Raw genomic sequence first — 461,373 nt, forward strand, 5'->3', positions numbered from 1 at the left:
ATGACCGCGCTGTCCATGATCCCCCGGTCGAAGGGCAGTTCGACCGACCCGCCACCCGTAGCCGCCGATACATAGTAGAGGATGTCCTGATCGAAGGCAGGAATCTCCATCAACACCCGGCCCTTCGCCGCGTCCCAGCGTAGCGGAATGAAGCCGCTCATACGGGTGATCGATGCGGATGTGCTGGCGCCCGCCGCCGATTTCGCGGGTGCAGCAACGGCCGTCCCGTTCACCGCCATCAGGGCCAGCGCCATGGCCCAGCTCATCCGAAGGCGCACAGAAGAAGCTGAAAATAAAGATGGATTTGGACCTCGTTCGGTCATCTGCTGCTCCCCAAGGCATCGGCGATCGGCGTGATCTATCCTGCCTTGAAACGCATGACAGCGCGCGATCCGCTATCGCCCATTCCCGAACGGTTGCTCAAACACGATCGGTACATTGGCGCGCCGCGCAACCTCGCGCAGGATGATGCTGCTCCTGATCTTTGTGACATGGGGCAGAATCGACAGTTCCTTGCGATAGATGGAATCATATTCGTCGAGTGAACTGACATGGATCATCAGCATGAAATCGGTATCCCCCGACACGAAGCCGCAGAAGGAGACGGAGGGGCATTTGACGACCTCGCGCTCAAACTCGTTCAGGACATTTTCGGCCTGGGACACCAGTTCGATCATCACCATCACTACGCCGCTAAAACCCAACGCGCGCAGGTTGAGGCGCGCTGTATACCCCTCGATCACACCGGCTTCTTCCATCAAGCGTCGGCGACGGGCGACTGCGGTGCTCGACAGGTTGATCTGCTCCCCCAGCGACACATCCGACGCCCGACCATCCTCAGACAAAGCTTTCAAGATTCGATAATCAACAGCATCAAGGCCCAGATTATTTGAATGCATCAACAATTCCCCAATTTTTGACGATTCCAAAAATTACCTTGCCGAAAATTGCGCTAATTTAGCGGAAATCGCAACGCAATTTCTGTTAGCCTTAATTACACGCAAGAGTTGGGCGAAGCGGCAATAGCGGATTGGCGAAACCCCCTTCGTTCCTGACTGTGAGAGACATCGAAAAGAGCCTCGGGATCGCACTGAGACCTAAGAAAAAAGCAATAAATGCACAAGAAAACAATAAGATATTGAGGGGTGCATGAATGGCCCAGGGGCAGCAGCAACAGGGGGTCAACCATGAACGCGATACAGTCCAACCTTTACGGTCACGTTTCTGATCGGCGCACGCGCTGGCTGCTGGGGACGGCCTGTGCTGCCGCCCTGTGCGCCATGCCGACACTGGCCACAGCCCAGGCGATAGCTTCTCTGCCCGATGAGCAGGCCACCGAGCCAGATGGCTTCACTGGCGACATCACCGTCACGGGTTCTCGTATCGTCCGCGACGGCTACGACGCTCCTACACCTGTCAGCGTCATCAGCACCAAGGAACTGAAAGCCGAAGCGCCCGCCAATATCTCCGATTTCGTCAACACTCTGCCCGCCGTTCGCGGCAGCGGCACCTCCGCCACGTCCAACGGTTCGCTCAGCAATGGCGCGGCTGGCATCAACAGCGTCAATTTGCGGAACCTGGGCGCCAACCGCACGCTGGTATTGTTCGACGGTCAGCGCTCCGTTACCTCGACCACGACCGGACAGGTGGATGTCAACACCTTCCCGCAGGCCCTGATCGAGCGCGTCGAAGTGGTGACCGGCGGTGCATCCTCGGCCTATGGTTCGGACGCTGTGTCAGGCGTGGTGAACTTCATCCTCGATCGCGATTTCACCGGCTTCAAGACTGAATATGAATATGGCGTCACCACCCGCGATGACGGAAAGAACTACAAGTTCAGCGCGACCGGCGGCAAATCCTTTGCCGATGGCAAGGGCCATATCCTGCTGTCGGGCGAATATTTCTCGCAAGCGGGCATCCAGTCGATCGACCGGGACTGGAACGACAGCGGCTATTTCCTCGCCAACAACCCGGCCTACAGCGCTGCCCGCTGCACAGACGCCACTTCGCTCAACACGCCCTGCGTCCCTGAATATCTCGTCCAGGCCGGTATCGGCACCGGCCAGTTCACCCCCGGTGGCCTCATCAGCACCGGCCCGCTGCGTGGCACGTATTTCGGCTCGGTCAACCCAGCTACCGGCAAGGCATCCGTCAACCAACTCACGTTCGGCCAGACCAGTGGTCAGTGGATGATCGGCGGCGATCTCGACATCACCACTGAAGGACATCGCAGCAGCGCCACGCTGCTCCCATCGGAAAAGCGCCACAGCGCCTTTGGCCGCCTCAGCTACGAATTTTCGCCGCTGATCGAGGTTTTCGGCCAATTCTCCTACAGCCGCTATAACGGCCAAAGCTATTATCAGCAGACCCCGACCGTGGGCGTTACCATCCAGCGCGATAACGCCTTCCTGCCCGACAGCGTGCGCGCGGCGATGGTCACGAACAACCTCACTTCGGTCCAGATTGGCACCAGCAACATCTTCCTGCCTCCGCAGGGCAGCGACAATACGCGACAGGTCTTTCGCTATGTCGCAGGCGGCCGGGGTGAATTTGCGGTCGGGTCGAGCGACTGGAACTGGGACGCCTATTATCAACTGGGCAAGACCAAGAGCAGCGAATTGCTGACCAACGCCTGGAACATCGCCCGCATGGCGAACGCAACCGACGCCGTCGTCGCAGCGGCGGGCAATGCCGGCGGCTATGCGCCCGGCACCATCGTCTGCCGCATCAATGTCGATACCAACGCGACCAATGATGACCGCGGCTGTGTCCCCCTGAACCGTATCGGCACCAACGGCGCATCAGCGGCAGCGATCGACTATGTTCTCTACAACGGTCTCCAGCCGCTGCGAAAGCAGGAGTTGAAGCAGGAAGTGGCGGCGATCAACTTCTCAACCAACAATCTGCTCGACCTGTGGGCTGGTCCCATTTCGATCGCGTTCGGCGGCGAATATCGCAAAGAATCGGTCAATGGGTCGGTCGACGACCTGTTCCGCCCGAGCGTTACCAATGGCGTCACCACCGGCACATGGATCTACGGCAACTACCTGCCCACGGTTGGCAAATATAATGTGAAGGAAGCCTTCCTCGAAACCATCATCCCGATCTTCAAGGGTATGGATTTCAACGGCGCCTTCCGCATCACCGACTATTCGACCTCCGGCAGCGTCAATACCTGGAAGGCGGGCCTGACCTGGCAGGCGATGGACGACATCAAGTTCCGCGGCACCGTGTCCCGCGACATTCGCGCGCCCAATCTGGCCGAACTGTTCGCGCCCGGCACCGGCCGCACCAACACTGTCAACGTCCCCACCGGCACGACAGTCCGCACCGACCAGTTCAACGAATCCACCGTCGGCAATCCAGACCTTCAGCCGGAAATCGCCAAGACCTATGGGGCGGGCGTCGTTCTGACCCCCACCTTCCTGCCAGGCTTCGCCCTGTCGGTGGACTATTATAATATCAAGATCGACGGGTCGATCTCCTCGCTCCTCGCGCAGACCCTGGTCGACCAATGCTATCAGCAGAATATCGCCGAAGCCTGCACTTTCATCTCAACCAGTGGTGGGCGCGGTGTCGTCACGCCGGGCCTCGCCATCACCAGCATCGAGATCAAACCGACCAACTTCGTGACAGAAAAGACCAGCGGCCTCGACATCGAAGCCAGCTATCGCAAGCAGGTCGGCCCCGGCAACATGACCCTGCGCGCGCTGGTCAGCAAGGCGTTCGAGCTTAAGCTGAACAACGGTGTCACCGCCACCACCGACGCGGCGGGCCAGAATACGGGCGGCCTACCCGACTGGACCTACCGCTTCACTGCTGGCTACGACATGGATGCAGGCTTCAGCATTCAGGGCGTGGCGCGCGGCGTGTCCAGCGGCGTCTACAACAATAATTATATCGTGTGCGATACGGACTGCCCGCTCTCAAGCGCCGATTACCGCACGATCAACACGAACAAGATCAACGGCGCCTTCTACTTCGACCTCAACGCCAGCTATAATTTCAACCTTGGCGGCTCAAAGACCCAATTGTTCCTCGCGGTTCGCAATATCTTCGACAAGGACCCCGTGCTGGTCGGCAACGGCCCCACGGGCAACAACACGCCCGCCTATCCGCAGACCAACCGCGCGCTGTACGATGTACTGGGTCGCGTTTTCCGCATGGGTGTTCGCCTCTCGATCTAATCGCCCTTCCGATAATCCGTTCGTCCAGGAGAAATCCGTGATGCTGAAATCCGCTGCCCAGTTGCTGTCCGGCAAGTCGTTGTCCGCCCTCTTTCTGCTTTCGACCACGCTCACCGCCGTCACGCCTGCCACGGCCAAGGCGCCCGCCGCGCTCAAGAAGGAAGTCACAACCGCGATCGACGGAGAAGCCAAGCTGGTCCAGCAGATGGTCGATAGCGTCTTCAGCTTCGCCGAACCGGGCTTTCAGGAATTCAAGACCGCCGATTACCTGACTGCCATCCTCGAAAAGAATGGCTTCACCATTACCAAGGGGGTGGCGGGCATCCCGTCTGCCTGGACGGCGACATGGGGCACGGGCGGCCCGCTGGTCGCGCTCGGCTCTGACGTGGACGGGCTGCTCGGCCTTTCTCAATATCCCGGATCGCCGACCCTGAAGCCTATGGTCGCTGGCGCACCGGGTCATGGCGAGGGGCATAATTCGGGCATGCCGCTGATCGTCGCCGCCGCCATCGCCACCAAGAATGTCATGGAAAAGCACGGGATCAAGGGACGCCTGATGCTCTGGCCCGGCGTTGCCGAGGAATTGCTGGCGACCAAGGCCTTCTATGTCCGCGCTGGGATGTTCAAGGATGTTGACGCCTCGATCTTCACCCATGTCGCCTCGGCCTTTGGCACCGGCTATGGCGAGATGGGCAATAATGGCATGGTCTCGGTCGAATATAATTTCCACGGCAAGACATCGCACGCCGCCGGTGCCCCGTGGGCCGGGCGAAGCGCGCTTGATGGCGTCGAACTGATGGATATCGCCTGGAACATGCGCCGCGAACATCTGCCCATCACCCAGCGGTCGCACTATGTGATCACCAATGGCGGCGGCCAGCCCAACATCGTACCGGGCGAAGCGACCGTCTGGTATTATTTCCGCGAGCAGACTTTCGATTCCATCCGCAAACTCTACGAAACCGGCAATGAGATTTCGGAGGCGGCAGCCAAGGCGACCGGCACGACCGTCGACCGTCGCATCCTCGGCTATGCCGCGCCCAATTACGGAAACAAACCGCTGGCCGAAGCGGCCTATGCTAATATCCAGATGGTCGGCATGCCCAAATGGACCGCCGACGATCAGGCCTTCGCCAAGGCGGCGCAGCAAGCCAACAAGCTGGAAATCAAGCCGCTGGAGGACAAGGTAGGCATACTCTCCACCCCCGAAACGCGCGGCAAATCCAATGGCGGCGGCTCTGACGATATCGGTGACATCATGTGGACCGTGCCCACCATTACCATCCGCTTCCCCTCTAACATCCCCAGCATGATCGGCCATAATGTCACCTCCGCCATCGCAATGGCGACGCCGATCGCGCACAAAGGCGCTGTCGCGGGCGCCAAGGCGGTGGCGATGACCGTCCTCGACATCATGACCACCCCCGCGCTGGTCAGCGAGGCCAAGGCCTATTTCAACATGGTCCAGACCAAGGATCAGAAATATGATCCGGTCCTGACGGCGCAGGACAAGCCCGCCATCCACCTGAACAAGGAAATCATGGACCGAATGCGGCCGGATCTTGAGAAATTCTACTACGACCCATCCAAATATAGCAGCTACCTTGAGCAGTTGGGTATCGCTTATCCCAACACGGACATCGGCGCGGCGAAATAAAAGCGCACATCTCCCCTCTCCCATCTTCATCATCGGAGCGCCCATGCCCGCCCCCTTTCGTCCTATCGCCGTCCGCACGCTCGGCCTGCTTCTCGCCGCCTCCAGCCTGTCCTTCAGCGTCGCAGCGCCAGCAAAGGCCCCGGCTGCACTCAAGAAGGAAGTCACAACCGCGATCGACGGAGAGGCGAAGCTGGTCCAGCAGATGGTCGACAGCGTCTTCAGCTTCGCCGAACCGGGGTTTCAGGAGGTGAAGACCTCGGCCTATCTGACCGGCATTCTCGAACAAAATGGCTTCACCATCACGCGCGGCGCGGCGGGCATCCCGACCGCCTGGACCGCGACATGGGGAAACGGCGGCCCGCTGGTGGCGCTGGGGTCTGACATTGACGGCCTGCTCGGCCTCTCCCAGACCCCAGGCTCTGCCGTCATCAAGCCGATGGTCGCGGGCGCACCGGGCCATGGCGAGGGGCATAATTCGGGCATGCCACTGATCGTCGCGGCCGCCATCGCTACCAAGAATGTCATGGAAAAACATGGGATCAAGGGCCGCCTGATGCTCTGGCCCGGCGTTGCGGAGGAATTGCTGGCGACCAAGGCCTTCTATGTCCGCGAAGGGCTGTTCAAGGATGTCGACGTCTCCATCTTCACCCATGTCAATTCGGGTTTCGGCACCGGCTGGGGCGATCTGGGCCTGACTGGCATGGTGTCGGTCCAATATGATTTCCACGGCAAGACCGCGCATGGCGCCGCGCCGTGGAATGGCCGCAGCGCGCTCGATGGCGTCGAATGGATGAATGCCGCGTGGAATTTCCGGCGCGAACATCTGCCCCTCACCCAGCGCTCGCATTATGTCATCACCAACGGCGGAGGCCAGCCCAACATCGTTCCTGGTGAAGCCAGCGTCTGGTATTATTTCCGCGACAAGGATTTCGCCTCCGTCCGCAATCTCTACCAGACGGGCAACGAGATTTCGGAGGCTGCGGCCAAGGCGACCGGCACCACCGTCACGCGCCGACTGCTGGGCTATGCCGCGCCCAATTATGGTAACAAGCCACTCGCCGAAGCTGCTTTTGCCAATATTCAGGCGATCGGGATGCCCCAGTGGAGCGATGCAGATCAGGCCTTTGCCAAGGCGGTGCAGCAGGCCAACGGCTTCACCCTGAAACCATTAGAGGGCAAGGTCAGCCCGCTATCAACCCCGGAAATGCGTGGCGGTGCGAGCTTCGGCGGGTCCGACGACATTGGCGACATCATGTGGACCGTGCCGACCATCACCATCGGTTATCCATCGAACATTCCCAACACCATCGGCCATCATGTGACCTCCGCCATGGCGATGGCCACGCCCATCGCGCACAAGGGCGCGGTCGCAGGCGCGAAGGCGGTGGCGATGACCGTCCTCGATATCATGACCACGCCTGCGCTGGTCAACGAGGCCAAGGCCTTTTTCACCAACGTCCAGACCAAGGACGTGAAATATGATCCGGTCGTCACCGCACAGGACAAGCCCGCCATCCACCTTAACAAGGAAGTGATGGAGCGGCTGCGGCCCGAGATGGAGAAATATTATTACGACCCTGCCAAATATGGCAGCTATCTGGAACAGCTCGGCATCACCTACCCAGACACCAACACCGGCGGCGCGAAATAGGGCTGGCGTTCGGATGGGCGGTCCGGGGCCTATTGCCCCGGACCGCCCATCATTCATTCGGCTGCCTTGGCCTTCTTGGCAGGCGCCTTCTTCTTCGCTGCGGCTGGCTTCTTGGCCCCATCCTTCTTGGCCGCCGCCTTTTTGGGCGCCGCCTTCTTCTTGCCCTTCTTCGCCGGAGCCGCAGCGGCCCGCGCGTCGATCAACTGAGCAGCCTCCTCCAGCGTCAGCGCATCCTTGTCGATCGTCTTGGGCAAGGTCGCATTAGTGGTGCCGTCGGTGACATAAGCCCCATAGCGCCCCTCCATCAGCTTGATCTCCAGTTCCGTGCGCGGATGCGCGCCCAGCACCTTCAACGGCTCACGCCCACCAGCCGAACGACCGCCGCGTGTGGCCGCCTCGGCCAGTTTCACGACCGCGCTGTTCATGCCCACCTCAAAAATCTCGGCGGTGTTGGCCAGCCGCCCATATTTGCCGTCATGCAGCAGATAGGGACCAAAACGGCCGATATTGGCGACGATCGGCAGCCCCGTTTCAGGGTGCAGACCAACCTCGCGCGGCAGGCTCAACAGCTTGATTGCCCAGTCGAGCGTCAGTTCGCCATCAGGCAGATCCTTGGGGATCGACCCGCGCTTGGCCTCCTTGCCCTCGCCCATCTCAATATAGGGGCCAAAGCGACCTGACTTGCGGGTGATATCCTGATCGGTCTCGGGATGCTTGCCCAGCACCTCCGGCCCGGTATCCTCGCCATCCTTGCCGCCCGGCTGCCCGAATTTGCGGGTATATTTGCACTCGGGATAGTTGGAGCAGGCGATGAAAGCGCCAAAGCGTCCCCCACGCAACGACAACTGCCCATCGGCACAGAGCGGACAGGCGCGTGGATTGCTGCCGTCCGCCTTGGGCGGGAACAGCATCGGCTCCAGAAACTTGTCCAGCGCAGCGGTGATGTCGCTCGGCTTCTGTTCCATGACCTCGGCGGTCTTGGGCTTGAAGTCGCGCCAGAAGGCTTCCAGCACCGCCTGCCACTGGGCACGGCCGCCGGAAATCTCGTCCAGCTCGTCCTCAAGGCCCGCCGTAAAATCATAGGAGACATAGCGTTCGAAGAAGCGCTCCAGGAATGCCGTCACCAGCCGCCCGCTCTCCTCGGCAAAGAAGCGGTTCTTCTCGATCCGCACATAGTCGCGGTCCTTCAACACCTGTAGGGTCGAGGCGTATGTGGATGGACGGCCAATGCCCAACTCCTCCAGCCGCTTGACCAAGGTCGCTTCGCTGAAACGCGGCGGCGGCTGGGTGAAATGCTGTTCGGCCGTGACGCTCTTCTTCGCGGGCGTATCGCCCTCGGCCATGCGAGGCAGCAGCTTGCCATCCTCATCGTCGCTGTCGTCGCGACCTTCTTCGTAAAGCGCAAGGAAACCGGGGAAGATCACGACCTGCCCGGTCGCGCGCAGCGTGTGGCTGCCGCTGCCATCGACCAGATCTATGGTCGTGCGTTCCATCCGCGCCGACGCCATCTGGCTTGCGAGTGCCCGCTTGAACACCAGGTCATATAGCCGCGCATGATCGCCCGACCCTGCCTTGTCCCGGCTGAACTCGGTCGGACGGATGGCTTCATGCGCTTCCTGCGCATTCTTCGCCTTGGTCTGATATTGCCGCGGCTTTTCGGGCAGATAGCCGCCGTCATAGCGCTCTGCGATCGCCTTGCGCGCGGCGGAAATGGCGCTGCCGTCCATCTGCACGCCATCGGTACGCATATAGGTGATCGCGCCGTCTTCGTAAAGCTGCTGCGCGATCCGCATCGTATGGCTGGCCGAGAAGCCCAGCTTGCGCGCAGCCTCCTGCTGGAGCGTCGATGTGGTGAAAGGCGGCGGAGGATTGCGGCTGACCGGCTTTGTCTCGACCCGCTCCACGGTGAAGCGCCCGGCCTCAACATCGGCCTTGGCGGCCATCGCGTCGCCTTCCTTGCCAATCGTCAGCCGATCGATCTTCTCGCCCTTCCAGCGGATCAGGCGCGCGGTAAAGCCCTGCCCGCCCTGCTCCATCTCGGCCGCGACCGACCAATATTCCTGGGCCGTAAAGCTCTCAATCTCGCGCTCACGCTCGACCACCAGCCGCAACGCGACCGACTGCACGCGCCCTGCCGACTTGGCGCCGGGCAGCTTGCGCCACAGCACCGGCGACAGGGTGAAGCCCACCAGATAGTCGAGCGCGCGGCGCGCCCGATAGGCGTCGATCAAATCCTCATCCAACGCGCGCGGCTTCGCCATCGCCTCCAGCACTGCCGCCTTGGTAATGGCGTTGAACGTCACCCGGTCGACCTTCTCGGGTAGCGCCTTCTTGGCGCGCAGCACTTCCTGCACATGCCAGCTAATCGCTTCGCCCTCGCGATCAGGGTCAGTCGCGAGGATCAGTCGATCGGCCTTCTTCGCCGCATCGCTGATGGCCTTGAGCTGCTTGCCCTTATCGCCATAATTTTCCCACGCCATGGCAAAGCCATCGTCGGGATCGACCGACCCATCCTTGGCCGGCAGGTCGCGAATATGCCCGTAGCTGGCCAGCACATGGAAATCGCCGCCCAGATATTTTTCGATAGTCTTCGCTTTGGCGGGAGACTCGACAATGACAAGCTGCATTCAGTGGCCCCGAAATCTGTTCCTCACACGTATGCGCGAGTCTGGAAGGAGCGAAGGCCTAGCGTCAAGCGGCAATCAGGTCACTGCCTGATCGCCGAAAAATGCAAATCCTCGCGCACCCATCAGCGAAGACTGACCCGACCTCCCGCCAATCGGTCCAGCCGCTCCGCCAGTTCCAGTTCCAGCAGGACCGTCTGCACCACAGCCGGACTAAAGCCCGACAGGCGGATGACCTCATCGACGGGCACCGGTGCATGGCCCAACAAGGCCACCACAGAATCGCGTTCGCGCGCAGCAACGTCAGCGGACACCGGCTCACTCGCGAAATCGAAGCTGTTCTGCCGCACCATGCGCGGATCGATGCTGCCGATCGCCTCCAGCACATCCGCCGCATTCTGGATCAGGATTGCGCCGTCGCGAATCAACTGGTTGCATCCTTGCGCGCGCGGGTCGAGCGGAGAACCGGGCACCGCCATCACCTCGCGCCCCGCTTCGCCCGCCAGCCGTGCGGTAATCAGTGACCCGGACCGGGGGGCAGCCTCCACCACCACCGTGCCCGCCGCCAACCCGGCAATGATGCGGTTACGCGCCGGAAAGTGCCGCGCCAGTGGCTGCGTGCCGGGCGGCTGTTCGGCCACCAGCAGGCCCTGACTGGCAATCTGCTCCTGAAGGGCCGTATTTTCCGGCGGAAAAGCGATATCGATACCGCTTGCGATCACCGCGATCGTGCCGCTCGCCAGCGATCCCTGATGCGCAGCGGTATCAATACCCCGCGCAAGGCCGGACACCACGACCGCGCCGTTCTGCCCCAGATCCTGCGCCAGCACTCGCGCGAACCGGCACGCCGCCGCCGAAGCATTGCGCGCACCCACCATCGCCACACATCGCCGGGTCGCCAGCGTCACGTCGCCCCGCACGATCAGGGCAGGCGGCGCTGTTTCCATCTGGTCCAGAAGGAAGGGATAGTCCGCGTCACCCATCAGCAGATCTTGCGATTACCCATAAGTTTCGAGCCCCACGCCGATCTGAATGTCGGCAAGTCGACGTAGGCCGCGCCAGACGACAGTGTTACCTGGGGGCGGGTCTGAAGATCTTGCGAGATAACCGCCGAGACGGGCCAGTTTGGTGAGATAGAGCTGGATCGTGCCCCTCTTTGCTCGGCGATTTCCGCTATCGCCAACAAGACGATCAAGGATGTTGATCTCCGATGTGGTGAACGCGATTGCCGGACTGGCGTCTGGTGCGGCGCGAGCCATCATGGTCATCCATAATACACGCCAGCTGACGATGCAGAAGAGCGCCACTAGGTTGGCAAGCCGATCGGCCGTGCGCAGCCTGGCGTCTTCGGCACGGCATCCAGACTTCAGGACCTTGTGGAAGACTTCGATCTTCCAGCGCATGGCGTACCAGCGGATTTTCTCGATCGCCTCTTCCAGACTGCTAACCTCCAGATCGGTAACCAGCTTCCACAGGACTGGCTTTCGACCCGGCGGAGCGCCGACTTCCGAAGCATGGATCACTGTCAGATCGAGTGCCGGGTACCGCTTCTGCTTTCCGATCGGCGGGCGGACGAGGATCCGTTTATACTGGATGTCGAGGGTTACCTGCTCGACGGTATCGTTGTCGCCCCGGACTTCGATGCTGTGCGTACCGGCGCTCGGTTCTTCGCGCATTTCGCTCTTTACGGTGTGATCGCCGTTGCCTGCCAATCGGTCAACGACGGTGCGGACGACGAAGTGCGTTCCTAGGTCCTTGGCGAGGCAGTAGAGTTCGTAGATGTCGCTTTCCCGATCACCCACGTGGACACAGCGGTCGGGCTGTCCCAGCAAAGTCATCGATTGACGCAGATTGTCCAGCCAGCGCACGCTCTCTTTTGCTTCTATCGGAACCCGGGTCGGATTGATCTTACGCTTGAGTTGAGCAGTGCCCTTGAACTTGTCGCGGTTCCAAAACTTTACCGCAGCAAGCCCCAAAGGTAGACCGTCCTCAGTCACGACCAGGCTCGAATGCATCAGTATTCCACAAACCGTGTGGTGACGGAGTCGGCCAGCCTTATCGCGACCGCTGTTGACGCTCTTGGTAAAACCGACAGCATGTGAATTGCGGCGCTGATATGTGAACTCCGTCGTATCCTGGAGCACCAAGATGGGACCATCCGTCACCGCGAAACGCTGTCTGGTCGCATCAAAGTGGCCGGCCAGGATATCCCCTTCTTCAACCTTGGGGTTGGAAAAGAACCGATATGCTGCCTTGGTGCTTGCCCAGTCCTGACATGCCAGGGGAATCGTTCCTCCCATTCGGTCACTCAGTCGACAAAGCAGATCTCCGCATCGGCGCCCAAGACGCGCGTCACTGAACGCACTCTCATCGATCTCGCAGTGGGACCAATGCTCTTCCAGAGAGGGCAGTTTTTCGCCTTTGGTCTGCACAGGGCACCTCACGAACACACCATGGTGCTCGTGAATGAATCATAAGCGACTCATCCGATTCAACAATTTTCAACAACGACTTGATAAGTGATTCAAATACTTATGGGTAATCGTAAGTCAGCAGATAGCGCGCGCCCAGCGCCCGGCTGCGGGCAATTTCCTTTTCGACCACCCCCGCATCGGCCACCGACGCCTTGCCGCCGCCCCGCGCCGCAAGGTCAGGCACAGCGCGCAATGCCGCGCCCGCCGTACCGAACCGCGCCATCAACTGGCGGAAAGTGACAGGCCCGATACGGGGCGATCGGATGAGGCGCAGGCGATCGAACCGCTCCTGCTCACTCATTCGTTGGAAATCCCGGCCTTGGAAGCTCCGCCCCTGGAAGACCCGACCTTTGGTTCAGTCCCCTGCGCCAGTCGCGCGATATTGGCGCGATGCCGCCACAGTACGATCAGCGCCAAAGCCAGTGCCACAGGCACCAGGTCGATCCGGTCGAACAGCCACATCGCAATCGGCGCGCTCACCGCTGCCGCCATGCCACCAACCGAGGACCAGCGTGTCCCAAAAAGCGCGCCCAGCCACACGAGCGCAAAAACAATGCCCGCGGGCCAATAAAGCGCCGTCACCACGCCCATCATCGTCGCGACACCCTTGCCCCCGGCAAAACGCAACCAGACCGGATAACAATGACCGATAAAGGCCATCGCCCCCGCCATGGGTCCGCCCCCCTCCAGCAGCGCCGCACCGATCAGCACGGCCCCCGCGCCCTTCAGCAGATCAAGGAGCAGCGTCGCCGCCGCCAGCCCCTTGCGCCCGGTACGCAATACATTGGTCGCGCCGATATTGCCCGACCCAATCTGCCGCAGGTCGCCGGCCCCGGTCATGCGCGTCAGCAACAGGCCGAAGGGGATGGAACCGAGCAGATAGCCGATGATCAGCACGAATGCGGGAAGAAGCCAGGGTAGGGTCATTTGTCTCGCCTGTTGATTGGATCGCGACCATAGCGCTCACGGCGTAGCGGGCAATGGCGAAGGCATGTTGACAGCCACGCCCGGCACCGCAACATGGCGTCCATAATGACGGTCGCTCCCAATGCTCCCTTGCTCTTCTTCGATTCTGGCGTCGGTGGCCTGTCCATCCTTGCCCCCGCCCGCGCAATGTTACCCAATGCGCCCATCATCTACGCCGCCGACAGCGCGGGCTTCCCCTATGGAACAAAGAGCGAGGCAGAGATTGCCGCGCGCGTTCCGGCCCTGCTCGGGCGCCTGGTTGAACGCTATCGCCCGCGCCTTGCCGTCATTGCGTGCAATACCGCCTCCACGATTGCGCTGCCCGTCGTTCGCGCGGCGCTCGATATTCCGGTCGTCGGCACCGTCCCGGCGATAAAGCCCGCCGCGCTAGCGTCGCGGACCCGCGTTTTCGGCGTATTGGGCACGGACGCCACCGTGCGCCAGCCCTATGTCGATCGCCTCGCGGCCGAACATGGCGCGGACTGCATCATGCTGCGCCACGGATCGGCTGCATTGGTGCAACTGGCTGAGGCAAAGTTGCGGGGGGAACCGCTCAATCCCCAGATTGCGCGGGACGCACTTGCCGGTCTGCTCGATCAACCGGGCGGCGACCGGATGGATACGGTAGCCCTCGCCTGCACCCATTTCCCACTGGTGGAGGCCGAACTTGCCGCCGCATCGCCCCGCCCACTCACTTTCGTCCATGGTGGTGACGGCATCGCCCGGCGTATCGCTTATCTCACTCAAGGGCAGGCTTGGCCCGCTGCACCGGCCCCCGGAATCGCTATATTCACGCGCGTTGATGCGGGCGTCGAACGCCTGTCGGGGGCACTGCGAAGCTATGGACTGGACCGGATAGAGGCACTCTGAAACGGCATGGACAAAAGGTCCAATGTCTCTGATCGCTACTTCCGCGCATTAGTGCGAGCGGTTCTCGCTGGTAAAGATGGCTCTCTGCGGTTAAACGCCATCGCCAGAGAGAGGTTGCGGTACAAGGGATTTGGCTTCCGTGAACTATAAGCATGTGTTTGCACAGGCGATCGACCGCCTCCACAGTGAAGGGCGCTATCGCGTCTTCATCGATATCCTGCGTAACAAAGGTTCATATCCTAACGCGCGCTGCTTCCATGGCCATAACGGGCCAAAACCGATCACTGTCTGGTGCTCCAACGACTATCTGGCGATGGGCCAGCATCCCAAGGTCGTGGCTGCGATGGAAGAAGCGCTGCATGATGTCGGTGCCGGCTCAGGCGGCACTCGCAACATCGGCGGCAACACCCATTATCATGTCGATCTGGAGTATGAGCTGGCCGACTTGCACGGCAAGGAATCGGCGTTGCTCTTCACCTCGGGCTATGTCTCGAATGAAGCGACACTCTCCACGCTGGCCAAGTTGTTACCCGGCTGCATCATCTTTTCGGACGAACTGAACCACGCCTCGATGATTGCGGGCATCCGCAATTCGGGCTGCGAAAAGCGCGTGTTCCGTCATAACGACGTCGAGCATCTGCGCGAATTGCTCGCCGCTGAAGACCCCGAGGCGCCCAAGCTGATCGCATTCGAGAGCGTCTATTCGATGGATGGCGACGTCGCTCCCATCGCCGAGATTTGCGACCTGGCCGACGAGTTCAACGCCCTGACCTATCTGGACGAAGTTCATGCAGTCGGCATGTATGGCCCACGCGGCGGCGGCATTTCGGAGCGGGACGCGGTTGCCGATCGCCTGACCATCATCGAAGGTACGCTGGGCAAAGCGTTCGGCGTGATGGGCGGCTATATCGCCGCCGACAAGATGATCGTCGACGTCATCCGCAGCTATGCGCCCGGTTTCATCTTCACCACGTCGCTTTCCCCCGTGCTGGTCGCGGGCGTGCTGGCGAGCGTGCGCCACCTCAAATCATCGTGCGAAGAGCGTGAGGGTCAGCAGGCCGCCGCCACGACGCTCAAAGCGCTGATGGCCGACGCAGGCCTGCCGGTCATGCCATCGACCACCCATATCGTGCCCCTGATGGTCGGCGACCCGATCAAGGCAAAGCGGATCAGCGACATCCTGCTCGCCGAATATGGCGTCTATGTGCAGCCCATCAATTATCCGACCGTGCCGCGCGGAACGGAACGCCTGCGCTTCACTCCCGGCCCCGCCCATGATGAGAGCATGATGCGCGAACTGGTGTCGGCGCTGATCGAAATATGGGACCGGCTGGAACTGGAATTGCTGGAACGGCGGGCAGCCTGAAACCCCGCGATCAGGGCGAGTTGAGGTAGCTAAACGCGCACCAACCCACCCCGCACCGCATAGCCCCGATACAGCGACCGGAAATGCGCCAGCCCGCCCACTTCGCGGGCGGCCCTCTCCATCGCCTGCCCCAGCGTTGCGCGCGGTGTCACATGGAATCGCCCCAGCCAGCCTGACAGCAATCGCTTCCAAACAACGGGCAACTCCTCCTGCGCGCCAAAATCCACGACCTCCAGCCGCCCACCCGGCGCGACGCACTTTGCCGCTTGCGCGAGTGCCGCCTCCCAGTCCGGAATCATCGACAGCGCATAGCTGATGAATACGCGATCAAAGCTAGCCCGCCCGAACAACGCCTGCGGGTCAAAGGCGCATGCGTCCGCCTGCATCAACCGCATCCGGCTGCACATCCCCACACGCTCCACCGCCACCTGCGCGGTATCCAGCATCGCCTGCGATATATCGACACCATAAAGGCGCGCAGCGGGCCATTCCCGACCCACAGCGATCAGGTTACGTCCGGTGCCACAGCCAATCTCCAGCACAGAGCCACCGCGCGGAGGGGCGAGATCGCGAATCATCGGATCGCGTCCCAGCAGATAATATTTGCGGGTCAGGTCGTAAAAGTGCCTCTGCCGCCGATAGACCGCGTCCATCAGGGCGCCATGCCCACGCGTCTGTTCAGATCCGGGCACCGTCCAGCTATTCACGCGCTCTCTCCGCCCAGCACATAGAGATGGACGCCGCCATAAATGGCCGACCGGTCGCGCGCGGTGTAGTCAAGCGACGCTTCCGCCTCATAACGCCAGTGGCGCAAGATGTCGTCACTCACCCGGCCGGGCAATATGGTCGGCTCACCGGCAGTACGGAACAGCACCCGCGCGCCGGGCTTGGCCGTGCGTGTGATTTCCGCCCATAGCTGGTTCAATTGCTGATCGGACATCCAGTCCTGCGCGTCGAGCAGCACATAGCGGTCAAGCGACCCAGCATCGCAGGCCGCCAGATAGTCGGTCATGTTGACATGCTGCACATCCACCCGCTCCGCCCGCTCGACCACAGCGCGATGGTGCGCGGCCTGGAGATAGGGTGGCAGCGATGCCGTGCTGGCCGTGCCATAGCCGCGCCCGAACGCTTGCCAGGCGAAATAATTGTCCTTCAAGGGAAAGCCGCAGGCCAGCTTCTCCAGACGCGCCTTCAGCACGGCGTCCATCCGCTCATCCCCGGCCAGCGCCTCGAACTGGGCGGGCGGAATGCCAAGGCCGAACAGCGACGCAGGCTGGCTGGTCAGCCAACGCACGAAGCCCCGGTCGAACACCGGCGCCAGTTCGTTGTCGAAGATCGCGCGCTGCTCTTCCATGCTCTGCGCTTCCAGCAGCCGGCGAGGGTTAGCGCCATGCAGCCGCGCGACCAGATGGGCTGCGCCGATGAAGCTGCCGAGCAGCCCGCGCTTGAAGATGCCGTTGGCGAAACCGCCGATCCGCCGCCGCCCGATCAGGTCGCGGCCCTCCCAATAGCGGCGCGTCGCATCGTCCAGCACCGGCGCGACATGGGTATGATAGGCCGCGATATTGTCGCGACTGTCTGCGTCCCCGAAAAAGCGATGAAAGGTCGCATGATCCGGCAAGGTCCGCGCCGCCGCCAGCTTCAGGCGATTGAGCGCGATATGCGCGGTGTTGAGGTCCACCGCCGTGATCCGCGCCGGATCGGCCGTCAGGTAGCTCAAAACGTTGCAGCCGCCTGATGCGATAGTGACGACATGGCAATCGGGCGTGATCGCCAGCGCCTCCATATCCACCACAGGGTCTTCCCATATCTGAGCATAGACCAGCCCGCGAAAGGCAAAGGTGAAGGCTCGCTCCAGCAGCCCTTGCTTCGACAAATGCCTGTGCCGGTGGACGGCGCGCGTCACCCGCTGATGTGCCGGTCGTGCCATGTCTGCCTCCTCGCTATCGGGTCGATCCCGCGCCAATAGGATTATGGCAAGACGCCAGCGTGACGATCGCGTTACGATTTCATGATAGGCACGGCTCGTTCGGCGGGGGGTGACTTTTCCAAATGTTCCGCTTATGTTCGGCATTCGCGACAATGGGATGGATATGGATCATGAGCTATGAGGGAAGCTGCCACTGCGGCGAGGTGACATTCAGCGTGGCGGGCGATCCGCCGACCAGCGCGCTGAGCTGCAACTGCTCCCATTGTCGGCGCAAGGGGTTCATGCTGACCTTCGTGTCCGCTGACCAGTTCACGCTGACGACGGGAGAGGAAGCGCTCACAAGCTATTATTTCAACCGCCACGCCATCGAGCATCAATTTTGCAAGACCTGCGGATCGCAGGCCTTTGGCGCAGGCAAGGGGCCGGACGGGTCGGTCATGCGGGCAATCAACCTGCGCTGTGTCCCGTCCGTGGATATCGACGCCCTCACCATCGAAAAGGTGGACGGCGCCAGCCATTGAATTTGGCGCTCCGCCACATCTGCCTTTGCGCTGTAACGCAGCGCCCCTATATGGGCGCTTTCGCGTGCCCTCACGCGGCACAAGTTATGGAGCACAGGCATTGAGCAAGGTTCTTGTCATCGGCGCAGGCGGCGTCGGGTCGGTCGCGGTTCACAAGATGGCGATGAACAGCGACATCTTCAGCCACATCACCCTTGCCAGCCGCCGTGTCGCCAAATGTGACGACATCGCCGCCTCGGTAAAGGAACGCACGGGCATCGCCATCGACACGGCGCAGGTCGACGCCGATGATGTCGAAGCGACCATCGCGCTTATAAAGAAGGTCCAGCCCAAGCTGGTCGTCAATCTGGCCCTGCCCTATCAGGATCTGAACATCATGGACGCCTGCCTGGCGACCAAGACCGACTATCTCGACACCGCCAATTACGAACCGCGCGACACCCCAAAATTCGAATATGGCTGGCAGTGGGCCTATCAGGATCGCTTCAAGGAAGCAGGCATCATGGCCCTGCTCGGCTCGGGCTTCGACCCCGGCGTCACCAGCGTTTTCGCGTCCTATATCAAGAAGCATCTGCTCGACCGGATCGACACGCTCGACATATTGGATTGCAATGGCGGTGACCATGGCCAGCATTTCGCCACCAACTTCAACCCGGAAATCAACATCCGCGAAGTCACCGCGCCCTCACGCCACTGGGAAGGCGGCAAGTGGGTCGAAGGCCCCGCGCTCAAGCACAAACAGATCTTCGAGTTCGAAGCTGTCGGCGAAAAGAACATGTACCTCATGTATCATGAGGAACTGGAAAGCCTTGCCAAATTCTATCCGGAAATCAAGCGTATCCGTTTCTGGATGACCTTTGGCGACGCCTATCTCAAGCATCTTGAAGTGCTCCAGAATGTCGGCATGACCCGCATCGACCCGGTGATGTACGAGGGCAAGGAGATCATCCCGCTCCAGTTCCTGAAAGCCGTACTGCCCGAACCATCTTCGCTAGGCTCGACGACCAAGGGCAAGACCAACATCGGCGACATTGCAACCGGCGAGAAGGACGGTCGGAAAAAGACCGTCTATGTCTATAATATCTGCGACCATGAAGACGCCTATGCCGAAACCGGCAATCAGGCGGTCAGCTACACCACCGGCGTCCCCGCGATGATCGGCGCGGCCATGATGCTGACCGGCGCGTGGAAGGCCCCAGAAGGAGAAGGTGGCGGCGTGTTCAACATCGAACAGTTCGATCCCGATCCCTTCATGGACATGCTGAACCTGCACGGCCTGCCTTGGCGGGTGAAGGAACTGTCCGCGCCGCTGGACTTTTAAGATAACGTCATTCCCGCGACGGCGGGAACCCATCTCCCCATTTTGCGTCGGGAGATGGGACTGGGAGGTGAGTTCCTGCTTTTGCGGGAATGACGGAGTAAAATATGGAAACCAAAGCCGGCGATCCCGCCGCCTTCGCTCGATTCGACCTGTATCGCGTCCCCTCGCCCGCCTTCGTGGTGGATGAGGCCGCGATCCGCCGCAACCTCGCCATATTGGCCGATATTCGCGACCGGGCCGGGATCAAGGTACTCGGCGCGCTCAAGGCCTTCTCCATGTGGTCGCTGGGCAGCGTCGTCGGCGAATATCTCGACGGCGTCTGCGCCTCGGGCCTCTATGAAGCGCGCCTTGGTCGTGAGGAATATCGGGGTGAAGTCGCGACCTATTGCGCGGCCTACAAGCCCGATGACCTGGCGGAAATCCTCAAAATCTCCGACCATGTGATCTTCAACAGCCCCGGCCAGATCGCCCGGATGCGACCGCAGATAGACGTCGCCCGCGCCGCCGGGCATGGCTTCGACATCGGCCTGCGTATCAACCCTCTCCATGCCGAGGGGGAGGTCGCCAAATATGATCCTTGCCAGCCACACAGCCGCCTGGGCTTTCCCATCGACCAGCTTCGCGCAGAGCATCTGGAGGGCGTCTCCGGCCTCCATTTCCATTCCCTGTGCGAACAGGACTTCCTGCCGCTCGAACGCACCTGGGCGGTGATCGAATCGCATATCGCTCCCCATGTCGCGCGGCTCAAATGGCTCAATTTCGGCGGCGGGCATCATATCACCCGCGCCGACTATCAGCGTGAGGCCCTGATCGGCTTCCTGCGCGATATACAGGCCGAAACCGGCCTGACCCTTTATCTGGAGCCGGGGGAGGCGATGGCGCTGGACGCGGGCATCCTGATCGGCGAGATTCTCGACGTGATCGACAACGGCATGCCCGTCGCCATCACCGACATCTCAGCCACCTGCCACATGCCTGACGTGATCGAGGCGCCCTATCGCCCGGCGATGCTCCACGAACCACAACACGGTCCTGCGACTCGCCTCGGTGGCCCCTCCTGCCTCGCGGGCGACATTATCGGCGACTATCGAGTCCCCGGTGGGGCCGAACCGGGGGCGCGGATCGCCTTTCTCGACCAGGCGCATTATTCGATGGTGAAGACAAACACCTTCAACGGCGTACCCCTGCCGGCCATCTGGCTGTGGAACTCGGACACGGATGAACTCAAGGAAATCCGCCGTTTCTCCTACGAGGATTTCAAATCCCGTCTCTCCTGACGCACCATTCGTAGCACCCTGCGCAACAAAATTTACACATGCGCTTTACAGGGGGACCCCCTCGGCATATATCGCCCTTCCGCTGCCCCATGGGACTTCCACCGCAAGGCAGCTGATTTTGCCACGAACTACACTGGAGGTCCCTTGAATTGCACAAGCATCCTAGCGCGCTGGGGGTAGCAACCGCCCTCAAACCGGCAGCACCGGTAACGCTTATTCGCCCGCAGGCTGCGGCCCGCGCCGCCCGGTTCTTCTCTGAGAAGTTTCCGGGGCGCTCGCTGTACGCTGTGAAGGCAAATCCCTCGCCGGACCTGCTCCGGACGTTGTGGGATAGCGGAATCACGCATTACGACGTCGCGTCGATCGCCGAGGTTCGCCTTGTCGCCCGCACGCTGCCGGACGCGAAGCTCTGCTTCATGCATCCCGTGAAGGCCGAAGAAGCGATCTTCGAGGCCTATCACACCCATGGCGTGCGCACCTTCTCGCTCGATACTATCGACGAGCTGGAAAAGATCATGCGCTCCACCGGTAATGCGACCGATCTTGAACTGTGCGTCCGCCTGCGCGTCTCCTCGGAACATTCGGAACTCTCCCTCGCGTCCAAGTTCGGCGCCGAGTTGGGTGAGACGAAAGAACTGCTGATGGCTACCCGCCAGGCGGCCGATGCCCTGGGCATTTGCTGCCATGTCGGCAGCCAGGCAATGAGCCCCATCGCCTACAGCAACGCGATCGAGCGCGTCCGCGCCGCCATCGTCGAGGCTGCGGTCACGGTCGATATCGTCGATGTCGGCGGCGGCTTCCCGTCTGTCTATCCGGGCATGGAGCCGCCCGCGCTCGAACATTATTTCGACGCCATCCATCGCGGTTTCGAAAGCCTGCCGGTCAGCTACTCCTCGGAACTGTGGTGCGAACCTGGTCGGGCGCTGTCGGCCGAATATAGCTCGCTGATCGTTCGGGTAGAGCGTCGTCGCGGTGACGAACTCTACATCAATGACGGAGCCTATGGAGCGCTGTTCGACGCAGCCCACGTCGGCTGGCGCTTTCCCGTCGCGCTGCTGCGCGAGGAAGATAGCGAAGCGGAACTGAAGGGCTTCTCCTTCTATGGCCCGACCTGCGACGACATGGACCATATGGTCGGCCCTTTCATGCTCCCGGAGGATGTAAAGGTCGGCGATTATATCGAGATCGGCATGCTGGGCGCCTATGGCTGTGCCATGCGGACCGGCTTCAACGGTTTCTCGTCGGAAACGACCGTAGAGGTCGAGGACGATGCCATGGACAGCCTCTATCAGGAACAGCTTCCCGCACGCCGTCGCGCAAACGTCATCAAGCTCGGCTAGAAAGCCGAAGCTCCCCTTTGGAGAGGGTGCCTAATGTCCTCCGCCATGCTGAATGGCGGGGGACTTTTTTTTGCTCTCGATGATCGGGACGTCAGCCGCGACGGAAGATCGCAGCCAATTCGACATGGGTCGACCAACGGAACTGCCCTACTGGACGCACGCTCTCCAGCACATAGCCCCCCGCCACCAGATGCGCGGCGTCGCGGGCAAAGCTGCCGGGATTGCATGAGACATAAGCGACGGTCGGCACCCGGCTCTGCGCGATCTGCATGACCTGTTCGCGCGCGCCAGCACGGGGAGGATCGATCAGGACGGCGGCAAAGCGGTTCAATTCTTCTGGTGTCAGCGGCCGACGAAACAGATCGCGATGCTCCGCGACCATCCGCCGTTGCGCCCGGTTCCCCGCGCCCTTGAGCGCCAGCACCAGATCGCGGGCAGCTTCCCCCGCATAGACGGGCCGCGTTGCCCCCAGCGCCAGCGCAAAGGTACCAAGGCCACAAAACAGATCAGCCAGCGCTCCTTGCGCGGGCAGCGCGTCCGCCACAGCGCTCACCAGCGCCGCTTCGCCATCCGGCGTCGCCTGAAGGAAGGCATAGGGCGGAAAGGGCACCGCCACCCCGCCGAAACTGACAGTGACCGCCTCCGGCTCCCAGCGCGTCTGCGGCCCCTCACCCTCATCGATAGTCAACCGCGCCAATCCATTATTGGCAGCGAAGCGGCCCAATCCCTCATCTGCGGCCAGCCCCTCGACCTGCACACCCTCCAGCAGCAGATCGATACCCTGATCGGTCAGTGCCATTTTCACATGCGCCGCCCGCTTGTCGGGGATCAGGTCGGCCAATAAGCCGCGCAACGGCTCGATCAAGGCAAAGAGGCGCGGGTCCATGATCTCGCACATCGACAGGTCGATCAGGCTATGGCTGCCCCCTTCGGCAAAACCGATCGTCACCCGCCGACCCTGTTTCATCGCCCGCAGCGCCGCCCTGCGCCGTGTGCGCGGTGGCGAGATATGGGCAGGAAGAATCGTGCCCGCCGCGATCCCCTGTCCTGCCAGCGCGCCCATCACCCGCGCGGTCACGAAGGCGGCATAGCTGTCCTCATCGACATGCTGGAGCTGACAGCCCCCGCACGCTGGAAAATGGACGCAAGGTGGTTCGGCATGATGAACGCCCCAAACCAGCCCCCCGTCCGCTGCGAGGCGATCACCCGGCGCACTCAGCGGCACATGACGGCCATCGCCGGTCACGCCGTCGCCCTTGGCCGCCAGACGGTCGATGATGTCAGTGCCAGTCACATCAGGATCAGTCACAGGCGCGTTTCCAGGGCCGGGGCAATCTGCGCGATCAGGTCATCGGCGATGAAGGCCGCACCCGCTCGTCGCGCCGCCTCACCATGCAGCCACACCGCTGCGCAGGCCGCTACAAAAGGATCGCCTGTCACTGCCCAGCGTGCCGCAACCAGCCCCGCCAGCACATCGCCGGTCCCGGCTGTCGACAACCAGGGCGAACTGCTCCCCGCCACGGCAGTCCGTCCGTCAGGTGCGGCAATCACGGTATCAGCCCCTTTGTAGATAATAACGGAACGCGTGCGCCGTGCGGCTTCCTGCGCACGGTCGATCTTGCTGCCGGACAGAGCGCCGAACAGCCGGACAAACTCCCCCTCGTGGGGTGTCAGAATGCTGTCCTCGGGAATGGCCGAGGGACCATCCTGCGCCAGCAACGTGAGGGCATCCGCATCCAGCACCAGCCTGCGCCCCGCCGCGAGTACCGTCGCCAACCGCGCGCGCGCCTCCGCATCGCGCCCCAGACCCGGCCCTGCCAAAACCACAGCAATGCGCATATCCGTCAAGGCCTCAGCCAGCGCATCGGAAGCTTCCGCGCGGACTGTCACAAGTGCGTCCGGGCCATGCCGCCCCGCATCAACGGCAATGCGCCGCACCATCCCCGCCCCTGCATGGGCAGCCGCACGCGCCGCCAACAGGCTGGCGCCAGCCATCGCTCCTCCGACCACGGCCACAAGGCCCCGGCTATATTTATGCGCGCCATGCCCCGGCGCAGCCAGCCGTGGCAGCCCCAGCATCTGCACGTCACTTTCCGCCATAATGCCGATATCCGCACACACCAGCCGATCGAACCGCGCCCTCGCCGGATACAGGCAGTGGGCAGGCTTCAACGCACCCAGCGCGATGCAGACATCAAAGCGCGGAACATCGGACAACAGCGCGCCGCTATCGGTCTCAACCCCACTGGGCAGGTCGATGGCATGGCTGATCGCAGCCTCGTCCACCAACGCACCCAACCGCGCCGCCAGCGCCGCCTCCAGCCCGCGTGTCAGCCCTGTCCCGAACAATGCATCAACCAGTTGCGGCGCAGGCCGGGCAGTCACAATGTCATCGACCGGCCCATTCCAGCCCGCCCGCGCCCTCGCCGCTGTCTCCGTTCTGCTGTCCCCGGTTGCGGCCACGCGTACAGGCACGCCACGCGCATGCAGCAACCGCGCGATCACATAGCCATCTCCGCCATTATTGCCCGGCCCGCACAGGATCAAGGTTTCGCGCTTGTGCCCGACGCGCCAGATGATCTCAGCCGCCGCCGCGCCGGCGCGCTCCATCAACTCATATTCCGGTACGCCCGCGTCGATGACCACGCGTTCGGCCGCGCGCATCGCGGCCGCAGTCAGGATGATCTGCACAGACATCAGGGCTTCGACGCGCCGATTGTTGCAGGCAAGCGATAGCGGTCCTGCCCGGCGCGCACGGCGATCCGCCGATCACCGTCAATCGTCACTACCGCGCTCTCGGCCCCGTCGGCAGCCACAACCCCGCGCCCATCGGCAACGATTCGAAAGCGCCGAAAACCGCCATCAGCATGACGGATCGTCAGCATCTCGCCTGCCTGCTCGATCCGACAGTCGCGAGTCCATTTGCCTCCCTCGCCAATGGCGCAGTCGACAGCGCCATCGTCTTCTGCCTTAGCCTGCCCGTTCGCGCCATTCCCCGAAACGGCATCCGACATGCCGCCGCCATCACAGCCTGCCAACAGCAGGCCAATCAGCATGGCGGCGGCGCGGCGGTCAGATATCGGCATAAACGTGCGTTTCGGCCTTCGCGCCCGGATGGGTCACAGCGCCCTGCCAGGCCGGGCCTACATTCTGGGCATAGCGCCACAGCGCGCCCGCCTGATAATCGTTGGTCCGCGGCTGCCAGGCCGCCCGCCGTTCGGCCAGCACGGCTTCGTCAACCTCCAGATCGATGGTCCCCGCCTCGGCATCGATGGCGATGATGTCGCCATTCTCGACCAATGCGATCGGCCCGCCCTCAGCCGCTTCCGGCCCGACATGCCCAATACAGAAGCCGCGCGTACCGCCGGAAAAGCGCCCATCAGTGATCAACGCCACGGTTTCGCCCAGCCCCTGCCCATAAAGCGCGGCAGTGGTGGCCAGCATCTCGCGCATACCCGGACCGCCCTTTGGCCCTTCATAGCGGATGACCACGACCGACCCTTCCTTGACCTGTCCGGCCTCTACCGCAGCATAAGCATCTTCCTCACGCTCGAACACCTGCGCGGGGCCGGAGAATTGCAGCCGCTTCATGCCCGCGACCTTCACGATCGCGCCATTGGGCGCCAGCGACCCCTTCAGGCCAACAACGCCGCCAGTGGGCGTGATGGGAGTCTTGACGTCGTAGATCACCTTCTGGTCCGGGTTCCAGGTGATCTCGTCGATATTCTCGGCCAGCGTCTTGCCGGTCACGGTCATACAGTCGCCGTGCAGCAGGCCGTTGTCGTGCATTGTCTTCATCAGCATGTAGACGCCACCGGCCTCATACATATCTTTTGCCACATAGCGGCCACCCGGCTTCAGGTCGGCGATATAAGGCGTGGACTTGAAGATTTCCGCGACATCGAACAGGTCGAAATCGATACCGCACTCATTCGCCATCGCGGGCAGATGCAGCGCGCCATTGGTCGATCCGCCCGTCGCCGCCACGATCCGGGCCGCATTCTCGAACGCTTCGCGTGTACAGATGTCGCGCGGGCGGATGTTGCGGGCGATCAGTTCCATCACCTGGCGACCAGCCGAAACCGCAATTTCCTCCCGGCTCTTATAAGGAGCGGGCGCCATATTACTGTTTGGCAAGGACAAACCGATTGCCTCGCCCACACAGGCCATGGTGTTGGCTGTATATTGCCCACCGCACGCGCCATGACCGGGGCAGGCGGCTTTTTCGATCGCGGTGACTTCCGACAGCGGACATTTGCCCGCGCTGAAGCGGCCGACCGCCTCGAACACATCAATGACGGTCAGGTCACGATCCTGATAGCGGCCAGGCAGGATCGATCCGCCATAGACGAAGATCGACGGCACATTCAGGCGCAGCATCGCCATCATCATCCCCGGCAGCGACTTGTCGCAGCCCGCGAACGTCACCAGCGCATCATAACAATGGCCACGCACAGACAGCTCGACCGAATCCGCGATGACTTCACGGCTGACCAGCGAGCTTTTCATGCCCTGATGGCCCATGGCGATGCCGTCGGTGACGGTGATGGTATTGAACCTGCGCGGCATCCCGCCCGCCTCGTTCACGCCCTGACGGCAAAAGTCTGCCTGCATGTCGAGCGTAGTGTTGCACGGCGCGCTGTCATTGCCCGCCGACGCGATCCCTACGAAGGGCCGCGCAATCTCTTCCTCGGTCAGCCCCATGGCATAATAATAGCTGCGTTGCGGCGCACGCTCCGGTCCAACCGAAACAAAGCGGCTGGGGAGTTTGGACTTGTCAAATTGATGTGTCATGGGGCTTACCTTTCGTCGCGCGCCTCTCTTTCAAAAAGGGGCGAGTCACGCAAGGCTATTGCGGCATTCCAAGAGTATTGGACCCAATATGTCGGCAAATTGCCGCTGACCGTCCACATTCGCGACCCGATCCTGCCGCATCTCCACCCCCAGATAGGGAATGCCGTTGGCCTCCGCATGGCGATTCATCGTGGCGTTCAGCAGCCTGCCTGAATAGGGCAACTGGTCGCCGACCTTCAAACCCGCCGCTTCCAGCAGGGGAATGGCGACCTTCGCCGCGCGATCATCTTCATTATAGAGGATTCCGACATCCCATGGCCGTTCTTGCGTCGGATCGCTCGCCAGCGACGGCGTAAAGCTGTGCAGCGACAGGATGAAGGGTGACGTCATGGCGTCCAGCATCATCGCCACCTGATGATGATAGGGGTGATGGAATCGGATCATCCGCTCGGTCACATCTATGTCCCGGTTGCCCGGAATCGCATGCCCGTCGCTCATCACCGGCAACAGGCCCGGCGCGTCATCCTCACGATTTAGGTCGATCACCAGCCGCGACACACCGCCCAGCACCGCCCGGCACGACAGTTGCGCCGCCAGCAAGGCGGAAACCTCCGCTACGCCCAGATCAATCGCGATATGGTTCGACAGCAGCGCCGCGTCGATCCCCAGATCAATGTCGGATGGCACATGGGCAGAGGCATGATCGCCGATGATCAGCAGATCCAGCCCGCCGCCGTCAATTACCGTAAAAGCCTCGCTCATGCGTTCTTGCTTTCCAAATCCCTAATCCTCGTCGCCAGCACCCACCAGTCGGGATGCTCATGATTGATCTCCGCGGCCGCGGCCGCACAATTCTCTTGGCGCTCGAACAGCGCAAAGCAGGTCGCGCCAGACCCGGACATGCGTACCAACCCAACACCGGTTTGAGCAGCCAACAGGGCAAGCACGTCCGCGATCACTGGTGCCAGCGCGACGGCAGGCGCCTGCAAATCATTACGCGCCTCCACCAACGTATCAAGATCGTCCGCCTCCAGCGCTCCCCGGTCGGTCCGGTCCCACGCGCCAAAGATCGCACCGGTGGACACCGGCACGCCCGGATTTACCAGCAGCAGGGGCTTTCCCTCTATGCCCGGAATGGAAGCGGCGGCCAGCGCTTCCCCTCTCCCGCCGACCCTTTGCGTGATGCTGGCGAGACAGGCAGGCACATCAGAACCAAGCTCCAGCGCCAGCACCGCCAGCGCGTCCGATGAAGGCGCAATACCCCAAACGCGGCACAACAGCCGCAGCGCGGCGGCAGCATCCGCCGATCCCCCACCAATGCCCGACGCCACGGGCAGATGCTTGTCGAGATGAATGTCCGCGCCTTCGCGGCCTGTCCCGAACCGCACGCGCAGGCCGATGGCCGCACGCATCACCAGATTGTCCTCGCCCGTGCCCAATCCCGCACCAAAAGGCCCGCCAACCGACATCCTCAGCGCCCCATCCTGCCGGACCGACGCCGTGAGCCGGTCACCATCCGTCGCAAAGACAAACAGGCTCTCCAGTTCATGATAGCCGTCCTCCCTCCGTGCCCGGACATGCAGGGCAAGGTTGATCTTGGCATAAGCAATCTCGGTGGCGGCTTCGCCCGTCACATCGACCATCCTGTCAGGGCGCGGCATATTCGGGCTTCAACCCCTCACGCGTCTTCGCGGCCAGTCGTTCGGCCCGCTCTCCTTCGGCAAAGGTCGCCGCAGCGCTCCATGCATAGCGCGCCTCATAGCGTCGGCCCACCGACCAAAGCGCATCGCCCAGATGCTCGTTGACCGTGGCGTCATCGGGCGCACCGATAACGGCCTGCTCCAGTACCGGAACCGCCCCTCGCGCATCACCGGCGACAAACTGCGCCCAGCCCAACGAATCACTGATAGAGGCATCCAGAGGCTTGAGGGCGCTCGCCTTCCGAAGCAACGCCAGCGCTGCTTCGACATTCTGCCGCCGTTCGACCTGTGCATAGCCCAGATAGTTGAGCACGACCGGCTCATCAGGCGCGATCTTCGCCGCGCGTTCCAGCACGGCGCGGGCCTCTTCCCACCGCCCGCCCTGCTCCAGCGCGCTTCCCTCGAACAACAGCAATGGCCACGGAATCGCATCGGGTGCAAAGCCCGCCTGTGCCGCTTTGAACGCTGCCGCCGCCCCGGCAAAATCCTTCTCTTCGGACAAAAGTCGACCAAGCCTTATCTGGCGCTGCGCGTCCGCGCCCGGCGTTGCGGCGAGCGACCGCGCCAGCGCCAATGCCTGTGGCTGCTCGCCCGCTGCCGCCAATGCGTCGACCAATTCGTCCTGCGCCATCGCATGATGCCAATTGTCGGGCGGCACCGCCTGCGCTTCCGCCACGGCAAAGGCGGGATAGCTGGCCAACGTCAAAAGCCGGGCGACGATCACACGGATTTCGGCATTGCCGGGATCGGCAAAGCTTGCGATCCGCGCCAGCCTGACGCCGAGTGCCGCGCTGTCTTCCTGAGTGGAAATATCCGAAGCCAGCCGCGCGACCAGTCTGGCAAAGCCCTCCGCGGGCGTCAACACGCCCGCCTTACGTCCCTTGCCCCGCGCTATGTCGGCCCGCGCCTGCGCAAAGATCGCCTGCCCGTCGGGCAGCAACGCCAGTGCATTGGCTCGATCGCCCAAGGCGGCGAACTGGGCGGCGAGTGCCAGGCGAAGGCCCGCCCCATCGGCCGCCGCCGCCAGCGCGCGCGCAACGGCAGGCACCGCTTCCTGCGGGTTTCGCTGTGCCAACGTCTGGAAGGCCAGATGCTCGTCCACATAGCGCCGGGCCAGCGTGGCGAACCGATCCTTCGGGTCGATGACAGGCACCGCATAACGCCCCTCGCCCAGACTGATCCAACTGGTGAGGATGGGACCGAGGAAGGCAAAATTTCCCTCCCCCTCCATTCGTGTCACCAGCCTGTGTGCGACGGCCCAGTCCTTGCGGACAAGCGCATCGCCCAGTCGCAACAAAGTCCCGTCGCGCGGCAATATCGCTTCCGCATCCAGCAGTTCCGCCGATCGCAATGCAAGCGCCTTGTCCCCGCTTTCCAGTCCCTGAAAATAGGACCGCCGGGCGATTTCGCTGCTCGACGGGTCCAGTTCCAACGCCGTGCGATAGCTTTTGACCGCAACCCCAAGCGCCCCTTCGCTGTCCGCCAGCCGCGCCCGCGCATAGGCGTTGAGCGCGGGCAGCGTATCGACCGATGCCGTCGCGGGTGCGGCAAACACCGGCGGAAGCGTCAGCAGGATCAGCGACGTCAGGCGCTTACATATTGGGATAATTCGGTCCTCCACCGCCCTCGGGCACCACCCAGTTGATGTTCTGGGTAGGATCCTTGATGTCACACGTCTTGCAATGGACGCAATTCTGCGCGTTGATCTGGAAACGAGGCTCGCCCTCTTCCAGCCCCACCACTTCATAAACGCCAGCCGGACAATAGCGCTGCGCCGGCTCGTCATAAAGGGGCAGATTGTAGGAAATCGGGATCGCCGGGTCTTTCAACTGCAAATGAACCGGCTGGTCTTCCTCATGGTTGGTGTTGGACAGGAACACAGAGGACAGCCGATCGAAGCTGACCACGCCATCGGGCTTGGGATAAGCGATCTTCTTGCACGCATCAGCATGCCAGATTTTCTCATTGTCCGGCTTGTGCTTCATCGTGAAGGGCAGGCCGATTTTCAGCGTCCGCATCCACATGTCGATGCCCGCCAGCAGCGTGCCGATCGTGCCGCCGAACTTGGACAGCATCGGTTCGGCATTCTTGACCAGCTTCAACTCGTCAGCAATCCAGCTCGACCGCACCGCGGCATCATATTCATTCAGCGCATCGCTTGTCCGGCCGGCCTGGATCGCGGCAAAGGCCGCCTCCGCCGCCAGCATCCCCGACTTCATCGCCGTATGTGTGCCCTTGATACGTGGCACGTTGACGAAACCCGCCGAACAACCGATCAGCGCGCCGCCGGGGAAATCCAGCTTGGGCACCGACTGCCAGCCGCCCTCGTTGATCGCCCGAGCACCGTAGGAAACGCGGCGGCCACCCTCCAGATATTTACGGATCGCGGGATGCTGTTTCCAGCGCTGAAACTCTTCGAACGGATAGAGATGCGGGTTGCGATAGCCCAGCCCCACGACGAAACCCAACGCCACCTGCCCATTGGCCTGATGATAAAGGAACCCGCCGCCATAGGCATCGGTCAGCGGCCAACCCTGCGTATGGATGACCAGCCCCGGCTTATGCATCTTGGGGTCAATGTCCCACAATTCCTTCATGCCCAGGCCATAGACTTGCGGCTCACAGTCGGTGTCCAAAGCATATTGGCGCTTCAATATCTTGGTCAGGTGGCCGCGCGCACCCTCTGCAAAGAAGGTATATTTGGCGTGCAGCTCCAGCCCTGGCTGATAATCGCCTTTATGCTCGCCATCGCGCGCAACGCCCATGTCGCCGGTGGCGACGCCCTTCACCGATCCGTCGTCATTATAGAGGATTTCCGCCGCCGCGAAGCCGGGGAATATCTCTACGCCCAGTCCCTCGGCCTGTTCCGCGAGCCAGCGGCACAGATTGCCCAGCGACCCGGTATAGGTGCCCTTATTGCTCATCAATGGCGGCATTGGTAAATGCGGAATCGAAAAATGCTTGGTCTTGGTCAGCACCCAATGGCGATTGTCCGTGACGGGCACATCGGCCAGCGAGCAGCCCATGTCCTTCCATTGCGGGATCAGTTCGTCCAGCGCCTTCGGGTCGATGACTGCCCCCGAAAGGATATGCGCGCCGATTTCCGACCCTTTTTCCAGCACGCAGACCGCCAGTTCAGCCCCGGCATCGTTGGCCAGTTGCTTAAGACGGATGGCCGCAGACAGGCCCGCTGGCCCACCACCAACGATGACCACATCATAGGGCATCGATTCCCGTTCGCTCATAATCCCTCCATCATGGCGATCCATAAGGGCTTCCCTCTCCCCATCCGGTCGCCGCATACTGATAACGCTTTGACAGGATCGGCGATGAAGATTCTTGACCCCCTCGTCAACCTCTGGCCCTAAAGGATCACGATGCGGGGATTATTGCAGAATGAAGCGGCGCTTGCCGCCGACGCCTATTTGGCGTGGTGGTCGCTTGCCGGCGTGGATTGCGCCATTGGGGAGGAGCCAGTCGACTGGTTGCGCCCGGCGCGCCCAGCCGAACCATCCATCACAAGGCCGCTGGCTGCCCCGGCCCCGACACAGCATCCCGCGACGCTCGACGCCTTTCATCTCTGGCTGGCGAAGGACAACCGTCACCCTGAAAGCCACTGGGCGCCGGGCCGGGCAATCCTGCCGACCGGCATCGCTGGTGCGCGATTGATGATCATCACCGACATGCCCGATCCTGCCGACATGAATGCAGGCGCGTTGTTCGCCGATCGTGCAGGTACGCTGTTCGATGCAATGCTTCGCGCAATCGGCCTGACCCGTGATGATATCTACCTGACCGCCATGGCGCTGGCCCGGCCGCCGGGTGGATCGCTGGACGCCGACGACACCGCCCGGTTGGTGGAACGGATGCGTGCGCAGGTGGCGCTGGTCCGCCCCGCACGGCTGCTTTTGCTGGGGGACCGGACAATCCGTGCCTTATTACCGACGAGTGACAGCGATCCGCGCGATGGTTTACGTTTCTTTAACCATGAAGGCGGCACTGTGCCTGTTGCTGCCACATTTCACCCGCGCCTGCTGCTCACGCAGCCAGCGGCGAAGGCGGAATGCTGGCGCACCCTGCAAAGCCTGATCGAGGACAAAGCCCAGTGACCCGTGCCGCAGTGACCCGTACCGCGACCCGCGCCCTGATGATGACGCTGATGACGGCAGGAGCAAGCCTTTCAATTGCCTTTCCCGCACAAGCGGCACCTAACGATGCCTCGATCCCCACGCCCACACTCACGACCAACTCCGTCTCCTCCGCTCTGCCGTTCACCGTCAAGGAAGACGACAAGGCCCGCTACCGAGCCATCTTTGCCGGATTGCAGGGCCAGCAATGGGACAGCGCCAAGGCTCAGATCGCCGCGCTCGACGCCAATGACCCGATGCGCGCCATGGCCCTCGCTGAACTTTATCTGGCCAAGGGATCGCCGCGCGTCGAGCTGTTCGACCTGCTTGAACTGATCAACAAGGCTAGCTGGCTGCCCCGCGCCGATCAGCTTTCCCGCCTTGCGGAACGACGCGGCGCGACCATGTTGCCCACCCTGCCGCAGGTGCAGAAGATGGTGTGGCTCGGCTCGGCGCCCCGCCGCCAATATATCTCCGCGACAAAAACCGATGCGCTCGCCCAAATGCTCGTCACCCAGATCCTGCCCTTCATCAAGGCGGACAATCCCGCCGGTGCCGAAGCCCTGCTCGCTCCCCAGGAAGCGGGCCTGACGCCCGAGGGCCTGACCGAATTGCGCCAGCGCGTCGCCTGGTCCTATTATATCGAGAATGACGATCAGGGCGCTCGCCGCATGGCTGCCCGCGCCCTCGAAAGCCGTGTCGGTGGCGACTGGACGGTGCAGGCGCACTGGACCACCGGCCTTGCCGCCTGGCGTCAGAAGGATTGCCGCACCGCAGCTCCCTCCTTCGCTAATGTCGCCGCGCTCGCCAGCAATGAAGATATGCGCTCGGCCGGGGCTTATTGGGCCGCCCGCGCCTATATGGTCTGCGGCGAACCGGCCAAGGTCGCAAATCTGCTGCGGACCGCCGCCCGGTCCGAAGAAACATTCTACGGCCTGCTCGCCCGCGAAACGCTTGGTATGCCGATGCGCGCCGCGCCGGTCGCCGGTCGTTTCAGCACCAATGAGTGGCAAACCCTGAAAGACGCTCCCAATGCCCGCGCCGCCGTGGCCTTCTCCGCCATCGGCGATTCCGTCCATGCCGACGAAGCGTTGCGCTATCAGGCGAAGATCAGCGGCAACGCCCATTATGAAGCGCTGCTGCGCCTCGCGGGCGCGCTCAACCTGCCCGAAACCCAGCTCTGGCTCGCCCATAATGGTCCGGCAGGCAAACAACCCGACAGTTTCGCCCGCTTCCCGGCGCCCGACTGGCGCCCCGATGGCGGCTGGCGCGTCGACCCCTCGCTCATTTTTGCCCATACGCTCCAGGAATCGGGCTTTCGCACCAATGCGGTCAGCAGCGCGGGTGCGCGCGGTCTAATGCAGGTGCGCCCCGGCACGGCGGGCGATGTCGGCATGACCGCCGCCTCACAACTCTTTATCCCTTCGACCAACATGGAATATGGCCAGCGCTATCTGGAATCGCTGCGCGACATGGGCGCGACCGGCGGCCTTCTGCCCAAGGTGATGGCCGCCTATAATGCCGGACCAACCCCGGTGGAGCGCTGGAATTACGAAGTGAAAGATGGCGGCGATCCACTGCTTTTCATCGAATCCCTGCCTTATTATGAAACCCGCGCCTATGTGAACATCGTCATGCGGAATTACTGGATGTACCAGATACAGGCGAAGGGCGAGGCCGACGGTCTGACCGGGATGGCGCAGGGTATGTGGCCGATGTTCCCCGGCACCAAAGGCACAAAGCTGGTCCGCCTGACCGGTAAGACCCCGAACGGTGTGGCGACCTTTAGTGGTTATGTCGGCGGCACGGACTGACCACTGCCTCATGCCGATCGATGAAAGCCGCACGTTCCTGCCCGTCCGCATCGCGGTGATGACGGTATCGGACAGCCGCACCCTTGCCGACGACCGTTCGGGCGACACGCTGGTCGAACGGCTCGAAAACGCCGGGCATATCCTGGCCGATCGTCATATTTCCAGGGACGAACGCTCGCTGATCGTCGCCCGCCTCCACGCCTGGATAGACGACCCGCAGATCGACTGCATCATCACCACCGGCGGCACCGGCGTTACCGGTCGCGACGTGACTCCGGAAGCGCTCGCCCAGGTGCAGGACAAGGAAATTCCCGGTTTCGGCGAACTGTTCCGCTGGCTCAGCTACCAGACGATCGGCACCTCCACCATCCAGTCCCGCGCCACCGCCTGCGTCGCGCGCGGCACCTATATCTTCGCGCTGCCTGGCTCGACCGGCGCAGTGCGCGACGCCTGGGACGGCATCTTGGTCAGCCAACTCGACAGCCGCTTTCGCCCTTGCAACTTTGTGGAATTGATGCCCCGCCTCATGGAGCGCTGATTATTTCTTTTGCGGCGCCTGCGCCTTGAAGAATTGCGAGACCTCGCCCAGCATTAGCGCCCACCAGTCGACAACATCGGCAAAATTCTTCTGGTTCAATCCACCGATGGTCGAAATATCGTAGGAAAAGGCCAGCGACTTGTCGTCCGTCACCGCCATCTGACTGAACCGTTTTTCCTTGTTCCACAGATTGGCAAGTTCGGGCGTGTTCGTCCCGTCATCGGCAAAACTGATCATGAACTGCAACGACCCGCACTGCTTGGCCTCTTCGCATTCATAGAAGAACAGCGAATAGTCATAGCCGTTAGCCGCGCTCTCGATCATAGGGTTGCCGGTCGTCTTGCTCTTGCTCAACACCGCCTTGTAACCTGCCTCCTTGATCGCTTCGACCACCGATTGGGGACTGCTGGCGCACACCATTTTGGCGCCGCAGGGATCGCCATCATTCGCCAGTGCCGTCCCCGACACCATGCCAGAGAGGCCGACAGTCGCCATCGCGATCAACATTCTGCCCCACATGATTTCGTCCCCCATCAAAGGATGCCGAACTGACGGAGCGATCCCGCCTTGTCAAATTGTTCCTGATATGTTCTTATGTGCCATGGCCATCGAAAAGGGCCGAGGCGCCCCCATCAACCGCACAAGCGACCGCTTCAACCTCCCCGCGCGGGAGGCTGATGGCGATTGGCTAGACGCCCGCGATGATATTGACGGCACGACCCCACGCCTGCGGACCACTGTCACGGTCGAGCGTCCCCGCACCATCATATCGCGCAATAGCTCACCCGACATCGGCTTCTCTCAATCGATCAATGCCTATCGGGGCTGCGAACATGGCTGCATCTACTGCTTCGCCCGGCCAAGCCACGCCTATCACGACCTGTCACCCGGCCTGGACTTCGAAAGCCGCCTCTTCGCCAAGCCGGATGCCGCCACCCTGCTTCGTGCCGAACTGGCAAAGCCCTCCTACGCCGTCGCGCCGATCGCCATGGGCACCAACACCGATCCCTATCAACCGATCGAGCGCGACTGGCACATCACCCGCGACTGTATCGAAGTGTTGGCGGGAACGCGGCATCCTCTCTTCATCACCACCAAGTCCGATCGGGTATTGCGCGACATCGACCTTCTGGCAGACATGGCCCGCGACCGGCTGGTCGCCGTCTGCGTCTCCGTCACAAGCCTTGATCCTGCCATCGCCCGCACGCTGGAACCCCGCGCGCCTCATCCGCACCGCCGCCTCGCCGCGATCCGCGCACTGACAGAGGCAGGCATACCCGTCCATGCCAGTATTTCCCCCGTCATCCCCTCGATCACCGACCATGAGATGGAGGCGATCATCGCGCAAGTCGCGCAGGCGGGTGCATATGGGGCCTCTTACATCCCCATCCGTCTGCCGCATGAGGTCGCGCCGCTTTTCCGTGCCTGGCTCGACGCCCATTATCCCGACCGTGCCGCTCGTGTCATGTCCATCATCCGCGACCTGCGCGGCGGCCGTGACAATGATCCCAATTTCGGCAGCCGGATGCGCGGACAGGGTGTCTGGGCGGACCTGTTACGAACGCGCTTCAACATGGCCTGCCGCCGCGCAGGCTTTTCACGCGAGCGGCTGACCCTTCGCACCGACTTGTTTCGCCCGCCTTCCGGCCCACAACTCAGCCTCTTCTAAGGAAGGAGGCGAAGCCGCCCCTTGCCGCACTGCTCGCGCTCGCTTAAAGGATCGGCTCATGCCCGAAACGATCACCGCGCCCGCCTCGTCCGATCTTGTAGGACGGGCGTTGTTTCCGCACCGACATTTGCTCGGTATCGCCCCGTTAAAGCCCTGGGAAATCCGCTTCCTGCTGGATGAGGCTGAACAATGGGTCCGTACCAATCGCAGCATCGCCCGCAAGCATGACGGTCGCCTCGCGGGCATGACCCAGATCAACGCCTTTTTCGAGAACAGTACGCGCACCCTTCTCTCCTTCGAGATTGCAGGCAAGCGGCTGGGCGCGGACGTCGTCAACATGCACGCGGCCCAGTCCAGCGTGAAGAAGGGGGAAACGCTGATCGACACGGCGATGACCCTCAATGCCATGTATGCCGACGTCATCGTCATCCGCCACGGCTCGTCAGGCGCAGTGCGGTTGATCGCGGACAAGGTCGACTGCCCGGTGTTGAACGCGGGCGATGGCTGGCACGAACACCCCACGCAGGCGCTGCTCGACGCCCTCACCATCCGCCGCCGCAAGGGCAGGTTTGAAGGGCTGATTGTCGCGATTTGCGGTGATGTTCTGCACAGTCGGGTGGCGCGCTCGAACATGCTCTGCCTCGCCGCGCTGGGCGCACAGGTCCGCGCCATCGCGCCGCCCACACTGATGCCCGCAAAGGTAGAAGCGATGGGCGCGACCCCTTATACCGACTTCAACAAAGGGCTGGAGGGGGCCGACGTGGTGATGATGCTGCGCCTTCAGAATGAGCGAATGGACGGCGCTTTCATCCCCTCACCCCGCGAATATCACATGCTTTACGGCCTGACACCAGAGCGGCTGGCCCGCGCGAAACCCGACGCCCTCGTCATGCACCCCGGCCCTATGAACCGCGGCGTTGAGATAAGCAGCAGCGTCGCCGACCACCCGGAACGCTCCGCCATCACCGAACAGGTGGAAATGGGCGTCGCTGTCCGCATGGCCTGCCTGGATGTGCTCACACGAAGTGCGCGTGGCGTGGAGGGATGGGCTTGAACATCCCGACCAAAGACAAAGACGAGATGGGCACAACCATGACCAAAATAGCGATCATCAACGCCCACCTCGCTGATCCAACCGCCAAAGATCTTGCGCCCGGCACACTGCTGATCGAAGGCGACCATATCGTTGCCACCGGAGATGTCGCCATCCCCGCCGACGCGGAGCGTATCGACGCCAATGGCCTGGTCGTCGCCCCCGGCCTCGTCGACCTTGGCGTTTTCTCGACCGACAAGCCGGCCTTCCATTTCGGCGGCATCACTCGCGCGGCGCTGATGCCGGACCAATCCTCGCTACTGGACGACGCCGGCCTCATTCGGCAGGCCACCCGCGCGGGCAAGCCCGACTTCTGGGTTCACCCCATCGCCGCCGCCACGCGTGGCCTTGCAGGCACGGAACTCGCGGAAATCGGCATGATGCAGGCCGCTGGCGCAAAGGCCGTCGGCACCGGTCGTCAATGGATCGCGGACTCCGGCGTCATGCTGCGCGTCCTCTCTTATGCCTCCGCGCTCGGCCTCACCGTCATCGCCCATGCCGAAGATGGCGGGCTGGCAGGCAAGGCCGTCGCGACATCCGGCGAAACGGCGACCCGGCTCGGCCTTTCCAATGCGCCCGCCTGCGCCGAAGCAATGGCCATCGCCCGCGACATCATGCTGGTGCGCGAAACCGGCGCGGCGATCCACTTCCGCCTCGTCACCACGGCGGCAGGCTTCGCCCTCATCCGCGCCGCAAAGGCAGAGGGGCTGCGCGTGACGTGCGGCATCAGCCCCGCCTATCTGTTCCTGTCGGACAATGCCGCCACTGATTTCCGCACCTTCGCGCGCCTGTCTCCGCCGCTGCGATCGGAAGATGACCGCAAGGCTGCGATCGCCGCCGTGGCGGAGGGGACCATCGACGTCATCACCTCCAGCCATGATCCGCGCGGGCCGGAAGACAAGCGCCTGCCCTTCGCCGACGCCGCGCCGGGCATGGCGGGCGCGGAAACGCTGCTCGCGCTTTCCCTCAACCTTGTGCGCGAAGGCCATGTGTCGATCACCCGCCTGATGGCGCTGCTCAGCGCCAATCCCGCCCGCATATTAGGGGTAGAGGCAGGCAGCTTCGCCCCCGGCAGCGCCGCAGACATCATTTTCATCGACCGCGACACCCCATGGATCGTCGATTCGGGCAGGATGGCCGCAGCAGCAGGCAACACCCCTTTCAACCATGTACCCGTGCAGGGCCGTGTGCGTCGAATCATGAAGGGCGGGTCGTTCCTCTAAAGGAGGCGCCCGCCCTTTTCTCTCCTAACCGGAAATTCGGTGTTTTAGCGCGAGGCGAACTGACGTCCTCTGGTCGCCACCGCCCAGCGCTGCGGCATCGCATCGGGCGTCGTCTCACGAACGAAACATTGTCCCCGCTGCGACCGGATCGCCTTACACAGCGCCATCGCGTCGGCGCGGTTGCCAAGCCCGCTCAGCGCCAGTCGGTAATAGGCCCGGCCGTTCACGGTCGCGGTGCTGGTCAGCACCGGGAAAGCCGCAATCGTGCTGCTGATGGTTGCCATCTGCTGCCATTTTTCACGAGCGACAGCGGCATTGTCATAAGCGCCCACCTGCACGACCCAGTTGCTCCCCACCTTTTCGACCGGACGGATGTAGGCGGCCTTCTGCATCGTAGCGATGGGCGCTGCGATAATGGCACGAACCGGCGGATGCTCGACGCGGATCATGGGCGCCGGCGCAGGAACAGTCTCAACAGCGGCTACCGCCATCAAGGCAGGCTCGACAGCCGTCACCTCAACCGGAGCAGCCTCCGCCCATGCCGCCGACGGAGCCTCAACGGGTGAAGCCTCGGCCAGCGCCACCGGCGCAGCCTCCACAGCCTTGGGCGCCAGCGCCAGCGCAACCGGCAGTCCTGCGTCGCTGGCGTCAGGGGTCACGCCCATGAAGGCGGCAACGCGCTGCGGCGCCTTCGATGGCTCGGCGATCATCGCCCATTGGGTAATACGCTGCATGGCTTCCAGCGGAGCAAGATCCTCGCCTGCCATCACTCGTGCATCCTTCCAGCGACCGGCCAGTGCATAGGCATAGGCCAGGTTCTGGCGTGTCCGCGCCGTGGCGGAAGGGTCATGGATCGCCTGCGACAGAAGGCGAACGCCCTCCTGCGGATCGCCCGCCATCGCGATAGCCAGCCCATAGTCAGCGGCAGGCACGGTATCGGTATGGGCGACAAGCAGTGCGCGCGCAGCCTCCGGCTTACCCAGACCGACCTGCACCAGCGCCAGCGTCACGATCGTGCGCGCGTCGCCATTGCCCAGTGTCATGGCGTCGCTGAGGGCCGTTTCCGCCGAAGCGAAGCGGCCATTCGCGGCATAGGCACGGCCCAAAATCTGACGATAGCGCGCATTGTCGGGATTGGCTGCGACCGCCGCTTCCGCCGCCTTCAGCGCGGCGGCGAAATCGCGTGCCGTCAGCGCCTTCTCCGCACTTACCGCCGGCTTCGCGCCGTCCGTATCCCTGACAAGCGCAGCGGACGCACGCGGGTGAAATGCCTGCCCCGTGCAACCCACCATCGTGCTTGTCATCAGCAGCGTCGAAACTGCCGCCATGCTCAAATTCCTGCGCTTCATGATCCTGCTCACCTTGAAATTCAGCGTTCGCCGCAGTCGCGCGGCAGTTGATCGGCGAGTCGGTCAATTTCCGGCAGGCCGCTTAAAAATTGGTCCAGTGCATCAGTGACGATTTGCTGCGCTGATCGGTTCTGCACCGCGCAAACCAGCCGCAGCTTCAGGTGCCGTTCCGCATCCAGTCGCAGCGTGAACGCCGCCTTGCGCCCACTGACCGCCGCTTTCGGTGCAACGGCAACCGCCTTGCTCGCTGGAGGCGATACCGGTGGAGCCATCGCCGCGACCTTCTCCACCAAGGCCTTCTGCTCGGTCACGACCACAGGTTCGGGCGCCATGATCGACGCGGCCGCGTCCATCGGGACGGCAGCTACAGGCGAGGCCCCCATCGGCGTCAGGCCCGAAGGCCGCATTTCGACTGGCGCGCTTTCGCCGCCCATGTCGTTCCAGCCCAGATCGTCGTGGAAACTGATCGGCATCGCATTGCCAAAGCCGGTCAGCGACTGTCGCCGCATCGCGGGCTGCGCCGCACCCTTGCGAGCCAGCAAGCCAGAGGTCAGCGAAGCGAGAGGTTTGGGTTCGGCCATGATTTTTCTCCCCCGATTAACCGATCACCCGGCGGCCAAAGCCACCCAGCGGCCTAGGGGCGCCGTTCGATGCCGCGCCGTTCGACGACACGGAAAAGACGGTGCGGCGGAAATTCTTTTCAAGTCGGTCGGAGATATAGGACCATAGCTGCACGACTTCATTGGCTGATCTTCCCTTGGGATCGACTTCCATCACCGTGCGTCCATCGATCATCGACGCAGCGAAATCGGTGCGATGATGCAGCGTCACCGGAGCCACTGTGCCATGTTGGGACAGGGCGACGGCTGCTTCCGCTGTGATCCGCGCTTTGGGCGTCGCGCCGTTAACGACAAAGATCAACGGCTTGCCCGCACGCTCGCACAAGTCGACCGTCGCGCCCACGGCGCGCAGGTCATGCGGGCTGGGACGGGTCGGCACAACGATCAGTTCGGACACGGAAATAACGCTCTGGATCGCCATCGTAATGGCAGGCGGCGTGTCGATGACCGCCAACTTGAAGCCCTGCTGACGCAGTATCTCCAGGTCAGCGCCCAGCCGGGCGACGGTCGTCTGGGCAAAGGCGGGCAATTCGGCCTCACGCTCATTCCACCAATCGGCCAGCGAACCCTGCGGATCAATGTCGATCAGGACGACCGGCCCCGCGCCAGCCAACTGTGCCTGCACAGCCAGATGCCCCGACAATGTCGTCTTGCCCGATCCGCCCTTTTGCGATGCCAGTGCCAGTACGCGCACGCAAATCCCCCACGAAAATCCAGTTGCGACAGGGGATGCCATGCCTGCCGCTAAAAATTGGTTAATCTGCGAACAGCTTTCTTCGGGACACCATGAACAGGGTTAACCAGTTATAAAGCAGCCAGTCCTTATGCTACGCGCACGAACAGCCTGTGCGAAAGACAAGGACTTGCGCGGGCGAACATAGTCTATCCGGTTGGAGCATGTGCGTATGAAACAGATCTGGGGGACATTGGCGGCATTAACCGGCGCACTTATGATTGCCGCGCCTGTTCTTGCTGATGTGAAGGCGGGCGTCGATGCCTGGCAGCAGGGCGATTATGCCCGCGCCATCGCGCAATGGCGACCGCTGGCGCAGGCGGGCGACGCCGACGCACAGTTCAACATGGGACAGGCCTATAAGCTGGGCCGTGGCGTTCAGTCCGACATGTCTACCGCCATCGAATGGTATCGCAAGGCGGCGGCGCAGGGCCATACCCGCGCAGAGGATAATCTTGGCCTGTTGATGTTCCAGCAGGGCGACCGCGCGGGCGCGATGCCCTATCTTCAGAAAGCGGCCACACGCGGCGAGGCACGCGCCCAGTATATCGTCGGCACGGCCCTGTTCAACGGCGATCTGGTTAGCAAGGATTGGGTCCGCGCCTATGCGCTGATGACCCGCGCCTCCAGCGCCGGTCTTAGTCAGGCGACGACCAGCCTTGCTCAGATGGACAAATATATCCCCTCCGCCGATCGACAGAAGGGCCTTGCGCTGGCCAGCGAGATGGAAAGCCAGCAGCAGGCGGGCCAACTCGCCTTTGCTCCCTCTGTATCGACACCGCGCGCCGTTGAGCCAAGCCCGCGCCCGACATCCGGCCCTCTCCGCACGTCCGATCTGCCATCTTCAGCCACCGCCCGCCCGGCCCCCGCGCCCATCGCGCCAAAACCTGCCCTCGCCCAAGCAGCAGCACCGAAGCCTGCACCCAAACCCGCAGCCCCTCGCCCCGCCGCCTCGGTCCCCGCACCATCGGCTGGCGGCTGGCGGGTCCAACTCGGCGCCTTCAGCGAAGATGGCCGCGCCCGTTCGCTCTGGTCCTCGCTCAGCGGCAAGGTATCAGGGCTATCCGCCTATCAGCCCTATTATGTGAAAGGCGGCCCCGTTACGCGCCTTCAGGCCGGTCCGCTGGCCAGCAACGCGGACGCCCAGCGCCTGTGCGGCCGCCTCAAGGCCGCTGGCGCCGACTGCATTCCCAAGAAAATGTAAGGCTCGCTGATGCAGGCCTCATGCTTGCGTCATTCCTCTCCATCCCGCCCATATACATCGAGCAAGAATCGCACGCCGTCGCCATTCGGCACGGCAGTGAGGTAGGTGAGGTAGACCGGCACCGCCTGCGGCAGAGGCCGATGCTCTTCGACTTCACCAGACCCACTGCCCAGCGATTTGCCGAAAAACCAGCGTCCCAGCCGTGCGGCATCCTCCAGCCGCACACAGCCGTTGGACAACTGCCGCGCATCCTTGGCAAATAATCCGCGTGAAGGCGTATCATGAAGATATATCCCCAAGTCATTGGGAAACATAAACTTCACCCGCCCCATAGCATTATCACCGCCGGGCAACTGCCGCACCCGCAACTCCTGCCCCCCATCCGCGACTGCGCGCCAGTCAATCTCCGACTGCGCCAACGGGCGAGCGTTCGCGCTCCAGTCGGACAGCGCTTCAAAGCCCATCCCTTTCAGCGAAGACCCGCGCAGCACCTTGGGCGCAACGCTTTTTTCCACCAGGTCGGTCGGAATGTTCCAATAGGGATTGAGCGTCGCATAGCGGATCATGCCCGCCATCATTGGCGTCTGACTGGCCTTCGCGCCAACCACCACCTTCATCGTCCCGTCCAGCGCACCGCGATCATAATAATAAAGCCGCGCCGCTGCCGCATCGACCACAACATGCCGTACATAGGGGCCGGGCAACAACCGCGCCCGCTCCAGATTGAGCGCCAGCCGCCGATCGAACCAGCGCGGCCCACGGTTGAGCGCCGCCACTGTCTGCGTGCCCGCAACGCCATCGGCCGCCAGCCCGTGATCGGCCTGAAACGCCTTCACCCGCGCCGCCAACGCCCGATCATAGCCTGCGCCTTCATCCAGCCCCAGCCGTTGGCGCAAGGCATCGACCTCAAACCCGCGCATTCCGGGGCGTATCCTGACATCCGTCGGAATGTAGGTGTCCGGCAGCTTGCCCCATCCCTCATCATAGGTCGCTCGCGCCTTGCGCAAGCGCATATAGAGCGGGCTCATCCACCCCACCTGCGCGACATAGCGCTGGAAAGACGGCGACAGCGCAGCGGCCCGCAAAAGGTCAGCGCTATCCGCCCGGCTCGGTTCCAGTTCCGGGTCCAGATAACGCATCTCGACCGAGCGCGAAGGGCGGCGCATATCCCGTGCCAACGCCACAAAGGCCTTGGACAACGCCAGGTCAGCGCGCGCCAGCGCCTTGGGCATTCCATCGCTCGCGGCGTCCACTAATTTGCGGACACCCTTCGGATCATAATCGTCCGGGTCCAGCCCATCCAGATCCGCACTGTCGATCAGCGCCAACAGCGCGTCGGCCTGCTCGCCGACCGCGCCATCCTCGATCCACAGCGGCCAGTAGCCGCGCGGGCCATAGACATCGCGCAGCTTCCCACCGACCTCGGAACGGATTTCGGAGGCTATGGCATTACGCCCCGCCTCACTCTCTGACCGCTCCTGTGCATGGACCTGCGCCTGTCCAACCGGCACTACAGCCAGCAGGACGGCAATCGAAAGGAAGGGGGCGCGACGAACACGCCGCGCCCACAAAAGCATCTTGATCAGCCGCGTTCCCCACGACGGGAGGGCGGTGGGGGAGGAGGCGGCGGGCAGGGCGGACCTTGTACGGCATGATACATGCCATCAGCCGTGTAATAGCCATCGACGATGCCGTCGCCATCACGATCGGCGGCGACGGTTCCAACCAGCGCACCGGGACCGACGGGCGGTGCGGGTGCGACCGCCTCATATTCCTTGTTGGCACAGGCGCCCAGGGTCATGACCCCAGCCGCTATCAGAACCAGTTGCCTGATCTTCATCATCATCTCTCCCTTGTCGACGTGGGTCAAAATATCCACGTCCGTTCAAGCCCCAACGCTCGCGTGCGGCCGCTACCGGCCTGCCAGCAAAGACCGCCGCCGGGAAACACTAACGCGTAATCGCGACGTCGAACAGTGTGTTTACTGCGATGGAAAACAGGCGGCCCCGACGATCAGGCCCGCACATTGCATAAGCGTGCCAGCGCGGCATCATATTCGCGCCGCAACCGCGCTACCAATTCAGCGGCAGGCACCACCGCTTTGATCGCACCGATCCCCTGCCCGCATCCCCAAATGTCGCGCCACGCCTTCTTGTCCCCGTTCGCCGTAGCGGCAAAGTCCATCTTGCTGGGGTCGGAATCCGGCAAATTATCGGGGTCCATTCCGGCGGCAATGATACTGGGTTTCAGATAGTTGCCGTGCACACCTGTAAAAAGGTTTGAATAGACGATATCGCTCGCGGACCCATCGACGATCGCCTGCTTGTACGCCGCGTCGGCATTGGCCTCGCTCGTCGCGATGAAGGCCGAACCCATATAGCCAAGATCGGCGCCCATCGCCTGCGCCGCCGCTATTGACCGTCCGGTAGCGATTGCCCCTGACAGCGCGACCGGCCCGTCGAACCAACTGCGAATTTCCTCGACTAGGGCAAAAGGGGATTGTGTACCCGCATGGCCACCCGCCCCCGCAGCCACCGCGATCAAGCCATCGGCACCCTTCTCCACGGCCTTGCGCGCGAAACGGTTGTCGATCACGTCGTGCAGGACAATGCCGCCATAGCTGTGGATCGCCGCATTCACATCCTCGCGCGCGCCCAGCGAGGTGATAACGATCGGCACCTTATATTGCACGCACAGCGCCAGATCTTCCTCCAGCCGGGGATTGGAGCGATGGACGATCAGATTGACGGCAAAGGGCGCATCCTTGTCCGTCAGCGTCGCGGTCAGTTGCTGCAACCATTGTTCGAACACGCCCGATGGCCGGGCATTGAGCGAAGGAAAGGCGCCCACCACCCCTGCACGGCATTGGGCGATCACCAGTTCAGGCTGCGAGATGATAAACATCGGCGATCCGATCAGGGGCAACGACAGCCGACCTTCAAGCAACGGTGGCAGCGACATGGCTCGGACCTTTCCTTTTCATCTTCGCCGCCGCGCTATCATCGGCGAGGCGTGCGCGGAAGCGGAAAAACGCGCTCTTACCGGCGATAGCCATGCTGTATTGATACAGCAATACAGTCGTGATAGATAAAGGTGACAACCAGGCGAAAAAAGGCATGCCGATGTATAGCGAGAGCGATCTTCAGGATGCCGTAACGGCCGGCATCCTTACGCCGCAGACCGCACAGGCGCTACGCGATCATGTCGCGACACTGCGCGCCAGCCCGGTGGTGGATGAAGAACATTTCCGCCTGCTGACCGGTTTCAACGATATTTTCGTCGGCATCGCCAGCGTGATCCTTCTCGTCGCGGTCGGCTGGCTGGGCAACAGCCTGCATCTTGGCGCCGACATCCACGCCCCCTCACCCATTTCGGGCCTGCTGATTGCCGCTGTCAGTTGGGGTCTGGCCGAATATTTCACGCGTATAAGGCATATGGCCCTTCCCAGTATCCTGCTGCTGTTAGGCTTCGTGGGCGGCGTCGGGTTCGGGCTGATGGCCCTGATGATGCTCATCCTTCCCGACGCGGGTGAACGACTGGTTGCGCTGTCAGCCTCCGGCGCGGCATTGCTCACCACCTTCGCCGCATGGCTCCACTGGCGCCGGTTCATGGTGCCGATCACTGTGGCCGCGGGTGCAACCAGCGCGGCGGGCATCGCCCTTGGGCTGCTGCTGTGGGCTGTCCCGGCGGCGAAAGACTCGCTCTTCTGGCTGCTATTTGTCGCAGGCCTCGCCATCTTCGCCTTCGCCATGCGCTGGGACATGAGCGACCACGCGCGGCAAACCCGCCGCTCCGACGTCGCCTTCTGGCTGCATCTGGCCGCCGCCCCCATGATCGCCCATTCGATGTTCCAGATCATGGGTATCTTCGACAGCCAGATCGGCATTGCCAAGGCACTGACCGTCATCGCCCTCTACATCGCCTTTGGCCTTGTGGCGCTGGCGGTCGACCGTCGCGCGCTGCTCGTCTCCAGCCTCGCCTATGTCCTGTTCGCCCTCTATGCGCTATTCCAGCAGGCAGGCGCGGTCGAGCTATCGGCAGCCTTCACTGCGCTGGTGATCGGCTCCGCCCTGTTGCTGCTCTCGGCCCTGTGGCACAGCGCGCGAGCCTTGGCCGTCAACGGCCTGCCGGACCAGTGGGCAGGTCGCCTCCCCTATCTCGCCTGATCGTGGGGGATTGAACAGCGATCAGCCCTTCAACCCCTCAGCCATTTCCGCCAGTTCCAGCCAGCGCATCTCCGCCGCATCCTTCTCATCCCGCGCCTTCTCGACCGCCTTGGTCAGCGCCTCGAACCGCGCGAAGTTCTTCGAATAGAGGTCGGGATCGGCCAAAGCCGCCTCGTCCCGCGCGATCGCCGCCTCGATCTCCTCGACCCGCTTGGGCAGCAGATCGAAGTCGCGCTGGTCCTTATAGCTCAGTTTTACCGAAACCGGCTTGGACGCCGATGGTGTCACTTCGGCCTTTTTCTCCGCCCTCGCCGCTTTGCGCGGATCACGCTTGGCGATCCAGTCGGCATAACCGCCGACGATCACGTCCACCACGCCCGTCCCATCCAGACCCAGCGTCACGGTGACGGTCTTGTCCAGAAAGTCGCGATCATGGCTGACGATCAGGACCGTGCCGTCATAATCGGCGATCACCTCCTGCAACAGGTCCAGCGTCTCCAGATCCAGATCGTTGGTCGGCTCGTCCAGCACCAGCAGGTTGGATTCGCGCGCAAATTCCCGCGCGAACAACAGGCGCGATCGCTCCCCACCCGACAAGGTGCCTACCTTCGCCTCCGCCAGCGAGGGATCGAACAGAAATTCCTTCAGATAGCCATGGACATGCTTGCGCACGCCCCGCACGTCGATCCAGTCGCCACCCTCGGCCAGTACCTCGCGCACCCGCTTGTCAGGCTGCATCAGGCTGCGCTGCTGGTCGATGAAGATCATGTCCAGGCTCTGGGCCTGCTTGATCGTCCCCTCATCAGGCTGCGTCTCGCCGGTTAACAGCTTGAGCAACGTCGTCTTGCCCGCACCATTGCCGCCGACAATGCCGATCCGGTCGCCCCGCTGGATACGCAGCGTGAAATCGTCAATCACCGTCCGCTCGCCAAAACGCTTGGTCACATGGCTTGCGGAGATCACGCTCTTGGTCTTGCTGTCGTCCGCCGCGACCGCCAGCTTGGCTATGCCTTGCGGCCCGGTCATCGCCGCCCGCGTCGCGCGCATCTCCCACAGTTTGGCCAGCCGCCCTTGGTTGCGCTTGCGCCGGGCGGTAACGCCGCGCTCCAGCCAATGCGCCTCGATCTTCAGCTTCGCGTCCAGCTTGTCCGCCGCCCGCGCCTCTTCGGCATAGACCGCTTCCATCCACTGATCGAACCCGCCAAAGCCGATCTCGTTGCGCCGCATGATCCCCCGGTCCAGCCACAGCGTCTGCCGCGTCAACCGGGTCAGAAAGGCACGGTCATGGCTGATGACGACGAACGCCCCATTATAGCGCGCCAGCCAGTTTTCCAGCCAGTCGATCGCGGCAATGTCCAGATGGTTGGTCGGCTCGTCCAGCAACAATAGGTCCGGCTCGCTCGCCAATGCCCGCGCAATCGCCGCGCGCCGCCGCTCACCGCCACTTGCCGTCGCTGCATCACGGGACAGGTCGATGCCCAACTGGTCGGCAATCGCCTCCACCTCATGCCGGGGTGGCGCGAACTCGCCCGCCATCGCAAAATCGTGCAACGTCCTGAACGGCGTCACATCCGGGTCTTGTTCGAGCAGGATGACCCGCGTACCCGCCACCACCGACCGCCTGCCCTCGTCCGGCTCGATGATCCCGCCCATCAGCTTGAGCAACGTGGTCTTGCCCGCGCCGTTGCGCCCGATCAGCGCCAGCCGGTCCTTCGCGCCGACATGAATGTCGATGCCCCGGAACAGCCAGTGCGTGCCCTGGGAAAGACCAAGATTTTCGTAGGTAAGAATTGGTGCCGCCATGGCCGTGCAGCTAAGGCCTTCCTCCATCCACCGCAACCCCGCCCGGAACCACTTCCTGTCTGACGGCTTTCATCGCACGTCAGCGTCCGTTCATCGCGACTGCCGCAATTGACCGGCATCACTCAAAGGACAAATCCCTCAAGGCCAATTCCTCAAGGAGAGTTACGCTTATGAAATCCGCCCTTGCCCTGATGGCCCTTGCCGCTTCCGCGCTGCCGGTCGCCGCTGTCGCGCAAACCAGCGTGACGCTGGCCGAGACGGCGCCCGTCGTGACCCTCAACGTCACCGAGACGGTGGAAGCCGCCCCCGACATGGCGACCGTCGGTACCGGGGTTCAGACCCGCGCCATGACCGCTGCCCAGGCAATGGGCGACAATGCTACGCAGATGACCAGCCTGATCAACGCGCTTACAAAGGCCGGCATCGCCCGCAAGGACATCCAGACCAGCGGCATCAACCTCAGCCCGCAATATGATTATAGCGGCCGCAACCCCGACGGCAGCCAGTCCCCCCCCAAATTCACCGGCTATGAGGCATCGAACCAGTTGACGGTCAAGTTGCGCGACATCAAGTCGGTCGGGCCGATGCTCGACAAGATGGTCGCGGCGGGCGCCACCAACCTTTCCGGTCCCACCTTCACCATCTCCGACCCCACGCCCATGATCATGCAGGCCCGTGAAGCCGCGCTAAAAACCGCAAAGCAGCAGGGTGATTTCTACGCCAAGGCAACCGGCTACCGCTCCACCCGCCTGCTCTCGATCGCCGAAAACAGCAGCGGTGGCCGCCCGCCCATGCCGATGGTGGCAATGCGGATGAAGGCCGAAATGGCCGATACACCGGTCGAGCCGGGCCAGGTTTCCTCGGCCGTCACGCTGACGGTCCAGTACGCACTGGAAAAATAATCTGGATCAGGCTGGGTCAGGAAAGCGCGGCGATTGTCGGTCGCCGCGCTTTTTGCACCATTCACCACCTGTTCAATAGAGTGCCGCTATGCCATCTCTAATGACCATGTGGAGAAAATGCGCGCTGTCGGCTCTGGCCGCGATCACCATCGCCTCGGGCCTGCCCCTCGTCACTCATGCGGAGGCGCAAGGCCGCCGTGACGAGCAGGACGCCGCGCGCCGGGCCATGCTGGACGGACATGTCATGCCTTTCTCCATCATCAAGCGCCGTGTTGATTCGGCGATGGAGGGCGCCACCTATGTCGGATCGGAGTTCAACCCGAGCTCAAATCGCTATCGTCTGAAATATGTGAAGGACGGTAAGGTGGTATGGGTTGATGCCGACGGCCGGACGGGCGATATAACCGGCTGGGCACGCTGACCTCTTTTCAGCGCGCATAATGTAATGACACAAAGAAACGGGGCCATATGCGTCTGCTGATCGTCGAGGATGAACCGAGTCTGGGCCAGCAGCTCAAAAATACACTGGAGGGCGCAGGCTATGCCGTCGACCTCGCGGATGATGGCGAGGATGGGCATTTCCTTGGCTCGACCGAAAGCTATGACGCGGTCGTGCTCGACCTTGGCCTTCCCACCATCGACGGCCTGACCGTGCTCGATCGCTGGCGGAAGGAAGGGAGGACATTCCCGGTTCTCGTCCTTACTGCGCGCGATAGTTGGTCGGACAAGGTGGCCGGCCTCGACGCGGGTGCCGACGATTATCTGGCCAAGCCGTTCCAGAGCGAAGAACTGATCGCCCGCCTGCGCGCGCTCATCCGCCGCGCGTCGGGCAATGCGTCCAGCGAACTGACGGCGGGCGACGTCCGCCTAGACACCCGTTCCGGCAAGGTGACACTCAACGGCGAGCCGGTAAAACTGACCGCGCAGGAGTATAAACTTCTCTCCTACCTGCTCCATCACAAAGGCAAGGTGGTCAGCCGCACCGAGCTGATCGAGCATATTTACGATCAGGATTTCGACCGCGATTCGAACACGATAGAGGTGTTCGTGACCCGCATCCGTAAAAAGCTGGGGCCGGACGTCATCACCACCATTCGCGGCCTTGGCTACAGCCTGGACGAGCCGGGTCGTTAAGCCCCTCCGGCCAGATCAACCCAGGCCCCTGCCGAATATATTCGCCTGAGACGAACGGAACGATAGATAGGGGCTATGGAAGCGCCAACGCCCCCTCCCCCGGTCCGCTCTACCGGCTCCCTGAGCCGCCGGATGATCGGTATTGCGGCGCTGTGGATCAGCTTGCTGCTGCTAGGCGGCGGCGTTGCGCTCGACCGGGTGTTGACCGACGCCATCACCAACAATTTCGACGACGGCATGAATTATGTGCTGACGGCGATGATTGCCTCGGCCGAAATCGGCCCGGATGGGGAGGTGCTGTTCAACCGCCCGCTCGCCGACCAACGGTTCCTGGAACCCAATAGCGGCCTGTATTACCAGATCAGCGCCCCCAGGCATGAGGATTGGCGCTCGCGCTCGCTCTGGGATCGCGCGCTTGCCGTCCCGCCCGGCCATGCGGATCGCAACTTCCACGTTTACAACAGCAAACAGTTTCCGGGCGAAGACCTGCGGATCATGGAACGCACGGTCATCCTGCCGGGATCGAAAACGCGCTGGATGTTCATGGTCGCCGCCGCGCGCCAAGGGCTGGACGGCCAGATCAAGACGCTGCGCTCTACCCTGTTCAAAAGTTTCGCGCTGCTCGCGTTGGGCCTGATCGTCCTTGCCGCGCTTCAGACCATCTATGGCCTCCTTCCGCTGCGAAAAGTCCGCAAGGAAATCATCATGATGCGCGGTGGCGAAAAAAGCCGCGTCACCCAACCCATGCCCGTCGAGGTTCTCCCGATGGTCGAGGAACTGAACGCCCTGCTCGCCCATAATGAGCGGCAGGCGGAGGAAGCGCGCACCCATGCTGGCAATCTCGCCCATGCGCTCAAGACGCCATTGACCGTCATCATGAACGCCGCCACCGCCCAATCGGCGGACCTAGGCGACACAGTGATCCGCGAGGCGACGACGATGAGGCGGCAGGTCGACCACCATCTCGCCCGCGCCCGCGCCGTCGGGCGGCGCGGCGCGGCGCAAAGCCGCGCCGACGTATGGCCCAGCCTTGAGGCGGTCGAACGCGCCGTGCGCCGGCTATACCCCGACGTGCGGGTCGACATGGATGGCGACAAGACGGCCGTCGTGCGTGTGGAGCGTCAGGATCTAGACGAATTGCTCGGCAACCTGATCGAGAACGCAGCCAAATATGGCGGCGGCAGCGTCTTTGCGACGGTCCAGATGGCGGGACCGATGGTTGAGATACTGGTCGAGGATGACGGCAAGGGCATAGCGGAGGCGGACCGCATCCGCATCTTCGATCGCGGCGTCCGCCTTGATTCGGGCAAACCGGGCACGGGCCTTGGCCTCGCCATTGTTCGCGATGTCGCGGAAATCTATGGCGGCACAGTCGCGCTGGACGAAAGCGAGGATCTGGGCGGTCTGCTCGTGCATCTGCGCTTGCCGGCTGCCTGATGCGGCGAATCCTCTACCTCTGGGCCGGCTTCGCTTCGCTCGGCCTTGGCGCGATCGGCGCGTTTCTGCCGCTGCTCCCAACCGTGCCCTTCATGATTCTCGCCGCCTTCTGCTTCGCGCGCAGCAGCCCCGCCCTTGAAGCACGACTGCTTGACCACAAGCATTTCGGCCCGCACATCCGCCGCTGGCGCGAGCGTGGCGCGATCAGCCGCCGGGGCAAAAAGGCCGCACTCGCCGCTTTCGCATTCAGCGCTGTGCTGGCGCTCCTTTTCTCGCCATTCCCCTGGTTCCTGATCCCCGTGGCCGCCGCGCTGATCGGCGGCACATGGATATGGACCAGGCCAGAGGCGTGACGCTAAAGGCGGAACCCATGCACATCCGCCTAGCCACCGCCACCGACATCCCAGCCCTCCATCCGGTGATCGAGGGCGCCTATCGCGGCGATTCGGCTCGCACAGGCTGGACATTCGAATCCGACATATTGCATGGTCCACCGCGCACCGACCCGGCAAGGCTTGCTGCCATATTGAATAGCCCTGACGATCGCCTGTTGATCGCGCTGGAGGATGACAAGCCGATCGGCTGCGTCCAGATCACTGATTGCGGTGGGGGCACCGCCTATCTCGGCCTGTTATGCATCGCCCCGCTACGTCAGGCCGGTGGCCTTGGTCGCCAGTTGATCGACGCCGCCGAAGCACTGGCGCGCGACGATTTCGCGACGACCACCATGGAAATGACCGTAATCGACCGCCGCACCGAACTGATCTCCTACTATGAGCGCCGGGGCTATACGTTGACCGGGGAAGCCCGTCCCTTCCCCATCCCGTTCGACCCGCCACTTTCCATGGCGGTGCTGGCGAAAGCGCTGGCAGCGAACGCGCGCTTGGGCTAGTCGCGTTTTCGATGCTCACGCGCCTCTATCAATGGACCCTCGCAAAGGCGGCCCACGCCCATGCCGAGCGCTGGCTTTTCGCCGTTTCTTTCATGGAGTCGAGTTTCTTTCCGATCCCGCCGCATCCGCTGTTGGGCCTCATGTGCCTCGCTCGCCCGGAACGCGCGATTCGCTTCGGCTTCATCTGTACGGTCGCCTCGGTTCTGGGCGGTCTGTTTGGCTACGCAATCGGCCATTTCCTCTATGAAGCCGTCGGCCAGCAGATTCTGACCACGCTCGGCCTCGCGGCCAAATTTCCGGTCGCGGCCTGCTATCTGCGCGATTACGGGGCAGAGATCATTCTTATCAAGGGCGCAACACCCATCCCCTTCAAGCTCATCACCATCACGGCGGGCTTTGTCGGACTGGCGCTCTTCACCTTCCTGTGGGCCAGCATCGTCAGCCGCGCTTTCCAGTTCATGCTGGTGGGCTTCCTGTTCTGGAAATTCGGCCGTCCGATAAAGGCCTTTATCGAGAAATATCTGGCCCTTCTGTCCGGTCTTTTCCTTGTTCTTATAGCGGGCGGCTTCATCGCAGCCTCCATGCTGACGGGCGGCGGAGAAAAGAACGACAGGTGCAGCAACGCGACTATGGCAACGCTGCGCTAACCGGCGTGATTGACACACTGCTCTTCCGTCATCCCAAACTGGTAGCGTTGCTTGCGGGTCTTCTCTCAGCCACAGGCTTCGCGCCACTCAATTTGTGGCCGCTCACGCTACTGTGCCTCGCCGCTCTCATCCTTCTGGTCGAGCGCGCACCCGACCGTCGCGCAGCCTTCTTTCGCGGCTGGCTCTTTGGCGTCGGCCATTTCACGCTGAGCCTCAACTGGATCGCCCACGCCTTTACCTTTCAGGACGCGATGCCACATTGGTTCGGCTATGCCGCAGTGGTGCTTCTCTCCCTCTACCTCGCCGTCTACCCGGCGCTGGCGACGCTGGGCGCGTGGTGGCTCCGTCGCGCCTATTTTCGGGGCACGCCAACCTTCATTCTGCTCCTGGCGGCACTCTGGCTCGTCACTGAATATCTGCGCGCGACCCTTTTCACCGGTTTCGCCTGGAACCCGCTCGGCGTTATCTGGCTGCCCAGCGGTGTCGCCATCGCAGCGACTATCATCGGCACTTATGGCCTTGGCGCACTCGCAATACTCGGCGCGGGCGCGCTCACGCTGCTCCAGTACCGCCAGTTCCGTCCAGCCGCCGCCATCCTGACACCACTGGCCGCCATCGCCCTCTGGGGCCTGCTCACGCCACCGACACCCGGCCCCGCCGGCGCGCCCCGCATCCGGGTGGTCCAGCCCAATATCGACCAGGGCGACAAATATAGCGCTGCACTGGAACAGGCGAATTTCCGCAAGCTGACGGTTCTTACCGGCACCCCACGCCCCGCCCCACGCCTGGTCTTCTGGCCAGAAGCCGCGATCCCCGCCTGGCTCGACATGGAACCCGAATGGCGTGACCGCCTCGCAGGGCTACTGGGTCCGGGCGATCTGCTGATGACTGGCGGAGACAAGGTCTATTTCAAGGAGCAGGACAAGGGTCTTTATACCGATCGCGTACTTACGGGCGCGAACAACAGCCTGTGGGTGGTGACGCCCAGCGCCACGATCCTCGCCCGTTATAGCAAGGCGCATCTGGTGCCCTATGGCGAATATCTGCCCATGCGCCAGTTGCTGACCCCCCTCGGCCTATCGCGCCTCGTCCCCGGAGACGCGGATTTCTGGCCCGGCCCCGGCCCGCAAAGCCTGCCGCTTACCGCTGCCCCCGGTCGCTCCCCGCTCAAAATGGGCGTGCAAATCTGTTACGAAATCATCTTTTCGGGACAGGTGGTCGACGCCGCCAACCGCCCCGATTTCCTCTTTAATCCCTCGAACGACGCCTGGTTCGGCAGTTGGGGACCGGTCCAGCATCTCGCGCAGGCCCGCCTCCGTGCAATCGAGGAAGCGATGCCCACGATCCGCTCTACCCCTACCGGCATCTCGGCGGTGATCGACGCGCGCGGCCATATTCTCAACGCGCTGGGCGCCAAACGCGCGGGTTTCCTGGACACGGGCCTGCCTGCCGCCGCCCCGCCTACCCTGTTCGCACGCGTTGGCAATTGGTCGCCCTTCGTGCTGACTCTGCTCCTTCTAGCCGTTGCGGTTGCACTGCGTCGTTACCCACGCTAAAGCGCATATAACATTTTCTTTATATCGCTTTCGCCAGCCAGCAGCTATCTGGAGTCCCATGCGCAACCATTTCCTCTTCACATCCGAATCCGTTTCCGAAGGCCATCCCGACAAGGTTGCCGACCAGATTTCGGACGCCATCGTCGACCTGTTCCTGTCCAAGGACCCGGAAGCACGCATCGCGTGCGAGACACTGACGACCACGCAGTTGGTCGTCCTTGCGGGTGAAATCCGCTGCAAGGGCGTCTATGAAAATGGTGCGTGGGCACCCGGTGCTAAGGAAGAGATCGAGGCGACCGTCCGCGCGACGGTGAAGCGCATCGGTTACGAACAGGATGGCTTCCACTGGGAGAGCTTCCGCTTCGAAAACAACCTGCATGGCCAGTCCGCCCATATCGCACAAGGCGTCGATGAAAGCGGCAACAAGGACGAGGGCGCAGGCGATCAGGGCATCATGTTCGGCTATGCCAGCGATGAAACCCCCGACCTCATGCCCGCCACTCTCTATTACAGCCACAAGATCCTGGAGCGCATGGCTGCTGACCGCCATGCGAAGGTCGTCGACTTCCTGGAGCCTGACGCCAAGAGCCAGGTGACGCTTGAATATGTTAACGAAAAGCCGGTTCGCGCCACCGCGCTGGTCGTCTCGACCCAGCATGCCGCAGGCATGAACGATGATGAAAGCCGCGCCAAGCTGCGCGCTTATGTCAAGGGCGTGATGACCGACGTCCTGCCAGAAGGCTGGCTGCCGGAAGAAGAGCAGATCTACGTCAACCCGACCGGCTTGTTCGAAATCGGCGGCCCTGACGGCGACGCGGGCCTCACCGGCCGCAAGATCATCGTCGACACTTATGGCGGCGCCTCGCCCCATGGCGGCGGCGCGTTCAGCGGCAAGGATCCGACCAAGGTCGATCGCTCGGCCGCCTATATCACCCGCTATCTCGCAAAAAACATCGTTGCCGCCGGCCTCGCCCGCCGCTGCACGATCCAACTAAGCTATGCCATCGGCGTGGCAGAGCCGCTTTCGCTCTATGTGGACACTCACGGCACTGGCACGGTGTCGGAGGATGCGATCGAGGCGGTTCTGCCGACCCTCGTCCGCCTGACGCCCAAGGGCATCCGCACCCATCTCGGCCTCAACAAGCCGATCTATCAGTCCACCGCCGCCTATGGCCATTTCGGCCGCAAGCCCGACGGCGACTACTTCCCCTGGGAAAAGACCGATCTGGTGGAAAAGCTCAAGGCTGCGTTCTGACGCAGAGCTGAAGCAGGGCGCAACGAAAGAAGGGGCGGATCTCGATGATCCGCCCCTTCTTTCGTTGCGCCCTGCAAACATGAACAATAGTTCATTTGGATGGGGCCGCATGCCGTCCTAAGCGTGATCCGTCGGGTCCGCTCCCCTGTCGGACCCGGCAATCTTTGTAAGGAAGATGCCCATGCCCCGGATGATCACCACAGTCCTTCTTGGTCTCATTCTTATTGCGGGCGGCACGATGTCTGCCCAGGCAGCGCCACCCTGCATGGATGCCAAGGGCAAATTCATCAAGTGCAAATGATCTGACACACTTGGCAGGGCATGACCGGGACGCTATCGGCCCGGTCATGACTGCGCATAAATCCGGCGACCCCACGACCCTCAACCGCCTCTATGGCCGCCAATCGGGGCATAAGCTGCGCGCCGGGCAGCAGGAACTGGTCGACACGCTGCTCCCCGCCCTTGCCCTACCCGAAGAAGGGCCGATCACCGCCGCCGACACATTCGGATACGACCGACCGCTCCATTTCGAGATCGGCTTCGGCGGTGGCGAACATATGGCCTATCGCGCCGACATGCTCCCCGACCATGGCTTCATCGGCTGCGAGCCTTTCCTGAACGGCGTCGTCACCGCACTGGCCCATGTGCGCGACAAGGCGCTAGGCAATGTCCGCATTCATATGGGCGATGCGCTCGAAATTCTTGCCCGCATCCCCGACGGCTCCTTGAGCTTTGTTTATCTCCTCCATCCCGATCCCTGGCCCAAGGCACGCCATGCCAAGCGGCGGATGATGAACCCCGGCCCGGTCGCTATGATCGCGAAGAAACTCAAACCCGGCGGCGAGTTCCGCTTCGGCACCGATCATCCCGTCTATCTGCGTTGGGCGCTGATGGTCATGAACGGCCATCCCGATTTTGACTGGCTGGCCAGCGATCCGCAAGATTTCCTGAAGCGCCCCGGCGGCTGGCCCGAAACCCGGTACGAAGCGAAGGCCCGGCGCATAGGCCATGAAGTCTGGTACTTCCGCTATCGGCGGCGTGGGACTGAAACACCGGCATCCTGACTCAGAACTAAGGCAATCCGAAAAGCGCAGCGGGCGCACCATAATCATCGGGCCAACCGGCATATGTCACATCGGTGGGTCCGACAACAAAGTCACGCACTATCCACCGTCCGCCGCGATTTTCCATCAGCGCATAGATGTCAGGCCCATCCAGTATCCCCGCTTGCAGACGTTCGGCGTGGCGCGTCTTGCTGAAATCGATCGCACCACCGGTCGCGGTCTGGGGCACGACATGCGCGAAGGCCCATCCATCCTGCGTCCGCAGTACTGTCACCACGAACCGTACTGGCTGCCCCAGATCGCGCGCGATCACGGGACGCAGCACATCCAGAAGCGCCTTGCGCGTCGGTTCGCCGACAGCAAGGTCATGCGACAGCATCGAATGGTTGGGCAGTGCGCTCGCGGCCACCGGCAACGCCAGGCTTGCCATTGCCGCCCATAGCCAGACCATTCGCCTCCCCCTTCATACACGCCCCATAGCCCAAAACAGGACGGCGCAGCGAGCCAATCGCCCGCCGCGCCGTTCATGCAATCAGCACGCCCCCGGACTTACTATTCAGCGAAGATCAATTGATCAATTCGCCGCCTTGCTCGTATCCACCTTCTCCACCCATTCGGGGTAGAAGCTCGGCTCCCGGTTTGACCAACCCGCCGCCGTCGCCGCCGCCTCGCTGATCGACTGAAGCAACAGGCGCCGCTTGTCGGGATGCAGATGCGGCAGGCTCGCCGCCGCGCAGAAGGCGCCCGGCAACCAGGGTCGGGCACCCGCTCCGATCAGGCGCTCATACAGGAAGCGATAGGCGGAAAAAGTGCCAAGCCTGTCCTGGCCCAGGTCGAAGGCGGAGACCGTCACCAGCGGCGCCATGAATGGCTCCACCTGTTCCAGCCCACTATCGTCGGGTACGCGACATTTGATGTCGTCCAGCCGGTTGTATATCCGCGCCTGCGCCCGGATACTGGCCTCCTCCACCATATCTCGGGACCATAGCTTCATCGCGTCGCGGCGATGCAGCCCGATGTCCAGCGAGCGGCGAATATAGCGCTGCGTCGCAGCAGGGAAACTGGCGAACTCTCGTAACTCAGCCAGGGTGATGGCCCCATCTGCTGGTTTGGCACTCGTAACCATGTTTTTGCCCTCCGACTTGAAGTCGATCAGCAAAACATGCGCCCATCATGCTTACCGAATGCTTAAGCGCTTGTTCGGCTGACATTCAACAAGGGATCAGATTTCGTTTTGCGGCGCAACATATAAATCATCGGATGCGACAAAATGATGACGGATACAGCAGATGTGGACTTCCCCTGCCCTCATAAAAGGGTTGCAATTACCAGCAACGAAGTGGAACAGGTAGTGCAATATGTGGACAGGTTCTTTGACCGCCCATAACGTGGATGATGGCGGCATGACCGCACAGGGGAAGATGATGCAGGAAGACACGACAGCCAAGGCCGCGGAGGCCGGAGCAAAAGGCGCACAGACGCTGATGCGCGCGCTGGATATACTGGATCAGGTAATTGGTGGCCCCGTGCGCGCCGCCGACCTTGCCCGCACGCTGGGCATGAGCCGCACGACCACGCATCGGCTGGCCCATGCGCTGCGTTCGCGTGACTATCTCTCGGCCACGCAGGACGGCTTTGCGCTCGGCCCGAAACTACTCCAGCTCGGCGCCCTCGCGACCGAACAGGCCGACTATGTCCGCCTCGCTCGCCCCTATATGGAACTGCTCTCGGAGCGCACGGGCTTCTGCGTCTTCGTCGGCAAGCGTGAAGGCGACTGGTCACGCCATCTGGAGCGCGTGACAGGCCGGCAACGCTTGCGTGTTTCAACCGCGCCGGGCGACCGGCGCCCGATCGCCGAAACGGGCCTGGGAAAAGCACTCTTGCTCGACGACGATGACGCGTCGCTCGAACGTCTGTACCGTGAGTCCAAGGATGGCAAGCTGCCCGCCAAGCAGGTCGCCACCTGGATCACGGCCATGCATGCCCATCAGCAGCGCGGCATGGTCCTGCACGAAAGCGACCTGGGTGACGGCGTTCGTTCGATCGCCGTGCCCGTGCGCGATGCAAAGGGGCAGGTCGTTGTCGCGATCAGCATCGCCAGTGCCGCCCATTATCTGACCGACGACATCATCGATGGCCTTGCGGAACAAGTGCGCGAGACCGCCACTAACGTCAGCGCTGCGCTGGGCTACCAGCCGCGCTGATATTGGCGGGTTTCGCTCCCTGAAACCGTCATTCCTTGAAACCGGACGAGGGCGCCGGATCGCCATGATCGTCTGGATGGGTCGGACTGGGCGGGTCGGACGCGTCCATCGAATCCTCCAGACTCTCGTCCAGCTTTTCGTCGTCGGAACAGACATGATCCTGATCATCGCTTGGCCGTTTACCCTTGATCGCGTCTTCACGGTCGGCGGTTCGGCTATCGGGCGCGTCGTTTGCCATCAATCATCTCCTGACCATAGTTACCATCATGTTTAAGCGCTCGACACACTTGCCGGTTCCGACAGATGATCTGGACGCCCGAAGGATCGACCAACAGGCGGCGCGCTTCGACCAGCGCGCGTCCGCGGGGGCGACAGACGCCGCCCACTGCCGTAAAGTGCCATAATGACGATATTTCCCGAAGAGGGTGACCGCGGCGTGTCACCCGCGCTTGCGCTCTATTCCATTCTTGGCTTCTGGTTCTTCTACGCCATGCTTGTCAGCATGCGTGCCCTCGTACTGGGCTTCGGCGCACAGGGAGAGATGGCCGCTCGCCGTGCCGTCGTGACGGTGATCGGTATCGTCGTCACCTGGGTCTTCTACCTCGCACTGCGCTATTTCGACCGCAAGAAACTGCCGACCCGCATCGTCGTCGCCTTCTCGCTTGCCGCGGTCTTCGCCATCGCGACGGCCGTGGCCAATTTCTACATTTTCAACGTCTATGATCCCGTCGGGATCTTTCCGGACGCGGAATATGAAAAATACACGAAGGAAGCCGGTTTCGCGATCAAGCAGATCACCGAAGATGCGATCAGCCGTTATTTCTTCCTGTCCGCCTGGGCAAGCCTCTATCTTGCGCTTTCCTACGCCAGCGAGGCGCATCGGGTCGAACGCCGCGCCGCGCGCCTGGAACGGGCGGCTCAACAGGCCGAGCTGCGCTCGCTCCGCTATCAGGTGAATCCGCACTTCCTGTTCAACACCCTCAACTCCCTCTCCAGCCTGGTAATGAAGGATCATAGGGATGAGGCAGAACAGATGATCATGTCGCTCTCCAACTTCTACCGCACCAGCCTGACTGGCGACCCGCTGGAGGAAGTGCCCCTGTCGGAAGAAGTACATCTCCAGAAACTCTATCTGGATATTGAGGGGGTACGCTTTCCCGATCGCCTCTCCACCACCATCGACATTCCCCACGCGTTGATGAACTGCTGCGTGCCCGGCCTGATCCTTCAGCCCTTGGTCGAAAATGCCATCAAATATGGCGTCTCGCGCACGTCCAAACCCGTCGTCATCACCATTGCCGCCCGCGAGCAGGACGACATGCTGCATATCTGCGTCTCCGACGATGGCGACATGCCCCCCGGCGCGCATGATGGCGGCAATGGGATCGGCCTTGCCAATGTCCGCGACCGGTTGATGGCGCGCTATGGCGAAGACGGCCTCATCGCTTATGGTCCACGTGAAGAGGGTGGATTCGCCGTCCACCTGACCCTACCCATCGTCCGCCAGGGCTGCTGACAGAATGACCACACCGATCCGCACCATGATCGTCGATGATGAGCCGCTTGCAGTCGAGCGGCTCCAGATGCTCTGCGCCCGTGAACCGCGCATCGTCCTGGTTGGCACCGCCACAGATGGCGAAGCGGCGCTGCGCCTGGTTGAAGGGCTGCGACCCGACCTTGTCATGCTCGACATCGCCATGCCTCTGCTCGACGGCATCGGCGTGGCTCGCGCCGTCGGGCGCATGGGCCTGCGCCCCGCAATCATCTTCGTAACGGCGTTTGAGGGGTTCGCGGTGGAGGCGTTCGACCTTGCCGCCATCGACTATCTGCTAAAACCAGTCGCCCATGACCGCCTCACCCGCGCCGTCGACCGCGTCGAAACCGCGCTTGGCAACCGCAGCGCGGATATAACCGACCTGCCCGCCGAACCCGAAGCGCAGTGGGCGGAAGAATTTTGGGTGCCCCACCGCTCCGAACTGATCCGTGTCGGCACCGACCAGATCGACCGGATAGAGGCGGAACGCGACTATATGCGCCTTCATGTGGGGGGCCACAGCTATCTGCTGCATCAGACGATCAGTTCGCTGGAAACGCGCCTAGACCCCGGTAACTTCGTCCGCCTCCATCGCTCCCACATCGTCCGCCGCGATCATATCGCCCGCCTGCGCCACGATGGCAGCGGTGTCTGGTTCGCCTGCCTCGCGAACAATAGCGAAATCCGCATTGGTCGCACCTTCCTCGCCAATGCAAAGGCGATGACGGGACGATAAAGCGAGGGGCCAGCCCTGGAGCATTTTTCAGTCAGGTGAAATCACATCGCGACTCAAAAAATACGTTAAATCAAAAGTATAGAACGGTCGATCCGATGCAGTCGGATCGCAAAACGCTCTAGTCTACCGGTCGCGACACGCGCTTGCCCTTGGTTCGGCTGGTCAGATGAAAATACTGACAGCGGTCGCAACGATAATGTCTAAGCGCAATAGTGGCAGTCTGAGCGGCCAGAACTGCCTCATCTTCAGACCGGAAACGTGCCTTCTTCAAGCAAATGCTCAGCTTGGTCCGCACGCATGCCCTCCATTTCAAATGTCCGCGATCCGCTATGATGGCGGCCGCGCCCGACAGCAAGTGCCTCACAGCAACCTTGCCTCATCCCCGTTCCCGGCCTAAAGCCCCTGCATTCGCATGGACCCGGTGCAATTCCGGGTGGCTATTCCGGCCGCCGATCCGCCGGACAATCCCACATGACTTCAACCGCGCCAAAGTATCGCGCCCATGTGCCTTGTTGTGGATTCCTTACAATGACAACCACCCTTTCCGCCTGGCGCCGCCAATGGTTCGCCGATGCCACCGCCGCCCGATACGATATCATGGCCGGCATCGTCGTCGCGCTGGCTCTCATTCCCGAGGCCATCGGCTTTTCCATCATTGCCGGCGTCGATCCGCGCGTCGGCCTTTACGCCTCCGTCGCGATCGCGATGGTCGTCGCCTTTACCGGCGGCCGCCCCGGCATGATCTCGGCCGCCACCGCAGCGGTTGCAGTTCTGGTCGGCCCGCTGGTTCGCGACCATGGCGTCAACTATCTGTTCGCCGCGACGATCCTGATGGGCATCATCCAGATCATCGCCGGACTGCTGCGCCTGAACCTGCTGATGCAGTTCGTCTCCAGGTCGGTCATCACCGGCTTCGTCAATGCGCTCGCCATCCTCATCTTCATGGCGCAACTGCCGCAACTCATCCATGTCGGCTGGCAAAGCTATGCGATGGTCGCGGGTGGCCTTGCCATCATCTACCTCTTCCCGCGCCTGACGAAAGCCGTCCCCTCGCCGCTGGTCGCTATCCTGTCGCTCAGCGCCCTCTCCATCTGGCTGGGCCTGCCGGTCAACACCGTGGGCGACATGGGCAATCTGCCCGACGGGCTGCCCAGCTTCGCCTTGCCGGACGTGCCGCTGACATTCGATACGCTCCGCATCATCCTGCCCTATTCGCTCACCATGGCGGCGGTCGGCCTGCTGGAATCCTTGCTAACGGCCCAGATCGTCGACGACATGACCGATACCGACAGCGACAAGCGTCGCGAATGCGCCGGTCAGGGCAGCGCCAACATCATCGCCGCCCTGTTCGGCGGCATGGGCGGATGCGCGATGATCGGCCAGTCGGTCATCAACGTAACCTCGGGTGGAAGAGGCAGGCTTTCGACCTTCATTGCGGGCGCCTTCCTGCTGGTCCTGCTTACCCTGCTGGGGCCGCTGGTCGGGCAAATTCCGATGCCCGCACTGGTTGCCGTCATGGTCATGGTGTCGATCGGCACATTCAGTTGGGCCTCGATAGCCAATCTGCGCAGTCATCCGCCGACATCCTCCGTCGTGATGCTGACGACTGTCATTGTCGTGGTCGCCACCCGCGATCTGTCGCTGGGCGTGTTGGCCGGGGTACTCCTATCGGGCCTCTTTTTCGCAGGCAAAGTGCAGCGCATGTTCACGGTCGAACGGCAAAAATCGCCAGACGGCGTGCATGCCACCTACCGCGTAACCGGCCAGATCTTCTTCGCATCCGTCGATCGCTTCACCCGCGCGTTCCAGACAGAGGATAGCGCCACCCACATACTGATCGACGTCACCGCCGCGCATTTTTGGGACATTTCCGCCGTCAGCGCCCTCGACAAGATCATCGCCCGCCTGCGCCGGGAGGGCCGCACTGTCGAGGTGATCGGCTATAACCGCGCCAGTGCAGACATCATCGACCGCTTCGCCCTGCACGACAAAACAGGTGTGGAGACAGGGGCCGTGCCGCACTGACGCGAGCCATAAAGGAAAAGCCCCGGCGAGATCCACCGGGGCTTTTCCTTTGTAAAACGATAGGACGGGTCAGGCTTATTTCCCCACACGGGTCTGCGCGTCAGCATAGCGCTCGCCGGTCGCAGCGCGGGCGATGGCGCTTGCAACGGGCGCCTTGACATGGTCCAGCGCCAACTTGCGGCAAGCCGCCATCGTGCGGGTATCGGCGCTGACACATACCCGGTTGGAAGCAGAGCGAATGCGGCGCTGCAATTCCTTCTGGCCAGCCGCGTCGGACAGGTTGATGTCATGATAGCGCACGGCAGCCGTGCGGCCATTGGACTCGAACTCACCGGCGTTGGCGCTGCCAGCGGCGGCCAGCGAAGCAAGGGCGGTCAGGGCGATCAGGGTCTTGGTGGCGAACATGGTTTCAGTCTCCTCAATGCGTGTCCTTTGGACCGGCTGGCCTCTTTTTAGGGGGCGTTGGGCCTTCCGGTGCGGACGCTGCTGGTCTTTGAATGTGGGTCCAACCCGTCCTGCCCCTTCCTTTTAGTCCCGGCCTCCGGCACTCACTCGTGCGGTTCGACTGACGGCCTTCAAGCTCGGCCAACGACGCCTCCGTCGACAAAGCGCCCATGCCAGAAGACGAACGTCGCGACGAACGACAGGATGAACGACATGGAACCGAAACCATACAGCTTGCCGTAAGGGAAATAGCGAATCATGCGATCTGCGCCAGACGCAAAACGCCCCCGGTGCAAGGGATGACCGGGGGCGCATCCTGGGCGCTGTCGGGCACTTCAGGATCTCTTCAAGCTCGTAACCGGAAGACGGCAGCAAGGCCGTTTTCCCGTCCTGACCGATCATTTGGTGATCGACCATGGACATATCCAGACCATAGCGCATCGCACCATGGAGTCCGCCCCGGTTCGACCACCGACAGACGCATGCCGCCAGGTGGCATCGGCGCCCGACAAACCGCTCATGTCATCCGACCAACGACATGAACATATGGTTTTCGCGATGAAAGCAGCAATTATCCTGCGGCAAATTCCTTTCGCTAGCAATCACTCATCCGCCTTACACCTTTCGGAGACTTTATCTTGCGACGGCTCGCCCGCACGACCATATCTGCCCAGCGCCCCTTGCCCCCAAAGAACAAATATGGAACAAGTTGACCCCATGAGTCTCACACACATCAGCGTGCGCGGCGCGCGCGAGCACAACCTCAAGGGCGTCGATGTCGACCTCCCCCGCGACAGCCTGATCGTGATCACGGGCCTGTCCGGCTCGGGCAAGTCGTCCCTCGCCTTCGACACCATCTATGCGGAAGGGCAGCGCCGCTATGTGGAGTCCCTCTCCGCCTATGCGCGCCAGTTTCTTGAGATGATGCAGAAGCCCGATGTCGAGCATATCGAGGGCCTGTCCCCCGCCATCTCCATCGAGCAGAAGACCACCAGCCGCAATCCGCGCTCCACGGTCGCCACCGTAACCGAGATATACGACTATATGCGCCTGCTCTGGGCGCGCGTCGGCATCCCCTATTCGCCCGCTACGGGCCTTCCCATCAGCGCCATGACCGTCAGTCAGATGGTTGACCGCGTGCTCACCCTGGATGAAGGGACGCGCTTCTATCTGCTCGCCCCCGTCGTGCGCGGCCGTAAGGGTGAATATCGCAAGGAATTGGCCGAATGGCAGAAGGCGGGCTACACCCGCGTCCGTATAGACGGCGAAATGTATCTGATCGAGGACGCGCCCGCCCTCGACAAAAAATACAAGCACGACATCGAGGTGGTGGTCGATCGCCTGGCCGTCACCGCCGACATGACCACCCGCCTCGCCGATAGTTTCGAGCAGGCGCTGAAGCTTGCCGATGGCCTCGCCTTCATCGACCTTGCCGAAGGCCTCGTCCCCGGTCGTGAGAATGAAGCCCAGTCCTCGGGCAAGATGAAGAATAGCGGCATCCCTGCCAACCGCATCGTCTTCTCCGAAAAATTCGCCTGCCCCGTCAGCGGCTTCACCATCCCCGAGATCGAACCGCGCCTCTTCTCCTTCAACGCCCCGATGGGCGCCTGTCCGGCCTGCGACGGTCTGGGCGAGCGGCAGGAGTTCGACCCCGAACTGGTCGTCCCCAACGAAGCCCTCTCCCTGAAGAAAGGCGCTGTCGTCCCCTGGGCCAAGTCCAACCCGCCCAGCCCCTATTATATGCAGGTGCTTGGAAGTCTCGCGAAGGAGTTCGGCTTCTCGCTCGAAACCCCCTGGGCAGAGTTGCCCGGTGAAGCGAAGATCATCATCCTCCACGGCACCGGCGGCAAGCCCGTCACCCTGCGCTTTGTGGACGGCAAGAAGAGCTATGAGGTCAAGAAAGCCTTTGAAGGCGTCATCGGCAACCTCAACCGCCGCCTGCTCCAGACGGAATCCGCATGGATGCGTGAGGAACTGTCCAAATATCAGACCGCCATGCCGTGCGAAACATGCCATGGCGCCCGCCTCAAGCCGGAGGCGCTGGCGGTCAAGATCGCGGGCGAGGACATTTCCCTCTCCACCCGCCGCTCGGTGGTCGATGCGCTCAATTTCTTTACCGCGATGCCGGATCACCTCAATGACCAGCAAAACCAGATCGCGCGCGCCATCCTCAAGGAAATTGTCGAGCGCCTGGGCTTCCTCAACAATGTTGGCCTCGATTATCTGAACCTCGATCGCACCAGCGGTACGCTATCAGGCGGCGAGTCCCAGCGCATCCGCCTCGCCTCGCAGATCGGCAGCGGCCTTTCGGGCGTGCTCTACGTCCTCGACGAACCCTCGATCGGCCTGCACCAGCGCGACAATGACCGGCTGCTCGTCACCCTCAAGCGCCTGCGCGACCTGGGCAACAGTGTCATCGTCGTGGAGCATGACGAGGATGCGATCCGCCACGCCGACTATATCGTCGACATGGGACCGGGCGCGGGCGTCCATGGCGGTGAGATAGTCGCGCAAGGCTCCCTGTCTCAAATCCTTGCCGCCAAGGGATCGCTCACCGCTGATTATCTGAACGGCACGCGGCGGATCGAATTGCCCAAAAAGCGCCGCAAGGGATCAGGCAAGAAGCTCACCGTCCACAATGCCCGCGCCAACAACCTGACTGGCGTCACCGCATCGATCCCGCTCGGCACCTTCACCTGCATTACCGGCGTCTCGGGGTCGGGCAAGTCCAGCTTCACCATCGACACGCTCTATGCTGCGTCCGCCCGTGCGCTGAACGGCGCGCGCATAATCGCGGGCGCGCATGACAAGGTAACGGGCCTCGAACATTGCGACAAGGTGATCGACATCGACCAGTCACCCATCGGACGCACCCCGCGCTCCAACCCAGCCACCTATACCGGCGCCTTCACCAACATCCGCGATTGGTTCGCCGGCCTCCCCGAAAGCCAGGCACGCGGCTACAAGCCCGGCCGCTTCAGCTTCAACGTCAAGGGCGGCCGCTGCGAAGCCTGCACTGGCGACGGCCTCATCAAGATTGAAATGCACTTCCTCCCCGACGTCTACGTCACCTGCGACGTGTGCCACGGCGCGCGCTACAATCGCGAGACGCTGGAGGTGAAGTTCAAGGGCCACTCGATCGCCGACGTCCTCGACATGACGGTTGAGGATGCGGTCGAATTTTTCAAGGCCGTTCCCCCGATCCGCGACAAGATGGCCATGCTCGCCGAAGTGGGCCTTGGCTATGTCAAGGTCGGCCAGCAGGCCACCACCCTGTCCGGCGGCGAAGCCCAGCGCGTCAAACTCGCCAAGGAACTAGCCCGCAGAGCCACTGGCCAGACGCTGTACATCCTCGACGAACCCACCACCGGTCTTCATTTCGAGGATGTCCGCAAACTGTTGGAAGTCCTCCACGCCTTGGTCGAACAGGGCAACAGCGTCGTCGTGATCGAACATAATCTCGATGTCATCAAGACGGCAGACTGGATCATCGACATGGGGCCGGAAGGTGGCGTCAAGGGTGGCGAAGTCGTTGCAGAAGGCACGCCTGAGAGCGTCGCGAAAGAGCCACGGTCTTTCACCGGGCACTATCTTGCACCATTGCTGGGGCTGGAGAGTGTGGCGGCTGAGTGATATCAACAAATAGCGGCGCGCTTCCTGTTCGCGTTTGAGCCGTCACTTTCACCACCCGAGCATTTTCGAGACAGCAAGATCGAAGATGTGACGGATGAGGAGCGTCGCGCGCACTTCCCGGATTGACCACCCAGCCTTCCCAAATCATACAGACCATCACCCGACGCGGGGGGAACGGCGTCGGCTGATTATCTATGGGGGAAATCATTTGAAATATTTGTTTATGGCGGTCGCATTGCTCGCGGCCAGCACGGTCGCGCATGCCAAACAGCGCACGGTGATTGAGGATCTGCCAAAGGAAATCGTCGATAATAGCCATGTGATTATGGTCGAGGTCGCCATCGCCGACACCGCTAGGGAAAAGCTGGCCAAGATCGAAGCCAAGGCCATGGAGAAGCGCACGGATGCCGGCTTGCCTGCCTACCAACCGTTAGCGCATGATCCCGCCACTATGCCAGCGCGACCGGCTCGCGACATCTATTCCACGCTGCCATTTGAGGTAATGTTTCCCTTCGTCATGCAAGATGTCACCCGCGATTGGGGCCTAACGGAAGGCAAGGGCACGCCGATCCGGCTGCGGATCACCGTGGAGACGATCAAGACCGCCGACGCCGCGATGGCAATATTGATCAGCAGCGCCGACGAGTTGGCCGGCAAGGTCGACGTGCTGGACGCAACCGGCGAACAGAGCATCGGCTCTTTCTACGTCCACGTCGTCAACGCCCATGGAGGACTGGCTGGCCTGATGATGCGCGGCGGCGGCATCCGCGAAAAGCTCGCGCAGGAATTCGCGCTGGAAAGCGCCCGCATCCTCACCGGCAGCACCAAGAAGGATTGGAAGAAGCGCGTCAAGGCGCGCGAAAAGGCGCAGGAGCAGGCCACCACCATCGCGGTGGCGACGACGGCAAGCGGCCCGCAATGAAGCGATGGCCCATATTGGTGGTGGCGAGCGCGATGCTCGCCCCCTTTGCACCTGCGCATGCGCGCACGGTGGACTATAGCCTCGACAAGCCCGCAATAGAGGCCGCTGCGCTCGATCAGGGGATAGAAGGTCCATTTTCCGACGCGCCTGCTCTGGGCACGCTACCCCTGACGCTCGAAAATCCCACGGCCGCCGATCACAGCGTCAAGATCGTGAGCGTCTATTGCCAGGCCTATAAGATGGACAATCCCGTCGCGGCCCTGATGTCGCAACTCTTGCCGCCCGCACCGATGTCGGCGTCAGCCACCCCAACATTGCGCCTCATTCGCGGATCGACTCTGCTTCGCTGTCTCGGTAATGGCGAGTTCAAGAATATTTGCAAAAACGAAGTGAAATTAACCGCAGAACTGCGCTTCCAGACCGCCGATGGCGCCACGACCATGCGCCCAATCGTCGCCAGCGTAGAACGTGAAGGTCGCGTCGGCGGCTTCTGCGGCAACATGGCCCGCTATACCGCGATCGTCAGCCGCGAAGCAGGGATCGAACTCATTCGTAAGGCTAGCGCTATATACGCTCAAGCCAGCGCCGCGCAGTAACCCTATATGGGCAAGCCATTCACACGGGCATAATCAAGGTCTGCCTTCGTATCAAGATCACGGGAAAGGCTGACGCGGTTGACGATGGCTACGTCACGGCCAAGCACGCGACGATGGCGAGCAAAACTCTCTGGGCCAAAGGCGAAGGCGAACTGTGGCTGATACTTCGCCAAGGCAATGGCATTAGTGCCTCGACCATGGAGATCGGGAGCAAGCGCGCTACCGGCTTCCTCGGCTCGCGCAAGCAAATGCTCGATATCCGCAGACTCCAAAAAAGGCAGGTCGGCATGAATGACCAGCATTGGATATTCCAGCCGAGGCAGCAGGGCTTCCAGTTCCGCATTAAGTCCCCGCCCCTCATCCCGAACCCAATGTTCGCCCGACACCGCAACATTCTCCGGGGCAAGAATCAGGATTTTCTCTATCGTCTGGACGCGGTGTAATTGCGCCAGGACATGCGCGGCCATATGATTGCCCAAAGCGATCCGTTCGATGAGTGACATGTGCGGCGACAGACGCGACTTGCGGTCCGGGCCAAGCTTTAATGGTGCGACAGCCGTCCAGCGCATCAGTCGATCGCGGCAGCAAGCGCCAGCGCAGCGCGGGCGACGCGGGCCTTGTCCTCCAGCGTGACCATCAGCGTAGGCGTATGGGCGATTGCGATATCAGTCACACTACAATCATCGCCGCTATCGATCAGCAAACCGTCGATCAATCCGGCATAGTGACGAGCGATGCTGTCATTATCAACCGGCAGGCCCAATTCACCCATTAGCTTGACGGTAGGCCCCTTGACCGCCTGCCCCCCTACCAACGGCGAGACGGCGACGATTGGCGCCAGTGTATCGCTCAGCGCCTTGTGTATGGCCGGGATGGCAAGTAGCGGATCGACACTGAGAAACGGATTTGACGGCGCGATCAGGACGATATCCGCCGTCATGATCGCATCGACCACCCCCGGCGCTGGCGACGCCTGCTCGGCGCCTGCAAACCGGATGGCGTGGATCGCAGGTGCGCAGCGAAGCGCCACGAAATAGCGCTGAAATTCCAACTCGCCCACATCGCTGTCCAGCATTGTAGCGACCGGATCGTCCGTCATTGGCAGAATTTTTGCCTCCACACCCCAGCGACGCGCGACGGCAGCCGTAATGGTGGAGAGGGTGTCACCCCGCGCCAGTCCGGCGGTGCGCAGAACATGCAGCGCCATGTCACGGTCGCCCAACAGGAACCAGTCCTCTCCCCCCAACTCCCGCAATGCGGAGAGAAAGGCCCAGCTTTCATCTTCTCGTCCCCACCCCTGCGCGGTGTTCGCCTTGCCCGACAGGGTGTAGAGCAGGGTGTCGATATCAGGCGAGATGTGAAGGCCCAGATGACGAAAATCGTCACCTGTATTGACGATGGCTGTTACGGTGACGGGATCGACGACCTGAAGCAATCCCAGGACCAGTTTTGCGCCACCCACGCCGCCGGTCAGGACAACGGTTCCGCTCACCGGAACAGGTCTTCGTCAGCCGAACGCACCAGATCGGCAGCAGGGCGTGGATCACCCGTCACCTTGTAACCGCGTACTAGCGCGGCGGGGATTCCCTCAGCCCCCTCTCCCGTGGCCAGGCACGCAGCGGTAGCAATGATGTCGCCCAGCGCGATCTGCGTCACTTCAAGGGTACGGCCATCCCGATCCTGCTCGCCACGCCGATCGTGCAGCGCGGGCAGCCCCGCAGCACCGATCGCCACGGCAACCACGCCCATGCGCCATGGGCGGCCGAAACTGTCGGAAATGACCACAGCCATGCCCAACTCCGCATGAAGGGCAGCCGCTGTCGCATCCGGATCAATCGGCAACAACAGAACGCGCTCTCCGCCTTCCGGGCCGATGTTCGAACGATCGATCCCGGCATTGGCCATCACATGGCCTAACCGATGACGCGCGATAAGCACATGAGGAGCGGCGCGGACGATGCCGTCGGACTCGGTAAGTACAAGTTCGACTAGCCGTGCATCCTTGTGCGTGATGGCGGCCAGGCGACGCGCATCCTCGCCCGGAGTCAGGCTATCCAGTTCAATGAAGCGACCTTCTGCCTTCGACACGATTTTTTGGGTGACGACCAGCACGTCGTCGGCGCGCGGGGTAATATTCAGACTGCGCAGCCCCTCGCGCAGGATGGATACAAGGTCGTCACCTTGTTGGATTTCACCAATGCCTGTCAACGGGATAATTTCTATCATAGCACGCCTGGATCCAACTCTAATCTAAGGGGTTCCCGTGTGATACAAAGCCCCGCAGGTCAAGCCGCAAGCGATCATTGGCAGACCATGAGAAGTGGCCTGCAATTCAGGCCAGACTTTTCTTCAATTTTATGGTAGGTTTGGAATTATGCGACGCTGGAGAAACACGCGTCGATCAAGCCCCTTGTCGTGATATTATGCAAGGGCATGCCATGTGTGGCAGTCGCCGATCCGCAGGAAGAGAGATTGAGCGGAAGGCGCTATAGGGCCGTTATGCAGATGCGCGCTGAACGAACATCGGTAAACAGGCGTTGGGGCAAGCACTTGTGGCACGTCGTGGGCGCCATTCTTGCCGCTATCCTGCTTTTGTGGAGTCCGGCAATTGGCCAGGAGCGTGTGAAATCGCCAGCAATGGTCGTGCACCTTGATGGCGTGATCGGCCCGGCAAGCGCGGATTATCTGTCACGGGCGCTCGACAAGGCGGCCGACCACAAGGCGCCATTGGTGATCGTGCGGCTGGATACGCCGGGCGGACTGGACACCTCAATGCGGGCGATGATCCGCGACATTTTCGCCTCATCCGTGCCGGTCGCGACCTATGTTAGCCCAAGCGGTGCGCGGGCGGCGAGTGCGGGCGCCTTCTTGCTTTATGCAAGCCATATCGCGGCGATGGCGCCCGGCACCAATGTCGGCGCGGCGACGCCGGTACAGATTGGTGGCCTCCCCGGTCCGGGCAACGAACCGCCGAAACCGACGAGCCAGGAGAAGGAGAAGGCCGAGGCTCCGCACAGCGCGATGGATGCAAAGGCCGTCAACGATGCCACCGCCTATATCCGATCGCTTGCCGAACTGCGCGGGCGCAATGGCGATTGGGCCGAAAAGGCAGTGCGCGAGGCGGCGAGCTTGTCCGCCAGCGCCGCGCTCAAACAGCAGGTGATCGATATCGAGGCAAAAAATGTTCAAGATCTTCTCACGCAGCTTGACGGTCGCACGGTCATCGTCGCTGGGCAAAGGATCCGGCTCGCCACGCGCGGCCTTGCGGTCGAAGAGATACGCCCCGATTGGCGCACGGAACTGCTGAGCGCAATCACCAATCCCAATGTCGCGCTGATCCTGATGATGGTTGGCGTTTATGGCCTGATCTTCGAATTCATGAACCCAGGCTTCTTCGCGCCCGGCACGATTGGCGCGATCTGCCTGCTGACCGGACTCTATGCCCTGGCCGCGCTGCCGGTGAATTTCGCCGGGATCGCGTTGATTGCGTTGGGGATCGGGCTATTGATTGCCGAAGTCTATACCGCCTCGTTCGGCACGCTCGGGCTTGGGAGTGCGATCGCGTTCCTGCTAGGGGCGACGCTGCTTATCGACACCGACATTCCCGAGTTTCGTATTTCCCGGTCTGCCATGGCCAGCGTCTCCGCACTCAGCCTGCTCCTCGCTTTCCTCGGCGCGCGCCTTGCCTTGCTGTCGCGTCGCCACAGGATCGTCAGCGGTCGTGAAGAGATGATCGGCCTGCGCGGCGTCGTGGACGACTGGGGCAGCGGCGCCGGCCATGTCCTCGCCCATGGCGAGCGCTGGAAGGCCATCGGCCCGGAAACGCTCGGCAAAGGGCGGGATGTCCGCGTGACGGCGCTCCACGGGCTTACGCTCCATGTCGAACCCGACCCGCCCGCAACCGGAGGATAGCAGGATGATACCGCAATTCGCATTTTACCTTCCCCTACTCATCCTGCTGCTGCTGTTCCTTTTTGCGGCGATCAAGATCCTGCGTGAATATGAACGCGGCGTGGTCTTCACGCTGGGCCGCTTCACCGGGGTCAAAGGTCCAGGCCTCATTCTGCTCGTGCCGTTTGTACAGCAGATGGTGCGCACCGACCTGCGGGTGCTCGTCTTCGACGTGCCGCCGCAGGATGTGATCAGCCACGACAATGTTTCGGTGCGCGTCAACGCCGTTATCTATTTCCGCATCATCGATCCCGAAAAAGCGATCATCCAGGTGGAAGATTTCATGGCGGCGACCAGTCAACTGGCGCAGACCACGCTCCGTTCGGTGCTTGGCAAGCATGAACTGGACACCATGCTGGCCGAACGCGATCGGCTCAACAGCGACATTCAGGAAATACTGGATTCGCGCACCGACGCCTGGGGGATCAAGGTCGCCAATGTCGAGATCAAGCATGTGGATATCAACGAAGTGATGGTCCGCGCGATCGCAAGGCAGGCCGAAGCCGAACGCGAACGCCGGGCCAAGGTAATCAATGCGGAGGGCGAACAGCAGGCTGCGGCCAAGTTGCTGGAGGCGGCCGACATTCTTTCCCAGCGCCCGGAAGCCATGCAATTACGGTACCTGAGCAGCCTCAACGTCATCGCGGGCGAGAAGAGTTCCACGATCATCTTTCCCTTCCCGCTCGAATTCGGCAGGCTTCTCGGAGAAATCGCATCCCACCAAGGACAAAAGCCTGCCCCTTGAAGATCGGGGCGATGTCTGGGCGAGACAGCAGCGCGGATCAGGCCCCAGACAAAAAGGGGGCGCACATCGTGCACCCCCTCCCCCACTGCTATCCCTTCGGATAGCGATCAGAATTTGTAACCGACTTCGATGCCATACATGCGCGGTTCGCCATAGACGCTGTTCTGGAAACCAAGTCCCTCGGCGATCAGGCCCAGAACACCTATGCGATAGGTTTCGTTCAGCGCATTGTTGACGAATGCAGCAACCGAGGCCCCGGAACCGCCGACATTGTTCAACTCGGCACGCAGGTTGACCAACGAATAAGCTGGTTGTTTTCCTTCAAGCTCAAAGTCATCGAGGAAGATTGCGCTGCGCCAGGTATAGTTCGCGACGAAATTGAGTTCGCCCAACCGCTCGCTGACTGGCGGCGAAATGATCGCCGTCACACCCAACTGATGCTTCGGAACACCGCGCTGCTCGATCTCGGGCAGGCCGATCGTCGCGGTGGTCGCCCCCTCCAGGATCTTGACCTTGGTGTAGGAATAAAAGCCCGTGAGCGAGAAAGTATCGGTGTTGAACGTCGCCTCGAACTCGCCACCAGTGTTGCGCTGCTTTGCGGTATTGTCGACGACGGTGAAGACATTGCCACCCACAAACGTCGCGCGCTGCTTCTGCACGTCGCTGCCGTCCTGGCGGAAGATCGCGGTGCTGGTGGTCAGGCGGCCCGCGCCTAGCGGCGTGTTGGTCTTCAGGCCGATTTCATATTCGTTGACGAATTCCGGAAGGAACGGCGCCAGGGTCGTCGCGTTGGTCGCACGGGTGGAAAACCCGCCAGCGCGGAAGCCATGACGGTAGGAGGCGTAGGTCGTGATCTCCGGGCTTGGCTCATATTGGATGGTCGCGTCGTAGGTCCATTCCTTGAACGTCTTGCTGTTGGTGAAGAAGCAATCGCTCAGCGGCACCGTCTGCGTGCCGGGTGTGACCTCATCAATATCGAACGAACAGCGCCCGATCGAGCCATCGGGATTGGGCCGATTGGGCATCGATGGCGACACGGTGATCTTGCGCCGGTCGTAATTATACCGCAGGCCGCCCGAAAGGCTCAGCTTGTCCGTAACCTTGAACGTGCCAGCGACAAAGCCGGCCGCAGTGCGCGAATAGCCTTCGCCCGGATTGGACGTGGCGAACAGCGCCGCATTCGTTGTGCGAGGATTCAGGCCTGCGCCGACGATGTTGAGTTCCGGCAGGGTGTTCGCCAGCGATCCGTCCAGCCCCTTTTCCTCGAAATAATAGCCGCCCACGATCAGGTCCAGGCGATTGTCGAATGCCTTGGCCTGCAACTGCAGCTCTTCACTGATGTTGCGCGAACTGGAATATTGATGAGGCGCGATCAGGAAGGCTGGGATGCCGTCATAATCCTGCACAATATCGCGACGCTGCTTGCGATAGCCGAAGATGTTTTTCAGCGTCAGATTATCGTTGAGCTCCCAGGTCGTTTTGTTCGTGATGCCCCAGTTCTTGATACTTTCGGAAGGCAAACCGAAAACGTCCAGATTGCTGCCGTTGCCCGATCCGGAATTCAGCGTGAAGCGCCGCGAACGGAACAGCTGCTGCGCCTCGGCAAACTGAGCCGGGATATTGGTGTCGATCAGGCCTGCGGCACGCAGCCCCTCATAGTTGGACAAGGCCGAGGGGAAACGGACGCTGGTCAGGAAGGAGGCCGTGCCGCGCTCCTTCGATTTGTACCAGTCGTAGATGGTCAGCGATTCAAGGCCATCAATCGGCGCGATCAGTGCCGAGACGCGGAAAGCGTCAAAATTCTGGTTGTCGAGGTCAAGGCCGCTGCCGATGTCGTGCGACCAGCCGTCGCGCTCGCGGGTCTTGCCGGAAAAGCGCAACGCAACCTTATCGCCGATCGGGATATTCACCATGCCGTAAATGTCGTGCATGTCGTAATTGCCATATTGGCCACGCACTTCGCCCGCAAACTCTCCAAGCTTGGGATGGTTCGGTTCGATCAGCACGGCGCCGCCGGTCATATTGCGGCCAAACAGCGTGCCCTGCACGCCCTTCAGAACCTGGACCGATTGCAGATCGAACAGGCTGTTGCCGAAACCATAAGGGCGCGGCTGCACGACTTCGGCGAAATAGGTGCCGACCGGCGCGTCGGTGAACAGTTGGGTTTCCTGCGTGCGCTGGCCGCGCAGCGAGAATGCAACCGTATTGCGCTGGCTCTGCGCGCTGGTGATCGACAGCGAGGGGGTGCGATATTGCAGACCCTGTATGTCCGTGACGCCGGACTTGTTCAACTGGTCGCCGGAAATGGCGGAAACGGAAATCGGCACATCCTGTAGCGCTTCGTCACGACGACGGGCTGTCACGATAATGTCGCCGCTCGAAGCGCTCTCACCCTGCGGCTGCTGATCGGTCTGCGCGAACGCGGGAACGGACAGAAAAAGAGCAGCGCTGGTGGCGCACAGATATTGGCGGTAGGTCATGACATCCTCTCCAGAGTTAAGAGAGACTGGCCTGTTAGGTTCTGTTCGCACGGCCAGTCGCTACGTAACCAGCTAGCGTCATTTCCCGTCTTTTCTAGCCGTGCGCGGAGGATGGCTTGGCATCATCAGATACGCGATCTTGCTCGGCATGAAACAGGGCAATACGTTTCATTGATGACAGTTGATTTTGTGCAACGTGCAAAATCACAGCTGATGCGTTTACGCACATGCCGATTGAAGCCGCAGTTCTTCTATTTAGTCCTTAATGGAGGATCGACCGGATTTATTCGCTCAACGGAGCGGATAAATTTGATCAAAGGCTGATTCGACGATCCCAGGCCACCCGACGCGCCGAAATCTGCTTTTCCCTCTCCGCTATGGACATACGGACGACATCGCGCGGCAGACGCGCCTCCAGATCGCATAGGGAAACAATATGCATCTGATGGGCTGCCCCGCCGTCCACAGGCTCTGAGGGCAAACCCTGCCATCGAATCATGGGCAACAGATCGCGAAAACCACCTGTTTGCACCCAGTTGGCGATGCCAGGATCCTGGGCGGACACCACGGTCGTTATGAAACCATCTACATCCGGCTGTGCTTGCGCGGCGCTCAGGCCAGTCTGCAATTGATGGGCATCGATCGACCGGTACCACCACATGGCGAGTTGCAAGCTGTTATAAGCAGCTCCGGCGCGCGGGAAACGAATGATCGCCGCCTGATCATCCTCCAGATGCAGCCGTCCGATACTGCTGGCCTGCGTCACCAGCCCGCCTACACTGGCAGTCCGCATGGGTTGCGGCATGTTATTGACTGCGTTCCCAGCCGACAATCGGAAGAACCAATAGTAAAGCGGCACATCTTCCCGCGCCCGACGCAGCGCCTCGTCCAGCCGCGCTTCCAGTGAAGGCGGTGTTGCGGCCACCCGATCAAGACGCTCGATCGTCAGCGCGATCGGCGTTTCCCTCTGCCAGTCCATCATGCTGTCACGAACGAACAGGAATTTGACGCGCGGCGTCGTTGTCATATGATTGGGTCGACCGCTGGCAGGCTGGTCATCGATCGTGATGGTGAACCGACCATCATCGTCCAGGACGATTCCAGGCAACTCGACCATCTGCGCGGTCACCGATGTCCCCCAGTTCTCGACCAGAGTGAACGAAATATGGGCCGGACAGACTTCGAGAATTTGCCCGGTAATGCGATAGCGACCGCCATGGCCAATTCCTGCCAGACGATAACAATTGTCGGGATTGTCGCCACCCATGCGCGCATCGGGAACGGCATGACCATGCCAGTTGTAGCCGGGCATGAAATTGCGAACGAAGCGCGGACGGGTTGCATCCATCGCCGCTGCCTTGAACAGATAATTGCTAAGCCAGGCATCCATCGCCTCGTCAAAGCGATGCTCCACGTCCTGTGGCACATCCACGCCATGGCCGACACGCCAGAGCTGCGCCACATGCGCGCGTGCGGCCTTTGTCTGCGGCATCTCCCACATGGCCAAAACATCCTGTTCCGCCGACAACTGATCGGGGTTAGCGATCGGATTGCTCAACGTTCCTCTCCTCTATGCATCTTGGGCGCGGCTTGCGCCGTGTCGGCCTCAGGCGAAGCGGCCCAGCCGAAAACGGCGGGAATATCCCTCGAACGCTGACTCAACCATGTCATGCGACAGGCCGAAAGGCTCCATAGCGTAATCATATCGGCCATAGCGGTTCGATGCGTTGCCCGGATCAGCCAGCCATGCTTGCATCCTAATCTGGAATTGCGATGTGTAATCCAAGTTCCAATGGCCATAGGCGCGACGGATCACATCGACGGGGTCGCGGGTCAGATCATGGAAATCGACGTGAAAGATGCGAGGATCATCGATCAGCGGATTTTCCATGGCTTCCGCGACAGAGGCGGCAATGCTTTGCACGAACGCCGGTCCCAATGCCTTGAAATCCATTTGCCAGTTGGTAATGCCGCCATAAAGCACCGCCGTAATCGCCAGCGTGGACGGATGCACCTGTACCGGATCGCGATGCGGCCAGATGCACAGTGCATCGGGATAGGCATCGAACAGCGCATCCAGAGCGAATTGGTGATAGATGCCCTTCACCACCCAATGTCGCGGCGGCTGGTTCCATTGCAGATGCTGCAAGAATTCGCGGTGAAAGCGATAGGCGTCGGCGATATTGCTTGCGTCAAGGATCATCGCCAGCGCCGGCAGCTTATAAAGCAGGGTCGGATAGGCATTCTGGAAATCCAGCGTGAAGATTTCCTCGCATTCGATCGGACACAGCCCGCCCTTGTCCCAATAGGGATGAAGCGTCAGCAGGCCGGGCGCCAGGTCCAGCAACTCATCCAGTTCCCTGGCCGTCCGTTCGATACGCTCCGCCATCACCGGCACCTCGCCCGGCGGCGGGCTGGGCGCGTGCGTGTGCCACCATAACGGTGCCCGCGCGCCAGGGTCTTCGGCCAGCAGCGAGTGAATCAGGGTCGTGCCCGTCCGCGCGAAACCGATGACGAAGATCGGTCGTTCGATCTTCTCCTGCACGATAGCCGGGATGCGCTGACGGTCCGCGCTGAGGCCAAGGCGCATCGCCAACAGCTTGCGAAGTTGCGATTCCACGCCGGCTTTCTGATCTGCTCGCAATGGCGGCTGGGTGTTCAGCCAGCCGATGAAGCGCTCCACCCGATCCGCCAACCCCTGCTCAATGGGTGCGAAATTACCCGATACGATCTGCGCCGTTTGCAGCAGGCTTGCGGTATCAATCCGCGTCGATACATCGACGCCCGCATCAACCCCATCCGATCTGCTCCGCATGGACACTCTTCCTCTCTCGCTTATTTTGTAATCTAGGTTTTGTATATAGCGAGGAAAAATGACAGCATGTCAAGCATGATGCGCTAATATATAGAGGACTTCAGGCCATCCTAATCCTAAAGCTTGAAAAATTAAGAACGATCGTTCTTATCATTTTCCGCTGTGGACACGATCTTTTCCGCGATTGCCAGCGCATCGAGCATCACTCGATATTGCGTGTCCGTCAGGGCCATCGGCCAGGTGATATGCGGCGCCGCGCGATCCGCCTCCACCAACCGGGACAGCGCTGCGCTACCGGCGTCGGTCAGTTGGATGAACAGGCCGCGTCGGTCGTCTGGGTTCGGCACCCGCTCGATAAAGCCCTGGGCTTCCAGCCGATCGACACGCTTGCCCACGCCAGCGAGCGACATCAGGAAATAATGTTTGAGCGCCGTCGGCGCGATGCGATGCGGCGGCCCTACGCGATATAGGGCGTCCAGCAGCAACACATCCCCCGATGTCAGCCCTTCGGTCGCCGCCGAACGGGAAATGTGCATTTCCATGCTGCGTGCCAGCCGCAACAGGCGCGTCGTAACGGAATAGGATCGCGCCAACACAGGATCATAACCGCTTGCCCATGCAGTCAGCGCAGCTTGCAACGGATCGAAACCATGGTTCGGGCTGGTCGCTTCGGCATCCAGCCTTTGTCGCTGCGAACCGTCATGGCCTGCCGCCTTCCTGAAGGCAGTGCCGGGCGCCAGCCTACGGTCCGGCGACCACTGAAGTATGCCCGCCTCGATCAATGCATCGACCTGCCGTGAGGCGGATGATTTGCTGGCATAGCCCCATAGCCGGGCCAGACCGGCCATGGATGGTATCGTTGCGTGCGTTGCGAAATGCGCCTCGATCGCAGCGCGGCACGCGTCCAGCCCGCGCGCCTTGCTATCGCGCCTTGTCTCTTCAGTCATCCGATCAGAAAGGCACAGCCAGAGCGCGACGGCAAGCCTGCTTCTGCACCTTCGATCAGGCGAAGAGGCTGTCCCCAAAGCGTTCGGCATGAAGTGTTATGTCGCCGAACAGCTTTTCGATGCACATCAGGCGACGGAAATAATGGCCGATCGCATATTCGTCAGTCAGGCCATAACCGCCATGCACCTGAATGCCGTTGCGCGATATGAGCTGCCCCGCCTCGCCGATGACGATGCGGGCCGCCGACAGCGCAGCCGACCGCGCGACCGGATCGAGATCAACATTGGCAAGCGCATGATACAGCATCGACCGGGCCTGATGCGCGGCGACGAACATATCGGCCATGATATGCTGGATCGCCTGGAAGCTGCCGATAGCGACGCCGAACTGCTTGCGTTCCTGGACATAAGCGCCGCAAACCTTATTCGCAGCTTCCATCGCGCCGACGGCCTGCCCCATCAACGCGATCGACATGCGATCAATCGCCTCGCCGAGCACTGCTGCGCCATGATTGGTGCCAACCAGCAGCGCGTCGGCGGGCAGCACCACATCTGCGAACCGAATGTCGGATGCGCGAGTGCCATCGATCAGGCTGTAGCCCTCGCTTGTGACGCCCTCCTGATCCGCCGACACCAGGAACAGGGCGACGCCATCCTCCCCTTCAATCCGGGCCGAAACGATCAACTGGCTCGCGCTCGGCGCGTCCAGCACCATGATTTTATCGCCGCTCAACACATAGCTGTCGGCCGATGGGCGGGCGATAGTGCCCGCAACATCGACAGACAACGGATGCGCGCCATTTTCCTGATGCGCCAGTGCAACCCGCAAACTACCAGTCGCGATCTCGCCCAGAAATTCCAGAGCCAGCCCTTCGTTAGTGGCCTGCTTCAGCACATGGCTGCCCAGAACCACCGTGCTGATATACGGCTCTTTCGCCAGCGCCTTACCCAACGCGACGTTCAGCAGCGCCACATCCTCGATGCTGCCATCAAGGCCCCCCGCCGCTTCCGGCACGGGCAGCGCCAGCCAGCCCAGTTCGACGAATTGCGCCCAACGGGCTGCGGCGAACCCGTTCGGGCTTTCACGCTGTTCGCGCCAATATTCGACGCCGGATGTTTCTGACAGCAACCGCTCGGCGCTGTCCAGCAGCATGGTTTGAATGTCGGACTTCGCGAAATCCATTGATCGTCTGCCCCCTCAAAGCCCAAATGCGAGCTTGGCAACTATATTTTTCTGGATCTGCTTCGATCCACCATAGATGGTTGCAGCCCGATTGATGAGCGCAACGGTCGTGCGACCGGGCACATAATCGGGCCAATTGTCCGTGGCTGGCGGCGGCGGCGTCGGTGCCACCTCGAAAAAGCGCAGTGCCTTGGCGCCCAACAGGTCGCATTGCAGCATCGTCACTTCCTGTTGCAGTTCCGACCCCCGGATCTTCAGCACTGATGCAGCAGCAGCTTCTGGCACGTCGAACTCCTCATGGGCCAACACCCGCAGTACCGACCATTCCAGCGCCAGCAGATCCGCCTCGATCCGTGCGAAGCGTGCACGGATGGCTGGATCGTCGGCGACCGGGCGGCCATTCAACTGCTCACCCCGCGCAATATCCTTGGCCCGCGCCAGTTCCCGCTTGCTCCAATAGATGAAGCTCGACGTCGTGCGCTCATGTTCCAACAAAAATTTTGCGTAGGTCCAACCCATGCCTGGATCGCCTATCAACTGATCGGCCGGCACTTCCACATTATCCAGGAACACCTCGCACAAATGGGCGTCGCCATTGATTTGCGGAATTTCGCGGACGGTGATGCCCGGCGTATCCATCTTGATAATCAGGAAGGAAATGCCGCGTTGCGGCTTGACCGTCTTGTCGGTGCGGACAAGGAAAAAGCCCCAGTCTGCATATGCCGCGCCGCTGGTCCATATTTTCTGGCCATTTACGACATAACGGCCATCGACCAACTCCGCAGAGGTCCGCAGCGATGCCAGGTCAGACCCTGACCCCGGCTCCGAAAAACCTTGCGCCCACATGGTCGCGCCTGTCCGGATGATGGGCAGGAAGCGATCCTTCAGATAATCCGACCCATAGGTATAAAGCACCGGCCCCAGCATATGGGTGCCGCCCCAATCGAATTCCGGGGCGTCAGCCTTGTAAAGCTCCTCATTGAAGATGAAGAGTTGCATCGGCGACCAGCCGCACCCGCCAAATTCGACGGGCCAATGCGGTACGGAACGGCCATGCGAATCCAATATCCGCATCCAGTCCAGCATGTCGGACACGGCGGCATTGTTCGCCACCTTTCGGCGCTGACGCTCCTGCATCTCGGGGGGAAGAACGGCCTGAATGAAGGCGCGGACTTCCTGGCGAAACGTCTCCAGCTCTGGGTCTTGGCGCAGTTCCATCGGCTCGGCTCCTGCTCTTCTTTCAGGCACGTTTTTCTGATCCGCAGATGACTCGGGCGGCCCCGCCATGCAAGCGCCGTTGAAAGTAGCATCATCTATGCGATGGAATGACGGCCTGATTTGACACGGATAAGGTTTCCCTTAGCTTTCATGCATGCAACATGCCCGCGAAGCAGCATCGAGCCTCATCTGGATTTCCGGTGCTACCGAGGGCATCGGCCTGGGACTGGCGCGCAATGCACCTCATGCCAACGCGCGGATCATCAATCTTTCCCGCCGGCGCCATCCCGATTATGAAAGCCATTTCCTCGATCTCGCGGCCCCCGCAAGCTGGGCGAAGGTGGAGCAACATTTCACCGATACGCTGCGCGCGTTTCGAGGCGAGCGCGCAATCTTCATCCAGAATGCTCATCTCAAAGGAATGACCGGCTTTGCCGGTGAGGTAGCCGCCAACGACCATGCCCGCGACGTCATTGCCAATGTTGCGGCGCCCCTGAGCCTGGGAGACATGTTCCTGCGCGCCGTGCATGACAGCGGTTTTCCGGGCGAAGCCGGGTTGGTGATGCTGTCCTCCGCATCGGCCCGGTCCCCCTATGAAGGACAATCCGTCTATTGCGCGGGCAAGGCCGCGCTGGAAATGTGGGTTCACGTCGTCCGCAGGGAAATCATCCGGCGTGGCCATTCCAAACTGTGGGTCACGGCAGTGCGTCCCGGCTTCGTCGACACCGGCCTTACCCGCCATGTCGCCAACCTACCCGACAATGACTATCCCGTGGCATCCCTGTTGCGTGGCCAGATTGAAACGGGCCGGGGTGTCATGGACATCGACACCGCTGCCCGGCAGATCTGGGCCGCCCTGCCGACGGATCAGTCACTGTTGCTATTCGGCGAACAAGCTCAGATCAGCGGATCAACTTCCCTCACCTGATCAGCGCGCGTCCGCCAGGATCAGGTCCGCGCCCTTTTCCGCGATCATCATCGTTGCGGCATTGGTGTTGCCCGATACGACATTGGGCATGACCGAGGCATCGACCACGCGCAGGCCATCGACCCCATTCACCTTCAGCGTTGCCGACACGATCGCATTTGCGCCAGCCCCCATGGCGCAGGTCGATGTCTGGTGATAGCCGGTCGAGCCGGCCGCGCGCGCGAAAGCAAGCAAGGCTTCGTCGCTTTCCAGTGCCGCCCCCGGTGTCAATTCATGATCGAAATAAGGCGCCAGGCTGGGCGCATGCATGACCCGCCGTGCCCAGCGCAGGGATTCGATCTGGGCGCGCCGGTCAGCCTCTGCCGACAGGAAATTGGGCCGGATCGCGGGGGCTTCGCGAAAGTTCGCTGATTTGAGGTGGATGCTGCCTCGCGATTGCGGACGCATGACATAGCCGCCCACCGTCATGCCGGGTTCATGCTCCATCTGCATCGCCCCATTCTTTGCCAGTGCCTCGAAATCGACCGTGGCGGGGCTGGCGAAGAATTGAAGGTCGGGCAAATCCAGCGCCGGATCGGACTTCAGGAACGCCGTCAGATTCGATCCACCCAGTGCCAGCAGCCCCGTGCGCGAGACGGCATATTGCAACATCTGGGCAACCAGCCCCACGCCACGCGACAACGCATTGAGGCTGGCCGATCCGGGTTTCAGCCGCGCGCGGACCATGGTCGCATAATGGTCTTGCAGATTTTCTCCAACCTGCGGTGAGGCGACCACCGCCTCGATGCCCAGCGAGCGCAGCAGCGCCGGGTCGCCAATACCCGACAATTCCAGCAACTGGGGAGAGTTGATTGCACCGCCGGACAGGATCACTTCCCGCCGCGCCCGCACCTGCCGGCGCTTGTTGCCCTGCCAATATTCAACGCCGACGGCTTTCTTGCCTTCGAACAGGATGCGCGAAGCAAGAGCCTTCGTCACAACATCCAAGTTCCGCCGCTTCATCGCCGGATGCAGATAGGCGACCGCCGCCGAAACACGCACCCCCTTATGGGCGTTAAGGCGCACTCGCGATACGCCCTCCCGCGTCGTGCCGTTGAGATCACCGGCTATCGGCGCGCCCGCCTCTTCGAACGCAGACGTCATCAGGTCGAGCATCGGGTGCCGCATGGGCACATCGCCAATATCGAGCTGTCCCGCCTGTTGGTCGGCAGTGATACCTTCGCCATGCTGGCGCTCGATCCGATGAAAATAGCGCTCGGCATCAATCCAGCCCCATCCGTCCAGACCCAGTTGCCGCCAGCCATCATAATCCTCCGGCAGACCGCGCACCCATAATATGCCGTTGATCGACGATGAACCGCCCAGCACCTTGCCACGCGGGAAATGATGCTGCCGTCCGTCCGAACCAGGATCGGCTTCGGTCAGGTAATTCCAGTTGAGCCGCGGATCTTTCAGCATCCGGGTAAAGCCTGCGGGAACGTGGATGTTAAGCGTGCTCAAGGCTTGGCCGGGGGCGAGCAGATTTCGGGTCGGGCGATCGTCGCCGCCTGCTTCCAATACCATTACCTTGTGGCGACCGTCCGCGCTCAACCGATTCGCCAGAACACAGCCGGCGGAACCAGCGCCTATAACAATGTAGTCCGCCTCCGCATCCCAGCCGTTGCTTGCCGTCTCGACCATGCTCATCCTCTCTTGTGCTGCCCCTGCATTGATGCCTTTGGCGCCGGGATCACAATGGGTTTACATAGCGAACGTCGATGACATCGTGCTTGTGATGGCTTTTCCGCAGGCATCGAAATAGGCGTTGTCCGCGCGCTATGCTGTCCGCCAGGGAATTCCATGCAGAAGACAGGATTGGGAACGATGGCGCTTTTCTCGCTTGAAGGCCGCACGGCCATGGTCACCGGCGCCTCGCGCGGACTGGGCCGGGCGATCGCGATCGGCTTGGCGGAAGCAGGCGCGGACCTGATCGTGGCAGCACGTGACGCCGTCAAGCTGGAGGAGACTGCACAAGAGATCCGCGCCATAGGGCGCAAGGCGCGATCCATCGCCTTCGACCTCGCGGACCTCGACGCCGTTCAGGCCGCAACCGACCAACTGACGGGCGAAGGCATTCCCATCGACATATTGGTCAACAATGGCGCTATCGGGGGATGGGGGCCATTGCATGAATCCACGCTGGATCAGTGGGAGGGTATGTTCGACATCAACGTGTCGTCCATGTACCTGCTGTGCCGCGACCTGTCGAAGGGCATGGCCGCGCGCAAATGGGGCCGGATCATCAATTTCGCATCCTATGTCGCGGACACCGGGCGGCCCAACCTGTCGGCCTATACCGCCAGCAAGCACGCGGTGTTGGGCCTGACCCGGTCCATCGCCGCCGATCTGGCTCCGCATGGGGTGACGTGCAACGCCATCGCCCCCGGCTTCTTCGACACGGATATGGCAGCTCCAACGGTGGGTCATCCTGAACGCGCCAAAATCTTTCTCAACGCGATCGCCCTGCACAGGTTCGGCGACCCGAAGGAAATGATCGGGCCGGTGCAGTTTCTGGCGTCGAACGCATCGGGCTATATCACCGGCCATATGCTGCCAGTCGATGGCGGCGTCGCCAATATCCTGTCGCTGCCCGTGGTGGTGGAAACCTGAACGCACGGGGACCGCAAGCCCCGCCCTATCCACTTTCGCCTTTTTAGAGGACATCAAACCATGACCGACACACTTTTGAACCTCGTCAGCCCGGAAAAGCTGTTCATTGGCGGCGGCTGGTCCAACTCATCGGGTTCCGATGGCATTGATATCGTTTCCCCGGCCACCGAAGAGAAAATAGGCCGCGTTGCCAAGGCGACGACCCAGGATATGGATCGCGCCGTTGCCGCTGCGCGCCATGCCTTCGACCATGGTCCCTGGCCGCGCATGTCCGGTCCTGAGCGCGCGGTGTATCTGCGCCGCATCGCGGAGGAAATGGCCAAGCGTAGCGATGATTTCGCCCGTGCATGGTCGCTTCAGGTTGGCATGCCCTATACGCAGTCGGCGGGGACAGCCCCGTTCATGGGTGGCTATTACACCTATTTCGCCAGTCTCGCTGATCAGGGGTTTGAGGAAGTTCGCAAGAGCCTGACGGGTGATAATGTCGTCGTCATACGCGAACCTGTGGGCGTGGTTGCCGCCATCGTGCCGTGGAACGCGCCGCTCGCCACCTTGTCGCTGAAAGTGGCAGCGGCACTGGCGGCGGGTTGCACGATCATCGCCAAGCCTTCACCGGAAACGCCGTTGGAAGCGCTAATTCTGGCCGAATGCATTGCGGCGGCGGGCGTCCCGGAGGGCGTGTTCTCAGTCCTCACCGCCGATCGTGACGTGTCCGACTATCTCATTCGCAATCCAGGCGTCGACAAGGTGAGCTTCACTGGCTCCACCGCCGCCGGGCTGCACATCGCATCGGTGGTCAGCGGACGCAGCGGACGCATCACAACCGAACTGGGCGGCAAATCCGCCGCGATCATTCTGGACGATGCCGATGTCGGAAAAGTCGTGGAAGGGATCATGCCCAACCTTGTGGGCCTGTGCGGACAGCAATGCGCCGCCTTCAGCCGGATTCTGGTGCCGCAATCGCTCAAAGGGGCAGTGACGGATGCGCTTGCCGCCGCCATGCAATATGTCACCGTCGGCGATCCCTTTGCGCAAGCCACCCAAATGGGACCGCTTGTAACCCGGAACCAGCATGATCGCGTGCTCGGCTATATCGCAAAGGGCAAGGCCGAAGGCGCAAAGCTGGTGACGGGCGGCAATCGTCCCGCGCATCTGGACAAGGGCTGGTTCGTCGAACCCACGCTGTTCACCGACGCCGATAATGGCATGACGATCGCGCGCGAGGAAATTTTCGGTCCCGTCGGCACAATTATCACTTATCGCGATGAGGAAGATGCCATCGCCATCGCCAATGACAGCATTTACGGGCTGTCGGGCGGCGTCTTTACCGAGGATGCCGATCGCGCCTATGCCATCGGTCGCCGCATCCACACCGGCAACTATGGCCATAATGGGCGTGTCGTCGACTATACCATTCCCTATGGTGGCTTCAAACAGTCGGGCGTCGGACGCGAGGGCGGGCCGGAGGGCCTGAACAGCTTCACCGAAATCAAGACGATCTTCATGAATGAGCTGCCAACCCACCTGAAGGGATGAACGGCTTGGTCATCTCAGATCCCGATGACCAGTGGCCGGACAACTACCGGGCGGGAACCGCCTGGTGGTCGGTCGCCATACTCATGATCTTCCAGATCGTTTCGATGATCGATCGCCAGGTCATGTCGGTAATGATCCCGGAAATGCGGGCCGATCTGGACCTTAATGATTTCCAGATCAGCATGGTCCAGGGGTTGGCCTTCGCGCTTTTCTATGGCGCGATGGGGTTGGTGATAGGCGGCATGGTCGACCGTTATTCCCGGCGAAAGATCATGTTCGCCGGTATCTTCATCTGGTCCCTCGCCGCCGCCGGAACGGGGCTGGCGCGCAATTATGGTCAATTATTTGCCGGACGCCTGCTCGTGGGTTTCGGGGAAGCCGCCATCGCGCCCGCCGGCCAGTCATTGCTTTCCTCCATCTTCCCACGCCACCGACTGACCACGCCCATGGTCTGTTTCACCGTGGCGGGCGTCATCGGCATCGCCCTTTCCTATGCCCTTGGCGGCCACTTGCTCGAACAATTTTCCGCCCGGCCGCTGGGCGGCCCGCTGTCCGGCCTTGCGCCATGGCGGCAAGTTCTCATCGTGACGGGGTTGCCGGGTGTTTTCATCGCCTTTCTGGCCTTTGCCATTCGGGATCCCATCCGGCGCAGCGCGACCGCACATCGACCTCAGAAAGTGGGCTGGACAGCTTTTTTCGACCATATCCGCGCTCACCCGCGCCTGATGATCGGGATGATCCTTGGCTCCGCGATCATGGCGATGGCGATCCAGGGCACGATGGTATGGGCGCCAACCTATGCCCGCCGCGTCCTGCATGTCAGTCCAGGGGAAATCGGAACGATGATGTCCGTCGCCGTAGCATTGGGCGGGATCGTGGGCGGCTTGACATTGGGCCTGTTCATCGACCGCCAGTTTGCCCGCGGCATGCGTGACATTGCCCTGCGCGTCCTGCCCTTTTTCTGCCTCGCCATTCCCCCCTTTCTGGCCGCCGCCTTCGCCATCGGCAATTTCACGCTGCTGTTTGCCGCGATCACGGTGATGATGATGACGATGGGCGCCAGTTTCGGTCCGGCCATGGCAGCGGTCCAGATGATTTCGCCACCGGAAATGCGCGGCCGCTTTGCCGCCCTGATGGTGCTCGCATCCAATCTGTGCGGTTATGCGCTGGGTCCGATGTTCATCGGCCTGCTCACCGACTATGTTTTTGGCGATCCGATGAAGATCGGCCTTGCCATCATCACCTGCCTGTTGACCGCCGGCCCGATCAGCGCATGGCTGGTATGGTCCGCGCGCGCAGCCTTCCTGCATCGGCTGGATGCAGCATGATCCCCTCGTTTCATCACAACTGCGTTCATATCGCACCGGCTCCATCGCACAGATGCAGTGCCGCCACAGCCACGCTACGACGATGGCGGCCTCACGCCACAGCAGTTCCGGCCTTTCTGGAAGAAAACGATCATGACCATGACTATCCCTGCCCTGATGCGCGATGCAGCGGCACGATATGGGGATCGCGCGGCGCTGGTATCGCATGCCGATGGTGCAATGAGTTTTCGCGATCTCGACCGGCAGGCTGATCTTGTCGCCATGGCACTCTTGGCCGACGGCGCGCAACCGGGCGACCATGCAGCCATCTGGGCACCCAATATGTGGGAATGGGTGGCGGTCGCGATTGGTATCCAGCGGGCCGCAGGGGTGATGGTGCCACTCAACACACGGCTCAAGGGTGGCGAGGTCGCCGACATCATCCGGCGCGGCAAGATCAAACGCCTGTTTTCCATCGGTACGTTTCTTGGCCGATATTATCCGCATATGCTGCGCGATGAAGCCATGCCCGACCTGCACCGTCGCATCGTCCTGCGTGCGACCCCGGACGAACTGGGGCCGGACGATATGCGCTGGGAAGATTTCATAACAACGGCCCAGAACACCAGCAATGCACAATTGGCGGAGCGGGAGGCCATGGTCAAACCCGACACGCTGGCCGACATCATGTTCACGTCCGGCACCACCGGTGCGCCCAAGGGCGCTCTGTTCGACCATCGCCGATCGCTGGGCGGTGGGCGCGCTTGGGTGGACATCTCCCGCCAGACGGCCGACGACCGCTATTGCGTGTTCGGACCTTTCTCGCACAACGCATCCTACAAGGCTGGCTGGGTCGCGGGTCTGATGAGCGGCAGCACCATCTACTGGCCGGAAGCTTATGATGCAGTCTCCATCCTGGACCTGATCGCACATAATCGCATTTCAGTGATGCCCGCCCCGCCAACCGTTTTTCAGGAGGTTCTGGCCCACCCCAACTGGCGGGACTGGGATTTGTCCAGCTACCGCTTCCTGTCGACCGGTGCGACCGTGGTGCCGATCGATCTGATGAAGCGATTGCAGGCCGAAACCAGCATCGCGGAGATTACGACCGGCTATGGCATGACCGAATGCTGCGGTTCGGCCACGCATACCCGGCCCGGCGATCCCATGGAGCGCGTAGCCTATACCGTCGGGACGGCGCTGCCCGGCACTGAAATTCGTGTCGCCGGCCCTGACGGCGCGGTCTTGCAGGTCGGCGAACCAGGTGAAATATTGATCCGCGACGACAAGCTGCTGATCGAATATCTCGACAATCCGCAAGCCACCCGCGCCACGCTCGACACGGACGGATGGCTCCATACGGGCGATGTCGGCTATCTCGACGCGGACGGCTATCTGAAGCTCACAGATCGCCTGAAGGACATGTATATCGTCGGCGGCTTCAACGTCTATCCCGCTGAGATCGAGAAGCAGATGACCGGCCTGCCGGGTATCCACCAGTCTGCGATCGTCGGTGTAGCCGACCAGCGGTTGGGCGAAGTCGGTCATGCCTTCATCGTCCGCTCGAAAGGGTCGACCATCACTGCGGAGGAGGTCATTGCCTGGAGCAAGGCCAACCTTGCCAATTACAAGGTGCCCCGCGGCATCACCTTCCTGGACGAACTGCCGATGAATTCCACCGGCAAGGTGATTAAATATGTACTTAAGGACCTGCTCGCACAGGCCTGATCGAAAGGAGGGGGCGGAGCGCGAAACGCCTTCGCCCCACTCGTTCAATTCGCGGGTTCAGCGCTCTTTTCATACTGGCGCAGATATTCGAACAGCCCGACAGGTGTCGGCTTGCGGCCTGGATTGTACCAGGGCAGGAAATTCTTGAGCAACTGGGGGAAGAATACGCCCAGTTGGAATTTTTTCAGCGCCTTGACGTCTGCGTCCAACTGCACCTTCGCCGCCTCGCTCATATGCGCGCGGTCCTGATCGATCAGATACTGGAACATCCGCGCCATATAGCCCTGCAGATGCATCATGGCATAGACGCAGCCATAGATCCGGTAAAAATAGCCGTTCCAGATCTTGCCCCACAAGCCCCGGCTGTAGAGCGCGTGATAAATCCGAAAACAGACTTCGCGATGCTCGAATTCTTCGGCCATGTGCCATTTCCATAGCGCCACCGCATTTTCGTCCGCGCCTTCCAGCAGATGATCCATCTTTCCGAACCAAATCCCACCCTGCACCGCACCAAGCGATTCAAAACCATCCGCATAGGCGAGCATGAATTTGAGCGAACGATTTTTGAAGAAGCCGTCCAGATCGTCCGCCAACTGCTTTTCAAATTCGGCCAAACGTGGATAGCCCTGCGCAGCGATCACCTTGTTGAACATGCGATGCTGCCGGAAATGTTGGGATTCCTGGCCGATGAATGCCGTCATCTCGGTATCCAGTTCGACCTTCCCCGCTGGCAGCTTGTCCTTCGCGCGTTGCAGCACCTTGATCAGCCAGGGTTCAACCGGCGCGGGGATGATCGACGTCGCATTCTGGTGCTGGGCGAAGGCGATATTCGGCGCCCAATGCGCTCGAATTTTCGAATAGTCGATACGCGGATACCGCACGATCATCGCCCTGTCTCACTCAGCTTCTGCTTTACGATACGGCCTCGTACCATCCGCTGGCCAAACTGTCATCGCGCCCCGCAACGCCCATCATGGCTGTGATGGGTTGCGCAGCCGTTTCGCGGACCGCCCCCGGCGCGATAAGAACAGGCCTGATCACGACCTGATCACAAGGAGAGGCCATGACACCGGAACCCTTTCGCATAGACGTGCCCCAGGCTGTGCTCGACCGCATCCAGACGAAGCTGACCGATACGCGTATCGGCTATATGCCGGATGATCCGGACCAGTGGCAATATGGCATGGATGCCCGCTATCTGGCGGAACTGGTCGACTATTGGCGCACGGACTATGATTGGCGCGCGGAAGAGGAGAAGCTGAACCGCTGGCCGCAATATAGGGCCGACGTCGACGGCATTCCCATCCACTTCTACCATGTGCGCGGAGACGCCGACCGCCGCCCCATCCCGATCCTGCTTACCCATGGCTGGCCCGGCTCCGTGCTGGAGTTTCAGGAGGTTATGCCCCGCCTTGTGCAAGCCGGCTTCTCGCTCGTGATCCCCTCGCTCCCCGGTCATGGCTGGTCTGGGCGTCCGCCCCGGCCGATCGGTCCGGCGCGGGTCGCGGCACTATGGCGCAGCTTGATGGTCGATGTGCTGGGCTATCCACGCTTCTTCGCGCAGGGGGGCGACTGGGGATCGGCCGTAACGACACAATTGGGCATCAGCCATGTCGATGTCGTCGCCGCCATCCATCTCAATTTCTTCATGCCGCCCCCGCCCGGCCCGGATGCCGATGCGGAATTGCTCGCTTATTGGGGGGCCGTGGGCAAGCTGATGGAAGCCGAAAGCGGCTATCAGCACGAACATGCCACCAAGCCGCAGACCATTGGCCTCGCCCTGCATGACAATCCGGTCGGCTGGGCCGCGTGGGTGGTGGAGAAATTCTGGCGCTGGGGCGACACGGGCGGCGACATCGAAAGCCGGTTCAGCAAGGATCATCTGATCACCAATCTGATGACCTATCTGGTCACGGATTCGGTCATGTCCTCCATCTGGATGTATAACGGCCTTGGCAGCGACGCGATGGCGCCGGGGCCAGTGCCTGTCCCGACCGCCCTTGCCCATTTTCCGGGCGAATTTTATCCCATGCCCAGCCGTGCCTTGGCGGAGCGGCAATATGCCGTCGCACGCATGACGACGATGAAAGCTGGCGGCCATTTCGCAGCGATGGAGGAACCCCAGGCCTTTGCCGAAGACGTCATCGCTTTCTTCGAGTCAATGGCATGAACGAAACCCTGATCATCGAAGAGCCAAGCGCCAATGTCATGCTGCTGACGCTCGATCGTCCCGCACAGCGCAATGCCATTGATCTGGCGCTCCTCGACGCTCTGTCGGATGCATTCCAGCGGTTCGACAGCGAAAACCGATGGCGCGTCGCGATCCTGACGGGAACGGCGCCCGCCTTCTGCGCGGGTCTTGACCTCAAGACCTTTTCTGCGCCCGACGCTCCACGTCATCGAGTGACCGCGCTGATCCAGAGTGTCCCGCAGCTTGCCAAGCCGATCATCGCCGCAGTGGGAGGCGCGGCCTATACAGGTGGCCTGGAACTGGCGCTGGGATGCGATTTCATCCTGGCCAGCGAGGGCCGATACCCATGCCCGGATCGGCGCGCTGTCAGGGAGCGGCATGGGATCGCAACTCCCCCATGCAGTGGGCACCCGCTTTGCCAGACAGATGATGCTGAGCAGCCAGCCGATTGATGCGGCGTCGGCGCTACGCGTGGGGCTGATCAACGAACTGCTGCCAGCCGATCGCCTGCTTCCCCGCGCAATCGAGGTAGCGACGGCAATGGCGGCTCATGATCCCGGCCTGATCCGCATTGTAAAGGGCGTGCTCGATCGTGGATCGCGGACCACACTGGGCGAGGCCATGGATATCGAAGCCGAGGCACTGCTACGGCGCAAAGCCGAAGGGGCCATGGCATGGACCACTCTTCCGGTGCGCGAATGACAGGGGCCGCGATGGAAACGGTAGCGACTGGATTGCTGATCCCGGAAGGACCAGTGGCGCTATCGGATGGCTCCGTCCTCATCGTCGAGGTAGGATCGGGGCGGATCAGCCGCATTCAGCCTGACGGCGCATTACGGCTGATCGCGCAGATCGATGGTGGTCCCAATGGCACCGCAATCGGCCCGGATGGCGCGGCCTATATCTGTAACAACGGCGGTGGTTTTGCGTGCGATCTGGTCGATGGCCTGCTGCGCATCACATTCGCACCAGAACGTTATGTGGGCGGATCGATCCAGCGCCTGGATCTGCAAAGCGGCGCCGTCACAACCCTTTACACAGCCTGCGACAACATGCCGCTGCGCGCGCCAAATGATCTTGTCTTCGATCCCGATGGCGGCTTGTGGTTTACCGATCACGGGACCAGCGCGCCGGATAGCAAGAGCTATGGCGGCCTTTACCATGCCCGCGCCGATGGCAGCATGATCCGTCAGGTCCGCACAAATCTTCTGTCGCCCAACGGCATTGGCCTGTCGCCCGATGGCCGCTTGCTTTACTGGGCCGATACGCTGACGGCCCGACTATGGCGCGCAGAGATTATCGCGCCGGGTGAACTGGCCGATTATGGACATGCACCGGGCGAATTGGTCGCGAGCGTTCCCGGCCATGTCATGCTGGACAGCCTGGCGGTCGAAGCGGATGGCCGGATCTGCATCAGTTCGATCATCCATGGCGGCATCACCATAATCGATCCGCAGACTGGCACCTGCACGCATGTACCGGTCGAGGGTCATATGGTGACGAATATCTGCTTTGGCGGCGCCGATGGTCGTGATGTCTGGATCACGGCCGCAGGCACTGGCCGGCTGCTGCGGGGACGCTGGCCAAGGCCGGGACTGAAACTGGCTTTCGATGCCTGAATTGTCTTCAACATGACCACCCAAAAAAAGGGCCGGTGATCCGAAGATCCCGGCCCTTTCTCCACATCCTGCTACATGGGGATCAGTTAGATGCCCCAGAGGTCGGCCGCGTTCTGGCCCAGTACCTTGCGCGCAGACTCTTCGCCGATCTGGTCGAAGATGCCCTTCAGGATAACATCGGACTTACCCATCACGCCTTCGGGGTGCGGATAGTCAGTGGACCACATCACGCGATCCGCCCCGATCCGACCGATATTCTCGATCGCTACGTCATCCTCCATGAAGGTGGTGTAGCAGTTATTGTGCCAGTACCAGCTCGGCTTGTGCGCCAGCTTGGGCCGCAATTCGGTCGCATAATCGCGTGCGACCTTGTCGGCATTTTCCAGCGTACCCGGCACCCAGCTCGCGCCACCCTCGGTAAAGACGACCTTGAGATCGGGGAAGCGATCGAACACCCCTGAAAAGACGAGCTGTCCGAACAGCCCGGTAAAGGGCATCAGGTTGGCGTTGAGATTGGCGCCCAGCGAACCACGGCCGCTATAATGAAGATAGGCGCCGATGTGGAAAGATACCGGCAGGCCGCTTTCCTGGATGGCCTCCCACATCGGGTCCATGCTCAGGCTATTATAGCGCACACCCTTGGGATTTACCGGAATGTCGATCGCCTTGTAGCCCATGGCCTTCAGCTTCTGAAGATAATCCTTCGTCTGTTCCGGCCAGAGGAAGGTCGGCAGCAACGCGACCGGATAAAGACGCTCTGGCGCAGCGGCCTTCCATTCGGCGGCCCATTCATTGCATACGTCGACACAGCGGAACCATAATTCCTTGTCCGGCATGCGGATCAGGCTGTTGAGACGGCCATGATAAATGACGGCGGCGTCGATACCCTCGGCATCCATGTCTGCCAGACGCTTGTCCACATCCCAGAATCCTTCGCGACCCTCCGGAAATTCCGGCGGCAGGCCCGGCACATCATAGGATTGGCCGTCGACCGTCAGATGGAAACCAGCTTCATCTTTCCAGAATTTGGGCGCGCGATCCTTGTCGGCGCCTTTCAACCGATCTTCCCACAGACCGGGCACCTCGATCAAATGGTCATCGCTTGATATGACGCGCAGTCCATCCGGACGCTTCCATGCCGGCGCCGGAATCACTCGGTCCCGAGGCCACGGCGTGGCGGTGAAGCTATTCATTCTCATTTGCCTTTCCATGTCGAATTTCGTCGGGCGTCCGTCCCTGTCCCCCGTTACGGTGCCGGCCCTTCTCTCGATCTATAGCATGGCGATCCGCCAGCGCTCCGTTCCCGGCGCGGACGAGCCATCTCATCAGAAATCTGATGGATATGATTGACACCCCGGAAGCAGTTCGGGAAAAAGCAGGTCGATCTATTGTTCAGGATTATTGAATAGTTTTTTTGAACAAAGCCGCATTCTGCGATCATTCGTCAAAGTATAGTCTGCGACATCATCGAAAGAGTGATTCAAAGGAGAGGATTAATGATCGCCGATGAAAGCAGCATCAGTGGCATACGCGGCCTGAGGGTCCGCCCGCTTACCCATGGCTTTGGCGCAGAGATCGTGGGTGTCGATCTCAATCGACCGCTGGACGACGCCACCGCGACGGCCATCCGCGACATCTGGATCGAGGCCGGCCTGCTGCTGCTGCGCGGAAGCGGCCATGACGATGAGGCACAGATGCGCCTCAGCCGTCTATTCGGCGAGATGGAGCCTGCGGCAACGGCCGACATGAACGATCCGGACAATCAATATATGATGACGCTCGCCTATGATCCCAGCGACCCGGCGCCCCGTTTTCAGAAGAACTATAATGTGGGCGGCATCGACCGCGCTGGCTGGCTTGGCTGGCATTGGGATCAGAGTTTCATGCCCACCATCGTGCGCGGCGCGGTACTGCGGATGGCAGAACCGGCGCAGAAAATGGGCGAAACCGGCTTCATCGACGCCATCGAAGCCTATGACCGCCTGCCTGAAGCCCTAAAGCAGCGGATCGAGGGGCTGGAGGTCGTCTATGAATTCAATCCCGACTTCTGCTCGGACCAATTCGGTTTCCCCAAGGATATACGCGCCTTGCCGCTGGCGCATTCCACCAAAGCAGCAGGCTACGATTTTCCGCCGGTCGTCCACCCCATGGTGATCACGCAGATGGAAACGGGTCGCAAGGTTCTGAAACTGTCGCCGATGCACGCCCGCACCATATTGGGCATGGACAAGGCCAAAAGCGATGCGCTGCTGACCGAAATCGCCGATCATCTTGTTGATCCCGCCTTCGCCTACTTCCACAAATGGGAGAAGAACGACATGCTGGTGTGGGACAATTGGCGGCTTATCCACTCCGCCAATGGTGTGCCACTGGACTGCTCTCGTCTCGCACGCCGAACGACCATCATGGGCGACTATAAGGTCGGTCGGTATCTGGATCCCGCGCTCGATCGCAACCGGGCGGTCAAGCGTCTGGTCGATTGATCCGCCCAATCATTGGCCCTGATAACGCGGCGGTCGCTTTTCCATGAAGGCGGCCGTCGCTTCACTATAATCCTGCGTCATCGTACCCAATATCTGCGTCCGGTTTTCCGCCTCGATCGCCGCCTCATAGGAATTGGCGTCAAGATTGGCCCACATCAACTTCTTGGTATGCGCGACCGAATAAGGGCTGTTCGCCAGGACTGCGCGAGCATAGGCGATGGCGTCGGCCAACAGCGCATCGGGTTCCGACAGCGACCGCACCAAACCGATACGTTCGGCTTCCTCCGCATTAATGGGACGCCCGGTCAGCAATATGTCGAACGCGCGGGATGCGCCGATCATGCGTGGCAACAGATAGCTGATCCCGCTTTCTCCCCCGGTCAGGCCAATGCGGACAGCCGCCACCAAAAAGCGGGCATCGGGTGTCGCGATACGAACATCCGCCGTGAGGGCGATCGCCATACCCGCGCCCACGGCCGGGCCATTCACTGCCGCGACAACGATCTGGGGCATGGACCTGATGCGACCGCCCATGCCAGCGAACTGTTCCTGCCAATGCAGCTTTTCGACGACGCCACTGGCGCCCGCCCGATTGCGTTGGTCGGACGCCTGCAAATCCTGCCCGGAGCAAAAGCCACGCCCAGCGCCCGTGATGATCACCGCGCGACAGAGCGGATTCGAAGCGAGATCGTCCAGCACCGCGTTGAAGCGAGCTACGGTTTCCCGCATCAACGCGTTAAGCCGGGCGGGCCGGTTCAGGGTAACCAGCCAGATATCCTCATTGCCCGCGCATGGCCCGACCAGAATGTCCTGCTCGTCCATCACCCTCTCCCACTGCTGAAGCATGTCTATCCCTGCCGGCTTACGCAGGGATGATCGATCGCTTGTGAAACGGCGCCACTTCGGATGGCAAGACCTTCGCAGTCTCTACACATATGCGTAGAAACATCGCGGAAGCACGAAGCCGCTGTTCCAATGGCCAAGCTTCCCACACCATGCCTCTATGAAACAAGATACGCACGCAGCATCAGCTACATCCGCTGGCGTTTCGCACATTCAGTTGATGGGGGCGGAATGGAAACGCGCGTGGCGGCCCGGCATTGCCGCACTGATGGCCGGATCACTGGGCTATTCGCTCTATCCCGCCGTTTCCAGCCTTTTCGTGGAACCGCTACAACAACAGTTCGGCTGGTCACGCGGCGACATTGCCTTCGTCCATAGCTTTGGCCTCATCACCGCCTTCATCGCGCCGGTAATCGGCCGAATGACCGACCATTATGGCGTCCGGCCAATCCTTTCTGCCGGTCTGCTGCTAACGGTCATCGGCTACGTCTTGCTTGCGATGATGGGTGGCTCGACCAGCTATTATTACGCCGCCTATTTCTTCTTCAACATTGCGGGCATGGCGACCACCGGCATTACGGTAACCCGCATATTGAGCGGCGCGTTCGAACATACACGGGGGACCGCGCTCGCGCTGGGCCGATCGGGCCTCGCCATTGCCGGGGCGCTGATGCCAATGCTCCTGTTTCCGGTCCTGACGCGCTTTGGCACGGCGGGGGGCTATCTCGTCCTCGCTGGCTTCATCCTGTGCATTGCTTTCCCGCTCATCTGGTTTTGGGTACCGGCGCGCAGCGTAGAACTGAAGGCAGGCCGAATAAAAGCCACGGAAAAGGCAGAGGCCTGGCACGTCCTGCTGGCAAAACCCAAAGTACGTATCCTCATCGCGGCCTCTGTCCTCAACTATGTTCCGGTCGTGGCGCTGCTTTCACAAATGAAGCCGCTCGCGATAGACAAGGGGCTGGATGCGGTGACGGCGGTCGGCGCCGTATCGGTGATGGGTGCCGCCGCTGCGATGGGCGCTTTGCTCAGTGGCGTGCTGGTCGACCGTTTCTGGGCGCCAGCCATTGCCTTCGTCCTCAATCTGGCGCCTGCGTTGGGCTGCCTGCTATTGCTTCAAGCCAACGTGCCGCCCGCCATCTTCTACGGCGCGGTGCTGATGATAGGCCTGGGCCAAGGGGCAGAGATCGATATCGTCGCCTTCATGATAGCACGCTATTTCGGCCTGCGAAGCTATGCGACCATCTACAGCCTCTCGGTCCTTGGCATTGGCCTGGGTGTGGCTGTGGGGGCGAGCCTCATTGGCATGGCTTATGATCATTTCGGCAATTATGACGTAGCGGTGATGGTCGCATCGGCCAGCTTCTTTCTGGCTGCGTTCTTCTATCTTGCCATGGGACGTTACCCACCGGATGGCGCCGTCCACTAAACCGGCGAGGATAGTCGGCGCAGCAGGCATTCCTGTGCTGTCGAGGCGATCAATCGGCCTTCCCGGTCGAAAATCTGCCCTTGCGCAAGGCCTAGTCCATCGCTGGCCGAAGGACTGACGGTATGGTGTAGCAGCCACTGATCGCAACGGGCGGGCCGATGAAACCACAGGGCATGGTCGAGGCTGGAAATCAGCAATTCGCGCCCGTTGGTGGGAAAGACGTGCGGGATCGCCATCACACCACCCAGCCAGTAGTCGCTGGCGTAGGCGAGCAGGCACTGTTGCAGCCGCGGATCATCCACCATCACCGCGCTCGGCAGACGAAACCAGAAGTCCCGCGAGCCATTCGTGCGTTCCATGAAATAGCGCTCCGGCGCGATCGGGCGCATCTCCATTGGCATCGCGCCACTGAAATTGCGGATCGCGGAAAGATCGATCTGCGCTTCCATCTCACGCACATATTGCTGCAATGGCATGACGGCTTCAGGCGGTGGAACGTCCGGCATCATGGCATGCTGATGGACAAAGCCATCCTCCGGCGCATGGAATTGCGCCATCAGCGTGAAGATAGCTTGCCCCTCCTGCAAAGCCATGACCTGCCGGTTGGCAAAGCGGCGGCTGTCGCGCAGGCAGTCAACCCGATACTCCACCGGCAGATCCACCTGCCCGGCCGCAAGGAAATAAACATGCGCCGAAGTGATCGGCATGTCGGCGACGGTGGCGATGGCGGCAGCCAGCGACTGGGCGATCAACCGCCCCCCGAAAATGGTGCCGATGTGGTTCTTCGCGCCTCCATCGGCATGAAAGCGTCCCACCCCATCCACATGCAGGTGCAGGATATCCGCTGCCGCTTCACGAGTCGGCATCGCCACATCATCCGGGAAGTGCGGCAATGGCAGGGTGCTCGACGACATCGCCCTTCAAAGCCCCAGCGCGCGGCGCGCCTTGAGCACCGTATCCATTTCGTCAAGACCACTGAGTGGAACATCATAATGACTTCGATCGTCGATCCGGTCGATATTCGCCATGATGTCGTCGCAGCTCGGCGCGTCCGGCCCTGGACTATACCAGCCCTCCGTCAGACCCACGAAGAGGCGCGAATATTTGCCGCCGAGCACCGAATACATATGCTGCGATCGGTCGCATTGCCGGCTGGCCATGTAGCAAGCCAGCGCCGCCACGAATTCCGGCTTCATGCCGTCTATGAAATGCCGGGACCGCTCTCCCGCCGCTGTCAGGAAGGCGACATCCGGCCGCTCGGACAGTGGCGTCCCGCCCAGCCGCCCGCCCTGTGCATTGGGGAACAGCGTGTTGACGACCACGCCATCCGGTGCCTCCTGTGCGATGACGTTCATCAGCCCGATCAGCGCAGTCTTGGCTGATCCATAATTCGCCCGGAACGGATTGCCGAACACGCCCGACTGCGAACTGACCAGCAATATCCGTCCATAGCCCTGCCTTACCATCTCTCGATAGGCGGGCTGACAGACATTGAACGCGCCTTTCGCGTGAACCGCATAGACCGATTCAATATCCTCCTCGGTCAATGTACCAAAGGCGCCGTTCCGCTGGTTTCCAGCGTTACTGATGACGATATCGACACGGCCATAGGCGGAAAGCGCCGCATCAATGATCGCCTGTCCACCGGCGGCCGTAGCCACCGTATCATAATTGGCGATGGCCCTTGCACCACCTTCGCGCAATATATCGACCACCGCATCGGCATAGCCATGCGACGTCCCCTCCCCGGTCGGCTCCCCTCCCAGATCATTGGCGACGATCGCCGCGCCGCGCCTTGCCAGTTCGCGACAGAAGGCCGATCCCAGCGCTCCGCCCGCACCGGTCACAACCGCGACCTGCCCGCTGAAATCAATCTTGCTCATACATATCACCCTCATCTGCGGCCCGAACCATGGCTCTGGCACTACCGCGCGCCAAGCCTCTGCCCGACTGATTTCGACAATGTGATGCTTGAGCCGCCGGATTCAGTCGTGATCGGCCAATGGCAGGCCCACCACCCGTGGTTCGGTCGCCTTGAACACCATCCGCGCTAGCGAACCTTCCATCATCGCTTCGTCAGGCGCCGCATCGGGAAAGAACCAGTCACGGAACAGGACCGCCCCTGCCAACATGCCGAAAGTGTTACGCACGACCAGTTCCGGCGGCACATCGAACTTCCACCCCGCTTGCTCATACTGGGCGCGCATACGCTCTACCGCGCGCGTGAAATAATCGTCCAGACCGTGCAGCTCCGTCGAGTCCATGTCCCCCGACGATTTGACGAGCGCGAGGAGCATATCCGCATTGTCGCGCAGAAACGGATAGAGCGCCTGAACGAAATGGGCGCTGCGTTGTTCACGGTCGGGCGGCAGATTATCGCTCAACGCCAGAAATTCGCTGAAGCGCGTGTTGAACGGCTCGATAACCGCCTCTGCGAACAACGTGGCCTTGCTGCCAAAATTGTTGAAAATCAGCGGCTCTGCGACTTCGGCGCGTCCGGCGATATGCCGGGTGGTCGCCCCCGCAAAGCCGCGCTCGGCGAACACCGCGCGTGCCGCATCAAGGATCAGCGCACGGATTTCCGTCGTCGTTCGACGCACTCTGCGCCGCGTGCCCACAACCATTTCCCGGTCTACAAAGTCATTCATGCCGTCAATTTACCATTGTTTTTGTCTCGTTGGCGAGATAAATAGTATTTGCTATTCAGTAGGGCCGCAGCGAGTCCACGGACCCAGGGACAGTGAGAGGAATGAGATGAGCAATCAATATGACATCGTGATCCGCGGCGGTATGATTGTTGACGGCACGGGCGCCGAACCCTTTGTCGGGGACGTCGCCGTGCGCGACGGTGTCATCGTCGACATCGGCGCGGTGTCCGGCTCAGGCCGTGAGGAAATCAACGCCAGCGGACTGACGGTGACGCCGGGCTTCGTCGATGTGCATACCCATTATGATGGTCAAATCACCTGGGAAAGCCGAATGGCGCCCTCTTCTGATCATGGCGTTACCACCGTCGTCATGGGTAATTGCGGAGTCGGCTTTGCGCCTGTGCGCGATGGCGATCACCAGTTGATGATCAAGCTGATGGAGGGCGTGGAGGACATTCCGGAAGTCGTCATGGCCGAAGGCGTGCCGTTCAACTGGAGCAGCTTTCCCGACTATCTGGACGCGCTCGCCCAACGGGAATCCGATGTCGATTTCGCGACGCAAATCCCGCACAGTCCGTTGCGTGTGTTCGTCATGGGTGAACGCGGCGCGAATCTGGAGCCGCCGACGCTGGAGGATCTGGTCGAAATGCGCCGCTGCGTGAGCGAGGCGGTGAAGGCCGGTGCGCTGGGCGTGGCCAGTTCGCGCAATCTGTTCCACCGCTTCCGTTCCGGCGAATTCGCTCCGTCTGTCACCACCGAACTGGACGAAGTGCTCGCCTTGGCGGAGGGACTGAAGGATGCCGGTGCCGGCACCTTCCAGTGCAATCCCAATCTCGACAATGATGCTGAAACGGAAATGAAGATTTTCCGCACGATTGCGGAAACGACCGGCTGCCCGGTAACTTTCAGCCTGATCGCAACCCCATTCCGTTCCGAAAACTGGGGCCGCTATGTCGCAGGCGTGCAACAGGCGAAGGCTGACGGCCTGACCATTCGCGCACAGTTCATGCCACGCCCCATGGGCGTACTTTACGGTCTGGACCTGAGCTATCATCCTTTTTCGCTCAACCCGAGCTTTCGGGAGATCGCAAAGCTGCCGCTCGAAGAAAAGGTTGCCCGGATGCGCGACCCGGAACTCCGTGCGCGCCTGTTGTCGGAGGAACCGGAAGATCCCAATCCCTCCTTCGTCGGCCTGCTCAAGTCGATCACTGCGCTCTACCGCATCAACGACCCGGCCGATTATAATTTCGCACCGGAAGACAGTTTACAGGCCGAGGCCGAACGGCATGGCGTGCCCGCACATGAGCTAATTTACGACGCTCTGCTGGAAGATGACGGGCACGCGATCCTGTGTTCCTATTCACAAAATGTCCGCCATTATCTGGACATGTCCCGCGACCTGATCGGGCAGGATAATATGATCATCGCGCTGGGCGATGGCGGCGCGCATTATGGCATGATCTGCGACGCGGCCTATACCACCTATATGCTGACGGGCCGTTTGGGCCGCGATGGGTTGGATCTGCCGACGGTCATCAAGGCGCTAACCAGTCAGCCGGCAAAATCCGTTGGTCTGGGTGATCGTGGTGTCCTTGCGCCCGGCTATAAGGCCGACGTCAACATCATCGATATCGACAATATGGTTCTTTACCGTCCAAAGGTGAAGGCCGACCTGCCAGCCGGTGGCAAGCGCCTGACGCAAAAATCCAAGGGCTATATCGCCACCATCGTCAGCGGCGCCGTCACCTATCGCAACGGTGAGGCCACCGGCGCCCTGCCCGGTCGTCTGGTCCGGGGCGTCCGCGGCGCACCGGAAACAGCGATGGTCGCACAGCATGAAATAGCCTGATGACCTGATCCGGTTTCCGGCAAGGTCGCATGCTAAAATGGGGGTGTAAGGGCCGGGTGCATGCCCCGGCCCTTATGCATATGCGGTGACAGTATCCGTAAGAAGCGGAAGGATGAGCGCCAGCGCGCCCGCAACCCGCAACCCGGCATCGCGCCTGTCCTCCCGTTCGAGCAAACCGCCATGACCGCCGGTGATGAGGGCCACGAACTGATCCGCCAACGATGCGGGGTCGTGCCCAGACAAACGGCCCTGCCGCACCAGTTCGGTGAAATAGGCGGTAAGCGGCGCGGCGACGACCCGGCTTTCCAGGTAAATCTGTTCGGCGAGATCAGGGAAACGCGGGGCTTCGAATATGGCAAGACGCAAAAAGCGGTCGGACGCCTCATCGCGCATCGCTGTCAGGATGGCGTCGCCGAAATCCGCCAGCACCGCGGCGGGCTTACGCCCCTCCATCACCACCGAAGCGATATGATCGGCCGACACGCGGCACGCATAGCTACAGATGGCCCGGAACAGCAATGCCTTGGTCGGATAGCGCGTATAGAGCGTTGTCTTGCTGATCCGGGCCAGTCGAGCGACCTCCGTCATGGTCACACCGGCAAAGCCACGCTGTTCGAACAAAGTGGCGGCGGCGCTCAGCATTTCCGTGTCCCTGGCCCTGGCATCACCCGCCGTCGGTCGCCCTCGCGGTCGCCGCTTTCCATCCACCGTCAGCATATCATATCCTTGATCCCCTTCAGCCTTGCCTGCCCAGCATTTATTTGGACTAATGCGTCCAATTACAATGATGGCGGAGACGATAGCAATGGCGGACAAGCTCAAGGTCGGGATCATCAGCGCCAACTGGAGCCTGAAGGTGCATGGCGCGGCATGGCGGCGAATCGAAGGCGTGGAACTCGCCGCCATCTGCACATCCCGTCAGGAAACGGCGGAACGCGCCGCGCGCGATTATGACATTCCCAAGGCCTACTGGAATCATGAGGAGATGTCGGCGGACCCCGATCTCCATATCATTGATGTCGGCACCCGTCCGTCCTTCCGCTTGCCGATGGTGATGGCCGCGCTCAGGAATGGCAAACATGTCTATGATGCGCTGCCTTTCGCCGTAAATCTGGCTGATGCGGAGGCGATGCGGGACGCGCAGCAGGCGGCGGGCGTGGTCGGCGTGGTCGATGCCCAGTTCCGCTGGGCGCCCCATGCACAGCAGATGAAGGCCATGATCGACAGCGGCTTCATCGGTCGGCCGCTGGGCTTCAACGTCCAGTTGATGCTGCCGCTCGTGGAACATGAGGGCAAGCCCTATGCATACAGCGCTTTTTCCGAACATACCGACCCCTATTACTGGCTGGCGGAAAAGAGCAGCGGCGGCAGCGCTTGGCGCAATTTCGCAACCCATGCTCTGCTATTCCTCACCCACCTGATCGGACCGGTTGAGGAAGCAACTGGCATGCTGACGACCGGCGTTCCCGAATGGCACCTGCCCAATGGCGAAGTGCTGCGCCCCGAAACACATGATCTCGGCAGCGCGACGCTGCGCATGGCCAATGGCGCCATCGGCAGCCTGCAAGCCGGTTGGTGCGTACCCGATACGGAAGGCTGGCGGGTCGAAATCTGGGGTGATCGCGGACGGCTGCTGCTGGTGGACGACAGTTTCGGCAATTTTCCATCAGCCCGGCTCTATGCGGGCGACGCACGCCTGTTGACTTACGGCCAGCGCACTTGTGAAGAGGTGTCCGTCGATCCAACGCTTTATGCCGTACCGGGCATGGCGAACACGTCCGCCGAACCACGCCCGTTCGCGGCGATGGACTGGATGTTTTCAGACATGGTCAAGGCGATCCGCAACGGCACGGAAGGATCGCCCAGCTTTACCGAAGCGGCGGCGGTCCATCGCGTGGTCGAGGCGGTGGAGCAGGCCAGCATCGAACGCCGGTGGATTCGCATGGCGGATATGGACTGAATCGACGGCGGAGCCGCTTACAGGCGCAAGGGCAAGGCGGCGCGAGCAACCATGCGGGACCAGTCGTGCAAGCGCTGCCACAGCCGCTCACGCGTCGAAGCGAAATTGTGCATATGGGCCATGGTCGGAACGATATGGATGCTCACATCGCGCGAGGCCGGATAGGCGGCGGCTTCCGCATGTGGATGGGGGCAGGTATCGCGCTCGCCATTGGCCACCAGCACCGGCACCATCACTTTCGCAGCGTCCGCAGCGAATGCACCCGGCAACATCATCTGCACCGCGCAATAGGGAATGGTAAGACTGCCAAAGACGGGCGAGGTTTCGCGGATCGGATAGCCGCCCTTCATATCCTCGTGCAGAATATCGGCAGGCACGTCTTCCCAATGAAAGGCATAAAGATAATCGACGCCTTCATGCTCGGTTTCCAGATGGCTGTGAACCTTACCGTCCGCAACCGCGTCGAAACGCGCCTTGCCATTGTCGAAGGCGGCCTTGTCCCGTTGCGGCAAGGCCGTATGGATCGCACTGACGCCGCAGGGGGCGATGGCGTCAAAGGTCGCGAACCGCCCCTGGGTCAAGATCGACACGCCGCCGCCCATCGACTGGCCCATGCCGATGCCGAACAGCGATGGCAGCGCCGGAAAGCCCTCCGCCAGCGTTCCGGTGCGCAAGGCGTCCGCGATTTGCCGCACGCAGGCGTCATGGGTCGCCGCCAACGTCTGGAAACTGATTTTCGACAGATCGCCGATCGTGCTTTCGCCAACCCCCACATGGTCGATCGCGACATGGATGGTTCCGCGCGCGGCATGCCACGCGGCTTCATTATAGCCCTCATGCCCATCAAAGCGCAGATGGAAATAATGCCGCGAATAGCCCCCGCCCGGACAAGCGAAGATAACGATCGGCTTTTCCGGCAACAGGCTGGGGTCCGGCAGATAAAGCGTCACCGCCATTTCCACAATGTCACCCCAGGCGGCCACAGCCGTCACATCGACGCGTTGTTCGATAATCCGCATATAGACTCTCCATTATTTCTGGCCATTATTTCTGGCCATCATTTCTAGCTTTCTTGCTTGTCATAAGCGGAATATTGCCGGACAAAATCCGTCCAATGACGAATATATTATTCGGATTATCCATATAATGGCCGCATTCCATCAACTACAGTGCATGCGATCCTTCATGGCCGTGGCTGAACATGGAAGTTTCAGCCGGGCAGCCCACGCGCTTCAGGTTGGGGCGGCATCGGTGTCGGAGCATGTCGGGAATCTGGAAAAACATCTGGGCGTTTCCCTGCTCCATCGCACCACTCGTTCACTGCAATTGACGCATGAAGGCGTGCGCTATCTGGACATGTGCCGTGACACCCTGCCGCGCATCGACGATATGGACGGCGATCTTGCACGCGAAGATCGTGCGGCAATCCTTTCCGGCGTGCTCCGCATCGAAATGTCCGATGGTGTCGACGCCTTCCTGCTGGATGCCGTGCAAGGCTTTCAGGACAGGCATCCGGCGGTGTCGATCCACATCCTGCGCAGCCAGCGCCAGTTCGACCTGGGGGAAGCCAGCGCCGACATCGCCATTCGCTCGATCGCACCACAGGGCGCAACGCCAAATCGTGTCCTTTCGCGCATTCTGGGCCAGAGCCGAACCATCTTCCTCGCCGCCCCCGCCTATCTGGAACGACATGGCGTGCCGGACTGTCCCGAAGCCCTGCTACGCCATCGCTGCATCGGTTATGTCGATCCGGTGAGCGGTCGCCTGTGGGAATGGTATTTCGCCGGGCCCGACGGCCGCAGATTCACGCTGGACCTGACTTGTGCGCTGGCGCTGGCACAGGGCGACCTGCGGCGCCGCGCCGCTGTCGCCGGACAGGGCATCATCAACGACATCGCCCATTTCGCCGCGCCCTTCGTGCAACAGGGATTGCTGGTGCCGCTGCTCGAAAGCTGGACGATGCCGCAGCCTGTGTGCCACATCAGTCATCATCGCGAACGCTACTGGTCGACCCGGATCAGCGCGTTCCTCGATCATCTGGAACATTGGTTCTCCGTGCTTCCGGTTGCACCGTTCTGAATCAGGTCTTGCCATCAGGAACATGATGGATCGCCCGCCCCCATGCCTTTCGCAGCCGCACCATTTATAGGGCGTCCAGCATCTTTTTCCTGATCTTAGCGGGACTCTCATTCCATGCGCACAGCCTATATCGTTTCGCCGGTCCGTACTCCCGTTGGCAAATATCTGGGATCATTGGCGGAAGTGCCCGCTGAGCGGTTGGCCGAAGCGGTGATCCGCTCGACCGTGACGCGCAGCGGCATCGACCCGATAGCGATCGACGACGTGATCCTGGCCCAAAGCTATGCCAATGGCGAAGCGCCCAGCATCGGGCGGTGGGCGGCTCTGGCCGCCGACCTGCCGCTGGAGGTACCAGGTATGCAACTTGATCGGCGCTGTGCGGGTGGCCTTACCGCCGTGGCGACTGCCGCCGCGATGGTGCAGAGCGGCATGGCCGACGTCATTCTCGCGGGCGGCGCGGAAAGCATGAGCAACGTCGAATATTATACCAACGGCATGCGCAAGGGCATGCGCGCAGGAAATGCGACACTATACGACCGGCTTGAGCGACAACGCGAACGGTCGCAACCTGTCGAGCGCTTCGGCGTGATTTCCGGCATGATCGAAACGGCGGAAAATGTGGCGCGCGAGTATGGGATCGCGCGCGCCGACGCGGACGCCTACGCCGCACGCAGCCATCAGCGCGCCACCGCAGCATGGGATGCGGGCCTTTTCGCGGACGAACTGGTGCCGGTAACGGTCAAGACCCGCAAGGGCGAGGTCATTGTGGAGCGCGATGAAGGCATGCGGCCAGACGCCACGGCAGACAGCATGGCAGGGCTACGCCCGCTGATGAAGGACGGCATCACCACCGCCGGCAACGCCAGCCAACAGAATGACGCCGCCGCCGCCTGCCTGATCGTGTCGGAAGAGAAGCTGAAGGAACTGAACCTCACCCCCATGGCCCGCTTCGTCGGCTATGCGGTCGCCGGTTGCCATCCCGCGCTGATGGGCGTCGGTCCGGTTCCAGCGGTAGAAAAGCTGTTACGCCGGACCGGGCTTGGCTGGAACGACATCGACCTCGTCGAACTCAACGAAGCCTTTGCCGCGCAGGTTCTGGGCGTGCTCAAGGGCTGGGATTGGAACGACCCGGACAAGCTCAACGTCAATGGCGGCGGCATTTCGCTGGGGCACCCGATCGCAGCCACCGGCGCCCGCATTCTGGCCTCGATGCTGCACGAAATGCAGCGTCGCGGCGCACGCTATGGCCTGGAAACGATGTGCGTGGGCGGGGGTCAGGGAGCCGCGGCGATCTTCGAACGCGCCTGATCGGCCGCCCCGCTATGCAAAAGGCCCAGCGATGATCCGCCGGGCCTTTTTTTTCGCGCCGCACCACCTTCAACCCGGATGCGCGCCGCCCCCTGACACCTCGATACCGCGCCCGGTGATCATTGCCGCATCGTCGCTCGACAGGAACAGGACCGTCGCGGCAATCTCCCACGGTTGCACGGAACGATGGATGACCTGATGCTCTGCCGCCACTTCGGCCTGCTGCTCCGGCGTGAACATCCCCGCGATCTGCGGCGTGGCGGTCAGGCCCGGCAGCACGCTGTTCACCCGGATATTGTCAGGGGCATAGGCGCAGCTTGCATATTGGCTGAGGTGGATGACCCCCGCCTTGGCGGCCGAGTAGGATGGCGGCGCCGACTGGGTGTAGATGCGCCCGGACATCGACGCAGTGTTGACGATCGTGCCACCCCCATTGGCTTTCATCACGGGAATTTCATGCTTCATGGCCAGGAACGTCGTGGTCAGCGATATCTGGACGGTCCAGTTCCAGTCCTCCAGGCTCAGCGTCTCCAGGCTGCCGGGCTTGGCCGCGCCTACATTGTTGAACGCATGGCGCACAGGGCCATGGGCCGCGCAGGCCGCCTCTACCATTGCCTTGACCGACGCCTCATCAGTTACGTCGGTGCGAGCGAAGCGGGCGATGCCGCCCTTGTCCACGATCGCCTTGCACACAGCCTCACCCTTGGCGGCATCCAGTTCGGCGATAGTGACTCGCCCCCCTTCCGCCGCAAAAGCCAATGCCGCCGCTTCGCCAATGCCCGATCCCGCGCCGGTCACGATTACCGAACGCCCCTCGAAACGCTGCCTGTCGCTCATTTCGCTCTCCTCACTATCTGTTTCAGGCTGTCGGCTGCGTGGTCAAACGCGTCAGCCAGTCCTTGTCCTCATCGACCCAGAACGGGTTCCAGCTTTCAAAATCCTGCGGCAGATCAGGCGGAACTTCATGTGCCGCCCAGCCGGTAAAAGGAGCCGTCGGGCGCTCCTCCCAGTCGGCCGCGTACCAGTGTTTTTCGCGCCGCCGCACGAAGAACCATTCCCCGTTGCGCCGCGCATAGCTGTCGAAATAAGCAATCGCCATGACCACCCATTTGCCGTCATCCTCATGCTCGGCACGGCAATAGACGACGCCACGGGCATGGTCGGCATCGTCAAATTCGACCTTATGGCCGCAAATCTGGTGGATCGATCGGTAGAATGTCCTGACCGCCGGCTCGATGATCGACCTCAGCACATCACGCCCGGTGCCGCGCCGCCCACAATGGACGTCGGGCACGAACAATTTGACCCACGCGTCCAGGTCGCGCCCATCGACCGCCAGCGCATAGCATATGGGAAGCTGCTGGATCGCGGCGAGCGATTCCAGCCGGTCGATCCGCGCCTCCAGATCGCTCATGCCAGCCGCTCCAGATTGGCAGGATCGAAGGGCAGGAACGGCTGGCCGTCCTTCGCCTTGGTGAACCAGTCAGGATCATTGAGGATCGCCCGCCCCACGGCGACCAGATCAAATTCGCTGCGCTCGAAACGTTCGACCAGCAGCGGCAGGTTGTTCACAGATTGCTGGCTGTCGTCGATATGCTTGGCGCCTCCCTTTGCCTTGTCGAGCGCCACGCCGCCAACCGTCATCGACGCCTTGCCGGTCAACTTCTTCGCCCAGCCCGCAAGGTTGAGGTTCGATCCTTCGAAAATCGGCGTGTCGAAATAACGCTGGCTGGCGTCGAACAGGTCGACGCCAGCATCGGCCAACGGCCCCAGCAGGTCACCAAGCGCGTCGGGCGTATTAGCCAACACCGCGCGATAATCCTGCATCTTGAACTGGGAAAAACGCAGCACGATCGGCATATCTTGGCCAATTTCCGCACGGATCGCCCGGACTACAGCCGCGCCAAAGGCCGCCCGTCGCGCCGGATCGCCGCCCCACTGATCCGCGCGGCGATTGGTATAATCCCACAGGAAACTGTCGATCAGATAGCCATGCGCGCCATGGATCGCGATGCCATCCACGCCCAGCGCCACGGCGTTACGAGCAGCCAGCGCATAGGCGGCGATGATATCGGCGATATCGCTGTCGCCCATCTGCGGTACGGACGTCAGGCTTTCCTCGCGCCCTTCAGAACGGAAGGAAATGACGCCGTCAGCCGGTCCCCAAATGCCGGATGGGCGCATGGGATTACCCGTACCCGTCCCGACATTTTCCACATTCCACATTGGTCCCTGATGCCAGAGTTGCGGGATAATGACCCCGCCCGCATCATGTACGGCGTCGACCACCGCCTTCCAGCCGTTCAGCACGTCCACACCGTCCAGGCGCGGAATGTCGGGATGATCGGCGGCGGCATAATGGGGCAGCGCCACGCCTTCAGTCAGGATCGCCCCCAGCCCCGTGGCCGCACGGCGCGCATAATAGCTTGCCATTTCGGGCGTCGGTACGCCCAGCGGCGATCGATAGCGGGTCATCGGCGCCATCACCACCCGGTTGGGCAGGGTCAGGCCACGCAATGTCAGCGGCTGAAGCAGCGGATCAATGATGCTCATATTATTTCCCTGTGAAATCCGGCCGACGCTTTTCCATGAAGGCCTTGCGCTTTTCAGCGCTGTCTTCAGTCGACTGGCTCATGAAGATCGCCCGGTTCTCCATTTCGATCGCGGCCTCCATGCTGGGCGCATCGACATTGTGCCACAGCGAGCTTTTCGTCACTGAGATGCCAATCGGGCTGTTGACCATGATCGCATCGGCCAGCTTGAGCGCCTCCTCCATCAGCACTTCGTCTTCGACGCACCGCAGGATCAGGCCGATCTGCGCCGCCTCCTGCGCCATCACCGCGCGACCGGTCAACATCAGTTCCGCCGCACGCTGCATGCCGACCAACCGGGGCAGCAAATAGCTGAAGCCCATTTCATGGCCCGTGCCCGCATTGTGAAAGGCGTTGACGAACTTGGCCGATCGCGCCGCGATCGTCATGTCGGCGGCCAGCGCAAGGGGATAGCCCGCGCCAGCCGTCACGCCGTTAACCGCGCAGATCACCGGCTGCGGCAGGGCGCGCATCAGGATCGGAATCTGACCCAGCTTGTCCATCACCCGCCGCTGGAATTGCGCTTTGCCCAGATCGGCCGACACCCATTCGGGCACGCCGCTCGCGCGGATATCATGTCCGGCGCAAAAGCCCCGGCCCGCGCCGGTCAGCACCACGACGCGGACATCATGGTCGTACCGCACCGCTTCCAGATGGTCGATCAATTCGGCGTACATCGCGAAGGTCAGGGAATTAAGCGCCTCTGGACGATTGAGTGTCAGCCGACAAACGCCGTCCACCGGCATGTCCCGCAAGATGTCGCCCATGTGGCTCCCGTCCTTTCCCATTGTCTTCTGTCAGCGGATGTGAACCATTGTCGGCCAAAAGGCGAGCGCACGGAAAGCCTGGGGGGCTTGCCGTGCGCGGCATATCATGGTTGTGAACATACCCGTGCGCGGACTTGTCATCCCGGCATCCGGCAGCAAGGGATCAGGCTGTTGTCGACAAGGTGAACCATGGCCAGACTGCCCCTAGAAAAGATCCGCGTCCTCGATCTCACGCGCGTACTTGCGGGGCCGTTCGGCTCCCAGGTCCTGGCCGACATGGGCGCTGACGTCATCAAGATCGAGCGGCCCGTGGTGGGCGACGATGCACGCATCTTCGGCGAACCCTATCTGCGCGATGCAGAGGGTAAACCCACGCGCGAAAACGCCTTCTATATGTCGGTGAACCGCAACAAGCGGTCTGTGGCGCTCAACATCGCGCAGCCCGCCGGACAAGCACTGATCCGGGAACTGGTCAAATCCAGCGATGTCGTCATGGAAAATTACAAGGTCGGCGATCTCAAACGCTATGGCCTGGATTATGAAAACCTGAAGGCTATCAATCCCGGCATCATCTATTGCTCCGTCACTGGCTATGGCCAGACCGGACCGCTGGCGACCAAGCCGGGCTATGACGCCGTGTTCCAGGGCGAATGCGGCCTGATGAGCGTCACAGGCGTACCGGATGGAAAGCCGGGTGCCGGCCCGATGAAAGTCGGCCCCAGCATCATCGACCTGTTCACTGGCCTGAACGTCGCCAATGCCATATTGGCCGCGCTTTACCATCGCGACGCTGGCGGGGGTGAGGGGCAGTATATCGACATAGCGCTGCTGGACTGCGGCGTGTCGGCCCTGTCGCACTATGCGCAAATCTATCTGACGGCAGATCAGGTGCCGGTACGGCGCGGCACGCAGGGCAATGGCGGCATGCCCACCAGCATGTTCGCGTGCAGCGACGGCGCGATCATGATCACCTCGGGCAATGACAAGCAATATGTGGCGCTATGCGACGCGGTGAAGCACACTGAACTGGCGACGCATCCGCGCTTTCATACCAATGTGCTGCGCGTCGAGCATCGCGATGAGATCACCGAGGTTTTCAACGCGATCTTCGCGACAAACACGGTCGACTATTGGCTGGATAAATTGGGCGCGGCCGGGATTCCCAGCGGACCGATCAACGATCTGGAACAGGTGTTCGCCTATCCGCAAGCTGTGCATCGCGGCCTGCGTGTACGCGCGCCGCATCCTCTGAAACCCGATCTCGACGTCATTCGCAGCCCGCTGAACTTTTCCGAAACGCCCATTACCGACTATCGGGCGCCGCCTATGCTGGGCGAACATACGCGCGCGGTGCTGGCGCAGGAACTGGGGCTGGACGAGGCGGCGCTCGACGAACTGTCCCGGAACGGCATTATCTAGACAGACATCAGATATAACCGCGCCGGGCGCGATAGGCGGCGAAGCGCTCCTCAAGCTGCCGCCGCGTCAGACCGAAATCTTCCGGGCTGTGCTTTGGTCCTTTGGTCGTCCGTCGCGGATGGGCGGCCAGCCAGGCCCGCATGGCAGCCTCGGTTTCTGCACTCAGCGTCAGGTCGAACTGGTCGTAGATCGACTGGATGACGCCCATCTGATCGCGCGTAAAATCCGTAAATTCGACATCAACAAACTGGTTGCTGCTGGTCGCCCGCACGGCGTGCGCCCGTTCCAGCGCATGCGCCCAAACCTCCGCTTCGCGTCGGCCTACATCCGCCCTGTCCGCCTTGTCTCCGCAAAAGGCGCGGCGGGCAGAGAAGATGAGGTTACTGACGGAGGGCATGGACTCCACCGGATCGCGATGGGTCTGGATGACCTTTGCGTCGGGAAAAACGCCAAGCACTTCCTGCAAGGAGAACAGATCGGTGGGGTTCTTGAGCAGCCAGCGTCGCTCATCCCCCGCACCGATCAGGCGCAGGACATCGGCCAGCCAGAGATAACTGTCGCTGTCGTCCCGGCCCCGATACCAGCGGTCATAATTGGGCACATTCCACATGGACGGCCACATGTTGCTGGAGAAACTCGACCCCAGAATAAACAGGGATTCCTCGATCCCCTCCGCCGTCATCATATGATCGTCGGCGGCTTCCGGCGACACAGCGAGAAAGGCGTCCAGCGTTGCCTTCTGTGAAATATAAGCGGGAATGTCCGCCCATTTCTCACGCGGTGGGCGCGGCATGGGATAGACGGTCAGCCAATGTTCCGGCCCCTGAAACTGAGGGTCCAGCGACAGGAGAAGATGCAGAGCGGTCGTGCCCGACCGGACAAGACCGGCAATGATAATCGGCTGAACGATCGGCCTGTCGAGGACGTCGGGCCTTTCCTTCAGCCCCTTGACCGCCAGCGCACGTGTATCGAGCGATTGCCCGATCCTATATGCACTTGTCTGGATACAGACGGGCGCGAGGTCCAGCGCGCGAATATCGGACAATAGCAGGTCCAGCCCCTCGCGGAAGGCGGGATCGCCAAAGTCGGACAGGCCAGTCCGGGCCGTGGACGCCGCCAGCATCGCCTCCGGCGTCAGTATCTGATCGCTGCGAATGCTTTCCTGACTGGTCATTGGCCGCCCCATGGATCGACATGAATCTTGGTTTCGTTGGCGCCCGCGCGCAGTGCTTCAAACAGGTCGGGCAAAGCGTCCAGCCCGACCGTTCGTGAAATCATCAGGCGCGGTTCGACATGCCCCGCCGCCATCACGTCGGCACAATGCTGAAACTCACGCAGGTCGTAGGCGAAAGAGAATTTCATCGTCACCTGTTTCCAGGTGGCCAACGACGGCAGGATCGGGTCGGGCGCGGTGCAGAAGCCCAGCGACACCACCGTGCCACCCGGCGTGACCAGTTCGATCGACTTCTGCGTCATGCCGACGGCCCCGGTACATTCCAGCACAATGTCGGGCATACCGCCCAACAGGGCCACCATCCGCTCGACCTCCCCCTCGCCCAGCGTCTCGAAACCGGTCGCGCCCATCTGCATCGCAAGGTCCGCGCGTCGTGTGGAGCGTGAGAGGGCGACGACCTTGCCCGCTCCCAGCAGCCGCGCCCAATAGATGGCCGCAAGTCCGATGCCTCCGGCTCCCAGCACGGCAACGCGTGCACCCGGCTGCATCTGGGCCAGTCGTACTCCGCGCAAGCCCACCGCCAGCGGTTCGACGAGCGCGCCATCAGCGGGAGAAAGGGTTTCAGGCAAAATGACCGAGCTTTGCGCAGCGATCCGCATATATTCGCCAAAACCGCCGACCAGCCCCTGCATCTGGGCGCATGCCATGGGATAGCCCGCCAGACATGGCGCGCAATGCCCGCAACCACCGACAGGCATGGCTGTGACAAACTGGCCAACTTTGAGAGTATCGACACCTTTTCCGATCGCCACGACCTCGCCGCAATATTCATGGCCGATGACGCTGTTGTCCGGAAAATCATTGCCATGGCCCGACGTCATATGAAGGTCGGTCCCGCATATACCGCAACGCTGCACCTTGATGACGGCCTGCCCCTCGCCGGGTTCAGGATCGGGCAATATTTCCACTACCAGTGGTATGCCCGCCCCCTTGAAAACCGCAGCCTTCATCGCTCTCTCCTGTTATCTGTGCGGCCTTCGGGTCCGCTCGATCTTGCATTCATCACACGCTGTTCGCTGGCATGATAGATACTTATAAGTACCTAAATTAACAAGGACGCGACGATAGATCGTACAGGTCCGGCCAACGACGCTGACTGTTCATTTTGCCAGCTTGCGCGCGGGTCCGAAGTCGTTGCAAGGAGGGCATGCAGGGATCGCACATATGATTATGTGGGCCGTCCCACATAGCCACTTCACGCCAGTGGCATGGTTCCGCTTATCAAGCAGAGTGCGATTTTGGAGACTATATGCTGCGGGTCACTTTCATCAGTTCGGTCGGCACCGCGCGCACTGTCGAGGGCGACGTCGGCCAGTCGGTCATGGAAGTGGCCAGGCGTAACGGCGTCGAGGGCATTGTCGCGGAATGCGGCGGAAGCTGTGCCTGCGCGACCTGTCATGTCTATGTCGATGCCGACTGGGTGGACGTTGTCGGTGCACCGCCCGCCGACGAAACCGACATGCTCGACTTCGTTTTCGACCGGCGCCCCGAATCCCGCCTGTCTTGCCAGATTCGCCTGCTTCCCGCGCTGGATGGACTGATCGTGCATATGCCCGATCGACAAAACTGAATCAGCCAAGACGAACCAAAGCGGCCAAAGCATCCCCTTCGCCTTCAAGGCCGCTGTGCAGGGGATCGAATTCCGCTTCGATCAGACCACGCCAGCCAATGTCCGCCAGTGCAGCCATCATCGGTACAAAATCGATTTCACCCGCGCCTGGCTCGACCCGACCGGGCATGTCGGCAATCTGGACGGCAGCCAGGCAATCGGCATGGGCACGCACCAGCGCAGCCATGTCGTCACCGCTACAATGGCAATGACAACTGTCGAGGATGAGGCCGAGATGGGGCGAGCCACTTGCATGGACAAGTTCGGCGACGTCCTCGCCCCCGTCGATCAGAATATTCGGCATCCGCTTACGGCTGACGGATTCAAGCGCCAGGCGGAAACCTGCGGCAAAGGCGATCTCGGCAGCTCTTGCCAGATTGTGCGCAGCACGCGCTCGCTGTTCGAGCATGGACGTGCCTGCGTCCAGCAGGATAGCATTGATACATCCGCCACCCACATGGTCCGCTGCGGCCAGTGCGCCAGCCAAGGTGGCATTCATATCTGCGACGGGCATACCCCAGTAAAAGGGTGTTTCCGTGCCGACCGCCTGGAATGTGAATGTCCCCATGCCCAGTCCATGGTCGCGAAGCGCTGCGCCCATCCGCTGCTGCGTTACTGAGTCGCGCGCCCGCAAATTGTTGTCACTGATCCCGGCAAAGCCCCGAGCCGCCGCACGGGCGATCTGTTCCACCGGATCGCGCGATCCAGTCGACGCAGCCAGCATGGGCCTGTCCGCCGACGCGATGCCCAGATGCGCCGCAAAGCGCCATCGCCCGGCGACCAGCGGACCTAGGCCCGCTGCCACAGTGCCAGCATCTCCGCCAGATCACGACCCAGCACTGGATTCACGTCGCCCATACGCCCCGGTGTCGCGGAGAGACGTGGCGTGGGCGCAGCCAGCGCCAGGTCACCAAGGGCATCGCTTTCCACATGGATCAGACTGCCCCTCTCCCGCACATGGGGGTCTGCAAGCAATGCATCCATGCTGTTGACGGGTGTGACGGGAATGCGCCGTGTGACCAGCGTCGCGACGACATCCGCCTGTGATATCCCGGCGACCCAATCAGCAACCCGTGCATCCTCGTCGCCTTCCCCTTCCACCAGCGCCACAAGATCGGCCTGATGCCGGACGGTGCTGGCCGATATGGCCACGAAGCGCATGTCGGCGGTGCGATAGACATTGCGCAGCACACCGGGCAGCCGCGATCCGCACCGCTCGGGTGCATGACCGGGCGTCCAGCGCTGCGCGGCATGCGCGACGATCTGGAGGATCGGCTCAAACAGGCTGGCGTCGATTTTCTGGCCACAACCGCTTCGCTCGCGCCAATAGAGCGCGGTCAATGTGCCGATCACCGCGCTCATCGCCCCTACAGCGTCTCCCAGCGCGACCGATGGCAGCATCGGTGGGCCGTCCTCCTCGCCCATCAGCCAGGTCAGGCCTCCAAATCCCTCTCCGATCGTGCCCGATCCCGGCCGGTCGCTATAGGGACCAGTCGCCCCGAAGCAGGAGACGCTGAGCATCACGAGGCGCGAGTTGATCGCCGACAGCACATCCCAGCCGATGCCGCGCTTCACCAGCACCCCCGCCGGATAATTTTCAACCACCACGTCGGCCTGCGCGATCAGCGCCTTCAGCGCCTCGATCCCATCGGGTGAACGGAGGTCCAGCGCAAGGCAGCGTTTGCCGCGCGCAATCAGCGGCCACATCTTGCTGCCCCGGAACTGATCCCCCTCGGGCGGTTCGATCTTCAGCACATCCGCCCCGAAATCCGCCATGATCGTGGCGGCGAGCGGCGCGGCATAGAGCGAGGCCATGTCGATAACCTTCAGCCCCGCCAGCGCGCCCATGGCCGGTTCAACCATTTGCCCGTTCCCCTTCCAGAAAAGCCTCCTTCAACCTGCGCTTCATGATCTTGCCCGTCTCCTCGCGCGGCAGGGCCTGGGTCAGGATGATGTATCGGGGTATTTTATATCCTGCGATCCGTTCGCGCAGGAAATACTGCACCGCCTCGACCTGCAACGCTTCGTCCGACTGGATTTGCGCGACCAGCGCTTCCCCGAATTCGGAATCTGGAACTCCGAACACGGCGCAGTCGATAATGGCAGGATGTTCGAGCAAGGCCGCCTCGACCTCCGCCGGATAGATGTTGACGCCGCCCGAAATCACCATGTCCACACGCCGGTCGCACAGGAAGAGATAGCCCTCCTCGTCCAGCCAGCCGATGTCGCCGCAAGTAATAAGGCCATCATGCTCCACCGCTGCGCGCTTGGCCGGGTCGCCATGGAAGGTGAAATCCGGTGTGCCATGGATACGCAGGTAAACATCGCCGATCACACCGGGTCCGGCCCATTGCCGATCCTCGCCCAGAATACGGACCTCGCCCGTCAGAACCGGCTTGCCGACGCTGCCCGGACGCGCGAGCCATTCCTGCGGACCAATTTTGGTAACGACACCGGTTTCGGTTGATCCATAGGTTTCGTGCAGCACCGGTCCCCACCAGTCGAGCATCGCGCGCTTGATTTCCGGCGGACAGGGTGCGCCGGAATGGACGACATGGCGCAACGTCGACAGGTCATGCCGCGCCTTCACCGCATCGGGCAGGCGCAGCAGGCGCACGAACAATGTAGGGACAAGCGCGCTGTGGGTGACGCGATGTTTCTCGATCAGCGCCAGACAGTGTTCGGGATTGAAACGGTCCATCACGACGACCGTGCCGCCAGCGTGGAAGGTCGCCATCAGGATCGCCTGACTGAACAGATGATAGAGCGGTCCCGTCACAAGCGCGACATTGCCCGGCGCCGTATCATGGATGACGGAAAGCACCCGCGCGCGTTGCGCCGATTCCGCGCCAGTAGCGGGCAAGCGCTTGACCGCCTTGGGCCGCCCCGTCGTACCGGACGTATAGACCATGGACGAACCAAGACCATTGCCATTACCCGCAAAAGGGTCATGCGCGGCGATCCAGATGTTGTAATCGCGCCAGCCATCCGCCGCCCCATCGACGGCGATCACTGTCAGACCGTCGGGGATAACGTGTCGCACCTTTTCCAGCAGGTCGGCATGGCCGATCAGCAGCCGGGGCGCGCAGTCGCGCAGCACATAGCCGATCTCCTCCGCATGCCAGTGCCAGTTGATCGGCACACCATAGGCGTCGAGCCGACGCACCGCCAGATTCGCCTCCAGCACCGCAAAATCGTTGCGCAGGAGCAGTGCGACCGCATCCCCTGCCGCAACGCCCGCCTCCGCCATGGCGCTGGCAAGCCGCGCAGCCCTGTCGAGAGCCTCATCCCGACCAAGCACACGATCCCCGATGATGATCTGCGCAGTCATCCTCCAATTATCGGGCGCGTTACAGTGAGACAGGTACCCCAGCTATGCAGCATCGCGGCATGCAGGCTACCCTCCCCGCCCGCCACCATTACCAGCACATCATCGGGCGTGGGGACCAGATGAACACGACCATCGGGCTTGATCCGGCCCAGCGCCTCGATAGGCGCGCGATATTCGGGTCGCCACCAATCGATCGGCAACGCGCATTTGTCCCAGAGATAGGCCTGCACATCCGCCATGTCCGGATAGGCCCTGGCGATGACCTCCGCCCAGATCGGATTGATCGCGCACAGCGTTTCAGCAAAAGCCGACGAGGTCAGAAAGCCATTGGCCCCCGGATAGGCCATGGATTTGGCGATGATGTCCAGAAAGCCGTCAGCGCTGTCGGCCACCACATCGCAGATATTGGCCGTGCCCATCGCGCCATAGACACTGACCGCATCGCCCGTCACCCCGCGCCTCTGCGCCAACGGCGCCCAGGGCGAGCGTTCCTCCCACTCGGCAAAGACGATCCCCGCCACGCGACCCGGCGTACCATAGACGCTCTGTGAAGTGGAACCGATCAACTGCCCTGCGACATTGCGCATGATCAGGCGAATGGCCCGGCCGATCGCGACCGCCGGGCCAGCAACACCACCCAGGCAACCCGCCTGACAGGGAATGTCGAGCCGGTTGCGGATCGCTCCGTTGACGATCATCGCCGGAATCACGGAGCCGGTGGTCGCATTAAGACCCGCCAGATCGAATTTCGGGTCGGCCAGCGCCTCGATCGTTGCGCACAGAAGCGGCATGGCGGTGCCCGTGCATCCGGCCATGACCGCGTTGATCGCGATCTTTTCCACCGTGCATTCGGATCGAAGCGGCGGCAACACCGCAACCAGTTCATCGGGGAAGCGCCCCCCCGCGACCAGGAAATCCTGCACCCGTTCCTGTGTCGGCGGGATCAGCGGCAGGCCATCGCCCCAGCCCTGCGCCATCGCCCAATTGTTGAAAGCAACGATGTCGTCGTCGGCCTCATGCCGCCGACTGCTCAGCCAGTCGGCTTCGCACCCCGAAATTCCGCAGAAACGATCGATATTGGTCTCTTGCAATGTCATTGACCTGTTCTTTCGGCAGGATGTCCAGGGGATAGGGCAGGATATGGAGGCGCAGGCCCGAACGGCCGCCCCGCTTGGCCAGATTGTTGGCCAGCCCTTCGAAATGCGCGGTCGCGATCGCGATAGTGGGAATGCCGGTCGCTGCGGCTCGCAGTGCATCGGCGATGGTCCAACTGGTGCAGGAGCCGCAATTGCCAAGGCCGACAATGGCCATGTCGCTACGTGCGAGCAGTTCGCCATAATCGCGATCCGCTGCCACGCCCTCTTCACCCACACGACCGCAACTGCGCCAGAAGGTCACCTCGGCGCCCTCCGCACGCAACGCCTGCGCCCAGACCTCGCTCACCCAGTCCCAGCTACGCCACAGCATGTCGATGCGAATGACGATGCGCTTGCCCTGAAGGGCGCCGGCATCCGGGCCAGAGTCCGCAATATCGTGAGCCAATAAGGCAGTCGGGTCGAGAATCAGCACCATATTAACATCTCCTGATTCTTATTTACATGTTGCATGCAACTTTTCAAGCAGAGTTGGAACCGCCATGGCTTTTCAATAGCGATAGGATGGTTCGGCGATCCCCCGAAATCCGGTTGCGATTGCAAACAGGCCGCCCGCCTGCTCCCCCATCGGCTGGTCGCCCGGAATATGACGATGACCGGCAGTCGTGAGATACAGGGTCGAAAGATCCGGTCCGCCAAAGGCGATCTTTGTCGGCTGAAGCACCGGCACCGGGATTTCCCGGTCCAGCCTGCCATCGGGCGTATAGCGCGCCACCGCGCCCTTCATCAGCAGCGCAACCCAATAGCCGCCCTCTGCATCCGTCTCGCCGCCATCGAATATGCCGTCGTTGCGGTCACGTTCAGCGAAGATGCGCCGGTTGGTCGGCGTGCCCGTTTCGATATCATAGTCGAAGGCATAGACCGTGGCAGCGGGGGAATCGGCCAGATACATGGTCCGTCCATCCGGGCTGAACGCGATGCCGTTGCTGCACGTGATGTCGTCAACGATCGGCATCAGGCGCCGGTCGTCCAGTCGATAGAGCGCGGCGCGGCCTGCGATCTGCTGCTCATAATAGGACAGGTCCACCGATCCGATGATATAGCGCCCCTGCCGGTCGCAGCGCCCGTCATTGAAACGATGCGTTTCGAGCGGATAGGGCGGCGGCGCGGCAATCGGTGTCAGCGTACCGCTCGCCCGGTCGAAATCGAATAACCCGGTGTGCAAGGCCACGACGATCGGTTCACCCGCGCCCCGGATCGCAAAGCTGCTGACGTGGGCGGGCATCAGCCAGCTTTCATTAGCGCCCGTGGCCGGGTCGAAAGCGTTGAGCCGAAACGCGAGCTGATCGACCCAGAATAATGTCTGTTTCGGCCTCCGACCAGACCGGCGTTTCGCCTGACTCCGCCTTGATATCAAGCACGCATTCGATGCGCTCCTGCATCGCCGTCCGGCTCGCCTCCCTCTCATCGGTCATAGAAAGCGCGCCCCCCGTCCACATGAAAAGTGCGGCTGGTGATGTAACTGGCCGCCGGTCCCGCCAGAAACACGATGACCCCGCCAATATCCTGTTCTCCGTCCCCCATGCGCCGCATGGGAATCATCGACAGTTGATGCGCCTGCTCCGTCTCGGTCAGGCTTTGCCACCAGGTGTCAAACAACGGAGTCGCCACCATCGGACAGACGGTATTGACGGTAATGCCATATTGCCCCCAGCCGGTCGCCGCCGTCTTGGTCAGGCCGCGCACGCCTTCCTTGGCAATCGCATAGGCGCCCACTTCGGGCAGGCCCATGGTTGCGCCGCCCGACCCGAAATTGACGATGCGCCCGCCCTGCGCCCTCATCGTCGGGAACACCGCCTGCATCATATAGAGCGAACCATGGATGGACGATCGCAGGACAAGGTCCAGATTGGCGTCGTCCACGTCCTCGATCGGCCTGTTATCGGTCGACACCGCATTGTTGACCAGCAGCCACACCGGCCCCAATTCCGCCTGCGTCTTTGCTACCGCAGCATTCACCTGCCCCCGGTCGGTGATGTCGCAAACCGCGACGATAGCCCGTCCGCCTGCTTCCTCAATCAACGCACGGGTCTTTTCCAGCGTTTCGGCGGTACGGCCAACCAACGCCACAGCCGCTCCGGCCTTGGCGACGGCCAAAGCTATACCGATCCCCATGCCCGACCCGCTGCCGGTAATGATCGCCACCTTGCCTTCCAGCGACTGCTCCATACCTTGCTTCCTCACTATGATATTCGCCAGCGGCGCTCGTTTCAGAGCAATCCAGACTTGCCGCCAGACCATGGCAGATAAGGGAAATAACGCTCCGTCTGCGCCCACAGCGTCGGAATGATGGTGGGGGCGCTCAGGTCGCGGATCATTTCGATCTGCACAGCGACGCTTTCGGGCGTGATGGACGGATCGAACATGCCTTCATTGTCGAAGATCGCCAGCCGGGCCACGCGCCCGCCGCCGACGTTGAAGATCTCACCGCCGAAATCCAGCGCCTCGCTGCACAGATAGGCGACGAAGGCGGATACTTTTTCCGGCTGAAAATGGGTGCGATACCAGAGCGCGATATTGTCCTGCGACGTTTCCGTGAGTCGTGACGCACCAGTAGGAAAGACGCCGTTCACCAGGATATTATGCGGCCGTCCGTCAAAGGCAGCATCGTGCGTCAGCCCCAACAAGCCCGCCTTGCCCGCAGCATAGGGCCCCAGATGCCCAGCGCCCAACACAGCCGAAGACATCACATTGACGATACGGCCATAGGCCTGCGCGCGCATCAGCGGCCAGACGCGACGCAACAGCATATAGGGGCCGATGAAGTTGGTGCGCAGCACCCCCTCTATTTCCTCGTCCTCAAAGGCATCGGGTTCACCGATCAACGCACCGCCCGCATTATTGACGAGGATGTCGACCCGACCGAAGGCATCGAGCGCATGTTCCACTATCTCGCGCGCGGACTGGCCGGTGCCAACCATGCCAGCATCCGCCTCTGCCTCTCCCCCAGCGGCCCGGATCTCATCCACCACTGCCTGCGCCTGTGAGATCGTGCCGGGCGTCAGGGTGGACTGCGCGCCACCATAATCATTCACCAGCACCCTGGCGCCACGCTCCGCCAGCAAAAGCGCATGGGCGCGGCCCATGCCGCGCCCCGCGCCGGTAACGATCGCAACCCGGCCGTCCAGGCGAATCATGCCTATCTCCCTTGCGGACAATATACATGCAACATGCACGAACTGGTCCGCCGGGAAGAAGGCATCATATATGCAGATATATGCCTCTACGACGCCACAGGACGCGTGACGACCTTCCGCGGCGACCAGCGCCGCCGTGCCCGCGAGCTGTTAAAGGATAAGCGTCGATTGCAGATGAAAGGCGCGGGTGCGTTCGATATGCGCCCGCATCTGCTTTTCCGCCTCGTCCGGATCTCTGGCGGCAATGGCAGCGATGATCGCCTGATGATCGCGCAGCACCGCTCGACCGCTCCACCCCTTCGCTCGCGACAGGCGGCTGTTCAGGACACGCAATTGCTGGTCGATCTGGATCAGGTGCCGGGCCAGACGCGCATTGCCCGCTCCTTCGCTGATCATGCCGTGAAAGGCCGCGTCCAGTTCGACATGGCGTGCCAGATCGCCCTGTTGAACGACCGCTTCATGCTGGGTGAACAAGGTCTTGAGCGCCGCTACCGCCTCCTTGTCCATCCGCTCGGCAGCGCGACGGACCGTCATGATTTCCAGTCCTTCGCGAATATCGAGCAGATCCAGTATTTCCGGTGTACCCCCGGTGATGACCGCAACGCCAGTGCTGGAGCGCGATTCAACCAGCCCTTCCCGCTCCAACAGGATCAGCCCTTCCCGCGCCGGCGTGCGGCTGACCCCCAGTTGTCGCGCAATTTCAGGAACGCTCAGATGCGTCCCAGGGGCCAGGGCACCCGACAATATGGCGCTGCGCAGTCGCTCCGCCACCTGATCGGTCAGCGCTTCGGGGCGCGCAAGCCGTTCGAAAAACTCGGGAGACTTCTCCGCCTTGTCGATATTTTTCTTTTCACTGTGCATGCAACATCCATGCAGCCAATCCGGCGATGTTGCAATTCCCGCGCACAATCCTCCCGCCTGCCTCAATCTGGATGCGGGTAGCCTTAATCCAGGGTCATCAGATGCGCATTGCTATATGGGCGGATTTCATCGACCCGCCCATCGCGCAATTGATTAGGCCATTCAGGATTGCTGATGAGCATGCGCCCAACACCAATGAGGTCGAATTCGCCCGCTTCCATTCGGTCGATCAAGGGATCAAGGCTGGCCAGACCTGAATCGGTCAGCGAGAAGTCCTCCCCCTCCGCCCAGTTGGACCGCTCAAGCCCCACCGATCCAACCGTCATTGTCGGTTTTCCGGTGAGCTTCCTGGTCCAGCCTGCAAGATTCAGCGTGCTGTCGGCAAATTCCGGTTCCCAAAAACGTCGGGTCGAGCAATCGAACAGATCGACCCCGGCGTCCGTCAACGGGCGCAGGAATGCCTCCAGTTCCTGCGGCGTCTGCGCGATCTTGCTGTGATAATCCTGTTGCTTCCATTGCGACCAGCGAAACAGTATCGGAAAGTCGGGACCGGTCGCCTCGCGCACCGCCCGGATCAGTTCGGCGGCAAAGCGCGTGCGACTGACCAGATCGCCGCCATAATGATCGTCCCGCCGGTTGGTGCGATCCCAGAAGAACTGGTCAATGATATAGCCGTGCGCGCCGTGGATATTGACGCCGTCGCAACCCATCGCCTTCGCCGCCACCGCCGCACGCGCGAAGGCGGCGATGACGTCCGCAATCTCTTCTTCGGTCATGGGCTGCCCGATCTGCGCCGCCAAGATGATGGGCGTAATCCAGCCCGCAATATGAACCAGCGGCTCGGCCCAGCCTGATGGGCCAACCGGCGGCAGATGCGGGCTGGGAATCTGCGGGTGATCCGACGATGGCGGGCGCAACAGCCCAGCATGCCAGAGCTGTGGCATGAACAGGCCGCCCTCGGCATGGACAGCCTCCACGACATTCGCCCAGACGCCAAGCGCGCGTTCGCCGTGAAAGGCCGCGTGCATCACGTCGCTGGACGCGACGGGATGGTCCACGCACGACGCCTCGCCAATGCATAGGCCTACTCCGCCGTGTGCACGCCGTGCGAAATAGTTGACGAAACCCGGCGGCTGCACGCCGTCATCAGCGAAGTTGCGGCCCATGGGCGACATGACTATCCGGTTGGGCAGGGTCACGCCGTTGAAGGTAAAAGGTTCAAACAGGGCTGAAAGATCACGCATTATGGAATCCTACCACGATGTCGCCAGGCGTGAGGCTCAACGCTCGGCTCCTGGCTCGAACACGGCAGCGGTCAGGTGCTGGCCACCGTCCGCCAGAACCTTGTGACCGACGATGAAGCAGGCTTCGTCCGACACCAGGAACATCGCCGCGCCACCGATATCCTCGACCGGATCGGCGAGACGCGGCATGGCGCTGTTTTCCATCAGGATGCGCACGCTGTCCGTCCGCTTTGCGCGATAATCCCGGAACACTGGAATATCCGGCATCGCGCCCTGAAGGAAATTGACGAGAATGCCATCCTTCGCCCATTCCACGCCCGCCGAACGGGTCAGGCTGGCCAGCGCACCGTCCATGGTGACTGCATCTGTCACCCCTTCATTGGCCGTAGGACCGTAGATGGAACCTAGGTTGACGATCCGCCCTCCACCTGCCTTCCGCATGAACGGCTGGACCGCGCGCATCGCATGCACCGCACCCAGCACCACATCCTTAAAGGCGGCAGAGAAATCATCGGGATCCTTGTCGGCCAACCGATCCCATTTCAGCGCGGCATGCTGACCATTGAGCAATATGTCGATGCGACCATGCGTGGCCACCACCTCCTTCGCTAGCGCATCGACCGCAGCTGCGTCGGTCAGGTCCACCGTGCGTGCCTGTGCGCCGGGGATCGCCATTGCGGCGCCCTCGGCAGCGGTCGCATCGCCATCGACCAGAACCACTTTCGCGCCTTCACGCGCGAACCGCCGCGCAATACCCTGCGTCACGGCATTGGCCGCGCCAGTGACGATGACAACCTGTCCCTCAATCAAGCCCATTTTTCTTCTCCCCGCTCAGGCCCCAGCTACTTCGACGGCGGACTGGCTGTGCCCACGATGGATGTCCGTTCCCTCCTCGTGCATCTGCAAGGGCGCGGTCGCCCAGACCCCGCCATCTACGCAAAAAACCTGCCCCGTGATGAAGCGGTCATTGTCGCTGACCAGCCCCAGTACGGCGCCTGCAATGTCGATCTCGCAATTCCCCATGCGGCGCATAGGAAATTGCTGCACGCTGGCTTGCGCCATGGCTGCATTCTGATCCGCCCAGGTCCGGTAAGCCCAGCTATCACCCGCTGGCGTGATGCAGTTGACGGTGATGTTGTCCCTGCCGAATTCACGCGCTGCGCTGCGGGTCAGCGCCTCATTGGCCGACTTGGTGATGTTGTAGTCGCTGGAATAGGGCTGGCCCCAGATATTCCAGTGGCTTGAGAAATAGATCAGACGCCCGCCGCCAACCTTGCGCATATGCGGCACGGCCGCCCGGCTGGTCCAGAGCGATTGGTAGAAACCGGTCGCCAGCGTCATCGCATAGTCCGCATCCGGCTTGTTTTCGATCGATCGCACGGGCGCGATGCCCTGAGCATTGTTGACCACGATGTCGAGGCGACCGAACCGCGCCGCCGCATGGTTGACAAGATCTTCCATCTGCTGCCGGTTGCCGACATCCGCCACGACGAATACCGCTCGCTCCGCCGCGCCCGGAATTTGTGCGATCAGCGCCTCATTCTCCCGGTTGTTCTCCGCGCTGCGCGAACAATAGACGACCGACCCGCCTTCTTTCAGGAAACGCAGGACGATACCCTGCCCGATCCCCTTCGTTCCGCCAGTCACGACCGCGACTTTACCGTTCAGCCGACCATGCGCCCTCGCCATATTCCCTCTCCTTCTCTTATGCGATTTCGACCAGCGGCTGGCCCGCTGTCATGCGCCACATATCCGCCACCACGGGGAGATGGATCGTTTGCCCGCCATCGACGGCCAGCAATTGCCCCGTCACATAACGCGCCGCATCCGACAGCAGGAACAACGCAGCCTGTGCGATATCGTCGGGCTGTCCCAGATAAGGCAGCACATTATTGTCCAGCGTCATCTGAAAGAACTGATCGCCCATCTTTCGCGTGGTCGGCGTGTCGATGAAACCGGGGGCAACCGTGTTGCAGCGTATGCCCCGCTTGCCATAAGCGGTCGCGATCGACTGACTGAGACTGTGGACCGCTGCTTTCGACGCGGCATAAGCGGGCACCGTGCCGAGCGACAATATGCCAGCGGTAGAGGAGATGTTGACGATCGCGCCGCCGCCGCGGCTGAGCATTTCCGGAATGCAATATTTCGCCGCCAGCATCGGCCCGCGCAGGTTGATCTCCAGTGCGCGGTTCCAGATGGCGATGTCCATTTCATGGATCTCACCATCCGACCCGGTTTGTTCAGGGGCGTTGTAGGATACAGTGTTGTCCAGCAGGTCGATGCCGCCAAAGCGGGCCATGGTGTCGGCAACCATGGCCGCGACCTGCTCCTCGTCGCGCATGTCGACCCGCAGCGCCAGCGCCTGGCCGCCTGCGCCCTCTATGGTGGCGGCTGCCCTGCAGGCATTGCCCTCGTCTATGTCGGCAATGACGACAGCCGCACCATGCCGCGCCAGTAAAATTGCTGTGGCTTGGCCGATACCCGATCCCCCGCCCGTGACGATCGCGACCTTTCCGTCCAACATGGTCATGAGATGCTCATCCGGTGGCCATCCATGGCCCTCAGGCGCGCAAAGGCACATGCGTCCATCGCTCTCTCCTCCCATATTTTACTTTACCAAGTAATTTATATCAGGGAAATTATCTCGTCAATATGCGATATATTGAACAATAAAAAGAACGATCGTTTCTTATTTACTACACAACGCGGCAAGACTTGCGCTCAACGCGTGCTGGTACGCGGCACGGCGCCGAAGAAAGCGCGACCACCTTCATCCAGCCGAATGAATTCCGACCACACGCCCAGATCCCCACGCGTGTCGGCGTAGCTGTAATCCAGCGCCCCTGGCATCGAACCATGCATCGGCACATCATAACCCATCGCAGAAAGGCGCTTCAGCATCGCGTCGTGATCGTCGATCAGATAGCCGAAATGATGCAGATGAATCGGCCCCGTCGCCGCAGGAAGAACGTCGTCGTAAATCGTCTTCTGCTGCGGGTCGGGTTCAATGATCTCCGTCATCACATCGTCGATATAGGCAAGGGCAATACGGCGGGTCGGCGGCGGCACGCCGTCTATCGGACCCGGTGCATTGATCAGGAACTTGACCTCACCAAATTTCGCACAAAATTGCGCGCAAGCTGCGTCGACATCGCGGGTCACATAGCCCAATTGAAAAAAGCCGCCGAAAAAATTGCGCATCCTTCTCTCCATGCATCTTTTGTAATTGACGGACCGATATTGGACCGGCCGTAATCGTCCGTTTTCGCCGCGCAGTTTTATAGGTACTATTAAGAACCTATGGTAACAAGCGCGCCGTGTTTCACACTTCAGGACGACGGCAACGATGCCAGGATTGCCATGCCTTCCAACATCAGGCCCTGATCCAGTTCCGCAGCCAAGCGCTCTTTCAGATACCGGGTCAGCAGCAGCTTTGTATATCGGTTGGCAAGGTCTGGACGCGCGGCAATCACACGGGCATGTTCCCAAGCACGGGCATGCAGCTTTTCCGCTGGCAGCACCTCTCCCACAAGTCCCAGCGCCAATGCCTCCTGTGCGCCGATCTCCTGTCCGGTCATCAGGAAATATCGCCCGCGATTGGGGCCAAGCAGCATCGGCCAGATCGTCTGAACCCCATCACCCGGCACCACGCCTGCGATACCATGGGCCTTGTCTGCAAATACCGCATTGTCCGAAGCCAGCACGATATCGGCAAGCAGGGGCAGTTCGGCATGAATGAAGGCCGCACCGTTGACGGCGGCAATGACCGGAACGGGTATGGCCAGCAGGTTGTTGAACAGGTTGCGCCCTTCATTGTGGATGATGTTCCAGGTCGCGGCCGACATTGGTGGCATTTCGACATCCATGTCGAATTCAGCGCAATATTGATCGCCCGTCCCGGTCATGACGACGACGCGGGCGTCCGGGTCCGCTGCGATCTCCGCAAAGGCGATGCCCAGTTCCCGGTGCAGTCCGCCCCACAGCGCCCAGACCGCAGACTCGCCCCGATGGTGGATGCGCAATTCGACGATGCCGTCATCGCGCGTGATGGCGATATTCTCAAATGACGTTGCCAACGGTCTTCCCCTCGCGCCTGATTATGCTATGTAGCGTTCACTTGATAAGTAGTCGCGCCGCCATGGCAAGCAGAAAAGGCGAAAGAGGATGACGGGCAAGGTCAACGAGGCGGTTCAGCACGTGCTGGACACGCTGGTCGCGCAGGGTAAGGAAATCGGCGTGCAGGTGTGCGCTTGGGCAGGCGAGGAACAGATCGTCGATTGCTGGGCGGGCGTCGCCGATCCCGATACCGGCCGGCCGGTGGACGGCGACACCCTGTTCAACGTCTATTCCGTGTCGAAGGCCGTCACCGCAACCGCCATGCATATGCAGGTCGAGCGCGGACTGGTCGACTATGACGCACCGATCGCGACCTATTGGCCAGAATTCGCGCAGGCGGGAAAAGGCGACGTCACAATCCGTCATGTACTCAGCCACGTTTCCGGCGTGCTGCGCATGCCGCCCGACGTCACCCCGGAACTGATGACCAACTGGGACTGGATGTGCCGCCGCCTCGCCGAGATGGAGGGCGCCTATCCCACCGGCAGCCGATCATCCTACCAGTCGATGACCTTCGGCTGGCTGATCGGCGAAGTGGTGCGCCGCACCGATCCCAAGCGCCGCCCCTTCGGCCAGTTCGTCAAGGAAGAGATTGCCGACCCGCTGGGCTGTACCGACCTTTGGCTGGGCATTCCCGATGCGGTCGAACCGCGCATCGCCAAACTGAACGCCGCCGCCGTCTATGTCGCGCCCGACAATAATGTCATGCGCGAGGCGCAGCCCCTGGTCGTCGACCTGATGCCCGATCCGTTCGAGCGACCCTATGTCCGGCGCGCCTGCATTCCCGCCGTCGGCGGCATCTTCAACGCGCGCAGCCAGGCGCGTTTCTGGGCGATGCTGGCCAATGGTGGGGAGTTCCACGGTGTCCGCCTCTTGTCGGAAGAACGCGTCGCCAGCTTCGCCGCCCCCCGTCCACATTTTGACGATGCTGACCCGGTGTTCTTCGGCATGAAAGTGCCGATCGCCTGGTCCGGCTTCTGGCTGGGGGGGGCGGAAGCGCCGCCCGTGTCGGCTCCGCGCAATATGCGCGCACTGTGCCATCCGGGCATGGGCGGCAATATCGGCTGGGCCGATCCCGATCTGAAACTGGCGGTCGCCTTCTGCCACAACCGCATGTTCGACACGATCGAGATCGCGGAAGACAGTCGCACGATCATCGGCGACGCAATCCGGGAGGCCCTGTGAGCGAGGATGTGAGCAAGGACATAATCTGGGATTATATTATCGTCGGCGGCGGGTCGGCGGGCTGCGTACTGGCCGATCGGCTGTCGACCAGCCTGAACAATAGCGTGCTGCTGCTGGAGGCAGGGCCGGAAGATCGCAACCCATTCATCCACATGCCGCGCGGCGCGGCCAAACTCTATACCGATCCCCGACACGCCTGGTATTTCCAGACGGAGGGGCATGATGATGTTCCCTCTGAAACCTGGATTCGCGGCAAGATGCTGGGCGGATCGTCCTCCATCAACGGCATGATGTATTTTCGCGGCCAGGCGGAGGACTATGATCATTGGGAAGCGCTCGGCGCCAAAGGTTGGGGTTGGAACAAGATAGGCCCTGCCTTCCGGGCGATGGAAGGCCATGAACTGGGCGGCGACGAGGTGCGGGGTGGCGATGGCCCGCTCCATATTTCGGTGGAGCCGGACCGCGACCCGCTGACTGAAGCCTTCATCGCCGCAGGCGCGCAAATGGGTGTTCCGCGTATCGCCGACCTCAACCGTTCCGGCGGCGAAGGCGTTGGCTATACTACGCGCACCATCTGGAAGGGCAAACGGCAAAGCGCCGCCCAGACATTCCTGAAGCGCGCACGCGGACGATCCAATCTGCGCGTCATTACCGGCGCAGTCGTGGAGAAGATAGTCTTCGATGGACGCCGCGCCACCGGCGTGCGTGCGATCGTGAACGGCATGGCGCGGGATTTTTCCAGCGGACGCGACATCATCCTGTCCGCTGGCGCGCTGATGTCTCCGCAAATACTGCAACGATCGGGCGTCGGCCCGGCCACTCTGCTCAAGGCATTGGGCATTGATGTCGTGACCAACAGTCCGGGCGTGGGCAAACATATGCTCGAACATCGACTGCTGTCGATGGTATATGACCTTGCCCAGCCCCTTAGCCACAACAGGAAACTTCAGGGCCTGCCACTCGTCGGCAATGTGCTGCGCTATTATCTGACTCGCACCGGCACGATGGCGGCGGGATATGGCAATGTCGGCGCCTTTGCCAAAGTCCTGCCGGAATCGGAAACGCCGGACATCGAAATCCTGCTTTCACCAGCCGTCGCAGCGCCTGATGCCAGGGGCAATATGGTCGCTGACAAAGCCCACAGCATCACGCTTTTCGGCTATCCGCTGCGGTCGCGGAGCGAAGGATCGGTACACATCACCTCGTCCGATCCCGCCCAGCCCGCCAAAATCCGGGCGGGCTATCTGACCGATCCCTATGACTGCGCGGTCACGGTCGCGATGCATCGCTATCTGCGCGAATGGATGTCGCGCCCCGCCCTCGCCCAGATAGTCATAGGCGAGCGCGAACCCACGCGATCACTTCAGACCGATAACGAGATATTGGCGGCTTTTCGCCAGATCGGCCAGGCGGGATACCATGCCTGCGGCACCTGTCGCATGGGCGATTTTGACGATGCGGTGCTGGACGCAAAATTGCGCGTCAAGGGCGTTGACGGATTGCGCGTCATGGACGGATCGATCATGCCCACGATGGTATCAGCCAATACCAACGGACCCATCATGGCATCCGCCTGGAATGCGGCCGACATCATCCTGGAGGGCCGGAATCATTAGCAGCGTAGAACAGCTTCAGGACCAGCCCAGGACAAGGCGGCGGCGGCGCACGCGCGAGGATGTGGTTCAACGCATCTGCGACGCCGCGCGCGAACTCTTTGCAGAGCGCGGCTACGGTTCCACCACCACGCGAGAGATAGCGCGCCTAGCCGATGTCAGTGAAACATTGCTGTTCCGCTATTATGGCGACAAGGCGACCCTGTTCAATGACGTCGTCATCGCGCCGTTCCAGCAGTTGATGGACGCATTCGTCACGCTGCATCCTGACCCGACCGCCAATTTCGATCGCGAAGCAGAGACTCGACGTTTCACGCGACAGGTCTATGGACTGTTCGAGGATAATGAGGAAATATTCCGCGCCCTTCTGACAGGCCCGGTGCGATCCGACAGCGAGGAATCCGCCCCCGGTCTGCGCGGACTGGCGCCCTTTTTCGACCAGTCGGTCGATCAAGTCCAGCGGCGCTATGCCTTGGCCGGCATTGATCCGCCATTCGACTTGCATATCGGCGTCCGGCTGGGTTTTGGCATGATCGCGGCCAGCGTCGTGCTACGCGACGCGCTGTTCCCCGATGCCCGGCCAGACCGCGAGGCGGTGATCAACGTCCTTGAACAGTTGGTCGCGGGTTCGCTGTTGGGACCGCCGCTCGATTGACAGACTCACGCCCTTCCATTATGTAGTAAATACTTCATAGGAGAGGTCCGGTCATGGAAACCGCCATCAAGATACAGGAATTTGACGACCCCAGCTATGATCCGTTCAATTCGGACGAGATCAATTTCGGCGACACGCGCGACCCTTATCCCGCCATTGCCCAGTGGCGCGCGCAGGCGCCTGTGCTGGAGGGCGACTATCGCCCAAGAATGGGCCTCCATTCGGCCATGTATCCTGACCGCAAGATGTTCACGGTCGTGGGAACCGAAGAAATTCTTCAGGTACTGACCGACACTGACCGATTTTCCAATGCAGGCTACAAGTTCAACCTGGGCGAAACCTTCGGCCGGGGCAGCATCAGCACCATGGACAATCCCGAACATGGTCGCTGGCGCAAGATTTTCCAGAAAATCTTCCTGCCTCAATATGTGAAGACCTGGGGCGAATCGATCGTCGATCCCGTCGTCCACAATCTGATGGACCAGTTCCTTGCTCGCGGGCACGCGGACCTCATCGAAGAATTCACGCTCCGTTATCCCTTCGAGGTCATCTACAAGCAGCTTGATCTGCCCGCAGCCGACGTCCGCACATTTCAGCGACTGGCCCTCGGCCAGACCGATTACGTCAACGCCGACAAGGCGATCGAGGCGGGACGAAAGCTGGGCGACTATTATATCGCGCTGGTCGAGGAACGCCGTAAAAACCCCGGCGACGATCTGGTCAGCCTGCTCGCGAACACGGAAGTCGATGGCGACTATCTGCCGGAAGTCGTGCTGATCTCCTTCCTGCGCCAGTTGATGAACGCAGCGGGTGACACGACCTATCGCGGCACCAGTGTATTGCTGACCGCGTTGCTGGAAAACCCCGACCAGTTCGACGCAATCCGCGCAGACCGCGCCCTCATCCCCCTCGCCATCGAGGAAGCGCTGCGCTGGGACGGTCCGGTCGCGGTCCAGTTGCGCATGGCCAGTCAGGATGTCGTGCTGGGCGGCGTCGACATTCCCGCCGGCTCGCTGCTCGACGTGGTTGCGGCTGCGGCAAACCGCGATCCGGCCATCTACCCGAACCCTGACAGGTTCGACATCCACCGCGATCGAAAGGCGCATTTCGCCTTTTCACGCGGACCGCATATCTGCGTGGGCCAGCATCTGGCGCGCGTCGAAATGACCCGCGCGCTGCATGCCGTGATCGACCACATGCCCAACCTGCGCTTCGACCCGGACAAGCCGAAGCCGGAAATTCGCGGATCGATGATGCGCGTGCCGAAGCATCTCTACGTCCGTTTCGGCAACTGATCCCATATTCAGCGTAGGACACAGTTTATAATGCCCACTATCATCATCACCACCCGCGAGGGTGAGGAACGTCCACTGACTGCCGACGAGGGGCTATCGCTGATGGAGGTCATCCGCGACGCGGGGATCGATGAACTGCTCGCCCTATGCGGTGGCTGCTGTTCCTGCGCGACCTGCCATGTGAAAGTCGATCCGGCGTTCGTAGCGGTTCTGCCCCCGATCAGCGAGGATGAAAGCGACCTGCTCGACAGTTCGGACCACCGCGACGCCTATTCGCGGCTGTCGTGCCAGATCCCGGTAACGGTCGAACTGGAAGGGCTGCGCATCACGATCGCGGCAGAGGACTAATAGGTCCCGGCCATCGGCAAGACGGCAAAACGCCATCGGCGCAACAACATCCATAATATAAAGAGGATGAGAGAATGGCGAGCATCGCTGAGAGTCCCACCCGCCCCACGCATATCCCGGCCGAACTCGTCCGGGATTTCAATCTTTATGACATTCCCGGATCGGCAGAGGATGTGCAAGCTGCCTATGCCGCAATCCAACAAGCCAATCCCGACATCTTCTGGACGCCCCATAATGGCGGCCACTGGGTAGCGACGCGTGGCGAGGATATCATCGCCATGCAGCGCGATTATCAGCACTTCTCACACAAACATATCGTTCTGCCCCCCATGCCGGATGGTGCCCCCCGGCAGATCCCGCTGGAAATGGACCCACCCGAACATGCGCGTTACCGGCGGCCACTGATGCAGTCGCTGATGCCCGCCATCGTCGCCGAACTGGAATCCACGGTGCGTACCGTCGCCATCGAAGCGATCGAATGCGTTCTGCCCAACGGCGAATGCGAATTCATCGAGGATTTTGCCAAGGTTCTGCCGATCCATGTCTTTCTGGAACTGGTTGACCTGCCGATAGCAGACAAGGCCATACTCCTCCCCCTTGCCGAAGATTCGGTGCGCGGCAGCACGGCTGAGATACGGATGCGCGCGCATCAGGACATGGGCCGCTATCTGCTCGACAAAGTCCGCGAGCGGCGTGAAAATCCCGGCAGCGACCTGCTCAGCAAACTCGTGAATGTCGATCTGGGCGATGGCCGGATTTCCGAAAAGGAAGCGGTGGAATATTCCACGCTGGTGCTGTTTGGCGGGCTGGACACAGTCGCAGGCATGATCGGATTCATCGCCCGCTTTCTCGCGATGAACCCCGGCCACCGCCGACAACTGGTGGAAAGGCTGGATGACGACGCTTTCCTGAAGCACGCCATTGAGGAAATGATTCGCCGCCATGGACTGGCCAATACATCCCGCGTGATCGTTGAGGATTTTCAATATAAGGGCGTGAACTTCCACGCCGGCGACCGCATCCTGCCCGCGAACCTCTGGGTTGGCATGGACGATCGCCTGAATGAGAACCCGCTGGTGGTCGATTTCAATCGGGAAAAGCCGGTTCACGCAGCCTTCGGCAACGGTGCCCATGCCTGCCCCGGCGCAGTTCTGGCCCGGCGTGAAATCCGCATCTTCCTCCAGGAATGGCTGAGCCGCATTCCAGATTTCCACATCAAGCCGGGCACGAAGCCGATCCTGGCCACCGGCATGGTCAACGGCGTTTTGCGGCTGGACCTGATTTGGTCATGATCCATGAACCGGTGCTGCGAAGCCATTCGCATCGCGGCACCGGCGCCTCTTGCCGCAAGTGGTCCTTTAGCAGATAGACTGCGGCATTGAGGCGCTCACGGAGAAAAGAACCATGCCGCGAAAGCCAGTGGATCAACTTAATGTCGGCCGCTCCTTCTATGCCCGGCAGATGCCTGACCTGAATGTCGATCATTTCGGGCCGTTATGGCATTTCTTCACCGTCGGGCACCTCGTCTCCACCGACCTCGATGCGATCGCGCGCAAGCTGGGCTACAGCTTTTCCGACCTTGATTTTCTGGGAACCCTGGCGATCGACGAGCGCACGGCGCTGCGTGCAACCGATCTCGCATCGCAACTTTATGTGTCGAATGCCGTCATTTCCAGCCGGATTGCGCGACTGGAGAAAGATGATCTCGTGGAACGGCATCGCAACCCGGACGACCGCCGCGCCTTCGATCTCCTGTTGACCGAAAAGGGGCGTTTGCTGATTGAGCAGGCCATCGTGGAGATCGCGGAAAAATCCAAGCTCGTCCGTTTCTTTCGCGAGCTAAGCCCGGAGGATCAGCAGGCACTGGCTCGTATATTAGGCGATCTGCACCAGCGCTTCGACCGCGAGTTCATCGGTGGCCCCTACCAGCAGGATTAATCCACAGCGAAGCGACGGTCGTAGGCGGCCTGACGCCGGGCAATCTGAAGACTGCGTTCTTCAGGCGTGACCCGCACGACGCCGGGCGGCAGGACTACATCCAGTTCCGACAACTTTACCTTGCGGCTTTCAATCGACGGTGGGCCGGCTTGCGGATCGGGAAAGCCCTGCCAACGATGCAATACCAGCACGTCATGCAGGTCGCACATATCCAGCCAGTTATGCACGCCCGGATCGGCTATAGAGATCACATAAGTGAAGCGGCCATCGGCATCTGGCGCCATCTGGGCATTGGTCAGGCTGATCTGGTTGTTCCGGTTGGGCAGGCTGCGCAGCCACAGATCATGCAGAACGATATCCCGATAGGTCGCCCCCGCCGCATTGGCGGTGATGACCACTGCTTCATCCTCTTTCAGCGTGAAATGCCCCAGGCTCCCCTGCTGCGTCACCAGCCCGCCCACGGAACCTGCACCTTCCGGCGGCGTCATCATCTGCGGCCCATTGAAGAACAGCCGTTGCGCATAATAAGCGTAGAAAATGTCGGACAGGATGTTGCGAATGGCAGTCGCTGCCAATTCATCTTCCGTCAGCGGATCGCGCAAAGGCGGATCAAGACGGCGAACATGCAGCGCATCGGGTGACTGGTTCTCCCAATCCGTCATGGAATCGCGGATGAAAAGATAGAGCGTCCCTTCAGGGATCGTCATATGATTGCGACGACCGTCGGCAGGCGTCCCGTCCAGCGTCAGACGATAGCTTCCGTCCGCCGTGACATCCATGTCCAACTGTTCCAGCGAAGCAAGCGTAGCCGATGTCGTACTGTTTCCAACCAGTTGGAATGTGACATAGGTGGAGGGTGCAGCCTGCCGCTGGCCCGCCACTTCATAGCGGCCGCCAGCCGCGATCGGAACGATGCGATAAGCATTGTTGGGGTTATCACCGCCCCATTTCGCGCCGGGTGTCTTATGCCCGAGCCACTCCGCCCCCTCGCTATAGACGCGAAGCACGCGCGGATAGTTGGCATCGGTGTTTGAAGCAACGAGCGTGGATTTGAAGCAATAGTCGGAGACATGATCGTCAAACAGCGCCATCTGGTCGGGCGGCATGAGCCGGTCGGCGACCCGCCGCCACATGATCGCGGCCTTGTCACGCGCGGCCCGGACATCAGCCCGATCGAAAAGTCGCATGGCCAGCCTTTCCAGATCGCGCTGATCCACATTGGCGATCGGGTTCGAGGCCGACAGGAAATAGCCCGCGGGGGCGCTGATCATGACATCTCTCCCAAATTCGGTAATCTGCAATGGAGTAAAAAATAGAACGATTGTTCTATTATAAGAAAAAAAATCTCGTAAAATTTAGATATTTTTCTTCATGCGACGCCAATATGATGCACCAGGTAAATCAATATAGTCAAGACCAATGCTCTCGACGGACCAGGCCCGCCCGCTCTACTCCGTCAGGCTCGTGCAGGCGCGTCGCCCGCGACTTCATCCTCGCGGCTTTCCTGTGCCCCTGCAGGCAGGCGTATTAGCGGATAAAAGACCTCCTCGGCCCAATGGGGCTGCGGCCCGGGCAAACCATAACGCCAGGGGCGGCCGGTGGGGATATGAAGGGTTCCGAACATCCAGTCGAGAAACGCGAAGGTGACGGCATAATTGCGATAGGATGCTCCGTCCTTTCCAAAACCATGATGCGTATGATGCATGCCGGGACTGATCAGCACATGCTCGCCCGCTCGAAAGGCCCACCCGAAGCGCGGATGGCGGCGGATCGCATCATCCCAACGGAAATGACTGTGGGTGACGAGGTTCCATCCATAGATGGTCAGGATCACCAGTGCCGCCGCCGCGCCCTGCCCCAGATAGATGGCGAAGCCAGTCAACCAACTGGTGGGCACCACGAACGACCAGAACAAGTTGATCCGCAACGTCACCAGCACATTCATATATTTGCCGGCATGGTGGGTGCGGTGGATTTTCCATAGCCAGCGCAGCGCGGGTTTACGCTGCCCTTCATGCGCCCAGCGATGCACCCAGTAAAAGGCAAATTCCACCAGCAGAAGCAGAAGCAGATAGGATGGCAGCAGCGGAAAATGCGCCCATGCGCCCTGGCCCTGCGGTGCCACCGTTCGGGCAGCAGCTGCGATCACCATGCCAGCCAGAGAGCGGGTCACCAGCGGGTTGAGGATCGCCGCGAGGCCGATCACCAGCGCATCGCTTTTCCGATAGATCCCGCGATGGCGGCCCATAGCGATTTCCAGCAGCAAAATCAGGACCGTGACGGTCAATATCGGGCCATAATAGGACATGCCTCTCTCCTCTTGGGTCGTGATTTTACGGTGGCATCGATGACGCATCCAGTTCATTGATTGAATAGTTTTAATGAGTCTGACGAATGGATATCCGCAAACTTCGCCACATCACGACCCTTGCCCGGGAAGCGCATTTTGGCCGCGCCGCAGACCGACTGGGTGTCACCCAGTCGGCCCTCACGCGCAGCATCCAGGCGACCGAGAGCGAACTGGGCCTGCGCCTCTTCGATCGCGGCAGAGAGGGCGTTCACCTTACGCGAGCGGGCGCCGCTATGCTGGATGACGCCTCGCTGGTGCTACGACAGATGGACCTGCTGGAACGCAACATGGCCTTGCTGGCCCAGCGCACCATCGGCCAAGTGCATTGCGGCTTGGGGCCGCTCGCCGCGACTCTTTTGCTGCCAGACGTTCTGTCGCGGATCGCACGGGATCATGGACAGTTACGGATACGAACACGGCTGGGGGGTGTTACTGAGCTGCAGCAGCTTCTGCACGACGGTGATCTGGATTTCGCTGTCCTTGCTCATCCTCTGGTCACGCGACGGGCGAATGATCTCTCGCTGCGACGGATCGGACAGTTATCGCTAGGGGCGCTCGTCCGCCGAAACCACCCGCTGGCGAACCGCTTTGCATCACGGGAGGAGATGACGGGCTTCCCCATAATCGGCGGCGGAGCTGTTGCGGCCGATGGCATGGCCGATGTCGATTATGCGCCCACGATCACATGCGACAATTTCGAGATCGCCCGTGCAGTCACGCTTGCCAGCGACGCCATCTGGATTACCGCCGAAACACTGGCCGACGAAGAGTTGACGCCGGTTTACGGCCTGCCGATCGCACAAGACCTTCAGATCGTGGTCGCTTCACTCGCCCGGCGAACGCTCTCGCCCCCTGCCTTGCTGGTCATCGACATGATGACCACCGCGCTCCAGCACAGGCGAGCGGCCTGCCTGCCTCGTCAAGCCCGCGCTTCAGAAAGCTCCGAACCGAGCATATGACCGTGCGCCGGTTCATCCTCTTCAGGATAAGGGCCCATCAACAGATAAAGGAGGATGGAAGCGGCGAGACCGCCAACGATGCAAAGCAGCGCCAAGTCGTAATTGCCATGGCGATCATGCAGAAAGCCGATGCCGACCTGCCCTGCAACGCTCATCAGCGTCATGACCGTGATGGTGCTGCCATAGATGGCCGAATAATGTTTCATCCCGAAATAACGGGCCGTCATATAGGCGACGATATCAATCTCCGCTCCCTGGGCGACGCCGATCAGGACCGCAGCCGTCAGGGCCGCGGGGAAAGTCAGCGATCCCTGAAGCATCAGCAGGCATCCGATGATCGGCCCCAGACTGAACAGGCAGGCAATCGCGGGCGCCCAGACCCGGTCGATCAACGTCCCCGAAACCAGCGTACCGATCAAGACCGATCCCGCAAGCACGCCGGTCAACATGGCCGCATCGGCTGGCGCGATGTCGAGTTCCGTCAACAGCGGTTGAAACTGGCTCAACAGGGTCGAAAGCGGCGCATAGCCTAGCCCCGCGCACAGGCACAACAGTATGATGCGGCGGTCCCGGCGCAACAGCGACCAATAGCTTTCTTTCGTTTCGCCGCTGCGATGCGGCGCACGTGGGAGATCCCGGATACCGATCCAGCAGACCGGCAGGCCCACCAACAGCACGATGCCGGCAAGCAGATAGAAGCCAGCCTGCCATCCTTCCCGCGCGACCAGTCCGTGCAATATTGACGGCAGGACAATCCCCAGAAGCGATATGCCAATACGCGTACAGGCGAGTGCCAGCCCCCGCGACTGCACGAAACGCGCAGCGACGACACGCGTGAAAGCCAGACCCGTGGTAAAGATGCCGATGACCTGCAGGAAAAGGAAGGTGACATAGAATTGAACCAGTGATCCCGTCAGTTGCGCCATCGCCATATAAGCAAGTCCCGTCAGCACCATGGCGATCAGCAGGGGGCGGCGGACGCCGAAACGATCGAGCAAAGCGCCTGCAAACGGGGATAGCAGCGCCGTCAGGATCATGCCATTATGCGCGGCGGCGATTTCGCCACGCGACCAGCCGAAGCTGGCCTGCCAAGGCTGGATAAAGATACTCGCATTGAACTGGAGCATCGAAAAGCCAGTCGCCACGCCGATCGAGGAGGCCGCCAGCGCGGGCCAGTGACGACGCCATTCCTGCGCGGAACCATTCATGGAAGCGCTCCTTTAAAAAGCTACGCGATACGGTGATCGCGTAGCCTGGAAAGTTCAGTTAGAAAGCGCCTCCCAATTCGACGCCATAGGTCCGCGGCGGCGAGAGAATGGCATTGGCGCCCGGCGACGTGAACACGGGATAGGCGGTGTCGAAGAGATTCTTGCCAAAGAAGGCAAGCCGCCATTTCACCGGTCCCAGTTTGATATCCTGAAGGGCGATGCGCGCATTCGCCACATCGCGGTCGATATCCCAGGCGAACGCGCCATAAGCAACGCGGCCCGTGCCCGGTGTCTTGCTGGCCATGGCATAGTCCATATGGAACGCCAGGTTACCGACATTGGCGATAGGGACGCTATAGTCGATCGCCGCCGTTATGGCATGTTTGGGCAGGCTCTGGATGCGAAGTTCGGCATTGGGATCGATCTGCATATAGCTGGGCGGACGCTTGCCCGACAGATAGGCATAAGTGACCGATGCCTGAAACCCGCGTGAGGGTGCCGCCACGATTTCCAGCTCGCCGCCCCGGATGCGCGTGACGCCCGGCGCATTGAGCGTATCGGTAACAGCAGGATTGCCGGTGGGATCAAGCTGCGCGGTGATCTGTCGGTTATGGACGCGATTTTCGAAGATCGCGGCGTTCACGCGCAGCCGCCGGTCCAGAAGATCGCTCTTGATGCCGAACTCATAGGCCTTGTTCACTTCGGCACCGAATGGCTTGAAATTGGGCGAACGGACTGACACGCCGCCCGCGCGATAGGCCTGCGAATATTTGACATAGGCGTTGATGGCGTCAGTGATGTCATAGGCGATTGTGAAAGCGGGATCCCAGCGCTTCTCATCAAAGGGCTGGCCATTCGTGATGGCGGGAACGCCGTTGAAGAGCGTGCGTTCGAACGTCTTCTTATCGCTGGTGTAGCGCAGCCCCGCCGTCAGATGCAGCCGATCGTCGGCAAAGGCGGGTGTCCAGGTAGCCTGCGCAAAACCGGCATAGGATGTGGATTCCGCATTTTGTGCACTGAGGCCAGCCCCTGCGCTGCCGACTGTGAACGGGTTGACGCCATAGGCCTGGGTCAATGCTGCGTCCGTGTACGCAATGCTCAGGAATGTCTGCCTTACGTCCTTGACCCGCTCATGAAAATAATAAGCGCCAAGGACAAATTCGACCTCCGGCAGGGAGCCGACGAGTTGGAACTCCTGGCTCTCCTGTTTCTGATCCACGACATTATAAGCCGTAACGCCAGAGATCGCATATACGCGGGTGCTGCTGGGCAAGCCTAAGCTGGTTGTGCCCAGACCGGGCACGAGCGCCGCGATCGGCAGACCGGCCGCACCCAGCCGTGAAAGCGTGAAGGCGCCGCCCAACTGGTTCGCCCCTTCTTCACTGGTTTTGCGGAAGGCGGTTATCGATCGCAGCGTCAGCGCATCATTCAGATCCCAGGCGGCCTGGAGCATATGACCGGACGCTTTGTTGACGAATGGCCCATTATAAAGCGAGGTCCAGGCGGTGTCGGTGCGCTCATGGAGCCTGTCGGTGATGGGCCGCGCGCCCTGGAATGTCGCAAGCGGCGTCAGCGGCCCATTTGGCGCGAAGCCGAAGGGCGGCCGCACCAGCACATTATAGTCGCGCGTATCCCTGGTGACGCTATGGTCATAGGCATAGTCAACGGTAATGCTGTCAGTCGGCTGCCAGCGGACGCTGCCCCTATACCCCTCGGCCTCAAGGGCGCCGAAATCATCCTGACGTGCAAGCCGGTCGACACGCGGACCATTTCTCGTCCATCCATCATGGCTGCTATTGAGATAATCCAGCTTGATCGCGAAACCGGCAATCGACGGCAGATTGAGATGCGCCTCGTAACGCTGTTGGTCGAAATTGCCGTAGACGAACTTGGCATTGCCGCCCCATTGTCCAGTCGGCTTCTTGGTAACGATACGGATTGCGCCGCCTTCGGCATTACGCCCGAAGAGGGTGCCCTGAGGTCCGCGCAAAATCTCAATCCGTTCCGGGTCGGCCAGTTCTGCGCCCATGCCCTGGGCACGGCCCAGATAGACGTCATCGATATAAACAGCCGTTCCCATCTCGGCTGTGCCCTGACCGGGATCGCCATTGGTTACGCCGCGAATATCGACGATCAACAGGCTCTGGCTACCGGCGAAGGGCTGCATCACCACGCCCGGGGGCGGCGATTGAAGCAGCGATGTAAGGGCAGTCGCGCCCCGCGCTTCCAGCGCGGCGCTGGAAAAGGCAGTCACAGCAATCGGAACATCCTGCATATTCTCTTCGCGCTTCTGCGCCGTGACGATGATCTCTTCGACACCCTGATCCTGGCCCCAACCCTGATCCTGACTAAGTGCCGGTGATACGGCAAGAATCGCCGCCATCCCGGCCAGCGATACGCCCGCGCGAACATAGTTTGTCGCTTTTCTCATAACATGCCTTCTCCCTATACGCCCCGCTTTCGGGGTTGCCCCACGCATAAGACAGGGCACTTAATATAAGAAGGGTTTCTTACTGCGGATGGCCGGCATGACCCGGCAAAGGCCGAAGGATCATATATGCGATCCAGAAGAGGGGCGGGTCAGACCTGAGAGGGACGAAAGCAGATAGCTTCCAACATGCCGATGCCCTCGGCGAGAAACGCCTTTTCAGACATCACGGACTGTCCCGCTGCGATCGCAACGTCCCGCTCAAAGATCATGTCGAAGAACGTGCACGCACCGTAACGGAGCCGGTATTCCAGCAATTCCGGAGGAACATCGGGTCGCAGCGCATGGAAAAGCGCCAATGCTTCGCTGCTGGCAGGCGTGACATGCAATTGCGAATTGCGGATGGCGGTCCCCTGTTGCCAGCGCAGGGCGTGCCGGAAAAAAGCGGCGTAGCGATGCACGCCCCCGGAATCCATCAGATCATAATTGGGCATGATCAACGCCCGCAACACCATGTGCGCGTCCTGTTGCATACCCTGTTCATAAATCCGGTCCAGCAACTGGCGGCGGGCCTTGTCCAGTTCTGGAAGGCGATGCTGCCAAATCGCGCGGACCAGTTTCTCCCGGTCGCTGAAATGATAGCTGATCGCCGAATTATTGCCCGCACAGGCCTCCAGCCGGATCTGGCGGAGCGAGACATTCTCTATTCCGTGCTGACCGAACAGGCGTTCCGCAGCTTCGATCAACGCCAGCGGCGTTCCCTTCAGCGGTCGTGACCGGGTTTTCGTCATCATTCTTCACTTAACCCAATGCCGCAAGACCGCCGATCAGCCTGGCGACGATGCTATAATCAGTATCAGCCGGAATTAAAGGCCCATCGCAAGGCACCAGCCAGCGCGTGGACCGCGACGGGCCGATTCAGCAATCACATAGGCGATGTTAGTGCCAGCGCACCGCCTGCGGCAATATCATCTCTGGCCTTGTAAGACACGTTTCTTATATCACTCTCGAAACGCGGCGATCCTGTGTCTCGCGCCAGCGAAAAAGTATAATGGAGGGAGAGGCTGTGGTTTTGGATTCGCTGTTTGGGCTGTCTGGCAAGAACGCGCTGATCATTGGTGCAGGCAAGGTGCCCCACGCCATAGCCGACCTGTTCGACAAGGCTGGCGCGACCGTCACGCATGAGACCGATCCGGAATTGACCGAGACGGGCGTCGCTACGCTGTTCGCGCGGCATTCCTCGCTCGACATTCTGGTCAGCGGCGCGGTGATCACAGGGCCATGGTCGATTGAAACGCTGACCATGGACGAATGGGACAGGGTCCACGGCACCAATGTGCGCGGTGCCTATCTGCTGATGCGCGAAGCTGTGAAAACGATACGGGCGCACGGGCGTGGCGGACGGCTCATCAATATTTCCACGATCGGTTCCATGCATCCGGTCCTGAACGGCAATTTCGCCTATGGCTCCTCGCGAGCGGGCACCAATGCGCTGACCCGCCAGTTCGCAATGGATTTCGCCAGCGAAGACATCACATCCAACGCGATATTGGTCGGCGCCATTCCTTCAGACCCCTTCCCCGAAGCCTGCCCTATGCCGCCGACCGGCCCTGGCGTCCGGCCCGAACGGTTTCCCATGGGCTATGGTGAGCCGGGCGATGTCGCCCCGGTAGCACTGATGCTGGCATCAGATGCCGGTCGATACATCAACGGACAGGCCATCGTTGTCGATGGCGGCTTCCAGATAGGCTGAAGGGGAAAGCGGGATGACCACCCTGTTTGACGGCTTCTATCAGATGGGATTTGTCGCGCGCGATCTGGATCGTGCGACACAAGCCCTGAGCAAGAGCCATGGCGTGACGCATTTCCGCCGCAAACGCACGTCGGAATGGATGGAAGCGGCCCATGCCTGGATCGGCCCCACCATGATCGAACTGATCGCGATCCAGCCGGGCGCGCCGGAAATTTATGAAGCCTATGTGCCGGATGATCCCGCCGCTGTGCGCCTGCATCATCATGGGTTTCGCATGGCCGACGAAACAGCGTGGATAGCGATAAACCGGCAAGTCGCCGATGCCGGCTTCGCGACGCCGATGAAAGGCGCGACCATGGATGGGCAACTCAACTATCTCTACGTCGACACGCGCGCTGCAACCGGGATTTACAGCGAATTTGTCTATCTGACCGGCGCGGCGACGGCGATTTACGATGACGTCCCCCGGAACTGAAGGAATTCATCCATCATGACCGAAACAGATACCGCAGATATTTATGCCCGCCATCAGGCGCTCTATGACCGCGTCCCGGTGCCATCGCATGTGCCGCCGGACCGGGTGGTTGATTTCGATTATCTCCATCCGCTGGGGCTGGAGGAAGGCGATGTCTATACCGCCTGGCACAGACTGCATGACGGGCCAGATATCGTCTGGTCCCCCTGTAATGGGGGGCACTGGATCGTGACGCGCGGTGAGGACGTCCGGTTCGTGCAGGAGAATTTCGAGGTCTTCAGCCATGAGATTTTCTCGATCCCGCGCGGCTCCTCCGCCGTCAGAATGCCGCCGCTGACGGTCGATCCGCCGCTGCATGCACGCTATCGCGCGATCCTGAACCCGTTCTTCACGCCGACACGTGTTCGCACGCTGCGGGACAAGGCCGAAATGCTGACGCGCGAACTGATCGAGGAAATCAGACCGCAAGGCGGCTGCGAGTTCGTCCGGGATTTCGCGCGCATCATGCCCGTCACCATGTTCCTGGGCATTGTCGACCTGCCGCTCGACCAGCGCGAGCAATTCGTCTCGTGGGGCGTCACGTTCATGACCTCCACCGATTCCCGCGAAAAGCTGGGCGCGCAGGAAAAGGTCGTGGCCTATCTCCAGAAGATACTCGGCGAGCGCGGCATCAATCCGGGCGACGACCTGTTGAGCAAAATCGCCGGTTGGCGCAGCAATCCGCGTTTTCAGGGCGAGTATGAAGTCGTTGGCATGGCGCTTCTCGTTTTCTTCGGGGGCCTCGACACTGTCGCCAATATGCTGTCCTTCATTACGCGCTATCTGGCGCAGCACCCCGACCAGCGCCGCCGCCTGATCGATGAGCCGGAGATCATCCCGCAGGCAACAGAGGAATTCCTGCGCCGTTTCGGCCTGTCCAACACTGGCCGCCTGATCACCCGCGACTTCGACTATAAAGGCGTGTCGTTCAAAAAAGACGAGATGATCATGGTGCCCATCTCCATGTCCAGCATGGACGACAGGCTCTACGACCGTCCGCTGGAAATCGATTTCGATCGTAATCCGGCTCACAACACGTTCGGTAACGGCCCGCACAAATGCGTCGGCAATTCCCTGGCTCGCGCGGAAATCCATGTCTTCCTGCAAGAATGGCTGAAGGTTCTGCCGGATTTCCGGTTGGACCCGGACCATCCGCCGATCACCCATTCCGGGGCAGTGAACGGCATGGATTCGCTCCACCTGGTCTGGGATGCCTGAAGCCCTTCTCCATCTGCCGCGATATCACTTTACGCCTTCGATCAAGGAACCATCATGTCCCTTAACGCCGCTCTTTCCGTCTTCGACCTTCAAGGCAAGACCGCAATCGTCACCGGCGCCGGCTCTGGCATCGGTCGTGCCACCGCCACATTGTTCACGGAAGTCGGCGCACGCGTCCTGTTCGTCGATATCGTCGAGGACGCGGTGCGCGAAGCGGCAGCGGCGACCGGATCACCCTATGCCGTCTGCGACATCGCCGATGAGGCACAGGTCGTCGCCACCTTCGACCAAGCCCGCAGGCTGTTTAATAGCCTGGATGTGCTGGCCAATGTCGCGGCCTACCGGCGCAAGGCCGACACCATGGCGATGCCCGCGTCCGAATGGGACGTCATGCATGCTGTAACCACCCGAGGCACCTTTCTGATGATGCGCGAAGCCATCAAGGTCATGCTCGAACAGGAAAGCGGCGGCGCGATCGTCAACGTGTCGTCCGTCAGCGCCAGCCATCCGACGATCTTCAACAACACCCATTATGATTCCGCCAAGGCAGGCGTCGACGCCATGACACGCGCGGCGGCCGTCGAATTCGCCGAGCATGGCATCCGCGTCAATTCGATCCAGCCGGGCGGCACCGCCAGCGGCGGCGCGAAAAAAATGGGCGAGGAGATTTCCATGCGCGGACCGATGATGGCGTCCGGTCGTATCCCGCTGGGTCGCATCTCCGATCCAATCGAACAGGCCCGCGCAATCCTGTTTCTGGCCAGCCCGGCGTCCAGCTACATCACCGGCCATCATCTGACGGTGGACGGCGGCTACGCCGTGTCCTGACCTGCTCGCGTTCAGGACCAGCCTTTGAGGAAACGCCGGGCGATGTCCGCGCTGCGGCCGGGACGGCGCAGAAACGCAAGATCGTCCACCAAAACCCGGAATCCGTGCGTGATCAAGCCCTGAAGTGCGAACGCGGCATCCTGCGGATCGCCGGAGCGCAACACCCCCGCCTCCATCAACCGCGCGATAAAATCGCTGATCGGCCGGAAGCCTTCATAGGCGTTATCGACCAGCATCCTGGCCAGATGCGGGAAGGCATGCTTTTCGGCAAGGGCAATTTCCAGCAGCGTGCGTCCCTGGGGATGGCACACGGCCACCTCGGTATAGACTGTGACGAACCGCTCGATCGTGCCCTGCGGATCGTCGAGATCGAACTCGATCGACCAAAGGCTGTCACGGATCGCTTTCACGCTCTGGTGCAGCAGCGTCGTGAATAACCCCTCCTTGCTTCCGAAACGACGATACATGGTCGTCTTGCTGACGCCGGATCGTTCGACAAGCCGATCCAGACTGGTCCCTCCAAAGCCCTGCAACGCGAACTCCTCCAGCGCGATGTCGAGAAGCCGGGCGATCCGCTGGTCTACTTCCGCGCGCGGCAACCGACCACCCTGCCACCGATTTGGGGCTTGCTCCCGGTTATCCGTTGTCAAAGCCCCGATCCCATCCGTTGGCGCCCATGATCACGCCTGTGACGAGCCATAGTCGACCCCCGTACCGAAACCAAGGTGGCGATGTCGCGCGGCTGGCGATGCGCAGGCATCGATATACCGATGATTCGCATCGGCAACGCCATGTACGTTGCCCGAATCGGCGAAGCGGTGCCTGATACTTGGCGCGCCGTCCAAGATATTCAGCGCCTTGTCCTATACCGGAGCCGATAGCATGTTGAGCGACACGACCATTAAAACCCGTCGTCTGGACGCCTCTTTTGGTGCCGAAATCCTTGGCGTCAACTTTGGCGAACCGCTCGATCCCGCCACTGAGCGCGCAATCCGCGATGCGTGGATCGAACATGGCATTCTCCTGTTCCGTGGCGAAGTGCAGGATGATGAGGCACAAATGCGCCTCAGCACTATTTTCGGGGACATGGAGCCGGCTGCCACTGCGGACCTCAATGACCCCATCAACGCATTCATGATGACGCTGGGTTATGATCCGGCCGATCCGCTGGGCAAGCCCAATCCATTCTACACGGTCGATGGCATCGACCGTGCCGGCTGGCTCGGATGGCACTGGGACCAGAGCTTCATGCCGACCATCGTGCGCGGCGCGGTACTCCGCATGACGCTTCCGGCGCGTACCATGGGCGAAACCGGTTTCATTGATGCGATTCAGGCCTATGACCGGCTTTCCGATGGCATGAAGGCGAAAATCGCGGACCTTGAGGTCGTCTACGAATTTAATCCGGACTTTTGTTCGGGCCAGTTCGGCTTCCCCGACAATATCCGCCGGATCGACATGGGCGGAAAAAACACGCCGGGGTCGCACTATGACTTCCCACCTGTAGTCCACCCGCTTGTCATTACGCAGCGCGAGACTGGGCGTAAGGTACTCAAACTGTCACCGATGCATGCCCGTTATGTGCTGGGCCTCGATGAGGCGGAAGGCACCGCCTTGCTGACCGAACTGGCAGCGCATCTGACAGACCCCGCTTTCGCCTATTTCCACAAATGGCAAAGGAACGACATGGTCGTGTGGGACAATTGGCGCGTCATCCATTCGGCCAACGGCGTCCCGCTCGATTGCCCACGCAGCGCACGGCGCACCACCATAGCTGGCGATTACAAGGTTGGCCGCTATCTGGATGCGGCCCTCGACCGTGATCGGCAGGTCAAACGCCTGGTCGATTGAAATATGTTCAGGGACGCAGCCACCAGCGGATGATGCCCGCGACAGCGCCAAGGGCAACGATGCTCATCAGCCAGATTGCCATGAACCAACCCAGCCGTTTCCAGAAGGGCGGCGGCGTTTCGTCGGTCATCAATGATAGCCTTCCGTCACTGTCTTTCCACGGAAGACGTAATAGGCCCAGGCCGTGTATGCGAGGATCACGGGCAGGATGACAACGGTTCCCACCAGCATGAATGACTGGCTCTTTTCAGGGGCCGCGGTGTCCCAGATCGTCAACGCCTGCGGCACGACATAGGGGAACATGCTGATTCCAAGTCCAATGAAGCCCAGTCCAAAAAGGATGAGGGTGACGAGGAACGGCAGTCGCTCGCGGCCACGCTTCAGGCTCCAGAAGAAGAGGAAGCCGAAGACGATCGTAGCGAGGGGGACTTGCGCCGTGAACAGCACGCCCGGCATTTCGAACCAGCGGCGCCAATAGTCGATCGCGAGGAATGGCGTTGCCGCGCTGACGGCCGCCATTGCCGCAAGGGTCGCGATGCCGAGCCGAAATGCCATCTTGCGCGCATGCTCCTGCATCGATCCATGCGTTTTACCGATCAGCCATGTCGCACCCAGCAAAGCGTATCCGGCAAGCAGTGCGGCCCCGGTCAGCAGACTGAAGGGCGACAGCCAGTCCAATATGCCACCGGCATAAGCCCGGTTTTCCACACGGATGCCCTGAAGTATGGCGCCCAGCATGATCCCCTGGGCCAGCGTCGCTGCCACAGACCCAACGCAAAAGGCCAAATCCCAATAGGGACGATGGCGGGGATCGCGCCAGCGAAACTCGAACGCCACCCCCCTGAAGATCAGGCCGAGCATCATTGCGATCACCAACGGATAGGTTGCCGGGAGGATGACGGCATAGGCCAGCGGGAATGCCGCCATCAGCCCGCCCCCGCCCAGCACCAGCCAGGTTTCATTGCCATCCCACACCGGTGCAATAGAGTTCATGGCCTGATCCCGTTCCTCACCCACCTTGAAGGTCGGGAAGAGGATGCCGATGCCAAGGTCGAAACCGTCCATCACCACATAGGCGAAGATGGCGAAGGCGAGGATGAACGCCCAGACGGTAGCAAGATCAAAAACATACGGCATCGCCAGTCACTCCTTCGTCAGAGCGGGCGCGGGCGTGATGCCTGCCGCACGCTGCGGGGTGGAAGAGGGTTCGCTCTCATGCGGGGTTGGCGGCTGGGCCATCAGGCGGAGCAGATAATAAGTGCCGGCGCCAAAGACGATGAAATAGACGACAACGAAAGTCAGCAGCGAGACCGCTACCGCCGAAGCCTGGAGGGGCGAGTGCGACTGGGATGTCAGTAAATGGCCGTACACCGTGAAGGGCTGCCGCCCGACCTCGGTGGTTATCCAACCGGCAATGACCGCCACGAACCCGGCAGGCCCCATTATGACCGTCGCCCGATGCAGCGTGGGCCAATCATAGAACTGCCGCCGCACTCGCGCGGCGATGCTCCACAGACCAAGCGCGAGCATCGCCATGCCCAAACCCACCATCACGCGGAACGACCAGAACACGACCGGCAAGGGAGGCTCAAGATCGTCGGCAATTGTGTCGAGACCCGCCAATGGGGCATTGAGGTCATGTTTCAGGATCAGCGACGATACCTTGGGCACCTCGATCGCATAGTCGATACGCTTTTCCCCCGGATTGGGGATGCCGAACAGGATCAGGGGCGCCCCGTCGGGATGGCTGTCATAATGCCCCTCCATAGCCATCACCTTGGCGGGCTGATGCTCCAGCGTGTTGAGACCATGAATGTCTCCGGCCAGGATCTGGGCAGGTGCCGCAATCGCGACCATCCACATCGCCATCGAGAACATCTTGCGCGCGCCCGGATTGGAGCGATCCCGCAGCAGGTGCCACGCCCCCACGGCCGCAACCACAAGCGAGGTTGTCAGGTAGGCAGCGATAACGACATGGGTCAGGCGATATGGGAAGCTGGGATTGAAGATGATCGGCAACCACGAACCGGCGGGCACGAACTGCCCGTGCGCGTTGATCGAGAAGCCAGTGGGCGTGTGCATCCAGCTATTGGTGCTGATGATCCAGGTCGCCGAGATGAAGGTGCCCAGCGCGACCATGCACGTTGCAAAGAAATGGAGTTTGCGCCCGACCTTGTTGATGCCGAACAGCATGACCCCCAAAAAGCCTGCCTCCAAAAAAAAGGCCGTCAGCACTTCATAAGCCATGAGCGGCCCGACGACCGGACCAGCTTTTTCCGAGAAAACCGACCAGTTCGTACCGAACTGATAGGACATCACTATGCCGGACACGACGCCCATGCCGAATGCGACCGCAAAGATCTTGAGCCAATAGCGATACAGATTGGCATAGACGCCTCGCCCCGTCTTCAACCACATCCCTTCCAGCACCATCAGGAAGCTGGCAAGGCCGATGGAAAAGGCCGGAAAGATGAAGTGGAAGGAAACCGTGAACGCGAACTGCACGCGCGCAAGGAATAGTGCTTCGTCTCCCATCTTTGGATCCTTTGTCTAGTTATATGTCGTCATCTTGGTCCGGGGCAAAAATCTCACACAACTATGGCTGCACACGTAACCGTTCTTGGAGCACAAGGCTCCCAGCTCCGCTACACCAGTGATATCTTCCCCGTGGCGTCCGAGCCGATCAACGCAGCCAGCAGGCGTAACCCTCGCTCCAAACGCTCGCGCGCGATTGTGCCCCCGATTGATACCCGCAGCGCGGGTGCCGCCCCGGTGCGTTCAACGGCGAAAGCATCGCTACCGATGACGGACAGGCCATATGTGCGAACCGCGCCGGCGATTTGTCCGGGGTCTATATTCGGCGTCAGCGGAACCCAAAGATGATAGCCTTCCTCATTTGCCATGAAAGACCCTGGTGGCAGGCATTCACGCGCCAATGCCTGACGATGCCGCGCTTCTGTCCGAACTGCGTTGACCAATTGTTGGAAGACACCCCTGTCCAACCAGTCTACCACGATCGCGGCATTGAGCGGCGCGGCCATGATCGCTGTCTCGTGCATATCGGCCGAAAGACGCCAAGCCTTTGAAATATCCGGGGCGCGAAGCCAGGCGACACGCAGCCCCGGCGTGAGGATCTTTGAGACGCTTGCAATATGCCAGGTGCAATCGGGTGCAAATGAAGCAATCGGCGGCTGTGACCTTTCAGGCAACATGCCATAGGCGTCGTCCTCGATCACCATCAGTCCGTGCCGAACCGCGACAGAAGCGAGAGCTTTCCGCCGCTCTATGCCCATCGTAATCGTAGTTGGATTGTCATTCGTCGGCACGACATAGAGTGAGCGGAGATTTTCCTGAATGCATGCAGCTTCCAGCGCTTCAGGGTCCATGCCCTCCTCATCGGAGCGGATCACCAGCAACCGGACACCATATCTGCGCGCAAGTGCGAGCAAGCCCGGATAGGCAAAGGCACAGACCGCCAGTAAATCGCCCGCCTTTAGTTCAGCGCTGAATATCGCATGCAGCGCATGCTGGCCGCCCGCGGCGATCAACACGCTATCCTCTTCACAGGGAATGCCGCGATTCATGAGCAGAGTGGCGCCTGCTTCACGCGCGATCGGCAGCCCGCCACTCGGTTGATATTGAAATGGGGCCGTGACATCATTCGACGCCAGCAGCGCTTCGGCCGACCGCCGAAACTCGATGTTCAGCAGTCCCCCAGGAACCTCTGGCGGTGCATTCATACCAACGTCACCGTTATCCCTGTACCGAACCTTCGATGCGGCCAACGGCTTTTCGCGCACGAAGCTGCCACGTCGTCCATCGCCCTCGATCAAGCCGAGCTTCTGCGCTTCCCCATAAGCGCGCGTTACCGTCGTAAGGTCGACACCCAGCGCTCCGGCGAGCGCTCGCTGCGGCGGCAAACGAGTGCCAGCACCCAAGGCGCCGGACTCAATATCGCGCGCAAGTGCTTCGGCTATGGCCAGATACTTCGGGCCAGAAAATGATCCGATGTCCGGAGCCCATCTTTGCATGGCTTTAGTACACCTCAATTAGCATGCAATACAGTTCAATCATCGAAATTCCCTCCCGCATCCGGGGCGCGGCCATGCAGTTGATCCCACAGCTTCGACGTGCCTGCTTCCTGCGCACGGTTCACATATTGCGACGCGACAAGCCACCCCTTGATCGGCCGGAGCGGCAACAGACAGCCCGCGAGCATGAACGGTACTGATGTAAACAGATGGACCCACCAGGCCGGTTCGAACACTACCTGCAACCAGACGACCACGAATGTGAGCGGGAAAGCCACGATGCAGAGCGAGAAGAAGGCCGGACCATCATCAGGCGCGGCAAACCTGTAGTCCAGGTCGCAAGCATCGCATTTCTTGGCCACTTTCAACCAGGACGAAAACATCTTTCCCTGACCGCAGCGCGGGCAAAGGCCCTTCCATCCGCTTTTCATGATCCAGCGGAATTTGTCGGCATCAATTTGGTTGGACACGTCGCACCTATTGCAAATCTCGATGATCCGTATGTATGGAATATTGCATGCTATGTCTAGGGTATTATGTATGGATAATCATAAGCATACAAGGTGAAGCGGTGGCTAAAATTTGACTCAGGTTCCAGCGAAGTCCATTGGCATTCCATGAGTGTCCGAATTCAATTTTTGCGATTTCGCCACCACGGGGGGCAGCTGCTCGCGGGCATCTAGCCCCGAGTTCGGCGCGGCATGCCCCGAACTCGGGGCACACTCGACAGATCGACATCCCTAACCGGATGTCCGCGCGACCTTTCTCTCCCGAAAGCCCTCAGCATGACCGCAAATGCTTCGCGCTGGCAGCCGCCAGTGCAATGCATCGCCATTGAAGTCGATAAGCTGAACAATTTGGCATTGGACGAACGGCGCGGGCCTGCCTGGCATCCGCCAGGGCCGTTGGATTGACCATCGCCAAGGCCGCACAGTCCGACAAAAATGTCCGTGCGCCTCCATCGATCGGCATGCGCACTGCCTGCCGACGAAATCATTCACTTTGACCAGAGGAGTAGAATTTGCCCCGTATTGACGAGAAATTGCTTCCCATTTTTGATGATGTCTTGAGGAGGAATGCTGGCGAAACGGAGTTCCATCAGGCTGTCGAAGAAGTCCTTGAAAGCCTGGGCGCCGTCATTGCCAAGCATCCGGAATATGTCGACAATGCCCTGATCGAGCGGATTTGCGAGCCAGAAAGGCAGATCATCTTCCGCATTCCCTGGGTTGATGATAAGGGACAAATCCAGATTAATCGCGGGTTTCGCGTCCAGTTCAACTCGGCTCTCGGCCCATATAAGGGCGGATTGCGGTTCCACCCTTCGGTGAACATCGGAATTATCAAATTCCTTGGTTTTGAACAGACCTTCAAAAACGCCCTGACGGGCCTGCCGATCGGTGGCGGCAAAGGCGGGTCGGACTTTAATCCGCGTGGCCGCTCCGATGGAGAGATTATGCGTTTCTGTCAGTCGCTGATGATCGAACTCCACCGGCATCTGGGCGAATATACCGATGTACCGGCGGGCGATATCGGCGTGGGTGCCCGCGAAATCGGCTTCCTGTTCGGCCAGTATAAGCGCCTGACCAATCGCTTCGAAGCGGGCATTCTGACCGGCAAGGGGCTGATCTACGGCGGCTCACGCGCACGCACGGAAGCGACCGGCTACGGGCTGGTCTATTTCGTTGATCAGATGCTGAAGAGAAAAGGCATCGACCTCGCCGACAAACGGGTGGTCGTGTCAGGTTCAGGCAATGTCGCCATTTACACGATAGAGAAGATCACTGAATTTGGCGGCAAAGTCATCGCCTGCTCAGATTCCTCTGGCTATATCGTCGACGAGGCAGGGATCGATCTCGATCTGCTCAAGGAAATCAAACTTGTTCGCCGTGAGCGGATTGCGGAATATGTACAGCTCAAGGGAACCGGGGCCTATTATACGGAACAGGGATCGATATGGGATGTCCCTTGTGACGTCGCCTTGCCGTCAGCCACCCAGAATGAACTCAATGGCAATGACGCGACCTCGCTCATCCGCAATGGTGTCATGGCCGTAAGTGAAGGGGCGAACATGCCATGCGCGTCCGAGGCGGTTCGACTGTTTCAGGAAGCGGGCATTCTCTTTGGCCCGGCGAAGGCAGCCAATGCGGGCGGCGTCGCTACGTCAGCGCTGGAAATGCAGCAGAACGCATCGCGGGACAGTTGGACTTTTGAAGAAACCGAGGCGCGCCTTGCCGCGATCATGCGTCGTATCCACGATGACTGTGCGGATACCGCCGAAACCTATGGCGCACCCGGCAACTATGTCCTTGGCGCCAACATTACCGGCTTCGTCCGGGTGGCTGAAGCGATGCAGGCCATGGGAGTGATCTAATAACCTAGCCGCCGCCTTGCCTGCCAGATAGTGGGCAAGGCGGACTGCGAGCGCGTCGATCAGGCCATAAGATGCCCCATCACGGCGGCCGCGAATGCTTCGGGACATTCAACATTGGCGAGATGAGCGGCTGGTAGCATGATGAGCTTTGCGCCCATGATGGCCCTCACCAGCGCTTTGCTGTGCGGCGGTGGCGTTGCAGGGTCTTCACTGCCACCGATGACCAGGGTTGGCGCCTCGATCAGCGCTGCCGTGCGGCGCATATCCATGTCACGGATCGCCGCGCAGCACCCCGCATAACCCTGACTGTCGGTCGCCGGGAGCATCCTGGCGATCGGGACGATGGCCAGTGGCTCGGCGGCGGCGAAGGCCGCAGTGAACCAGCGTTCGACCGAGGCTTGCGCCAATGGCGCCATCCCCTCTTTGCGCACAAGGTCGATGCGCGCGTCCCAGGCGCTGGGCGGCCCCATGAAGCTGGAAGTATTCGCCAGTACCACCCGCCGCAGCCTGCCCGGCTCACGGATGCCGAGCCATTGGCCAATCATGCCACCTAGTGACAGCCCACAGAAGTCGACGGTTTCGACGTTCAATGCATCGAGCAATTCGATGACGTCGCGGCCCAGTCGGTCGATGGAATAGCCGCCCTCTGGTGCGCCCGATGCCCCATGACCGCGTTGGTCATAGCGGAGCACGCGAAACGCCTGCGTCCACGCCACCATCTGCGGCTCCCACATAGCCATGTCGGTACCCAGCGAGTTGGAAAGCAGCAGGATGGGCGCGTCCTCCCGCCCATCGAAGCGATAAGCAATCCGGCAACCGTCGCCGGTGGTGATAAACAGCTTTTCCATCAGACCCGCTCCACCGCTACGGCCAGCCCCTGTCCAACGCCAATGCACAGCGTCGCCAGGCCGAGTTTGCCGCCCGTTTTTTCCATTTGATGCACCAACGTCATCAGGATGCGCGCGCCTGACATGCCGAGTGGATGGCCGAGCGCAATCGCGCCGCCATTGGCGTTGACCCGCGCGTCGTCGTCGGCAACGTTGAGGCCCCGCAGCACCGCCAGACCCTGCGATGCGAAGGCTTCGTTGAGTTCGATGGCATCAAAGCGATCAATGGTCAGGCCCAGCCGCGCCATCAACTTTAGCGTCGCGGGCACCGGGCCGATCCCCATGATACGGGGCGGCACGCCCGCGCTGGACATGCCCAATATGCGGGCGCGCGGGGTGAGGCCGTGGCGCTGGATCGCCGCTTCATTGGCGAGGATCATCGCCGCCGCGCCATCATTGACGCCCGAAGCATTGCCAGCCGTGACGGTGCCGTCAGGCCGAACAATCGGTTTCAGCGTCGCCAGCATCTCGATCGTCGTGTCAGGGCGGGGATGCTCGTCGGTGTCGACGATGGTTTCGCGCCCCTTGCGGTCCGTGAGCGTGACCGGCGCGATCTCCTCAGCAAAATAGCCCGAAGCCTTTGCGGCTGCGGTCTTCTGCTGGCTGCGCAGCGCGAAGACATCCTGATCCGCACGGGAAATACCATAGTCGCTGGCGACATTCTCGCCCGTCTCCGGCATGGAATCGACGCCGTAGAGCGCCTTCATCTTCGGATTGACGAACCGCCAGCCGATGGTCGTGTCGTAAATGGCAGGGCTGCGAGCATAGGGGCTTTCGGCCTTAGGCATGACGAAGGGCGCGCGACTCATGCTCTCGACCCCGCCCGCGATCATCAGGTCGGTGTCGCCCGACCGGATCGCCCGCGCCGCCGTGCCGACCGCATCGAGGCCAGACGCGCAGAGGCGATTGACCGTCGAACCGCCCACGCTGTCGGGCAGACCCGCCAGCAGCGCCGCCATGCGCGCGACATTGCGGTTGTCCTCACCCGCCTGATTGGCGCTGCCCAGGATCACGTCGTCAATCGTGGCGGGATCAATGCCGCTGCGCTCGATCAGCGCCTTGATAGGAATGGCGGCCAGATCATCGGCCCGCACCGACGCCAACGCGCCCGCATAGCGACCGATGGGGGTGCGGATGGCGTCGCATATATAGGCGTCGCTCATGCTGCGACCTCAAAAGCACTGACGTCCAGCGGCGCGCCGGTCTTGGCCATAATCTCCTCGAGGCTGACGCCGGTGGCCACCTCAACCAGCGTCAGGCCGCCCGCCTTGCGATCGACCGCGATGACGCCAAGGTCGGTGATGATCAGATCGACCACCGCCTTGCCGGTCAGTGGCAGGGTGCAGGATTCCAGAATCTTGGGGATGCCGTTCTTCGACACATGGTCCATCACCACGACCACGCGCTTCACGCCCGCGACCAGATCCATGGCGCCGCCCATGCCCTTCACCATCTTGCCCGGAATGGTCCAGTTGGCAAGGTCGCCATTGGCCGCAACTTCCATCGCGCCCAGCACCGCCATATCGATATGCCCGCCCCGGATCATCGCGAAACTGTCGGCGGACGAGAAGAAGCTGGAGGTCGACAGCGCTGTGATCGTCTGCTTGCCCGCATTGATGAGGTCGGGGTCCGCCTCACCTTCATAGGGGAATGGCCCGATGCCCAACATCCCATTCTCGCTCTGGAGGGTGACGTTCACCCCCTCGGGCACATGATTCGCCACCAGCGTCGGGATGCCGATGCCAAGATTGACATAAAAGCCGTCCTTCAATTCCAGCGCGGCGCGGGCCGCCATCTCGTCACGGGTCCAGGCCATTACACACTCTCCCTTTCGCGCACGGTCAGCTTCTCGATCCGCTTTTCATTGATAGTCGAAAGGACGATGCGGTCGACATAGATGCCGGGCGTATGGATGCAATCGGGATCGAACGTCCCTTCAGACACGATCTCCTCTACTTCCACCACCGTCACCTTGCCCGCTGTCGCCATGTTCGGGTTGAAGTTGCGCGCGGTCTTGCGGAACATGAGATTGCCCGCAGGGTCCGCCCGCCACGCCTTGGTGATCGACAGGTCGGCGCGCAGCCATGTCTCGCGCACATAGTCCTCGCCCTCGAAGGTTTCGACCGGCTTGCCTTCGGCCACCACCGTGCCGACGCCCGTCTTGGTGTAGAAGGCCGGGATGCCCGCGCCCCCTGCCCTGATTCGCTCGGCCAGAGTCCCTTGCGGGTTAAGTTCCAGTTCCAGTTCGCCAGAGAGATACTGGCTCTCGAACAGCTTGTTCTCGCCCACATAGGAGGAGATCATTTTCCTGACCTGCCGGCTTTCCAGCAGCATCCACAGGCCAAAGCCGTCCGCTCCCGCATTGTTCGAGATGACGGTCAGATTCTTCACGCCGCTCGCACGGATCTCAGGGATCAGGCTCTCGGGATTGCCCGATAGCCCAAATCCCCCGGACATGATCGTCATCCCATCAAACAACAGTCCTTCCAGTGCGACCCGAGGGCTGTCATAGATTTTCAATGCCATGATATTATTCCTTTATCCCAGATCGCCGCCCGCAACCGGCAGGATGCTGCCCGTCACATAGGAAGCCTCATCCGACGCCAGGAACAGGATCGGCGCCGCCTGCTCCTCCAGCGCGCCGTAGCGTTTCATGAAGCTGGACTCCGTGACCTGTTCCACCACGTCGCGCATCCATTGGTCGTCCTGCGCACTGTTGCCGTCCGGGTTGCGCGGCACGCGGCGTTCGGGGGCCGACGTGCCGCCCGGCGCGGTCGCCACCACACGGATGCCGTCGCGCGCATATTCCATCGCGAGGCTTTGGGTGAGGCCGTTCACGCCGCCCTTGGCCGCCGAATAGGGCACGCGGTTGATCCCGCGCGTTGCGTTGGAGGAAACGTTGACGATCGTCCCGCCGCCCCGCGCCAGCATATGCGGCAGCACCGCATGGCAGCACCAGAGCGTCGGGAAAAGCGAACGCCGCACCTCCGCCTCGATCTGCGCGGGTTCGAAGGCGGCATAGGGGCGCATGCGGATCGCGCCGCCGACATTGTTGATGAGGATGTCGATGCCGCCGAAGCGCTCCGCCGCTGCCGCCATCGCCGCGACCGCGCCCTCATGCGTTTCCAGGTCGGCGGAAAAGCCGTGCGCCTCGCCCTCCGCCTCAGCCGCGACAGTGCCGACGAAATCGGCGCGATCGACCAGCAGCACTTTTGCGCCCTCGGCCGCCGCGCGCAGGGCGACCATCCGGCCGATGCCCTGCGCCGCGCCAGTCACGACCATAGTCTTGCCCGCAAAGCGTCCCGCGAAGATCATGCCGGCACCGGTTCGCTGGCAGCGAACTTCTCATAATGGAAGTGCGCTGGCTCGACGCCCTTTTCCTTGAAGAATAGGCGCACCGCCTCGACCATCGGCGGCGGACCGCACAGATAGACGTCGCAGTCGCCCGCGTTCAGATGCGCGTCGGTCAGATGATGGGTGACATAGCCCTTGAGCGGATGCGTGCTGTTCTCAGCGGCGACGCAGCTTGCCCATGTCATCGACGGGATACGCGCAGCCAGCGCTTCGATCCGCTCGATCTCGACCAGATCGCCATCATGGGTGACGCCGTAAATGAGGTGGATCGGTTGCTCCGTACCCTGATCGGCCAGCACCTCCAGCATGGAGAGCAATGGCGCGAGGCCCGTGCCGCCCGCCAGCATCACCACGGGACGGTCGACATTACGCAGGAAGAAGCTGCCATTGGGACCGACAAAGCGCATCCGGTCGCCGCCCTTCGCCTGCTCGCCCAGCCAACTGCTCATCAGGCCGTCGGGGACGTTGCGGATCAGGAAGCTCGCCTGTTCCGCGCCGGGCTTCGAACTGAAGCTGTAGGCGCGGCTCTCACTCGTTCCCGGCACGGTCAGGTTCACATATTGGCCGGGCAGGAAGGTCAGCGCTTCGGGTGCATCAAGGTCCAGAGTCAGGATGATCGTGCTATCCGACACCAGTTCGACGGACGCGACGGCGGCTTCATGTTCGGCAGGCTTCAGCTTGCAGGCGCTGGACGGCACCGGCACCTGAATGACGCAATCGGACGAGGGCACCATCTGGCAGGTGAGGACCATGCCCTCCTCCGCCTCATCTTCGGTCAGCGCATCCTCGACATACTCATCACCCAGATCATAGCTGCCCTGCTCGCAATGACATTTGCAGGTCCCGCACACGCCGTCGGAACAGTCCATCGGCAGGTTGACCTTCTGGCGATAGGCCGCGTCCAGCACCTTCTCGCCGTCGTTGCAGTCGATGAAGCGGGTGGCGCCATCCTCGAAATTGAGTGCGATACGAAAACTCATGGTTCCTCTCCGTCCGGCGCATTTTCAAGTTGATCGTTTACGGTCAACGGCTCGGAAAATGCGGCCATCAAAGGCCTCGCGTCAGATGTGATAGACGTCGATGACCTGGTGAATATAATCGTCCTTCAGTACGACTTTCTTGGTCGTGATGAGCGGCGTTTCGCCGCTGAAATCGACGGTGTAGAAGGATGTGCCGAAGAAGCTGTTTGTCTTCTTGTAACGGTGACTGAGCGTCTGCCAGTTGAAGCGCAGATCGACTATGGCGTCGCGCTGTTCCAATATTTCGACGTTGCTGACGAAATGGCTGGTGCGCGGTTCGGGCATGCTGGCGCTCGACCGTTCGGTCTTTATACGGAAAACCCGGTCCTCCAGCCCATCACGGTTGGGATAGTAGATCAGCGAAATGTGGCTTTGCGGGTCTTCGACCAACTGGTCGTCATCGTCCCAGGCCGGCATCCAGAACACGACCTTGGGCGAGTAACAGGCCAGCCATTCCTCCCATTGGCGATCATCCAGAAAGCGGGCCTCGCGATAGAGAAAGGCCGTAACCTCTTCCTGCGTGATGCGGGTGAGCGTGTTCATGCCACTTCTCCCAATTCCCTGGCGGTTTCGTCCTGACGGATTCCCGCGATCAGGGCCTGTGCCCAATGGTCATGCTGTCGGACGAACAGCCCTTCATCCTCGCTGCGGTCGCCGCTGAGCAGCGGCTTCAGCCCGATGGCCAGCGCATTCTCGTCCGGCCCCTCGATCCAGTGGACCGCGCCACGGCTGAGATCATTCCACAGCTTGTCCGCCCCGCCATAGCCGGTCTGGCAAGCGCGAAATTCCTCCAGATCGTCGGGCGTACCCATGCCGCTGACGTTGAAGAAATCCTCATATTGGCGGATGCGCAGCGTGCGTTCGGTCGCACTTTCGCCCTTGGGCGCGATGCAATAGATGGTGACTTCGGTCTGACCAGGGCTGATGGGTCGCACGACGCGGATCTGCGTCGAAAACTGGTCCATCAGATAGACGTTGGGATAGAGGCCAAGGTTGCGGGTCTGCCCGACGATCGGTGCCGCCCGCTCCTTGCCCAGCCGTGCCTCCAGTTCTGGGGCGTGGGCGTGGATCGGGCGGACCTCCGGGTTCAGCAAGTTGGTCCACAGCAGGATATGCCCGTTTTCAAAAGCATAGACGCCGCCCACGCTCTTGGACCAGCCATTGGCGTCGACCGTCTTCGTACCCTCCGCCTCATAGTTGCGGTGGCCCATGGTAGCCGAATAATTCCAGTGGACGGAACTGACATGATAACCGTCAGCGCCATTTTCCATCTGCAACTTCCAGTTGCCATCATAAGTATAGCTGCTGTTGCCGCGCAATACTTCCAGTCCTTCAGGTGCGGCATCTACGATCTGGTCGATGACTGCCCGCGCGCCGCCCAGATGCTCCTCCAGCGAGGGGACATCCGCGTTCAGGCTGCCGAACAGAAAACCGCGATAATTTTCAAAGCGGGCCAGCCGAGTCAGGTCATGCGACCCTTCGCTGTTGAATGACGCCGGATAATCGCCGGTCTTGCCGTCCTTCACTTTCAGCAACTTGCCGCCATTGTTGAAGGTCCAGCCATGGAAAGGACAGGTAAAACTGCCCTTATTGCCATGTTTGCGACGACACAGCATCGCACCGCGATGCGCACAGGCATTGATGAGGCCGTGCAGTTCGCCGCTTTTGTCGCGGGTGATGACGATGGGCTTGCGGCCGATCCAGGTGGTGAAATAATCGTTGGGCTGCGGGATCTGGCTCTCATGCGCCAGGAACACCCAGTTGCCTTCGAAAATATGCTTCATTTCCAGTTCGAACAGCGCAGGATCGGTGAAGACATCGCGGCGGCAACGATAGATGCCATTTTCCGGGTCTTCGATGACGGCGCCGGCGATATGATCGATCATGCCCATCGGTTTTCTCCTTGGTTCAGGCGGTCAGCACACGAGCGCGGCTGGATGCCTCTTCATCGGAAGCGGCCTTGGCGGGGTTCAGGTCGAAATCGAACTCGATCTCGGCAAATGGTCCTTCAACGCCATATTTCGTGCCCAGATTGCTGTTCTCGACATGGTTGACCGGCGGGATCAGTTCATCACGCGTCGCATAGGCGAAGTCGTCATGCAGATAGGGATCGCCGTCGATGTTGATCTGGGTCGTCAGATGCCGGTGATCGTCGGCCGACACGAAGAAGTGGATATGCGCCGGGCGATTGCCATGACGGCCAATCGCGTCGAGAATACCCTCGGTCGAACCACCCGGAGGGCAGGCATAGCCCACCGGCACGATCGAGCGGACGGCATAGCGCCCTTCGGCATCGGTCAGGACGGTGCGGCGCAGATTATAGTCGCTCTGGCTCTTGTCGAAATAGCTGTAATTGCCCAGCGTATTGGCCTGCCAAATTTCGACCTTGGCGCCGGCCAGCGGCGTCCCGTTCACGTCGCGCACCTGCCCGTGGAGGATCAGTATCTCCGCCTTGTCGTCTTCGCTGCCGTCATCCATGCGGGCAAAGCCGGTCGTTTCCGGCGCACCGGCGACATAGAGCGGGCCTTCGATGGTGCGCGGTGTGCCACCGGTGATCCCAGCCGCCGCGTCGGCAGCGTCGGCGCGCATGTCGAGATAGCGCTCGACACCAAGGCCAGCGGCCCACAGGCCAAATTCCTGCGCGCCTGCCGATGCATAGTTCAGCGCTGCCCAGAATTCGTCATCGCTGACGTTGAACTCGTCGATTGTCGCGAACAGGTCGCCGACGATGCGGCGAACGATCGCCTTCATCCGGGCGTCGCCGCCGGACTGGTCTTGCCCGCTCAGCTTGGCGAGCAGATTCTGGACTTCAGGGGTGGAAGCAAAATTTACAGTCATGTCCGTCTCTCCTTGGCGCTAAATTTTTGGCTGTTGGCGCGCCGTTGATCAGGGGTTGTGGAAGGTCAGCGATCGTCGTCCCGGATCGATGACGGGTGGCGGCACAGCGGGGTCACCGCGATGTCCATGAAGGGGAACAGGGGCAACGTGCTGACCAGGTCATGCAGTTCCTGCACATCGGCCACATCAAAGACCGAAATGTTCGAATATTGCCCGGCGATGCGCCAGAGATGCCGCCATTTGCCCGAGCGTTGCAGGTCCTGCGCGCGATCACGCTCCACCCGCTTCAGTTCGTCGGCCCGGATCGGGTCGAGGTCATGGGGAATATTGACATCCATGCGAACGTGAAAAAGCATAGTCTCCATCCTTCTGGCAGTTCAGGCAGCCGCGCCGTGAAAGCCCTTGCGGGCGGCGTCGCGGCGGAAAAATTCAACCTTGTCCATGTCGAGCGTGACACCAAGACCAGGCCCGTCGGGCACCTTGAGCGCGAAATCGGCATAGCTGAGCGGTTCGTTAAGGATTTCCTCGGTCACGAGCAGCGGGCCGAACAATTCGGTGTCGAAGGCAAGGCGCGGGAAGGTCGCAAACACATGGGCAGACGCGGCTGTCGCCACACCGACCTCCAGCATCGTGCCGCCATAAAGCGCGATTCCCGCCGCATCGGCGATGGTGCCAACCTTGCACGCCCCCCAGAGGCCGCCCGACTGCTGAATTTTCACTGCGAAGACATCGGCGGCGGCGGACGCGGCATAATCGAACGCGCTATGGGGTCCGGTCAGCGCCTCATCGGCCATGATCGGCATGGCGAAACGCTGCGCCAGCCGCGCCATCGCGCCGCGGGCATGGGCCGCAACCGGCTGTTCGACCAGATCGCAACCCACATCCTCCAGCATGGCGATGCCCTTGGCCGCGCTCGCCTCGTCCCACGCCTGATTCACGTCGACGCGCACGCTCGCCCGGTCGCCAAGGGCGCGCTTGATCGCGGCTACATGTGCGACATCCTGCTCCACCGCGCGCTTGCCGATCTTCAGCTTGAAAATATTGTGGCGACGCTGTTCCAGCATCTGCTCGGCCTCGGCAATATCCTGGGCGGTGTTGCCGCTCGCCAGGGTCCATGCCACCGGCAGCGTGTCCCGCCGCCGCCCGCCCAGCAATTCCGACAGCGGCACGCCCAGCCGCTGCCCGACAGCATCCAGCAAAGCCGTTTCGATCGCGCATTTGGCGAACATGTTGCCGACGATGGACTTGCCCAGCTTCTCCATCAGCAGTGCGGGGCGCGACGGATCACCGTTCAGCAGCAGCGGCGCGAAATAGGTGTCGATGGCCAGCTTGATGCCTTCGGGGCTTTCCGGGCCATAGCTGAGGCCACCGATCGTGGTCGCCTCGCCAATGCCGACAATGCCGTCGCTGCACTGAATGCGGACCAGCAAAGCGGTTTGCTGCATCATCGTCGCCATCGACAGGATATGCGGTCGGATGGTCGGCAGATCTACCAATAGGGTATCGATGGACTCGATGGACAGCATTTCCTCACCAATCGCTTCAGAGTTTTCTTACCCTGCAGTGATATGCCTTGTTGGTGTGGCTGTGAAAGACTAAGTGGGTCTATCACTATACCCTGATGGTATGATCATGGATATTCGCCAGCTTCGTTACTTCCTGGCCGTTGCCGCCGAACGTAATTTCAGCCGCGCCGCGGAGCGGCTCCATATGGCGCAACCGCCACTCAGCCGACAGATTCAGCAACTCGAACAGGAAGTGGGCGCCACGCTGTTCGACCGAGAGGCTCGCCCCATGGCGCTGACCGATGCCGGACGGCTGCTCTATGAACATGCGATGCAGGTCACGCGCCGCATGGATGAGTTGAAGGAGGCGATGCGCGGCTTCGTCAATGCCAACCGCCCGCGCTTCGTAGTCGGCTTCGTGCCCTCGGTCCTTTACGCCCGTTTACCCGACATCATCCGCCGCTTCCGCAAAGCCGCGCCCGATGTCGAGCTGAGTCTCGTCGAAATGATGAGCATCGAGCAGATCGTCGCACTGAAGGAAGGGCGGATTGATGTCGGTTTCGGCCGGCTACGCTTCGAGGACCCGGCGATCGAACGGGAGGTGTTGCGCGAGGAGAAACTGGTCGCCGCCCTACCGATCGGCCATCGACTGCTTAAGGGGGAGCGGCCCATCGACCTTGCTGACCTTTCGGACGAAGCCGTAATCGTCTATCCGCGCGAACCGCGTCCCAGCTATGCCGATCAGGTCCTGTCACTGCTCCATGACCATGGCGTCACGCCAACCGCCGTGCATGAAGTGCGGGAGTTACAGACCGCGCTGGGACTGGTCGCCGCCGAAGATGGCATCTGCATCGTACCCTCATCCGTCCATCTGATGGGCAGACGCGATCTGGTGTTCCGGGAATTCACGGAAAAGGCCGTTTCGCCCATCATCATCAGCCACAGGAAGAACGATCTATCTCCTCATCTGGCAACGATGATCGGCAGTATCGCCGACGTCTATGATCAGTGGGGCTGGTCCCTGCCGGGTGGTTTGCGCCGACGCATGACGGAAGGCTGATCGGTTCGCCGTCAGGCTGCCGTCTGTAGGGCGAACCGCCCGCATGCATGACCGGGGGCCAGATACATGACTTCCCCAAACCATGACGGTGGAGCAGAAGATGTGGGCGCGGCTCGTCGATCATCCACGGCCCTTCGCGGTTCATGTCGTGATTTTCGCCGCCAACGATCAACTCGACCTGCGGTCTTCCAAATTTGGGCATATCCCTGTGCATCCTCTCACCTTGACGCGCACCGTCGCCTATCCGCCGACATCCGCCTCGATCAATGCCTTGGCCCCCATCAGGAAGGGCGGCACGTGCATAAAGGGCAGGATGGTGAGCTTGAGGTCGTCGGCCAGCCCTGAAATCAGGCGGGTTGACAGGATATTGGCGCCGCTCGCATTACGGACATAGGCCCATACGCCATAAAAACGCAGCGTTTCCGGGCTGACATATTGCCCCCCGGCCGCCTGATAGCGTGCCATGAAACGCTCCCAGTCGAGCGACTGGCCGACCGTCACATTGACATAACCCAATTCCTCAGCCGGATCGCCGATATGGGCGAATTCCCAATCGACCAGCGCAGTCATCTTCCCCTCGTCGATCAGGAAATTGTGGAAGCCGATATCGCCATGGATCAGGCGCGGAGTGCCGGGACTGTCGGGAATATTGTCAAACAGCCAGCCATAAAGTGCGACCAGCGCCGGGGACGGCGTATGCTGCTCACGCAGGTAAAAGTCATACCAGTTGCGGATATAGCGCTCGACGCAATCCCGCAGCGGCAGATCCCAATATTCGGTGCGGATCGTGTCGGTCAGGTCGCCCAGTTCACGCAGCGGTTCGATTGCATGCAACTGCGCCATTTTGTCCGCCAATATGTCGGCCAAATCCTCGGGGATTGCACCCTGTGCTCCGAAGAAATTGCCCGCGACCTTGCCCGGTGCGCGGCGCATGACGATGAAATGGCCACCGGGCAAAAGCTTGTGCTCGGTATCCAGCCACAATGCATCGGGCGCGGGGAACCCGCGATCAAAGGCAGCGCGAATGACCGGATATTCACGGTGGATCAGGTGGCAGGATGTGTCCAGCCCCGCATTTTCGCCAATATCCCGGCGGATTACATATTCACCGGACAATTCCCGTCCCTCCGCCGCGAAAATCGTCGTCTGCTTGCCGAAACCGCCCGATACCGGCTGGATATGACTCACCACCAGATCGGGATCGCCGAACCGATCGCACAGATAGGCGGTCAGCTTCTCCCTTGTGATCTCGGTCGCAACATCCTCGATCGCGCCGACATGACTACCGATCTGGGACTGTCGATCCGCTGTTTCCCAATCGACCAGCGCCTGTAGCAGCGCGAGCCGTTGATCCGGAGGCAGGTCGGCGGCATTGGCCGCCTGGATCGCTCCTTGTGCACTGGCCAATGTCGCTATCCAATGCGCTTCCAGATCCGCAAGATTGGCGATCGCATCGGCCAGCCCGATCAGCGCGCGCGCTTCCGCCGAATCGATCGCGCCGCCCAGACCGTCCAGCGTCTGCCCCAACAGGCTGAATTGCTGCCGCACAAACCCCACACCGCCTGCCTCGCGTGCATGCAGCAGGCCCAGCCCATGCGCCAGCGATTGCGCCGCCGATCCATCGATGCCGCTGTCCGCCAACAGCGGCAATAGCCGGGCAAACTCTGTCCGGGCGGCTTCCAACAGGCGATTGGCGGGAATCAGCATAATCTCTCCAAAGGTCCGCCCGTTCACTATATTGGACGCTTGCATATCATATACATATATACTCACAAGGCAGCGTAGGGCAAGGCGTTGAAAGACAGATGCGCAATTCGCTGGACGAAACCGGTACGCTAGATTACTTATTGGGCCGCAAGCTTACATTCGGCGGCACGACAGCCGCCTCAAAGGAGGAATCTGACAATGGCCACGCAAATCATTCTGCCCAAGCTCGGTTTCTCAATGAACGAGGGCATGCTGGCGGAATGGCTGGTCGCCGATGGCGGCGAAGCAAAGGCGGGGGAACCGCTGTTTGCCCTCGAAAGCGACAAATCGACGCAGGAAGTGGAGGCTCCCGTTTCAGGCACGCTGCGCATCATCAAGCCAGCCGGCGACACCTATGAAGTAGGCACGATCCTGGGCGAGATCGAATGAAACCCAGATCATCAGAGGCCGCAATCAAAAAATCATAAGTTGGAGGGGCGTGTCAGACGCCAGATCATCATGAAGCGTACCGACAAGGTCATCATCACCTGCGCCGTCACCGGCTCCATCCATACCCCCACCATGTCACCCCATCTGCCGATTACACCGGACCAGATCGCGGCGGACGCGATCGCGGCGGCAGAAGCGGGCGCAGCGATGCTCCATCTGCATGCGCGCAACCCGCAAACCGGCCAACCGAGCCAGGACCCGGAACTATTCCGCCAGTTCCTGCCCCGCATCAAGCAATCGACCGATGCTATTCTCAACATCACCACCGGCGGCGGGTTGGGCATGAGCCTGGACGACCGGCTGGCCCCGGCCAAGACCTTCAAACCGGAAGTCTGCTCGATGAATATGGGGTCGGTGAACTTCAATATTTCCGGAGCAGGCGCGAAGATATCCGACTGGCAATATGATTGGGAAAAACCCTATCTGGACATGACGAAGGATTTCATCCTGTCCAACACCTTTGCCCAGATCGAACGGGCAATGACCGAATTGTCGGCACAGGACACCCGCTTCGAATTCGAATGCTATGATGTTGGGCATCTCTACAATCTCGCCCATTTCGTGGATCGCAAGATGGTCGAGCCGCCCTTCTTCATTCAGGGCGTCTTCGGCATCCTTGGCGGGCTTGGCCCCGATCCCGAAAATGTCATGCACCTCAAAACCACCGCCGACCGGCTATTTGGAGAGGATTATATCTTTTCGGCGCTGGCGGCTGGCAAGCACCAGATGCGTCTCGTCACTCTATCGGCGCTGCTTGGCGGATCAGTGCGCGTCGGGCTGGAGGATAGTCTCTATGCGGGCAAGGGTCAGATGGCGACGTCGAACGCGGTTCAGGTCGCCAAGATCCGCCGCATATTGGAGGAACTGAGCCTGACCATCGCCACGCCGGAAGATGCGCGGGCGATGATGCAGACCAAGGGGGGCGACGATGTCGCCTTCTGACATCGCCTCTACCGCCGGGGACGTGGCCGACGGGCTGGCCTTTGCCCAAGGCCCGGTGCTGGACGAAAGCGGCTTCATCCTGCCGTCGGAATATCCCAACAGCTTCGCTGCCCCCACGCCAGACAAGACCGCGATTGTCTTTGGCGCGCGCAGTTGGACCTATGCGCAACTCGACCGGGGCTGCAACGCGGCGGTGACGCTGCTGGCCGACTATGGCGTCCGCGCAGGCGGGCGCTTTGCCTATATCGGCAAGAATAACGACCTGTTCTTCCTCATGCTGATCGGCGCGATGCGGGCGGGCGCGGTCATGGTGCCGATCAATTGGCGCAACACCCCACCGGAAACCCGCTATGTGCTGGAGGATAGCGCGGTCACGCTGGTGATCTCCGATCAGGAATTCGTGCCGCTGGTAAGGGAGGCCGACCGATCCGCCCTGCCCTTGCTGGTCGTGGATGATGACGGGCCGGAGGGACTGCGCGCCCGGATATTGGCAGCCCCCCCCGCGCCGCGCCTGCCCCTCGATCCGCATGCACCCTGTCTGCAACTCTATACCAGCGGTACCACCGGCCGCCCCAAGGGCGTGGTGACATCGCAATATGCATTCGGCATTCACCGCCACATCGAAAACAGGTCGGGCTATTTTTCCGATTGGGGCGATGACGAGGTTCTTCTTTCCCCCCTGCCCTCCTTCCATATCGGCGGCATGTCGTGGGTCTGCACGGCATTGGTGCGTGGCGCGACGGCGCATGTCATCGCCGACACCAGCTCCGCGACGATCCTCGACAATTGCCTGGCTCATGGCATCACCCGCACCTTCATCGTGCCGACGCTGGTTCGCGGACTGATCGGTGAGATGGATGCGCGCGGCGTGCGCGTGCCGACCCTGCGCGGCATCCATTATGGCGCGGCGTCGATGGACCCGGCCCTGCTGGAGCGATCGGTCGACCGGATCGGTTGCCGTTTCCTGCAATATTATGGGATGACCGAGATTACGGGCACCATGTCCATCCTTGGCCCCGATCAACATGACGCCAGCAATCCGACCCGGTTGCGCTCTGTCGGTCGACCCCTGCCCGGCTTCAGCATCGCCGTCCGGGGGCCGGATGCGGCATTACTCCCCATCGACACGCCTGGCGAGATATGGGTCAATGGACCAAGCCTGTTGACCGAATATTGGAACAAACCCGAAGCAACGGCCGAAGCCCTGATCGACGGCTGGTACAGGTCGGGCGATGGCGGTCGATTGGACAAGGACGGCTTTCTGTTCCTGACCGACCGGATCAAGGACATGATCGTATCGGGTGGTGAGAATGTCTATCCGGCCGAGGTCGAGGCGGTGCTGCGCGACCATCCCGCCATTCTCGATTGCGCCGTCTTCGGCCTGCCCCATCCCAAATGGGGCGAGGGCGTCACTGCCGCGCTGGAATTGCGCCCCGGCCATGCGGTCGAGGCAGAGGAGGTCATCGCCTTCGCGCGCCTGTCGCTCGCAGCGTACAAGATTCCCCGGCGGATAGAGGTCGGCGTGCCCCTGCCCCGCACCGCATCGGGCAAGGTGCAACGCGCCATGATCCGCAAATATTTCATCGAACGGGCGGGATAGGCACCGCACCGGGATGAGCGATTTCTAGTCAGATGAACTCATCTGATGATAAAGAAATCGCGGCAAACAAAGAATCTAGGCGAGCAAGCGCTCCCGAATAGCGCCGATCGCAACATCATCCAGTCCCAGTTCATCGCGGATGAAGCCTTCGCCTGAGCCATGGCGTGCTTCGACCGTCTCGAACATTGCCGCCAGATAGGCGGGATCAGCGCGCATCATCGGCTCCCAGATCCGCTGGTCTATCCCCGCCAGCTTGGTGCCGAACGGGTCCTTCGCCACCAGCTCGCACCCGCGCGCGAAGAAGCGATCGGTGATGGCGTAATCCTCCAGCACCAAATTGCGTGCCACACCCAACAGGTCCAGCAGCAGCGCGGCGGCAATTCCGGTACGGTCCTTACCCGCCGCACAATGGAAGACCAGCGGCAGGGGGCCATCGGCGATCCGCCGGAACAGCTCGCGATAGGAAGGTACCTGTTCATAGGCTAAGTCGCGATAGGCCTCGATTATCATCGCGCGCGACGTTTCCGGTGTCGCCTCTGGGAGACGCATCGCTTCCGTCAAGTCGCCCGCGCTCATTGGATGATCACGCGTCCATATCTCGTAGCGAGCAGCTTCCGGCAGGCGCGATGGCCGACGCTCGCGCTCACGAGTCGAGCGGAAATCGCAAATGACCTGAAGGCCCAGCGCATCCATTATGGCATGGTCGCGATCGGACAGTTCCGACAACGTGCCCGACCGATAGACAAGGCCGCGCACCACCATTCGCCCGTCAGCGACTGGATAGCCGCCAATATCACGGAAATTATGGCCGCCCTCCAGCGGAATGATCCGGTCGAATAACTGCGCCGCGTTTGTCATATCCGATGTGGTTCCGTCGTTCTTGCGTTGCCGCCCACCTTAACGCGCGGACGATCCGACCCGTGCCAGCAATTCGCGCGTGAAGGGCGCAACGCGCACCATCGCTTCATCCGACAAGCCGTAGCGCGGCAATGGAAAGCCCGCAAAGCGTTTTCGTCCGCCATCGGTGCGATAAAGATAGGTGATGGTCTGGATCAGACTGCCAATCTGGCCACCGGGATGCATGAATGGCTCGCCACCGATGAAGCGCCCGCCCGCCGCCTCACCAAGCCGCTGCACGATGCCCAGATTCTTTTCCCAGAGGCGGCGGCACACGATGTACGCGCCAAAGGGCGTGTCGGAGAGCACCGCCCTCGCCTCCGCGCTTTGCAGGAAGGAGCGAACCGGCACCGACGGATGATCGCCCCAGGTGTTGCTGAACAGCAGCACCGCATCATAGCGCTGGACGATCGCATCGGGCGGATCATAGGCGAGCGGCACGATCATGCCCTTCTGCGCGCCCTGCGTCCATTTTTTGGACACCGCGATGTTCATCGGCCGGGCCAGCGCGTCGGCCGGATCGCTCATGGACATGCGGCACAACGCCACGTCCCACCCTTCAACTCGCGCCGCATCGGCGGCAAGGATGGCGGCTTTTTCTGCCTGTCCGGTCATGGAATAATAAAGGATCAGGCAACGCATGACGGGCATTCCTTTCAGGCGACGGCGGCCAAGCAACGGTCCAGCACCACAGCGTCCCGTTCCACGGCGACAGCGCGAAAACGCAGCTTGCCGCCGCCTTCCTCGAAAAATTCGAAGCGGATGGTTTCGCCGGGCATCACCGGCTTGCTGAAGCGCACGAACATGGATTTGAACCGTGCCACGTCATTGTCGCAATAGCTGGCAAGGATCGCGCGATTGGCCAGGCCATTGGTACACAGGCCATGCAGGATCGGCTGGTCGAACCCTGCCTTGCGCGCAATCGCCGGATCGGCATGGAGCGGGTTCCAGTCGCCGCTGAGACGATAGATCAGCGCCTGGCGCGGCAAGGTCGCGATCTCGACGACCTTGTCCGGCCTGCGATCGGGCACAGGCTCGGCGGGCGCCATGCGGTCGCCAAAACCACCCTTGCCGCCATTGCCGCGGAGAAACAGGGTCGATCGCACGGTCGCCAGATGATCGCCGTTGGCGATGTCGTACAGAAGCTTTTCCTGATGCAGCAATGCGCCGCGCCCTTCGCCCTTGTCCTCCAGTCCCGCGACTCGATATTCGCCCCTGATCGTCCCCGTCGCGGGCAACGGTTTGTGCATGACCAGGTCCTGCTCGGCATGCAGGATCTTGACCCAGTCCATGCCGAATTGCGGATCCTGCGCCCAGAATCCGGGGTGGCAGAGAATATTCGCATAGGATGGCAGGCAGCGCAGATCCTTTTCATAGACGAAGGGCAATTCGCCTTCATCCAGCGGGTCCGCGCCATAGCCCAGACCCAGCGCGAACAGGATCGTGTCCCGCTTGTCATAGGACTGGACGATCGGCTCGATCGCCATCGTCCTGATTTTTTCAATGTCCATGAAGCCGCCATCCCCTCCGGCACATGCGCGCCATTATCATTGGTTCGTAATAGAACTATATGCTAGCAATCTTAAATCCGGAATGCTAGCCCAGAAATACTATGCTAGCATACTAGATTGACAGCATCGTATGGAAGCGTATGATTGAAGGAAAGAGGAGGACAGCCATGCTGGCATGCCCATCCCGTCAATCCGAGGAGAAGGAAATATGGGTAGCCAGACCAAGATCGCGCCCGATTATCGGACAAGCCCCGCCCCGCTTTTCCAGCAGGTGATCGCCGATGACCCGATCCAGGCGCCTGCCGTGCTGCGCGAATATTCGGAGGTCGACGTCCCCGTCACCCGCGTATCGCGCGATCAATATCGCAGCCCCGCCTTCGCCGCGCTGGAGGAGGAGCGGCTATGGCCGCGCATCTGGCAATTCGCCTGCCGTGAGGAGCAGATCCCCGAAGTGGGCGATTGCGTCGTCTATGACAGCCCCGGCGCATCCTTCATCATCGTGCGCAGCGCACCGGACGACATCCGCGCTTATTATAATAGCTGCCTGCATCGCGGCATGAAATTGTGCGCCGAGGATACCAGCGTTGCCAAGCTGTCCTGCCCTTTCCACGGCTTCGCCTGGAACCTCGACGGCACTTTGGCGCATGTCCCCTCACGCTGGGATTTTCCGGGCCTGAAGGATGAGAATATGACCTTGCCGCAAGCGCAGGTCGAATGTTGGGACGGGTTCGTCTTCATCAACCGCGATGCCGACGCCCCGCCGCTGGCTGAGTATATGGGTCATATTCCCGATCATTTCGCCGACTGGTCCTTTGCCGACAAATATCTGGCGACCGTGATCCGCAAGACGATCGACGCCAACTGGAAGACCTGCATCGAGGCGTTTCTGGAATCCTTTCATCTGGCGGGCATCCACGCGCAGGCGCTGCCCTTTGGCGGCGACGCCAGCACCCAATATGATGTCTGGGCCGACGACCCGCATGTCAGCCGCTTCATGGAACCCACCGGCATCATGAGCGATCAACTGCCCAACGCCCTGTCGGAGCAGGAAATCCTGAACTCCGCTCTCTCGGTCGTGTTCGCGGGCGCCGCGCCGCCGACATTGGAAGACGGCATGAAGGCGCGTCATTTCATGGCAGCCGGCATGCGCGCGGCCATGAGCGAAGCCCATGGCGTCGACTATTCCGCCATGTCGGACGCCGAAGCGGGCGACGCGGTGCAATATTCGCTGTTTCCGAACATCGTGATCTTCCGTTCGCTCGGCTATCCCTATGTCTATCGTTTCTTGCCAGTGCGCGGCGATCCCAATCGCGCGACGTTCGAGTTCATGATCTTCAAACCAAAACCGGCAGACCCCAACTATCTGCCAGAGGTCGAGCGGGTCGAACTGGGCGATGCGGACACCTTTGCGGGTGCTGGCGTGTTGCCGCCCTGGCATGGTGAAATTTACGATCAGGACGTGAACGGCCTGCGCCAGTGTCAGGCGGGCATGCGCGATGGCGGCGATGCGGATATCATCTATTCGGCCTATCAGGAGGTCCGCATCCGCCACCTGCACCAGACGCTTGCGCGCTATGTGAGCGACAATCCTGCCGATGCCCCCGGCCGCCACTGATCCGAGGAGGAAGGCCCATCATGGAAAGCCGCATTCACACCGCCCCCAATCTGTTCATCTCCCGCTGGACGATCGCGCCGGACAAGCGCGAGGCGTTCCTAGCCATCTGGGACGGACTGTGGCGCACCCATGCCGGGGCGATCGAGGTCATGACCCATTTCGTCTATTATGGCTGGGCGCGTGATCCCAACCAGTTGGTGGTGCTGGAATCCTATCGCGACGAGGCGGTCGTCACCGAACTACGCAAGGATGAGGGCTTCAAGCAGGCGGTGCGCGCCATGCTCGATTGTTGCAGCGCGCCGATGACGATGGAGTTGCTGAACGGGCTGGAGGGCGATCGTTCGATCTTCGATCTTTACCCGGCCGGGCCTTCGACAGTGCACCCGCAGGACGCCAGCCAGCCCACCCTCTTCCTCTAAGAAACGACCCGATGACCAGCCTGTTTCCCCCTTTCAAGACCAGCAACCGCAATCGCCAGATGGTATTGGCGCACCGTCCCGTGGGCAGTCCGCAGGCCAGCGACTTCGCCTTGCGCGAAACGCCGGTCGCCACGCCACAGGATGGACAGTTTCTGGTCCGCAACCTTTATCTGTCCGCCGATCCGGTGCAGCGTGGATGGGCCTCAAACCCCGCGCTGACGCCGATAGACGCGCCGATGCGCGCGCTCGCGGTCGGGGTCGTGGCCGATAGCCGGGAACCGACCATCAAGGCGGGCGACGTGGTCTATGGCTTCCTGGGCTGGCAGGATTATGCGCTGGCGACCCGCGCGGATCTGCTTTCCCATATCCCCGAACCGCGCGCGCCGCTCTCTACCTATGCCGGTGTGCTGGGCATGCCTGGCGTGACCGCCTGGCTGGCGCTGAACGACATCGCCCCGCCCTCGGAAGGCAAGGCGGTCCTGGTCTCCACCGCCGCCGGCACGGTCGGCAGCGTGGTCGGCCAGATTGCGCGGCAAGCAGGCGCCCATGTCGTGGGGCTGACCGGCAGCGAGGAGAAGGTTGCGCGTTGCGTCGATCGCTTTGGCTATCATGCCGCCTATAACTACAAAAGCGGGGATCTGGCGATGACTCTGGCGCAGGCGCGCCCGGAAGGGTTCGACATTTATTTCGACAACACAGGCGGCCCGATCCTCGACACAGCGATCCGCAACATGGCCCGCTTCGGCCGGATCATCCAATGCGGCACGGCCGCGACGCCGAGTTGGTCCCCGCCACCCACCGGCCTGCGCAACGAGCGCGAGATATTGATGCGCGCGCTGACATGGACCGGCTTCGTGATTTTCGATCATGTCGACCGCTTTGGCGAAGCGATCGACCAACTGACCGACATGCTGCTCGCCGGTCAACTCAACCATGACGAGGTGGTGGAGTCAGGCATGGACCAGGTCACTGCTGCGCTGGAAGCACTGTTTTCAGGCACCAATGCGGGGAAAACGCTGATCTATATCGGGGAGGATTAGGGCCGATCGATATTGGACGACAGGATCACTCCTTCCGCCACACGCCGATCGCCGGGCGAATCGGCTGCACCGTCAGATCATCCTCGAAAATGCCTTCCAGCGTGAACGGGTCAGCCGCGACCAATGCGCGGGCAGCGGCTTCGTCCGCCGCTTCGATCAGGAAGCTGCTGCCGATCGGCGTTGCATCGGGTCCATCGCCACTCAACATCGCGCCCGCGACTTTGAGCGCATCGCCCTGCCCGACCCAATAGTCGATGTGCCGCTGGCGATGCTCCAGCCGCTTTTCCAGCAGGCCCGGACGGTCCGCCGCCAATATGATGAAGAACATGCATCCAACCCCTGTCAGTCGTTCGTTTCCAGCGCGAAGAGGTCAGCCTTATTTGGCGCCGACTTCGTCCAGTTGCCCGGCATTTTCTTCCAGTGCAGCACCGCCGCCCTGTTCGATCAGCACCTGCTTCAGATTGCCCTTAACAAGCGCCAGCACCTTTTCACAAATGGCGATTTCTTCTTCGGTCGCCCCTGCCAGCACGCGCTGGTTCATCTGCGACGCCACCTCGACCATCAGGCCGATAAGGCTGAAACCCTGTTCGGTGATGAACACCCGCTTGGCCCGACGATCGGTCGCATCGGCGCGACGCTCGACATGGCCCGATTCCTCCAGCCGGTCCACCAGACCGCCAACCGTGACCTTGCCCACTTCCATCAGCCGGGCGAGATCGACCTGCATCATGCCGTCATTGCCGCCGCGCGACAATGTGGTCAGCACCGACCATTGTGAGCGCGTGATGTCATAAGGCCGCATCATCTGATCCATGACCGTGCGCCGGATGCGCGACACGTCGTGGACGAGATAGCCGAAAGTGAATTGCTGGGCTGACGGCCTGTTCTTGGGTTTCTCGGTCTTGCTGGGAGTCTGTTTTTTGCTCTTCATTCTCGTTCATCTTCATAGTGATGCGCAAAACCGCGCCTGTGCATCATGGCGTAATAGGCGCAATGATGCAGCAAAAATCGTCAAGCGCATACGATATGCCTCTATATCATTCACATGATATTATCCGCGCAAGGGGCGAAAGCAGGTGCGGACTTCTTCCTCGAACAGGCCTGGCTGCTCGAAAGCCGCGAAATGGCCGCCCTTGTCCACATTGTTCCAGTGGATGATATTGCTGAACACGCGCTCCGCCCATTTACGCGGCGGGGCCAGAATTTCGCGGGGAAACTGACTGTATCCCAAAGGCAGGTCGATCGCCATCGGGCGGAAACTGCCCATGCTCTCCCAATAGAGCCGCGCCGATGACGCGCCGCTATTGTTCAGCCAGTAGAGCATGATGGTGTCGAGCATCTCATCGCGCGTGAAGATCGTCTCCGGCTCGCCATCGCAATCGCTCCAGCCCCGCAGCTTTTCGTAGATCCATGCCGCCTGCCCCACCGGCGAGTCCGCCAGCGCATAGCCGATCGTCTGCGGTCGGGTCGCCTGCAACCGGGCATAGGCGGATTCGATGTCAGCGAAATGTTTCGATGCCGCCAGTGCGGCCTGCTCCTCCGCATCGATCTCTTCCCCCAGATCGGGCGGCATGATCGACAGCATGTTGAGGTGAACACCGATCAATCCCGGCGGTGCCTGGACGCCCATCGACACCGTGACCGCCGATCCCCACTCGCCCCCCTGCGCCACATAGCGATCATAGCCCAGCCGTCGCATCAGTTCGGCCCACGCCCGCGCGATCCGCTCGACGCCCCAGCCCATTCCCTCCGGCTTACCCGAAAAGCCATAGCCCGGCAGCGACGGCACGATCAGGTGAAAGGCGTCCGCCGCATCTCCGCCATGAGTGACCGGATCGCTCAACGGGCCGATGACCTTGTGAAACTCGATCACCGATCCGGGCCAGCCATGCGTCAGCAGCAGCGGCATCGCGCCTTCATGGGGCGATCGGATATGCAGGAAGTGAATGTCCAGTCCGTCGATGACGGTCTTGAACTGGCCAAAGTCGTTCAGCATCGCCTCACACCGGCGCCAGTCATAATCCTGCCGCCAATGGTCGACCAGCGCACGCAACCTGGCGACCGGCACGCCCTGATCCCACCCCTTGCCCGTCTCATGCTCTGGCCAGCGCGCATGGATCAGGCGACGCTGAAGGTCATCCAGATCGGCTTGCGGAATGGCCAGCGTAAAAGGTCTGACAGGCTCGCTCATTCTGCGCGTTCCAATATGGAGTGAAGGACGAAGGCAATCCGATGCAGCAGCCGTTGGGTGAAATGCGCGCCCGCGCTGGCGACCAGAATATCGTCGCTAAGGCCGTTTTCAAAGGAATCGCGGCCACCCACCATCACCAGATTCATCAGGCGCAACCCAGCGCGCAACGCGAAATAGTCGATCTGCCGCTGGGGAATATCCGCACCCCCTGCCGCACGATAGGCGTCCATGAACCGCGCCCAGTCCGTCACGGCAATGACCACCGGATAGCAATAGCCCAGATCCTCGCCCGGATGGCCGATCGCGCATTGCTCCCAGTCCAGCACAGCCGTAATCTCGCCATCGCGCGCCAGGATATTGTGAAAGATCATATCGTTATGGACGATGGCGCGCCGGTCGTCGAGGCAATCGGCATTGTCGCGCAGCCAGGCAATCGCTGCCGACATGGTGACGGAAGGCCAGTGCGCTTTCTCCGTCCAGCTCGACGCGAGCTGTTCCATCTCCATCCGCCAGCCTTCCATATCATGCCGGTCGCGCGCCGCGCGCAACCCCTCACCCACCGTCTCCACCGGCTGGGCGTGCAGCAGCGCCATTTCGCGCGCCAGACCCAAAACAACCCCCTCCTCCTCGGCAGGCAGCCAGTAATCGGGCTGGACCGGCGCGCCCACCACCTGCTCGGCGAGCAGGAAAGCGGCATCCAGCCAGCTCGAATCATTCTCCACTAATATGGGGCGCGGCACCCGCATGCCTGCTGCGTGGAGGCGAGACAGCAGGCGATGTTGCCCCGCTTCACCCAGGAACGCATCACTACCCGCCTGACCCGGGATGCCGCGCTGAATCACCATATCGCCCGGCACGTCTCCGCCACCCGCAATAGAAAGCAGCGCGGTCTGGCGCGACCGCCCACCCGCGATCAGGCGAAAGCTGGTGATCGTCACCTCTCCGCATCCCGGTCGTTGCCGGAGATAAGCCTGCAAACGCATCGGATCGATTGTGCTGGCACCTGCACTTTCACTCGCAGGGGCTGCACGCTCGACCGCATCTATCCGGGCGATGGCGGCGTCCAGCAAGGACTTTTCCCATTGGATCGCATCGCGCAAGGTGGCAGGCGCCGCTCCCCTGTCCAGCTTCTCCGCTGCTTCAGCAATCGTGCCGCCGGTATCGCGATGGACTGCGGCATTTTCTGGCGGTCCACCCAGCCGGTCCGTATCCGCATCGGCAGACGCCCCTGCCTGCCCCGGCTCCAATGCATTCGCCATGGTGGTGAGGATGCGGATGCCATTGTCCAGCGCATCGCGCGCGCCACTATCCTCGACACTGGGGCGGACCTGCGTCCGCAACCCCTGCGCCACACTCCAGAGATATCGGGCGTTCGTCACGATAGGCACCTCTCACATAGTATGTACTCATGCTTACCGTATGATTGCGTAGTTTATCAATGCCTACCGTGCATCCACCCTGTCGAGCGAGGCAAGCCACGCATCCTCGTCCAGCCACCAGTCCGTCAACGCCTCCAACTCGACATGGCGCAGACCATGATCGTCCAGCATCGCCCGAACATTCGTGGCGCCATGCAGGGTGACATGATGAACCAGTTCCACTTCGCTAAGGCCGATCCCGGTAAAGCCTGCAGCCGCGGCCTGACGCATTCGTTCCGCCAACGGCACCGGGCACGACACCGCCCCTGCCTGCGGCCGCTGCCCCGCCAGCAACCAGTGGGCCGCCAGCAGGTCATGGCATCGCGCCGTGCCCGGCACGCCAGATTGCCCCATTGATCCTCTCCATTTTTCAGTGCGGCATAGCGCTTGGCAAGGCTTGCTCTCTATATTAGTATTCTAACATACGGATTGCCTGCAGACCATAATCACAAAGCCGCCCATGGAGAGAGGAACGTTGCATGATCAATACGCATGGCATTCACCCCGGCACGGCTCGCCCCCTTGGTGGTGATCGCTACACATCACGCGCCTTCATGGAGGCGGAATGGGACAATGTCTGGACCAAGAGCTGGCTGATCACGATCCGCGCCGACCAAATTCCCGAACCCGGCGACTTCATGCTGGAGGAAATCGGGCGCGAGTCCATCCTGATCGTCCGTCAGGATGATGGCGGGATCAAGGCTTTATACAATGTCTGCCAGCATCGCGGGAACAGACTGGTGATCGAACCCGAAGGCAGCATGCCCTCCTTCACCTGCCCCTATCATAGCTGGCGGTTCGAGTTGGATGGCCGGTGCAGCTATGCTCAGGACCCGGAGGATTTTCCGGGCGGCGACCCGTGCGCCCATGCTTCGCTGGCGGACATTCCCTGCGAACAATTTTCCGGTTTCGTCTGGATCAACATGGACCCGGCCTGCGCCTCCCTGCGCGAGTCGCTGGGACCAATCTGGGACGCCTGGTCAGTCTATCCGCTGGAGAATATGACTCGCGTGCAGGCGACCTCCGTCCGCATGCCGTGCAACTGGAAGCTGCTGCTCGACAATTTCCATGAGACTTATCATCTACCCACCGCCCATCCCGAAGGCATCGAATATGCTGAGGACAGCTATCTCGAAACCCATATCGAACTATATGAAAACGGCCATGCGCTGGGACAGACCAAATGCTGCCTGCCCGCCCATCGCCTGCCCGCGCACAAGAACCGGCTGACCGAACCGGTCGCGTCCGATCTGGAACGATGGGATCTCGATCCGCAAGCCTTCCGGGGGCGCGAGCGCGACCCACGGGAGGCGGTGCAGAGGCAGAAGCGCGCCCTCTATGCCGAGCGCGGGCTGCACCATTATGCCCGACTCAGCGACGCCCAGTTGACGGATGTGTTCCACTATACGCTGTTCCCGAACTTCGCCACCTCGCTCAACGCGGACGGCATGCTGTTCCTCCGCGCGATGCCGCATCCGACCGACCCGGAACATTGCATCTTCGATAGCTGGTATTATAATTTCGGCGACATGAGTTGGCACAAGTCACTGGTCACACTGGACGGCGAACAGGCCCGAAAGCCGGTCGAGCGCGAGATTATCGACTATGGCGACAAAAGCCTGGGCGTGGTGCTGGACGGCGACGCCTGGGTCATGGCGGGCCAGCAGAAGGCCCTGTATTCACGCGGCTATCGCGGCGCGATCCTTGCCAATCAGGAACGGCGGATCACGCAATATCACGCGATGATCGACCGCTATATTGCGGGCTATCGTCCACCCGCCAATAGTCGGAGCGCCGCATGACCGCGCCTGTCGCCGTCATCCAAAGGCTGGGTGAGATGGGCCTTGCTCATGACATCAATGTGGTGGCGTCGGTGGGGCTGCGGCAGATATTCGCGGTCGGCCCCAACGGCTTGCGGGTGGAAATGAATTTCACGGAAGACTGAATATCTTCGTCACGCCATCCCAGTTCGCGCCCGCCTGCTCAATCGCAGCGAACAGCCCCTGTACTTCGGGCTTGAGTTGGGCGACTTCCAAAATGACCGTCTTGGCGGCATCCATGGCGAAATAGGCCAGCGTCGAGCCATCGGCAAACGTCGCGCCCTGCAAGCGCGTTCCCCCACGCTGCGCAATCCACTGTTCCGTCTCCGCCAGATCATCGGTGAAAACACATAGGTGATGGATGCCCGTCTTCCCGTCTGCGAGGAATTCCTGAAAGATCGAAGGGCCGCGCGGTTCGATCAGTTCCACCATCAGATCGCCCGAATAGGCGATCGCCGCGCCAAATTCGGCGATATGCGCCTGTCCGCGATAATCGCCCTTCGTCACGTCGAATGTCGGAAAGATGAAGAAGGGGCCGACCCCCATCACCTGCGTCCACCAATCGATCGCGGCGTGCAGGTCCGGCACCATATAGGCAATCTGGTTGATACGGCTCATGGGTTTGTCGGCCATCGGCTTATCCTCTCCTACTGGGGTGATGCCCACTAGTTATCTCCAATATCATATGCTAGCACTCTATATGCGCGATGAGAATGACTCACGCAAAAAACATTGGAGCGAGAGGATGCGCCGGACCAAAAGTCCCGACCTGCATGGCAGGATTGCCCTTATCACCGGCGGCGCGCGGGGCTTGGGCGCGGCCTGCGCCTGGGCGATCTGCGAAGGCGGCGGCAAGGTGATGATCGCCGACATATTGACTGGGCGGGGCGAGCAGACCGCAGCGGAATTACGCGATGCGGGCCATGACGCGTATTTCACCACGCTCGACGTGCGCGATGAAGCGGCATGGGCCGCTGCGGTCGCCACCACGGTCGAACGCTTCGACCAACTCGACATTCTCGTCAACAATGCGGGCATCGCCACCGCCGCGACGATCGAGGATCTGACGGTGGCGGATTTCCAGGCGATCCTCGACATCAACCTGCTTGGCCCCTTTCGCGGCATGCAGGCCGCCATTCCAGCGATGAAGGCGGCGGGCGGCGGCGCGATCGTCAACATCTCATCCAATTCGACCCAGCGGGTGAGCGCCATCACCACCTCCTATGCGGCGACCAAGGCGGCTGTCGCGAACATGACCAAGTCGGCGGCGATCCACCTCGCACAGACCGGATCGGGCATCCGCGTCAATTCGGTCCATCCCGGTCCGCACGCCACTGAAATGCTGCTCGGCAGCGACGCCAAGGCCGACCTGCCACAAGTGCAGGCGCTGCGCGACGCCATCCCCATGGGCCGCATGGGCAATGCGGAGGAGGTGGGCGCTGTCGTCGCCTTCCTCGCGTCCGACGCGGCCTCCTACGTCACCGGCGCGGAGCTGTTCGTCGATGGCGGGCTGACCCCGCATTGATCGCCCTCTTTCCCATCGCAAAAGGAGCCAGGCCATGCTGACACCCTATGACGAATATCCGGTACATCAGGCACCCTATACGTTCAGCCATATTCCTTCGACCGACTATAATTGGGACGATGGCTATTATTTCGGTGTTTTCAGCCCCGATGACGGCGTGTTCCTGGCCACCGGCGCGCGGATCAATCCCAACAGCGACATGATCGGCGGCTATGCGTTGCTCAACGTGGCAGGCCACCAGACCACAGTACGGTTCAACCGCTGCTGGCGCGGCAATTTCGACGTCGCCATCGGCCCGTGGCGCGTCGAGTTTACCAAGCCGCTGCACCAGATGCGGCTGGTGCTGGAGGATAATGGCAGCGGCCTGAGCTTCGACCTTATATGGGAAGGCACCTCCCCCGCCTTTCTGGAGGATCATCATGTCGCCGAACATCGCGGGCGGCGCACCACCGACCAGACCCGCTATTCGCAGCCGGGCAAGGCGAGCGGCTGGATCAAGCTGGGCGACCGGACATGGCAAGTCGACCCGGCCAAATGGTCCGCCGCGCGCGATCATAGTTGGGGCCTTTATGCGGAACGGCCCCCGCTCTCCCCGGTTGCCTCGCTGCTGCCCCCGCGCAAGCCCGACACCGGTCCCAAACGCGCGCTGCGCTTTTGGACCTGTTTCCGGACCGATCCGTTCAGTGGCTTCTTCCACATGCACGAAACCGCCGATGGCGAGCAGCGCAAGATGAACGACGTCTTCGGCACCCCCTTTGGCGGCACCATCTTCCGCGGCTGGGATGGCGAGCCGATCGAGTTGACCAGCGGTCGACACGAGGTGGAATTCCATCCCGGCACGCGGATCATGCGCCAGGCGACCGTCCATCTGGAGGACGGGAGCGGCGGCCAGTGGCGCGTCGTTTTCGAGGCAATCGGCATGCCCTGGGTCGTCCAGACGATGGGCTATCACCCCGGTAGCTGGAGCGACGGCGGCACCTTTTTCACCTATCATGGGTCAGAGGAACTGGCGCTGGAATGGGACCAGTTTGATTTCTCGGTCCAGCCCTTCGACTATACCCCCAACAAGGTGCGCGGCGAGCAGGCTGCGACCAATTTCGGCGAAGGCACCGGCACCGAAAATGGCGGGCAGAAGGTGCAGGGACCGGAATATCTTGCCCGCGTCACCACCCATGCGCCGGACGGATCGGTCAGCACCGGCGCCGCGCAAGTTGAGCTGTTCATCAACGGTCCCTACGCGCCCTATGGATTTGAATGACCATGGACTTCACGGCGGCTGAACTGGCGCCGATCCTGTCCATCCATCTGGGCGGACAGGTGACGGTAGACAAGGTCGAGGGCTTCCCGCGCGGCTCCTCGCGTGAGACGCGCTTCGTCACCTGCCGGATCGACAACGGACCGGAACGCGAACTGGTGCTGCGCAGCGATTTCCCGGCCGGCAGCACCGATCCCAATCCGCTGGATCTGGAATATTTCGTCTATGACCGGCTGGGGCAGGCGGACGTACCGACCGCACGCGCGCTGTTCTGGGAGGATGATCCGGCCCGCACCGATCGCCCTTTCTACGCCCGCGAGAAGATCGACGGTGATTGGAACATCGCCCATTTCTCCGATCCCGACCCTGCCTATGACGACCTGCGCATCGCCATGGCCAAGGCGCATGTCGCCGCGCTCGCCCGCGTTCATGCGCTCGACTGGCGCATATTGGGCTTTGGCGAGCGGCTGCCCGTCCCGCGTGACAAGGCCGACGCCGCCGCCTGCGCGCTCCGCCATGCCCGCGCACAATATCTGGCGCTCGCGACCGAGCCGATCCCGCTGCTGCTCGAAGCGATCGAATGGCTGACCGACCATGCCCCGCCCGCGCCCTGCCTCGGCCTATGCAAGGGTACCAACGGCTATGGCGAGGAAGTCTTCCGCGACGGCCAACTGGTTGCGCTCAGCGACTGGGAGGAAGTCACGATCGGCGACCCGGCGTCGGACTTCGCCTTCATGCAGGGCTTCCTTGTGGAGATAGAGCGTGACGGCGAGATGCTGTGGGGCCTCGGCCCGGCGCTCGACCATTATGCGGACCTCACCGGTATCCGCATCAGCCCGCAGTCGGTGCAATATTATCAGCTCATCCGATCGCTGCGCCTCGCAATCATGTCGCATAATTCAGCCGCCTCGCTGCGCCGCCCCGATGCCCACATCCGGCAGGGCTGGACGGCGAGCGAGGTCCAGCATCTCGCCAAATATATCCTCGCCTCTGCCATGGGCATGGCGCCGCCCGTTTCCGCCGCGCGCTTCGCCCAGCTCAATATCTCCGTGGACATGGAATAGAGAGATGATCCATCCTTCCGCCGCGCAGATCATACGCACTATCGAAGCGACGCTGGTCGATGTGGTCGAGCCTGCTGTGCAGACCACCACCGCCCGCAGCGCGCTCGCCACAATCGGCCATCTGCTGCGCCATGTCGCCCTGCGGATCGAGCAGGAGGGGCAAATCTTGGCGGACGACATCCTTGTCCAGCGGGCGTTGCTGGCCGACATCGCTACCTATCTTGCCACGGCGGGCGATGCCGATCCAGGCGACGCCATCCAGGCCGCGCTCGCGCAAGCCGCCGCGCCGGATGCCCGTTACCCGTCGCTCAGCATCATGGGCGCCCGCGCGTCCCTGCTTCGACAGGCGATCCAGGATGCGCTGATCTTCCTTCAGGACCAGCGCGACCCCCGCAAGGCCGACCCCGCCTATCAGGCCATCCGCGCCGCCATCCGTACCTATCTCGCTGCCGAGGTTCAGGCCGAAGGCACGCTCATTCACCCCGCTTTCGAAGACAAGGGACCAAGACGATGACCAGCAACTGGAAGGCCAGCAGCTATACCGGCGCCAGCGTACCCTTCGCCCCCGTGCTGCCGGAGGACGACTACCTTCACCCCGTAGAGCCGGACGCGCACTTCACCGCGATCGAGACCAACCTTTATGGCTTCGACATTCCCGAGCATGACATCAACTGCAATATCTACCTGCTCTGGCATCACGCGCTCCAGACCATGTCGCTGCACATCTTCGTCCACAAGGGACGACGGATATTACCGCACCAACTGTCGGCCGACTATTTCAAGGAACATCTCTATCTGCCCGCCCCGGCGGACATAGCGGACTTCACGGTCGAGGCCGGGTCAATGACCTATCGCTCGCGGATCGTCGATCCACTGAACGACATCGTGATCGAGGCGGACGATCCCAGCCGCAACTTCTCGCTACGCCTGAACTACCGCGCCGCGCTGCCGCCGGTCGGTCGACCGGGCGGCAAGCATTTCACCCAATTGCTCAAGACATCGGGCGAGGTGGTGCTGGACGGCGTCGCCTATCCGATTGATGGCCATTATATGCGCGATCGGTCCTGGGGCTATAACCGCCCCGAAGAACCCGAGCGCACGCCGCCCTATCGCTGGATGACCGGCTGGATCAATGACGCGCAGGGCGGCATCCACAAAAGCTTCGTCATCGCGTGGATCGACACCGGTATGCTTGATGGGCCAGAGTTCGGCCCCGAATGGCACAAACGGATCGGCGGTTCCGACGGCACCGGCGCGAACAAGTGGGAATCGGGCGGCAGCACGCCCAGCCTCAACCTGCGCAGCGGCTGGATCTCGGTCGATGGCGTACTGCGTCCGGTGGTGCGGATCGACACCCGCACCCTGTTCGATGAGCATAGCCGCCTGCTCGTCCGCGCGTTCGAGGTCGATATCGAGGATGATCGCGGAGAGGTCCATCGCTTCACCGCCAGCACCGTCGCGATGATACCCAAAATGTATTGGCAGAACCTCCTCACCTATATGCATTTCATGGAACTGACCTGCGACGGCCTGACGGGACATGGCGACCTGATGGACAGTTTCGGCGGGCACCATATCCGCAAGTTCGGCCTTTAACTCGAGGGGAAATCCGTACTTTCCGACACAACGCGCCAGGCATCAATCTCGGCGCGCCGGTTGCTCAGGACATCATCGGCAAAGGCATAGGCGTCGCTCCCCAATAGCAGGCGGAGCGGCGCCGCTTCGCTGTCCATCGCCGCGAAGATGGCGAACGCAGCGGCGGCGGGGTCGCCCGCCTGTATGCCATCGACGCCAGTGGCCCGATCACGCATCTTCGCCAGGAAAGGATAGGCCGGATGCGGCGCGGAAGCCTGCGCGATAGATCGGCCAGAGAAGTCGGTGCGAAAATAGCCCGGCTCCACGATCAGCACGCCCACGCCAAAGGATTTGACCTCCTCCGCCAGCGACTCGGACACCCCCTCCAGCGCGAATTTCGATGCGGCATAAAAGCCCGCGCCCATATGCCCGCGCATGCCCCCGATCGAGGACATGTTGACGATATAGCCGCCACCGCGTTCGCGCAAATCAGGCAGGGCCGCGCGCATCAGACGCAACGGACCAAAGAAATTGACGCCCAGTTGCGCCTCGATCTCCGCGTCCGTGCTTTCCTCCACGCCGCCCAAAAATCCATAACCGGCATTGTTGAGCAGCACGTCGAAACCGCCAAGGGTGCGCGCGGCAGCCATAGCCTCCTCGATTTGCACGGGATTGCTTACGTCCAGCGCCACCGCTTTCGCCCGTCCATCGGACGCTGCGACCAGTTCATCAAGCGTCGAGATATCGCGCGCCGTCGCAATGACATGCCCGCCCTCAGCCAGCACGGCCCGCGTGATCGCTCTGCCGAATCCGCTTGAAGCTCCCGTAATGAACCAGCTTTTTTTACCCCAACCCGTCATTCTTCGCTCTCCCACCTTCAATGATACACCTCTATATAATATGCAAGATTACTATATGACCACCAAGGCCGCAATGCTTCGCGACGGCCTTGACTTATGCAATCTAGCATATAGTAAGAATGCGTACCACAAGCGACGGCAGCGGCGACACATCCGCCGACCAGTCGAACGGGAGGGATTAGGTGGACATCAGTTTTTCCGAAGACCATGAAAGCATTCGCGACAGCGTGCGTAAGGTCTGCGATCAGTTCGACGACGAATATTGGTCGCGATGCGACCAGGAAAAGACCTTCCCCTTTGAATTTCACAAGGCGATGGCCGATGCCGGATGGCTGGGCATCACCATGCCGGAGGAGTTTGGCGGCGCCAATCTGGGCGTCACCGAAGCCGCGATCATGATGCATGAAGTTTCGTGCAGCGCGGGCGGCTATTCGGCGGCGAGCACGCTGCACCTCAACATCTTCGGCCCGCATGCCGTCGTGGTGCATGGCACGCCCGAACAGAAGGAGCGGATGCTCAAGCCCCTTGTCGCCGGCACAGACCGCGCCTGCTTTGGCGTGACGGAACCCGATGCGGGCCTGGACACCACCAGCATCACGACCTTCGCGACCAAAGTGCCGGGCGGCTACAGCGTCACCGGCCGCAAAATCTGGACCTCATCGGGCCAGGTCGCCAACAAGATCCTGTTGCTGACCCGCACCACGCCCAAGGACCAGTGCAAGAAGCCAACCGACGGCATGACGCTCTTCTACACCGATCTCGACAAGACCCAGGTCGAAGTTCGCCGCATCCCGAAGATGGGCCGCAACGCGGTCGATTCCAACGCGACCTTCATCGACGATTATTTCGTGCCTGAAGAGGATCGGATTGGCGAAGAGGGCAAGGGATTCCACTATATCCTCCACAGCCTTAACCCCGAACGCATTCTTGTCGGCATCGAGGCGGTGGGCCTTGGCCGCGGCGCGCTCGCCCGCGCCGCGAAATATGCGGGCGAGCGCAAGGTATTCGGCAGGCTGATCGGCCAGAATCAGGGCATCCAGCATCCACTCGCGGAAAACTGGGCTTATCTGGAATCCGCCTATTGGATGATCATGCGCGCGGCCAATCTCTACGACCAGGGCAAGCCCTGCGGCGCAGAGGCGAATGCGGGCAAGCTGCTTGGCGGCCGCGCCGCTTTCGATGCCTGCACCCGCGCCGTGATGACCCATGGCGGCATGGGCTATTCGACCGAATATCAGGTCGAACGGCTGTTCCGCGAATCCATCCTGCTGCGCATCGCACCCATCACGGAGCAACTGATCCTCAGCTTCATCGCGGAAAAAGTACTCGACCTGCCAAAATCATACTGAACAAGACCAAGGAGAGGTCCATGTCCAACTATCCCAAACCGGATGCGGCGACGCTACTGGAAATCTATAAGAAAGCCGCGCTCATCAAGCAGAATGACGAGCGCGTCATCAAGCAGATGATGGCCGGCAAGCTGGTCATGCCCTATTACAGTCCCCGCGGGCAGGAGATCATCCCCTCCGCTTTGTCGGTCAGCCTGACCGATGACGATTATATCTGCACCATCTATCGCGGCATCCACGACATGCTGGCGAAGGGCTTTCCGCTCGACGCGCTGTGGGCGGAACTGGCGGGTCGCGTCACCGGCACCTGCAAGGGCAAGGGCGGCCCGATGCACCTGACCTGCCCCGAAAAGGGCATGATGGTGACCACGGGCATCGTCGGTTCCTCCATGCCGATCGCCACCGGGCTTGGCTGGGCGGCCAAGCTCGACGGCAAAAACCGCGTTTCGGTCGCCAACTTCGGCGACGGCGCCGCCAATATCGGCGCCTTCCATGAATCGATGAATATGGCGGCTGTCTGGAAGCTGCCCGTCATCTTCCTGTGCCAGAATAACCTCTACGCCGAACATACCAGCATCGCCTATTCGCGCGTGGTGGAGAAGATTTCGGAGCGCGCGGCGGGCTATGGCATGCCCGGCGTTACTGTGAACGGCAATGACCCGGACGAGATGTATGGCGCGGCCAAGGTCGCGATCGACCGCGCCCGCGCAGGCGAGGGCCCGACCCTGATCGAAGCGATGACCTTCCGCTTCAACGGCCATCTGCTGGGCGAATCCGGCGGCTATATGGACAAGGATCTCTATGCCGACGCGCAGACGAAAGACCCGATGCCGATCCTGCGCGCCCGGCTGGTGACCGAGGGCATTGCCAGCGAAGAAACACTCAAAGCCATCGAGGCTGACATCGACGCCCGCATCGACGCGGCGCTGACCGCCGCGATGGATGCGCCCTTCCCCGACTTGGCCGAACTGAAGCGCGACGTGTTCGCCGAAGAAATTGCGTGAGGATGTCATGACAGAGATCAAGAAAATGACGATCGTCGAGGCCATCAACCTCGCCCTGCACGACGCGATGGAGGCTGATCCCACCGTCCTCATTCTGGGTGAGGAAGTAGGCGACGTACAGGAAGGCGGCGTCATGGGCGTCACCAAGGGCCTGTCCACCAAATATGGCGAGGACCGGGTCAAATCGACGCCGATTTCCGAGCAGGCGATCATCGGCGCTGCCATCGGCGCGGCGGTCGGCGGCTACAAGCCGGTCGCCGAAATCATGCTGATGAACTTCATCGCCGTGCCCATGGACATGATCGTCAACCATGCCGCCAAGCTGCGCTTCATGTCGGGCGGCCAGACCGGCGTGCCGATGGTGATCCGCACCATGACCGGGTCGGGCTTTTCGACCGGCGGCCAGCACAGCGATTATCTGGAAGCATGGTTCGCGCATACGGCGGGTATCAAGGTGGTGGCGCCGTCCACGCCCAACGACGCTTATGGCCTGATGCGCGCGGCGATCGATGATCCCGACCCGGTATTGTTCATCGAAAACCTACCCAGTTACTGGACGCCCGCGCCCTTTACCAAGACTATCGTCCCGATCGGCAAGGCAAAGGTCGCGCGCGAAGGCAGCGACGTCACCATCATCGCTCATTCGCTGATGGTCACGCACAGCCTGGCCGTGGCGGAAAAGCTGGCGGCGGACGGCATATCGGTGGAGGTCGTCGACCTGCGCACCATATCGCCCTGGGATCGGGAGACGGTGATCGCCTCCGTGCGCAAAACCGGGCGCGCGGTCGTCGTCCACGAAGCCGTCAAACAGTTCGGCATCGGCGCGGAAATCGCCTCGGTCATCACGGAGGAACTGTGGGGCACGCTCAAGGGGCCGGTCCAGCGCGTTGGCGCGGCCTATAGCGCCGTGCCCTTCTCCAAGCCGCTGGAACAGGCTCACGCCCCCACCCCCGACAGCATTGGCGTCGCCGTTCAGGCTGCGCTGGCCTGACCGGACCGCCCGGCCGTCCTTCGTGACGGCCGGGCCGCAAGGAAGTTTCAAGATGATCCAATCGGCGGGCGATCAAAGCTATCTGGTGGAATTGGACGAGGGCGTGTTGCGCCTGTCCTTCAACCGACCGCAATTCGGCAATGCCATCCCCAGCACGACAGTCCCGCAACTGACCGCGCTGTTCCGCGCGGCTCAGGCCGATCCGGCAGTGCGTTGCATTCTCGTGCGCGGCGAAGGACGAATATTCTCGGCAGGGGGCGACGTCGCCGGGTTCGCCCAGTCGATCGAGCAGGATGCGGAAACCCGTCGGGCCGATTTCGCCCAGCGGCTTCCCCGCGCCCGCACGCTGGTGGAGGCAATCGCCGCTTTCGACCGTCCGATCGTCGCGTCCGTGCGCGGCGCGGCGGCAGGCGCGGGCCTGTTCTACCCGCTGATCGCCGACTATGCGATTGGCGACGAAAGCGCCGTCTTCGTGTTCGCGCACCAGAAGATCGGCCTTTCGCCCGACGCGGGCGTGACCGCCGCCCTGCCGCAGGTGGTGGGCATCCGCATGGCCCGCATGTTGCTGATGACCGCCGCGAAGGTGGACGCGGCGGAAGCGCTGCGCCTTGGCATCTTGCATGCTGTCGTCGATGCGGATGTGCTGGAGGAAAAGGCCATGAAAATGGCCCAGCGCCTCGCACGCGCGCCCCAACGCGCAATCATCCTGGCCAAGACAATGACCAACACAGCCCCGACCCGCAGTCTCGCCGAAATCCTCGACGCGGAGACGGCGGGCATAGTTGCCTGCGTGGGCGATCCCGATTTCACCGAAGGCGTCCGCGCCTTCATAGAAAAGCGCCCGGCGGTCTTTCCCTCAACACAATAGTGGATTACGCCGACCTACCCCTCCAACAGATAGATTTGCGTCCTGGCCCCCGCCTGCCGTGCTTCCGCATAAGGCCGATAGTCTGCACTGGCGAGCAGCGCCCGCGCCGCATCGGCTGTCGGGAATTCCACGATCGCCAGCGTATCTGGCCCCTCGCCGTCCCCCTCCAGCCGTTCGGGTGAGCGGGACAGGGCCAGATACCGGCCACCATGCGCGGCGATCATCGCAGGCACATCGCGCCGATAAGCCTCGGTCCAGCCCAGGTCGGCATAGCGCACGTCCACCACCATATAGGCAGGCATCGCCCTCTCCTTCAGTTCAACTAGAGTGTTTTCGAAGCGGGTAGAATCACCTGCTGACTCGGAAAACGCGCCAAATCAAAGACCTAGAGCAGTCGGTTCCAGCCGGATTACGGGAATTTCCCGGTCGGTGCGCGCCTGATATTTGGCATAGGTGTCGTGTCGCGCGGTGATCCGCGCCCACGCTTTGGCGCGCTCCTCACCCGTAAGCACCCGAGCCCCTGCCTTGACCGGCGGCGCACCGACCCGGATCTCGCAATCCGGGCTCGCCTGAAGATTGAGGAACCAGACGGGATGCTCCACATTCCCGCCCTTCGATCCCATGATCAGATAGCCGTCGCCATCATCAACATAGAGCAGCGGCACATGGCGCGGCTCGCCGCTCTTGCGGCCGATGGTCGTCAGCAGCAGCGTCGTCACCTCTCCGGGCAGGCCGACCGGCCGCGCATCCCAAAGATGCGCCTTTTCCGGCTCGGTCAGATATTGCTTGATATGCTGACCGATCAACTGGTTGATGTCCTTTGGGATGTCATCAAAACCGGGCACGGACATGGTCGTATCTCCAGATCAAAGGGTTGATTGGGCCTGCTTTGCCGGAAAGGCCAGCAGCGCGAGCGACAGGATGATCGGCGTAAATCCCAGCACGGAATGACGGCGCCACGAGCCGCAGCAACCGCCACGATCGTCCAGGCCAGCACGGCCAACGCCCCAACACCGCACATCATGCGTATAGGAACGCCTGACGGTGCATCATCGATTACACCCGCCATCCGCCCGAGAAAGAAGCGAGACCAGTTCCCCCGCGCCTGCCCTACCGCGCGCAGCACATAGACGGCCACGACGATATTGCCCCACCACATGACCATCCAGACCCAGGCGACTACATCCATCACCCGCCCACCCCGCTCCCGCAGGATGATCCAGCCCACCATGAATAACAGGCCCGTGACCAGGTCATTGTTGATGAATAACTGCCACGGGTTCGACGCGCCCGCCAGGAAGGTATCGAAGCCCACGCCATGATCCATGCCGCCATTCAGAATGACATTGGCCATGTTCACGCCCATGATCGCGATCACGATCCAGGCGAGGATACGCACCCCCGTCATCGCGGCTGCGCCATTTTCCACACATAATCGTTCCACTGGACTTCCTGGCTCTCGCCATAGCCGGTGCGGCCATCCCAATCCCATTCGACCAGCCCCAGATGACAGGTCATGTTGGACCAGCCGCCCCAGTTGGTCTGCGCGATCAGCTTGCCGCTGGCGGCATGGCGATCGCCCCTGTCGTCCTCGAACCGGTAATCGTGCGTGACCGGGCTGTGCCGGTCGCCCGTCCGCGTCGTCAGCTTGGACGCCTTCACCACCCGGCGCTGCTCTCCCTTCACCACGACCCAGCCATCGTTGAAGATGCGCGACGGCGGGGCCATCACGCCCTTCCAGTCGGGATCGCGATCGGGATCGTCATGCGACCCGACATTGAAGGCGAAATCCTCACCAAACGTCCCCGTCACCCAGGTATAAGGCGGCGCAGGATTGTGATTTTCCGGGCGCGGTTCAGCCCAGCTACGGTCACGCACCGCAAGGCAATCGACCTTGTGCGCCTCGCCGCGCAGCAGCAGGTCGCCGGTCACATGCATGACCTGTTCGAAATGCTTGTTGTTTGCCCGCATGATCGGCACGCCGACCCCACGAATATCCACTGCGACGCTGGTTTCGCGCTGCGGATCGTCAAAGGTCAGGCGGACATGCTCCAGCGGCACGATGGTCTGCACCCGCAAGCCATTGGGTAGTTGGATGTCGCTGCCATCGCCGATCACGCCGATCGACATGAAGTCGCGAAACTCGAACAGTTCGCATTCCAGATGACTGGCCTTGAACCCCTTGTAGATCATCAGGCCCGACGTCACGACCTTCAGCGTGGGATGCACCCAGCAATAGGCGAAGCAGTTGATCCCCGCCTCTGGCACGTGGAAGTTCCAGAACCACGTCTCGGTCAGCGAGTCGGCAGGTTCGCCCGTGCCATGGAAATATTCATCGGTGGCGACATGCTTGCCAAAACCACCGCCCAGATTGCTGTTCCAGTCCGTGTCGGACATTCAACCTCTCCCATGTTGTCGTCTGAAACTTTGCTTTGACGGCATGATAGGACGCTGGCACATAATATGCTAGCATCATTTATCACGCTCGGGCTACGATCCCGGCCAATCGAAACCCCAAGGAGAGAGAAGTGGACGTACCCGTCAAGGAAACCCCGTGGGAAGGCCCCTTTCCCGACATCGCCAACTGGAGCGAGAACTTCTGCCTCGCCGGCTATGATCCCAAGAGTGGTGTCGGCTTCTGGTTCCACATGGGCCGCTGGCGCCATGACCTCAGCATGTTCCGCGAGATGGTCATCATCCGCCTGCCCGACGACACGGTGATTTCGCATCGCGCGATCGGCAATGCCCGCTCGGCAGCAGACGGCCCCGGCGGCCCGCATTTCGCTATCCGCATTCTCGAATCCGGCCGCAAGCTGTCCTACAATTTCAACGGCGGCGTGATGCGCGTGCCCGCAAAGCAGATGCTGGACGGCATCGTCGGCGACGGTCGCCGCACGCCGATGACCTTTGACCTGACCTTCGAGTCCGACGCTGACATCTGGGATCTGCACAAGGTCGGCAGCCTTCAGGATTTCCTGCCCGCCGGACATATCGAACAACCCGGCCGCCTGACCGGTGAAATCCGGGTCGGCGGCGAAGTCTTCCCGTTCGACGCCATGGCCAATCGCGACCACAGCCTGGGCGCCCGCGACAATATCGACCTGCACAGCCACCAGTGGCTTCAGGGCTATTTCGAAAACGGCATCGCCTTCATGCTGTTCGACGCCAAGACCAAAAGCAATGGCAAGGTCGTCTTCTCCGAAGCCATTGTTTATGAAGGCAATCAGAGCTTCGAGGCAAAGATTGAAACGATCGAACGGTGCGAGGATGTCGCCCGCGATGAAGACCCGATCCGCTTTATGTTGAGCTATGCCAATGGCACGCTAACCATCGACACGGCGGGCTATCATGGCAGTTCCTACCTCTCTTTGGTGTCGCCCAACGATCAATATGTCGGCGTCTATCCCAGTGATCCGGGGCCGACGCTGGTGCTGAACGAACAGTCGGTGACGCTGACGCTCAACGGCTCGGTGCCCGGCTATGGCTGCTATGAACGAACCATCCCCGGCGTCCACAAAGCCGAGGCCTGATATATAGGGCGGCGCGTTGCGAGCATAGGCACATCGCGGCGCAATTCCCCTTGAACGGGAACGATCTTAGGATTATAGTATTCTAGCATACGAAAGGCATGGTCCAGAGGATCGCCGACAAGGAGAGTAGCATGGCAACGACCCTCACGCGCGGTTACGGCAGCAAGGACCGCCCGCTGCTCAGCGAATTGTGGGACCGCGACTCCGTGGGTAACAATGTCGCGATGGCCGCGCGCGGCGATCACCAGCCCGACCGGCGCGAAATCGACTATGCCCGCTATCATGATCCGGCCTTCTTCCAACTGGAACTGGACAAGATCTGGACCCGCCAATGGCTGTTCGCCTGCCGCGAGGAAGACATCCCCAATGTCGGCGACCGCGTGCCCCTTCAGGTTGGCCCGCACGCCTATTTCATCGTTCGCTCCGGCGAGGATGAATATAAGGCGTTCCACAATAGCTGCCTGCATCGCGGCACGATGCTGTGCGCCAAGAAGGAAGCGGCCGAGACGATCCGTTGCCCCTATCATGCGTGGGAATGGAATGTGGACGGACGCCTCAAACGCATCCCCAGCCACTGGGATTTCCCGGACATCAACCGCCTCAACGGCTCCCTGCCTGAAGTTAAGCTCGACCGCTGGGGCGGCTTCATCTTCATCAATGCCGACAAGGACGCCGGACCTCTGCGCGACGCGCTTGGCCCGATGCCGGAGCATTTCAAGGAGTTCCAGCCGGAGAACCGCTATACCAAGGCGCGCTTCCGCAAGCTGGTCCATGCCAACTGGAAAGCCACGCAAGAGGCTTTTCAGGAATCCTATCACCTCTACGCCACCCATCCAGAGGGTGTACCCTTCACCGGCGACAGCCAATCGCAATATGACATCTTCACCACGCCGATGGGCGCGGTCGGTCGCGAAGCCGTGCCGTCCGCCGTGCCCAGCATGCATGCGGATTCATCGGCAACAGCGCTCGCTGCCGGCATGGCCTTCGCGCAGGTGCAGCAGGTCTGGCACTATCCCGACGCCACCATGCCAGACCTGAACCCGGATGCCGACATTCGCGCGCAGGTCGGCCAATGGGCACGCGATGTCTATGAAGATGCTTATGGACGCCCCAACACGCAACCCGACGCGGTCATGGTCGATAGCTCGCTCTACTTTCTCTACCCGCAGTTCACCCTCTGGCTCTCGGAAGCGGTGCCGTTCGCCTATCAGTTCCTGCCGCATGAGACGGACCCCAACTATTGTTATTTCGACGTCCGCCTGCTGATGCCCTGGCCCCGAAGGACAGCCTCGCCCCCCTGCGGCCGAAATGATCGAGATTGGCGAGCATGAGAGCATCGCCGCAATGGCGCCTGCCTATAGTTTCCTCGGCATGATCTTCGACCAGGACATGAGCAATCTGCCGCTCGTGCAGCGTGGCCTTAAGGCCGCCGATCCCGCCGCGCCGCATTCGCGCCTTGGCGCTTATCAGGAAGGCATGATCCAGGCCTGGCACGAACTGATCGACCGCGACATCGCCCGCTAAGGGCTGGTGAAAAAAGGGGGGCGTCGGACTATTTTCCGGCGCCCCCTTTTTCGTATCAGCGCATCACGCGCTTGGCGAAATCCTCGATAAAACGTTTCTTGTCGTCGAAGCTGGAGCGCAGCACGCCCAGCGCATGGTCGATCGGCCCGACATGATGCTGGGTCACGCCCATATCCTGCGCGCGCCTGTAATCGTCCAGCGATGGCAGCGACCCATCCTCGTTGCGGGCGAGGCCGACCATATAAGCGAAGGGCAGGTCCGCCCGCCCAGCCTCACGCCGTCCTTCCTCGATCAGCGCAATCTGTCCTGCGAGCTCCGGCAGCTTCGTCGTCATGCCCATCCAGCCATCGGCAACGGCCCCAGTCCGGCGCAATGCAGCGGGCGCGACCGACCCCATATAGATCGGGATGGCTCGCGCGGGGCGCGGCTCGGCAAAGGTCGGGGGGAAGTCGAAATAATCGCCATGATGCTCGACCGGCCCCTCGCCCCACAGCTTGCGCAATATTTCCATCATTTCGAGCGTCCGGGGAATGCGCGTCTTCCATTCGACCCCGGCCATGTCATATTCGTCGCGCATCCATCCGGTGCCCACCCCCATGACGAAGCGATCCCCGCTGATCCGCGCCAGCGTCGCGGCAGCCTTGGCCACAAGGAACGGGTTGGTGCGGTTGGCCAATACCATGATGCATGACCCGAATTTCAACCGTTGCGTGCGTGCCAGCACTGCCCCGCCAAAGACGAAGATGTCGGGAAACACATAGTCCATCGGCAGGGGAGCGCGTTCATTGGGATCATGATCCCCCGACCCGGCGGGCATGAACCAGTGATCGTCGCCTACCACCCCTTCAAAGCCGATCTGCTCGGCCATCTCCGCCAGTTCCAGACCCTGTTCGGGCAAGCTGTTGTGAATATGCAGCCAATATTTCATCGTCATCGCTCCGCCTGGAAAAGAAGAAGGGGCAGCCATCGTCTGGCCGCCCCTTCCTCCCCTTTTAATCAAAAGCCTGTGGCTCAGAACTTGAAGACAAGCTCGCCGCCATAGGTGCGCGGCGCGCCCGGAGCGGACGAGAAGGCCGATCCCGATGCCTGAGCATAATAGTTGATGTTGTACTTCTTGCCGGTGATGTTCTTCATCCAGAAGCGGAACTGTACCTTGTCCCATTTTTCCGGGGTGAAGCCGATCGCTCCGTCGAGGATGAAGCGTGAAGGCTCCTTGATCAGATTATCGGCATCCCAGTTAAAGCTGCTCGACCAGTTCCCATTAACGTCGAGATTGACGAGACCGGCCCCTGCAATGCCCTTTTCATAGGTAAACCCACCGCTGAACTTCCACTTGGACGCATAGGGCATGCGATTGCCGCTACAATTGATATTGATCTGGTCCAGATTGCCCGGCGCTATCGGCGAATAGACATAGGAGGCACAATCCAGGCCACCATCGCCGTCGACATCGCCGAACTTGCGATATTTGGCATCAAGATAGGTGCCCGCAAAGCGCAAGGTCAGGCCATCGGCAACCACCGCCGTCGTGTCGAATTCCACACCCTTTGTCCGGGCGGAGCCGGCATTCTTCAGGAACACAAGCCCGTTGCGCTGGGCCAGGATTTGCGGATTTGACAAATCGTTCCAGAAGCCCGCGACATTGAAACGGACCCGGCGGTCGAACAATTCGGTCTTGAACCCGATTTCATAGGCATCCACGACTTCGGGGCTGAGCGCCTTCTGGTCGAGAGGCAGGGTGTTGAACGTTCCCGCCTTATAACCGCGGCTGTACGTGGCATAAGCCATGATGTCGTCGGTGAACTTGTGATCAACCGTCGCCTTATACGTCCACTTCTTGAACGTGCGGCTGGCATTGGGGTTGTCGCCATCGACGATGGCATTGCCGAGCGGACCGCCAAAATCGTTGTTCGCATCGAACTGCTGCGCACGCAGCACGAAAGGCGCTGGACCAAACACACCGGGGAAGAAATGCACATCAGTATAGCCGTTGCCCGCCACCTTATCGACGGTGTAGCGCAAGCCGCCGGTCACATTCGTCATCTCGCCCAGTGGAACCGTCAACTGACCGAAGCCAGCATAGGATTTCACCTTCTGCCTGCCGCTAATCTCGATATATTCGATGCCATTGGCATTCTGGCCAGGCCCATCGATGATTGCCGGAGAGAAACCGCCATCGGCATTCAGATAATAGGCGCCCAAAATCCAGTTGATCTTGCTGCCTGCATTGGATTTCAGTTGGAATTCCTGCGAAAATTGCTTGTCGATGACACTCAGATCATAGACCAGCCAATCATAATCCGAATAGTTGCCGGACGAATGATAAACTTCGTCATTCTTGCGATAGGCGGTGATGCTGACGATATCGGCAAAGCCCAGTTCCTGGTCGATGCGCGCGGATACGCCCCAGCCCTCTGACTTGGAGAACTGCTCTTCGGCCAGTGACACGTCATAAAAGCTCAACGGCGGCAGCACCTGGGATGGCGTCGGCGCGTTGGGGATGGGACCCGCGCCATTGTGCGCCGGGTCGGGTGATCCGCCGACCGTACCGGGGAAAGGACGGGAATAGATGCCAATCTGGCTCAACGAATTCTGATAATAGCCGATCAGCTTGACCGAGGTGGTATCCGTGGGTTCCCACAGCACCTTGCCACGCATGCTCAGGCTGCGCCCCTTCCAGTAATCGTCACCGCCCGGTTGATAGCCCTTGGATGTATCGAGTTGATCGACCAGCTTGCGGTTGCGTCCCCAACCCTGGTCCTGATTATGCCAGCTCAACGCGAAATTGGCCGCCAGCCGATCCGTGATCGGCATGTTGCCATAGAATTTCGCGTCCATCGTTTCATAGTTGGAATAGCCCATCCGGGCTTCCAGTTCGGCGTCCTGGCTGGGGTCTTTGGTGTAGATCGAAATCACGCCGCCCGACGCATTACGGCCAAACAAAGTGCCTTGCGGGCCTTTCAACACTTCCACGCGATCGACGCTGACCAGGTCGAAGAAAGGCACCGATGCGCGCACGAAATAAACATCATCGATATAGACCGGAACGCTTGCCTCATTACCTGACGTCGTCACCGGATTGCCGATTCCGCGAATGAAGGTAGTAACCGTGCCGGTCGCCTGGCCGATCTGGAGTGCAGGATCGATACGATTAAGTTCCTGAACCGAGTTGATCCCCTGCGATACCAATGCATCTCCGGAAACCGCAGTAACCGACAGCGGCGTATCCTGCACATTCTGCGACCGCTTCTGCGCGGTCACGACAATGTCCTCTAGCTGATAATTGCCACTCTGCGGCTGAGTCTGCGCCTGCGCTGCGGGCGCTACCGACGTTGCGCCAACAATCGTGGCACAAGTTAGCATCAACCCAGCACGTACACGATTGCTAAAGCACGTCGAAATTACGGACGTTCCAGACATCTGCATCCTCCCTAAATATTGTATACGTCGAATATTGGAATTTATACTTATTCCATTATTGAAATTTACTGTAATATTTTACGATTTAACTTATTTTTCTTAAGATATTCTGAGAATGAATTTTACGGCACATCCCAAACAAATGAATTTAGGTCAATTACATATTGAATGCTCTTATACCGTATGCATGCTCACTTATATGCCGGTCCGTTTCTGCGGTCAATGGTGCAAAGCCCTAAATCGCATTGTGCAGGGCATTGCCCCTGCCACGTGGCGCAAATGTCGCACTCCTAATCGGGATCGGAATAATCGACCGGCCGCCACCAGGGGAAAAACCCAGGCATGTCGACAGATACGCGATCTGGAAAATCGGGTTGCCGCTTGTCCAGAAAGCTCTGCACGCCTTCGCGGACATCGTCCGCCCGTGCCCGCTTATAAATCCCCCGACTTTCAATCCTGTGCGCATTCATGGGATGCGCCATACCCAGCGATCGCCATAGCATCTGCCGTGTCAACGCGACCGAAACTGGCGCCGTATTGTCCGCGATACCGGCGGACAGCCGACGTGCAGCAGGCATCAGGTCATCGGGAGCATGCAGCGATCGCACCAGCCCCGCCGCCAACGCATCCTCCGCTGAGAAGGTAGCCCCGGTCAGCATCCATTCCAGCGCCGTGGCAATGCCCATGATCCGCGGCAGAAACCAGCTGGAGGCCGACTCGGGGACGATGCCTCGCCGCGTAAAGGGCAGCGCGAATTTGGCCGTACTCGATGCCAGCCGGAAATCCGCCGCCAACGCCATGGTCACGCCCATGCCCGCCGCTGGCCCGTTGAAGGCGACGATCACGGGCTTGAGGCATTCATACAGGCGCAGCGTAATCAGCCCGCCAAAGTCGCGGGTCGCCGGGTCCGACCAGTCAACGTCAGCATCCTCCCCAGCAGATTGCCCACCCGACAGCGACGACCCGCCCGGAGACAGGTCCGCCCCCGCGCAAAAGGCACGGCCCTCGCCGGTGATGATGACAGCGCGAATAGCATCATCGGCATCGACACGGTCGAACAGGCCCACCAAATCCTGCGCCATCTGTCGCGTAAAGGCGTTCAGCTTGTCCGCCCGGTCGAAGGTAATCGTCGCCACATGCTCATGCACGTTGAACCGGAAATATTCAGGCGCCTCCACCGTCCTTCTCCCCAAACCGCGTCAGGCGTCTTTCAGCGCGCCGATCTCGACATTGGCCAAGCCTTCCTCGCCGGTTTCCTCGCACCGCACCCGGCACATATTCTCGACGTTGAGATAGACTTTGGCGCCCGGCTTCTGCGAATGCAGAGGCAAGCGCGCAAAGGCGTTGCCGACATCGGCGATCAGCGTGAACGGCTCGCCGCTCAAGGTCGTCGCGCGGAAGATCACCTTGTCGGGCATGCCCTCGGGGCCTTCGCCGACATTCTCGATGTCCAGCGCCTTTATCACCTCATTGCCCTCCGGCCGGGCGATATAGCCTTCTGCCGTCATATTGGCCGGTCGGATGACGTTACGCACGCGCATCAGGTGAAAGCCCATGCTGGGAAAGTTGAAGAAGGACCAGTTGTGGTCCAGCGTCAACTGGTCGTTGCGCATGCCCCAGCTATGGTCGCGATAGCCCGATCCATCGACGTCGATCGACGTACCCGCCCATTCGCCCGCCTTGAAGGCGATCGTACCGGTCGCGTTCATGCACTGGCCCTGATGGCGGAAGGAGTTGCGCTCGAACGCGGTGTTTTCGGAGATGGAGAACCAGTCCGGATTGACGTCGGCGCAGGCCTGGAAATCGAACAGGTGCATGCGACGCGTGAAATTGAGCACCGCGGAGACATTCTCATCCTCATACTCCACCCGGAACTCCGCCTGAGCTTTGAGGAAGCTGAGCCTGAGGCCGCCATAGTTCAGCACCTTCTGATGCTCGAAGGGCGAGGGCATTGGTACATCCTTGCCGCTGATGAGCGTCTTGCCCTTGTGCAGCACGGTGAAGGACGCAAAGGCACGGTCATAGGTCGGCTCGGCCGTGCAATGCGCCAGGCAGCAAATGTCCCTCTCCGGGTCCATGAAGACCCAGAAGTAATTTTCTTTCCATCGCAACCAGGCGCGCGTGGGAACGGTATGCGGATAATCCTCATGCAACAGCATATGATCACTCTCCTGCCTGCGGGTCGATCGGGTCGACTATTTACAATATAGTATGATAGCATATTATAATTATGCAACCGAAATGCGCAAAGATGGTATCTTGCATACTATCGGGTTAGAAAGATCGCGCTTCAAAGGACGAAAACGCCAGATTTTTTACGGGACACCCGACCAATCATGACCCCATCCACGGAACGCGGCGACCATTATGCGCTGACGGTCGAAAATGGCATCGCCACCCTGATCATCGATCGCAGCGAACGGATGAACGCGCTACACCCCGCCGCCCATCATGAATTGTCCGGCGTGTTCGACCGACTGCCCGACAGGTCCGATGTACGTGCGATCATCGTTACAGGCGCGGGTACGCGTGCCTTTTGCGCGGGCTATGACCTCAAGGACAATCTGGAAACCGGCGTCATGGAACTGGCGCCGACCGGCTTTGCCGGCTTCAACGGCAGGACTGATTATCCCCTCCCGATCATTGCCGCCGTCAACGGCATGGCGCTGGGCGGCGGGTTTGAACTGGCGCTGGCCTGCGATTTCATCATTGCGTCCGATCAGGCCTGCTTCGCCCTGCCCGAACCCAAGGTCGGCTGGGCGGCGCTGGGCGGCGGCATCCAGCGTCTTCCTCGCGCGGTGGGCATGAAGCGCGCTATGGACATCATCCTCACCGGCCGCACGGTCAGCGCGGCGGAAGCCTTCTCGATAGGCCTCGTCAGCGAAGTAGTAGCCCCCGATCAACTCATGGACACGGCCCGCCGCTGGGCCGCACAGATCGTCGCCTGCGCCCCGCTGGCCATTCACTGTTCCAAGGCAGTGGCCTACGCTTCCTTTGACCTGCCCGACCTTGCCGCCGCGCTCGACATCGCCAACCACCCGCTCGCCCGGACCGTCATGGACAGCGCCGATGGGGTCGAGGGCAAACGCGCCTTTGTCGAGCGGCGCACGCCACAATGGACCGGGCGCTAGATCCTGAAGGTCAAACCACGGAGAGAAATATCATGCCTACGAATCAGGATCATGTCCTTGCCTTCATCGCCCTGTGGAACCGCCGCGATCTGGACGGCATCCTCGCGGCAATGGCGCCTGACTGCATCTATCACAATATCCCCTGGGCGCCGCTGGTCGGGCATGAAGCCATCCGCGAGGGGCTTTCGCTCTTCGTGGCCGATGCCGCCGCGATCGACTGGCAGATAGTACACATCGCACAAGGAACGGACGGATCGGTTCTGACCGAACGGCTGGATCGCTTTCTGCTTGGTGGAAAATGGCTGGAAATGCCGGTCATGGGCACGTTCGAACTACGTGATGGGCTGGTGACGCACTGGCGCGACTATTTCGATTCCGCGCAATTTCAGGCAGCGATGGACGCCATCGCGTCAGCCTGAGGCAAATCACTCTACCGATGAGTGCGACCAGAAGCATTGCAGTCCGCCTCCAAACAATATAGTACGCTTACGGACCAAATGATAGCGGACTATATGGAGAGGTGAAAAACATGACGATCGGCGTCGGTATCATTGGCGTAGCGCCCGGCCGCAGTTGGGCCGCCCTGTCCCACATCCCCGCGCTTCAAGCGCTGCCCGATTATGAGATCCGCGCGCTCAGCACGACAAGGCAGGAAAGCGCGTCCGCCGCCGCCGCCGAGTTCGGCGTGGCCAAAGCCTATGACAATCATCAGGCGCTGGTGAATGATCCCGACGTCGATCTGGTGGTCGTCGCGGTCAAGGTGCCGCACCATCTGGAACTCGCCACCGCGGCGATCGAGGCGGGCAAGCATGTCTATTGCGAATGGCCGCTCGGCAACGGGCTGGCTGAAGCGGTACAGATGGCCGCGCTTGCCAAGGCCAGGGGCGTGGTCGGCGCGGTTGGCCTTCAGGCCTGCTCCGCTCCCAGCTTCAACTATGTCCGCGACCTGATCGCGCAGGGCTATGTCGGGCAGGTTCTGTCCACCACGCTGGTCGGATCGGGCATGAACTGGGGCGCCTTTATCGACCAGCCCAATGCCTATACCGCCGACAAGGCCAATGGCGCGACGCTGTTGACCATTCCTTTCGGCCACACGATCGACGCAGTGGCCATGTGCCTGGGTGAATTCACCTCGCTGACCGCCACCCTCGCCAACCGGCGCACCAGCTTCACGCTGGTCCCCGAAGGCAAGCCAATGCCGATGACGGCAGAAGACCAGATCGCCATTTCGGGCGTACTGGAGGGCGGCGCGGTCGCCGCCATCCATTATCGTGGCGACGTTTCGCGCGGGACCAATTTCCGCTGGGAAATCAATGGTACGGAAGGTGACATCGTGGCGACCGCCGATGCCGGTCATGCTCAGATGTTCCCCCTCACCGTGACCGGTGCTCGCGGCGAGGATCAGGCGCTCGCGCCGCTCGACATCCCCGCAGACTATCAATGGACGCCTGACGTTCCGCCATTCGCCCAGAATGTCGCGCAGGCCTATGCCCGGCTCGCCAACGATCTGCGCGACGGCACGTCCACCTGTCCGACTTTCGATCATGCGGTGAAGCGTCACCGCCTGATCGACGCCATCGAACAATCCGCAGCCAAGGGCAGCCGCGTCACCCTTTAGGGCGCGCGGCCCCATCCATCATTTTATAAAAGCGAGGTAAGGAAGATGAGTTTTCTTGAGGGGAGAGTCGCCATTGTCACCGGCGCAGGACGCGGCGTCGGTCGCACCTATGCCCTGAAGCTAGCCGAACAGGGCGCCAAGGTCGTCGTCAATGACCTTGGTGGCGACGCAGCCGGTGGCGGAGCTGATCTGTCGCCAGCCCAGGAAGTGGTCGCGGAGATCAAGGCCAAGGGCGGCGAAGCCGTCGTCAATGGCGGCGACGTATCGGACTGGACCAGTGCCAGTGAGATGGTGAGCCAGGCGATCGACACGTTCGGCCGCCTCGACATATTGGTCAACAACGCAGGCATTCTGCGCGACCGCATGCTCGTCAACATGACCGAGGATGAATGGGACATCGTGGTTAAAGTGCATTTGAAGGGCACCTTCGCGCCAACCCATCATGCCGCCAATTACTGGCGCATGGAAAGCAAGGCCGGTCGCCAACCCGACGCACGCGTCATCAACACGACCTCGCACTCGGCGCTCTTCGCCAATATCGGCCAGGCCAACTATGCGGCGGCCAAGGGCGGCATCGCCAGCTTCAGCCAGGTAGCCGCGCGCGAGTTCAGCCGCATCGGCGTGACCGTCAACGCCATCGCCCCACGCGCTGAAACCCGCATGACCGCTGGCCTGCGCGAATGGACGCCCGAACAGCTCGAACGCCGTGATCCCGAATGGATCGCCGGTTTCGTTGCTTGGCTCGCCAGTCCGGAAGCCGGCTATGTCAGCGGTCGCGTGTTCGAAGTGTGGGGCTATGGCATAACCGTTGCCGAAAGCTGGCAGCATGGCCCGAGTTGCGAGGCATCGAAAGATCCTACGGTGCTCGGCGAGCGCGTTGCCAAGATCCTGAAATTCGCGCGCTCCAACGCTGGCATCAATCCGGGCGAATGGCTCGATCCCTGATCGTTCCACCTGTAACGGGGCGGGAGGATATCTCCCCTCTCGCTCCCTTATCTTGTTGAAAAGAATGAGCCACCATGTCCGCTGACGCCCTGTTCCAGCCACTTACCATCGGCACGCTCGCCAGCCCCAACCGCATCATAATGGCGCCGCTCACCCGCGCCCGCGCGGACGAGGATAATGTCCCCACCGCCATGCAAGGCGTCTATTACGCCCAGCGCGCGGATGCGGGCCTGATCGTGTCAGAAGCCACGGCGGTCGATCCGCTGGGCATGGGCTGGTATCGGGCGCCCGGCATCTGGTCGGACGCGATGGTGGCAGGCTGGCAGGGTGTGACCGATGCCGTCCACGCGGCGGGCGGGCGCATCTATTGCCAGCTTTGGCATATGGGCCGTTTGGTTCTACCCGATTATATCGGCGGCGCATTGCCGATCGGCCCCTCCCCCATCGCTGGCGAAGGGGAGACGATGGCCCCGCCACCGGAAGGTTATGCAGGCGGCTTTCTGCCGATGAAGCCCTATGTCGTCCCGCGTGAAATGACGCAGGCCGATATAGATCAGGTCGTTGCCGCTTATGGCAGAGGCGCATGCAACGCCCGCAAAGCGGGCTTCGACGGCGCAGAAATTCACGGCGCGAACGGCTATATCATCGACCAGTTCCTGCAATCCAAAACCAACCGGCGACAGGATGGCTATGGCGGCAACGTCGCCAACCGCATCCGCTTCCTCAAGGAAATCATCGAGGCTGTGATTGCGGAGATCGAACCCGGCCGCGTCGGTCTGCGCGTCAGCCCGACCAGCGAACGCAAGGGCATGGGCGACGATAATCCGGGCGCGCTGACCGAAGCGATCGGCGCCCTCGCCCAGCACTATCGCCTCGCCTATATCCACCTGATCGAACCGATCGCCTCGGGCTTCATGGAAAAGCCCGACTATCCCGTGATGGAGCGGCTACGCGCGGTGTTTGGCGGCACGATCATCCAGAATGGCAGCTTCAACGCGGAAACCGCAGCGCAGTACATCGCCAGCGGTAAAGCCGACGCCATTTCCTTTGGCCGCCCTTATATCGCCAACCCCGATCTCGTGACCCGCTTCCGCAATGGAACCCCGCTGGCCTCCGCCAATTTCGACTTTGCCTATGTCGGCGAGGAAAAGGGTTATACCGACTATCCGGCCTATCAGGACGCCTGACGGCTCAGGAAGCGCCCAGTTCCGACGGAAAGCCACGATGCACGCGATCCCCCAGCGCCACCCGCGCCCGCGCTTCGGCTGCGCGGCCTTCGGCAGATGGATGCACAACTTGCCCCGCCGTCCAGCGCGGGATCAACGGTGTGTAGCAGGCGACCTGCGCGGTCAGCCCGCCCGGTAGCACCGGTGCGCTCCCCCATCCTGCCAGCGTCCCGGCGCGATCCTGCGTTCTGTACAGCGCGACATGATGGGAATCCGCGTGGGGCTGGAGCATCTGGTGCGACGATACCGAGGCAAAAGTGCCTGACACCACGCCCGGCAATGCCATCAGTGTGGGCATCCGCACTTCGTCATACCAGGCCACGAAATCCGGGTCGGCAGTCACCGCGATCCGTTCCAGCACATAATCGCCTTCATGGATGGCCGCGCTCGCCCTCTGCCGGGAGACATGGGGCGTATAATAGGCCTCCCGCATGGCGAAACTGAAGCTGTCGCTGATCAGCATCATCGGTGTGAATACAGGGCCATGTCCGGCGCTCAGCCGCTCAATATCATGGCATTCATAGACGGCCAGATATTCAAAGACCTGATCCGCCACGATACCCTGCCCTTCCCCGACCGATGCGTCCACCCGCCGCAACCGCTGCACCGCCGACGATCCGGGCAGGCGCATCACGTCGCGGATATGGATGTTGCTATACCAGTCGTTGAACGCATCATGCCGCCCGTCATTGGGGTTCGACAGCACGATCAGCAGGTCGTCCATATTCTGCTCCCGTCAGAGGTGCATGCCGCCACTCGCGGCGATGATCTGCCCCGTCACCCAGGCGGCTTCCGGTCCGGCGAGGAAGGCGACAAGACCGACGATATCCTCCGGTTTGCCCAACCGCCCGAAAACGGTGGCCCCTTCCAGCATATCCACTACAGCGGGATCATCCAGCATGGGACCAAGGAAATCCGTCGCCGTCGCGCCAGGCGCGACCGCATTGACGGTAATCCCGCGCGGGCCAAGCCCAGCCGCCAGCGAAACGGTCATGGAGTTGAGCGCCGCCTTGGCCGCAGCATAGGCGATCGTCGTAGGATAGGCCGCCATCGACACGACCGAAGATATATTGACGATCCGCCCGCCATCGGCAAGCAACGGCAGGACGCGCTGGGTCACGAAGAAGGGCGCCTTCACATCGACCATGAACAGCCGGTCGAAACTGGCCTCGTCCGTATCCGCTATGGTCCCGCTGGCACCCACACCAGCATTGTTGATCAATATGTCGAGCGGTCGGTCGTCCAACGCTGTCCGCAATTGATCGGCAAGCTGCTCGACCCCCGACAGGGAGGACAGATCGGCGGACAGGGCGAAGCCCTCGCCCCCTGCCTCGCGGATCGCAGCTAGGGTTTCCTCCGCCGCCCCGCGCGCCGTCGCATAATGGACACCGATCCGCGCGCCATCGGCGGCGAGGCGCAAAGCGATGGCCCGCCCGATGCCGCGCGACGCCCCTGTCACCAACGCGATCTTTCCGTCCAGCCTGCCCATGCGTCCGCTCCCGCCTATGATCCGCACCCTATTTCTTGAACAGGTCGCGCCCGATGATCTGCTTCATCACCTCCGCCGCGCCACCCGCGATGCGGACGATCCGCGCATCGACATAGGCCCGTGCGATCGGATATTCGGTCATATAGCCATAACCGCCGAAGAATTGCAGGCACTGGTCCACCACCTTCACATGCAGGTTGGTGACAACCAGCTTGACCTTGGCCGCATCCACACCGCTAAGGTCGCCTGCCAGGAAACGCTGGATGCACCAGTCGGTAAAGACCCGTGCGGCCATCACCTCGGCCGACAGTTCCGCCAGCACGAACTGCGTATTCTGAAAATCGGCCAACGTCTGGCCGAACATCTTGCGCTCGGCGGTATAGTCGACGGTCCACTGGATCGCCGCCTCGGCCACGCATACACTGCGGACTGCCTGGGTCAGCCGTTCCTGCGCCAGCTTGCCCATCATGATGCCGAAGCCGCCACCTTCTTTGCCCAGCAAGCGATAGGCAGGCGCACGCACATCCTCCAGGAAGATTTCGGACGTATCCTGCGCCTTGAGGCCGATCTTCTCCAGATTGCGCCCGCGCTTGAAGCCGGGCTGGTGCGCGTCAACCGCGATCAGGCTGACACCCTTCGCGCCCGCCGCCGGATCGGTCTTGGATGCGCAGACCATGATGTCGCACAACTGGCCGTTGGAGATATAAACCTTCTGCCCGTTCAGCACATAGTCGTCGCCCCCGTCCTGCCCCTTGGCGCGCATGGCGCGGGTGCGGATCTCCTTGACGTCGGACCCGGCGCCCGGCTCGGTCAGGCCCAGCGCGCCGATAATCTCACCCGTCACCATTTTCGGCAGGACTTCCTGCTTCAGCTCCTCTGTCCCGGCGGACAGAATATAGGGCGCGACCATTTCGGAATGGATCATGAAGCCGGGGCCGGTAATCCCCTTCTTCGCAAGTTCCTCGATAACCACGACATTGTAGAGCCAGTCCGCGCCGAAGCCGCCATATTGTTCGGGGACATTGGGACAAAGAATGCCTACCTCGCCCGCCCGCCGCCAGATTTCGCGCGGGACACATTCGTCCTTTTCCCATTGCGGATGGCCGGGCACCAGTTCCTCGTCAACGAAACGGGCCAGCGTCTCGCGGAATTGCTGGTGTTCGGCGGAAAAGATACCCCGCCCGCCATCATCGTTGCGCAACGCCTCAGCCATGTCGCGCCTCATGCATCGCAAGGGTTCGCTGCGCCTGTTTCAGGTGCGGGATATCCAGCATCTTTCCGTCCAGTCCCAAAGTGCCCGCGTCCGGATTGGCGGCGAACAGGTCGACCACCCGGCGGGCGAAATCCACTTCCTCCGGCGAAGGAGAAAAGCTCTCATTGATGATGTCGACCTGCGCCGGATGAATCGCCACCCGCCCGGAAAAACCCTCCGCCCGCGCGGCCTTGCACGATGCGCGCAGGCCATCGGGATCGCGGAAATCGACATAGAGCGTGTCGACCGCCTCTCCACCTGCGGCATGCGCGCCCAACAGGCAGAGCGATCGCACCATCTTATAGGTGTGGGTCCATTCACCACTGACGTTAGTATTGCCGCTGGCGCCGATCGCGGAACTCAGATCCTCCGCCCCCCAGGTCAGGCCATAAAGCCGTTCCAGCTTCGCGGTCGCATAATCACCCAGATGAAAGGGTGAGACGGCGGTTTCGGTTGCGACTGGCAGGATTTTGATCGCCCCCCGCCCGATCCCCGAAGCCGCTTCCAGCGCGCTCAGATAATAGCTGACCTGCGCCACATCCTCCGGCCCGTTCACCTTGGGCAGCATGATGCCGTCGGGCGCGGCGGGCACGATCGCGGCCAGATCTTCCAGCGTCCACGGCGTATCGAGCGGATTGACCCGCACCCAGAACTGCGACTTGCGCGTGCCCTTCGGCCGCTCCTTGATGAAGGCGGGGACCATCTCCCGCGCGATCGGCTTGCGCGCGACCGCAACCGCATCCTCCAGGTCGAAGATGAACGCATCGGCCGCCACGCCATCCACCTTGCCCAGCTTCTTCTCGCTGTCGCCCGGAATGAACAGGAAGGATCGGATCGGCAGGCTCATGTCGATACCGGCTTCTTGAGTTGCAGGCCGGACCGCTTGCACGACGCGACCAGTTCGTCCTTCTGGTTATAGGCTTTGTGCAGAAAGGTGACGATGCCCTGATCGGGACGCGATTTGGATTCCCGCAACTCGATCACCTCAGTCACGACATGGACCGTGTCGCCATGGAACAGCGGATTGGGAAAGCGCACCTCGTCCCAGCCCAGATTGGCGACCGCCGTGCCCAGCGTGGTGTCGCCGATCGAGATGCCGACCATCAATCCCAGCGTGAAGGCTGAATTGACGATGCGCTGGCCGAAGGGCGTGCCCTTCATATATTCCTCATCCAGATGCAGCAGCGCCGGATTATGCGTCATCGCCGAAAACAGGACATTGTCCGTCTCCGTGATGGTGCGACGGATGGGATGGTTGAACACCATCCCGATTTCGAGTTCATCAAACCAGATACCAGGCATCAGACAAGTCCCAGAACAGAGATGGCCGCGATACCCTGATAGGGAACGCCACCCAGATTATGCGTCATGCCGATCGTCGTGTTGGAAAGCTGGCGCTCCCCCGCCCGGCCGAGTAGTTGGTTATAGACTTCATAGGCCATACGCAGGCCGGACGCGCCAATCGGATGGCCGAAGCATTTGAGGCCGCCATCGATCTGGCAGGGCATGGCTCCATCCCGGTCGTACCGGCCGTCGAGAATGTCGAACACCGCTCGCCCATCATCGGAAAAGCCCAGATCTTCCATCGTCACCAGTTCGGTGATGGAGAAACAGTCATGCACCTCGCTCAACGACACTTGTGTCTTGGGATCGGTGATCCCGGCCTCCTGATACGCACGCGCTGCCGCGACGCGGGTGGTTGCGACATAGCTGCCGTCCCAGTCATTGGTCTGCGTCTCGCGCCCCGAACTGGTCGCCAGTTGCAGCGCCTTGATCGTGACCAGATCCTTCTTGCCCAGCGCGCGTGCAATTTCCGGCGTGGTGACAATGGCGCAGGCCGACCCGTCCGACACGCCCGAACAATCGAACAGCCCCAACGGATCGGAGATCATCGGCGCGCTCATGATGGTTTCCATCGATACCGCCTTCTGGAAATGCGCCTTGGGACTGTGGACGCCATTCTGGTGGCTCTTCCACGACACATGGCTGATCGCGCGCTTCAGATCCTCCTTCGACGTGCCATATTTGGACCGATAATAGGGGGCGAGTTGGGCAAAGCCCGCCGGCGCGGACCCCATCGGCATCCACAGATCGTTGAACGTACCCTTGAACGGCGGTGGCAAGCCACCAAAGCCGGTATCCTTCAGCTTTTCCGCGCCGATGGCGAGCGCGATGTCGACCGCGCCCGAAGCCACCGCATAGGTAGCCCCGCGCAGCGCTTCGGTCCCCGTAGCGCACATATTCTCGACCCGGCTGACCGGGATGCCCTCCAGCCGCAGCGCCATGGCGGCGGGAATGGAACTATTGCCGACATTGATGCCGTCACCCCAACAGCCGAACCAGGCCGCCTCAATCTGTTTACGCTCGATCCCGGCGTCGGCCAGCGCTTCCTCAAACGCCTCCTTCATCAGTTCGGGTGATCCCGCGTCCCATCTCTCGCCGAACTTGGAACAGCCCATGCCCAGGATGGCGACCTTGTCCTTGATACCTGTTGCCATGTCGCGCTCCTCAAACCGCCGAAAGCGGCGTGGATTTCCAGAAATAGCGGTTATACCCGCGCTGCCGGTCCTTTTCCTTGATCCGGTAGACCATGCGCAGCTTCGCGCCGGTATCGATGCCCTGCTTGCCGATATCGACCATCTCCATCAGCATCCGCGCGCCGCTGTCGAACCGCACGAAGCCGACCCAGAGCGGCGGCGAGGGATGATAGGTCAGCCAGTCGGCGGTGGAGGTCAGCACTTCCGCCTGCTCATCGCGCAGGGGCACATTGCTGAACTGCTCGCTCGGCGCATGGCAGCGGACGCAATATTGCAGTTGCGGGAACTGCACCGTGTCGCAGCTACCGCAGCGCCCGGCGTTGAAGCCTTCCATCTGGTCGGCGGAGCGATATTGTTCGGTCAGCGCGGTCTTGCCGCTCTTTTCCGACCGCATACCCCATTCCGCCTCGATCCCGCCTGCAAAGGACAGCATCCGCATATAGCTGTCCGTCGGCAGCGCATCGGCGATGGAACCGGCCACGCCGCGCACGGGTCGGGCCGCCACAATTGCATCGGTCGCCTGAAAGATCAGCACATCGGCACCCTGCCCGAACCCGACCAGCAGGATACGCTCGCCCGGCTGCGCCTTTTCCAACGTCGCCGCCAGCATCAACAGCGCGTGCGCCGCACCGGCATAGCCCACCCCATCCTCCAGCCCGCTCGCGACGCTGCCTTCGAACTTCAATTTCTTCGCCACTGCATCGGCTGCGCCCTTCAGATAGGAGGGCATGACGAAATGCTGGATATCGCCAATCGCCAGTTGCGCGTCGGCCAGCGCCGCCTTGACCGCGCCAGGCACGATCTTCGCATAGCCCTCATCGCGGACCCAGCGCTCTTCCCAGCCATAATCACTCGTTGCATCCGCCGACCGGAAATGATCGACGAAGACATTGCTCAGCGTGGCCGATCCAACCAGCCGCGCCACAACGTCCCGGTCCGACACGACAAAGGCTGCCGCCCCCGCGCCGAAGCTGATTTCCTGTACGCTCGCAGGCTTGCCGATCGGATTGTCCGACCCGATCACCATGGTCGTCTCGCGCCCTTTCAGCGCCTGCAACAGCGCCGATGTGCCGGCCCGCTGCGACCCGGCCGCATCCGACGTGGCAACCCCTGTCGCAGCGCCAATGGCACGCGCAACAATCGCGGCATTTTGAAGGTCCGCATAGGGCAGGCTGGTCGATGCCAGCCGTACCGCCTTCACCCACGCAACATCGCTGCCCCCAAGCGCATCGCGCGCCGCCTCGACCCCCATGGTGATCGCGTCTTCGTCCCAGCTGGTAAAGGCGCGACTGCCCCTGGCCTGCCCTTTCAGGCCCGGCGCCATCCAGCCATGCGCGGCGGCGATCGCCGCGCGCTCCAGCCGAAGGCGGGGAATATAAGCGCCAAAGCGCGATATGCCGAAGTCTGTCATGCACCTCACCTGTTCGAAGGCCGTCAGCCTCTCATGATTGTCGCACCCGGCGATGCGGTGTGCGGATCAGGATTCCTGTCGCCGGAGTCCTCGCAACAGATTTAGTGCGCTATAGTACGTTATGCAAGTTACTTATTGTCACGCGCACGACAAGCAGGCATTCAGCCATGGGCAAACCCATTGAAAGGCATGACCGTGTTACGTATTCCTCTGTCCGAAATCCCGGAAAGCGGCGCTCGCGTCATCACCGTGGACGATCGCCGGATATTGCTGTGTCGCAGCGCCGCCGGTATCCACGCCATGGATGAAATGTGCCCGCATCAATTACAGTCGCTCGATGGGGCGCGGGTGCGCGGCAATTTCATCATGTGCCCGCATCATGGCGCGCGCTTCAGTCTGGAGGATGGGCGGTCGCTGTCGCAACTCACCCCAAATGGCCTTAAATTCTATCCGACGCGGGTCGTCGGCGACGATCTGGAAATCGACGGCTGACATCAATGAAGAACAAGCCTTGGTACGCCGTCGCGCTGCTCGCCAGCCTCTATGTCATCTCTTACATAGATCGCCTGATCCTCACCCTGCTGGTCGAACCGATCAAGGCAGACCTGGGCATCACCGACCTGCAAATGGGCCTGCTGATCGGCCCCGCCTTCGCCATCCTCTTCTCAGTCATCGGCTTGCCCGTCGCATGGGCAGTGGATCGCGGCAATCGCAAGGGGCTGCTGATCATCGGCATATTGCTGTGGAGCATATCCACCTTGCTGGCGGGCTATGCGACCTCCTTTGCGATGCTGTTCGTCCTGCGCATGGGCCTTGCGGTCGGCGAGTCGGTACTCTCTCCGGTCGCCATTTCGCTGATCGGCGACCTGTTCCGCCGCGACCGGCGCGCCGCGCCCAGTTCGGTCTTCATCGCCGCTGGCACGACCGGCGTCATGCTGGCCTATGTGGTCGGTGCCGCCGCCATCGACCTCGCGCAGAGCGGCGCATTGCGCTTTCTGCCCATCATCGGCGTGCTGCCGCCCTGGCGCCTCACGCTCGCGCTGATTGCGCTTCCGGGTTTCGCCATCGCCCTGATCGCCCTTACCACCCTGCGCGAACCGCCGCGCGGCACGATGGAGGATACGCCCTCCATCGACAATGGCCCCATATCCCGCTTCGGTATCTTTAATCGACGCAGCGAAGCGATCCGCTTCTACGCCTGCTTCTTCATCGGCAACGCCCTGTTGGGCATGATGCTCTATGGCGCGCTAGCCTGGTATCCGACCCACCTGATCCGCAGCCAGGGTGTCAGCGCATCGCAGGCGGGCTATATCTTTTCCACCGCCCTCGCGCTTGGCGTGCTGCTAACCATGGCGATCCCGACGCTCGCCCAGCGCATCGCCCGCTCTGGTCGCCGCGACCTTCTGCTGTTCGCGCCCCTGCTCCTGATTCCGATCGGCCTTGCGCTGTTCGTCGCGGCCCTGATGCAGAAAGCTCTCATCATAGCCTCCATCCTGATCGCGCTGGGCTTCAGTCTGTTGAGTGCAGTCAACGCCCTGCCCTCGATCACGGTGCCGCTCACCTCGCCGCCCGCCATTCGCGGTCGGCTCGTCGCGCTGGTTCAGTTGTGCAACAATATCATCAGCCTCAGCCTGGGCGCCTATCTCGTCGCCCTGCTGGCGCGAACCTATTATCCCGGCCCCACAGGCCTGGGCAGCGCGATGCTGGTGATCGCCCTGTCCGCGGGACCATCCGCCTGGCTGCTCTTCTACCTCGCCTGGAAACCCTATCGCCGCGCCGTCATGCGGCGCGGCTGAGGCATCTGGCGTTAAGCGTCCAGATAGGTATCGAGTTCGGCGAGGAAGTGCTGGATGCGGCGTTCCTGTTCGGAAAAGACGATGGTGCCGTTCAGCCCCTTCGAGTGCATGCCGCGCTGGAGCGTCACCGTGTTGGCGATGTCCTGTTCCAGCACTTCGCCGCCTTCCGGATTCTCATGGGTCGTGTGCCGCCGTTGCGGGCGGACCTTACCGGACACGTCGACATCATCCTCCACCCCCATATAGGCGGGCGGACGACGGCCTTCGACCAGCTTGGCCGACAGTATGATCACGTCATGATAGCCGCGCTCGGGATCGGTCGGATGCGGCCGGAAACGCTGGATCAGCACACCCTCGGGGTGCATGTTCATGGTGACATTGGGGAATAGGGAGGGGTTCCAGTCGTCGGTCAACTGATTGTCAGTGAAGCCGGAAAAATCCATGCCATAGACATTGCCCGGCAACCGCTTTGCCGCCTGAATAGCGCGCCGCACATGCCGCGCATCGCCCTTGAACCCTGACGTTTTCACGCCCGCTTCCTGCATCATATAGGCCAGGCCCATATTGATGAACCGCCCGTCCGGCCAGCGCGGGCTGACCGCCGCCACCGGGAACAGGTTGCGGTTATGCCCATGGCGATAGAAATCATACTGGATGAAATAATCGTCGACATAGGGTTTGATCTGCGGATGCGTGGCATGCGCATGGTAATTTTCGTTGAAGACCGAATAGAGGATCTTCCAGTTCGCCGGTACCTCGACGCTCAGATCCTTGACGACGAACATCTCCTCCATCCGGTAGGAGGCGAGCATCGGCATCACATCGGCGTAGAAATCCTCAAACGGCACCGGGTCGGCATCCATGTTCACGAAGACCAGCCCGCCCCAGACCCGAACATGCACCGGCGTCAGGTCCAGATTCTGACATAGCGCTTCCTCGCGAAATGTCTCCCGGTCGGTGACCCGGACATTCTTGCCCTTCAGGCTGAAGCGCCAGCTATGCAGGATGCAGGTGAAGGACGTCGCGCCATGGCCGAAATCCTCCTGCACCAACTCGTTCCCGCGATGCTTGCAGACATTGTAGAAGGCGTTGACCTCCTCTTCCTTCGACCGCACGATGATGATCGATTGCTGACCGATGTCGAAGCGGAACCAGTCGCCCGGCTGCGCGATATCGCTCGCGACACCGGCGACCAGCCACGCCTTGCTCCACAGCCTCTCTTCTTCCAGCGCCTTGACGGCCGGGTCCATGAAGCGGCTGGTCCTGGCGGTCCGGTAATTGGCAATGCCGGGATGGAGTTCATCCAGCCGGTAGGGCGACTTGGCCTCATAATCCGCCGTGACCGCCCCCGGCTCCAGCACGAAGCTTTCGGGGTCGATCAGCGGCTCCTTGATCGGTCGGTCGTTGAACCGGATTTCGGCATAACGCGCCTTACTCGCCATCGCTCTATTCCTTGTTCAATCGGCGCCACGCATCAGAACTGAACGCGCTTGGTGAAGCCACCGTCGACGATGATATTGGTGCCGGTGATGTAGGAGGCCGCCGGACTGGCCAGGAACGCCACCGCCTTCGCCACATCTTCGGGCGCACCCATGCGGCCCATCGGGATCTGCGCGACGATGCCGTTATACAGGTCGGGCATCAGCGCCTTGGCGCCTTCCCAATTGCCGCCGGGATAGCTGATCGGACCGGGCGACACCATGTTGATGCGGATATTCTTGCCCGCCCAGGCCTGGCTCAACTGCTTGCCATAGGTGATGACCGCCGCCTTGATCGCGTTGAATGCCTGCGGCATCAGGAATGTCTCGATCGCCGCCGTGCTGGACATCAGGATCACAGATCCCTCGCCCGACTTTTCCAGATACGGCTCCAGCGCCTCGCACCCGTCGACCGCGCCCAGCATGTCGATGCGATAGCTTTCGTCCCAGTCCATCGAGCCTTGCGCGCCCGAAGAGCTGATCGAATGGATGAAGATGTCGCAGCCGCCCAGTTCATCGGCCAAGCCGGTAAGCATCGCCTTATAGCCCTCGCGCTCCTCCAGCACATATTCGCGCGTGACCACGCTCCCGCCCAGTTCCGCCTTCAGATCGTCGAGCGCATCGCCATTGCGCGAGAAAAGGCCAAGCTGCGCGCCCTCCGCCGCCAGCAGTTGCGCCGTCGCCCGGCTGATGCCGCGCGTCGCGCCGCCCAGAATGACCTTCTTGCCTGCAAGTCCCAAATCCATCGCCGCTCTCCTGAATTATATTCCGTGAAAGGCCGTCAGGCCTTCGCCCAATAGACCGCGTCCATGCTCTCGCCCGCGTCGAAACGGGCCTGGATCGCCTTCATGCTCGCCAGACTGTCGGGATTGGCGAACAATGTCTGGCTGATCTTCTGGTCGTTCTCGATGCCCTCGCTCTGATTGAGGTCTTCCGCCTCGCCCAGCATCTGCTTCATCCCCGCCACCGACTGCGGCGGCAGCGCGACGATCGTGCGCGCCAGCGCCAATGCTTCCTCGACCGCCTTCCCCTTGGGCACGACCTGGTTGAGGCCGCCCAGTTCGTAAAGCCGCTTTGCCGTCAAGGGCGCGCCGGTCAGCACGACCTCCGCCGTCACCGTCCGCCCGATCAGCCGCATCAGCCGCGACGTGCCGCCAATGCCGGTGCCCGCGCCGATAATGACTTCGGGCTGGCTGAACCGCGCCTGTTCCTCCGCCACGCGCAGGTCGCAGGCCCAGCCCAGTTCGCACCCGCCGCCCGATGTGTCACCATTGATCGCCGCGATCGTCACGGCCTTGCCGCGATTAAGGATTTGCAGGCAACGGAACCAACCCGCCGGATCGCCCGTCGCCGCGCGCCCTTCGACCAGGTTCACGATATCGTCCAGATAGGCATGTTCCAGCCAGTGTCCCTCGACCGAAGAAGCCAGCACGATCACCCGCGCGCCACCCTCGATCACATTATCCAGCATATCGGCCAGTGCCGACACGCTCGCGCAGGTCACAACATGATTGGCCGCGCCACCATCGCCCACCGTCACCAGCGCAATGTCGCCTGTCGGCCAATCGACCGAAATATCCGGTGCCATATCCATGCCTCTCCTTAGCCGTCCGAATAGGCGCGATGCGCCTTGCGGAATCCTGTGCGTGATGCGCTCAGGCTAGCGATGAACGGACAGAAGTCAATATCGTATGTTAGCATATTATAGGGATGTGACCAAAATTTGCCTATGAGCCGTTTTTGCCGTCACATCGACATCAGGTTGGCACGCATGGCGTCGAGCACCCGTTCAGCGACCTGCACATCCTGCGGCGCGATCCCGGCCAGCACCTGTTCGTTGAACCCCTGCGTCAACCGAGTCGACTGCCCCAGCGCGCTATAACCAGCATCGGTAAGCTGGACGACTTTCTGCCGTCGATCGCTAGTCCCGCGCGTCCGCACGACATAGCCAAGCGCCTCCAGCAACAGCAGCTTCTCGCCCAGCGACACCGGCCCGACATGCATGCTCTCCGCCAGTTCCGCCTGACTGATCCCCTGCTCTCCAAATTGCGACAACTGGATCAGCATCCAGCGCTGCGCTCGCGTCAGCCCCAGCGGCCGCAGCACGCTGTCCAACAGAGTCCGCCGTATCCGCGCCACATCATGCACCAGAAAGCTGAGGGTGATCCGCAGCGGATAGGGCTTGCGCAGCGAAGAGGGCATGTCCGGCATCGAGCACCTTTCCAGCGCAGTTGAGCATCAGTCCTGCGACAATGCGGACCTGACGCTCAACCCATTTGACAATTAATGAGGTGCCGTATTAATAGATGATATGCATGATTACAATATGCCGGAGTATAACAATGCCTGACCTGTTCGATCTGTCCGGCAAGGTCGCGCTCGTTACGGGCGGCAGTCGCGGCCTGGGCCGTGCCATCGCGCTGGGCCTTGCCGATCAGGGCGCCGATCTCGTCATCGTCAGCCGCACACTCGCTACATGCGAAAGCGTCGGCCGCGAGGTCGAAGCTCGTGGTCGCCATGCATTGGCGCTCGCAGGCCATATGGGCCGATGGGACGAGATAGAGGCAGTGGTCGAGCGTGCCTATGCGCATTTCGGCCGCATCGACATATTGGTGAACAATGCGGGCATGTCGCCTGCCGCAGCTTCCTCCCTCGACACCTCCGAAAAACTGATGGACGCGGTGCTTGCGCTCAATTTCAAGGGGCCGATGCACCTCAGCGCGCTGGTCGGCACGCGGATGGCGGCAGAGGGCGGCGGCTGCATCATCAATATCAGCAGCACCGGTTCGGTCCGGCCGACACCGGAAATCATCCCCTATGCCGGCGCCAAGGCCGCGCTCAACGCCATGACCATCGCCCATGCGCAGGAATTCGCGCCCCATGTGCGGGTAAACGCGGTGTTGCCCGGCTCCTTCCGCACCGATGTCGCGCAGCATTGGCCCGCCGACAAGGAAGCCCACACCCCCGCCGCCCTCAAGCGCTTCGGCGAACCCGAAGAGATTGTATCCACCATCCTCTACCTTGCCAGCGATTTCAGCCGCTTCACCACGGGCACGCTGATACGGGTCGATGGTGGCCGCCCCTGATCAGAACAGGAAAATAGCATGATCCCCAATCAAAGCGAGCGATCGAGGGCCGTGGCTGCCCATGTGCAGGCTTTCATGGACGCGCATATCTATCCCAACGAAGCGCTGTACGAACGGCAATTGCAGGAGGGGCCGGAGCGTTTTCATGTGCCCCCGGTCCTTGAGGAATTGAAGGCAAAGGCGAAGCAGGAAGGCCTTTGGAACCTCTTCCTGCCCCATAGCGATCATGGGGCAGGCCTCACCAATCTCGATTATGCGCCGATCGCGGAGATTATGGGCCGGGTCCATTATGCGTCGGAAGTGTTCAACTGCTCTGCGCCCGACACCGGCAATATGGAAGTGCTCGATCGCTATGGCAGCGATGCGCAGAAGGAGCGCTGGCTAAAGCCGCTGCTCGCGGGTGAGATTCGTTCGGCCTATTGCATGACCGAACCGGCTGTCGCGTCTTCAGACGCCACCAATGTCGAAACCCGCATCCGTCGCGATGGCCACGACTATGTCATTACCGGGCGCAAATGGTGGATCACCAATGCGTATCATCCCCTTTGCCGGATCTACATCCTGATGGGCAAGACCGATCCCGACGCCCCCCGCCACCTGCAGCAATCGCAGATATTGGTGCCCGTCGACACGCCTGGCATCACCCGCGTCCGCCCGCTCCCGGTGCTGGGCTATCTCGACGAGCCGAAAGGCCATGCCGAGCTGATCTTCGACAATGTCCGTGTACCGGCGAAAAACCTGATCCTTGGCGAAGGGCGCGGGTTCGAGATTTCGCAGGGGCGCCTTGGCCCCGGCCGCATCCACCATTGCATGCGGATCATCGGCCAGTGCGAGCGGATGCTGGAGCAGACCTGCCGCCGCCTGCTGTCCCGCGTGGCGTTCGGCAAGCCGCTCGCCCAGCAATCACTCTGGCAGGAGCGCATTGCCGAGGCCCGGACCCAGATCAACATGGCCCGCCTGCTCACCCAGCATGCCGCCCATCTGATGGACACGGTCGGCAACAAGGCTGCGCGCAGCGAAATCTCGCAGATCAAGGTTGCCGCCACCCGCCTCGGCCGCGCCGTCGCCGAACTGGCGGTACAGGCGCATGGCGCGGCGGGCCTGTGCGACGATCACGGCCTGGGCTTCGCTTTCACCCGCATGCAGATGCTGCGGATGGGCGACGGCCCGGACGAGGTTCACAACCGCACCATCGCCCGCACCGAGCTGGACAAATATCGCCCCGCGCGGGTGGCGGCATGATGACCGGCCGCCAACAACAGTTCAGCGGTGAGGAAGCACCGCCCGCCCATCTGGCACTAGACCTTGATCGCCTCGCCGACTGGCTGGGACCATTGCTGCCCGGCATGGGACGCGACCTAGCCGCGACCAAGTTCAAGGGCGGCCAGTCGAATCCCACCTATCGCCTGAGCGGCCCCGGCGGTTCCTATGTGCTGCGCCGCAAGCCGCCGGGCACACTGGTGGCCTCCGCGCATCAGATCGACCGCGAATTCGGCATCTTGACAGCGCTCTCGCACACCGACGCCCCGGCTCCCCGGCCTTATTTCTATTGCGAAGACACCAGCATCATCGGGTCCGAATTCTATATCGTCGAGCATGTCGCGGGGCGTGTCTTCTGGGAAGCGGACATGAGTGACGTGCCCGCCACGGACCGCGCGATCGTCTATGAAGACATGAACCGCGTCATCGCCACCCTGCACGACCTTGATCCACAGGCGATCGGGCTGGGCACGCTTGCCCGCACTGGCGACTATGCCGCGCGCAATCTCGCCCGCTGGTCGAAACTCTATGCGCAATCGGCACTGGTCCCGATCCCCGACATGGACTGGCTGATCGCGCATCTGCCCAACCATATGCCCGCCACCGAACAGACCTGCCTCATTCATGGCGATTATGGTCTCTACAATCTCATCATCCACCCCGATCAGCCACGGATCATGGCGGTGCTCGACTGGGAGATGGCGACGCTGGGCGATCCACTGATCGACCTTGCCCATCACCTGCGCGCCTGGTGGGACTTGCCCGATTCCGGTCTTGCCGCGACCAGCCTTGCGGGCCTCGACCTGCCCACGCTCGGCATTCCGTCAATGGAGGATTATGTCGCGGCCTATTGCGCCCGGCGCGGTATCGCCGTGCCCAACATGCGCTGGTATCTGGCCTTTGCACAATTTCGCTACGCCGCCATGGTGCAGGGCATATTGAAGCGCGCGGCCGACGGCACCGCCTCCAGCCGCGTCATGGTGCATAGTCAGGATCGCGTGATCCGCATCGCCGCCATGGCCCGCGCCTCACTGGAAGCGCTGATCGCATGAGGTGCCGGTCCTATGCCGACACCCCATGCCGTTCGCTCAGGCCGGCGCGCCCGGCAGGAACGGCGTATAGACGCCCAGCGTCATGCCGCCATCGACCGAAATCTCCGCGCCGCAGATATAGGATGCATCATCGCTCGCTAGGAACAGGCTGGTACGCGCCACTTCCTCCGGCTCGCCGATACGCTGGATCGGTTGACCGACATAATATTTGGCCAGCTCCGACGATTTCTCGTTGGTGACATTGCCCATGACGGTGTTTATGCCGCCGGGGAACACCGCGTTCACACGCACGCCCTGATGGCCCAATTCCATCGCGGCGGTCTTGCTGATCCCGCGAAGCGCCCATTTGCTCGCAGAATAAGCGGTCAGCCCGTTCATGCCCCACAGGCCCGATGTCGAACAGATATTGACGATCGCGCCCTTGCCCTTGGCGATCATTGCGGGCGACAGTGTCTTCATGCCCAGCCACGCGCCGATCAGGTTGATCCGCAGCACCCGCTCGAAATCCTCCTTGGTCAGGTCCGCCAACGAAGCAGGATGCACCACGCCTGCATTGTTCACCAATATGTCGGGCGCGCCAAAGCGGTCCGTCGCCACCTTGGCCAGCGCCTCCCACTGCCCTTCTTCGGACACGTCGAGCTTATGGAACATGGCCCCTTCACCAATACTCTGCGCAACCGCCTGCCCCTCGGCCTCCAGCATGTCGGCGATCACCACCTTCGCGCCTTCAGCGGCAAAGATTCGCGCCGTCACGTCGCCCTGCCCGCGCGCGCCACCCGTGATGACGGCAATGCGGCCTTCCAGCTTTCCAGCCATGTGATTCCTCTCCTTTGTTTGCACTGACAGGTTTGAGTCTATACTAGGATGCTAACAGACTGTATATATGCTAACTACAAAGATAACAGAGGAAGAGGCGGGATGCGACTGAAAGACAAGGTGGCGCTGGTGCTTGGCGCAGCGGGCAAGGACAATATGGGCCAGGACATCGCCCGACGCCTCTCCGCCGAAGGGTGCAAGGTCGTGGTCGGTGGCCGCCATGAGGTCGAATTGCAGGTGCTGGCCAACGAGATCGGCGGCGCCGCCGCGCTCGTCGACATCACGTCCAGCGATCAGCTTAATGCCGCCGCCGACCTCGCCATGACCCGATTCGGTCGCCTCGACATCGGCGTCAACGCGACCGGCTGGGGCCTCCTCAAACCCACCGAGGACACGACCGAAGCCGATCTCGACAAAATCCTCGCCATCCAGTTCAAGGGGCCGTTCTTCTTCATCCAGGCAATGCTGCGCACCATGGGCGCTGGCGGGTCGATCATCCAGATTTCCTCTGCCACCGCGACCATCATGCTGGAAAATCACGCCGCCTATATGGGCACCAAGGCGGGGATCGACCATGTCATCCGCACCGTCGCCAATGAATATGGCGAACGCGGCATCCGCGCCAATTCCATCTCACCGGGCCTCACTGAAACGCCGATGGCGGGCACAACCTTCGACTATCCCGAAATGATCGACGCCTTCACCCGTGAATATCCGCTGGGGCGACTGGGCACCCGCGCGGACATCGCCGCGGCCGTCGTCTGGCTGGCGTCCGACGAATGTTTCATGACCGGCCAGAACCTTCAGGTAAATGGAGGCTTGACGCTGCGCCGCAACCCCAGCCTGCGCGAACTGGGTGAGATCGCGGCGAAGGCAACGGCGCATCTGCAAAGCTGATTGCTTGACCGGGCGGGGTGGTTTCGGGAAGATAGCCACCCCCGTCATGATATGGGGCCAGGTAACGGACGCCAGATAACGGACAGGGGACAAGACAGATGGCAAGCGCAAAGCCCGCAGGCGGCAAGAAGGTCGGGGCACCCCTGACCGAAGAGGAAGCACCCTTCCCCCTGTTCAAGGAAAGCCTGGCCTATCAGGCACAGTTGCTCGCCCGTTATACCCAGAATGACTATATGGCGCGCATCACCGGCACCGGTATCGCCCCTGCGCAGGCCTATGTGCTGGGCGAACTCTGGTTTGACGAACCTCTGTCGCAGGTCGAACTGGCTCGGCGACTGGACATCGGCAAGGCAACAATCGGCCAGACGCTCACCCGCCTCGAACGCGCCGGCGTGGTCGAGCGCAAGCGCGTCGCCTCCGATCGCCGCGTCGTCATGGTCCACCTGACCGAAACGGGTCGCCAACTGCGCGAACCGCTCCGCGTCGCCGCCATCGAGCAGAGCGACCTGCTCGAAGAGAAGCTGGGCAAGGACAAGGCGGCCGAACTGACCGAACTGCTCAAGCAGGCCAACCAGCTACTGGGCAACGCATGGCCCCGCGCCCTGCCGGACTGATCCCATATCTAGCCCAGGGTGAAGGACCGGATCGGATCACGCCCGTCGAAATCCTGCGCCGCTGAACGCACCAGATCATAGACGCCCAGCAAGATCGGGGTCGGCTCGTACAGTTCGACGAAATGCCCCAGCGTCGCCACGCAATCCATCATCGCGAAACCCGCCCCCGGCTGCACTTCGGCATAAAGCGCGGTCGCATGCCCAGCCGCTTCGAACCGCGCCATTTCCGCCTGCATGTCATCGACAATCAGCGCGACATGATGCATCCCCTGCCCGCCATCGGGATAGATGTCGTGAAAGACCGAAGGGCCGGGGTTATTCTGCTGGACAAACTCCACCATCACCTCGCCCCATTGGCCATAAGCAGAGCTGTGATCCAGCTCGGCGGGCTGCCCGCGGTAACGGCACAGGCTGAGTGGAATATGTTCCGCGATATAATAGGGGCCTGACCCGAAAGTACGGACATGCGCCATGGCCGCTGCCTCTATGTCGGGCACGAAATAGGCAATCTGCCGCACCGGCTGCCGCGCAAAATGAGCCGTCATATCCTCTCGCTTTCTCCGTTTGACAAGAAGCATGTTATCATATCGTATGCATATATACTTATTGATGATGTGCAAGCATCGCGACACAGGGAGAGACGATCATGCCATCGGCCATTGTCGCGTCACCGATCCGCTTTGCCGGATGGCGGATGGTGGCGATCAGCTTCCTGATCCTCAATTGCGCGCTGGGCGTCAATTTCGCGGCTTATGGAGCAATGGTCGCCGCGATCGAGCGGGAATTCGCCACCAGCCGCGCATTGGCGTCGGGCGGCCTCTCCATGCTGACGCTCGCGCTCGGCCTGCTCGCACCAATGGTCGGCACGTTGATGCGCCGGGTGCCGATAAGGGTGCTGATGGCGGTTGGCATAGCGCTGAACGCGCTGGGCTATCTGGCGCTCACGCAGGCCAGCCATATCGGCGCGATGCTCGCCATCTACGGCCTGATGATCGGCCCCGGCTTTGCGCTATTTGGCGTTGTGCCCTGCACCGCGATCATCTCCAACTGGTTCAACAGCGGCCGTGGCAAGGCGCTGGGTATCATAAACATGCCCGCTGGCAATACGTTGATGCCGCTGCTGGCCGCCTGGTTGCTCGGTCAATATGGCCTGCACGGTGCTTTTCTCGGCTGCGCCCTGATCCTCGCCGCACTTTTGCCGCTGCTCTGGTTCCTGGTCGACCAGCCCGCCAGTATCGGCCAGCAACCGCAGGGCAGTAGCGCCGTAGCGACGACCGGCGAACCCGCCCTCTCCGCCGGTCGCATCCTGTGCATGCCCGCCTTCCTGATCCTCACCGCCGGGGTTACGCTGCTCAGCGCCGCTGGGCTGGTGATGGTCACGCATCTCGTCACGCTGGCGACCGACCGGGGCATAGCCCTTGGGTCCGCCTCGCTGCTGCTGTCGGCCTTTGGACTTGCGGGGATCGTCGGCGCGCCGCTGTTCGGCTGGATCGCCGACCGACTGGGTGGCGGTCGCGCCTTCGCGCTGCTGGCGCTGTGCCAGATCCCGCCCTGGCTCGCCCTGATCGGCGCGGGGAACAGCCTGCCGTTGCTGCTCGTCCTCGCCTTTGCCATCGGCGCGTGCAGCAACGCCATCCTGACCCTGTTCGGTGTCATCATGGGCGACTGGCTGGGCCAGGCCAATATCGGCCTTGGCATGGGGTTATGCTATCTGGTGCAGATCCCCTTCATGTTCGGCGCGGGGCCGCTGGCAGGCGCGATGGTCGACCGCTTCGGCAGCTACACGCCGACCATCCTGCTCCATGTCGCCAGCTTCGCGGCGATCGGCCTCGCCTTCCTGCTCTACCGGCCCCGGCCAGCCGCGCTCATGCCGTCTCGATCATCAGTCGCGTGATCTTCAGCGCAGCGATCCGCCACGCCCCATCCTCTCTGATATAATGCTCATGATAATGGCCATAGCCATAAAAGCGCGCGAACGGCGCGCCCTCTGGCATCCGCAATATATCGGCCAGCGCCCATATGCCCGTCGCACTATCGTCGGTCACTATGTCGATCTCGGGCATATGGCCATAATGCGCGCTGGTGATCGGGCTGATCCCACTGCGCACATAGTCAACGATCGCCTCTCGCCCACGGATCGGCTCCTGCTCCGGCCCCGGATTTTCCTCCAGCGCCCCGCGCACGTCGAACAGCGCGTCCCGCGCGAACAGTTCCGCGAACCCCGCCCAGTCCTTGCCATCCATCAGCCGGAAATAGCGCGCCTTCAGCCGCTTGATCTCTTCGATCGCCAGCAATGTGTCCAATGGTCCGGGCATCGGCCTTCCTCTCTCGATTGATATGTATGCTAGCTTTTGATATGCTAGCATCTTATTTGACTATAAATCACAGGAGAGCGGGCGTGGCAATCATCGAACAGGATAATGTGGGCAGCCTCGCCATGCCCGACATCCAGCGCTGCCCCTTCCCTTTTCTCGATCGCCTGCTCGCGGAATCACCGGTTTACAAAGACCCGATGACCGGCATGTACATCGTCACCCGCTATGAGGACATTGGCCAGATTTCGGCGCGGCCCGACCTTTATTCCAACAAGACGACCGTGGTCGTCGGTCGCCACGATTCGCCCGTCGCCGCGGAAGTGGCGCGTCGCTATGCCGAGCGCGGCTTTCCCGAAATGCACACGCTGGTCACGAACGACCCACCTGAACATGGCGGCTATCGCGCACTGGTCGAAAAGGCATTCACGCCCAGCTATGTCAAGGAACTGGAGCCTTATATAGAGGCACTGGTCGACGAACTGATCGACGGCATGCTGCCGCAGGGGCATGCCAACCTGCTGCCCGAATTTGCGATCAAGGTGCCGATGTACATCATCGCCGACCAGCTTGGCGTCGATCGCGCGGATTATGACCGCTTCAAACTATGGTCGGATGTCACCGTAGAGCGCAACAATCCCCTGCTTGATCCAGATCGCGAGCTGGAGATCACCGATCACCTGATCGAGATGCAGAATTACCTGCACGCCCGCGCTGTCGCCTATCGCGAGACCCCGACCGACAATCTCTTGAGCCGCCTCGTCCATGCCGAAGTGGATGGCGAAAAACTGAGCGATCCGGCGCTGATCGCCGTCGCCCACCAGTTGCTGGTTGCTGGTAACGAGACAACAACCACGGGCATCAACACCGCCATGTGGCTGCTGCTAACCAAGCCGGACTTGCGCGCCGCGATCGAGGCGGACCCAACCCGCATCCCCAGCTTCGTCGAAGAAGTGCTTCGTTCCCATTCCCCCATTCCGCATATGTGGCGCGTCGCCACGCAGGACAGCCGGATCGGCGACGTCGATGTCCCTGAAGGCGCGGTGCTGATGCTCAGCTACCTCGCGGGCAATCGCGACCCTGCGCAATGGAGCTGCCCCGCTGATTTCGAACCCGGTCGCAAGGGCGGACGCAATCATCTCGCCTTCGGTCGGGGCATCCATTTCTGCATCGGCAACCAGCTTGCACGCGGCGAGATGCGCATCGCCATCCGCCGCCTGCTCGAACGGCTGCCAGCCATGCGCCTGTCACCCGATCATCCCGCACCGCAGTTCATTCCTCATTTCGCGATCCACGCGCTCGATCATCTGCACATTGTGTTCTGACCGCGAAACGACGACCATCCGATCAGGGCGCACCCATTCCAGGAGCCGACATGAATTTCGACCATTATTCGCTGCTGACCTTCGCCCGCGACGGGCGGGTGCTGACCATCACCATGAACCGGCCGGAGATGCTGAACGCGGTCAGCCATGAGCTACACGGAGAAATGGCGCGGGTTTTCTTCGACGCTGCGGACGACCCCGACAGCGACGTCATCGTCCTGACCGGTGCGGGCCAAGCCTTCTCCGCCGGCGGCGATTTTAAATGGCTGGAACAGCAGGCGAAGGGCAACCGCGTCCCCTTCGTCCATGAAGCCAAATCCATGCGCCGCATCGTCATGGGCCTGCTCGATTGCCCCAAGCCGGTGATCGCCAAGGTCAATGGCGACGCGATGGGCTTCGGCGCATCCATCGCCCTCCTCTGCGACATCGTGATCGCCGCCGATCACGCCCGCTTCGCCGATCCGCATGTACGGCTGGGGCTGGTGGCGGGCGATGGCGGCGCGCTCATCTGGCCGCAATTGATCGGCTTTACCAAGGCCAAACATTATCTGCTGACCGGCGATGCCATCGGCGCGGTCGAGGCGGAGCGCTGCAACCTCATCACCTTCGCCATCCCCGCCGACGAGCTGGATGGCTATGTCGACAAATATACGCAAAAGCTAGCGCGTGGCGCGCAGACGGCGATCCGCTACACCAAGTCCGTCACCAACATCGCCCTGCGCCAGTTGTTCAGTTCGGTGTTCGAGGCGGGTGTCGCCTATGAAGGGCTGGCCACCTACACCGCCGACTTTGGCGAAGCGGTCCACGCCGTGCTGGAAAAACGCCGCCCCCAATTCACCGGGAAATAGCACCGCCCACCCACTTCCCGGCTTCCCTCTCGTAAAATAGTATGTAAACATACCATATACAGGCAACCATGAGTCGCTGACGAGAGGATGATGATGGACGAGGGTCTTGAAGCAAGGTTGCGCCTGGCGCTCGATCGGCAGGAAATCGAGCATGTGCTCAAACTTTATTGTCGTGCGATCGACCGCTGCGACCTGGAATTGCTGCGCACCATCTACCACCCCGATGGCACCGACGATCATGGCGCCTTCTCGGGCAATGCGATGGAATTTGCCGAAATGATCATTCCGTCGCTGCGGGACGGCATCCTCGATGGCATGCACAGCGTCACCCATTCCACCATCGACGTGGAGGGCGATTTCGCGACATCTGAGTCCTATTACTGGGCCTGTCAACGCGCGCCGGGCGGCGAAGAAATGGTAACGGGTTTCTTCGGCCCCGATTATGCCGCCCGCGCCAAAGCCGATGGCACCATTGATAGCTGTCACGATTATTATTGCGGCGGCCGCTATATCGACCTGTTCGAGCGGCGCGACGGCCAGTGGAAGATCCTGCGCCGCAAGATCACCAATGAATGGAACGACATCCGCCCCAGCACGCGCATCACCGATGCGGGCCATGTCGCCCATTACAACCTGCCCGGCCGCCGCGACCGGCAGGACCCCGTTTATCTGAACACCATCCCCGGCCACGCCTGACCGCCCGCCAAGCCCAAGGAGACAGATCATGTCCCGCGACTTTGACGTTATCATCATCGGTTCCGGCGCAGCGGGCATGTCCGCCGCCATCGAGGCGCGACTTGCGGGTGCCACCGTCATGGTGGTGGAGGCCGACGGCCATCTGGGCGGCGCCACCCGCAACTCGACCGGCGTCGTCTATGCCTGCAACACCAGCACGCAGAAGGAAAAGGGCATCAGCGACAGCGCCGACGCCACCTACGCCTATATCATGACGCTGAACCAGCATGCGATCCGCCCAGACCTCATCCGCTATTATTGCGATGAAAGCGCGGCGATGCTGGAATGGCTAAAGGACAAGGGCGTCGAATTTCCGGCCAATATGCTGGTCCATTCCGACATCACGGAGACGCAGCGGGGCCACACCTCCAGCACCTTCGGCCTGGGTATTGCCGATGCGCTCATCAACCGGGCGGGCGCGCTTGGCGTGGAAACCGCGCTCGGAACCCGCGTCGATGGCCTGATCGTGGAGGATGGCAAGGTCGTGGGCATCACCGCCGACGGCACGAACCTGCGCGCACCCAGCGTCATCATCGCCACCGGCGGCTTCGGCAACAGCCCGGACATGCTGAAAAAATGGTATCCTACCGCCGCCTATCATGGTGACCGGACCTGGGCGGTCCATCGCGACGCCCCCTTCATCCTGGGCGACGGCATCACGCTTGGGGAATCGGTCGGCGCGCAGATCACCGGCCACGACACCGGTCTGCTCAACCCCACCCCCTGTTTCGACAGCCGCTATGTCGAGGCTTTCCTGCCGCCCTGGGTCATCGCGGTGAACAAGGAAGGCAAGCGCTTCATGGCTGAATGGGACAGCTATGCCGTGACCGGCTACCTCATGAACGAACAGACCGACAAGCGCTGCTGGGCGATCTTCGACCATCCCACCATGGTCGCCAATGGCGACGACCTCTCCTATGCCGATCCCTATAATAGTGGGCTTGCGACATCGAGCTGGGAAGAGATCACCATCACCCGCGAAGTCGAGAAGGGCGTCGCCTTCCGCGCCGACAGCATCGCAGAGGTCGCGAAACTCGCGGGCCTCGATGCGCAAGCGGTCGAGGAAACCGTCCGCATCTATAATCGCGATACGCAAGCGCATGGCGAGGATCGCCTGTTTCACAAGGACGGCAACGGCCATCCGCTCACCCCGATCCAGACCGCCCCCTTCTACGCCGTCGAAGTGCGCGCCGCGATCATCGGCTTCACCGCTGCGGGTCTCGACATCAATCTCGACTGCGAAGTGCTGGATACCAAGGGCCGGGTAATCGAGGGGCTTTATGGCGCGGGCGAAGTGCTCGGCTGCTTCCATGGCAAGCGCTATGCGGGCGGCGGCACTAGCATCGGCAGTTCGGTCGTCTTCGGCCGCCGCGCCGGCACCCTCGCCGCGCAACATGCGCTCAGCGAGGCAGTTCCGGCCTGACCGCCATGGATCGGGACGCGGCCATCGACGATATGCTGGCGAAGGACGCGCTGCGCGACCTCGCCATGCGCTATTGCCGCGCGATCGACCGCCGTGATCCCGACCTGTTGGCGTCAGTCTATCATGACGACGCGATCGACGATCATGGCGTCATCTTCTGCGATAAAGCCGCGACCTTCATCGCGAAACAGGGGGAGATCATGGCCCCCTTCGCGCTCACCGCCCATTATATCTGCAACATGAGCTGGCGGCTGGATGGCGACCGCGCCGATGGCGAACTCTATTTCCTCGCCTATCACCGCGTCGAACAGCCGGCCGTCCGCCATCTGCTCGCCACCGGCCGCTATCTCGACAATTATAAACGGCGTGGCAGTGCGTGGAAGATCGTCCATCGCCGCCTGGTCTGGGACAGTTTCATCACGCTGGACGCCGCGCCCGCCGACATGGCGCAGCTTGCCGCGCTGGGCGTCGCCGGTGGCACAAGCGATGACCGTTCCTACACAGCCCTGCCGCTGATGGGCCGGGGTCAATGACATATCCACAGGAGAAAGCAATGAGCTTGAACGGCAAAATCGCAGTCGTCATGGGCGCTTCCGCGCCGGGTGGAACCGGCTGGGCCATTGCCGAAGGGCTGGCTGAAGCGGGCGCCAAGGTCATCGTCGCCGCACGCAACCTGGCCTCGCTCGATACCCTCGCGACACAGATCGGCGGCCATGCCATTGCCTGTGACATTGGCGACCGCGTGCAAGTGGAGGCGCTGGCCAAAGAAGTCGAAAGCCGCTTCGGTCGCATCGATATCGCGGTCAATTCCGCTGGCCTGCCCGTGATCGGCATGATCGCCGACGCGACCGCCGATGCGCTGCAACAGGCGCTTGACGTCAATTATCTGGGCGCCGTGCATTTCATCAAGAATATGGCGGCCATCATGAATGATAACGGGTCGATCGTGATGATCACCTCCTACAGCGCCGCTCAGCCGATCGAACCGCATTTCGCCTATGCCTGCGCCAAGGCGGGCACAGACTGCCTCGTCAAATATGCCGCCATCGAATATGGTCGCCGCGGCATCCGCGTGAATTCGATCCAGCCCGGCCCGATCAAGACCGACATGGCCGCCCATCTCTACGCGATCCCCGGCGCAGAGGAAGCCTTTGCCCGCGAAGTCCCGCTCGGCCGCGTCGGCGTGCCACGCGATTATGCGAACGCCGTGCTCTGGCTGTCTGGTCCCTGCTATGTCACCGGCCTCAACCTGCCCGTCAATGGCGGCAACCAGTTGACCCGCATGGCGCGCCTGGACGAACTGCCCATGGGTTTCGACAGCTACGACGCGGATCGGGTGGCCTGAACGAGCGCAGGGAGCGGGTTCATCCCTCCCCCTCTTCGACCGGATATTGCAGTGCCTCCTGCGCGATCGAGGCCACCAGTTCGCCTGCCCGGTTGTAGATCATGCCGCGCGCCAGATTGACGCCATTTTCCGCATTGGGTCCGTCGGTTTCGAACAACAGCCAATCGTCGCAGCGCACGTCGCGATGAAACCAGATGCTGTGATCCAGGCTGGCGACGAACAGATGTGGCCCCGGCAGCGCGACCGTGTGCCGCGTCAGAGGAGCGCCCACGAACATGAAGTCGGACATGAACGCCAATATCTGTCGCTGCCCAGCCGGATCGGCCACTTTTTCAGCGCCCGGCGCACGCAACCAGTAATGCCGTTTCGCTTCCTCCCTTACCTCCAGGAAGCCTTCTACGCCGGGAATCCTTATCTCGATCGGATAGTGCCGTTTCAGCAGCGCGCCATATTGACGCCCGTCGGCCGCTGTCAGCGCGGCAAAATCATTCTGGTCGATTCCCGTTTCCGGCTCGAAGGGGATCGGACAGGGACGATAATGGCTGAACCCAGCCATGGGCGTGCGATAGGAACAATCCATTGTGAACAGCAGTTGCTCGCCCTGCCGCGCCTCCACCCTGCGCGTCGAAAAGCGCCCTCCGTCCCGCGTTCGATCAACCTGATAGTCAACTGGTTCACTATCAACACCCGCGCGCAGGAAATAGCTGTGCAGCGAATGCACGATCCTTCCGGGCACGGTGCGATCGGCCGCCGTCAATGCCTGCGCGACGATCTGCCCGCCAAACAGCGTATGATAGACATTGCGCTGATTGCGTCGGTTGCGGAACAGGTCAGGCGCAATCTCGTCCATTTCCAGCAAGGCCGGAACATCGTCGCTCCATGCCTGATCATGGATGGTCGCATCAAATCGCCGCATCGTCGGCCTTTCCTGGGTTGGATCATCCATCGCTATAGGCAATCATAAAACGATATGCTAGCGAACTACACAGATACAAGATTCGAGAGGGCAGATGCAGTCATCCTATAGCGAAGAGGACAAGGCCTTCCGCGCCGAGGTCCGCGCTTTCGTGGAAGCGAGCCTGCCCGCCGATCTCGCGCGACGTGGCCGCTACGACTATCATCCACGCCGTGAGGATCAAGCCCGCTGGGCCGCCATCCTCGCGACAAAGGGCTGGTCCGTCCCTCACTGGCCCATCGCCTATGGCGGCCCCGACTGGACCGGCGTGCAGCGCTTCATCTTCGAAGATGAAATGCGCCGCGCCCATGCGCCAACCATGGATCGCATTGGTCCTGAACTGGTCGCCCCGGTGCTCTACACCTTTGGGTCGGAGGAGCAGCGCCAGACCTACCTTCCCGCCATCCGCACCGGCCAGACCTTCTGGGCGCAGGGTTTTTCCGAACCCGGATCGGGTTCCGATCTTTCCTCGCTGCGCACCCGCGCGGTTCGCGACGGCGACGACTATGTCGTCACCGGGCAAAAGACCTGGACGACCGAGGGTCATCATGCCGACATGATCTTCATGCTGGTACGCACCAATATGGAGGGCAAGCCACAGGCGGGCATTTCCGCCCTGTTGATCGACCTCAAAAACCCCGGCATCACCCGCCGCCCGATCTGGACGATCGACGAGGGGCTGACAGTCAATGAATTCTTCTTCGACGATGTGCGCGTACCTGTCGAAAATCTGGTGGGGGAGGAGGGCGCCGGCTGGTCCTACGCCAAGTTCCTGCTGGGCAATGAGCGCACCGCCAGCGCCGAAGTCCCCCACACCAAACGGGACATCACCCAGTTGCGCGCCATCGCACAGGTTGAGCGCAAAAACGGCCGCCCGCTGATAGAGGACACCACCTTCCGCGCGAAACTCGCCCGGATCGAAATCGACACCATGGCGCTGGAAACCGCCGTACTGCGCGCCCTGACCGCCGCGTCGCATGGTGGCGGCGCGATCGCCTCTCTGGTCAAGGTGCGCGGCTCCGAACTGCGCCAGCGCATCGCCGACCTGGCCGATGAAGCGCTGGGCGATCGCGGCCTCGCTCTCTGCCTCAATCCCGAAGGCCAGCATCCTATGTTCGACGATGGCCTCACCTCGCCTGTGCCCGATCATGGTATCGGCATCGCGGCCAAGGCGATGTTCCGCCGCGCCACCACCATCTATGGCGGCGCCAACGAGATCCAGCGCACGCTGATCGCCAAGACCGTGCTGGAGCTTTGACGCCGATGGATTTCACCTACACATCAGAACAGGAATCGCTCCGCGACAGCGTCCGTCGTTTCGTCGAGCGCGAATATGGCTGGGAAGAGCGTTTTCGCATCATCCGTTCAGCCGATGGCGTGGCACCCGGTCATTGGGCGACTTTCGCCGAACTGGGCTGGCTGGGCGCGGGTCTTTCCGAAGAGGCGGGCGGCTTTGGCGGTGGCGCAATCGAAAATGCGCTGATCGCGGAGGAACTGGGCCGCGCCCTCGTCACCGAACCTTTCAACGCGCATGTCATGGCGACCCAATTGCTGGCGGCTCTGCCCGTCGATACCGCGTCGGACCTGACCGCAGCGATCGTCATGGGCGAACAGCGCATCATCCCCGCCTTGCAGGAACCGGCAGGGCGCGGCGACTGGCGCCAGGTTGAAGCGCGTGCGATCGGCACCGCGCTCACCGGCACAAAATCGCTGGTCGAAGGGGCAATGTCCGCCGACCGGCTGATCGTCTCTGCACGCAGCAAAGACGGCATCGCCCTCTATCTGGTCGATCCTCACGCAGAGGGCGTCACCCTCTCCCCTTATCGCACACTCGACAATCGCCGCGTCGCCGATATCCATTTCGCCGACGCTCCCGTGACCCTGCTGGCCAATGGAGCAGTCGCCGAGACGGCGATCGAAACTGCCATCGACCATGGCCTGCTCACCCTGTGCGGCGAAGCGCTGGGCATTATGGACACGGCCTTGTGGGCCACGCGCGATTATCTGAAGGTACGCAAGCAGTTCGGCACCGCGCTCGGAAATTTCCAGGCGCTCCAGCATCGCATGGCCGACATGCTGATCGAAACCGAAATGACGCGCTCGATCCTGCTGAGCGCGCTCGGCGCGATGGAGGGGGACGATCCCCTCCCCCGCACGGCCGCCGTTTCCGCCGCCAAGGTGCAGGCCTCGACCGGTGGCCTGTTCGTGGCCAGTCAGGCGATCCAGCTTCATGGCGGCATAGGCGTGACCGAAGAGTTGAATATCAGCCACCACTATCGGCGGCTCTACGTCATTGCCCGCCAGTTGGGCGACGTCGACCTTCACCTTGCCCGCTTCGCCGACGCGACGGATCAGGCCGCCGCCTGATCCACAAATGCGCGGCGGACTTCAATGATAGGTCCGCCCACCATCTACCGCCAGCGCCGTGCCGGTGATGAAGGAAGAGTCGTCGCTGGTCAGAAAAGCGATCGCATCGGCAATCTCCTCCGCCTCCCCCACCCGCTTCAGCGCATAGGGTGATCCGGGCTGCCGCGCCGCGTCGCGCATGGTTTCGGGCAGCAACGGCGTATCCACCACCCCAGGACAGACACAGTTCACCCGGATCGTCGGCGCTAACTCCAGCGCCATCGCCTTGGAAAAGATCACCAGCCCGCCTTTTGACGCGCAATAGGCGCCCATGCCCGGCGCGGACGGCATCAATCCTTGCCCCGACGACACATTGACCACCGTGCCCCGCCCCGCTGCCTGCATATGCGGCAACACCGTCCGCATCATCAGGAAGGGCGCGGTCAGGTTGACGCCTATCACCTGGTTCCAGTCATCCAGCGTCATGTCGCCCAGCCGCGTCATGCTGCCACCGATCCCCGCCACATTCACCAGTCCGTCGACCCCGCCCATCCGCGCGGCCGCATCCGCCACAGCCCGGTCGATCGCGGCCTCGTCGGGCAGGTCAAGCACGACCCGATGCGCGCCCAACTCTTGCCCCAACCGCTCCAGCGCCGCACCATCGCGATCCAGCAGCGCCAACGCCGCGCCTTCTGCCGCCAATTTGTGCGCGGTTGCAAGGCCGATGCCCGACGCCGCACCCGTGACGATGATCCTGCGCCCTGTCAGCCGATCCCTATTTGCCATAGGCCTTCTCCCATCATTCTGTTGCAACAGGGCCATAGCGCCTCAAAAACGGATGACCGCAACAATAGGATGCTATGATATAATCATCCACCATATTATATGCCTGCGATCATAAACGAGAATCGGATGAAAGAGTCCGACCTGGATGAAGCATAAGCAATAAGGGGGAGAAGGATGATTCACAGGTCCGCGATTTTAAAGACCGCTGTATCGGCTGCCGCATTTACCATTGGGCTGACGGGTGGAAGCGCGATCGCATCGGTGCAGGACAACATACCCCAGAGCGAGCCGGTTGATGACAGCGCCATCGTCGTGACCGCCCGCCGTCGCGAAGAAACGCTGATGGATGTCCCCATCGCCATTGCCACGGTCGATTCCAAATCGCTGGAATCCAAGGCGGTGAATGATCTGCGTGCCCTCGACGGCTTCGTCCCCAATGTGAATATCCAGGCCGCGACCACCTCCGCTTCGTCGGCGCAAATCTATCTGCGCGGCGTGGGCGTCGACGATGTCGGCTTTGGCACAGACCCCAATGTCGGCGTCTATATGGACGATGTCTTCATCGGTCGCCTCGTCGGTTCGCTCGCGGGTGCACTCGACCTTGAACGGATCGAAGTGCTGCGCGGACCGCAAGGCACGCTCTATGGCCGCAACTCGACCGGCGGCGCGGTCAAGTTCGTGACCCGCAAGCCCAATCTCAACGACAATTCCGCCAAGATATCCGCCACACTCGGCACCGACGACCGGCGCGATTTCAAGGCGAACGCCAATATCGTCTTATCGCCGGGCAAGGCTGCGCTGATCCTGGCTGTCCAAACCCGCGATCAGGACGGCTATATCAAGCTGGTCAACGCGGCTGGCAACGACACCGGTGATCGCGGCAACGGTGTTCATGCGCAGGATTATCGCGCGGCACTCCGCCTCGCCCCCGTCGATGATGTGACGGTCGACATCGCGGCGGACTATACCCGCAACCGATCAGGCATCCAGTCGGTGACGCCCACCAACTGCGCGGCGCTTGGCACCCGGCCCGGTCTTGTCACCGATCCGGCAACAGGCGCCTATGTGCCGGGCAATGTCTCGGCCGGTCAGTTTGAACGCTGCCCACTTTATTATGGCGATCCCTACACCGCCTTCCGCGGCCCCTTCTCAAAGAATGACCCGAAGTTCGACTCTGCGGGCATCGCTGGCACCGTCAATTGGGAAACCGGCCTTGGCACCGTCAAATGGGTGTCCAGCTATCGTGGTTTCCGCGATGTCTTCGCCTCCTCGCTCTGGGCCAAGCCGCCGCCAGTCACCCAGGTCAACTTGCGTGCTCATTTGAAACAGCGGCAGATCCAGCAGGAAGTCCAGCTCGCCTCCACCTCTGACGGCCTGTTCGACTATACCGTCGGCCTCTTCTACTATCGCGAGAAGGTTCGCTCCCGCTATCAGTCGCAGATCGGCACGCTCGCCACCGCGCCCCGCCTCAATGACGATAGCCAGATTTCCAACTCCTATGCCGCGTTCGGCGAATTCTACATCCGTCCTATCGACGATCTGGAAATCACGCTGGGCGGCCGTTATTCGATCGACCGTCGCTCGGTCGATCGCGCCCTTTATGCGCCGATCGCCAGCGCGACGCCGACCGCCGCCTTCTCGACAAAGATCAAATCGGAGAAATTCACGCCCAAGATCGGCGTCAGCTACGACACCGGCCCGGTGCTGGTCTTCGCCTCCTATACGGAGGGCTACCGCACCCCCGGCTTCATCACGTCCAATCCGGGCAATCTGGCGGGCATGATGTTGCAGTCGAAGATGGAGAGCGAAAAATCCTATGAGGCCGGGTTCAAAGCGAAGCTGCTCGACAACCGCCTGAATTTCTCGGCCACCGCTTTTTCGGCCAAATATACCAATCTTCAGGCAACGCTGACGATCAACGGCATCACACAGGTCGTCACCTCCGACGCCAAGATCAAGGGCGTGGAACTGGAAGCCAGCTTCCGCCCTGTGCGCGGCCTGTCGCTGTTCGCAAACGCAGGTTTCCTAGACACCAGCTATACCAGCCCTCCGGCGGGCCAGCCCTATGCGAAGGAACTCAAGCACGCGCCCAGTCATAATTTCGTGGTTGGCGGCCTCTATGAAAGCGCGATCGGCGACCTGCCCGGAACCTTCTTTCTGGGCAGTGACCTCGCCGTCACGGGCAAGGCGTGGCGCAACGTAGCCAATACCATCGACCAGCAATCCGACCCCTATGAACTGCTGACCGCGCGCTTTGGCTATCGTGCGGAAAAGGACCGCTGGTCGCTGACCGTGGGTGGCACCAACCTGCTCGACAAGACCTATTATATGCTCGGCATCGAAAATCAGGCGCGCGCCTATCAACCGGGGCGGCGCATATACGTTACACTGGAAACGCGGTTCTAAACGAGAAGAGCGGAATATGACGACGGACAGGATCGAACGCATCAAAACGGCCTTCGCCCGCGACCAGCGGGATGATCCGCCCGCCGTCCATCCCGGCGACATCCCCTGGCGCTATGAAGCCATCACGCCCGAATGGATGACGCACATATTATGCAGAGATCATCCCGAGGCAAAGGTCGTCGCGGTCAGGTTGGACGTCCCCGATTCCGGCACATCCAACCGCCGCCGCATCTTCGTCGATTATAACGCAGCGGGGCAGGCACTCGGCCTGCCCCGCTCGGTCTTTTGCAAGGCCACCGTCGATCTGGTGAACCGCATCCTGCTCTCAACCTCGGCGCTGCTCAGCGAGACCAGCTTCTACAATCTCATCCGCCCACAACTGACGATTGAGGCACCGGAGGCCTGGCTCGCCACCTATGACCCGGATTCCTTCGCCTCCATCGTGATGCTCAAGGATCTGGGGGATAGCGTCACCTTCTGCTCGCATCACACTGCGATGACCCTGGATCGGGCGAAGGGCCAGATGGAGCTGCTGGCGAAACTCCACGGTCATTTCTATCAGTCTCCCCAGCTCGACACGACGCTGGCGCACATGTTCCGCTACGATCACCGCTTTGCCGCGCTCGACCGCGACCATGATTTCAAAAGCATGTGCGAGGCCGGACTGCGCGCCGCCGCCGACGTCATCCCGCCCCGGCTGATGGCCCGCGAAGCCGAAGTCTGGCCCGCCACGCTGCGCGCCTCGGCCCGTCATGGCGAATTGCCGCTCACCGTCACCCATGGCGATGTCCACCTCAAAAACTGGTACATCAACGCGGACGACCATATGGGCCTGAGCGACTGGCAGGTCACATCCAAAGGGCACTGGTCGCGCGATGTCGCCTACACCGTCGCGACCGCACTTACCGTCGACCAGCGGCGCCTTTGGGAAAAGGAACTGCTGCGCCACTATCTCGATGCCTTCGTCGCGACGGGTGGCGAAGCCGTGTCCTTCGACGAAGCCTGGCTCAACTATCGCCAACAGATGCTGACGACGCTCGCCTGGTGGACGATGACGCTGACCCCGCTGGGCGATGTTCCCGACATGCAGCCGCGCGACATCACGCTGGAATTCATCCGCCGCATCGCCGCCGCCATGGACGATCTCGACACGCTCGACAGCCTGTCCTGATCGTCAGGCGGCGCGCACCGCTGCGCCAATGTCCAGCCGCCGCCAACTGTCGAGGAACACGGTCATCAACTGCAACTGCGCGCGGGGCAGGAACCTGTCGCGCAGTTCAGGGTCGAACCGATCCTTCACTTGGCCCAGATCGGAGATTTCCGCCTCGATCAGCGCAGGCGCATCCAGCATCCAGGCCACGCCTGTTAGCGCGATCGAATATTTGAGCGCCAACAGGAAATCCTCCCGCCCGATCAGCGGCCCACCCGCATCGCGATATTCGCTCAAGAGCAAATCAATCAACGCGCCTTCCTGCGCCGCAAGAAAATCCGTCTCCGTCGCGCAGGTCATACCAACGAACGCCATGGCCAAACTCATCTGCGCCACCCCGCCCCAATCGAGCAGCCCGCAGTGCAGTCCGCCATCCCCATCACGCCAGAACCAGCCATTGTCGACATTCATGTTCCAGTGACACAGCGCGATCATATCGTCCTGCCCGTTCACCTGCGCGCGCAGCGTCGCCTCCCGTTCCAGAACCACCATGGCATCCCGACAAAAGCCCTCCAGAAACAGCGGCTCCCGCACCGCCTCGGGCAGCAATTGCGTTGCCTCCACCGCAAAGCGCCGCAGCCGGTTCAGCTTCTCCACCAATTGCTCGCGACCATAAGGGATCATCGGCTGCGCCTCGATCGCCGCGCGGTCGAACGGGAATTGTCGCTCTACAGCCGCGCCGAACCGCCCCGCCCGATGATGCGCGGCCAGCGCCGCCATCGCTCGCGTCAGCGCCCGATAATGTTCGAGCGGATCGGCCATCTCATAATCCAGACACTTGTCCTGCAACGGCTCAACCCCGTCACGGCCATAGGGCACTCGCTCGGTAATCAGCAGCCCGCACTTGGTCGCCGCGCTATAATCGCCGAAATAGCAGACTGGCACCCGCACCGGAAAATCGGGTTGCCGCGACAGCAGCGCGAAACGAACCTCCGGCTCCATCACCGGCGAGAAGAGTTCGCGCAGCGGATCACCAAATTCGCGTGTGAACTTGGCGAACAATATATCATGAAGGTCTTCTTGCGGCCGCGCATAGCGCACGTCCAGCCACAGCTTGCGCCCCATGCCACCGCCGAAAAACTCCTTCACCGCGACGATCTCGACCACTTCATTGTCGTCGGACAGCGCACCGGTCGCGCGAAATGCATCGGTCAGGAAAGCCGCCCCCGCTTCGTAAAAGGCATCGACGCTGGTCGGGAAGGCTACGCCGGTCGCGTCTCCGCACACCATGGACGGGCCACTATCCTCGGGCGCGATCGCGCTTGCCATATCCGCGTGCATATCTTTCCTCTCCAATGATATGCTACTATACGATACACAGGCTATAGGCCGCAAGGCAGAGACAAAGATGGAGAGCGTTCATGGCAACATCCGCCAAAGTCCGGGGTTATGGATCGGCCGAACGCCCCCTCGCAGGCGAACTATGGCGCCGCGAGTCGCACCAGCCCACCGCCCCGGCGCTGACCGCGCAGGGTAATTTCGAGCCGGACAATGGCCAGGTCGACTATGCCCGCTATTTCGATCCGGTCCGCGCACAGGCCGAACAGGATCATATCTGGACGAAAAGCTGGCTTTTCGCCGGACGCGAGGAAGATATTCCGCGAGTCGGCGACCGGATGCCGCTCCAGGTCGGTCCACATAGCTGGTTCATCGTCCGCTCCGCCCCTGACGAATATAAGGCGTTCCACAATAGCTGCCTGCATCGCGGCACCATGCTCTGCGCCAAACATGAATCCGCCGAAACCATCCGCTGCCCCTATCATGCATGGGAATGGAATGTGGATGGCCGGCTAAAGCGCATACCCAGCCATTGGGACTTCCCCGACATCAACCGTCTCAACGGATCATTACCCGAAGTAAAGCTGGAACGCTGGGGCGGCTTCCTGTTCATTAATGCCGACAAGGACTCCGCGCCGCTACTGGATGCGCTTGGCCCGATGCCTGAACATTTTGCCCAATTCCAGCCCGAACGCCGCTACACCGCTGCACGCTTTCGCAAGCTGGTGAAGGCCAACTGGAAGATCTCGCAGGAGGCCTTCATGGAGGCCTATCACCTCTATGCCACCCACCCGGAGGCCGTGCCTTTCAACGGTGACAGCCAGACTCAATATGATGTCTGGCAAGGCGAGCATGGCCATGTCGGCCGTAACGCCAGTTGCTCAGCCACGCCCAGCATGCACGCCCCATCCGACGCCACCGTGCTCAACGCCGGGCAGATGTTCGCGCAGGCCATGCGCGACTGGCATTATCCGCAGGCAGAGGTGCCCGCGATCGACCCGGAAGGCGATGTGCGCGCCCAATTGGGCGAATGGCACCGCGCGGTCGCGACCCAATTTTACGGCCGCCCCATCGACCTTGCCGACGCCATCATGATGGATAGCTTCCTCTACTTCATGTACCCGCATATGGGTCTGTGGCTGTCGGAATCGGTGCCCTTCACCTATCAGTTCCTGCCGCATGAGACGGATCCCGAACAAAGCTGGTTCGATGTGCGCCTGCTGCTGCCCTGCCCCGAAGGCGCCACCCCGCCATCGGCCCCTGCGATCGTCCTTGATGCCGACCAGAGCGTGTTCGAACATTGCCCCGGCTTTGGCTTCCTGGGCTTCGTGTTCGATCAGGATATGTCCAACATGCCGCTCATCCAGAAGGGCGCCCATTCGGCCGATCCGGCGAAGGCGCACAGCCGCCTTGGCGCCTATCAGGAAATGATCATCCAGCACTGGAACAGGGTGATGGATGACCAGATCGCGCAGGGCGAAGCAGCGAAGGTTTGAGGCCGATGCCGGCTTCGCTTGTCGGCGTCCCGGCTCACGCGCATGCTCCCCGTGCAAAAAGGCGACTGGCGAGCGCGCCGTAGCTCACATCTTCCCCCGGCGGGGTGGTTGCCCCCATCGGAGACGCGGGACGTATAGTTTCGAAGTCAAAGGAGACGACACGGCTGGCAAACAGCCAGCGACCACCCTCCTTGCGATAGCGATCGATATAGCGAACGCCCTTCAAATCTTCGATCAGCCCTCCCTTCCCATCCGGGTAGATATGATAGGCGAGCACATAGACCTCCCCCTCCCCCGTATCGCCATCTACCGAGATCAGGTGGTTGCAGACATGATGACCGCTATAGTGGAGATGCGGGAGGCCAGCGGCGAGGAAGGCAATATAGTCGGACGCGCTGCCATCGAAGCGATCGCCATGCGTATCGGTCGCGTCGCTGGCGTAGAGCGTGCCCAGCAAGTCCATGTCCTGACGATCCACGCCCCGCGAATAGAGCAGGACGAGATCGCGGATCTGATCCTTGGCAACGAGCGTTTCGAGCAAAGGCTGGTCGGGGGTCACAAAAGTCTCTCCTTATTACGCAAGCCGGAATAGTTGACCTCACAGGTCATTGCTGACCGGGGAGCAGTTCCAGAAAAAGCCCCTCCGCATCGGCGCAGACCCGGTCCCCGTACTTCAGTTCCCCACGCACCATCCGTTTTCTGCCTTCGACCGATATCAGCGAGGCGGTCACTTGCAGTTCCTTGTCCATGGGCGTGATGGCGCGATAGTTGACATGAAGATAGGCCGTGCGCGCCATTGCACCGCCAACGGAGTTCGCCGGGATACCCAGCATTTCGTCAAACAGCAGGGCGATCGCTCCCCCATGGGCCGCGGCATTCCCACCGAGAAAATAGTTGCCAAAAGTAACCCGCGCCCGGACCGAAGTTGCATCCTGCTCTTCTATCGCGAAAGCGGGGCACATGACCTGACCATGCCCCGGCACATCGTCGACACGACCAAACATCCGATCCTTCTCAACGGCGGCCAACGGCGCAATCCTCCCCTGCCATTGGCGTAATTCTTCATCCAGCCCCAGGATGGTTTCTTCATCCAATTTGGCTTTGGCGAGGTCGTCAAGGAAGCCGCGCAACGTGTCGATCATCGCTGGGTAAGCCGAGCCAGCCATGGACCCTCGGGTGCCTCGCCGCAGACCTTGAAACATGGGAGGCAGGTTTTCCGACATTCTCTAACTCTCTCCAGACATCAACCAAGGTCAGCTTAGATCAGGCTTGTTCGACAGAGGAAAGCGCCGCCAGACATTCTGCGTCACTATGCGCGATCACGATATATGCGCTGCGAGCCAGCCACCGCTCTTCCAGAAGGAACCGCGCAATCGGGATCGTTGCGATTCCGGACTAATCTTCTTTGCCAGTTTCAGCCAGCGACGCGGCTGGATATTCTCCGCTTGGGCGCGGCGGGAATCACGATCGCCCGCCATTTCACGGGATCACACCACCGCCTGCTGTTGGTTGAAAGCGGCGGACTGCATTTCGAATAGGACCACAGCGCCTGTCGCGTGGGGTGATTGCGGGGGATGCTATGTCTCCCTGGATTTGTCGCGGGTTCGGCAATTTGGGAGCAGCACCGGAAAGACCGGATGGTACAAACCCTTGTCCACCGGGGACTTTGAACCGCGCGGGGTGCGTCATCACATGGGGACGACCTGGATGGCGCGAAATGCGCGTCAGGGCGTCGTGGACAGCGACTGCCGCCTCTTCGACACGCCTAATATGTTCGTGGCGGGAAGCTCCGTATTCCCCTGTGACGGCAACGATATGCCGACCATGACGATCATCGCGCTGGCCCACCGGATTGCAGAGCAAGTGGAGCGAGAGGTGGCGCTATAGTCGTTTGACCTGCCTGCTCAAATACCGCCGACCAGGACGGGATAGCCCACCGCTTCGAGGCCCACGACCAGATCACTGACACATCGGTCCAATCGCGCCTGCTCCGTCGAGCGCACGACGAAATTGGCGCCCGTCCGCCCTTCCCGAAAAAAGGGGTAGCTGCCGATCTGGCATCCCTCATGCGCGCGTTCGATTTCCCCCAGCAGATCGGCGATCTCACTTTCCGCGACCCAGCAGCCGACCTGCGCCGACAACAAAGGGCTACCGCCCTCCAGCGTGCCGGTCAGGCTTTCCAGCATCCCCGCTGTGATATGCGGCACGCCCGCCATTATGAAGATATTGCCATGCCGAATGCCCGGCGCGCCTGACATGCGATTCTCGATCAGGCTGGCGCCTGCGGGCACCCGCGCCATCCGCAGTCGCGCATCGGTCAACCCGCCGCGCGTTTCATAATAGCGCGCCAGCACGGCGCGCGCTTGCGGGTGTATCTCGACGGCCACGCCCAGCGCCGCCGCGATCGCATCGACCGTGATGTCGTCATGGGTCGGCCCGATGCCGCCGGTGGTGAACAGATAATCGTTGCGCACCCGGAGCAGGTTCACTGCCTCACCGATCGCGTCGGGGTCATCGGCCACCACCCGGACTTCTTTCAGGCGGATACCCTGCACATTCAGCCAGGACGCGATCTGTCCGATATTCTTGTCCGGGGTGCGCCCGGACAAAATTTCGTCGCCGATCACGACCAGCGCTGCGGTCCAGATACGGTCGGAAGAAGGCGCGCTTGTCATCTGGCGTGGCATAGAGTGTCACGCCGCCCGCGCAAAGAGCAAACAGCCAGACCCCTCTCGTCTTTCCCGTTTCCTCTCGCTATATTCCCGTCCATGACCGAATATATGACCATGACGGCCGATGCGCCGATCTCCCGCTCGCCGGCCATCAAACTCTATGACGAGGCTGGATTCGCCGGGATGCGGAAGGCAGGTCGTCTCGCCGCAGAGATTCTCGACGCGTTGGTGCCCCATGTTGTACCGGGCGTCACCACGGGCGAGTTGGACGACATCGTCCGTCGCATGACGCTGGACGGCGGCGGCGTGCCAGCGACACTGGGCTATCGTGGCTATACGCATAGCTGCTGCATTTCGCTGAACAATGTCATCTGCCATGGCATTCCGGGCGACAAGATGATCCGCGACGGCGACATATTGAATATCGACGTGACCCCGCTGGTCGATGGCTGGCACGGCGACACCAGCCGTATGTTTATCGCGGGGGATGCCCCGATCAAGGCGCGCCGCCTGGTCGACGTCACCTATGAATGCCTGATGCTGGGGATCGAGCAGGCGAAACCCGGCAATCATCTGGGCGACATCGGCCATGTCATCCAGCGCCATGCCGAAAAGCACCGCTATGGCGTGGTGCGCGATTTCTGCGGTCATGGCCTGGGCCGCGTCTTCCATGACAGCCCGGAGGTCGTTCATGTCGGTCGCCCCGGTACTGGTCCAGAGCTTAAGCCCGGCATGTTCTTCACGATCGAGCCGATGATCAACATCGGCAAGCCCGGCGTGAAGATGATGGAAGATGGCTGGACGGCCGTGACCCGCGACCGCTCGCTCTCTGCCCAGTTCGAACATAGCATCGGCATCACCGAGACGGGTTGCGAGATCTTCACGCAAAGCCCCACCGGCCTCAACGCCCCGCCCTATAGCGCCTGATCCAGACATCGCAGAAGGCTGCCCAAAAATCGGGCAGCCATACCGAATATTGCCCGCATTTCGGGCAATATGGACAAAGATTGCTGCATCGCCGAAAGCATCTCTAGCGATTCGCCGATTGGCACAGTAATTGATTGTCCACGGGTGCGGGACTTGCCCTACGAAGGGCATGATTGATCGTCACTTGGGAGAGCGGACGGACGCGGAGCATGTCGCCCACGGCCGGGATGCGACTGAGGTTGGGATAGACGAGATGAAGAAGATCGAAGCCATCATTAAGCCGTTCAAGCTGGACGAAGTGAAGGAAGCCCTGCACGAAGTCGGCGTGTCCGGTATCACCGTAACCGAAGCGAAGGGCTTTGGCCGTCAGAAGGGGCATACCGAACTGTATCGCGGCGCGGAATATGTCGTCGACTTCCTGCCCAAGGTGAAGCTGGAGGTCGTGGTGGACGATGCGATGGCCGACCGGGTGGTCGAGGCGATCTCCTCCGCCGCGCAGACCGGGCGCATCGGCGACGGCAAGATCTTCATTTCGGCGATCGAGGGTGCAGTACGCATCCGCACGGGCGAGCGCGACAGCGACGCCATCTAAAGATTTCGTGCCACCCGCGACCATAGGCGCGCGGACCGGCGGAATACGGGCAACCACTTAAATCCCCTTGGGGGGAATAGCAGAAGGGTATCGACGATGGCCAACACGCCAAAAGACATTCTCAAGATGATCGAGGAAAAGGAAATCGAGTGGGTCGATGTCCGTTTCACCGACCCCAAGGGCAAGTGGCAGCATCTGACGATGGTTGCATCGGTCATCGGCGAAGATGAACTGACCCAGGGCCTGATGTTCGACGGCTCGTCGATCGAAGGCTGGAAGGCCATCAACGAGTCGGACATGATCCTCAAGCCCGACCTTGACGCCGTCTATTTCGATCCCTTCAGCGCCACGCCGATGATGATCCTCTTCTGCGACGTCGTCGAACCCGACACGGGCGAACTGTATGCGCGCGACCCGCGCTCGACCGCCAAGCGCGCCGAAGCGTTCGTCAAGTCGGCCGGTTTTGGCGACACCGTCTATGTCGGTCCCGAAGCCGAATTCTTCATGTTCGACGATGTGCGGTTCGAATCCAACTATGCGACCAGCTACTTCAAGATCGACGACATCGAACTGCCGACCAACACCGGCAAGGAATATGAAGGCGGCAATCTGGGCCATCGCCCCCGCGCCAAGGGTGGCTATTTCCCTGTCGCGCCGGTCGATCCCTGCACCGACATCCGTGCCGAAATGGTCACGACCATGCTGGAAATGGGCCTGCCCTGCGACAAGCACCACCATGAAGTCGCCGCCGCACAGCACGAACTGGGCCTGACCTTCGGTACGCTGGTGCAGACCGCCGACCGTATGCAGATCTACAAATATGTCGTGCACATGGTCGCCCAGGCCTATGGCAAGACCGCGACCTTCATGCCCAAGCCCATCGCCGAAGATAACGGTTCGGGGATGCACACCCACATCTCGATCTGGGACAAGGGCAACCCGCTGTTCGCAGGCGAAGGTTATGCCGGCCTGTCCGACATGTGCCTCTACTTCATCGGCGGCGTCATCAAGCATGCCAAGGCCCTGAACGCCTTCACCAACCCGACCACCAACAGCTACAAGCGGCTGGTGCCGGGTTTCGAAGCCCCCGTATTGCTGGCCTATTCGGCCCGCAACCGCTCGGCCTCGTGCCGCATCCCCTATGGCGCTGGCGCCAAGGCGAAGCGCGTCGAGTTCCGCTTCCCCGACGCGATGGCCAACCCCTATCTATGCTACGCCGCGCTGCTGATGGCGGGCCTCGACGGCATCGAGAACAAGATCCATCCGGGTTCCGCGATGGACAAGAATCTCTATGACCTGCCGCCCGAAGAACTGAGCCAGGTGCCAACCGTCTGCGCCTCGCTGCGCGAAGCCCTGGACAGCCTGTCGGCTGACTATGACTTCCTGCTCAAAGGCGACGTGTTCACCAAGGACCAGATCGAAGCCTATATCGAGCTGAAGTGGCCCGAAGTATATCGCTGGGAAATGGCGCCTTCGCCAGTCGAATTCGACATGTATTACAGCGCCTGACCTTTCACAGGTTGCTGCAGGAAGGCCCGACCGCGCAAGCGGCCGGGCCTTTTTCCTTGGCGATATATAGCTCGCACACCCATGGATGCGAGCGCCTGCTTGCGACCATAAACGGCCATCTGAACGTCAAGCGGTATCGCTAATAGCCGACGCTCAGTAGCCTCCTGCTTCGATATCAAAGCTTTCAACTTGCACGCGGACTGCGATAGGCATGTCGTTGCAATTCTTGAACGAAGGCATGGCCACGTATGTCAAAACAGGCAGAACAGAATTACCTCACGCTGACAGGCGAGGCGGGGCGTCAACACAGTCTGGGCAAGCCGTTTTCTGATAATTATTGCGGTGTGAACTTGGCGTCGATCGGTACGATCATGTCGCTGCTCCCGCCGCCGCCTGCACGCATCCTCGATATGGGTTGTGGCGGAGGCTGGACCAGCGTGTTTTTCGCAAAAAATGGCTATGAAGTGGTCGGTCAGGATATCAGCCAGGACATGATCGACCTGGCGCACGAGAATCAGGCCAACCAGAATATCGACGCGCGCCTGTCGTTCCTGTGCAACGACTATGAAGGGATGGATGTTGACGGCCAGTTCGATGCCGTCGTCTTTTACGACTGCCTAGATCATGCGGAGGATGAGCGGGCTGCAATCGCGACCGCCTATCGCGCGCTCAAACCCGGCGGCATCCCAGTAACGCATGAACCAGGGGAAGGACACGCAACCGCACCAGGTTCTATCGAGGCGATGCAGCTTTATGGCGTGACGGAACGCGATATGCCGCCGCATCTCATCATCCGACATGGGCAAGAACTTGGTTTTTCAGAACAGCGAGTGTTTCCGATCCCGCAGGAATTGCTGGAGGTCTTTTACAACCATTCCATCCCGCCTTTGCTCAGCAAGGCAGCATGGCGGCGCGCAAAGCGTGTTCTTCGAATCGCCTTCCGGCCATCGAATCGCATAAGCTCCATCGTCATCATGACTAAATGAACGTACATGCTGCTCGTCACTTAGGTCGCTTTTGAAATGGTTCCATCCCACCGATTGGGAATGAATGGCCTGCTTTCTTGCGCTCCGCAAGCCAGAGCCGACTGTCAGCAAATCACCCTTATCGTCATGCCAGCGAAGGCTGGCATCTCCCACGGCGGCACAGAACGCTTGAGACCCCAGCCTGTGCTGGGGTAACGATTGAAATTGTGGGAGGGCAGCAGTCCGCCATCCAACCCTCACCGACGTTTAAGGAACGGGTTTCCAAGCACCCAATCACATTTTCTTTGGCGCCGCGACGGATATGAGCCGCCCGCCGCCTGCGCGAGCCAGCGGCTATACCGCTAAAATGGCGTCGGGAATCGCTGCGCCGAACAATAGCGCCGGATCACCCGCCGCCGACAGCGCCATCTCACCCCCGGCATCGACCACCAAAGAGCGCACCATCCATGCCGCCGCCGTCCGCGACGCCAGCCCCTCAGGCGGCAATGTGCCGGCCAGCGCGGCCCGCAATTCAGGATCGAGCACCACCTTGGGGCCTTCGCCCCGCACCACAATCTCCGTCAGTCCCTCGCGCCGCTCTGCGCCGATGTCGAGTTGACCGCCGCGAACCAGCGCATCGCCCGCGATCAGCGCCAGGTTGAGCAGAATCTTGATCGGCAGCTTGCCCAACATATCCTCTGTCACCATCCAGCCGATCTTTACCCGGCCAGTGCCGGCAAACATGCCCTCGATCGCGACCTTCGCCTCATGCGTCGGCACCGCGTCCCCAAACCCACCCGCAGAGCCAAAGGCAAGGCGGAAGAATTTGAGCTTGTTGGCGGACGTCCGTGCACTGTCAGACAACAGGTCCAGGCAGCGCTGGCGCATATCCGGGTCGGTTTCGTCAGCCATCAGCTCCAGGCCGTTGTTGAGCGCGCCCACGGGACTAAGCAGATCATGACACAGGCGCGAGCACAGCAGGCTGGCAAATTCGATGCTGTCACGGTTGGCGGTGGAACTGGTCATGAAGGAACTGCCCGGCTGTTGCAGAAGAGGATGGTTGAAGCATTGGCTAATGGGCCGTGGCCAGCACCGATGCAAGTCCGCCAATCGCCCTACGACGCATCGGAGAGCAACTCCACCGCATCAAAACGCACGCCGCCATCCCCTTCCGACGCTGCCCGCCATAGCCGCCCCTCCCCGCCCCCCACGATCAGCCACAGGCTGCCATCGGGCACCGCGCAGGCCGCATCGGTCGCTGACGGCACGGAATGGCCGGACGGGTGCGAATGATAATGACCGACGATCCGTGGCCCGCCTGCCCGCGCGGCCCGGTGCGCACCGAGCAGAACCGCCGGGTCCAACTCGAAATGGCGCGCCGGGTCGGCGGCGACGTTGGCGGCGGGAAGAATCGCGTCGATCCGCCCTTCCCCTCCCAGCAGCAGGCCGCAAATCTCTTGCCTCTGCCCCGCCGCGGCAACAAGGATTTCCTCCAGCAAGGTTCTTGAAATTCTGACGTCCATGCCCACATGCCTACGCAATGGACCCGGGGGTTTCTACCATCGAAATAATCATCGGCGAAGCGCAGGCGGGGCTTAGGCTCGACCGCGCGCTGGCGGAACTGTGCCCGGACCTCTCGCGCGAGCGGCTGAAAGCGCTCATGCTGGACGGAATGGTGGTGACGCAGGGCACAGGACGCTCTGTGACCCCAAGTCTAAAGGCCGCCATCGGGCAGGCCTATGCCATCACCCTGCCCGCACCTGTCGAAATGGAGGCGGTGGCACAGAATATTCCGCTGACGATCGTATTCGAGGACGAGAATCTGGTGGTGGTGGACAAGCCCGCAGGGCTGGTCGTCCACCCGGCGGCGGGCAATCTGGACGGCACGCTGGTCAATGCCCTGTTGCATCATTGCGCCGGGCAACTGTCCGGCATCGGCGGGGTCGCGCGGCCCGGTATCGTCCACCGCATCGACAAGGATACATCCGGCCTGCTGGTAGTGGCCAAGTCCGACCGCGCGCATGAAGGGCTGGCGGTCCAGTTCAAAGATCATTCCATCAGGCGGCTCTATGCCGCAATCACCTATGGCCACCCGGCGCCGCCCTCCGGCACCATCGACACCTGGATCGGCCGATCCGACGCTGATCGAAAGAAAATGGCTGTTCATCGGGAAGGCCGGGGCAAGCAGGCCATCACCCATTATCGCACGGTGAAGCGGCTTCGTGGCGCGGCGCTGGTCGAATGTCGGCTGGAAACCGGGCGTACCCATCAGGTCCGCGTCCATATGGCCCATCTTGGCCACCCCTTGATCGGGGATCGGGTTTACGGTAGAGAAAGAAAAGGTTTCAAATCAATACTGGAAACTTTGGGTTTCAATAGACAGGCATTGCACGCCAAAACACTGGGGTTCATACATCCCGTAACAAGCGTGGCTTTATCGTTTGAAAGTCCAATTCCGGCAGACATGCAGGAACTGTTAAGCCAGCTTAACGTATAAGCTACGACAAGTTTGCTGCGGCGCAGGATGCCAATTTCGGGTCCCGCCGCGCATGATTGAGGGAAGGAAAAGTGACATGGCCAACAAGAGCAATGTCCCCGCGGTGCCGGCGCTGGGCGGTGATGCCAGCCTGAACCGCTATCTGTCGGAAATCCGCAAGTTTCCGATTCTGGCCCCGGAACAGGAATATATGCTCGCCAAGCGTTATGCCGAGCACCAGGACCCTGAGGCCGCTGCCCAGTTGGTAACCTCGCATCTGCGCCTGGTGGCGAAGATCGCGATGGGCTATCGCGGCTATGGCCTGCCGGTCAGCGAGTTGATCAGCGAAGGCAATATCGGTCTTATGCAGGGCGTGAAGAAGTTCGAGCCTGAACGTGGCTTCCGTCTGGCGACCTACGCCATGTGGTGGATTCGCGCCTCGATCCAGGAATTCATCCTGCGCTCGTGGAGCCTTGTGAAGATGGGCACCACCGCGTCGCAGAAGAAGCTGTTCTTCAACCTGCGCCGGATGAAGAACAATATCGAAGCGTTCGAGGATGGCGATCTTCGCCCCGACGACGTGACCTTCATCGCGACCAAGCTGGGCGTGTCGGAAGACGATGTCATCAGCATGAACCGCCGCATGGCGATGGGTGGCGACACGTCGCTGAACGTCCCCATGCGTGAGGATGGCGAAGGTCAGTGGCAGGATTGGCTGCAGGACACCGACCCGTTGCAGGACGAGCGCGTGGCCGATGCACAGGAAAAAACGCTGCGCCATGAAATGCTGGTAGAGGCGATGAGCGACCTCAACGATCGCGAAAAGCACATCCTTGCCGAACGGCGTCTGGCGGAGGAACCAAAGACGTTGGAGGATCTGAGCCAAGTCTACGGCGTCTCGCGGGAACGTGTCCGCCAGATCGAGGTGCGCGCGTTTGAAAAGCTGCAAAAGGCGATGATGCGGATCGCCGGTGACAGGCTGGGTTCTTTCGCCCGTCTCGCTGCCGTCTGACCCCTACCCCCCTCCCAAGCGAATGGCCCCGGAGCGCAAACTTCGGGGCCTTTTTCTTGCGGACTGCAGAATATGGTTCGTTAGGCGCGATATGATCAGTCCACGCCTGACGGCTCTCCTCCCCCTATTCGCGACGGCCTGCGCCACCGTTCCGGCGACCGATACGCAGATCCATGCCATCGACCGATCAAGCGCGGACCATTATGTGTGGGGCGGGGTCAATGATGGCTGGCACCTCGCCAAACAACCAGGTCTTTCGGTGATCGAGGAACAGATTGCGCCCGGCACCGGCGAAATACGCCACTATCATCGCAGGGCGCGGCAGTTTTTCTATGTCCTGTCCGGCGAACTGACGATGGAAGTCGATGGGCAGATAATCGTGCTGGCGACCCGTCAGGGCGTCGAAATCCCGCCCGGCACACCGCACAAGGCTCAGAATCGCAGCGCAGCGCCCGTGGAGATATTGGTGACATCGACTCCACCCAGCCATGGTGATCGGGTCGAGGCCCTTCTTCCTGCGGCCACTGCAATGCCAAACCCATAGTGACGAGTCCGGCGCACCGCGTTACGCTCGCTTCATGATCGCAAAGCCCGCTGCCGCCCCCCGCCGTCGTCGTTCCCGCTGGTTCCGCTGGCCGATTCGCATCCTCATCGGTTTCGTCCTGTTCTCGCTATTCTTCGTCGCCCTCTATCGCTTCGTCCCGCCGCCGGTCACGACGACCATGATCCTGGACGGCAATGGCATCACCAAGGACTGGATGCCCCTGTCCCAGATGGACCCGGACATGGCCCGCGCCGCCATAGCTGGAGAGGACTCACGCTTCTGCTCGCATCACGGCTTCGATGCGGTCGCCATTGCCCAGGCGCTGCGCCATAATGCCAGCGGCGGACGGATAAGGGGCGGATCGACGATCAGCCAGCAGACGGCGAAGAATGTCTTCCTGTTCCAGGGCGGCGGCTTCATCCGCAAGGGGTTCGAGGCCTGGTTCACCCTGTTGATCGAAGCGATCTGGGGCAAGAAACGGATCATGGAAGTCTATCTGAACGTCGCGGAAACCGGGATCGGCACCTATGGCGCCAATGCGGGCGCAATGCGCTACTTCCATCACGACGCCACTCGGCTGACCAAGGCCGAGGCGGCACGCATCGCGGCCGTCCTGCCACTGCCCAAGAAGCGTGCCGCCATCGCGCCGGGTGGCTTTACCCGCCGCTATGGCAACAGCATCGCCGCGCGGATTGGGGTGGTGCAGCGCGATGGGCTGGATAGCTGCCTGCGGGATTGAGGAGCGACGCAAAGTTGCTGGATTTTGATTACCCCGGATTTCTTTGGGGTTCCGGGGCATGTTCCAGCAGTGTCTTCCAACAGGTCTTGCCAACGAAAAGGGGCGTGGATTTCTCCGCGCCCCTTCCCTGCTTTGGCACTTACGTTGACTTAAAAGCCGATGATAAGCGAAGCGCTGATAGCACGTGGCGAACCGAAGTTCACGAATGCCGACGATGAACTGGCAAGCGTATCCAGGCCGCCACTGAACGAACCGACATAGAATTTATCGAACAGGTTGCTGACGTTAAGCTGGATCGCGCCCTTTTCCATGCCGACGCTGGCCAGCGAGTAACGCAGATCAAGATCGACAACGGTATAGGCCGCAAACTTAGCACCGGGGAAGATCAGCTTGGTGACACCGGCACTAGTGATCGCCGTTTGGATCTCACCATTGATATCGTTCATATAGCGCGAACTGGTACGCTTGGCCTGGACGCCCAGAATGAAGTCACCCAGATTGCCTTGCAGACGACCGCCGAACAGATATTTCGGTGCGCTGCGCTCCCGCTTACCGCTGGTCCGCAGATAGTTGGCACCGTCCTGAGTGTAACACAGGTCCGCGAGTTGGATGTCGCTGTCGACAGCGCAGGTCGCGGTGGGAGCGTCGTTCTGAATTTCCGACTTGATGTAGGAGCCAAACAGATAAGCAGTCACTTCCTTGATCGGGCTGTAGGAGATGCTGGCGTCCACACCATATTTCTTCACCGGACCCAGGTTAGTGTCAGTACCGTTGCCATCGATATCATAAGCGGTGACCAAACGATTCTTGTACTTGGAATACCAGCCAGTGACCGCAGCCTGCACTGTTGACGAATTATAGCGCAAGCTGGCGTCGAAGCTGTCCGAAGTTTCAGCGACGCGATAGGCCGAATCGCTGTCTACCGGGAAGTAGAAGGCATTGTAGAGTGCATCAGTATTGGGAACCGAAATGTTCTTGGCATAGCTGCCCGCGATGCTGATCTGCGGCGTTATCTTGAAGATCGCACCGACATTTGGCAGGATCTTGTCATATTTCAGCTTCCGAGCCTGCGGCAAAGCTGACCCTGTTGCCCTGCCCGTGGTCGGATTGAAGCTGTAGGGGTGTGTCGCGATATAATTCGCAATCTGGTCTCCAGGCACACAGTCGACAAAGCCACCCGAACTGGTGGTGAAGCAATTTTGTTGTAATTCGCGCTTAAAGAAAGGCGCACGCGCGCCCAGTAATAAGGTCAGCTTATCTTCGAAAAACTGACCACGATATTCACCGGCAATCTGATTAAGCTCCGCGATGGACTTGCGATCACGCTTCTGCAACGCGTTGCCGGCCGCATCCATTACCGGATCATTGATCGGAAACACGTCTAGCGGCTCGCCGTTCGCGGCCAAAAAGCCCGCATAGCCGGTCTGGCGGTGACGCGCGCGGTCATAGCTGTAGGACAGGCGGACACGATTGGCGTCATCAATCTCATAGGCTAGGTTGGCAATACCGACCCAACGACGCGTGTTGGTCTGACTCGGCTGAGCCAGCGTGACACGGCCAAAAAGACCGTCGCCGTTCAGATCTTCACCGAAATAGAAGCTGCCATTATAGTTACCGGTGCCGGTGTAACCCCTGGCGGCGTCAGTGAAGAGCGTTTCGTTCGCGCTGGTCGTACCACCGCCATTAGCCTTCACCCACTGATAGGCACCATCGACCGTCAGGGTTAGTCGATCGGTCAGCGTGAACCTGGAGTTAAGACGAACATTGCCGGTGTTCGACGGGTTATAGCGACGTTCGAAGTCGGTACCGCAAAGATTGGGCGTGCTGGTCTGGCTGACGGTGCAGGGATAGCCGCCCGCGATGTCATAAAAGCGACCGCTCTTGTTGCCGGTAAAGGCGCTGGCGCGTAGCGGCGAGCCACCGAAATTGTTGCGGTTCTCGTTATAATGGCCAGCGATCGAGACGAAATCGCCATTGTCACCGATATCCTGCCAGATCTTGGCGTTATACTGCTGCTTGTAAACCTTGCCGTAGTTGGCGAACGCGGCCTCATTGCGAATGCGTGAGGCAGAGATCCAGGCCTTGGTGCCATGACCGGTCAGGTCTCCGGTGTTCATGACGCCGAACATGCGGAAATAGGGTCGATCACCCGCACCGTTGGCTGCAATATTGCCATAGCTGACGCTGGCCAACACGCCATATTCATCGCTTGGTTCCATGGTGTTGATGTTGACAGTGCCGCCTACCGCTGCTGCGGTCGGGCTGTCGACATCGGTCGAGCCGAGGTTGACGTTGACCGTCTCAATGAGTTCGGCATCGACTTGCTGGTTCGTGTAAACTGCATAGTTGCCCGAATCATTCAGCGGAATACCGTCGAGGGTTTGCGAAATACGATCTGAGTTGAAACCACGAATGGTAAAGTTGCCGCCGCTCGAACCCCAGGGGTCGTTGTTTGTGAAACTGACGCCCGGCACCATATTGATGATTTCGTTGATGGCCTGGCCAGGCCGCTGCGCCTTGATGAGTTCCTGACCCACGACAACCTTCGCCTTGGGCGAGTCGGGGATTTTGATGCCGCCAACCCCATTGTCTATACGCCCGCCTGTAACGACGATTGCGTTGTCGAAATCCATTGACCCTGTCGACTGCGCCAGCGCGGCGCCGGGCAGCGCGATGGCGATTGCGGCTGCGCCGCACAAGTAAAACTGCTTCATGTGGACCCGTCCCTCTTTATGGAGTTGCGGCACCTCCTGGTGCCCCCCATTGATCATGCTCGTCGGAGCTGGCCCGCCTGTGGGGGCCGCTGACGACGCCCCTGTGATGCTCTGATTGCATTTATGTTACAATGCAGCATGGGCGGTGTCACCGAGGTGTAACAAAGCCGCGCACGACCTTCGGTTGGTGCAGAAAGCTCAATTCAACGTACTGATATATATATATTTATTTGCCATAATTGAACAATCGTCCAACTATGGCAAATTTGCAACGCTGTCGGAAAATTTGTGCGGCGCGGCAAAATCATACGAAAAAAGCCGGCGGTCTCCCGCCGGCTTCATCCATTTAACAACCGGGACGCCGAGTCAGGCGGCGTCGCCGGCCTTGCGCTTGTCGTTTTCGCTGAACACCCGGATCGGTTCCTTCGTGCCTGCAACTACGTCCTTGTCGACCACAACCTCGCCCACACCCTGCATCGAGGGCAGGTCGAACATCGTGTCGAGCAGGATCGATTCGAGGATCGAGCGCAGCCCGCGCGCGCCAGTCTTCCGCTCAATCGCCCGCCGGGCGATGGCGGTCAGCGCGTCGTCGGTGAAGCTGAGGTCCACATTCTCCATGTCGAACAGCTTGCCATATTGCTTCACCAGCGCGTTTTTCGGCTCGACCAGGATCTTGACCAGCGCGGTCACATCCAGATCCTCCAGCGTCGCGATGACGGGCAGGCGACCGACGAACTCGGGGATAAGGCCGAATTTCAGCAGATCCTCCGGCTCGCTCGACCGTAGCAGTTCGCCGGTCTTGCGCTCCTCGGGAGCCGCCACATGCGCACCAAAGCCGATCGACTTGGCTTCCAGTCGGTCGCCGATGATCTTCTCAAGGCCCGCAAAAGCGCCGCCGCAAATGAACAGGATGTTGGTCGTGTCGACCTGCAGAAACTCCTGCTGCGGATGCTTGCGCCCGCCCTGCGGCGGAACGCTGGCCGTGGTGCCTTCCATCAGCTTGAGCAGCGCCTGCTGCACGCCTTCACCCGATACGTCGCGGGTGATCGACGGGTTCTCGGCCTTGCGGCTGATCTTGTCGATCTCGTCGATATAGACGATGCCGCGCTGCGCCTTCTCGACATTATAGTCGGATGCCTGAAGCAGCTTGAGGATGATGTTCTCCACATCCTCGCCGACATAGCCCGCTTCGGTCAGGGTCGTCGCATCGGCCATGGTGAAGGGCACGTCGAACGTCTTGGCCAGCGTCTGGGCCAAGAGCGTCTTGCCGCAGCCGGTCGGGCCGACGAGCAGGATGTTCGACTTGGCCAGTTCAACCTCACCGGGCTTCGACCCGTGGTTGAGGCGCTTGTAATGGTTGTGAACCGCCACGGAGAGGACGCGCTTCGCCCGGCTCTGGCCGATCACATAATCGTCCAGAACGTCGCAAATTTCCTGGGGGGTCGGCACACCGCCATCCTTCTTGCCGACAAGACCGCCCTTGGTCTCCTCGCGGATGATGTCGTTGCACAGTTCCACGCACTCATCGCAGATGAAGACGGTCGGCCCCGCGATCAGCTTGCGCACCTCATGCTGCGACTTTCCGCAGAATGAGCAGTAGAGCGTGCTTTTAGAATCGGAGCCCGTAAGCTTAGTCATTCGCCATTCTTCCTTCCCGGCCACCGGCTGAATGCCGGAATTGGCGTGGGATAAACTGGTCCAGCATCATCCTAGACCGCGGCATGCCCGTTTCACAAGGGGAGAAAGGGCGTGCCGGGGTAAACATTATATCAGCCTTCGTTCGGATCAGGGAGAGCCGGACGCTTGTCGAACACTTCGTCGATCAGGCCGAATGCCTTGGCCTCGTCCGCCTCAAGGAAGGTGTCGCGGTCCATCGCCCGCTCAATCTCTTCCAGCGGCTTGCCGGTATATTCGGCATAGAGACCGTTAAGACGCTGACGAATCCGCAGGATTTCCTTGGCCTGGATCTCGATATCCGACGCCATGCCCTGTGCGCCGCCGGACGGCTGATGGATCATGATCCGCGCATTGGACAGGGCAAGGCGCTTGCCCGGCTCACCCGCGGCCAACAGAAAACTGCCCATCGACGCGGCCTGGCCGATGCAGACGGTGCCCACCTGTGGACGAATATATTTCATAGTGTCGTGGATCGCCATGCCGGCCGTCACCACGCCACCGGGCGAATTAATGTACATCCAGATGTCCTTCTTCGGATTTTCCGACTCAAGGAACAGCAACTGGGCGACGATCAGGGAGGCCATATGATCCTCGACCTGACCAGTCACAAAGATGATCCGCTCACGCAGCAGCCGCGAAAAAATATCAAAGCTGCGCTCGCCGCGGTTCGACTGTTCGATAACGATGGGGACCAGCGCGGCCATGGGATCATGCATGTTGTTGGTCATTTTGCTCTTTCGCTTTTGTGCTTTTGCCCGCCCCCTACATCGGCACAAAGCCGATACTGTTCAAGGGGGCGTTTACGCTGGATGGTTATGCTGAGTGATCGCCGGTTGGTGCGCCGCCTGATTCAGGGTCGCATGGCGTGGTCAGATGGCGCGCGGAAGGCCAGATAGGCAAGCCGCCTTACCTCCCGCCGCCCGCGCACGACCGTGTCGAGGATCAGGCCGCACATTCCGCTCAACGTCGCCAATATCATCAGGCCCGTCACCAATATGGCGGTCGGGAAACGCGGCACCAGCCCCGTCTGGATATAAGTCACGATCAGCGGTTCGGCTAGAATCAATCCCGCCAGCGCCAGAATCGCGGCGAAAGCCCCGAAGAAGAGCACCGGCCGCTCGATCCGATAGAGGGTGATGATCGTCCGCAGGATGCGCCAGCCGTCACGATAGGTGCTGAGTTTACTGGCAGACCCCTCCGGCCGGGCGGCGTAGGCGGTCGTCACTTCGGCAACCGGCATCGCCAGTTCCAGCGCATGGACGCTGATCTCCGTCTCAATCTCGAACCCCGCCGACAGGACCGGGAAGCTCTTGACGAAACGACGGGAAAAGACCCGATAACCCGATAGAATATCGGTGAAGCTGCGGCCGAAAAGCTGCTTCAACAACCCGGTCAGCACGGCATTGCCCAAACGATGGCCGCGTCGATACGCCGCCTCTTCCTGTGACTTGCGGCAGCCCACGACCATGTCGAGATTATCGGCCAGCATTGCGCCAACCATCGCCGGAGCGGCCTGCGCCTCATAGGTCGCGTCGCCATCGGCCATCACATAGATGTCGGCGTCGATATCAGCGAACATGCGGCGCACCACATGGCCCTTGCCCTGCTGCGTCACGCGGCGGACGATCGCGCCAGCGGCAGCAGCCAGTTCCCGGCTGGTGTCCGAACTGTTGTTGTCGAAGACATAAATGTCAGCCTGCGGCAGGGCGCGGCGGAAATCCTCCACCGTCTGCACAATCGCCTCTGCTTCATTATAGCAGGGCAGAATCACCGCGATGCGCGGCCCCATGGTCACCCCCCCCATGCTTCCCCGCTCTGTCCCGATCGCCGGAAATTCCTTCATCGCCGTTCCTTCGTCGCCTTGTCCATTGCGACCGCTGTTCGTCCGTCATGCGCCGACATGTTTAACATTTCGTCAGCCATATAGCGAAACGCCCGACTTCGCGAGGAGGCCGGGCGTTTTGCTTGACGAACTGAAGGGCCGGTTACTCCGCCTTGGCGGCGGCCTTCTTCGGCGCCGCCTTCTTCTTGGGCTTTTCCTCGGCGGAAGCCTCTTCGGCCGGAGCCGCCTCGGCTACAGCCTCATCCTTCTTGGCCGCGGTCTTCTTGGCCGCTGGCTTCTTCGCATGTGCTTCCTCGGCTGCAGGCGCCTCGGCAGCGTCATCCGCCTTCTTCTTGGGCGCAGCCTTCTTAGCCTTGGGCTTTTCGTCATGGTCATGGCCGCAATCGGGGCCGTGAACATGGGGCTTCAATTCGCCCTCTTCACCGGCTTCGATCGCCGCTTCCAGTTCTTCGCGGGTCACGGTCTTGTCGGTCACTTCGGCCTTCTCGAACAGATAGTCGACGACCTTGTCCTCATAGAGAGGCGCACGCAACTGGGCCGCGGCCATCGGGTCCTGACGGACGTACTGCACGAAACGCTCGCGATCCTGCGGGCCGTACTGCTGCGCAGCCTGCATGATCAGGCGGTTCATTTCCTGATCGGAAACGGTGACGCCATTGGCCTGGCCGATTTCCGAGAGGAGCAGGCCCAGACGGACGCGACGCACGGCGATACCGCGATAATCGTCCTTCTCGGCTTCCATCTCCGCCAGAGCGGCTTCTGGATCTTCCTCATGGCCCGCTTCATGCTGAAGCTGCGCCCAGATCTGATTGAACTCGGCCTCGACCATGCTCGGCGGCACGTCGAAATCATGCGAGGCAGCCAACTGATCGAGCAGCTTGCGCTTCATATAGGTGCGCGTCAGGCCGTTATGCTCCTGCTCGATCTGACCCTTGAGCAGATCCTTGAGCTGGTCGATGCCTTCCAGGCCAAGCGACTTGGCGAACTCGTCGTCAACCTTGGGCTTGTCGCTGTCCAGAATCGACTTGACGACGATGTCGAAGGTGGCGGGCTTTCCGGCCAGATTCTCTGCACCATAATCGTCGGGGAAGGTCACGTTCAGAACCTTCTCGTCGCCGGTCTTTACGCCGACCAGTTGCTCTTCAAAACCGGGGATCAGGCTACCGGAGCCGATCTTCACCTTCATGTCCTCGCCAGTGCCGCCGTCGAAAGCGACGCCATCGACCTTGCCGACGAAATCGACGACGACCGTGTCGCCATCCTTCGCCTTGTGCGCAGCTGGGAAGGCTTCAAAAGCGTTCTGCTGGCCAGCGATGCGGCCGGCGGCTTCCTCGACCTGCGCATCGCCCACTTCGGCGGTCAGGCGCTCCAGCTTCAAGCCGTCGATGCTGGGTGCGGCGATCTCAGGCAGCACTTCCAGGGCGACCTTGATCTCGGCGTCCTTGCCGAACTCAAAACCCTCGTCCAGATCGACCGAAGGCTGCATCGCGGGGCGCAGCTTCTGGTCGGCAATCAGCTTCTGGATGCCGTCCTGGATCGAATTGTTGAGCGCGTCGCGCTGCAATGATTCGCCATGCATCTTTTTCACGAGATTGGCGGGGACCTTGCCGGGGCGGAAGCCGGGCATCTTGATCTGCGGCGCCATCGCGGCCACTTCCTTGTCCACGCGAGCGTCGATATCTTTCGACGTGATGGTCAGGGTATAGGCGCGCTTCAGGCCCTCGTTCAACGTCTCGACAGTCTGCATCTCTTCTCTCAAACGCCTTATATAAAGCTGAATCTCGGTGGCTTCCGTCCAGATGCGACGCCCATGAATTTGCATGGCGCGCGACTGGTGCGGGCGAAGGGACTCGAACCCCCACATCTTGCGATACCAGAACCTAAATCTGGCGCGTCTACCAGTTTCGCCACGCCCGCATTGGTCGCCGGTCGGCGCGGCATAGAGAAAAGCGCCGTCAGTGGCAAGGCACATGTGGATAAGTCGGCGGAACCGCCTTCATGGCTGGCGCGTAGGGTAGTATTGACAAGGAGATATGCAATGGCCACCCAGCCCGACCCGAACCCCGACGGCATACCGGCCCCCGACACGATCGAGCCGCAGTCGCCGCCCGAAACGCCCCCGCCCTTCAGCCCGGACGAGAGTCCGGTGAGGGAGCCGCCGGAAATCACCCCGCAAGGCCCCGATTACGACCAACCGAACCGATCGCCGCCGGAATTCCCTACGAGTTAGCCAGACCACTGCAAATAGTTGCAAGATATCCACAGATTTCTGCACGAAAACTGCGTTCGATGGGTTGTATGAGAAAATTTACAATGACCAGCGCTGGACAGCTTCGTGAATCCATGATTGAAATGTTACAGATATAAAAAAGCAGGAGAGGCACGGCTGACGATAAACGGGGGTCGACGTGCAACAGGTTCGCGCAAAACTGGACTGGTTCAAGACAGTCATTCTGCCACAGGAGGCCGCGCTACGCGGTCGCCTGCGCCGTATATTACCATCCACCCATGAACTGGAGGATATGGTCGCAGAGGTTTTGACCCGCGCCTATGCCACGGAAAATTGGGAGAATGTGACGACAGGTCGCGCCTACCTCTTCACCATCGCCCGCAACCTGGTGATCGACACCGCCCGCCGTAACAAGGTGGTCAGCTTTGAAACGATCGCCGACCTTGAACTCCTCCAGGGCGATCATAATGTGGAGGCGCAGCTTCATGCGCGGGAGGCACTTCGACAGGTCCAGACCATCGTCGATTCGCTGCCTACCCAGTGCCGCCGGGTCTTCATTCTGCGACGCGTACATGAAAAATCGATGCTGGAAATAGCGGACGAAATGTCTCTGTCCGTTTCTACAGTTGAAAAACATCTGGCCAAAGCCATCGGCATAGTTATGCGGGCCTGGGCAGAACGTGAGGAAACGGACTTCGAACGTGCAGGCGTCGGGACCAGGTTCAAGCTTAGAGGACAGGGAAGGGATCGAGGCACAGGCCGCGCGCCTGCTGGCCAGGCTTAACAGCGCGCCAAGCCCGCAGGACGAAGCGGAAATATGCGCGTGGATAGAGGCTGATCCGCGCCACGCCGTTGCCTTTGCCCGTGCCGAAATGGGCTGGGACGCGGCCGAGCGACTGAAATCCAGCGCGGCCGACGTCACCCTGCCGCCGCCAGAAACGATCATCAGCGAAGAAGATCAGCGGCGCATATCCCGCAACATCATGATCGCGGCCGGCATCGCCATACTGCTATTCATCGTCGCCGCGGTCGTCACCGTCCGCACATTCAGCGGCGTCGACCGTTATGAAACCGCCATCGGCGAGATACGGGACGTCGCCCTTGCCGACGGATCGGTGCTACACCTCAACAGCGACAGCGAAGCCGAGGTGCGATTCACCGATAATGGCCGAAAGGTCCGCATCATGAAGGGGGAAGCGTCCTTCGAGGTCGCCCACGACACCCTCCGCCCGTTTGAGGTAGAGGTGCGTTCGGCCGTGATTCGCGCGGTGGGCACAGCCTTCAACATCCGTATGCGAACAGCGCTGGTCGAATTGACGGTAACGCACGGCAGCGTATCCGTGCGCTGCGGCGCGAGTGCGCTGCGGAAGGTCGCCGCCGGGAACGGCGCGGTGATTCAGCCACGCGCCATCACACTCACCAGCCTTGGCCCCCGGCTGGTCAGCCAGCGCACCGCCTGGCGAGAGCAGATGATCGAGATGGACGGCGAAACCGTCGAACAGGCGGCCAGCGAATTCAACCGCTACCGCACGGCGCCAATCCTGATCGGCGACACCCGCGTCTCTGCGCTGCGGCTGGGTGGACGTTTTCGTACCACCGACAGCCAGGAATTCCTCTCCGCGCTCCAGGCGAGCCTGCCCGTCCGCGCAGTGAAGGGGGAGGATGGTTCGGTGATGCTGCTCTACCGCGACTCGGCGGATGGAGGCGGCAATAGTCCCTAGGCCAGCAGGTCGCGCACCATCTCCGGCACCAACAGGCTGGCTGCACCCAAACGCGTTTCCTCAAAATAGATACTGCCCGCCGACGGGTCCAGATTGAGTTCCAAAGTCCGCGCGCCGACATGAGCGGCAGTCTGCACGAACCCGGCGGCGGGATAGACCGCGCCCGAAGTGCCGATCGACACGAACATATCCGCGCGCCGCAACGCCGTGTCGATCGCATCCATCTGATAGGGCATCTCGCCAAAAAAGACGATGTCGGGCCGTAGCGCCGCCTTCCCGCACCCGTCGCAGATACTGCCGGATGGCAACGCCTTTTCCCATGGCATCGCCTTGCCGCAGGCCGCGCAAAGGGCAGAGCGCAATTCCCCATGCATATGGATCAGCCGTCGCGCCCCCGCCCGCTCATGCAGGTCATCGACATTCTGGGTAACGATCAGCAAATCACCCGGCCATGCGTGATCCAGCATCGCCAGTGCCTCATGCGCCGGATTGGGCACAACTTCCGTCAACTTCGCCCGACGCTCGTCATAAAATCGATGCACCAGCAGCGGGTCGCGCGACAGCGCCTCTGGCGTACACACATCTTCGACCCGATGCCCCTCCCACAGCCCATCAGGCCCGCGAAAGGTGGCAAGCCCGCTCTCGGCAGAAATGCCCGCGCCGGTGAGGATGACGATGTTTCGGATATCCGGGTTCATCCCCCGACCCTAGCGGCGTGTATCGCGGGATGACAAGCGCGCCCCGCTCTGGCATCGGCGGCAGGACAGGTAACAGGATCGAACGGGCACATGACCAGCATAGGTATTTTCGGGGCGGCGGGCCGCATGGGGCGGGCCATCGCGCAGGCGGCGAGCGAAGCGGACCTGCGCGTCGCGGGCGGCACCGACCATTCGCCCGATGGCAGCGACATCGCGCCCGGCCTCCCCATCGGCAACGATCCGCTGGCGTTGGCGGAAGCAAGCGACGTATTGATCGACTTCTCCGTACCTGGCGCGCTCTCCGGCCACCTCGACGCCTGCATCGCTGCGCGCAAGCCGCTGCTGGTCGGCACGACGGGCCTTGAAGCGGTCCATCATGCCCTGATCGACGAGGCCGCCCGGCTGATTCCGGTGCTCCAGACCGGCAACACTTCGCTCGGGGTCAATCTGCTCGCCGCCTTGGTCGAGCAAGCCGCCGCGCGCCTGGGCGATGACTGGGACATTGAAATCGTCGAAATGCATCATAAGCATAAGGTCGATGCCCCCTCCGGTACTGCCCTGCTGCTGGGCGAAGCGGCTGCGCGCGGGCGTGGCATTACCCTGGCTGACCACAGCGAACGTGGCCGCGATGGCATCACCGGTGCGCGAGCGCGCGGTGCGATCGGCTTTGCGGCCCTGCGCGGCGGATCGGTCGCGGGCGATCATCAGGTGATACTTGCGGCGGAGGGCGAGCGGATCGAAATTGGCCATCGTGCCGAAAACCGCGTCATCTTCGCACGCGGCGCGGTGAAGGCAGCGCGCTGGCTCGCTACCCAGCCGCCCGGCCGCTATGATATGAAGGGCGTGCTGGGCCTCTGACACCGCCATGAACAGGGCCCAGATCTTCGACTTTTTCAGCCGCCTTGCCGAGGATAATCCCGCCCCGCGCACGGAGCTGGACTATAGCAACGACTATCAGTTGCTGGTCGCGGTCGTCCTGTCCGCCCAGTCGACCGACGTGGGCGTCAACAAGGCGACCCGCGCGCTATTCCGTGAGGTAGAGACGCCCGCACAGATGGTCGCACTGGGTGAAGAGGCGCTGAAACAACATATCAAGACCATCGGCCTGTTCAACGCCAAGGCGAAGAATGTGATTGCCCTGTCGGAGATATTGGTCCGTGATCATGGCGGCGCAGTGCCCCCGGACCGCGACATGCTGACCACCCTGCCCGGTGTCGGGCGCAAGACCGCCAATGTGGTGATGAACACTGCCTTCGGGGCCGAAACCTTCGCGGTCGACACCCATATTTTCCGCATCGGCAACCGCACCGGCCTTGCCCCCGGCAAGACGCCGCTGGCGGTCGAGCTGAAGCTGGACAAGCATGTACCGCAGCCCTTTCGCCGGGATGCCCATCACTGGCTGATCCTGCATGGCCGCTATGTGTGCAAGGCGCGGCGCCCAGAATGCTGGCGCTGCATCGTCGCGGATCTATGTCGCTACAAGCCAAAAACGCCATCGCCGGGAAAGCCCGGCGCCTGACTGTTATTATTCCGTTCAGACAGCCTGTGTTAGAAAAGTAAAACGGGACCGGCGCCCGTGCGCCGTCCTTCTTTATGACCATCGAAGGAGAGGCCAGATGACTCCCACGCTCTATAAATGCGCCACCGCGCTGGCGGCCCTCGCTGCCGCCACTCTCGCTGTGTCCCTCACCGCAGGCGCAGCCACTCCGGCAAAGAAGGTCGATCCCTATGTCGAGTCGGGCAAGGCCGTCAGTTGCATTCCGCTCAGTTCGATCCGCTCCACCGATGTGCGCGATGACCGGACCATCGATTTTGTGACGAACGGTCGGAAAATCTATCGCAACACCCTGCCGCAATCCTGCCCCAGCCTGGGGTTCGAGCGACGCTTTGCCTACAAGACGTCGCTGTCGCAGCTCTGCTCGGTCGACATCATCACGGTGCTCTATTCCAGTCCGAACCTGCAACGCGGCGCCAGCTGTGGCCTTGGCGAGTTTCAGCCGATGGAGAAGGCAGCCAAATAAGGATCGGCCTTTTCCGGCCCTCCCTTCTTTTCTCGAGCGGCATGATTTTGCCGCTGGCGCTGCGCATCGCCCTTTGCTAAGCGGCGCTCCTCCACTGTGCACCCGTAGCTCAGCTGGATAGAGCGCTGCCCTCCGAAGGCTGCACTCCTCCGTCAAGGCAGGGTTTTTATATAATAGTTTCCGTTGCTTGCAAAGATCGAAGAAAGGTCCGATTAATTAACTCACCAAAAACTCACCAACGTCGCTAGACTGCGGATTGACGTTTTTCGGTACTTTTCATAGGGCTTCTAGCCTCATGCACCCGTAGCTCAGCTGGATAGAGTACTGCCCTCCGAAGGCAACGCTAAGTCAAGAGTTCTTGTTGTGGGTGTTTAAAAAATCGAGGAAAGCCAAGTAGTTGGCGGAAATCGACGGAAGCATGAAAACCGCTCTCTGGGTCGCGGAAGCACCACGGAAGCAAACTTGAAGGAGGTTGTAGAGCGCGAACGGCGGAATTTGGCAGGCTTCGGACCTGCACCAAGAGCGCCGATTCGAGAATCTGGTTTCGGGATTGACCCTGCTCAATCGCGGATACTATCTGAACATTGATGCACCCGTAGCTCAGCTGGATAGAGTGACGGCCTCCGAAGCCGTAGGTCACAGGTTCGAATCCTGTCGGGTGCGCCACCCTCCTTAAGGGTTGGCTTTATGGGTCGAGCCTAGCTCCCCATTATTTCATAACCAAACTGGTGACATATCGCACGAGCACGTTTCGGCAGGCGCCCGCGGAAGCGTTCATCGCACCAGGTCGACGATTTGATTGCTCCCGCTGTCAACCCGTACTTCAAGCGCGCTCGACCGCGAAATAAGGTATGCGGTGGAGCCACCAAGGTCGAACGGGAAAATGAATGGGCTGGACTCGATATTTGTTACCGAGAGTGCACAGCTAGTATATCGCAAGCACGCTTCGACGAGCCAAGCGACTACGGAAGATCCCAGTAGTTTGACCGGCGTCTGGCGTAGGATCACCTTGCCCCTTTCGGTACGGGTAATAGCGCCCCAGTTCGCCAGTGACTGGAGGACCATATTCGTCATGCGGCGAGTGCCTTCTCGTTCCCCGTAAATCTCGGCCATTCTCCTGTGGACTTCAGCGGACGTGCAGTCGCCCTGCAGCGCCGTCAGACGACCAACAATCTCCGCTACCTTCCCGAAAAACGGATATGTTGCGATGGCCATGCCCCAAGTCAGGGGGAAAACGGTCGCATCTGGTGCCTCGCGATATAATTCGATGCCGCGATCAGCAAATTCAACAAGATCCGGCCGCGGTTCCAACCACAAGCGGTTGAGTACAGTTTTCGTCTTCTTCTTCGCGGCTGCTCCCGCATGCGCGGAATCTAGGAGATCCGAGAGATCATCGGTTGTGGCTACGCCCGTTCTGACACGCAGCGCAGCCGTCGCCCAATCTAACTGGATGAAACGATCGAAGCCTATTTGTGGCGACGGCGAGCTCATGACGTCCTCTTCGCGATCTCAATTTTGACGAAAGGAACAATCAACTCTTCCACCGAGATTCCGCCGTGCGCGACGATCTGGTCTCCCTTTGGAACAAAAGCGCCCCTGGTCGCTGCATACAGCGGCAAGAAATCAGGCGGTAGGCCTGGGCTATCGAAACGGAAGGCATCGATGTCGGATGGTACTGACGCCGCCAGCGCCTCACTGCGGTAAGTTCGGACCCGTTCACCTTTCAGCTCGGTCACTACCCCCTGATTGATCCGGCCAATGCCGTCCGCGTCGACGTTCCCGTGATCGGCAGTTAGGTAGATTTGATATCCATGCTCAGCGAGGAGCAGGAACAACTTTTCGACGAATCCAGTGTCGCACCATGCGCTGATTTGCCCGGCGATACCACGCTTGCCGAGCATCGCGCCGTGAACGATTTCATCGATCATGTCGACGACTATCCCGGCGACCTTAACATTGGGCCTGGCAATAGCCTCCTCTAGGTCGGCCAATTGCTCCGTCCTCTTCAAGCCCTTCTGATAAACGACATCTGGCTTACGAAGACCATTCTCCTGCCAGAAGCGCGTCCACAGAGATGGCTCCTGGGACGTTGTCTCAATCGAGTTCGAAAATTCACGCGGCTTGAGACCTGAGAATAAAGCCTGTCGTGAGACGGAGGTCAGAGTCGGAAGCCATGCGAAGCATCCGCCCTCATCTGCGGAAAAGTCGGGTAGGCGTGCCACCAAATATTCTCGGATTTGGATCCACTGATCCATCGCCAAGCCGTCGAATACGAGAAGCGCCACCCGATCCTCACCGGCGTTCCGACGTAAGGCTAGATATCGTGGCACGTGATGAACCATCACCGGACCTTTCGCGGCCGGAAGAGACGGCAGGTCCGCGTAATGGTGAAAGAGCCAGTCCTTCAGCCGATCGTCTGCGGCGCGCTGTAGCGCGTGGATCTGTTGCTGAATGGGCTCGACTGTTCCTGCGTTCAAACCATTGAAGCGCGCGATAATCTCACCCAGGCGCCGCGCCATTTCGACCCAGTCTCGATACGATGCTTCGACGGCTGGCAAGTCCGCGGCAATCCTCTTTGCGCCTTCCGATATGAGTTCGCCGAGCGCCCGGGGATCGTCAACCAACCCAACCTTAATCCATTCCGGCAAATCGCGAGGCAAGTCATGTGCGCGGACAGGCTGTAGCGCTCCTTCGAGGAACATCGTGTCAACGATGACCTTTACATCTGGATGCTCAAACGGGACCGAAACCTCTGGTCGCGCCTCCGCCGCGTCGTCATTCGAAGTGCGATCGCTCTGGATCCCGTACTGCGACAGAAAGCGACTCCAGGCATTCTGCACCGCACGCACCATGTAGCTCTTCGATGAAAGCAGCTCTACGATAGGCAGGTCGCCGAGGGGCGTGTCTTTCAATATTGCCGCAACATGTTTGGCGAGCAGATCCGGCAGCCCAGCTCCCCGGTAATGGAGCCTCAGAACCTCCCGCCAGAAATCCTCGGGTCTGTTGAGCAAATAGGGGCTGATGCGAAAGATGTGAGTAAGGATGAAGTTCTTGGTTTCGCCTTCCCCGAGTGGCTGAGTTGCATGCTTGTTGTGTGCCAGGAACAGGACTTCATGATACTCCGAATCGACCTGTCGGATTACTCCATAGCTCAGCCTTGGAATTAGATCGGCCAAGCTCAGGCTGACTTTGCGCCCCATACGGACGTAGTCCCAAGGCAGTGTATCCAAATCGGTTCCGCACAGCTGCAGGACCAGCGCTTTTGAAGACCCTTCTTCACCTCGATCCCAAGCGGCCCGGTAGCGCTCCTCGTATTCAGCCCTAAAGGCAACCGGATCCTCAAACGGCAGCACCTCGAAACCCCGCTCCCGAAGGTCGTGAAGGACGCGCTCATCCAACAGGAGATCGTCGGGGTCGCAAGCAATCCAGAAGCGAGACAGGTCCGCAGGGAACTCCTGCAATATGCGGTTGGTCCAAGCGCTCATGATGCACCGGGGGCTGCTTCGCCGACGCGCAACATGAGTACGGCATTGAGATCCGGGATATAGGCATCTGCGGCATCAAGCTGCGTCATGCGGGCATCGTGATCAGCCTGGAGGCGCTTGCGGCGGAAATCCCGAACAGTCTGCAGGCCAACGCGGCCGATGGCTTGGTGTCGGGCGTCGTAGGCGTATTTCGCGCGTTCACGCTCTTCCTGAATGCGGGTCCTGTGTTCCTCAACCAGATCGGTGAACATGCGCTCGCCCTGCGCAAGAGCGGCACCCCTTGAGCGAGCGAACCCGTCAGCATCTTCCGCAGCGATCGATCCAACCGGCTCGACCTGTTCCGTCAAAAGAAGATCCCAGATGCGTTTAGCTGTTGGCAGGAAGGTTCGACCTTCGTCGTTGACGAACACGGACAGGAAACGCCGTCGGCTAAAATCATCAGCGGACAGGCTGATTTCCCAAAGCGACCACACGCCGCGGACACTGTCAGGAAGTCCCGTAATCCGGACTGTTGCCAAAGGCTGAGCTGAAACGTGGCGCGGCAGATCGCTGATAACTGCCCGGGCGCGGGGATCTTCGAGCGTGACCCATTCGATGTCCGGCCGCTCTTCCGCTGTTCTCGCGTCGAAGCAGACCTTTGCCGACTCGCTGCCATCCGCCCAACGAACCTGCCATGCGTCGCCTTCTTTGACAGCACTTCCGCCACGCGCGGGCAACCCGGTGGTGATCGCCCTCTCCAGCCAGAACTGCGCTGGATGGTCCCGCCATTTGCGAGCATCGTCCGCATCAAGCTCGTGGCTATCCGACAAAAGCTCGCTGCTTTTGCGGGTTTCCGCGATGGTCGATCGAAGCTGCGAGACGACCGCATCACATTCACTTTCGATGGCATCGGGGTTCTGAAGACCCTGCACGAACAGTTCATCGAACAACGGCTCAGTCTCGACCGAGTCCATCACGTCCGCCGCCTTGTCGACGCCGAACTCCTCCGCGATTATCGCTAGCTTGGTCTCGAGCACCTCCCGGACGCGGTGCTCGACGGTATCTTCGAGAACAAAGTTGAACGCCCGCACAACATGGGGCTGGCCGATGCGATCGACGCGGCCTATGCGTTGTTCGACCCGCATCGGATTCCACGGCATGTCGAAGTTGACGATGACGTGGCAGAACTGAAGGTTCAGGCCTTCGCCGCCAGCGTCGGTCGAGATCATGATGCGCACGTCGCGCGCAAAAGCCTGCTGCGCCTTGGCGCGGGCATCGAGGTCCATGCCGCCATTCAGGGTGGCAATCGAGAAGCCGCGGCTTTCCAGGAATTCGACCAGCATCGCCTGCGTCGACACGAACTCAGTGAACACTAGCACCTTAAGTGCGGGATCATTTTCTTCCTGTTGCAACTTGTAGATCAGCTCGAGAAGCGCTTCGGCCTTCGCGTCGGTGCCCTGGCCTTCGGTCGCACGCGCGAGGTTCAGAAGTGTTTCGACCTCGGCTTTCTCCGTCTCCCAGCCTCTCGCCTGCACGGCGATGTCCACCTGCGTCTGCCCGTCCAATTCAGCCCATTCATCGACATCGGCACCGTCGAACAACGAGGCTTGGAGTTGCGGCTGATCGAGGAGCGCCTGGCGCTTTTCCAGTGTGGTGCGAATGGCAGCTGTGCTCGATGTCACCAATCGCTGCATCAGTATCATCAGGAAACCGACATGCCGCTGTTTGGCTGCCATTGCCTGATTGTAACCATGACGCACATAATCGGTCACGGCTTCGTAAAGCTGCCTTTGTGCAGCATGCCTCTCGGACCATGCTACCGCGTGAAGTCGCGTCATGCGCGGCTTAAACAGGGGCTGGCCTTCCGCATCAATCGCCGCGCGCTTTTCGGTCCGGATCACGAACGGGCGGACACGGTCGCTGTTGATGCTGCTCTCATCCGGGAAGGAATCTCGGTCAACAAGTTGCATCAACCGATGGAACTGGTCGGTTTTCCCCTGATGTGGCGTTGCCGACAGCAGCAGTAGGTAAGGGGCAGCTTCTGCGAGCGCCGCGCCCAGCTTGTAGCGCGCCACCTGATCCGTGCTGCCGCCCATTCGGTGCGCTTCGTCGATGATGACCAGATCCCAGGACGCTGAGACCAGATCCTCAAAACGCTCACGGTTATAGGTGCTGAGCTGCTCGGCGCTCCAGCCACGCCGACCTTCCATTGGCTTTACCGAGTCCAGCGAGCAGATGACCTGATCGTGCAGACGCCACAGGTTTTCTTCCTCGCTTCGCCATTGGCGGAAGGCCGACAGCTCGGACGGCTCAACGAACTGCAGCGTCTCGCCGAAATGCAACCGCATCTCGGCCTGCCATTGGCGAACCAAGCCCTTGGGCGCCACCACGAGGAACCGCCGCGCCATGCCGCGCAGCTTCAACTCGCGAAGGATCAGCCCGGCCTCGATCGTTTTGCCAAGGCCGACCTCGTCCGCCAACAGATAGCGGATCCTGTCCCGGCTCATGGCTCGGTTGAGCGCGTAGAGCTGGTGCGGCAGCGGCACGACGCTCGACTGGATCGGCGCCAGCAGAAGGTTGTCCTCCAGCGCATCCAGCAGTTTTGCTGCCGCTGCGGTATGGAGAATGTGCTCGACCGTGGGCTGGATGGAATCGAGCGGGCTCAGGTCGCGCGAACGAGCGCGGACGACGGCATCCTTGCCGGGTAGCCAGACCCGATAGGCGGTCTCGCCCCAGATCTCCTCCCTGTCGACGACACGGCAGGGTGCGGCATGTCGCTCATGCCAGCACCACCCGCCGATGCCATGTCCGGTACCTGCATGCGTCACGCATCAGCCTCCATGCGCGTGAGCGCTTGGTCGTACCAGAGCAGCAGCTTCTCATCCTCCTGCAGCGCCTCATCGGGGATCTTCCCGGCGATGCCGATGATGGTCTTGTAGTCCTTTGCTGCCCACGCGGTCTTGAAGCCCGCACGCAAAACCTCGAGCCGGAACTCCTTGAGCCGGCGGCCGGGGGCGGATTTGTAGCTCTCGAATTCCTTCAGCAGCGCCCGTTCGCGCTTTTGTTCCAAGTCTTTCGCCTTGCTCGGGTCGGGCACGTACCAGCGGTCTTTCGCCTTGCCCTTCAGCCGCGGGTCTTCCTTCTCCAGACTGCGCAGATCTTTGTAGTTCGTAGATAGGTAGCTGTGGATCTGGCTAGGCACGTCGCCATTGCCGTCGTAGCGGAGGAAGTTGTCCTCCAACAAAGCTGAAAGCTCCGGCCTCTCCTCATGCTTCTTCCAGCCAGCACCAAGCTGGGTCGTGAACTCGGGATGCACCTCTTGATAGGTCGAGGGCCGTTTGCGCAGGAAATCTGTCAGCCAGTCGATAGCGGACCGCTCGTCGGAGACAAACAGTTCCATCTGCGGCGCCTGCGCTGCTTGAGCCCGCTTCCGGTCGTACTCAGCCACTTGCTCGGGCAGGAAAACCATGCCGTCTCGCTCAGAAAACCTTAGGCGGAGACCTTCCTGGAACTCTTGGCTTGAGAGCGGGACGGGAACGTTGTGGCGGACGAACCACGAGATCATCCTATCAAAAAGAATTCTAGGATCTCGTTCGGCAACGTACTGGATATCTCGCCCTCTTGATCGAACGACCGGGAGCTTTCCGAGATGGTCCTCGACGAAACTCCAGGCTGTCTCGGACGGATTGCCCGCAGTAGAGACTTGCGCTTCCAGAGCTTGGCTTGGCTTGTAAGCTGTGATCGCCAGATCCTGTTTGACAGCAGTCACGCCAAGAGTTGAGTGCATCCCCCCCCTTGTCTTGTCTAGCGCTGCCACTGCGGCGATCACAAACCCACTTTCGGAAAGTGCTGTTTGGATACTGTTCCAAATTGCCGCTTGAGTGTTTGAAAACTCAACCGTAATCCATCGACCTGGCTTAAGTACTCTATAATACTCAGAAAACGCCTTCCGTATCAGTTTCCTGTAGAAATTTATATCCTTTTCGACAACTTCGTTCACCACAAGATCTTTACTGGAGCAAGTAACCACCCCGAGTATTGCCTCAAGCGATAGATTTAGCTCTGAATATTGAATATTGTGGCCAAACGGCGGATCAGTGAAAATATAATCGACAGAATTATCCGAAATTGGGATTCTGGTGACGCTAGACGTACTGATCAAAATTGGCGCGCGACCAACTCTAGATTGGCAAGCGCTAACGACATCTTTTAGCTTCTCTCTAAATAGATCAAATATATTTACTTCGCAAAAAAGATTAGGAAGATAAAGAGTATTCGCCATAGGGCCATTTATCCTCCCGCTTGGATTATATTTATTAATCACAAACCTATTTCTTTTTGTTCCGTTCCTATCTGCAAACGACGTCACGACAAACAAAAGCGCTTGCTTAATTTCGTGCTCGAAATTTGACATCCGGATCGCCTCAAGAAGCGAAAATATTGCCTTTAGATTTCTCCATGTGTAGAAATGGTGTGCGTGACTAACACCTTTGTCTTCAAACGCATCTCGCCTGTATCTGTCACCTTTCGGGAGCTCTATGGCCCGACACCATCTGGCCTCGTTGGTGAGATCGGGCATACTCATGGCTTGCTCGAAGTCATTTTTCGTGAGGCGACCACGCGCCTTTTTTCCCTTTTCGTTAAAGTAATTGATGTGAACCGGGATTTGTTTCATCAACCTCACGGGAGTTCCGAGGATGGGGTCCATGAAGTTAGTATATGCACGTTGCAAATTTCTAGTGTTCTGCGTCGCCCCACAGCCCGGACAGGGAAACGTTTTCTTCGCCTCTCCAGATCCCAATTCTACTGCTTCGCTCCAGTAATCGTACTCTGAGCCGCATTCCTGGCAGGTGTAGCAATCGCTCCAAACCAGATAATTGATGCGTCCACGGGGACGACCGTCCTCGGTTCGGGTCGAATACAGATTGTCCTCGGTTTCCTTCAGGCTCTCAAGGACTTGGTTGGCTGCCTCGATTAAGGCAGCAGAATCTGGCAGGCGATTCAGATTTGAGGAGATGAATGTAGCGATCGGAGATAAGTCTGAAATAATTGCGTTGCGCGGGCCGATCTTTGATGATTCTCCCGACTGGTCTTTTGCCGTGTCCCCCAGAACAATATATCCACACTCCGCCAGTTCACGGGAATTTCCACAGGCAGCAGCGGCAACACCTGTCATGCCTGTTCCGCCAAAAGCATCCAGCACCACATCGCCTGGGTTTGTATAATGCATCATGTATCGAACGATCGCCCGGTGCGGCACTTTGGTGTGATAGCTGTGCGCATTGTAAATCGGATGATTTTTGCCTTCGGTTACATCAGCAGAGAACGGCAGTCGAAAGTATTCATCTCTCTCGAGCGAGCCTCTGCCATAGTGGGTGATGAAATCTTCCATCCAAGGGTTGGGGCAGGCTGTGTAATAGGGCGGATCTGACATGGCCAAGATCGCTTCATCCGTCCCTTGCGGAAATCCCTCCTGGCCCCGGAACGCCTGATCCTTCAGCTTCTCAGCCAGCAGCCTCACGAAATGTTCTCGACGTGCGTCTTCGCTCGGGAAGGTCATTCCAAGGCACTCGACCTGGCCGCTGATCTTCCCGCTCTCCATCTTTAGTTGGTCATTCATCGGTTCGTCTCTTTCTGGATGGATTGGCGGGCAGTCACTCAACCACGAAGCGTAGTTTGGTGGTGTCCTTGCCCTTGCAGCGGTCGTTCAGGAATATTTCGAACCGCTTGCGCAGGTCCTCTGGTGTGGCGGGCGATCCGCCCTGGAGCAGCGCCTTCCGGATGTCCTCGCCGGTGACGTCGATCTTTTCGAGACCGGATAGTGCCTCTTGAACTGCGGCGATGAAATCAGGCGTGACGAACTCGGGAAGAGTTCTCGTTTCGGCAAAGCCGGTGACGATCTTGCGCGACGAGTCCTTCAGCAGCTCAAAGTTCGACTGGATGATCGGATCCTCGAGGTTATCGACCAGCGTCTGCACCCACCCTTCCAAAAGACGGTCAAGCTCGTCATCGAGCTGTTTCAGGAGGTTGGCGGCCGGAAGCAGATCACCCTGCTCGTTCGCCGGGCGGAAGTTGCAATGTGGGCAAACCGGTGATGCCGAGAGTTCGGAATCGATCAGCGAGGCACAGCTTTTCAGTTTATCCAGCTTCTCTTCGAAGCTGGTCAGCTGGCTGGTCGGCATAAGCGAGATGCCCGCCAGCGCCCGCATCGCGGCCAACCGCGAGTCTTTGCGGAGCGCGGATTTCGTCTTGTCTTCAGAAACCCCAAGGCGCGCCTTGCTATGCTGCCCGACATAGGCGGTGATGTAATCCTTCTTCAGGCGGGCAAGCGTCTGCCGATATTCGCTCGCATGCTGCGCTGTTCGATCCGACGCGAGCTTGTCGAGGAGCTGCTTTCGGGTCTCCTGCGCCTGCTTCACCCAGGCGTGATCCGCTGATAGGACCATCTCGGCCTGCGACAGATAGCTGGCTGTGGCACCGAGTTCGGTGACCAGCTCCAGCATCCCCTCGACAGTTTCCAGAACTTCGAGGTTCTTCTTCTGGGCCGCGATGTCATCAGCACCAAAGCGAAGATTCTTGAGCTTGCCGACTGTGTTATAGGGCGCCAGGCTTTCGGAGAAAGCCTTCAGCGCATCAAGTTTGGTGCGCCAATCGCGGATCTCTTCATCCCGCAAAAGCGGTTGACCCCAGAAGCTCAACCTGCCGGTCATGTCCGTAGTTACGCTGAGAACACGCCGCGTCAGTTTGCTGACTTCCTCCTGGAGGCGTTTGACAGGCTCGTCCGAGCCTTGCGTCGCCTGTTGAGCGAGCCCGGGCGGCAGGCCCAAAGCCTCGAACAGCGAGCGGAGGACGGCAACATTGATTTCCTTCGGCGCCTCAACGTGTTTGAACTGCTTCAGCTCATCGAGGGGCCGCTCGGCAAGCAGCGTGATCTTGCCGGAGTCAATCTTGTCGCCGGTGATCGCCAAGACGATGTCGCCCGCGTAGACCAATCCGCCGAGGACGGTGGCCAGAAGATCTGGCTCAAGGCGGAATTTAATCGGCGCGAAATACTCAACGTCAGCATCGCCGCTGACCAGTTCGCCGCGATTCAGGACCTGGCCATGCCCCTTTGCATTCAGTCGGGCTAGCACCTCCTGTGCGTACTTGGACCGCGTGGGATCGATACGATCACCATCGAGCATCTCCAGCCCGTCAAGAATGACAACTGCGTCTTTCGTGCGGTTTCCGCCCGCCAGCGCGCGCAGAGCGTTGCCGACGAGCTGCTTCCGGTTTGCCTCGGTCACTAGCGCGGCGAATGTCGGATATTCGGGCGCGACCTCAGCGAACTGATTATTCAGTGCGAGGCCGGAGATGACGTTTACGGCGTCGCGGAAGTTGATCCGCTCCTCCGGCCCAAGCCGGGCCTTATCACGCAGCGAGACGCCCTTGGTCCACTCCTGCAGGGACTTTGTCTTGCCCTGGTAGGTGACGTCGAAGGCCGACATCTGCTTTTCCTGCAGCCATTTGCTCATGTCGCGCAGGGCGTCTTTGGCCTTGTCGAGGTAGATGGACTTCGCCCCACCGCTGGCTGTGGAGGCAAGATCCTGAGCCGCAGCGTAGAAGGAGAGGTGACGACGGATCGCGTCGTCGAGGCCTTTGAGCCGGAAAAAAACCTCGTCCGCCTTGTGGTCGTCGCGAAACCGCGGGGGCTCGAACGGCTGAATGAAATAAATGTAGAAATCTCGTTCGGGCTGGGCCGTCGGCCGGTCGTTCGGAGCACCAAAGAAGAGATAGCCACTGCGCTCGACGCGGTGATCCTGCCACTCGATCTGGTATTGCCAGATCTGATGGCCGGTGACGTAGCTCGTCTCGTCGGTGCGCTCCATTAACTGCCGGATTGCATTGTAATAGGCACGATCCAGCGCATCATCGGACAGGGCTTCAGCCCGCTTCTCAATCTGGGCGTCATAGTCAACGTCCTTCTTCAGATCGAGATAGTACTGCTCAGTGTCCGGTGCTTTGGAAATGAACTGGCCGTTGACGGTCTTCAGCGTCTCCCGCAGGACGGTCTGAACAAGGGACAGCAAGTCGGCTTCCGGCTCTCCGCCCATGTCTTCGATGCCGGGCTGGAAAAGGCAGAGCGTGTCGCGGAGTTCCTCGACGGTTGGGCCTACGGGAACATAGATGTCACCACCCGTTGTCAGGCGATGGACCGAAAGCCCGTCAATAATCCGGATGGCCATCGGCCTGTATGCAGGACGCGTGAACGCTTTTTTCACCCGCTCCGACAGCACCTCATACACCTTGAGCACCGGTCCGATGTTCGGATCTGCGCGCAGCACGGAGTTTGATGTGACCGTCTCCCAGAACTTGTCGTAACCGATCAGCCCTGGTCGATCATCGGGCACCTCATCGTTGAGGATGGCTTGGATCTGATCCCGGAGAGTAACCAGAGCACCGCGTTTTTCGGTAAATACAAGCCGCTCGAAAGTTCCGATGTAGTCCGGATGCACCGGGAAAAGCCTGACGTATTCATCCAATTGCTCGTTCATCGAGCCATAGAATTTGGCGAATGGCGTAAGGTAGGCGCGAATCTTGTTCTGCTGATCTGCCGTCTTTTTAAGGAGGCGTTCGGCCACCACGAAGCTGACGTCCTGGCGGGCAAGCAGTATCTGCGTGAAACGATCCTTCACACGACGAAGGCTATCAGCGACATGCTGGAATCGGCTGCTGTCGAAGATCGCTTCCTGAACGCCGGCGACGAACCGAAAGCGGAGATGCTTTGTGACCTCGCCGATCTCACGCAAGAACGACAGATCAAGAACCAGATCGTGATCCTTTCGGGATCTCAGGTATTCAAGAAACTCGTCGACCACGAGGAGGACGCCGTGGTTCGGGTGGACCTCTGCGAATGCCGCCATCATCTCCTCAAAGGCAGCCTTGTTATTGATGACCTTGTCCGCTGGGGGGAAGGAATAGCTGACGCCGTGCTTTTCGAGGAATACCTCAAGCTGTTGCGTAATGATGTCCCGCAAGGACATCTGGCTGGAGATCTCGATCCGGTGAACCTTGAATTTGCCCGCGATCGCCTCGGCGGCCTCGGCTACTTTCGGATGGCGGATCATCGGGACATAGGCCGCGTCCTCAGCAACCAGCGAGAGCACCGACATCAGGTGCGACTTACCGGTCCCGTAGTTGCCGACAATTAGTACGCCCTTGTGGTCCACAGCCTCGTCGAACGAGAGCTGGGGGATCATTTGCTTCGCTATCCGTTCGGCCATGTCGTCGGAAATGACGTAGGTCGATACAAGCTTCTTCGCCTCATCCGGGCGGTTAGCGTCCAGAAGCTGAATGACCGACTCGATCGGCTCGAATTGAATGAGATCGCCATAACGCATCGGCATCCCGTGTTCCCCCTTCAATGAATCTTGAACGGGACCAGGCCGTCGATGCCATAGTCCTGATGTTCTGGATGTTCTGTCGTGGCGTAGGAAAGTCGGTCGTCCCGAAGATCTCCTGGCCACACCGCAATGACGCGACGCGCATGAGCATGTCGCTTCAGTAAATCTAGCGGGCTGAGCTGCAGCGTACGATCGAACAGCAGCTCGATGTTGTCCACGAGCAAGAGCCCGCGACTGGAAAATCTATCTGCGAGTTCCTTCAGCAGGTCTGCCGCATGCAAATGTCTTCTGGTGCTCGGTACTGTAAGCAACTCGCGACCAAGCGCGGCGCCGACGTTTAGAACACGTGCTTGCCGACGCGTGGCCAACTGCCCGAGGAAATCGCTCTTGCCAGACCGGGGTGGTCCGATCAAGATTACCAACTTGCTGTTAAGACCCGATATATCCTCGACAAGGCGATCCAGTTTCTCGATCATCGTTCAACCATTCATCCGATAGGCGGATGCCTGAGCCTTCGCCCTGGGGTCGAGCAGCGCGCCGTTGAGCAGCACGATTTGCTGATCCTGCGGACGCCGCGCAGATGGATCGGTGTCTAGGCCCAGCCGCTTGAGGGCGTAATAGAGAAGTGCCTTCCGCACAGGGATCTTGGCGCTACCCCCGCGCATACCATAATCGAGGGCGATGACTTTCTGCTGTGTGTCGGACAGCTCCGGATGCGGCCCTATTTCCAAAGTTACCTGGTCATTCCAATCGGCGTCCGCATCAGCCCCGACACCGCTCGGCTTTGTGCCACGCGTTTCAATGATCCGGGAAAGGAGGAAGTCCTTGAAGAGCTGGTCAGTGAAGCAGAAGGCCCGCGCGTGCCAACGAAATCCGTCGAATGCGATCGCATGTGGCGCGATCCAGCGCCAGCGTGACTCCGGCTGGGATAGCGACTGGTACTTGACCTCGATCGCCTCGGACCGCCGAATTGCGGCCACGACCGAGCGCAGTGTTTTGACATTGACTCCTCGCGCGGGGGTCGGTGCCGCGTCGTAGGACGGGAATTGGCCCATCCATGCCTCATCACGGTCAAGAATACCGTCGGCGACCGAGCGCAGCTGAGAGAGGTAGCGGCTGGCATCCGGTTTCAGAAAAAGGGATTGGAACTCGGTTCCCCGGATGTAGGTTCGGGCGCTCTTATCGTAGGCCATGTTGCCTGGAGCCATACCGATGTACCGATTCAGATCGGTAGACGCCTGGTTCACCGAGACGCCAAACGTATCCATCAGATCGCTGCGATTCACATGCCCATCCCAAAACAGACGGAACTCGATGAATTCGAACCGACGCTCTACGCCCCACCTGAGATCTGGCTTTTCCGCCCCCACCGCGCACTCCCAGTGACATGATCCATATCGAAACTATGCAGGCACAGTTTCTGGACCTTCAATCTTACTATCCAAGCAACGGTGGAAGATCAATTGGAATCGGTGAACAAACATATGAGGAATGATGCCTGTCACCATGGGGAATCAGCGCTGTCGCGCCCCTATATATGGCCGCATGGCCGAAGGGCGCGTGAGCCACGTGGATTGTGTGGCCGCGGTTACCGGCGACGGCGTTTCATGCCTGCTTGCTAGCAGCCCGAGCCAGACTCAACAGTCGCCGGCATGCAGGATTATCGTTTATGGCGGACCAGATCATGCTGAATGGCAAAACCTCCCCCGCTAGTTCCCGGTAGGCGATCCCCGGAAACTGCGCGACGGTCGTCGCTTCGCTCGTCAGAGTGAGGCCTTGGCCGACCGCAACCAGCGACAGGATGTTGTCTCTCCCGACCTGTTGGGTTTGAATCTCCACTTTGCGGCCGAGACCCGCAAGTCGTGCGACAAGATATTCGTGAATCTCCAGCCCCGGCGCACCGTCGCTCACGATGAACCGTTCCGAGGCCAAATCGGCCCAGCCGAGGTCGGGCTTATCTGCCAAAGGATGATCGTCGGGCAGCACCAGAAAGACTTTCTCGCACCACAGGTGCTCGGCTTCACAACCGTCCCAAGCCGGCATGCCCGTTATGAATGCGACATCGAGATTGAGATTGCGAACCGCAGCGACGTGTTCAGGCGGACTGCCATCAATGATGTCGAGCTGCACCTTCGGGTGACGCGACCCGAAAGCACGCAGCAAATCGAACAGAAATCCTGACGCGAGGGACGAGAATATCCCTACTTTGACCAGCCCTTGCTCCGCCCGGCCGACCGCTGCCACCTTGGTCACCCCGATGTCGATCTGGCGAAGAGCATGGCGGGTATTGCGCAGGAATTCCCGCCCGGCGACGGTCAATCGCACCCCGCCAGCATATCGCACGAAAAGCGACGCCCCCAGTTCGTCTTCGAGATCACGGATTCGCCGGCTGATGGAAGACTCCTGGATGGCAAGCGCCGCAGCGGCCTTGCGGAAGCTCCCATAGTCGACGGCAGCAACAAAATATCGCAACTGGTGCAGCCGGACTGCGGACTTGCGGCCATTCCCCTCAACAATGTTCGTGAGGGCATCATCAGGCGAGGCCCGATTGTTCCGGATCGCAGTCATGGCGTATCACCCTGAACCGTGTTCGGTTTCTGGCGAATACCCCGCCACCATCGGCGCAAAAAGCGGCCTGCACGCTCCACTTTCGATGCACGCGCCACGATGCTTGAATCTGCGCGCGCTCATCGCCTCTCCGCATATTCTCAAACTAAACGGCGTTCAGTTACCGAAATGCTGCTTGTTGACATCCGCCCCGTCAACGAAAAAAGTAAATCGCGTTTAGTTTTCACGATCAGTTGGGACAGGATGTCCATGGCTCGCCCCCGGAAGGAGCAAAAACTTGATATTGCTCGTCGCGCAGTCGACGAAACCATCCGGCTGCTAGCGGAGCGCGGCGACCTCGACGTACCGCTGACCGCGGTTGCGCATGCCATAGGCTGCACGGCGCCAGCGCTTTACGGCCACTTTCACGACAAGAGCGCCTTGCTGCGCGCCGTTCGGGATGAAGGTTTCAACCGGCTCTACAGAGAAAAGCTGGTCGTCTTCGATCAGATGCGCGGCGATCCATTCGGCTATTTGCGTGATGGGAGCTATGCCTATGTCCGCTTTGCCCTGGAAAACCCCACCCTGTACCGGCTGATGTTCACACCGCCGCCGAGGCTCGGGGTCAGCGACGACCCATGGTCGAGCGAAGCTGGACGTCAGGTATTGCATCTATTGCTGACGGGACTTCGCTGTTCTCAGGACAAAGGCTTTTTGCCTAACATGGATCTCAGCCGCTACAGCTTCATGTTCTGGTCAACGGTACACGGCGCGGTGAGCCTCACCCTTCAAAACCGGGAAATGGATCAGTCCGCTAAATGGGACACGGCGCAAAAGGCGGTCGACACGCTCATGGAGATCATCGCGGCGACTTGTCCTGATAGGCCTCCCGCATCATGAGCAGCCTCTTCTGGCGCTGGCAAAGCCCCGATCCGTGGCAATAAACCGCTCCAGCATCGGCACGATCAGCCTGACGGGATCGGTGGCGGGCTGCCCGGTTTCTCGGGCCAGCACCTCGGCATAGGCAACGAGATCACGATGGAGCGGCCCCGGCAATTCTAGCGTGAGTTTGACCGGTTTGTCGTCAATAATAGGTCCAAGTTTCAGCTTTGCCATGGTCAGTTCCTGTAGGGTTCGAGCACAAGATCGCGGGTGACGATGACCCTGACCGGGAAGCCCGGCCGGATGGTCAGGGTCGGGGCAACCTGCAACTGGCGCTGGACGATCTGTTGTCCGGCCTGGTTGATCGTGTCTTGCGCCCCGTCGCGGATGGCGCGGATCAGCCGGTCGTCGTCATCGGTCGCCAGTTCGGTGCCAATGCCGAGCAGCGTGGACAGCCCTGCCGCCTTCATCAGATCCCACCAATGATAATCGACGCCATCCTCAAGCCCGGCATAGCCGGAAGCGTCCGCGCCCGGTTGGCGCTCCAGAACGATGGAGCGGCCACTGGGCAGGATCAGACGGTTCCAGACCAGCAGCACGCGGCGCTGTCCGAAGGTGACGCCCGCATCATACTGGCCGATGATGCGCGTGCCTTGCGGGATCAGGAGCAGGCTGCCCGTCGGGCTGTCGTAGACGTTTTCCGTGACCTGCGCGGTGATTTGGCCAGGCAGGTCGGAGCGGATGCCGGTAATCATCGCTGCCGGGATCACGGCTCCCGCCTGAAGAATGTAAGGCGATGCGGGCGCCATGATGCGATCCATGGCAACGGTCTGGCGGTCCACCGGACCATTGAGAAAAGCCGTATGGCGGTCCTGTGCCGCGGGCTGACCGCCAAGGTCCAGGCCTGCGAGGCCGGGCATTGCAGAGCCTGTTGTCGCTGCTGTTCTCTGCCCGGACTGGAAGAAGACCGTGCTCAGACGCGCGGCTTCCTCTTCAGCGAGACGCCGCTCTTCAGCAGGGTCGCGGGCGGGCGTCGTCATAGCGGGCGGTGTGACGGGCTGCCCCCTGTTTTGCGCGTCAAGGATGGGACCGCCGAGATCACCGGGCAATGCCGGTCCCAAGGCCGGGCCAGTGTAATCGCGCGGTAGGCCGGACAGGCCATCCGCCGTGGGGCGATTCTCGGTCGAAAAGAGTTCTTCACCGCCGCCGTTCATATCGCGAGACTGAAGCGCATAGATCAGCGCCCCACCGATCCCTAGCAATGCGACGGCTGCGACACCGGCGAGCATCTTGCGCGACAGGCGAGTGACACGCGGTGTCTCGGCGCGCAGGCGCATCGGAGCGGCATTCGTAGCGGTCTCCTCGCTCATGACGGCGACTCCCCGGTGTTCGCGGGCTGTGCGGCCCGCCTGTGTTCGATGCGGACAATCCTGACGGTCTGCTGGCGATCGCCGCTGCCCAGGCGCAGCTCGGCCGCGCCGAACATGCGGTCCACGATCAGGATGTTCTGGTGGATGCGGGAATTGACGATCTGCGGCTCGCCATCGGACCCCAGAACGAAGATCGGCGGCATCTCGCCCTGCACGATGCCGCGCGGGAAGACGACATAGATCCGGCGGCCGTCGTCGAAGACGGAGATCGGCCGCCACGGCGGGCTGTCGCCAGTAAGTCCGTAGCGATAGTTGCGCGCGGCCTCGACCGGGATGATCGGTGCTGCCGGAACGGTCTGGCGCTGACTTGCCGGTGGTGCCGGATAAGCCCAGGCAACGGACGGCATATAGAGCGCCTCGCGGGCGCGCAGTTCGATCATGTACGTGCGCCGGTCGGTCGTGACGACGAGATTGGTCGAGATGTCCTGCCGCGATGGCTTGACGAGGATATGGACGCGGCGGTTCACGCCGCTGCCACTTTCGGTATCCCCGATAATCCAGCGAGCAGTATCGCCCGCCGCGATCGGTCCCGCGCCGGTCAGGCTCTCGCCCGGCTCCAGCGCGATATTGGTGATCTGCCCCGGCGCGGCATAGACCTGATAAAGTGCGCCTTCCGACCAAGGGTAGATCTGGATGGCGTTGTAATAGCCTTCGCGACGCGGCTCGACGCGAGCGGCGGCATTGGCGTTCTCGACGCGGCCCGCCGGCGTGCCTGCTGCGGTTCCGCCACGCGCGACCGTCCATGCCGGCGGCGTGTGCAATGGCCGGGGCCGGTCATCGGTGGCGGCAGCCTGCACGGCCGGCAGTGCAGGAACATCGGCATCGTAGCTGAATTGCGGCGTGCGGTTGGTGGCGCAGCCCGCCAGCATAGTGGCCGAGAGCAGCAAAGCCGCGAAAGCGGGTTTACGGAAAGCCGGGATGCCGGAATTGCGGGGAAACGTGCGGGTCATTGGCTCATCTCCCGCGACCATGAGATTGCATTGACGTAGATGCCGAGCGGATTGGCGCGCAGGCGCTCGGCATCGCGCGGCGTCTGGATCACGATGGTCAGGATCGCAGTCCAGCGCTCGGTCGTGGAAAGCTGCCCGTTCTCGTAGTGGCGCTCGGTCCAGGCGACGCGGAAACTGTCGTTCGAGGCGCGGATGACGCTGGAGACTTCGACCGCTACAGCCACGCGGCCGACCTTCGTGAACGGGTCGTTGGCGCGGGCATAGTCGTTGAGCGCGGCGGCGCCCCGGTCCGTGGTGAACTCATAGGCGCGCAGCCAGTTCTGACGCACGATGATGGCGTCAGCGGGGATCGAGCGTGTCTGCTCGATGAAACGGCTCAGATGGAAAGCGATCTGCGGATCTGTCGGGCGGTAATCGGCTGTTGCTGCGGCAATGGTCTGCGCCTGACCGAGATTATCCACCTGCACCACCCAGGGCACGACAGTCCCGCGTGCCGATTGCCAGACAAGCGCGGAGGCGAATCCTGCCGAGAGGATCAACGAGCCGAAGGCCATGTAGCGCCAGTTCTTCGCCTGCACGCGGGCCGAACCGATGCGCTCGTCCCACACCTGCGCGGCTTTCTGGTAAGGCGTCTCGGGTTCGGGCGATTTGCCGTAATGGGTCGATGGGCGTCTGAAGATGTTCATGAGCGGTCACTTTCGGACATGTTGACGGAAGAACCGCCGCCGTGGCTGTCGCCGGAACGGACGGCATGGGCGGCCATGGTGGTGCCGTGATTGAGGGCCTGACGGCGGTGCATCTGCTGCGCCCACGCCGGCGGGCCGCCCGCCGGAGCGGCAGGCGCTGCGGAACCGGCGGCACTCGCACCGCCAATAGTTCCCTGCGTGGACGATCCTCCGGTGACGCCGAGCCCGGCGCGCGCGCCATCGGAGAAGCTGGTTTTGACGCTTTCCGCTGCTTTCGAGGCGGCACGCTTCAGCGGCGACGCGGCAGCGGACCCTGCGGCACGAGCGACACCTCCCAGGCCCGAAGCGACACCGGCCGCGCCGGACTGGCCGAGTGATCCGACACTATAGGCAGCGCTTGCAGCACCTGCGGCGGCAGCACCGCCACGGACAGTAGCGGCTCCGCCGGAGAGCGCCGCTGCTCCCCCCTTCGCGGCCATGCCTGCGGCAGCGCCACCGGCGAGCACCATGCCGCCAGCGGCAAGGCCGGTTCCGACGGCAGCACCTGCACCAAGCTGCGGGCCGCCGGAGACGAGACCGGAGGCGATGCCGGGGCCGAAAATGCCGAGGCCGAGAAGCGACAGAGCGGCCAGCACGATGGCCATGGCGTCGTCGATGGTCGGCGTCGCGCCGCCAAAGCCTGCCGTGAACTGCGAAAACAGCGTCGAGCCGATGCCGATGATGACAGCGAGCACCAGCACTTTGATGCCAGAGGAGACGACGTTGCCCAGCACGCGCTCGGCCATGAAGGCGGTCTTGCCGAACAGGCCGAAGGGGATGAGGACGAAGCCCGCAAGCGTGGTCAGCTTGAACTCGATCAGGGTAACGAAGAGCTGCACGGCAAGGATGAAGAAGGCCAACAGCACCAGCACCCAGGCGAACATCAGGCAGGCGATCTGGATGAAGTTCTCGAAGAAGGACCAGTAGCCCATCATGTCGGAGATGGATTCGAGCAGCGGGCGACCGGCATCGAGGCCGGTCTGCGCCACATTGCCGGGCCGCAGCAGATCGGCGGCGGAAAAGCTGGTCCCCGATCCCTTCAGGCCGAGACCGGCGAAGCTGTCGAAGATGATCTGCGCGAGATTGTTCCAGTTGCCGATCAGATAGGCGAAGACGCCGACGAACAGTGTCTTCTTGACCAGCCGGGCGATAATGTCGTCATCGGCACCCCAGGACCAGAACAGTGCCGCCAGCGTCACGTCGATGATGATCAGGGTGGTGGCGATGAAGGCGACCTCGCCACCGAGCAGGCCGAAACCGCTGTCGATATAGCTGGTGAATACGCCCAGGAAATTGTCGATGACGCCGGTGCCGCCCATGGTTCACTGTCCCCGGTTCTGATGCGGGGCGGCAGGCACCGGCGTCCGGCCGAGGAACCGGTCGCGGTTCTCGGCCCAGGTGGCGAGGCAATCGGGATCCTTCACGGCAGCCTCACCAAGCTGCTGGCAGCGGCGGAGGCTCTGGCGCAGCGGATCGGCAGAAGGTTGAAACGCGGGAGCCGGACGAGTTTGCGCCGGTTCGTCCTCGCGGGTCATTTCGATCACCGTGGCGGTAATCGCGATTGCGACGAAAATGATCGCCCCGATCCGGGCCAGCAGCTTACCGTCCATATCGCGCCCCTCCTGTTCGGTCAGTTGTTACCGTTGCCGAACATCCGGGCATTGCCGGGCTGGTAGCCCGATCCCGGTGTCAGAAAGCGTTCACGCTGGATGCGGCCCTGTTCGGCAGCGGTCGCACGCTCGGCCTCGATCAGCGCTTCCGAGCGGCCATTGGCCGACATCAGCGCGATGAGGTCGGAAAGCTGCTGTGATTGCAGGGCCAGAAGCTGATTGCCCGCCTGTGTGGCTTGCAATGCACCCGTGGCGTTCTGGCTCTGACCGACAAGGGCAGACATCTCGGTGCGGTTGGTGTCGATGTTGCCGACGACACCGGCCTGTACGCGCATGGCGTCCTGCAAGCCGCCGACCGTATTCTGCCAGCGGGACCGCGCATCGGCGACGAGCTGGGTATCGGTAGCGGACAGGGAGATACTGCCGTATTTCTGCTGGAACGCTTGGTCGATATTCTGGACGTCGAAGGCGATGTTCTGCGCCTGCGACAGAAGCTGCTGCGTGCGCTGCACATTCTGCTGCAAGGTTTGGAGCGAGCTATACGGCAGGCTCGCCAGATTGCGGGCCTGATTGATAAGCATGGTCGCCTCATTCTGGAGGCTCTGAATCTGGTTGTTGATCTGCTCCAGCGTGCGCGCGGCCGTGAGGACGTTTTCGGCGTAATTGGAGGGATCGAAGACGATGCGGCCGAAGCCGAATTGCGCATGGGCCGGACTCGCCAGCATCGGCGAAAGCGCGACGGGCACGGCGAGCGCGACGGCCAGTGCGGAAGTACCGACGAGACGGCGAACGGGAATACGGATCATGGCAGGGTCTCCTCTTCATGGGGGTGGTCTGGCTGGGAATGATCTGGCGCGGCCGGAACAGCGGGTTCGGTCGGCTCAGTGCGATTGGTGAGGTTCGGGATCAGATCTGCGGCCCAACCGGCACCGCGATGGCGCAGCCAGGCGGCAAGGAAGCCGTTGCGCCCGTGCTCCGCCATGAGGTTTGCTATCAGGGCCTGGTCTGATTTGGCGGAAGCGGCGCAGAGCGCGAGGCCGACCTCGCTGAGACCCAGCTCGAACAGTCGATTGCCGCGCCGCGACTGGCAATAATAGTCCCGCTTGGGCGTCGCCCGTGCGAGGATTTCGATCTGCCGATCGTTGAGGCCGAAGCGGCGGTAGATCGCGGTGATCTGCGGCTCGATGGCGCGCTCGTTCGGCAACAAAAGTCGCGTCGGGCAGCTTTCGATGATGGCGGGCGCGATGTTGCTGCCGTCGATGTCGGAGAGCGATTGCGTGGCGAAGATGACGGACGCGTTCTTCTTCCTGAGCGTCTTCAGCCATTCGCGGAGCTGATTGGCGAAGCCTTCATCATCCAGCGCCAGCCAGCCTTCATCGATGATGAGAAGCGTTGGGCGCCCGTCGAGCCGGTCGCCGATGCGGTGAAACAGATAGGCCAGCACCGCAGGCGCAGCGCCCGTGCCGACCAGCCCCTCGATCTCAAAGGCTTGCACGTCGGCATGACCGAGATGTTCAGCTTCAGCATCGAGCAACCGTCCATAGGCGCCGCCAACGCAGTATGGCCGCAGTGCCTGCTTGAGATCATTGGATTGCAGCAGGACCGCGAGCCCGGTGATAGTGCGCTCCCCGATCGGCGCAGAGGCCAGGGAGTTCAGTGCTGTCCAGATATGTTCCTTGACGTCGGGCGTGAGTGTAATGCCTTCACGCATGAGGATCGCGCCTATCCAGTCGGCGGCCCAGGCACGCTCATAGGTGTCGTCGATGCGCGCCAGCGGTTGGAGGGAGACGGACGCCTCGTCTCCTTCCGTCAGCCCGCCGCCAAGGTCATGCCAATCGCCGCGCATGGCGAGCGATGCAGCCCGGATGCTGCCACCGAAATCGAAGGCGAAGATCTGGGAGCGTTCGTAGCGGCGGAACTGCAGCGCCATCAGCGCCAGCAGCACGGATTTTCCTGCGCCGGTCGGGCCGACGACGAGGGTATGGCCGACATCGCCGATATGAAGGGAAAGCCGGAACGGCGTCGAACCCTCGGTTTTGCCGTAAAGCAAGGGGGGCGCTCCGAGATGTTCGTTCCGTTCCGGCCCCGCCCACACGGCCGATAGAGGAACCATGTGGGCAAGGTTGAGCGTCGAGACCGGTGGCTGGCGGACGTTCGCGTAGGCGTGCCCGGGCAAGGAGCCTAGCCAGGCATCGACGGCATTGACGGTTTCCGGCATGGCCGTGAAGTCGCGGCCCTGGATGATCTTCTCAACCAGCCGCAGCTTCTCGTCGGCGATGCGCGGGTCGGCATCCCAGACGGTGATTGTCGCAGTCACATAGGCCATGCCGGCCATGTCGGCGCCAAGTTCCTGCAGGGCCATGTCGGCGTCTAGCGCCTTGTTCGACGCATCCGTGTCCACCAACGCGGATTGCTCGTTGGTCATCACCTCTTTCAGGATCGCGGCGATGGACTTGCGCTTGGCGAACCACTGGCGGCGGATCTTGGTCAGCAGCTTCGTGGCGTCCGTCTTGTCCATCAGGACCGCGCGGGTGGACCAACGATAAGGAAAGGCCAGCCTGTTCATCTCATCGAGCAGACCGGGCGTCGTCGCGGTCGGGAAACCTGTAATAGTCAGGATACGCAGATGCTGATCACCCAGGCGCGGTTCCAGCCCGCCGGTCAGCGGCTGATCGGCCAGCAGCGCGTCGAGATGCATCGGCACTTCAGGCACACGCACGCGGTGACGGTTCGTGGAAATTGTCGAGTGGAGATAGGTCAGCGTCGCCGCGTCATCGATCCAGTGGCATTCGGGCATGAAGCCGTCGAGCAGCGCCAGCACGCGGTCGGTGCGGTCGATGAAGCCGCGCATCACCTCCCATGGATTGACGCCGGATTGCTCGCGGCCCTCATAGAGCCAGGTCTCGGCACGGGCGGCATCCTCGGCAGGCGGCAGCCAGAGGAAAGTTAGGAAATAGCCCGATACGAAATGCGTGCCGGCTTCCTCGAAGACCGCCTTGCGTTCGGCATCGACCAGCGCCGAGGCTGCATCGGGAAACGTGCTGTCAGGATAGGTCGCAGCCTCCGAACGCTGCGCCTCAACGAAGATCGACCAGCCAGAGCCAAGGCGGCGCACGGCATTGTTGATCCGACCAGCGACTGCGACGAGTTCGGCTGCGACAGCGGAATCGAGGTCCGGCCCCCGGAATTTGGCTGTTCTCTGGAAACTGCCATCCTTGTTCAGCACGACGCCGGAACCGACCAGCGCGGCCCAGGGCAGGAAATCCGCAAGGCGGGTTGCGGTACGGCGATATTCGATGAGGTTCATCATGGCCGCGCCCTCACACTGAAAGATGACCGGGGATGCGCAGATGCCTGCGCCCGACCTCGACGAAGAGCGGATCGCGTTTCGCAGCCCAGACCGCGAGAAAGTGGCCGACTGCCCAGATGGCGAGACCGACCAGCCAGAGACGCAGGCCGAGGCCCACGGCTCCGGCCAGCGTGCCATTGATGATGGCGATGGAGCGCGGTGCGCCGCCGAGCAGGATATGTTCCGTCAGCGCGCGGTGGACCGGGACGGAAAATCCCGGCACCGCGTCGAGTTGCTCAAAGCCGACCGCCATCAGACGAGCGCCCCGCCGCCAAACGAGAAAAACGACAGGAAGAAGCTCGACGCCGCGAAGGCGATGGACAGACCGAATACGATCTGGATCAGCTTGCGAAAGCCGCCGCCTGTATCGCCGAAGGCCAGTGCAAGGCCGGTGGAGATAATGACGATGACGGCGATGATCTTGGCAACCGGCCCTTCGATCGACTGAAGGATGCTCTGGAGCGGCGCTTCCCACGGCATGGACGAACCTGAAGCGTGCGCGGCCGGGGCGAGCATCAGGCTGATGGAAACGGCGGTAACGGCTGTTGCCATGACGCGGTAGCCGCGCGAAATCGTGCGGATCATGAAGGATCTCCTTTCGAGGTGGTTGCCAAAGTGATGGGATGCGTGATGGCGTAGTCGCCGTCGGGGCCGAGCCCATCGACGCGGGCGAGTTCAACGAGACGGCGGGAAGATCCGCGTCCAGCAAGGACGGCAACAAGGCCGATCGTCTCGGCGATCAGGGCGCGGGGCACCGTGATAACGGCTTCCTGGATGAGCTGTTCGAGGCGGCGCAGCGCGCCGATGCCGGAACCGGCATGGATGGTGCCGATCCCGCCGGGATGCCCGGTGCCCCAGGCTTTGAGCAGATCGAGAGCTTCGGGACCGCGCACTTCGCCGATGGGGATGCGGTCGGGGCGCAGGCGCAGTGAGGAACGGACCAGGTCGGAAAGCGTCGCCACGCCATCTTTCGTCCGCATGGCGACAAGGTTCGGCGCGGCGCATTGTAGCTCGCGCGTGTCCTCGATGATGACGACGCGATCCGTGGTCTTCGCGACTTCGGCCAGCAGCGCATTGGTCAGCGTGGTCTTGCCGGTCGAGGTGCCGCCCGCGACAAGGATATTGGCCCGGGTGGCGACGTTCAGGCGCAACACCTCGGCCTGAAGACTGGTCATAATTCCGGCTGTCACATAGTCGTCGAGCGTGAAAACGGAGACGGCAGGCTTGCGGATGGCAAAGGTTGGAGCAGCGACCACCGGCGGCAATAGTCCTTCGAACCGTTCGCCGGTCTCGGGCAGCTCGGCCGAGACACGCGGGCTACGGGCATGAACCTCGACCCCGACATGATGGGCGACCAGCCGGACGATCCGCTCGCCATCGGCGGCGGACAATCGCTCCCCCGTATCGGCCAGACCTTCGGAGAGCCGGTCCACCCAGATGCGGCCGTCCGGGTTCAGCATCACCTCGACCACGCCGGGATCTTCCAGAAATCGGGCAATGGATGCCCCCAGCGCGGTACGCAGCATCCGCGCGCCACGGGCAAGCGCTTCCGGTTTCTGATGTGATGCGGTCATGGCGGCCCCGTTCATGATGGGACGCGCAAAAGACGGACCCCGGATCGGGGTCGATTAAAAGAGCCTGATTATGGGCTATTTCAACAGATGTTTACGCGCGTGCGGGCATCGGCGGCCGACGGCGGAAAATCGGAGGGCCAGCGAACAGAGGAGCGAAGTCGCGTTTCGCGGCAATCACGAAAAATCTCGAACAGTCATCACCGCCAACGCGAGCGCGCAAACACACGACGCACGCTCGGCTGTGCAACCGTATCAAGCACATAATCATTGGCGATGTCGCTGGAGTCATAGTGCCTAGGCTCGTCGGACGATCGCGCGAGTTCGTATCCGGCCGCATCGACCCAGAGCACTTCCTCGTCACCAGCGATGGGCAGCACACTGTACCGCCGCATCGCTCCGGTTGTGCCTGTAAGCTCGGCTTCATCCGGCACTGGCTCGACGCGTTCCCGCTCACGAGCAGGCAAGCCGCGCTCCCACGCGAGAAAGTGCTGGGGGCTGATGAGATCTTCGCTCGTCGGATTTTTGACTTCTGCCTCAAGCCATTCATCGAACGATGATCGCAACTCTTCCGCATCTTCACGGGTCTTAGCCCGCCCTTGGGCAAGGGCGAATGCAACGAACGGATCGAGCGTACCCCATCGCAGCAGTTCTCGTGCCCAGAAACCAAACCAAGGCAATCCGGTCGTGGCCTTCCATGCATCAAGCGAAGGCACAGCAAGCGGATCACCCGCCCCAGCCGTCCACTTTTGGGCGACGACAGCACCGATCGCCACTCCGAGCCTGAATTCCAAATTATCGGCAACGAAGCGTTGCCGGGCACGCAAATTACCGGCTTCCGGCACTTCACCACCCGGTCCGCGCATCCACCAGGCGAGGACGTCCGTCCAGGTCGCGAGTATGTTCTGATCGCCCACGGTGTCGCGAACGCGGAATCCAAACCCGCGATCACTCTTAAGCAATTCTCCTAGCGCCGTGAACCGGGCGAGTCGTTGCGCAGGCGTATCGCTGCCATAGTTCACGGCTTCGGTCAGCTTTTCGGAGATGGCTGGTGCGACGGCTTCGAAGCGGCGGCCGACATAGGGTGAGAAGCCATATTGGTAGAGCCGACGTCGTTCTTCGGCGTCGGGATAAATCTCTTCGACAATGGCGCGTCCTCGCCGCACGATTGCTTGTTCGAGCCAGGCTTCCTGCGCCGCTGCCGCCATCGTGAATGTCTTCTGCCAGAGCGCCGCAAGCTTGGCTTCCGCCTGCGCGCCATCGAGACCGTCGTCGAGGAGACTGAGTTCCTCAAGCGCGGTCATGACAAAGGAATCGAGCTCATCAACGGTATCCGCCAGTCGCGCTAAGTCACTGGTGGCGCCGGTGCCAGCATCGTCGCTCAGTTCCTCGGGCTGAACCTGATCCAGCCAGTCGAGAAATGCCTCGTCGGTGACGTGGCCGAAATATAGCGACGCCTTGTTGCGAAGCTCCTGAAGCAACATTGCCAGCGGGCTGAGAGTGGCGTCGCCGGCAAGCTCGTCGAGACGCAGGTTCTCACGAAGCACGTTATAATCTTCCCTAAGAGCGCCCACCTGATTGTGCTGTGTCTGCTTCTGGCCGTTCGCAGTGGTGGCGATCGTCGTCGGGAGCGCGACGAGGGTCAGGCCTTCCATTCCCTTGGTGGCACCAGGGCGTCCGGCCCGGCCGGCAAGGTTACGAAACTCCGCCGGTGTGTACGGCGTGATGATCGGCTTCTGCTTCACATTGTCGTACGCGCTGCGCTTGAGCGAGGTCACGAAGATGATGTCAAAAGGAAGATTCACGCCCTCCGTGAGGGTCGCTGTCGCGACCGTGATCGGACAGACCTTCTCGTCGATCATCTGCACCATGAGGCGACGCAGGCGTTGCGGCATCTGCCCATGACTTGTCGCGATGCCGCGGTCCAGCAGCGCGACTTCATAGGATTCCGGGCCGCAATAATCGACACAGGCTGCTCTTGCTTCTGCGAACATGGCGCCAAGCCTACCTTCGGGCGGGACATAGGCAGAGAGCCCTTGCCAGGCCGGCAGATCGAATGACTTAGCATACCAGCCCATCGTCTCTTCGGGCTTCTGAGCCAACGAGATCAAAATCCGACGATTAGTCGCAGCGAGATGAAGCGCAGTCCATAAAACCGTGACCTGATTGAAACAGTACAGGCTCCGGCGCATGTCTGGCGGGAGCTGTGCCATCGGAGGTATGGTGAGGTTGAGATACACAGGGGCGTCGCGGCCCCGTACGTAGAGTGGCCGACCATTCATCAAGTCGAGCAACATCGTACTGCGTCGTTCCGATGCGGTCTCGAGCACTCCGATGACCTGCCGGGTACTGCGATAGCGGGTGCCTATCGCCTGCGCGTCCGCGTCGCCTTCCATCCAGCGCGCGACCGGCCCGGCCGCGCCACCGGCGACCGCTGTCAACGCGATGCGGACGATGTCGGGGGCCTGTGTCAGCAAACGCGCGACAAAGCTCTCCAGCCGCAGCGCACGACTACTGTGATCGGCAAAGGCATTACGGCCACTCTCGGTGTCTTCGGGCAACACCTGGTGCGCCTCGTCGACAATGAGCAACCGCAGCCGGCCGAGGAGCAGCGGCGCAAGGTAGCGCATCAGCGCATCTGCCTTCTCGACCGTCGCGATCAAAACGGTCGGGCGATCAGCGTTGAGCCAATAGTCGGTAATGCCCCAATCCGCGCCACCATAGAGCCCGGTGATGATCAGATCGCGCCCGAGTTCAGAGGTCAGTTTTGCCTCGACTTCGCCGGCGAGCGCGCGCGACGGCACGACGTAGAGCGCAAGCGGTATAACATCGCCATGATCGCGCAGCAGCAATTCTTTGATGAGACCGAGGTTGGCAACGAGCGTTTTGCCCGACCCCGTTGGCGTACAGAGTGCGAAGGACGAATTCTCCAGTAGTCGGGTGATACCCGCCAGTTGCGAAGACCAGAGGATACCTCGTCCTCGCGCAAACTGATCGCGCCCAAAGGCTAGCATACGGGGCATGCGTTCGAGATTCAGTTGGCCGAGCGCCCGCACCGACCGATAGATGCTCGCAGCTGCAAATCGCTCGCCCACTTGGCGTAGAAGGCCGATCAGCAGTGAGACGTCGTCGCTGAAGGTGCGGACCGCCATTGAGTCTAAAGCCTTGAGTTTGGCGGCAGCCTTTCTGAGGCGGGCATCATCACCGCGCCGTGCGGAATCCGCAAAGAGACCAAGCGCCCGGACTAGCTCAACGGTAAAGTACCACGCGAGGCGGTCGTCGTTTTGCTCTTCGAGAATGCGTGGGGAAGCGTCTGCGGCGGTTAGGCCGGGGTGCTGCTTCCAGAAAGCCATCGCGAGAGTCAGGACCTCATCGAAATCGGCCCGAAGAAAGGCAGCAAAAAGCGCGGGTCCATCTTCGTCGAGGTCGAGCTGGCCAAGTAGGCCCGAAGCCATCGCAGGGAGACCGCCGAGCTGGAATGCCGCCCCAGAGAGTAACTCGATCGGGGCAAACATTTTAGTCCCGTCGTTGGACCGCGCCAGCCATTCGAGAATTTCGCCTGCTCTTCGGTAGCAGTCGATAGCCCGTGGCGCTTCATAGCCTTCAATCTCGGCGAAAATCTCGGCCGCGTGCAGCAGGCGGCGCGCATCGGCGAGCTGTCCTTCCGAATCGGCTTGGCTCCATCCGATCGTGTCGACCTGCCAGCCAATCTGAAGGCAGCGCACGTATGAGCGGGCCTGGTTGGCGGAGATTTCATTCTCGAGGGCCAATCCAATGCGGGCGCCGTTGGCGAGGTCGAGGCGCTCCGGATCGTAGGCAGGCATCAGGCGCACCACAAAGCGTCATAGACGCCGTCGATCAGATCTTCGCCGTCGGTCAGAATAAGCTCGACTACCTGAAGGTCGTGCGGCGCAGTGTAGTCATCGGGAAGGGCTTCCCATGGGATGAGAGATGTCTTGGCCTTTCGACTAGGCACGTCACCACCGGAAATCATGATCAGGTTAGTGCGCGGCAACGGCTCGGCGCCCTTGACTACCAGCACGCGATCAATCGTGGCGATCGCGGCCGAAAAGGCATCTGGATCAATCTCTCGGAGTAGTCGCTGCAATTGCCGCAACCCGTGCGGTGCCGGTATGTCCCGATTGATCTGAAACCAAATGCCTTTTCCGTCGTGTGCCGCGATCCCCGTCGCCGGATCGGTCTTTTTCTTTCCATACAGGAGGTCGGCGACAACCGCAGGCTGGAGCTTCTTACGCCATTTGGCCTCACCGGCGATGAAACGGATCACTTCGCCCGCGTCATTGAGTGCCAGCGCCAAGAAATCCGAACCACGGCGACCATAAACCTCACGCTTGCGCTCCTCGTCGCGCGCCAGAGCGAAGAGATAGGCCTCGGCATCTTCGTGAAAGCGGAACAGGAAAACTGGAATTACCCAGTGGTGACCGCCGACGAACTCATAATGCTCGGTTAGCATGCCGGCCATGACTTCACCGAAGAGCCCACGCCGCGTAATCGATGGGAGCATATTGGGATAGGTTGCATGCGCGCCGGGCGCGTCAGCATCGGGATGAAGGTCGATGCCCAATTGCTCATGAAAATAAGCTCGTGCATCAGTGTGCGCTGATTCGAAGTAGCCGACGAAATCCTGGATCAGATCTTCGTCGCACTCACAATTCTGCTCCAGCAGAAGATGGCCGTAGTTATCGACATCGCTCGGATATTTGGTGAGCCAGCGATCCAGAGCATTTTTCGGCGGCGAACAGGTGTGCAATGTCAATGTGTTGGACTCCCCCACATACACTACGAGAATTGCTGCCGCTCATGAAGCGCTAAAGCGTCCATGCAAAAACGAATTCTACAGACGTATCTTAGGGGCGTTTACCTCCAATTCTTTTGTAACTGTCCAACATCCCAACCCCGCAGTTGACCCACAGTTTACGCTACCATCCGACGTCCGTCGCCCGGGGCGCGTACCATTCGCTGTGCACGTTTTAACGGCGGCTTTCAGGCGCGACGTCCGGGCTTTACGACTGGGTTGGCGAAAAGCACATAGCAGTCATCAAATTCGGTTTTCAATGATCCTGCGGTGGCAATGGCGTTTCGCGAGCCAACTGCTCCCCTGACATATCCCGCGACAGCTCCTTCAAAAATCTGTCGCCCGTTGCCAGCTTGCGTCCAAGGGTCAGAAGGAAGCCTTCGAACCTTTCGTTCCCCTTCGCCCGAGCTGATTCCTTCGCGGAATCCGGCAATGGCGGCGTTACCGTCAGCCAGAAGTGGATAAAGAGCGCCAGCGTCTCTCCCAACACGGCGAAATCCTCGTCCAGACCGTCTATCTGACGGCCAAGTTTGTCGAGACGGCGCGACATGGCGGCTTCCAGCCGCTCGGTCGTGTCACCAGACAGGAAGGACGCCACCGCGGCCTCGATCACTGCGGATTTGGAGACATTGCGACGCAGCGCCAGGGCTTCGACCTGTTTTAGCAGATCGGGCGCGAAATAGACGTTCATGCGAGTGCGGGTGGTCATGGCTGTCTCCCCTCTCAAAGCTCGATGCCGTCGCTGGGGTCGAGTGATGCTTGCCGCGCCACCATGCGCATCCGCTGACGCATGGCTCGGGCCTTGCCAGCATCGACGTCTGGCTCATCATCGAGGATGTCGAACTCCTGCGATGGGGATGGCGGTGGCGGAACGATTTCCTCGTGTTCGGGCAGTTCCGGCTCTCGGCGGATACCGGCATTGGCCGGATCGCCATCGACTGCGCCCACACCCGAACCGCTGGTATTGGCCGCCGGGACGATGCGGCTCGTCCAGTCGTCTGACGGCGACACGGTGATCTTCGTCGGCTGCTTGCGCAGATCTGGCGGCGGCAACACGCGTTCCTGAAACCGCGCATCGGCATAGTAGCGCGCCTTCGCGACACGGATCGGCGGCACGCCCGCCACCATGACGATCTCATCGGTGGGCGGAAGCTGCATGATTTCGCCCGGCGTCAGCAGCGGGCGCGCTGTTTCCTGTCGCGAGACCATGAGGTGCCCGAGCCAGGGCGCAAGGCGATGACCGGCATAGTTGGTGGAATCGCGCATTTCGGTCGCCGTGCCGAGCGCATCGCTGATCCGCTTGGCAGTGCGCTCATCGTTTGCGGCAAAGGCAACGCGCACATGGCAGTTGTCGAGAATGGCGTTGTTCTGACCATAGGCGCGCTCGATCTGGTTGAGCGATTGCGCGATCAGGAACGCCTTCAGCCCATAGCCCGCCATGAAGGCCAAAGCCGATTCAAAGAAATCCAGCCGTCCGAGCGCCGGAAACTCGTCCAGCATCAACAGGAGGCGATGCCGTTTGCCGGCAGTTTCCAGTTCCTCGGTCAGCCGCCGCCCGACCTGGTTGAGGATCAGACGGATCAGTGGCTTGGTGCGGTTGATGTCGGATGGCGGTACGACGAGGTAGAGGCTGACAGGTTCGTCGGTCCCGACCAGATCCGCGATGCGCCAGTCGCAGCGTTCTGTCACGCGGGCCACGACCGGATCTCGGTACAGGCCGAGAAAGGACATGGCGGTCGACAACACACCTGATCGTTCGTTCTCGCTCTTGTTGAGCAGTTCGCGCGCCGACGAGGCGATAACGGGATGCACCCCGGCTTCGCCCAGATGCGGCGTATCCATCATGGCGCGCAAGGTCGCCTCTACCGGACGGCGCGGATCGGACAAGAAGCTCGCAACGCCTGCCAGTGTCTTGTCCTTCTCGGCATAAAGGACGTGCAGGATCGCGCCAACCAGCAGCGAATGGCTGGTTTTTTCCCAGTGGTTGCGCTTGTCGAGACTACCCTCGGGGTCGACCAGGATATCCGCGATGTTCTGCACATCACGGACTTCCCATTCGCCCTGCCGCACCTCCAGCAGCGGGTTGTAAGCTGCGGAATGGACGTTGGTCGGATCGAAGAGCAGCACCCGCCCGTGACGGGAGCGAAAGCCCGCCGTCAGCGTCCAGTTCTCACCTTTGATGTCATGGATGATGCAACTTCCCGGCCAGGTCAGTAGCGTCGGCACGACGAGGCCGACACCCTTGCCCGATCGGGTGGGAGCGAAGCAAAGAACATGCTCAGGTCCGTCATGGCGCAGATACTCTTTGCTGTGACGGCCCAGCACGACGCCATCCGACCCGAGCAGACCGGCGGCATGAATTTCCTTATCCTCTGCCCAGCGCGCTGACCCGTAGGTGGCGACGTTGCGCGCTTCCCGCGCCCGAATGATCGACATGAAGAGGGCGGCGGCGATGGCCATAACCGCGCCAGACGTGGCGATGATGGCGCCCTCGGTGAAAATGCCGGGCGCATATGCGTCGAAGGAAAACCACCACCAGAAGAAGGCTGGGGGATAATAGACTGGCCATCCCGCGACATCGAACCACGGATTGCCGAGCTGGGGCTGGAACCCGAGGCGGAAGGCAACCCATTGCGTCGATGCCCAGACCATCACCAGGACGATGGTGAACACGACGATGATCTGGCCCCAGAGTATTCGGCCTCCACGCATACAGGCTCCAATCGGCAAGAGAGATGGAGCCGATCAGAGAATAGGCGTTTACGCGAGTGGCAACAGGAAAGTCCGAGCCGAAGCGGTGTCGGATACGATCGGCGGCAAATCGGATGGGTCAGTTCAAGGGCGGTTTCCTCTCCGGCCAAGCCAGAACAATTCGCGCAGCCCCAGGACCAGCCAAGGATCAGATCCCCAATCCTCGCTGCCGCCCTAACTGCCAGGATACCGATTGGCCCTGTACGACGCCCATCACCTCGCGGCCTAACTGACGGTCAATGACGGGCCGCCATGGGACAAGCGTGAACTCATGGCTCTTCTCGATCACGGCGAATTTGCCGCTGGATAGCTGCGCGGTCCCCGTGAACTTGCCGCTGACATTCTCGCCATCGGCAGCCGCCCGGAACGGCACCCCTTTGCTCTCGGCCATCTCGGCTCCCACCCGCGCCACCTCCCGGTTCCGTAGATTGGCGAGGAGATTGCGACGATAGAGGATGCGGCCTGCGCGGCTTCGGGTGGCGTCGCCTTGTTCGATGTGATGTTCACGGCGCTGATCCATCGCCTCGCGCACCTGCTGCCCGAACCCTGCTGGTGTAAGTTCCGAGGCGTCCGGCGTCACCAGCCGCCGATCAAGCCAAGTCGCGCCATCGGCACCAATCTGCTTTTCCAGCTCAATGGTCGAGACGACACGGATGTTGGCCAGTCGGTTGCGACCGGCATCATAGGTCGCGGCTCGGCTCTCAAAGTCCTCGGGGATGCGCCATTGGTCGGCGTCGATCCGCTCGACGATCCCGGCGCGGCGCAGCGCCTCAAGCCGCCGGACATGGGAATCCACATAGCCTTCATAATCTCCGCCCGGCACGCGGCCCTCGAACTTCGCCTGTTCGAGATGACGGCTCGGCCTGTAGATGCCGTCCTCTGAGATCGCAGCAATGGTGCGATCGGACGGACGACCCGCCGTTTCGGCGGGACCGACCTCAATGATACTGCCGATCCGGGCGTCCTCGACGCTGGCCGGGTCGATGCCGGGCACATGATGCGTGCGCCCGTCGATCCCATCCACCACCAGGGTCAGGTTTTCGGCCATCTCGTCGGTGAGATATTTGTCCACGACGCGGCCTGTGATCGGTGCCGTGGGTGCTGCATCGTGAAGCTGGAATGTCATCGGGTCACGCTCCAGGCCATCAGCCTTCAGCACCTTGTGCATATTATTGATGATGTCGCCGCGCTCGCCCAGTTCGCGCAGCGCCGGTTCCATCTTCGCACCGAGTTCCCAGACGCCGGGTGCGTGTTCGGTGGCGAGCCCCATCTTCTCCAGCCTGGCGAGGCGGCGCAGGCGTAAGGTCCGGTTGAACTGACGGCGGGGATCTTGGGGTTCGTGGCGGAGGTCGAGCAAGCGGTCATCTGCCTCCACCGTCATCGCCCGGTCGATGTGGGTGAAACGGTCCTGGTCGATCTCCGCCGATAGTTTACGGCTCTGCTCGATCTCGGTGACAGGGCCAAGCTCCAGCGTGGTCAGCTCGCTCGCCCGCTCGCGGATACCATTGGCGAGATAGTCGCCATTGATGACGAGATCGGCGCCCTTGTCGTCACGACCGTTGACGATGACATGCACATGGGGTTGGCCGGTGTTGTAATGATTGACGGCCACCCAATCGAGCGTGGTGCCAAGATCAGCCTCGATACGGTTCATCAGATCGCGGGTGTGTTCAGTCAGATCGGCGAGATCCACGCCATCCTCGGGCGAGACGATGAACCGGAATTGGTGCCGATTATCCTTGCCGCGTTCAAGGAAAGCATCGCCATCGGCGCGATCGTCGGTGGCGGAATAGAGCTGACCGCGCTCACCATCACGCGATGTCCCATCCCGCTGGATATAGCGCAGATGGGCCGCGGCTTTGCCGTTCTTTCCGGCCTGCTGGACATAGCGGGTTTTGACGACGACGCGGCGCACTCCCGCCGTGCTGTGTCGCCAGCCACCCGTCAGGCTGCGGGCGCGAACAAAGGACGCGCCGCGCCCCCGCTTGATGCCAGGCCCACCGGCACCGGATGACGCCTTCCCACTCTTTCCGGCCTTGCCGGAGCCAGAGCGGGGTGAATACCGGGAATGCACATTGCCCTGCTGGCGGGCGAGCTTCTTCGCCCGCGTCAGAAAGCTCTTCGCCTTGCCCGCCTTGGGCGTGTCGGATCGAATGCGGCCGGGCTTCGGGCGAAAGCGGTTCTCGTCGTCGGCGCTCATCGGCGCAGCCTCGGCAAAACTAGCCGGAAACCGGTCATTTCACCGCCGTAGTGCCGGTCAAAACCCAGCAAAGCCAAGGGATTGCGAACAGTCGCGGCACGCGATGCCCAAAACCGTGGTGCCGCCTGCGGCCCCGCTAACCAGTGTGCAGACAACAAGAATTTTCTGAACTGGCGCGATGGAGTGCCATGTTCTTTTATCTTGCCCTCCGCTCTTCCTTCCCTTTTTGCCCTTCCTACCGGGGATGCTGCCAGGCGCAAACCTGCCTGACCGCACACCGGAACAGGACCGAAAGAGCGCGGGGACGCCATGCTCATGGCGCATCCCCATCGCTCGCGCGGGCCACGAAAATGTTGCCACCCTGCGGCACAGCATCAACAGGATCGCGCACCGGAGCGGTCGCGCGAACCTCGCTGGTCGGAGGGGTGGTCGCAGTCGCATTACCACCGGCCTGTGCGACGAAGAGCGGAGCATCGCGCCAGTCCGGTGGTGGGGGCCGCACAGTCGTCGGCGCATCGGGCGCAGCCGCGCCGCCGAAAAGCGGCGCGAGCGTGGCGATATAGGTACGCGTCTCGGCGGGCAGGACTCGGCCTGTCGTGAGATGCTCGTCATAGCGACCGGGACCGGCATTGTAGGCGGCGAGCATCGCCGCCACATTGCCGTAGCGGTCCCACATCTCGCGCAGGTAAGCTGTACCGGCAAGGATGTTGTCGCGGGGATCATAAGGATCGCGGCCGAGACCATGGCGGATGTGCAAGCCCGCCCACGTGCCGGGCATCACCTGCATCAATCCCATCGCGCCCGCCGATGAGACGGCGCGCACATCGCCCGCGCTTTCTATGCGCAGGACAGCGCGAATCCAGTGCTCTGGAATGCCGTAGCGCTGTGACGCCTCGGCAATGAACGCGGCATACCGATGCGCAGAAATAGGCGCAGGTTGCGGCGTCACCTGAGCAATGGCCTGCGTCACGCCGCTGCCAAGCGACAGCAAGGCCGTGAAGAGAATAAGGGCATGGGATCGCATGATCTCAGTCCCGATCTTCGCGCAGTCGCGGACGGGTCCAGTGCAGCGACCAGGACGTGCCCGCATCGTCGTCACGAAACAGGTTGGCGCGGATCGGCTGCGACAAGGCGGGATCGTCGAGCAGCACCGAAAAATATTCGCCGGCCTTCTCGCCGGTGCGTGTCCAGGCCGCGCCAACCTCCGGACCATCGGCATCACTGTGATGAACGCGATAGGCTGGAGCGTTTTCGGCATCCGAATGTTCCGCAGGAACAATGGTAAGTTCCAGAGAGAGCGTGAGGGTATGAACGCGCCCGGTAAAGCCAGTTTCATCGCGCGTGAACTGTCCGATCTGTGGCATGACAAGTCTCCTGTGGTTGATGTTTAGGGGTGGGTTCAGTGCGTGGCCGGGCGCCATTGGTAGCGGCCATCGCCTTCCCCATCGGTCCAGAGCGGCAGCGCCCGGCCAATGATGGAACTGGCGGGAACGGGTCCGAAGTAACGGCCATCCAGGCTGTCACGGACCTCCCAATTCATGAGGAAGAGTTCGCCGTCGCGGATGATGCGACAGCCCTGCCAGACCGGCAGATCGCGGCCCATACGGTCGCGCTCCAGCGCGTCGCCCATTTCCACGTTATCGACGGTGATGGTCGCGCCTCTGCGACAGACGCGTTGTCCCGGCAGACCGAGAACGCGCTTCAGGAGCGGCACACCGCGACCGATATAGCCGCGCTTGACCATGAACTGCTCCAGCGCTTCCGGCGGCATGAGGGCGACCAGCTCGGGCACGTCGAGCGCGTCGGCGGTCCCGACGGTGTAGAAGCCGATGGGCGCACTGGCGGTGGCGTTCCAGATTAACCGGGTCGGCAGATCGGTGACAGCCGTGGCGACAAGAGTGCCGACCGCCAGCGTCGCCACAGCAAGGATATGGCGACGGCTCATGGCGCGATCCTCCGGCGGCCAATCCACGCCGCATGGCGCTCCGGGGTGTAGGGGTTTGGCTCTTGACCCGCGCTCAGGCGGTTATGGACGTGCCGCCAGTAATCCGGCGATGCGTCAGCGGGATCGACGCTGAGTGCCTCCACGGTGTCGATCACGGCCAGCGCTCGCTGTACCTTTGGCCAGCCATCGATCCGCAACAGGATCTCGCCGCCGGGACGAACGAAAGGCACCGTCTGGAATGGTTCGCCGCGTCCGATGGCGCGCAGGATGTAGAGACGCGTAACGATGGTGCCGTAGTCGTTGGAAGCCCAGCGGACAAAGGCGAAGACGCTTTCGGGTGCGAAGCCGACGATGCTGCGGCGACGGTCGATGATCTGCTCAAAGCTCTTACGGCCGAAACGTATCCAGTGCTCGACTTTCTGCTTCTGGAAGGTCAGGTCGATCAATGTGGTGAAGGGCGCTGGCCCGTCCGGGTGCGGACGGCCATGTGCAGGACGCGCTGCCATACCGGTCATGGCTGATCTCCTTCGGTGGGTGGAAACTCGCCGTCGAGCAATTCGCGCATCATTGCGGCGACGGTAATGCCACGGCGGAAGGCGGCGACCTTGATGCGCCCGCGCAGCTCGGGGGTGATGTCGATAGTCAGGCGCGCGGTGAATGCCTCGCCTGCGCCTTTGCCGGTTGGCGGCGCATCCGCTGCCTTGATCCAGCTATCGGGATCGCCTGGACGCGATGCGAAACGGACCTTGGCAGGAGGACGTGTCATGCCCGTGCCCTTCCGATCCCGAGGCCGTCGATCTCGGCCGCAAGCGTCGCAATCTCGCGCATGGCGCGTTCCCCGCTGTCGGTCTCGGAAACGAGCCGTCCGGTTTGCGCGCTCTCAGCGAAAGCCACGCGCTGGCCGATGGTAGTGACGAGTAAGGGGGGATCGTGATCGGCCAGGGCCTCGGCTGTCAGCCTGGCGATGACGGTGCGCGCGCCGCAGCGGTTGAGGACGAAGCGTGCGGCCAGCTCGGGCCGATAGATCCGCGCCTCGCTTACCAGCGCCAACATCTCTGCCGAAGCCCAGCCGTCGAAGGGCGATGGTTGGACCGGGATCAGCACCAGGTCGGCGGCGAGCAGCGCCGAGCGCATGAGACCGGCGACGCGGGGTGGCCCGTCGATGACGATGTGATCCGCATCACGCGCCAACTCCGGCGCTTCGCGATGCAATGTGTCGCGGGCCAGGCCGATAACGCTGAACAGCCTCGGTAGCCCTTCATGGCTGCGCCGCTGCGACCAGTCGAGCGCGGAGCCTTGCGGATCGGCGTCGATCAGGATGACGCGCTGCCCCTTCGCGGCCCAAGCTCCTGCGAGATGCAGCGCCAGCGTGGTTTTGCCCACGCCGCCCTTCTGATTGAGGAGCGCGACGATCATCTCCGCCCTCCCGACTTGCCAAGAGGAAGTTCGGGCGTGTTTTTTGGCGCGAGTGATCCTTGCTCTGCGGGTCTCAGCTTGCCTTTGTGCGCGCCCGCTCTGAGGTCAGCGCCAGCCTTCGCGATGAGCTTTTCCACATCGCGCCGTCGCTCTTCAAAGTTAGATTCTGTGTTAGACTCTAAGTTAAGGGCGCGATTTTCGCTTTTTTTACCGTAGGATAAGCGCTGTTTCGGTTCCCGATAGCACGAGCCACCGGTTCCTGATGGCACGATAGTACCGGTTCCCGATAGCACGAGACTATCCACAGGTTTTCCACAGGCGGGAACAGGCTCAAATGCGAGCAGCATTCGGCCTCCGGTTTCGACCTCGGCGAACAGGGTGTAACCGGGCAGCGGCTGACGGCGGATAATGTCGCGTAGCTCGAACGCGAAGCGCTTGAACGGCGAGAGACTTCCCGACTTCTGGTGCAGGTGGCGAAAATCGAACCGCCAGCCGTTTTTCTGTCGTCCGCCATGCTTGCGCACGAGACGATAAAGCCAGCGGTCGAGCCCGCCGGTCAGGTCGAAATAAGCCCGGTCGATGGTCAGGATCAGCGCTTCGTCCAGGACGGCGCTGTAGAACCAGTCGGGAACAATCATCTCGATGCCGTCAGGACGGCCGTTGGCATCGGTCCGTTCACGCCATTCATTGATCCAGGAAAAGCGATGCCGCCGTCTGTTGGCGGGCTGGCGGATCGAGGTTGCGACTGTGGTCGATTGCAGCCGGTCGAGCGCTGCCTTCAGCCGCTGATAGTCCCGCTGCGAGGTTCCGCGCCCCGTGAAGGTGAGGATCTCATAGGGCGTTGCTGCCATCAGGCGCGAAGTGCGCAGGCCTGCATCGCGCGCCTCGACAATCTGGCTGGCGGCCCAGATCAGAATATCGGCGTCCCAGATCGTCGCCATGCCGTGGTCGGGAACAGCTTCGACGCGGATCGAAACGTCGCCCGCGGCAAAATCAATCGGGCGGATGCGGTGTGATTTGGAAAGGGAGAAGAAGGGGTAAGCCATGAGATCCTGTGCGTCTCGTGGTGCGAATTCGCCGGGAAGCGCCCGAAACAGATCGAGTTGTCCGCGTTCCGAGCCGGATCGGTGCTGGGGTGCCATGAGGGACTACAGCTGCGTTCAGCGCGTAACGCGTTTGGGCGAGGTGAACGGTGTCACCGGCAGAGGTTTCGCCGGAAGAACCTGTCCACGCGGATCGGACGTGGAGGTAACGGATCCCCGCGCGACCCAGGCCGCCAGATCCTCGACCGAATAGACGACGCGGCCACCGAGCTTGTGATAGGCAGGCCCCGTTCCGTAGGTCCTGTGTTTTTCCAGCGTGCGGGCGGACAGGCTGAGGAAGTCAGCGGCTTCCTTGGTGCGCAGATAGCGTGGCGGCAAGGCGGCGAGATCGGGTCGCATAGGGCGGGCCTCCGTGGTTGTGCAGGATGCAGCTGACGATCAGCGGCGTGTCATGCGCACGGTGGCGAAGGAGCGTCGGCATAGGGGATGAGGAAGATCGACGGGGTGAAATCCTCACCCCAGCCTAACGGCGGCGTCAGGGTTTGCGACGATGGCGCAAAAGGTCTTGATAGCCGCCATCGATGAGCGTGATGGCAGATCGGACAAGGGCGATGACAGATGCCCGCAAAGCCGATGTCTTCCATGGCTCGGCCCGAACACGCTCCTCCCCATAGATCGCGATGGCAATCTCACGGTAGGTCGCGTGGTTGGCGTTTCCGTCAGCGGCTTGCATCATCAGGCGGAAACGCCGGCGCTGATACGGCGTCATCCTGGGGTCTCGGCGCGTGGGTTTCGCGGCCAGCACATGCCAGAGCCTGAGAACGGCTTCGAGCCGATCTGGCAGATCGTCGTCAAGCGGCAGGACAATCGCAGGCTGCGCGACAGAGCGGGTTTCAGCCAGGATCAGATATTGGCCGTCCCCGTCGCGGCATGCGCCATATGCCCCCTCTGGCCCGCGGATGACATCAACAGGATCGACGGATAACGCGGCCGACGATGTGGTAAGGAAATCGGGCGTGGCCCCAAGCATCAGCACTGCCGGATTGGCAAGGGGCGACCAGATGACCGGTTGATCGAGCGCGGAATGTTGGGGATCTGCCGCGAAATCGTAACCCCCAGCGACGCTGGCCATCATCCGAAAGGGGAAGATGTCCGGCATCTTGCGTTACAAGGTCATCGAAGCTGGCTTGATAGGCAGTGTTACGGCGTAAGCATTCCCACGCGGCGCCCTCAACGGGCAGCGCATCGTAGAATTCATATTGGCTCTGGTCTCGCCAACGGGAAGTATCCGGCTTCATTGCTCCGCTCCTGGTTGAAATTGCACAGGTGGAGCGTGAAAAGATTGCGGCGTTCCTATACGGAAGGAAGCCAGATAGGGGACATAGTGTGATGCCCATAGAGCATCGCTCTGGGGTCGGCGCCGATGTCAGCCGCGATCCGTCGGACGGTGGAGCAGCTGGCGATAGCCGCTCTGCGTCATCCAGCGCGCCCGTGCCAGATGGCTGTCATGGACTTGCCGGGCGCGCTCGGGTTCCTGAACAGGGTCGATACCGAACAGCACATTAACGGCTTCGGTCCATTCCGCGCCATCGTCGGCGGCATCGAGTAGCCGCATATAAAGCTTGATATGCGCGCGATCATACTCGGTGAGCTCGTCGCTAATGGGCGCAATGTCGTCGAAGGAGGGGGCCGCAGATGTCATGTCGAGGATCGCCGCAAGACACAGGCCCCCGCCGCAGATCGATGATGGGGCCTGCGCCAATCAGCCGTCGTAGATCTGTCGGTGTCTCTTCTCGTCTTGGCCATGAACTAGCAACACTCCTTGCCCGCGATCCGTGGACAAGAGAACAATCCCTGCTGCTTCAAGCGCCCGGCGTACCTGATCCCGCGTTGTCTCATACACCTTGAGCCGGCTCTCGGACTCAAGGCGCTTCAGGGCAGTCAGCGATATTCGGGCCTTGTCAGCGAGCGTCTCCTGCGTCCAACCCAGTAACGCGCGTGCGGCCCGCGACTGTCGAGCGGTGATCATGCATGATCACCTCCCATCGCGACCGGCGCGCATTCCAGAACTACGGCTATTTTAGTCGTCCATGTCCAATACGCCACATGAATTCGTCGAATCTGGCCAGAAGGTTATTTGCACGAGGCAACACGCGGGCCGCCTGATTCGTTTGCATGCCCGGGTGCGGCCCTTTTTAAGGGCTTCGGCGCTGATCAGCCGTCGAATGATCCCTAAACGATCCACTGCTAGTGATAATGATATGTTTGCAGATCATACTCTTGGCATTTTCCATAGAGCATGATACGTGTCCAGATCAATGTCGTAGAAATGATCTGCAAAGGCATCACATGAAGGTGGAAGCAGAAACGTTGGGAGCGATCGGCGACCATTTTCGCCGCGCCCGGCTGGCGGCCCGACTCACGCAGGAGCAGGTAGCGGATCTCTCCGGTATTTCGCGGCCGCGCTACCGTGACATCGAGACGGGTGCGGCGGCAGCGCGGACCACGACCCTGATCAATATTGCCCGAGCGCTCGGTCTGGAAATGATGCTCGTTCCCCAGGCGATGGTGCCTGCCATCGAAGCGCTCTTGCACCCAGAGACCGAGGATGATCGCCCAGCGTTCAGCCCGCAACCGGAGAGCGACGATGATAGCCGCCCGCACCGCTGAGACCATCCCGTCACTGGACGTGTTCCTGAACAATGTAAGGGTTGGCACGATCGTCAGAACACCAGGTGACTTCAACGCTTTCAGCCTTGACCCGGCGTACCGCGCCACAGGAGGTTACCCGGTTCTGAGCTTGTCGTTGCGTGCCGCTACGGGGGGCCTGCGCAAAGATCCGCGCCCTGTCGCAGGCGCGTTGCCGCCGTTCTTCGCCAATCTCCTGCCCGAAGACAGGCTGCGCGAGGCGATGGAAAAGCACCACGCCGCCCATGTTCGGTCGGGGAATGATTTCGATCTCCTCGCGGCTCTAGGAGCGGATCTACCGGGCGCAGTGCGGGTTCTGCCCAGTGACGGCCAACCGGGTGCCGCTACGGCGACGTCCCCGGACAAGCCGAAAGCGCGCTTTTCGCTGGCGGGCGTGCAGATGAAGCTCTCGGTGATGAAGAACACCGGCAAGGGCGGCGGCCTGACCTTGCCGCTCGGTGATGGCGAAGGGCAATATATCGCCAAGTTCCCGTCCACGGCCTTTCCGGGTGTGTCGGAGAACGAGTTCGCGAACCTTGCGCTTGCCGAAGCCATCGGCATGGACGTGCCCGAGCGGGAGCTGGTCGGCCGCGACCAGTTCGAGGGTATTCCCGAAGAGTTCGAGACCCTCGCCGAGGGATTGATCCTGCTGGTTCGGCGCTTCGATCGTGGAACCGATGGACAGCGCATCCATATCGAGGATTTCGCGCAGGTCTTCGGCCTGTATCCTGCCCGCAAATATGACGGAGCGGCCTCTCACGACATCGCATCTGTGCTGAACGTGGCAATCTCGCCCTTTGCCGCACTGGAGTTTGTCCGGCGGCTGACCTTTTCGGTGGTCATGGGCAATGGCGATATGCACCTCAAGAACTGGTCACTGATCTATCCGGGCGATGGCGGCACGCCCGCCCTTGCGCCAATCTACGACATGCTTTCGACCGTTCCCTATCTTCCCGCCGATGGGTTGGCGCTGTCACTCGGCGGCGAGCGGGCATTCAAGGGTCTGACGCCAGCCCGCTGGAAGACGTTTGCCAACCGGGCACGGCTTCCCGAGCCGGCCGTCCTCAAAGCCGTAGCCGAGACGGTGAAACGCATCGATGCGCAGTGGTGGACCCTGCCAGAACGCGAGGCCGTTCCCTCGGCAGTGCTGGAGCGGATCGACGCCCATGTGAAAGCCATGCTTCCGATCCTGACCGGCTGAGCCGATTTTGCCCGGGCAAATGCCGTGAGCGAACTGGTCTTTCCATTGGATATGGGAAGGCCCCGGTCTTGCGACCGGGGCCTTCTGCCCGTGTCAGTCGCTGCGGCGACCGTTGGGGCGGGACCAGATGAGCGAGTGGCTCTCGCCATCCTCGTCGTCGAAGAGGTTGGCGTAGATCGGGGCGTTGAAGCTCGGATCGTCCAGCTTGAGGCCCAGATACTCGCGGCCCTCATTCGAGCGCTTGGACCAGGCGGCACCGATCTCCGCGCGGCCGACCAGGACCCGATGGCTGGGGGCGTTGTCGCCGGTGGTGCGCAGTTCGGGAATGATGCGCACGCCCTTGGCCTGGACGCTGAGGGTGACGATTTCGCCGGTGAATTCGTTCGAGCCGGTCTTCTTGAAGGTGCCGATGGTTGCCATTGTAAGTCTCCGTTTTCCGTTTCCGAGCCCGCACCATTGCGGCCTCTATGGCGATCGACCGGCCGGAGACGAACGCTGGCGCACCCCCGCTTGCGGGGGCTGGACAGCATAGGAGAAACTTTCTTGGCGCGCGAGGAATGGCGGCTCTGCCGTCAGGGGAAGAAAGTTGTGACGGAGCTGTTGCGTTAAAGCGGTCGAAGCGCTTGCGCTGGTCTTCGGCCAGATCAGGCCATTGAAGAGGCCGTCTGGAGCGATTGAGACGGGGGCTGAACGGAGGCATGGCGACATTGAGGCTCCATCAGGATGACCAGACCGGCAACCACCGGCATATACGCCCTGCGTTTCAGGCCATGCGCATCCTTCTTCCCGGCCTGCTCCAATAACCACGCCTCCGGCTGGCCCAGACCTGCCCGCGCATATCGGCGTTGCCCGTCCAGCGATCTAACTCTGGCCGTGTCCGGACTAATACCGATCCGGGATCTACGCTCCAACGCTGCCTGCCTCCTGGCGAAGATGGCAGTTATCCGTGTCTGCATCCGATTCCATAAACGGCCCACAGGCGCGCACACGGCGTCCCCACCATCTTGCCCGCACCACATTGGATAGCCGCTCGGCGCAGGGATTGGGACAATGCTGCCGTTCCAGAGCGATAGGTCGAACGGTAGCTCTTGTCAGAAGGCGACATTCAGCGGTTGCCTGACCGGCATCGCAGCGTGACAGTAACTGGGCTGCCAGCAGACTGTCAGCTCGACATTGCCGGAGACTGGGAAGCTCCCGGCCGGGTGCCTACTCAACGGCAAAGACCTGTTGAATTGGCCGCATAGCAGCGTCGCGTTTGCCCGTCCGGCTATTTTGATCCCACAACGCGCCTGTGCCAGACCGACGTTTAAGACGATAGTGAAGCAGGCAACGATCAGGGTGGGACGGCTTGGGCCGAAAGATCGCTCTCGTCGATCGACTCTGGAGCACTGATGTCCTAGACATTGTGGCACTGGCCAAGGCGATGGGCGTGCCGCTCTAAAGTGGTCCCATCGCCATCGTGCCGCGCCATTCGCGCAGCAGAACTGGGAATCATATTGCTGCTTCAGTCGGGCAGGAGTGACGCGCCGACAATCCCCTTCGAGAGCGCAGTCTAGCTAAGAGCTACCACTATAACGCTGCCTTTCTCTACGTTGGTTTGCTAGAAGCGAAGCTTGATGAACGAGCCCACACCCAATCTGGAAGAATTGGCGAAGCTGCTCTGCGCGAGCGGCGACTATCGCGTCCAGCGGCGCCTGTCGCCACGATCGACGGTGACTCCGCCAGACGGCACGCCGACCAGGTCAGCACTCCTCATAGACGTGGAGACCACCGGGCTCGATCTCCAAAAGGATGAGATCATCGAGTTGGCGATGATCCCCTTTACCTACTCCCTGGACGGGCGCGTGTTCGAGATTGGGGAGACATTCCAGCGCTTCCAGGAGCCCAGTGCTCCGATCTCAGCCGAAATCACCAGGATAACTGGGATCACCGATTCCATGGTCGCCGGGCATAAAATCGACGTGGCCGAAGTCGCCACGTTCGCAGGTCCTGCCGCGCTCGTGATCGCCCACAATGCCGCGTTTGACCGGCGCTTCGCGGAGCGGCTGAGCGAGGTTTTCACGACCAAACCATGGGCATGCTCGATGTCGCAGATCGACTGGGCGACCGAAGGCTTCGAGGGGACGAAGCTCCACTATCTCGCGGCTGGCGCGGGCTTCTTCTACGATCGGCACCGGGCCGAGCATGATTGCCGCGCCGTGATCGAACTGCTCGCATCGAATCTCCCCGTCACCAACACGACCGCACTCGCGAGCTTGCTCGATTCCGCGCGTCTACCGACCTGGCGGATCTGGGCAGAGAATTCGCCGTTCGACCTGAAGGATGCGCTGAAGGCGCGTGGCTATCGCTGGAACGGTGACGGGAACCCCAATCCACGCGCCTGGTACATCGACGTCAACGATGCTCAGCGCGAGGCGGAGATCAGCTTCCTTCGCAGGGAGATCTATCAGCGCGACGTCGAGCTGCTGGTGCACAGGATGGACGCCTACAATCGGTTTTCAGACAGGCAGAACTAACCGGCTGCGGATCAAACGGGGGAACTTCGTTCGTGCACATTTCGAGACTACAGCTGGTCAATTACCGGAATTTCGAGCGAGCGAATGTCGTCTTCAACAAGGGCGTCAACACGATCATTGGCGAGAACGGGTCGGGCAAAACCAACCTGTTCCGAGCGATCCGCCTCCTGCTCGACGACACCTTGCTCCGGTCGGCGTACCGGCTCGATGAGAAGGACTTTCATCGTGGCTTGGGCGACTGGCGCGGCCACTGGATAATCGTCAGCCTCGAATTCGACGAGGTATCCCAGGACGAGGCGATCCAGTCTCTATTTCTGCACGGCACCGGCAACATCGCGGACGGCGCCATTGGCAAGGCGACTTACAATCTGATCTTTCGACCCAAGGTAGCAATCCGGCGGAACCTCGGAGACCTCCCCGTTGGCGACACCGCCGGCCTTGCCGCCGTCAGATCCAAGATCACGCTCGACGATTACGAGACGATATTCACCGGCAAGAGCGTCGCGGATTTCCTCGATGCGGCAACCTATAAGGCACTTGTCGGCGACTTCGACGCGGTTGAATTCCCCCAGGAGCTGACGAACCCCACGATCGGGGGCGTGATCCCTGGGATGCTCTCCATCTCGCGCGAGGTGTGCTTCACCTTCGTTCAGGCGCTGCGCGATGTGGTCGCCGATTTTCAGAACAATCGGACCAATCCGCTGCTCACTTTGCTCAAGGGCAGGAGTGGCGAGATCGATCCGGCGAGCTTCCAGCCGATCAGCGAGTTGGTCAAAGGGCTCAACGACGCCATCGAGGGATTGCCCGATGTTGGGACCATTCGCACCGATATCCGCGAGACCATCACCGATGCGGCGGGAGGCACCTATTCGCCGCGCTCCCTCTCGATCCGCTCCGACCTGTCCGACGAGGCGGACCGTCTGTTCCAGTCGCTCAAGCTGTTCGTAGGCGAATCGGAAGAGCAATATGAAGGCGCGATCCATGAGCTCAGCCTGGGCGGCGCGAACCTCATCTACCTCACGTTGAAGCTGCTCGAGTTCAAATATCAGAAACAGAAGGAGTCGTTTGCCAACTTCCTCGTCATCGAGGAGCCGGAGGCGCACATCCATACCCATATTCAGAAGACGCTGTTCGACCGCCTGAACTATGACGACACCCAGGTCATTTATTCGACCCATTCCACGCACATCTCCGAGGTGAGCAACGTCGAAAATATCAACATTCTGGGTCGGCAGGGCGGACGATGCGAGGTCTTCCAGCCATCTGCGGGTCTGGATTCGGGCCAGATAGGAAACATCCAGCGCTACCTCGACGCGGTCCGCAGCAATCTGCTCTTTGCAAAGAGCGTGGTGCTCGTCGAAGGCGATGCCGAGGAAATCCTCATTCCCATTCTGGTGAAGAAGGTCTTCGGGCTGAGCCTCGACGAGCTGGGCATCAGCCTGATCAACATCCGCAGCACCGGCTTCGAAAATGTGGCGGTCCTGTTCCACGATGATCGCATCCGCAAACGCTGCGCGATCATCACCGATCTCGATCGCGCCTTCATCGACACGGCCGAGGACATGCTCGACAATGACGACGAGATCGCAGCGAAGAAAAAGGCGTTGGGGTCACAGGTTGCAGGCCTCCGCCGAGAAGCGGCCCTCAAGCTGCTGTGCGACGGCAATCCCTGGCTCACCGCCCATTTCGCCGACCATACATTTGAGGTCGATTTCGTGGCCGCCGGCAACGCCGGGACTGTCGTATCGGTGCTCGGCGACGTCTACAAAGACGCTGGGACGATCGCGGTGTCGAAGGAGGATCTGGAATCTGGCGATATCACGCGCTTCGGGACGCGCGCGCTGACGATGGCCCGCTACGCCGGCAAAGGTTGGTTTGCGATCATCCTCGGTCGAATGATCACCCCGGAAACGGTCATTCCGGATTATATCCTCGATGCGATTTTCCAGGCGCATCTGCCGGTCACGATGCAGACGTGGGCGAGCGTGCTGGAGTATCGGGTCGGCGTTCTCGCGCAGTCGGACATGAATGCGCCAGAAACGATTGCCGGCATGCGCGAGCAGATCCACCGCTACAGCCGGGACGAAATCGACTTCGCCGGCGTTCGATCCGAGATGCTCACGGCGTTCCCGGCCGACGGCATCAACGTCATACTCGCGAGCTTTTGAGGTGTTCGTCTGGGACAAGAAGGATCTCAACGACGCTCAGATGTCGGCGATCGAACAGCCGGGCAGCGTCTTTCTCGTCGCATGCCCCGGAAGCGGCAAAACCCGGACGCTCACTTACAAGATCGCGCGTCTCCTCTCGGAACTGAAATCGGACAAGAGGCGCATCGTCGCGATCACCTATACCCACCGGGCTGCGGACGAGATCCATGAACGGATCGAGCAACTCGGCGTCGATACGAGCCAGCTCTGGATCGGGACCATCCATTCGTTCTGCCTGGAGTGGATCCTCAAACCCTATGGGATTTACTACCCGGCACTCGCGAACGGGTTTCGGGTCATCAATGGACATGACACCGAGCAGATGCTCGACGACCTTTGCAGCAAGGTGAAGGGAACGAAGCTCAGCCGCTACGACTGCGCTTATTATTTCACGCCGACCGGCTACACGCTCACATGTACCGCGACGGACAAGCATCCGGCGATCAAGGATGTGCTGAGGACATATTGGCGAGGGCTTCGCGACGCGAGGCAGATAGATTTCGAGCTTATTCTGTTCTGCGCCTTTCAGCTGATCAAGAAGAACCCCTCGATCAGCGTGTTGCTCGGTTCCATCTTCGAGTGCGTCCTCGTCGATGAGTTTCAGGACACCAGGGAGATCCAATATGCGATCCTCGCCTCGATCCTGAACGCCTCGCAAGGTCGCGCGTCCGCGTTCGTGGTCGGAGATCCCAACCAAGCAATCTATAGCTCGCTCGGTGGCTATGCGATCACAGCGGCAGATTTCGGCGCCCGGTGCGGCATACAGTTCAAAGAGATGGAGCTGTCGGACAATTACCGATCATCCGCGCGCATCGTACGCTATTTCGGCAACTACAATGTTTTCGCCTCAAAGATCGAAGCGGTCGGACATAACAAGGATTATGCGAGCGTCGTGTCGTTTGATCAACAGACGCACCGCGACGATCTCGAGGCCGAGCTGGTCCGGCTCATCACGTACAATGTCGAAACGCTGGGCATAGCGGCGCATGAAGTCTGCATCGTAGCACCGCGGTGGGTTCACCTCGCCAGCATGACGCGGCGTCTGGTTGCAGCGCTGCCGGGCTATTCGTTCGACGGCCCGGGAATGGTGCCCTTCGCGCGCGACGTCGACAATTTCTGGTACAAGCTTTCTCGCATCATCCTGACGGAAGCGTCTCCGCAGCTTTACGTTCGCAGGATGCGATGGGCCGGCGAGGTGATCGCTGGCCTCCACGACGCTGGTGTCGACACCGCAGGTTTGGATCGCAAGAGGCTGCTGCGGACGTGCAACGCAATCACGATCGGCGAGACCGATGGTCTGGCCTTTCTCCGGGCGTTCTTCGATCAGTTATGCGCTGCGCTCAGCATCGATCACATTGCATCTGCATCGTTGAAAGAACATCATGAAGCGTTCTTCGAATGCTCCCAAAAGCGCGTTGATCTCTTGGTCAAAGAAGGCTCGCTGGCGATCGCCGAGGTCGCGATGTTCAGGAAGGTCTTTGCGGGTAGAACCGGTATCACTGTCTCGACGATTCATGGGGTCAAGGGAGCCGAGTATGACGCGGTGATCGCCTATGGATTGCTGGAGGGAATGGTCCCGCATTACAACGACCCAGCACAGATCGAGACGGCAAAGAAGCTCGTATACGTGGTGTCATCGCGCGCCCGCAAAAACCTGCATCTGATTTCCGAGCGTGGTCGCAGTCGCGGTTGGAGCGGAGACTATCAACCGACCGACGTTCTTGTTGGGTGCGCTTTTCAATACAATCAGCCTCCGTTCTGAAGTGACCTGCTGCCGTCCGGCGCGCGCATCGATCATCTCGGGGCCGGCCGTCGCAAGCAGACATGCAAAGTGAGCAGCCGACCGACAGCTAAGGGCTCTTCGCAACGGCATTGCCTCCCTCACATGCGCGCAAGGCTCCCGTCCGCAGGCTCGGTTGCCGCCATGCCTGCAACGCGCAGGAAGGCCGTGACGCCCACGGCGATCGCACCGATAACCGCGAAAACAATTTGCCACGTCTCGGACGGCATCATGTGTTTGACGATACCGAGCGTCGCATGAAACCCGGCAACACCAGCCGGAGCGACAAAGGCCAGCGCGATTAGCAGCCGCGCCCAGATCGGGCGGATCAGCATGAGCAAGCCCTGACCGACAGCCAGTGTCAGGCCGGCAGCGAGGAGGCCAACGAGAATCGCGCCAAGCCAGCCAGCACCCGTGCCATAGGCCCAGGTGCCTGCGGTCAAGCCGAGGAAGAACGGTAGGGCAAAGACGGCGAGATTGAACAGCAACCAGCACATGGTGCCGATGGCCGCGATGGAAACAAGGATTCCGAGAACGATCATGGTGGTGTCTCCGTGCAAGGGATTGAACGGTTGCGCCTTCCACCACCACCATGGCGCAAAGCAGAATATAGCATGAACATGCCTGCCGGAGCGAGCCGGAATGATCGGTGTGGTTTCAACCAGCCGGCTCGTAGGAAGTGGAAAGGCAGCGCTCACGCGCTGCCCGTTCCGAAGCGATAGACCGGGATGCCCATCTTGCGGGCCTTGTCGGCCAGGTTGTCCTGAATGCCGGTGCCGGGAAAGATGATGACGCCGATCGGCATGATACCAAGCATCTGGTCGTTGCGCTTGAAGGGCGCGGCCTTGGCGTGTTTTGTCCAGTCGGGCTTGAAGGCGACCTGCGCGACCTTGCGATTATTGGCCCAGGTGGCCGCGATGCGCTCGGAGCCTTTCGGCGATCCACCATGCATGAGCACCATGTCCGGGTGTTTGGTATGGATCTGATCGAGCTTGGCCCAGATCGTCTTGTGATCGGTGGTGTCGCCGCCCGAAAAGGCGATCTTCGGTCCGGCGGGCAGCAGCACCTCGTTATCGGCCCGGCGTTTGGCGGCGATGAAGTCGCGGCTGTCGATCATGGCCGAGGTCATCTGGCGATGGTTGACCCGTGAGCCGGAGCGCTGTGACCAGGGCGTGCCGGTGGTGCGCAGATAGATGTCGGCAGCGGTGTCGCGGAAGGTCTCCATGCTGTCGCGGCGCTCGATCAGGCTTTGACCCGCGCCGATCAGGGTCTCCAACTGGACGGATTTGACCTCGCTGCCATCCTGTTCGCGCTGAAGGCGTTTCTGGGCTTGCTCGTTATCGTCGAGTTTGCGTTCGATACGTTCGACGCCGCGGTGGAAAGTGTTGACGGTGGACCAGAGGATTTCGTCGAGGTCAAAATCGAGGCTGGTGTCGGCCATGGTGGAAATTAGGGCGTCGAAGATGTCAGAGACCGCGCCCTGGATGACATTGTCTTCGGGCGTGATCCGGGGATCGGCCTCGTCCTCGGTGGGACGGTAGCCATAGAGTTCGAGGTCTTCGATGACATGGCCGGTCGGGGATGTGCTGTGATCGCGTTCAAATTCGTCATGTGCGTCCATGGGATGCGTCCTTCGGTTGGACCGCGACCGTCGCGGCCTTCATGGCGAGACACGCCCACGGGCGCTCCGGTCTGGCAGCCCGAGCCCTTTGCGAGGGCCTTGATGGCAAAGCCCGGCTGATTTGTTTCGCGCTGTAAAGGCGGCTCTGCCGCCGACGGAAATCAGTCGGGTGCCGCCATTGCCGGACCGGAGTGTTTGTGGGCCGATCGCCCTCTCAGAAGGCCAAGGCGCGGTCCTCTGCCGATGGTGGTGCAGCCCCGCGCACATGACAGGATCGATCCTGCCCGATCACGGCACCGGTGCCGGCTACTACGTCAGGGCCATGAAACGGCTGACATCCTCGGGGGCAATCTGCACCCGGATCTGTGCCGCAAGCGCATCCAGCCCGCGGATGGTAAGATCGTCGTTGAAGTCCCCCAGCATGGGCGAGAGCGTGATCGCCTCGATTCCGGCCTCGATCGCCCGGTCCACCAGGCAATCGCGCGCGCCGTCACCTGCCGGATCGTTGTCGCGGACGATATAGAGCCTGCGCAGATGTGGCGGGAACAGGATGGCTGTGAGATGTCCGGCCGAGAGCGCGGAGACCATCGGCATCATTGGCACGGCCTGCCGCAGCGACAGAATGGTCTCGATGCCTTCCCCCGCTGCCATGACATCCTGCATATCGCCAAACCGGACGGCGTGCCCGAGCAGGTCACCCATTGCCTTCCTTGGCGGATCGACAGGCGCCTTGCCGGAGCCGTCGCGGGTCAGCCAGGTGCGGTGCGCGCCGGTGATCCTGCCATTGAGGTCGGTGACCGCAGCGATCATGGCGGGCCAGGCTTGCGTCAGACCGTCGCCCTCGGGCCGCCAGTAGCAGTTCGGATGAAAGCGTAGATTTGCGGTTCCGCGTAAATCCGTAATACCGCGTCGGCGTAAATACGTTTCTGCGACGGAGCTGATCAGTGGCTGCGTCATGCGCCAGAGCCTGCGTGCTGCCTCGGATGATCCCGATGGTGCGGGCGGTGTTCGGGACCGATGCACCTGCGGCTCCGGTTCGGAATGCGGCAGGCTGAGGAAACGCCGGGCTTCGTCGGCAGTGTCGGCAAAGTCGATCAGACCGAGGCTTTCGCGGATGACGTCGAGCAGATCGCCATATTCACCGCTTTGGGCATCGGTCCATTTACCGGCCGCCCCCTTGCCGGATTCCGGCCCGGTAAGGCGAACGAACATCGACCGGCCCGGATTGTTCTGCACATCGCCAACCTGCCAGTAGTTGCCCTGCTTGCGGCCGTTCGACAGATAATGGCGGCACACCGCCTCGGCCTGTCGGCCGAGACGCTGCGCCAGTTCGGTGGCGTTGAGACGCGCCATTACGCTGCCTCCCGCTCACCAATGCGCTCGACCGGGAAGCGGCCGAAGAGCTTGCCGGTGATCTCCGGCCCGGATGCCCCCACCGGCACGAAGAAGCGCAGTTTCCACGAGATAATCTCGCTGAAGAGGCCGTAAGCCCGCAGCCGATCCCGCATCGCGTCGGTGAAGCCGGTCAGCTCGATACGGTTCGCGCCCATGACGAGGACACGGCGCAGTTGCAGTCCCTCTGCCAGATCGAGGATGGTCCGGCCTTCGAGCAGAGCGGCATAGGCGGCATCGGGCGTGATGTTACTGTTGACGCCGCTGGTCGAAGCATTGGCAGCCCATGCGGGGGAGACACGGCGACCGATGATGCGCTCGCCTTCATCGCTCTGGAGACGATAGACGCGGGAGGAATCCTGCGGCAGACGTTTCCAGATCGGCAGCAAGAGCCCCGTCACCATATGCAGGATATTGTCGGTGAACTCCGGCACTTCGGCCAGCTCTGCGGTCCAGGCCGAGGCGAAAGCGGCACAGTCGACCTCGATCCAATGGGTTTCGCCCATCATGCGGATGGGGATGTTCATTGCCTCCATGGGCCGGATCAGCCGAACGCGCCGTTCGATCTCGCCATCGTCCAGCATGACGCTGGTGGTCGGGATCTGTACGGCAGCGCGGCCAGAGCGCTCGTTGACCAGCAGCTTCGCGCGCGGATCATCCAGTTCGGCCAGTGCTGCATCCAGCATCACCGGCTGGTTGCGCTTGCGCTCGGTGACGGTCAGGAGCCGTGTCTCCGCTCCGGTGCCGGGATGGGTGTGGATTACCTGCCGATCGGTGACGTTGAAGCTTTCGGCCCGAAGCGTTTCCAGCCCCATGTCATAGGTGCCCGAAGCAATCGCCCCGTCGATCCGGGCTTGTAGAAGCTGCTCGAAGGCTGAAAACAGGATGCCCTGAAGCTCGATGGTCAGGGCCAACAGCCGGTTGAGGAACGTGGTGATCGGCGGCAGATCGTCCTTCACGCCATTGCTGTCCATCAGCTTCAGGCCCGTTGCGGTCTCGAAGCGTTCCAGCGAGCACCCATCGACCTTACCGCGCACGATCAGCAGGTAGAGTTGGCGCAGAGCATCACGGGCATAGGTGGATTCCAGATTATCCTCGGGCCGGAACAGGCCCTGGCCGCCGGTCTGGCGCTGGCCGCGCGTGATTGCGCCGAGCGTATCGAGGCGGCGGGCAATCGTGCTGAGGAACCGCTTCTCCGCTTTGACGTCCGTGGCGATAGGCCGGAACAAGGGCGGCTGCGCCTGATTGGTACGGTTGGTGCGCCCCAGCCCCTGAATGGCGGCATCCGCCTTCCAGCCCGGTTCCAGCAGGTAATGTACCCTGAGCCGCTGGTTCCGCGCCGAGAGTTCGGCGTGATAGCTGCGCCCGGTGCCGCCAGCATCGCTGAACACGAGGATGCGCTTCTGGTCATCCATGAAGGCCGAAGTTTCGGCGAGATTTGCGGAAGGCGCGCGGTTCTCGACCGCCAGGCGTGCAGCCCCGCCTTCACCGCGACGAACAATCCGCCGCGAACGGCCCGTGACTTCCGCCACCATATCTGTGCCGAAACGCTGCACGATCTGATCGAGCGCTCCCGGCACGGGTGGCAGTGAGCCCAGTTGTTCAAGCATTTCATTGCGCCGGGCGACGGCTTCGCGGCATTCCACCGGCTGACCGTCGCGGAAAACCGGCCGTGACGAGAGGTTCCCGTCGCCGTCGGTGAACGGCTCATAGAGCTGCACCGGGAAGGAATGCTGCAAATACGATCCTACATACTCCCTCGGCGTGACATCCACGGAAATGTCATTCCATTCATCGGTCGGGATCTCGGCCAGCCGCCGCTCCATCAGTGCCTCGCCGGTTGAGACGATCTGGATCACAGCGGCATGGCCCGCTTCCAGATCGGCCTCGATGGACCGGGTCAGGGTCGGCGTCTTCATGGACGTGAGCAGATGACCGAAGAAGCGCTGCTTCGTGCTCTCGAAAGCCGAACGCGCGGCGGATTTGGCCTGCCGGTTCAGCGTCCCCTCGCTGCCGGTGATGTTCGCGGCCTCCATGGCCGCGTCGAGATTGTTGTGAATGACGGCGAAGGCCCCGGCATAGGCGTCATAGATGCGGCGCTGTTCGTGGGTGAGCTGGTGCTCGACCAGTTCATATTCGACGCCATCATAGGAGAGCGACCGGGAGGTATAGAGACCGAGGGACCGTAGATCGCGAGCCAGAACTTCCATCGCGGCCACGCCGCCAGCTTCGATCGCTTCGACGAATTCCGCCCTGGTCGCGAAGGGGAAATCCTCACCGCCCCAGAGACCGAGCCGCTGCGCATAGGCGAGATTGTGGACGGTGGTGGCGCCGGTCGCCGAGACATAGACCACGCGGGCATCGGGCAAGGCATGCTGAAGGCGCAGACCCGCGCGTCCTTGCTGTGAGGCGGCGACGTCGCCACGTTCTCCCTTCCCGCCGCCGGCATTCTGCATGGCATGGCTCTCGTCGAAGATGATGGTTCCATCGAATTCGGAACCCAGCCAATCGACGATCTGACGCACGCGGGAAACCTTCTCACCCCGGTCATCGGAGCGCAGCGTGGCATAGGTGGTGAACAGGACGCCTTCCGACAGCGTGATCGTCTTCCCCTGCGGGAAGCGCGAGAGCGGTGTGACCAGCAGCCGTTCCATGCCGAGCGCCGACCAGTCACGTTGCGCATCCTCAATCAGCTTGTCGGATTTGGAGATCCAGACCGCCTTGCGCCGTCCGCGCAGCCAGTTGTCGAGGATGATCGCGGCAGACTGGCGGCCTTTACCCGCGCCGGTACCATCACCGAGCATGAAGCCCCGGCGAAACCGGACAGAACCGGTAGCATTGTCTGGCGCAGCGCTCACATTGTCGAAATGCTCGTCCACGGTCCAGGCGCCGGCGTGATGATCGGCATGGGCCTCACCGGCATAGATCACGGTCTCAAGCTGGGCGTCGGACAGACGTGCGCAGATGTCGGCGGGCAGCATGGGCCGGTAGGAGGGCTTGGGCGGTGCGACCGAGGCCATGGCGGCGGATTGCACCAGCTTGGTCGGATGCGGCTGCGCGCCGAGGATGCGTAAGGATTGCAGCGCATATTCCTCGTAGATCGCATCCGACAGATGTGCGCCTTCGGGCGGCGCCCAGTTTACGGTCTCATAGGCAAGTTCCACGCCCTCCGGATCATTGGCCGGCGCAGCGACAGACCGGGAAGCTGCCGAGCGCGCGAGATAGCCGCGCACGGTCTTCGCCGCAGCGACCGGGGCCGATACGGCAAGTTTTGGTAGAGCGACCGACATGCGCGGCGGAACTTGTCCCTCGATCCAGCTGACGAGGGCTGCGATATCGGGCGCAATGCCCGGCGAGTCCGGAAAGCTGGCCGGATCGTCGGCGGGCAGTTTGTCGATCACGGTCAACCGCGTGTCGATGCTGGTGCCGTGCTTTGCATAGACAGCACCATCGATGGCGGCGGTGAAAACGACGCGCCCGCGTTCCTGCAGGCGGATGAAAGCGTCCCGCCACGCCGGGGCTTCGGGGCTGAAGCCAGCGCCGGTGATCGTGACCAGCCTCCCGCCGGGGGCAAGACGGGCCAGCGCCGAAGCGACATGTCGGTAAGCGGCATCGGCCACGCGACCGGTCACATTGGCCATGACCGAGAATGGCGGGTTCATCAGCACAACGGACGGCACGGCCTCTGCTGCCAGATGATCGTCGATCTGTGCGGCATCGAACCGGGTGACGGGAAAGGCCGGAAAGAGATGGCCAAGAAGATCGGCGCGGGTCTCGGCCAGTTCGTTGAGGATTAGCGAACCTCCAGCGGTCTGCGCGAGGATCGCCAGAAGGCCAGTGCCTGCGGACGGTTCCAGCACCCTGTCATCAGGCGTGATCGCAGCCGCCGTCAGAGCGGCAAGGCCGAGCGGGATCGGCGTCGAGAACTGCTGGAAATTCTGGCTTTCCTCAGAACGGCGGGTCTGCGTGGGCAACAACCCCGCGATCTTCGCCAGTACGCAAGCCCGTGCAGCCGGAGAATCGGCTTTACGGAAAAGTGCTTTTCCGTATTTGCGCAGGAACAGCACTGTGGCGACCTCGCACGCCTCATAGGCCAGTTTCCAGTCCCAGGTGCCGGTCGCATCGGACGCGCCGAAAGCCGTTTCCATCGCAGCGCGCAGCGTTGCGGCGTCGATGCGCTCGCCGCGCTCAATATGGGGAAGCAGAAGACTGGCGGTAGTCAGGATCGCGGGCGCAGCCGCCAGCGGCGTGATCGGATCGGCCACGGGGAACACCATGTTCATGTCGGGAAACCTCGGGAGAGCGGGAGGGACAAGCCCGGACAGCGCTCTCTCTCAACCGCCCGGACTTAACCCCTTCCGGCCCCCCTCTGGCTCTCGAACGGCAACATGAAAAAAGCGCCCCAACCGGATGGTGGGGCGCTTTCATCATCACCCGAAGCGGCGACCGGCCTCGGTGAAGGTGTATTCATTTGCGGAGATGGTCTCATCGACCGCCGCGGCCGAAGACAGGCAGTCATATTCGCGCTCAAGCTGGCTATAGAGCCAGCGCGCCAGATCACGCAGCGCCTCGATAACCGTCTCCTCGGCATCGGCGGTCATGTCCTGATATGTCGGACTATCGCGCTCGACCGCGATTGCCATGCTATATTCGTGATAATAGAGGCCGCGATGGCTGGCCTCGGCGCGAAGCTGGTAGAAGTTGCGTCGCTGGATCGCCTGCAAGGCATCGGCGATCCGGTGCAGCTCGGTGTCCTTCGGCGCATATTCCCTGATCCTGTGCGGGGCGCCTTTCTGGTGGGCATAGAAGGTCTCAAAACACGCGCCGTCCCCTTGGCTCCAGAAGCCCCGGAACCAGATGCAGGGTGCCTGCCGGGTGCCGCCGCCCATGAGCCGGACGGTTCGGGTCTTAAGATCCAGGCCAAGGATTTCCGCAATGCGCTGGAAATCCTCATAGACGGCATCGTACCATTCGTAGTCGAAGCCGCCTTCGCGATACCAGGCGCGGGCCTTGCCCTTCGCCGCATCGGATAGTTCGTTGAGGCGATAGACGGTGGTTTCAATGACATCAGGCATGGGGATCGCCTCCCTCAAGCACGGTGGAAAGCCAGCCATCGGTATAGACCCAGTCCACCGTCTCGCCTGTGGCGAGGTCGAGGACATGCGCCCCTCCTCCAAACCCGTCGATACGGGGCTTCGAACAGCTGTTGGCGTATTGCATCCCCCACAAACCGGTCAGGCCGAACGCTTTCGCGCAGCGTTTGACGAACTGGATGACGTGCTCGGGATCGCCGGTGACGTCATCGCGCATCCAGAGCTGCGTGCCGCCATGTTCGGGCTGAATCGAGAGCAGGAATCCGTCCGAGGGCGGATCTTCTGCGGCATTTTCACCCGCCAGCGCGTTGTAGAGGTCGAGCGCACGAGCGGCGTTTTCGGGGGTGCTCACGTCGAGCAGGCAGGAGAAATGGGTGTAATAGTCGGCCATGACGGTCTCCAGACATGACAAGGCCCGATGCGCGACCGGGCCGAATGGATGGATGGAACAGGTGAAACTCAGGCGGCCTGCGGCAGGCGGAGCAGCTCAGCCGCGGCTTCGCGCCAGAAGGGATCGACCAGCCGGGTTTCCAGCGCTGCGGCCCGGTAGCGAAGCTCACGAGCCTCGGCAGGCGCGGACGTCCTGAAGGCAAGGCCGCGCAACCGGCTGGCCTCGGTGACAATCCGGCGGGCCTCGGCGTCCGAAGCGACAGGCTGTTGCCAAAGAATGACGTTGACGCGGATTTCGCCGGCGAGGACCAATCCATGATCGCGGTCCTGGATGAGCATGATGCGCGGGCGGAAATGGGGGAAGCTGTCCGGCCCGGTGCAAACGTCGCCCCGCGACAGACGCAGGGCCGCGAAACGCATGGCTTCTTCCGGTGAGGGGCATTCCCCAAGCGGGATCATGCGGTCGAAACTGTCGGCATCATCACCGGCGTCATAGCTGGCCACGCCGAGGCAGGAGATGCGCAGGGGCAGGTTTTGGGCCCGGTAGAGCGCGGGGAGCACATCGGTCGCCAGTATCTGGCCGATCGGGCGGAAGGTATCATGGCAGGAAAGGATCATCGGGATCACTCCATGACGGGCGCCGGAAAGCCTCTCTCTCCAGCCTTCAACCCGTCACGGCCGAACGGCCCGCACTCTTCCTCTCTGACCGGGGCCGTCCCCGGTTCCGCTGCCGGCGATGGGCGACCATCGCAGGGCTGACGGCCCGGTCGCGGGTTCACCGCGCACCGGGCCGTCGGGGATGAGGCGCTTTCGCGCCTTATGCCCACGGGTCCAACTCCAGCTTCACCATGTCGTCGTCGCCGTCGAATTCGGCGGCGGGGCAAGCGGCGTGAGTGCCGTCTCCGGCCTGGAACACGACGATCGAAACCAACAGCGTGGCGGCGAGGCTGGCGGCAAAGGCGGTAGCATCTGCATAGGACATGGGTTCCGGCTCCTGTCTTTGGGAGGCGGGGGACCATCCCCCGCGCGACAGGCGCCCGAAGTGTCTGACCGGATCTGCAATCACCCGAGGGCGTTCGGACTCTTTTCCGAATCCCCGAGGGCGGCACGTGCGCGTAAGCCGACCCTTTACGGGTTGATTGATGAAGAGACGGATCGGACCAAGGTTTGCGAATGGAAGCGGGGGTGGTTCATCGCATCTGACAGGTGTCGGATACCCATCGCAGATGCTCTGCCGCGCCAGCCTTGCCGCCATGCTGGCATCAGGATTGTGTTCCCTTTAGGCCGGGATCGGTAGCCGCTTGCCCGGTATGACGACGACAAACGTCATGGTGAAGCTGGAGATGAAACCCGTTCGGGCGATGCCATCCCATGCTGATGGTTCACGATCAGAACGACCGGGCCTTTAACCCCAAAGCCCATCGGCGATTTCGCGGGCGATCATGGCGCGCGCCTTCATCATCAGATCATCGCCTGACGTGTCGATATAGCCGTAGAACCGAGCGCGACCGCCATGGACTGTCCACTCAGCGTAGCGGCAATATTCGCGGGCACCGAGCCGGAACACCCGCATATCTTCGGCCCAATGGGGTTTCGGCTCCACAACAACGGTGATGCCGTCGTGGGTTTCTTCCCATGGTAGGGTGCGCTCCAAAGGCGGGTTGTCGCGATCCTCATGGAAGATCTGGTCGATGTCGATGATGACGGACATGAGGACCTCCAAACGAAAAAAACCGGTCGCGAGGACCGGACAAGTTGCAGAAACGGAACGGAGTAGACGGGGCGACCGAAGCCGCCCCGTTTGAGGGTTATTCAGCGGCGACCATGTGCTGCTCTTCCTCGTCGGCAGTATCGTCGTCCTCACCATCGCCCGAGAGGAAATCGGGCAGATCGTCGGCATCACCTTCGGTGGAGGCTAGATCGACCTCAGCACCCTCATCCACCATGCGCAGCGGTTCGGGCAGCCAGCTGGTATCGGCCAGCAGGCGCTCGGCTTCTTTCGCCATGTCGCCCTTCTTCAGATGCCCGATCAGTTCGGCGGCACGGTCTCCAGCGCCCTCGCGCACGGCCTCAAGGATGCGCGGTTTGGTCACGCGGCCGAGATAATTGCCGACCGTCGGCTGCCAACCCACCGCGATCATGTCGAGGCCGGTCGAACGTGCGAGCCGGTCGGCCTGCGACAAGCGGATTTCCAGTCCATGCTGGCTGACACCCATGCCGCTATAAGGGTTCGGCTTCTCATGGAGCGCATTGACGCCGAAGCTCACGCAATGGGCGAGCAGGTCCATGCGGGATCCGTCGTCCAGATCGACCAGCCAATCCCAGAGCGCGGCATCATCGCCCGGGATATGATCGCCCCAGCGTTCATGCCGGTCCTGGATTGCCTTGGCCGAGGCGCTGTCGCGCAGATCCTCGGCCTGCGCCGGGAGATGCACCTCGCGGACCTGCGCCTCCAAGCAGCCCTTGGTGGAATACGGCAGGAAGCAATCCGTCACCAGCCGGTGCAACAGCGCCGTCATGGCGACATGCGGGCTCGATGCCACGGCATCCTGCAGCGCCAAGGTGCGATGCGCGGTCAGTTCACTCACCAGCCGGTCGGGCAGCGGCTTGATGGCATCGGTCTCGTCTTCCTCTTCCGGCTCGGGGGATTGGCCGCCGAGCGTGATAACCGCGCGCTGGTGGCTGATCTCCGGTTCGGTCCGCTGGGACACTTCCCCCGTCTCGGGATCGATGATCTCCGCTTTTGGTTCCTCCGTGGCTTCATCCTCGGGGCGAATATAGCCGCGCTCGATCAGCAGGGTGCCATCGGCATCAATGCTGACGAAGACGCCCGCTTTGCCGATCTGATCCGGGTCGAAGGTCATCGGCCGGCGCTCGAAAGCCTCCAGCGCCTGCTCGATCTCGCCCAGACGGATGTCGATCTCGTCGGGTAGTTCGTCAGCTTCGGCATATTCGGCTTCGAGCCGGTCATATTCCTCGCGCAGTGCCTCCCGGGTGGCGCGCTCGTCCTCGGTCAGATCGACCGTGGTGCCGGCAAGCGGGCGAAGGCCATGATCGTGGCCGTAGGGGAATGTCATGGCGACCTCGATCCACTTCCAGCCCTCGGCGGCAATGGTTTCCGCTTCCGCCTTCAGCTTCTCGCCGACCAGCCGGTCGAGCAGCACCGGATCTTGCAGCCAACCGCCATCGTCCTGCTGGAACAGATCGCGTAGCACGCAGCCACCGGCTTCCTCATAGGCGGTGATGCCCACGAACACCGCCCGCTTGTCCGACGCCCGCACCGTGGTCTCGGTCAGCAAGCGGCGGATGGTATAGGGTTCCTTCTGCCAGCCGTCCTTGATCGCCTCCCAGACCTGTTCCTGGCGGGCATGGTCGGAGGTGACGGTAAAGGCCATGAGCTGTTCCAGCGTCATGCCATCCTCGGCGTAAGTCTCGAGCAGCGTGGGCGAAACGGATGCGAGGCGCAGGCGCTGTTTCACCACCTTCACATCGACGAAGAAGGCAGCGGCGATGGCTTCCTCGGTCATTCCCTTCTCGCGCATGGTCTGGAAAGCGCGGAACTGGTCGAGCGGATGCAGCGGGGCGCGCTCGATATTCTCGGCCAGCGACACCTCGTCGATCAGCACATCCCCGGTTGCCTCCGATACCACGCAGGGCACCGGGGCGATCTTGGCGAGGCGCTTTTGCTTGACCAGCAGTTCCAGCGCCCGGAAGCGGCGGCCGCCGGCGGGCACCTCGAACATGCCGGTCTCCACGCCATCGTCATCCAGCACCGGGCGGACATGCAGGGACTGGATCAGACCGCGACGGGCAATGGACTCGGCCAGTTCCTCGACCGAGACACCGGCCCTGACGCGCCGGACGTTGGACTGGCTCAGCACCAGCTTGTTGAAGGGAATGTCGCGCGACGACGACAGGGTGATCTTCTGAACGGGAGTGGCCATGTCAGTGACTCCATGACGGACGCCGGGGAGCCTCTCTCTCCGGCTATCAGCCCGTCACGAAAATCCCATCCCTCCTTTCCCTCTGCTGGCTGCCCACCGACCACATCATCGTCCTTCAGATATCACCGCGGGCGCGCAGGCTGACCTCCCGACCGGCACCGGTGATGATGTGGTCGTGCAGCGTCACCCCCAAAGCCGCGCAGGCCTTCTGAATCTCCTTTGTCATCGCGAGGTCGGCAGCCGAAGGCTCCGGATCTCCGGCCGGATGATTGTGGACGATGATCAGCGCGGAGGCGTTAAGTGCGAGACCCCGACGCAGCACTTCCCGGGGGTAGACCGGGGCATGATCGACCGTACCAATGGCAAGACATTCGTCCGAGATGAGCCGGTTCTTGCGGTCAAGATAGAGGACATGGAAGCGCTCGACATCACTGCGGATGGTCAGCGCACAATAGTCCAGAACCGCCTGCCATGTGGACAGAACCGGATTCTGGTTGAGATGGCGCAGCAGGATCTGGCGCGCCTCGTAGACAACGGCCCGCTCCTGCGCTGAAAACTGGCAAGGCTGCGGATTGATAGCGAGTTTCCTCATGTGTCGCATCATGGTCGTGGTTCCCGACGGGCAGCCGGCACGGCACCGGAACTTTCACCACGTCACGACGAGAGGCGCCGCCCTCTACCTCAGAGAGAGCGGCGCAAAAGCGCAAAGCCAGACAGCCGGATTTCAGGCTTTCCGGTTTTCTGTATCGGCGGGGTCCAATTGCCGCGCAGCACCACTGCGGAACCGGGCGGACAGGATTTGCTCGGCTGCGCGAATGCTGCCAGCCATGCGCGCCGCTTCTGCCCAAATCGAGATCGGGAACAGGCCGGTAAAGAGCACGTCCCGCTCGATCGCCATGCCCAAGGGGAGCCGGATCGCCTCCAGTTCACCGAAGCACCAGCTGCCGAGTTCGGGATAGCCGATATCGGCGAGACCGAACATGATGTCGCCGTCCTCATCCAGCTCGGTCGCGAGCCAGACACCCGTGCCAAGGGGATTGTAGAATTTGACGACGGGGATGTGATCCACATCGCTCTGCCGGCCATTGGCGAGGAGCTGCGCGCGCTGTGTGCGGGTCAGGAGGATCATGCGGCAGCCCTCCGCTCGATGAGATTGTCGTGCGGTTCGGCATGCTCCTCATCGGGCAAATGCGCCAACAGCCAGTCGGCCGCCTTGCTGGCCTGAGAGGCGGCGCGGACGATGGCGCGATTATCCTCGCGCAGCACTTCGAGCCAGGAACCGATATAATCGGCATGGCGCACGGTCGGCACGATTCCGAGCGAGGCGCAGCAGAAAGCCGCGTTCATCTCGGCGACATATCCTGACAGTCCAGCCCAAGCCGGCGGTCGGAAGGTAAAAAACATCGATAGCCTCCAGCACTGCCCAAAAAACCACACGGCCCCCGGCGAAGGCGGGGGTGGTCGGCAAGAGCGACTGGAGAGGCCCGTTGAAGCGGCGGGCTGCACCCGCAGGGGCGAAATGAAATGGAGCAGCCCGGCGAAGCCGGGCTTGCCGCGCGCCGTGACGGGCCTAGCAGGGAGCGCCGACCACTCCCGCATCGCAGGGAGGCCCACAATATCAGCGCCGCCGCGAAGCGGCGTCCGCTGATGAGCGGGCGTCAGCCCGCGCATCGACATGCGCGACGAGCGGCCGATCCCCCGAGGGGAGCGGCCGCTCTGGCAGTGTTGCTTGGGGATCACGGCTGCTGCGCATGCATCCAGTCGGCTGCTGCCTGCGCCTTGCTGGCCGCGGTGAAGATCGCGCGGTTGTCGTTCTTCAGAACCTGAAGCCAGGACGCGATATAGGCGGCGTGATCTGGACGCGGTTCGTGCGCGATACCAAGGTCGGCGAGCAGGAATGAGGCGGTCAGCTCGGCAGTGGCCTCTTCCATCGCAAGCGCATCTTTGGTCCACTTGGCGCTGAAATCCCGGTCGAGTCGGTGGGCTGCGCCGCTGGCATGGGCACACTCGTGAATATGGGTGCCGTAGAATCCGTGCGCCTCATGGAAGCCCGCGAAGTGCGGCATGTAGATGCGGTCTTCGGCGAGATGGTAATAGGCGCTGGTCGATCCATAGGTCGTCTCGATGCCGAGCGCCGCGATGAACGCTTCGGCGCGGGCAAGCCGTTCCTCCTCGGGCAGAACGGCCTTGGGCTCGGGGGCGTAGCCGTCGACCTGATCGGCGTTGAACAGGCTGAACGCCCGGGCGAACAGGCGCTTGCGATCGTCGCTGTCGTCATCCTGCTCGTCGCGGCCGCGGAGCTCCTTCCACAGCACGCCGAGGCTCGCTTGCTCGCCCTTGCGGACCTGGGCGCCGAACCCCTGCCACTGGCGATAGGTGCCCCAGACCCCGCTGGTATAGCCGCTGGCGTGGGCGGCAGCCCAAAGCGACACTGTGTTGATACCACGATAGGGGTTGCCGCTAACGATGTTGGTCGGCCGGGTGACGTCGGCACCGGTGTGATGCCAGGGCATGCGCCAGGTGCCGGGACCGTTCTCGATCATGGTGATGATCGCCTCGGTGACCCGAGCGTAGACATCGGCATGTGCAGGTGATGACATGTTCTGAACTCCGCTTGCCCGCCGGGAACCATCCCCGGCGGCGGAGCTCGACCAGCGCCGGGCACAGGCGCGGTTGCGCACCCGCAGGGCCGCAGCACAGCGGAGGACGGCGAAGCCGTTGCGCCAGCGCGCCGACCGGCGCAGAGCTTCCGCCGTCAGCCGGGGGTGGTTCCCGGTGGTGCGGGGTCGATGGCTTCGATCACCGTGGTCAGCCGGTGAAGCTCGGCCGTGAGCGCGGCATGTTGGAGATCCGAAAGGCGGCGTTCCTTGAGCAGGGTCCTGGCCTCTTGGGCCGAGCGTTCCCAGGCAGGACGGTGGCGGGCGGTGATGCACGCGTTGGGGCAGCGGGTCGGTTGGCAGAGCGCGGTCATCGGCTGCTGTGCATCGGCACCGGTCACGCGCTTGAGGCAGAGCGCGGTTGCCGGATCGAAGAAGCAATCAGCGAGCACGCCGACATGGAGGGTGCGCGCGAGGCTGGCGAGCATGACGCGCAGCCGGGCGCGATCGGCGATCATGGCGGGAAGCGGCCCGAGATCAGCGGCGGCGATATCGAGAGCGCCCTCAATGCGCGGCCCCGCCGGACCGGACAGGGTGAAGCTGCCACGCCGGCGATCGAAATAATCCAGCAGATCATCGAGCTGGCCGAGCTTGCGCTGCGCCTCGACCTCGGCGCGAAACCCCGAGGCGCTGGTGCCGGCATAGCCTTCGAATGCGGCGACCGACGCATGCTTGTACTGGATCATCCCGGCGACAGTACCGAATGGCCGGTTGGCGATGTGCCAGGCAATGGTCCGCCGGAACTGGCGGGTGGTAATCCGCCATGGCTTGCCGCTGGGGTCCGGTGGAACGACAGGCGCATCGGGCGTGCCGAACTGGGTGTTCAGGTGATCGCGAAAGGCGTTGAGCTGGCGCACCACCTCGCTCGATATGTGCGGCTTGCTGCAGATGTTCGGCCGCAGAACGGGCCAGAGCGTATCGCTGCCGCTGCGGCGCGCCGCCCGTGCCGACAACCGTTCGAGCACCGAAATCGCCTCGGCGACGGGCGCGATGGTAACCCAGCTTGCCGGTTCGCCCGTGCTCGACCGCCCCTTGTAGAGGGTCGAACGGATGCGGTGGCGTTCGATCATGCCGTCGTCGCTTCGCGCGACCGACAGGCATCCCCGACGCATCGCCTGCACCTCGCAATCGCGCATGCCGGTGAGATAGGCGCACACGATATAGGCGGCCGCCTGCAGCATGCGCTCTTCCTGGGCGAGGGTCTTGACGTCGAAGCGTGACCGCCATGGTCGACCGCTCTGGGGATCGATCGAGATCGGCGTGTCCATGCCGCCCACTTCAACGCCAAGGTCGGTCACGGCGGCTTCGATCAGAGCAGACGCGCCCTTCGCGAGCCTGAGATGCATTGCCGGTTCCGCCTCGGCGTCGATGCCGGCATGAAGATGGAGGAGATGGGCGTTGATCGGCGGCGTCGCTTCTCCGGTATGGGGATCAGTGCGCGTGGCGCCGTTGTGCGCGGTGGTCCAGACGGGCACGCCACGTCCTTGCCGTGCCCGGCGGCCAAGATAGCGCTCGAGGCGCGTGCGCTGCCGAAGGCGGCGCGCTGCGTCTGGCAGTCCGTGCTCGGCGGCGATCAGCCGAGCACGGCGCGCCTCGAGCCGATCGAGCGAGGCCCGGGCCGTGAGAATATCGTGTGCGAATACGGTGACATAGCGCAACGACCAGGCCAGCAGCGGTGTAGTGACCTCCTCCGGCATGCGCGGGGTGCGGTTCTCGCGCACATGCCGGTATCCGGCGACCCGTGCGGGCGCTCGCCCAGCCCAGGGCTCGAATCCGAGGCCGCCGCCGGGCAGGTAATCGCGAAAATGATAGAGATCAGTGGCCACTTGCAGGAGCTGTCCGACAATGACGGGTCGCCGTGCGGGATCGGCCCGCAGGTGGCGGGCATAAGCATCAACCAGCGCCTGATCGATACGGCCAAGGTCGAGCCGTCCAAGCCGCTCGCGCGCGAAGGCAAAGAACCGACGTGCCCGGTTGAACGCCTGCCGGATGCTCGCAGGGGTCAGCTTCGGGCGGCAACCAGGAAGATCGATGTTGAGGCGCGCGTAGAGATAGGCGCGCATCGCCGCTTGCACATCGGCATGTTCGAGCACGTCGAAATGCACGGTGACATGGCAGCGCCGGGCGTTCTCCCGAAACACGGCGGGTCCGAGATCCCAGCTTGGATCATCGACGCGTGACAGCTGCTCGCGCGCATAACCGGGCTTGAGGCGCGCGGTCACAAGCACAGGTCGATCATCGAACGCCAGTGCCGGTACGGTCGATGGGGCGGGATCGATCATGCCAGCACCTCTGGCGGGAAATAAAGCACCTGCTCGCCGATCTGCCGGCGTCCCTCGGCAATCACGGACTCCGGGAAGGCGGGCAATATCTGATCGATGATACGGGCGTGGGCATGGCCGAACTTGGCCGCCCAATCAGAAGCCGGAAGGCACCGCCGCTGCTCTTCGATGAGCGCAAGGAAAGCCAGGATCGCGGGGAGCTTGCGGGCGGTGACGACGGCGTTGGGGCAATCGAGGCAACCCCAGAAGGGCTGCGCGCACGGCGATCCGGCCTCGGCGAAGGGGCTGCGATAGAATCCGGCGCAGGCGGCGAGCCAGACATCCTGTTCGCCGTCCAGCAATGGAGCCACCGTATCCGGCGACATCAGCGGCGCGGCCTGTTCCGGCGCTTCGCGCAGCGCCTGCTCGGCTGTGGGCGCGAGAATGGTCGGCATCGCCGCTGCGACTGCCTCGTGAAAGGCATCGGCAACGGCCGCCTCGTGCAGGGGCCGGAGCGACGGCAGATCGGCATAGTGGCGCGCCGCGACCTCGCGGGTGTGACCGACGGCAAAGCGGGTCATATGCCCCTCGGTCTTGGTGTACCACAGCGCCTTGTGGGTCTTGCGCAGCCGGGAAAGCAGCAGATGCAGCGGCTTGCCATCATCGTCGACAATGCCGTGACGACAGGCCCAGGCTGCGAGTTGGTGCTTGGGGTCGACGATGCCGGCGCGAAGGCCGCCGACGTTGTGATAGACCCAAAGACAATCGTCGGGCAGGTGCTCGCGGGCGACGGCCGTGACGCCGATCAGGCGGCGGATCAGCCCTCCGGGCGTGCCGCCACCGCCGTCGCGGACGCGCATGCCCTTGTGCTCGGCGCCGTAGGCGCGGCGCTTCAGATAGCGCAGCTCCACCGTGCCGGCATGGGCATTAGCGAGGCAATCCACCGTCAGCGTCTTCACGCACTCGGGCTCGAGACCCGTATCGAGCGTGAGCAGCACCAGCAGCGCTGGCAGGTCGCGCGCGAGTATATGATGCCGGCCATGAAGGTCGTCGATGAGCCTTCCGAACGGCAGACCGCGCCGCACGCGCATGAAATAGAGCCGCCGCACCTCGGGACTGTCCGTTATGATCGCGCCCTGGCGTGCGATGATCGCTTCGATATCGGCGCGAGCGGCGGCGATCACCGGGTCGCCCTTGTCGGTCCGATCCTCGGCCCCGAGCCGACGAAACATCGCATCGACGTCGGCACGCGCCGCATCGCGGAGCGCGCGGGCGACGAACGGACTATAGGCGTCACGCGGGGTCGAGCGGCCCGCCGACATAGCCAGTGTATAGCGCAGCCGCTCGTGCAGGTCGGGTGCGATCCAATCGGGCCGGTCGGCTTCGATCGCGCGCAACGTGTTGACGATCTTGCTGACGGTCGTGTGCCGGTGGATCGGGCGCATGCCAGCACGTTCGAGCGCAGCTGCGAATCCATCGACATGGATCGCATGCAGGTCGTGCGGACCATCCACGTCCGGCGCTTCATCGGCAAGCCAGGCGAAGAAGCGGCGATAAACCTGAACATACTGCTGGATGACGCTTGCCGCGCCGATCGATCCACCGAGCCCGGCCGACCGGCGTAGCGCGCCGGCAAAGGCGATGGCGAGCGGACGAGCATCAAGCGCGGCCATATCGACCAGCACCGTTCCGCCATACTGCGCTTCGATGGTGAACCGGAGGCCGAGCACCGGGTCGGGCCGCGATCGCGCCGGGCTCATGGTCTTGAACGCGACCGGTCGGCCCTTGCGAGGATGCTCGCTCACGCGCCCCGCGGTCCGGGCAGCAGCGCCAGCAGCTCCTCGACGGCAGCGTCCACCGTATCGGCACGGGTCGCGATATGGTCGAGATAGATATAGGTGGTGGCAAGGCTTGCGTGGCCGAGAAGGCGTTGCACCTGTTGCAGCGGGTCGCCCAGGATCAGCCGATAGCTCTCCACCGGACCCACCGGCAATGCCGCTTCGCGCAGCCGCCGCTGGATCAGCAGGGCGAGCATATGGACCGCGAAGGTATGACGAAGCTGGTGCGGGCTGATCGATAGCGGGAAGCCGTTCTCCTCGCAGCGCCGACAGGCGCGGGTGAAGATTACCTCCCACGAGTTGGGGCGGACAGGCTGCCCAACCTCGGTCAGCCACAGTGCCGCAGGCTCGCGGGGCGTTCCATCGTCGTCGCACAGGATCAGACGGCATCGTTCCTCCGGTGTGCAGGCATCGAGCATGCGATCGAGTCCGGCGCGGGTGACGTGGATCGGTCGCTCGATCCGGTCCGCGCCGCCGCGGCCTACGAACTTGGTCACGGCTGCGGCTCGCTCGACGGCGACGAAGGCCGCGATCTGCCGAAGCAACCGACGCGGAACCAGGATATTGCGTCCGCGATCGCCCTTGGTGAGCGGCGGCGGCAGACGCAGCCAAAGCTGCCCCGCATGAGCATCGTCGTGGTCGATGGCCGCGAGCTCAGCAGCAAGCAGGCCCGACGCTTCTTCCAGACGAAGGCCGGTGGTGACGAGGAGATCGGCGAACAGCGCGTTGCGCAGGCCGGTGCGATCGCGCGCGCCACGGCGTTCTGCGCCGTCAGGGGTCAGACCGCGCAGACCGACCTCGCGGAAGATGCGATAATCTTCCATCGTGACGAACCGCACGTCCGATCGCCGGGCAGCGCGTTCATAGGCGTCATTACGTGCCGCGATCATGCCACGACGGCTGCCATGCGCCGGTCGCCATACCGCGCGACGGCTGAACGGCGCCTCGGCGATCAGCCCCTGTTGCTCACCCCAGTGGTAGAGGCGATCGAGGCTGGCGACAGCCCTGTTCCAGCTCGCCGCGCTGATCCGGTGGGCGGCCTCGTCGCGGCGGCGCGCGCGATGATAGGCGGTGACATCGTCGCGGGCCGCGCTCCATACCGTCTTGCCGCAGGCATCGAGAAAGCGAAGCCAGACCGCGACATCATAGGCGTAGGCACGAAGCGAATGGCGCGAACGAACGCCCGCCAACGGCAGATCGAGAAAGAAGCGATCCAGATCGGGATCATAGAGCGCATCGCCGCGCAGGATCAGCGGCACATGCGCGTCGAGGCCATCGGCCTCGCGCCGCTCGCAAACAGTGATGATCGACACCGGCGTGAAACCCTCCCCCCGGACCCCCCACCCGGAAGCTGACCTCACACCGACGCGCTTGTGGCCCGGCAGCTATCAGGCTGGCCTCCGCCAGCTCTTGGGTCAGCGCTACGGCCAGCCTGATAACTGCCTACCGTGGGCGTCCATCGCCGACCTTACTGCAATGTTGGGTGCGGCGCAGACTGTCCAGATAAGGCTACCAGTTCCTCGAAGGCGTATTTCTTGGTGCCGAAGCTGCCCGAAAAATCCCGCCCCAACCGCGAGGCATGACCCGTGGCGTGGCCCATCTCGTGCAGGGCGGTCCTGTGCCAATTGATGGGCTCGAAATAGGCAGCCGGCGGTGGCACCTGGACGTAGTCGAGCGACGGGACATAGAAAGCACGATCGCCGCCGATGCGGACGTCGATGCCGGTTGCGCCGATCAGTGCCTCGACTCTCGGCTCGATCATGCCGGGCGGCGGTGGTGGCGCTTCAACGGCAATGTCCTCGGGCAGACCCTCGCATTGCGCCGCGTTGAACACGATGAAGCGCTTCAGGAAGGGAATGCTGCCTGCTTCTTCGCCTGTTTCCCTGGCGCGGCGCCTTTCATCCTCGGGGGTGAAACGGTCGGCGTAGACCACGGTGGTGCCACGCTCGCCCTTGCGGACATTGCCGCCGAGCGACAGGGCCTGGCGGAAGGTGAGCCAATGCTGGGTCGGATAGCCGTATTGGACCACGGCGCCCCAGAGGATCAGAATATTGATCCCGGAATACTGCCGCAACGTCGCGGCATTCCTCGGCATGGCCAGCGGTGCTTTCGCCGCCGCCGTCCCCCAGGGCTGGACCCAGGGCAGCCGCCCGTCCTCCAGTTCGCCGATGATCTTGTTGGTGATGTCGTCGTAGAGATTGCTGCGGGCGCCGCCTACGCGCGCGCTGTCCTGTCTGGCCATCGGAATGTCTCCGCGACGGGCGCCGGAGGCCACTCCTCCAACCCTCAACCCGTCACGGAAAACCCGTCTGCACTCTCACTCTCGGGGCGTTGCGGGGCGCCCCCGCAGAAGGGGTCGGCCGAGACTGTGGCTCGTCCGCAGGGGAAGGCTTTCCCCTCAAGTCTTTGCCAGTCTCGGTGCGCTCACGGGCGGATGCTTTATGCCCCTCTGGTTTCAAGCCAGGCGCGAAGATGACTGATCGATCTCGTGCTGCGCTGGAGGTGCCCCTCTCTGCGTGCTGTGTCAGTTTGGCCTAAGCGATATCTGAAGCTCCGATAATTCTTGGATAAAGTCGTCGTCCATACCCGAGAAGAGGCTAATCAATTCATCTTGGCGCGGTTGGCCAAAGGCCAGCCGGTAAGTGGCCAGAGATGTGATGAGATCCTTGTAGCGTTCCTTCTCGCGGCTGAAGGGCGGAATGAGGACGACCCGCTCGATCTTGTGATTACCTGGGTAGACCCAGAACGGAATGATGTCTCCCGAGCGGCCCTTTGAAACCTCATCAGCTTGCGCTGCCTCAAACATGGAGACCCATGGTGATTGCCTGCTCTGCGCAGCGAGAGGAGTGGCCGAAAAAGCAGCGACGACATTGCGCCGAACAGCATGGTTTTTGTAACGATGGACCCGTCCTTCACGCTGCTCGATATCAACAGGATTCCGCGGGAGGTTCCAATGCACAATTCGAGAGCAGTAGGGATGAAAATCCAATCCTTCCTGTCCAATCGACGTGGAAGCGAGAACAAATGGCCGAAACGGCGACTTAAAGGCCGCCTGGACCGCGGATGTTCGGCGTACACCTTTTTCTTCCTCGGCTTTTGTTGCAAAACGCATGGCGAAACGGGCACGCACTTCGAATGTCTGATCATGCAGACGCCCCGCTTTTGTCGACCAGTGGTCCAATGTGATCTGGGCAGGGCGCAAAGCGACCACAGCAATTACGCTTGATGCAATGATCTTCGCGCGATCCTGCGGGGTTAATTTTTCGGCGCGCTCGCTTTCCAGGACGAGCTGAAGATATTCGTCCAAAACCGCCGGAAGGTCGTTTCGCGCGGCGTGCTCTATGATATCGCGCCAATAATTGAGAGGCGAGGTTTCAGCGAGCAAGGCGCGGGTTTCGGGTTGATTGTAGAGGCTGCGAAAACCGAGCGCGATCCCGATTGATGCGCTGATCAATACGGGGTCGTCTGTGGCGATCTCCGGGCAAAGTCGCGAAAGTGCACGCAGCGCACATACCGCAGGCGAGCCAAGCGCAAGGCTGGCGAGCTTTTCGATCACTGTGTCAGGGTCGACATCGCCCTGATGCTCGTCAGTTTGGAGTGCATCGCGAAGTGTGGCGATGGTCCGAGACATCGCTCCATGTTCGTCGTGCCCATCATGGTCAACGACGCCGACATTCGACCACTCCACTTCGCGATCGAGCGTCCTGTCCAGCGCAAGTGCGAGGAGCCGGTCACTTGTTTGAGCGAATTCTGCGATGGCGTCCACCGCAAGCTGTTCACGCAGAACCGTGCAGGCTTGAGCGTGCAAATTTTCGTAGCTTTCAGCGCGGCCGAACCGCCGCTCCAAAGCGAGAGGATCAACAAGCTCTGCCAACGACGGCGATGGGTAGAGCATCGGCATAAGCTCATCGACGCCAATCGGCCTGCTGGTCCGGCTGACAAGATCCGGCGACATACCCATTCGGCGACTCGCCTCATGCGAAAGCAAAGCCGCGATCGCATCCGGCACCATCGACCAATCTGAGAAGACCAATGCCTTTGTGGCCGACCTTGGCGTGCCGAATGAGGGACGCGATGGCGGGATCCAGAGCGATCGATCAAGGGCGTCATTGAACGCCAGATCCGCAAGGGCACGCATCCTCCCATTGCGAAATGGAATCGCCGCGTATTCCTCGACCTGTTTTTTGCTGATGAAGTGCGTTGAGGCCTCTCGAATGGCCTTGCACAGTTCTGCGGCCGGCTTGGGTTTCAATGCCTGAAGCCGGTCGCGCAGCTTGTACCCCCTCATGAAGTTCAACAGGTAAGGAGCCGATTTCCAGTACTCGACGATGCTGGGAGCACCTACGAGTTCTGCAACTTTCGCTACTGCCTTCGCCTCTCGCAGATCATCGGTGGCGATCGCTACCTCGGGCATGACTTCTTGGACGAGCGAATTGCGATCTTCGGTAGAATCAACGCGTTCAGTGCGGGCAATGACCTGGCTCAGGATACCATGTAGTCTGTCTCGTTGCGCTATTGCTGCCGCTCGGGCATCTGGCATCGACTGGAGCGATCGCCTGAACTTGATGAGCTCGCTCTTCAATTCCTCTACGCGAGCCGGGCCTTCAGCATCGCCGAACAGAAAGCGCATTGTCCGTAAAAAGTCGTCGTAATGCTCGCCCTCTTCCGGCGCATCGCTGCTCAGCGTTAGCATGCGATAAGGCGTGGCGGACAGAAGCAGGAGCCTCGCCTTCGATCCATCCTCCCCATTGTATGAGAACAAGGCCCGCGCCAATTCTGCGGCAGCTGCCTTTTCAGGCGCTACCTCGACATCATGATCGTGCAGGAGTTCAGCGAAGCGCTGGAATTCGTCGAGAATGATGAGGTCCGGCGTCAATGCGTCCACACAGATCTTCGCAAGCATTCGGCGCAACTCACCGATCATCGCTGCGGGGCGCTGGTCGTCGGGGTAATGGGGATGCTTGTGCCTTCTGGCGAGATCTGCCGCCTCACGAATCCTTTCGATAAATGTATCATCGACCACCCGGTTAAACTTATCAGCGATATCTCGCGAAATCCGTTCGCTTCGGATCCATGCCGTCCAGCCCGGCCAGTTCTCATCGGAAACGCCGCCACGGAACACTCGTTGGATGCCGCGATGGCGAAGACCGATACGCTCACGGAGCATTTCAAAGATCAGCGCACGTTCCGGTGCAGTCCCAAGGGACGACTTAAGATCTAGCGCCGTTCCAGGGGTGAGGCTGATCAGATTGATGGGTCGCGAAGCAATCCCGCCTTCCTTCTCGATCTCAAGCGGCAACAGCGTAAGGCGGGTATTGAGCGGCTTGGTTGCAGAACCCACCACATTGAGCGACTTGATGTTCTGTTCAGCAATCGCCTGATTGGAGCAGATGTAAACGATGTCGATGCGGTCGACCTTGCCCAGCAGGTGTTCGATGGTCTTCGCAATCACGCCGCGGGCAACCATGGTTTTCCCGAGCCCGACCTCGTCAGCGACTAAGAACTGATCCGTCGGTGATTGATCCGTGAACAGCCTTCGAAAGACGTAGTCGACAGTCACTTGCTGAAACGGTTTCAGCAACGCAAGGTGCTCGACAGCGCTGTAAGTCACCGGCGCCCCCTCTTGCTCTTTACAAGCGGCTCGAAGCTCTGCCATAGCGCTAGAAATTCCTTGGGAACAATGGTTTCGCCACCGGCCGGGTCTTCAAGCCGTTCGATTAGCCGGCCGATCTCTTCTAGCTCACCGCTTTCTAGACTGAGCGCCCGCACCATCGGCTCGAGAAGCGAGGTGTTTCCCTCGCCCAAGCGACGAAGCCACTGACCTTCGCCGCCCGTGTCGCTTTCCAGAAAGCTTCCTTCACCAAGCGTGCCGAGCAGCAGACTGAGATAACGGAAGAAGTTGTCCACGTTCGCGATGTGGGCACGAAGAACAGCTGCGTCCCGGCCTTCTGGAACGCCGACCAAGCGCGCACCAAGTGTGAACGTCAGTTCCACCTTCGTCGCTTCATCGAGCAGCCGAATTCCGAGCCAGCGCGTAACGTCGCCAAGAGGAACAGCACCCAATGCAAGCTCTGTATCGGAGCCACACAGCAACCTGCCTACATCATATCCGCGTTCATTAGGGACTGTGATCGCCCGCACGAAGCACCTGACGCCATCCGGCAGCAGAACGTGCTTTTCTTTGGTGGCAATCTGCAGTTCAAGGTGGATCAGGTCGTCCTCTTCGGAACAGTGGAGATCAAGTGGCAGCGCCGAGATGTCTGACCGCATCTTCTCCAGCGCCTTTTCCGCCGCCATGGCCGCGTCCTGCGTCGGTGGTTCGCTCGGCGTGTAGGTGGCGAGCAGCCGCTGGAACGCCTCGGAGAACAGGACGTTGTCGATCGTACCCATGCGCGTCTTCGGACCGTCCAATGTTGCCATCACCTCGACATTTTGCGTCTTCCCGCGCTTGGTGGGAATCATCGCAGCCGTGGTAGCATTTGCCGAACCGAGGTGGATCTGGAGGCGCGATCCTCGCTCGACGAGGTAGGCTTTCGCATGAAGTCCCTCGAGATCGGCCGAACTTGGCCCATCCACTCCTTCAGCCTCATACTCCGTTGCACGCTCATCGAGAGTCGAGATCGTGAAAAGCTCGCGTGTCTCGGGATCTATCCAGTCGAGTTCCTCTGCTCTCGAGATGAGCCGGAGATTATCTCGCGAGCCGTATCCGTCGGACAGCCTTTTCAGCGCGGGAGCAGAGATAAAAGGTGAAAGAACCGCCAGCTTCTCGCCTCGGGGAAGCGCCCAGCCGTCACCATCAAGACCATTGACGGCGAAGCTGACCTTTGTTGCGCCAGCAGGCAGGCCCTCCCACCAGGTTCGTTCCAAATCCGAGATCAGCGAAGGCAGGAACTTGGGCGGCGCAGGCCGGGTGGCTGGATTGGCTAGCCTGGGCAGGGCCCGCAGCAACTTCGTCAGCGCGCGGTTATTCTCATTCTCCTCATCGTGTACTGCACCATCGAGAGCCAAAGCGAGATCCCAGCAACGATCATTTGTGAGGTTCCTCGACAGGATTGCCACTCTCATTCGAACGGGATCGGTTTTCTTTTCGGGCTCGAAACGAATACACCACAGCTTCGGATGGAAGGCGCCTCCACCCGGCGCCGCGACTTCCACAATCGTCTTCTCGTAAAGTGCCATCAGCCTCGCAGCATTCGGGTGAGCCTCCTTGATGCGGCCCCGATCGCAATAGACGGCAATGCGGTCGGCCATCCGCTCGACACTCTGCAGCAACGCGAGAGGGCTTCGCAGCATTTCGTCTCTGTTCTCAGCATCGCGGAACACGATGCTGATCGGAATGGCAAGCGCCGTCTCAAAATCGAGTGAGTACGTCGTAGCGACGGCATGCCCGAACCTGTACCCATCCGGGGCACGAACAAGTGCAGTATAAAGCTCACGGTTCTCAGGGTCGAAAGACGAATCAGCCGACATCGACAAGCTCCCCGAGATAACGCCGCGCAATTCCCCAGCGGAAATCCAGCCGTGCGAGACCTGAAGCGCCTGACCAGCGTTCGAGGGGTGCATCGTGGAGCAGCCGGGCCTTCATCCGCTTCAGCGACTGTTCGCGCTTTCTGAGCAGATCGATGGCTTCGTGGTCTGTCTCCAACGACTTAGAGCTTTGCAGCGCAATGGCGAGCCAGCCTCTAACGAACTCCCGAGAGGACTGGGTAAGGTTGTGAGTGGTCAATCCAACGATCTGGAAAAGGTCGTCCAAGTCCCAGCTTTGCAGCGCGAGGTGCTGAAGATCTCCGCGCCAATCCTCAAGTAATTGGCGGTAATCTTCGATCAATGCGGATGCTTCGCCATGGGTTTTGGCATTCGGGCGCTCCGCCGCTCGCAATGCAAGCAGCAGATTGTAGAGGAGGCTTGCACCGTGCATCACGCCCGAGAAGCGTTCCGCATGGCGGAGAATGGATCGATTGCGGTCTGACACCGTGTCCTCGCGGACCTGCCATGCCCAATCCTCGCTGAAGTTCTTCTGCTTAGAGGCAAGTTCGTTCAGCAAACTTGCCTTGGCACTGCCAGCAATACGATCGCGCAGGAAACCAACTTCTTCAGGCAACAGTGTAAAGCTCGTTTGCTCGAACAGGTTCTCGGGCGCATTGGGAAGGCCCGTGCCCCATAATCTGAGATCATGATCCTTCAAACTCTCCCGCCCATAGGACAAGAATGTTGCCTGATTGCCCGCTAGCGTGCGGATGCCAAGCGTATGCATGCCAGCCCAATAAACGCTCGACGCGAGTCTCTTCAGGCTCCTTCCGGCAAGGCGGCCAATCACATCTTCGCGCTCTCCGCCGCGCAAAAGCGCTTCACTCAGTTCGAACTCAAGATCCCGGGCGATAATCGTTCGCTCTGCTTGACTGGCCTTGCGCTGCTGTGCTTCCCGATAGATCCAGGGAACGAACAGCATGTAGCGTAGCCGTGTCTGAATAGTGCTGGTGCCCGGGAAAAGGAGATCAGCCAGCCCGTCCCTGATCGTACCCAGGCCAAGCTCGTCACGTGCCTCTGGCTGCTTGAACAGATCGATGAGGGTCTGAGCTCTCCGCCGTTCTTCAGGGTCAAAATCAATCCAGGCAAGGTAGGACATCGGGCTACTCGTTGGGTGAAAGTGGTTCGGCGGCGTCCGGCGACCCGCTGCCGGCCTGTGGCCCGGCCAGTTCTAGCCGCCCGTGGTCGACCCAGAACACCGCCACCCCTTTCAGCGGGTGGTGCGGGAACAGCTTTGCCACCAGTGCCACATAGCTTGACAGCTGTGGCCAGTAGGAACCGAAACCCTCGCCCCCGCCGCCGGATTTATGGTCGATAAGTATGCATCCCCCTGATCCAACGGCCAGAAGATCGATGGTGCCGGGGATTTCGGCCCCCTCTGGCGAGAACCCAAGGACCGGGATTTCGGCGCGCAGGTCGGTATAGCCCTCGGCCGCCAGCCAGTTTCTCAACGTCTCGGCGCGCTCGGAAACCAGCGTGATCGTGGTTTCCTCGAGCCCGGTGGCAGCGGCCAGTGCCGGGATGAGTTCAGGCCGGGTCAGGCAGGTACGCAAGGCCAGATGGAGGGCCGTGCCGCGTGTGGCGTCGTTAAGCGTCTTGGGCCATGGCGCACCAAGGTCGATACTGCAGGTTTCCGGCGCAGCACCCGCACTGCGGGTTTGCGACGGTTGCAGTCGCCAGGGCGTCAGGGGCGCTGCGGGCAAAGCCGTCGCCGGACCGAAGCGGGAAGCCACAGTGGTCGCCCCATTCGCATATTCGGTAAAGCCCGCCTGGTCGGGCAGTTGCGTGATGACCGCAGGGCAGTCCACGCCACCGATCCGCAGGCAGCCGGCCGCGATCTGCGGGGCGCAACTGTCCTCAAGAATGTGGAACAGGTTTTTTGCCTCGAGCGCGTCTTCCTCGCGATCCTTGAGAAAGCCTGGCCATTCCAGCACCAGCCGGTCACGGGCACGGGTCAGCGCGACATAAATGAGATTTTTCGCATTGGCCTCAAAATCCGGGCGGCGGTCTTCGATGAAGCGACGCTCGGCCTCGGGGGCCGCAAACCCAGGCGTGTGGATCAGCGCGGCAGAGCCAAGCACAACGGCCATATCGTCGATCCGGTCGAGCGCATCGAAACGCGTTGCGGTAGAGCCGGCCCATTCCTCGATGCCATTGTCGAACTCGGCCACTACGGTGATCGGCCATTCGCGCCCCTTTGAGGCATGCCAGGTCACGATCTCGACCGCCTCGGCACTGTTGGCTGCCGGATCAGGACGGCGGTCGAAGTCACGCTCATCCGCGCGGGCATCGAGCCAACCGAGGAACACTTTCGCGGTCTCGCCATGGAAGCCCGAGGCAGCCTTGAGGTCGCGATGCGCGGCCTCGAACTCACCGGCCTCGGCCTCGAGGCGCAAAAGATCAGCGCGGGACTGGGCCGCATCGGGCTGGCTATCGGCCCAAAGCCGCAGGTCGGCGGCATCAAGCACCAGATCGAGGCCCGCAGCAACCGGCAGACTTGCCAGCCGGGCCGACAGGGCTACAAGCCGCATCAGCACCGGATCATCCGCCAACCGCCCTTCGATCTGTGAGGAAAGCGCCGCTTGCAGGGGCAGCGGATCGGGGCCAAGCGTGCGCAACAAGAGCCCCGAATGAATGTCGGCGGGGTTCGCGGCAAAGGCCAGCGCGGCGCGGGCTGCGGTAACGACGGGGCTTTGTGCCCAGCCATCTTCACTGATGCGCACGGGAACGCCGCGAGCGCGCAGCTCCTCGGCATAGCGGGCGGCGGTAGTGTGGCGGCATACGAGGAGCGCGATATCCGAGGGCCGTACCGGGCGCGTCGCCTGCGTGTAACGATCGGTGATGGTATCGCCGTCGGTCAGGATGCGGGCGACACGCTCGGCGATATGCTCCTGCGGCTTCGATGCTGTACGTACGCCGCGCGATTTGGCCGCATTCAGCACTTCAATGGCAGGACCAGCGACCGGATCGCGGGTTGGCACCAGGGGATTGTAGCCCGCACCAAAGAGGCTCGCACCCATCGCATTGACGAAGTCCATCACCGCAGGCGTCGATCGCCAGTTGCGGTCCAACGGCTGCGTTGCATCGGGGTTCGCCGCCGCCAAGGCCTGCGAAAGCCGCGCATCGGCACCCTGAAAGCCCATGATTGACTGTTTCACATCGCCCACCAGCAGCGTGCGAGGCGCATGCGCCCCGAGTTGCCACAAAAGCGCGAATTGCACGGGGTTGGTGTCCTGGAATTCATCGATGATGACACAATCGATTTCATCCAGCACGGCCCGCCGCACAGCCGGATCTGTCCGTAAGAGCCGCTCGGCCCCCACGATCATGTCGGCGAAATCGATCAGGCCAAAGGCCTTCTTGCGGGCATCATAGGCCTCCATCACCTCTTGCGCACAGGCGATCAGACACGACAGATGCAGCTTCGCATCCGCAAGCGGACCGGGATGGGCGTGCAGGACATCAGCTGCCTCGATGATGGCGGTCGCCAGATCGTCATAGCCGTCGGGTGTTTTCGTGCGGCTGTTCGAGGTGAACAATCCGCGCAGGCCTTGCCAGAGGCCCCAGTCCCGGCCGAGCAGCCCTGGATCACGGGACACGCGGCGGAAAAGAACAAGGTTCTTCTCAAGCGTCTCACGCGGGCCTTTGGCGGTAACGGTGGCCATGCCGCCTTCGGGAAAGGCCGCGACCATCGCCAGAACTGCGGCAGTCAGCGCAGCACCGGCGGAAGTAGGATCCGTCAGCACTTCGCCGTAAACCTCATCAAGCCGCGAGAGCGCTTGCGCGATCAGACCGGGATCTCGCCCCTTGTCACCAAGGCCGCGCAGAAGGTCGATCATCGAAAGCACCCTACCGCGCAAGTTGTCCTCGACTGTCGCGCCTTTTTGCCAGTTCGCCTCATAGCCGAAACGCTCGGGCTCGGCCTTGATCGGGTCGAGCGATTTGGCATGGGCCAGGGCCTGACGGATCAAAAGGTCACGCTCGGCATCGCCCAGATGGCGCGGCTGCGGTGAGGCACCCGCCGCCAGCGCGTGCTCAGTCAGAAGCCTGAGGCCAAGCCCGTGGATCGTGGAGACATAGGCACGTTCAACCGCCATTGCCTCGGAAACCAATCCATCAGCCAAAAGCCCGGCGCGGATCCGTTCGCGCAACTCGCCCGCTGCGGCCTCAGTGAAGGTGACAGCAAGGATGCGTTCAGGCCGCACCACGCCGCGCTTCACCCAGTCGGAAAGCTGGGTCTTGATGCGATGGGTTTTGCCCGCGCCCGCGCCGGCGGGGACGATGACCAGTCCCTGATCCATGGTCATTCCTCCTCGATCTGACGGATGAAGGCGGTGACGAAGGCCGAGCCATCAGTCAGCGCATAGGGGGTGAAGCCGGCCTCTTTCTTGAAGAAGGCTTCATCCTCGGATGTGTTTAGCACCACCCGGCCTGCGCCGAGTTCCGCCAGCCGCTCGGCCAGTTTTTCTACAGCGCCTTCATTCACTGCATCGCCCATGTCGCGGGCAGGCGAGCCATCAGTCAGCGGCAGGCCGGATGTCAAAAGACCGCCGTCATTCATCAGATGATAGGCAACGGCGACCTTGCGGCCGATCAAGGGATCCATCCCGTCGCCCTCGCGCCGATGCGGTCGCGCGATCATGTCCCGATAAAGGCCTGCCTGCAGATCCCAACCCGCTTCCATCCGCTTACGCCGCCCCGAAGTGCTGCTTTTCTTGTGGTCAACGATCAGCAGCGCGCCATCCGGCAGCTCGATGATCGCATCCGCCTTGCCATGCAGGCTGATGCCATGCGCCTCACCGGCCAGCCAGATCTCGTTACCGATAATCTTTGCCTTGAGCGCCAGCAGATGGTCGCGCCAGCGCAGAGCGGCGGCCATGATCTCGCGCTCAAGCCCCCTGCGCTCCATCTCCCATGACGGGCTGCGCAGGTAGCCGGCATGGCGGATCAGAGCGCGCTCATAGGCTTCGGGCACCGCGGCGGCCAATGTGTCGGGGTCCGGGATGGACAGATCCTTCAGGAAGACATGTTCGAAAACGTCATGCGCGATATTGCCCTTGGCCATGACGTCCAGTTCCTCGGCCGACCAGGACATGTCCTCCGCCCCCACCTCGCCCAGGAGCCAGGCGAGCGGACTGACCAGCAGCGTTTCCAGCCGCGAGGGCGATTGCGGTTTCGCCGTGCCATCATCCTTGCGCCGCAAGGAGAGTAGGTCTTGGCCCGCAAAATCCAGCGCCTCAGGCAGTTCGAGAGCCTCAGCCAAAGGCGGCAGATGATGATGCGCGACCGGCCAGTCGCCGGGTGAAAGACGCGACAGATCGGTGATCAGGTCGCTGGCATCCTCGACGCCGGAGATGGCCCGCGCCACTAGCGAAAGCCCCGCCGAGGGTTGCAAGCGCCCACCCGACAGATCGCGCCACGGAACGAGGAAGGTGATGCTGTCCGTCACCGCCTGCAGCTGCTGGTCGAAGAGCGAAAGCCCCTGCGCCAGCCCCTCGGCCCGGCCACGCAATGCTAGGCCGGTGGCTTCGCGGAGCGCAGCAATCTCGCTGTCCAGAAACAATGGGTTGGCGCGCGGCCGGGTGGGGTAAAGCCCGTCGGTGAAATCGGTCACGATCAGGTGCCGACAGGACCGCCAAGGACTTTCATGGGCAGCCCACAGGCTGACGCCTTCCAGATTGCGGTCCGGCTCCGCGCTGGTGTGCGGCATGACCTGAATACCGCGCAAGATCGCCTCCCAGTCGGGGGCGCCTTCGCCCGGCGGGACCGGCAGACGCGCCCGGACCTGATCGCCCTGCGCAAGCTGATCGCAAATGCGATCGAGCAGAAAACGCAACTGCGCCAAGCTGCTAGCCGAGGCGCGGATGTCGTCCCAAAGTTCCTTGTGCGCAGGAGTGGCGGTCAAGATCGCGCCGCGGAAGTCACCGCCCATCAGACTTTCGGACAGATCGCGCCCGGTCTGGGCGGACCACGGCATCAATGGCGAAAGCGCGAGGCTCGCCAGTACCATCGCTGGGGTCGGCGGGCGTTTGGCCAGCGTCAGATGCAGCGCGGTCTCACCGATGATATCGCGTTGGGGCAAAGCTGCGGGCATGCCCGAGAGCGGCACGCCCTGGGCGGCAAAAGCGCGGGCGATCTGGCGCGGATCACCTGCGGTAAGCACGGAAATCTCGCGCGCCGGAAGGCCGTCATCGATCAGCGCACGGGCGCGGGCGGCAGAGAAGTCGGCCGCAGCCGCCGGATCGCGCAGACCGAAGAAAGCGAGGCTGCCATCGAGAGGCGCGGCTTCGAGCTGCTGTGCGGTCACCCCGCCCTGTAGGGCGTGGAGCCGGCTGCCGACTGCCGCCGCTCGGAGTCGAGGGGAAGCCGGAACCGAACCGAACTCCTCCTTCAACCGGGCATAAAGCGTCTGCATCGCGGCAGGCGCCAGCGGATCGATCGAGCCTTCGACCACCGGAACCGGGTCGAGAAAGCGCCCATTGGAGAGGTTCAGCACATGGCGCAGCGGTGCAAGACCTTCGGGCAGACCGTCCCCCAATGTCCGCCATAGACCGATCAGTGCCGAGAGATGCCGCTTTGCCCGGCTGTCAGACAGGTGATCGACTACAGGCACCCGCAAGTCAGGCGTGGCCAGCACCAGATCTTCCAGCGCCGTCGTCACCGCCGAAATCGTCTCGACCGGTGCATTGGCGAGGCTATCCGCCCAGACAGGATCAGGCACCTCGGATATGGCGCGCCCCGGCGACCACTCCGGCGGGATCGGAGCCAGAGATAGCTCGGCCAAGCCGGTATCTGTCAGCCGATACTGCAAACCGGAACGTGGATCGATGACGAGGAACGGGTAATGCATGCTTGTTTCAGTCCGAATGTGGGGCGCGCCGGCGCTATGGATCAGTCAATCACCGGATAATGGGCGGTGCCCCAGTCCCAATCAGCTGCAGATTTCATGGTGTCGATGAAAATCTATCAAGCACCGGGTCCTGATCACGAAGACACCGCAACTTTTCGCGAAAGTAATCGAATTGAGACATATGTTTAAACAGCTCTTTTTGAAATGTCTTGCTTCTTTCATGAAGCGTATCCGGCGCGCGAGGGTCAATACAGAAAGCGGCGTGATAAGTGGCGTTTGACGCGTCATCTCACCGGCGGTTGTTGCCCGCAAGTTCTTGCAGACCTGGCATTTGATTACCCCCCCGGATAGAATTCGAATAGTGCATCGGCTGCGTCCGGACGGTGTAACAGCCGGTCATGATCGCGCGCGAGGCGGCCGATAATATCGGCACCCTGAATGACGGTCGCCCATGGATGCGACAGCACGGCATCGGGGGTCATGACGCCCAACATATTGCCTGCAATCGCGCCGGTGGAATCGCTGTCGCCGCCGTGGGTCACCGCGATGCGCAGGCACTCGTCCAGGCCGCTCCCCCGGAGGCAGGCGTAAAGTGCGATGGCCAGCGCCTCGTCGGCCGTCCAGCCGCCGCCCAGGCTTTCGACGGTTTCGGGCCGCCCGTCTTGCCTCGCCGTAAGAGCTGCGTGAATGGCGTGGGCGGTCTCATCGCCACCGTCCAGCCGGGCATACTCCGTGGCGATCCGCTCGGCGGCCCGCTCCAGCGGCTCGCCCGCTGCGACATCGGCCAGCATCTCCGCCCAGGCGGCGGCTGCGAGTTGGCCGGTGATATGGCCATGGGTCAGGGCCGAGGTCTCGATCGCCCAGGCTCTCACCTGATCGCGCGGCGCGATCAGAGCAACTGGGGCGACCCGCATGATCGTGCCGCAGCCCTTGCTGTCATTGCGGGCCGGGTCGCCGAAACGGCCGCTGGCACCCAGGGCCGACATACATGTCATGCCCGGGGCGCATTTTGACCAAAGCCTGCGGTCCTCGATCAGACCTATATCATCTGTCTCTGCTCGCGAATGGCCTTCCTGCGTCCGGTACCATCGCAGCAGCGCGTGATGAACGACGGAAGGCGGGTGACAAATGCCGCGCAACTGGCCTCGGATCCGTGCGCGGATCATGCCCTCGGCGGTGAAGAATGTCATCTGCGTGTCATCGGTAATAGCGCCCCGCTGTCCGCCATAGGGGGGCAAGTCGGTGAGCCCCGCCGGAAAGCGCGCCTGGATGGCCACCAGAGAGTGGAATTCGATGTCGGCGCCGAGACTGTCCCCCATGGCGCCGCCCAGCAAGCAAGCCTGCAAGGTCTTGGCGCTGTCGCTCGACCCACTGGCCTGATCCCGCAACCATTGCTCTTGTGCGCGGGTTTCAACGGCGCCGGGCCGAACAGAACGCACTTCTGCGATAGCCCGCGCCGCGCTCTGTCCCCGTTCGATCATCAGCAGGGCCGCGATCGTCCCGGCACGGCCCAGACCGCCCCGGCAATGGATTAGAACCTTGCCGCCACGTTCGAGTCTGTCATGGATCCGGCGCGACAGCCCGCGCCAGAGTCCTGCACTGTCGGCGGCAGGCACATCGACATCACGGATCGGGAAATGCAGCCATTCCATGCCGCGCGCTTTCAACGCCTCGCCCAGCCCGCGGACGGCCAGCATGTCGAACTCGTGGTCCTGGATCAGCGTGAGCACCATATCTGCGCCCCAGGACGCAACCGCATCAAGATCAAGCGCCAGATCACGGGCCCAAGCTGCGCCGAACACGCTGTCCCCCTGCTTGCCTGGGCAAAGTGTGAGGCCGATCTGGCCGTTTGCAAGCGGCAGGCTGTCAATGCGAAGGGGGTGGGTGGTGCTCGTGCGGGACAAATGTATCTCCTTGAACCGGGTCTCTGCTTAATAGAGCAGGGATACGTCAAATCCGGTCGTATGAATCTTTGCCACGGCATTGATGCGAGCACAATCGCAGGGCATTCTCTGGGTGGTTCGCTGAAGACTTATCTCCGACTATCCTGGCGATAGGACCTCCACCCGATCCCCCCATCGAGCCAGATACCACTCCATTTCCTGCCGTCCACCGGCCCTGAACCGCACGACCAGCGATCGATCCTCCAGCCGTTCCAATGTCTGCTTCGGGTGGAACACATATCCCGCCGCCTCGTCCGCCACGTCTGGCAGGAAACGCCATTCGACATCCTGTGGATCATTATCGCGCCAGATACCGAAGCTTTCGGACAGCCATTCCTGCAAATCAAACCCTGCGGGCCGGGTATAGACGTCAGGCTCCAGCGAAACCCGCTCAAACCCGGCCAGAGCGAACAGGCGCAGATCATCCTGGTACTCACTCCAGGCCAGCAGGTATTGGCGGCCTTGCCCGAAGAGCATGGCGACAGGACCAAGGCGGGCGTTACGTGACAGTTTGCCCGTGCTGCGAGCGCGGTGGTCGGTCGAAACCATGACGCCCGCAAGAATTGCCTCGCGCAGGGCCGAGAGTATCTCGGGTGCGATTTTCTCGCGTGGACCTGGGCGGAAGGCGACCCCATCGGCCATAAGCTGAGCCTCCAGATCGGCCGCAACCGTCCGGCGTCGATCTGCACGAAACATTGCCTGCACCTTCGCAAGCAGACGCTCCAGCGTTTCGGCGGTCAAATCATCGCCTTCACGCCGTGCGATGGCGGCTGCCCTGTGTCCGGCGGTCAGTTCGTCCAGTGTCGGCTCAACCATTTTTCCCAAAGAGCCCGGCGGAAAGCGCCAGTATTTCCGACCGCTGTCGCCGAGGATTTCCTCGATCTGCGGATAGGTATTGCGCACAGCGTCGCGCATGCGTTCTGCCGTCCGGCGCGACACGCCGAATTCCCGCTCGATATCGACAAGGCAAATCCCTTCGGCCGAGCCCTGCATCGTCAGAGCCAGTTTCTGCAGATCTTCCTGACGGGCGTAGCGCATGGTGCCTCCGGCCAAATACCGCGCCAGCTTCGCGGCGCGGCATAGGGGGTGTCAACGGCCAAAGCCGATTGGGCGCGTCGCCCCTTCTTTTGCTTCCGCTTCGCGGGCCAGTTCCCGCAGGATTTCCCGCGGGCGGGTCTCGTCCAATGCGTGCATCCTGCGGGCCACATTCGCGAAATCACCCGGCGCAAGCCGGTCGAGACGTAACAGCCCATCGGGGATTGGCAGGGGAAAATGGGCGCGCCATGCCGAATCGAGTTGATCGCCCGAGAGATGGTCGAACCGGATGCGAAAGGTGAAACGGCGCTGCGTTGCGGCGTCCAGCTTTTCGACTAGGTTGGTGGTGCAGACGAATGGCAGGGGGTGGCTTTCCATCCAGGTTAGCATCTCGTTGACTTGGCTGACCTCCCAGCTGCGCCCAGCATTACGGCGATCCGCAAGCAGGCTGTCCGCCTCGTCGAAGATCAACATTGCACCATCTGCACGGGCATCGGCAAAGGCGCGCGCGATATTCTGCTCGCTCTCACCCAGCCATTTCGAGATCAGATCTGATGCGCGCTTTTCGATCACCGGCATGCCGATAGTGCGGGCCAGTTGCCGCGCCCAGGCACTTTTGCCGGTGCCGGCCGGGCCGTCGAGACAGAAGCTGACCCGCCGCGGTGCGTCGGGTGCCGCCAGCCGCGTCTCGATCAGGCGCAGGTCGAGATCGGCATTGGCGAGTTCGGGGCTCCACGGCGCCTCGGAATGGTGGCGCGGTGCCGGGTCGACACCGCCCCTTGCCAGCCGTGTCGCCGCATCGAGCACCCGTGTGACCATCTGATCGCCGCCATCGCAAAGCCGGGCGACGCGCATCGCATCCGAGACCAGCGCAGGTGCCTGATCATGTCGCTCGGCGAGGTCCGGCAGGCTGGCCATGGGGATACCGACCGCGTGGCGGGTTTCCAGCCGCTGCCAGATCCGCGCCCGCACTCGTCCGGAAGGTGGACGCATCAGCGCGGAATAGCTCATCCTGCGCAGGAAGGCTGGATCGCAGGCGTCCACCGAGTTCGTGGTCCAGATCACAGGGATCGGGTTGGTCTCCAGCATCCGGTTGGCATGGACTTTGGATGGGCGGTCATTGCCGTAGAAGGGGTTGGCGCCCCCGAACAGATCCTCCATCTCATCGAAAAGCAGGATCGTGTCAGACCGCTCGCCCAGCATCCGGCAGGCCATGCCCATCTCGGCCAAACGTTCTCGGCGGGAGGGCTCACCACCTTCATCATCGGCTTCCCCCACGGCACGAAGCTCGGCACCGATCTGGCTGGCCAGCACCTTGGCGAATTCGGTCTTGCCTGTGCCGGGCGGACCATAGAGCAGGATGTTCACACCCCGAGCCCGGCTGGCCAGAGCCCGGACGGTCAGGTCGCGCATGATTTCGGCTTGATGCCCCAGCCCCTCGAAATCCTGCCATTCTGCTTGCGGAGGTTGCGCAGTCGGGAACATGATGCCGATCAGGTCGCCAACACCGCTCACATCCGCCATGAGCGCCGTCAGCAGCCTTTCCGACAGATCGAATGGCATGCGATTGTAACGCCCACCACGATTGCGCTGCACCAGCCCCGACGCAACGAGTCTCCCCGATGGCCGCAGTGCCGCCCGGATTTCGGGCTCCACCGCCCCGCAGAACCAAGACAGCAGAAGCGGGAGGGTAACCTCCTTCGTGTCCAGCGCGCCATCGACGACATGCTCAAATCCGTCGAACACCTTGTAGTGCGCGGCGAAGGTCAGAATTCCGACATCAACCTGCGACAGGCCGAAATGTGCGCCCAGTGCGCCGCAGTTTCGGTTCAGGATTTCTCCATCACCGCCACCGGCCTTCGGCACCAGATTGCGGCTGATCTGGCGGATCTTCGTCCACCAGATCGCACCGGGGCGTGAGCGGGGGCGTTCAGGGCAGTCGACCTCGGTCAGATATTCGAGCCAACCGGGCAGTTCTTTCGCCACGCGGCTTGTCGGGCCAAAGCGCCCCGCCAAGCGGGCGATCAGATCGAGGGTCAAATATTGTTCGTGGCTCATGCGGCTCTCCATCGTTCCAGACAGAGATAATGGGGCAATGCGACAGATATGGACGTATCAGTCAGCGCGGCGGCACACGGAGACAGTGACCGTCATGTGGGACACGACGAATCCAAAATGCTGCGCAAGCTTTACGAATGGAACCAACCAATCCATCGCGTGCGTGGCCGGTTCTAGAGATGTTTGGAACATGGAGGTGTTCTTACTGCTTGCGCGAACACGATGGCGAGGTCTTGCCAAAGCCGCCTGTCCTCCATCAGCAGGCTAGGCAGCAAGTCGTTGCTCTCCGACTTTCAGCGCATCTTCCCCACTGGCCTTGCGGAGGAAAAGCGCGAGCGCGGCCTTCCGAGAATCCCGGTCAAGCGCATAGGTAGTCTGCCTAAATTTGACCCCATCGAGCAGCCCTTGGATATAACCTGAGATCGTGTCGGCAGCCATAATGAGGGCCGTGTCGAGCGTGTGAATGTACTTGCTCGTGACCGTGCCCTTGGAGTGACCGACCAGTGCGGCGATCGTAACTTCGGTGAAGCCAAGATCATTTGCGATGCTCGCGAAGCTATGGCGCAGGACATGCGGCGTCACATCGGACAGCGGGGAGTCTCTAAAAATTTGCCTCCAATGGTTGGGAAAGCCGCCGAAGGCGTTGTCCTCTCCCTGGCCGGGAAAGACATACGTACCCGTCGCGGTCTTGCGGCGTTCTTCCAGATACTCGACCACAGCAAGCCCGATGGGACGAACCGAGGCACCTTCCTTGCTGTCCACGAGACGCATGCAACTCGCGTCGGTGTCTGCTTCGGTCCACATGAGACCGATTATCTCGCTGCGGCGGCAGCCAGTAAGCGCGATCTGGCGAATGATTTCGACGGTCATTTCAAATTTCGGGGTTGCAGCCGCTTCGCGAAGAATCTCGCCCAGGATCCGGTACTCGGCTTCGATGAGACGACGATCGCGTACATTGTCCTTGGGCTTGCGGATGCCGTGTGCCGGATTGGTGATAATGATCCCGGCTTCCATTGCATAGGTGAAGATGCCGCCAAGAAGTCCAATCGTTCGTGTGGCCGTGCCGGCGCCGCCTGTTACAACGGCCTTGCCGCGTAGCTTCTTCGTCTTCACCGACACCGCCGTCTTGCCAGCCATGATGTCCTTCAAAACCTTGGCGATGTCGGCTTTCGCCAGGTCCTTAACCCGACGGCTGCCGATGAGCGGGATGATGTGCCGATGAATCCGACCGGTGTCGGTGATAATGGTGGTTGCCTTCTTCGGTCGACCACCTTTCCCGAGGATGAGACCGGCTTCGAGATCTTTGAGATACATCGCGCACAGCTCTTTGACAGTGACTGCCTGATGATCGAGCAGGCGTTCCTCCGAGGGGTTATCACCCTGCGCAACGCGGCCGAGCTGCACCTTCGCCTCTTGCCGCGCCGTCTCCGCCGTCCAGATGCCATGGAAACCGATCGTGTAGCGACGGGTTCGACCTGCGGCTCGATATTGGATAAGGTAGCTGCGTTTTCCGGACGCGAAAACGCGAAGGCCGAAGCCTGGCAGCTCGTCGTCCCAGATGAAGTAGTCCTTCACACGGACCGCGGCTGCGTCCACGACGCGCTTCGTCAGCTTGGCCATTACGCGTTTCCTCCTTGGAGAGCCGGTTGCCTCCACGGAAGCACCACGGAAGCAGGCGGATGAAAGTTGGAGCGAAGTTCCGGATACAGATTTCGGCGGGGGAAACCGAATTGTCCATACATTTCAAGGCAGTGTAGTATCATAGCGTGTCCTAGCGTGCTTTTCGGATAGCCAGGACAAATTGCTCCGAAGGCAGGGGTCACAGGTTCGAATCCTGTCGGGTGCACCAAAATCTCCAACAAAATCAAGCAGTTCAGACAAGCCGGCGGCCCCTCTTCGAGCAGTGATGTTGAGAAAACTCACCAGGGAATCACCAGATTCGGCGCAATCGCCTGAAATTCCTTCAGAAATTAGATGCTGCGTTCTCACCAGCCCATTGCAGGTGGTCGCGATCGGTAGTGCATGGCGTTTTCAGGGTGCTTTGGGCCATCCCGGCAGTCGGCGGCTATGCTGGGGGAAAGCCTTCCCCCTGACGCCCAGCCCTGTGAGTCTGGCCTATGAAAACCCGACCGGTCCCCCAGGGCGCGCGGCTGATCGGGGAATATGATCCCGAGGTGTCGTTCGTGCAGAACCGCGTCCTGCTCGCCTGGGACGGCTGATCCTACCGGGCGGCCGCTCGATCGTTCTCGAGCGCCAGCCCGGCGCCGTTGCAGCAGGTATCGCCGGCTTGCAGGGACAGAGCCGGCGAAGGCCGCGCTGATCTCGACCATGCTCGGGTTTGGTGCCGAGCTGGGCGCGGATGACGACGACGAGCTGACCCGCGCGCTGCGTCGGGCATTCAGGCCACCGTCAACCAGACCGGCCAGCAGATCGTGCGGCGGCAGTTGAACGTGCAGCCAACGCTCACCCCTCGGCCGGGCTATCCGCTTCGCGTCATCGTCATCCGCGATCTCGTGCTCGAACCACAGGGAGGCTCGCAATGAGCAAATTTCGCCTGCGACCAATCGTGGAGGACAAGCCGGTCAAGCTGACGGTGGAACTACCGGGAACATTGCTCAGGCATCTCGGGGACTATGCCAAGGCCATGCGAGCTAGAATGGTCTCACCCAGCCACTCCCCTTTGACCACCCATGCTGGCGCGGTTCATGGCAGCCGACAGGGGCTTTACGCGACATCGCCGCGCGCATGAAGATTGAAGGGGGTGCATTCCAGCCTTCAGTCGCCCGTGAATTTCTTGAATCGCTCCCTGCCGTCCGCTTCCTGAACAGCAGCGTCGGCGTTGGCGCATTCGTCTCCGCGCACCGAACCGTCCCGGCATTGCGCCACGATCTGTCGTGCTTCATCGAGATGCGCTGCGAAATACTGCGTGCCTCGCGGCTCGGCCTTCTCCGCCGGCCGGTCCGGGCTCGCGGCCACCACCGTTTGCCCGGCAGGCGCCATGATCGGGCGCAGGATGAAGCCCACTCCGAACCCTATTACCAGCGCGACAATTCCAACAATAACAACCATGCCCCTCGTCATGTGACGTCTCCTTATCAGTCGGTCCCGAAGGACAGGGAATAGCGACTACGCACGAAGGCGAGAAATCGGCGAAGGGCCAGCGGCGCCTTGCTGGAAGGTTTTGCCATAAGACGCCACTCGATCGCGACCATGGCAAGGCCGATGCCGGACCCGAGATAGAGCAGTCCGGCGAGCAGCCATGGATTGACGCCCTCGCCGAACAGCGCCGCTAAGGCGATGGCGAGTGGGGCGCCGGGCCACGTGACCCAGGACCGAATGGACATGATCAACCTCCTGTCACGGCGGGCTCGGCCTTTGGGGCACGCGCCGCTCGTCCATGCACGAGCCGATAGAGCGCCGGCAGCACCAACAGTGTCAACAAGGTCGAGGAGATGATCCCGCCGATAACCACCGTGGCAAGCGGCCGCTGAACCTCCGCGCCCGCACCGACATTGAACGCCATCGGCACGAACCCGAGGCTCGCCACCAGCGCGGTCATCAGCACCGGCCGCAATCGGGTCAGCGCGCCTTCGCGGATAGCGTCGTCGAGCGGGCGTCCTTCGGCGAGGAGCGACCGGATGAAGCTGACCATCACGACGCCGTTCAGCACCGCCACGCCGGACAGGGCGATGAACCCGACACCCGCCGAGATCGACAGCGGTAGGCCGCGGAGCAGCAGTGCCGCGACCCCGCCGGTCAATGCCAGCGGCACGCCTGAGAACACGATGGTAGCGTCCCTGACCGATCGGAACAGCCAGAACAACAGACCGAAGATCAACAGCAGCGTCGCGGGCACGACCAGCCGCAGCCGTTCCGCCGCCGAGATAAGTTGCTCGAATGTGCCGCCATAACTGATCCAATAGCCGGCCGGCACTTCGACCTCCGCGCCGACCTTCTCGCGCAGCTCAGTGACGAACGAGCCAAGATCGCGATCACGGACATTGGCGGTGACTACCACCCGGCGCTTGCCGTCCTCCCGGCTGATCTGGTTGGGGCCTATGGCGACCTCTACCTTCGCCACGTCTTCCAGCGGAACGAAGCCCCGTGGACCTTCGCCCGACGCGGGGAGCGGTATCCGCAGGCGGCCGATCTCGTCGACATTGCGCCGGATCTCTTCCGGCAGGCGCACGACGATGGCGAACCGCCGGTCGCCCTCGAAGATCTGCCCAACCTGTCGACCTCCGATCGACACCGCGAGAACATCCTGCACGTCACTGATATTGAGCCCGAGCCTGGCGAGCGCAGCGCGATTTGGGGTGATCTGAAGCACCGGGAGTCCCGTCACTTGCTCGACGCTGACATCGGCCGCACCGGGGATGCCGTTCGCGACACCCTCGATCGCCTTGCCCACCGTCAGTAATTCGTCGAGATCGTCGCCAAACACCTTGATGGCGACATCGGCGCGGACACCCGATAGCAGTTCGTTGAACCGCATCTGGATCGGCTGGGTGAACTCGTAGTTGTTGCCGGGGATGGTGAGCGCCGCCGCGTGCATCTCGGCGACGAGCTGGGTGCGCGGTTTTCGCGGATCGGGCCAGTCCTTGCGATCCTTGAGCATGATGAAGGTATCGGCGACCGAGGGCGGCATCGGATCGGTAGCCACCTCGGCGGTGCCGATCTTGGAAACGATCCGCTCGACCTCCGGGAAGCGCTTCAATCGGGCTTCGAGCGCCTTTTGCATCTGCACCGCCTGACTGAGGCTGGTGCCGGGGATGCGCAGCGCATGAAGCGCGATGTCGCCCTCGTCGAGATTGGGCACGAACTCCGATCCCATGCGGGTCGCGGCAAAGCCGGCGATGACAACCAGCACCACAGCCCCTGCGACAAATGCGACACGCAGCCGCAATGCCGCATTGAGCGCGGGCTCGTAGAGCTTGCGCGCCCAGGCCATCAGGCGGCTTTCCTTCTCCTCGACCTTACCCGAGACAAACAAGGCGACTGCCGCCGGCACAAAGGAGAGCGACAGGATCAGCGCGAAGGTCAGCGCCATGACAACCGTGATCGCCATCGGGTGAAACATCTTTCCCTCGACGCCCGTGAGCGCGAAGATCGGCACATAGACCAGCGCGATGATGAGCATGCCGAACATCGATGGACGGATCACTTCGGAGGTCGCCGAAGCAGCCAGCGCGAACCGTTCGTCCCGATCGAGCAGACGCCCAAGCCGGTGCTGCGCCTCGCCGAAGCGGCGCAGGCAGTTTTCGACGATGATGACCGCGCCATCCACGATCAAGCCGAAGTCGAGAGCGCCAAGGCTCATCAGATTGCCCGAAACGCCCGCCTGTACCATACCGGTGATAGTCATGAGCATGGTGATCGGAATGACCGCCGCCGTGATGAGCGCCGCGCGGATATTGCCGAGCAGCAGGAACAGCACGACGATCACGAGCAGCGCACCTTCGGCGAGGTTCTTCTCGACCGTCCAGATCGCCCGTTCGACGAGATCGGTGCGGTCGTAGATCGGCACTGCCTTCACGCCCGCCGGAAGCGCCTTTGCGGCTTCTTCAAGCCGCTCGGCTGCTGCCCGCGCGACGATCCGGCTATTCTCACCCGCGAGCATGAACACGGTGCCGAGCACCACTTCCTGCCCGTTTTCGGTCGCGGCACCGGTGCGCAGTTCCTCACCCATGCCGACATCAGCGACATCGGCGATGCGGATCGGCACCCCGCCGCGATTGGTGACGATGATGGATTTGAGATCGTCGATACCCGCCGCCTGGCCCGGCACGCGGACCAGATATTGCTCGCCATAGCGTTCGACATAGCCGGCGCCGACATTGGCGTTGTTGCGGTCGAGTGCCGACACCACATCGTTGAGGGTAAGGCCATAGGCCGAAAGCCGGTCGGGAAGCGGCGTCACATGATATTGCCGCTCATAGCCGCCGATACTGTTGACCTCGGTGACGCCCGGTGTGTTGCGGAGTTGCGGCCGGATCACCCAGTCCTGAAGCGTTCGCAGGTCTTCGGCCGTATAGGGCTTGCCGTCTGGCTTGCGCGCGCGCGGCTGGGCCTCCAGCGTATACATGAAAATCTCGCCGAGGCCGGTGGAGATCGGCCCCATTTCAGGCGCAACGCCTTCGGGAAGCTGGTTGCGCGCGGTCTGGAGCCGTTCGTTGATGAGCTGCCGGGCGAAATAGATGTTGGTGCCGTCGGCGAACACCGCCGTCACCTGAGACAGCCCATAGCGCGAGATGGAGCGGGTATATTGCAGTCCCGGCAGGCCCGCTATGGCGGTTTCCACGGGGAAGGTCACACGCTGTTCGGCTTCAAGCGGCGAGAAGCCCGCCGCTTCGCTGTTGATCTGCACCTGGACGTTGGTGATGTCGGGGGTGGCGTCGATCGGCAGGTGCTGGAAGGCCCAGACGCCGATCGCGCACAGCAGCGCAACAATGGTCAGCACCGCCCAGCGAAACCGGATGGCGCCGGCGACGATCCTTTCCAGTATAGGTGGGCGTTCGAGCAGCGCCGGGCGCGGAGGAGCGGATGTCTCAGTGGTCATGGCTGGCTCCCGATTTGTCGATGTCGGCACGGATCAGGAACGCGCCATCGGTCACATATTCGGTGCCGGCTTCGAGGCCACCGAGCACTTCGGTCCATTCGGGTGTGCGGCGGCCGATCTCCAGCATTCGCACCTCATAGCTATTGCCGACCTTGGCATAGACCACCTCGAAATCACGGAACCGCTGGATCGCCTTCGTCCTGACCGCTAGCGGCACATTGGCGGATGCAACCGCGAACGAGCCTTCGACGCCCATGCCGGGCCGGAACGTCCGCGCGGCGGATTCAGGCAGATGGACATGCGCCATCAATGTCTGACTGGCGACATCGGCTGTCGGCAGGATCGCCTCGACCTCCGCGTCCAGCCTGGCATCGCTCGACAGGCTGCGCAGCGCAACGCGCTGGCCGACGCGCACGCGCTCGACGTCCCGCGGATAGACAAAGAACTCGGCATGGAGCTTCGTCGGATCGGCAATCACGAACAGCGCGCGATCGCCGGTGTTGTCACCCACGTTGGCGTTCTTCTCCACGATGATGCCGCTGATCGGCGCCGTCACCGTATAGGTTTGGAGCGAGTGGCTGGATTCGACGCGGAGCAGCGCCTGCCCCTTGCGCATGGTCTGGCCAAGCTGGCCAGTCATCCAGACGATCTGCCCTGGCAGGCGAGCACGCACGTCGGCCTTACCCTCCGGCGTGATCTCGATGCGGCCAGCCATGTCGATCAGTTCGGCCACAGTCCCAGGACCGGCACGCTCAAAGCGCACTCCACCAATCTGGGCGGCCTGGGCCGAGATAATGGTCCGGCCCTCGTAGGAAGCGTAAGTCCAGTTGTGCGTGCGTCCGCTCTCGACCGCACGCACCTTCACGTCGAAGGAGTGCGGTTCGATGACCACGCCGCCGCCACGCAGATAATCCTCCTGCGGCGTAAAGGCGAAACGATCGACCTTACCGCCGAGGCGCGACAGCTCGATGGCAAGCTGCACTTCACCTGGCGCCACCGGCTTGTCGTTCCGGTAGGCATAGACATGGAACTCGGGGTCCGCGCCGTCCTCGAAGATGGTGATCTCGACAGCGAAATCACCATCGCGCAGCATCCGGCCGCGATGTGGGCCGCGTTCATAGTCGCCGGTAGCGGCAGCCGCCTCGGGCTCACCGGCTTCGGTGTCGGCGGTCGGGGACCCGCCGCATCCGGCGAGCAGGACAAGAGCGAGCACCGAGCCCGCAGACAATAGGAATCGTGTCATCGGCGGTTCTCCGCGCTGGAAAGATATGGGACGTGGCGGCCGGTCAGCCGGTCGAGCCGGGCGCCTGCGAGATGGAAGCGGCGCAGCAGCTCGACCCGGCGGGACCGCGCATCGACCTCAGCTTGCTGAGCCTGGTTGACTTCGAGGAAGGTGAAGGCGGTCCCACCACGCGCGAAGCCGTCGCGGACAAGCGTTACCGCGCGCGCCGCGCTTGGCAGCACTTCGCGTGCGATCCGGTCGATCTCGGTGGCAAGCGCCGCGCGTTCGGCAACGATCCGGTCGATTTCGCGCCCGATCTGTGCCCGCGCAACGGCAATTTCGGCTTCGGCCACCTGTGCTTCCGCATTGGCGCGCGCGACATTGCCACGGTTGGCGGCACGGTTGCCGAGCGGGATCGAACCTCCGACCATGATCGCCACGTCATTGCCTTGCCCGAAATGGCGTAGGCCCACCCGCGCGCTGGGGTCGCCGACATTGCTTGTCTCTGCAAGCCGGACCTTTGCCCCGGCGGCGTCCCGCTCGGCGGTGAGCAGCGCGAGTTCGGGGCCAACATCCGCCGGAGGCCGGGATCGTTCAACAATAGTGAAAGGCGTTGTGTCGAGGCTGTAATCGCCGCCCGTCGCTCCCCAATAAGAGGCGAGCGTGGTGCGGGCGATGCGGGCATTTTCGCGCGCCTGATCGAGCGCAATCCGGGCCTGCGTCGTGGTAGTCCGCGCCCGTTCGGCTGCGAATAGCGGATCGAGCGCGCGGCCCACGCGGCGGCCCACTTCGCCTTCCACCTGCTGGGCAGCGGCAAGGCGCTGTTCAGCTATGGAAATGACGGCCTCGGCCGCAAGCGCCTCAACCCACGTCGCTTGCACTTGCGCGAGCAGATCGAGCATCCGCAGGCGATTGCGCTCCGCAGTCACGCCAAGCTCGAAACGGGCCGCGCCGACACGCGCTTCACGCTTGCCGCCGCGCTCCCAGGTTCGTTCATACCAGGCGGTAGCCTGCGAACGTCCAAGGGAAGAATATGGGCCGGTGCCGGTGAAATCCTCTACATCGACGCCCACGACATCGCGTGGCCGCACATCGGCTTGAATGACGGCGGCATCAGCAGCCTGAAGCCGCGCAGCATTGACCGCCACTGATGGATCACCGGTGGCGACCCTGGAAAGCGCGTCGGATAGACTCAGGTCTTGCGCCGCCCCGACGGACGGAGCGGATAGAGCGGCGATGGCCGCGCCTATCGCAAGCGCGCGCCGCAAGCGCACCGGCTGGTGCGCAACGAAAATTGAAAACATGACAAATCGGCCTCACGAACAGGCGTGGCTACAGCCGCGCCTAATTCGACGCGACGGCTCTAGGTGCGATTTGCGATGGTCTTGGGGGGACGTTCAGGTCCGTGGGTCAGGAAGCCAGACATGCGATTATCGGCCGCCGGTCGGCCAGTTGAGGCCCTCAAGAAGATTCCCGGTGATCCACGTGACAGAGGAGCGAGCATCCCCGAGCCACTATCACCATGGTGGTGGTGCCCGGTTTCCGGCTGATGATCGGGAGCATCCCCCTTATCATCCAGAGCCGACGTATGAGGCTCGTGTTGATGGTCGCTGATTTCGGAAACGATTTTGCTGAACGGTAGATGGTTATGATCGCCCGATGCGTCTGATTGATGCTGAATGCGATCGACCACACTAGCCATGCTAGCGCTCGCGAAGACAAGCGTCAGCCCGATGCACAGCATCGAGAAAAATCGAAAAAACGATGGTCGCGACACCCTAATCACGACCATGAAACATAAGTTGCCGGCACGATAACGCAAGTGTCATGCGCGATGCTCACCCAGGCCGTTGTTATCCATTTCTCGTGATGATCCTCAATCATCCAAAGACCGTCGAAGAATAGATTGTCGTGCTCAACTGCCCTACCAGGCCAAGCCTGTGTGTCATCGACCACATTGACGACAGCACTAACGCACGGCCTCGCCGGTATTCCGCGATCGGCCAATCGTAGCGATCCCATCATTGGTCCGGCCTAATCGGCTTCGCCATCGGAGTGAGCTTGGCAAGGCGTCGTGGGAGGTCCGACTCGATCCGGCGTTGCTGATGCGGCTGGCTCTTCTTCCAGGCGCGAATTTCGTCCTTCGTTCGGCCGCAGCCCTTGCACCAGCCGGTTCGTCCATCGAAAACGCAGATGTCGATGCAGGGCGACTTCATGGCGACTGCATCTCGATGGTGAGATGGCGAAGCTCGTGGACCGGCTTGAGGCGCTTTTGCACCGTCGCGCGATCCACTGCACCGCCCGCCACTACGCTAACGATGCCGGCATGGGCGTCGGGTCCGACGCGCCAGACATGCAGGTCCGCGATCCGGGCGTCGCCGGGCGCTTCGACCAGTTCGCGGATTTCCTCGGCGACATGCTCATCGGTGCGGTCAAGCAGCACCCAGGCGGTCTCGCGCATCAGCGACCATGACCAGCGGGCGATCACGATGGCGCCGACCACCCCCATGACCGGATCGAGCCATACCCAGCCGAGGAAGCGTCCCGACAAGAGCGCGACGATCGCCAGCACCGACGTCAGCGCGTCGGCGAGGACATGGACATAGGCGGCGCGAAGGTTGTTGTCTTGGCTGCGCAGCCCAGCCACGGGATGGGCGTGGTCGTCATCATGCGCGTGTTCTTCGTGTCCGCGGCCATGTGGCTGCGCATGATGGCCGTGGGAATGGTCAGGCCCATGATCGTGCGAATGACTTCCCGCCAGCAGGAAGGCGCTGACAATGTTCACGGCGAGACCGATAGCGGCGACGATCGTCGCCTCGGTGAACGCCACCGTGGTTGGCTGGAACAGGCGGACTACCGATTCGACGCCGATGCCGATCGCAACCACTGCGAGCACTAGCGCGGAGGCGAACCCTGCCAGGTCGCCGACCTTGCCCGTCCCAAAGCTGAACCTTTGGTCCGAAGCATGCCGCTTGGCGTAGGAATAGGCGATCGCCGCGACACTGAGTGCTCCGGCATGCGTGGCCATGTGAAAGCCGTCCGCCAGAAGCGCCATCGATCCGGTCAGATAGCCGGCAATGATTTCGCCGACCATCATCGTCGCCGTCAGTGCCACCACCCACAGTGTGCGGCGCGCGTTCGCGTCGTGCGACGCCCCGAGGAAGACGTGATCGTGGGTGAAGCGATCGATGTGAGAAGCCGCGGTCATCATCGATCTTATTTCGAATAGCGACGAATAACGGTCTTCAATGCCTCTGACGCTCGGGAACGCTCGGCATCATCCAGGCCCGGCTTCGCAACATGCTGGTCCAGATGGTCCACGATGATTTCGTCGAGCAGACCGTTCACTGCGCCACGAACTGCCGCCACAAGGTGCAGAACTTCGTCACACGAAGCGCCGCGCTCCAGGCCGCGCTCGATAGCGCTGACCTGTCCTGCAATGCGCCGCACTCGTGCAATCAGTTCAGCGCTGTTCTCTTGGGTGTGAGCCATAGCATACCCCCCTAGCCTATACGGGCGCACAACGCCAGACCGCATTATTACGACGCGGCCGATATCGACGACCTCAGCCTAGATGCGCCAGCGCGCCGCCGATTATGGTGTAGCGCCGCAGCGCGCGTTACGACATTGAGGAGCGGGACGATGCGGTGACGGGCGATCCTGGAGTAGTAGGAACAGCGACACATATTCGTTATGTTTATCCGGCGCGGGGCACCCAATCCACCGTGCCTACTACGCTAGGCTACGCCAAATCCGTCCTGGGTCGCACAGAGCCGCCCGCTAAAAATAGCGGTTTCGTAGGCACGGCGGCGTGTCGCGGCAAAAGTTCGAATCGCTTCGGGTGATAGCCCATTGATCGACTGCTTCAGCCAACCTACTCTGCCGTAGTCGTGAAACGCATGTTCCCTTTCCTGCTCCTCCTTGGAGCCCTGATCGGCCTGTCCGGTCAGGAGATGGCGTTTGCCCGCGGACCGAGCATGATGAAGACGGTCGCGACCGATCACCAGATGGCCGACATGGAAGGCATGGACTGCGCCGAGATGATGGCACAGCCGCAGCCCCCGCAGGATAAGGGCTCAAAGCCCTGCAAGGGAATGACGCTCGACTGCATTGCCCAGATGGGCTGCGCGCTCCCCATCTTCGTGAAAGACGGTCCCGCGCCAGAGGCCGTCGCTCCGACTGTGCCGCTACCCTCCTTCTGGCCGTCCACGCCGCGTCTGGTCGGCCGCTCCTACGGCCCGGAACCCGAGCCACCCGCACGCCTGAGCTAATCGTCCACCGCGCGATAGCGTGCGCCGCAGCCTCAATGGGCTGACGCACCCGCTTTTCGCGCCCGATAGATTTCAGCTCAGGATAGTCATCATGAAGATGTTCACGCTTGCCGCCGCGACGATCACGGCCGCCACTGCCATGTTCGCGTCTCCCGCGTTCGCGCAGCATAGCCACTCCGCCAGTTGTGACTGCGCGATGATGCGCGGCGCAGCCAGCTAGGCGCGGACCCTGGCTGGTCCAGCGCATCTTGGTGACCAGGTCTGAGGAGCCGGCGGGGCGGTTATCCCGTCCCAACCGGTATCGCAGCACCGCTGTCGCAGGGACGAAGACCGGCCTGATCCTTTCCGATCAGGAGCTTTCCGATGAGGATATACATATTTGCGCCGCTACTGCTCGCGATCCCCGGCGTTGCCGTCGCCGACCCGTTGAGCTTCGATGATGCGATCGAACGTGCGCTCGCCGACGCACCTGGCATTCGCGCAACCGCGCTGGGCGTCGATGCCGCGCGTTCCGCCGCGCGCTCGGCCGATGCCTTGCCCGATCCGAAGCTGGCGCTCGGCCTCGACAATTTCCCGATCTCCGGCCCGCCGGCGGGGAGCTTCACGCGCGACGAGATGACGATGGCCCGGATCGGCGTGCAGCAGGACATGCCGAACCTCGCCAAGCGCCATGCCCGGCTTGGCCGGGCGCAGGCCGACATCACCGCAGCCGAGGCCGATGCACTGGTGCGGGCGCGCGACGTGCGGCTCGGCGCCGCGCTCGCTTGGACAGACCTCGCCTATGCCGGACGCCGGCTGAAGGCGATCGATAACCTGCTGGGGAGCCTGCGACCGCTGCTCGGAACCGCACCCGCCGGTGTCGCATCGGGCGCGAGCCGCCCCGCCGAGGCGCTGGAGAGCGAGCAGGCACTTGCGGCGCTGGAGGATCGGCGCAGCGAGATCATGGCCGATATCGGCAGGGCACGCGCCGAACTCAGCCGCTGGACCGGCGATCCCTCACCAGAGGCTGTGGGCGAGTTGCCCAGCTTCGCGGTCGATCCTGTCGCCCTTCGCACCGGCCTGGAGCAGAATCCAACCCTGACCGCCGCGCTGGCGCGAAGCGGTCAGGCCGATGCCGATGTCAGACTCGCACGCGCCGAAAAGCGGCCCGACTGGAGCTGGGACGTTGCCTATCAGCGCCGCGATTCGCGCTATGGCGACATGGTCTCGGCGGGCGTGACGATCAGCCTGCCGCTGTTCGCGAGCCGCCGCCAGGACCCGATGATTGCAGCACGGGCGGCGGAGGCCGGGAAGGCACGCGCCGAACAGGAGGATGCACGCCGCGGTCTTGCCGTCGAACTCGATACCGGCCTTGCCGATCATGTCATGCACCATGAACAATGGATGCGGGCCAACGCCACGCTTCTGCCGCTGGCCGAGCAGCAAGTGAGCCTGGAGCGCGCGAGCTATGCCGCCGGGCGTGCTGGTCTCAAGGACGTGCTCAGAGCGCATGTGGCTCTTGCCGATGTTCGGCTCATGACGCTCGACCGCGAGGCTGCGGTGGCCCGCGACGCCGCCCGCCTCAACCTCCTGTTCGGGAGTGACGATCAATGACTCACACCGCATCACCAAAAGCGCGCCTGGCCGCAGTCGGCGCGCTCATCGCCCTCATCGCCGGCATTGGTGGTTACGGCGTTGCGCAGCTAACCGGCAATTCAACCGAGACGCCACCTGCCGCTCAGGACGGGCGCAAGGTGCTTTACTGGTACGACCCGATGGCGCCCGCCCAGCATTTCGACAGGCCGGGCAAGTCGCCGTTCATGGATATGCAGCTCGTCCCCAAATATGCCGACGAGGCTGGCGGCGAGGCGCCCGGTGTCCGGATTGATCCCGCGGCCGCGCAAAGCCTCGGCCTACGCACCGTCGCGGTTCGCAGGGGCGAGCTGACAAGCAGTCTTACCGCCACGGGCTCGATCGACTTCAACCAGCGCGATGTCGCGATCGTCCAGGCGCGCGCGGCAGGTTTCGTGCAACGGGTTTATGGTCGGGCACCGGGCGACGTGGTCGGCCCGGGCGCGCCGCTTGCCGACATCCTCGTGCCCGAATGGGCCGGGGCGCAGGCCGAGTATCTTGCCGTGCGTCGCACCGGCAACGCGGCGTTGGCGCAGGCGGCCCGGCAGCGGCTCGCTTTGCTCGGTATGCCCGCCAGCACGATCGCGTCGGTTGAGCGCGGCGGACGGCCGCATGACGTGATTACCATCTCCACTCCGACGGGAGGTGTCATCAAAACGCTCGGTGTCCGTGCGGGCATGAGCGTGACGGCCGGCCAGACCCTGGCCGAGATCAACGGCCTTGGCACGGTCTGGCTCAACGCCGCCGTGCCCGAGGCCGTCGCCGGCCAGCTCAAGATCGGTCAATCGGCCCAAGCGACACTGGCGGCCTTCCCCGGCGAGACGCTCTTCGGGCGGGTGTCGGCGATCCTGCCAGAAACGCAAACCGACAGCCGAACACTGACCGTCAGGATCGAGTTGCTCAACAGGGGCGGCCGCCTGCGGCCGGGCATGTTCGCGTCCGTGTCATTCGGCGGCGGCGCGCAACCGGCCCTACTCGTGCCGTCCGAGGCCCTGATCCGCACAGGCAAGCGCACGCTTGTCATGCTCGCGCTCGACAAGGGCCGCTACCGGCCTGCCGAGGTGCAGACCGGGCGTGAATCCGGCGCGGACACCGAGATCCTCGCAGGCTTGAGCGAAGGCGAGAAGGTTGTCGCGTCGGGCCAGTTCCTGATCGATTCCGAGGCGAGCCTGTCGGGAGTGGATGCTCGCCCGATCGGTGGCGCCACGCCGACGGTAGCCGCCAAGCCATCATCAACCGAATCTCTCCATGAGACGACGGGCAAGATTGAGGAGATCACCACCAACACCGTGACGCTCAGCCACGAGCCGGTGCCGGCCATCGGCTGGCCCGCGATGACGATGACTTTCCAGCTCGGCAACCCTGCACTGGCGCGTGGCTTGAAGAAAGGCGATCGCGTTCGCTTCTCCTTCGATCAGCCGCCGGCCGGCCCGACGGTGCGGCGCATGGTGAAGGTGGCGGGTCAATGATCGCGGCCCTCATCCGCTGGTCGGTCCGCAACCGCTTCTTCGTCCTGCTCGGCGTGCTAGCGTTGGCGGCGGCCGGACTGTGGGCGGTGCGCTCGACCGCGATCGACGCGCTGCCGGATCTCTCCGACACGCAGGTCATCATCCGCACGAGCTATCCCGGCCAGGCACCGCAGATCGTCGAGAACCAGGTCACTTATCCGCTCACCACCACGATGCTGTCCGTGCCCGGCGCGAAGACGGTGCGCGGCTATTCCTTCTTCGGCGACAGCTTCGTCTATGTGATCTTCGAGGACGGCACCGACCTATATTGGGCGCGCAGCCGCGTGCTCGAATATCTCAATCAGGTGCAAGGCCGATTGCCGGAAACCGCCCGCAGCGCGCTCGGCCCGGATGCAACCGGGGTCGGCTGGGTCTATGAATATGCGCTGGTCGATCGCAGCGGTCGGCACGATCTGTCGCAGCTTCGATCCTTGCAGGACTGGTTCCTCCGCTACGAGCTGAAGACCGTGACCGGCGTCGCCGAGGTCGCGAGCATCGGCGGGATGGTGAAGCAGTATCAGGTCGTGCTCGATCCCGTGAAGCTCACCGCCTACGGTATTACCCACCAACAGGCCGTCGAGGCGATCCGCAACGCCAATCAGGAAGTCGGCGGATCGGTGCTGGAGCTGGCTGAGGCCGAATATATGGTTCGGGCGTCAGGCTATCTGAAGACGCTCGACGACTTCCGCGCCATTCCGCTCCGTACCGCAGCGGGCGGTGTGCCGGTGACGCTTGGCGAGGTCGCCACGATCCAGATCGGCCCCGAGATGCGGCGCGGCATCGCCGAGCTGAACGGCGAAGGCGAAGTGGCGGGCGGCGTGGCTATCCTGCGCTCGGGGAAGAACGCCCGCGAGACGATCGCGGCGGTCAAGGACAAGATCGCCACCTTGAAAGCGAGCCTGCCGCCCGGCGTCGAGATCGTCACCACCTATGATCGCTCCCAGCTCATCGACCGTGCAGTGGAGAATTTGACGCACAAGCTGATCGAGGAGTTCATCGTCGTAGCATTGGTCTGCGCATTGTTCCTCTGGCACGTTCGCTCGGCGCTGGTCGCGATCCTGACCTTGCCACTGGGCGTGCTCGCGGCGTTCGTCGTCATGCGGTTCCAGGGGGTTAATGCCAACATCATGTCGCTCGGCGGCATCGCCATCGCCATCGGCGCGATGGTCGACGCGGCGGTGGTGATGATCGAGAACGCGCACAAGAAGATCGAGCGCTGGGAGCATGATCATCCCGGCGAGACGCTGGCTGGCGAGACACGCTGGACGGTCATCACCGACGCCGCCGCCGAAGTTGGCCCGGCCCTGTTCTTCAGCCTCGTCATCATCACGCTCTCCTTCATCCCCGTGTTCACGCTGGAAGCGCAGGAGGGCCGGTTGTTCGCGCCGCTCGCCTTCACAAAGACCTATGCGATGGCGGGCGCGGCGATCCTGTCGGTGACTTTGGTGCCGGTGCTGATGGGCTGGCTGATCCGCGGCCGTATCCCGGCCGAGCAGGCAAATCCGATCAACCGCGCGCTCACCGCCCTCTATCGTCCCGCGCTCGATTGGACGATGCGGCGGCCAAAGACGGTGCTGCTGATCGCCGCTTTAGTCTTCACTACCACCGCCTTTCCGCTGTCGCGATTGGGGGGCGAATTCATGCCTAATCTTGACGAAGGCGACCTGCTCTACATGCCGTCGGCATTGCCGGGCCTCTCAGCGGCGAAGGCGTCCGAGCTGCTCCAGCAGACCGACCGGCTCATCAAGACCGTACCCGAGGTACAGAGCGTGTTCGGCAAGGCCGGCCGCGCGGAGAGCGCGACCGATCCGGCACCGCTGGAGATGTTCGAGACCACCATCCAGTTCAAGCCCCGCGACCAGTGGCGACCGGGCATGACCCCCGACAGGCTCGTCGAGGAGTTGGACCGCACGGTAAAGCTGCCCGGCCTCGTCAATGTCTGGGTGCCGCCGATCCGCAACCGCATCGATATGCTCGCGACCGGGATCAAGAGCCCGATCGGGGTCAAGGTCTCGGGCGCCGATCTCGCCCAGCTCGACCGCATCGCCCATGATGTCGAGACAGCGGCAAAAACGGTGCCGGGCGTCAGCTCGGCGCTGGCCGAGCGGCTGACCGGCGGACGCTATGTCGACGTCGACATCGATCGTGCAGTCGCTGCGCGTTACGGGCTCAACATCGCCGACGTGCAGGCGATCGTCTCGGGTGCGATCGGTGGCGAGACCATCGGCGAGACGGTTGAGGGCCTGGCGCGCTATCCGATCAGCGTGCGCTATCCGCGCGAGCTGCGCGACAGTCTCGAAGGGCTGCGCGCGCTACCGGTACTTACCCCTTCGGGCCAGCAGATCACTCTCGGCACTGTGGCGAACGTCTCGATCACCGAAGGGCCGCCGATGCTCAAGACCGAGAACGCCCGGCCCTCGACCTGGGTCTATGTCGATGTGCGCGACCGTGATTTGGCATCGGTCGTCGGCGATCTTCAGCGCGCCGTGGCGAAACAGGTGAGGCTCTCGCCGGGCGTCAGCATCGCTTACTCCGGCCAGTTCGAGTACCTCGAACGCGCGGTTGCCAAGCTGAAGCTGGTCGTTCCCGCGACACTGCTGATCATTTTCGTGCTGCTGTACTTGATCTTCCGGCGCTTCGATGAGGCGGCGTTGATCATGGGCACGCTGCCGTTCGCGCTGACCGGCGGCATCTGGACGCTTTGGCTGCTCGGCTTCAATCAATCGGTCGCGACCGGGGTTGGGTTCATCGCGCTCGCCGGGGTCTCAGCCGAGTTCGGCGTGGTGATGCTGATCTACCTCAAGCACGCCTATGAAGATCGCGGCCCGGACCCGGATGCGGCTCAGGTCGAAACAGCGGTGCGCGAGGGTGCGCTTCTGCGGGTCCGGCCCAAGGCGATGACGGTGGCGGTCATCCTTGCCGGCCTGCTGCCGATCCTCTTCGGATCGGGCGCGGGCTCGGAAGTGATGAGCCGGATCGCTGCCCCGATGATCGGCGGCATGCTGACCGCGCCGCTGCTCTCGATGTTCGTCCTTCCCGCCGCCTATCTGCTGCTGCGCCGGCCGAAGACCAAACCCATCCACCAGCCCGTTTAACCTGCAAGGAGAAGACCATGAAGTCTGTGCAATTGGCTATTGCCCTGGGACTCACCACCCTGACCGCCGCTTGCGGCCAGAAGGCCGAATCGCCGCCGTCACCGGAGGCGAACCAGTCATCCGCCATGAATGAGAGCGCAGCCAGCATGGGCAACATGGCGATGCCCACTGAGGCGAAAACCGCCAAGGGCAGCGGCACCGTGACCGCGATCGATAAGGCAGCGGGCAAGATCACGCTCGAGCATCAGGCTATTCCCGAAGCCGGCTGGCCGGCGATGACGATGGCGTTTGATGCCAAGCCTGCCGTCATCGACGGCGTCACGGTCGGCGACAAGGTGACGTTCGATCTGGCGCTCAAGGACGGCGGTGGCGAGGTGACGACGATCAGCAAGCAATAGGATCGGCCGGCCCCAGTGCTTCGATGATGCGGCACTGGGCGACGGTCCCGCCATCGCAGGACAAGATGACCGCGCTCAGCTCGCGCCTAAGCGCGGTCAAGCCGGCAATCTTGCGATCGACCTCGCGCAGATGCTCGGTCGCGATCCGATCGACCGTCGCGCAATCGCGCGTGCGATCATCGGACAGGTCAAGCAAGGCGCGAACCTGCTCGATCGGGAAGCCGAGATCGCGCGCGCGTCGGATGAAGGACAGCCGTGCTAGGTCGCCGGGCAAGTAGGCCCGGTAATTACCACCCGTGCGTGCAGGCGGCGCTATCAGCCCGACCTTCTCATACCAGCGAATCGTCTCGACCTTAGTGCCCGTTGCTTCCGCGAGCTTTCCGATCGTCAGTTTCTCGACCACGGCCCTTGACCCTCTAGCGACTACAGGGTGCATATAGGCTGTCATGTTGATTCGGTCGAGGTGACGATCATGGCCTGCACGAGCTGCCCATCGGACAAGGGCGGCACTCTCAACGACCCCAAGTGGCGGCGCGCGCTATGGATCGCGCTGGCGGTCAACGGGAGCATGTTCGCAATCGAGATGGTGGCGGGCATCGCCGGCGGATCGAAGGCGCTGCAAGCCGACGCGCTCGACTTTTTCGGTGATGCCGCCAACTACGCGATTAGCTTGGGCGTCGCTGGCATGGCGCTCGCATGGCGTGCGCGGGCCGCGTTGCTCAAGGGCGCGACGCTTGCCGTGCTCGGGCTCTACGTGCTTCTCGCCACAGCTTGGGGGATGTTGCACGGTGCCGCACCCCAGTCCGAAATCATGGGCGTGATCGGCGTCGCGGCACTGCTCGCGAACGGCGGGGTAGCGTTGATGCTTTACCGATTCCGAACGGGCGACGCGAACATGCGCTCGGTCTGGATTTGCTCGCGCAACGATGCGATCGGCAACGTCGCCGTTGTGCTTGCAGCGGCGGGCGTGTTCGGGACCGGCACGGCATGGCCCGACCTGATCGTGGCGGCGTTGATGGCATTTCTCGGATTGTGGGGCGGGTTTCAAATCATCGCTCAGGCCCGCGCGGAACTCCGCGCGACCGGCACGCCGCGGACGTCTGCCCTACAACCGTTACAGCAAAGTCGATAGCTGCTAGGAGGCTCGCGATGCACCGATTGTCCGCCCTGTTCCTCTGCCTGATGCTCGCCCTATCATTGGGGCTGGGATCGGCCGCGCGCGCCACGGAAGGCGACGCGTGCATTGAGGTCACGGCGGCGGCGGAGCTGGGACATGTTGCCGACGATGCCGATCAGGTTCCGGCGGACAGCGAAAAGGGCTACCCGCACCATCACGCGGGTTGCCACGGCCACTGTGTCGGATTGCCGATGACGACGGAGTCCGCTGCTTCTCATGCCGCGGCGAGCATGCCCCGTGAAGGCTTCGATGAAAGCCCCTTGGCGTGCGGCTTGGCTCACCCCGCGCTCCGACCACCAATAGCCTGACCGAGTCCTAGCACCCGCCGACATCACCGCGCGGGGTTCGAGGTTCGTCAGGAGTATTCCACCCATGCATCGTATCATTGCGGCCTTTTTGGCCGCTGCGTCGTGCGCGTCGCTCGCGCAGGCGCAGACGGCACCCATTGCCAGTCCGGTCGCGCAGCTCACTTTGGAGCGCGCACTGGAGCTGGCGGGGGCCGTCGCCCCATCCATAGAGGCCGCATCCGCCAGCGTGCGTGCGGCCGAGGCGGCGCGTACCGTCGCCGGCTATCGGCCGAACCCCACGATCGTTGCCGAAACCGAGAATGTCGTCGGCTCCGGTCAGTATCGGGGCTTACGCAGCGCCGAGACGACGGCCGGCCTAGAGCTCCCGATTGAACTCGGGGGCAAGCGCTCCGCCCGCGTGGCAGTCGCTGACGCAGTGAGCGACCGCGCCCGGATCGGCGCGGCGCTGGCGACGGCCGATCTACGACTTGCGATCACCCAAGCCTATATCGAGGCGGTCGCGGCCGAGCGGCGCGTTGTAACGGCGCGCGAGCAGGCCGAAATTGCCCGCGAGGCGTTACGCGCTGCGACGGTTCGCGTGCGGGCGGGCCGAGCCTCCCCAATCGAGCAGCAGCGCGCGGACGTGCTCCGCATCAATGCGGAAGCCACGGAGGAACGCGCCGAGCGGCTGACGATTGTCGCGCGCGACAATCTCGCGCGCCGCATCGGTCAGCCTGTATCGGGACCCCTCGACCTCGCATGGTTCGACCGGGTGGAGGGCTATGGCCCGGCGCTTCGCGTTGCGCCTGCTGGTACGCTCGCACTTGCCGCGGCGCAGGCCGACGTGGCGACTGCTACCGCCCAGGTGCGGCTCGCTCGCGCGCAGCGCGTCCCCGACGTGACGGTAAGCGCGAGCGCGCGCCGGCTGGAGGAGACCAACGACGTTGCCGCGGTATTTGGGGTCTCCGTGCCGTTCCCCGTGTTCAATCGGGGGGGCGCGGCCGTGACCCAGGCGAATGCCGAGCGCGACCAGGCCGAGGCGTTGCGCCGCGCGGCCGAGCTGGACACGGCGCAGGCGCTCGCGAACGCCGAGGCCGAAGTAGCGAACGCCGCCACGACCGCCCGCGCCGCAAGCGGCCCCGCGCTGGCGGCGGCGCAGGAGGCCGCGCGTATCGCGCGCATCGGCTATCGCGAGGGCAAGTTCGGCCAGCTCGACCTACTCGATGCTGAGCGCACGCTTTCCGAAACCCGCACGGCCGCGATCGACGCGCTCGCCGCCTACCGCGACGCCCAGGCTCATCGGAACCGTCTAGCGACGGCCGCGCCCGACCTTTCGAGGAACTGATTCCATGATGACCACTGCCAAGCGGGCGACATTGCCCGTCACCCTAGCCCTGTTGCTTACCGCGTGCGGCGGGGGCCAGGAGACCGGCAACGAGATTGCCGCCAACACAACCGAGGAAGTCGGCCACAACGAAGCAGAGGGCGCGCATGAGGGCGAGGCGGCGGCTCCCGAGGGTACGATCACGTTGACCTCCCGACAGATCGTCGCGGCCGGCATCCAGATCGAGCGGCCGAGCGTGGCGGGCGGCGGCGGGGTGCTGACGCTCCCCGCGACGATAGAGGGCGACCCGCAGGGGACGCAGGCCGTATCCGCCGCCATTGGCGGGCGGATCGTGTCGCTCACCCGCAACCTTGGACAGTCGATCGGCCGCGGTCAGACACTCGCCATCATCGAGAGCCGCGAGGCGGCATCCTTGAAGGCCGAAGTGGAGGCGGCGCGCGCGCGATCGGCGCTCGCGCAGTCCAACCTTCGCCGCGAGCAGCGACTGTTCGCCGAGCGCGTCTCCCCCGAGCAGGATCTGATCGCGGCGCGCACGGCCGCCACCGAGGCGAACATCGCGCTCCGTCTCGCGCAGCAGCAGGTAGCGGCGGCGGGCGGCGGCGGCGGCGCGCTCAATCGCATCGGCATCGCGTCGCCGATCGGCGGCCAGGTGATCGCGCGCCGCGTCGTGCTGGGGCAGACGGTCGCGGCCGACGCCGAGCTGTTCCGGGTCGCGAACCTGTCCCAGGTGGCGGTGACGGTCTCCCTATCCCCCGCCGATGCCGGCCTGGTCCGGCCGGGATCGCCAGTAGCGATCACCGCCGGGGGGCGTCGCTCGACCGCCCGCGTCAGCTTCGTATCGCCGGTGCTGGACGAAACCACGCGCCAGGTGCCCGTCATCGCGTTAGTCGACAACCGCGCAGGCCAATGGCGCGTCGGCGAGCCGGTTACGGCCGCGATCCAACTCCCCGGTGCCGGCAGCGGCACCGTGACCGTGCCGGCCGCGGCCGTGCAGTCGATCGAGAACCGATCGGTGGTCTTCGTGCGGACGCCCACGGGCTTCAAGGCGACCCCCGTCGTGGTCGGGCAGGCCAGCGGATCGAATGTCGTCATCACGTCCGGACTGACCGGCCGCGAGGAGATCGCAGGCACGGGCACCTTCACCCTCAAGGCCGAACTCGGAAAAGGTGAAGCGGAGCACGAGGACTAAGCCATGATCGACCGTATCGTCACCTTCTCAGTCGAGCGGCGCTGGTTCGTCCTGCTCGTCACAGCCATCGCCGCGATCATTGGGGGATGGGCACTCGCCCGCCTGCCCATCGACGCGGTTCCCGACATCACCAACAATCAGGTGCAGATCAACGTCCGCGCGCCTTCCCTCTCCCCCGAGCTGGTGGAGAAGCAGGTTGCGTTCCCGATCGAAACAGCGCTCGCCGGCGTGCCCGGCCTTGAGAATACCCGGTCGCTCAGCCGCAACGGTTTCGCCCAGGTGACGGCCGTGTTCAGCGAGGGCACCGATATCTACTTCGCCCGTCAGCAGGTAGCCGAGCGGCTACGCACCGCCGAGGAGAACTTGCCCTCCGGCGCGGTCCCCGAAATGGGGCCGATCGCGACCGGCTTGGGCGAGGTCTATATGTGGACCGTCCGCCTTGCGCATAGACCGGAGGACAAGCACAGGGCCGGGCAGCCCGGCATCCAGCCGGACGGCAGCTATATCACCCCCGAGGGCGAACGGCTGACCACCCAGGCCGAGCAGGCAACCTATCTCCGAACGGTTCAGGACTGGATCGTCACTCCGCTCCTGAAGAACACGGAAGGGCTCGCCGGCATCGATACGATTGGCGGCTATGTGAAGCAATATCAGGTCGTCCCCGACATGCAGCGGCTGGCGGCCCTCCGCTTGAGCTTGGACAACCTCGCGAACGCCTTGGAGCAGAACAACACGGGCGTCGGCGCCGGTGTCGTGGACCGCAACGGCGAGGGGCTGGCGGTGCGCTCGGATGCCCGCATCGCGGACGCGAGCGAACTGGCGCGCACCGTCGTTGCGACCCGCGAGGGCGTGCCCATCCTCTTGAATCAGGTCGCGACCGTGAAGATCGGTCAGGCGATCCGGATGGGTTCCGCTTCCGAGAACGGCCGCGAGGTGGTCGTCGGCACCGCGGTCATGCGGATCGGCGAGAATAGCCGCGCCGTGGCTTCGGCCGTCGCCGACCGCCTGGAGGAGATCAACGCCTCGCTTCCCACCGACGTGATCGTGCAGCCGGTCCTTGATCGTACCGCCCTCGTCAACTCGACGATCAAAACGGTTGCGAAGAACCTCTCCGAAGGCGCGCTCCTCGTCATTGTCGTGCTGTTCCTGTTACTCGGTAACTTCCGCGCGGCGATGATCGCGGCCTTGGTCATCCCAATCACCATGCTGCTGACCAGCTTCGGGATGCTTCGGGGCGGCGTGTCGGCGAACCTGATGAGCTTGGGCGCACTCGACTTCGGCCTGATCGTCGACGGCGCGGTCATCATTGTGGAGAACGCGCTACGGCGCATCGGCGAGCGCCAGCACCATAAGGGTCGGCTGCTCGACTTGGACGAGCGCCTGTCGGTGATTGCGAGCGCGGCGCGCGAGATGATCCGCCCGTCCGTGTACGGCCAGGCTATCATCATTCTCGTCTATGTGCCGCTGCTCACGCTTTCCGGGGTGGAGGGTAAGACGTTCACGCCGATGGCGCTGACCGTCATCATCGCGCTCGCCTTCGCGTTCGTCCTGTCGCTGACCTTCGTGCCCGCCATGCTCGCAATCTGGCTCAGCAAGCCGGTCGATGAAAAGGAAGGCCGGATCATGACGTGGCTAAAAGCGCGCTACGAGCCCGGCCTTACCCAAGCGATGCGCCGACCGACGATGACGGTGGGTGTCGCGATTGGCGCGTTCCTGCTCGCGATCGGGGCCTATAGCAGCTTGGGCCAGGAGTTCCTGCCGCAGCTCGATGAAGGCGACGTACTCGTCCAGGCGCTCCGCATTCCCGGCACGTCGGTTGAACAGGCTCAGACGATGCAGTTCCAGGTGGAAAAGGCCGTAGCAGCCGTGCCCGAGGTCCGGTTTGTGTTCTCGAAAACGGGCACGGCCGAGTTGGCGTCGGACCCCATGCCGCCCAACGTGTCGGACACCTTCATCATCATGAAGCCGCGTGACGCGTGGCCCGACCCGAAACTTGCCAAGGTCGAGCTGGTGGAGAAGATCGAGGCGGCGTTGTCGGTGCTTCCCGGCAATGCCTACGAGATCACCCAGCCGATCCAGATGCGGTTCAACGAGCTGATCGCGGGCGTCCGCAGCGATGTAGCGGTCAAGGTGTTCGGCGATGACTTCGCGCAGATGACCGCGACCGCCAATCAGATCGCGGGCATCCTCCGAGACGTGGAGGGAGCCGCCGACGTGAAGGTGGAGCAGACCGAAGGACTCCCCATGCTCGACATTCGGCCGAACCGAGACGCGATGGCGCGGTTGGGGATCACCGCGCGCGCGATGCAGGACACGGTCGCCGCCGCAATTGGCGGGCGCGACGCTGGCATGATCTTCGAGGGCGACCGGCGGTTCGCGGTGACGATCCGGTTGGGCGACGCGCAGCGGGCGAATTTCGAGACGCTAGGCCAAGTGCCGGTGCCGACCCCCGACGGCGCGTTCGTGCCGCTGGCGAGCGTCGCCGACATTGTGGTGACGGAAGGCCCGAACCAGATCAGCCGCGAGAACGGCAAGCGCCGCGTCGTGGTGCAGGCGAACGTGCGCGGACGCGACGTGACGAGCGTTGTCGCCGACGCGCAGGCGAAGATTAGCCAACAGGTCCGTTTGCCGGCCGGCACCTATCTCGAATGGGGCGGCGCGTTCGAAAACCTGGCGTCCGCGCGCGCGCGGCTGGCGCTGGTCGTGCCGGCCTGCTTCGCGCTTATCCTGCTCTTGCTCTACGGGGCGCTCGGCAGCGTCCGCGAGGCGGCGATCGTCTTCACGGGCGTGCCCTTGGCGCTGGTGGGCGGCGCGCTCGCGTTATTCCTGAGGGGGATGCCATTCTCCATATCGGCGGCGGTGGGGTTCATCGCCCTGTCGGGCATCGCGGTCCTGAACGGACTTGTGATGGTCACGTCGATTCAGGACTTGATGGCGCGGGGCATGGCGCGCGCCCAGGCGGCGCATGAAGGCGCGATCGCCCGGCTCAGGCCCGTGGTGATGACCGCGCTCGTCGCCTCGCTCGGCTTCGTACCGATGGCGCTTGCTACCGGCGCGGGAGCTGAAGTCCAGAAACCGCTCGCCACGGTGGTGATCGGCGGACTCATATCCGCCACCCTGCTCACCCTGTTCGTGCTGCCGACCCTCTATGCCCGGTTCGGCAGGCGCGAAGCTCCCGTACCCTCGGCCGACTACTCCTCTCCTTCCGCGTCTTTGGCATCGGAGTGACGGCATGAGCGAGGAAAGTTTCAAGCTCGACACGGCCGACAAGCGCCGGACGCTCTGGATCGTCCTTCTGCTCAATCTCGCCCTCGCGGCGGGGTTTGGCGTGACGGGCGTGCTAGCTGATTCGAGCGCGTTGATCGCCAACGGCCTCGACAACGCTTCCGATGCCATCGTCTATGTCATCAGCTTGCTCGCGCTGGCCCGTTCGCCCAAATGGAAGCGGGGAGCGGCGATCACGTCGGGAGTGCTGCTCCTGGTGTTCGCCGCGGGCGTGCTGTTCGACGCGGGCCGGCGCTACTTCACCGGCAGCGAGCCAATCGGCCCCACCATGATCGGCATGGCGATCGTCGCGGCAATCGTGAACGGTCTGTGCCTGTGGTTGTTGAAGCGGTTGCGCGAGCCGGACGTGAACCTTCGTGCGGCAACTACCTTCAGCTTCAACGATTTCATATCGAACGGGGGCATTGTGGTCGCCGGTGGGATCGTGATTTGGACGGGTCAAAACTGGCCGGATCTGGTGCTCGGCGTCGCGGTCGCCTGTATCGCTATCAAGGGCGGCATCACAATTCTGAAGGACGCCCGCTCCGATGCGATCGAAAGTAAGGAGCGCGCTCGGTTAACAAGTTGAGTTCATAGAGTTGCGATGGCGTAGCAAAGCTGACGAATATCGAACGACACAAAGACGACCTCAATCCGTATGCTCATGCCGGTGATGCAGGTCAGGATAGTGCGGATGGCCTTGGATCAGCCGGGCGGCATGGTGGTGGACGTGCAAATCGCCGGGTGGATCGTCCGTGCCTCCCTCCCTTTCTGGCTTCAATAACGTGCGAAGATTTTCTGTCCGCTCGGCCCAAAAGCAACAACGCTGTAGGGCTGGCCTTTCATTCCCGGCACTTCCATGCCCGGCGAGCCGATCGGCATCCCGCCAACAGCGAGACCTTTGACACCCGCCGGACGCGTCGCGAGCGCCCGTTTCATATCGGCAATGGGTACATGCCCCTCGAACGCCATGCCGTCGATGATTGCGGTGTGGCAGGATGACAGCGCGGCTGGGACGCCAAGTCGGGTCTTCAGCCGAGCGCGGTTCGAATCGTCGACCATTCGCAAGTCGCGTTTGAATTGCACTTTCACCTGCTTGGCCCATTCTTCGCAGCAGCCGCAGCCGGGATCGCGATGAACCACAATGGGTTCAGTCGCCATCGCCACTGCGGGCAGCGCAAGCGCCAACGCGGTAGCGACCATGCGGATTGTTCTCATCGGGCTTCTCCCATTTGAATTAAGCGCGAATTATCGGCGCGACAGCATTGCTTCCATCTGCGCGATTTCTTCGCGCTGCGACGTGATGATCTCATCGCATAACGAGATCAGGGTGGGGTCGGTGAGCGAGGCCTGCTCGCACATCAGGATCGCGCCCGAATGGTGCGGAATCATCGAGCGCAGGAACGCGGTATCATCGATCGTCGTCTGGGTGCGGATCAGCGCAAAGCTGCCGAAGAATGCGACGGCGGACCCGACAAGTAGCAGCGCATTGATTCGCTTCGACGGAAACATGTCGCGCATCGCGAGGGTCATGAGCACCACCATCGGCGCGACCATCATCAGCGTCATGTAGAACATGTTGAGGTTGTTGTAGAAGCTCGACAGCCGGTCGATCATCACGAACATCACCAGATACATGATGACCCCGCTGATCACGGTTTGCAGTGCGAGGCTGCGATAGGAACTCTTCATGGACACTCTCCTTGCCGTTCTCCCGGCTCGGACGCTTAGAACCAGGCTCTGATCCCCACGACGAAGCTGGTCGTCGATGGGTCCTCGCCCGCCGCGCGGGCGAAGTCGGCGGTGCGGCCGAACTTCGAGGAATGCGAGACGCCGATATAGGGCGCGAACTCGCGTGCGATTTCGTAGCGCAGGCGTAGACCGAACTCGGCATCGGAAAGCCCCGCGCCGACCCCGCTTTCGATCACATCCTGCGCCGCCAGGTTGAACTCGACGCGCGGCTGCAGGATCAGGCGCTGGGTGATGCGCTGATCGTAGCTTGCCGCGAGCCGCCCGAGCACATCGCCCTTGGTCGATACGAAGGCATGTGCCTCGACTTCGAACCAATAGGGCGCCAATCCCTCGATGCCGAAGGCGGCATAGGTGCGCGCCTTTGGTTCGAAATCATGGCGGATACCGCCCTGAAGATTGAAATACGGCCCGATCGCGCGGCTGTAGAGCGCCTGGGCCTCCGCATCCTCGACCGACTCGCCGAAACTGCCTTCGCCCTCGGTCTTTACGACCAGCCGATTGATGTCGCCGCCAAACCAGCCTTCTCCCTCCCAGCGATAGCCCTCGCGTCCCTGGCGAATCTGGAGTTCGGCGACATCGATCATCACCTGGCTGAAGGTGCCGCCGCCATGCCCGCGGCGCAGGTCGGCGCGCGCTCCGATCATTGCGTCGCGACCCCAAACCCGGTCGGCATAGCTCGGCTCGGGGGCTGCGGGGGCGGGAGCGTTCCCCGCGGACAGCGCGGTGCCGCCGGTCCCCATGTCGTGCGCCTCCGTCGTCATGCCGGGCATTGCCGACATGTCATGGCCGGCATGCGGATCGGCGCTGGTGGGCGGTGTCGCAGTCGAAGTCGCTGTCGAAGGGGTACAGTGCCCCATTTCGGCGTGTTCGGGGGGACAATCCGGATCGCCCGTTGTTGTTTGCGTCGCCGGCTTGGCAGAAACCGGGGCAGGATTGGTAGCAGGTCGCGCAGCCGGCTTTTCTGCCGGACGTGGCCTTGCCGCCGGCTTGGGCTTGGGGGCGGGCTTCGCCGGCATCTTCATGCCGGGCATGTTCGAATGGTCCATCGTCTGTGCGGCGGCGGGTGCCGCCAGCGCGATCGCGGAGGCGGCGGCGAGGAGCAGAAGCGTCTTCATGCGTCGTCTCCTCCGCGTGGCCGGACGGTGACGACCTGCATCATCCCCGCATGCATGTGGTAAAGCATATGGCAGTGGAAGGCCCAGTCGCCGACCGCGTCGGTGGTCACGTCAAATGTTACCGTCCCGCCTGGCTGGACCTGCACCGTGTGCTTTCGCGGTGCATATTCGCCGTGGCCGGTGACAAGCTCGAAGAAATGGCCGTGAAGATGGATCGGGTGGCCCATCATCGTGTCGTTGACGAGCGTTACGCGCACCCGTTCGTCCTTGAGAAACGGGATCGGCTCCTTGACCTCGTTCAATTTCTCGCCGTCGAACGCCCACATATAGCGTTCCATGTTGCCGGTGAGGTGGATCTGCATCGCCCGGTCGGGCGCGCGGAGATCCGGATTGCGGTCCACCGCCATCAAGTCGCGGTAGACCAACACCTTGTGCCCGACGTCCGCCAGCCCCTGACCGGGCTCGCCGGTCCGGTCCATCGGCATTGGCGAAATAGTCTGAACGGTCGGCGTCTTCTTGACCTCGGGGGCGACCGAGAAATCGCGCATCGAATGATTCATGCCGGCCATCGCACCGCCGGCAGCGTCTTGTACCGCGCTGGAATGATCCATACCGGCCATCGACCCCGCCGAGTTCGTGACAGGCGCAGGCGTGCAGTGCCCCATCGCGGCATGCTCGGGTGCGCAACCGCCGCTGGTCGCGGCGGCGCCCGCGCCACCGCCAGCCATCGCGCCGTGATCCATGCCGGACATGTCGCCCATTCCCATGTCCTTCATGTCGGCGAGCGGACGCGGCCTCAGCGGCGGCACCTCGGCGGCCATCCCCTCGCGCGGGGCAAGCGTCGCCCGGGCCATGCCCGATCGATCGACGCTCTCACCGACGAGCGTGTAGGCGCGGTCGTCGGCGGGTTCGACGATCACGTCATAGGTTTCGGCGACCGCGATCTGGAATTCATCGACCGTGACGGGCCGCACATTGAGCCCGTCAGACTGAACGACGGTGAGCTTCAACCCCGGAATGCGGACGTTGAAGGTCGTCATCGCCGACGCGTTGATCACCCGCAGCCGCACCCGTTCGCCGGGCGTGAACAGGCCGGTCCAATTGTCGCGCGGGCCATGGCCATTGACGAGAAAGGAATAGGTCGAGCCAGTCACGTCGGAAACGTCGGTCGGGTCCATCCGCATCTTGCCCCATTCGAGGCGTTCCTTGGCCGACTGGCCTTCACCGCGCAGCAGATCGGCCAGAGTCTGCTTTTGAAAATTGAAATAGCCGCCCTGCTGCTTGAGCTTCCTGAAGATGATGTGCGGGTGCATTTCGCTGTGATCGGACAGCACGATGACATGTTCACGGTCCGACCGGATCGGGTCTTCGCCTGCCGGGTCGATCACGATCGGGCCGTAATGGCCGAGTTGCTCCTGCAAGCCCGAATGGCTGTGATACCAGTAGGTGCCGGCCTGCTGGATCGGGAATTCATAGGTGAAGGTCGATCGCGGCTTGATGCCCGGAAAGCTGATGCCCGGCACGCCGTCCATGTGAAATGGCAGGATCAGACCATGCCAGTGGATCGAGCTGTCTTCATCGAGTGCGTTCTCGACGTGCAGCCGGACATTCTGTCCCTCGCGCAGGCGGACAAGCGGGGCAGGCACGGTCCCATTGATGCCGATCGCATGGCTTGTCCGCCCATCGATCGTCATCATCTGGTGCGCGATGCGCAGACGGATATCTTCCCCCGATACGATCGGCAACGGTCGCACGATACCGGCAGACACCGGCTGCGCCCAAGCCGGGAACCAAGGGGCCAGAGCGGCAGTGCCGCCCAAGGCGGCGGTGCCGCGCAAGAGCGCCCGGCGATCGATCAATGCGGTCATGTTACATCCCGAAGTGGCAGTCATGAGAGATACGCGCAGGATCGCCCCACCCCTCAATGACCCCGAATTTTCTCAGGAGGCGCAAATGGGGTCTGACACAGTGTCAAAGTCAAGCCTCACTTGCGCGCAGCCGTTCCGCCAGTTTTTGCCGGGCTCGATAGAGCCGGGTCTCGACCGCCTTCTCGCTGATTCCAAGCGTTTCTCCGGTTTCTGCCTGGCTCAGCCCTTCGATCGTCCGCAGCACCAAAGTCTCGCGCAGATTGCCCGGCAGCAGCGCGATGGCGGCCGCCACGCGCCGCAGCTCCTGCCGATCAGCGGTCAATGTCTCGATCGACGGCGTCACATCCGCAGCATCGGCGACATGGTCGATCGGGAGAACTACGGCGATCAGGCGGCGCACCGCCCGCCGCCGCCGCCAGTCTCGCGCCTTATTGATCGCGATGCGTGACAGCCATGCGCGCATTGGGCGTGCCATATCGTAGCTGCGTAGCGCCCGATGCGCCGCAACAAAGGTTTCCTGGACGATATCGAGCGCCTCGTCGTCGTCGCCGGTGATTCGGGCGACCAGCCGGTGCAGCGGTTCCTTGTGCCGACGCACGATCTCAGCAAACGCAAGCTGGTGTCCCGCAAGCGTCAATGCGGCAAGCTCGCCGTCCGTCCTGTCGGCAAGCGCGCCGGTCACCGCGCGTCTTCGGTCAGCGCCTTGGTCACAGCGGCGTCGAACTTCGCCGCCTGGTCGGGCCGCAGCAGCGACCGCATCGCAAAGATGTGGGTGAGTGTTTCCTTCTGGAGCTCGCCCATCGTGCGGTGCGACGCATCGACTGCGGCTGCGACGCGCGGGCCGTTGCCGTGTTCAGCGGTGATCGCTTCGGCCAGTCGGGCATTCTCCGCACGCATTTCGAGTTCGAGCGCGCGGCGGCGAACCGCAAACGCTTCCTCCAGCGTATGCAGCCGCTGCTCCTGGGCCGCGTCGAGTCTCAACTGGTCGTGAAGGACGGCATGCAGCTCGGCGCCCGGCTGGGGTGCGGGTTCGACAAAGTGCCGTCCGACGACGACGCCGATCATGGCGGCAAGGAAGGCCAGGACCGTGACGAGCGCGATGCGCCGTGCGGTCATCGCGTCCCGCCCAGCAGCGTCGATGGCGCAAGCGGACTCGGCGCGCCGAACGGTGACAGGGTCGGAGCGGCCTGCGCTTCCGTTGATGGAACGACATTACTGAAAACGCCGAGGGCCAACGCCAGCCCTACGGCCGCCAGCGTCGTTCCGGCGCCGATCGTGACGGCGGGCTGGTGCGCAATCGCCCCTAGGACGCGATCCTCCAGACCCGTAAGCCCCCGATGTGGGGATTGCGTTGCCAGGCGTGCGAGTGCGTCGTCAATGTTCGTGTGCATGACATGTCTCACTATGTGGCTGATCCTGATACGCATGAACGAGGATGATCCCTCACCGGTGCTAGTTGAGGGATAGACACCTTTGCTGCGTATCTCGGTATATTCCACAGGAGATCGAGATGAAGTTCAATCCGACCGCAGCGATCATCGCCACGCTGGCGACACTGCTAACACCGGCTGCCGCGTTCGCGCATCCCAAGCTCGTTGCCGCGATCCCCGCCGCCAATGCGACCGTTGCGCGCACGAATACCGTCCGGCTGACCTTCAGCGAGGGGCTGATGCCCAAGCTCTCGACCGCCACCCTGGTCATGACCGGCATGCCGGGGACGGCCAACCACCCCGAGATGAAAATGACCGGCGTCACCAGCGTGGTTGCCGCCGATGGCAAATCGATCGTGCTCACCTCGGCGAATCCGCTGCCGGCAGGCAGCTACCGCGCGGACTGGGTCATTGTCGGCGCGGACACGCATCGCATTACCGGTAAACACAGCTTCAGCGTCCGCTGATCATGGACGCCTGGGTGGTGATCGGGCTGCGTTTCGCTGCCTATGCCGATCTTATGCTGCTGGCTGGCCTGGCCTTGGGCGGCGGCCTCGGTCGTTACGCGCCTGTAATCGGTCGGCGCGTGATCGGCTGGGCGGCTGCGCTCGGCGTGGTCATCACCCTTGCGCAGTTTGGCGCGACCTGCCTGGCGATGACGGGCAATGACGTGTCGGCGCTCGACCGCGAGATACTCACATTCATGGCGTTCGAAACGCCCATGGGCATATCGCATATCGTTCGCGCGGCGGCGCTCGGCCTGGTGGCGGTGCTTTGGAGCACCGGGCGCGCGGGGCGACTGGTCATCGCCGCGCTGGCGGTGGTCGCGCTGGGTTCGCTTGCCTGGAGCGGGCACGCGGCTGCGTCCGAAGCCGCGCTCGGCTGGGTGCATCGCTCCAGCGACATCGGTCATCTTGTCGCCGGTGCGATCTGGATCGCGGCGCTGGTGATGTTCGCGCGCATCCTGCTGTTCGACTTCAAGACGCCGGAAGCGGTGGCGCCTGCACTCTCAGCGCTGGAGCGCTTTTCAGGCATTGGCGCGATCATCGTTGGCGTGATCGTCGTCACGGGATCTATAAATCTGCTCGCCATTGTTGGCGTCGATGGGCTCGCGGCGACGTTTGCGACCGCCTATGGGCGGCTGCTCCTGCTCAAGCTCGCCCTGTTCGGCGCGATGCTTGGTCTGGCGGGGCTCAACCGATGGCGGTTTGTGCCGGGTATCAGAGCGACACTTCACGGCGGGGAGCATGTGATCGCCGTGCGTCGGTTGCGGCGGGCGATCATCACCGAGACCACGCTGGCATTTCTCGTCCTCGCGGTCGTGGCGATCCTCGGCACATTGTCTCCGGTCGATTGATGGGCGAGGCCGACGCCGACTTCATGCGCCAGCTGAAGGGTCACCACGGGTCCGCGATGGCGGAGACTGAGCTTCGTCGCGGCGACGAACCGCGATAGCGCTAAGCGACCGCCCCCTGACAGGGACCGGGTTTACCTACCTCAAATTTGGTCTGCCTTGCCAGCACTCTCGTTCAGTTCCTTCGGATCGAAGCGAGACTGTCTCATTTGACACTGTGTTAAGGTCAGACGGCTATTGACTCTGACATGATGTCAAACTCCAGATTGCTCTCTGATTTAAGGAGACGGTTGATGACCGAGTCGAAACATAGTGCGCATTCCGGGAACCATGGGTGTTGCGGAAGCCATGGGGAGCACGGCAAGGAAGATTCTGCGGCCATGATTGTCGATCCGGTTTGCGGCATGACCGTCGATCCGCAACAGACAGCGCATCATGCAACCCATGCCGGTCATGAGCATCATTTTTGCAGCGCCGGCTGCCGCGACAAATTCGTCGCCGATCCGGAATATTATCTGATCCCAGCGGCCGACCGGGTGGTGGATGCCGCGCCGGGGGCGATCTGGACCTGCCCGATGCACCCCGAGATCCGGCAGGACCATCCCGGCGCATGCCCGATCTGCGGCATGGGGCTCGAGCCGGAACTGGTGACCGCCGACGCCGGACCGAGCGCTGAACTGATCGACATGTCGCGCCGCTTCTGGATCGCACTGGCGCTGGCTCTTCCGGTGTTCATCCTTGAAATGGGCAGTCACCTGTTTCCGGCGCTGCATCATCTCGTGCCGATGAAGCTGTCGACCTGGATTCAGTTCGCGCTGGCGACGCCGGTTGTGCTCTGGGCGGGCTGGCCCTTCTTCGAACGTGGCTGGGCCTCGCTGAAGACGCGCAACCTCAACATGTTCACGCTGATCGCGATGGGAACAGGCGTCGCCTGGGGCTATAGCGTCGTCGCGACACTGGCGCCCGATGTGTTTCCGGCGGCCTTCCGTGCGGCCGACGGGTCGGTCGCTATCTATTTCGAAGCGGCGGCTGTGATCACCGTGCTGGTGCTGCTCGGGCAGGTTCTCGAACTGCGCGCGCGCGAGCGGACCTCCGGCGCGATCAAGGCGCTGCTTAACCTGGCGCCGAAAACCGCGCGGCGTATCGCCGAGGATGGCAGCGAAGAGGAAGTCTCGCTCGACCTGATCGCGGTGGGCGACCGGCTGCGGGTGCGGCCGGGCGAAAAGGTTCCGGTCGATGGCGTGGTAGAGGAAGGCCGCTCGGCGCTCGATGAATCGATGGTGACGGGCGAATCCATGCCGGTCACCAAGACCGTCGCCGACACGGTGATCGGCGGGACGATGAACCAGAGCGGCGCGCTGGTGATCCGCGCCGACAAGATCGGACGGGACACCATGCTGGCGCGCATTGTCCAGATGGTCGCCGACGCGCAGCGCTCCCGCGCCCCGATCCAGCGCATGGCCGATCAGGTCGCCGGCTGGTTCGTGCCTGCCGTGCTGGCGGTCGCGGTTGTCGCCTTCGCCGCCTGGGGCATCTGGGGGCCGGAACCACGCCTGGCACACGGACTGGTCGCGGCGGTGGCGGTGCTGATCATCGCCTGTCCCTGTGCGCTGGGACTGGCGACGCCGATGTCGATCATGGTCGGCGTTGGCCGCGGCGCGGGACTTGGCGTTCTCATCAAGAACGCCGAGGCGCTGGAGCATATGGAAAAGGTCGACACGCTGGTTGTCGACAAGACCGGGACGCTGACCGAGGGGAAACCCGCCGTCACCCGGATTATCGCAGCGGACGGTTTCGAGGAGACGGAATTGCTGCGGATTGCCGCGGGTGTCGAACGTGCGTCGGAACATCCTCTGGCGCTGGCGATCGTCAACGCGGCGATGGACCGTGACATCGACATCCCACCCGTCAGCGACTTTGATTCGCCAACCGGCAAGGGCGCGTTGGGTGTGGTCGAAGGCAGGCGCGTTACGCTTGGCAATGCCCGTTTCCTGGGTGAGGCCGGGATCGACACCTCCTCCCTCGCCACACAGGCTGACCAGCTTCGCGAGGATGGCGCGACGGCGATTTTCATGGGGCTGGATAGCAAGGTTGCGGGCGTGTTCGCCATCGCCGATCCGATCAAGCAGACGACGGCCGAAGCGCTCGCCGCCTTGCGCGCCGATGGCATAAAGGTCGTGATGCTGACCGGCGACAATCGCACGACGGCGGAAGCGGTTGCGCGTCAGCTTGGTATCGATGCCGTCGAGGCCGACGTTTTGCCCGATCAGAAAGCCGCTGTCGTCGCGCGGCTGAAACAGGAAGGGCGGGTCGTCGCCATGGCGGGCGACGGGGTCAATGATGCGCCGGCGCTGGCGACAGCCGATGTCGGCATCGCGATGGGGCATGGCACCGACGTCGCCATGGAAAGCGCGGGCATAACCCTGTTGAAGGGTGATCTCAACGGGATCGTCCGCGCCCGCCAACTCAGCCAGGCGACGATGTCCAATATCCGGCAGAACCTGTTCTTCGCCTTCATCTACAATGCCGCTGGCGTGCCGATCGCGGCGGGGGTGCTTTATCCGGTCTTCGGCATCCTGCTCTCGCCGATGATCGCGGCGGCGGCGATGGCGCTGTCGTCGGTCAGCGTCGTCGCCAATGCGCTGCGTCTCAATCGGGTGAGCCTCAATGCGGTGAAAGCGTGAATATCGGCGCGGCCTCGAAGGCGAGCGGCGTCTCGCAGCGGATGATCCGCCATTATGAGAAGATTGGCCTGATCCCGGTGCCGCTACGCCGGGACAGCGGCTATCGTGATTATGCCGCCGCCGATGTCCACCGCCTGCGGTTCATCGCCAATGCCCGCGACCTTGGCTTCCCGATCGAGGAAATCAGGACGCTGTTGGGGTTGTGGAGCGATGACGCACGGTCATCTGCCGACGTAAAGTCGCTGGCGACCGCGCGCGCCGACGAACTGCACTGCAAGGCTGTAGCGCTCGAGGAAATGCGCCGTGCACTGCTTGACTTGGCAGCGCGTTGTCACGGAGACGATCGGCCCGACTGCCCGATCCTCGACACGCTCGAGCGACAGACCTGACTGTGCGGTCTGCCGTTACTTCACGTTGGCCGCGACCAGTGGATGTGTGCGATCCGCCATGCGCCGAATAAAATCAAGAAGTTCAGACGGTCTTGCGGACCCCCTTCGAACAGCGTCCTTTAAGAATACCCACCAGACAATCACCAGATTGTGCGTAATCGCCTGAAATTCCCTCAGAAATCAGATGCCGCATTCTCACCAGTCCTTTGCGACTGGTAGTGCCCCGCATTGCATGACGCATTCAGGACGTTTTAGACCTTTCCGGGAGTCGGCGGTTAAGCCGACGCTCATCTGGAATGGGGGGAAGGCTTTCCCCTGACGCCCCGCCCCCTTGGGTCTGGCCGTACCCCATCAGCGGGGACACCCCGCAACGCCCCGAGAGGGAGAGTGCGGCCGGATTGGCCGTGACGGGTTGAAAGGCAGAGGGAGTGGCTCGCTGCCGACCCGTCGCGGAGACTCGCGATGACACGTACCAACACCACCTCTCGCACCGACAGCGATCGGACAGACCTCTACCAGTCCATAACCGACAAGATCATCACCGAGCTGGAGGCCGGCCGCGTTCCCTGGGTCCAGCCGTGGGCCACGTCGAAGGCGTCGCTCGACATGCCGCGCAACGGCAAAACCGGCGACCGTTATTCCGGGATCAACATTCTGATCCTGTGGGACGCCGTGGTCGCCAACGGCTTCTCGACCAACAGCTTCCTCACTTTCCGGCAGGCGCTCGCGCTGGGCGGCAATGTGCGCAAGGGCGAGCGCGGGACGACCGTCGTCTATGCCCATCGCTTTACGCCGGACAGCGAACGCCGGCGCGCCAGCGAGGACGGCCGTGAACCGGGTTCGATCCCCTTCCTCAAACGCTACACCGTCTTCTCGACCAACCAGTGCGAAGGATTGCCTGAACGCATCGCGGCCCCGCCGCCGCCCGTACCCGAAGGGCTTATTCTGCCTGAAGCCGAGGCGCTGATCGTCGCGACCGGCGCCGACTTCCGCATCGGCGGCGACCGCGCCTTCTATGCTCCAGGTCAGGACTATGTGCAGGTGCCGCGACCGGACGCCTATTTCGATCCCATAAACTGGCACAGGACGGCATTTCACGAGCTATCGCACTGGGTCGGCGGCCGGAGCCGGCTCGACCGCGATCAGACCGGCGCGTTCGGTTCGAAAGAATATGGACGCGAGGAGCTGGTTGCCTTATCTGGACAGTCTGCGCCGCCCGCAACATTGCAGTAAGGTCGGCGATGGACGCCCACGGTAGGCAGTAATCAGGCTGGCCGTAGCGCTGACCCAAGAGCTGGCGGAGGCCAGCCTGATTGCTGCCGGGCCATCAGGCGCACCGGTGTGAAGGTCAGCTTCCGGGTGGGGGGTCCGGGGGGAGGGTTTCGCGCCGGTGTCGATCATTACTGTTTGCGAGCGCCGCGAGGCCAAGGGCCTCGATGCGCATGTGCCGCTGATCCTGCGGGACGATGCGCTCTATGATCCCGATCTGGATCGCTTCTTTCTCGACCTGCCGCTGTCGGGTGTTCGATCGCGGCACTCGCTTCGCGCCTATGCCTATGATGTCGTAGTCTGGCTTCGCTTTCTCGATGCCTGCGGCAAGACCGTGTGGGCCGCGACCCGCGACGATGTAGACGCCTATCACCGTGAGCGACGCCGCGATGAGGCCGATCACCGGATCACAGCGGCAAGCTGGAACCGCGCCGTCGCCAGCCTCGATCGCCTCTACCGCTGGGGCGAGCAGCAAGGGTGGATCGCCGATGCGCCGTTCAGCCGCCGCGCCGTGTGGCAACCGGCGCAGGGCGGCGGTCGCGGCATGATCGCGGCGCGCAACGACGCCTATGAACGTGTTGCCAGGCGATCGGATGTTCGGTTCGTCACGATGGACGACTATCGCATTTTTCGCGAGGTCGGCCTGCGCGGGCTCACCCCTGACGGCACTGAGCGCCCCGGCGCTCGCGATCGCAACGGGCTGCGCAACGCGCTGTTCGCCGATCTTCTCGTCACCACCGGCCTGCGCCTCGAAGAGGCGTCGGGCCTGCTCGCTGCCGAGCTCGCGGCGATCGACCGCGAGGACGGCGAGGCCCGACAGCTTTGGCTGCCTCTTCCGCCGCCGCTCACCAAGGGCGACCGAGGACGGAGCGTTCTGATCCCGCGTCGGCTGCTTCGTCAGATCGCCGCCTATGTCGCCGTCGAGCGCGCGGCGGGCGTGGCCAAGTTCGCCGTGCGCGACGGCGCGACCAAGCTCGAACGACCTATCCCTGTTACCCGTGCTGGTCTCGACCGCATGCGCGATGTCTGCACCCCGGAGGAACGATGCCGCCTGATCCTGTGCGACGAGGATGGACCGCCCCACGAGCCGGCGGCGCTATGGCTGACCGAGGTCGGGCAGCCGGTTCGCCCCAACTCGTGGGAGGTGATCTTCACCCGTGCCTGCAACCGGTGCGCAGAGAACGGTTTGCCGCTGTCGATCAGCCCACACCAGCTTCGCCACACATTCGCAGTTCATATGCTCGCCTTGTTGATCCAGCAGCGACTGCGCGAAGCGGCATTGCCGGCGGGGCCGGCGGAGAGCTATCGGCTGATCCTCGGCGACCCGCTGCAACAGGTGCAACGCCTGCTCGGCCACGCGAGCCTCACCACCACCTATATCTACCTCGATCATATCGCGACGCGCGCCGATACGGTGGACGCGGCCGTCGAGGAGCTGCTCGCGCTGCTGCCGGGACCGCAGGGCGCATGAGCGGGCATCCCCGCAAGGGCCGGCCTGTCGCTTTCGCGCCGATCACGCCGGAGTCCGTGCAGCCCGATCCTGTGCTCGGCCTCAAGTTCACGATCGAGGCACGGCATGGCGGAACGGTCCTGATCGATATGACTGGGCTCGTTCCTCGCCCACTCGCCATCGCCTTCGCGGGCGCGCTACGTCGGTCAGCGGCGCTCGGCGGCCCCATCGGTGCGGCCAGCGTCATCAAGCAGTATGTAAATGCCTACCGCCTGTTCTTCGCCTGGCTTGGCGATGACGCGCTGAACGTGGCTGGCGTCAGCGACCTGCGCGCAGTCCATATCGATGGGTTCGCCTCCGCGCTCGAACAGCGCGGGATGGGCGCGATCCACCGGCACATAACGGTCGGCAAGATCATCAACACATTGCGCGCGATCGAGGCAGACCGGCCCGATCGGATCGCGTCCGACCTGCATGAGCGGCTGCGCTACACGCTGGCCACATCGGCGGGCCGCTCGACCCCGCGCGATGCTTATAGCCCCTTCGTCGCCCGCGCGTTGCGCGACGCCGCGAGGACCGATGTCGAAGCGATGTTCCGCCGTCTCGGCGCCGACGACCGGACCGATGAGGGCGACCCGGTCATCGCCAGCGCGCGCGCCGATGTCGAAGCGATCATCGCGCGGCAGGGCTTTATCGTCGCAGACCAGCCCGCGCTGAAGAGCCTCTATTTCATGCGCATGCGGCGCGCATTGCCGATCAGCACGCTCATCGACGACCTGCATGGCCGCCATCACCTGCTTGCGCGCGATCTGCCGGCGCTGCTCGTGTTGCTCACGCTCGATACCGGCCTCGAGCCCGAGTGCCTGAAGACGCTGACCGTGGATTGTCTCACCAACCCCCATGCCGGCACGGTGGAGCTGCGCTATCTCAAGCGCCGCGCTCGCGGCGCCGAGCATAAGAGCATGCGCGTCCGCGACGGCGGTGGTGGCACGCCTGGCGGTCTTATTCGTCGCCTGATCGAGGTCACGGCGACTGCCCGCACGCATCTAAACGACGATCGTATTTGGGTTTATCACAACGCTGGCGGCCTGCGGGCAGGTATCCGCCACCCGACGGAACGGATCGATGCCTGGGTGGCGCAGAACGATATTGTCGATGACGACGGCAAGCCGCTCCACCTGCTGCTCTCCCGGCTCCGCAAGACCCACAAGGCGCTATGGTACACCAAGACCGAGGGGCATATGGCCCGCTTCGCGGTCGGCCACTCGCGCGAGGTAGCGGCGCGCCACTATGCTGATCTGCCGTCGCTCCGGCCCCTGCACGAGACGGCCGTCGCCGACGCCTTCCGCGCAGCGGTCGCCGCCGCGATGCCGACCGTGCTTCCGCCCACCGCCGAGCAGGCGTTGCGCAAAGCGCCCGATCAGGCCGAGCCGCTGATGCCGCTGGCTACCGTGGGTCCGTTGCTCGACGGCGAACAGGATGTCTGGCTCGCCGCCTGCGCGGGCTTCCATAACAGTCCCTTCGCCGAGGCCGGTTCGCCCTGTGCGCAGCCCTTCTGGGGCTGCCTTGATTGCCCTAACGCCGTCATCACCGCGCGCAAGCTCCCCGCGATCCTGGCTTTCCTCGTCTTCGTCGAAGAGCAGCGGCTGAGCCTGCCCGCGACCGACTGGGCGGCCAAGTTCGGCCGCGTCCATGCCCGCATCACCGCCCAGGTCGTGCCGGCCTTCTCCGATGCCGTCATCGCCGATGCGCGCCGGCAGATGGAGAGCGAGCGGCTTTATCTGCCGCCGGAGGCACGCGCATGACCATACCCGCCCATGCCCAAGAGCCTGCCTTCGACGATCGCCCCGTGCTGGCGAGCGCGCCGCTCAAGGAGGGCCACGCCCGCGAGGAGCTGTCTCGCGTCGGCGACCCGAGCTGGGATCTCGGTCTCGCCGTATTCCGCGAGAACGCCCGGCGCTGCCACGTCACCGTGCATTTCGACGTGCTCGAACATGCCGATGTGCAGGCGGCGATGCGCGCCTATCTCTACGCCCGTCTCAACGTCGATCTTCCCGGCTACCGCCCGAAGCTGCCGCCGGCGAGCATTCGCCAGGCATTCAACCGTGCCCGCCGGTTCTTCGCTTTCGCCCGTGAGCGGCTCGGACGGCTCGACGTTTCCCGTATCGATCAGGCATTGGTCGATGCCTATGCCCGGCACCTTCGTGCCGATCCGGCCCGGCGACCCGTCATCGTCGGCCACCTCCTCGAAGTGGTCCCCGATCTCTATCACTATCGTGACCACCTCGCTGGCGGAGGCCTTGCATTCGAGCCCTGGGCCGGACAGGCGCCCGCCCGCGTCGCGGGCTACCGGCATGTCCGGGAGAACCGCACGCCGCGGTTCCCGGAAGAGGTCATCGCCGCGCTGCTCGCATGGTCGTTGCGCTACGTCACCGTCTTCGCTGACGACATTCTCGCAGCCCGTCGCGAGCTTGATCGGCTCGAAGCGCGCCGGGATCGTCTCGTCGCCGCCGACTCCGGCCTCCCGGACGCTGATCGCCGGCAACGTCGCCGCACCCGCCTGAAGGCCTATTTCGGTCGCCGACGCCGCGAGGGGCGCGGCGCACCGATCTGGGGCACCGCTCATAACGGCAAGCTGCGCGTCGACCCCAACACCGGCGCCGTGACCCCACCGATCAACGCCCATCTCCTGCATCTCCATGCCGGGATCGACGTGCAGGCCGAGCCAGGCGCGCATCTCCTGCTGACCGGCGGTGAAGCGAGGTTGATCGACGCAGTGGCGGCCGAGCTGGGGGTAGAGGTCGGCGGCATGGACACGCCGATCTCGATCGATCCCGAGAGCGGTCGGCCATGGCGCGAGCGCTTCGACGCGAAGACTCTCGCACACGAGGAACGGGTGCTCCAGGCCGCCGCCTATATCGTGTGCGCCTACCTGACCGGCATGCGCGACTGCGAGGTGCAGGCGATGCGGCGCGGGTGTCTCTCTATCGCGCGCAGTGAGGACGGCCTGATCGAGCGGCATCGCATCCGATCGACCATCTACAAGCGCCGGGCGGCCGTGGGCGAGGCGGCGAGCTGGGTGACGATCGAGCCGGTCGCCGATGCGATCACGGTGCTCGAACGCCTGTCGGCAGGACCGGCGCGCGCCAGCGGCAGCGATACGCTCTGGCCGGTGCTGCGCGCGAGCGCCGTCTCCAAGACGCATCTGTCGAGCGAGGTGGTCCGTCAGCTCAACACCTTCCGCGATCACCTCAACACCGCCTTCGGCAGCCCCGATATGCCGGTCATCCCGCCCGGTCCCGATGGCAAGCCGTGGCGCATCACGACGCGGCAGTTCCGGCGCACGATCGCGTGGCACATCGCCAACCGTCCGTTCGGCACCATCGCCGGCATGATCCAGTACAAGCACGCCTCGGTCGCCGCGTTCGAAGGCTATGCCGGGACCAGCGCTTCGGGGTTTCGCGCCGAGGTCGAGGCGCAGCGCCGGCTCGGTCGGACTGATGACCTGCTGGACTATTTCGACCGGCGTCAGGGCGGCGCATCGCTTGGAGGGCCGGCGGGACCGCGTATCGGGCGGACGCTCGACGATGCCGCCGTTCAACTCGGGCCATTGCCCGCCATGATCGCCGATCGCGCCCGCCTGCGCGTCATGCTCGCCAGCGTCGCGCGCACCTTCCATGTCGGCCCGCTCGCGGATTGCTTCTTCGATCCCGCGACCGCGCTCTGCCTCAAGCGCGTGACGACCCCCGATCCCGCGCAGCCACTCACCGCCCTGTGCGAGCCGACCCGCTGTCCCAACGCCTGCATCACCGTCCGCCACAGGCCGGCCTGGGAACGCGCGGCGGCCGATGCCAGGGCGCATCTACGCGAACGGCGCATCTCCGATCTCCAGCGTCAAGCTCTCCAGCGCGAGCTCGATCGCCTGACCGCGGTGATTGCCGGGATCGATCCTCCCGCGCCGTAGACCACCCCGGCTGTTGGCGGAGTCCTGCGCCGGTCGGCGCGCCCGCGCAACGGCTTCGCCGTCCTTCGCTTCGCTGCGGCCCTGACGGGTGCGCGAGCCCCCCTGTGCCCGGCGCGAACGGGCCTCCGCCGCCGGGGATGGTCCCCGGCGCGAGAACGGAGAACAGATCATGTCAGCCTCACCACGCTCAGACGTCTACGCTCGCGTCACGCAAGCGATCGTCGACGCCATCGAAGCCGGCACCGGCACCTGGCGCATGCCGTGGCATCATTCCGGCGCCGACGTCACCCGCCCGACCAACGTCGCCAGCGGCAAGCCCTATCGCGGCATAAATACGGTCTCGCTCTGGGCGGCCGCCTATGGCAGCGGCTATGCGAGCGGGGTCTGGGGCACCTATCGCCAGTGGCAGGCGCTCGGCGCGCAGGTCCGCAAGGGCGAGCACGCCAGCCTCGGCGTCCTCTGGAAGGAGTTTCGCGCGAAGGGTGACGAAGCCAGCGACGATGATGGCGACCACCGACGGCTTTTCGCCAAGGCGTTCAGCCTGTTCAACGCCGATCAGATCGATGGCTATGCGCCCGAACCGGGGCCGGTCCTGCCCGAGAGCGAACGCCTCGCCGCCGCCGAAGCCTTCATCGCCGCGCTCGGCATCGATACCGTCTACGGCTCGGCCAGCGCCTATTATCACATCGCCGAAGACCGCATCCACATGCCGGATTTCAGCGCCTTCCACGACGCCCACGGCTTCTACGCCACCCATATTCACGAGGCAGCTCATGCCAGTGGCGCAGCCCATCGGCTCGACCGGGGTTTCAGCACCAAGTGGACCAAGCACGCGCTCGCCATGGAGGAAGCGACCGCCGAGCTGACCGCATCGTTCCTGCTCGCCGATCTCGGGATCGCGCACGAACCGCGACCCGATCACGCGGCCTACATCGCCTCCTGGCTGCAACTGCTCAAGGACGAGCCCCGGGCGATCTTCACCGCGGCGAGCAAGGCGCAGGCGGCGGCCGACTGGATGCACACCCGGCAGCCATGATCCAGCAGCGACCAACGCTGAGCGGCCGATCCCTCGCGGGCTCGGCCGCTTCGTCGCGCATGGCGATGCGCGGGCTTCGCCCGCTCACCAGCGGACGCCGCTGGCGCGGCGGCGCTGATTTTTCGGGCTCCCTCGATGCGGGTCTGGTCGGCGCTCCCTGCTAGGCCCGCCACGGCGCGCCGCAAGCCCGGCTTCGCCGAGCTGCTCCATTTCATTTCGCCCCTCCGGGTGCGGCCCGCCGCTTGCGCGGGCCTCTCCGGTCGTTCTCGCCGCCCACCCCCGCCTCGGGGGAGCCATGGGGTTTTTGGGCAGTGCTCGAGGCACCGATGGTTTTCACCTTCCAACCGCCATTTTTCGCTGGACTGTCAGGATATGTGGCCGAGATGGCCGGCGCCTTCGTCTGCGCCGCGCTCGGCATCGTGCCGACCGTCCGGCACGCCGATTACCTCGGCTCCTGGCTGGACATCATCCGCGAGGATAATCGCGCCATCGTCCGCGCCGCGAGCGCCGCCTCGAAAGCCGCAAACTTCCTGCTCGATTTCCGAGGCGAGGCCGCCACGGATCAGCCCGATACAGGCGATCCAGCGACGTGGCGGGCGGCGGCATGATGCGCTTGTCCCTCCAGCGCTGTTGCCTGGGGCCAGGCCGCAGGGAGAGTGAGGGGATGGCCTTCGGCTTTGTGACGGGCTTGCAGCCGAGAGAGAGTCTCCCGGCGGCCCGTCATGGAGTAACCGACATGGCAAAAACTGCCCCCAAGATCATCCTCAGCGGCGCGCGGGACATCCCGCTCGATCTGATCGACCTGTCCCAGTCCAATGTCCGGCGCGTGAAGGCCGGCGTCTCGATCGAGGCGCTTGCCGACGACATCGCCCGACGTGGCCTCCTGCAAAGCCTGAACCTGCGGCCGACCCTCGATGGCGAAGGCCAGGAGACCGGCCGGTTCCATCTGCCGGCCGGCGGCCGGCGCTTTCGCGCGCTGGAACTGTTGGTGAAGCGCAAGCGGCTGGCGAAGAACGCCCCGGTGCCCTGCATCGTCAAGGATGCCCACGATCCGATCTCGGAGGAGGAGGATTCGCTCGCCGAGAATACGCATCGCGAGCAGCTGCATCCGCTCGATCAGTTTCGCGGCATGAAGCGGCTCATCGACCAGGGCGACGATATCGAAACGATCGCCGCCACCTTCATGACCACGCCCGCCGTAGTGCGCCAGCGCCTGAAGCTGGCGTCGGTGTCGCCCGCGCTGCACGAGATCTATGCCGAGGACGGCATGACCCTCGATCAGCTCATGGCCTTCTCGGTCAGTGAGGACCATGCCCGCCAGGAACAGGTGTGGGAGTTGCTCGCCCATAGCTGGAACAAGGAACCCTCGTTCATCCGGTCCAAACTGACCGAGAACACGGTGCGCGTCTCCGACAAGCGGGCGCTGTTCGTGGGGATCGACGCCTATACCGAGGCGGGCGGGTGCGTGCTGCGTGACCTGTTCACGGCCGACGATGGCGGCTGGCTCCAGGACGCCGCGCTGCTCGACACGCTGGTCGCCGCGAAGCTTCAGGCCGAGGCCGAACGGATCGGCGGCGAAGGCTGGAAGTGGGTCACGGCGGCCGTGGACCTGCCTTATGGTCATCTCAACAGCCTGCGCGAGATCGACAGCGATCCGGCGGCGCTCACCGATGCGGAATCGGCGCGGGCCGAAGCGCTAACGGCCGAGGGCAACGCCATCGAGGCGGAATATGAGGACGTCGAGGAACTGCCGGAGGAAGTGGCGGCGCGGATCGAAGCGATCGATGTTGAACTGGCGGGCCTGATCGAGCGGCCGAGAACCTATGATCCACGGGAAATGGGCATCGCCGGCGCCTTCGTCAGCCTCGACACCGACGGGTCGCTCTATATCGAACGCGGCTGGGTCCGCGCCGAGGACGAACCACAGGTCGAGGCCGAACCGGGCCATGATGGGGCCGAAGGCGATCAGTCCGCCGATCCGATCGGTCCGCAGCAGCCGGCCGCATCGGCGCGATCCATCGTCGTCACCGTGGCTGGCGGCGCGGCGGACGAACCGGATGACGATGACGAACAGATCATCAAGCCGCTGCCCGATCGTTTGGTGTCGGAACTGACCGCGCATCGCACGCTTGCCTTGCAGGATGCGTTCGCCGCCAGTCCGTCGACGGCCTTCGCCGCCGTGCTGCACGCTATGGTGTTGTCCGCCTTCTATTCCGGGCGCACCGAATCCTGTCTCGGCGTCTCGGTGCAGCGCACCAGCTTCCCGAACCAGGCGCCAGGCATGAAGGACAGCCCTTCGGCCCGGTCGATCGCGGCGCGGCATGAGGCCTGGGAGAAGCGGCTGCCCGATTCCGACAAGGCCTTGTGGGACGCGCTGATGCTGCTCGACGGCGGCGATCAGGCGGCGCTGTTCGCGCATTGCGCCTCGTTCGGGGTCAACGCCCTATGGGAGCCAACCAGCCGCTATGACGGGCGCGTCTCGGCGCATGGCGTCGAACGGCGGCTTGCGCACAGTCATGTGCTGGCGCGTGCGGTCGGGCTCGACATGGTGGCGGCGGGCTGGAAGCCGACGGTCGAGAATTATCTCGGCCGGGTCGCCAAGCCGCGCATCCTGATGGCGGTCGCCGAAGCGAAGGACGACCAGACGGCGGGCCTGATCGACCATCTGAAGAAGGGTGACATGGCCCGCGAAGCCGAGCGCCTGTTGGCCGATGCGGACTGGCTGCCAGAGCCGCTTCGCACCCCGGCGATCGAGGATGCGTTCGATCCGGCGGCGGTCGATCAGGACGAAAGCGCCGAGGCCGATGCCGAGGCGCTGCCCGCGTTCCTCGGCGGGGACGACGACGAGGTGACGGCCGAGGACGATCTGTCCGACGCCTATGCGATCGCGGCGGAATAGCCGTCCGCGCCGGCGGGGCGGCCCCGGTCGCTCCGCCACCTTTTCCAACACCATTACCAGAAGCCCGGCCACGCGCCGGGCTTCTGCGTTTTTACGGAGATACGCAAAATGTCCGACGAAAGCTCCAAGCCTGTCATCGACCTCGACGCCGTTTTCACCGAATGGAACGCCTATGAAGCGCGCCGGGCGGAACTGCATCCGGCGAACAAGGCCAGCCTGTTCGCCGCGCTCGGCGCTGCCGGCATCACCCGCGTCGTCCTGACGTTCAACGGCGGCGGCGACTCGGGGCAGACCGAGAATATCGAAGCCTTTGCCGGCGACGATCTTCGCGACCTGCCAGATGTGGTCGTCGAACTGCGTGACCTCTTGTTCCGGGAGGGCGAACCCAGAGCACTCAACCAGCCGCTCGCCGACGCGATCGAGACGCTGGCCTATGCCTGTCTCGAACAGAAGCATTGCGGCTGGGAGAATAATGAAGGCGGCTACGGCGAGTTCGTGTTCGACGTCGCCAGGGGCACGATCGCGCTCGATTATAACGAGCGGATCGAGACCTCCCAAAACTACACTCATGCGTTTTGAGGAGGGCGCGATGGGACATTGCTATCATCACGCCCTGTCGTCGGTGAAGAAATGGGGCGGCTCGCCCGACGACTATCTGGCGCTGCACCAATGGTTCGACGAACCGTCGAAGCTGATCATCGCCGATTTCCGTCACCGGGCGCTCAGGCATCACGCCGAGGGTGTGTTTATGCTGGAACGCTTCTTCGGCCCAACCATCACGATCTCGACCGGACGAGCGGTGCCGGTCCGGCTGATCGGCGAGCAGCATATCGTCGAGGACCTGGGGTTCATCCCGAGCTTCGCCGATTGGGTGCGCTGCATTCGCCCCGAACCCTGGATGGGCCGCGCCCAGCCTATCCACAAACTGGTCGATCCGTTCGCGGCCGTTCCCGCCTGATCGACGCCATTACCCCATCAATCCCTTGAAGGCCCGGCCGTCGCGCCGGGCCTTCGCGTATCTGGAGACATCCCATGCCTGCAAAACGCATAGTCGGCGCCACCGCGCTGAGCGATTTCATCCGTACCGCGCCGCTCGGCGCGCTCCTGCGCTATTCCGACGGCCAGCCCAGACCGCCGGCCCGGTTCAACAAGAAGCTCGCCGCCTGGGAGCGGACCAATGGCGTCGGCCGTCTGATCAAGAAGACGCCGACGGTCGTGCGGCCGTCCTATACGATGCCCGAAGGCTTCACGCTCCATCATGGTGATTTCGGCAGCAGCGGCATCATCGTGACGGTGGTGACGATGACCTATCACGTCACCAGCCCGCTGCATTTCGAGATCGTCGAACAGCCTGCGCCGGGAATGGTGCGCGTGCTCACCCAGTGGGAGGGCGTGGACGAGCTTCGCCACCTCGCGCCCGACATGGCGACGGCGCAAAGCTGGTTCGCCAGCCATCGCTATTCGAACGCCCGGTTCGAGGTCGTTGGCGATGAGGCGAACCCCATCCTGCCAGAACTCGGGAGGGCGGCATGAGCGCGGATGATGTCATCGCCGCCGTCTTTGGACGCTCGGCCGACGGCCATCTCGCCGCTCGCGTCGAGGATATCGCCTTCATCGCCATCCCGGTGAAGGACGGGTTCAAGATCGCGACCGGCTGGCGCCTGACCAGGCCGATCGACCAATGGACCGCCGCAGACGCCTTTGGCGCCTCAGCGATTGTCGCCGATGAAGGGGGCTTTCGCGCTCATGTCGAGGAGAACGCCGAACATCGCCGCCAGCTTCGAACGCTTGGGCGCCGTGAGGTTCGCCAGCGGCTTTCCACGCCCTGGGGCATGGCACAGTCGAGCGAGATCTATGCCGATGGCGTGGTCTTCCATTCAACCGCCGGCCACGGCGGGATCAAACTCGACCGGGCGCGCAACGCGGCGATGCCCGTCGTGCTGCGCGTTGCGGGCGGGTGGTATGAGGAAGATTGCGAATGGGCCAAGGTCGCGGTCGGCTTTCCCGACCTGTTCACCGACTATGAGCGCCGCCACGCCGATCGCACGCTTCGCGATTATTATCCCGAATGCTGGGAGGCGGTGCATGGCCGCGCCCTGGAACCAGGAGAATCCTTCGCCAATGATCGGCGCCTGTTCCGCGAGGCCCACGCCCAGGATTGGGTGGTGATCTCGGCGATCACCTCTAAGGAGCGGCCGGGGTTCGTGGATTGTGTCGCGACCCTCGGGGGTGACGGCACGTCGTCGTCGCGTCGCCGGTTTCTCGTGCCCGACACCGAGTACCGTGCGGGGCCGCATGGGTTCGTGATGGATGAACGACGGCACCAGGCCTGGGATGGTCCCATCGCCAGCGCCGCCTGACCGTCAGCCAACAACCGGGCGATCCCCAGTGCGGGATCGCCCGGTTTTCTGTGTCAGGCGGCTTCGCCTTCATCGGCGTCGTCATCGTCTTCGGTTTCGACGATGTCCTCGCCGGCATCCTCATCGGCAGGGTCTTCCGGACCGTCTTCGACCTGCGTGGTCAGGTTCAGATCCTCGTTCTGCTGTTCGTCAATCTCGGGCATGGCGGTCTCCGCGGGCGAATCGACCGCGAAAGTGGGGATTGCACCCATGACGGCCGGCACCGGCTGACGCCGGGTCCAGAGTGAGAGGCAGGCCGGAAGGGAGCGAGCCGGGCGGATCGAGAGAGAGCGTCCGCTGGCTTGCTCCCTTCCGTCCTGCTCTCCTCGGACATTTCCCATGACCCCATCCGCATCCGCTGCCCGTTCGGCGGCGCCGCTTCCTGTCGCGCCCGGTTTCGCCGCGACCGGCCAGGCGATCCTCGTCGCCGCCCACCTCATCCTGCCTGACCTCGAACGCGGCCGCGCCATCGACGCCCGTGCGCTGCGCAGCGCGATGGAAACCGCATTCGGCGGCTCCGATGCGGGCGGCGCCTGGAACTGGAAGACCGCCTATGACGCCTGCGAGGCGGCGCAGGTCCTGTTCCTGCGTAAATACGGTTCTACGATTCTCCGTAAATCCGCTTCTCCGGTCGCCGCGCTGGCGATGATCGAGAAGATCGGCGCCTTGCTGCCGACCCATACCCGCCGATCCCAAACCTCCCAGGCGTTGCAGCAATTCTCGACGCCTGCCGGGCTCGGCGTCGTCGCCGCGATCGCCGCCGCCATCCGGCCCGGCGATGTGGTGCTGGAGCCATCGGCCGGCACCGGACTGCTCGCCGTCCATGCCGAGAACCGGGGCGCGCGCTTGCTCCTCAATGAACTGGCCGAGATCCGCGCCGAGGTGCTGGCCGGGCTGTTCGGCGACTGCGCCGTCACCCGCCACGACGCCGCGCACATCCATGACCATCTCGACGTGGGTCTGGTCCCCAGCGTGGTGCTGATGAACCCGCCATTCTCGGCGGTCGCCCATGTCGACCGGACGATGAAGGATGCGGCGCTGCGCCATATCGGCTCAGCGCTGGCGCGTCTGGCGCCTGGTGGCCGCCTGGTGACGATCACCGGCGCAAACTGCGCGCCCGACAATCCGGCCTGGAGGGAAGCCTTCGCCCGCTTGCAGGAGCGCGGCCGCGTCGTCTTCTCGGCGGCGATCGATGGCCGGGTCTATGCGAAACACGGCACCACCATCGACACGCGCCTGACCGTGATCGATCGCGTGCCCGCCGATGATCCCAATGCCTTTCCAGTCTCGCCGGGCATTGCCCCCGATACCGCGACACTGCTGGCCTGGGTGCTCGACCTGGTGCCGCCGCGCGCACCTTCGCCCGAAATGCCGCCGCCCGTCACACCGATCGCCATGCAGGCGATAGCCGCAAAGCCCGCCCGTCAGCGCGCCGCGCCGATCCTGGCCCCGGTTCCAGCGGTCGTGCCCGATGCGGTGGAACTGGCCTATGAAACCATCGACTGGACCCCGGCCGAGACCGGGCGCCTGACCGATGCGATCTACGAGCCCTATGCGCTCCAGTCGATCCGCATCCCCGGCGCGAAGCCGCATCCGACCCCGCTGGTCCAGTCGGCGGCGATGGCCTCGGTCGCGCCGCCCCGGCCGTCCTATCGCCCGATCCTGCCGGCCCGGCTGATCGCTGACGCCATCCTGTCCGACGCCCAGCTTGAATCCGTCATTCTCGCGGGCGAGGCCCATAGCGACCATCTCGCCGGTTCGTGGAGCGTCGATCCGACCTGGGACATCGTCAAGGCGGCCGCCGATGAGGCGGACGACGCTGTCCGGTTCCGACGCGGCTGGTTCCTCGGCGATGGCACGGGCGCCGGCAAGGGCCGCCAGGTCGCGGGCGTCATCCTCGACAACTGGCTCAAAGGCCGCCGCCGCGCGGTCTGGGTGAGCCGGTCAGACACTCTCCATCACGACGCGATGCGCGACTGGGCGGCGTTGGGGCAGGAACGGTTGCTGGTGACGCCGCTCTCCCGGTTCCGGCAGGGCACGCCGATCAAGCTCGATGCGGGCGTGTTGTTCACCACCTACGCGACGCTGCGTTCGCAGGAGCGCGGCGAGAAGGTCAGCCGCGTCCAGCAGATCGTCGATTGGCTGGGTCCGGACTTCGACGGCGTGATCATCTTCGACGAGGCGCACGCGATGGCCAACGCCGCCGGCGGCAAGGGCGAGCGCGGCGAGCAGGCGCCCTCGCAACAGGGCCGCGCCGGTCTGCGACTCCAGCACGCCTTGCCCGATGCCCGCATCGTCTATGTCTCGGCGACCGGCGCAACCACGGTGCAGAACCTAGCTTACGCCCAACGTCTCGGTCTGTGGGGCGGCGAGGATTTCCCGTTCTCGACGCGCTCGGAGTTCATCGCCGCGATCGAGGATGGCGGGGTCGCGGCCATGGAGGTGCTGGCGCGCGACCTGAAGGCGCTCGGCCTCTATGCGGCGCGGTCGCTGTCGTTCGACGGTGTCGAATATGAGATGCTCGAACATAGGCTGACGCCCGGACAGATCGGCATCTACGATGCCTATGCCGGCGCCTTCCAGATCATCCATAATAATCTCGACGCGGCGATGCAGGCCGCCAACATCACCGGCGCGACCGGCACCTTGAACGCCCAGGCCAAGTCGGCGGCGCGCAGTGCTTTCGAGTCCGCGAAGCAGCGCTTCTTCAACCATCTGATCACCGCCATGCAGACGCCGTCGCTGGTCGCCAGCATCGCGCGCGACCTGGAGGCCGGCCATGCGTGCGTCGTCCAGATCGTCTCAACCGGCGAGGCGCTGATGGAGCGTCGGCTCGCCGACATTCCGACCGACGAGTGGGATGACGTTCGGGTGGACGTGACCCCGCGCGAATATGTGCTGTCCTACCTTGAGCACAGCTTTCCGGTGCAGCTCTATGAGCCCTTCACCGACAGCGAGGGCAATCTCTCCTCCCGGCCGGTCTATCATGACGGCCAGCCCGTCCTATCCCGCGATGCCGTCGATCGTCGCGACCGACTGATCGAACATCTGGCGTCGCTGGCGCCGGTTCCCGCCGCGCTCGACCAGATCCTCCACCACTTCGGAACCGATCTGGTCGCCGAGGTGACGGGACGCTCTCGGCGTATCGTCCGCAAGCGCGGTTCCGACGGGATCGACCGCTATGTTGTAGAGACGCGACCCGGTTCGGCCAATCTCGGCGAGACCGATGCGTTCCAGGCTGATGCCAAGCGCGTGCTTGTCTTCTCGGACGCGGGCGGGACCGGTCGGAGCTACCATGCCGATCTCGGGGCCAGGAACCAGCGGCTGCGCGTCCATTATCTGCTGGAGGCCGGATGGAAGGCCGACAGCGCCATCCAGGGGTTCGGGCGGACGAACCGCACCAACCAGAAGCAGCCGCCGCTGTTCCGCCCGGTGACGACCGACGTGAAGGCGCAGAAGCGCTTCATCTCGACCATCGCGCGGCGCCTCGACACGCTGGGCGCGATCACCCGCGGCCAACGACAGACCGGCGGCCAGGGCCTGTTCCGGCCCGAGGACAACCTGGAATCCCACTATGCGCGCGACGCGCTGCGCCAGCTCTACCGCCTGCTTTACGGCGGCAAGATCGAGGGTTGTTCGCTCGGGGCTTTCGAGGCGGCGACGGGATTGTCGCTCGCCGACAGCAACGGCCTCAAGGACGAACTGCCGCCGATCACCACCTTCCTCAACCGGATGCTGGCGCTGACCATCGACCTCCAGAACATCCTGTTCACGGCGTTCGAGGATTTGCTGAGCGCGCGGATCGAGGGGGCGATCGCATCGGGAAGCTATGAGCTGGGGCTGGAGACGCTCCAGGCCGAGAGCTTCACCATCGTCGCTCGAACCACCATCTATACCCATCCGGGAACCACGGCGGAGACACGGTTGCTGACGATCGAACGCAAGGACCGCAACCAGCCGCTGACGCTGGACGGCGCGCGCGCCCATCTCGGCGATGGCGATGCGGCGTTGCTGGTCAACGCGCAGTCGGGCCGCGCCGCCGTGCAGATCCCGACGCGCGGCCTGCTGCTCGACGACGGCAGCGTCGAGCGCCGCGTGCGGCTCGTCCGGCCGATGGAATCGACACCGATGCCGCTGGCGGCGATGGGCGAGACACAATGGCGCGAAGCGGATCGTACTACCTTCGCCCGCGCCTGGGAGGCGGAGCTGGCCGAGGTGCCTCAGTTCGCGACCAGCACGATGCACATCGTCACCGGCCTGTTGTTGCCGATCTGGAAGCGGCTTCCCCAGGAATCCAGCCGCGTCTATCGGCTCCAGGCCGATGACGGCGAACGCATCGTCGGCCGCCGGGTCTCGCCCGCCTGGGTCGCGATGGCGACCGCTAACGACAATGGGCCGCACCTCGACCCGCAGGCGGCGTTCACCGCCCTGATGGACGGGCGCACGATTCTCGATCTGGCCGAAGGTCTCCAGCTTCGCCGCGCGCGCGTCATGGGGGTGAACCGGATCGAGCTATCGGGATTCACCGACGCCATGCGCGAGCGATTGACCGCCTATGGTCTGTTCCATGAGATCATCTCGTGGAAGCTACGGATGTTCGTCCCCGTCGATGCCAGCGGCGTCGCCGTGCTCGACCGGGTGCTGAAGCGCTGGCCGATCCAGCGCGTCGGCGACCGGGCGGCGGCATAATGGGACGTTTATCGGATCAGGCAGGTGAACTGGCGCAGCGTCTCGGTGATCAGGCCGAGGCGGTGTGCCGTCACTATCTGTCGAAGGGGCATCGTGAGGGCCGTTACTGGCTGGTCGGCGATGCCCGCAACACGCCGGGGCGCAGTCTCTATGTGCGACTTTCCGGCTCGGACGACGGACGCGGCGCGGCGGGCAAATGGACCGACGCATCCACTGGCGAACATGGCGACCTGCTCGACATCATCGCGATTTCCTGTGGCCATCACCGTCTGCGTGACTCGCTCGACGAGGCCCGGAGTTTCCTCAGCCTGCCACGCCCCGAGCCTGTCGACGAAGGTCCGCGATATCGCCGTGAGCCGAAGGCGCCGACCGGCACCCCGCAAGCCGCGCGGCGCCTGCTGGCGGCCTCGAAGCCGTTTCTGGCGACAGTCGTGGAAGCGTATTTACGGCAACGTGCGATTACGGATTTACGCAATGGCGATCCGCTCCGTTTCCATCCGCATTGCTATTACCGGCCATCGCAGGATGATCCGCCGGGGACACGTCCGGCCTGGCCCGCGATGATCGCCGCCGTCACCGATCTCGATGGCGGCGTGACCGGCGTTCATCGCACCTGGCTTACTTCTGGGCTCGACCCGGCCGCGATCGACAAAGCGCCTATATCCTCACCGAGACGCGCCATGGGACATCTTCTCGGGCACGGCGTCCGCTTCGGGGTCGCGGATAGCGTGATGGCGGCGGGCGAAGGGATCGAGACCCTCTTGTCGGTGCGACAGATCATGCCCGCCATGCCCATGATCGCCGCTCTATCCTCGCCCCACCTCGGCGCCATCCTGTTCCCGGCGGCGCTGCGACGCCTCTATGTCGTGCGCGACGACGATCCGGCCGGCGATGTGGCGGTGACGACGTTGAGCGAGCGAGCTTCCAGCGCCGGGATCGAGGTCGTGCCGTTGTCGCCGATGCTCGGCGATCACAACGAGGATCTGCGCCTGGTCGGGCCGGAGCGGATGCGGGCGGGGTTGCGCGTGCAACTCGTGCCCGCCGATGTCGGCCGGTTCCTGATGCCGTCCCGGTGAAGCCGGGAAGGCAGTGGGTTTGTGACGGGTCCGGTGCCGGGGAAGACCGCCGGGTGTCAGGGTGACGCAGAGATCGGAAAGGCCAGCGCCCTCGGCCTTCTCTAGAGGGCGATCGGAACGGCAAACGCCCCGGTCCGGCAACGGCGGGCTTCAACTTTCTTCCCCTGGCGGCAGAGCCGCCATTCCTCGCGAGACAAGAAAGCCTTGCCCGCCGTCCTCCGCTTCGCTGCGGCCCTTTCGCTATCGCTTGGGGTGCAGGCCCGGTTCGCCCGCCGTCTTTCGTCGCCTGCGAAGGCCGCGAAGGGCGCGGCCAACCGAAGAGGCGTCACCATGAAAACCGAAAGCCAGCTTCCTGAGCACGAACCCGAACACGCAGAATCCCCCACCGCCTATCTTCTCCAGGAAATGGCACTCTACGGATACCGGCCATACTCCGACGAACCCGATGACCGGCCGCTCCCTGATGCCCGCATCGCCGGCGGCGCCATCGTCGACATCTTCGACGCGATGGTCGTGACCTTCATCGACACCCGTCTCGAGCCCGACCTTGAAGACCTGCTCTGGAACCTCACCAACGTCTTCCACCGCGCCGGCGAACGGATCGAGCGCGAGCTTGACGACAATGAGGTCGCCCAGAAGCGCAGCCAGAAGGAACAGGACGGCTCCGAGGTGAAGTCGGTCGAGCTGGAAACACTTCTGCGCGAGGGCACGACGATGCTCGAGCGCCGCGACGCGATGGAGTTCTTCCGCGATGGCTGCGCCGACCAGTTCCGCATCCACATCCGCAAACCCTGGACGCCGCGCTCTGGCTCGAAGGTCAACCGCAAAGCGCTGACCTCGGCGGTCGTCTCCAGCCGGGATTTCGTCAATGCGCGGCAGCGGGCGGAAAAGCAGGTGCTGATCCCCGCCGGCACGCTGATCGCCTTCAGCTCAGGGCCGACCTTCAACGATCATCGGTTCATCTGGGACCTGCTCGACCGTGTCCACGCCAAACATCCCGAGATGGTCCTGGCGCACGGGGCAACGCCGACGGGCGGCGAGAAGATCGCCGCCCTCTGGGCCGATCATCGCAAGGTTCCGCAGATCCCCTTCAAGCCCGACTGGAACCGGCACAAGAAGGCCGCGCCGTTCAAGCGCAACGATGCGCTGCTGGAAGCCTTGCCCGCCGGCGTTATCATCCTGCCGGGCACCGGCATCCAGGACAATCTGCACGACAAGGCCAAAGCGATGGGCATCAAGCGCTGGGACTTCCGGCATCAGGGCGGCGCGTGAGCGCCGCCCGCCATACGAATCATGGTTGGCCGAGAACAATATATCTACTAGTCTGGATATATGGAAAACGAATCAGCCATCCTTGCGCTGGGCGCGCTGGCGCAGTCCACGCGGCTCGACACCTTTCGCCTGCTGGTGCGGCACGAACCGGACGGCCTCGCCGCCGGGGACATCGCCCGCGCGCTCGACGTGCCGCAGAACACCATGTCGGCGCACCTGGCGACGCTGGCGCGCGCCGGGCTGGTGACGTCGGAGCGGCATAGCCGCTCGATCGTCTACCGCGCCGATCTCGACACGCTGAAGGCGCTCACCCTGTTTCTGGTCAAGGATTGCTGCGGCGGGCGCGCGGAACTGTGCGAACCGCTGATCGCCGAACTGACGCCCTGCTGCTGAACGGACCCGACATGATCGCACCTAATATCACCATCTGGCACAACCCCGACTGCGGCACCTCGCGCAACACGCTGGCGATGATCCGCAACGCCGGGATCGAGCCGCGCATCGTCGAATATCTCAAGACGCCGCCGACGCGGGAAAAGCTGGCTGCGCTGATCACCGCAGCGGGTCTCGCGCCGCGCGACGTGCTGCGCGCCAAGGGCACACGCTACGAGGGACTGTCTCAGGACGATCCGGCCTTGGCCGATGAAGCCCTGCTCGATGCGATGATGACGCATCCGATCCTCATCAACCGGCCTTTGGTGGAAACGCCGCTCGGCGTGCGGCTGTGCCGCCCGTCCGAGGGGGTGCTGGACATCCTGCCCGCAGCCCAGCGCGGCGCCTTCGCCAAGGAAGATGGCGAACAGGTCATCGACGCGTCCGGCAAGCGGATCAGCTGAACCAATGGCCACTACTACATCGGCCGCGCCCCCGGCGATCGGCATCTTCGAACGCTATCTGTCGATCTGGGTCGCTCTGTGCATCGTCGCCGGTATCGGGCTGGGCTTTGCGCTGCCCGGCCTGTTCGCCGTAATCGCCGAGGCAGAAGTGGCCAACGTCAACCTCGTCGTCGCGGTGCTGATCTGGCTGATGATCGTGCCGATGCTGCTCAAGATCGATTTCGGCGCGCTCGGGAGCGTGCGCCAGCATTGGAAGGGTGTCGGCGTCACCCTGTTCATCAACTGGGCGGTCAAGCCCTTCTCGATGGCGCTGCTCGGCACCTTTTTCCTTGGATATCTGTTCGCGCCGCTGCTGCCTGAAGGCGAAATTTCTTCCTATATCGCCGGGCTTATTCTGCTGGCGGCGGCGCCCTGCACGGCGATGGTGTTCGTCTGGTCCAACCTGTGCGACGGTGACCCCGCCTATACGCTGAGCCAGGTCGCCTTGAACGACCTCATCATGGTGTTTGCGTTCGCGCCGCTGGTGGCGCTGCTGCTGGGCGTCGCCGCGATCACCGTGCCTTGGGACACGCTGCTGATCTCGGTCGCGCTCTATATCGTCGCCCCGGTAATCGCCGCGCAGATACTCCGCCGTGCGGTGCTGGCCTCGGGCGGGCAATCGGCACTCAATCGGCTGCTGTCCCGGCTCGGTCCGGTCTCGATGATCGCGCTGCTGGCGACGCTGGTGCTGCTGTTCGGGTTCCAGGGCAAGGCGATCATCGCCCAGCCGCTGGTGATCGCATTGCTCGCGGTGCCGATCCTGATCCAGGTCTATTTCAACGCCGGGCTCGCTTATTGGCTGAGCCGCCGTTTCGGCGTGGCGTGGTGCGTCGCCGCGCCATCGGCGTTGATCGGCGCTTCCAACTTCTTCGAGCTGGCGGTGGCCGCCGCGATCTCGCTGTTTGGGCTCACGTCCGGGGCGGCACTGGCGACCGTGGTCGGCGTATTGGTCGAGGTGCCGGTGATGCTGTCGGTGGTGGCGATCGTGAAGCGGTCGTGCGGCTGGTATGAGCGGGGTGCCGCCGCATGAGCCGTTTGCGAACCCTGTCCGATCCCGATCATCTGCCTGCGCTCGACCCGCGCTATGTCCATGCGCGGGCCGCGCTCGGCCTTGGCGCGGACGCTCCCCCACCCCGCATCCTGCTGCTCTACGGCAGTTTGCGCGAACGATCCTTCTCGCGCCTCGCGGTCGAGGAAGCGGCGCGGTTGCTGCAATTCTTCGGTGCGGAAACCCGCATCTTCGACCCGTCCGACCTGCCGCTGCCCGACCAGCACGCCGGCGACGATCATCCCGCCGTCCACGAGTTGCGCGAACTCTCGATGTGGTCGGAAGGGCATGTCTGGTGCAGCCCCGAACGCCACGGCCAGATCAGCGGCATCATGAAAACGCAGATCGACCATCTGCCGTTGGAGATGGGCGGGATGCGCCCAACACAGGGCCGCACGCTGGCGGTGATGCAGGTGTCAGGCGGCTCGCAGTCGTTCAACGCGGTCAACACCCTGCGCCTGCTTGGCCGCTGGATGCGGATGGTGACGATCCCCAACCAGTCGAGCGTGGCGACGGCCTACAAGGAGTTCGACGAGGACGGGCGCATGAAGCCGTCTAGCTATTATGACCGGATCGTCGATGTGATGGAGGAACTGGTGCGGTTCACGGTGTTGCTCCGACCTCATGCCGGCCAGCTCGTCGACCGCTATTCGGAGCGTAAGGCGGCGGGCGTGTCGGTCGATCCGGCGACGGACCTGTCGACGATCGCGATCGGGCAGACCGCTACGCCCGTTCAGCAGGCATAACGGGGATTTACGCTTCTAAGGATTTACGCCTTTACGCTTTTGCTGTTCGCCTCCTTTTGCCAGTGGAAAGAACCGACCTAGCGGGGACCAAGCTGCTCGTTGCGATCCTGGCTTCGGGCTACAGATTGAACCTCTCCAACAGCACGCGCCGTTGCGACACCGGATGCGCGTCGATCTCCAGAGCCACGAACCGACCCCGGTATTCGACGACCATGTCCGGGCAGTAGCGATTCCAGGCCTGCGCCATCATCGTCAGGCCGATGCGCTAACTCGGCCGTCAGGCATTTCCCATGGGTCGCGGTGCGTCAGACCGCCTGGACCGTGACGCCAGAATCGAGGGCGCGACGGCGCCAGTCACCGTCAGCCCGGTCAGATTGGAGGGGCCACAAACGTCGTTCCCCCAACGGCTGCTTTAGACCAACCCCTATTCATGCCGCCCTTGTAGGCAACCGCCCGCCTAGTGCCGCCAACCCCGCAAGGGGGTTCCCCTGCGCTTTGCTCCGGTGACGGCGGCGTTCGCCCGCCTCCTTCAGCGTCATCGGGGATGGTCCCCGAGCAACCGAAGGAACAGACATCATGGCCACCATCGCAAACCTCACCCAGAAGCAGGACGGCAGCCTGGAAGGCACGCTCGCCACCCTCAACGTCACCGCCCAGATCGCGGTGATCCAGAACACCCGCAAGACCAAGGAAAACGAGCCTGACTTCCGGATCATCAGCCGCAAGAACGGCTTCGAGCTGGGCGCCGGCTGGAACCGCTTCTCCCAGAACACGGGGGCGGAATACATCTCAGTCTCGCTCTCGGCTCCCGAGTTCGGAACCATCTACGGCAACGTCGCTCCGGCCCCCGGCGACGACCCTCTGAAGAAGGTCATCATCTGGAACCCGCCGAGCTGATCGCCACCCCGAGCCGGCCTCGCCCCCGCGAGGCCGGCTCTTTCCTTACCACTGGCAAAAGGGGCGATCATGAGCCGCCACGTCATCACCGTCAGCACCGAGACCGCGACCGACGATAACGCCGTCGTGGGCTACGACCCGCCGCTTCGCACCCACTTCATCCAAGGGTTCGAATATCCGAAGACTGAGCAGCCAGTCCTCTGGCTCGGCACGCGCCTTGAGCAATATCCGACCTTGCTGATGCTGCTCGCCGATCTCGATGCCCGCGGCTACCAGATCGACGGCCTCACCGTCGACACCATGGCCGACATGGGCGCGGAGGCGTCCCGCCCTTCGTCGCCAAGCCTTGTCGAGCGATACGGCTGGCCGCTCCGATAAGCCCGAACAGCGGCGGCGCCGATGCGTCGCCGCTGACTTCCCTGTGCGAACCGTCTCCTCCTCACGTCCCGTAGTTCGGCCTCTGGTCGACAACCGGGGTCGCCGCCCCATTCGGCAGCCGACGCATCAAACCTGAAAATGTCGGCTCAACGCTGGTTGGGAGCGCTCGCGCGTGCCCGAGAGGCCAGGGTCCGGCAACGGCGGTCAGGTGCGGCAGGTCAAGCAGCTCCTGACCGCCGGGGAGCCACCCCGCTCTTTGAGGCTCATTCCTTGGTCCGGCGCATGGCCTGACGCCATCAACCCGTAAAGGGTCCGCTTACGCTGCGCGTGCGGCCTTCAGGCTGCGCCTGTGCGGTGATCGCGGCCATGCGCCCGACACTTCGGGAGCCTGTCGAGCGGGGATGGTCCCCGCCTCTGAGACAGGAGCCGAAAATGTCCAACTCCCTGAAAACCGCCCAAGCCTATGCCTGGAGCCTCGCGCGCAGTCTCATGGTCTGCATTATCGTATTTCGCGCCGAGAACGGCATGTTCGGCGCCATGCCGGCTACCGAATGGGACGGCGATCCCGAGAGCGTCATCCGCGAGGTCGATCCTTTCGTCTGATGCGACAAATAATCTGCCTGGAGCTCAGTCGGCAAGGTTGGCGCCTCTGTCGGCGCCCGCTGCGATATTGGCCGATGTTCACGCCTGAAAGTTACAGCTAACCTTCCTCGATCTCGGCGACCAGATCGACAGGCTTTGCGCCAAGCGCCGACGCCAGATGAAAGAGCGTGACCACGGTTGGATTGCGCAGTCCGCGCTCCAGATCGCTCACATATTGCTGGGTGACGCCCGAAATCTCGGCATAACGCTCCTGGGTGAAACCTTTCTCCCGTCTCAGTCTCGCAAAGTTCAGGCCCACAAGCCGACGCATATCCATGCGTGCCACGCTGGACGATACACACTATCGGGTTTATCCCCTATAAGATGTATTCCGCGAGAGCGACGCGCAGCGTTTCACGATCGAACGCTAGGGAGCCGAGTCGTATTGTTGAGCGTATTGACTTTGGGGCTAGGGAGATGCCCATGAAAACACCACCGCTCGACCCCGATGTCATGGATACGGCCCCTGATTCCGCCGTTCTCACCCCCTATGACGAAGATCATCTCATCACCTATCTTCGCCTGCTGGATGCCGAGAGTGATGACGCGGACTGGACCGAAGTTGCTCGCGTCATCCTGCACATCGATCCCGACAAGGAGCCGGATCGCGCGCGCGCAGCATGGACCACGCATCTCGCACGCGCGCACTGGTTGGCCAAATCCGGCTACAAACACTTGCTGCGCGGGGGGCCGCCGAACTGAACCGGCTACCATTGCGCCGGTTCCGCCATCTCCTTTGGTGATAGCGTCATGACCGCTGCCCGGCTGGTCAAATACACGTCACACGCGAAGCTTCCGCCCTTGTGCCGCGACGCATGAAGCGCGGCCCTTTTGGGAGGTGGCGCAATGCACAAGACAGACTGGCGCTCTCCGGCGGAATATCGGCCCCTGCAACACTATGACCGCGCCGGTTTCGCCTGGGAGATTGTTCGACGTAATCAGGACTATTGCCGTGAATACCGGCGCATCCAGCGCATGAAACCGCCAGATCCCGTTGTGATCGAGCGGTTCGTCAAACGCTGGGGGTTACGATTTCGGTGCTGACCCGAAAATAGACTTCAAACGACAATTCATTTTCTGGACCCCGGAGGTTCTACCGACCGTATTGCATATCCAGGCTGTCCGGCCGGAGATGACGGTCTATCCGCTCGATCCGGACGAGCTGCTGGCTGCGGGGATCGTTCATCGCGGTGTGGCAAGTCAGGACGCCAGCATCATCGGGCCGAATGCGCTCCACCGGCTATGGCTCGACGGCTACGACACCGGCACGATGGCCGTGACCCTGCCGCTCGATCTTGTTTATGACGACCGGGCTGCCGCCGCGATGCGTCTCTGGCGGACCCTGAAGGGGCTGAAGCCTGGCTCGGAACCCATGCCGCTCAGCGACTATGCGCGCGGCCAGCTCATCCTCGCGATACGGCTGCTCGACGCCGAACATAGCGGCGCCACCGAGCGTGAGATGGCGCAGGCCATCCTTAAAACCAGCGCCCGTGATCGGCGGACATGGCTGGCGACCGAGCACCGCTCCAGACTGCGGCGTCTGCTCGCCAAGGCACGCGCATTGCTGGCTGGAGGCTATTTCCAGTTGTTGTCGCCGCCGCCGCGCCGGCCTCGGCGAAAGCCGTAATAATTATACCCCCTTAAAGTCGACACTCCCCTCACGCTGTCGCGCTTCGCCAACCTGTCCTCCGACCCGCTGACGGCCACCGCCGTCCGCCAAGATGCTCGGAAGGCTTGTTCATGCACCCGAATACCGACTTCGCCGCGCTCCCCCCATCGCAGTTTCTGCGCACGCCGGATGCCGGGAGGTTTCTCGGACTTTCGCCGCGCACCCTCGAAAAGCACCGGACCTACGGGACCGGCCCGACCTATCGCAAACTTGGCGGCCGCATCGTCTACCGTGTCGATGATCTGCGCAAATGGGCCGATCGCGGCCTGCGCAGCTCAACCTCTGATCCGGGCACCGGGACAGTCTTCGCCGCACGCCCCCTCACGCCCGAGGAAATGTCCTCGGCCAGCGGACGCTGACCCTCGACATGGCCGGTAATCGCCGCCCGCTGGGAATGAGTGAACGCGCGCGGCTCGATCCGTTCGAGGCGCTGGGTGAGAGTGTCCCGCCGCGCGACCAGCGCGACCTCATGGAGCGCCCCTTCTTCTCGCTCGCCAAGGCCCGCCGCATCGCGCCAATCCTCTACAAATCCGGCGAGACGGAGGTGCAGGTCTATGCCGTCCCCGAACATGGTCTGGCGACCATCTGGGACGCCGACATCCTGATCTGGGCGGCGAGCCAGCTTCTTGCCGCCGACGATCGCGGGGTGCCGACATCGCGCTTCTTCCGATTCACGCCCTATCAGCTCCTCATCGCAATCGGGCGCGGCACCGGCGCGCGTAATTATCTGCTGCTGAAAGGTGCGCTGAGCCGCCTGCAATCGACCGTTGTTCGCACCACCATCCGCCACGGCGAGCATTGGCGACGCCAGCAATTCTCCTGGATCAACGAGTGGGAGGAACTGACCACACGCACCGGGCGGATCGAAGGCATGGAATTCGTGCTGCCCGACTGGTTCTATCAGGGCGTTCTCGATCGCCGCCTCGTTCTCGCGATCGACCCCGGCTATTTCCGCCTGAGCGGCGGTATCGAACGCTGGCTCTACAGGATCGCGCGCAAACATGCCGGCCGCCAGCCCAATGGCTGGCGCTTCGAGCTGCGCCACCTCCACGCCAAGAGCGCCAGCCAGTCGCGCTTCTCCGATTTCGCACTTCATATTCGCGGCATCGTCCGGCGTCAGCCGCTCCCCGGCTACATCCTCGAACTGGAACCGGGGAGCGGTTCCAACGTGCTGCTGGTGATGCGTCCCAGCGTCATCGAGATCGGTTGGCGGCCTGTGGATAACTCGCCGCGCCGGAATTCTCGTATCGGTACTTCGGACGCAACCGCTATCGGCACTTCGAACGCAATATTATCGGTACTTCGAACGCACGGATCGCAGTTAAACCTTTGGTCTGGTTCCGAAATCCGTGACTCTAAAGACTCTAAATCAGAATCTAAAGATAAGGTAGAGGCGCGCGGCGCCGGGGATAAGTCAGCTTTTCGCTCGGTAGATCGTGGACCGGCGACGGGACCGCGAAACGGGCCGGAGCGCCGCTCATGATCGTCGCGCTCCTCAACCAGAAGGGCGGCGTCGGCAAGACGACGCTCGCGCTGCACCTCGCCGGACAATGGGCGAGCCAAGGGCGCCGCGTCCTGCTGATCGACGCCGACTCCCAAGGTTCTGCGCTCGACTGGTCGCAGCAACGCGCCGCCGAAGGGCTGCCCCGGCTGTTCGGCGTGATCGGCCTTGCCCGCGACACCCTGCACATCGAGGCGGCCGAGCTGGCGCGCGGCATGGATCATGTCGTTATCGACGGGCCGCCGCGTGTCGCCACCTTGCTGCGTTCGGCGCTGTTCGCCTGCGATCTCGCGCTGATCCCGGTGCAGCCATCGCCGCTCGACGGCTGGGCGTCGGCCGAGATGCTGAAGCTGATCGACCAGGCGCGCATCTTCAAGCCCGAGATTGACGCGCGCTTCCTGCTCAACCGCTACCCGGCGCGCACGCTGATCGCCCGCGCCACCGCCAACAGCCTCGCCGACCATGATCCGCCGCTGCTCACCCGTCATGTCGGCCAGCGCGTCGTCTTCGCCGACGCCATGCAGACCGGGCGGCTTGTGTCGGAGATCGATCCCGACAGCGCCGCAGCGCGTGAGATCGCCGCGCTGGCGGCCGAAATCGAGGCGATCAAATCATGACGGCGCGCACGCCCAGGACAGGCTTCGCGTCCCGGCCCGCTGCGGCCGAGGCGTGGATTGCGGGGCCAGAGGACGCCACACCACCAACCACCCCGTCGCCGCCCGTCAACAGCGCCAGACTGACGATCGACGTGACGCCCCATTTGCGGCGACGCCTCAAACTCGCGGCGCTCCAGCGCGGCGTTTCGGTCGCCGACATGCTGCGCGAATTGCTCCACCGCGAATATCCCGATGACAGGGAAACCACGTCATGAGCGCCGCCAACCGTGACGACCGCACGCGCGTCGATCTGCTGTGGATCGAGCGGCGCATCGAACGCTGGATACGTTTCGGCTGCCTAGTCGAGGATCAGATTCTCGACCGCCGGCGCCGCCGCATCGCCTTCGCGCCGGACAGCGTGTTCGCCTACGTCCGTTGGGCGTCCAACGACTTCGGCACGCTGGTGTCGCGCATCGACATCCTGCGCGCCGTCTCTCCGGGCGAACCCTATCAGACCGTGCCGGGCGTCACCCCCGGGGGCGAGGTTCTGTTGCGCGTCAATGGCTGGCCCAAGGTCCAGCGCGTGTTCGAGGCGATCGACGCCGTGGACGCGCTGGACATCGATCCCGCCGACGCCGCGCCCGACCATTGGCGACACGTCCACAATCGTCTCGCGGCGCAGGAAAGCCCGCGCCCCTACACGCTGGAGCGTCATCACGCCTGGCTCGCCCGCAAGGAAGCATTGCAATGAGATTGCGCTGGGGAACGCTGGTGACGATGGTCGTGGCCGTCAACGTCGTCGCGATATCGATGTGGATCAATCCGCCGCCGAAGCTGATCTGGAACGCCTCGGCCAGCGTGCCGATCGGCTTCTACACCGTCCGGCCGGCCCATGATCTGCGCGTCCGCGATCTCGCCGTCGTGACGCCGCCGGACGACGTCGCCAGGCTCCTGGCGGCGGGCGGTTATCTGCCGCTCGGCGTGCCGCTGATCAAGCCGGTCGCGGCGCTGCCGGGCCAGAATGTATGCCGCAGCGGCGTCGCCATCACCATCGACGGAAAGCCGTTCGGAACTGCGCGGGAACGGGATCGGCTGCATCGACCGCTGCCCGTCTGGGAAGGGTGCCGTGTCGTCGCGCTCGACGAGATTTTCTTCATGAACGCGGACCGCAGCGACAGCCTGGACGGCCGCTATTTCGGGCCGCTGCCCGCATCGTCCGTGATCGGTCGCGCGACGCCGCTGCGCACGCGGGCACCTTCCTGATCGCTTTCCCCCTGCCAGCACAAAGGAGATTGGCAATGTACGCAGGCACCTTCAAACCCACCGCGAACGGCTATTCGGGCCGCATTCGGATGTTCGGTATCGACGAAGCCGTTATCATCGTTCCCGCCGAACCGAACGACGCCGAGAACGCCCCAGACTACCGTGTCCATCTCGACGAAGAAGCCGGCCCGGAGATCGGCGCGGGATGGAAGCGAGTCGGCGAGAAGGCCGGCGACTATGTGTCGATCGAGATCGACAGTGCGATCTTCGCAGGCCCGCCTTTGCGCGCCAATCTGTTCCGCGCCGATAACGACGGCACGACATTCAATCTGTCGTGGAACCGCCCTCGACCGCGCGAAGACCGGAGCTGATCGGTTGCGCCCGCGTCGCCGTTCCATGCGCGGCCGGGCGCTGTCGCTGGCGTGGCTCGCCATCATAGCGAGCGCGCCGGCGATGGTCTTTCCCGATCCCGCCGCTGCGCAAACCAGCACTTCAGAATCCGTCGATCCTGTCGCCCGCCATGTCGCCGAGGCGTCACGGCGTTTCGGCATTCCGCAGGCGTGGATATGGGCGGTGATGCGCGCCGAAAGTGCGGGCGACGTGCGCGCCGTCTCCCGTGCCGGCGCGATGGGCCTGATGCAGATCATGCCCGACACCTGGACCTATCTGCGCGCCCGGCATGGTCTCGGCGACGACCCCTATTATGTCCGCGACAACATCATCGCGGGCACGGCCTACCTTCGCGAGCTACATGACCGCTTCGGCTCGCCCGGATTTCTCGCCGCCTATAATGCGGGACCGGGGCGCTATGAACAGCATCTCGCAACCGGCCGACCGCTCCCCCGAGAGACCCGCGCCTACCTCGCGATGCTCGCCCCGATGGTCGGCGGATCGCAGCCTGGGCGCGCAAATATCGCACCCTCCGATCCACTGGAGTGGACGCGCGCGCCGCTATTCGCCATGCGCGCGGCGGATACCCATGGCGCACCGCGAGCCACAACCGAGACGCCGCCGGATGACGAAACGGCCGCACAGGCTGTTGCGCCCGAAGAGCATCCCGACCGCTTGTTCATCCCTCTTTCCGGACGGGAACCGTCATGACGCGGGCTGGCGTGCCCTGTCGCATCATAGGGTGCAAACGGATACAGGCGGTCGGAAGCCGTTGGAATTTGGGGAGAAGCAGGGAGGCATGGCCAGATAAAAGGACCGCCGTCTACCGGGGTCCATGTGGTTGGTTCTGCGTGCTTTTCTTGTCGGCTCCCAAAATGAGCCTGCCAGCCGCGCTTTCAGAAAACGACCTAAAATCAATCCGCGCGCGTATGGCAGCCGCCATTCGACCCGGAATCCGCGTCCGATGAGCGCCCGCGACGACGATTTCAGGGTCCGCCCAGGACGGCCAGGCGACGGCGCCAGCCAAGGCAAGCAGGCCAAGTCGTTCGTCGGTCAGGTGATGCGCGCCGCCAAGAAGGCCGGACACACCGGACGCGGCTTTGGATCGGCCCGGAAAGGCGGCGGAGGATCGCGCTTCGGTCGCGGCAATGCCGCAGGGTCCAGTCGCGCCCGACGGCCCGACATGCGCCGCGTCATCGTCAAGATGCGCGTCGTGCGTCACGCCGGGACGAAGTTCCGGGCCGCGCCGATCGCCCGGCATGTGGCTTATCTGGAGCGCGAGGGCGTCACCTGCGATGGCGCGCCTGCCCAGATGTTTGATGCCGGCACTGACCGGGTCGATGGCGAAGCCTTCGCCGCGCGCTGCGAAGACGACCGGCACCATTTCCGGTTCATCGTCTCGCCCGAGGACGCCGGCGAAATGCAGGACCTGCGCGCCTTCACCCGCGAACTGATGACCGACGCCCAGCGCGATCTCGGCACATCGCTCGACTGGGTGGCCGTCGATCACTGGAACACCGACAATCCGCATATCCATGTGCTGGTGCGCGGCCGCGCCGATGACGGCGGTGATCTTGTCATCAGCCGCAACTATGTGCGCGAGGGATTCCGGGGGCGAGCCGAGGATCGCGTCACGCTCGAACTCGGCCCGCGCAGCGAGCGTGAGATCCAGGCGGCGTTGCGCAAGGACGTGGATGCGGAACGATGGACCGGCCTGGATCGGACCTTGCGCGGCATCGCCGACCATCATGGCGGCATCGTCGATCTTCGTCCCGAAAGCGGTTTGCACGATCCGGAAGAACGACGCCTGCTGGTTGGCCGGGTGCAGAAGCTCGAACGGCTCGGTCTCGCCGATCCTATCGGCCCCGCGTCATGGACGCTGAAGCCCGGCGGCGAAGAAACCTTGCGGGCACTGTCGATCCGTGGCGACATCATCAAGACCATGCACACGGCAATGTCGCGCGGCGTCGGCGCGCCCGATATCGCGTCCTTCGCCATCCATGACGAACAGGTCGCTGATCCCGTGCTGGGCCGCCTGGTCGAACGCGGCCTGCATGACGAACTGGCGGGCACGGCCTACGCCGTCGTCGAAGGCGTGGACGGGCGCACCCATCATCTGCGGTACAGCGATATCGATATGACGGGGGACGCGCGGCCCGGTGCGATCGTCGAACTGCGGTCCTGGGCGGACAACAAGGGCCAGCAACGGCATTCGCTCGCCACCCGCTCCGACCTCCCGCTGGATCGGCAGGTCACGGCCGAGGGCGCGACCTGGCTCGACCGCCATTTGATCGCGCGCGATCCGCCCCCGCTGGGCGGCGGGTTTGGTGCATCGGTGGCGACCGCACTCGCTGCCCGCGCCGATCATCTCGTTGATGAAGGATTGGCGCGGCGCCAGGGCCAGCGCTTCATCTTCGCTCGTAATCTGATCGACACGCTGAAGCAGCGCGAACTGGACGGCGCCACCGCCCGGATCGCCGCCGAGACCGGCCTTCCACACAGGCCGTCGGTTCCCGGCGATCATGTGACCGGCATCTACCGCCAGCGCCTCACGCTGGCGTCGGGCCGGTTTGCGATGATGGATGATGGGCTCGGCTTCCAGCTCGTGCCGTGGCGGCCGGCGCTCGATCCGCAGCTGGGCAAACACATCTCCGGAACGATGACGCCGAGCGGCGGGGTGGACTGGAGTTTTGGGAAACAGCGTGGGTTGGGGCTTTGATTGCCGACGATCAGACCCTTGCATGGCGATGCGGTCAAAATGCAGTGTTGGTGAATGCCAATGGGGTTGGTAACGACCCATTGTACGAATTCGCGTTACACGGCGAATCGCCGACGCTAGATTCTCGAAAAGTTCTCCGAACCTGAGGCTGGGATATTGAACTGACCTATGACGACCGCGCGCCACATCGTTGCACTGCTGCAAAGCCATATAGATGGAGACGAAGATCGCTTCCTCTCCGTGGCAACGCAGCTTGCCGCGCATGAGGCGAGGCAGGGTCATGGGAAGCTTGCCCAGGAGCTGCGCGAACTGGTCGACGCCGCCAAGGGCAAAAGCTCGACGGTGGCCCGGCGCGGGGCCGGCCCGGTGCCGATGGCGCAGCCGAAGGGCGAGCTCGTCGGCCTTCTCGAAGCCCGCTATTCCGACATCCGCCTGTCCAGTATGGTGCTTAAGCCCGAGTTACAGGATCGACTGGCCCGCGTGCTGCGCGAGCAGCGCCAGCAGGAGCGGCTGCGCGCGCGTGGCCTCTCTCCCCGCCGCAAGCTGTTGCTTGTGGGTCCGCCTGGCGCGGGCAAGACCATGACTGCGGCGGCCTTGGCGGGCGAGTTGAAGCTGCCCCTTTTCACCGTCCTCTATGACGGGTTGATCGGCAAACTCATGGGCGAGACCGCCACGCGGCTGCGTCTCGTCTTTGACGCCGTCGCGATGCAGCGCGGCGTCTATTTCTTCGATGAGTTCGACGCGATCGGCGCCCAACGCGCCGGGCCGAACGACGTGGGCGAAATCCGCCGGGTGCTCAATTCATTCCTCCAGTTTCTGGAGAATGATGATGGTCCGAGCCTGATCATCGCGGCCACCAACCACCCCGAGCTGCTCGATAAGGCGCTCTACCGCCGGTTCGACGATGTCATCACTTATGACTTGCCTGATCCGTCCGTTGTGCAGGGGATTATCGAAGCCCGGCTTGCGACGTTTGATCTCAAGTCGATTGAATGGACTTCCGTGCTCGATTCTGCCGCGCATCTCTCCCAGGCCGAAGTCGCCAGGGCGGCCGACGAGGCGGCCAAGGTCGCCGTTCTGGACGACCATGACGGTGTGACGACCGCAACGCTGCTGACCGCCCTGACGGAGCGGCGCGCGGCGATCCTCTAAGCATAGAGTCCCAATGGCTGTACCTCCCCGCGATCGCCCCCATTTCCATGTCGAAGGCGGCGGCCAAAACGAGGCTTACACGTCACCCCGTCTGGTGATTAGCGGCCTTCCCCCGGCGCGGGTCCGCGCCGCACACGCTGCACGTCTTGAACTCGCGATCGGAACGGCGCTCGCCGCTGGTCGTCAGCGTATCGCCGAACGGGAAGACGGCGTCGCCGAAGGCAAGCCGGGCTTCTATCTGGAATTCGATATCCCGATCGCGGAGCGCGGCGCGGTCGAAGCCCTGGAAAACAAACCCAAGGCCATCGAGCTTGTCGCCGTGCGGCCCACGGTCGAAGGCGACGAAATGGTCTCGGCTACGGTGTTCGTCCCCGAAACCGCTGCCGATTTCTTCGTCAAGAAGATCGAGGCCTATCGCGACGAGCAGACGCGGACCGGCAAGCCCAAGAACGAGGCCCTAATCGCGCGGATCGACGACATCCGGGTCGCCGTCGCCCGCTCCTTGTTCACCGATGACGCTCAGTATTTTCCCGCCGATGGTCGCCCAGTCTGGTGGGAAGTCTGGCTGCGGGATGGCGGCCTCGATATCTTCCAGTCCGTCGCCGCCAAGCTCGAAGTCGCGATCAAGGAGCACGTCATCAGTTTCCCAGAGCGCGATGTCGCGCTCGCCCTCGCGGATGAAGTGACGATGGATCGGCTGCTCCGCAATTCCGATGCCGTCGCCGAACTGCGCCTGGCCAAGGACACGCCATCGCTTTTTCTAGAAATGCGCACGGTCGATCAGGCCGATTGGGCGAACGATCTGGTTGACCGGATCACGCAACCGTCGCCCTTGGCGCCGGCGGTCTGCATTCTCGACAGCGGAGCGACGCAGGCCCACCCCCTCATCGCACCGGGGCTCGATGCGGCCGATCAACATAGCTACGAGAACGCTTGGGGTGTCGGCGACAGCGTCTATTGGAACGGCCACGGTACGTCGATGGCCGGCATCGCGCTCTATGGCGATCTTGAAACTGCCCTTTCCCACGGCGAGCCAGTGGCGCTCGGCCATCGCCTCGAAACGGTGAAAATCCTGCCGCCGACGGGACAGAACGAGCCTAGACTTTACGGCGCGATCACCGCGACCGGCATCGCCCGCGCAGAAGATCATGCCCCGCGTCGCCGCCGGGTATTCTGCATGGCCGTCACCAGCAACGTCGGCTTGGGCCGCGGACGGCCATCATCCTGGTCCTCGTCGGTGGACCAGCTTTGCTATGGCGGCGGTGACAGACGGCGGCTGATGGTCCTTGCTGCGGGCAACGTGCGCGGCGATATCCATCCGGCCGAGTATCCCGACCGCAACGACCTCGAAGAGGTAGAGAGCCCGGCGCAAGCCTGGAATCCGCTCGTGGTCGGAGCCAGCACCGACAAGATCACCATTACCCATCCCGACTATGACGGATGGACGCCTGTCGCTCCGGCCGGCGACCTCTCACCGGCGAGCCGGACATCTGCCATCTGGGATCGGCAATGGCCGATCCGCCCGGATGTCGTCTTCGAGGGCGGCAACTTCGCGCATGACGGCGCCAACCCGGCCTCGGCGATCGACGACCTTCAGCTCCTCACCACCCACTATCGCCCGAACATGCGCCTGTTTGAGGCGTTCGGCGACACCAGCGGCGCGGCTGCGCTCGGCGCAAACCTCGCCGCTGGCGTCATGACCGCGCGGCCGACGCTCTGGCCGGAGACGGTACGCGCGCTGATCGTGCATTCCGCCGAATGGACGCCCGCGATGCGCCAGCGGTTCGACGCGGCCGGCTCGCAGGCCCAAAAATTGGCGATGCTGCGCCGTTATGGTTGGGGCGTGCCCGATCTCGACCGGGCGCTGATGAGCGCGGCGAACGACGCGACGCTGATGGTCGAGGACGCCCTGTTGCCGTTCCGCAAGGACGGTTCGGCGATCAAGACGCGCGACATGAACCTGCATCGGCTTCCCTGGCCGCGCGCCGAACTGGCCGCGCTCGGCGATCTGGACGTCGAGCTGCGGATCACCCTGTCTTACTTCGTCGAGCCCAATCCCGGTGAGCGCGGCTGGACGCGGCGGCATCGCTACGCTTCGCACAATCTCCGCTTCGCGGTGAAACGATCGCTCGAAGGCTTGGAGGCGTTCCGGCAGCGCATCAACAAGGCCGCTCAGGACGAAGAGTCCGGCGCTGTTGGGGGCGGAGCCGGCGGCGACTCATGGGTGTTGGGTACGATCCGCGACCGCGGCTCGATCCATAGCGACATCTGGCGCGGTAGCGCCGCGGCCCTGGCGGAACGCGACGCGATCGGCGTCTTTCCGGTGAGCGGTTGGTGGAAGGAGAAACCCGCGCTCCAGCGGTGGGACCGATCAGCACGCTATGCGCTGTGCGTGTCGATCCGCGCACCCGAGGCCAACATCGACCTCTATACCGCCATCGCCAATCAGATTGCTGTCCCGATCCCAGCAGCCTAGCTGTTTCAGACTGCCGGGACTGACTACAGACCGCTCCGCCACTCCCTGTCTTTGCACGCCATAGCCGCCGTTCCTGCGACGCGTGCCCGAGACCCCTTGTAGAACCGGCCACCGGCTCCCGACCTTGAAGGCATTTGCCGGGAAGGAAGGGCCGTGTCCGCCACCAAAATCCTCTGGGGCCAGATCCTCGTGGTGTTCGCAATCGTGCTGGCGTCGGTCTGGTCCGCGACCCAATGGACCGCAGTGGCGCTGGGGCACCAACCCCAGCTCGGCCCGCCCTGGTTCACGGCGTTCGACGTGCCGATCTATCCACCGCTCGCCTTCTTCTGGTGGTGGTTCTCCTTCGACGCCTACGCGCCGGATATCTTCCAGCGCGGCGCCTATATCGCGGTATCGGGCGGCTTCCTGTCGATCATCGTCGCCATCGGCATGTCGGTGTGGCGCGCGAGAGAGATCCGCAACGCCGAGACCTTCGGCACCGCGCGCTGGGCGACCGTCAAGGAAATCCGCGGCGCCGGCCTGCTCGGCGATGACGGCGTGGTGCTGGGCCGGTTCGCGCGTGAATATCTGCGCCATGACGGTCCCGAACATGTGCTCTGCTTCGCGCCAACCCGCAGCGGCAAGGGCGTCGGCCTGGTGGTGCCCTCGCTGCTGACCTGGCCGGGATCGGCCATCGTTCACGACATCAAGGGCGAGAACTGGGGCCTGACCGCGGGCTTTCGCGCCCGGTTCGGCAAGGTGCTGCTGTTCGATCCGACCAATGCGGCTTCGGCCGCCTACAACCCGCTGCTCGAAGTCCGGCGCGGCGAATGGGAAGTGCGCGACGTCCAAAATGTCGCCGACGTCCTGGTCGACCCCGAAGGCAGCCTTGAGAAACGCAACCATTGGGAAAAAACCAGCCACGCGCTGTTGGTCGGCACGATCCTGCACGTCCTCTACGCCGAACCCGACAAGACGCTGGCCGGCGTCGCCAACTTCCTGTCGGACCCCAAGCGGCCGATGGAGACGACGCTGAAGGCGATGATGCTGACCCCGCATCTTGGCGAGGCCGGCGTCCATCCCGTTGTCGCCTCAGCCGCGCGCGAGCTGCTCAATAAATCGGAGAATGAACGGTCGGGCGTGCTATCGACCGCCATGTCCTTCCTTGGCCTCTATCGCGATCCCGTCGTCGCGGCCGTCACCCGGCAATGCGACTGGCGCATCGCCGATCTGGTCGACGGCGCCCATCCGGTCTCGCTCTATCTGGTGGTGCCGCCCAGCGACATCAGCCGAACCAAGCCGCTGATCCGCCTGATCCTCAACCAGATCGGCCGCAGGCTGACCGAAGACTTGAAGGCGAAGGACGGGCGGCACCGCATGCTACTGATGCTCGACGAGTTTCCGGCGCTGGGACGGCTCGACTTCTTCGAGAGCGCGCTGGCGTTCATGGCGGGCTACGGAATGAAGGCGTTCCTGATCGCCCAATCGCTCAACCAGATCGAGAAGGCCTACGGGCCGAACAACGCCATTCTCGACAATTGCCATGTGCGGGTGTCGTTCGCGACCAATGACGAACGCACCGCCAAACGGGTGTCCGACGCGCTGGGAACGGCCACCGAGATGCGGGCGATGAAGAACTATGCCGGGCACCGGCTTTCGCCCTGGCTCGGCCATCTGATGGTGTCGCGTTCGGAAACCGCTCGCCAGCTCATGACGCCGGGCGAGATCATGCAGCTTCCGCCCGACGATGAAATCGTCATGATCGCCGGCTTGCCGCCGGTGCGCGCAAAGAAGGCGCGCTACTTCACCGACCGGCGCTTCACCGCACGCCTGTTGCCCGCGCCCAAAACCCAGCGATCCACGACCGCACCCCGCCCGGACGATTGGACGGCATTGGCAGCGCCGCCCCGCCCCGTTCTCGCGGACCCGGCATCCGCCGACGGATCGAGCCGCAACCCCGGTAAACCGGCCAAGCCTACAGCCGCGAGCCAGAGCGACACCGCCAACGCCAATATCCGGCGCGAGCCAGGCCTGCCCGATCATGAGGAAGTGGTGCGCGAAAGCCCCGCGCCCACGCCGGAGTTCGCGTTCGACGATACGGAGGCGACCGACAACGACGCCGCGATCCAGCGCCGGATGCAGCGCCTCGCGCGGCAGGCCAGCCTCGACCCCGGCGACGGCATCCAGCTCTGAGACGAAGGAACCGCCATGCGCATCAAACACACATTTCGTCTGCCCGCCGATCTGTCCGGTCGGCTGGCCGATTATGCGGCGAGGAAGCGCGTTGCCCAGACCCAGATCGTAGAGGCGGCGCTGCTGTCGTTCCTCTCGCCCGATGGGTCCGAACGGCTGGAGGCAGCGATTGGCCGTCGTCTTGATCGGCTGTCGCGCCAGGCCGACCGGCTCGAACATCATGTCGGGATCTCGAACGAGGCGATGGCGCTGTTCGTCCGCTTCTGGCTGACCACGACCCCGCCCTTGCCGGATACCGCGTTCGCCGCCGCCCAGGCCAGCGGCCGGGAACGCTATCGCGGGTTCGTCGAGTCGCTCGGCCGGCGCATGGAGACCGGCGCGAGCCTGGCCCGTGAACTGTCCGAAGATATGAAAGCTACGCCAGAGCACGTTACTGAGAATTTCGACAAATAAGCCAAACCCGCCGATCGTTTCTATTTGCACGCCATCGCACGACGCCTTGATTTTAGTGTTGCGATTGCCGGCTTTGTGTCTCTCTTACTCGTCCCCGATCGCTGCGCGCGTCGCCCGGCGGTCTTTGCAGGGGACAAGTCGTGCAGCATCAACAGGTGGGATCGGAGGCGGATTCTCGCGGCGCGCGTATGCTGCGCACCGCGCTCGGCCCGTCGATCGCCGCCTGGCTCGCCGACCCGGCCATCGTCGAAGTCATGCTCAATCCCGACGGGCGCCTCTGGGTCGACCGGCTCGGTGAAGGCCTTGCCGACACGGGCGAGCGACTGTCTCCTGCCGACGGCGAGCGCATCATCCGTCTGGTCGCGCATCATGTCGGCGTCGACGTCCATGCGCGCAGCCCGCGCGTGTCGGCCGAACTGCCCGAGACCGGCGAGCGGTTCGAAGGACTGATCCCACCCGTCGTCGCTGCGCCCGCCTTTGCGATCCGCAAGCCCGCCGTCGCGATCTTCACCCTCGACGATTATGCTGAAGCGGGGATTATGTCCCGCCTCCAAGCGGCGGTGCTGCGCAAGGGCGTGGTCGATCGCTGCAATATCCTGGTGGCGGGCGGTACTTCGACCGGCAAGACCACGCTCACCAATGCGCTGCTGGCCGAAGTCGCCAAGACTTCGGATCGCGTCGTTCTGATCGAAGACACCCGCGAGCTGCAATGCGCCTCGCCCAATCTCGTGGCGCTCAGGACCAAAGACGGCGTCGCCTCGCTTTCGGATCTGGTGCGGTCCTCGCTGCGCCTGCGCCCCGACCGCATCCCCATCGGCGAGGTGCGCGGTGCCGAGGCGCTCGATCTCCTCAAAGCCTGGGGCACTGGCCATCCCGGCGGCGTCGGCACCATCCACGCTGGCTCCGCGCTGGGCGCGCTGCGCCGCATGGAACAGCTCATCCAAGAAGCGGTCGTGACCGTACCGCGTGCGCTGATTGGCGAGACGATCGACATGGTGGCGGTGCTGGCGGGACGCGGATCGGAACGCCGCCTGGCCGAACTGGCTCGCGTCGATGGCCTCGGTCCGAGCGGCGACTACGCGCTCACCCAGCTCCCATGCCCTTTGCCCGTTTCCGTGCCGGCCGTTCCGGTCGCATTCTCAGCAGGAGAAGCCTCATGATCGTTCCTATCCCGAGCTTGCGGCGGCCGATCGCCGCCGTCTCGCATATGCGCCAGCAGGTCGCCGCTGGCGCATTGGCGTGCGTCGTGGCTGTGACCCTGTCGGCCCCGGCGCGCGCCTCCGGTTCGTCGATGCCCTGGGAAGCCCCTCTCCAGTCCATCCTCGAATCGATCGAAGGGCCGGTGGCGAAGATCATCGCCGTGATTGTGATCATCGTCACCGGCCTGACGCTCGCCTTTGGCGATTCCGGCGGCGGCTTTCGCAAGCTGATCCAGATCGTGTTCGGTCTGTCGATCGCCTTCGCGGCGTCGAGCTTCTTCCTGTCGTTCTTCAGCTTCGGCGGCGGGGCGCTGATCTGATGCTGGAGGATGGCGAAGTCGCGGGCTTCTACGCCCCGGTGCACCGGGCGCTGACCGAGCCGATCCTGCTCGGCGGCGCCCCGCGCGCCGTCGCTATCGCCAACGGCACATTGGCCGCCGCGATCGGCGTCGGCCTCCAGCTCTGGATCGCCGGCGGCGTGCTGTGGCTGATCGGCCATCTGGCGGCGGTGTGGGCGGCCAAGCGCGACGCGCAGTTCCCCGACGTCGCCCGCCGCCACCTCCGCTATCCCGCCTATCTGCGCGTCTGAGGCTCGCCCCCATGATGAACCTCACCGAATATCGCAATCGCGCCAGCCATCTGGCCGACTTCCTGCCCTGGGCCGCGCTGGTCGCCGAAGGGATCGTCCTGAACAAGGACGGTAGTTTCCAACGGACGGCGAAGTTTCGCGGTCCCGATCTGGACTCGGCGACGCCCGCCGAACTGGTCGCCGTCACCTCGCGGCTGAACAACGCCCTGCGCCGGCTCGGATCGGGCTGGGCGATCTTCGTCGAGGCGCAGCGCGTGCCGGCGGGCGGCTATCCCGAGAGTGATTTTCCCGACGTCGCCTCCGCGCTCGTCGATCGCGAACGGCGCGCGCAGTTCGAGGAACAGGGCAGCCACTATGAGAGCGGCTATTACCTGACCCTGCTGTGGATGCCGCCCGCCGAAGACGCCGCGCGTGCGGAAAGTTGGCTCTACGAGGGCCGCGCCAAGAATGGCGTCGACCCCTGGGAGCTGGTCGGCGGCTTCGCCGATCGCACCGACCGGGTGCTGCAACTGGTCGACGGGTTCGTACCCGAGGTTCGCTGGCTCCAGTCGGACGAAACCCTGACCTATCTGCACTCGACGATCTCGACCCGCCGTCAGCGCGTCCGTGTGCCCGAGACCCCGATGCACCTCGACGCGCTGCTGGCCGATGAACCGCTGACCGGCGGTCTCGAACCACGCCTGGGCGATCATCATTTACGCACGCTGACCATCACCGGCTTTCCGTCGATGACCTGGCCGGGCCTGCTCGACGAACTGAACCGGCTGGCCTTTCCCTATCGCTGGGCGACGCGCGCGGTGATGCTCGACAAGACCGACGCCACCAAGCTGTTGACGAAGATCAGGCGGCAATGGTTCTCCAAGAGGAAGAGCGTCGCCGCGATCCTGCGCGAGGTGATGACCAATGAGGCATCGACGCTGCTGGACTCCGATGCGTCGAACAAGGCCGCCGATGCGGACGCGGCGTTGCAGGAACTGGGCGCTGACGATGTCGGACAAGCCTATGTCACCGCCACCGTGACCGTCTGGGATACCGATCCCGGCATTGCCGCCGAGAAGCTCCGGCTGGTCGAGAAGGTCATCCAGGGCCGGGATTTCACCTGCATCGCCGAGGGCGTCAACGCGATTGAAGCCTGGATGGGCAGCTTGCCCGGCCATGTTTACGCCAATGTCCGGCAGCCGCCGATCAGCACCTTGAACCTGGCGCATATGATCCCGCTGTCGGCAGTCTGGGCCGGGCCGGAGCACGATGAGCATTTCGACGCGCCGCCCCTGCTCTTCGCCAAGACCGAAGGATCGACGCCATTCCGGTTTTCGCTCCATGTCGGCGACGTCGGACACACCCTGATCGTCGGGCCGACCGGCGCCGGAAAATCGGTGCTGCTGGCCCTGATCGCCATGCAGTTCCGCCGCTATCAATCCGGCCAGGTGTTCGCCTTCGACTTTGGCGGTTCGATCCGCGTGGCGTCGCTGGCGATGGGCGGCGACTGGCAGGATCTCGGGGGAAGCTTGTTCGATGGGGCGGCGGGCAGTGTGTTCCTGCAACCGCTTGCCCGCATCGACGACCCTGCCGAACGTAACTGGGCGTCAGAATGGCTTGCCGCCATCCTGACCGCCGAGGGTGTGACGGTCGATCCCCAGGTGAAAGAGTATCTCTGGTCGGCGCTCGGATCGCTCGCCAGTGCGCCCGTTTCCGAACGCACGCTGACGGGCCTCGCCGTCCTCCTCCAGCAGCAGCAGTTGAAACAGGCGCTCGGCCCATACTGTGTCGGCGGGCCTTATGGCCAGTTGCTCGATGCGGAATCCGAACATCTGGGCGACGCCGATGTCCAGGCGTTCGAGACCGAAGGGCTGACCGGCACCGGCGCCGCGCCCGCCGTGCTCTCTTATCTGTTCCACCGGATCGAAGGCCGGCTCGACGGATCGCCGACCCTGATCATCATCGACGAAGGCTGGTTGGTGTTGGACTCGCCCGCCTTCGCCCAGCAGCTCAAGGAATGGCTGAAGACGCTCAGGAAGAAGAACGCCAGCGTCATCTTCGCCACCCAGAGCCTCGCCGATATCGAGACCAGCACGATCGCGCCGGCCATCGTCGAATCCTGCCCTACGCGCATCTTCCTGCCCAATGAACGCGCGGTCGAACCGCAGATCACCGGCATCTACCGGCGTTTCGGGCTGAACGACCGCCAGATCGAAATCCTCAGCCGCGCCACCCCCAAGCGGGATTATTACTGCCAGTCGCGGCGCGGCAACCGGCTGTTCGACCTGGGGCTGGGCGATGTGGCGCTCGCCTTCACCGCCGCCTCGTCGAAGACCGATCAGGCGCGCATCGCCGAACTGCTCGCCGAACATGGCCGCGACGGCTTCGCCGCCGCCTGGCTGCGCACCCGCGGCCTGGACTGGGCCGCCGATCTTCTTTCCCCCGCAGACCAGGAGAGTGAGCCATGACCCGTTTCCAATTGCGCCATGCGATGATCGCCGGCGTCGCCATGATCGCCATCGCCGGCGCATCGGCCCCTGCCAACGCCCAGTTCTTCGGCGGGATCGTCTATGATCCCACCAACTACGCCCAGAATGTGCTGACCGCCGCCCGCTCGCTCCAGCAGATCAACAACCAGATCCAGTCCCTCCAGAACGAGGCGTCGTCTCTGGTCAACGAGGCGAAAAACCTCGCCAGCCTGCCATTCTCCTCGCTCCAGCAACTACAGGCGCAGGTCGCCCAGACCCAGCAGCTTCTCGGCCAGGCGCAGCGCATCGCCTATGACGTCCAACAGATCGAACAGGCGTTCTCGACCCGCTATCGCAACATCGACCTCAATGCGTCCGACCAGGCGCTGATCGACGGCGCGCAGGACCGCTGGGAAACCAGCGTCGCCGGGTTCGAGGATGCGTTGAAGGTCCAGGCTGGCGTGGTCGGCAATATCGACGGCACGCGCACCGCCATGTCGAACATCGTCGGCGCCAGTCAATCGGCATCCGGGGCGTTGCAGGCGGCGCAGGCCGGCAACCAGCTTCTCGCCCTGCAATCCCAGCAGATCGCGGACCTCACGGCGCTTCTCGCGGCGCAGGGACGTGCCCAGTCGCTCGAATCCGCCCGCGACGCCGCCACCGAAGCGCAAGGGCGCGAGCAGTTCCGCCGCTTCATGACGCGCAGCGGCAACTGATCGGACGCGGCCAGGCATCGGCCGGAAAGGGAGAATGGGAATGAGCCGCAGCGCGAAGATCGCAGGCGTGGCGCTGGCCGCGGGCATATTGCTGGCCACCGCCATCGTCATCGCCGTCGATGACCGGCCGGCGGAGAAGGCCCCGCCGCGGATCGAGGCGATCGGCGCCGATCCGCTGCGCGCCGAGCTGGACCGCTGCCGCACCCTGACCATGCCCGACGCCGGTTGCGAGGCGGCGTGGGAAGATCATCGCCGCCGTTTCCTCGGCCGCGACCCTGCCGACCGACAGACCGATACCGCAACAGCCATGAGTGCGCCGGACAACGGGCTTGATGCCGAGCCTTCCAGCGAGCCGGTCACGGACCCCTTGACCGAAATACCCGCCATTGCCGCCGACAAGGCGGCCACGTCTGCATCCGAGTTGGGCCGCTGACATGAACGACGTCGGCGTCATCAACCGCTTCCTCGACACCTTCAACAGCTACATCGACAGCGGGTTCGGACTGCTTGGCGGCGAGATCGCCTTCCTCACCACCACCCTGATCGTCATCGACATCACGCTCGCCGGCCTGTTCTGGGCCTGGGGCGCCGACGAGGACGTCATGCACCGGCTGGTCAAGAAGGTGCTTTATGTCGGCTTCTTCGCCTTCGTCATCGGCAATTTCTCCGCGCTCGCCGGGATCGTGTTCGACAGCTTCGCCGGGCTGGGCCTGAAGGCCAGCGGCGCCAGCATCAGCCTCGCCGATTTCATGAAGCCCGGCAGCGTCGCCGCCACCGGGTTCGATGCGGGCGAACCGCTGCTCGACGCCATCGGCGATCTGATGGGGTTCCGCAGCTTCTTCGCCAACTTCATCCAGATCGCGGTGCTGCTGATCGCCTGGGTGATCATTCTCATCGCCTTCTTCATCCTGTCGGTGCAGCTCTTCGTCACCCTGATCGAGTTCAAGCTGGTGACGCTGGCCGGCTTCGTGCTGCTGCCGTTCGCCCTGTTCAACAAGACCGCCTTCCTCGCCGAAAAGGTGCTGGGCAATGTCGTGGCGTCCGGCGTCAAGGTTCTGGTGCTCGCGGTCATTGTCGGCATCGGCACCGGCCTGTTCGCCGAGTTCACGACCGCGTTCAGCGGAACACCCACCGCCGAGGAAGCCATGTCCGTCACGCTCGCGGCCCTGGCGTTGCTCGGTCTTGGCATCTTCGGCCCCGGCATCGCCACCGGGCTGGTTTCCGGCGCGCCCCAGCTCGGCGCGGGCGCGGCGGTTGGGACCGCACTCGCGGTCGGCGGCGCGGCGATGGCGGGCGGCATGGGCGCGCGTATGGCGATGGGCGGCGCGGCCTCCACCATCGGCGGCGGCGTCAAGGCCGGTGCGGCCGCCGCACGCGGTGGCGCTCATGCCTCGGGCGCGGCCGCCAGCGCCTACAGTCTCGGCTCGCTCGGCAAGAGCGGCGGCAGCGCGGTCGCGGGCGGTATGTCCGCCGTAGGCCAAGCGGCGGTCGGCGGGGCGGTCAATGCGGCCGCATCCCCGTTGAAGAAGGTCGCCGCCAAGGCCGGCGGCGCCATGAAATCCAGTTTCACGTCAGGCGCGCGCGCCGGGTTCACCGCGACCGGCGGCACGATCACCGGAGGGGCCGCGCCCGCGTCCGCTGATGCGAGCCTGGCCGCCGCAGGATCATCCGCTGCTGGCGGCCCGCCGGCCTGGGCGAAGGCGATGAAGCGTAGCCAAGCCATGAAGGCGGGCGTCTCGGCCACGACCCATGCCGTGCGCTCCGGCGACCGCGGCGGCGGCGGCGCCTCGGTCGATCTTAGCCAGAAGGATTAGCCCCATGTTCCGACGCCCCTCGACCCGCTATGGCAAGACCCCCGAACCCGAGACGCCCTACCAGCGCGCAGCCCAAGCCTGGGATGACCGTATAGGCTCGGCGCGCGTGCAAGCGAAGAACTGGCGGCTCGCCTTTTTGGGCACGCTCGTCCTCTCGGGCGGTCTCGCCGCCGGTCTGATCGTTCAGGGCGCGCGCGGCACGATCGTCCCCTGGGTTGTCGAGGTCGACAAACTTGGCGAAGCCCAGACCGTAGCGCCCGCCGAGGCCGGCTACCGGCCCAGCGACCCGCAAATCGCCTTCCATCTCGCGCGTTTCGTCGAGCAGGTCCGCAGTGTCCCGGCCGACCCGGTCGTCGTCCGTCAGAACTGGCTGCGCGCGTATGACTTCACCACGGATCGCGGCGCGCTGGCGCTCAACGACTATGCCCGCACCAACGACCCGTTCGCCAATGTCGGCAGGGTCCAGGTCGCGATCGACGTCTCCAGCGTGATCCGCGCGTCTCCGAACAGTTTCCGCATCGCCTGGACCGAGCGTCGCTATCAGGACGGCCAACTGGCCGGCACCGAACGCTGGTCGGCCATCCTCACCATCGCCATTCAGCCGCCGCGCAATCCCGAGCGGCTGCGCAAGAATCCGCTGGGCGTGTTCGTCACGGCGATCAACTGGTCGAAGGAGCTGGGCCAATGAACATGATCCAAAGGGCGTATTTCCGTAAATCCGTAATTCCGGCTTTGCTGATCTCCGCATCCACGCTGGCGGGCTGCGCCACTACATCGGCGAAGCCCTCCGCGATCAGCTATGATGATGCGCCAGCCATCGCGGCGACACTCACACCCGAGGCGCCGGCCTCGGTCGAGATCGTCACCCTAGCCGAACCGCTGCCGCTGCCCGGCCAGTTGATGCCGGTCGAGGAACGCCGCAGTCCGCCTGAACCGGCCGATCCCTCCGCCCGTGTCAGTCAGGCCAACGCCGCCGCGCGTGTGCAGCCGGTGCGCGACGGGTTCATCAACGCCATCCAGCTTTACCCCTGGACCGAGGGGGCGCTCTATCAGGTCTATACCGCCCCCGGACAGGTGACGGACATCGCCCTTCAGGAAGGCGAGCAACTCGTCGGTCCGGGTCCGGTCGCAGCCGGCGACACCGTGCGCTGGATCATCGGCGACACGATAAGTGGCGCAGGCGCGAGCAGCCGGGTGCATATCCTGGTCAAGCCGACCCGGCCCGACCTCACCACAAATCTCGTCATCAACACCGACCGGCGCACCTATCATCTTGAGCTACGCGGCACGCAGCGCACGTGGATGGCGTCGGTGTCGTGGCATTATCCGCAGGACCGGCTGATCGCATTGCGCGGCCAGAATACGACAGCGGCGGGATCGGCGCCGGTCGCCACCGGGGTTGATGTCGCGCGGCTCAACTTCCGCTACCGCATCGAAGGCGATAATGCGCCGTGGCGCCCGGTCCGCGCGTTCGACGACAGCGCCCAGGTGTTCATCGAGTTTCCGGCCGGGATCGGCCAGGGCGAAATGCCGCCCTTGTTCGTGATCGGTCCCAATGGCGGCGGCGAGCTGGTCAACTATCGGGTGCGCGAGCGCTATATCGTGGTCGACCGGCTGTTCGCCGCCGCCGAACTGCGTCTGGGTGAGCATCCCCAGCAGACCGTGCGCATCGTCCGCGACGATGCCCGTCAACGGGGTGGGAACCGGCGATGAGCGTGGAACCCGAAGCACCGGAACAGGGGCGCCCGTCCCTCGCGGCGTCGACACCCGCCGAACCAGCACCGCTTGCACCCGCAGATCCCGCCGGGTTTCGCCTGCGCGGCGAGGTGCCGCGCGTGATGCGCCTGTCGCGCAAAGTCATCACCGGCATCGGCGCGGTCGGCGCGCTCGCGGTCGGCGGCGCGCTGACGTTCGCGCTCCAGGGCCGCGACGGCGATGCGCCCGCCGAACTCTACAACACCGACAATCGCGCCGTGACCGAACGCGTGACGAGCGGACCGCAGGACTATGCCGCGCTTCCGGGCATCCCCCCTTTGGGCGCACCGCTCCCTGGCGACCTGGGGGGCCCGATCCTGTCGGCCCAGCAACGCGGGAAGAACGTGCCGATTCCCCCGGTCGGCGGAGGCGCTGGACAGCCGACCACCGGCCCGACACCTGAAGAACAGGCCCGCCAGCGCGCCGTGCAGGAACGCGAGGTGGCCATGGCGAGCCGGCTGTTCCTTGGCGGCCAGAGTGGCGCGGCGCCTGCTGGGCAGGGTTCGGCTGAGCCCGCACTTGCCGGCCTCAACCTCGCCGCGCTCAATGCCGCCGCCGTTCCGCCAGCGCCGGTCCCACCCGACGGCCCGAACATGCAGAGGTCCAAACAGGAGTTTGTCGAACGCGGGCCGGAGAGCCGCACGCTCAATGCCGGGCGTCTGACCGACCCGGTCTCGCCCCATGTCGTCCAGGCCGGCAACATCATCGCGGCCGCCCTCATCACCGGCATCAGTTCCGACCTGCCGGGGCAGGTCACGGCCCAGGTGACCCAGAATGTCTATGACAGCCCGACCGGACGGATATTGCTAATCCCGCAGGGATCTCGACTAATCGGCGACTATGACAGCCAGGTCGCCCATGGCCAGCGCCGCGTGCTGCTGGCCTGGAGCCGGCTAATCCTGCCCGATGGCCGCTCGATCACGCTCGACCGTCTGCCGGCGGGTGACGCAGCGGGCTATGCTGGCCTTGAAGACCGGGTGAACCAGCATTGGGGCGGGATCGCGCGCGCCGCCGCGCTCTCGACCCTGCTCAGCATCGGTGCGGAAATGGGATCGGACTCTGACGACGACATCGCCCGCGCCATCCGCGACGGTGGGCAGGATACGTTCAACCAGGCCGGGCAGGAGATTGTCCGCCGCCAGCTCAACATCCAGCCTACGCTCACCATCCGGCCCGGCTATCCGGTCCGTGTGCTCGTGTCTCGCGATTTGGTGCTCGCGCCGTGGAGGACAGCACGATGACGAAACTCAAGCTGGGCCTGCTGACCGAAGATCGTCCAGTGAAGATCACGGTCGAACTGCCCGCCGCCACCTTCAGGGATCTCACGCGATATGCCGAGATACTGGCGCACGAGAACGGGGAAAGCGCCGGATCGATCGAACCCGCAAAACTGGTGGCGCCGATGATCGCCCGGTTCATGGCCACAGACCGTGCGTTCCTCAAATTAAGGCGGGCGGCGGCTGAGTCGTAAAGGGAGAGCGAAGCCATCAGACCGATGAAATAGCGCGCCGCAGTAGTGTGTGCAGTGACGTCATACACGTCCGACAGTTCAAGAGGGCGCTTTCGGGGTCGCGTTAACCTCGTCCCCTGGCCCAAGACTGCCAATGCTTGCCCAATCTGATGTTCCGCGGCGCGCGCGACCCGCCATCACATGGGCCGCGCTGATAAAGCGCCGCAGCACCGGATTGTCGTTGCCCGGCGACCAGATTGCACTGAACGGCACAACATCGGCCTCCTCAGCGAGCGGCCGCATGACAACGCCGGGAATGCCAAGTGCTACCCACCCCTCTGACACCAGGCTGATCCCAAATCCCATGCCGACCATGCTCATCAGCATTTCCTGCTGAACACCGCGTCGCTCGATCACCGGATAATGGCTGTAATCAGCAATGCGCATCACGACATAGTCATGGATTTCCGGCCCAGGAGGGTATTCCGAAACCATGAACTGTTCATCGCGAATGTCTGACCAATGCAGTTCCAGACGCTCGGCAAGCGGATGATCCTGCGGCAACGCGACATGCACTCGTTCCTGCCAAAGCTCAGCAGTGTCGCAACCGATCACTTCGGCATTCCCGGTCGCTATCACCACATCGAGGGAATGGCGGCGAACCTCGCTGATATGCACACGGCGATCACCCTCGCGAACATCGATGCGCACCAGCGGATGAGCGTTTCGGAACTCAAGCACCAGATCGCGCAGAAAGCCGCCAGCCAATGAGGTGAACACGCCTATGCGCAACGTTCCCTGTTCGCCCCGTCCAGCCTGACGCGCAGAAGCAATTGCGCTATCAAATTGGAGCATCACACACCGGGCATGCGTGAGAAAAGACTCGCCGGCGAGTGTCGTGCGCACGCCACGCGCACCACGCTCAAACAAGGTTACTCCAAGGTTTTCTTCCAGCAACCTGATGCGCTTGCTGACACCCGATTGCCGAACCCCGAGCGCGCTCGCCGCCGCGCTGAAGCTGAGATACTCCGCCACGACAAGCGCCTGGACGACCGAAACCAGATCTATTCCACGGGACAACAGCCGGCTGGCGAAGGCAAGATTTTCCTTATCCGCCAATGTTATGTGCCTGTCGGCCATTTCCAGTCATAACCTGGGAATCACCTGCCGGCATCTTAGCCTTGCCCGAGCGAGGACGTCGGAGTCAGCGCGAGAGCGGCAATCGGAAGAACAAAAGGCTTCATCATTTTCTCCGTCTTCCCTGCACAATGGCTATACGCACAGCGCGTGTGCATCCCTCACGATGAAACTTCCAAGGGGGTGTGAGCGCTCACGCAATGCCGTTCGTGCGGCAACTGGAAGAGCGCCGACGTCGGGGTCAGCAAACGGATCGAGGCCAAGGTCAAGGTGGGCGCGGCCAAGAAGCCCGCCGAGGGGATGGGCGAAGGTTGAACAACCGCGGCCACGGTGCTTGCAACGTCTTCGTGGCCGCAGAAAAGGAAAGCGCCAGATTTCGATAATTTCGATCTCAGGTTTCCGCCCTCGACCATACATGTTGTCGAGGGCGGGATGAGTTGCGGAACGACTATGAGTTATGCTGCAAGGCGCTCCTTGCCGACTTCCTTTTCCGGGACATCGGACCGGGGCGCAAGGAACCGGGCCAGCGCCGCCTTCCTGGAGCCGCGATCAAGGGCGTAGTGCGTGTGGGACAGTTCTGCCCCGTCCATCAGGGCCTGGATGTATCCCGAGACAGTGTCTGCCGCCATGACCAGTGCCGCATCGAGCGTATGCACGTATCGGCTGGTGATCGACCCCGATGCGTGGCCCAAAAGCGCGGCGATCGTGATCTCGGTAAATCCGAGGTCATTGGCTATGCTGGCGAAGCTATGGCGAAGGACATGGGCCGTGACGTCCTTCAGTTCGGTGTCCTGGAAGATCTTCTCCCAATGGCGGGGAAAGCTCCCGAATGCCTTCTCATCATCCCGGCCCGGAAACGCATAGAGGCTTTCACCCTCGGTGCCCTCTGACCGCCGTTCATCAAAATATTCCAGGACGGGGAGCCCGATTGGTCGGACAGACTGCCCTTCCTTGGTGTCGTCCAGCCGGAACGCGCTGCCTGCGCTATCAATTTCCGACCATCGGACCTCGATGATTTCGGCACGGCGGCAGCCTGTCAGGGCCAGCAACTGGATGATCTCCGTGGTCCGCGTATATCTATCATCGAGGGCCGCATCTTTCAGAATGCGTCCCAGCGCCCGATACTCATCCTCGTTCAGCCGGCGTGTCCTCACGGCATCCTTGGGCTTGCGCACCCCATGGGCCGGATTGATTTCGATGATCCCAAGTTCATCGCGCGCATAGCTGAGAATGCCACCCAGCAGCCCGACGGTGCGGCTCGCCGCGCCATATCCCCCACGAACGACGGACCTGCCGCGCAGCTTCGTGGTCTTTTCGCTGAGGCGCGTCTTCCCCGCCATGATGTCCTTCATCATGGCGGTCACATCCGCCTTGGTCAGGTGGGTAACCTGCACCTTGCCTATCAGCGGAATTATATGCCGGTTGATGCGACCGAGGTCAGTGACTTTGGTGCTGGCCTTCTTCGGACGGCCACCCTTACCGAGAATCCGGCCCTCCTCAAGTTCCTTGATATAATGCTCGCAAAGCTCCTTCACCGTTATCGCCTTGCGGGCGCTGTTGCGGTTCTCCAGCGGGTCGTTGCCTTTGGCGACTTCCGCCAACGCCTGGATTGCAAGCGTGCGGGCCTGTTCAGCGGTCACCGTGCCGTGACGACCGAGTTTCATGCGCCGGCGGACATTGTTGGCGTTTCGGTAGTCCACGAAGTATGTTCGCGTGCCCGACGGCAGGATGAAGGCGCCGAAGCCCTTCAGCTCACTGCACCAGATGGTGTATTGGCTTTCGCGCGGCAGCGACTTGTCGACGACGGATTTTGTTAGCTTTGGCATATTCACCTCGCCAGAGAGGTCCAAAAAAACTCACCAAAAACTCACCAACAAATCGAAAAGGTTGGCGTCCATTGGGGTATCTTGGCGGACCCTCGTTGTCAAGAAAACCGATAAGATACAACATCTTATCGGGCTTTGGCGAGGGTTGGCGCAGTCTGGAGTAGCGTTGCGTTTCTAGCTCCGAAGGCAGAGGCCACTGGTTCGAATCCAGTCGGGTGCACCAATATTCCAATGATTTAGGCATGTGAATTTGTTCGCGTCTTGTTTGGCGTATGCGGCAATGTGCGTGCTACGCCATTTTGACGCTGCTTTGGGCGCCCGATTCCGCCGATTCATTGCCTCTAAGCCTCGCCGCGGAATCAGGGCAGTGACACAGGGGAGCTTTGTGGTTCGCTTGTCCGAATGTCTGTAAATATCAGGCCCCTTCTGACTGCCTGTCCGGGTCGGCCGCAAAGACCGTCTCTTTCGGTCGCCATCCACCGAACCGCGCATAAAGGGTCGGTAGAAGGAACAATGTCAGCAGCGTCGCCGAGATAAGGCCGCCGATGACGACGGTGGCCAGCGGCTTTTGCACCTCCGCCCCGGCGCCATGACCGAGCGCCATCGGTACAAAGCCCAGCGACGCGACCAGCGCCGTCATCGCGACGGGCCGGAGCCGTGCAAATGCGCCTTCGCGCGCGGCCTGCGCCCGTTCCATGCCTTGTCGCAACAGATCATGGATCGACGACACCATGACAAGGCCATTCAGCACAGCGACACCTGATAGCGCGATGAACCCGACCGCCGCCGATACCGAAAAGGGCATGTTCCGCAGAAAAAGGGCAAGGACGCCCCCGATCAACGCCAAAGGCACGCCGGTGAAGACCAGTGCAGCATCGCGAATAGACCCGAGCGCACCATAGAGCAGCAGCATGATGAGTGCGAAGCAGAGCGGCACGACGATGAGCAGCCGGTCGCGGGCGGACGCCAGATTCTCGAACTGACCGCCCCACTCCAACCAGGCGCCCGGTGGCAACTTCACCTGCGCATCGAGGGCACTACGGGCATCTGCAACCACGCTTGCCACGTCCCGGCCGCGGACGTTGGCCTGTATCACGACGCGTCGCTTTCCATTTTCCCGGCTAATCTGGTTGGGGCCGTCCACAACGGCGATGTCGGCGACGGTGGAAAGCGGGACGAATGCGCCACTGGACGTCGGCACCGGCAGTTGCGCGACTTGGGTGAGGTCGGATCGGGAGGCTTCCGACAGACGGATGACCACCGGGAAACGACGATCACCCTCAAAGATCATGCCGGCCTCACGCCCGCCAATTGCAGCCGCGACGGTATCCTGCACGTCGCCCGCCGTGACGCCAATGCGCGACATGGCCATGTGATTGGGCCGGATGTCGAGCATCGGCAAGCCTTCGGTCTGCTCAACGCGGACATCGACAGCACCCGCAGTCCGGCGCAGAACCGTCGCGATTTGTTCGGCCGCCGCGTTCATTGCCCCGAAATCATCGCCAAACAGCTTCACCGCGATATCGCCGCGCACACCGGCGATCAGTTCGTTGAAGCGCATCTGGATCGGCTGGGTAATCTCATAGGCGTTGCCGGGAAGCGTGGAGAGACGCTGCTCGATACGGGCAACCAGATCTTCCTTGCTGAGAGCGGGATCAGGCCATTCCTTTTTCGGCTTCAGGATGACGAACGTGTCAGTGGCGTTTGGCGGCATCGGATCGCTGGCGATCTCGGATGTGCCGGTCCGCGAAAAGGCAAAGCGCACCTCGGGCTGATGCGCCAGCATCTTTTCGACCTGGAACTGCATAACCTGGCTCTGGTCGACCGATGTTCCCGGAATACGAACGGCCTGAACAAGGATATTGCCCTCATCCAATTGCGGCAGAAATTCCTGGCCAAGCATATTGAAGGCCACCCCCGCCAGCGCGAGCGCGCCGACCGCTATCCCGATCGTGGCGCTGGGACGACGCATCGCCTTGTCGAGTCCGGGTTCATATCCGCGACGCAGCCAGCCGATAATCCGGCCTTCCTTTTCCTCCACCGGCTTGCTGAGCAGGATCGCAATCGTCGCAGGGACGAAGGTCAATGACAGGATGAAAGCAAACAAGAGCGCGATGATGACAGTGAGCGCCATCGGTTCGAACATCTTGCCCTCCACGCCCGAGAAGGTGAGGAGCGGCGCATAGACCAGGATGATGATCGCCTGTCCGTAGACCGACGGTCGGATCATCTCACGCGCGGATGCCGCAACGATGCCCAGCCTTTCCGAAAGGCTCAGCGCCCCTTGGCGGCCATGCTGCGCATTCCCCAATCGCCGCAGGGCGTTTTCAACGATGATGACGGCGCCATCGACGATCAGGCCGAAATCCAGCGCGCCAAGGCTCATCAGGTTGGCCGATACGCCTGCCCCAAACATACCGATGCTGGTCAGCAGCATCGTGATCGGGATGACCAGAGCCGCAATCAGCGCCGCCCGGAAATTGCCCAGCAGCGCGAACAGCACGACAATCACCAGCAGTGCGCCCTCTGCGAGATTGCGCGCGACGGTGGAGATGGTCGCGTTGACCAGTTCCGTGCGGTTCAGCACGGGCTTCACGACGACATCGACCGGCAGCGATCGACCGATGTCGGTCAGGCGCTCACCAACGCCGGTCGATACGGTGCGGCTATTCTCGCCAATTCGCATAACCGCAGTGCCGACCACGACTTCATGGCCGTTTTCGGACGCCGACCCCATGCGCAATGCCTGCCCGGTGCGAACCGTGGCAATCTGACTGAGCAGGATCGGCACGCTTTCACGCGTGGCGATGACCGTGCGGGCGAGTTCATCGGCGGTGCGGATGCGACCATCGACACGAACGGCAAGGCCCTCGCCATTGCGGTCGACCACACCCGCACCCACGCTATTATTGTTGCGCTCCAGAGCCGTCGCCAGATCCTGCACCGCGATCTTCATCGCCGCCATGCGCTGAATGTCCGGAACGACCAGATATTGCTTGGTGTATCCACCCAGCGAATCGACGCCTGCAAGGCCCGAAGCGCCCTTGAGTTGTGGCGTGACGATCCAATCCTGCACCGTTCGCAGATAGGTCGCCTTGTCGGCCTCGGTGACGAGATGGTCGCCTTCGGGGGTGATGTAGCTGCCGTCTTTTTGAAGGCCCGGCTCGCCATTGCGATGATTGACCTGGTCCAGCTCGCGAAACTCGACGGTCCACATGAAGATGTCGCCAAGGCCGGTAGCAATAGGCCCCATCTGCGGATACACGCCATCTGGCAGGCTTTCTTCGGCGGTACGCAAACGCTCCGCCACCTGCTGGCGGGCAAAATATATATCCGTGCGTTCCTCGAACACAGCAGTCACCTGCGCAAAGCCGTTGCGGCTCAGCGATCGTGTGTGATCAAGGCCCGGAATCCCGGCGAGCGCCGTTTCGACCGTGAACGCGACCTGCTTCTCGACCTGATCGGGCGAGAGCGCGGGCGCCACGACGTTGATCTGCACCTGATTGTTGGTGATGTCGGGAACGGCGTCGATAGGGAGCCGCAGGAGTGCGAAGATGCCCAGCAGCGCGGCTGATATGGTCAAAGCCAAGACGAGCCAACGTTTCTCGACGGCGAAGGTAACGATGCGACCGATCATGGTTCAGTCCTCATGTCCAGCCGCGCCCTTGCCCAGTTCGGCCTTGAGCGTGAAGCTGTTGGTGGAGGCGATCTGTTCTTCGCCGCTCAGGCCAGAGGTTACGGTGATGCTGCCGCCATTGGTGCGCCCCAATGTCACGGGTGTCGCGCGAAAGCCCGTTGCAGTCCGCACGAAGACAAAAGGCTTGTCACCGATCATCTGAACCGCAGCCGAAGGAACCGCGACTGTGCGGTTTGTACCGGCAGGGACGAGGATCGAGGCTGTCACAGTTTCACCGATGCGCCATTGCTCCTTGCCATTGTCGATCGTGGCAATGACCGGGACAAGCCGCGTCGTTTCATCGAGTATGGGCGACACGAAGGAGACGCGCGCTTCCTGGCGGCGATCCCCTGCAACGACCTCCACCCGTGCGCCAGGGCGCACCCGGCCGGCATCGGCAGGGAGCAGCGAGGTAGTGATGCTGACCCGCGACAGATTGGCGACGCGGAACAGTTCGGCATCGGCGGACACTTGCTGGCCCAAAATTGCCGAGCGGGCGATCACCTGACCGCTAATCGGCGATCGCACGGTGATGCGGTTAAGAGCGCCCCCGCCCCCGCCGGTCGCAGACAATTGTTGTTGGGCGAGACGCAGAGCGATGGTTGCTTCGGTCGCCGCCGTCCGCGCCGCGACGAGGTCCTGTTCCGGCGAGACACGCTCTGCAAAAAGGCGCTGTTCACGGCGCAGGTTCGATTGCGCGAGCGCCGCACGCGCGCGGGCCGCTTCTATCTCGGCCTTGAGCGACGCCGCCTCCCGGCTCTCCACTATCGCAACTGTGTCGCCACGGCGGACCGATTGGCCAAGGTTGCGGGTCAACGCAACCAGCCGTCCGCCGATCGAGGCCGACACCACCTGAACGCCTTCGGGGTCGCCCTCGATCGTCGCCGGTATCTCAATGGCGCCTGCCGCACCGCCAACCGTTGGCCGTGTCACTTCAATACCGGCATCAGCGATCTGCTGCGTCGACAATGTTACAGCATTGGCATCGTCCGCATGTTCGCCGGTCTCATCGGCAGCATGTTTTTCTTCGCCGGAGCCTGTCGGATTGCCGCAATTTACAAGCGCCGCGGCCAGCAACATCGGCGCGCAGCCCCTTAAGAACATCCTGTTCATTGATCGCCTTCCTTGCTGTACGCCGACGTTGTCAGGCGGTCGAGGCGCGCCTGTGCGTCATGATAAGTGGCGAGCGCATCGATCGCGGCCGCTCTGGTTTCTGCAAGGGTGCGCTCGGCATCGAGCAAATCGAGCTGGCCGAATTTCCCTTCGCGATAGCCGATACGGGCAATGCGCGCCGCTTCGGTCGCCGCCGCAAGCGCAGGGCCTGATGCATTGCGGGCTGTCGTTGCGGCGTTGGCGACCTCTGCGCGGGCCGACGCTATGGACCGTTCCGCGTCAAGCAATGCCATCCGGCGTAGCGCATCGGCCTGATCCCGCTGTGCCGATGAAACATCCACAGCCGCCCTGCCCGCGTTGAAGATGGTGAGTGGGACCGACACGCCGAAGACGGCGGCGACATCATTTGTCTGCTCAAGGCGGCGGGCGCTGGCGCTGACCGTCAGGTCGGGGATGCGCTGGCTCCGGCCCAACCGGACCCGAGCTTCCGCCACAGACACATCCGCCTGCGCGGCCGCGGCCGCCAATGTCGAACCCGATGCGACAGGCCGGTCAGAACCGACCATATCGATCTGGTCGAACCACGCCAGATCAAGAGCGCCAACAGATCCGCCTATCAGCAGACCCAGATTTGCAGTCGTGACAGAAGCCGTCCGTTCTGCGCGTTCCACTGACCCTTCTGCGGCGATCCGGGCTACGTCTGCACGCTGCTCTTCGAGCGGCGATGCCCGGCCAGACGCCACACGAACGCGGGCGCCACGAAGAACCTCGACGGCGATCCGGGCCTGATCCCTTGCGACCTCCAGCCGGCGCTGGGCTGCCGCCGCTTCATTATAGGCTTGGGTAACACGCAACCGCATGTCAGCGCGGGCGACCTCTGCCTCCAATCCTGCGCGATCGAGCTGGGCATTGGCAACGGCAACGCGGGCGTCGCGCTTTCCGCCCAGTTCCAGTGGAAGCGATAAGCCCGCGGTGGTCTCCGAAGACCGCATCCCCTGATAGATTCCGGTGCCCGCGACATTCTCGGTCTGGACGTCGATCGACGGATTGGGACGAAGGCCAGCGACGCGCCGCTGCGCCTCCGCAGCGCGTATGTTCGCGGCTGCCGCCTCCTGCGCGATGGACGAAACACCAGCGCGGACCAGCGCGTCAGCAAGCGTGAATGTGGGTCCGGCCGCGACGGGCGGGCTGGTCTGGGCCTGTAGCGACGATGCGCAGATCCCGGCGGCCACAGCGGCCGCGATGATGCGATGCATGAAAATGCTCCTGACGTTGGGACGAAGGCGCGCGCTGGCGCACCAATCCTTACGTCAGGCCTGTGGAGGACGAAGCGCCGGTCCGGAATGATGCGCCGCCAAAGCATAGGACCGGCCGGCGCCAAAGGGAGCGGCGCCTGGAAGCGGTTGGGATATTATCTTTTCGGTCGCAGCGGTGCCGACATGATGCCCATGGCATCCGGCATGATGATGCGGATAGCCCTTGTCATCATCGGCCGGAACCTGAGCACCCTCGCTGTGCGAGGATGCCTCAATCTGAGTCGTTGCGCAGCAATTCCCCAATTCGGCAGCATAGGCCGTACCCGACCAGGCGATCAGGACGAGCATCAGGCACGCGAAGATGGGCAATAGCTTGCGCATGGTGATCGCCATTATCATGCGGCCGCCTTTTTGTAACCCTCCCGATGTCAGCGGTTTCGTTCGGCCTATCCCCGCGATCGCGCATAGGCCGGGCGCGGCAGGGTGGCCAGCGCCAGGCCGCTCAAGATCATGAAACCAATCGTCAGCCACAGGAATGGCTCATAGCCGCCGAATAGATCAAAGACGGCGGACGCGGCCAATGGCCCGGTCGCCGTGCCGATCGACAGGGCGGAAAGAAGCCCCCCATAGAGGGCGCCAAAGGATTTGAGGCCGAAATGCTGGGTCGTCAGATACACGATCACGTCCACCTCAGCCCCCATCGTCAGCCCGATCAACGCGGCCGCGACCACCTGCCCCGCCAAGCTGTCCCCCGCCATCAGCAGGCACGCGCAACCGATCGCGGGCAACAGAAACACCGTGGCCCCCACCAGCGACCCGCGCAATCGGTCGAGCAGCAACCCCGTGCCCAATCGTCCGGCAATCGAAAAGAGACCAACCAGCGCTGCGATACCCGCAGCCTTCAGGGGATCGGCACCCCGGTAGGTCAGGATGGGCACGAAATGCACCACCAGCGCGATGATGGTGAAGGTGAAGAGAAGGCTGGCCAGCAATAGCCGGGCATAGACGGATGACACCAGTCCCTCGCCGATGGACGCCCCGGCCAGTGCGGGCCTTTCCGCCCGGCTGACGGCTGCGATCTTGCCGTTCCGGTCATGGGCGCCCCGAAAAAACAGGAATATCGTCGGGAACGCGATCACGCCCCATATTCCCGCCTGAATGACCGCCGCCGTCTGCCAGCCATGTTTGCCGATCAGCCAGCTACCCAGCAGCGGAAAAAATGCCGCAGCGACTGACGCCCCGCACAGGGTGATGGCAAAGGCCAATCCCCGTGACGCTTCGAACCGGGTCGCGACGGCGCTGGTCCACACCGTCGCCTGCACCGGCAGGGTGGCAAGCGCCAGCAGGCCCCACAGTCCATACCATTGCATCTGGTCGCCCGACGCTGTTCCCAGCATCGCAAAGCCGCCAAGCGTCAGCAGAACACCGATCAGGGCGAACCGCCGTGGTCCCCAACGATCGACAGCCAGGCCGACGGGAATGCTGAAGACCGCCTGCACCAGCGTCGCGATGGTCAGGCCGATCGTGGTCTGCGTCCGCGACCAACCGAAGGACTGGCTGATCGGTTCGATATAGGGGCCAAGGCCATAGATATGAATGACGCTGGTCGCATAGCCCAGCGCGGCGGCAATCGGCACCATCCCGTACCGCCGCCATTCCATGCCCGCGGTGCGTTCCTCGATCGGCTCCATCCCCGTCCCCTTTGTTCTCACGCAGCTTTCTTCTGAAGCCTTAGCCAAATGAGCGCTGGGGGGAAGAGAGGGACAGGCCGCCTCCGGCTCCGCAACATGCAACATCGCCGGGGCGGCATCCTTAGCGCGTACAGGCCCGCAAATGTGGACGTAAAAGCTTTAGTGGACATTCGCCCAGCAACTTGTGAACCGAAGCACGGGGATAGCGCCGCCCGCTATTCTGGCCTAAACGCTTGGCCCATGCTTCGCCTGTCCGAAATCAAGCTGCCGCTCGACCATCCGCCCGAGGCTTTGAAAGCCGCCGTCCTTGATCGCCTCGGCATCATCGCCGATGATCTGCTGTCGCTCACCATCGCCCGTCGCGCCAATGACGCACGGCGCAAGGCGGCGATCCTGATGGTCTATTCGGTCGATGTAGAGGTACGGGACGAGGCTGGGATATTGGCGCGTCTGGGCGATGGGCCGCATATCCGACCGACGCCCGACACCGAATATCGCTTCGTCGCCACGGCCCCCGCCACCCTGCCCGGTCCCCGCCCTGTCGTGATCGGTGCTGGTCCCTGCGGCCTTTTCGCCGGTCTCATCCTCGCGCAGATGGGCCTGCGCCCGATCATCGTCGACCGCGGCAAGGTGGTGCGCGAACGAACGAAGGACACATGGGGCCTGTGGCGCCATGCAGTTCTCGATCCGGAATCCAACGTCCAGTTCGGCGAGGGCGGCGCGGGCACTTTTTCGGATGGCAAGCTCTACAGCCAAATCAAGGATCCCCGTTTCCTTGGTCGCAAGGTGCTGATCGAGTTCGTGAAGGCAGGCGCGCCGCCGGAAATCCTGACCGAAGCGCATCCGCATATCGGTACCTTTCGCCTTGTCACCATGGTCGAATCCATGCGCCGCACGATCGAGAAACTAGGTGGCGAATATCGCTGGCAGCACCGCGTCGAGGATTTCGACATAGAGATCGCCGCCGACGGCACCCGCTCCATTCGCGGCTTGCATTTCCAGACCGGCGACTATCTGGAGGCGACCCATGTGGTGCTGGCTGTCGGCCATAGCGCCCGCGATACGTTCCAGACGCTCTATGATCGTGGCGTTGATATGGAGGCCAAGCCCTTCTCCATCGGCGTGCGGATTGAGCATCCGCAAAGCTGGGTCGATCGCGCGCGCTTCGGCACCTGCGCTGGCCATCCGGATCTGGGCGCGGCGGCCTACAGCCTGTCGCACCACTGCGCCAATGGCCGCACCGTCTACAGCTTCTGCATGTGTCCCGGCGGCCGCGTCGTCGCCGCCACGTCGGAGGAAGGACGCGTCGTCACCAACGGTATGAGCCAATATAGCCGCGCCGAATTCAACGCCAATTCAGGGCTGGTCGTCGGCATCGACCCGGAGCGCGACTATCCGGGCCATCCGCTTGCCGGCATCGACCTGCAACGGCGGCTGGAGGAAGCCGCCTTCATCGCGGGCGGTTCCAACTATCATGCGCCAGGGCAGCGGGTTGGCGATTTCCTTGCCGGACGTCCCTCAACCGCGTTCGGAGAGGTCACGCCCTCCTACAAGCCCGGCGTCACGCCGACTGATCTGGCGCAAGTCCTGCCTGATTTCGTCGTCGCCGCGATGCGCGAAGCCCTGCCCGCCTTTGGCCGCCAGATCGCCCATTACGACCATCCCGACGCGATGATGACGGGCGTCGAAACCCGCACATCCGCCCCAGTCCGCATCGGCAGGGGCAAGGATTTCCACAGCCTCAACACCCGCGGCCTGTTCCCCGCCGGGGAAGGCGCGGGCTATGCGGGTGGCATATTGTCGGCGGGGGTGGACGGCATCAAGGTTGCTGAGGCCGTCGCCCTCGACATGCTTGGCTAACCCTATTTAAGCCCGCCGCCCATCGCCCGATACAGTTCGACCATGTTGGTCGCGCGCACCAGTCGTGTGGCGAGCAGACTCTGTTCGGCGGTGTAGAGCGCCCGCTGCGAATCCAGCGTCGTCAGGAACGGATCGATACCTGCCCGGAACCGCGCTTCCGACAGGCGATAGGCGACACGCGAAGACTCCGCGAGTGAGGTCTGCGCCTCGATCTGCTGGGTCATCGTGCCACGCCGCGCCAGCGCATCGGCAACCTCGCGGAAGCCGGTCTGCACGCTCTTTTCATAGGTCGCCAGCATCGCGTCATAAGTCGCCCGTGCATAGCGCAAATTGCCCACATTCTTGCCGAAATCGAAGATCGGCAACGTCGCCGACGGCGCGACCGACCAGGTCTCGCTCGCCGACGTGAACAGGTTGGACAGACCCATGCTGAGCGTTCCGAACGCGGCGGTCAGCGAGATATTGGGGAAAAAGGCCGCCCGCGCCGCCCCGATATTGGCATTCGCGCTACGCAACTGATGCTCCGCCGATGCAATATCGGGACGGCGTAGCAAAACGTCAGAAGAGATGTTGGCGGGCAGATTTTCGATTGTCGCGCTGTCCTCCGGCATGGCCTCTGGCAAATCCGCAACGGCAACCGTCGTTCCGGCCAGAAGGTTCAGCGCATTCTGGTCCTGCGCCACCAGCGTTGTCGCCTGCGCAATGTCTGATCGCGCGCTGTCGTAGCTGGTCTGTGCCTGCCGCACTTCCAGTTCCGATGCGATACCCTTGTCAAAGCGCGCGCGTGTCAACGATAGCGTCTGGCCGAACGTCTTTTCCAGATCGCGCGATATGCGCAACCGTTCCTGATCCGCCGCCATCGTCAGCCAAGCACTCGCGACCTCGGCAATCAGCGCAGTCTGCGCGGCATTGCGGGTTTCGACGCTCGCGAAATATTGCTCCTGCGCCGCAGTGGTCAGGTTTCGCACCCGACCGAACAGGTCGATTTCCCAAGCGGAGATGCCGACCTGCGCTTGATAAATGTCGGTGCGACCTGAACCCGCCAGCGAAAAGGGCGAATCCTGATAGGTCGCGCCACCGCTGGCGGCCACGGCGGGCAACAGGTCGGCACGCTGCACCTTATATTGCGCCCGCGCCTGCTCGACATTGGCCAAAGCGATCCGCAGGTCGCGATTATTGGCCAGCGTCGTCTCTATCACCCGTGCCAACCGCGCATCGGTGAAAAAGTCTCGCCAGGCCGTGTCGGCAGGCACAATAGCCGCCGCATCGGCTGACCCGCTATCATAGGCCGGCCCGGTTGGACTGGCGGCAGGCACAGGCAGATCAGGGCGGACATATTTGGGCGCCATATTGCAGGCGGCCAAGGCCAGACCCAGTGCCAGGGCGCTGGCGGTGCGATACACATTCATTACGTTCAACCTTCCTGCGGCCGGGCGTTGGGCGCGACATCATCCTGCTTCGTCTGTTCCCCATGGTGTTCGCGGAACAACCGCTTCACCACCGTGAAGAAGACAGGGACGAAGAAGATCGCCAGCACCGTTGCCGACAACATGCCGCCAACCACAGCCCAACCAATCGCATTCTGACCGCCTGCACCCGCGCCAGTGGACAGCGCCAGCGGCAACACGCCAAAGATGAAGGCGAAGCTGGTCATCAGGATCGGACGCAGGCGTAGCTTGCCCGCTTCCAGCGCTGCCTGAGCAGGCGCCATACCCTCTCGCATCTTCTCCTCGGCGAACTCCACGATCAGGATCGCGTTCTTTGCCGACACACCGATTGTGGTGATAAGGCCCACCTGAAGGTAAATGTCGTTGTTGAGACCGACGATACCCGCAGCAATCACCGCACCCAAAACGCCCAGCGGTACGACCAGCATCACCGCGATCGGCACCGACCAGCTTTCGTACAGGGCCGCAAGGCACAGGAACACAATCAGCGTCGACAGCGCGTAGAGCGCGGGCGCCTGTCCGCCAGAGGTGCGCTCTTCATAGGAAATACCGTTCCATGAGAAGCCCACGCCAGCCGGCAGCTTCGCCGCATGCTCCTCCATCGCCTTCATCGCCGTACCGCTGCTGACACCGGGCGCGGGAGCGCCCATGATCTGCATCGACGGAACGCCATTGAAGCGCTCCAGTTTCGCTGGTCCCTTCACCCATTCCGTGGTGGAGAAGGAGGAGAGAGGCGCCATGACACCGCTCTTACCCCGGACATGCAGCGCGCCGATCGATTCAGGCGTGGTGCGGAAAGGCGCATCAGCCTGCACGAACACACGCTTCACGCGATCGCGATCAATGAAGTCGTTGACATAGGAACTGCCAAGCGCGGTGCTGAGCGTGTCGTTGATGTCCGATTGGGAGATACCAAGAGCACCCGCAGCCGCCTGATCGACAGTCAGCTTCAACTGGCTTGTGTCCTCCAGGCCATTGGGCCGCACTTGCGCCAGACGCTTGTCGGCCATCGCCATGCCCAGCAACTGGTTCCGCGCGGCGAGCAGGCCATCATGGCCCAGACCGCCCAGATCCTGCAACTGGAAGTCAAAACCGGAGGCGTTGCCCAATTCCTGCACCGCAGGCGGCACGAACGCGATCGCCATACCCGCCGAAATTTTCTGGAAGGCAGCATTGGCCCGTTGGGCGACGGCCGACACGCTATTCTCCGTGCCCTTCCGTTCCGACCAGTCCCGCATTTTGGCAAAGGCGAGACCGACATTCTGCCCCTGCCCCACAAAGCCAAAGCCGGCGATGGTGAAGACGGCACGAACATTGGCTTTCTCATCGACGAGATAATGTTCGCGCACCTTGGCAAGCGTCCGCTCCGTCTCATCGATCGTCGAACCAGCAGGCAGCGATACCTGGTTAATCAGACTACCCTGATCCTCTTCGGGCAGGAAGCCGCTGGGCAGACGGAGGAAGATGAACGCCATGCCGACGACAATCAGGCCATAGAGCAGCATCGTCCGCCCCCAGCGCCGCTCAATCTTTTCCACGCTGCTGCCATACCGCACGACATTCTTGTCGAAGGTGCGGTTGAACCAGCCGAAAAAACCTTTTTGCGTCGCATGGTCGTGCTTTGCGGGTTTGAGAATGGTGGCGCACAGAGCAGGCGTCAGGATCAACGCCACCAGCACGGAAAGTATCATGGAAGAGACGATGGTAATCGAGAACTGACGGAAGATAACGCCGGTCGACCCACCAAAGAAGGCCATAGGCAGGAACACGGCGGACAGAACCAGGCCGATACCGATCAGCGCGCCACTGATTTCGTCCATCGACTTGCGGGCCGCCTCCTTGGGGCTAAGCCCCTCATCCTGAATCAATCGCTCCACATTTTCGACCACGACGATCGCGTCATCGACCAACAGGCCGATCGCCAGCACCATGCCGAACAGGGTCAACGTGTTGATGGTGAAACCCGCCGCGTAAAGCACCGCTAGCGACCCCAGCAACACAACCGGGACAGCGATGGTCGGAATCAACGTCGCGCGCCAGTTCTGGAGGAACAAGAACATCACGACAAAGACCAGCAGCACGGCTTCGACCAGCGTGTGGATCACCTGCTCAACCGACAGCCGCACAAAAGTCGAATTGTCGACGGGGAAATCATATTTCACCCAGACCGGGAAG

At 62.3% G+C, this 461,373-nt stretch carries 424 protein-coding genes, 2 tRNA genes, 6 pseudogenes and 1 other annotated feature (2 of these 433 cut by a window edge); of the genes and pseudogenes, 201 read left to right on the forward strand and 231 right to left on the reverse strand.

Going from position 1 to position 461,373, the window contains the following annotated elements:
- Both WFR25_RS14095 and WFR25_RS14100 read right to left on the reverse strand, forming a co-directional pair.
- Positions 1–254: the 5' portion of a zinc-dependent metalloprotease gene (locus WFR25_RS14095; protein ID WP_336971692.1), read on the reverse strand. The gene continues 2,191 nt to the left of window position 1, outside the view; only the first 254 of its 2,445 coding nucleotides appear in the window; its start codon is at positions 252–254; its stop codon lies beyond the left edge, outside the window.
- Positions 255–395: 141 nt separating this feature from the next.
- A complete protein-coding gene (locus WFR25_RS14100; RefSeq protein ID WP_336971694.1) occupies positions 396–899 on the reverse strand; it encodes an Lrp/AsnC family transcriptional regulator in 504 nt (167 codons plus the stop codon).
- Positions 900–1,187: 288 nt separating this feature from the next.
- On the opposite strand from WFR25_RS14100, the gene WFR25_RS14105 reads away from it, so the two are divergent.
- From WFR25_RS14105 to WFR25_RS14115, 3 genes are read left to right on the forward strand one after another with little or no spacing between them, the layout of a single operon-like run.
- Entirely contained in the window at positions 1,188–4,187 is a 3,000-nt protein-coding gene (locus WFR25_RS14105) for a TonB-dependent receptor plug domain-containing protein (RefSeq protein ID WP_336971695.1), read from the forward strand.
- 40 nt (positions 4,188–4,227) lie between these two features.
- The gene (locus WFR25_RS14110) at positions 4,228–5,844 is read left to right on the forward strand and encodes an amidohydrolase (protein WP_336974902.1); all 1,617 of its coding nucleotides are present in this window, start codon (positions 4,228–4,230) and stop codon (positions 5,842–5,844) included.
- A gap of 43 nt (positions 5,845–5,887) precedes the next feature.
- A complete protein-coding gene (locus WFR25_RS14115; RefSeq protein ID WP_336971696.1) occupies positions 5,888–7,495 on the forward strand; it encodes an amidohydrolase in 1,608 nt (535 codons plus the stop codon).
- Positions 7,496–7,548: 53 nt separating this feature from the next.
- On the opposite strand, the gene topA is transcribed toward WFR25_RS14115, so the two are convergent.
- The 5 genes and pseudogenes from topA to plsY form a co-directional block, all read right to left on the reverse strand.
- Positions 7,549–10,122, reverse strand: coding sequence for a type I DNA topoisomerase (topA, locus tag WFR25_RS14120; RefSeq protein WP_336971697.1), 2,574 nt, complete (start codon positions 10,120–10,122; stop codon positions 7,549–7,551).
- 122 nt (positions 10,123–10,244) lie between these two features.
- Positions 10,245–11,108, reverse strand: a pseudogene (dprA, locus tag WFR25_RS14125) (DNA-processing protein DprA); the annotation flags it as partial.
- A gap of 9 nt (positions 11,109–11,117) precedes the next feature.
- The gene (locus WFR25_RS14130) at positions 11,118–12,569 is read right to left on the reverse strand and encodes an IS4 family transposase (RefSeq protein ID WP_336971700.1); all 1,452 of its coding nucleotides are present in this window, start codon (positions 12,567–12,569) and stop codon (positions 11,118–11,120) included.
- An 85-nt stretch (positions 12,570–12,654) separates the two neighbouring features.
- Positions 12,655–12,894, reverse strand: a pseudogene (locus WFR25_RS14135) (DNA-processing protein DprA); the annotation flags it as partial.
- A complete protein-coding gene (plsY, locus tag WFR25_RS14140) occupies positions 12,891–13,520 on the reverse strand; it encodes a glycerol-3-phosphate 1-O-acyltransferase PlsY (protein ID WP_336971702.1) in 630 nt (209 codons plus the stop codon). The pseudogene WFR25_RS14135 and the gene plsY, both read right to left, overlap by 4 nt.
- Before the next feature lie 105 nt (positions 13,521–13,625).
- Between plsY and murI the strand changes: the two genes are divergently transcribed.
- Positions 13,626–14,429: a glutamate racemase gene (gene murI / locus WFR25_RS14145; protein WP_336971705.1), complete on the forward strand. Its 804-nt coding sequence runs from the start codon at positions 13,626–13,628 to the stop codon at positions 14,427–14,429.
- Positions 14,430–14,568: 139 nt separating this feature from the next.
- Positions 14,569–15,795, forward strand: coding sequence for a 5-aminolevulinate synthase (hemA, locus tag WFR25_RS14150; RefSeq protein ID WP_336971706.1), 1,227 nt, complete (start codon positions 14,569–14,571; stop codon positions 15,793–15,795).
- 29 nt (positions 15,796–15,824) lie between these two features.
- Here the strand turns inward: hemA and WFR25_RS14155 are convergent, their stop codons facing one another.
- Positions 15,825–16,448 (reverse strand): class I SAM-dependent methyltransferase, encoded by a 624-nt coding sequence (locus WFR25_RS14155; RefSeq protein WP_336974903.1) that lies wholly within the window; start codon positions 16,446–16,448, stop codon positions 15,825–15,827.
- Between the two features lie 50 nt (positions 16,449–16,498).
- Entirely contained in the window at positions 16,499–17,725 is a 1,227-nt protein-coding gene (locus tag WFR25_RS14160) for a BtaA family protein (protein WP_336971707.1), read from the reverse strand.
- Between the two features lie 170 nt (positions 17,726–17,895).
- Here WFR25_RS14160 and WFR25_RS14165 point away from each other — a divergent pair, with 170 nt between their 5' ends.
- From WFR25_RS14165 to WFR25_RS14180, 4 genes are all read left to right on the forward strand, one after another.
- Positions 17,896–18,246, forward strand: coding sequence for a GFA family protein (locus tag WFR25_RS14165; RefSeq protein ID WP_336971710.1), 351 nt, complete (start codon positions 17,896–17,898; stop codon positions 18,244–18,246).
- Positions 18,247–18,346: 100 nt separating this feature from the next.
- Positions 18,347–19,567 carry a saccharopine dehydrogenase family protein gene (locus tag WFR25_RS14170; RefSeq protein WP_336971712.1) on the forward strand — a complete coding sequence of 407 codons (1,221 nt, stop codon included), beginning with the start codon at positions 18,347–18,349 and terminating at the stop codon, positions 19,565–19,567.
- A 104-nt stretch (positions 19,568–19,671) separates the two neighbouring features.
- Positions 19,672–20,844: a carboxynorspermidine decarboxylase gene (locus tag WFR25_RS14175; RefSeq protein WP_336971713.1), complete on the forward strand. Its 1,173-nt coding sequence runs from the start codon at positions 19,672–19,674 to the stop codon at positions 20,842–20,844.
- A 149-nt stretch (positions 20,845–20,993) separates the two neighbouring features.
- Positions 20,994–22,184: a type III PLP-dependent enzyme gene (locus WFR25_RS14180; protein WP_336971715.1), complete on the forward strand. Its 1,191-nt coding sequence runs from the start codon at positions 20,994–20,996 to the stop codon at positions 22,182–22,184.
- 91 nt (positions 22,185–22,275) lie between these two features.
- Here the strand turns inward: WFR25_RS14180 and WFR25_RS14185 are convergent, their stop codons facing one another.
- The 8 genes from WFR25_RS14185 to WFR25_RS14220 are packed head-to-tail and all read right to left on the reverse strand — an operon-like array spanning position 22,276 to position 31,923.
- Positions 22,276–23,493 carry a class I SAM-dependent RNA methyltransferase gene (locus tag WFR25_RS14185; protein WP_336971717.1) on the reverse strand — a complete coding sequence of 406 codons (1,218 nt, stop codon included), beginning with the start codon at positions 23,491–23,493 and terminating at the stop codon, positions 22,276–22,278.
- Positions 23,490–24,881 (reverse strand): NAD(P)H-hydrate dehydratase, encoded by a 1,392-nt coding sequence (locus WFR25_RS14190; RefSeq protein ID WP_336971719.1) that lies wholly within the window; start codon positions 24,879–24,881, stop codon positions 23,490–23,492. Before WFR25_RS14190 ends, WFR25_RS14185 begins: the two co-directional genes overlap by 4 nt.
- The gene (locus tag WFR25_RS14195) at positions 24,881–25,270 is read right to left on the reverse strand and encodes a hypothetical protein (RefSeq protein ID WP_336971721.1); all 390 of its coding nucleotides are present in this window, start codon (positions 25,268–25,270) and stop codon (positions 24,881–24,883) included. Before WFR25_RS14195 ends, WFR25_RS14190 begins: the two co-directional genes overlap by 1 nt.
- Positions 25,257–26,978, reverse strand: a complete 1,722-nt coding sequence (gene ilvD, locus WFR25_RS14200; RefSeq protein WP_336971724.1) for a dihydroxy-acid dehydratase — start codon at positions 26,976–26,978, stop codon at positions 25,257–25,259. The genes WFR25_RS14195 and ilvD overlap by 14 nt, the downstream gene beginning before the upstream one ends.
- 45 nt (positions 26,979–27,023) lie before the next feature.
- Positions 27,024–27,740 (reverse strand): N-formylglutamate amidohydrolase, encoded by a 717-nt coding sequence (locus tag WFR25_RS14205; protein WP_336971726.1) that lies wholly within the window; start codon positions 27,738–27,740, stop codon positions 27,024–27,026.
- The gene (locus tag WFR25_RS14210; RefSeq protein ID WP_336971729.1) at positions 27,737–28,639 is read right to left on the reverse strand and encodes a 4-(cytidine 5'-diphospho)-2-C-methyl-D-erythritol kinase; all 903 of its coding nucleotides are present in this window, start codon (positions 28,637–28,639) and stop codon (positions 27,737–27,739) included. The genes WFR25_RS14205 and WFR25_RS14210 overlap by 4 nt, the downstream gene beginning before the upstream one ends.
- Complete coding sequence (locus tag WFR25_RS14215) at positions 28,626–30,233, reverse strand: tetratricopeptide repeat protein (protein ID WP_336971730.1); 1,608 nt, start codon at positions 30,231–30,233, stop codon at positions 28,626–28,628. Before WFR25_RS14215 ends, WFR25_RS14210 begins: the two co-directional genes overlap by 14 nt.
- 37 nt (positions 30,234–30,270) lie before the next feature.
- Complete coding sequence (locus WFR25_RS14220) at positions 30,271–31,923, reverse strand: electron transfer flavoprotein-ubiquinone oxidoreductase (protein ID WP_336971732.1); 1,653 nt, start codon at positions 31,921–31,923, stop codon at positions 30,271–30,273.
- Positions 31,924–32,055: 132 nt separating this feature from the next.
- Here WFR25_RS14220 and WFR25_RS14225 point away from each other — a divergent pair, with 132 nt between their 5' ends.
- From WFR25_RS14225 to moaB, 3 genes are read left to right on the forward strand one after another with little or no spacing between them, the layout of a single operon-like run.
- Positions 32,056–32,787, forward strand: coding sequence for a uracil-DNA glycosylase family protein (locus WFR25_RS14225; protein ID WP_336971735.1), 732 nt, complete (start codon positions 32,056–32,058; stop codon positions 32,785–32,787).
- A gap of 11 nt (positions 32,788–32,798) precedes the next feature.
- Positions 32,799–34,619, forward strand: coding sequence for a lytic transglycosylase domain-containing protein (locus tag WFR25_RS14230; protein ID WP_473829118.1), 1,821 nt, complete (start codon positions 32,799–32,801; stop codon positions 34,617–34,619).
- A gap of 10 nt (positions 34,620–34,629) precedes the next feature.
- The gene (moaB, locus tag WFR25_RS14235) at positions 34,630–35,157 is read left to right on the forward strand and encodes a molybdenum cofactor biosynthesis protein B (RefSeq protein ID WP_336971737.1); all 528 of its coding nucleotides are present in this window, start codon (positions 34,630–34,632) and stop codon (positions 35,155–35,157) included.
- Here moaB and WFR25_RS14240 read toward each other — a convergent pair whose 3' ends face one another.
- On the reverse strand, positions 35,158–35,676 hold the full coding sequence (locus tag WFR25_RS14240) for a YbjN domain-containing protein (protein WP_336971739.1): 519 nt from the start codon (positions 35,674–35,676) through the stop codon (positions 35,158–35,160).
- An 82-nt stretch (positions 35,677–35,758) separates the two neighbouring features.
- Here WFR25_RS14240 and WFR25_RS14245 point away from each other — a divergent pair, with 82 nt between their 5' ends.
- Genes WFR25_RS14245 through WFR25_RS14255 form a run of 3 tightly spaced genes read left to right on the forward strand, consistent with a single transcriptional unit; the run spans position 35,759 to position 39,142 of the window.
- Positions 35,759–36,826: a PA0069 family radical SAM protein gene (locus WFR25_RS14245; RefSeq protein WP_336971741.1), complete on the forward strand. Its 1,068-nt coding sequence runs from the start codon at positions 35,759–35,761 to the stop codon at positions 36,824–36,826.
- A gap of 58 nt (positions 36,827–36,884) precedes the next feature.
- The gene (locus tag WFR25_RS14250) at positions 36,885–37,880 is read left to right on the forward strand and encodes an aspartate carbamoyltransferase catalytic subunit (RefSeq protein WP_336971745.1); all 996 of its coding nucleotides are present in this window, start codon (positions 36,885–36,887) and stop codon (positions 37,878–37,880) included.
- A 38-nt stretch (positions 37,881–37,918) separates the two neighbouring features.
- On the forward strand, positions 37,919–39,142 hold the full coding sequence (locus WFR25_RS14255; protein WP_336971746.1) for a dihydroorotase: 1,224 nt from the start codon (positions 37,919–37,921) through the stop codon (positions 39,140–39,142).
- Between the two features lie 44 nt (positions 39,143–39,186).
- On the opposite strand, the gene WFR25_RS14260 is transcribed toward WFR25_RS14255, so the two are convergent.
- The 3 genes from WFR25_RS14260 to WFR25_RS14270 are packed head-to-tail and all read right to left on the reverse strand — an operon-like array spanning position 39,187 to position 41,805.
- The gene (locus tag WFR25_RS14260; RefSeq protein WP_336971747.1) at positions 39,187–40,491 is read right to left on the reverse strand and encodes an SPOR domain-containing protein; all 1,305 of its coding nucleotides are present in this window, start codon (positions 40,489–40,491) and stop codon (positions 39,187–39,189) included.
- A gap of 20 nt (positions 40,492–40,511) precedes the next feature.
- Positions 40,512–41,072 (reverse strand): hypothetical protein, encoded by a 561-nt coding sequence (locus tag WFR25_RS14265; protein WP_336971748.1) that lies wholly within the window; start codon positions 41,070–41,072, stop codon positions 40,512–40,514.
- 16 nt (positions 41,073–41,088) lie between these two features.
- Entirely contained in the window at positions 41,089–41,805 is a 717-nt protein-coding gene (locus WFR25_RS14270; RefSeq protein WP_336971751.1) for a ParA family protein, read from the reverse strand.
- Positions 41,806–42,016: 211 nt separating this feature from the next.
- Here WFR25_RS14270 and WFR25_RS14275 point away from each other — a divergent pair, with 211 nt between their 5' ends.
- Entirely contained in the window at positions 42,017–43,048 is a 1,032-nt protein-coding gene (locus WFR25_RS14275; RefSeq protein WP_336971752.1) for an SPOR domain-containing protein, read from the forward strand.
- Positions 43,049–43,077: 29 nt separating this feature from the next.
- Here the strand turns inward: WFR25_RS14275 and WFR25_RS14280 are convergent, their stop codons facing one another.
- The 3 genes from WFR25_RS14280 to WFR25_RS14290 form a co-directional block, all read right to left on the reverse strand.
- A complete protein-coding gene (locus WFR25_RS14280) occupies positions 43,078–44,625 on the reverse strand; it encodes a L,D-transpeptidase family protein (RefSeq protein WP_336971753.1) in 1,548 nt (515 codons plus the stop codon).
- A 5-nt stretch (positions 44,626–44,630) separates the two neighbouring features.
- Positions 44,631–44,888, reverse strand: a complete 258-nt coding sequence (locus WFR25_RS14285) for a hypothetical protein (RefSeq protein WP_336974905.1) — start codon at positions 44,886–44,888, stop codon at positions 44,631–44,633.
- 173 nt (positions 44,889–45,061) lie between these two features.
- Positions 45,062–46,009: an NAD(P)H-dependent flavin oxidoreductase gene (locus WFR25_RS14290; protein WP_336971755.1), complete on the reverse strand. Its 948-nt coding sequence runs from the start codon at positions 46,007–46,009 to the stop codon at positions 45,062–45,064.
- Between the two features lie 161 nt (positions 46,010–46,170).
- Here WFR25_RS14290 and WFR25_RS14295 point away from each other — a divergent pair, with 161 nt between their 5' ends.
- A complete protein-coding gene (locus WFR25_RS14295; RefSeq protein WP_336974906.1) occupies positions 46,171–47,214 on the forward strand; it encodes a hypothetical protein in 1,044 nt (347 codons plus the stop codon).
- 21 nt (positions 47,215–47,235) lie between these two features.
- On the opposite strand, the gene WFR25_RS14300 is transcribed toward WFR25_RS14295, so the two are convergent.
- Entirely contained in the window at positions 47,236–49,017 is a 1,782-nt protein-coding gene (locus tag WFR25_RS14300) for an ABC-F family ATP-binding cassette domain-containing protein (protein WP_336971757.1), read from the reverse strand.
- Positions 49,018–49,187: 170 nt separating this feature from the next.
- Between WFR25_RS14300 and WFR25_RS14305 the strand changes: the two genes are divergently transcribed.
- The 10 genes from WFR25_RS14305 (at position 49,188) to trmB (ending at position 57,904) form a co-directional block, all read left to right on the forward strand.
- The gene (locus WFR25_RS14305; RefSeq protein WP_336971759.1) at positions 49,188–49,919 is read left to right on the forward strand and encodes an SIMPL domain-containing protein; all 732 of its coding nucleotides are present in this window, start codon (positions 49,188–49,190) and stop codon (positions 49,917–49,919) included.
- A gap of 100 nt (positions 49,920–50,019) precedes the next feature.
- Positions 50,020–50,340 carry a hypothetical protein gene (locus WFR25_RS14310; protein WP_419723157.1) on the forward strand — a complete coding sequence of 107 codons (321 nt, stop codon included), beginning with the start codon at positions 50,020–50,022 and terminating at the stop codon, positions 50,338–50,340.
- Between the two features lie 47 nt (positions 50,341–50,387).
- Positions 50,388–51,053, forward strand: coding sequence for a response regulator transcription factor (locus WFR25_RS14315; RefSeq protein ID WP_336971763.1), 666 nt, complete (start codon positions 50,388–50,390; stop codon positions 51,051–51,053).
- A gap of 132 nt (positions 51,054–51,185) precedes the next feature.
- Entirely contained in the window at positions 51,186–52,490 is a 1,305-nt protein-coding gene (locus WFR25_RS14320; RefSeq protein WP_336971765.1) for a sensor histidine kinase, read from the forward strand.
- On the forward strand, positions 52,490–52,843 hold the full coding sequence (locus tag WFR25_RS14325; RefSeq protein ID WP_336971768.1) for a YbaN family protein: 354 nt from the start codon (positions 52,490–52,492) through the stop codon (positions 52,841–52,843). The genes WFR25_RS14320 and WFR25_RS14325 overlap by 1 nt, the downstream gene beginning before the upstream one ends.
- Positions 52,844–52,860: 17 nt before the next feature.
- Positions 52,861–53,382, forward strand: coding sequence for a GNAT family N-acetyltransferase (locus tag WFR25_RS14330; protein ID WP_336971769.1), 522 nt, complete (start codon positions 52,861–52,863; stop codon positions 53,380–53,382).
- Positions 53,383–53,393: 11 nt separating this feature from the next.
- The gene (locus WFR25_RS14335) at positions 53,394–54,029 is read left to right on the forward strand and encodes a YqaA family protein (RefSeq protein ID WP_336971772.1); all 636 of its coding nucleotides are present in this window, start codon (positions 53,394–53,396) and stop codon (positions 54,027–54,029) included.
- Positions 54,030–54,037: 8 nt separating this feature from the next.
- Entirely contained in the window at positions 54,038–55,585 is a 1,548-nt protein-coding gene (lnt, locus tag WFR25_RS14340) for an apolipoprotein N-acyltransferase (protein WP_336974907.1), read from the forward strand.
- Between the two features lie 58 nt (positions 55,586–55,643).
- The gene (gene metK / locus WFR25_RS14345; RefSeq protein WP_336971774.1) at positions 55,644–56,840 is read left to right on the forward strand and encodes a methionine adenosyltransferase; all 1,197 of its coding nucleotides are present in this window, start codon (positions 55,644–55,646) and stop codon (positions 56,838–56,840) included.
- 347 nt (positions 56,841–57,187) lie between these two features.
- Positions 57,188–57,904: a tRNA (guanine(46)-N(7))-methyltransferase TrmB gene (gene trmB, locus WFR25_RS14350; protein ID WP_336971777.1), complete on the forward strand. Its 717-nt coding sequence runs from the start codon at positions 57,188–57,190 to the stop codon at positions 57,902–57,904.
- Positions 57,905–57,911: 7 nt separating this feature from the next.
- On the opposite strand, the gene WFR25_RS14355 is transcribed toward trmB, so the two are convergent.
- Both WFR25_RS14355 and WFR25_RS14360 read right to left on the reverse strand, forming a co-directional pair.
- The gene (locus WFR25_RS14355; RefSeq protein WP_336971779.1) at positions 57,912–58,355 is read right to left on the reverse strand and encodes a hypothetical protein; all 444 of its coding nucleotides are present in this window, start codon (positions 58,353–58,355) and stop codon (positions 57,912–57,914) included.
- A gap of 123 nt (positions 58,356–58,478) precedes the next feature.
- The gene (locus WFR25_RS14360) at positions 58,479–59,030 is read right to left on the reverse strand and encodes a hypothetical protein (RefSeq protein ID WP_336971781.1); all 552 of its coding nucleotides are present in this window, start codon (positions 59,028–59,030) and stop codon (positions 58,479–58,481) included.
- 247 nt (positions 59,031–59,277) lie between these two features.
- Between WFR25_RS14360 and WFR25_RS14365 the strand changes: the two genes are divergently transcribed.
- Positions 59,278–60,108, forward strand: a complete 831-nt coding sequence (locus tag WFR25_RS14365) for an IclR family transcriptional regulator (RefSeq protein WP_336971783.1) — start codon at positions 59,278–59,280, stop codon at positions 60,106–60,108.
- Positions 60,109–60,136: 28 nt separating this feature from the next.
- Here WFR25_RS14365 and WFR25_RS14370 read toward each other — a convergent pair whose 3' ends face one another.
- Complete coding sequence (locus WFR25_RS14370; RefSeq protein ID WP_336971785.1) at positions 60,137–60,346, reverse strand: hypothetical protein; 210 nt, start codon at positions 60,344–60,346, stop codon at positions 60,137–60,139.
- A 165-nt stretch (positions 60,347–60,511) separates the two neighbouring features.
- Here WFR25_RS14370 and WFR25_RS14375 point away from each other — a divergent pair, with 165 nt between their 5' ends.
- The 3 genes from WFR25_RS14375 (at position 60,512) to WFR25_RS14385 (ending at position 64,403) form a co-directional block, all read left to right on the forward strand.
- Positions 60,512–61,624 (forward strand): sensor histidine kinase, encoded by a 1,113-nt coding sequence (locus tag WFR25_RS14375; protein WP_336971786.1) that lies wholly within the window; start codon positions 60,512–60,514, stop codon positions 61,622–61,624.
- Positions 61,625–61,628: 4 nt separating this feature from the next.
- Complete coding sequence (locus WFR25_RS14380; RefSeq protein WP_336971788.1) at positions 61,629–62,378, forward strand: LytR/AlgR family response regulator transcription factor; 750 nt, start codon at positions 61,629–61,631, stop codon at positions 62,376–62,378.
- A gap of 411 nt (positions 62,379–62,789) precedes the next feature.
- Positions 62,790–62,845, forward strand: a sequence feature (sul1 is cis-regulatory element that is thought to sense ions involved in sulfur or methionine metabolism; They are found in Alphaproteobacteria).
- A gap of 61 nt (positions 62,846–62,906) precedes the next feature.
- Positions 62,907–64,403, forward strand: a complete 1,497-nt coding sequence (locus WFR25_RS14385) for a SulP family inorganic anion transporter (protein WP_336971789.1) — start codon at positions 62,907–62,909, stop codon at positions 64,401–64,403.
- A gap of 75 nt (positions 64,404–64,478) precedes the next feature.
- Here the strand turns inward: WFR25_RS14385 and WFR25_RS14390 are convergent, their stop codons facing one another.
- Positions 64,479–64,808 (reverse strand): UrcA family protein, encoded by a 330-nt coding sequence (locus tag WFR25_RS14390; protein ID WP_336971790.1) that lies wholly within the window; start codon positions 64,806–64,808, stop codon positions 64,479–64,481.
- 170 nt (positions 64,809–64,978) lie between these two features.
- Positions 64,979–65,107: a hypothetical protein gene (locus WFR25_RS14395; protein ID WP_336971791.1), complete on the reverse strand. Its 129-nt coding sequence runs from the start codon at positions 65,105–65,107 to the stop codon at positions 64,979–64,981.
- Positions 65,108–65,564: 457 nt separating this feature from the next.
- Between WFR25_RS14395 and uvrA the strand changes: the two genes are divergently transcribed.
- From uvrA to WFR25_RS14410, 3 genes are all read left to right on the forward strand, one after another.
- Positions 65,565–68,480, forward strand: coding sequence for an excinuclease ABC subunit UvrA (gene uvrA / locus WFR25_RS14400; RefSeq protein WP_336971792.1), 2,916 nt, complete (start codon positions 65,565–65,567; stop codon positions 68,478–68,480).
- Between the two features lie 208 nt (positions 68,481–68,688).
- Positions 68,689–69,402, forward strand: a complete 714-nt coding sequence (locus tag WFR25_RS14405) for a hypothetical protein (protein ID WP_336971793.1) — start codon at positions 68,689–68,691, stop codon at positions 69,400–69,402.
- Positions 69,399–69,998 carry a hypothetical protein gene (locus WFR25_RS14410; RefSeq protein WP_336971795.1) on the forward strand — a complete coding sequence of 200 codons (600 nt, stop codon included), beginning with the start codon at positions 69,399–69,401 and terminating at the stop codon, positions 69,996–69,998. Before WFR25_RS14405 ends, WFR25_RS14410 begins: the two co-directional genes overlap by 4 nt.
- 2 nt (positions 69,999–70,000) lie before the next feature.
- On the opposite strand, the gene cofC is transcribed toward WFR25_RS14410, so the two are convergent.
- The 3 genes from cofC to cofE are packed head-to-tail and all read right to left on the reverse strand — an operon-like array spanning position 70,001 to position 72,224.
- Positions 70,001–70,567, reverse strand: coding sequence for a 2-phospho-L-lactate guanylyltransferase (gene cofC, locus WFR25_RS14415; RefSeq protein ID WP_336971796.1), 567 nt, complete (start codon positions 70,565–70,567; stop codon positions 70,001–70,003).
- Entirely contained in the window at positions 70,567–71,490 is a 924-nt protein-coding gene (cofD, locus tag WFR25_RS14420; RefSeq protein WP_336971797.1) for a 2-phospho-L-lactate transferase, read from the reverse strand. Before cofD ends, cofC begins: the two co-directional genes overlap by 1 nt.
- Positions 71,487–72,224, reverse strand: a complete 738-nt coding sequence (cofE, locus tag WFR25_RS14425) for a coenzyme F420-0:L-glutamate ligase (protein ID WP_336971798.1) — start codon at positions 72,222–72,224, stop codon at positions 71,487–71,489. Before cofE ends, cofD begins: the two co-directional genes overlap by 4 nt.
- Positions 72,225–72,620: 396 nt before the next feature.
- Between cofE and WFR25_RS14430 the strand changes: the two genes are divergently transcribed.
- Both WFR25_RS14430 and WFR25_RS14435 read left to right on the forward strand, forming a co-directional pair.
- Complete coding sequence (locus tag WFR25_RS14430) at positions 72,621–73,910, forward strand: NfeD family protein (protein WP_336971800.1); 1,290 nt, start codon at positions 72,621–72,623, stop codon at positions 73,908–73,910.
- A 4-nt stretch (positions 73,911–73,914) separates the two neighbouring features.
- A complete protein-coding gene (locus tag WFR25_RS14435; RefSeq protein WP_336971802.1) occupies positions 73,915–74,694 on the forward strand; it encodes a slipin family protein in 780 nt (259 codons plus the stop codon).
- Positions 74,695–74,801: 107 nt separating this feature from the next.
- Here WFR25_RS14435 and WFR25_RS14440 read toward each other — a convergent pair whose 3' ends face one another.
- From WFR25_RS14440 to WFR25_RS14465, 6 genes are all read right to left on the reverse strand, one after another.
- Positions 74,802–77,174 carry a TonB-dependent receptor gene (locus WFR25_RS14440; RefSeq protein ID WP_336971803.1) on the reverse strand — a complete coding sequence of 791 codons (2,373 nt, stop codon included), beginning with the start codon at positions 77,172–77,174 and terminating at the stop codon, positions 74,802–74,804.
- Between the two features lie 313 nt (positions 77,175–77,487).
- Positions 77,488–78,732, reverse strand: a complete 1,245-nt coding sequence (locus WFR25_RS14445; RefSeq protein ID WP_336971804.1) for a hypothetical protein — start codon at positions 78,730–78,732, stop codon at positions 77,488–77,490.
- 48 nt (positions 78,733–78,780) lie between these two features.
- Positions 78,781–79,989, reverse strand: a complete 1,209-nt coding sequence (locus tag WFR25_RS14450; RefSeq protein WP_336971805.1) for a sulfotransferase family protein — start codon at positions 79,987–79,989, stop codon at positions 78,781–78,783.
- Positions 79,990–80,120: 131 nt separating this feature from the next.
- The gene (locus tag WFR25_RS14455) at positions 80,121–80,837 is read right to left on the reverse strand and encodes a MarR family winged helix-turn-helix transcriptional regulator (protein ID WP_336971806.1); all 717 of its coding nucleotides are present in this window, start codon (positions 80,835–80,837) and stop codon (positions 80,121–80,123) included.
- A gap of 154 nt (positions 80,838–80,991) precedes the next feature.
- On the reverse strand, positions 80,992–82,119 hold the full coding sequence (locus WFR25_RS14460) for an acyl-CoA dehydrogenase family protein (protein WP_336971807.1): 1,128 nt from the start codon (positions 82,117–82,119) through the stop codon (positions 80,992–80,994).
- Between the two features lie 15 nt (positions 82,120–82,134).
- Positions 82,135–83,337 (reverse strand): acyl-CoA dehydrogenase family protein, encoded by a 1,203-nt coding sequence (locus tag WFR25_RS14465; RefSeq protein ID WP_336971808.1) that lies wholly within the window; start codon positions 83,335–83,337, stop codon positions 82,135–82,137.
- Positions 83,338–83,491: 154 nt separating this feature from the next.
- Between WFR25_RS14465 and WFR25_RS14470 the strand changes: the two genes are divergently transcribed.
- Positions 83,492–84,265 (forward strand): SDR family NAD(P)-dependent oxidoreductase, encoded by a 774-nt coding sequence (locus tag WFR25_RS14470; protein ID WP_336971809.1) that lies wholly within the window; start codon positions 83,492–83,494, stop codon positions 84,263–84,265.
- Here WFR25_RS14470 and WFR25_RS14475 read toward each other — a convergent pair whose 3' ends face one another.
- The gene (locus WFR25_RS14475) at positions 84,266–85,945 is read right to left on the reverse strand and encodes a GMC family oxidoreductase (protein ID WP_336971811.1); all 1,680 of its coding nucleotides are present in this window, start codon (positions 85,943–85,945) and stop codon (positions 84,266–84,268) included.
- 159 nt (positions 85,946–86,104) lie between these two features.
- On the opposite strand from WFR25_RS14475, the gene WFR25_RS14480 reads away from it, so the two are divergent.
- The 4 genes from WFR25_RS14480 (at position 86,105) to WFR25_RS14495 (ending at position 91,485) form a co-directional block, all read left to right on the forward strand.
- A complete protein-coding gene (locus WFR25_RS14480; protein WP_336971813.1) occupies positions 86,105–86,914 on the forward strand; it encodes an SDR family NAD(P)-dependent oxidoreductase in 810 nt (269 codons plus the stop codon).
- A gap of 60 nt (positions 86,915–86,974) precedes the next feature.
- Positions 86,975–88,450, forward strand: coding sequence for an aldehyde dehydrogenase (locus WFR25_RS14485; protein WP_336971815.1), 1,476 nt, complete (start codon positions 86,975–86,977; stop codon positions 88,448–88,450).
- 5 nt (positions 88,451–88,455) lie between these two features.
- A complete protein-coding gene (locus tag WFR25_RS14490; protein ID WP_336971817.1) occupies positions 88,456–89,778 on the forward strand; it encodes an MFS transporter in 1,323 nt (440 codons plus the stop codon).
- A 132-nt stretch (positions 89,779–89,910) separates the two neighbouring features.
- Positions 89,911–91,485, forward strand: a complete 1,575-nt coding sequence (locus tag WFR25_RS14495; protein ID WP_336971819.1) for an AMP-binding protein — start codon at positions 89,911–89,913, stop codon at positions 91,483–91,485.
- A gap of 44 nt (positions 91,486–91,529) precedes the next feature.
- On the opposite strand, the gene WFR25_RS14500 is transcribed toward WFR25_RS14495, so the two are convergent.
- On the reverse strand, positions 91,530–92,366 hold the full coding sequence (locus WFR25_RS14500; RefSeq protein WP_336971821.1) for a metal-dependent hydrolase: 837 nt from the start codon (positions 92,364–92,366) through the stop codon (positions 91,530–91,532).
- A gap of 182 nt (positions 92,367–92,548) precedes the next feature.
- Between WFR25_RS14500 and WFR25_RS14505 the strand changes: the two genes are divergently transcribed.
- Genes WFR25_RS14505 through WFR25_RS14520 form a run of 4 tightly spaced genes read left to right on the forward strand, consistent with a single transcriptional unit; the run spans position 92,549 to position 95,295 of the window.
- Positions 92,549–93,655, forward strand: a complete 1,107-nt coding sequence (locus tag WFR25_RS14505; RefSeq protein ID WP_336971823.1) for an epoxide hydrolase family protein — start codon at positions 92,549–92,551, stop codon at positions 93,653–93,655.
- On the forward strand, positions 93,652–94,128 hold the full coding sequence (locus tag WFR25_RS14510) for an enoyl-CoA hydratase-related protein (RefSeq protein ID WP_336971825.1): 477 nt from the start codon (positions 93,652–93,654) through the stop codon (positions 94,126–94,128). The genes WFR25_RS14505 and WFR25_RS14510 overlap by 4 nt, the downstream gene beginning before the upstream one ends.
- Positions 94,055–94,378, forward strand: a complete 324-nt coding sequence (locus tag WFR25_RS14515) for an enoyl-CoA hydratase/isomerase family protein (RefSeq protein ID WP_336971827.1) — start codon at positions 94,055–94,057, stop codon at positions 94,376–94,378. Before WFR25_RS14510 ends, WFR25_RS14515 begins: the two co-directional genes overlap by 74 nt.
- Positions 94,351–95,295: an SMP-30/gluconolactonase/LRE family protein gene (locus WFR25_RS14520; protein WP_336971830.1), complete on the forward strand. Its 945-nt coding sequence runs from the start codon at positions 94,351–94,353 to the stop codon at positions 95,293–95,295. The genes WFR25_RS14515 and WFR25_RS14520 overlap by 28 nt, the downstream gene beginning before the upstream one ends.
- A gap of 86 nt (positions 95,296–95,381) precedes the next feature.
- On the opposite strand, the gene WFR25_RS14525 is transcribed toward WFR25_RS14520, so the two are convergent.
- Entirely contained in the window at positions 95,382–96,377 is a 996-nt protein-coding gene (locus WFR25_RS14525) for an amidohydrolase family protein (RefSeq protein ID WP_336974908.1), read from the reverse strand.
- A gap of 414 nt (positions 96,378–96,791) precedes the next feature.
- Here WFR25_RS14525 and WFR25_RS14530 point away from each other — a divergent pair, with 414 nt between their 5' ends.
- The gene (locus tag WFR25_RS14530; protein WP_336971832.1) at positions 96,792–97,778 is read left to right on the forward strand and encodes a TauD/TfdA dioxygenase family protein; all 987 of its coding nucleotides are present in this window, start codon (positions 96,792–96,794) and stop codon (positions 97,776–97,778) included.
- Positions 97,779–97,787: 9 nt separating this feature from the next.
- Here the strand turns inward: WFR25_RS14530 and WFR25_RS14535 are convergent, their stop codons facing one another.
- Positions 97,788–98,600, reverse strand: a complete 813-nt coding sequence (locus WFR25_RS14535; protein WP_336971834.1) for an enoyl-CoA hydratase/isomerase family protein — start codon at positions 98,598–98,600, stop codon at positions 97,788–97,790.
- A 181-nt stretch (positions 98,601–98,781) separates the two neighbouring features.
- Between WFR25_RS14535 and WFR25_RS14540 the strand changes: the two genes are divergently transcribed.
- Positions 98,782–100,047: an MFS transporter gene (locus WFR25_RS14540; RefSeq protein WP_336971835.1), complete on the forward strand. Its 1,266-nt coding sequence runs from the start codon at positions 98,782–98,784 to the stop codon at positions 100,045–100,047.
- Here WFR25_RS14540 and WFR25_RS14545 read toward each other — a convergent pair.
- The 3 genes from WFR25_RS14545 to WFR25_RS14555 form a co-directional block, all read right to left on the reverse strand.
- Positions 100,044–100,913, reverse strand: coding sequence for an acyl-CoA thioesterase (locus WFR25_RS14545; RefSeq protein WP_336971836.1), 870 nt, complete (start codon positions 100,911–100,913; stop codon positions 100,044–100,046). The two genes, WFR25_RS14540 and WFR25_RS14545, sit on opposite strands and share 4 nt — an antisense overlap.
- A gap of 54 nt (positions 100,914–100,967) precedes the next feature.
- A complete protein-coding gene (locus WFR25_RS14550) occupies positions 100,968–101,930 on the reverse strand; it encodes an SDR family NAD(P)-dependent oxidoreductase (RefSeq protein WP_336971838.1) in 963 nt (320 codons plus the stop codon).
- Between the two features lie 102 nt (positions 101,931–102,032).
- Positions 102,033–102,695, reverse strand: coding sequence for a TetR/AcrR family transcriptional regulator (locus WFR25_RS14555; protein ID WP_336971840.1), 663 nt, complete (start codon positions 102,693–102,695; stop codon positions 102,033–102,035).
- Between the two features lie 106 nt (positions 102,696–102,801).
- Between WFR25_RS14555 and WFR25_RS14560 the strand changes: the two genes are divergently transcribed.
- A complete protein-coding gene (locus WFR25_RS14560; protein ID WP_336971842.1) occupies positions 102,802–104,544 on the forward strand; it encodes an N-acyl-D-amino-acid deacylase family protein in 1,743 nt (580 codons plus the stop codon).
- 72 nt (positions 104,545–104,616) lie between these two features.
- Here the strand turns inward: WFR25_RS14560 and WFR25_RS14565 are convergent, their stop codons facing one another.
- The gene (locus WFR25_RS14565) at positions 104,617–105,186 is read right to left on the reverse strand and encodes a TetR/AcrR family transcriptional regulator (RefSeq protein WP_336971844.1); all 570 of its coding nucleotides are present in this window, start codon (positions 105,184–105,186) and stop codon (positions 104,617–104,619) included.
- A 163-nt stretch (positions 105,187–105,349) separates the two neighbouring features.
- Here WFR25_RS14565 and WFR25_RS14570 point away from each other — a divergent pair, with 163 nt between their 5' ends.
- The gene (locus WFR25_RS14570; protein WP_336971845.1) at positions 105,350–106,504 is read left to right on the forward strand and encodes a Gfo/Idh/MocA family protein; all 1,155 of its coding nucleotides are present in this window, start codon (positions 105,350–105,352) and stop codon (positions 106,502–106,504) included.
- Positions 106,505–106,521: 17 nt separating this feature from the next.
- Here WFR25_RS14570 and WFR25_RS14575 read toward each other — a convergent pair whose 3' ends face one another.
- Complete coding sequence (locus WFR25_RS14575) at positions 106,522–107,523, reverse strand: alpha/beta fold hydrolase (RefSeq protein ID WP_336971847.1); 1,002 nt, start codon at positions 107,521–107,523, stop codon at positions 106,522–106,524.
- Between the two features lie 166 nt (positions 107,524–107,689).
- Here WFR25_RS14575 and WFR25_RS14580 point away from each other — a divergent pair, with 166 nt between their 5' ends.
- Complete coding sequence (locus WFR25_RS14580) at positions 107,690–108,583, forward strand: LysR family transcriptional regulator (protein WP_336971850.1); 894 nt, start codon at positions 107,690–107,692, stop codon at positions 108,581–108,583.
- Positions 108,584–108,697: 114 nt separating this feature from the next.
- The gene (locus tag WFR25_RS14585; protein ID WP_336971852.1) at positions 108,698–109,891 is read left to right on the forward strand and encodes an acetyl-CoA C-acetyltransferase; all 1,194 of its coding nucleotides are present in this window, start codon (positions 108,698–108,700) and stop codon (positions 109,889–109,891) included.
- 69 nt (positions 109,892–109,960) lie between these two features.
- Here the strand turns inward: WFR25_RS14585 and WFR25_RS14590 are convergent, their stop codons facing one another.
- Genes WFR25_RS14590 through WFR25_RS14605 form a run of 4 tightly spaced genes read right to left on the reverse strand, consistent with a single transcriptional unit; the run spans position 109,961 to position 113,249 of the window.
- Entirely contained in the window at positions 109,961–110,728 is a 768-nt protein-coding gene (locus WFR25_RS14590; RefSeq protein WP_336971855.1) for an SDR family NAD(P)-dependent oxidoreductase, read from the reverse strand.
- 22 nt (positions 110,729–110,750) lie between these two features.
- A complete protein-coding gene (locus WFR25_RS14595; RefSeq protein ID WP_336971857.1) occupies positions 110,751–111,305 on the reverse strand; it encodes a nuclear transport factor 2 family protein in 555 nt (184 codons plus the stop codon).
- Complete coding sequence (locus tag WFR25_RS14600) at positions 111,302–112,444, reverse strand: NADH:flavin oxidoreductase (RefSeq protein ID WP_336971860.1); 1,143 nt, start codon at positions 112,442–112,444, stop codon at positions 111,302–111,304. Before WFR25_RS14600 ends, WFR25_RS14595 begins: the two co-directional genes overlap by 4 nt.
- A 1-nt stretch (position 112,445) precedes the next feature.
- Positions 112,446–113,249, reverse strand: coding sequence for an enoyl-CoA hydratase/isomerase family protein (locus WFR25_RS14605; protein WP_336971862.1), 804 nt, complete (start codon positions 113,247–113,249; stop codon positions 112,446–112,448).
- 189 nt (positions 113,250–113,438) lie between these two features.
- On the opposite strand from WFR25_RS14605, the gene WFR25_RS14610 reads away from it, so the two are divergent.
- Positions 113,439–114,668, forward strand: coding sequence for a CaiB/BaiF CoA transferase family protein (locus WFR25_RS14610; RefSeq protein ID WP_336971864.1), 1,230 nt, complete (start codon positions 113,439–113,441; stop codon positions 114,666–114,668).
- 7 nt (positions 114,669–114,675) lie between these two features.
- Here WFR25_RS14610 and WFR25_RS14615 read toward each other — a convergent pair whose 3' ends face one another.
- On the reverse strand, positions 114,676–115,842 hold the full coding sequence (locus tag WFR25_RS14615) for a sulfotransferase family protein (protein WP_336971866.1): 1,167 nt from the start codon (positions 115,840–115,842) through the stop codon (positions 114,676–114,678).
- Positions 115,839–116,852 carry an alcohol dehydrogenase catalytic domain-containing protein gene (locus tag WFR25_RS14620; protein ID WP_336971868.1) on the reverse strand — a complete coding sequence of 338 codons (1,014 nt, stop codon included), beginning with the start codon at positions 116,850–116,852 and terminating at the stop codon, positions 115,839–115,841. Before WFR25_RS14620 ends, WFR25_RS14615 begins: the two co-directional genes overlap by 4 nt.
- Before the next feature lie 299 nt (positions 116,853–117,151).
- On the opposite strand from WFR25_RS14620, the gene WFR25_RS14625 reads away from it, so the two are divergent.
- Positions 117,152–117,472: a 2Fe-2S iron-sulfur cluster-binding protein gene (locus WFR25_RS14625; protein ID WP_336971871.1), complete on the forward strand. Its 321-nt coding sequence runs from the start codon at positions 117,152–117,154 to the stop codon at positions 117,470–117,472.
- A 1-nt stretch (position 117,473) separates the two neighbouring features.
- Here WFR25_RS14625 and WFR25_RS14630 read toward each other — a convergent pair whose 3' ends face one another.
- The 15 genes from WFR25_RS14630 to WFR25_RS14700 form a co-directional block, all read right to left on the reverse strand.
- Positions 117,474–118,316, reverse strand: coding sequence for a TIM barrel protein (locus WFR25_RS14630; protein WP_336971873.1), 843 nt, complete (start codon positions 118,314–118,316; stop codon positions 117,474–117,476).
- The gene (locus WFR25_RS14635) at positions 118,301–119,374 is read right to left on the reverse strand and encodes a CaiB/BaiF CoA transferase family protein (protein ID WP_336971875.1); all 1,074 of its coding nucleotides are present in this window, start codon (positions 119,372–119,374) and stop codon (positions 118,301–118,303) included. Before WFR25_RS14635 ends, WFR25_RS14630 begins: the two co-directional genes overlap by 16 nt.
- Complete coding sequence (locus WFR25_RS14640; RefSeq protein WP_336971877.1) at positions 119,367–120,842, reverse strand: AMP-binding protein; 1,476 nt, start codon at positions 120,840–120,842, stop codon at positions 119,367–119,369. Before WFR25_RS14640 ends, WFR25_RS14635 begins: the two co-directional genes overlap by 8 nt.
- Positions 120,839–121,939, reverse strand: coding sequence for a hypothetical protein (locus tag WFR25_RS14645; RefSeq protein ID WP_336971879.1), 1,101 nt, complete (start codon positions 121,937–121,939; stop codon positions 120,839–120,841). Before WFR25_RS14645 ends, WFR25_RS14640 begins: the two co-directional genes overlap by 4 nt.
- Positions 121,857–122,414 (reverse strand): UGSC family (seleno)protein, encoded by a 558-nt coding sequence (locus tag WFR25_RS14650; RefSeq protein WP_336971882.1) that lies wholly within the window; start codon positions 122,412–122,414, stop codon positions 121,857–121,859. Before WFR25_RS14650 ends, WFR25_RS14645 begins: the two co-directional genes overlap by 83 nt.
- A gap of 72 nt (positions 122,415–122,486) precedes the next feature.
- Complete coding sequence (locus WFR25_RS14655) at positions 122,487–123,404, reverse strand: SMP-30/gluconolactonase/LRE family protein (RefSeq protein ID WP_336971884.1); 918 nt, start codon at positions 123,402–123,404, stop codon at positions 122,487–122,489.
- Positions 123,401–124,180, reverse strand: a complete 780-nt coding sequence (locus WFR25_RS14660) for an SDR family NAD(P)-dependent oxidoreductase (RefSeq protein ID WP_336971886.1) — start codon at positions 124,178–124,180, stop codon at positions 123,401–123,403. Before WFR25_RS14660 ends, WFR25_RS14655 begins: the two co-directional genes overlap by 4 nt.
- Before the next feature lie 26 nt (positions 124,181–124,206).
- A complete protein-coding gene (locus tag WFR25_RS14665; RefSeq protein WP_336971888.1) occupies positions 124,207–125,133 on the reverse strand; it encodes an SDR family NAD(P)-dependent oxidoreductase in 927 nt (308 codons plus the stop codon).
- Positions 125,134–125,283: 150 nt separating this feature from the next.
- Complete coding sequence (locus WFR25_RS14670) at positions 125,284–125,994, reverse strand: GntR family transcriptional regulator (RefSeq protein ID WP_336971892.1); 711 nt, start codon at positions 125,992–125,994, stop codon at positions 125,284–125,286.
- Positions 125,995–126,077: 83 nt separating this feature from the next.
- Positions 126,078–127,238, reverse strand: a complete 1,161-nt coding sequence (locus WFR25_RS14675; RefSeq protein WP_336971894.1) for an NADH:flavin oxidoreductase — start codon at positions 127,236–127,238, stop codon at positions 126,078–126,080.
- 36 nt (positions 127,239–127,274) lie between these two features.
- Positions 127,275–128,054: an SDR family NAD(P)-dependent oxidoreductase gene (locus WFR25_RS14680; RefSeq protein WP_336971896.1), complete on the reverse strand. Its 780-nt coding sequence runs from the start codon at positions 128,052–128,054 to the stop codon at positions 127,275–127,277.
- A 15-nt stretch (positions 128,055–128,069) separates the two neighbouring features.
- Positions 128,070–128,927: an SDR family NAD(P)-dependent oxidoreductase gene (locus WFR25_RS14685; protein ID WP_336971898.1), complete on the reverse strand. Its 858-nt coding sequence runs from the start codon at positions 128,925–128,927 to the stop codon at positions 128,070–128,072.
- Between the two features lie 16 nt (positions 128,928–128,943).
- Positions 128,944–129,768, reverse strand: a complete 825-nt coding sequence (locus WFR25_RS14690) for an SDR family NAD(P)-dependent oxidoreductase (protein ID WP_336971900.1) — start codon at positions 129,766–129,768, stop codon at positions 128,944–128,946.
- Between the two features lie 191 nt (positions 129,769–129,959).
- Positions 129,960–130,439 (reverse strand): VOC family protein, encoded by a 480-nt coding sequence (locus tag WFR25_RS14695; protein ID WP_336971901.1) that lies wholly within the window; start codon positions 130,437–130,439, stop codon positions 129,960–129,962.
- Between the two features lie 128 nt (positions 130,440–130,567).
- The gene (locus WFR25_RS14700; protein ID WP_336971904.1) at positions 130,568–131,314 is read right to left on the reverse strand and encodes an enoyl-CoA hydratase/isomerase family protein; all 747 of its coding nucleotides are present in this window, start codon (positions 131,312–131,314) and stop codon (positions 130,568–130,570) included.
- An 88-nt stretch (positions 131,315–131,402) separates the two neighbouring features.
- Between WFR25_RS14700 and WFR25_RS14705 the strand changes: the two genes are divergently transcribed.
- From WFR25_RS14705 to WFR25_RS14735, 7 genes are all read left to right on the forward strand, one after another.
- Positions 131,403–132,539, forward strand: coding sequence for a serine hydrolase domain-containing protein (locus WFR25_RS14705; RefSeq protein ID WP_336971906.1), 1,137 nt, complete (start codon positions 131,403–131,405; stop codon positions 132,537–132,539).
- Positions 132,536–134,155 (forward strand): GMC family oxidoreductase, encoded by a 1,620-nt coding sequence (locus WFR25_RS14710; protein ID WP_336971908.1) that lies wholly within the window; start codon positions 132,536–132,538, stop codon positions 134,153–134,155. The genes WFR25_RS14705 and WFR25_RS14710 overlap by 4 nt, the downstream gene beginning before the upstream one ends.
- Positions 134,156–134,216: 61 nt before the next feature.
- On the forward strand, positions 134,217–134,807 hold the full coding sequence (locus WFR25_RS14715; protein ID WP_336971910.1) for a TetR/AcrR family transcriptional regulator: 591 nt from the start codon (positions 134,217–134,219) through the stop codon (positions 134,805–134,807).
- A gap of 53 nt (positions 134,808–134,860) precedes the next feature.
- Positions 134,861–136,102, forward strand: coding sequence for a cytochrome P450 (locus tag WFR25_RS14720; protein WP_336971911.1), 1,242 nt, complete (start codon positions 134,861–134,863; stop codon positions 136,100–136,102).
- 30 nt (positions 136,103–136,132) lie between these two features.
- Positions 136,133–136,450 (forward strand): 2Fe-2S iron-sulfur cluster-binding protein, encoded by a 318-nt coding sequence (locus WFR25_RS14725; RefSeq protein ID WP_336971913.1) that lies wholly within the window; start codon positions 136,133–136,135, stop codon positions 136,448–136,450.
- Between the two features lie 74 nt (positions 136,451–136,524).
- Positions 136,525–137,742: a cytochrome P450 gene (locus WFR25_RS14730; RefSeq protein WP_336971915.1), complete on the forward strand. Its 1,218-nt coding sequence runs from the start codon at positions 136,525–136,527 to the stop codon at positions 137,740–137,742.
- Positions 137,743–137,854: 112 nt separating this feature from the next.
- On the forward strand, positions 137,855–138,388 hold the full coding sequence (locus tag WFR25_RS14735) for a MarR family winged helix-turn-helix transcriptional regulator (RefSeq protein ID WP_336971917.1): 534 nt from the start codon (positions 137,855–137,857) through the stop codon (positions 138,386–138,388).
- On the opposite strand, the gene WFR25_RS14740 is transcribed toward WFR25_RS14735, so the two are convergent.
- Both WFR25_RS14740 and WFR25_RS14745 read right to left on the reverse strand, forming a co-directional pair.
- Positions 138,385–139,659 (reverse strand): hypothetical protein, encoded by a 1,275-nt coding sequence (locus WFR25_RS14740; RefSeq protein WP_336971918.1) that lies wholly within the window; start codon positions 139,657–139,659, stop codon positions 138,385–138,387. The two genes, WFR25_RS14735 and WFR25_RS14740, sit on opposite strands and share 4 nt — an antisense overlap.
- A 185-nt stretch (positions 139,660–139,844) precedes the next feature.
- A complete protein-coding gene (locus tag WFR25_RS14745; protein WP_336971919.1) occupies positions 139,845–140,696 on the reverse strand; it encodes a sterol desaturase family protein in 852 nt (283 codons plus the stop codon).
- Between the two features lie 86 nt (positions 140,697–140,782).
- Here WFR25_RS14745 and WFR25_RS14750 point away from each other — a divergent pair, with 86 nt between their 5' ends.
- A complete protein-coding gene (locus WFR25_RS14750) occupies positions 140,783–141,697 on the forward strand; it encodes a LysR family transcriptional regulator (RefSeq protein WP_336971920.1) in 915 nt (304 codons plus the stop codon).
- Here the strand turns inward: WFR25_RS14750 and WFR25_RS14755 are convergent.
- From WFR25_RS14755 to WFR25_RS14765, 3 genes are all read right to left on the reverse strand, one after another.
- Complete coding sequence (locus tag WFR25_RS14755) at positions 141,658–142,905, reverse strand: MFS transporter (protein WP_336971921.1); 1,248 nt, start codon at positions 142,903–142,905, stop codon at positions 141,658–141,660. The two genes, WFR25_RS14750 and WFR25_RS14755, sit on opposite strands and share 40 nt — an antisense overlap.
- Before the next feature lie 58 nt (positions 142,906–142,963).
- The gene (locus WFR25_RS14760; protein ID WP_336971922.1) at positions 142,964–145,336 is read right to left on the reverse strand and encodes a TonB-dependent receptor; all 2,373 of its coding nucleotides are present in this window, start codon (positions 145,334–145,336) and stop codon (positions 142,964–142,966) included.
- 149 nt (positions 145,337–145,485) lie between these two features.
- Entirely contained in the window at positions 145,486–146,127 is a 642-nt protein-coding gene (locus WFR25_RS14765; RefSeq protein WP_336971926.1) for a TetR/AcrR family transcriptional regulator, read from the reverse strand.
- Between the two features lie 278 nt (positions 146,128–146,405).
- Between WFR25_RS14765 and WFR25_RS14770 the strand changes: the two genes are divergently transcribed.
- From WFR25_RS14770 to WFR25_RS14785, 4 genes are read left to right on the forward strand one after another with little or no spacing between them, the layout of a single operon-like run.
- Positions 146,406–147,086 carry an SDR family NAD(P)-dependent oxidoreductase gene (locus WFR25_RS14770; protein WP_336971927.1) on the forward strand — a complete coding sequence of 227 codons (681 nt, stop codon included), beginning with the start codon at positions 146,406–146,408 and terminating at the stop codon, positions 147,084–147,086.
- A 13-nt stretch (positions 147,087–147,099) separates the two neighbouring features.
- Positions 147,100–147,561, forward strand: coding sequence for a hypothetical protein (locus WFR25_RS14775; protein WP_336971928.1), 462 nt, complete (start codon positions 147,100–147,102; stop codon positions 147,559–147,561).
- A gap of 15 nt (positions 147,562–147,576) precedes the next feature.
- Complete coding sequence (locus WFR25_RS14780) at positions 147,577–148,818, forward strand: cytochrome P450 (protein ID WP_336971930.1); 1,242 nt, start codon at positions 147,577–147,579, stop codon at positions 148,816–148,818.
- Positions 148,819–148,872: 54 nt separating this feature from the next.
- Positions 148,873–149,646, forward strand: coding sequence for an SDR family NAD(P)-dependent oxidoreductase (locus WFR25_RS14785; RefSeq protein WP_336971932.1), 774 nt, complete (start codon positions 148,873–148,875; stop codon positions 149,644–149,646).
- 11 nt (positions 149,647–149,657) lie between these two features.
- On the opposite strand, the gene WFR25_RS14790 is transcribed toward WFR25_RS14785, so the two are convergent.
- Entirely contained in the window at positions 149,658–150,245 is a 588-nt protein-coding gene (locus WFR25_RS14790) for a TetR/AcrR family transcriptional regulator (RefSeq protein WP_336971933.1), read from the reverse strand.
- A 259-nt stretch (positions 150,246–150,504) separates the two neighbouring features.
- Between WFR25_RS14790 and WFR25_RS14795 the strand changes: the two genes are divergently transcribed.
- Positions 150,505–151,497, forward strand: a complete 993-nt coding sequence (locus tag WFR25_RS14795; protein WP_336971934.1) for a TauD/TfdA dioxygenase family protein — start codon at positions 150,505–150,507, stop codon at positions 151,495–151,497.
- Positions 151,498–151,504: 7 nt separating this feature from the next.
- On the opposite strand, the gene WFR25_RS14800 is transcribed toward WFR25_RS14795, so the two are convergent.
- From WFR25_RS14800 to WFR25_RS14820, 5 genes are all read right to left on the reverse strand, one after another.
- Positions 151,505–151,627, reverse strand: coding sequence for a DUF2474 domain-containing protein (locus tag WFR25_RS14800; RefSeq protein ID WP_336971937.1), 123 nt, complete (start codon positions 151,625–151,627; stop codon positions 151,505–151,507).
- Positions 151,627–152,634, reverse strand: a complete 1,008-nt coding sequence (gene cydB / locus WFR25_RS14805; RefSeq protein WP_336971938.1) for a cytochrome d ubiquinol oxidase subunit II — start codon at positions 152,632–152,634, stop codon at positions 151,627–151,629. Before cydB ends, WFR25_RS14800 begins: the two co-directional genes overlap by 1 nt.
- Before the next feature lie 6 nt (positions 152,635–152,640).
- Entirely contained in the window at positions 152,641–154,032 is a 1,392-nt protein-coding gene (locus WFR25_RS14810) for a cytochrome ubiquinol oxidase subunit I (RefSeq protein ID WP_336971939.1), read from the reverse strand.
- A 110-nt stretch (positions 154,033–154,142) separates the two neighbouring features.
- Positions 154,143–155,528: an aminotransferase-like domain-containing protein gene (locus WFR25_RS14815; protein WP_336971941.1), complete on the reverse strand. Its 1,386-nt coding sequence runs from the start codon at positions 155,526–155,528 to the stop codon at positions 154,143–154,145.
- 35 nt (positions 155,529–155,563) lie between these two features.
- The gene (locus tag WFR25_RS14820) at positions 155,564–155,959 is read right to left on the reverse strand and encodes a DUF983 domain-containing protein (RefSeq protein ID WP_336974909.1); all 396 of its coding nucleotides are present in this window, start codon (positions 155,957–155,959) and stop codon (positions 155,564–155,566) included.
- Positions 155,960–156,549: 590 nt separating this feature from the next.
- On the opposite strand from WFR25_RS14820, the gene gdhA reads away from it, so the two are divergent.
- Entirely contained in the window at positions 156,550–157,899 is a 1,350-nt protein-coding gene (gene gdhA / locus WFR25_RS14825) for an NADP-specific glutamate dehydrogenase (protein WP_336971942.1), read from the forward strand.
- A 59-nt stretch (positions 157,900–157,958) separates the two neighbouring features.
- Here gdhA and pcaD read toward each other — a convergent pair whose 3' ends face one another.
- The 11 genes from pcaD to WFR25_RS14880 form a co-directional block, all read right to left on the reverse strand.
- Positions 157,959–158,747 (reverse strand): 3-oxoadipate enol-lactonase, encoded by a 789-nt coding sequence (gene pcaD / locus WFR25_RS14830; RefSeq protein WP_336971944.1) that lies wholly within the window; start codon positions 158,745–158,747, stop codon positions 157,959–157,961.
- Positions 158,747–159,949 (reverse strand): 3-oxoadipyl-CoA thiolase, encoded by a 1,203-nt coding sequence (gene pcaF / locus WFR25_RS14835; protein WP_336971947.1) that lies wholly within the window; start codon positions 159,947–159,949, stop codon positions 158,747–158,749. The genes pcaD and pcaF overlap by 1 nt, the downstream gene beginning before the upstream one ends.
- Entirely contained in the window at positions 159,946–160,602 is a 657-nt protein-coding gene (locus WFR25_RS14840; protein WP_336971948.1) for a 3-oxoacid CoA-transferase subunit B, read from the reverse strand. Before WFR25_RS14840 ends, pcaF begins: the two co-directional genes overlap by 4 nt.
- Positions 160,602–161,312: a CoA transferase subunit A gene (locus tag WFR25_RS14845; protein WP_336971949.1), complete on the reverse strand. Its 711-nt coding sequence runs from the start codon at positions 161,310–161,312 to the stop codon at positions 160,602–160,604. Before WFR25_RS14845 ends, WFR25_RS14840 begins: the two co-directional genes overlap by 1 nt.
- 12 nt (positions 161,313–161,324) lie before the next feature.
- Entirely contained in the window at positions 161,325–162,101 is a 777-nt protein-coding gene (gene benD, locus WFR25_RS14850) for a benzoate diol dehydrogenase BenD (protein WP_336971950.1), read from the reverse strand.
- A complete protein-coding gene (gene benC / locus WFR25_RS14855; RefSeq protein ID WP_336971952.1) occupies positions 162,098–163,120 on the reverse strand; it encodes a benzoate 1,2-dioxygenase electron transfer component BenC in 1,023 nt (340 codons plus the stop codon). The genes benD and benC overlap by 4 nt, the downstream gene beginning before the upstream one ends.
- Positions 163,121–163,201: 81 nt before the next feature.
- On the reverse strand, positions 163,202–163,702 hold the full coding sequence (gene benB, locus WFR25_RS14860; RefSeq protein WP_336971953.1) for a benzoate 1,2-dioxygenase small subunit: 501 nt from the start codon (positions 163,700–163,702) through the stop codon (positions 163,202–163,204).
- On the reverse strand, positions 163,699–165,051 hold the full coding sequence (locus WFR25_RS14865; RefSeq protein WP_336971954.1) for a Rieske 2Fe-2S domain-containing protein: 1,353 nt from the start codon (positions 165,049–165,051) through the stop codon (positions 163,699–163,701). The genes benB and WFR25_RS14865 overlap by 4 nt, the downstream gene beginning before the upstream one ends.
- A 16-nt stretch (positions 165,052–165,067) precedes the next feature.
- The gene (catA, locus tag WFR25_RS14870) at positions 165,068–165,997 is read right to left on the reverse strand and encodes a catechol 1,2-dioxygenase (protein ID WP_336971956.1); all 930 of its coding nucleotides are present in this window, start codon (positions 165,995–165,997) and stop codon (positions 165,068–165,070) included.
- Positions 165,998–166,062: 65 nt separating this feature from the next.
- Positions 166,063–166,353, reverse strand: a complete 291-nt coding sequence (catC, locus tag WFR25_RS14875; protein WP_336971957.1) for a muconolactone Delta-isomerase — start codon at positions 166,351–166,353, stop codon at positions 166,063–166,065.
- A 21-nt stretch (positions 166,354–166,374) separates the two neighbouring features.
- Positions 166,375–167,523: a muconate/chloromuconate family cycloisomerase gene (locus WFR25_RS14880; RefSeq protein WP_336971960.1), complete on the reverse strand. Its 1,149-nt coding sequence runs from the start codon at positions 167,521–167,523 to the stop codon at positions 166,375–166,377.
- Positions 167,524–167,629: 106 nt separating this feature from the next.
- On the opposite strand from WFR25_RS14880, the gene WFR25_RS14885 reads away from it, so the two are divergent.
- A complete protein-coding gene (locus WFR25_RS14885) occupies positions 167,630–168,562 on the forward strand; it encodes a LysR family transcriptional regulator (RefSeq protein ID WP_336971961.1) in 933 nt (310 codons plus the stop codon).
- A gap of 240 nt (positions 168,563–168,802) precedes the next feature.
- On the opposite strand, the gene WFR25_RS14890 is transcribed toward WFR25_RS14885, so the two are convergent.
- A complete protein-coding gene (locus tag WFR25_RS14890; RefSeq protein ID WP_336971963.1) occupies positions 168,803–170,269 on the reverse strand; it encodes a phosphotransferase family protein in 1,467 nt (488 codons plus the stop codon).
- A 198-nt stretch (positions 170,270–170,467) separates the two neighbouring features.
- On the opposite strand from WFR25_RS14890, the gene WFR25_RS14895 reads away from it, so the two are divergent.
- The 3 genes from WFR25_RS14895 (at position 170,468) to WFR25_RS14905 (ending at position 173,300) form a co-directional block, all read left to right on the forward strand.
- Positions 170,468–170,698, forward strand: coding sequence for a lipoyl domain-containing protein (locus tag WFR25_RS14895; RefSeq protein WP_336971964.1), 231 nt, complete (start codon positions 170,468–170,470; stop codon positions 170,696–170,698).
- 69 nt (positions 170,699–170,767) lie between these two features.
- On the forward strand, positions 170,768–171,700 hold the full coding sequence (kce, locus tag WFR25_RS14900; RefSeq protein WP_336971966.1) for a 3,5-dioxohexanoate:acetyl-CoA acetone transferase: 933 nt from the start codon (positions 170,768–170,770) through the stop codon (positions 171,698–171,700).
- Complete coding sequence (locus tag WFR25_RS14905) at positions 171,687–173,300, forward strand: AMP-binding protein (protein WP_336971967.1); 1,614 nt, start codon at positions 171,687–171,689, stop codon at positions 173,298–173,300. The genes kce and WFR25_RS14905 overlap by 14 nt, the downstream gene beginning before the upstream one ends.
- Positions 173,301–173,375: 75 nt before the next feature.
- On the opposite strand, the gene WFR25_RS14910 is transcribed toward WFR25_RS14905, so the two are convergent.
- The 3 genes from WFR25_RS14910 to WFR25_RS14920 are packed head-to-tail and all read right to left on the reverse strand — an operon-like array spanning position 173,376 to position 175,708.
- Positions 173,376–174,158 carry a tyrosine-protein phosphatase gene (locus WFR25_RS14910; RefSeq protein WP_336971968.1) on the reverse strand — a complete coding sequence of 261 codons (783 nt, stop codon included), beginning with the start codon at positions 174,156–174,158 and terminating at the stop codon, positions 173,376–173,378.
- A gap of 39 nt (positions 174,159–174,197) precedes the next feature.
- Entirely contained in the window at positions 174,198–174,839 is a 642-nt protein-coding gene (locus tag WFR25_RS14915; protein ID WP_336971969.1) for a hypothetical protein, read from the reverse strand.
- 14 nt (positions 174,840–174,853) lie between these two features.
- On the reverse strand, positions 174,854–175,708 hold the full coding sequence (locus tag WFR25_RS14920; protein ID WP_336971970.1) for a MaoC/PaaZ C-terminal domain-containing protein: 855 nt from the start codon (positions 175,706–175,708) through the stop codon (positions 174,854–174,856).
- Positions 175,709–175,916: 208 nt separating this feature from the next.
- Between WFR25_RS14920 and WFR25_RS14925 the strand changes: the two genes are divergently transcribed.
- The 3 genes from WFR25_RS14925 to WFR25_RS14935 are packed head-to-tail and all read left to right on the forward strand — an operon-like array spanning position 175,917 to position 178,782.
- A complete protein-coding gene (locus tag WFR25_RS14925; protein WP_336971971.1) occupies positions 175,917–177,323 on the forward strand; it encodes an aromatic ring-hydroxylating oxygenase subunit alpha in 1,407 nt (468 codons plus the stop codon).
- 20 nt (positions 177,324–177,343) lie between these two features.
- Positions 177,344–177,742: a putative quinol monooxygenase gene (locus WFR25_RS14930; RefSeq protein ID WP_336971973.1), complete on the forward strand. Its 399-nt coding sequence runs from the start codon at positions 177,344–177,346 to the stop codon at positions 177,740–177,742.
- 11 nt (positions 177,743–177,753) lie between these two features.
- On the forward strand, positions 177,754–178,782 hold the full coding sequence (locus WFR25_RS14935; protein ID WP_336971974.1) for an NADP-dependent oxidoreductase: 1,029 nt from the start codon (positions 177,754–177,756) through the stop codon (positions 178,780–178,782).
- A 25-nt stretch (positions 178,783–178,807) separates the two neighbouring features.
- On the opposite strand, the gene WFR25_RS14940 is transcribed toward WFR25_RS14935, so the two are convergent.
- The 5 genes from WFR25_RS14940 to WFR25_RS14960 form a co-directional block, all read right to left on the reverse strand.
- Entirely contained in the window at positions 178,808–179,110 is a 303-nt protein-coding gene (locus tag WFR25_RS14940) for a YciI family protein (protein ID WP_336971977.1), read from the reverse strand.
- A gap of 48 nt (positions 179,111–179,158) precedes the next feature.
- Positions 179,159–179,713 carry a MarR family winged helix-turn-helix transcriptional regulator gene (locus WFR25_RS14945; RefSeq protein WP_336971978.1) on the reverse strand — a complete coding sequence of 185 codons (555 nt, stop codon included), beginning with the start codon at positions 179,711–179,713 and terminating at the stop codon, positions 179,159–179,161.
- A 120-nt stretch (positions 179,714–179,833) separates the two neighbouring features.
- Complete coding sequence (locus tag WFR25_RS14950; protein WP_336971981.1) at positions 179,834–180,973, reverse strand: epoxide hydrolase family protein; 1,140 nt, start codon at positions 180,971–180,973, stop codon at positions 179,834–179,836.
- Complete coding sequence (locus WFR25_RS14955) at positions 180,970–182,352, reverse strand: phosphotransferase family protein (protein WP_336971984.1); 1,383 nt, start codon at positions 182,350–182,352, stop codon at positions 180,970–180,972. Before WFR25_RS14955 ends, WFR25_RS14950 begins: the two co-directional genes overlap by 4 nt.
- Before the next feature lie 63 nt (positions 182,353–182,415).
- A complete protein-coding gene (locus tag WFR25_RS14960; RefSeq protein ID WP_336971986.1) occupies positions 182,416–182,745 on the reverse strand; it encodes a hypothetical protein in 330 nt (109 codons plus the stop codon).
- 125 nt (positions 182,746–182,870) lie between these two features.
- Between WFR25_RS14960 and WFR25_RS14965 the strand changes: the two genes are divergently transcribed.
- Both WFR25_RS14965 and WFR25_RS14970 read left to right on the forward strand, forming a co-directional pair.
- Positions 182,871–184,193 carry an aromatic ring-hydroxylating oxygenase subunit alpha gene (locus WFR25_RS14965; protein ID WP_336971988.1) on the forward strand — a complete coding sequence of 441 codons (1,323 nt, stop codon included), beginning with the start codon at positions 182,871–182,873 and terminating at the stop codon, positions 184,191–184,193.
- Entirely contained in the window at positions 184,190–184,336 is a 147-nt protein-coding gene (locus tag WFR25_RS14970) for a hypothetical protein (RefSeq protein ID WP_336971990.1), read from the forward strand. Before WFR25_RS14965 ends, WFR25_RS14970 begins: the two co-directional genes overlap by 4 nt.
- Here the strand turns inward: WFR25_RS14970 and WFR25_RS14975 are convergent.
- Positions 184,323–184,844, reverse strand: coding sequence for a VOC family protein (locus tag WFR25_RS14975; protein ID WP_336971992.1), 522 nt, complete (start codon positions 184,842–184,844; stop codon positions 184,323–184,325). The two genes, WFR25_RS14970 and WFR25_RS14975, sit on opposite strands and share 14 nt — an antisense overlap.
- Positions 184,845–184,956: 112 nt before the next feature.
- Here WFR25_RS14975 and WFR25_RS14980 point away from each other — a divergent pair, with 112 nt between their 5' ends.
- Genes WFR25_RS14980 through WFR25_RS15000 form a run of 5 tightly spaced genes read left to right on the forward strand, consistent with a single transcriptional unit; the run spans position 184,957 to position 189,651 of the window.
- Positions 184,957–185,736, forward strand: coding sequence for an SDR family NAD(P)-dependent oxidoreductase (locus WFR25_RS14980; protein WP_336971994.1), 780 nt, complete (start codon positions 184,957–184,959; stop codon positions 185,734–185,736).
- Between the two features lie 34 nt (positions 185,737–185,770).
- Complete coding sequence (locus tag WFR25_RS14985) at positions 185,771–186,994, forward strand: Rv3169 family protein (protein WP_336971995.1); 1,224 nt, start codon at positions 185,771–185,773, stop codon at positions 186,992–186,994.
- The gene (locus WFR25_RS14990; protein ID WP_336971997.1) at positions 186,991–188,055 is read left to right on the forward strand and encodes a phosphotransferase family protein; all 1,065 of its coding nucleotides are present in this window, start codon (positions 186,991–186,993) and stop codon (positions 188,053–188,055) included. The genes WFR25_RS14985 and WFR25_RS14990 overlap by 4 nt, the downstream gene beginning before the upstream one ends.
- Positions 188,056–188,059: 4 nt before the next feature.
- Positions 188,060–188,569, forward strand: a complete 510-nt coding sequence (locus WFR25_RS14995) for a hypothetical protein (RefSeq protein ID WP_336971998.1) — start codon at positions 188,060–188,062, stop codon at positions 188,567–188,569.
- Positions 188,566–189,651, forward strand: coding sequence for a DUF7064 domain-containing protein (locus WFR25_RS15000; protein ID WP_336972001.1), 1,086 nt, complete (start codon positions 188,566–188,568; stop codon positions 189,649–189,651). Before WFR25_RS14995 ends, WFR25_RS15000 begins: the two co-directional genes overlap by 4 nt.
- Here WFR25_RS15000 and WFR25_RS15005 read toward each other — a convergent pair.
- On the reverse strand, positions 189,648–190,490 hold the full coding sequence (locus tag WFR25_RS15005) for an oxidoreductase (RefSeq protein WP_336972002.1): 843 nt from the start codon (positions 190,488–190,490) through the stop codon (positions 189,648–189,650). The genes WFR25_RS15000 and WFR25_RS15005 overlap by 4 nt on opposite strands.
- A gap of 182 nt (positions 190,491–190,672) precedes the next feature.
- Between WFR25_RS15005 and WFR25_RS15010 the strand changes: the two genes are divergently transcribed.
- The 4 genes from WFR25_RS15010 to WFR25_RS15025 are packed head-to-tail and all read left to right on the forward strand — an operon-like array spanning position 190,673 to position 194,702.
- Entirely contained in the window at positions 190,673–191,839 is a 1,167-nt protein-coding gene (locus tag WFR25_RS15010) for an acyl-CoA dehydrogenase family protein (protein ID WP_336972003.1), read from the forward strand.
- 20 nt (positions 191,840–191,859) lie between these two features.
- Positions 191,860–192,843: a thiamine pyrophosphate-dependent dehydrogenase E1 component subunit alpha gene (locus WFR25_RS15015; protein WP_336972006.1), complete on the forward strand. Its 984-nt coding sequence runs from the start codon at positions 191,860–191,862 to the stop codon at positions 192,841–192,843.
- Positions 192,844–192,850: 7 nt separating this feature from the next.
- A complete protein-coding gene (locus WFR25_RS15020; protein WP_336972007.1) occupies positions 192,851–193,834 on the forward strand; it encodes an alpha-ketoacid dehydrogenase subunit beta in 984 nt (327 codons plus the stop codon).
- Between the two features lie 52 nt (positions 193,835–193,886).
- Complete coding sequence (locus WFR25_RS15025) at positions 193,887–194,702, forward strand: enoyl-CoA hydratase/isomerase family protein (protein ID WP_336972008.1); 816 nt, start codon at positions 193,887–193,889, stop codon at positions 194,700–194,702.
- A 14-nt stretch (positions 194,703–194,716) separates the two neighbouring features.
- Here WFR25_RS15025 and WFR25_RS15030 read toward each other — a convergent pair whose 3' ends face one another.
- The 4 genes from WFR25_RS15030 to WFR25_RS15045 all read right to left on the reverse strand — a co-directional run bounded on the left by WFR25_RS15030 (position 194,717) and on the right by WFR25_RS15045 (position 197,099).
- Positions 194,717–195,004, reverse strand: coding sequence for a DUF1330 domain-containing protein (locus WFR25_RS15030; protein WP_336972010.1), 288 nt, complete (start codon positions 195,002–195,004; stop codon positions 194,717–194,719).
- 75 nt (positions 195,005–195,079) lie between these two features.
- A complete protein-coding gene (locus WFR25_RS15035) occupies positions 195,080–195,553 on the reverse strand; it encodes a nitroreductase family deazaflavin-dependent oxidoreductase (protein WP_336972014.1) in 474 nt (157 codons plus the stop codon).
- Positions 195,505–196,146, reverse strand: a complete 642-nt coding sequence (locus WFR25_RS15040) for a hypothetical protein (protein WP_336972016.1) — start codon at positions 196,144–196,146, stop codon at positions 195,505–195,507. Before WFR25_RS15040 ends, WFR25_RS15035 begins: the two co-directional genes overlap by 49 nt.
- Complete coding sequence (locus WFR25_RS15045; protein ID WP_336972017.1) at positions 196,107–197,099, reverse strand: DUF7064 domain-containing protein; 993 nt, start codon at positions 197,097–197,099, stop codon at positions 196,107–196,109. Before WFR25_RS15045 ends, WFR25_RS15040 begins: the two co-directional genes overlap by 40 nt.
- Before the next feature lie 131 nt (positions 197,100–197,230).
- On the opposite strand from WFR25_RS15045, the gene WFR25_RS15050 reads away from it, so the two are divergent.
- The 3 genes from WFR25_RS15050 (at position 197,231) to WFR25_RS15060 (ending at position 199,756) form a co-directional block, all read left to right on the forward strand.
- Complete coding sequence (locus WFR25_RS15050) at positions 197,231–198,232, forward strand: hypothetical protein (protein ID WP_336972020.1); 1,002 nt, start codon at positions 197,231–197,233, stop codon at positions 198,230–198,232.
- A gap of 131 nt (positions 198,233–198,363) precedes the next feature.
- Positions 198,364–199,563 carry an aromatic ring-hydroxylating oxygenase subunit alpha gene (locus WFR25_RS15055; RefSeq protein ID WP_336972022.1) on the forward strand — a complete coding sequence of 400 codons (1,200 nt, stop codon included), beginning with the start codon at positions 198,364–198,366 and terminating at the stop codon, positions 199,561–199,563.
- Entirely contained in the window at positions 199,541–199,756 is a 216-nt protein-coding gene (locus WFR25_RS15060; RefSeq protein ID WP_336972024.1) for an SRPBCC family protein, read from the forward strand. Before WFR25_RS15055 ends, WFR25_RS15060 begins: the two co-directional genes overlap by 23 nt.
- Before the next feature lie 55 nt (positions 199,757–199,811).
- On the opposite strand, the gene WFR25_RS15065 is transcribed toward WFR25_RS15060, so the two are convergent.
- The 4 genes from WFR25_RS15065 to WFR25_RS15080 form a co-directional block, all read right to left on the reverse strand.
- Positions 199,812–200,690, reverse strand: coding sequence for a TIGR03619 family F420-dependent LLM class oxidoreductase (locus tag WFR25_RS15065; protein WP_336972026.1), 879 nt, complete (start codon positions 200,688–200,690; stop codon positions 199,812–199,814).
- Between the two features lie 77 nt (positions 200,691–200,767).
- Complete coding sequence (locus tag WFR25_RS15070) at positions 200,768–203,017, reverse strand: TonB-dependent receptor (protein ID WP_336972028.1); 2,250 nt, start codon at positions 203,015–203,017, stop codon at positions 200,768–200,770.
- Between the two features lie 449 nt (positions 203,018–203,466).
- Positions 203,467–204,354, reverse strand: a complete 888-nt coding sequence (locus WFR25_RS15075) for an enoyl-CoA hydratase-related protein (protein WP_336972030.1) — start codon at positions 204,352–204,354, stop codon at positions 203,467–203,469.
- 21 nt (positions 204,355–204,375) lie between these two features.
- On the reverse strand, positions 204,376–205,335 hold the full coding sequence (locus tag WFR25_RS15080) for a hypothetical protein (RefSeq protein WP_336972032.1): 960 nt from the start codon (positions 205,333–205,335) through the stop codon (positions 204,376–204,378).
- Between the two features lie 177 nt (positions 205,336–205,512).
- Between WFR25_RS15080 and WFR25_RS15085 the strand changes: the two genes are divergently transcribed.
- The 5 genes from WFR25_RS15085 to WFR25_RS15105 all read left to right on the forward strand — a co-directional run bounded on the left by WFR25_RS15085 (position 205,513) and on the right by WFR25_RS15105 (position 210,057).
- Positions 205,513–206,307 (forward strand): enoyl-CoA hydratase-related protein, encoded by a 795-nt coding sequence (locus WFR25_RS15085; protein WP_336972035.1) that lies wholly within the window; start codon positions 205,513–205,515, stop codon positions 206,305–206,307.
- A gap of 32 nt (positions 206,308–206,339) precedes the next feature.
- Positions 206,340–206,726: a limonene-1,2-epoxide hydrolase family protein gene (locus WFR25_RS15090; protein ID WP_336972036.1), complete on the forward strand. Its 387-nt coding sequence runs from the start codon at positions 206,340–206,342 to the stop codon at positions 206,724–206,726.
- A gap of 110 nt (positions 206,727–206,836) precedes the next feature.
- The gene (locus WFR25_RS15095) at positions 206,837–207,925 is read left to right on the forward strand and encodes a Gfo/Idh/MocA family protein (RefSeq protein ID WP_336972037.1); all 1,089 of its coding nucleotides are present in this window, start codon (positions 206,837–206,839) and stop codon (positions 207,923–207,925) included.
- Positions 207,926–207,970: 45 nt separating this feature from the next.
- Positions 207,971–208,870: an SDR family NAD(P)-dependent oxidoreductase gene (locus WFR25_RS15100; protein ID WP_336972041.1), complete on the forward strand. Its 900-nt coding sequence runs from the start codon at positions 207,971–207,973 to the stop codon at positions 208,868–208,870.
- A 74-nt stretch (positions 208,871–208,944) separates the two neighbouring features.
- On the forward strand, positions 208,945–210,057 hold the full coding sequence (locus tag WFR25_RS15105) for an alkene reductase (RefSeq protein ID WP_336972043.1): 1,113 nt from the start codon (positions 208,945–208,947) through the stop codon (positions 210,055–210,057).
- A 4-nt stretch (positions 210,058–210,061) separates the two neighbouring features.
- Here the strand turns inward: WFR25_RS15105 and WFR25_RS15110 are convergent, their stop codons facing one another.
- The 7 genes from WFR25_RS15110 to WFR25_RS15140 are packed head-to-tail and all read right to left on the reverse strand — an operon-like array spanning position 210,062 to position 216,785.
- A complete protein-coding gene (locus WFR25_RS15110) occupies positions 210,062–210,820 on the reverse strand; it encodes a hypothetical protein (RefSeq protein WP_336972044.1) in 759 nt (252 codons plus the stop codon).
- Positions 210,821–210,832: 12 nt separating this feature from the next.
- The gene (locus tag WFR25_RS15115; protein ID WP_336972047.1) at positions 210,833–211,585 is read right to left on the reverse strand and encodes an SDR family oxidoreductase; all 753 of its coding nucleotides are present in this window, start codon (positions 211,583–211,585) and stop codon (positions 210,833–210,835) included.
- A gap of 28 nt (positions 211,586–211,613) precedes the next feature.
- Positions 211,614–212,798, reverse strand: coding sequence for an acyl-CoA dehydrogenase family protein (locus tag WFR25_RS15120; RefSeq protein WP_336972048.1), 1,185 nt, complete (start codon positions 212,796–212,798; stop codon positions 211,614–211,616).
- Positions 212,791–213,684, reverse strand: a complete 894-nt coding sequence (locus WFR25_RS15125; RefSeq protein ID WP_336972050.1) for an HpcH/HpaI aldolase/citrate lyase family protein — start codon at positions 213,682–213,684, stop codon at positions 212,791–212,793. The genes WFR25_RS15120 and WFR25_RS15125 overlap by 8 nt, the downstream gene beginning before the upstream one ends.
- Positions 213,681–214,139 carry a MaoC family dehydratase gene (locus tag WFR25_RS15130; RefSeq protein ID WP_336972053.1) on the reverse strand — a complete coding sequence of 153 codons (459 nt, stop codon included), beginning with the start codon at positions 214,137–214,139 and terminating at the stop codon, positions 213,681–213,683. Before WFR25_RS15130 ends, WFR25_RS15125 begins: the two co-directional genes overlap by 4 nt.
- Positions 214,139–215,335 (reverse strand): acetyl-CoA acetyltransferase, encoded by a 1,197-nt coding sequence (locus WFR25_RS15135; RefSeq protein WP_336972054.1) that lies wholly within the window; start codon positions 215,333–215,335, stop codon positions 214,139–214,141. The genes WFR25_RS15130 and WFR25_RS15135 overlap by 1 nt, the downstream gene beginning before the upstream one ends.
- A gap of 10 nt (positions 215,336–215,345) precedes the next feature.
- Entirely contained in the window at positions 215,346–216,785 is a 1,440-nt protein-coding gene (locus WFR25_RS15140) for a 3-oxoacyl-[acyl-carrier-protein] synthase III C-terminal domain-containing protein (protein ID WP_336972055.1), read from the reverse strand.
- A gap of 189 nt (positions 216,786–216,974) precedes the next feature.
- Here WFR25_RS15140 and WFR25_RS15145 point away from each other — a divergent pair, with 189 nt between their 5' ends.
- Positions 216,975–217,277, forward strand: coding sequence for a Rieske (2Fe-2S) protein (locus WFR25_RS15145; RefSeq protein ID WP_336972057.1), 303 nt, complete (start codon positions 216,975–216,977; stop codon positions 217,275–217,277).
- A gap of 5 nt (positions 217,278–217,282) precedes the next feature.
- A complete protein-coding gene (locus WFR25_RS15150; RefSeq protein WP_336972058.1) occupies positions 217,283–218,581 on the forward strand; it encodes an MFS transporter in 1,299 nt (432 codons plus the stop codon).
- A gap of 11 nt (positions 218,582–218,592) precedes the next feature.
- On the opposite strand, the gene WFR25_RS15155 is transcribed toward WFR25_RS15150, so the two are convergent.
- The 4 genes from WFR25_RS15155 to WFR25_RS15170 all read right to left on the reverse strand — a co-directional run bounded on the left by WFR25_RS15155 (position 218,593) and on the right by WFR25_RS15170 (position 222,270).
- Entirely contained in the window at positions 218,593–220,023 is a 1,431-nt protein-coding gene (locus tag WFR25_RS15155; RefSeq protein WP_336972059.1) for an aromatic ring-hydroxylating oxygenase subunit alpha, read from the reverse strand.
- A 32-nt stretch (positions 220,024–220,055) separates the two neighbouring features.
- On the reverse strand, positions 220,056–220,805 hold the full coding sequence (locus WFR25_RS15160; RefSeq protein WP_336972060.1) for an SDR family NAD(P)-dependent oxidoreductase: 750 nt from the start codon (positions 220,803–220,805) through the stop codon (positions 220,056–220,058).
- A gap of 35 nt (positions 220,806–220,840) precedes the next feature.
- Complete coding sequence (locus WFR25_RS15165; protein ID WP_336972061.1) at positions 220,841–221,653, reverse strand: enoyl-CoA hydratase/isomerase family protein; 813 nt, start codon at positions 221,651–221,653, stop codon at positions 220,841–220,843.
- A 152-nt stretch (positions 221,654–221,805) separates the two neighbouring features.
- Positions 221,806–222,270 carry a MarR family winged helix-turn-helix transcriptional regulator gene (locus tag WFR25_RS15170; protein ID WP_336972062.1) on the reverse strand — a complete coding sequence of 155 codons (465 nt, stop codon included), beginning with the start codon at positions 222,268–222,270 and terminating at the stop codon, positions 221,806–221,808.
- A 131-nt stretch (positions 222,271–222,401) separates the two neighbouring features.
- Here WFR25_RS15170 and WFR25_RS15175 point away from each other — a divergent pair, with 131 nt between their 5' ends.
- The 3 genes from WFR25_RS15175 to WFR25_RS15185 are packed head-to-tail and all read left to right on the forward strand — an operon-like array spanning position 222,402 to position 225,457.
- Positions 222,402–223,145, forward strand: a complete 744-nt coding sequence (locus WFR25_RS15175) for an SDR family NAD(P)-dependent oxidoreductase (protein WP_336972064.1) — start codon at positions 222,402–222,404, stop codon at positions 223,143–223,145.
- An 18-nt stretch (positions 223,146–223,163) separates the two neighbouring features.
- A complete protein-coding gene (locus WFR25_RS15180) occupies positions 223,164–224,387 on the forward strand; it encodes an acyl-CoA dehydrogenase family protein (RefSeq protein WP_336972065.1) in 1,224 nt (407 codons plus the stop codon).
- Complete coding sequence (locus WFR25_RS15185; protein WP_336972067.1) at positions 224,384–225,457, forward strand: phosphotransferase family protein; 1,074 nt, start codon at positions 224,384–224,386, stop codon at positions 225,455–225,457. Before WFR25_RS15180 ends, WFR25_RS15185 begins: the two co-directional genes overlap by 4 nt.
- A 36-nt stretch (positions 225,458–225,493) precedes the next feature.
- On the opposite strand, the gene WFR25_RS15190 is transcribed toward WFR25_RS15185, so the two are convergent.
- Complete coding sequence (locus WFR25_RS15190; RefSeq protein ID WP_336972068.1) at positions 225,494–226,273, reverse strand: SDR family NAD(P)-dependent oxidoreductase; 780 nt, start codon at positions 226,271–226,273, stop codon at positions 225,494–225,496.
- Positions 226,274–226,375: 102 nt separating this feature from the next.
- Between WFR25_RS15190 and WFR25_RS15195 the strand changes: the two genes are divergently transcribed.
- Complete coding sequence (locus tag WFR25_RS15195) at positions 226,376–227,170, forward strand: SDR family oxidoreductase (RefSeq protein WP_336972069.1); 795 nt, start codon at positions 226,376–226,378, stop codon at positions 227,168–227,170.
- A gap of 98 nt (positions 227,171–227,268) precedes the next feature.
- A complete protein-coding gene (locus WFR25_RS15200) occupies positions 227,269–227,784 on the forward strand; it encodes a MarR family winged helix-turn-helix transcriptional regulator (RefSeq protein ID WP_336972071.1) in 516 nt (171 codons plus the stop codon).
- An 8-nt stretch (positions 227,785–227,792) separates the two neighbouring features.
- Here the strand turns inward: WFR25_RS15200 and WFR25_RS15205 are convergent, their stop codons facing one another.
- Positions 227,793–228,329, reverse strand: a complete 537-nt coding sequence (locus WFR25_RS15205; RefSeq protein ID WP_336972072.1) for a VOC family protein — start codon at positions 228,327–228,329, stop codon at positions 227,793–227,795.
- Between the two features lie 101 nt (positions 228,330–228,430).
- Here WFR25_RS15205 and WFR25_RS15210 point away from each other — a divergent pair, with 101 nt between their 5' ends.
- The gene (locus WFR25_RS15210; protein ID WP_336972074.1) at positions 228,431–229,678 is read left to right on the forward strand and encodes an MFS transporter; all 1,248 of its coding nucleotides are present in this window, start codon (positions 228,431–228,433) and stop codon (positions 229,676–229,678) included.
- Here the strand turns inward: WFR25_RS15210 and WFR25_RS15215 are convergent.
- The gene (locus tag WFR25_RS15215) at positions 229,650–230,099 is read right to left on the reverse strand and encodes a nuclear transport factor 2 family protein (protein ID WP_336972076.1); all 450 of its coding nucleotides are present in this window, start codon (positions 230,097–230,099) and stop codon (positions 229,650–229,652) included. The genes WFR25_RS15210 and WFR25_RS15215 overlap by 29 nt on opposite strands.
- 83 nt (positions 230,100–230,182) lie before the next feature.
- On the opposite strand from WFR25_RS15215, the gene WFR25_RS15220 reads away from it, so the two are divergent.
- The 6 genes from WFR25_RS15220 (at position 230,183) to WFR25_RS15245 (ending at position 235,772) form a co-directional block, all read left to right on the forward strand.
- Positions 230,183–231,421 (forward strand): cytochrome P450, encoded by a 1,239-nt coding sequence (locus WFR25_RS15220; protein WP_336972077.1) that lies wholly within the window; start codon positions 230,183–230,185, stop codon positions 231,419–231,421.
- Positions 231,422–231,471: 50 nt separating this feature from the next.
- The gene (locus WFR25_RS15225) at positions 231,472–232,269 is read left to right on the forward strand and encodes an enoyl-CoA hydratase/isomerase family protein (protein WP_336972079.1); all 798 of its coding nucleotides are present in this window, start codon (positions 231,472–231,474) and stop codon (positions 232,267–232,269) included.
- A gap of 87 nt (positions 232,270–232,356) precedes the next feature.
- Positions 232,357–232,965, forward strand: coding sequence for a nuclear transport factor 2 family protein (locus tag WFR25_RS15230; protein WP_336972080.1), 609 nt, complete (start codon positions 232,357–232,359; stop codon positions 232,963–232,965).
- 28 nt (positions 232,966–232,993) lie between these two features.
- Entirely contained in the window at positions 232,994–234,427 is a 1,434-nt protein-coding gene (locus WFR25_RS15235) for an FAD-dependent oxidoreductase (protein WP_336972081.1), read from the forward strand.
- A gap of 5 nt (positions 234,428–234,432) precedes the next feature.
- A complete protein-coding gene (locus WFR25_RS15240; RefSeq protein WP_336972082.1) occupies positions 234,433–234,960 on the forward strand; it encodes a nuclear transport factor 2 family protein in 528 nt (175 codons plus the stop codon).
- Positions 234,961–234,980: 20 nt separating this feature from the next.
- Positions 234,981–235,772 (forward strand): SDR family NAD(P)-dependent oxidoreductase, encoded by a 792-nt coding sequence (locus WFR25_RS15245; protein ID WP_336972084.1) that lies wholly within the window; start codon positions 234,981–234,983, stop codon positions 235,770–235,772.
- A gap of 19 nt (positions 235,773–235,791) precedes the next feature.
- Here the strand turns inward: WFR25_RS15245 and WFR25_RS15250 are convergent, their stop codons facing one another.
- Positions 235,792–236,688, reverse strand: a complete 897-nt coding sequence (locus tag WFR25_RS15250) for an acyl-CoA thioesterase (RefSeq protein WP_336972086.1) — start codon at positions 236,686–236,688, stop codon at positions 235,792–235,794.
- 94 nt (positions 236,689–236,782) lie between these two features.
- Between WFR25_RS15250 and WFR25_RS15255 the strand changes: the two genes are divergently transcribed.
- Positions 236,783–237,985 (forward strand): acyl-CoA dehydrogenase family protein, encoded by a 1,203-nt coding sequence (locus tag WFR25_RS15255; protein ID WP_336972088.1) that lies wholly within the window; start codon positions 236,783–236,785, stop codon positions 237,983–237,985.
- Positions 237,986–237,990: 5 nt separating this feature from the next.
- Complete coding sequence (locus WFR25_RS15260; RefSeq protein WP_336972091.1) at positions 237,991–239,094, forward strand: acyl-CoA dehydrogenase family protein; 1,104 nt, start codon at positions 237,991–237,993, stop codon at positions 239,092–239,094.
- Positions 239,095–239,115: 21 nt separating this feature from the next.
- On the opposite strand, the gene WFR25_RS15265 is transcribed toward WFR25_RS15260, so the two are convergent.
- Positions 239,116–239,859 (reverse strand): SDR family NAD(P)-dependent oxidoreductase, encoded by a 744-nt coding sequence (locus WFR25_RS15265; RefSeq protein ID WP_336972092.1) that lies wholly within the window; start codon positions 239,857–239,859, stop codon positions 239,116–239,118.
- A 174-nt stretch (positions 239,860–240,033) separates the two neighbouring features.
- Between WFR25_RS15265 and WFR25_RS15270 the strand changes: the two genes are divergently transcribed.
- Together WFR25_RS15270 and WFR25_RS15275 are read left to right on the forward strand one after the other, a co-directional pair.
- On the forward strand, positions 240,034–242,265 hold the full coding sequence (locus WFR25_RS15270) for a TonB-dependent receptor (protein ID WP_336972094.1): 2,232 nt from the start codon (positions 240,034–240,036) through the stop codon (positions 242,263–242,265).
- A gap of 16 nt (positions 242,266–242,281) precedes the next feature.
- Positions 242,282–243,436, forward strand: a complete 1,155-nt coding sequence (locus WFR25_RS15275) for a phosphotransferase (RefSeq protein WP_336972095.1) — start codon at positions 242,282–242,284, stop codon at positions 243,434–243,436.
- 3 nt (positions 243,437–243,439) lie between these two features.
- Here the strand turns inward: WFR25_RS15275 and WFR25_RS15280 are convergent, their stop codons facing one another.
- Positions 243,440–244,756: a hypothetical protein gene (locus tag WFR25_RS15280; protein WP_336972096.1), complete on the reverse strand. Its 1,317-nt coding sequence runs from the start codon at positions 244,754–244,756 to the stop codon at positions 243,440–243,442.
- An 80-nt stretch (positions 244,757–244,836) separates the two neighbouring features.
- Between WFR25_RS15280 and WFR25_RS15285 the strand changes: the two genes are divergently transcribed.
- Positions 244,837–246,249 carry an aromatic ring-hydroxylating oxygenase subunit alpha gene (locus tag WFR25_RS15285; protein ID WP_336972098.1) on the forward strand — a complete coding sequence of 471 codons (1,413 nt, stop codon included), beginning with the start codon at positions 244,837–244,839 and terminating at the stop codon, positions 246,247–246,249.
- 34 nt (positions 246,250–246,283) lie between these two features.
- Here WFR25_RS15285 and WFR25_RS15290 read toward each other — a convergent pair whose 3' ends face one another.
- Positions 246,284–246,808: a nuclear transport factor 2 family protein gene (locus WFR25_RS15290; protein ID WP_336972099.1), complete on the reverse strand. Its 525-nt coding sequence runs from the start codon at positions 246,806–246,808 to the stop codon at positions 246,284–246,286.
- A gap of 46 nt (positions 246,809–246,854) precedes the next feature.
- Positions 246,855–247,391, reverse strand: a complete 537-nt coding sequence (locus WFR25_RS15295) for a hotdog domain-containing protein (RefSeq protein WP_336972101.1) — start codon at positions 247,389–247,391, stop codon at positions 246,855–246,857.
- A 550-nt stretch (positions 247,392–247,941) separates the two neighbouring features.
- Between WFR25_RS15295 and WFR25_RS15300 the strand changes: the two genes are divergently transcribed.
- On the forward strand, positions 247,942–248,136 hold the full coding sequence (locus WFR25_RS15300) for a GMC oxidoreductase (RefSeq protein ID WP_336974910.1): 195 nt from the start codon (positions 247,942–247,944) through the stop codon (positions 248,134–248,136).
- 17 nt (positions 248,137–248,153) lie between these two features.
- Here WFR25_RS15300 and WFR25_RS15305 read toward each other — a convergent pair whose 3' ends face one another.
- Positions 248,154–248,924 (reverse strand): competence/damage-inducible protein A, encoded by a 771-nt coding sequence (locus WFR25_RS15305; RefSeq protein WP_336972104.1) that lies wholly within the window; start codon positions 248,922–248,924, stop codon positions 248,154–248,156.
- Between the two features lie 93 nt (positions 248,925–249,017).
- Between WFR25_RS15305 and map the strand changes: the two genes are divergently transcribed.
- From map to WFR25_RS15325, 4 genes are all read left to right on the forward strand, one after another.
- Complete coding sequence (gene map / locus WFR25_RS15310) at positions 249,018–249,848, forward strand: type I methionyl aminopeptidase (RefSeq protein ID WP_336972108.1); 831 nt, start codon at positions 249,018–249,020, stop codon at positions 249,846–249,848.
- Between the two features lie 253 nt (positions 249,849–250,101).
- A complete protein-coding gene (locus WFR25_RS15315) occupies positions 250,102–250,440 on the forward strand; it encodes a P-II family nitrogen regulator (protein WP_336972109.1) in 339 nt (112 codons plus the stop codon).
- A gap of 96 nt (positions 250,441–250,536) precedes the next feature.
- Entirely contained in the window at positions 250,537–251,949 is a 1,413-nt protein-coding gene (gene glnA, locus WFR25_RS15320; protein ID WP_336972110.1) for a type I glutamate--ammonia ligase, read from the forward strand.
- 248 nt (positions 251,950–252,197) lie between these two features.
- Positions 252,198–252,935, forward strand: coding sequence for a class I SAM-dependent methyltransferase (locus WFR25_RS15325; protein WP_336972111.1), 738 nt, complete (start codon positions 252,198–252,200; stop codon positions 252,933–252,935).
- A gap of 333 nt (positions 252,936–253,268) precedes the next feature.
- Here WFR25_RS15325 and WFR25_RS15330 read toward each other — a convergent pair whose 3' ends face one another.
- Positions 253,269–253,940, reverse strand: a complete 672-nt coding sequence (locus WFR25_RS15330; RefSeq protein ID WP_336972112.1) for a histidine phosphotransferase family protein — start codon at positions 253,938–253,940, stop codon at positions 253,269–253,271.
- Positions 253,941–254,029: 89 nt separating this feature from the next.
- Positions 254,030–254,437 carry a M67 family metallopeptidase gene (locus WFR25_RS15335; protein ID WP_336972115.1) on the reverse strand — a complete coding sequence of 136 codons (408 nt, stop codon included), beginning with the start codon at positions 254,435–254,437 and terminating at the stop codon, positions 254,030–254,032.
- Between the two features lie 17 nt (positions 254,438–254,454).
- Between WFR25_RS15335 and WFR25_RS15340 the strand changes: the two genes are divergently transcribed.
- The 4 genes from WFR25_RS15340 (at position 254,455) to mtgA (ending at position 257,685) form a co-directional block, all read left to right on the forward strand.
- The gene (locus tag WFR25_RS15340) at positions 254,455–255,411 is read left to right on the forward strand and encodes an RluA family pseudouridine synthase (protein WP_336972116.1); all 957 of its coding nucleotides are present in this window, start codon (positions 254,455–254,457) and stop codon (positions 255,409–255,411) included.
- A gap of 76 nt (positions 255,412–255,487) precedes the next feature.
- A complete protein-coding gene (rpoH, locus tag WFR25_RS15345) occupies positions 255,488–256,402 on the forward strand; it encodes an RNA polymerase sigma factor RpoH (RefSeq protein WP_336972118.1) in 915 nt (304 codons plus the stop codon).
- Positions 256,403–256,493: 91 nt separating this feature from the next.
- Positions 256,494–256,946, forward strand: a complete 453-nt coding sequence (locus tag WFR25_RS15350; protein WP_336972120.1) for a cupin domain-containing protein — start codon at positions 256,494–256,496, stop codon at positions 256,944–256,946.
- 34 nt (positions 256,947–256,980) lie between these two features.
- Positions 256,981–257,685, forward strand: coding sequence for a monofunctional biosynthetic peptidoglycan transglycosylase (gene mtgA, locus WFR25_RS15355; protein WP_336972121.1), 705 nt, complete (start codon positions 256,981–256,983; stop codon positions 257,683–257,685).
- A 149-nt stretch (positions 257,686–257,834) separates the two neighbouring features.
- Here the strand turns inward: mtgA and WFR25_RS15360 are convergent, their stop codons facing one another.
- The 6 genes from WFR25_RS15360 to WFR25_RS15385 form a co-directional block, all read right to left on the reverse strand.
- Positions 257,835–260,399, reverse strand: coding sequence for a TonB-dependent receptor (locus WFR25_RS15360; protein ID WP_336974911.1), 2,565 nt, complete (start codon positions 260,397–260,399; stop codon positions 257,835–257,837).
- 366 nt (positions 260,400–260,765) lie between these two features.
- Entirely contained in the window at positions 260,766–262,037 is a 1,272-nt protein-coding gene (gene clpX / locus WFR25_RS15365; RefSeq protein ID WP_336972122.1) for an ATP-dependent Clp protease ATP-binding subunit ClpX, read from the reverse strand.
- Positions 262,038–262,168: 131 nt separating this feature from the next.
- Complete coding sequence (gene clpP, locus WFR25_RS15370) at positions 262,169–262,804, reverse strand: ATP-dependent Clp endopeptidase proteolytic subunit ClpP (RefSeq protein WP_336972123.1); 636 nt, start codon at positions 262,802–262,804, stop codon at positions 262,169–262,171.
- A gap of 122 nt (positions 262,805–262,926) precedes the next feature.
- Positions 262,927–263,919, reverse strand: a complete 993-nt coding sequence (locus tag WFR25_RS15375) for a glycosyltransferase family 2 protein (RefSeq protein ID WP_336972125.1) — start codon at positions 263,917–263,919, stop codon at positions 262,927–262,929.
- A gap of 142 nt (positions 263,920–264,061) precedes the next feature.
- Positions 264,062–265,666, reverse strand: a complete 1,605-nt coding sequence (tig, locus tag WFR25_RS15380; protein ID WP_336972126.1) for a trigger factor — start codon at positions 265,664–265,666, stop codon at positions 264,062–264,064.
- A gap of 85 nt (positions 265,667–265,751) precedes the next feature.
- Positions 265,752–265,836, reverse strand: a tRNA-Leu gene (locus WFR25_RS15385).
- A 491-nt stretch (positions 265,837–266,327) separates the two neighbouring features.
- Here WFR25_RS15385 and WFR25_RS15395 point away from each other — a divergent pair.
- On the forward strand, positions 266,328–266,933 hold the full coding sequence (locus WFR25_RS15395; protein ID WP_336972128.1) for a sigma-70 family RNA polymerase sigma factor: 606 nt from the start codon (positions 266,328–266,330) through the stop codon (positions 266,931–266,933).
- Positions 266,851–267,870, forward strand: a complete 1,020-nt coding sequence (locus WFR25_RS15400) for a FecR family protein (protein WP_336974912.1) — start codon at positions 266,851–266,853, stop codon at positions 267,868–267,870. The genes WFR25_RS15395 and WFR25_RS15400 overlap by 83 nt, the downstream gene beginning before the upstream one ends.
- On the opposite strand, the gene WFR25_RS15405 is transcribed toward WFR25_RS15400, so the two are convergent.
- Positions 267,867–268,568 carry an NAD-dependent deacylase gene (locus tag WFR25_RS15405; RefSeq protein ID WP_336972129.1) on the reverse strand — a complete coding sequence of 234 codons (702 nt, stop codon included), beginning with the start codon at positions 268,566–268,568 and terminating at the stop codon, positions 267,867–267,869. The two genes, WFR25_RS15400 and WFR25_RS15405, sit on opposite strands and share 4 nt — an antisense overlap.
- Positions 268,569–268,658: 90 nt before the next feature.
- On the opposite strand from WFR25_RS15405, the gene dapB reads away from it, so the two are divergent.
- The 4 genes from dapB (at position 268,659) to WFR25_RS15425 (ending at position 271,255) form a co-directional block, all read left to right on the forward strand.
- Positions 268,659–269,426, forward strand: a complete 768-nt coding sequence (gene dapB / locus WFR25_RS15410) for a 4-hydroxy-tetrahydrodipicolinate reductase (protein ID WP_336972130.1) — start codon at positions 268,659–268,661, stop codon at positions 269,424–269,426.
- Positions 269,427–269,433: 7 nt separating this feature from the next.
- The gene (gene nth / locus WFR25_RS15415; protein WP_336972131.1) at positions 269,434–270,087 is read left to right on the forward strand and encodes an endonuclease III; all 654 of its coding nucleotides are present in this window, start codon (positions 269,434–269,436) and stop codon (positions 270,085–270,087) included.
- 97 nt (positions 270,088–270,184) lie between these two features.
- Positions 270,185–270,589 (forward strand): hypothetical protein, encoded by a 405-nt coding sequence (locus tag WFR25_RS15420; RefSeq protein WP_336972132.1) that lies wholly within the window; start codon positions 270,185–270,187, stop codon positions 270,587–270,589.
- A 589-nt stretch (positions 270,590–271,178) separates the two neighbouring features.
- A tRNA-Arg gene (locus WFR25_RS15425) sits at positions 271,179–271,255 on the forward strand.
- Between the two features lie 108 nt (positions 271,256–271,363).
- Here WFR25_RS15425 and WFR25_RS15430 read toward each other — a convergent pair.
- From WFR25_RS15430 to WFR25_RS15465, 8 genes are all read right to left on the reverse strand, one after another.
- Positions 271,364–272,080: a hypothetical protein gene (locus WFR25_RS15430; RefSeq protein WP_336972133.1), complete on the reverse strand. Its 717-nt coding sequence runs from the start codon at positions 272,078–272,080 to the stop codon at positions 271,364–271,366.
- Positions 272,077–274,074 carry a BREX-3 system phosphatase PglZ gene (gene pglZ, locus WFR25_RS15435; protein WP_336972134.1) on the reverse strand — a complete coding sequence of 666 codons (1,998 nt, stop codon included), beginning with the start codon at positions 274,072–274,074 and terminating at the stop codon, positions 272,077–272,079. Before pglZ ends, WFR25_RS15430 begins: the two co-directional genes overlap by 4 nt.
- Complete coding sequence (locus WFR25_RS15440; protein ID WP_336972137.1) at positions 274,071–276,881, reverse strand: DEAD/DEAH box helicase; 2,811 nt, start codon at positions 276,879–276,881, stop codon at positions 274,071–274,073. The genes pglZ and WFR25_RS15440 overlap by 4 nt, the downstream gene beginning before the upstream one ends.
- Entirely contained in the window at positions 276,878–279,673 is a 2,796-nt protein-coding gene (locus tag WFR25_RS15445) for a DNA methyltransferase (RefSeq protein ID WP_336972138.1), read from the reverse strand. The genes WFR25_RS15440 and WFR25_RS15445 overlap by 4 nt, the downstream gene beginning before the upstream one ends.
- Before the next feature lie 34 nt (positions 279,674–279,707).
- On the reverse strand, positions 279,708–283,439 hold the full coding sequence (locus WFR25_RS15450) for a DUF6079 family protein (RefSeq protein ID WP_336972139.1): 3,732 nt from the start codon (positions 283,437–283,439) through the stop codon (positions 279,708–279,710).
- 14 nt (positions 283,440–283,453) lie between these two features.
- On the reverse strand, positions 283,454–283,912 hold the full coding sequence (brxF, locus tag WFR25_RS15455; protein ID WP_069708693.1) for a BREX-3 system P-loop-containing protein BrxF: 459 nt from the start codon (positions 283,910–283,912) through the stop codon (positions 283,454–283,456).
- Positions 283,913–283,915: 3 nt separating this feature from the next.
- Positions 283,916–284,806, reverse strand: a complete 891-nt coding sequence (locus WFR25_RS15460; protein WP_473829107.1) for a BrxR family helix-turn-helix transcriptional regulator — start codon at positions 284,804–284,806, stop codon at positions 283,916–283,918.
- 235 nt (positions 284,807–285,041) lie between these two features.
- Positions 285,042–286,004: a LysR family transcriptional regulator gene (locus WFR25_RS15465; protein ID WP_336972143.1), complete on the reverse strand. Its 963-nt coding sequence runs from the start codon at positions 286,002–286,004 to the stop codon at positions 285,042–285,044.
- 168 nt (positions 286,005–286,172) lie between these two features.
- Here WFR25_RS15465 and WFR25_RS15470 point away from each other — a divergent pair, with 168 nt between their 5' ends.
- Positions 286,173–286,883: a TetR/AcrR family transcriptional regulator gene (locus WFR25_RS15470; protein ID WP_336972144.1), complete on the forward strand. Its 711-nt coding sequence runs from the start codon at positions 286,173–286,175 to the stop codon at positions 286,881–286,883.
- Here WFR25_RS15470 and WFR25_RS15475 read toward each other — a convergent pair.
- From WFR25_RS15475 to WFR25_RS15605, 28 genes are all read right to left on the reverse strand, one after another.
- A complete protein-coding gene (locus WFR25_RS15475) occupies positions 286,878–287,099 on the reverse strand; it encodes a DUF2274 domain-containing protein (RefSeq protein WP_336972146.1) in 222 nt (73 codons plus the stop codon). The two genes, WFR25_RS15470 and WFR25_RS15475, sit on opposite strands and share 6 nt — an antisense overlap.
- Before the next feature lie 2 nt (positions 287,100–287,101).
- Positions 287,102–288,202: a TraB/TrbI/VirB10 family type IV secretion system protein gene (locus WFR25_RS15480; RefSeq protein WP_473829119.1), complete on the reverse strand. Its 1,101-nt coding sequence runs from the start codon at positions 288,200–288,202 to the stop codon at positions 287,102–287,104.
- A 29-nt stretch (positions 288,203–288,231) separates the two neighbouring features.
- Positions 288,232–289,245, reverse strand: coding sequence for a P-type conjugative transfer protein TrbG (gene trbG / locus WFR25_RS15485; protein WP_336972150.1), 1,014 nt, complete (start codon positions 289,243–289,245; stop codon positions 288,232–288,234).
- Positions 289,242–289,925, reverse strand: coding sequence for a conjugal transfer protein TrbF (gene trbF / locus WFR25_RS15490; RefSeq protein ID WP_473829120.1), 684 nt, complete (start codon positions 289,923–289,925; stop codon positions 289,242–289,244). Before trbF (WFR25_RS15490) ends, trbG (WFR25_RS15485) begins: the two co-directional genes overlap by 4 nt.
- Positions 289,926–289,927: 2 nt before the next feature.
- Entirely contained in the window at positions 289,928–291,289 is a 1,362-nt protein-coding gene (gene trbL / locus WFR25_RS15495; RefSeq protein ID WP_090616913.1) for a P-type conjugative transfer protein TrbL, read from the reverse strand.
- A gap of 3 nt (positions 291,290–291,292) precedes the next feature.
- Positions 291,293–291,580, reverse strand: a complete 288-nt coding sequence (trbK-alt, locus tag WFR25_RS15500) for a putative entry exclusion protein TrbK-alt (RefSeq protein WP_090616912.1) — start codon at positions 291,578–291,580, stop codon at positions 291,293–291,295.
- A gap of 20 nt (positions 291,581–291,600) precedes the next feature.
- Positions 291,601–292,386 carry a P-type conjugative transfer protein TrbJ gene (gene trbJ / locus WFR25_RS15505; RefSeq protein WP_336972155.1) on the reverse strand — a complete coding sequence of 262 codons (786 nt, stop codon included), beginning with the start codon at positions 292,384–292,386 and terminating at the stop codon, positions 291,601–291,603.
- Positions 292,383–294,890 (reverse strand): conjugal transfer protein TrbE, encoded by a 2,508-nt coding sequence (trbE, locus tag WFR25_RS15510; protein WP_336972156.1) that lies wholly within the window; start codon positions 294,888–294,890, stop codon positions 292,383–292,385. Before trbE (WFR25_RS15510) ends, trbJ (WFR25_RS15505) begins: the two co-directional genes overlap by 4 nt.
- Before the next feature lie 10 nt (positions 294,891–294,900).
- Complete coding sequence (locus WFR25_RS15515) at positions 294,901–295,182, reverse strand: VirB3 family type IV secretion system protein (protein WP_336972158.1); 282 nt, start codon at positions 295,180–295,182, stop codon at positions 294,901–294,903.
- On the reverse strand, positions 295,182–295,514 hold the full coding sequence (locus WFR25_RS15520) for a TrbC/VirB2 family type IV secretion system protein (protein WP_336972159.1): 333 nt from the start codon (positions 295,512–295,514) through the stop codon (positions 295,182–295,184). The genes WFR25_RS15515 and WFR25_RS15520 overlap by 1 nt, the downstream gene beginning before the upstream one ends.
- Complete coding sequence (gene trbB, locus WFR25_RS15525) at positions 295,511–296,503, reverse strand: P-type conjugative transfer ATPase TrbB (RefSeq protein WP_336972160.1); 993 nt, start codon at positions 296,501–296,503, stop codon at positions 295,511–295,513. Before trbB (WFR25_RS15525) ends, WFR25_RS15520 begins: the two co-directional genes overlap by 4 nt.
- A 197-nt stretch (positions 296,504–296,700) precedes the next feature.
- A complete protein-coding gene (locus WFR25_RS15530; protein WP_336972162.1) occupies positions 296,701–300,336 on the reverse strand; it encodes a DEAD/DEAH box helicase in 3,636 nt (1,211 codons plus the stop codon).
- Entirely contained in the window at positions 300,324–301,277 is a 954-nt protein-coding gene (locus WFR25_RS15535) for an aminotransferase (RefSeq protein ID WP_336972163.1), read from the reverse strand. Before WFR25_RS15535 ends, WFR25_RS15530 begins: the two co-directional genes overlap by 13 nt.
- A gap of 295 nt (positions 301,278–301,572) precedes the next feature.
- Positions 301,573–302,025, reverse strand: coding sequence for a ribbon-helix-helix domain-containing protein (locus tag WFR25_RS15540; RefSeq protein ID WP_336972165.1), 453 nt, complete (start codon positions 302,023–302,025; stop codon positions 301,573–301,575).
- Positions 302,026–302,039: 14 nt separating this feature from the next.
- Positions 302,040–304,028 (reverse strand): conjugal transfer protein TraG, encoded by a 1,989-nt coding sequence (locus WFR25_RS15545; RefSeq protein WP_336972166.1) that lies wholly within the window; start codon positions 304,026–304,028, stop codon positions 302,040–302,042.
- 187 nt (positions 304,029–304,215) lie between these two features.
- Positions 304,216–306,267 carry a relaxase/mobilization nuclease domain-containing protein gene (locus WFR25_RS15550; protein WP_336972167.1) on the reverse strand — a complete coding sequence of 684 codons (2,052 nt, stop codon included), beginning with the start codon at positions 306,265–306,267 and terminating at the stop codon, positions 304,216–304,218.
- 313 nt (positions 306,268–306,580) lie between these two features.
- The gene (locus WFR25_RS15555) at positions 306,581–307,291 is read right to left on the reverse strand and encodes a lytic transglycosylase domain-containing protein (protein ID WP_336972169.1); all 711 of its coding nucleotides are present in this window, start codon (positions 307,289–307,291) and stop codon (positions 306,581–306,583) included.
- Between the two features lie 4 nt (positions 307,292–307,295).
- Positions 307,296–307,631 (reverse strand): DUF736 domain-containing protein, encoded by a 336-nt coding sequence (locus tag WFR25_RS15560; protein WP_336972171.1) that lies wholly within the window; start codon positions 307,629–307,631, stop codon positions 307,296–307,298.
- A gap of 35 nt (positions 307,632–307,666) precedes the next feature.
- Positions 307,667–308,212 carry a S26 family signal peptidase gene (locus tag WFR25_RS15565; RefSeq protein WP_336972174.1) on the reverse strand — a complete coding sequence of 182 codons (546 nt, stop codon included), beginning with the start codon at positions 308,210–308,212 and terminating at the stop codon, positions 307,667–307,669.
- Positions 308,209–308,727, reverse strand: a complete 519-nt coding sequence (locus WFR25_RS15570) for a DUF2840 domain-containing protein (protein WP_419723158.1) — start codon at positions 308,725–308,727, stop codon at positions 308,209–308,211. The genes WFR25_RS15565 and WFR25_RS15570 overlap by 4 nt, the downstream gene beginning before the upstream one ends.
- A complete protein-coding gene (locus WFR25_RS15575; protein WP_336972175.1) occupies positions 308,724–308,978 on the reverse strand; it encodes a ribbon-helix-helix protein in 255 nt (84 codons plus the stop codon). Before WFR25_RS15575 ends, WFR25_RS15570 begins: the two co-directional genes overlap by 4 nt.
- Positions 308,975–309,628 carry a ParA family partition ATPase gene (gene parA / locus WFR25_RS15580; protein WP_336972177.1) on the reverse strand — a complete coding sequence of 218 codons (654 nt, stop codon included), beginning with the start codon at positions 309,626–309,628 and terminating at the stop codon, positions 308,975–308,977. Before parA (WFR25_RS15580) ends, WFR25_RS15575 begins: the two co-directional genes overlap by 4 nt.
- Positions 309,625–310,674 carry a replication initiator protein A gene (locus WFR25_RS15585; RefSeq protein WP_473829108.1) on the reverse strand — a complete coding sequence of 350 codons (1,050 nt, stop codon included), beginning with the start codon at positions 310,672–310,674 and terminating at the stop codon, positions 309,625–309,627. Before WFR25_RS15585 ends, parA (WFR25_RS15580) begins: the two co-directional genes overlap by 4 nt.
- Before the next feature lie 114 nt (positions 310,675–310,788).
- Positions 310,789–311,070, reverse strand: a complete 282-nt coding sequence (locus WFR25_RS15590; protein WP_069708717.1) for a helix-turn-helix transcriptional regulator — start codon at positions 311,068–311,070, stop codon at positions 310,789–310,791.
- 136 nt (positions 311,071–311,206) lie between these two features.
- Complete coding sequence (locus tag WFR25_RS15595; protein WP_419723159.1) at positions 311,207–311,701, reverse strand: DUF2285 domain-containing protein; 495 nt, start codon at positions 311,699–311,701, stop codon at positions 311,207–311,209.
- Positions 311,637–312,068, reverse strand: a complete 432-nt coding sequence (locus WFR25_RS26635; RefSeq protein ID WP_419723160.1) for a transcriptional regulator domain-containing protein — start codon at positions 312,066–312,068, stop codon at positions 311,637–311,639. Before WFR25_RS26635 ends, WFR25_RS15595 begins: the two co-directional genes overlap by 65 nt.
- A gap of 29 nt (positions 312,069–312,097) precedes the next feature.
- Complete coding sequence (locus WFR25_RS15600; RefSeq protein ID WP_336972181.1) at positions 312,098–312,373, reverse strand: DNA -binding domain-containing protein; 276 nt, start codon at positions 312,371–312,373, stop codon at positions 312,098–312,100.
- A gap of 60 nt (positions 312,374–312,433) precedes the next feature.
- On the reverse strand, positions 312,434–312,700 hold the full coding sequence (locus WFR25_RS15605) for a helix-turn-helix domain-containing protein (RefSeq protein ID WP_336972182.1): 267 nt from the start codon (positions 312,698–312,700) through the stop codon (positions 312,434–312,436).
- Between the two features lie 320 nt (positions 312,701–313,020).
- Between WFR25_RS15605 and WFR25_RS15610 the strand changes: the two genes are divergently transcribed.
- Positions 313,021–313,341 carry a helix-turn-helix domain-containing protein gene (locus tag WFR25_RS15610; protein ID WP_336972183.1) on the forward strand — a complete coding sequence of 107 codons (321 nt, stop codon included), beginning with the start codon at positions 313,021–313,023 and terminating at the stop codon, positions 313,339–313,341.
- Positions 313,319–314,560 carry a type II toxin-antitoxin system HipA family toxin gene (locus WFR25_RS15615; protein WP_336972185.1) on the forward strand — a complete coding sequence of 414 codons (1,242 nt, stop codon included), beginning with the start codon at positions 313,319–313,321 and terminating at the stop codon, positions 314,558–314,560. The genes WFR25_RS15610 and WFR25_RS15615 overlap by 23 nt, the downstream gene beginning before the upstream one ends.
- 93 nt (positions 314,561–314,653) lie before the next feature.
- On the opposite strand, the gene WFR25_RS15620 is transcribed toward WFR25_RS15615, so the two are convergent.
- Positions 314,654–314,980 (reverse strand): DUF736 domain-containing protein, encoded by a 327-nt coding sequence (locus WFR25_RS15620; RefSeq protein WP_336972186.1) that lies wholly within the window; start codon positions 314,978–314,980, stop codon positions 314,654–314,656.
- A gap of 1,196 nt (positions 314,981–316,176) precedes the next feature.
- On the opposite strand from WFR25_RS15620, the gene WFR25_RS15625 reads away from it, so the two are divergent.
- The 3 genes from WFR25_RS15625 to WFR25_RS15635 are packed head-to-tail and all read left to right on the forward strand — an operon-like array spanning position 316,177 to position 321,045.
- Positions 316,177–317,076 carry a 3'-5' exonuclease gene (locus WFR25_RS15625; protein ID WP_336972187.1) on the forward strand — a complete coding sequence of 300 codons (900 nt, stop codon included), beginning with the start codon at positions 316,177–316,179 and terminating at the stop codon, positions 317,074–317,076.
- Positions 317,077–317,108: 32 nt separating this feature from the next.
- Entirely contained in the window at positions 317,109–319,244 is a 2,136-nt protein-coding gene (locus tag WFR25_RS15630; protein WP_336972188.1) for an ATP-dependent nuclease, read from the forward strand.
- 1 nt (position 319,245) lies between these two features.
- Positions 319,246–321,045, forward strand: a complete 1,800-nt coding sequence (locus WFR25_RS15635; RefSeq protein ID WP_336972189.1) for an ATP-dependent helicase — start codon at positions 319,246–319,248, stop codon at positions 321,043–321,045.
- Between the two features lie 119 nt (positions 321,046–321,164).
- Here the strand turns inward: WFR25_RS15635 and WFR25_RS15640 are convergent, their stop codons facing one another.
- From WFR25_RS15640 to WFR25_RS15770, 27 genes and pseudogenes are all read right to left on the reverse strand, one after another.
- A complete protein-coding gene (locus tag WFR25_RS15640; RefSeq protein ID WP_336972190.1) occupies positions 321,165–321,605 on the reverse strand; it encodes a hypothetical protein in 441 nt (146 codons plus the stop codon).
- Positions 321,606–321,757: 152 nt separating this feature from the next.
- Complete coding sequence (locus WFR25_RS15645) at positions 321,758–322,684, reverse strand: DUF2493 domain-containing protein (RefSeq protein ID WP_336972193.1); 927 nt, start codon at positions 322,682–322,684, stop codon at positions 321,758–321,760.
- 309 nt (positions 322,685–322,993) lie between these two features.
- Positions 322,994–324,037, reverse strand: a complete 1,044-nt coding sequence (locus WFR25_RS15650; RefSeq protein ID WP_336972195.1) for a DUF7146 domain-containing protein — start codon at positions 324,035–324,037, stop codon at positions 322,994–322,996.
- The gene (locus WFR25_RS15655; protein ID WP_336972196.1) at positions 324,037–328,359 is read right to left on the reverse strand and encodes a strawberry notch family protein; all 4,323 of its coding nucleotides are present in this window, start codon (positions 328,357–328,359) and stop codon (positions 324,037–324,039) included. Before WFR25_RS15655 ends, WFR25_RS15650 begins: the two co-directional genes overlap by 1 nt.
- A gap of 147 nt (positions 328,360–328,506) precedes the next feature.
- Positions 328,507–329,151 carry an antitoxin of toxin-antitoxin stability system gene (locus WFR25_RS15660; RefSeq protein ID WP_336972197.1) on the reverse strand — a complete coding sequence of 215 codons (645 nt, stop codon included), beginning with the start codon at positions 329,149–329,151 and terminating at the stop codon, positions 328,507–328,509.
- Positions 329,144–329,560: a hypothetical protein gene (locus WFR25_RS15665; RefSeq protein ID WP_336972198.1), complete on the reverse strand. Its 417-nt coding sequence runs from the start codon at positions 329,558–329,560 to the stop codon at positions 329,144–329,146. Before WFR25_RS15665 ends, WFR25_RS15660 begins: the two co-directional genes overlap by 8 nt.
- 68 nt (positions 329,561–329,628) lie before the next feature.
- Complete coding sequence (locus WFR25_RS15670; RefSeq protein WP_336972200.1) at positions 329,629–330,177, reverse strand: hypothetical protein; 549 nt, start codon at positions 330,175–330,177, stop codon at positions 329,629–329,631.
- Between the two features lie 199 nt (positions 330,178–330,376).
- Positions 330,377–330,541: a hypothetical protein gene (locus tag WFR25_RS15675; protein ID WP_184147464.1), complete on the reverse strand. Its 165-nt coding sequence runs from the start codon at positions 330,539–330,541 to the stop codon at positions 330,377–330,379.
- A 423-nt stretch (positions 330,542–330,964) separates the two neighbouring features.
- Positions 330,965–331,270: a hypothetical protein gene (locus WFR25_RS15680; RefSeq protein ID WP_336972203.1), complete on the reverse strand. Its 306-nt coding sequence runs from the start codon at positions 331,268–331,270 to the stop codon at positions 330,965–330,967.
- 97 nt (positions 331,271–331,367) lie between these two features.
- The gene (locus tag WFR25_RS15685; RefSeq protein WP_336972206.1) at positions 331,368–333,503 is read right to left on the reverse strand and encodes a ParB/RepB/Spo0J family partition protein; all 2,136 of its coding nucleotides are present in this window, start codon (positions 333,501–333,503) and stop codon (positions 331,368–331,370) included.
- A 115-nt stretch (positions 333,504–333,618) separates the two neighbouring features.
- Positions 333,619–334,095 (reverse strand): RadC family protein, encoded by a 477-nt coding sequence (gene radC / locus WFR25_RS15690; RefSeq protein ID WP_336972207.1) that lies wholly within the window; start codon positions 334,093–334,095, stop codon positions 333,619–333,621.
- Positions 334,096–334,227: 132 nt separating this feature from the next.
- Positions 334,228–334,632, reverse strand: coding sequence for a DUF2958 domain-containing protein (locus WFR25_RS15695; RefSeq protein WP_336972208.1), 405 nt, complete (start codon positions 334,630–334,632; stop codon positions 334,228–334,230).
- Positions 334,629–334,859: pseudogene (locus WFR25_RS15700) on the reverse strand (zincin-like metallopeptidase domain-containing protein); the annotation flags it as partial. The gene WFR25_RS15695 and the pseudogene WFR25_RS15700, both read right to left, overlap by 4 nt.
- A 380-nt stretch (positions 334,860–335,239) precedes the next feature.
- A complete protein-coding gene (locus tag WFR25_RS15705) occupies positions 335,240–336,103 on the reverse strand; it encodes an ArdC family protein (RefSeq protein WP_336972210.1) in 864 nt (287 codons plus the stop codon).
- A 155-nt stretch (positions 336,104–336,258) separates the two neighbouring features.
- Positions 336,259–338,442 (reverse strand): integrase, encoded by a 2,184-nt coding sequence (locus tag WFR25_RS15710; protein ID WP_336972211.1) that lies wholly within the window; start codon positions 338,440–338,442, stop codon positions 336,259–336,261.
- A complete protein-coding gene (locus WFR25_RS15715) occupies positions 338,439–340,226 on the reverse strand; it encodes a hypothetical protein (protein WP_336972213.1) in 1,788 nt (595 codons plus the stop codon). Before WFR25_RS15715 ends, WFR25_RS15710 begins: the two co-directional genes overlap by 4 nt.
- Entirely contained in the window at positions 340,223–341,572 is a 1,350-nt protein-coding gene (locus WFR25_RS15720) for a tyrosine-type recombinase/integrase (protein ID WP_336972215.1), read from the reverse strand. Before WFR25_RS15720 ends, WFR25_RS15715 begins: the two co-directional genes overlap by 4 nt.
- 155 nt (positions 341,573–341,727) lie before the next feature.
- Positions 341,728–342,501 carry an ArdC family protein gene (locus tag WFR25_RS15725; protein WP_473829109.1) on the reverse strand — a complete coding sequence of 258 codons (774 nt, stop codon included), beginning with the start codon at positions 342,499–342,501 and terminating at the stop codon, positions 341,728–341,730.
- Positions 342,502–342,783: 282 nt separating this feature from the next.
- A complete protein-coding gene (locus WFR25_RS15730) occupies positions 342,784–345,915 on the reverse strand; it encodes a DEAD/DEAH box helicase (protein WP_336972218.1) in 3,132 nt (1,043 codons plus the stop codon).
- A complete protein-coding gene (locus WFR25_RS15735; protein WP_336972220.1) occupies positions 345,867–347,729 on the reverse strand; it encodes a phospholipase D family protein in 1,863 nt (620 codons plus the stop codon). Before WFR25_RS15735 ends, WFR25_RS15730 begins: the two co-directional genes overlap by 49 nt.
- Positions 347,719–348,885 (reverse strand): DUF6361 family protein, encoded by a 1,167-nt coding sequence (locus WFR25_RS15740; protein WP_069708739.1) that lies wholly within the window; start codon positions 348,883–348,885, stop codon positions 347,719–347,721. The genes WFR25_RS15735 and WFR25_RS15740 overlap by 11 nt, the downstream gene beginning before the upstream one ends.
- A 4-nt stretch (positions 348,886–348,889) precedes the next feature.
- Entirely contained in the window at positions 348,890–352,087 is a 3,198-nt protein-coding gene (locus WFR25_RS15745) for a UvrD-helicase domain-containing protein (protein WP_336972223.1), read from the reverse strand.
- Positions 352,088–352,089: 2 nt separating this feature from the next.
- The gene (locus WFR25_RS15750; RefSeq protein ID WP_336972225.1) at positions 352,090–354,570 is read right to left on the reverse strand and encodes a PD-(D/E)XK nuclease family protein; all 2,481 of its coding nucleotides are present in this window, start codon (positions 354,568–354,570) and stop codon (positions 352,090–352,092) included.
- 401 nt (positions 354,571–354,971) lie between these two features.
- Positions 354,972–356,540, reverse strand: coding sequence for an ADP-ribosylglycohydrolase family protein (locus WFR25_RS15755; RefSeq protein WP_336972227.1), 1,569 nt, complete (start codon positions 356,538–356,540; stop codon positions 354,972–354,974).
- A gap of 138 nt (positions 356,541–356,678) precedes the next feature.
- On the reverse strand, positions 356,679–357,617 hold the full coding sequence (locus tag WFR25_RS15760; protein WP_069708743.1) for a helix-turn-helix transcriptional regulator: 939 nt from the start codon (positions 357,615–357,617) through the stop codon (positions 356,679–356,681).
- Between the two features lie 51 nt (positions 357,618–357,668).
- The gene (locus WFR25_RS15765; RefSeq protein WP_336972228.1) at positions 357,669–359,672 is read right to left on the reverse strand and encodes an AAA family ATPase; all 2,004 of its coding nucleotides are present in this window, start codon (positions 359,670–359,672) and stop codon (positions 357,669–357,671) included.
- A 264-nt stretch (positions 359,673–359,936) separates the two neighbouring features.
- Entirely contained in the window at positions 359,937–361,292 is a 1,356-nt protein-coding gene (locus WFR25_RS15770; protein WP_069708745.1) for a tyrosine-type recombinase/integrase, read from the reverse strand.
- Positions 361,293–361,804: 512 nt separating this feature from the next.
- Between WFR25_RS15770 and WFR25_RS15775 the strand changes: the two are divergent.
- The 3 genes and pseudogenes from WFR25_RS15775 to WFR25_RS15785 form a co-directional block, all read left to right on the forward strand.
- A pseudogene (locus WFR25_RS15775) lies at positions 361,805–362,215 on the forward strand (TraB/TrbI/VirB10 family type IV secretion system protein); the annotation flags it as partial.
- Positions 362,212–362,277: pseudogene (locus WFR25_RS15780) on the forward strand (DUF2274 domain-containing protein); the annotation flags it as partial. The pseudogenes WFR25_RS15775 and WFR25_RS15780, both read left to right, overlap by 4 nt.
- A gap of 100 nt (positions 362,278–362,377) precedes the next feature.
- Positions 362,378–362,428, forward strand: coding sequence for a hypothetical protein (locus tag WFR25_RS15785; protein ID WP_281271802.1), 51 nt, complete (start codon positions 362,378–362,380; stop codon positions 362,426–362,428).
- Between the two features lie 19 nt (positions 362,429–362,447).
- On the opposite strand, the gene WFR25_RS15790 is transcribed toward WFR25_RS15785, so the two are convergent.
- The 8 genes from WFR25_RS15790 to WFR25_RS15825 form a co-directional block, all read right to left on the reverse strand.
- Positions 362,448–362,753 carry a hypothetical protein gene (locus WFR25_RS15790; RefSeq protein ID WP_119036671.1) on the reverse strand — a complete coding sequence of 102 codons (306 nt, stop codon included), beginning with the start codon at positions 362,751–362,753 and terminating at the stop codon, positions 362,448–362,450.
- Between the two features lie 14 nt (positions 362,754–362,767).
- Entirely contained in the window at positions 362,768–363,016 is a 249-nt protein-coding gene (locus WFR25_RS15795; RefSeq protein WP_119036672.1) for a hypothetical protein, read from the reverse strand.
- A 2-nt stretch (positions 363,017–363,018) separates the two neighbouring features.
- Complete coding sequence (locus tag WFR25_RS15800; protein ID WP_119036673.1) at positions 363,019–366,231, reverse strand: efflux RND transporter permease subunit; 3,213 nt, start codon at positions 366,229–366,231, stop codon at positions 363,019–363,021.
- The gene (locus WFR25_RS15805; RefSeq protein ID WP_119036674.1) at positions 366,221–367,474 is read right to left on the reverse strand and encodes an efflux RND transporter periplasmic adaptor subunit; all 1,254 of its coding nucleotides are present in this window, start codon (positions 367,472–367,474) and stop codon (positions 366,221–366,223) included. The genes WFR25_RS15800 and WFR25_RS15805 overlap by 11 nt, the downstream gene beginning before the upstream one ends.
- Positions 367,471–368,757 carry a TolC family protein gene (locus tag WFR25_RS15810; protein ID WP_119036675.1) on the reverse strand — a complete coding sequence of 429 codons (1,287 nt, stop codon included), beginning with the start codon at positions 368,755–368,757 and terminating at the stop codon, positions 367,471–367,473. The genes WFR25_RS15805 and WFR25_RS15810 overlap by 4 nt, the downstream gene beginning before the upstream one ends.
- A gap of 717 nt (positions 368,758–369,474) precedes the next feature.
- Positions 369,475–369,669: a DUF1289 domain-containing protein gene (locus tag WFR25_RS15815; RefSeq protein WP_119036676.1), complete on the reverse strand. Its 195-nt coding sequence runs from the start codon at positions 369,667–369,669 to the stop codon at positions 369,475–369,477.
- Positions 369,666–370,661, reverse strand: a complete 996-nt coding sequence (gene dmeF / locus WFR25_RS15820) for a CDF family Co(II)/Ni(II) efflux transporter DmeF (RefSeq protein ID WP_119037243.1) — start codon at positions 370,659–370,661, stop codon at positions 369,666–369,668. Before dmeF ends, WFR25_RS15815 begins: the two co-directional genes overlap by 4 nt.
- Before the next feature lie 8 nt (positions 370,662–370,669).
- Positions 370,670–370,945, reverse strand: a complete 276-nt coding sequence (locus WFR25_RS15825; protein WP_119037244.1) for a metal/formaldehyde-sensitive transcriptional repressor — start codon at positions 370,943–370,945, stop codon at positions 370,670–370,672.
- A 407-nt stretch (positions 370,946–371,352) separates the two neighbouring features.
- Between WFR25_RS15825 and WFR25_RS15830 the strand changes: the two genes are divergently transcribed.
- From WFR25_RS15830 to WFR25_RS15855, 6 genes are all read left to right on the forward strand, one after another.
- On the forward strand, positions 371,353–371,724 hold the full coding sequence (locus WFR25_RS15830) for a hypothetical protein (protein ID WP_211325918.1): 372 nt from the start codon (positions 371,353–371,355) through the stop codon (positions 371,722–371,724).
- Positions 371,725–371,815: 91 nt separating this feature from the next.
- Positions 371,816–371,944 carry a hypothetical protein gene (locus tag WFR25_RS15835; protein WP_281271785.1) on the forward strand — a complete coding sequence of 43 codons (129 nt, stop codon included), beginning with the start codon at positions 371,816–371,818 and terminating at the stop codon, positions 371,942–371,944.
- 143 nt (positions 371,945–372,087) lie between these two features.
- A complete protein-coding gene (locus WFR25_RS15840; protein ID WP_119036679.1) occupies positions 372,088–373,317 on the forward strand; it encodes a TolC family protein in 1,230 nt (409 codons plus the stop codon).
- Entirely contained in the window at positions 373,314–374,804 is a 1,491-nt protein-coding gene (locus WFR25_RS15845; RefSeq protein ID WP_119036680.1) for an efflux RND transporter periplasmic adaptor subunit, read from the forward strand. Before WFR25_RS15840 ends, WFR25_RS15845 begins: the two co-directional genes overlap by 4 nt.
- Positions 374,801–377,938, forward strand: coding sequence for an efflux RND transporter permease subunit (locus tag WFR25_RS15850; RefSeq protein WP_119036681.1), 3,138 nt, complete (start codon positions 374,801–374,803; stop codon positions 377,936–377,938). Before WFR25_RS15845 ends, WFR25_RS15850 begins: the two co-directional genes overlap by 4 nt.
- Positions 377,939–377,955: 17 nt before the next feature.
- Positions 377,956–378,336 carry a copper-binding protein gene (locus WFR25_RS15855; RefSeq protein WP_119036682.1) on the forward strand — a complete coding sequence of 127 codons (381 nt, stop codon included), beginning with the start codon at positions 377,956–377,958 and terminating at the stop codon, positions 378,334–378,336.
- Here the strand turns inward: WFR25_RS15855 and WFR25_RS15860 are convergent.
- Positions 378,323–378,739 (reverse strand): MerR family transcriptional regulator, encoded by a 417-nt coding sequence (locus tag WFR25_RS15860; protein WP_245968600.1) that lies wholly within the window; start codon positions 378,737–378,739, stop codon positions 378,323–378,325. The genes WFR25_RS15855 and WFR25_RS15860 overlap by 14 nt on opposite strands.
- A gap of 69 nt (positions 378,740–378,808) precedes the next feature.
- Here WFR25_RS15860 and WFR25_RS15865 point away from each other — a divergent pair, with 69 nt between their 5' ends.
- The 6 genes from WFR25_RS15865 (at position 378,809) to WFR25_RS15890 (ending at position 386,187) form a co-directional block, all read left to right on the forward strand.
- Entirely contained in the window at positions 378,809–379,468 is a 660-nt protein-coding gene (locus WFR25_RS15865; protein ID WP_119037246.1) for a cation efflux transmembrane domain-containing protein, read from the forward strand.
- Positions 379,469–379,485: 17 nt separating this feature from the next.
- Complete coding sequence (locus WFR25_RS15870; RefSeq protein WP_147373716.1) at positions 379,486–379,821, forward strand: hypothetical protein; 336 nt, start codon at positions 379,486–379,488, stop codon at positions 379,819–379,821.
- A gap of 64 nt (positions 379,822–379,885) precedes the next feature.
- The gene (locus WFR25_RS15875; protein ID WP_119036684.1) at positions 379,886–381,145 is read left to right on the forward strand and encodes a TolC family protein; all 1,260 of its coding nucleotides are present in this window, start codon (positions 379,886–379,888) and stop codon (positions 381,143–381,145) included.
- 7 nt (positions 381,146–381,152) lie between these two features.
- Positions 381,153–382,334, forward strand: a complete 1,182-nt coding sequence (locus WFR25_RS15880) for an efflux RND transporter periplasmic adaptor subunit (RefSeq protein WP_119037247.1) — start codon at positions 381,153–381,155, stop codon at positions 382,332–382,334.
- A 3-nt stretch (positions 382,335–382,337) separates the two neighbouring features.
- A complete protein-coding gene (locus tag WFR25_RS15885; protein WP_119036685.1) occupies positions 382,338–385,562 on the forward strand; it encodes an efflux RND transporter permease subunit in 3,225 nt (1,074 codons plus the stop codon).
- Between the two features lie 4 nt (positions 385,563–385,566).
- Positions 385,567–386,187 (forward strand): cation diffusion facilitator family transporter, encoded by a 621-nt coding sequence (locus WFR25_RS15890; protein ID WP_119036686.1) that lies wholly within the window; start codon positions 385,567–385,569, stop codon positions 386,185–386,187.
- A 188-nt stretch (positions 386,188–386,375) separates the two neighbouring features.
- On the opposite strand, the gene WFR25_RS15895 is transcribed toward WFR25_RS15890, so the two are convergent.
- From WFR25_RS15895 to WFR25_RS15925, 7 genes are all read right to left on the reverse strand, one after another.
- Positions 386,376–386,801, reverse strand: a complete 426-nt coding sequence (locus WFR25_RS15895; RefSeq protein WP_336972240.1) for a DUF411 domain-containing protein — start codon at positions 386,799–386,801, stop codon at positions 386,376–386,378.
- 45 nt (positions 386,802–386,846) lie between these two features.
- A complete protein-coding gene (locus WFR25_RS15900) occupies positions 386,847–387,290 on the reverse strand; it encodes a DUF305 domain-containing protein (protein ID WP_119037248.1) in 444 nt (147 codons plus the stop codon).
- Positions 387,291–387,325: 35 nt separating this feature from the next.
- Entirely contained in the window at positions 387,326–388,465 is a 1,140-nt protein-coding gene (locus WFR25_RS15905) for a copper resistance protein B (protein WP_119036688.1), read from the reverse strand.
- On the reverse strand, positions 388,462–390,333 hold the full coding sequence (locus WFR25_RS15910; RefSeq protein WP_119036689.1) for a copper resistance system multicopper oxidase: 1,872 nt from the start codon (positions 390,331–390,333) through the stop codon (positions 388,462–388,464). The genes WFR25_RS15905 and WFR25_RS15910 overlap by 4 nt, the downstream gene beginning before the upstream one ends.
- Positions 390,334–390,442: 109 nt before the next feature.
- Positions 390,443–391,015 (reverse strand): RNA polymerase sigma factor, encoded by a 573-nt coding sequence (locus WFR25_RS15915; RefSeq protein ID WP_119036690.1) that lies wholly within the window; start codon positions 391,013–391,015, stop codon positions 390,443–390,445.
- Positions 391,012–391,449: a periplasmic heavy metal sensor gene (locus WFR25_RS15920; protein WP_119036691.1), complete on the reverse strand. Its 438-nt coding sequence runs from the start codon at positions 391,447–391,449 to the stop codon at positions 391,012–391,014. The genes WFR25_RS15915 and WFR25_RS15920 overlap by 4 nt, the downstream gene beginning before the upstream one ends.
- The gene (locus tag WFR25_RS15925; protein WP_119037249.1) at positions 391,446–391,724 is read right to left on the reverse strand and encodes a hypothetical protein; all 279 of its coding nucleotides are present in this window, start codon (positions 391,722–391,724) and stop codon (positions 391,446–391,448) included. Before WFR25_RS15925 ends, WFR25_RS15920 begins: the two co-directional genes overlap by 4 nt.
- Before the next feature lie 119 nt (positions 391,725–391,843).
- On the opposite strand from WFR25_RS15925, the gene copC reads away from it, so the two are divergent.
- The 15 genes and pseudogenes from copC to WFR25_RS16000 all read left to right on the forward strand — a co-directional run bounded on the left by copC (position 391,844) and on the right by WFR25_RS16000 (position 409,168).
- Positions 391,844–392,230: a copper homeostasis periplasmic binding protein CopC gene (gene copC, locus WFR25_RS15930; RefSeq protein ID WP_119036692.1), complete on the forward strand. Its 387-nt coding sequence runs from the start codon at positions 391,844–391,846 to the stop codon at positions 392,228–392,230.
- Positions 392,231–392,232: 2 nt separating this feature from the next.
- Positions 392,233–393,120, forward strand: a complete 888-nt coding sequence (gene copD, locus WFR25_RS15935; protein WP_119036693.1) for a copper homeostasis membrane protein CopD — start codon at positions 392,233–392,235, stop codon at positions 393,118–393,120.
- A gap of 290 nt (positions 393,121–393,410) precedes the next feature.
- Positions 393,411–395,801, forward strand: coding sequence for a heavy metal translocating P-type ATPase (locus WFR25_RS15940; RefSeq protein ID WP_119036694.1), 2,391 nt, complete (start codon positions 393,411–393,413; stop codon positions 395,799–395,801).
- On the forward strand, positions 395,798–396,190 hold the full coding sequence (gene cueR, locus WFR25_RS15945; RefSeq protein WP_119036695.1) for a Cu(I)-responsive transcriptional regulator: 393 nt from the start codon (positions 395,798–395,800) through the stop codon (positions 396,188–396,190). The genes WFR25_RS15940 and cueR overlap by 4 nt, the downstream gene beginning before the upstream one ends.
- A 462-nt stretch (positions 396,191–396,652) precedes the next feature.
- Positions 396,653–397,423: an ArdC family protein gene (locus WFR25_RS15950; RefSeq protein ID WP_473829110.1), complete on the forward strand. Its 771-nt coding sequence runs from the start codon at positions 396,653–396,655 to the stop codon at positions 397,421–397,423.
- Between the two features lie 157 nt (positions 397,424–397,580).
- Complete coding sequence (locus WFR25_RS15955) at positions 397,581–398,930, forward strand: tyrosine-type recombinase/integrase (protein WP_087573767.1); 1,350 nt, start codon at positions 397,581–397,583, stop codon at positions 398,928–398,930.
- Entirely contained in the window at positions 398,927–400,714 is a 1,788-nt protein-coding gene (locus WFR25_RS15960; protein ID WP_087573768.1) for a hypothetical protein, read from the forward strand. Before WFR25_RS15955 ends, WFR25_RS15960 begins: the two co-directional genes overlap by 4 nt.
- The gene (locus tag WFR25_RS15965) at positions 400,711–402,873 is read left to right on the forward strand and encodes an integrase (protein ID WP_336969722.1); all 2,163 of its coding nucleotides are present in this window, start codon (positions 400,711–400,713) and stop codon (positions 402,871–402,873) included. The genes WFR25_RS15960 and WFR25_RS15965 overlap by 4 nt, the downstream gene beginning before the upstream one ends.
- 169 nt (positions 402,874–403,042) lie before the next feature.
- Entirely contained in the window at positions 403,043–403,909 is an 867-nt protein-coding gene (locus tag WFR25_RS15970; RefSeq protein WP_336969721.1) for an ArdC family protein, read from the forward strand.
- A 374-nt stretch (positions 403,910–404,283) separates the two neighbouring features.
- Positions 404,284–404,517, forward strand: a pseudogene (locus WFR25_RS15975) (zincin-like metallopeptidase domain-containing protein); the annotation flags it as partial.
- Between the two features lie 128 nt (positions 404,518–404,645).
- Positions 404,646–406,808: a ParB/RepB/Spo0J family partition protein gene (locus WFR25_RS15980; protein ID WP_336972245.1), complete on the forward strand. Its 2,163-nt coding sequence runs from the start codon at positions 404,646–404,648 to the stop codon at positions 406,806–406,808.
- Positions 406,809–406,916: 108 nt separating this feature from the next.
- Positions 406,917–407,387 carry a DUF6878 family protein gene (locus WFR25_RS15985; RefSeq protein ID WP_119036698.1) on the forward strand — a complete coding sequence of 157 codons (471 nt, stop codon included), beginning with the start codon at positions 406,917–406,919 and terminating at the stop codon, positions 407,385–407,387.
- A gap of 10 nt (positions 407,388–407,397) precedes the next feature.
- On the forward strand, positions 407,398–407,766 hold the full coding sequence (locus WFR25_RS15990; RefSeq protein WP_119037250.1) for a DUF6915 family protein: 369 nt from the start codon (positions 407,398–407,400) through the stop codon (positions 407,764–407,766).
- Between the two features lie 74 nt (positions 407,767–407,840).
- On the forward strand, positions 407,841–408,341 hold the full coding sequence (locus tag WFR25_RS15995; RefSeq protein ID WP_119036699.1) for a hypothetical protein: 501 nt from the start codon (positions 407,841–407,843) through the stop codon (positions 408,339–408,341).
- Positions 408,338–409,168 (forward strand): DUF7007 domain-containing protein, encoded by an 831-nt coding sequence (locus WFR25_RS16000; protein WP_119036700.1) that lies wholly within the window; start codon positions 408,338–408,340, stop codon positions 409,166–409,168. Before WFR25_RS15995 ends, WFR25_RS16000 begins: the two co-directional genes overlap by 4 nt.
- A 53-nt stretch (positions 409,169–409,221) precedes the next feature.
- Here the strand turns inward: WFR25_RS16000 and WFR25_RS16005 are convergent, their stop codons facing one another.
- Positions 409,222–409,371, reverse strand: a complete 150-nt coding sequence (locus WFR25_RS16005; RefSeq protein ID WP_170151035.1) for a hypothetical protein — start codon at positions 409,369–409,371, stop codon at positions 409,222–409,224.
- A gap of 175 nt (positions 409,372–409,546) precedes the next feature.
- On the opposite strand from WFR25_RS16005, the gene WFR25_RS16010 reads away from it, so the two are divergent.
- The 7 genes from WFR25_RS16010 to arsH all read left to right on the forward strand — a co-directional run bounded on the left by WFR25_RS16010 (position 409,547) and on the right by arsH (position 418,913).
- Complete coding sequence (locus WFR25_RS16010) at positions 409,547–413,896, forward strand: strawberry notch-like NTP hydrolase domain-containing protein (protein WP_119036702.1); 4,350 nt, start codon at positions 409,547–409,549, stop codon at positions 413,894–413,896.
- Positions 413,896–414,972 (forward strand): DUF7146 domain-containing protein, encoded by a 1,077-nt coding sequence (locus WFR25_RS16015; RefSeq protein ID WP_119036703.1) that lies wholly within the window; start codon positions 413,896–413,898, stop codon positions 414,970–414,972. Before WFR25_RS16010 ends, WFR25_RS16015 begins: the two co-directional genes overlap by 1 nt.
- Before the next feature lie 330 nt (positions 414,973–415,302).
- On the forward strand, positions 415,303–416,244 hold the full coding sequence (locus tag WFR25_RS16020; protein WP_119037251.1) for a DUF2493 domain-containing protein: 942 nt from the start codon (positions 415,303–415,305) through the stop codon (positions 416,242–416,244).
- A 60-nt stretch (positions 416,245–416,304) separates the two neighbouring features.
- On the forward strand, positions 416,305–416,637 hold the full coding sequence (locus tag WFR25_RS16025; protein ID WP_119036704.1) for an ArsR/SmtB family transcription factor: 333 nt from the start codon (positions 416,305–416,307) through the stop codon (positions 416,635–416,637).
- Between the two features lie 11 nt (positions 416,638–416,648).
- Positions 416,649–417,080 carry an arsenate reductase (glutaredoxin) gene (arsC, locus tag WFR25_RS16030; protein WP_119036705.1) on the forward strand — a complete coding sequence of 144 codons (432 nt, stop codon included), beginning with the start codon at positions 416,649–416,651 and terminating at the stop codon, positions 417,078–417,080.
- 4 nt (positions 417,081–417,084) lie between these two features.
- Positions 417,085–418,149, forward strand: coding sequence for an ACR3 family arsenite efflux transporter (gene arsB, locus WFR25_RS16035; protein WP_336972250.1), 1,065 nt, complete (start codon positions 417,085–417,087; stop codon positions 418,147–418,149).
- Positions 418,146–418,913, forward strand: coding sequence for an arsenical resistance protein ArsH (arsH, locus tag WFR25_RS16040; protein WP_119036707.1), 768 nt, complete (start codon positions 418,146–418,148; stop codon positions 418,911–418,913). The genes arsB and arsH overlap by 4 nt, the downstream gene beginning before the upstream one ends.
- 118 nt (positions 418,914–419,031) lie before the next feature.
- Here arsH and WFR25_RS16045 read toward each other — a convergent pair whose 3' ends face one another.
- Positions 419,032–419,163 carry a hypothetical protein gene (locus WFR25_RS16045; RefSeq protein ID WP_281271786.1) on the reverse strand — a complete coding sequence of 44 codons (132 nt, stop codon included), beginning with the start codon at positions 419,161–419,163 and terminating at the stop codon, positions 419,032–419,034.
- Positions 419,164–419,489: 326 nt separating this feature from the next.
- On the opposite strand from WFR25_RS16045, the gene WFR25_RS16050 reads away from it, so the two are divergent.
- The 3 genes from WFR25_RS16050 to WFR25_RS16060 all read left to right on the forward strand — a co-directional run bounded on the left by WFR25_RS16050 (position 419,490) and on the right by WFR25_RS16060 (position 420,791).
- Positions 419,490–419,810 (forward strand): DUF736 domain-containing protein, encoded by a 321-nt coding sequence (locus WFR25_RS16050; RefSeq protein WP_119036708.1) that lies wholly within the window; start codon positions 419,490–419,492, stop codon positions 419,808–419,810.
- A gap of 69 nt (positions 419,811–419,879) precedes the next feature.
- Positions 419,880–420,188, forward strand: a complete 309-nt coding sequence (locus WFR25_RS16055; protein WP_119036709.1) for a hypothetical protein — start codon at positions 419,880–419,882, stop codon at positions 420,186–420,188.
- A 432-nt stretch (positions 420,189–420,620) separates the two neighbouring features.
- Positions 420,621–420,791, forward strand: coding sequence for a hypothetical protein (locus tag WFR25_RS16060; RefSeq protein ID WP_170151036.1), 171 nt, complete (start codon positions 420,621–420,623; stop codon positions 420,789–420,791).
- 97 nt (positions 420,792–420,888) lie between these two features.
- Here the strand turns inward: WFR25_RS16060 and WFR25_RS16065 are convergent, their stop codons facing one another.
- Complete coding sequence (locus WFR25_RS16065) at positions 420,889–421,101, reverse strand: helix-turn-helix domain-containing protein (protein ID WP_336972253.1); 213 nt, start codon at positions 421,099–421,101, stop codon at positions 420,889–420,891.
- A gap of 152 nt (positions 421,102–421,253) precedes the next feature.
- Here WFR25_RS16065 and WFR25_RS16070 point away from each other — a divergent pair, with 152 nt between their 5' ends.
- From WFR25_RS16070 to WFR25_RS16195, 27 genes are all read left to right on the forward strand, one after another.
- Entirely contained in the window at positions 421,254–421,532 is a 279-nt protein-coding gene (locus WFR25_RS16070) for a DNA -binding domain-containing protein (RefSeq protein ID WP_119036711.1), read from the forward strand.
- 144 nt (positions 421,533–421,676) lie between these two features.
- The gene (locus WFR25_RS26640; RefSeq protein ID WP_119036712.1) at positions 421,677–421,874 is read left to right on the forward strand and encodes a transcriptional regulator domain-containing protein; all 198 of its coding nucleotides are present in this window, start codon (positions 421,677–421,679) and stop codon (positions 421,872–421,874) included.
- An 88-nt stretch (positions 421,875–421,962) separates the two neighbouring features.
- Entirely contained in the window at positions 421,963–422,457 is a 495-nt protein-coding gene (locus tag WFR25_RS16075) for a DNA -binding domain-containing protein (protein ID WP_119036713.1), read from the forward strand.
- A gap of 113 nt (positions 422,458–422,570) precedes the next feature.
- The gene (locus tag WFR25_RS16080) at positions 422,571–422,858 is read left to right on the forward strand and encodes a helix-turn-helix transcriptional regulator (protein WP_119036714.1); all 288 of its coding nucleotides are present in this window, start codon (positions 422,571–422,573) and stop codon (positions 422,856–422,858) included.
- Between the two features lie 8 nt (positions 422,859–422,866).
- A complete protein-coding gene (locus WFR25_RS16085; RefSeq protein WP_119036715.1) occupies positions 422,867–423,982 on the forward strand; it encodes a replication initiator protein A in 1,116 nt (371 codons plus the stop codon).
- Positions 423,979–424,617, forward strand: coding sequence for a ParA family partition ATPase (parA, locus tag WFR25_RS16090; RefSeq protein ID WP_119036716.1), 639 nt, complete (start codon positions 423,979–423,981; stop codon positions 424,615–424,617). The genes WFR25_RS16085 and parA (WFR25_RS16090) overlap by 4 nt, the downstream gene beginning before the upstream one ends.
- Positions 424,614–424,871 (forward strand): ribbon-helix-helix protein, encoded by a 258-nt coding sequence (locus WFR25_RS16095; RefSeq protein ID WP_119036717.1) that lies wholly within the window; start codon positions 424,614–424,616, stop codon positions 424,869–424,871. The genes parA (WFR25_RS16090) and WFR25_RS16095 overlap by 4 nt, the downstream gene beginning before the upstream one ends.
- Complete coding sequence (locus WFR25_RS16100; protein WP_119036718.1) at positions 424,868–425,347, forward strand: DUF2840 domain-containing protein; 480 nt, start codon at positions 424,868–424,870, stop codon at positions 425,345–425,347. Before WFR25_RS16095 ends, WFR25_RS16100 begins: the two co-directional genes overlap by 4 nt.
- A complete protein-coding gene (locus WFR25_RS16105; RefSeq protein WP_119036719.1) occupies positions 425,344–425,859 on the forward strand; it encodes a S26 family signal peptidase in 516 nt (171 codons plus the stop codon). The genes WFR25_RS16100 and WFR25_RS16105 overlap by 4 nt, the downstream gene beginning before the upstream one ends.
- A gap of 35 nt (positions 425,860–425,894) precedes the next feature.
- Positions 425,895–426,230, forward strand: a complete 336-nt coding sequence (locus WFR25_RS16110; protein WP_119036720.1) for a DUF736 domain-containing protein — start codon at positions 425,895–425,897, stop codon at positions 426,228–426,230.
- Between the two features lie 4 nt (positions 426,231–426,234).
- On the forward strand, positions 426,235–426,960 hold the full coding sequence (locus WFR25_RS16115) for a lytic transglycosylase domain-containing protein (protein WP_473829111.1): 726 nt from the start codon (positions 426,235–426,237) through the stop codon (positions 426,958–426,960).
- A gap of 253 nt (positions 426,961–427,213) precedes the next feature.
- Positions 427,214–428,968, forward strand: a complete 1,755-nt coding sequence (locus tag WFR25_RS16120) for a relaxase/mobilization nuclease domain-containing protein (protein ID WP_119036722.1) — start codon at positions 427,214–427,216, stop codon at positions 428,966–428,968.
- Between the two features lie 168 nt (positions 428,969–429,136).
- Positions 429,137–430,120: an AAA family ATPase gene (locus tag WFR25_RS16125; protein ID WP_119036723.1), complete on the forward strand. Its 984-nt coding sequence runs from the start codon at positions 429,137–429,139 to the stop codon at positions 430,118–430,120.
- A gap of 13 nt (positions 430,121–430,133) precedes the next feature.
- The gene (locus tag WFR25_RS16130) at positions 430,134–432,596 is read left to right on the forward strand and encodes a S8 family peptidase (protein WP_119036724.1); all 2,463 of its coding nucleotides are present in this window, start codon (positions 430,134–430,136) and stop codon (positions 432,594–432,596) included.
- 153 nt (positions 432,597–432,749) lie between these two features.
- A complete protein-coding gene (locus WFR25_RS16135) occupies positions 432,750–434,768 on the forward strand; it encodes a conjugal transfer protein TraG (protein WP_119036725.1) in 2,019 nt (672 codons plus the stop codon).
- A 15-nt stretch (positions 434,769–434,783) separates the two neighbouring features.
- Positions 434,784–435,221 carry a CopG family transcriptional regulator gene (locus WFR25_RS16140; RefSeq protein ID WP_119036726.1) on the forward strand — a complete coding sequence of 146 codons (438 nt, stop codon included), beginning with the start codon at positions 434,784–434,786 and terminating at the stop codon, positions 435,219–435,221.
- Between the two features lie 188 nt (positions 435,222–435,409).
- Complete coding sequence (trbB, locus tag WFR25_RS16145) at positions 435,410–436,381, forward strand: P-type conjugative transfer ATPase TrbB (protein ID WP_119036727.1); 972 nt, start codon at positions 435,410–435,412, stop codon at positions 436,379–436,381.
- Positions 436,382–436,428: 47 nt separating this feature from the next.
- Positions 436,429–436,740 carry a TrbC/VirB2 family type IV secretion system protein gene (locus WFR25_RS16150; protein WP_119037252.1) on the forward strand — a complete coding sequence of 104 codons (312 nt, stop codon included), beginning with the start codon at positions 436,429–436,431 and terminating at the stop codon, positions 436,738–436,740.
- On the forward strand, positions 436,740–437,009 hold the full coding sequence (locus WFR25_RS16155) for a VirB3 family type IV secretion system protein (protein ID WP_119036728.1): 270 nt from the start codon (positions 436,740–436,742) through the stop codon (positions 437,007–437,009). The genes WFR25_RS16150 and WFR25_RS16155 overlap by 1 nt, the downstream gene beginning before the upstream one ends.
- Positions 437,010–437,020: 11 nt before the next feature.
- A complete protein-coding gene (gene trbE, locus WFR25_RS16160; RefSeq protein WP_119036729.1) occupies positions 437,021–439,456 on the forward strand; it encodes a conjugal transfer protein TrbE in 2,436 nt (811 codons plus the stop codon).
- On the forward strand, positions 439,453–440,172 hold the full coding sequence (gene trbJ, locus WFR25_RS16165) for a P-type conjugative transfer protein TrbJ (protein ID WP_119036730.1): 720 nt from the start codon (positions 439,453–439,455) through the stop codon (positions 440,170–440,172). The genes trbE (WFR25_RS16160) and trbJ (WFR25_RS16165) overlap by 4 nt, the downstream gene beginning before the upstream one ends.
- A gap of 40 nt (positions 440,173–440,212) precedes the next feature.
- Positions 440,213–440,605 (forward strand): putative entry exclusion protein TrbK-alt, encoded by a 393-nt coding sequence (gene trbK-alt / locus WFR25_RS16170; RefSeq protein ID WP_119036731.1) that lies wholly within the window; start codon positions 440,213–440,215, stop codon positions 440,603–440,605.
- A 1-nt stretch (position 440,606) separates the two neighbouring features.
- Positions 440,607–441,986, forward strand: coding sequence for a P-type conjugative transfer protein TrbL (gene trbL / locus WFR25_RS16175; RefSeq protein ID WP_119036732.1), 1,380 nt, complete (start codon positions 440,607–440,609; stop codon positions 441,984–441,986).
- A gap of 4 nt (positions 441,987–441,990) precedes the next feature.
- Positions 441,991–442,674 (forward strand): conjugal transfer protein TrbF, encoded by a 684-nt coding sequence (gene trbF / locus WFR25_RS16180; protein ID WP_119036733.1) that lies wholly within the window; start codon positions 441,991–441,993, stop codon positions 442,672–442,674.
- Positions 442,675–442,676: 2 nt separating this feature from the next.
- The gene (trbG, locus tag WFR25_RS16185) at positions 442,677–443,699 is read left to right on the forward strand and encodes a P-type conjugative transfer protein TrbG (protein ID WP_119037253.1); all 1,023 of its coding nucleotides are present in this window, start codon (positions 442,677–442,679) and stop codon (positions 443,697–443,699) included.
- A complete protein-coding gene (locus tag WFR25_RS16190) occupies positions 443,696–444,982 on the forward strand; it encodes a TraB/TrbI/VirB10 family type IV secretion system protein (protein ID WP_119036734.1) in 1,287 nt (428 codons plus the stop codon). The genes trbG (WFR25_RS16185) and WFR25_RS16190 overlap by 4 nt, the downstream gene beginning before the upstream one ends.
- Positions 444,979–445,212, forward strand: a complete 234-nt coding sequence (locus tag WFR25_RS16195) for a DUF2274 domain-containing protein (protein ID WP_119036735.1) — start codon at positions 444,979–444,981, stop codon at positions 445,210–445,212. Before WFR25_RS16190 ends, WFR25_RS16195 begins: the two co-directional genes overlap by 4 nt.
- A 78-nt stretch (positions 445,213–445,290) precedes the next feature.
- On the opposite strand, the gene WFR25_RS16200 is transcribed toward WFR25_RS16195, so the two are convergent.
- From WFR25_RS16200 to WFR25_RS16230, 7 genes are all read right to left on the reverse strand, one after another.
- On the reverse strand, positions 445,291–446,331 hold the full coding sequence (locus WFR25_RS16200) for a LysR family transcriptional regulator (RefSeq protein WP_336972265.1): 1,041 nt from the start codon (positions 446,329–446,331) through the stop codon (positions 445,291–445,293).
- 452 nt (positions 446,332–446,783) lie between these two features.
- Entirely contained in the window at positions 446,784–448,178 is a 1,395-nt protein-coding gene (locus WFR25_RS16205; protein WP_336972267.1) for a tyrosine-type recombinase/integrase, read from the reverse strand.
- A gap of 391 nt (positions 448,179–448,569) precedes the next feature.
- Positions 448,570–451,791 carry an efflux RND transporter permease subunit gene (locus WFR25_RS16210; RefSeq protein ID WP_336972268.1) on the reverse strand — a complete coding sequence of 1,074 codons (3,222 nt, stop codon included), beginning with the start codon at positions 451,789–451,791 and terminating at the stop codon, positions 448,570–448,572.
- Positions 451,792–451,794: 3 nt separating this feature from the next.
- Positions 451,795–452,943: an efflux RND transporter periplasmic adaptor subunit gene (locus WFR25_RS16215; protein ID WP_336972270.1), complete on the reverse strand. Its 1,149-nt coding sequence runs from the start codon at positions 452,941–452,943 to the stop codon at positions 451,795–451,797.
- A complete protein-coding gene (locus tag WFR25_RS16220; protein WP_336972272.1) occupies positions 452,940–454,199 on the reverse strand; it encodes a TolC family protein in 1,260 nt (419 codons plus the stop codon). The genes WFR25_RS16215 and WFR25_RS16220 overlap by 4 nt, the downstream gene beginning before the upstream one ends.
- A 54-nt stretch (positions 454,200–454,253) precedes the next feature.
- Positions 454,254–454,592, reverse strand: a complete 339-nt coding sequence (locus tag WFR25_RS16225; RefSeq protein ID WP_336972274.1) for a hypothetical protein — start codon at positions 454,590–454,592, stop codon at positions 454,254–454,256.
- Positions 454,593–454,645: 53 nt separating this feature from the next.
- A complete protein-coding gene (locus WFR25_RS16230) occupies positions 454,646–455,890 on the reverse strand; it encodes an MFS transporter (RefSeq protein WP_336972275.1) in 1,245 nt (414 codons plus the stop codon).
- A gap of 240 nt (positions 455,891–456,130) precedes the next feature.
- Here WFR25_RS16230 and WFR25_RS16235 point away from each other — a divergent pair, with 240 nt between their 5' ends.
- Positions 456,131–457,750 (forward strand): NAD(P)/FAD-dependent oxidoreductase, encoded by a 1,620-nt coding sequence (locus WFR25_RS16235; protein ID WP_336972276.1) that lies wholly within the window; start codon positions 456,131–456,133, stop codon positions 457,748–457,750.
- Positions 457,751–457,752: 2 nt separating this feature from the next.
- Here WFR25_RS16235 and WFR25_RS16240 read toward each other — a convergent pair whose 3' ends face one another.
- Together WFR25_RS16240 and WFR25_RS16245 are read right to left on the reverse strand one after the other, a co-directional pair.
- Entirely contained in the window at positions 457,753–459,159 is a 1,407-nt protein-coding gene (locus tag WFR25_RS16240; protein ID WP_336972277.1) for an efflux transporter outer membrane subunit, read from the reverse strand.
- A 5-nt stretch (positions 459,160–459,164) separates the two neighbouring features.
- Positions 459,165–461,373 carry the 3' portion of an efflux RND transporter permease subunit gene (locus tag WFR25_RS16245; RefSeq protein ID WP_336972279.1) on the reverse strand. The gene runs 947 nt beyond the window's last position, so the window shows 2,209 of its 3,156 coding nt (coding positions 948–3,156); its start codon lies beyond the right edge, outside the window — the gene reads right to left on this strand; its stop codon occupies positions 459,165–459,167.

Source organism: Sphingobium aromaticiconvertens (genome assembly GCF_037154075.1).
In the GTDB taxonomy this organism is placed as follows: Bacteria; Pseudomonadota; Alphaproteobacteria; order Sphingomonadales; family Sphingomonadaceae; genus Sphingobium; species Sphingobium aromaticiconvertens.

Excerpts from the sequence above, each read along its gene's own strand:
- WFR25_RS15450 (WP_336972139.1), bottom strand. The coding sequence starts at position 283,439 with ATGCCGATGCGTTATGGCGATCTCATTCAATTCGAGCCGATCGAGTCG.
- WFR25_RS16225 (WP_336972274.1), bottom strand. The coding sequence starts at position 454,592 with ATGGCGATCACCATGCGCAAGCTATTGCCCATCTTCGCGTGCCTGATG.
- WFR25_RS14750 (WP_336971920.1), top strand. The coding sequence starts at position 140,783 with ATGGATATCCGCAAACTTCGCCACATCACGACCCTTGCCCGGGAAGCG.
- WFR25_RS15180 (WP_336972065.1), top strand. The coding sequence starts at position 223,164 with ATGATCCCCAATCAAAGCGAGCGATCGAGGGCCGTGGCTGCCCATGTG.
- WFR25_RS14495 (WP_336971819.1), top strand. The coding sequence starts at position 89,911 with ATGACCATGACTATCCCTGCCCTGATGCGCGATGCAGCGGCACGATAT.
- WFR25_RS14985 (WP_336971995.1), top strand. The coding sequence starts at position 185,771 with ATGCTGACACCCTATGACGAATATCCGGTACATCAGGCACCCTATACG.
- pcaD (WP_336971944.1), bottom strand. The coding sequence starts at position 158,747 with ATGGAAAAGCTGTTTATCACCACCGGCGACGGTTGCCGGATTGCTTAT.
- WFR25_RS15360 (WP_336974911.1), bottom strand. The coding sequence starts at position 260,399 with ATGAAGCAGTTTTACTTGTGCGGCGCAGCCGCAATCGCCATCGCGCTG.
- WFR25_RS15825 (WP_119037244.1), bottom strand. The coding sequence starts at position 370,945 with ATGGCTCACACCCAAGAGAACAGCGCTGAACTGATTGCACGAGTGCGG.
- WFR25_RS14250 (WP_336971745.1), top strand. The coding sequence starts at position 36,885 with ATGCCCGAAACGATCACCGCGCCCGCCTCGTCCGATCTTGTAGGACGG.
- cofE (WP_336971798.1), bottom strand. The coding sequence starts at position 72,224 with ATGATAGAAATTATCCCGTTGACAGGCATTGGTGAAATCCAACAAGGT.
- arsB (WP_336972250.1), top strand. The coding sequence starts at position 417,085 with ATGGCCACTACTACATCGGCCGCGCCCCCGGCGATCGGCATCTTCGAA.
- WFR25_RS14600 (WP_336971860.1), bottom strand. The coding sequence starts at position 112,444 with ATGAGCATCATTGATCCGCTGCTTCAGCCGCTGACATTGCGTGGCCTG.
- WFR25_RS15735 (WP_336972220.1), bottom strand. The coding sequence starts at position 347,729 with ATGTCGGCTGATTCGTCTTTCGACCCTGAGAACCGTGAGCTTTATACT.
- trbF (WP_119036733.1), top strand. The coding sequence starts at position 441,991 with ATGTTCCGACGCCCCTCGACCCGCTATGGCAAGACCCCCGAACCCGAG.
- WFR25_RS14515 (WP_336971827.1), top strand. The coding sequence starts at position 94,055 with ATGGGATCGCAACTCCCCCATGCAGTGGGCACCCGCTTTGCCAGACAG.
- WFR25_RS14865 (WP_336971954.1), bottom strand. The coding sequence starts at position 165,051 with ATGGGCATGATCGATCATATCGCCGGCGCCGTCATCGAAGACCCGGAA.
- WFR25_RS15035 (WP_336972014.1), bottom strand. The coding sequence starts at position 195,553 with ATGTCCGTGCCCGGTTTTGATGACATCCCAAAGGACATCAACCAGTTG.
- WFR25_RS16105 (WP_119036719.1), top strand. The coding sequence starts at position 425,344 with ATGAGATTGCGCTGGGGAACGCTGGTGACGATGGTCGTGGCCGTCAAC.
- WFR25_RS14800 (WP_336971937.1), bottom strand. The coding sequence starts at position 151,627 with ATGACCGACGAAACGCCGCCGCCCTTCTGGAAACGGCTGGGTTGGTTC.
- WFR25_RS14895 (WP_336971964.1), top strand. The coding sequence starts at position 170,468 with ATGGCCACGCAAATCATTCTGCCCAAGCTCGGTTTCTCAATGAACGAG.
- WFR25_RS14190 (WP_336971719.1), bottom strand. The coding sequence starts at position 24,881 with ATGTCTGTGCAGATCATCCTGACTGCGGCCGCGATGCGCGCGGCCGAA.
- WFR25_RS15590 (WP_069708717.1), bottom strand. The coding sequence starts at position 311,070 with ATGCGACCCGATCTCGCCGCCTTGCCGCCACGCTATCTGCGCACCAAG.
- trbJ (WP_119036730.1), top strand. The coding sequence starts at position 439,453 with ATGACCCGTTTCCAATTGCGCCATGCGATGATCGCCGGCGTCGCCATG.
- WFR25_RS15790 (WP_119036671.1), bottom strand. The coding sequence starts at position 362,753 with ATGACGAGGGGCATGGTTGTTATTGTTGGAATTGTCGCGCTGGTAATA.
- WFR25_RS14115 (WP_336971696.1), top strand. The coding sequence starts at position 5,888 with ATGCCCGCCCCCTTTCGTCCTATCGCCGTCCGCACGCTCGGCCTGCTT.
- WFR25_RS16190 (WP_119036734.1), top strand. The coding sequence starts at position 443,696 with ATGAGCGTGGAACCCGAAGCACCGGAACAGGGGCGCCCGTCCCTCGCG.
- WFR25_RS14775 (WP_336971928.1), top strand. The coding sequence starts at position 147,100 with ATGACCACCCTGTTTGACGGCTTCTATCAGATGGGATTTGTCGCGCGC.
- WFR25_RS16220 (WP_336972272.1), bottom strand. The coding sequence starts at position 454,199 with ATGCATCGCATCATCGCGGCCGCTGTGGCCGCCGGGATCTGCGCATCG.
- WFR25_RS15240 (WP_336972082.1), top strand. The coding sequence starts at position 234,433 with ATGGATCGGGACGCGGCCATCGACGATATGCTGGCGAAGGACGCGCTG.
- WFR25_RS14650 (WP_336971882.1), bottom strand. The coding sequence starts at position 122,414 with ATGGTGCTGATTCTCGACCCGACTGCCTTATTGGCTCACGATATTGCG.
- WFR25_RS15985 (WP_119036698.1), top strand. The coding sequence starts at position 406,917 with ATGTCCGACGAAAGCTCCAAGCCTGTCATCGACCTCGACGCCGTTTTC.
- nth (WP_336972131.1), top strand. The coding sequence starts at position 269,434 with ATGAACAGGGCCCAGATCTTCGACTTTTTCAGCCGCCTTGCCGAGGAT.
- WFR25_RS15285 (WP_336972098.1), top strand. The coding sequence starts at position 244,837 with ATGGCAACATCCGCCAAAGTCCGGGGTTATGGATCGGCCGAACGCCCC.
- WFR25_RS15155 (WP_336972059.1), bottom strand. The coding sequence starts at position 220,023 with ATGGCGAGTAAGGCGCGTTATGCCGAAATCCGGTTCAACGACCGACCG.
- WFR25_RS15645 (WP_336972193.1), bottom strand. The coding sequence starts at position 322,684 with ATGGACGCACATGACGAATTTGAACGCGATCACAGCACATCCCCGACC.
- WFR25_RS15995 (WP_119036699.1), top strand. The coding sequence starts at position 407,841 with ATGCCTGCAAAACGCATAGTCGGCGCCACCGCGCTGAGCGATTTCATC.
- WFR25_RS15095 (WP_336972037.1), top strand. The coding sequence starts at position 206,837 with ATGACGATCGGCGTCGGTATCATTGGCGTAGCGCCCGGCCGCAGTTGG.
- WFR25_RS15745 (WP_336972223.1), bottom strand. The coding sequence starts at position 352,087 with ATGGATCAGGGACTGGTCATCGTCCCCGCCGGCGCGGGCGCGGGCAAA.
- clpP (WP_336972123.1), bottom strand. The coding sequence starts at position 262,804 with ATGACCAACAACATGCATGATCCCATGGCCGCGCTGGTCCCCATCGTT.
- WFR25_RS14330 (WP_336971769.1), top strand. The coding sequence starts at position 52,861 with ATGCACATCCGCCTAGCCACCGCCACCGACATCCCAGCCCTCCATCCG.
- WFR25_RS15470 (WP_336972144.1), top strand. The coding sequence starts at position 286,173 with ATGCTGCTTGTTGACATCCGCCCCGTCAACGAAAAAAGTAAATCGCGT.
- WFR25_RS14885 (WP_336971961.1), top strand. The coding sequence starts at position 167,630 with ATGGATATTCGCCAGCTTCGTTACTTCCTGGCCGTTGCCGCCGAACGT.
- WFR25_RS14280 (WP_336971753.1), bottom strand. The coding sequence starts at position 44,625 with ATGCTTTTGTGGGCGCGGCGTGTTCGTCGCGCCCCCTTCCTTTCGATT.
- WFR25_RS14785 (WP_336971932.1), top strand. The coding sequence starts at position 148,873 with ATGTCCCTTAACGCCGCTCTTTCCGTCTTCGACCTTCAAGGCAAGACC.
- WFR25_RS14385 (WP_336971789.1), top strand. The coding sequence starts at position 62,907 with ATGACAACCACCCTTTCCGCCTGGCGCCGCCAATGGTTCGCCGATGCC.
- WFR25_RS14300 (WP_336971757.1), bottom strand. The coding sequence starts at position 49,017 with ATGGCGGCACCAATTCTTACCTACGAAAATCTTGGTCTTTCCCAGGGC.
- WFR25_RS14845 (WP_336971949.1), bottom strand. The coding sequence starts at position 161,312 with ATGGCATTGAAAATCTATGACAGCCCTCGGGTCGCACTGGAAGGACTG.
- WFR25_RS15295 (WP_336972101.1), bottom strand. The coding sequence starts at position 247,391 with ATGATCGACACGTTGCGCGGCTTCCTTGACGACCTCGCCAAAGCCAAA.
- trbB (WP_119036727.1), top strand. The coding sequence starts at position 435,410 with ATGCTGCGCACCGCGCTCGGCCCGTCGATCGCCGCCTGGCTCGCCGAC.
- WFR25_RS14765 (WP_336971926.1), bottom strand. The coding sequence starts at position 146,127 with ATGATGACGAAAACCCGGTCACGACCGCTGAAGGGAACGCCGCTGGCG.
- trbL (WP_090616913.1), bottom strand. The coding sequence starts at position 291,289 with ATGGGCGGCACCGGCGTCATCGACAATTTCCTGGGCGTATTCACCAGC.
- WFR25_RS15265 (WP_336972092.1), bottom strand. The coding sequence starts at position 239,859 with ATGGCAAATAGGGATCGGCTGACAGGGCGCAGGATCATCGTCACGGGT.
- WFR25_RS14220 (WP_336971732.1), bottom strand. The coding sequence starts at position 31,923 with ATGAGCGAACGGGAATCGATGCCCTATGATGTGGTCATCGTTGGTGGT.
- WFR25_RS15970 (WP_336969721.1), top strand. The coding sequence starts at position 403,043 with ATGTCAGCCTCACCACGCTCAGACGTCTACGCTCGCGTCACGCAAGCG.
- WFR25_RS14485 (WP_336971815.1), top strand. The coding sequence starts at position 86,975 with ATGACCGACACACTTTTGAACCTCGTCAGCCCGGAAAAGCTGTTCATT.
- WFR25_RS15875 (WP_119036684.1), top strand. The coding sequence starts at position 379,886 with ATGCATCGTATCATTGCGGCCTTTTTGGCCGCTGCGTCGTGCGCGTCG.
- copC (WP_119036692.1), top strand. The coding sequence starts at position 391,844 with ATGAAGTTCAATCCGACCGCAGCGATCATCGCCACGCTGGCGACACTG.
- WFR25_RS15815 (WP_119036676.1), bottom strand. The coding sequence starts at position 369,669 with ATGAAGTCGCCCTGCATCGACATCTGCGTTTTCGATGGACGAACCGGC.
- WFR25_RS14930 (WP_336971973.1), top strand. The coding sequence starts at position 177,344 with ATGGAAAGCCGCATTCACACCGCCCCCAATCTGTTCATCTCCCGCTGG.
- WFR25_RS15950 (WP_473829110.1), top strand. The coding sequence starts at position 396,653 with ATGACACGTACCAACACCACCTCTCGCACCGACAGCGATCGGACAGAC.
- WFR25_RS16200 (WP_336972265.1), bottom strand. The coding sequence starts at position 446,331 with ATGGCCGACAGGCACATAACATTGGCGGATAAGGAAAATCTTGCCTTC.
- WFR25_RS15335 (WP_336972115.1), bottom strand. The coding sequence starts at position 254,437 with ATGGACGTCAGAATTTCAAGAACCTTGCTGGAGGAAATCCTTGTTGCC.
- WFR25_RS14370 (WP_336971785.1), bottom strand. The coding sequence starts at position 60,346 with ATGGCAAACGACGCGCCCGATAGCCGAACCGCCGACCGTGAAGACGCG.
- WFR25_RS15245 (WP_336972084.1), top strand. The coding sequence starts at position 234,981 with ATGAGCTTGAACGGCAAAATCGCAGTCGTCATGGGCGCTTCCGCGCCG.
- WFR25_RS15540 (WP_336972165.1), bottom strand. The coding sequence starts at position 302,025 with ATGACCACCCGCACTCGCATGAACGTCTATTTCGCGCCCGATCTGCTA.
- WFR25_RS14995 (WP_336971998.1), top strand. The coding sequence starts at position 188,060 with ATGATCCATCCTTCCGCCGCGCAGATCATACGCACTATCGAAGCGACG.
- WFR25_RS15065 (WP_336972026.1), bottom strand. The coding sequence starts at position 200,690 with ATGACGATGAAATATTGGCTGCATATTCACAACAGCTTGCCCGAACAG.
- WFR25_RS15910 (WP_119036689.1), bottom strand. The coding sequence starts at position 390,333 with ATGACCGCATTGATCGATCGCCGGGCGCTCTTGCGCGGCACCGCCGCC.
- WFR25_RS15020 (WP_336972007.1), top strand. The coding sequence starts at position 192,851 with ATGACAGAGATCAAGAAAATGACGATCGTCGAGGCCATCAACCTCGCC.
- WFR25_RS14925 (WP_336971971.1), top strand. The coding sequence starts at position 175,917 with ATGGGTAGCCAGACCAAGATCGCGCCCGATTATCGGACAAGCCCCGCC.
- WFR25_RS16065 (WP_336972253.1), bottom strand. The coding sequence starts at position 421,101 with ATGCGTCGGCTTGTGGGCCTGAACTTTGCGAGACTGAGACGGGAGAAA.
- WFR25_RS15480 (WP_473829119.1), bottom strand. The coding sequence starts at position 288,202 with ATGCGCCTGCGCGCCGAGACACCGCGTGTCACTCGCCTGTCGCGCAAG.
- WFR25_RS14980 (WP_336971994.1), top strand. The coding sequence starts at position 184,957 with ATGCGCCGGACCAAAAGTCCCGACCTGCATGGCAGGATTGCCCTTATC.
- WFR25_RS15555 (WP_336972169.1), bottom strand. The coding sequence starts at position 307,291 with ATGCGATCCCATGCCCTTATTCTCTTCACGGCCTTGCTGTCGCTTGGC.
- WFR25_RS16120 (WP_119036722.1), top strand. The coding sequence starts at position 427,214 with ATGAGCGCCCGCGACGACGATTTCAGGGTCCGCCCAGGACGGCCAGGC.
- WFR25_RS26635 (WP_419723160.1), bottom strand. The coding sequence starts at position 312,068 with ATGGGCATCACACTATGTCCCCTATCTGGCTTCCTTCCGTATAGGAAC.
- WFR25_RS14455 (WP_336971806.1), bottom strand. The coding sequence starts at position 80,837 with ATGGCCGGTCTGGCCCGGCTATGGGGCTATGCCAGCAAATCATCCGCC.
- WFR25_RS15375 (WP_336972125.1), bottom strand. The coding sequence starts at position 263,919 with ATGAAGGAATTTCCGGCGATCGGGACAGAGCGGGGAAGCATGGGGGGG.
- WFR25_RS14470 (WP_336971809.1), top strand. The coding sequence starts at position 83,492 with ATGCAACATGCCCGCGAAGCAGCATCGAGCCTCATCTGGATTTCCGGT.
- WFR25_RS14740 (WP_336971918.1), bottom strand. The coding sequence starts at position 139,659 with ATGATCAGCGCCCCCGCGGGCTATTTCCTGTCGGCCTCGAACCCGATC.
- WFR25_RS14540 (WP_336971835.1), top strand. The coding sequence starts at position 98,782 with ATGAAACAAGATACGCACGCAGCATCAGCTACATCCGCTGGCGTTTCG.
- WFR25_RS15520 (WP_336972159.1), bottom strand. The coding sequence starts at position 295,514 with ATGATCCGCACGATTTCGCGCGGCTACCGCGTCATGGCAACAGCCGTT.
- WFR25_RS14375 (WP_336971786.1), top strand. The coding sequence starts at position 60,512 with ATGACGATATTTCCCGAAGAGGGTGACCGCGGCGTGTCACCCGCGCTT.
- WFR25_RS15235 (WP_336972081.1), top strand. The coding sequence starts at position 232,994 with ATGTCCCGCGACTTTGACGTTATCATCATCGGTTCCGGCGCAGCGGGC.
- WFR25_RS15885 (WP_119036685.1), top strand. The coding sequence starts at position 382,338 with ATGATCGACCGTATCGTCACCTTCTCAGTCGAGCGGCGCTGGTTCGTC.
- WFR25_RS14465 (WP_336971808.1), bottom strand. The coding sequence starts at position 83,337 with ATGGAACTGCGCCAAGACCCAGAGCTGGAGACGTTTCGCCAGGAAGTC.
- ilvD (WP_336971724.1), bottom strand. The coding sequence starts at position 26,978 with ATGACACATCAATTTGACAAGTCCAAACTCCCCAGCCGCTTTGTTTCG.
- WFR25_RS15230 (WP_336972080.1), top strand. The coding sequence starts at position 232,357 with ATGATGATGGACGAGGGTCTTGAAGCAAGGTTGCGCCTGGCGCTCGAT.
- WFR25_RS14590 (WP_336971855.1), bottom strand. The coding sequence starts at position 110,728 with ATGAGCGACAGGCAGCGTTTCGAGGGGCGTTCGGTAATCGTGACCGGC.
- WFR25_RS14155 (WP_336974903.1), bottom strand. The coding sequence starts at position 16,448 with ATGGACGCGGTCTATCGGCGGCAGAGGCACTTTTACGACCTGACCCGC.
- WFR25_RS14725 (WP_336971913.1), top strand. The coding sequence starts at position 136,133 with ATGCCCACTATCATCATCACCACCCGCGAGGGTGAGGAACGTCCACTG.
- WFR25_RS14695 (WP_336971901.1), bottom strand. The coding sequence starts at position 130,439 with ATGCGCAATTTTTTCGGCGGCTTTTTTCAATTGGGCTATGTGACCCGC.
- dmeF (WP_119037243.1), bottom strand. The coding sequence starts at position 370,661 with ATGACCGCGGCTTCTCACATCGATCGCTTCACCCACGATCACGTCTTC.
- WFR25_RS15465 (WP_336972143.1), bottom strand. The coding sequence starts at position 286,004 with ATGACTGCGATCCGGAACAATCGGGCCTCGCCTGATGATGCCCTCACG.
- WFR25_RS15100 (WP_336972041.1), top strand. The coding sequence starts at position 207,971 with ATGAGTTTTCTTGAGGGGAGAGTCGCCATTGTCACCGGCGCAGGACGC.
- WFR25_RS14625 (WP_336971871.1), top strand. The coding sequence starts at position 117,152 with ATGCTGCGGGTCACTTTCATCAGTTCGGTCGGCACCGCGCGCACTGTC.
- WFR25_RS14255 (WP_336971746.1), top strand. The coding sequence starts at position 37,919 with ATGACCAAAATAGCGATCATCAACGCCCACCTCGCTGATCCAACCGCC.
- WFR25_RS15255 (WP_336972088.1), top strand. The coding sequence starts at position 236,783 with ATGCAGTCATCCTATAGCGAAGAGGACAAGGCCTTCCGCGCCGAGGTC.
- WFR25_RS15570 (WP_419723158.1), bottom strand. The coding sequence starts at position 308,727 with ATGACCGGTATGGCAGCGCGTCCTGCACATGGCCGTCCGCACCCGGAC.
- WFR25_RS14475 (WP_336971811.1), bottom strand. The coding sequence starts at position 85,945 with ATGGTCGAGACGGCAAGCAACGGCTGGGATGCGGAGGCGGACTACATT.
- WFR25_RS15990 (WP_119037250.1), top strand. The coding sequence starts at position 407,398 with ATGGGACATTGCTATCATCACGCCCTGTCGTCGGTGAAGAAATGGGGC.
- WFR25_RS15475 (WP_336972146.1), bottom strand. The coding sequence starts at position 287,099 with ATGGCAAAGCTGAAACTTGGACCTATTATTGACGACAAACCGGTCAAA.
- WFR25_RS15545 (WP_336972166.1), bottom strand. The coding sequence starts at position 304,028 with ATGCGTGGAGGCCGAATACTCTGGGGCCAGATCATCGTCGTGTTCACC.
- WFR25_RS14360 (WP_336971781.1), bottom strand. The coding sequence starts at position 59,030 with ATGGTTACGAGTGCCAAACCAGCAGATGGGGCCATCACCCTGGCTGAG.
- WFR25_RS15205 (WP_336972072.1), bottom strand. The coding sequence starts at position 228,329 with ATGACGGCTCATTTTGCGCGGCAGCCGGTGCGGCAGATTGCCTATTTC.
- map (WP_336972108.1), top strand. The coding sequence starts at position 249,018 with ATGACCGAATATATGACCATGACGGCCGATGCGCCGATCTCCCGCTCG.
- WFR25_RS15030 (WP_336972010.1), bottom strand. The coding sequence starts at position 195,004 with ATGCCTGCCTATATGGTGGTGGACGTGCGCTATGCCGACCTGGGCTGG.
- WFR25_RS14320 (WP_336971765.1), top strand. The coding sequence starts at position 51,186 with ATGATCGGTATTGCGGCGCTGTGGATCAGCTTGCTGCTGCTAGGCGGC.
- WFR25_RS16075 (WP_119036713.1), top strand. The coding sequence starts at position 421,963 with ATGACGGTCTATCCGCTCGATCCGGACGAGCTGCTGGCTGCGGGGATC.
- WFR25_RS15965 (WP_336969722.1), top strand. The coding sequence starts at position 400,711 with ATGACCATACCCGCCCATGCCCAAGAGCCTGCCTTCGACGATCGCCCC.
- WFR25_RS16155 (WP_119036728.1), top strand. The coding sequence starts at position 436,740 with ATGCTGGAGGATGGCGAAGTCGCGGGCTTCTACGCCCCGGTGCACCGG.
- WFR25_RS14670 (WP_336971892.1), bottom strand. The coding sequence starts at position 125,994 with ATGCACAGTGAAAAGAAAAATATCGACAAGGCGGAGAAGTCTCCCGAG.
- trbE (WP_119036729.1), top strand. The coding sequence starts at position 437,021 with ATGATGAACCTCACCGAATATCGCAATCGCGCCAGCCATCTGGCCGAC.
- WFR25_RS15740 (WP_069708739.1), bottom strand. The coding sequence starts at position 348,885 with ATGTCCTACCTTGCCTGGATTGATTTTGACCCTGAAGAACGGCGGAGA.
- WFR25_RS14395 (WP_336971791.1), bottom strand. The coding sequence starts at position 65,107 with ATGATTCGCTATTTCCCTTACGGCAAGCTGTATGGTTTCGGTTCCATG.
- WFR25_RS14645 (WP_336971879.1), bottom strand. The coding sequence starts at position 121,939 with ATGACATTGCAAGAGACCAATATCGATCGTTTCTGCGGAATTTCGGGG.
- WFR25_RS14970 (WP_336971990.1), top strand. The coding sequence starts at position 184,190 with ATGACCGCGCCTGTCGCCGTCATCCAAAGGCTGGGTGAGATGGGCCTT.
- WFR25_RS16055 (WP_119036709.1), top strand. The coding sequence starts at position 419,880 with ATGAGCCGCCACGTCATCACCGTCAGCACCGAGACCGCGACCGACGAT.
- WFR25_RS15275 (WP_336972095.1), top strand. The coding sequence starts at position 242,282 with ATGACGACGGACAGGATCGAACGCATCAAAACGGCCTTCGCCCGCGAC.
- WFR25_RS15140 (WP_336972055.1), bottom strand. The coding sequence starts at position 216,785 with ATGACAGACTTCGGCATATCGCGCTTTGGCGCTTATATTCCCCGCCTT.
- WFR25_RS14550 (WP_336971838.1), bottom strand. The coding sequence starts at position 101,930 with ATGAGCAAGATTGATTTCAGCGGGCAGGTCGCGGTTGTGACCGGTGCG.
- WFR25_RS14535 (WP_336971834.1), bottom strand. The coding sequence starts at position 98,600 with ATGGACGAGCAGGACATTCTGGTCGGGCCATGCGCGGGCAATGAGGAT.
- mtgA (WP_336972121.1), top strand. The coding sequence starts at position 256,981 with ATGATCGCAAAGCCCGCTGCCGCCCCCCGCCGTCGTCGTTCCCGCTGG.
- parA (WP_336972177.1), bottom strand. The coding sequence starts at position 309,628 with ATGATCGTCGCGCTCCTCAATCAGAAGGGCGGCGTGGGCAAAACCACG.
- WFR25_RS14570 (WP_336971845.1), top strand. The coding sequence starts at position 105,350 with ATGGCGGACAAGCTCAAGGTCGGGATCATCAGCGCCAACTGGAGCCTG.
- WFR25_RS15130 (WP_336972053.1), bottom strand. The coding sequence starts at position 214,139 with ATGCCTGGTATCTGGTTTGATGAACTCGAAATCGGGATGGTGTTCAAC.
- radC (WP_336972207.1), bottom strand. The coding sequence starts at position 334,095 with ATGAGGAAACTCGCTATCAATCCGCAGCCTTGCCAGTTTTCAGCGCAG.
- WFR25_RS14735 (WP_336971917.1), top strand. The coding sequence starts at position 137,855 with ATGCCGCGAAAGCCAGTGGATCAACTTAATGTCGGCCGCTCCTTCTAT.
- WFR25_RS15340 (WP_336972116.1), top strand. The coding sequence starts at position 254,455 with ATGGACCCGGGGGTTTCTACCATCGAAATAATCATCGGCGAAGCGCAG.
- WFR25_RS14880 (WP_336971960.1), bottom strand. The coding sequence starts at position 167,523 with ATGCTGTCCATCGAGTCCATCGATACCCTATTGGTAGATCTGCCGACC.
- WFR25_RS14580 (WP_336971850.1), top strand. The coding sequence starts at position 107,690 with ATGGCCGTGGCTGAACATGGAAGTTTCAGCCGGGCAGCCCACGCGCTT.
- WFR25_RS16130 (WP_119036724.1), top strand. The coding sequence starts at position 430,134 with ATGGCTGTACCTCCCCGCGATCGCCCCCATTTCCATGTCGAAGGCGGC.
- rpoH (WP_336972118.1), top strand. The coding sequence starts at position 255,488 with ATGGCCAACAAGAGCAATGTCCCCGCGGTGCCGGCGCTGGGCGGTGAT.
- WFR25_RS15625 (WP_336972187.1), top strand. The coding sequence starts at position 316,177 with ATGAACGAGCCCACACCCAATCTGGAAGAATTGGCGAAGCTGCTCTGC.
- WFR25_RS15900 (WP_119037248.1), bottom strand. The coding sequence starts at position 387,290 with ATGAAGAGTTCCTATCGCAGCCTCGCACTGCAAACCGTGATCAGCGGG.
- WFR25_RS15305 (WP_336972104.1), bottom strand. The coding sequence starts at position 248,924 with ATGACAAGCGCGCCTTCTTCCGACCGTATCTGGACCGCAGCGCTGGTC.
- WFR25_RS15165 (WP_336972061.1), bottom strand. The coding sequence starts at position 221,653 with ATGGATATGGCACCGGATATTTCGGTCGATTGGCCGACAGGCGACATT.
- WFR25_RS14510 (WP_336971825.1), top strand. The coding sequence starts at position 93,652 with ATGAACGAAACCCTGATCATCGAAGAGCCAAGCGCCAATGTCATGCTG.
- WFR25_RS15595 (WP_419723159.1), bottom strand. The coding sequence starts at position 311,701 with ATGCTTGGGGCCACGCCCGATTTCCTTACCACATCGTCGGCCGCGTTA.
- WFR25_RS16100 (WP_119036718.1), top strand. The coding sequence starts at position 424,868 with ATGAGCGCCGCCAACCGTGACGACCGCACGCGCGTCGATCTGCTGTGG.
- WFR25_RS14325 (WP_336971768.1), top strand. The coding sequence starts at position 52,490 with ATGCGGCGAATCCTCTACCTCTGGGCCGGCTTCGCTTCGCTCGGCCTT.
- catA (WP_336971956.1), bottom strand. The coding sequence starts at position 165,997 with ATGACTGTAAATTTTGCTTCCACCCCTGAAGTCCAGAATCTGCTCGCC.
- WFR25_RS14990 (WP_336971997.1), top strand. The coding sequence starts at position 186,991 with ATGACCATGGACTTCACGGCGGCTGAACTGGCGCCGATCCTGTCCATC.
- arsC (WP_119036705.1), top strand. The coding sequence starts at position 416,649 with ATGATCGCACCTAATATCACCATCTGGCACAACCCCGACTGCGGCACC.
- WFR25_RS14380 (WP_336971788.1), top strand. The coding sequence starts at position 61,629 with ATGACCACACCGATCCGCACCATGATCGTCGATGATGAGCCGCTTGCA.
- trbJ (WP_336972155.1), bottom strand. The coding sequence starts at position 292,386 with ATGATCCGTATTCCCGTTCGCCGTCTCGTCGGTACTTCCGCACTGGCC.
- WFR25_RS14905 (WP_336971967.1), top strand. The coding sequence starts at position 171,687 with ATGTCGCCTTCTGACATCGCCTCTACCGCCGGGGACGTGGCCGACGGG.
- WFR25_RS14240 (WP_336971739.1), bottom strand. The coding sequence starts at position 35,676 with ATGTGGGGCAGAATGTTGATCGCGATGGCGACTGTCGGCCTCTCTGGC.
- WFR25_RS15445 (WP_336972138.1), bottom strand. The coding sequence starts at position 279,673 with ATGAATGACCAACTAAAGATGGAGAGCGGGAAGATCAGCGGCCAGGTC.
- WFR25_RS15105 (WP_336972043.1), top strand. The coding sequence starts at position 208,945 with ATGTCCGCTGACGCCCTGTTCCAGCCACTTACCATCGGCACGCTCGCC.
- WFR25_RS15940 (WP_119036694.1), top strand. The coding sequence starts at position 393,411 with ATGACCGAGTCGAAACATAGTGCGCATTCCGGGAACCATGGGTGTTGC.
- WFR25_RS14635 (WP_336971875.1), bottom strand. The coding sequence starts at position 119,374 with ATGGTTGAACCGGCCATGGGCGCGCTGGCGGGGCTGAAGGTTATCGAC.
- WFR25_RS14820 (WP_336974909.1), bottom strand. The coding sequence starts at position 155,959 with ATGAAAAGCGGATGGAAGGGCCTTTGCCCGCGCTGCGGTCAGGGAAAG.
- WFR25_RS14685 (WP_336971898.1), bottom strand. The coding sequence starts at position 128,927 with ATGGCGAGGGCGCATGGTCGGCTGAACGGTAAAGTCGCGGTCGTGACT.
- WFR25_RS14545 (WP_336971836.1), bottom strand. The coding sequence starts at position 100,913 with ATGCCGACTCGTGAAGCGGCAGCGGATATCCTGCACCTGCATGTGGAT.
- WFR25_RS15805 (WP_119036674.1), bottom strand. The coding sequence starts at position 367,474 with ATGACACGATTCCTATTGTCTGCGGGCTCGGTGCTCGCTCTTGTCCTG.
- glnA (WP_336972110.1), top strand. The coding sequence starts at position 250,537 with ATGGCCAACACGCCAAAAGACATTCTCAAGATGATCGAGGAAAAGGAA.
- WFR25_RS16095 (WP_119036717.1), top strand. The coding sequence starts at position 424,614 with ATGACGGCGCGCACGCCCAGGACAGGCTTCGCGTCCCGGCCCGCTGCG.
- WFR25_RS15330 (WP_336972112.1), bottom strand. The coding sequence starts at position 253,940 with ATGACCAGTTCCACCGCCAACCGTGACAGCATCGAATTTGCCAGCCTG.
- WFR25_RS14745 (WP_336971919.1), bottom strand. The coding sequence starts at position 140,696 with ATGTCCTATTATGGCCCGATATTGACCGTCACGGTCCTGATTTTGCTG.
- WFR25_RS15705 (WP_336972210.1), bottom strand. The coding sequence starts at position 336,103 with ATGTCATCACCTGCACATGCCGATGTCTACGCTCGGGTCACCGAGGCG.
- tig (WP_336972126.1), bottom strand. The coding sequence starts at position 265,666 with ATGCAGACTGTCGAGACGTTGAACGAGGGCCTGAAGCGCGCCTATACC.
- WFR25_RS15810 (WP_119036675.1), bottom strand. The coding sequence starts at position 368,757 with ATGTTTTCAATTTTCGTTGCGCACCAGCCGGTGCGCTTGCGGCGCGCG.
- WFR25_RS14390 (WP_336971790.1), bottom strand. The coding sequence starts at position 64,808 with ATGTTCGCCACCAAGACCCTGATCGCCCTGACCGCCCTTGCTTCGCTG.
- WFR25_RS15640 (WP_336972190.1), bottom strand. The coding sequence starts at position 321,605 with ATGATCGTTCTCGGAATCCTTGTTTCCATCGCGGCCATCGGCACCATG.
- kce (WP_336971966.1), top strand. The coding sequence starts at position 170,768 with ATGAAGCGTACCGACAAGGTCATCATCACCTGCGCCGTCACCGGCTCC.
- WFR25_RS14810 (WP_336971939.1), bottom strand. The coding sequence starts at position 154,032 with ATGGGAGACGAAGCACTATTCCTTGCGCGCGTGCAGTTCGCGTTCACG.
- WFR25_RS15045 (WP_336972017.1), bottom strand. The coding sequence starts at position 197,099 with ATGTCCGACACGGACTGGAACAGCAATCTGGGCGGTGGTTTTGGCAAG.
- WFR25_RS14285 (WP_336974905.1), bottom strand. The coding sequence starts at position 44,888 with ATGAAGATCAGGCAACTGGTTCTGATAGCGGCTGGGGTCATGACCCTG.
- WFR25_RS15195 (WP_336972069.1), top strand. The coding sequence starts at position 226,376 with ATGCGACTGAAAGACAAGGTGGCGCTGGTGCTTGGCGCAGCGGGCAAG.
- WFR25_RS14165 (WP_336971710.1), top strand. The coding sequence starts at position 17,896 with ATGAGCTATGAGGGAAGCTGCCACTGCGGCGAGGTGACATTCAGCGTG.
- arsH (WP_119036707.1), top strand. The coding sequence starts at position 418,146 with ATGAGCCGTTTGCGAACCCTGTCCGATCCCGATCATCTGCCTGCGCTC.
- WFR25_RS15575 (WP_336972175.1), bottom strand. The coding sequence starts at position 308,978 with ATGACACGTCCTCCTGCCAAGGTCCGTTTCGCATCGCGTCCAGGCGAT.
- WFR25_RS16230 (WP_336972275.1), bottom strand. The coding sequence starts at position 455,890 with ATGGAGCCGATCGAGGAACGCACCGCGGGCATGGAATGGCGGCGGTAC.
- WFR25_RS15170 (WP_336972062.1), bottom strand. The coding sequence starts at position 222,270 with ATGCCGGACATGCCCTCTTCGCTGCGCAAGCCCTATCCGCTGCGGATC.
- WFR25_RS15620 (WP_336972186.1), bottom strand. The coding sequence starts at position 314,980 with ATGGCAACCATCGGCACCTTCAAGAAGACCGGCTCGAACGAATTCACC.
- WFR25_RS15215 (WP_336972076.1), bottom strand. The coding sequence starts at position 230,099 with ATGCCCGGACCATTGGACACATTGCTGGCGATCGAAGAGATCAAGCGG.
- WFR25_RS15190 (WP_336972068.1), bottom strand. The coding sequence starts at position 226,273 with ATGGCTGGAAAGCTGGAAGGCCGCATTGCCGTCATCACGGGTGGCGCG.
- WFR25_RS14680 (WP_336971896.1), bottom strand. The coding sequence starts at position 128,054 with ATGGGCTTGATTGAGGGACAGGTTGTCATCGTCACTGGCGCGGCCAAT.
- WFR25_RS14585 (WP_336971852.1), top strand. The coding sequence starts at position 108,698 with ATGCGCACAGCCTATATCGTTTCGCCGGTCCGTACTCCCGTTGGCAAA.
- WFR25_RS16195 (WP_119036735.1), top strand. The coding sequence starts at position 444,979 with ATGACGAAACTCAAGCTGGGCCTGCTGACCGAAGATCGTCCAGTGAAG.
- cofC (WP_336971796.1), bottom strand. The coding sequence starts at position 70,567 with ATGCGCTGGACGGCTGTCGCACCATTAAAGCTTGGCCCGGACCGCAAG.
- WFR25_RS15185 (WP_336972067.1), top strand. The coding sequence starts at position 224,384 with ATGATGACCGGCCGCCAACAACAGTTCAGCGGTGAGGAAGCACCGCCC.
- WFR25_RS15835 (WP_281271785.1), top strand. The coding sequence starts at position 371,816 with ATGAAGATGTTCACGCTTGCCGCCGCGACGATCACGGCCGCCACTGCC.
- WFR25_RS15315 (WP_336972109.1), top strand. The coding sequence starts at position 250,102 with ATGAAGAAGATCGAAGCCATCATTAAGCCGTTCAAGCTGGACGAAGTG.
- WFR25_RS15175 (WP_336972064.1), top strand. The coding sequence starts at position 222,402 with ATGCCTGACCTGTTCGATCTGTCCGGCAAGGTCGCGCTCGTTACGGGC.
- WFR25_RS15605 (WP_336972182.1), bottom strand. The coding sequence starts at position 312,700 with ATGATCACCGCTCGACAGTCGCGGGCCGCACGCGCGTTACTGGGTTGG.
- WFR25_RS15615 (WP_336972185.1), top strand. The coding sequence starts at position 313,319 with ATGATAGCCGCCCGCACCGCTGAGACCATCCCGTCACTGGACGTGTTC.
- WFR25_RS15680 (WP_336972203.1), bottom strand. The coding sequence starts at position 331,270 with ATGTCCGTCATCATCGACATCGACCAGATCTTCCATGAGGATCGCGAC.
- WFR25_RS14450 (WP_336971805.1), bottom strand. The coding sequence starts at position 79,989 with ATGCGGAGCAGATCGGATGGGGTTGATGCGGGCGTCGATGTATCGACG.
- WFR25_RS15850 (WP_119036681.1), top strand. The coding sequence starts at position 374,801 with ATGATCGCGGCCCTCATCCGCTGGTCGGTCCGCAACCGCTTCTTCGTC.
- WFR25_RS15870 (WP_147373716.1), top strand. The coding sequence starts at position 379,486 with ATGCACCGATTGTCCGCCCTGTTCCTCTGCCTGATGCTCGCCCTATCA.
- WFR25_RS14615 (WP_336971866.1), bottom strand. The coding sequence starts at position 115,842 with ATGACCAGTCAGGAAAGCATTCGCAGCGATCAGATACTGACGCCGGAG.
- WFR25_RS15200 (WP_336972071.1), top strand. The coding sequence starts at position 227,269 with ATGGCAAGCGCAAAGCCCGCAGGCGGCAAGAAGGTCGGGGCACCCCTG.
- WFR25_RS14920 (WP_336971970.1), bottom strand. The coding sequence starts at position 175,708 with ATGGACATTGAAAAAATCAGGACGATGGCGATCGAGCCGATCGTCCAG.
- WFR25_RS14675 (WP_336971894.1), bottom strand. The coding sequence starts at position 127,238 with ATGCGTGATCTTTCAGCCCTGTTTGAACCTTTTACCTTCAACGGCGTG.
- WFR25_RS16235 (WP_336972276.1), top strand. The coding sequence starts at position 456,131 with ATGCTTCGCCTGTCCGAAATCAAGCTGCCGCTCGACCATCCGCCCGAG.
- WFR25_RS15650 (WP_336972195.1), bottom strand. The coding sequence starts at position 324,037 with ATGGCGCGTCTCAACGCCACCGAACTGGCGCAGCGTCTCGGCCGACAG.
- WFR25_RS15225 (WP_336972079.1), top strand. The coding sequence starts at position 231,472 with ATGAATTTCGACCATTATTCGCTGCTGACCTTCGCCCGCGACGGGCGG.
- WFR25_RS14950 (WP_336971981.1), bottom strand. The coding sequence starts at position 180,973 with ATGAGCGAGCCTGTCAGACCTTTTACGCTGGCCATTCCGCAAGCCGAT.
- murI (WP_336971705.1), top strand. The coding sequence starts at position 13,626 with ATGACGGTCGCTCCCAATGCTCCCTTGCTCTTCTTCGATTCTGGCGTC.
- parA (WP_119036716.1), top strand. The coding sequence starts at position 423,979 with ATGATCGTCGCGCTCCTCAACCAGAAGGGCGGCGTCGGCAAGACGACG.
- WFR25_RS15685 (WP_336972206.1), bottom strand. The coding sequence starts at position 333,503 with ATGGCCACTCCCGTTCAGAAGATCACCCTGTCGTCGTCGCGCGACATT.
- WFR25_RS15270 (WP_336972094.1), top strand. The coding sequence starts at position 240,034 with ATGATTCACAGGTCCGCGATTTTAAAGACCGCTGTATCGGCTGCCGCA.
- WFR25_RS15585 (WP_473829108.1), bottom strand. The coding sequence starts at position 310,674 with ATGGCTTACCCCTTCTTCTCCCTTTCCAAATCACACCGCATCCGCCCG.
- WFR25_RS14355 (WP_336971779.1), bottom strand. The coding sequence starts at position 58,355 with ATGGTCTGGCTATGGGCGGCAATGGCAAGCCTGGCGTTGCCGGTGGCC.
- WFR25_RS15600 (WP_336972181.1), bottom strand. The coding sequence starts at position 312,373 with ATGACATCTGCGGCCCCCTCCTTCGACGACATTGCGCCCATTAGCGAC.
- WFR25_RS15760 (WP_069708743.1), bottom strand. The coding sequence starts at position 357,617 with ATGCGCTACGCCCGTCAGGAAGATCTGCAGAAACTGGCTCTGACGATG.
- WFR25_RS15800 (WP_119036673.1), bottom strand. The coding sequence starts at position 366,231 with ATGACCACTGAGACATCCGCTCCTCCGCGCCCGGCGCTGCTCGAACGC.
- WFR25_RS15890 (WP_119036686.1), top strand. The coding sequence starts at position 385,567 with ATGAGCGAGGAAAGTTTCAAGCTCGACACGGCCGACAAGCGCCGGACG.
- WFR25_RS16080 (WP_119036714.1), top strand. The coding sequence starts at position 422,571 with ATGCACCCGAATACCGACTTCGCCGCGCTCCCCCCATCGCAGTTTCTG.
- WFR25_RS16045 (WP_281271786.1), bottom strand. The coding sequence starts at position 419,163 with ATGATGGCGCAGGCCTGGAATCGCTACTGCCCGGACATGGTCGTCGAA.
- WFR25_RS14195 (WP_336971721.1), bottom strand. The coding sequence starts at position 25,270 with ATGCCGATATCTGACCGCCGCGCCGCCGCCATGCTGATTGGCCTGCTG.
- WFR25_RS14175 (WP_336971713.1), top strand. The coding sequence starts at position 19,672 with ATGGAAACCAAAGCCGGCGATCCCGCCGCCTTCGCTCGATTCGACCTG.
- WFR25_RS15660 (WP_336972197.1), bottom strand. The coding sequence starts at position 329,151 with ATGCCTGATGTCATTGAAACCACCGTCTATCGCCTCAACGAACTATCC.
- trbL (WP_119036732.1), top strand. The coding sequence starts at position 440,607 with ATGAACGACGTCGGCGTCATCAACCGCTTCCTCGACACCTTCAACAGC.
- WFR25_RS14605 (WP_336971862.1), bottom strand. The coding sequence starts at position 113,249 with ATGGGCGACATCTTGCGGGACATGCCGGTGGACGGCGTTTGTCGGCTG.
- WFR25_RS16070 (WP_119036711.1), top strand. The coding sequence starts at position 421,254 with ATGAAAACACCACCGCTCGACCCCGATGTCATGGATACGGCCCCTGAT.
- WFR25_RS15025 (WP_336972008.1), top strand. The coding sequence starts at position 193,887 with ATGATCCAATCGGCGGGCGATCAAAGCTATCTGGTGGAATTGGACGAG.
- WFR25_RS15795 (WP_119036672.1), bottom strand. The coding sequence starts at position 363,016 with ATGTCCATTCGGTCCTGGGTCACGTGGCCCGGCGCCCCACTCGCCATC.
- WFR25_RS15250 (WP_336972086.1), bottom strand. The coding sequence starts at position 236,688 with ATGCGGCGATTTGATGCGACCATCCATGATCAGGCATGGAGCGACGAT.
- WFR25_RS15920 (WP_119036691.1), bottom strand. The coding sequence starts at position 391,449 with ATGACCGCACGGCGCATCGCGCTCGTCACGGTCCTGGCCTTCCTTGCC.
- WFR25_RS26640 (WP_119036712.1), top strand. The coding sequence starts at position 421,677 with ATGCACAAGACAGACTGGCGCTCTCCGGCGGAATATCGGCCCCTGCAA.
- WFR25_RS14100 (WP_336971694.1), bottom strand. The coding sequence starts at position 899 with ATGCATTCAAATAATCTGGGCCTTGATGCTGTTGATTATCGAATCTTG.
- WFR25_RS15015 (WP_336972006.1), top strand. The coding sequence starts at position 191,860 with ATGTCCAACTATCCCAAACCGGATGCGGCGACGCTACTGGAAATCTAT.
- WFR25_RS15610 (WP_336972183.1), top strand. The coding sequence starts at position 313,021 with ATGAAGGTGGAAGCAGAAACGTTGGGAGCGATCGGCGACCATTTTCGC.
- trbK-alt (WP_090616912.1), bottom strand. The coding sequence starts at position 291,580 with ATGGACGGTAAGCTGCTGGCCCGGATCGGGGCGATCATTTTCGTCGCA.
- WFR25_RS15710 (WP_336972211.1), bottom strand. The coding sequence starts at position 338,442 with ATGATCGATCCCGCCCCATCGACCGTACCGGCACTGGCGTTCGATGAT.
- moaB (WP_336971737.1), top strand. The coding sequence starts at position 34,630 with ATGCCGATCGATGAAAGCCGCACGTTCCTGCCCGTCCGCATCGCGGTG.
- trbB (WP_336972160.1), bottom strand. The coding sequence starts at position 296,503 with ATGACCGCATCACATCAGAAACCGGAAGCGCTTGCCCGTGGCGCGCGG.
- WFR25_RS14310 (WP_419723157.1), top strand. The coding sequence starts at position 50,020 with ATGACCATGTGGAGAAAATGCGCGCTGTCGGCTCTGGCCGCGATCACC.
- WFR25_RS16020 (WP_119037251.1), top strand. The coding sequence starts at position 415,303 with ATGAAAACCGAAAGCCAGCTTCCTGAGCACGAACCCGAACACGCAGAA.
- WFR25_RS15135 (WP_336972054.1), bottom strand. The coding sequence starts at position 215,335 with ATGGCAACAGGTATCAAGGACAAGGTCGCCATCCTGGGCATGGGCTGT.
- WFR25_RS14560 (WP_336971842.1), top strand. The coding sequence starts at position 102,802 with ATGAGCAATCAATATGACATCGTGATCCGCGGCGGTATGATTGTTGAC.
- WFR25_RS14520 (WP_336971830.1), top strand. The coding sequence starts at position 94,351 with ATGGACCACTCTTCCGGTGCGCGAATGACAGGGGCCGCGATGGAAACG.
- WFR25_RS15855 (WP_119036682.1), top strand. The coding sequence starts at position 377,956 with ATGAAGTCTGTGCAATTGGCTATTGCCCTGGGACTCACCACCCTGACC.
- WFR25_RS14435 (WP_336971802.1), top strand. The coding sequence starts at position 73,915 with ATGATACCGCAATTCGCATTTTACCTTCCCCTACTCATCCTGCTGCTG.
- WFR25_RS15665 (WP_336972198.1), bottom strand. The coding sequence starts at position 329,560 with ATGGCCGACTATTACACCCATTTCTCCTGCCTGCTCGACGTGAGCACC.
- WFR25_RS14640 (WP_336971877.1), bottom strand. The coding sequence starts at position 120,842 with ATGACTGCGCAGATCATCATCGGGGATCGTGTGCTTGGTCGGGATGAG.
- brxF (WP_069708693.1), bottom strand. The coding sequence starts at position 283,912 with ATGATCGAGAAACTGGATCGCCTTGTCGAGGATATATCGGGTCTTAAC.
- WFR25_RS14505 (WP_336971823.1), top strand. The coding sequence starts at position 92,549 with ATGACACCGGAACCCTTTCGCATAGACGTGCCCCAGGCTGTGCTCGAC.
- WFR25_RS14295 (WP_336974906.1), top strand. The coding sequence starts at position 46,171 with ATGTATAGCGAGAGCGATCTTCAGGATGCCGTAACGGCCGGCATCCTT.
- WFR25_RS14965 (WP_336971988.1), top strand. The coding sequence starts at position 182,871 with ATGATCAATACGCATGGCATTCACCCCGGCACGGCTCGCCCCCTTGGT.
- WFR25_RS16005 (WP_170151035.1), bottom strand. The coding sequence starts at position 409,371 with ATGCCCGAGATTGACGAACAGCAGAACGAGGATCTGAACCTGACCACG.
- WFR25_RS14910 (WP_336971968.1), bottom strand. The coding sequence starts at position 174,158 with ATGACAAACGCGGCGCAGTTATTCGACCGGATCATTCCGCTGGAGGGC.
- WFR25_RS14940 (WP_336971977.1), bottom strand. The coding sequence starts at position 179,110 with ATGTTCTTCATCATATTGGCGGCGGACCGTCCGGGCCTGCTGGAAAAG.
- uvrA (WP_336971792.1), top strand. The coding sequence starts at position 65,565 with ATGAGTCTCACACACATCAGCGTGCGCGGCGCGCGCGAGCACAACCTC.
- WFR25_RS14915 (WP_336971969.1), bottom strand. The coding sequence starts at position 174,839 with ATGCGTTGCCTGATCCTTTATTATTCCATGACCGGACAGGCAGAAAAA.
- WFR25_RS15090 (WP_336972036.1), top strand. The coding sequence starts at position 206,340 with ATGCCTACGAATCAGGATCATGTCCTTGCCTTCATCGCCCTGTGGAAC.
- WFR25_RS16125 (WP_119036723.1), top strand. The coding sequence starts at position 429,137 with ATGACGACCGCGCGCCACATCGTTGCACTGCTGCAAAGCCATATAGAT.
- WFR25_RS14815 (WP_336971941.1), bottom strand. The coding sequence starts at position 155,528 with ATGCAAAGATGGGCTCCGGACATCGGATCATTTTCTGGCCCGAAGTAT.
- WFR25_RS14225 (WP_336971735.1), top strand. The coding sequence starts at position 32,056 with ATGCGGGGATTATTGCAGAATGAAGCGGCGCTTGCCGCCGACGCCTAT.
- WFR25_RS15325 (WP_336972111.1), top strand. The coding sequence starts at position 252,198 with ATGTCAAAACAGGCAGAACAGAATTACCTCACGCTGACAGGCGAGGCG.
- WFR25_RS14620 (WP_336971868.1), bottom strand. The coding sequence starts at position 116,852 with ATGAAGGCTGCGGTTTTCAAGGGGGCGGGCATACCACTGGTAGTGGAA.
- WFR25_RS14935 (WP_336971974.1), top strand. The coding sequence starts at position 177,754 with ATGACCAGCCTGTTTCCCCCTTTCAAGACCAGCAACCGCAATCGCCAG.
- WFR25_RS15960 (WP_087573768.1), top strand. The coding sequence starts at position 398,927 with ATGAGCGGGCATCCCCGCAAGGGCCGGCCTGTCGCTTTCGCGCCGATC.
- WFR25_RS14440 (WP_336971803.1), bottom strand. The coding sequence starts at position 77,174 with ATGACCTACCGCCAATATCTGTGCGCCACCAGCGCTGCTCTTTTTCTG.
- WFR25_RS14780 (WP_336971930.1), top strand. The coding sequence starts at position 147,577 with ATGACCGAAACAGATACCGCAGATATTTATGCCCGCCATCAGGCGCTC.
- WFR25_RS14665 (WP_336971888.1), bottom strand. The coding sequence starts at position 125,133 with ATGATTCGCCTGGACGGCCGGGTTGCGATCGTTACCGGCGCGGGGCGC.
- WFR25_RS15560 (WP_336972171.1), bottom strand. The coding sequence starts at position 307,631 with ATGCCACAGATCGGACAGTTCACGCGCGATGAAACTGGCTTTACCGGG.
- WFR25_RS15765 (WP_336972228.1), bottom strand. The coding sequence starts at position 359,672 with ATGAGCCACGAACAATATTTGACCCTCGATCTGATCGCCCGCTTGGCG.
- WFR25_RS15160 (WP_336972060.1), bottom strand. The coding sequence starts at position 220,805 with ATGGATTTGGGACTTGCAGGCAAGAAGGTCATTCTGGGCGGCGCGACG.
- WFR25_RS15000 (WP_336972001.1), top strand. The coding sequence starts at position 188,566 with ATGACCAGCAACTGGAAGGCCAGCAGCTATACCGGCGCCAGCGTACCC.
- WFR25_RS14260 (WP_336971747.1), bottom strand. The coding sequence starts at position 40,491 with ATGAAGCGCAGGAATTTGAGCATGGCGGCAGTTTCGACGCTGCTGATG.
- WFR25_RS14105 (WP_336971695.1), top strand. The coding sequence starts at position 1,188 with ATGAACGCGATACAGTCCAACCTTTACGGTCACGTTTCTGATCGGCGC.
- WFR25_RS14760 (WP_336971922.1), bottom strand. The coding sequence starts at position 145,336 with ATGAGAAAAGCGACAAACTATGTTCGCGCGGGCGTATCGCTGGCCGGG.
- WFR25_RS15550 (WP_336972167.1), bottom strand. The coding sequence starts at position 306,267 with ATGAGCGCCGACGACGAGAACCGCTTTCGCCCGAAGCCCGGCCGCATT.
- topA (WP_336971697.1), bottom strand. The coding sequence starts at position 10,122 with ATGCAGCTTGTCATTGTCGAGTCTCCCGCCAAAGCGAAGACTATCGAA.
- WFR25_RS15055 (WP_336972022.1), top strand. The coding sequence starts at position 198,364 with ATGGCAACGACCCTCACGCGCGGTTACGGCAGCAAGGACCGCCCGCTG.
- metK (WP_336971774.1), top strand. The coding sequence starts at position 55,644 with ATGCGCAACCATTTCCTCTTCACATCCGAATCCGTTTCCGAAGGCCAT.
- WFR25_RS15280 (WP_336972096.1), bottom strand. The coding sequence starts at position 244,756 with ATGCACGCGGATATGGCAAGCGCGATCGCGCCCGAGGATAGTGGCCCG.
- plsY (WP_336971702.1), bottom strand. The coding sequence starts at position 13,520 with ATGACCCTACCCTGGCTTCTTCCCGCATTCGTGCTGATCATCGGCTAT.
- WFR25_RS14610 (WP_336971864.1), top strand. The coding sequence starts at position 113,439 with ATGGCCAGACTGCCCCTAGAAAAGATCCGCGTCCTCGATCTCACGCGC.
- WFR25_RS15115 (WP_336972047.1), bottom strand. The coding sequence starts at position 211,585 with ATGGGCAGGCTGGACGGAAAGATCGCGTTGGTGACAGGGGCGTCGCGC.
- WFR25_RS14690 (WP_336971900.1), bottom strand. The coding sequence starts at position 129,768 with ATGACCATGTTGGACGGAAAGGTCGCGATCGTCACGGGCGGGGGATCG.
- WFR25_RS14160 (WP_336971707.1), bottom strand. The coding sequence starts at position 17,725 with ATGGCACGACCGGCACATCAGCGGGTGACGCGCGCCGTCCACCGGCAC.
- WFR25_RS14890 (WP_336971963.1), bottom strand. The coding sequence starts at position 170,269 with ATGCTGATTCCCGCCAATCGCCTGTTGGAAGCCGCCCGGACAGAGTTT.
- WFR25_RS14755 (WP_336971921.1), bottom strand. The coding sequence starts at position 142,905 with ATGAATGGTTCCGCGCAGGAATGGCGTCGTCACTGGCCCGCGCTGGCG.
- WFR25_RS15060 (WP_336972024.1), top strand. The coding sequence starts at position 199,541 with ATGATCGAGATTGGCGAGCATGAGAGCATCGCCGCAATGGCGCCTGCC.
- WFR25_RS14315 (WP_336971763.1), top strand. The coding sequence starts at position 50,388 with ATGCGTCTGCTGATCGTCGAGGATGAACCGAGTCTGGGCCAGCAGCTC.
- cydB (WP_336971938.1), bottom strand. The coding sequence starts at position 152,634 with ATGCCGTATGTTTTTGATCTTGCTACCGTCTGGGCGTTCATCCTCGCC.
- WFR25_RS16025 (WP_119036704.1), top strand. The coding sequence starts at position 416,305 with ATGGAAAACGAATCAGCCATCCTTGCGCTGGGCGCGCTGGCGCAGTCC.
- WFR25_RS14975 (WP_336971992.1), bottom strand. The coding sequence starts at position 184,844 with ATGGCCGACAAACCCATGAGCCGTATCAACCAGATTGCCTATATGGTG.
- WFR25_RS15120 (WP_336972048.1), bottom strand. The coding sequence starts at position 212,798 with ATGGCTGAGGCGTTGCGCAACGATGATGGCGGGCGGGGTATCTTTTCC.
- trmB (WP_336971777.1), top strand. The coding sequence starts at position 57,188 with ATGACTGCGCATAAATCCGGCGACCCCACGACCCTCAACCGCCTCTAT.
- WFR25_RS15005 (WP_336972002.1), bottom strand. The coding sequence starts at position 190,490 with ATGACGGGTTGGGGTAAAAAAAGCTGGTTCATTACGGGAGCTTCAAGC.
- WFR25_RS14595 (WP_336971857.1), bottom strand. The coding sequence starts at position 111,305 with ATGAGCGATCTGGAGGCGCGGATCGACCGGCTGGAATCGCTCGCCGCG.
- WFR25_RS15830 (WP_211325918.1), top strand. The coding sequence starts at position 371,353 with ATGTTCCCTTTCCTGCTCCTCCTTGGAGCCCTGATCGGCCTGTCCGGT.
- WFR25_RS16085 (WP_119036715.1), top strand. The coding sequence starts at position 422,867 with ATGGCCGGTAATCGCCGCCCGCTGGGAATGAGTGAACGCGCGCGGCTC.
- WFR25_RS15725 (WP_473829109.1), bottom strand. The coding sequence starts at position 342,501 with ATGGCCAGACAGGACAGCGCGCGCGTAGGCGGCGCCCGCAGCAATCTC.
- WFR25_RS15565 (WP_336972174.1), bottom strand. The coding sequence starts at position 308,212 with ATGAGCCGTCGCCATATCCTTGCTGTGGCGACGCTGGCGGTCGGCACT.
- WFR25_RS15145 (WP_336972057.1), top strand. The coding sequence starts at position 216,975 with ATGACCGTGTTACGTATTCCTCTGTCCGAAATCCCGGAAAGCGGCGCT.
- WFR25_RS15695 (WP_336972208.1), bottom strand. The coding sequence starts at position 334,632 with ATGATCCTCCTGACCCGCACACAGCGCGCGCAGCTCCTCGCCAATGGC.
- WFR25_RS16060 (WP_170151036.1), top strand. The coding sequence starts at position 420,621 with ATGTCCAACTCCCTGAAAACCGCCCAAGCCTATGCCTGGAGCCTCGCG.
- WFR25_RS15895 (WP_336972240.1), bottom strand. The coding sequence starts at position 386,801 with ATGGTCGCTACCGCGTTGGCGCTTGCGCTGCCCGCAGTGGCGATGGCG.
- catC (WP_336971957.1), bottom strand. The coding sequence starts at position 166,353 with ATGCTTTTTCACGTTCGCATGGATGTCAATATTCCCCATGACCTCGAC.
- copD (WP_119036693.1), top strand. The coding sequence starts at position 392,233 with ATGGACGCCTGGGTGGTGATCGGGCTGCGTTTCGCTGCCTATGCCGAT.
- WFR25_RS14840 (WP_336971948.1), bottom strand. The coding sequence starts at position 160,602 with ATGGCCTGGACCCGTGACGAGATGGCGGCCCGCGCCGCGCTGGAATTG.
- trbG (WP_336972150.1), bottom strand. The coding sequence starts at position 289,245 with ATGACCCGCACGTTTCCCCGCAATTCCGGCATCCCGGCTTTCCGTAAA.
- WFR25_RS16215 (WP_336972270.1), bottom strand. The coding sequence starts at position 452,943 with ATGAACAGGATGTTCTTAAGGGGCTGCGCGCCGATGTTGCTGGCCGCG.
- WFR25_RS14480 (WP_336971813.1), top strand. The coding sequence starts at position 86,105 with ATGCAGAAGACAGGATTGGGAACGATGGCGCTTTTCTCGCTTGAAGGC.
- WFR25_RS14655 (WP_336971884.1), bottom strand. The coding sequence starts at position 123,404 with ATGAGAGGGAGGCGAGCCGGACGGCGATGCAGGAGCGCATCGAATGCG.
- trbE (WP_336972156.1), bottom strand. The coding sequence starts at position 294,890 with ATGATGAACCTCATCGAATATCGCCGTACCGCAACCCGCCTTGCGGAT.
- WFR25_RS14245 (WP_336971741.1), top strand. The coding sequence starts at position 35,759 with ATGGCCATCGAAAAGGGCCGAGGCGCCCCCATCAACCGCACAAGCGAC.
- WFR25_RS14945 (WP_336971978.1), bottom strand. The coding sequence starts at position 179,713 with ATGAAGAGCAAAAAACAGACTCCCAGCAAGACCGAGAAACCCAAGAAC.
- WFR25_RS15125 (WP_336972050.1), bottom strand. The coding sequence starts at position 213,684 with ATGAGCCTGCCGATCCGATCCTTCCTGTTCATTCCGGGCGACAGCGAG.
- WFR25_RS15730 (WP_336972218.1), bottom strand. The coding sequence starts at position 345,915 with ATGGCAGAGCTTCGAGCCGCTTGTAAAGAGCAAGAGGGGGCGCCGGTG.
- WFR25_RS15150 (WP_336972058.1), top strand. The coding sequence starts at position 217,283 with ATGAAGAACAAGCCTTGGTACGCCGTCGCGCTGCTCGCCAGCCTCTAT.
- clpX (WP_336972122.1), bottom strand. The coding sequence starts at position 262,037 with ATGACTAAGCTTACGGGCTCCGATTCTAAAAGCACGCTCTACTGCTCA.
- WFR25_RS14530 (WP_336971832.1), top strand. The coding sequence starts at position 96,792 with ATGATCGCCGATGAAAGCAGCATCAGTGGCATACGCGGCCTGAGGGTC.
- WFR25_RS14705 (WP_336971906.1), top strand. The coding sequence starts at position 131,403 with ATGACGGGCAAGGTCAACGAGGCGGTTCAGCACGTGCTGGACACGCTG.
- WFR25_RS15080 (WP_336972032.1), bottom strand. The coding sequence starts at position 205,335 with ATGCTGTTGCATGAGGATTATCCGCATACCGTTCCCACGCGCGCCTGG.
- WFR25_RS15845 (WP_119036680.1), top strand. The coding sequence starts at position 373,314 with ATGACTCACACCGCATCACCAAAAGCGCGCCTGGCCGCAGTCGGCGCG.
- WFR25_RS16140 (WP_119036726.1), top strand. The coding sequence starts at position 434,784 with ATGCGCATCAAACACACATTTCGTCTGCCCGCCGATCTGTCCGGTCGG.
- WFR25_RS15865 (WP_119037246.1), top strand. The coding sequence starts at position 378,809 with ATGGCCTGCACGAGCTGCCCATCGGACAAGGGCGGCACTCTCAACGAC.
- WFR25_RS14305 (WP_336971759.1), top strand. The coding sequence starts at position 49,188 with ATGAAATCCGCCCTTGCCCTGATGGCCCTTGCCGCTTCCGCGCTGCCG.
- WFR25_RS14575 (WP_336971847.1), bottom strand. The coding sequence starts at position 107,523 with ATGCGGATTATCGAACAACGCGTCGATGTGACGGCTGTGGCCGCCTGG.
- WFR25_RS15405 (WP_336972129.1), bottom strand. The coding sequence starts at position 268,568 with ATGAACCCGGATATCCGAAACATCGTCATCCTCACCGGCGCGGGCATT.
- WFR25_RS15675 (WP_184147464.1), bottom strand. The coding sequence starts at position 330,541 with ATGTCCTATGCAGATGCTACCGCCTTTGCCGCCAGCCTCGCCGCCACG.
- WFR25_RS14210 (WP_336971729.1), bottom strand. The coding sequence starts at position 28,639 with ATGCCGCGCCCTGACAGGATGGTCGATGTGACGGGCGAAGCCGCCACC.
- WFR25_RS15670 (WP_336972200.1), bottom strand. The coding sequence starts at position 330,177 with ATGATCCTTTCCTGCCATGATACCTTCCGCCCGATCGGCCAGATACTG.
- WFR25_RS15905 (WP_119036688.1), bottom strand. The coding sequence starts at position 388,465 with ATGAAGACGCTTCTGCTCCTCGCCGCCGCCTCCGCGATCGCGCTGGCG.
- WFR25_RS16050 (WP_119036708.1), top strand. The coding sequence starts at position 419,490 with ATGGCCACCATCGCAAACCTCACCCAGAAGCAGGACGGCAGCCTGGAA.
- WFR25_RS15980 (WP_336972245.1), top strand. The coding sequence starts at position 404,646 with ATGGCAAAAACTGCCCCCAAGATCATCCTCAGCGGCGCGCGGGACATC.
- WFR25_RS14335 (WP_336971772.1), top strand. The coding sequence starts at position 53,394 with ATGCTCACGCGCCTCTATCAATGGACCCTCGCAAAGGCGGCCCACGCC.
- WFR25_RS15515 (WP_336972158.1), bottom strand. The coding sequence starts at position 295,182 with ATGGCGGTCGGCTTTGAGCAACTCGACGCGGTGCCGGGATTTTCCGTC.
- pglZ (WP_336972134.1), bottom strand. The coding sequence starts at position 274,074 with ATGAGCGCTTGGACCAACCGCATATTGCAGGAGTTCCCTGCGGACCTG.
- WFR25_RS15655 (WP_336972196.1), bottom strand. The coding sequence starts at position 328,359 with ATGAACATGGTGTTCCCCGTGGCCGATCCGATCACGCCGCTGGCGGCT.
- benC (WP_336971952.1), bottom strand. The coding sequence starts at position 163,120 with ATGAGTTTTCGTATCGCACTCAATTTCGAGGATGGCGCCACCCGCTTC.
- WFR25_RS15420 (WP_336972132.1), top strand. The coding sequence starts at position 270,185 with ATGACTCCCACGCTCTATAAATGCGCCACCGCGCTGGCGGCCCTCGCT.
- WFR25_RS14730 (WP_336971915.1), top strand. The coding sequence starts at position 136,525 with ATGGCGAGCATCGCTGAGAGTCCCACCCGCCCCACGCATATCCCGGCC.
- WFR25_RS15430 (WP_336972133.1), bottom strand. The coding sequence starts at position 272,080 with ATGAGCTCGCCGTCGCCACAAATAGGCTTCGATCGTTTCATCCAGTTA.
- pcaF (WP_336971947.1), bottom strand. The coding sequence starts at position 159,949 with ATGAGCGACGCCTATATATGCGACGCCATCCGCACCCCCATCGGTCGC.
- WFR25_RS14290 (WP_336971755.1), bottom strand. The coding sequence starts at position 46,009 with ATGTCGCTGCCACCGTTGCTTGAAGGTCGGCTGTCGTTGCCCCTGATC.
- WFR25_RS15840 (WP_119036679.1), top strand. The coding sequence starts at position 372,088 with ATGAGGATATACATATTTGCGCCGCTACTGCTCGCGATCCCCGGCGTT.
- WFR25_RS15300 (WP_336974910.1), top strand. The coding sequence starts at position 247,942 with ATGGGGACGACCTGGATGGCGCGAAATGCGCGTCAGGGCGTCGTGGAC.
- WFR25_RS14410 (WP_336971795.1), top strand. The coding sequence starts at position 69,399 with ATGAAGCGATGGCCCATATTGGTGGTGGCGAGCGCGATGCTCGCCCCC.
- WFR25_RS16240 (WP_336972277.1), bottom strand. The coding sequence starts at position 459,159 with ATGAATGTGTATCGCACCGCCAGCGCCCTGGCACTGGGTCTGGCCTTG.
- WFR25_RS15085 (WP_336972035.1), top strand. The coding sequence starts at position 205,513 with ATGACCCCATCCACGGAACGCGGCGACCATTATGCGCTGACGGTCGAA.
- WFR25_RS16010 (WP_119036702.1), top strand. The coding sequence starts at position 409,547 with ATGACCCCATCCGCATCCGCTGCCCGTTCGGCGGCGCCGCTTCCTGTC.
- WFR25_RS16000 (WP_119036700.1), top strand. The coding sequence starts at position 408,338 with ATGAGCGCGGATGATGTCATCGCCGCCGTCTTTGGACGCTCGGCCGAC.
- WFR25_RS14110 (WP_336974902.1), top strand. The coding sequence starts at position 4,228 with ATGCTGAAATCCGCTGCCCAGTTGCTGTCCGGCAAGTCGTTGTCCGCC.
- WFR25_RS16015 (WP_119036703.1), top strand. The coding sequence starts at position 413,896 with ATGGGACGTTTATCGGATCAGGCAGGTGAACTGGCGCAGCGTCTCGGT.
- WFR25_RS14565 (WP_336971844.1), bottom strand. The coding sequence starts at position 105,186 with ATGCTGAGCGCCGCCGCCACTTTGTTCGAACAGCGTGGCTTTGCCGGT.
- WFR25_RS15925 (WP_119037249.1), bottom strand. The coding sequence starts at position 391,724 with ATGCACACGAACATTGACGACGCACTCGCACGCCTGGCAACGCAATCC.
- WFR25_RS16150 (WP_119037252.1), top strand. The coding sequence starts at position 436,429 with ATGCGCCAGCAGGTCGCCGCTGGCGCATTGGCGTGCGTCGTGGCTGTG.
- benD (WP_336971950.1), bottom strand. The coding sequence starts at position 162,101 with ATGATCTTCGCGGGACGCTTTGCGGGCAAGACTATGGTCGTGACTGGC.
- benB (WP_336971953.1), bottom strand. The coding sequence starts at position 163,702 with ATGAACACGCTCACCCGCATCACGCAGGAAGAGGTTACGGCCTTTCTC.
- WFR25_RS15260 (WP_336972091.1), top strand. The coding sequence starts at position 237,991 with ATGGATTTCACCTACACATCAGAACAGGAATCGCTCCGCGACAGCGTC.
- WFR25_RS14205 (WP_336971726.1), bottom strand. The coding sequence starts at position 27,740 with ATGAGCGAGGCTTTTACGGTAATTGACGGCGGCGGGCTGGATCTGCTG.
- WFR25_RS14555 (WP_336971840.1), bottom strand. The coding sequence starts at position 102,695 with ATGAATGACTTTGTAGACCGGGAAATGGTTGTGGGCACGCGGCGCAGA.
- dapB (WP_336972130.1), top strand. The coding sequence starts at position 268,659 with ATGACCAGCATAGGTATTTTCGGGGCGGCGGGCCGCATGGGGCGGGCC.
- WFR25_RS16210 (WP_336972268.1), bottom strand. The coding sequence starts at position 451,791 with ATGATCGGTCGCATCGTTACCTTCGCCGTCGAGAAACGTTGGCTCGTC.
- trbG (WP_119037253.1), top strand. The coding sequence starts at position 442,677 with ATGATCCAAAGGGCGTATTTCCGTAAATCCGTAATTCCGGCTTTGCTG.
- WFR25_RS15770 (WP_069708745.1), bottom strand. The coding sequence starts at position 361,292 with ATGGCCAAGCTGACGAAGCGCGTCGTGGACGCAGCCGCGGTCCGTGTG.
- WFR25_RS15350 (WP_336972120.1), top strand. The coding sequence starts at position 256,494 with ATGATCAGTCCACGCCTGACGGCTCTCCTCCCCCTATTCGCGACGGCC.
- WFR25_RS14265 (WP_336971748.1), bottom strand. The coding sequence starts at position 41,072 with ATGGCCGAACCCAAACCTCTCGCTTCGCTGACCTCTGGCTTGCTGGCT.
- WFR25_RS14960 (WP_336971986.1), bottom strand. The coding sequence starts at position 182,745 with ATGGGGCAATCTGGCGTGCCGGGCACGGCGCGATGCCATGACCTGCTG.
- WFR25_RS15880 (WP_119037247.1), top strand. The coding sequence starts at position 381,153 with ATGACCACTGCCAAGCGGGCGACATTGCCCGTCACCCTAGCCCTGTTG.
- WFR25_RS16110 (WP_119036720.1), top strand. The coding sequence starts at position 425,895 with ATGTACGCAGGCACCTTCAAACCCACCGCGAACGGCTATTCGGGCCGC.
- WFR25_RS14720 (WP_336971911.1), top strand. The coding sequence starts at position 134,861 with ATGGAAACCGCCATCAAGATACAGGAATTTGACGACCCCAGCTATGAT.
- WFR25_RS14275 (WP_336971752.1), top strand. The coding sequence starts at position 42,017 with ATGAAACAGATCTGGGGGACATTGGCGGCATTAACCGGCGCACTTATG.
- trbK-alt (WP_119036731.1), top strand. The coding sequence starts at position 440,213 with ATGAGCCGCAGCGCGAAGATCGCAGGCGTGGCGCTGGCCGCGGGCATA.
- WFR25_RS15210 (WP_336972074.1), top strand. The coding sequence starts at position 228,431 with ATGCCATCGGCCATTGTCGCGTCACCGATCCGCTTTGCCGGATGGCGG.
- WFR25_RS14460 (WP_336971807.1), bottom strand. The coding sequence starts at position 82,119 with ATGGATTTCGCGAAGTCCGACATTCAAACCATGCTGCTGGACAGCGCC.
- WFR25_RS15110 (WP_336972044.1), bottom strand. The coding sequence starts at position 210,820 with ATGGACGACCTGCTGATCGTGCTGTCGAACCCCAATGACGGGCGGCAT.